The sequence below is a fragment of the Polaromonas sp. LjRoot131 genome (genome assembly GCF_964252805.1).
GTDB lineage: Bacteria > Pseudomonadota > Gammaproteobacteria > Burkholderiales > Burkholderiaceae_C > Polaromonas.
Window position 1 is genome coordinate 1461338 of record NZ_CAXUPF020000001.1, and the last position, 442904, is coordinate 1904241.

432 protein-coding genes, 4 tRNA genes, 1 other RNA gene, 3 pseudogenes and 1 riboswitch (2 of these 441 running past the window's edge) are annotated in these 442904 nt (G+C 64.6%); of the genes and pseudogenes, 199 read left to right on the plus strand and 241 right to left on the minus strand.

Annotation, left to right across the window (positions count from 1 at the left end; genetic code table 11):
- The 4 genes from ACSQ27_RS06820 to ACSQ27_RS06835 all read left to right on the plus strand — a co-directional run.
- Positions 1-113: the final stretch of a SagB/ThcOx family dehydrogenase gene (locus tag ACSQ27_RS06820; protein WP_436154701.1), read on the plus strand. Its footprint begins 535 nt before the window's first position; the window shows 113 of its 648 coding nt (coding positions 536-648); its start codon lies beyond the left edge, outside the window; it ends in the stop codon at positions 111-113.
- Between the two features lie 16 nt (positions 114-129).
- On the plus strand, positions 130-840 hold the full coding sequence (locus ACSQ27_RS06825) for an ABC transporter ATP-binding protein (RefSeq protein ID WP_436154702.1): 711 nt from the start codon (positions 130-132) through the stop codon (positions 838-840).
- A 4-nt stretch (positions 841-844) separates the two neighbouring features.
- The gene (locus ACSQ27_RS06830; protein WP_436154703.1) at positions 845-3208 is read left to right on the plus strand and encodes an ABC transporter permease; all 2364 of its coding nucleotides are present in this window, start codon (positions 845-847) and stop codon (positions 3206-3208) included.
- 232 nt (positions 3209-3440) lie between these two features.
- Positions 3441-4628: an efflux RND transporter periplasmic adaptor subunit gene (locus ACSQ27_RS06835; RefSeq protein ID WP_436154704.1), complete on the plus strand. Its 1188-nt coding sequence runs from the start codon at positions 3441-3443 to the stop codon at positions 4626-4628.
- A gap of 51 nt (positions 4629-4679) precedes the next feature.
- Here ACSQ27_RS06835 and ACSQ27_RS06840 read toward each other — a convergent pair whose 3' ends face one another.
- Complete coding sequence (locus ACSQ27_RS06840; protein WP_436154705.1) at positions 4680-5504, minus strand: L,D-transpeptidase; 825 nt, start codon at positions 5502-5504, stop codon at positions 4680-4682.
- 257 nt (positions 5505-5761) lie between these two features.
- On the opposite strand from ACSQ27_RS06840, the gene ACSQ27_RS06845 reads away from it, so the two are divergent.
- On the plus strand, positions 5762-6748 hold the full coding sequence (locus ACSQ27_RS06845; RefSeq protein ID WP_436155413.1) for a zinc-dependent alcohol dehydrogenase family protein: 987 nt from the start codon (positions 5762-5764) through the stop codon (positions 6746-6748).
- Positions 6749-6905: 157 nt separating this feature from the next.
- On the opposite strand, the gene ACSQ27_RS06850 is transcribed toward ACSQ27_RS06845, so the two are convergent.
- Genes ACSQ27_RS06850 through ACSQ27_RS06865 form a run of 4 tightly spaced genes read right to left on the minus strand, consistent with a single transcriptional unit; the run spans position 6906 to position 10014 of the window.
- Entirely contained in the window at positions 6906-9122 is a 2217-nt protein-coding gene (locus ACSQ27_RS06850; RefSeq protein ID WP_436154706.1) for a copper-transporting P-type ATPase, read from the minus strand.
- A gap of 52 nt (positions 9123-9174) precedes the next feature.
- The gene (locus ACSQ27_RS06855; protein ID WP_436154707.1) at positions 9175-9456 is read right to left on the minus strand and encodes a hypothetical protein; all 282 of its coding nucleotides are present in this window, start codon (positions 9454-9456) and stop codon (positions 9175-9177) included.
- Positions 9437-9679, minus strand: a complete 243-nt coding sequence (locus ACSQ27_RS06860) for a DUF2933 domain-containing protein (RefSeq protein ID WP_436154708.1) — start codon at positions 9677-9679, stop codon at positions 9437-9439. The genes ACSQ27_RS06855 and ACSQ27_RS06860 overlap by 20 nt, the downstream gene beginning before the upstream one ends.
- Before the next feature lie 14 nt (positions 9680-9693).
- Entirely contained in the window at positions 9694-10014 is a 321-nt protein-coding gene (locus tag ACSQ27_RS06865; RefSeq protein WP_436154709.1) for a heavy-metal-associated domain-containing protein, read from the minus strand.
- A 191-nt stretch (positions 10015-10205) separates the two neighbouring features.
- Here ACSQ27_RS06865 and ACSQ27_RS06870 point away from each other — a divergent pair, with 191 nt between their 5' ends.
- The 3 genes from ACSQ27_RS06870 (at position 10206) to ACSQ27_RS06880 (ending at position 12662) form a co-directional block, all read left to right on the plus strand.
- Positions 10206-10472, plus strand: coding sequence for a hypothetical protein (locus ACSQ27_RS06870; RefSeq protein WP_436154710.1), 267 nt, complete (start codon positions 10206-10208; stop codon positions 10470-10472).
- A 224-nt stretch (positions 10473-10696) separates the two neighbouring features.
- A complete protein-coding gene (locus ACSQ27_RS06875; RefSeq protein WP_436154711.1) occupies positions 10697-12058 on the plus strand; it encodes an MBL fold metallo-hydrolase RNA specificity domain-containing protein in 1362 nt (453 codons plus the stop codon).
- A 127-nt stretch (positions 12059-12185) separates the two neighbouring features.
- Entirely contained in the window at positions 12186-12662 is a 477-nt protein-coding gene (locus tag ACSQ27_RS06880; RefSeq protein WP_436154712.1) for a universal stress protein, read from the plus strand.
- Here the strand turns inward: ACSQ27_RS06880 and ACSQ27_RS06885 are convergent.
- The 3 genes from ACSQ27_RS06885 to ACSQ27_RS06895 all read right to left on the minus strand — a co-directional run bounded on the left by ACSQ27_RS06885 (position 12659) and on the right by ACSQ27_RS06895 (position 14861).
- Positions 12659-13264, minus strand: a complete 606-nt coding sequence (locus ACSQ27_RS06885) for a flavin reductase family protein (RefSeq protein ID WP_436154713.1) — start codon at positions 13262-13264, stop codon at positions 12659-12661. The genes ACSQ27_RS06880 and ACSQ27_RS06885 overlap by 4 nt on opposite strands.
- Positions 13265-13489: 225 nt before the next feature.
- Positions 13490-14401, minus strand: coding sequence for an amino acid ABC transporter substrate-binding protein (locus ACSQ27_RS06890; protein WP_436154714.1), 912 nt, complete (start codon positions 14399-14401; stop codon positions 13490-13492).
- Between the two features lie 10 nt (positions 14402-14411).
- The gene (locus tag ACSQ27_RS06895) at positions 14412-14861 is read right to left on the minus strand and encodes a VOC family protein (protein ID WP_436154715.1); all 450 of its coding nucleotides are present in this window, start codon (positions 14859-14861) and stop codon (positions 14412-14414) included.
- Between the two features lie 137 nt (positions 14862-14998).
- On the opposite strand from ACSQ27_RS06895, the gene ACSQ27_RS06900 reads away from it, so the two are divergent.
- Complete coding sequence (locus tag ACSQ27_RS06900; protein ID WP_436154716.1) at positions 14999-15883, plus strand: LysR substrate-binding domain-containing protein; 885 nt, start codon at positions 14999-15001, stop codon at positions 15881-15883.
- 46 nt (positions 15884-15929) lie between these two features.
- Here the strand turns inward: ACSQ27_RS06900 and ACSQ27_RS06905 are convergent, their stop codons facing one another.
- From ACSQ27_RS06905 to ACSQ27_RS06920, 4 genes are all read right to left on the minus strand, one after another.
- The gene (locus tag ACSQ27_RS06905; RefSeq protein ID WP_436154717.1) at positions 15930-16433 is read right to left on the minus strand and encodes a hypothetical protein; all 504 of its coding nucleotides are present in this window, start codon (positions 16431-16433) and stop codon (positions 15930-15932) included.
- A complete protein-coding gene (locus ACSQ27_RS06910; RefSeq protein WP_436154718.1) occupies positions 16424-16642 on the minus strand; it encodes a hypothetical protein in 219 nt (72 codons plus the stop codon). The genes ACSQ27_RS06905 and ACSQ27_RS06910 overlap by 10 nt, the downstream gene beginning before the upstream one ends.
- A gap of 17 nt (positions 16643-16659) precedes the next feature.
- On the minus strand, positions 16660-16905 hold the full coding sequence (locus tag ACSQ27_RS06915) for a hypothetical protein (RefSeq protein WP_436154719.1): 246 nt from the start codon (positions 16903-16905) through the stop codon (positions 16660-16662).
- A 64-nt stretch (positions 16906-16969) separates the two neighbouring features.
- Complete coding sequence (locus ACSQ27_RS06920) at positions 16970-17632, minus strand: hypothetical protein (protein ID WP_436154720.1); 663 nt, start codon at positions 17630-17632, stop codon at positions 16970-16972.
- Between the two features lie 125 nt (positions 17633-17757).
- Here ACSQ27_RS06920 and ACSQ27_RS06925 point away from each other — a divergent pair, with 125 nt between their 5' ends.
- A complete protein-coding gene (locus ACSQ27_RS06925) occupies positions 17758-18054 on the plus strand; it encodes a hypothetical protein (RefSeq protein ID WP_436154721.1) in 297 nt (98 codons plus the stop codon).
- 31 nt (positions 18055-18085) lie between these two features.
- Positions 18086-18442: a hypothetical protein gene (locus ACSQ27_RS06930; RefSeq protein WP_436154722.1), complete on the plus strand. Its 357-nt coding sequence runs from the start codon at positions 18086-18088 to the stop codon at positions 18440-18442.
- On the opposite strand, the gene ACSQ27_RS06935 is transcribed toward ACSQ27_RS06930, so the two are convergent.
- Together ACSQ27_RS06935 and ACSQ27_RS06940 are read right to left on the minus strand one after the other, a co-directional pair.
- Positions 18429-18731, minus strand: a complete 303-nt coding sequence (locus ACSQ27_RS06935) for a hypothetical protein (protein ID WP_436154723.1) — start codon at positions 18729-18731, stop codon at positions 18429-18431. The genes ACSQ27_RS06930 and ACSQ27_RS06935 overlap by 14 nt on opposite strands.
- A 52-nt stretch (positions 18732-18783) precedes the next feature.
- Positions 18784-19314, minus strand: a complete 531-nt coding sequence (locus ACSQ27_RS06940; RefSeq protein ID WP_436154724.1) for a BLUF domain-containing protein — start codon at positions 19312-19314, stop codon at positions 18784-18786.
- A 98-nt stretch (positions 19315-19412) separates the two neighbouring features.
- Between ACSQ27_RS06940 and ACSQ27_RS06945 the strand changes: the two genes are divergently transcribed.
- Positions 19413-20189, plus strand: a complete 777-nt coding sequence (locus tag ACSQ27_RS06945) for a hypothetical protein (RefSeq protein ID WP_436154725.1) — start codon at positions 19413-19415, stop codon at positions 20187-20189.
- 40 nt (positions 20190-20229) lie between these two features.
- Here ACSQ27_RS06945 and ACSQ27_RS06950 read toward each other — a convergent pair whose 3' ends face one another.
- From ACSQ27_RS06950 to ACSQ27_RS06965, 4 genes are all read right to left on the minus strand, one after another.
- Positions 20230-21036, minus strand: coding sequence for an oxidoreductase (locus ACSQ27_RS06950; RefSeq protein ID WP_436154726.1), 807 nt, complete (start codon positions 21034-21036; stop codon positions 20230-20232).
- A 38-nt stretch (positions 21037-21074) separates the two neighbouring features.
- A complete protein-coding gene (locus ACSQ27_RS06955) occupies positions 21075-24149 on the minus strand; it encodes an efflux RND transporter permease subunit (protein ID WP_436154727.1) in 3075 nt (1024 codons plus the stop codon).
- Entirely contained in the window at positions 24146-25267 is a 1122-nt protein-coding gene (locus tag ACSQ27_RS06960) for an efflux RND transporter periplasmic adaptor subunit (RefSeq protein WP_436154728.1), read from the minus strand. The genes ACSQ27_RS06955 and ACSQ27_RS06960 overlap by 4 nt, the downstream gene beginning before the upstream one ends.
- Positions 25268-25350: 83 nt before the next feature.
- The gene (locus ACSQ27_RS06965; protein WP_436154729.1) at positions 25351-25968 is read right to left on the minus strand and encodes a TetR/AcrR family transcriptional regulator; all 618 of its coding nucleotides are present in this window, start codon (positions 25966-25968) and stop codon (positions 25351-25353) included.
- 111 nt (positions 25969-26079) lie between these two features.
- Here ACSQ27_RS06965 and ACSQ27_RS06970 point away from each other — a divergent pair, with 111 nt between their 5' ends.
- A complete protein-coding gene (locus tag ACSQ27_RS06970) occupies positions 26080-27540 on the plus strand; it encodes an efflux transporter outer membrane subunit (protein ID WP_436154730.1) in 1461 nt (486 codons plus the stop codon).
- Positions 27541-28183: 643 nt separating this feature from the next.
- On the opposite strand, the gene ACSQ27_RS06975 is transcribed toward ACSQ27_RS06970, so the two are convergent.
- Both ACSQ27_RS06975 and ACSQ27_RS06980 read right to left on the minus strand, forming a co-directional pair.
- The gene (locus ACSQ27_RS06975) at positions 28184-30361 is read right to left on the minus strand and encodes a response regulator (protein WP_436154731.1); all 2178 of its coding nucleotides are present in this window, start codon (positions 30359-30361) and stop codon (positions 28184-28186) included.
- The gene (locus ACSQ27_RS06980; protein WP_436154732.1) at positions 30358-36390 is read right to left on the minus strand and encodes a HAMP domain-containing protein; all 6033 of its coding nucleotides are present in this window, start codon (positions 36388-36390) and stop codon (positions 30358-30360) included. Before ACSQ27_RS06980 ends, ACSQ27_RS06975 begins: the two co-directional genes overlap by 4 nt.
- A 295-nt stretch (positions 36391-36685) precedes the next feature.
- Here ACSQ27_RS06980 and ACSQ27_RS06985 point away from each other — a divergent pair, with 295 nt between their 5' ends.
- Together ACSQ27_RS06985 and ACSQ27_RS06990 are read left to right on the plus strand one after the other, a co-directional pair.
- Positions 36686-37414 (plus strand): hypothetical protein, encoded by a 729-nt coding sequence (locus ACSQ27_RS06985; RefSeq protein WP_436154733.1) that lies wholly within the window; start codon positions 36686-36688, stop codon positions 37412-37414.
- A gap of 126 nt (positions 37415-37540) precedes the next feature.
- Positions 37541-38464, plus strand: a complete 924-nt coding sequence (locus ACSQ27_RS06990) for a hypothetical protein (RefSeq protein WP_436154734.1) — start codon at positions 37541-37543, stop codon at positions 38462-38464.
- A 241-nt stretch (positions 38465-38705) separates the two neighbouring features.
- Here ACSQ27_RS06990 and ACSQ27_RS06995 read toward each other — a convergent pair whose 3' ends face one another.
- Positions 38706-39017 carry a hypothetical protein gene (locus ACSQ27_RS06995; RefSeq protein WP_436154735.1) on the minus strand — a complete coding sequence of 104 codons (312 nt, stop codon included), beginning with the start codon at positions 39015-39017 and terminating at the stop codon, positions 38706-38708.
- 32 nt (positions 39018-39049) lie between these two features.
- A complete protein-coding gene (locus ACSQ27_RS07000) occupies positions 39050-39475 on the minus strand; it encodes a response regulator (protein ID WP_436154736.1) in 426 nt (141 codons plus the stop codon).
- A gap of 250 nt (positions 39476-39725) precedes the next feature.
- On the opposite strand from ACSQ27_RS07000, the gene ACSQ27_RS07005 reads away from it, so the two are divergent.
- Both ACSQ27_RS07005 and ACSQ27_RS07010 read left to right on the plus strand, forming a co-directional pair.
- Positions 39726-40040, plus strand: a complete 315-nt coding sequence (locus ACSQ27_RS07005; protein ID WP_436154737.1) for a hypothetical protein — start codon at positions 39726-39728, stop codon at positions 40038-40040.
- Between the two features lie 106 nt (positions 40041-40146).
- Positions 40147-42321, plus strand: a complete 2175-nt coding sequence (locus tag ACSQ27_RS07010; RefSeq protein WP_436154738.1) for a catalase — start codon at positions 40147-40149, stop codon at positions 42319-42321.
- 9 nt (positions 42322-42330) lie between these two features.
- On the opposite strand, the gene ACSQ27_RS07015 is transcribed toward ACSQ27_RS07010, so the two are convergent.
- The 3 genes from ACSQ27_RS07015 to ACSQ27_RS07025 form a co-directional block, all read right to left on the minus strand.
- Entirely contained in the window at positions 42331-44847 is a 2517-nt protein-coding gene (locus ACSQ27_RS07015; RefSeq protein ID WP_436154739.1) for a penicillin acylase family protein, read from the minus strand.
- A gap of 99 nt (positions 44848-44946) precedes the next feature.
- Complete coding sequence (locus ACSQ27_RS07020; RefSeq protein WP_436154740.1) at positions 44947-45882, minus strand: FHA domain-containing protein; 936 nt, start codon at positions 45880-45882, stop codon at positions 44947-44949.
- Positions 45883-46003: 121 nt separating this feature from the next.
- Entirely contained in the window at positions 46004-47440 is a 1437-nt protein-coding gene (locus ACSQ27_RS07025) for an aldehyde dehydrogenase family protein (RefSeq protein WP_436154741.1), read from the minus strand.
- 382 nt (positions 47441-47822) lie between these two features.
- Here ACSQ27_RS07025 and ACSQ27_RS07030 point away from each other — a divergent pair, with 382 nt between their 5' ends.
- Positions 47823-48128, plus strand: a complete 306-nt coding sequence (locus ACSQ27_RS07030) for a hypothetical protein (RefSeq protein WP_436154742.1) — start codon at positions 47823-47825, stop codon at positions 48126-48128.
- Between the two features lie 147 nt (positions 48129-48275).
- Here the strand turns inward: ACSQ27_RS07030 and ACSQ27_RS07035 are convergent, their stop codons facing one another.
- Positions 48276-49217, minus strand: a complete 942-nt coding sequence (locus ACSQ27_RS07035) for an LD-carboxypeptidase (protein ID WP_436154743.1) — start codon at positions 49215-49217, stop codon at positions 48276-48278.
- A gap of 67 nt (positions 49218-49284) precedes the next feature.
- Here ACSQ27_RS07035 and ACSQ27_RS07040 point away from each other — a divergent pair, with 67 nt between their 5' ends.
- Positions 49285-49893, plus strand: a complete 609-nt coding sequence (locus ACSQ27_RS07040) for a trimeric intracellular cation channel family protein (RefSeq protein ID WP_436154744.1) — start codon at positions 49285-49287, stop codon at positions 49891-49893.
- Here the strand turns inward: ACSQ27_RS07040 and tadA are convergent.
- The 6 genes from tadA to guaB form a co-directional block, all read right to left on the minus strand.
- Positions 49877-51277, minus strand: a complete 1401-nt coding sequence (gene tadA, locus ACSQ27_RS07045; RefSeq protein ID WP_436154745.1) for a tRNA adenosine(34) deaminase TadA — start codon at positions 51275-51277, stop codon at positions 49877-49879. The genes ACSQ27_RS07040 and tadA overlap by 17 nt on opposite strands.
- 32 nt (positions 51278-51309) lie before the next feature.
- On the minus strand, positions 51310-51537 hold the full coding sequence (locus tag ACSQ27_RS07050) for a hypothetical protein (protein WP_436154746.1): 228 nt from the start codon (positions 51535-51537) through the stop codon (positions 51310-51312).
- 1 nt (position 51538) lies between these two features.
- Positions 51539-52177 carry an FMN-binding negative transcriptional regulator gene (locus ACSQ27_RS07055; protein WP_436154747.1) on the minus strand — a complete coding sequence of 213 codons (639 nt, stop codon included), beginning with the start codon at positions 52175-52177 and terminating at the stop codon, positions 51539-51541.
- Between the two features lie 47 nt (positions 52178-52224).
- Positions 52225-52809, minus strand: a complete 585-nt coding sequence (locus ACSQ27_RS07060; RefSeq protein ID WP_436154748.1) for a 2'-5' RNA ligase family protein — start codon at positions 52807-52809, stop codon at positions 52225-52227.
- A gap of 20 nt (positions 52810-52829) precedes the next feature.
- Positions 52830-54449, minus strand: coding sequence for a glutamine-hydrolyzing GMP synthase (guaA, locus tag ACSQ27_RS07065; protein ID WP_436154749.1), 1620 nt, complete (start codon positions 54447-54449; stop codon positions 52830-52832).
- 71 nt (positions 54450-54520) lie between these two features.
- On the minus strand, positions 54521-55990 hold the full coding sequence (gene guaB, locus ACSQ27_RS07070; RefSeq protein ID WP_413330514.1) for an IMP dehydrogenase: 1470 nt from the start codon (positions 55988-55990) through the stop codon (positions 54521-54523).
- A 189-nt stretch (positions 55991-56179) separates the two neighbouring features.
- On the opposite strand from guaB, the gene ACSQ27_RS07075 reads away from it, so the two are divergent.
- A complete protein-coding gene (locus tag ACSQ27_RS07075; protein ID WP_436154750.1) occupies positions 56180-56722 on the plus strand; it encodes a DUF4124 domain-containing protein in 543 nt (180 codons plus the stop codon).
- Positions 56723-56769: 47 nt separating this feature from the next.
- Here ACSQ27_RS07075 and ACSQ27_RS07080 read toward each other — a convergent pair whose 3' ends face one another.
- Both ACSQ27_RS07080 and ACSQ27_RS07085 read right to left on the minus strand, forming a co-directional pair.
- On the minus strand, positions 56770-57126 hold the full coding sequence (locus tag ACSQ27_RS07080; protein WP_436154751.1) for an RnfH family protein: 357 nt from the start codon (positions 57124-57126) through the stop codon (positions 56770-56772).
- Positions 57113-57559, minus strand: a complete 447-nt coding sequence (locus ACSQ27_RS07085; RefSeq protein WP_436154752.1) for a type II toxin-antitoxin system RatA family toxin — start codon at positions 57557-57559, stop codon at positions 57113-57115. The genes ACSQ27_RS07080 and ACSQ27_RS07085 overlap by 14 nt, the downstream gene beginning before the upstream one ends.
- 67 nt (positions 57560-57626) lie before the next feature.
- Between ACSQ27_RS07085 and smpB the strand changes: the two genes are divergently transcribed.
- The 4 genes from smpB (at position 57627) to ACSQ27_RS07105 (ending at position 60114) form a co-directional block, all read left to right on the plus strand.
- Positions 57627-58160 (plus strand): SsrA-binding protein SmpB, encoded by a 534-nt coding sequence (smpB, locus tag ACSQ27_RS07090; RefSeq protein WP_411880407.1) that lies wholly within the window; start codon positions 57627-57629, stop codon positions 58158-58160.
- A 117-nt stretch (positions 58161-58277) separates the two neighbouring features.
- A complete protein-coding gene (locus ACSQ27_RS07095; RefSeq protein ID WP_436154753.1) occupies positions 58278-58646 on the plus strand; it encodes a COG4315 family predicted lipoprotein in 369 nt (122 codons plus the stop codon).
- A 78-nt stretch (positions 58647-58724) separates the two neighbouring features.
- Positions 58725-59249 (plus strand): sigma-70 family RNA polymerase sigma factor, encoded by a 525-nt coding sequence (locus ACSQ27_RS07100; RefSeq protein ID WP_436154754.1) that lies wholly within the window; start codon positions 58725-58727, stop codon positions 59247-59249.
- 13 nt (positions 59250-59262) lie between these two features.
- Positions 59263-60114: an anti-sigma factor family protein gene (locus ACSQ27_RS07105; RefSeq protein WP_436154755.1), complete on the plus strand. Its 852-nt coding sequence runs from the start codon at positions 59263-59265 to the stop codon at positions 60112-60114.
- 12 nt (positions 60115-60126) lie between these two features.
- Here ACSQ27_RS07105 and ACSQ27_RS07110 read toward each other — a convergent pair whose 3' ends face one another.
- The 12 genes from ACSQ27_RS07110 to ACSQ27_RS07165 form a co-directional block, all read right to left on the minus strand.
- Positions 60127-61257, minus strand: coding sequence for an enoyl-CoA hydratase/isomerase family protein (locus tag ACSQ27_RS07110; protein ID WP_436154756.1), 1131 nt, complete (start codon positions 61255-61257; stop codon positions 60127-60129).
- The gene (locus ACSQ27_RS07115; protein WP_436154757.1) at positions 61254-62129 is read right to left on the minus strand and encodes a DMT family transporter; all 876 of its coding nucleotides are present in this window, start codon (positions 62127-62129) and stop codon (positions 61254-61256) included. Before ACSQ27_RS07115 ends, ACSQ27_RS07110 begins: the two co-directional genes overlap by 4 nt.
- A gap of 115 nt (positions 62130-62244) precedes the next feature.
- Positions 62245-64071, minus strand: coding sequence for a translational GTPase TypA (gene typA / locus ACSQ27_RS07120; RefSeq protein WP_436154758.1), 1827 nt, complete (start codon positions 64069-64071; stop codon positions 62245-62247).
- Between the two features lie 49 nt (positions 64072-64120).
- Entirely contained in the window at positions 64121-65167 is a 1047-nt protein-coding gene (truB, locus tag ACSQ27_RS07125; protein ID WP_436154759.1) for a tRNA pseudouridine(55) synthase TruB, read from the minus strand.
- 90 nt (positions 65168-65257) lie between these two features.
- A complete protein-coding gene (rbfA, locus tag ACSQ27_RS07130) occupies positions 65258-65626 on the minus strand; it encodes a 30S ribosome-binding factor RbfA (RefSeq protein WP_436154760.1) in 369 nt (122 codons plus the stop codon).
- Between the two features lie 69 nt (positions 65627-65695).
- Positions 65696-68596, minus strand: a complete 2901-nt coding sequence (gene infB, locus ACSQ27_RS07135) for a translation initiation factor IF-2 (RefSeq protein ID WP_436154761.1) — start codon at positions 68594-68596, stop codon at positions 65696-65698.
- A 28-nt stretch (positions 68597-68624) separates the two neighbouring features.
- On the minus strand, positions 68625-70151 hold the full coding sequence (nusA, locus tag ACSQ27_RS07140) for a transcription termination factor NusA (protein WP_436154762.1): 1527 nt from the start codon (positions 70149-70151) through the stop codon (positions 68625-68627).
- A gap of 33 nt (positions 70152-70184) precedes the next feature.
- Complete coding sequence (rimP, locus tag ACSQ27_RS07145; RefSeq protein WP_436154763.1) at positions 70185-70781, minus strand: ribosome maturation factor RimP; 597 nt, start codon at positions 70779-70781, stop codon at positions 70185-70187.
- 384 nt (positions 70782-71165) lie between these two features.
- Positions 71166-72806: an ABC transporter ATP-binding protein gene (locus ACSQ27_RS07150; RefSeq protein ID WP_436154764.1), complete on the minus strand. Its 1641-nt coding sequence runs from the start codon at positions 72804-72806 to the stop codon at positions 71166-71168.
- A complete protein-coding gene (locus ACSQ27_RS07155; RefSeq protein WP_436154765.1) occupies positions 72803-73870 on the minus strand; it encodes an ABC transporter permease in 1068 nt (355 codons plus the stop codon). The genes ACSQ27_RS07150 and ACSQ27_RS07155 overlap by 4 nt, the downstream gene beginning before the upstream one ends.
- Positions 73871-73872: 2 nt before the next feature.
- Positions 73873-74907 (minus strand): microcin C ABC transporter permease YejB, encoded by a 1035-nt coding sequence (locus ACSQ27_RS07160; RefSeq protein WP_436154766.1) that lies wholly within the window; start codon positions 74905-74907, stop codon positions 73873-73875.
- A gap of 10 nt (positions 74908-74917) precedes the next feature.
- Positions 74918-76744, minus strand: a complete 1827-nt coding sequence (locus tag ACSQ27_RS07165) for an extracellular solute-binding protein (RefSeq protein WP_436154767.1) — start codon at positions 76742-76744, stop codon at positions 74918-74920.
- A gap of 95 nt (positions 76745-76839) precedes the next feature.
- Between ACSQ27_RS07165 and fabI the strand changes: the two genes are divergently transcribed.
- The gene (gene fabI / locus ACSQ27_RS07170; RefSeq protein ID WP_413330533.1) at positions 76840-77649 is read left to right on the plus strand and encodes an enoyl-ACP reductase FabI; all 810 of its coding nucleotides are present in this window, start codon (positions 76840-76842) and stop codon (positions 77647-77649) included.
- Between the two features lie 25 nt (positions 77650-77674).
- Here the strand turns inward: fabI and ACSQ27_RS07175 are convergent, their stop codons facing one another.
- A complete protein-coding gene (locus tag ACSQ27_RS07175; protein ID WP_436154768.1) occupies positions 77675-78415 on the minus strand; it encodes a GNAT family N-acetyltransferase in 741 nt (246 codons plus the stop codon).
- Between the two features lie 81 nt (positions 78416-78496).
- On the minus strand, positions 78497-78844 hold the full coding sequence (locus ACSQ27_RS07180; RefSeq protein WP_436154769.1) for a GFA family protein: 348 nt from the start codon (positions 78842-78844) through the stop codon (positions 78497-78499).
- A 242-nt stretch (positions 78845-79086) separates the two neighbouring features.
- Between ACSQ27_RS07180 and ACSQ27_RS07185 the strand changes: the two genes are divergently transcribed.
- Complete coding sequence (locus ACSQ27_RS07185) at positions 79087-79929, plus strand: DNA ligase (protein WP_436155414.1); 843 nt, start codon at positions 79087-79089, stop codon at positions 79927-79929.
- A 48-nt stretch (positions 79930-79977) separates the two neighbouring features.
- Here ACSQ27_RS07185 and ACSQ27_RS07190 read toward each other — a convergent pair whose 3' ends face one another.
- The gene (locus ACSQ27_RS07190) at positions 79978-82266 is read right to left on the minus strand and encodes an Orn/Lys/Arg decarboxylase N-terminal domain-containing protein (protein ID WP_436154770.1); all 2289 of its coding nucleotides are present in this window, start codon (positions 82264-82266) and stop codon (positions 79978-79980) included.
- Between the two features lie 187 nt (positions 82267-82453).
- Here ACSQ27_RS07190 and ACSQ27_RS07195 point away from each other — a divergent pair, with 187 nt between their 5' ends.
- The 4 genes from ACSQ27_RS07195 to ACSQ27_RS07210 all read left to right on the plus strand — a co-directional run bounded on the left by ACSQ27_RS07195 (position 82454) and on the right by ACSQ27_RS07210 (position 84362).
- Entirely contained in the window at positions 82454-82879 is a 426-nt protein-coding gene (locus ACSQ27_RS07195; RefSeq protein ID WP_436154771.1) for an NfeD family protein, read from the plus strand.
- Between the two features lie 10 nt (positions 82880-82889).
- Entirely contained in the window at positions 82890-83807 is a 918-nt protein-coding gene (locus ACSQ27_RS07200; RefSeq protein ID WP_436154772.1) for an SPFH domain-containing protein, read from the plus strand.
- A 25-nt stretch (positions 83808-83832) separates the two neighbouring features.
- Complete coding sequence (locus tag ACSQ27_RS07205) at positions 83833-84207, plus strand: DUF2237 family protein (protein ID WP_436154773.1); 375 nt, start codon at positions 83833-83835, stop codon at positions 84205-84207.
- 65 nt (positions 84208-84272) lie between these two features.
- Positions 84273-84362: transfer RNA gene (locus ACSQ27_RS07210), tRNA-Ser, on the plus strand.
- Positions 84363-84536: 174 nt separating this feature from the next.
- Here the strand turns inward: ACSQ27_RS07210 and ACSQ27_RS07215 are convergent.
- The 4 genes from ACSQ27_RS07215 to ACSQ27_RS07230 form a co-directional block, all read right to left on the minus strand.
- The gene (locus tag ACSQ27_RS07215) at positions 84537-85667 is read right to left on the minus strand and encodes a branched-chain amino acid ABC transporter substrate-binding protein (protein ID WP_436154774.1); all 1131 of its coding nucleotides are present in this window, start codon (positions 85665-85667) and stop codon (positions 84537-84539) included.
- 234 nt (positions 85668-85901) lie between these two features.
- Positions 85902-86270: a hypothetical protein gene (locus ACSQ27_RS07220; RefSeq protein ID WP_436154775.1), complete on the minus strand. Its 369-nt coding sequence runs from the start codon at positions 86268-86270 to the stop codon at positions 85902-85904.
- The gene (locus ACSQ27_RS07225; protein WP_436154776.1) at positions 86267-86704 is read right to left on the minus strand and encodes a DNA polymerase III subunit chi; all 438 of its coding nucleotides are present in this window, start codon (positions 86702-86704) and stop codon (positions 86267-86269) included. The genes ACSQ27_RS07220 and ACSQ27_RS07225 overlap by 4 nt, the downstream gene beginning before the upstream one ends.
- The gene (locus ACSQ27_RS07230) at positions 86701-88227 is read right to left on the minus strand and encodes a leucyl aminopeptidase (protein WP_436154777.1); all 1527 of its coding nucleotides are present in this window, start codon (positions 88225-88227) and stop codon (positions 86701-86703) included. The genes ACSQ27_RS07225 and ACSQ27_RS07230 overlap by 4 nt, the downstream gene beginning before the upstream one ends.
- Positions 88228-88289: 62 nt before the next feature.
- On the opposite strand from ACSQ27_RS07230, the gene lptF reads away from it, so the two are divergent.
- The 6 genes from lptF (at position 88290) to ACSQ27_RS07260 (ending at position 93516) form a co-directional block, all read left to right on the plus strand.
- A complete protein-coding gene (gene lptF / locus ACSQ27_RS07235; RefSeq protein WP_436154778.1) occupies positions 88290-89417 on the plus strand; it encodes an LPS export ABC transporter permease LptF in 1128 nt (375 codons plus the stop codon).
- Positions 89414-90562, plus strand: a complete 1149-nt coding sequence (gene lptG, locus ACSQ27_RS07240; RefSeq protein ID WP_436154779.1) for an LPS export ABC transporter permease LptG — start codon at positions 89414-89416, stop codon at positions 90560-90562. The genes lptF and lptG overlap by 4 nt, the downstream gene beginning before the upstream one ends.
- Positions 90563-90571: 9 nt before the next feature.
- On the plus strand, positions 90572-90946 hold the full coding sequence (locus ACSQ27_RS07245) for a sirohydrochlorin chelatase (protein ID WP_436154780.1): 375 nt from the start codon (positions 90572-90574) through the stop codon (positions 90944-90946).
- A 68-nt stretch (positions 90947-91014) separates the two neighbouring features.
- Complete coding sequence (locus tag ACSQ27_RS07250) at positions 91015-91959, plus strand: CysB family HTH-type transcriptional regulator (protein ID WP_436154781.1); 945 nt, start codon at positions 91015-91017, stop codon at positions 91957-91959.
- A 106-nt stretch (positions 91960-92065) separates the two neighbouring features.
- Entirely contained in the window at positions 92066-93241 is a 1176-nt protein-coding gene (locus tag ACSQ27_RS07255) for a pyridoxal phosphate-dependent aminotransferase (RefSeq protein ID WP_436154782.1), read from the plus strand.
- A 116-nt stretch (positions 93242-93357) separates the two neighbouring features.
- Positions 93358-93516: a DUF3309 family protein gene (locus ACSQ27_RS07260; protein ID WP_436154783.1), complete on the plus strand. Its 159-nt coding sequence runs from the start codon at positions 93358-93360 to the stop codon at positions 93514-93516.
- A gap of 89 nt (positions 93517-93605) precedes the next feature.
- On the opposite strand, the gene hrpA is transcribed toward ACSQ27_RS07260, so the two are convergent.
- Both hrpA and ACSQ27_RS07270 read right to left on the minus strand, forming a co-directional pair.
- Positions 93606-97484 (minus strand): ATP-dependent RNA helicase HrpA, encoded by a 3879-nt coding sequence (gene hrpA, locus ACSQ27_RS07265; protein WP_436154784.1) that lies wholly within the window; start codon positions 97482-97484, stop codon positions 93606-93608.
- Between the two features lie 115 nt (positions 97485-97599).
- The gene (locus ACSQ27_RS07270) at positions 97600-98820 is read right to left on the minus strand and encodes a diguanylate cyclase domain-containing protein (RefSeq protein ID WP_436154785.1); all 1221 of its coding nucleotides are present in this window, start codon (positions 98818-98820) and stop codon (positions 97600-97602) included.
- A 214-nt stretch (positions 98821-99034) separates the two neighbouring features.
- Between ACSQ27_RS07270 and argA the strand changes: the two genes are divergently transcribed.
- The 5 genes from argA (at position 99035) to ACSQ27_RS07295 (ending at position 103869) form a co-directional block, all read left to right on the plus strand.
- Positions 99035-100384: an amino-acid N-acetyltransferase gene (gene argA, locus ACSQ27_RS07275; RefSeq protein WP_436154786.1), complete on the plus strand. Its 1350-nt coding sequence runs from the start codon at positions 99035-99037 to the stop codon at positions 100382-100384.
- Between the two features lie 194 nt (positions 100385-100578).
- Positions 100579-100827, plus strand: coding sequence for a DUF1272 domain-containing protein (locus ACSQ27_RS07280; protein ID WP_436154787.1), 249 nt, complete (start codon positions 100579-100581; stop codon positions 100825-100827).
- A complete protein-coding gene (locus tag ACSQ27_RS07285) occupies positions 100824-101456 on the plus strand; it encodes a LysE family translocator (protein WP_436154788.1) in 633 nt (210 codons plus the stop codon). Before ACSQ27_RS07280 ends, ACSQ27_RS07285 begins: the two co-directional genes overlap by 4 nt.
- Positions 101457-101632: 176 nt before the next feature.
- Positions 101633-103339, plus strand: a complete 1707-nt coding sequence (locus tag ACSQ27_RS07290) for an ATP-binding protein (RefSeq protein ID WP_436154789.1) — start codon at positions 101633-101635, stop codon at positions 103337-103339.
- Positions 103336-103869, plus strand: a complete 534-nt coding sequence (locus tag ACSQ27_RS07295; RefSeq protein WP_436154790.1) for a response regulator — start codon at positions 103336-103338, stop codon at positions 103867-103869. Before ACSQ27_RS07290 ends, ACSQ27_RS07295 begins: the two co-directional genes overlap by 4 nt.
- Positions 103870-103915: 46 nt before the next feature.
- Here the strand turns inward: ACSQ27_RS07295 and ACSQ27_RS07300 are convergent, their stop codons facing one another.
- From ACSQ27_RS07300 to imuA, 5 genes are all read right to left on the minus strand, one after another.
- Positions 103916-104611, minus strand: coding sequence for a Crp/Fnr family transcriptional regulator (locus ACSQ27_RS07300; RefSeq protein ID WP_436154791.1), 696 nt, complete (start codon positions 104609-104611; stop codon positions 103916-103918).
- Positions 104612-104764: 153 nt separating this feature from the next.
- On the minus strand, positions 104765-105505 hold the full coding sequence (locus ACSQ27_RS07305; protein ID WP_436154792.1) for a Crp/Fnr family transcriptional regulator: 741 nt from the start codon (positions 105503-105505) through the stop codon (positions 104765-104767).
- 164 nt (positions 105506-105669) lie between these two features.
- Complete coding sequence (locus ACSQ27_RS07310; protein WP_436154793.1) at positions 105670-108843, minus strand: error-prone DNA polymerase; 3174 nt, start codon at positions 108841-108843, stop codon at positions 105670-105672.
- Positions 108844-108853: 10 nt separating this feature from the next.
- On the minus strand, positions 108854-110314 hold the full coding sequence (locus ACSQ27_RS07315; protein WP_436154794.1) for a Y-family DNA polymerase: 1461 nt from the start codon (positions 110312-110314) through the stop codon (positions 108854-108856).
- Positions 110274-111098: a translesion DNA synthesis-associated protein ImuA gene (gene imuA / locus ACSQ27_RS07320; RefSeq protein WP_436154795.1), complete on the minus strand. Its 825-nt coding sequence runs from the start codon at positions 111096-111098 to the stop codon at positions 110274-110276. Before imuA ends, ACSQ27_RS07315 begins: the two co-directional genes overlap by 41 nt.
- A 282-nt stretch (positions 111099-111380) precedes the next feature.
- On the opposite strand from imuA, the gene ACSQ27_RS07325 reads away from it, so the two are divergent.
- Positions 111381-111707 (plus strand): YkvA family protein, encoded by a 327-nt coding sequence (locus tag ACSQ27_RS07325; protein ID WP_436154796.1) that lies wholly within the window; start codon positions 111381-111383, stop codon positions 111705-111707.
- Positions 111708-111851: 144 nt separating this feature from the next.
- Positions 111852-112601 (plus strand): SDR family oxidoreductase, encoded by a 750-nt coding sequence (locus ACSQ27_RS07330; RefSeq protein WP_436154797.1) that lies wholly within the window; start codon positions 111852-111854, stop codon positions 112599-112601.
- Between the two features lie 20 nt (positions 112602-112621).
- Here the strand turns inward: ACSQ27_RS07330 and ACSQ27_RS07335 are convergent, their stop codons facing one another.
- On the minus strand, positions 112622-113128 hold the full coding sequence (locus ACSQ27_RS07335; protein ID WP_436154798.1) for a disulfide bond formation protein B: 507 nt from the start codon (positions 113126-113128) through the stop codon (positions 112622-112624).
- A gap of 198 nt (positions 113129-113326) precedes the next feature.
- Here ACSQ27_RS07335 and ACSQ27_RS07340 point away from each other — a divergent pair, with 198 nt between their 5' ends.
- The 3 genes from ACSQ27_RS07340 to ACSQ27_RS07350 all read left to right on the plus strand — a co-directional run bounded on the left by ACSQ27_RS07340 (position 113327) and on the right by ACSQ27_RS07350 (position 114485).
- Complete coding sequence (locus tag ACSQ27_RS07340; protein WP_436154799.1) at positions 113327-113680, plus strand: VOC family protein; 354 nt, start codon at positions 113327-113329, stop codon at positions 113678-113680.
- Positions 113681-113714: 34 nt separating this feature from the next.
- Positions 113715-114125 (plus strand): VOC family protein, encoded by a 411-nt coding sequence (locus tag ACSQ27_RS07345; RefSeq protein WP_436154800.1) that lies wholly within the window; start codon positions 113715-113717, stop codon positions 114123-114125.
- Between the two features lie 84 nt (positions 114126-114209).
- On the plus strand, positions 114210-114485 hold the full coding sequence (locus tag ACSQ27_RS07350; protein WP_436154801.1) for a DUF2277 domain-containing protein: 276 nt from the start codon (positions 114210-114212) through the stop codon (positions 114483-114485).
- Between the two features lie 51 nt (positions 114486-114536).
- Here ACSQ27_RS07350 and ACSQ27_RS07355 read toward each other — a convergent pair whose 3' ends face one another.
- The gene (locus tag ACSQ27_RS07355; protein ID WP_436154802.1) at positions 114537-115547 is read right to left on the minus strand and encodes an NAD-dependent epimerase/dehydratase family protein; all 1011 of its coding nucleotides are present in this window, start codon (positions 115545-115547) and stop codon (positions 114537-114539) included.
- 94 nt (positions 115548-115641) lie between these two features.
- Between ACSQ27_RS07355 and ACSQ27_RS07360 the strand changes: the two genes are divergently transcribed.
- A complete protein-coding gene (locus ACSQ27_RS07360; RefSeq protein ID WP_436154803.1) occupies positions 115642-116529 on the plus strand; it encodes a LysR family transcriptional regulator in 888 nt (295 codons plus the stop codon).
- 47 nt (positions 116530-116576) lie between these two features.
- Here ACSQ27_RS07360 and ACSQ27_RS07365 read toward each other — a convergent pair whose 3' ends face one another.
- From ACSQ27_RS07365 to ACSQ27_RS07395, 7 genes are all read right to left on the minus strand, one after another.
- On the minus strand, positions 116577-117665 hold the full coding sequence (locus ACSQ27_RS07365; RefSeq protein ID WP_436154804.1) for a sulfate/molybdate ABC transporter ATP-binding protein: 1089 nt from the start codon (positions 117663-117665) through the stop codon (positions 116577-116579).
- 13 nt (positions 117666-117678) lie between these two features.
- Entirely contained in the window at positions 117679-118584 is a 906-nt protein-coding gene (gene cysW, locus ACSQ27_RS07370) for a sulfate ABC transporter permease subunit CysW (protein WP_436154805.1), read from the minus strand.
- Positions 118581-119474, minus strand: a complete 894-nt coding sequence (gene cysT / locus ACSQ27_RS07375) for a sulfate ABC transporter permease subunit CysT (protein WP_436154806.1) — start codon at positions 119472-119474, stop codon at positions 118581-118583. The genes cysW and cysT overlap by 4 nt, the downstream gene beginning before the upstream one ends.
- 8 nt (positions 119475-119482) lie before the next feature.
- Positions 119483-120484, minus strand: a complete 1002-nt coding sequence (locus ACSQ27_RS07380) for a sulfate ABC transporter substrate-binding protein (RefSeq protein ID WP_436154807.1) — start codon at positions 120482-120484, stop codon at positions 119483-119485.
- Positions 120481-121080: an RBBP9/YdeN family alpha/beta hydrolase gene (locus tag ACSQ27_RS07385; protein ID WP_436154808.1), complete on the minus strand. Its 600-nt coding sequence runs from the start codon at positions 121078-121080 to the stop codon at positions 120481-120483. The genes ACSQ27_RS07380 and ACSQ27_RS07385 overlap by 4 nt, the downstream gene beginning before the upstream one ends.
- 170 nt (positions 121081-121250) lie before the next feature.
- Positions 121251-121901 (minus strand): peroxiredoxin, encoded by a 651-nt coding sequence (locus ACSQ27_RS07390; protein WP_436154809.1) that lies wholly within the window; start codon positions 121899-121901, stop codon positions 121251-121253.
- Positions 121902-122686: 785 nt separating this feature from the next.
- Positions 122687-123592, minus strand: coding sequence for a LysR substrate-binding domain-containing protein (locus ACSQ27_RS07395; protein WP_436154810.1), 906 nt, complete (start codon positions 123590-123592; stop codon positions 122687-122689).
- A 195-nt stretch (positions 123593-123787) separates the two neighbouring features.
- Between ACSQ27_RS07395 and ACSQ27_RS07400 the strand changes: the two genes are divergently transcribed.
- Both ACSQ27_RS07400 and ACSQ27_RS07405 read left to right on the plus strand, forming a co-directional pair.
- Positions 123788-124441 (plus strand): FMN-dependent NADH-azoreductase, encoded by a 654-nt coding sequence (locus tag ACSQ27_RS07400; RefSeq protein WP_436154811.1) that lies wholly within the window; start codon positions 123788-123790, stop codon positions 124439-124441.
- 183 nt (positions 124442-124624) lie between these two features.
- Positions 124625-125539, plus strand: a complete 915-nt coding sequence (locus tag ACSQ27_RS07405) for a TauD/TfdA dioxygenase family protein (protein WP_436154812.1) — start codon at positions 124625-124627, stop codon at positions 125537-125539.
- Between the two features lie 380 nt (positions 125540-125919).
- Here ACSQ27_RS07405 and ACSQ27_RS07410 read toward each other — a convergent pair whose 3' ends face one another.
- From ACSQ27_RS07410 to ACSQ27_RS07425, 4 genes are all read right to left on the minus strand, one after another.
- Entirely contained in the window at positions 125920-126468 is a 549-nt protein-coding gene (locus ACSQ27_RS07410) for an NADPH-dependent FMN reductase (protein ID WP_436154813.1), read from the minus strand.
- A 148-nt stretch (positions 126469-126616) separates the two neighbouring features.
- Positions 126617-127411, minus strand: coding sequence for a MetQ/NlpA family ABC transporter substrate-binding protein (locus ACSQ27_RS07415; RefSeq protein WP_436154814.1), 795 nt, complete (start codon positions 127409-127411; stop codon positions 126617-126619).
- A 197-nt stretch (positions 127412-127608) separates the two neighbouring features.
- A complete protein-coding gene (locus tag ACSQ27_RS07420; RefSeq protein WP_436154815.1) occupies positions 127609-128274 on the minus strand; it encodes a methionine ABC transporter permease in 666 nt (221 codons plus the stop codon).
- Positions 128264-129331: a methionine ABC transporter ATP-binding protein gene (locus ACSQ27_RS07425; RefSeq protein ID WP_436154816.1), complete on the minus strand. Its 1068-nt coding sequence runs from the start codon at positions 129329-129331 to the stop codon at positions 128264-128266. Before ACSQ27_RS07425 ends, ACSQ27_RS07420 begins: the two co-directional genes overlap by 11 nt.
- A 265-nt stretch (positions 129332-129596) precedes the next feature.
- On the opposite strand from ACSQ27_RS07425, the gene ACSQ27_RS07430 reads away from it, so the two are divergent.
- Together ACSQ27_RS07430 and ACSQ27_RS07435 are read left to right on the plus strand one after the other, a co-directional pair.
- A complete protein-coding gene (locus ACSQ27_RS07430) occupies positions 129597-130196 on the plus strand; it encodes a DUF2239 family protein (RefSeq protein WP_436154817.1) in 600 nt (199 codons plus the stop codon).
- Positions 130193-131566 carry an MATE family efflux transporter gene (locus ACSQ27_RS07435; RefSeq protein WP_436154818.1) on the plus strand — a complete coding sequence of 458 codons (1374 nt, stop codon included), beginning with the start codon at positions 130193-130195 and terminating at the stop codon, positions 131564-131566. The genes ACSQ27_RS07430 and ACSQ27_RS07435 overlap by 4 nt, the downstream gene beginning before the upstream one ends.
- Before the next feature lie 26 nt (positions 131567-131592).
- Here ACSQ27_RS07435 and ACSQ27_RS07440 read toward each other — a convergent pair whose 3' ends face one another.
- Positions 131593-132012, minus strand: coding sequence for a hypothetical protein (locus ACSQ27_RS07440; RefSeq protein WP_436154819.1), 420 nt, complete (start codon positions 132010-132012; stop codon positions 131593-131595).
- Between the two features lie 260 nt (positions 132013-132272).
- On the opposite strand from ACSQ27_RS07440, the gene ACSQ27_RS07445 reads away from it, so the two are divergent.
- The 4 genes from ACSQ27_RS07445 to ACSQ27_RS07460 all read left to right on the plus strand — a co-directional run bounded on the left by ACSQ27_RS07445 (position 132273) and on the right by ACSQ27_RS07460 (position 135571).
- Complete coding sequence (locus ACSQ27_RS07445) at positions 132273-133382, plus strand: acyltransferase family protein (RefSeq protein ID WP_436154820.1); 1110 nt, start codon at positions 132273-132275, stop codon at positions 133380-133382.
- 797 nt (positions 133383-134179) lie between these two features.
- A complete protein-coding gene (locus ACSQ27_RS07450; protein WP_436154821.1) occupies positions 134180-134824 on the plus strand; it encodes a glutathione S-transferase in 645 nt (214 codons plus the stop codon).
- Between the two features lie 42 nt (positions 134825-134866).
- The gene (locus tag ACSQ27_RS07455; RefSeq protein ID WP_436154822.1) at positions 134867-135253 is read left to right on the plus strand and encodes a hypothetical protein; all 387 of its coding nucleotides are present in this window, start codon (positions 134867-134869) and stop codon (positions 135251-135253) included.
- Between the two features lie 57 nt (positions 135254-135310).
- Complete coding sequence (locus ACSQ27_RS07460) at positions 135311-135571, plus strand: hypothetical protein (RefSeq protein WP_436154823.1); 261 nt, start codon at positions 135311-135313, stop codon at positions 135569-135571.
- On the opposite strand, the gene ACSQ27_RS07465 is transcribed toward ACSQ27_RS07460, so the two are convergent.
- Both ACSQ27_RS07465 and ACSQ27_RS07470 read right to left on the minus strand, forming a co-directional pair.
- On the minus strand, positions 135568-135828 hold the full coding sequence (locus ACSQ27_RS07465) for a UBP-type zinc finger domain-containing protein (RefSeq protein ID WP_436154824.1): 261 nt from the start codon (positions 135826-135828) through the stop codon (positions 135568-135570). The genes ACSQ27_RS07460 and ACSQ27_RS07465 overlap by 4 nt on opposite strands.
- A 20-nt stretch (positions 135829-135848) precedes the next feature.
- On the minus strand, positions 135849-137555 hold the full coding sequence (locus ACSQ27_RS07470; protein WP_436154825.1) for an FAD-dependent oxidoreductase: 1707 nt from the start codon (positions 137553-137555) through the stop codon (positions 135849-135851).
- A gap of 151 nt (positions 137556-137706) precedes the next feature.
- Here ACSQ27_RS07470 and ACSQ27_RS07475 point away from each other — a divergent pair, with 151 nt between their 5' ends.
- Positions 137707-138495 (plus strand): extensin-like domain-containing protein, encoded by a 789-nt coding sequence (locus tag ACSQ27_RS07475; RefSeq protein WP_436154826.1) that lies wholly within the window; start codon positions 137707-137709, stop codon positions 138493-138495.
- Between the two features lie 264 nt (positions 138496-138759).
- Here ACSQ27_RS07475 and ACSQ27_RS07480 read toward each other — a convergent pair whose 3' ends face one another.
- Together ACSQ27_RS07480 and ACSQ27_RS07485 are read right to left on the minus strand one after the other, a co-directional pair.
- Complete coding sequence (locus ACSQ27_RS07480; protein WP_436154827.1) at positions 138760-139911, minus strand: DSD1 family PLP-dependent enzyme; 1152 nt, start codon at positions 139909-139911, stop codon at positions 138760-138762.
- Between the two features lie 38 nt (positions 139912-139949).
- Positions 139950-140957 carry an ornithine cyclodeaminase family protein gene (locus tag ACSQ27_RS07485; protein WP_436155415.1) on the minus strand — a complete coding sequence of 336 codons (1008 nt, stop codon included), beginning with the start codon at positions 140955-140957 and terminating at the stop codon, positions 139950-139952.
- Between the two features lie 103 nt (positions 140958-141060).
- On the opposite strand from ACSQ27_RS07485, the gene ACSQ27_RS07490 reads away from it, so the two are divergent.
- From ACSQ27_RS07490 to ACSQ27_RS07500, 3 genes are all read left to right on the plus strand, one after another.
- Positions 141061-142536 (plus strand): DHA2 family efflux MFS transporter permease subunit, encoded by a 1476-nt coding sequence (locus tag ACSQ27_RS07490; RefSeq protein ID WP_436154828.1) that lies wholly within the window; start codon positions 141061-141063, stop codon positions 142534-142536.
- A 91-nt stretch (positions 142537-142627) separates the two neighbouring features.
- The gene (locus ACSQ27_RS07495) at positions 142628-143899 is read left to right on the plus strand and encodes a DEAD/DEAH box helicase (RefSeq protein WP_436154829.1); all 1272 of its coding nucleotides are present in this window, start codon (positions 142628-142630) and stop codon (positions 143897-143899) included.
- Between the two features lie 155 nt (positions 143900-144054).
- The gene (locus ACSQ27_RS07500) at positions 144055-145437 is read left to right on the plus strand and encodes an HNH endonuclease family protein (RefSeq protein WP_436154830.1); all 1383 of its coding nucleotides are present in this window, start codon (positions 144055-144057) and stop codon (positions 145435-145437) included.
- A gap of 44 nt (positions 145438-145481) precedes the next feature.
- Here the strand turns inward: ACSQ27_RS07500 and ACSQ27_RS07505 are convergent.
- Positions 145482-145649: pseudogene (locus ACSQ27_RS07505) on the minus strand (DUF1801 domain-containing protein); the annotation flags it as partial.
- A gap of 69 nt (positions 145650-145718) precedes the next feature.
- On the opposite strand from ACSQ27_RS07505, the gene ACSQ27_RS07510 reads away from it, so the two are divergent.
- Positions 145719-146492: an ATP-grasp domain-containing protein gene (locus ACSQ27_RS07510; RefSeq protein WP_436154831.1), complete on the plus strand. Its 774-nt coding sequence runs from the start codon at positions 145719-145721 to the stop codon at positions 146490-146492.
- A gap of 118 nt (positions 146493-146610) precedes the next feature.
- Here the strand turns inward: ACSQ27_RS07510 and ACSQ27_RS07515 are convergent, their stop codons facing one another.
- From ACSQ27_RS07515 to ACSQ27_RS07530, 4 genes are all read right to left on the minus strand, one after another.
- Positions 146611-147156 carry a hypothetical protein gene (locus ACSQ27_RS07515; RefSeq protein ID WP_436154832.1) on the minus strand — a complete coding sequence of 182 codons (546 nt, stop codon included), beginning with the start codon at positions 147154-147156 and terminating at the stop codon, positions 146611-146613.
- Between the two features lie 68 nt (positions 147157-147224).
- Positions 147225-147620, minus strand: coding sequence for a type II toxin-antitoxin system PemK/MazF family toxin (locus tag ACSQ27_RS07520; RefSeq protein ID WP_436154833.1), 396 nt, complete (start codon positions 147618-147620; stop codon positions 147225-147227).
- Between the two features lie 25 nt (positions 147621-147645).
- On the minus strand, positions 147646-148077 hold the full coding sequence (locus tag ACSQ27_RS07525; RefSeq protein WP_436154834.1) for a hypothetical protein: 432 nt from the start codon (positions 148075-148077) through the stop codon (positions 147646-147648).
- 41 nt (positions 148078-148118) lie between these two features.
- A complete protein-coding gene (locus ACSQ27_RS07530) occupies positions 148119-148442 on the minus strand; it encodes a DUF6172 family protein (protein WP_436154835.1) in 324 nt (107 codons plus the stop codon).
- A gap of 196 nt (positions 148443-148638) precedes the next feature.
- Here ACSQ27_RS07530 and ACSQ27_RS07535 point away from each other — a divergent pair, with 196 nt between their 5' ends.
- Positions 148639-149163, plus strand: a complete 525-nt coding sequence (locus tag ACSQ27_RS07535) for a hypothetical protein (protein WP_436154836.1) — start codon at positions 148639-148641, stop codon at positions 149161-149163.
- A 128-nt stretch (positions 149164-149291) separates the two neighbouring features.
- Here ACSQ27_RS07535 and ACSQ27_RS07540 read toward each other — a convergent pair whose 3' ends face one another.
- Positions 149292-149849: a helix-turn-helix domain-containing protein gene (locus tag ACSQ27_RS07540; RefSeq protein ID WP_436154837.1), complete on the minus strand. Its 558-nt coding sequence runs from the start codon at positions 149847-149849 to the stop codon at positions 149292-149294.
- Between the two features lie 95 nt (positions 149850-149944).
- Between ACSQ27_RS07540 and ACSQ27_RS07545 the strand changes: the two genes are divergently transcribed.
- Positions 149945-150466 (plus strand): N-acetyltransferase family protein, encoded by a 522-nt coding sequence (locus ACSQ27_RS07545; protein WP_436154838.1) that lies wholly within the window; start codon positions 149945-149947, stop codon positions 150464-150466.
- A gap of 3 nt (positions 150467-150469) precedes the next feature.
- On the opposite strand, the gene ACSQ27_RS07550 is transcribed toward ACSQ27_RS07545, so the two are convergent.
- The 4 genes from ACSQ27_RS07550 to ACSQ27_RS07565 form a co-directional block, all read right to left on the minus strand.
- Positions 150470-151027: a DsbA family protein gene (locus ACSQ27_RS07550; RefSeq protein WP_436154839.1), complete on the minus strand. Its 558-nt coding sequence runs from the start codon at positions 151025-151027 to the stop codon at positions 150470-150472.
- A gap of 106 nt (positions 151028-151133) precedes the next feature.
- Positions 151134-151382, minus strand: coding sequence for a hypothetical protein (locus tag ACSQ27_RS07555; protein WP_436154840.1), 249 nt, complete (start codon positions 151380-151382; stop codon positions 151134-151136).
- On the minus strand, positions 151369-151734 hold the full coding sequence (locus ACSQ27_RS07560; protein ID WP_436154841.1) for a hypothetical protein: 366 nt from the start codon (positions 151732-151734) through the stop codon (positions 151369-151371). The genes ACSQ27_RS07555 and ACSQ27_RS07560 overlap by 14 nt, the downstream gene beginning before the upstream one ends.
- A gap of 230 nt (positions 151735-151964) precedes the next feature.
- Positions 151965-152867 (minus strand): LysR family transcriptional regulator, encoded by a 903-nt coding sequence (locus ACSQ27_RS07565; protein WP_436154842.1) that lies wholly within the window; start codon positions 152865-152867, stop codon positions 151965-151967.
- A gap of 152 nt (positions 152868-153019) precedes the next feature.
- Between ACSQ27_RS07565 and ACSQ27_RS07570 the strand changes: the two genes are divergently transcribed.
- The 3 genes from ACSQ27_RS07570 to ACSQ27_RS07580 are packed head-to-tail and all read left to right on the plus strand — an operon-like array spanning position 153020 to position 156292.
- Positions 153020-153967, plus strand: a complete 948-nt coding sequence (locus ACSQ27_RS07570; protein ID WP_436154843.1) for a hydroxymethylglutaryl-CoA lyase — start codon at positions 153020-153022, stop codon at positions 153965-153967.
- A gap of 54 nt (positions 153968-154021) precedes the next feature.
- Positions 154022-155230 carry a CaiB/BaiF CoA transferase family protein gene (locus tag ACSQ27_RS07575; protein WP_436154844.1) on the plus strand — a complete coding sequence of 403 codons (1209 nt, stop codon included), beginning with the start codon at positions 154022-154024 and terminating at the stop codon, positions 155228-155230.
- A 39-nt stretch (positions 155231-155269) separates the two neighbouring features.
- Positions 155270-156292: a tripartite tricarboxylate transporter substrate binding protein gene (locus ACSQ27_RS07580; protein WP_436154845.1), complete on the plus strand. Its 1023-nt coding sequence runs from the start codon at positions 155270-155272 to the stop codon at positions 156290-156292.
- A gap of 129 nt (positions 156293-156421) precedes the next feature.
- Here the strand turns inward: ACSQ27_RS07580 and ACSQ27_RS07585 are convergent, their stop codons facing one another.
- Together ACSQ27_RS07585 and ACSQ27_RS07590 are read right to left on the minus strand one after the other, a co-directional pair.
- Complete coding sequence (locus ACSQ27_RS07585) at positions 156422-156637, minus strand: TOBE domain-containing protein (RefSeq protein ID WP_436154846.1); 216 nt, start codon at positions 156635-156637, stop codon at positions 156422-156424.
- A 232-nt stretch (positions 156638-156869) separates the two neighbouring features.
- The gene (locus tag ACSQ27_RS07590; protein ID WP_436154847.1) at positions 156870-157919 is read right to left on the minus strand and encodes a sulfate ABC transporter substrate-binding protein; all 1050 of its coding nucleotides are present in this window, start codon (positions 157917-157919) and stop codon (positions 156870-156872) included.
- Positions 157920-158074: 155 nt separating this feature from the next.
- Here ACSQ27_RS07590 and ACSQ27_RS07595 point away from each other — a divergent pair, with 155 nt between their 5' ends.
- Both ACSQ27_RS07595 and mnmC read left to right on the plus strand, forming a co-directional pair.
- Positions 158075-158353, plus strand: coding sequence for an oxidative damage protection protein (locus tag ACSQ27_RS07595; RefSeq protein ID WP_436154848.1), 279 nt, complete (start codon positions 158075-158077; stop codon positions 158351-158353).
- Positions 158354-158362: 9 nt separating this feature from the next.
- Entirely contained in the window at positions 158363-160252 is a 1890-nt protein-coding gene (gene mnmC, locus ACSQ27_RS07600) for an FAD-dependent 5-carboxymethylaminomethyl-2-thiouridine(34) oxidoreductase MnmC (RefSeq protein ID WP_436154849.1), read from the plus strand.
- On the opposite strand, the gene ACSQ27_RS07605 is transcribed toward mnmC, so the two are convergent.
- Complete coding sequence (locus ACSQ27_RS07605; protein ID WP_436154850.1) at positions 160249-161010, minus strand: response regulator; 762 nt, start codon at positions 161008-161010, stop codon at positions 160249-160251. The genes mnmC and ACSQ27_RS07605 overlap by 4 nt on opposite strands.
- A 163-nt stretch (positions 161011-161173) precedes the next feature.
- Positions 161174-162394: an ABC transporter substrate-binding protein gene (locus ACSQ27_RS07610; protein ID WP_436154851.1), complete on the minus strand. Its 1221-nt coding sequence runs from the start codon at positions 162392-162394 to the stop codon at positions 161174-161176.
- A 254-nt stretch (positions 162395-162648) separates the two neighbouring features.
- Here ACSQ27_RS07610 and ACSQ27_RS07615 point away from each other — a divergent pair, with 254 nt between their 5' ends.
- From ACSQ27_RS07615 to ACSQ27_RS07650, 8 genes are all read left to right on the plus strand, one after another.
- Positions 162649-163440 carry a sulfite exporter TauE/SafE family protein gene (locus ACSQ27_RS07615; RefSeq protein ID WP_436154852.1) on the plus strand — a complete coding sequence of 264 codons (792 nt, stop codon included), beginning with the start codon at positions 162649-162651 and terminating at the stop codon, positions 163438-163440.
- Positions 163441-163506: 66 nt separating this feature from the next.
- Positions 163507-165318: a nitrite/sulfite reductase gene (locus ACSQ27_RS07620; RefSeq protein WP_436154853.1), complete on the plus strand. Its 1812-nt coding sequence runs from the start codon at positions 163507-163509 to the stop codon at positions 165316-165318.
- An 11-nt stretch (positions 165319-165329) separates the two neighbouring features.
- Entirely contained in the window at positions 165330-165725 is a 396-nt protein-coding gene (locus ACSQ27_RS07625; protein WP_436154854.1) for a DUF934 domain-containing protein, read from the plus strand.
- Positions 165726-165730: 5 nt separating this feature from the next.
- A complete protein-coding gene (locus ACSQ27_RS07630) occupies positions 165731-166351 on the plus strand; it encodes a phosphoadenosine phosphosulfate reductase domain-containing protein (protein WP_436154855.1) in 621 nt (206 codons plus the stop codon).
- Between the two features lie 7 nt (positions 166352-166358).
- Positions 166359-167315 (plus strand): sulfate adenylyltransferase subunit CysD, encoded by a 957-nt coding sequence (gene cysD / locus ACSQ27_RS07635; RefSeq protein ID WP_436154856.1) that lies wholly within the window; start codon positions 166359-166361, stop codon positions 167313-167315.
- A complete protein-coding gene (locus tag ACSQ27_RS07640) occupies positions 167315-168628 on the plus strand; it encodes a sulfate adenylyltransferase subunit 1 (protein WP_436154857.1) in 1314 nt (437 codons plus the stop codon). Before cysD ends, ACSQ27_RS07640 begins: the two co-directional genes overlap by 1 nt.
- A 100-nt stretch (positions 168629-168728) precedes the next feature.
- A complete protein-coding gene (gene fdxA / locus ACSQ27_RS07645) occupies positions 168729-169058 on the plus strand; it encodes a ferredoxin FdxA (RefSeq protein ID WP_436154858.1) in 330 nt (109 codons plus the stop codon).
- A 64-nt stretch (positions 169059-169122) separates the two neighbouring features.
- Positions 169123-170226 (plus strand): NAD(P)/FAD-dependent oxidoreductase, encoded by a 1104-nt coding sequence (locus ACSQ27_RS07650; RefSeq protein WP_436154859.1) that lies wholly within the window; start codon positions 169123-169125, stop codon positions 170224-170226.
- 128 nt (positions 170227-170354) lie between these two features.
- Here ACSQ27_RS07650 and ACSQ27_RS07655 read toward each other — a convergent pair whose 3' ends face one another.
- Positions 170355-172853, minus strand: coding sequence for a DEAD/DEAH box helicase (locus ACSQ27_RS07655; protein ID WP_436154860.1), 2499 nt, complete (start codon positions 172851-172853; stop codon positions 170355-170357).
- 115 nt (positions 172854-172968) lie between these two features.
- Positions 172969-173081: riboswitch (TPP riboswitch) on the plus strand.
- Positions 173082-173140: 59 nt separating this feature from the next.
- Between ACSQ27_RS07655 and ACSQ27_RS07660 the strand changes: the two genes are divergently transcribed.
- Positions 173141-174439 carry a purine-cytosine permease family protein gene (locus tag ACSQ27_RS07660; RefSeq protein WP_436154861.1) on the plus strand — a complete coding sequence of 433 codons (1299 nt, stop codon included), beginning with the start codon at positions 173141-173143 and terminating at the stop codon, positions 174437-174439.
- Here ACSQ27_RS07660 and thiD read toward each other — a convergent pair.
- Genes thiD through thiM form a run of 3 tightly spaced genes read right to left on the minus strand, consistent with a single transcriptional unit; the run spans position 174423 to position 176767 of the window.
- A complete protein-coding gene (gene thiD, locus ACSQ27_RS07665) occupies positions 174423-175268 on the minus strand; it encodes a bifunctional hydroxymethylpyrimidine kinase/phosphomethylpyrimidine kinase (protein ID WP_436154862.1) in 846 nt (281 codons plus the stop codon). The genes ACSQ27_RS07660 and thiD overlap by 17 nt on opposite strands.
- A 16-nt stretch (positions 175269-175284) precedes the next feature.
- Positions 175285-175923 carry a thiamine phosphate synthase gene (gene thiE, locus ACSQ27_RS07670; RefSeq protein ID WP_436154863.1) on the minus strand — a complete coding sequence of 213 codons (639 nt, stop codon included), beginning with the start codon at positions 175921-175923 and terminating at the stop codon, positions 175285-175287.
- 10 nt (positions 175924-175933) lie between these two features.
- Positions 175934-176767, minus strand: a complete 834-nt coding sequence (thiM, locus tag ACSQ27_RS07675) for a hydroxyethylthiazole kinase (RefSeq protein WP_436154864.1) — start codon at positions 176765-176767, stop codon at positions 175934-175936.
- Positions 176768-176980: 213 nt separating this feature from the next.
- Here thiM and ACSQ27_RS07680 point away from each other — a divergent pair, with 213 nt between their 5' ends.
- The 5 genes from ACSQ27_RS07680 to ACSQ27_RS07700 all read left to right on the plus strand — a co-directional run bounded on the left by ACSQ27_RS07680 (position 176981) and on the right by ACSQ27_RS07700 (position 180458).
- Positions 176981-177712, plus strand: coding sequence for a methyltransferase domain-containing protein (locus tag ACSQ27_RS07680; protein WP_436154865.1), 732 nt, complete (start codon positions 176981-176983; stop codon positions 177710-177712).
- A 77-nt stretch (positions 177713-177789) separates the two neighbouring features.
- Positions 177790-177865 (plus strand) — tRNA-Asn (locus tag ACSQ27_RS07685).
- Positions 177866-178052: 187 nt separating this feature from the next.
- Entirely contained in the window at positions 178053-178820 is a 768-nt protein-coding gene (gene aat / locus ACSQ27_RS07690; RefSeq protein WP_436154866.1) for a leucyl/phenylalanyl-tRNA--protein transferase, read from the plus strand.
- Positions 178817-179611 carry an arginyltransferase gene (locus ACSQ27_RS07695; RefSeq protein WP_436154867.1) on the plus strand — a complete coding sequence of 265 codons (795 nt, stop codon included), beginning with the start codon at positions 178817-178819 and terminating at the stop codon, positions 179609-179611. The genes aat and ACSQ27_RS07695 overlap by 4 nt, the downstream gene beginning before the upstream one ends.
- Positions 179612-179678: 67 nt before the next feature.
- Positions 179679-180458, plus strand: a complete 780-nt coding sequence (locus tag ACSQ27_RS07700; RefSeq protein WP_436154868.1) for an IclR family transcriptional regulator — start codon at positions 179679-179681, stop codon at positions 180456-180458.
- A gap of 39 nt (positions 180459-180497) precedes the next feature.
- Here the strand turns inward: ACSQ27_RS07700 and pbpG are convergent, their stop codons facing one another.
- The 7 genes from pbpG to ACSQ27_RS07735 all read right to left on the minus strand — a co-directional run bounded on the left by pbpG (position 180498) and on the right by ACSQ27_RS07735 (position 189826).
- Positions 180498-181565 (minus strand): D-alanyl-D-alanine endopeptidase, encoded by a 1068-nt coding sequence (gene pbpG / locus ACSQ27_RS07705; protein ID WP_436154869.1) that lies wholly within the window; start codon positions 181563-181565, stop codon positions 180498-180500.
- A gap of 206 nt (positions 181566-181771) precedes the next feature.
- Positions 181772-183310, minus strand: coding sequence for a 2-isopropylmalate synthase (locus ACSQ27_RS07710; protein WP_436154870.1), 1539 nt, complete (start codon positions 183308-183310; stop codon positions 181772-181774).
- A 52-nt stretch (positions 183311-183362) separates the two neighbouring features.
- Positions 183363-185057, minus strand: a complete 1695-nt coding sequence (gene leuA, locus ACSQ27_RS07715) for a 2-isopropylmalate synthase (protein WP_436154871.1) — start codon at positions 185055-185057, stop codon at positions 183363-183365.
- Between the two features lie 175 nt (positions 185058-185232).
- A complete protein-coding gene (gene pssA, locus ACSQ27_RS07720) occupies positions 185233-186045 on the minus strand; it encodes a CDP-diacylglycerol--serine O-phosphatidyltransferase (RefSeq protein WP_436154872.1) in 813 nt (270 codons plus the stop codon).
- Between the two features lie 255 nt (positions 186046-186300).
- Entirely contained in the window at positions 186301-187317 is a 1017-nt protein-coding gene (gene ilvC, locus ACSQ27_RS07725; RefSeq protein ID WP_436154873.1) for a ketol-acid reductoisomerase, read from the minus strand.
- 127 nt (positions 187318-187444) lie between these two features.
- Positions 187445-187936, minus strand: coding sequence for an acetolactate synthase small subunit (ilvN, locus tag ACSQ27_RS07730; RefSeq protein WP_007869681.1), 492 nt, complete (start codon positions 187934-187936; stop codon positions 187445-187447).
- A gap of 111 nt (positions 187937-188047) precedes the next feature.
- Positions 188048-189826 carry an acetolactate synthase 3 catalytic subunit gene (locus tag ACSQ27_RS07735; RefSeq protein WP_436154874.1) on the minus strand — a complete coding sequence of 593 codons (1779 nt, stop codon included), beginning with the start codon at positions 189824-189826 and terminating at the stop codon, positions 188048-188050.
- A 320-nt stretch (positions 189827-190146) separates the two neighbouring features.
- Here ACSQ27_RS07735 and ACSQ27_RS07740 point away from each other — a divergent pair, with 320 nt between their 5' ends.
- The 6 genes from ACSQ27_RS07740 (at position 190147) to ACSQ27_RS07765 (ending at position 193630) form a co-directional block, all read left to right on the plus strand.
- Positions 190147-190713 carry an RNA polymerase sigma factor gene (locus tag ACSQ27_RS07740; protein WP_436155416.1) on the plus strand — a complete coding sequence of 189 codons (567 nt, stop codon included), beginning with the start codon at positions 190147-190149 and terminating at the stop codon, positions 190711-190713.
- Positions 190710-191156, plus strand: coding sequence for a DUF3619 family protein (locus ACSQ27_RS07745; protein WP_436154875.1), 447 nt, complete (start codon positions 190710-190712; stop codon positions 191154-191156). The genes ACSQ27_RS07740 and ACSQ27_RS07745 overlap by 4 nt, the downstream gene beginning before the upstream one ends.
- 71 nt (positions 191157-191227) lie before the next feature.
- Positions 191228-191884 (plus strand): DUF3106 domain-containing protein, encoded by a 657-nt coding sequence (locus ACSQ27_RS07750; RefSeq protein WP_436154876.1) that lies wholly within the window; start codon positions 191228-191230, stop codon positions 191882-191884.
- 106 nt (positions 191885-191990) lie between these two features.
- Positions 191991-192524 (plus strand): RDD family protein, encoded by a 534-nt coding sequence (locus tag ACSQ27_RS07755; RefSeq protein ID WP_436155417.1) that lies wholly within the window; start codon positions 191991-191993, stop codon positions 192522-192524.
- Between the two features lie 36 nt (positions 192525-192560).
- Positions 192561-193013: a diacylglycerol kinase gene (locus ACSQ27_RS07760; protein ID WP_436154877.1), complete on the plus strand. Its 453-nt coding sequence runs from the start codon at positions 192561-192563 to the stop codon at positions 193011-193013.
- Positions 193010-193630, plus strand: coding sequence for a TIGR00730 family Rossman fold protein (locus tag ACSQ27_RS07765; RefSeq protein WP_436154878.1), 621 nt, complete (start codon positions 193010-193012; stop codon positions 193628-193630). Before ACSQ27_RS07760 ends, ACSQ27_RS07765 begins: the two co-directional genes overlap by 4 nt.
- A gap of 237 nt (positions 193631-193867) precedes the next feature.
- On the opposite strand, the gene ACSQ27_RS07770 is transcribed toward ACSQ27_RS07765, so the two are convergent.
- Both ACSQ27_RS07770 and ACSQ27_RS07775 read right to left on the minus strand, forming a co-directional pair.
- Positions 193868-194206, minus strand: coding sequence for a P-II family nitrogen regulator (locus ACSQ27_RS07770; protein ID WP_007869659.1), 339 nt, complete (start codon positions 194204-194206; stop codon positions 193868-193870).
- A 173-nt stretch (positions 194207-194379) separates the two neighbouring features.
- Complete coding sequence (locus tag ACSQ27_RS07775) at positions 194380-196068, minus strand: NAD+ synthase (RefSeq protein ID WP_436154879.1); 1689 nt, start codon at positions 196066-196068, stop codon at positions 194380-194382.
- Positions 196069-196093: 25 nt separating this feature from the next.
- Here ACSQ27_RS07775 and ACSQ27_RS07780 point away from each other — a divergent pair, with 25 nt between their 5' ends.
- The 5 genes from ACSQ27_RS07780 (at position 196094) to ACSQ27_RS07800 (ending at position 201216) form a co-directional block, all read left to right on the plus strand.
- Positions 196094-197326 (plus strand): GNAT family N-acetyltransferase, encoded by a 1233-nt coding sequence (locus ACSQ27_RS07780; RefSeq protein ID WP_436154880.1) that lies wholly within the window; start codon positions 196094-196096, stop codon positions 197324-197326.
- Positions 197327-197420: 94 nt separating this feature from the next.
- Entirely contained in the window at positions 197421-197753 is a 333-nt protein-coding gene (locus tag ACSQ27_RS07785) for a hypothetical protein (protein WP_436154881.1), read from the plus strand.
- Positions 197754-197778: 25 nt separating this feature from the next.
- The gene (locus ACSQ27_RS07790) at positions 197779-198585 is read left to right on the plus strand and encodes a hypothetical protein (RefSeq protein ID WP_436154882.1); all 807 of its coding nucleotides are present in this window, start codon (positions 197779-197781) and stop codon (positions 198583-198585) included.
- Positions 198586-198694: 109 nt separating this feature from the next.
- Positions 198695-200347, plus strand: coding sequence for a wax ester/triacylglycerol synthase family O-acyltransferase (locus tag ACSQ27_RS07795; protein ID WP_436154883.1), 1653 nt, complete (start codon positions 198695-198697; stop codon positions 200345-200347).
- 35 nt (positions 200348-200382) lie between these two features.
- On the plus strand, positions 200383-201216 hold the full coding sequence (locus ACSQ27_RS07800) for an alpha/beta hydrolase (RefSeq protein WP_436154884.1): 834 nt from the start codon (positions 200383-200385) through the stop codon (positions 201214-201216).
- 74 nt (positions 201217-201290) lie between these two features.
- Here the strand turns inward: ACSQ27_RS07800 and ppa are convergent, their stop codons facing one another.
- Entirely contained in the window at positions 201291-201821 is a 531-nt protein-coding gene (gene ppa / locus ACSQ27_RS07805; RefSeq protein ID WP_436154885.1) for an inorganic diphosphatase, read from the minus strand.
- Between the two features lie 308 nt (positions 201822-202129).
- Between ppa and ACSQ27_RS07810 the strand changes: the two genes are divergently transcribed.
- Positions 202130-204349 carry a sodium-translocating pyrophosphatase gene (locus ACSQ27_RS07810; protein ID WP_436155418.1) on the plus strand — a complete coding sequence of 740 codons (2220 nt, stop codon included), beginning with the start codon at positions 202130-202132 and terminating at the stop codon, positions 204347-204349.
- 106 nt (positions 204350-204455) lie between these two features.
- Here ACSQ27_RS07810 and ACSQ27_RS07815 read toward each other — a convergent pair whose 3' ends face one another.
- Positions 204456-206603, minus strand: a complete 2148-nt coding sequence (locus tag ACSQ27_RS07815) for an AAA family ATPase (RefSeq protein WP_436154886.1) — start codon at positions 206601-206603, stop codon at positions 204456-204458.
- A 288-nt stretch (positions 206604-206891) separates the two neighbouring features.
- Between ACSQ27_RS07815 and ACSQ27_RS07820 the strand changes: the two genes are divergently transcribed.
- The 5 genes from ACSQ27_RS07820 (at position 206892) to moeA (ending at position 212471) form a co-directional block, all read left to right on the plus strand.
- Entirely contained in the window at positions 206892-208325 is a 1434-nt protein-coding gene (locus tag ACSQ27_RS07820) for an aldehyde dehydrogenase family protein (protein ID WP_436154887.1), read from the plus strand.
- 95 nt (positions 208326-208420) lie between these two features.
- The gene (locus tag ACSQ27_RS07825) at positions 208421-209182 is read left to right on the plus strand and encodes an SDR family oxidoreductase (protein WP_436154888.1); all 762 of its coding nucleotides are present in this window, start codon (positions 208421-208423) and stop codon (positions 209180-209182) included.
- 205 nt (positions 209183-209387) lie between these two features.
- Positions 209388-210515 (plus strand): GTP 3',8-cyclase MoaA, encoded by a 1128-nt coding sequence (gene moaA, locus ACSQ27_RS07830; protein WP_436154889.1) that lies wholly within the window; start codon positions 209388-209390, stop codon positions 210513-210515.
- A gap of 1 nt (position 210516) precedes the next feature.
- Positions 210517-211164, plus strand: coding sequence for a molybdenum cofactor guanylyltransferase MobA (mobA, locus tag ACSQ27_RS07835; protein WP_436154890.1), 648 nt, complete (start codon positions 210517-210519; stop codon positions 211162-211164).
- On the plus strand, positions 211161-212471 hold the full coding sequence (moeA, locus tag ACSQ27_RS07840; RefSeq protein ID WP_436154891.1) for a molybdopterin molybdotransferase MoeA: 1311 nt from the start codon (positions 211161-211163) through the stop codon (positions 212469-212471). The genes mobA and moeA overlap by 4 nt, the downstream gene beginning before the upstream one ends.
- Before the next feature lie 185 nt (positions 212472-212656).
- Here moeA and ACSQ27_RS07845 read toward each other — a convergent pair whose 3' ends face one another.
- The 4 genes from ACSQ27_RS07845 to ACSQ27_RS07860 all read right to left on the minus strand — a co-directional run bounded on the left by ACSQ27_RS07845 (position 212657) and on the right by ACSQ27_RS07860 (position 218886).
- Positions 212657-215821, minus strand: coding sequence for an efflux RND transporter permease subunit (locus tag ACSQ27_RS07845; RefSeq protein ID WP_436154892.1), 3165 nt, complete (start codon positions 215819-215821; stop codon positions 212657-212659).
- Positions 215822-215855: 34 nt separating this feature from the next.
- Complete coding sequence (locus ACSQ27_RS07850) at positions 215856-217238, minus strand: efflux RND transporter periplasmic adaptor subunit (protein ID WP_436154893.1); 1383 nt, start codon at positions 217236-217238, stop codon at positions 215856-215858.
- Between the two features lie 269 nt (positions 217239-217507).
- Positions 217508-217990, minus strand: a complete 483-nt coding sequence (gene rnhA, locus ACSQ27_RS07855; protein WP_436154894.1) for a ribonuclease HI — start codon at positions 217988-217990, stop codon at positions 217508-217510.
- A 71-nt stretch (positions 217991-218061) separates the two neighbouring features.
- Entirely contained in the window at positions 218062-218886 is an 825-nt protein-coding gene (locus tag ACSQ27_RS07860; RefSeq protein ID WP_436154895.1) for a class I SAM-dependent methyltransferase, read from the minus strand.
- Between the two features lie 11 nt (positions 218887-218897).
- Between ACSQ27_RS07860 and gloB the strand changes: the two genes are divergently transcribed.
- Positions 218898-219668 (plus strand): hydroxyacylglutathione hydrolase, encoded by a 771-nt coding sequence (gene gloB / locus ACSQ27_RS07865; RefSeq protein WP_436154896.1) that lies wholly within the window; start codon positions 218898-218900, stop codon positions 219666-219668.
- Positions 219665-221218 carry a transglycosylase SLT domain-containing protein gene (locus ACSQ27_RS07870; RefSeq protein WP_436154897.1) on the plus strand — a complete coding sequence of 518 codons (1554 nt, stop codon included), beginning with the start codon at positions 219665-219667 and terminating at the stop codon, positions 221216-221218. The genes gloB and ACSQ27_RS07870 overlap by 4 nt, the downstream gene beginning before the upstream one ends.
- Positions 221219-221233: 15 nt before the next feature.
- Here ACSQ27_RS07870 and ACSQ27_RS07875 read toward each other — a convergent pair whose 3' ends face one another.
- From ACSQ27_RS07875 to ACSQ27_RS07885, 3 genes are read right to left on the minus strand one after another with little or no spacing between them, the layout of a single operon-like run.
- Entirely contained in the window at positions 221234-222814 is a 1581-nt protein-coding gene (locus tag ACSQ27_RS07875) for an AMP-binding protein (protein WP_436154898.1), read from the minus strand.
- A gap of 3 nt (positions 222815-222817) precedes the next feature.
- Positions 222818-223657 carry a citryl-CoA lyase gene (locus tag ACSQ27_RS07880; RefSeq protein WP_436154899.1) on the minus strand — a complete coding sequence of 280 codons (840 nt, stop codon included), beginning with the start codon at positions 223655-223657 and terminating at the stop codon, positions 222818-222820.
- Between the two features lie 25 nt (positions 223658-223682).
- On the minus strand, positions 223683-224660 hold the full coding sequence (locus tag ACSQ27_RS07885) for a Bug family tripartite tricarboxylate transporter substrate binding protein (RefSeq protein ID WP_436154900.1): 978 nt from the start codon (positions 224658-224660) through the stop codon (positions 223683-223685).
- 201 nt (positions 224661-224861) lie between these two features.
- Here ACSQ27_RS07885 and ACSQ27_RS07890 point away from each other — a divergent pair, with 201 nt between their 5' ends.
- Complete coding sequence (locus ACSQ27_RS07890) at positions 224862-225683, plus strand: IclR family transcriptional regulator (protein WP_436154901.1); 822 nt, start codon at positions 224862-224864, stop codon at positions 225681-225683.
- On the opposite strand, the gene ACSQ27_RS07895 is transcribed toward ACSQ27_RS07890, so the two are convergent.
- The 8 genes from ACSQ27_RS07895 to dnaX all read right to left on the minus strand — a co-directional run bounded on the left by ACSQ27_RS07895 (position 225673) and on the right by dnaX (position 232522).
- Complete coding sequence (locus ACSQ27_RS07895; RefSeq protein WP_436154902.1) at positions 225673-225825, minus strand: DUF3096 domain-containing protein; 153 nt, start codon at positions 225823-225825, stop codon at positions 225673-225675. The genes ACSQ27_RS07890 and ACSQ27_RS07895 overlap by 11 nt on opposite strands.
- Positions 225826-225991: 166 nt before the next feature.
- Positions 225992-226831, minus strand: coding sequence for an ABC transporter permease (locus ACSQ27_RS07900; protein WP_436154903.1), 840 nt, complete (start codon positions 226829-226831; stop codon positions 225992-225994).
- 2 nt (positions 226832-226833) lie between these two features.
- Positions 226834-227661, minus strand: a complete 828-nt coding sequence (locus ACSQ27_RS07905; RefSeq protein ID WP_436154904.1) for an ABC transporter ATP-binding protein — start codon at positions 227659-227661, stop codon at positions 226834-226836.
- A 157-nt stretch (positions 227662-227818) separates the two neighbouring features.
- Positions 227819-228868: an ABC transporter substrate-binding protein gene (locus tag ACSQ27_RS07910; RefSeq protein WP_436154905.1), complete on the minus strand. Its 1050-nt coding sequence runs from the start codon at positions 228866-228868 to the stop codon at positions 227819-227821.
- 142 nt (positions 228869-229010) lie between these two features.
- Positions 229011-229424 (minus strand): MAPEG family protein, encoded by a 414-nt coding sequence (locus ACSQ27_RS07915; RefSeq protein WP_436154906.1) that lies wholly within the window; start codon positions 229422-229424, stop codon positions 229011-229013.
- A 78-nt stretch (positions 229425-229502) separates the two neighbouring features.
- The gene (gene recR / locus ACSQ27_RS07920) at positions 229503-230129 is read right to left on the minus strand and encodes a recombination mediator RecR (protein WP_436154907.1); all 627 of its coding nucleotides are present in this window, start codon (positions 230127-230129) and stop codon (positions 229503-229505) included.
- Positions 230130-230293: 164 nt separating this feature from the next.
- The gene (locus ACSQ27_RS07925; protein ID WP_007871458.1) at positions 230294-230617 is read right to left on the minus strand and encodes a YbaB/EbfC family nucleoid-associated protein; all 324 of its coding nucleotides are present in this window, start codon (positions 230615-230617) and stop codon (positions 230294-230296) included.
- Between the two features lie 84 nt (positions 230618-230701).
- Positions 230702-232522, minus strand: a complete 1821-nt coding sequence (gene dnaX / locus ACSQ27_RS07930) for a DNA polymerase III subunit gamma/tau (RefSeq protein WP_436154908.1) — start codon at positions 232520-232522, stop codon at positions 230702-230704.
- Between the two features lie 104 nt (positions 232523-232626).
- On the opposite strand from dnaX, the gene ffs reads away from it, so the two are divergent.
- An RNA gene (ffs, locus tag ACSQ27_RS07935) (signal recognition particle sRNA small type) lies at positions 232627-232723 on the plus strand.
- Positions 232724-232854: 131 nt separating this feature from the next.
- Here the strand turns inward: ffs and ACSQ27_RS07940 are convergent.
- From ACSQ27_RS07940 to ACSQ27_RS07960, 5 genes are all read right to left on the minus strand, one after another.
- Complete coding sequence (locus ACSQ27_RS07940; RefSeq protein ID WP_436154909.1) at positions 232855-233331, minus strand: low molecular weight protein-tyrosine-phosphatase; 477 nt, start codon at positions 233329-233331, stop codon at positions 232855-232857.
- Between the two features lie 146 nt (positions 233332-233477).
- Positions 233478-233978, minus strand: coding sequence for a hypothetical protein (locus ACSQ27_RS07945; RefSeq protein ID WP_436154910.1), 501 nt, complete (start codon positions 233976-233978; stop codon positions 233478-233480).
- 232 nt (positions 233979-234210) lie between these two features.
- On the minus strand, positions 234211-234492 hold the full coding sequence (locus ACSQ27_RS07950; protein ID WP_436154911.1) for a hypothetical protein: 282 nt from the start codon (positions 234490-234492) through the stop codon (positions 234211-234213).
- 71 nt (positions 234493-234563) lie between these two features.
- Positions 234564-234788, minus strand: a complete 225-nt coding sequence (locus ACSQ27_RS07955) for an AbrB/MazE/SpoVT family DNA-binding domain-containing protein (RefSeq protein WP_436154912.1) — start codon at positions 234786-234788, stop codon at positions 234564-234566.
- Positions 234789-234922: 134 nt separating this feature from the next.
- Positions 234923-236314 (minus strand): TIGR03862 family flavoprotein, encoded by a 1392-nt coding sequence (locus ACSQ27_RS07960; RefSeq protein ID WP_436154913.1) that lies wholly within the window; start codon positions 236312-236314, stop codon positions 234923-234925.
- A gap of 422 nt (positions 236315-236736) precedes the next feature.
- On the opposite strand from ACSQ27_RS07960, the gene ACSQ27_RS07965 reads away from it, so the two are divergent.
- Positions 236737-237879, plus strand: a complete 1143-nt coding sequence (locus tag ACSQ27_RS07965; protein WP_436154914.1) for an ABC transporter substrate-binding protein — start codon at positions 236737-236739, stop codon at positions 237877-237879.
- A gap of 21 nt (positions 237880-237900) precedes the next feature.
- Here the strand turns inward: ACSQ27_RS07965 and ACSQ27_RS07970 are convergent, their stop codons facing one another.
- From ACSQ27_RS07970 to ACSQ27_RS07980, 3 genes are read right to left on the minus strand one after another with little or no spacing between them, the layout of a single operon-like run.
- Complete coding sequence (locus ACSQ27_RS07970; protein ID WP_436154915.1) at positions 237901-238533, minus strand: hypothetical protein; 633 nt, start codon at positions 238531-238533, stop codon at positions 237901-237903.
- Positions 238534-238577: 44 nt separating this feature from the next.
- Entirely contained in the window at positions 238578-241880 is a 3303-nt protein-coding gene (locus tag ACSQ27_RS07975) for a UvrD-helicase domain-containing protein (RefSeq protein WP_436154916.1), read from the minus strand.
- Positions 241877-244471, minus strand: coding sequence for a PD-(D/E)XK nuclease family protein (locus ACSQ27_RS07980; RefSeq protein ID WP_436154917.1), 2595 nt, complete (start codon positions 244469-244471; stop codon positions 241877-241879). Before ACSQ27_RS07980 ends, ACSQ27_RS07975 begins: the two co-directional genes overlap by 4 nt.
- 181 nt (positions 244472-244652) lie before the next feature.
- On the opposite strand from ACSQ27_RS07980, the gene trxA reads away from it, so the two are divergent.
- The 6 genes from trxA (at position 244653) to ACSQ27_RS08010 (ending at position 252063) form a co-directional block, all read left to right on the plus strand.
- On the plus strand, positions 244653-244985 hold the full coding sequence (gene trxA, locus ACSQ27_RS07985) for a thioredoxin TrxA (RefSeq protein WP_436154918.1): 333 nt from the start codon (positions 244653-244655) through the stop codon (positions 244983-244985).
- A 247-nt stretch (positions 244986-245232) separates the two neighbouring features.
- Positions 245233-246495 (plus strand): transcription termination factor Rho, encoded by a 1263-nt coding sequence (gene rho, locus ACSQ27_RS07990; protein WP_007875125.1) that lies wholly within the window; start codon positions 245233-245235, stop codon positions 246493-246495.
- Positions 246496-246597: 102 nt separating this feature from the next.
- The gene (locus ACSQ27_RS07995) at positions 246598-248292 is read left to right on the plus strand and encodes an FxLYD domain-containing protein (RefSeq protein ID WP_436154919.1); all 1695 of its coding nucleotides are present in this window, start codon (positions 246598-246600) and stop codon (positions 248290-248292) included.
- A 158-nt stretch (positions 248293-248450) separates the two neighbouring features.
- The gene (locus ACSQ27_RS08000) at positions 248451-248738 is read left to right on the plus strand and encodes a type B 50S ribosomal protein L31 (RefSeq protein ID WP_411879876.1); all 288 of its coding nucleotides are present in this window, start codon (positions 248451-248453) and stop codon (positions 248736-248738) included.
- Positions 248739-248920: 182 nt separating this feature from the next.
- On the plus strand, positions 248921-250702 hold the full coding sequence (locus tag ACSQ27_RS08005; RefSeq protein WP_436154920.1) for a hypothetical protein: 1782 nt from the start codon (positions 248921-248923) through the stop codon (positions 250700-250702).
- Complete coding sequence (locus ACSQ27_RS08010; RefSeq protein ID WP_436154921.1) at positions 250699-252063, plus strand: MATE family efflux transporter; 1365 nt, start codon at positions 250699-250701, stop codon at positions 252061-252063. The genes ACSQ27_RS08005 and ACSQ27_RS08010 overlap by 4 nt, the downstream gene beginning before the upstream one ends.
- On the opposite strand, the gene phoR is transcribed toward ACSQ27_RS08010, so the two are convergent.
- The 7 genes from phoR to pstS all read right to left on the minus strand — a co-directional run bounded on the left by phoR (position 252060) and on the right by pstS (position 258679).
- Complete coding sequence (phoR, locus tag ACSQ27_RS08015) at positions 252060-253424, minus strand: phosphate regulon sensor histidine kinase PhoR (RefSeq protein WP_436154922.1); 1365 nt, start codon at positions 253422-253424, stop codon at positions 252060-252062. The genes ACSQ27_RS08010 and phoR overlap by 4 nt on opposite strands.
- A complete protein-coding gene (phoB, locus tag ACSQ27_RS08020; protein ID WP_431096707.1) occupies positions 253421-254146 on the minus strand; it encodes a phosphate regulon transcriptional regulator PhoB in 726 nt (241 codons plus the stop codon). The genes phoR and phoB overlap by 4 nt, the downstream gene beginning before the upstream one ends.
- A gap of 7 nt (positions 254147-254153) precedes the next feature.
- Positions 254154-254855, minus strand: coding sequence for a phosphate signaling complex protein PhoU (gene phoU / locus ACSQ27_RS08025; protein ID WP_436154923.1), 702 nt, complete (start codon positions 254853-254855; stop codon positions 254154-254156).
- A 17-nt stretch (positions 254856-254872) separates the two neighbouring features.
- The gene (gene pstB, locus ACSQ27_RS08030; protein WP_436154924.1) at positions 254873-255655 is read right to left on the minus strand and encodes a phosphate ABC transporter ATP-binding protein PstB; all 783 of its coding nucleotides are present in this window, start codon (positions 255653-255655) and stop codon (positions 254873-254875) included.
- Between the two features lie 13 nt (positions 255656-255668).
- Entirely contained in the window at positions 255669-256553 is an 885-nt protein-coding gene (gene pstA / locus ACSQ27_RS08035) for a phosphate ABC transporter permease PstA (protein ID WP_436154925.1), read from the minus strand.
- Complete coding sequence (gene pstC / locus ACSQ27_RS08040) at positions 256550-257515, minus strand: phosphate ABC transporter permease subunit PstC (protein WP_436154926.1); 966 nt, start codon at positions 257513-257515, stop codon at positions 256550-256552. Before pstC ends, pstA begins: the two co-directional genes overlap by 4 nt.
- A 120-nt stretch (positions 257516-257635) precedes the next feature.
- Positions 257636-258679: a phosphate ABC transporter substrate-binding protein PstS gene (pstS, locus tag ACSQ27_RS08045; RefSeq protein ID WP_436154927.1), complete on the minus strand. Its 1044-nt coding sequence runs from the start codon at positions 258677-258679 to the stop codon at positions 257636-257638.
- 226 nt (positions 258680-258905) lie between these two features.
- Here pstS and ACSQ27_RS08050 point away from each other — a divergent pair, with 226 nt between their 5' ends.
- The 4 genes from ACSQ27_RS08050 to ACSQ27_RS08065 all read left to right on the plus strand — a co-directional run bounded on the left by ACSQ27_RS08050 (position 258906) and on the right by ACSQ27_RS08065 (position 262805).
- A complete protein-coding gene (locus ACSQ27_RS08050; protein WP_436154928.1) occupies positions 258906-259385 on the plus strand; it encodes a fasciclin domain-containing protein in 480 nt (159 codons plus the stop codon).
- 138 nt (positions 259386-259523) lie between these two features.
- The gene (locus ACSQ27_RS08055) at positions 259524-260681 is read left to right on the plus strand and encodes an ABC transporter substrate-binding protein (RefSeq protein WP_436154929.1); all 1158 of its coding nucleotides are present in this window, start codon (positions 259524-259526) and stop codon (positions 260679-260681) included.
- A gap of 61 nt (positions 260682-260742) precedes the next feature.
- Entirely contained in the window at positions 260743-262242 is a 1500-nt protein-coding gene (gene ppx / locus ACSQ27_RS08060; protein WP_436154930.1) for an exopolyphosphatase, read from the plus strand.
- 104 nt (positions 262243-262346) lie between these two features.
- Entirely contained in the window at positions 262347-262805 is a 459-nt protein-coding gene (locus ACSQ27_RS08065) for a hypothetical protein (protein WP_436154931.1), read from the plus strand.
- Positions 262806-262850: 45 nt separating this feature from the next.
- Here the strand turns inward: ACSQ27_RS08065 and ACSQ27_RS08070 are convergent, their stop codons facing one another.
- The 16 genes from ACSQ27_RS08070 to ACSQ27_RS08145 form a co-directional block, all read right to left on the minus strand.
- A complete protein-coding gene (locus tag ACSQ27_RS08070) occupies positions 262851-263117 on the minus strand; it encodes a hypothetical protein (protein ID WP_436154932.1) in 267 nt (88 codons plus the stop codon).
- A gap of 40 nt (positions 263118-263157) precedes the next feature.
- Positions 263158-263529: a hypothetical protein gene (locus tag ACSQ27_RS08075; protein WP_436154933.1), complete on the minus strand. Its 372-nt coding sequence runs from the start codon at positions 263527-263529 to the stop codon at positions 263158-263160.
- A 122-nt stretch (positions 263530-263651) separates the two neighbouring features.
- Positions 263652-264131 (minus strand): hypothetical protein, encoded by a 480-nt coding sequence (locus ACSQ27_RS08080; protein ID WP_436154934.1) that lies wholly within the window; start codon positions 264129-264131, stop codon positions 263652-263654.
- Positions 264132-264254: 123 nt separating this feature from the next.
- Positions 264255-264809 (minus strand): hypothetical protein, encoded by a 555-nt coding sequence (locus ACSQ27_RS08085; protein ID WP_436154935.1) that lies wholly within the window; start codon positions 264807-264809, stop codon positions 264255-264257.
- A 48-nt stretch (positions 264810-264857) separates the two neighbouring features.
- Positions 264858-265334, minus strand: coding sequence for a hypothetical protein (locus tag ACSQ27_RS08090; RefSeq protein ID WP_436154936.1), 477 nt, complete (start codon positions 265332-265334; stop codon positions 264858-264860).
- 85 nt (positions 265335-265419) lie between these two features.
- Positions 265420-265944, minus strand: coding sequence for a Rossmann fold nucleotide-binding protein (locus ACSQ27_RS08095; RefSeq protein ID WP_436154937.1), 525 nt, complete (start codon positions 265942-265944; stop codon positions 265420-265422).
- Positions 265945-266036: 92 nt separating this feature from the next.
- Positions 266037-266426 carry a hypothetical protein gene (locus ACSQ27_RS08100; protein WP_436154938.1) on the minus strand — a complete coding sequence of 130 codons (390 nt, stop codon included), beginning with the start codon at positions 266424-266426 and terminating at the stop codon, positions 266037-266039.
- A gap of 182 nt (positions 266427-266608) precedes the next feature.
- The gene (locus tag ACSQ27_RS08105) at positions 266609-267025 is read right to left on the minus strand and encodes a hypothetical protein (protein WP_436154939.1); all 417 of its coding nucleotides are present in this window, start codon (positions 267023-267025) and stop codon (positions 266609-266611) included.
- Between the two features lie 7 nt (positions 267026-267032).
- Positions 267033-267491, minus strand: coding sequence for a DUF2267 domain-containing protein (locus tag ACSQ27_RS08110; protein ID WP_436154940.1), 459 nt, complete (start codon positions 267489-267491; stop codon positions 267033-267035).
- 200 nt (positions 267492-267691) lie between these two features.
- Positions 267692-268165 carry a SixA phosphatase family protein gene (locus tag ACSQ27_RS08115; protein WP_436154941.1) on the minus strand — a complete coding sequence of 158 codons (474 nt, stop codon included), beginning with the start codon at positions 268163-268165 and terminating at the stop codon, positions 267692-267694.
- A gap of 1 nt (position 268166) precedes the next feature.
- Positions 268167-270263 carry a polyphosphate kinase 1 gene (ppk1, locus tag ACSQ27_RS08120; protein WP_436154942.1) on the minus strand — a complete coding sequence of 699 codons (2097 nt, stop codon included), beginning with the start codon at positions 270261-270263 and terminating at the stop codon, positions 268167-268169.
- 49 nt (positions 270264-270312) lie between these two features.
- Positions 270313-271419: a glycosyltransferase family 4 protein gene (locus ACSQ27_RS08125; RefSeq protein ID WP_436154943.1), complete on the minus strand. Its 1107-nt coding sequence runs from the start codon at positions 271417-271419 to the stop codon at positions 270313-270315.
- Positions 271416-272279 carry a UDP-2,3-diacylglucosamine diphosphatase gene (locus ACSQ27_RS08130; protein ID WP_436154944.1) on the minus strand — a complete coding sequence of 288 codons (864 nt, stop codon included), beginning with the start codon at positions 272277-272279 and terminating at the stop codon, positions 271416-271418. The genes ACSQ27_RS08125 and ACSQ27_RS08130 overlap by 4 nt, the downstream gene beginning before the upstream one ends.
- Positions 272279-273145 carry a GNAT family N-acetyltransferase gene (locus tag ACSQ27_RS08135; RefSeq protein ID WP_436154945.1) on the minus strand — a complete coding sequence of 289 codons (867 nt, stop codon included), beginning with the start codon at positions 273143-273145 and terminating at the stop codon, positions 272279-272281. Before ACSQ27_RS08135 ends, ACSQ27_RS08130 begins: the two co-directional genes overlap by 1 nt.
- Positions 273146-273275: 130 nt before the next feature.
- Positions 273276-273503 (minus strand): hypothetical protein, encoded by a 228-nt coding sequence (locus ACSQ27_RS08140; protein WP_436154946.1) that lies wholly within the window; start codon positions 273501-273503, stop codon positions 273276-273278.
- A gap of 155 nt (positions 273504-273658) precedes the next feature.
- The gene (locus tag ACSQ27_RS08145) at positions 273659-274549 is read right to left on the minus strand and encodes a LysR family transcriptional regulator (RefSeq protein ID WP_436154947.1); all 891 of its coding nucleotides are present in this window, start codon (positions 274547-274549) and stop codon (positions 273659-273661) included.
- Between the two features lie 67 nt (positions 274550-274616).
- Between ACSQ27_RS08145 and ACSQ27_RS08150 the strand changes: the two genes are divergently transcribed.
- Positions 274617-275636 carry a zinc-dependent alcohol dehydrogenase family protein gene (locus tag ACSQ27_RS08150; protein WP_436154948.1) on the plus strand — a complete coding sequence of 340 codons (1020 nt, stop codon included), beginning with the start codon at positions 274617-274619 and terminating at the stop codon, positions 275634-275636.
- A gap of 14 nt (positions 275637-275650) precedes the next feature.
- On the opposite strand, the gene arsC is transcribed toward ACSQ27_RS08150, so the two are convergent.
- Positions 275651-276085 carry an arsenate reductase (glutaredoxin) gene (arsC, locus tag ACSQ27_RS08155; RefSeq protein ID WP_436154949.1) on the minus strand — a complete coding sequence of 145 codons (435 nt, stop codon included), beginning with the start codon at positions 276083-276085 and terminating at the stop codon, positions 275651-275653.
- Between the two features lie 98 nt (positions 276086-276183).
- Here arsC and ACSQ27_RS08160 point away from each other — a divergent pair, with 98 nt between their 5' ends.
- From ACSQ27_RS08160 to ACSQ27_RS08180, 5 genes are read left to right on the plus strand one after another with little or no spacing between them, the layout of a single operon-like run.
- Entirely contained in the window at positions 276184-276534 is a 351-nt protein-coding gene (locus ACSQ27_RS08160) for an ArsR/SmtB family transcription factor (protein WP_436154950.1), read from the plus strand.
- A 51-nt stretch (positions 276535-276585) separates the two neighbouring features.
- Entirely contained in the window at positions 276586-277062 is a 477-nt protein-coding gene (locus ACSQ27_RS08165; RefSeq protein WP_436154951.1) for an ArsI/CadI family heavy metal resistance metalloenzyme, read from the plus strand.
- Between the two features lie 10 nt (positions 277063-277072).
- A complete protein-coding gene (locus tag ACSQ27_RS08170) occupies positions 277073-277573 on the plus strand; it encodes an arsenate reductase ArsC (protein WP_436154952.1) in 501 nt (166 codons plus the stop codon).
- Positions 277570-278295, plus strand: a complete 726-nt coding sequence (locus tag ACSQ27_RS08175; protein ID WP_436154953.1) for an aquaporin — start codon at positions 277570-277572, stop codon at positions 278293-278295. The genes ACSQ27_RS08170 and ACSQ27_RS08175 overlap by 4 nt, the downstream gene beginning before the upstream one ends.
- Before the next feature lie 25 nt (positions 278296-278320).
- Positions 278321-279529 (plus strand): MFS transporter, encoded by a 1209-nt coding sequence (locus ACSQ27_RS08180; protein ID WP_436154954.1) that lies wholly within the window; start codon positions 278321-278323, stop codon positions 279527-279529.
- Here ACSQ27_RS08180 and ACSQ27_RS08185 read toward each other — a convergent pair.
- From ACSQ27_RS08185 to ACSQ27_RS08195, 3 genes are read right to left on the minus strand one after another with little or no spacing between them, the layout of a single operon-like run.
- Positions 279511-280023 (minus strand): GNAT family N-acetyltransferase, encoded by a 513-nt coding sequence (locus tag ACSQ27_RS08185; RefSeq protein WP_436154955.1) that lies wholly within the window; start codon positions 280021-280023, stop codon positions 279511-279513. The genes ACSQ27_RS08180 and ACSQ27_RS08185 overlap by 19 nt on opposite strands.
- Positions 280023-280883 carry an amidohydrolase family protein gene (locus ACSQ27_RS08190; RefSeq protein WP_436155419.1) on the minus strand — a complete coding sequence of 287 codons (861 nt, stop codon included), beginning with the start codon at positions 280881-280883 and terminating at the stop codon, positions 280023-280025. Before ACSQ27_RS08190 ends, ACSQ27_RS08185 begins: the two co-directional genes overlap by 1 nt.
- On the minus strand, positions 280883-281905 hold the full coding sequence (locus tag ACSQ27_RS08195) for an aldo/keto reductase (RefSeq protein ID WP_436154956.1): 1023 nt from the start codon (positions 281903-281905) through the stop codon (positions 280883-280885). The genes ACSQ27_RS08190 and ACSQ27_RS08195 overlap by 1 nt, the downstream gene beginning before the upstream one ends.
- A gap of 131 nt (positions 281906-282036) precedes the next feature.
- On the opposite strand from ACSQ27_RS08195, the gene ACSQ27_RS08200 reads away from it, so the two are divergent.
- The 12 genes from ACSQ27_RS08200 (at position 282037) to ACSQ27_RS08255 (ending at position 298874) form a co-directional block, all read left to right on the plus strand.
- Complete coding sequence (locus tag ACSQ27_RS08200) at positions 282037-282483, plus strand: RbsD/FucU family protein (protein WP_436154957.1); 447 nt, start codon at positions 282037-282039, stop codon at positions 282481-282483.
- 4 nt (positions 282484-282487) lie between these two features.
- Entirely contained in the window at positions 282488-283195 is a 708-nt protein-coding gene (locus ACSQ27_RS08205) for a GntR family transcriptional regulator (RefSeq protein ID WP_436154958.1), read from the plus strand.
- A complete protein-coding gene (locus ACSQ27_RS08210; RefSeq protein WP_436154959.1) occupies positions 283192-284124 on the plus strand; it encodes a dihydrodipicolinate synthase family protein in 933 nt (310 codons plus the stop codon). Before ACSQ27_RS08205 ends, ACSQ27_RS08210 begins: the two co-directional genes overlap by 4 nt.
- 79 nt (positions 284125-284203) lie before the next feature.
- Positions 284204-285226 (plus strand): sialic acid TRAP transporter substrate-binding protein SiaP, encoded by a 1023-nt coding sequence (locus ACSQ27_RS08215; protein ID WP_436154960.1) that lies wholly within the window; start codon positions 284204-284206, stop codon positions 285224-285226.
- A gap of 29 nt (positions 285227-285255) precedes the next feature.
- The gene (locus tag ACSQ27_RS08220; protein WP_436154961.1) at positions 285256-285735 is read left to right on the plus strand and encodes a TRAP transporter small permease; all 480 of its coding nucleotides are present in this window, start codon (positions 285256-285258) and stop codon (positions 285733-285735) included.
- A complete protein-coding gene (locus tag ACSQ27_RS08225; RefSeq protein ID WP_436154962.1) occupies positions 285732-287030 on the plus strand; it encodes a TRAP transporter large permease in 1299 nt (432 codons plus the stop codon). Before ACSQ27_RS08220 ends, ACSQ27_RS08225 begins: the two co-directional genes overlap by 4 nt.
- Positions 287031-287963, plus strand: a complete 933-nt coding sequence (locus ACSQ27_RS08230; RefSeq protein ID WP_436154963.1) for a ribokinase — start codon at positions 287031-287033, stop codon at positions 287961-287963.
- Between the two features lie 236 nt (positions 287964-288199).
- A complete protein-coding gene (locus ACSQ27_RS08235; protein ID WP_436154964.1) occupies positions 288200-289780 on the plus strand; it encodes an efflux RND transporter periplasmic adaptor subunit in 1581 nt (526 codons plus the stop codon).
- A 25-nt stretch (positions 289781-289805) separates the two neighbouring features.
- Positions 289806-292895 (plus strand): efflux RND transporter permease subunit, encoded by a 3090-nt coding sequence (locus ACSQ27_RS08240; RefSeq protein WP_436154965.1) that lies wholly within the window; start codon positions 289806-289808, stop codon positions 292893-292895.
- A 664-nt stretch (positions 292896-293559) separates the two neighbouring features.
- Positions 293560-296865 (plus strand): efflux RND transporter permease subunit, encoded by a 3306-nt coding sequence (locus ACSQ27_RS08245; protein ID WP_436154966.1) that lies wholly within the window; start codon positions 293560-293562, stop codon positions 296863-296865.
- A gap of 75 nt (positions 296866-296940) precedes the next feature.
- Complete coding sequence (locus ACSQ27_RS08250) at positions 296941-297429, plus strand: endonuclease domain-containing protein (RefSeq protein ID WP_436154967.1); 489 nt, start codon at positions 296941-296943, stop codon at positions 297427-297429.
- Between the two features lie 26 nt (positions 297430-297455).
- Positions 297456-298874, plus strand: a complete 1419-nt coding sequence (locus ACSQ27_RS08255) for an efflux transporter outer membrane subunit (protein ID WP_436154968.1) — start codon at positions 297456-297458, stop codon at positions 298872-298874.
- A 10-nt stretch (positions 298875-298884) separates the two neighbouring features.
- Here the strand turns inward: ACSQ27_RS08255 and ACSQ27_RS08260 are convergent, their stop codons facing one another.
- Both ACSQ27_RS08260 and ACSQ27_RS08265 read right to left on the minus strand, forming a co-directional pair.
- Complete coding sequence (locus ACSQ27_RS08260) at positions 298885-299385, minus strand: hemerythrin domain-containing protein (RefSeq protein ID WP_436154969.1); 501 nt, start codon at positions 299383-299385, stop codon at positions 298885-298887.
- Between the two features lie 119 nt (positions 299386-299504).
- Positions 299505-300476 carry a LysR family transcriptional regulator gene (locus tag ACSQ27_RS08265; protein ID WP_436154970.1) on the minus strand — a complete coding sequence of 324 codons (972 nt, stop codon included), beginning with the start codon at positions 300474-300476 and terminating at the stop codon, positions 299505-299507.
- A gap of 183 nt (positions 300477-300659) precedes the next feature.
- On the opposite strand from ACSQ27_RS08265, the gene ACSQ27_RS08270 reads away from it, so the two are divergent.
- From ACSQ27_RS08270 to ACSQ27_RS08325, 12 genes are all read left to right on the plus strand, one after another.
- Positions 300660-301640: a Bug family tripartite tricarboxylate transporter substrate binding protein gene (locus tag ACSQ27_RS08270; protein WP_436154971.1), complete on the plus strand. Its 981-nt coding sequence runs from the start codon at positions 300660-300662 to the stop codon at positions 301638-301640.
- Positions 301641-301681: 41 nt separating this feature from the next.
- A complete protein-coding gene (locus ACSQ27_RS08275) occupies positions 301682-302722 on the plus strand; it encodes a 4-hydroxythreonine-4-phosphate dehydrogenase PdxA (RefSeq protein WP_436154972.1) in 1041 nt (346 codons plus the stop codon).
- A gap of 43 nt (positions 302723-302765) precedes the next feature.
- Positions 302766-303938, plus strand: a complete 1173-nt coding sequence (locus tag ACSQ27_RS08280; RefSeq protein WP_436154973.1) for an L-rhamnonate dehydratase — start codon at positions 302766-302768, stop codon at positions 303936-303938.
- Between the two features lie 5 nt (positions 303939-303943).
- Positions 303944-304861 (plus strand): dihydrodipicolinate synthase family protein, encoded by a 918-nt coding sequence (locus ACSQ27_RS08285; RefSeq protein WP_436154974.1) that lies wholly within the window; start codon positions 303944-303946, stop codon positions 304859-304861.
- 74 nt (positions 304862-304935) lie between these two features.
- On the plus strand, positions 304936-305880 hold the full coding sequence (locus ACSQ27_RS08290) for a YncE family protein (protein WP_436154975.1): 945 nt from the start codon (positions 304936-304938) through the stop codon (positions 305878-305880).
- Positions 305881-305896: 16 nt separating this feature from the next.
- Positions 305897-306808, plus strand: coding sequence for an amidohydrolase family protein (locus ACSQ27_RS08295; RefSeq protein WP_436154976.1), 912 nt, complete (start codon positions 305897-305899; stop codon positions 306806-306808).
- Between the two features lie 82 nt (positions 306809-306890).
- Positions 306891-308342, plus strand: a complete 1452-nt coding sequence (locus ACSQ27_RS08300) for an aldehyde dehydrogenase family protein (protein WP_436154977.1) — start codon at positions 306891-306893, stop codon at positions 308340-308342.
- A 167-nt stretch (positions 308343-308509) separates the two neighbouring features.
- Complete coding sequence (locus ACSQ27_RS08305; RefSeq protein ID WP_436154978.1) at positions 308510-308833, plus strand: hypothetical protein; 324 nt, start codon at positions 308510-308512, stop codon at positions 308831-308833.
- 48 nt (positions 308834-308881) lie between these two features.
- Positions 308882-309304, plus strand: a complete 423-nt coding sequence (locus ACSQ27_RS08310; protein WP_436154979.1) for a hypothetical protein — start codon at positions 308882-308884, stop codon at positions 309302-309304.
- 36 nt (positions 309305-309340) lie between these two features.
- On the plus strand, positions 309341-309922 hold the full coding sequence (locus tag ACSQ27_RS08315) for a DMP19 family protein (RefSeq protein WP_436154980.1): 582 nt from the start codon (positions 309341-309343) through the stop codon (positions 309920-309922).
- Positions 309909-310391: a hypothetical protein gene (locus tag ACSQ27_RS08320; RefSeq protein ID WP_436154981.1), complete on the plus strand. Its 483-nt coding sequence runs from the start codon at positions 309909-309911 to the stop codon at positions 310389-310391. The genes ACSQ27_RS08315 and ACSQ27_RS08320 overlap by 14 nt, the downstream gene beginning before the upstream one ends.
- A 10-nt stretch (positions 310392-310401) precedes the next feature.
- Complete coding sequence (locus ACSQ27_RS08325; RefSeq protein WP_436154982.1) at positions 310402-310998, plus strand: DUF6151 family protein; 597 nt, start codon at positions 310402-310404, stop codon at positions 310996-310998.
- A gap of 22 nt (positions 310999-311020) precedes the next feature.
- Here ACSQ27_RS08325 and glmM read toward each other — a convergent pair whose 3' ends face one another.
- The 4 genes from glmM to ACSQ27_RS08345 form a co-directional block, all read right to left on the minus strand.
- Positions 311021-312352: a phosphoglucosamine mutase gene (gene glmM, locus ACSQ27_RS08330; RefSeq protein ID WP_436154983.1), complete on the minus strand. Its 1332-nt coding sequence runs from the start codon at positions 312350-312352 to the stop codon at positions 311021-311023.
- Between the two features lie 205 nt (positions 312353-312557).
- A complete protein-coding gene (gene folP, locus ACSQ27_RS08335; RefSeq protein WP_436154984.1) occupies positions 312558-313424 on the minus strand; it encodes a dihydropteroate synthase in 867 nt (288 codons plus the stop codon).
- 83 nt (positions 313425-313507) lie between these two features.
- Entirely contained in the window at positions 313508-315430 is a 1923-nt protein-coding gene (gene ftsH / locus ACSQ27_RS08340) for an ATP-dependent zinc metalloprotease FtsH (RefSeq protein WP_436154985.1), read from the minus strand.
- A 164-nt stretch (positions 315431-315594) separates the two neighbouring features.
- Complete coding sequence (locus tag ACSQ27_RS08345; protein WP_436154986.1) at positions 315595-316362, minus strand: RlmE family RNA methyltransferase; 768 nt, start codon at positions 316360-316362, stop codon at positions 315595-315597.
- A gap of 42 nt (positions 316363-316404) precedes the next feature.
- Between ACSQ27_RS08345 and ACSQ27_RS08350 the strand changes: the two genes are divergently transcribed.
- The 3 genes from ACSQ27_RS08350 to ACSQ27_RS08360 all read left to right on the plus strand — a co-directional run bounded on the left by ACSQ27_RS08350 (position 316405) and on the right by ACSQ27_RS08360 (position 319835).
- Complete coding sequence (locus ACSQ27_RS08350; protein WP_436154987.1) at positions 316405-316881, plus strand: YhbY family RNA-binding protein; 477 nt, start codon at positions 316405-316407, stop codon at positions 316879-316881.
- Between the two features lie 136 nt (positions 316882-317017).
- The gene (locus ACSQ27_RS08355; protein WP_436154988.1) at positions 317018-319078 is read left to right on the plus strand and encodes a M3 family metallopeptidase; all 2061 of its coding nucleotides are present in this window, start codon (positions 317018-317020) and stop codon (positions 319076-319078) included.
- Between the two features lie 97 nt (positions 319079-319175).
- On the plus strand, positions 319176-319835 hold the full coding sequence (locus tag ACSQ27_RS08360) for a glutaredoxin family protein (RefSeq protein WP_436154989.1): 660 nt from the start codon (positions 319176-319178) through the stop codon (positions 319833-319835).
- A 75-nt stretch (positions 319836-319910) separates the two neighbouring features.
- Here ACSQ27_RS08360 and rpiA read toward each other — a convergent pair whose 3' ends face one another.
- Positions 319911-320582 carry a ribose-5-phosphate isomerase RpiA gene (rpiA, locus tag ACSQ27_RS08365; protein WP_436154990.1) on the minus strand — a complete coding sequence of 224 codons (672 nt, stop codon included), beginning with the start codon at positions 320580-320582 and terminating at the stop codon, positions 319911-319913.
- Between the two features lie 88 nt (positions 320583-320670).
- Between rpiA and ACSQ27_RS08370 the strand changes: the two genes are divergently transcribed.
- On the plus strand, positions 320671-321723 hold the full coding sequence (locus tag ACSQ27_RS08370) for a quinone-dependent dihydroorotate dehydrogenase (RefSeq protein ID WP_436154991.1): 1053 nt from the start codon (positions 320671-320673) through the stop codon (positions 321721-321723).
- Here the strand turns inward: ACSQ27_RS08370 and xth are convergent.
- A complete protein-coding gene (gene xth / locus ACSQ27_RS08375; RefSeq protein ID WP_436154992.1) occupies positions 321720-322562 on the minus strand; it encodes an exodeoxyribonuclease III in 843 nt (280 codons plus the stop codon). The two genes, ACSQ27_RS08370 and xth, sit on opposite strands and share 4 nt — an antisense overlap.
- A 10-nt stretch (positions 322563-322572) precedes the next feature.
- Positions 322573-322827 carry a hypothetical protein gene (locus ACSQ27_RS08380; protein WP_436154993.1) on the minus strand — a complete coding sequence of 85 codons (255 nt, stop codon included), beginning with the start codon at positions 322825-322827 and terminating at the stop codon, positions 322573-322575.
- A gap of 137 nt (positions 322828-322964) precedes the next feature.
- Here ACSQ27_RS08380 and ACSQ27_RS08385 point away from each other — a divergent pair, with 137 nt between their 5' ends.
- On the plus strand, positions 322965-325100 hold the full coding sequence (locus ACSQ27_RS08385) for an FAD-dependent oxidoreductase (protein WP_436154994.1): 2136 nt from the start codon (positions 322965-322967) through the stop codon (positions 325098-325100).
- A 131-nt stretch (positions 325101-325231) separates the two neighbouring features.
- On the opposite strand, the gene ACSQ27_RS08390 is transcribed toward ACSQ27_RS08385, so the two are convergent.
- The 3 genes from ACSQ27_RS08390 to ACSQ27_RS08400 form a co-directional block, all read right to left on the minus strand.
- Positions 325232-325645, minus strand: coding sequence for a hypothetical protein (locus ACSQ27_RS08390; protein WP_436154995.1), 414 nt, complete (start codon positions 325643-325645; stop codon positions 325232-325234).
- 122 nt (positions 325646-325767) lie between these two features.
- A complete protein-coding gene (locus tag ACSQ27_RS08395) occupies positions 325768-325980 on the minus strand; it encodes a DUF3820 family protein (RefSeq protein WP_436154996.1) in 213 nt (70 codons plus the stop codon).
- 26 nt (positions 325981-326006) lie between these two features.
- Positions 326007-326363, minus strand: a complete 357-nt coding sequence (locus tag ACSQ27_RS08400) for a translation initiation factor Sui1 (RefSeq protein WP_436154997.1) — start codon at positions 326361-326363, stop codon at positions 326007-326009.
- Positions 326364-326530: 167 nt separating this feature from the next.
- On the opposite strand from ACSQ27_RS08400, the gene ACSQ27_RS08405 reads away from it, so the two are divergent.
- Positions 326531-327280 carry a DUF2726 domain-containing protein gene (locus ACSQ27_RS08405; protein ID WP_436154998.1) on the plus strand — a complete coding sequence of 250 codons (750 nt, stop codon included), beginning with the start codon at positions 326531-326533 and terminating at the stop codon, positions 327278-327280.
- A 268-nt stretch (positions 327281-327548) separates the two neighbouring features.
- Here ACSQ27_RS08405 and ACSQ27_RS08410 read toward each other — a convergent pair whose 3' ends face one another.
- Positions 327549-328190 carry an FHA domain-containing protein gene (locus tag ACSQ27_RS08410; RefSeq protein WP_436154999.1) on the minus strand — a complete coding sequence of 214 codons (642 nt, stop codon included), beginning with the start codon at positions 328188-328190 and terminating at the stop codon, positions 327549-327551.
- 89 nt (positions 328191-328279) lie between these two features.
- Positions 328280-328732, minus strand: a complete 453-nt coding sequence (locus tag ACSQ27_RS08415; protein WP_436155000.1) for a surface-adhesin E family protein — start codon at positions 328730-328732, stop codon at positions 328280-328282.
- A 304-nt stretch (positions 328733-329036) separates the two neighbouring features.
- Here ACSQ27_RS08415 and ACSQ27_RS08420 point away from each other — a divergent pair, with 304 nt between their 5' ends.
- Both ACSQ27_RS08420 and ACSQ27_RS08425 read left to right on the plus strand, forming a co-directional pair.
- Positions 329037-329285 carry a CsbD family protein gene (locus tag ACSQ27_RS08420; protein WP_436155001.1) on the plus strand — a complete coding sequence of 83 codons (249 nt, stop codon included), beginning with the start codon at positions 329037-329039 and terminating at the stop codon, positions 329283-329285.
- Between the two features lie 165 nt (positions 329286-329450).
- Entirely contained in the window at positions 329451-330578 is a 1128-nt protein-coding gene (locus ACSQ27_RS08425; RefSeq protein ID WP_436155002.1) for an ROK family protein, read from the plus strand.
- Between the two features lie 255 nt (positions 330579-330833).
- On the opposite strand, the gene ACSQ27_RS08430 is transcribed toward ACSQ27_RS08425, so the two are convergent.
- Positions 330834-333275, minus strand: coding sequence for a penicillin-binding protein 1A (locus tag ACSQ27_RS08430; protein ID WP_436155003.1), 2442 nt, complete (start codon positions 333273-333275; stop codon positions 330834-330836).
- A 240-nt stretch (positions 333276-333515) separates the two neighbouring features.
- Here ACSQ27_RS08430 and ACSQ27_RS08435 point away from each other — a divergent pair, with 240 nt between their 5' ends.
- From ACSQ27_RS08435 to ACSQ27_RS08445, 3 genes are all read left to right on the plus strand, one after another.
- The gene (locus ACSQ27_RS08435) at positions 333516-333770 is read left to right on the plus strand and encodes a DUF3606 domain-containing protein (protein ID WP_436155004.1); all 255 of its coding nucleotides are present in this window, start codon (positions 333516-333518) and stop codon (positions 333768-333770) included.
- A gap of 20 nt (positions 333771-333790) precedes the next feature.
- Positions 333791-334042 carry a DUF3606 domain-containing protein gene (locus tag ACSQ27_RS08440; RefSeq protein WP_436155005.1) on the plus strand — a complete coding sequence of 84 codons (252 nt, stop codon included), beginning with the start codon at positions 333791-333793 and terminating at the stop codon, positions 334040-334042.
- 92 nt (positions 334043-334134) lie between these two features.
- Positions 334135-335148 (plus strand): Vgb family protein, encoded by a 1014-nt coding sequence (locus tag ACSQ27_RS08445; protein ID WP_436155006.1) that lies wholly within the window; start codon positions 334135-334137, stop codon positions 335146-335148.
- A gap of 58 nt (positions 335149-335206) precedes the next feature.
- On the opposite strand, the gene ACSQ27_RS08450 is transcribed toward ACSQ27_RS08445, so the two are convergent.
- Complete coding sequence (locus ACSQ27_RS08450) at positions 335207-336100, minus strand: AraC family transcriptional regulator N-terminal domain-containing protein (RefSeq protein WP_436155007.1); 894 nt, start codon at positions 336098-336100, stop codon at positions 335207-335209.
- A 156-nt stretch (positions 336101-336256) separates the two neighbouring features.
- Here ACSQ27_RS08450 and ACSQ27_RS08455 point away from each other — a divergent pair, with 156 nt between their 5' ends.
- On the plus strand, positions 336257-337021 hold the full coding sequence (locus ACSQ27_RS08455; protein ID WP_436155008.1) for an SDR family NAD(P)-dependent oxidoreductase: 765 nt from the start codon (positions 336257-336259) through the stop codon (positions 337019-337021).
- 538 nt (positions 337022-337559) lie between these two features.
- On the plus strand, positions 337560-337811 hold the full coding sequence (locus ACSQ27_RS08460) for a hypothetical protein (RefSeq protein ID WP_436155009.1): 252 nt from the start codon (positions 337560-337562) through the stop codon (positions 337809-337811).
- 266 nt (positions 337812-338077) lie between these two features.
- Here ACSQ27_RS08460 and ACSQ27_RS08465 read toward each other — a convergent pair.
- From ACSQ27_RS08465 to ACSQ27_RS08480, 4 genes and pseudogenes are all read right to left on the minus strand, one after another.
- Positions 338078-338248 (minus strand): annotated as a pseudogene (locus ACSQ27_RS08465) (ATP-binding protein); the annotation flags it as partial.
- Positions 338244-338501: pseudogene (locus ACSQ27_RS08470) on the minus strand (IS21 family transposase); the annotation flags it as partial. The pseudogenes ACSQ27_RS08465 and ACSQ27_RS08470, both read right to left, overlap by 5 nt.
- 82 nt (positions 338502-338583) lie before the next feature.
- A complete protein-coding gene (locus ACSQ27_RS08475) occupies positions 338584-338757 on the minus strand; it encodes a hypothetical protein (RefSeq protein ID WP_436155010.1) in 174 nt (57 codons plus the stop codon).
- A 273-nt stretch (positions 338758-339030) separates the two neighbouring features.
- Positions 339031-340278: an MFS transporter gene (locus ACSQ27_RS08480; RefSeq protein WP_436155011.1), complete on the minus strand. Its 1248-nt coding sequence runs from the start codon at positions 340276-340278 to the stop codon at positions 339031-339033.
- Between the two features lie 146 nt (positions 340279-340424).
- On the opposite strand from ACSQ27_RS08480, the gene ACSQ27_RS08485 reads away from it, so the two are divergent.
- Both ACSQ27_RS08485 and ACSQ27_RS08490 read left to right on the plus strand, forming a co-directional pair.
- Positions 340425-340970, plus strand: coding sequence for a GNAT family N-acetyltransferase (locus ACSQ27_RS08485; protein WP_436155012.1), 546 nt, complete (start codon positions 340425-340427; stop codon positions 340968-340970).
- Between the two features lie 130 nt (positions 340971-341100).
- The gene (locus tag ACSQ27_RS08490) at positions 341101-341547 is read left to right on the plus strand and encodes an SRPBCC family protein (RefSeq protein WP_436155013.1); all 447 of its coding nucleotides are present in this window, start codon (positions 341101-341103) and stop codon (positions 341545-341547) included.
- A 41-nt stretch (positions 341548-341588) separates the two neighbouring features.
- On the opposite strand, the gene ACSQ27_RS08495 is transcribed toward ACSQ27_RS08490, so the two are convergent.
- The 3 genes from ACSQ27_RS08495 to ACSQ27_RS08505 form a co-directional block, all read right to left on the minus strand.
- The gene (locus ACSQ27_RS08495) at positions 341589-342371 is read right to left on the minus strand and encodes a tetratricopeptide repeat protein (protein WP_436155014.1); all 783 of its coding nucleotides are present in this window, start codon (positions 342369-342371) and stop codon (positions 341589-341591) included.
- Between the two features lie 63 nt (positions 342372-342434).
- Entirely contained in the window at positions 342435-343751 is a 1317-nt protein-coding gene (locus tag ACSQ27_RS08500; RefSeq protein WP_436155015.1) for a S41 family peptidase, read from the minus strand.
- 23 nt (positions 343752-343774) lie between these two features.
- Positions 343775-344965 (minus strand): PLP-dependent aminotransferase family protein, encoded by a 1191-nt coding sequence (locus ACSQ27_RS08505; protein ID WP_436155420.1) that lies wholly within the window; start codon positions 344963-344965, stop codon positions 343775-343777.
- A 131-nt stretch (positions 344966-345096) separates the two neighbouring features.
- Here ACSQ27_RS08505 and ACSQ27_RS08510 point away from each other — a divergent pair, with 131 nt between their 5' ends.
- The 6 genes from ACSQ27_RS08510 (at position 345097) to ACSQ27_RS08535 (ending at position 349443) form a co-directional block, all read left to right on the plus strand.
- Positions 345097-345696 (plus strand): TetR/AcrR family transcriptional regulator, encoded by a 600-nt coding sequence (locus tag ACSQ27_RS08510; RefSeq protein WP_436155016.1) that lies wholly within the window; start codon positions 345097-345099, stop codon positions 345694-345696.
- A 39-nt stretch (positions 345697-345735) separates the two neighbouring features.
- Positions 345736-346263, plus strand: coding sequence for an SRPBCC family protein (locus ACSQ27_RS08515; RefSeq protein WP_436155017.1), 528 nt, complete (start codon positions 345736-345738; stop codon positions 346261-346263).
- On the plus strand, positions 346253-346663 hold the full coding sequence (locus ACSQ27_RS08520) for a PaaI family thioesterase (RefSeq protein WP_436155018.1): 411 nt from the start codon (positions 346253-346255) through the stop codon (positions 346661-346663). Before ACSQ27_RS08515 ends, ACSQ27_RS08520 begins: the two co-directional genes overlap by 11 nt.
- A 140-nt stretch (positions 346664-346803) precedes the next feature.
- Positions 346804-347094, plus strand: a complete 291-nt coding sequence (locus ACSQ27_RS08525; protein WP_436155019.1) for a helix-turn-helix domain-containing protein — start codon at positions 346804-346806, stop codon at positions 347092-347094.
- Between the two features lie 52 nt (positions 347095-347146).
- Positions 347147-348466, plus strand: coding sequence for a type II toxin-antitoxin system HipA family toxin (locus ACSQ27_RS08530; protein ID WP_436155020.1), 1320 nt, complete (start codon positions 347147-347149; stop codon positions 348464-348466).
- Positions 348463-349443 carry an AraC family transcriptional regulator gene (locus ACSQ27_RS08535; RefSeq protein ID WP_436155021.1) on the plus strand — a complete coding sequence of 327 codons (981 nt, stop codon included), beginning with the start codon at positions 348463-348465 and terminating at the stop codon, positions 349441-349443. The genes ACSQ27_RS08530 and ACSQ27_RS08535 overlap by 4 nt, the downstream gene beginning before the upstream one ends.
- Before the next feature lie 13 nt (positions 349444-349456).
- Here the strand turns inward: ACSQ27_RS08535 and ACSQ27_RS08540 are convergent, their stop codons facing one another.
- Positions 349457-350332 carry a Bug family tripartite tricarboxylate transporter substrate binding protein gene (locus tag ACSQ27_RS08540; protein ID WP_436155022.1) on the minus strand — a complete coding sequence of 292 codons (876 nt, stop codon included), beginning with the start codon at positions 350330-350332 and terminating at the stop codon, positions 349457-349459.
- Positions 350333-350499: 167 nt separating this feature from the next.
- A complete protein-coding gene (locus tag ACSQ27_RS08545) occupies positions 350500-351909 on the minus strand; it encodes a M20 family metallopeptidase (RefSeq protein WP_436155023.1) in 1410 nt (469 codons plus the stop codon).
- Between the two features lie 147 nt (positions 351910-352056).
- Here ACSQ27_RS08545 and ACSQ27_RS08550 point away from each other — a divergent pair, with 147 nt between their 5' ends.
- Positions 352057-353007: a LysR family transcriptional regulator gene (locus tag ACSQ27_RS08550; RefSeq protein ID WP_436155024.1), complete on the plus strand. Its 951-nt coding sequence runs from the start codon at positions 352057-352059 to the stop codon at positions 353005-353007.
- A 10-nt stretch (positions 353008-353017) separates the two neighbouring features.
- Here ACSQ27_RS08550 and ACSQ27_RS08555 read toward each other — a convergent pair whose 3' ends face one another.
- Entirely contained in the window at positions 353018-354661 is a 1644-nt protein-coding gene (locus ACSQ27_RS08555; RefSeq protein WP_436155025.1) for an alkaline phosphatase family protein, read from the minus strand.
- A 213-nt stretch (positions 354662-354874) separates the two neighbouring features.
- On the opposite strand from ACSQ27_RS08555, the gene ACSQ27_RS08560 reads away from it, so the two are divergent.
- Both ACSQ27_RS08560 and nth read left to right on the plus strand, forming a co-directional pair.
- Positions 354875-355894 (plus strand): BLUF domain-containing protein, encoded by a 1020-nt coding sequence (locus ACSQ27_RS08560; RefSeq protein ID WP_436155026.1) that lies wholly within the window; start codon positions 354875-354877, stop codon positions 355892-355894.
- 35 nt (positions 355895-355929) lie between these two features.
- The gene (gene nth, locus ACSQ27_RS08565; protein WP_436155027.1) at positions 355930-356574 is read left to right on the plus strand and encodes an endonuclease III; all 645 of its coding nucleotides are present in this window, start codon (positions 355930-355932) and stop codon (positions 356572-356574) included.
- A gap of 12 nt (positions 356575-356586) precedes the next feature.
- Here the strand turns inward: nth and ACSQ27_RS08570 are convergent, their stop codons facing one another.
- The 3 genes from ACSQ27_RS08570 to ACSQ27_RS08580 form a co-directional block, all read right to left on the minus strand.
- Complete coding sequence (locus ACSQ27_RS08570) at positions 356587-357708, minus strand: ABC transporter substrate-binding protein (RefSeq protein WP_436155028.1); 1122 nt, start codon at positions 357706-357708, stop codon at positions 356587-356589.
- Positions 357709-357885: 177 nt separating this feature from the next.
- The gene (locus ACSQ27_RS08575; protein ID WP_436155029.1) at positions 357886-358863 is read right to left on the minus strand and encodes a Bug family tripartite tricarboxylate transporter substrate binding protein; all 978 of its coding nucleotides are present in this window, start codon (positions 358861-358863) and stop codon (positions 357886-357888) included.
- Between the two features lie 116 nt (positions 358864-358979).
- Entirely contained in the window at positions 358980-360200 is a 1221-nt protein-coding gene (locus ACSQ27_RS08580) for a pyridoxal-phosphate-dependent aminotransferase family protein (protein WP_436155030.1), read from the minus strand.
- A 115-nt stretch (positions 360201-360315) separates the two neighbouring features.
- Between ACSQ27_RS08580 and ACSQ27_RS08585 the strand changes: the two genes are divergently transcribed.
- Together ACSQ27_RS08585 and ACSQ27_RS08590 are read left to right on the plus strand one after the other, a co-directional pair.
- Complete coding sequence (locus tag ACSQ27_RS08585) at positions 360316-361002, plus strand: GntR family transcriptional regulator (protein ID WP_436155031.1); 687 nt, start codon at positions 360316-360318, stop codon at positions 361000-361002.
- 74 nt (positions 361003-361076) lie between these two features.
- Entirely contained in the window at positions 361077-364193 is a 3117-nt protein-coding gene (locus ACSQ27_RS08590; protein WP_436155032.1) for an FAD-binding and (Fe-S)-binding domain-containing protein, read from the plus strand.
- Between the two features lie 35 nt (positions 364194-364228).
- Here ACSQ27_RS08590 and ACSQ27_RS08595 read toward each other — a convergent pair whose 3' ends face one another.
- On the minus strand, positions 364229-364804 hold the full coding sequence (locus ACSQ27_RS08595; RefSeq protein WP_436155033.1) for a hemerythrin domain-containing protein: 576 nt from the start codon (positions 364802-364804) through the stop codon (positions 364229-364231).
- Between the two features lie 197 nt (positions 364805-365001).
- On the opposite strand from ACSQ27_RS08595, the gene ACSQ27_RS08600 reads away from it, so the two are divergent.
- Positions 365002-365979: a DUF2167 domain-containing protein gene (locus ACSQ27_RS08600; protein ID WP_436155034.1), complete on the plus strand. Its 978-nt coding sequence runs from the start codon at positions 365002-365004 to the stop codon at positions 365977-365979.
- A 16-nt stretch (positions 365980-365995) separates the two neighbouring features.
- The gene (locus ACSQ27_RS08605; protein WP_436155035.1) at positions 365996-366721 is read left to right on the plus strand and encodes a site-2 protease family protein; all 726 of its coding nucleotides are present in this window, start codon (positions 365996-365998) and stop codon (positions 366719-366721) included.
- Positions 366722-366735: 14 nt separating this feature from the next.
- On the opposite strand, the gene ACSQ27_RS08610 is transcribed toward ACSQ27_RS08605, so the two are convergent.
- A complete protein-coding gene (locus tag ACSQ27_RS08610) occupies positions 366736-366993 on the minus strand; it encodes a hypothetical protein (protein WP_436155036.1) in 258 nt (85 codons plus the stop codon).
- 133 nt (positions 366994-367126) lie between these two features.
- On the opposite strand from ACSQ27_RS08610, the gene ACSQ27_RS08615 reads away from it, so the two are divergent.
- Positions 367127-367744, plus strand: a complete 618-nt coding sequence (locus ACSQ27_RS08615) for a 3'-5' exonuclease (RefSeq protein ID WP_436155037.1) — start codon at positions 367127-367129, stop codon at positions 367742-367744.
- A 19-nt stretch (positions 367745-367763) separates the two neighbouring features.
- On the plus strand, positions 367764-368009 hold the full coding sequence (locus ACSQ27_RS08620; RefSeq protein WP_436155038.1) for a hypothetical protein: 246 nt from the start codon (positions 367764-367766) through the stop codon (positions 368007-368009).
- 55 nt (positions 368010-368064) lie between these two features.
- Here the strand turns inward: ACSQ27_RS08620 and ACSQ27_RS08625 are convergent, their stop codons facing one another.
- From ACSQ27_RS08625 to ACSQ27_RS08635, 3 genes are all read right to left on the minus strand, one after another.
- The gene (locus tag ACSQ27_RS08625; protein ID WP_436155039.1) at positions 368065-369333 is read right to left on the minus strand and encodes an aKG-HExxH-type peptide beta-hydroxylase; all 1269 of its coding nucleotides are present in this window, start codon (positions 369331-369333) and stop codon (positions 368065-368067) included.
- Positions 369287-370480 carry a radical SAM protein gene (locus ACSQ27_RS08630; RefSeq protein WP_436155040.1) on the minus strand — a complete coding sequence of 398 codons (1194 nt, stop codon included), beginning with the start codon at positions 370478-370480 and terminating at the stop codon, positions 369287-369289. The genes ACSQ27_RS08625 and ACSQ27_RS08630 overlap by 47 nt, the downstream gene beginning before the upstream one ends.
- 78 nt (positions 370481-370558) lie before the next feature.
- Entirely contained in the window at positions 370559-370753 is a 195-nt protein-coding gene (locus ACSQ27_RS08635; protein WP_436155041.1) for a hypothetical protein, read from the minus strand.
- Positions 370754-371198: 445 nt separating this feature from the next.
- On the opposite strand from ACSQ27_RS08635, the gene ACSQ27_RS08640 reads away from it, so the two are divergent.
- Positions 371199-371528, plus strand: a complete 330-nt coding sequence (locus ACSQ27_RS08640) for a hypothetical protein (RefSeq protein WP_436155042.1) — start codon at positions 371199-371201, stop codon at positions 371526-371528.
- 16 nt (positions 371529-371544) lie between these two features.
- Here the strand turns inward: ACSQ27_RS08640 and dnaB are convergent, their stop codons facing one another.
- From dnaB to ppsA, 10 genes are all read right to left on the minus strand, one after another.
- Positions 371545-372957, minus strand: coding sequence for a replicative DNA helicase (gene dnaB / locus ACSQ27_RS08645; RefSeq protein WP_436155043.1), 1413 nt, complete (start codon positions 372955-372957; stop codon positions 371545-371547).
- Between the two features lie 179 nt (positions 372958-373136).
- Positions 373137-373589 (minus strand): 50S ribosomal protein L9, encoded by a 453-nt coding sequence (gene rplI, locus ACSQ27_RS08650; protein WP_436155044.1) that lies wholly within the window; start codon positions 373587-373589, stop codon positions 373137-373139.
- 11 nt (positions 373590-373600) lie between these two features.
- Positions 373601-373885 (minus strand): 30S ribosomal protein S18, encoded by a 285-nt coding sequence (gene rpsR, locus ACSQ27_RS08655; protein WP_007871078.1) that lies wholly within the window; start codon positions 373883-373885, stop codon positions 373601-373603.
- 10 nt (positions 373886-373895) lie between these two features.
- Complete coding sequence (gene priB, locus ACSQ27_RS08660; protein ID WP_436155045.1) at positions 373896-374204, minus strand: primosomal replication protein N; 309 nt, start codon at positions 374202-374204, stop codon at positions 373896-373898.
- 60 nt (positions 374205-374264) lie between these two features.
- Positions 374265-374630 carry a 30S ribosomal protein S6 gene (gene rpsF / locus ACSQ27_RS08665; protein ID WP_007871089.1) on the minus strand — a complete coding sequence of 122 codons (366 nt, stop codon included), beginning with the start codon at positions 374628-374630 and terminating at the stop codon, positions 374265-374267.
- A 211-nt stretch (positions 374631-374841) separates the two neighbouring features.
- Positions 374842-376953, minus strand: coding sequence for a sodium:solute symporter family protein (locus ACSQ27_RS08670; RefSeq protein WP_436155046.1), 2112 nt, complete (start codon positions 376951-376953; stop codon positions 374842-374844).
- On the minus strand, positions 376954-377211 hold the full coding sequence (locus ACSQ27_RS08675; protein ID WP_436155047.1) for a DUF4212 domain-containing protein: 258 nt from the start codon (positions 377209-377211) through the stop codon (positions 376954-376956). It lies immediately after the preceding gene.
- Positions 377198-377821 (minus strand): tetratricopeptide repeat protein, encoded by a 624-nt coding sequence (locus ACSQ27_RS08680; RefSeq protein ID WP_436155048.1) that lies wholly within the window; start codon positions 377819-377821, stop codon positions 377198-377200. Before ACSQ27_RS08680 ends, ACSQ27_RS08675 begins: the two co-directional genes overlap by 14 nt.
- The gene (locus tag ACSQ27_RS08685) at positions 377818-378114 is read right to left on the minus strand and encodes a hypothetical protein (RefSeq protein ID WP_436155049.1); all 297 of its coding nucleotides are present in this window, start codon (positions 378112-378114) and stop codon (positions 377818-377820) included. Before ACSQ27_RS08685 ends, ACSQ27_RS08680 begins: the two co-directional genes overlap by 4 nt.
- A gap of 120 nt (positions 378115-378234) precedes the next feature.
- The gene (gene ppsA, locus ACSQ27_RS08690; protein WP_436155050.1) at positions 378235-380634 is read right to left on the minus strand and encodes a phosphoenolpyruvate synthase; all 2400 of its coding nucleotides are present in this window, start codon (positions 380632-380634) and stop codon (positions 378235-378237) included.
- Positions 380635-380821: 187 nt separating this feature from the next.
- Here ppsA and ppsR point away from each other — a divergent pair, with 187 nt between their 5' ends.
- On the plus strand, positions 380822-381643 hold the full coding sequence (gene ppsR, locus ACSQ27_RS08695) for a posphoenolpyruvate synthetase regulatory kinase/phosphorylase PpsR (RefSeq protein WP_092126396.1): 822 nt from the start codon (positions 380822-380824) through the stop codon (positions 381641-381643).
- Positions 381644-381763: 120 nt separating this feature from the next.
- Here ppsR and modC read toward each other — a convergent pair whose 3' ends face one another.
- The 3 genes from modC to modA are packed head-to-tail and all read right to left on the minus strand — an operon-like array spanning position 381764 to position 384301.
- Complete coding sequence (modC, locus tag ACSQ27_RS08700) at positions 381764-382852, minus strand: molybdenum ABC transporter ATP-binding protein (RefSeq protein ID WP_436155051.1); 1089 nt, start codon at positions 382850-382852, stop codon at positions 381764-381766.
- On the minus strand, positions 382849-383532 hold the full coding sequence (gene modB, locus ACSQ27_RS08705) for a molybdate ABC transporter permease subunit (RefSeq protein WP_436155052.1): 684 nt from the start codon (positions 383530-383532) through the stop codon (positions 382849-382851). Before modB ends, modC begins: the two co-directional genes overlap by 4 nt.
- Before the next feature lie 13 nt (positions 383533-383545).
- Positions 383546-384301 carry a molybdate ABC transporter substrate-binding protein gene (gene modA / locus ACSQ27_RS08710; RefSeq protein ID WP_436155053.1) on the minus strand — a complete coding sequence of 252 codons (756 nt, stop codon included), beginning with the start codon at positions 384299-384301 and terminating at the stop codon, positions 383546-383548.
- Between the two features lie 95 nt (positions 384302-384396).
- Between modA and ACSQ27_RS08715 the strand changes: the two genes are divergently transcribed.
- Positions 384397-385167 carry a TOBE domain-containing protein gene (locus ACSQ27_RS08715; RefSeq protein ID WP_436155054.1) on the plus strand — a complete coding sequence of 257 codons (771 nt, stop codon included), beginning with the start codon at positions 384397-384399 and terminating at the stop codon, positions 385165-385167.
- A gap of 3 nt (positions 385168-385170) precedes the next feature.
- Here ACSQ27_RS08715 and ACSQ27_RS08720 read toward each other — a convergent pair whose 3' ends face one another.
- The 8 genes from ACSQ27_RS08720 to ACSQ27_RS08755 are packed head-to-tail and all read right to left on the minus strand — an operon-like array spanning position 385171 to position 392618.
- On the minus strand, positions 385171-386022 hold the full coding sequence (locus tag ACSQ27_RS08720; protein WP_436155055.1) for a heme ABC transporter ATP-binding protein: 852 nt from the start codon (positions 386020-386022) through the stop codon (positions 385171-385173).
- A complete protein-coding gene (locus tag ACSQ27_RS08725) occupies positions 386019-387077 on the minus strand; it encodes a FecCD family ABC transporter permease (protein WP_436155056.1) in 1059 nt (352 codons plus the stop codon). Before ACSQ27_RS08725 ends, ACSQ27_RS08720 begins: the two co-directional genes overlap by 4 nt.
- Positions 387074-387484 carry a VOC family protein gene (locus ACSQ27_RS08730; RefSeq protein WP_436155057.1) on the minus strand — a complete coding sequence of 137 codons (411 nt, stop codon included), beginning with the start codon at positions 387482-387484 and terminating at the stop codon, positions 387074-387076. Before ACSQ27_RS08730 ends, ACSQ27_RS08725 begins: the two co-directional genes overlap by 4 nt.
- The gene (locus ACSQ27_RS08735) at positions 387481-388407 is read right to left on the minus strand and encodes a heme/hemin ABC transporter substrate-binding protein (protein WP_436155058.1); all 927 of its coding nucleotides are present in this window, start codon (positions 388405-388407) and stop codon (positions 387481-387483) included. The genes ACSQ27_RS08730 and ACSQ27_RS08735 overlap by 4 nt, the downstream gene beginning before the upstream one ends.
- 40 nt (positions 388408-388447) lie before the next feature.
- On the minus strand, positions 388448-388828 hold the full coding sequence (locus tag ACSQ27_RS08740; protein WP_436155059.1) for a VOC family protein: 381 nt from the start codon (positions 388826-388828) through the stop codon (positions 388448-388450).
- Positions 388825-389964 (minus strand): hemin-degrading factor, encoded by a 1140-nt coding sequence (locus ACSQ27_RS08745; RefSeq protein ID WP_436155060.1) that lies wholly within the window; start codon positions 389962-389964, stop codon positions 388825-388827. The genes ACSQ27_RS08740 and ACSQ27_RS08745 overlap by 4 nt, the downstream gene beginning before the upstream one ends.
- Positions 389961-390320, minus strand: coding sequence for a hypothetical protein (locus ACSQ27_RS08750; RefSeq protein ID WP_436155061.1), 360 nt, complete (start codon positions 390318-390320; stop codon positions 389961-389963). Before ACSQ27_RS08750 ends, ACSQ27_RS08745 begins: the two co-directional genes overlap by 4 nt.
- A gap of 39 nt (positions 390321-390359) precedes the next feature.
- Positions 390360-392618, minus strand: coding sequence for a TonB-dependent hemoglobin/transferrin/lactoferrin family receptor (locus tag ACSQ27_RS08755; protein ID WP_436155062.1), 2259 nt, complete (start codon positions 392616-392618; stop codon positions 390360-390362).
- A 339-nt stretch (positions 392619-392957) separates the two neighbouring features.
- Here ACSQ27_RS08755 and ahpC point away from each other — a divergent pair, with 339 nt between their 5' ends.
- The 14 genes from ahpC to ACSQ27_RS08825 all read left to right on the plus strand — a co-directional run bounded on the left by ahpC (position 392958) and on the right by ACSQ27_RS08825 (position 406938).
- A complete protein-coding gene (gene ahpC / locus ACSQ27_RS08760; protein ID WP_007874200.1) occupies positions 392958-393521 on the plus strand; it encodes an alkyl hydroperoxide reductase subunit C in 564 nt (187 codons plus the stop codon).
- Between the two features lie 108 nt (positions 393522-393629).
- Entirely contained in the window at positions 393630-395198 is a 1569-nt protein-coding gene (gene ahpF / locus ACSQ27_RS08765; RefSeq protein WP_436155063.1) for an alkyl hydroperoxide reductase subunit F, read from the plus strand.
- 305 nt (positions 395199-395503) lie between these two features.
- Complete coding sequence (locus ACSQ27_RS08770) at positions 395504-397624, plus strand: TonB-dependent siderophore receptor (protein ID WP_436155064.1); 2121 nt, start codon at positions 395504-395506, stop codon at positions 397622-397624.
- Between the two features lie 20 nt (positions 397625-397644).
- Complete coding sequence (locus tag ACSQ27_RS08775; protein WP_436155065.1) at positions 397645-398814, plus strand: PepSY-associated TM helix domain-containing protein; 1170 nt, start codon at positions 397645-397647, stop codon at positions 398812-398814.
- Positions 398811-399008: a hypothetical protein gene (locus ACSQ27_RS08780; protein WP_436155066.1), complete on the plus strand. Its 198-nt coding sequence runs from the start codon at positions 398811-398813 to the stop codon at positions 399006-399008. The genes ACSQ27_RS08775 and ACSQ27_RS08780 overlap by 4 nt, the downstream gene beginning before the upstream one ends.
- Before the next feature lie 191 nt (positions 399009-399199).
- Positions 399200-399973, plus strand: a complete 774-nt coding sequence (locus tag ACSQ27_RS08785; protein WP_436155067.1) for a ferredoxin--NADP reductase — start codon at positions 399200-399202, stop codon at positions 399971-399973.
- Between the two features lie 132 nt (positions 399974-400105).
- Positions 400106-400582, plus strand: a complete 477-nt coding sequence (gene bfr, locus ACSQ27_RS08790) for a bacterioferritin (protein ID WP_436155068.1) — start codon at positions 400106-400108, stop codon at positions 400580-400582.
- 393 nt (positions 400583-400975) lie between these two features.
- The gene (locus tag ACSQ27_RS08795; RefSeq protein ID WP_436155069.1) at positions 400976-403264 is read left to right on the plus strand and encodes a TonB-dependent receptor; all 2289 of its coding nucleotides are present in this window, start codon (positions 400976-400978) and stop codon (positions 403262-403264) included.
- Between the two features lie 91 nt (positions 403265-403355).
- Positions 403356-404063, plus strand: coding sequence for a Fe2+-dependent dioxygenase (locus ACSQ27_RS08800; RefSeq protein ID WP_436155070.1), 708 nt, complete (start codon positions 403356-403358; stop codon positions 404061-404063).
- 240 nt (positions 404064-404303) lie between these two features.
- Entirely contained in the window at positions 404304-404549 is a 246-nt protein-coding gene (locus ACSQ27_RS08805) for a (2Fe-2S)-binding protein (RefSeq protein ID WP_436155071.1), read from the plus strand.
- Positions 404550-404682: 133 nt separating this feature from the next.
- Positions 404683-405369 (plus strand): energy transducer TonB, encoded by a 687-nt coding sequence (locus ACSQ27_RS08810; RefSeq protein ID WP_436155072.1) that lies wholly within the window; start codon positions 404683-404685, stop codon positions 405367-405369.
- 28 nt (positions 405370-405397) lie between these two features.
- On the plus strand, positions 405398-406111 hold the full coding sequence (locus tag ACSQ27_RS08815) for a MotA/TolQ/ExbB proton channel family protein (RefSeq protein ID WP_436155073.1): 714 nt from the start codon (positions 405398-405400) through the stop codon (positions 406109-406111).
- Positions 406112-406182: 71 nt separating this feature from the next.
- Complete coding sequence (locus ACSQ27_RS08820; RefSeq protein ID WP_436155074.1) at positions 406183-406593, plus strand: ExbD/TolR family protein; 411 nt, start codon at positions 406183-406185, stop codon at positions 406591-406593.
- Positions 406594-406725: 132 nt separating this feature from the next.
- Entirely contained in the window at positions 406726-406938 is a 213-nt protein-coding gene (locus ACSQ27_RS08825; protein ID WP_436155075.1) for a hemin uptake protein HemP, read from the plus strand.
- Between the two features lie 212 nt (positions 406939-407150).
- Here ACSQ27_RS08825 and ACSQ27_RS08830 read toward each other — a convergent pair whose 3' ends face one another.
- Positions 407151-407558: a GlcG/HbpS family heme-binding protein gene (locus ACSQ27_RS08830; RefSeq protein WP_436155076.1), complete on the minus strand. Its 408-nt coding sequence runs from the start codon at positions 407556-407558 to the stop codon at positions 407151-407153.
- 190 nt (positions 407559-407748) lie between these two features.
- Here ACSQ27_RS08830 and ACSQ27_RS08835 point away from each other — a divergent pair, with 190 nt between their 5' ends.
- Positions 407749-408438, plus strand: a complete 690-nt coding sequence (locus ACSQ27_RS08835; RefSeq protein WP_436155077.1) for a Bax inhibitor-1/YccA family protein — start codon at positions 407749-407751, stop codon at positions 408436-408438.
- Between the two features lie 48 nt (positions 408439-408486).
- On the opposite strand, the gene rlmD is transcribed toward ACSQ27_RS08835, so the two are convergent.
- Positions 408487-409947, minus strand: coding sequence for a 23S rRNA (uracil(1939)-C(5))-methyltransferase RlmD (gene rlmD, locus ACSQ27_RS08840; RefSeq protein WP_436155078.1), 1461 nt, complete (start codon positions 409945-409947; stop codon positions 408487-408489).
- A 56-nt stretch (positions 409948-410003) separates the two neighbouring features.
- Here rlmD and ACSQ27_RS08845 point away from each other — a divergent pair, with 56 nt between their 5' ends.
- Complete coding sequence (locus ACSQ27_RS08845; RefSeq protein ID WP_436155079.1) at positions 410004-410423, plus strand: VOC family protein; 420 nt, start codon at positions 410004-410006, stop codon at positions 410421-410423.
- A 76-nt stretch (positions 410424-410499) separates the two neighbouring features.
- On the opposite strand, the gene ACSQ27_RS08850 is transcribed toward ACSQ27_RS08845, so the two are convergent.
- From ACSQ27_RS08850 to surE, 3 genes are all read right to left on the minus strand, one after another.
- Positions 410500-411330, minus strand: a complete 831-nt coding sequence (locus ACSQ27_RS08850; RefSeq protein ID WP_436155421.1) for a peptidoglycan DD-metalloendopeptidase family protein — start codon at positions 411328-411330, stop codon at positions 410500-410502.
- Positions 411331-411529: 199 nt separating this feature from the next.
- Entirely contained in the window at positions 411530-412399 is an 870-nt protein-coding gene (locus ACSQ27_RS08855) for a protein-L-isoaspartate(D-aspartate) O-methyltransferase (RefSeq protein ID WP_436155080.1), read from the minus strand.
- Positions 412400-412410: 11 nt separating this feature from the next.
- Positions 412411-413196 (minus strand): 5'/3'-nucleotidase SurE, encoded by a 786-nt coding sequence (gene surE, locus ACSQ27_RS08860; protein ID WP_436155081.1) that lies wholly within the window; start codon positions 413194-413196, stop codon positions 412411-412413.
- 125 nt (positions 413197-413321) lie between these two features.
- On the opposite strand from surE, the gene ACSQ27_RS08865 reads away from it, so the two are divergent.
- Positions 413322-414296 carry an NADPH:quinone oxidoreductase family protein gene (locus ACSQ27_RS08865; RefSeq protein WP_436155082.1) on the plus strand — a complete coding sequence of 325 codons (975 nt, stop codon included), beginning with the start codon at positions 413322-413324 and terminating at the stop codon, positions 414294-414296.
- 29 nt (positions 414297-414325) lie between these two features.
- On the opposite strand, the gene ACSQ27_RS08870 is transcribed toward ACSQ27_RS08865, so the two are convergent.
- The 7 genes from ACSQ27_RS08870 to ACSQ27_RS08900 form a co-directional block, all read right to left on the minus strand.
- The gene (locus ACSQ27_RS08870) at positions 414326-414811 is read right to left on the minus strand and encodes a surface-adhesin E family protein (protein WP_436155083.1); all 486 of its coding nucleotides are present in this window, start codon (positions 414809-414811) and stop codon (positions 414326-414328) included.
- Between the two features lie 225 nt (positions 414812-415036).
- Positions 415037-415112 (minus strand) — tRNA-His (locus ACSQ27_RS08875).
- A gap of 37 nt (positions 415113-415149) precedes the next feature.
- A complete protein-coding gene (locus ACSQ27_RS08880; protein ID WP_436155084.1) occupies positions 415150-417075 on the minus strand; it encodes a SurA N-terminal domain-containing protein in 1926 nt (641 codons plus the stop codon).
- Positions 417076-417159: 84 nt separating this feature from the next.
- Positions 417160-417235: transfer RNA gene (locus ACSQ27_RS08885), tRNA-Val, on the minus strand.
- A gap of 16 nt (positions 417236-417251) precedes the next feature.
- Positions 417252-417524, minus strand: a complete 273-nt coding sequence (locus ACSQ27_RS08890) for an HU family DNA-binding protein (protein ID WP_007874140.1) — start codon at positions 417522-417524, stop codon at positions 417252-417254.
- A 267-nt stretch (positions 417525-417791) separates the two neighbouring features.
- Entirely contained in the window at positions 417792-418898 is a 1107-nt protein-coding gene (locus ACSQ27_RS08895) for a tartrate dehydrogenase (protein WP_436155085.1), read from the minus strand.
- Positions 418899-418920: 22 nt separating this feature from the next.
- Positions 418921-419799: an alpha/beta fold hydrolase gene (locus ACSQ27_RS08900; RefSeq protein ID WP_436155086.1), complete on the minus strand. Its 879-nt coding sequence runs from the start codon at positions 419797-419799 to the stop codon at positions 418921-418923.
- A gap of 133 nt (positions 419800-419932) precedes the next feature.
- Between ACSQ27_RS08900 and ACSQ27_RS08905 the strand changes: the two genes are divergently transcribed.
- Positions 419933-420913 (plus strand): LysR family transcriptional regulator, encoded by a 981-nt coding sequence (locus ACSQ27_RS08905; protein ID WP_436155087.1) that lies wholly within the window; start codon positions 419933-419935, stop codon positions 420911-420913.
- Here ACSQ27_RS08905 and ACSQ27_RS08910 read toward each other — a convergent pair.
- The 3 genes from ACSQ27_RS08910 to uvrC all read right to left on the minus strand — a co-directional run bounded on the left by ACSQ27_RS08910 (position 420855) and on the right by uvrC (position 424468).
- Positions 420855-421733: a DMT family transporter gene (locus ACSQ27_RS08910; RefSeq protein WP_436155088.1), complete on the minus strand. Its 879-nt coding sequence runs from the start codon at positions 421731-421733 to the stop codon at positions 420855-420857. The two genes, ACSQ27_RS08905 and ACSQ27_RS08910, sit on opposite strands and share 59 nt — an antisense overlap.
- 69 nt (positions 421734-421802) lie before the next feature.
- Positions 421803-422369 carry a CDP-diacylglycerol--glycerol-3-phosphate 3-phosphatidyltransferase gene (gene pgsA / locus ACSQ27_RS08915; protein ID WP_436155089.1) on the minus strand — a complete coding sequence of 189 codons (567 nt, stop codon included), beginning with the start codon at positions 422367-422369 and terminating at the stop codon, positions 421803-421805.
- Between the two features lie 107 nt (positions 422370-422476).
- A complete protein-coding gene (uvrC, locus tag ACSQ27_RS08920) occupies positions 422477-424468 on the minus strand; it encodes an excinuclease ABC subunit UvrC (RefSeq protein WP_436155090.1) in 1992 nt (663 codons plus the stop codon).
- Between the two features lie 44 nt (positions 424469-424512).
- Between uvrC and earP the strand changes: the two genes are divergently transcribed.
- From earP to ACSQ27_RS08935, 3 genes are all read left to right on the plus strand, one after another.
- Positions 424513-425619: an elongation factor P maturation arginine rhamnosyltransferase EarP gene (gene earP, locus ACSQ27_RS08925; protein WP_436155091.1), complete on the plus strand. Its 1107-nt coding sequence runs from the start codon at positions 424513-424515 to the stop codon at positions 425617-425619.
- Between the two features lie 117 nt (positions 425620-425736).
- Positions 425737-426291, plus strand: coding sequence for an elongation factor P (gene efp / locus ACSQ27_RS08930; protein ID WP_411883615.1), 555 nt, complete (start codon positions 425737-425739; stop codon positions 426289-426291).
- 111 nt (positions 426292-426402) lie between these two features.
- Positions 426403-427266: a TIGR00730 family Rossman fold protein gene (locus ACSQ27_RS08935; protein WP_436155092.1), complete on the plus strand. Its 864-nt coding sequence runs from the start codon at positions 426403-426405 to the stop codon at positions 427264-427266.
- Here ACSQ27_RS08935 and ACSQ27_RS08940 read toward each other — a convergent pair.
- The 13 genes from ACSQ27_RS08940 to ACSQ27_RS09000 all read right to left on the minus strand — a co-directional run bounded on the left by ACSQ27_RS08940 (position 427244) and on the right by ACSQ27_RS09000 (position 440636).
- On the minus strand, positions 427244-428455 hold the full coding sequence (locus tag ACSQ27_RS08940; protein WP_436155093.1) for an MFS transporter: 1212 nt from the start codon (positions 428453-428455) through the stop codon (positions 427244-427246). The genes ACSQ27_RS08935 and ACSQ27_RS08940 overlap by 23 nt on opposite strands.
- Positions 428456-428479: 24 nt before the next feature.
- Positions 428480-429835 carry a DNA recombination protein RmuC gene (rmuC, locus tag ACSQ27_RS08945; protein ID WP_436155422.1) on the minus strand — a complete coding sequence of 452 codons (1356 nt, stop codon included), beginning with the start codon at positions 429833-429835 and terminating at the stop codon, positions 428480-428482.
- A gap of 31 nt (positions 429836-429866) precedes the next feature.
- On the minus strand, positions 429867-430853 hold the full coding sequence (locus ACSQ27_RS08950) for a 2-hydroxyacid dehydrogenase (RefSeq protein ID WP_436155094.1): 987 nt from the start codon (positions 430851-430853) through the stop codon (positions 429867-429869).
- Between the two features lie 31 nt (positions 430854-430884).
- On the minus strand, positions 430885-432291 hold the full coding sequence (locus tag ACSQ27_RS08955) for a sodium:proton antiporter (RefSeq protein ID WP_436155095.1): 1407 nt from the start codon (positions 432289-432291) through the stop codon (positions 430885-430887).
- A 9-nt stretch (positions 432292-432300) separates the two neighbouring features.
- Entirely contained in the window at positions 432301-433488 is a 1188-nt protein-coding gene (gene pncB, locus ACSQ27_RS08960; RefSeq protein ID WP_436155096.1) for a nicotinate phosphoribosyltransferase, read from the minus strand.
- A gap of 215 nt (positions 433489-433703) precedes the next feature.
- On the minus strand, positions 433704-434057 hold the full coding sequence (locus tag ACSQ27_RS08965; RefSeq protein ID WP_436155097.1) for an FKBP-type peptidyl-prolyl cis-trans isomerase: 354 nt from the start codon (positions 434055-434057) through the stop codon (positions 433704-433706).
- A 91-nt stretch (positions 434058-434148) separates the two neighbouring features.
- Positions 434149-434805: an ABC transporter ATP-binding protein gene (locus ACSQ27_RS08970; protein WP_436155098.1), complete on the minus strand. Its 657-nt coding sequence runs from the start codon at positions 434803-434805 to the stop codon at positions 434149-434151.
- The gene (locus tag ACSQ27_RS08975) at positions 434798-435556 is read right to left on the minus strand and encodes an ABC transporter ATP-binding protein (RefSeq protein ID WP_436155099.1); all 759 of its coding nucleotides are present in this window, start codon (positions 435554-435556) and stop codon (positions 434798-434800) included. Before ACSQ27_RS08975 ends, ACSQ27_RS08970 begins: the two co-directional genes overlap by 8 nt.
- The gene (locus ACSQ27_RS08980) at positions 435556-437436 is read right to left on the minus strand and encodes an ABC transporter permease (protein WP_436155100.1); all 1881 of its coding nucleotides are present in this window, start codon (positions 437434-437436) and stop codon (positions 435556-435558) included. Before ACSQ27_RS08980 ends, ACSQ27_RS08975 begins: the two co-directional genes overlap by 1 nt.
- A 4-nt stretch (positions 437437-437440) precedes the next feature.
- On the minus strand, positions 437441-438187 hold the full coding sequence (locus ACSQ27_RS08985) for a nitroreductase (RefSeq protein WP_436155101.1): 747 nt from the start codon (positions 438185-438187) through the stop codon (positions 437441-437443).
- A complete protein-coding gene (locus ACSQ27_RS08990; RefSeq protein ID WP_436155102.1) occupies positions 438184-438636 on the minus strand; it encodes an acyl-CoA thioesterase in 453 nt (150 codons plus the stop codon). The genes ACSQ27_RS08985 and ACSQ27_RS08990 overlap by 4 nt, the downstream gene beginning before the upstream one ends.
- Positions 438599-439603 carry an NAD(P)H-binding protein gene (locus ACSQ27_RS08995; protein WP_436155103.1) on the minus strand — a complete coding sequence of 335 codons (1005 nt, stop codon included), beginning with the start codon at positions 439601-439603 and terminating at the stop codon, positions 438599-438601. Before ACSQ27_RS08995 ends, ACSQ27_RS08990 begins: the two co-directional genes overlap by 38 nt.
- An 85-nt stretch (positions 439604-439688) precedes the next feature.
- Entirely contained in the window at positions 439689-440636 is a 948-nt protein-coding gene (locus tag ACSQ27_RS09000) for a histone deacetylase family protein (RefSeq protein WP_436155104.1), read from the minus strand.
- A gap of 275 nt (positions 440637-440911) precedes the next feature.
- Between ACSQ27_RS09000 and ACSQ27_RS09005 the strand changes: the two genes are divergently transcribed.
- A complete protein-coding gene (locus tag ACSQ27_RS09005) occupies positions 440912-441457 on the plus strand; it encodes a phasin family protein (RefSeq protein ID WP_436155423.1) in 546 nt (181 codons plus the stop codon).
- Positions 441458-441634: 177 nt separating this feature from the next.
- Here ACSQ27_RS09005 and ACSQ27_RS09010 read toward each other — a convergent pair whose 3' ends face one another.
- Positions 441635-442510: a patatin-like phospholipase family protein gene (locus ACSQ27_RS09010; RefSeq protein WP_436155424.1), complete on the minus strand. Its 876-nt coding sequence runs from the start codon at positions 442508-442510 to the stop codon at positions 441635-441637.
- Positions 442511-442649: 139 nt separating this feature from the next.
- Between ACSQ27_RS09010 and ACSQ27_RS09015 the strand changes: the two genes are divergently transcribed.
- Positions 442650-442904: the 5' end (the start) of an extracellular solute-binding protein gene (locus tag ACSQ27_RS09015; protein ID WP_436155105.1), read on the plus strand. The gene runs 789 nt beyond the window's last position; 255 of the gene's 1044 nt are visible here — the first part of the coding sequence; its start codon is at positions 442650-442652; its stop codon lies off the right edge, out of view.

A 442904-nucleotide genomic window follows, 5' to 3' on the forward strand; every position in this document is an offset into this window, starting at 1 on the left:
GCGCGGTGATACGCGCATGGATAAACCGCGCGGCGATCGCCGATGCGCTGGGCCTCACGCACGACCAGCAGGTCTTGCTGTCCCAGACCGTCGGCTACCCGGCGGGCGCTTGAACCAGGCGCCGTACCTATGTCCAGCCCAGCGGTACTCTCCGTACGCCAGCTTTGCAAGACCTACGGCTCGGGCGAGACGGCCGTGCACGCACTTCGCGACGTGAACCTGGAGGTTCAGGCCGGTGAGTTCATCGTGCTGCTCGGCGCATCGGGCAGCGGGAAATCGACGCTGCTCAACATCATCGGCGGGCTGGACGTTGCCACGAGCGGCGAGCTTGAATTCGACGGCCACGCGCTCAACGACGCCGGCGATACGGAACTCACCGGGTACAGGCGCAAGCACGTAGGTTTCGTCTTCCAGTTCTACAACCTCATACCCAGCCTGACCGTACGCGAGAACGTGGAACTGGTGACCGACATCGCCGCCAATCCGATGGCCGCGGACGAAGCGCTGGCCCTGGTGGCGTTGTCGCACCGGCGCGACCACTTCCCTTCGCAGCTCTCGGGCGGCGAGCAGCAGCGGGTGGCCATTGCGCGAGCCATCGCGAAGCGGCCGCGCCTGCTGCTGTGCGACGAGCCCACCGGGGCGCTGGACTATGCGACCGGCAAGCTGGTTCTCGAAGTCATCGCGCAAATCAACACCGGCCTGGGAACCACCGCCATCGTGATCACGCACAACGCGGCCATCGCGGGCATGGCGGACCGCGTGGTGCGGCTCGTGGACGGCCGCATCGCGGGCATCGAGACCCCCGCGCGTAAATTGACGCCCGCGGAACTGTCATGGTGACGGCATGAAGGCGCTCGACCGAAAAGTGCTGCGGGACCTGCGCTTGCTGTGGAGCCAGGCGGTGACGATCGCGCTCGTCGTTGCCAGCGGCATAGGCGGCTTTGTCGCCTGCCTTTCGGCGGTGGACACCTTGTCGCTCGCGCGTGAGCGCTTTTATGCCGATGGCCATTTCGCCGACGTCTTTGCGGTCGTGCGGCGCGCCCCCCAGGAGCTGGCGCTGCGCCTGGCCGCGCTGCCGGGCGTGATCGACGTCCAGGCGACGGTGGAGGCCGCCGCGCGCGTCACGGTGCCCGGCAGCACGGAGCCGGTCGTGGGCCAGCTGATCGGGCTGGACCATCGCCGGCCGCCGCGGCTCAATCTCGTGACGCTGCACGCCGGCCGGCTGCCGGAGCCGGGGTCGCGCGCGGGCGCCCTCGAGGCCGCCGTTTCGCGGGGGTTCGCGCTGGCGCACCACCTGGAACCGGGCTCACAGGTGACGGCGCTCGTCAACGGCAAGCAGCGGGTGCTCCGCATCACCGGCATCGCGCTGTCGCCCGAGTACATCTTCGCGGGGCTATGGGGCATGCCGGACCTGCGCGCCTTCGGTGTGTTCTGGGTGGACAAGGACGAGCTGGCCGCCGCGATGGACATGGAGGGGGCCTTCAATCACGTGGCGCTGAAGCTGGCGCCCCACGCGTCGGAATCCGCCGTGGCCGAGGCGGTGGATGCGCTGCTGTCGGGCCGCGGGGGGCAGCCGGCGCACGGGCGGGCCGAGCAGACCTCGCACGCCATGCTGGACAACGAGATTCATGAGCAGCGCATCCTGGGAACCGTGCTTCCGCTGATCTTCCTGGCCGTGGCGGCATTCCTGTTGCACGTGGTGGCCGCGCGCCTGGTGGCAACCCAGCGCGAGCAGGTCGCGGCGCTCAAGGCGCTGGGCTACGGCAATGGCAGCATCGCGCTGCACTACCTCAAGCTCATGGCGCCCATGGTCGGCGGCGGCTGGCTGGCCGGGCTGGCCCTGGGTAAATGGCTGGGCGTGATGCTGACGGGGCTGTACATGCAGACCTTCCATTTCCCGGGCTTTGACCACGTCGTGCAGCCCCCGCTGGTCGTCGTCAGCCTGGTCATTGTCTCGGTGACGGCCGCGCTGGGCATCCTTACCGCCATTGCCGCGACGGTCCGCCTTGCGCCGGCGGAGGCGATGCAGCCTCCGGCGCCCGGCCGCTTCCGGCGTTCGCTGATCGAACGCGTGCCGCATATCCGGCCCGGTCCGGCGTTGCGGATGATCCTGCGCAATGTCGAACGCAGGCCGCTGCGGGCGGCGGTGACGACGGGCGGTGTCGCGGCCGCCGTGGCCATCGTCATCATGGGAAACTTCTTTCGCGATGCGATGGAGGTGATCGTCGACACCTCCTTCAACCTCGCCATGCGCGCGGATGTCGCCGTGTGGACGACGGACCCGGTGGATGCCGGCGCGGCGCGGCTGCTGGCGCGCGTGCCGGGGGTTCTTCAGGTCGAGGCGGGGCGCGGCGCGGCGGTGCGCTTTGTGCACGGCCAGCGCCGGGAAACGGGTTCGATCCAGGGTTATGCCCAGCCGCCTTCACTTCGCCGGGTCATCAATGTGGACCAGCATGAGGTGGTGCCGGCGCAGGAGGGCCTGCTGATGAGCGACCGGCTCGCGGCCAAACTCGGCCTGCGCGTGGGAGACACGGTGACCGTGGAGGTTCGGGAAGGCCGGCGACCGGTCCGCGAGGTGAAAGTCACTCGCATCGTGCGCGACATGATGGGCCTGAACGCCTACATGGACCGCCGCGCGCTGAACCGGCTGCTCGGGGAAGGCGACGTCGCGTCGCTGTTCAGCCTGTATGTCGAGCGCGGGGCGGCCCCCGCGGTGCTCCAGGCCACGCAGGCCATGCCGCGTGTGGCCGGGTCCTTCAGCAAGGCGACGATGCTGCGCAACATGCGCGAGGTCACGGCGCGAAACATCCTGATCATGAGCAGCGTGCTCACGGCCTTCGCGGCCGTGATCGCCGTCGGCGTGGTCTACAACAACGCGCGCATCGCGCTGTCCGAGCGGACCTGGGAACTCGCCAGCCTGCGCGTTCTGGGCTTCACGCGCACCGAAGTCTCCCTGCTGCTGCTGGGCGAACTTGCGCTGGGCATCGGCGTCGCTTTGCCGCTCGGCATGGCGCTGGGCTGGGCCCTGACGCATGGCATCGTTGAGCTGATGCGCTCAGACCAGTTTTATTTTCCCGTGCTGATCAGGCCGCGCACCTACGCCTGGGCCGCGTTGTGCGTGGTGGCCGCGGGCCTGGCCAGCGCGCTCGTGGTGCGCAGGCGCATAGACGCGCTGGACATGGTGGCCGCGCTGAAAACGCGGGAATAGGACGGCACGCATGCTTGACGCCTTGATCCAGATCAGGCCGGGAACCGCCAGATCCGCCTACCCTTGCCGCACCCGCCCCTTATGACTTTATGTCCAGCATCGAGAAAATCATCATGAAAGTTCACCAAGGTCCCGCCGGCCGCGTGATGCGCACGGCGGCCGGGTTCAAGCTTCCGGCGCCCCGCCTCACGGGCGCAATTTCCGCCGGGTACGGCGCGGTTGGGCGGCCCCGATGAAACACAGGAAATATCTGGCGTACGCGGCGGTGGCGCTTTCCCTTGCGGCGGCGCTGGCATGGGCCTTCGCGCCCCGCCCTGTCGAAGTCGAGACCGCGCGCACACGCGTTGGGCTGTTCGAGCAGGCGGTGGAAGAAGACGGGCGCACCAGGCTGAAGGACCGCTACACCGTTTCGGCGCCGCTGGCCGCAAGGCTGACCCGGATCACTTTGCGCGCCGGAGACATCGTGACCCAGGGCGATGTGGTGGCCGAACTGCTCCCCGTCATGTCGCCCCTGGTGGACGGCCGCTCGATGCAGCAAGCCGTGGCGCGCCTGGGCGCGGCGGACGCGGCGCTCACGCGCGCGAAAGCGCAGACAGCCCAGGCCACGGTGGCGCTGGATGAAAGCCTGCTGGACCTGAAGCGGACCGAACAACTGGCGGCCGTGGGTTTCGTGTCGCCGTCGCGCATGGATACGGCGCGCCTGGCGGCCACGGCGGGTCGCCGCGCGCTTGACGCCGCACTCGCAGCGCAGGAAGCCGCCGTGCACGAGCAGGATTTCGCGCGCGCCGCGCTCGCGCCGTCCGAGCCCGGGCGCGCGGGTCGGCCGATAGTCTTGCGGGCCCCCGTCGCCGGCCGGATCTTGCGGGTTGCGCAGCCCAGCGAGGTGACGCTGGCCGCCGGCACGCCGTTGCTGGAAATCGGGGATGCGACGCAGCTCGAAGTCGTCAGCGAGCTTCTCACCGCCGATGCCGTCCAGGCGCGCGAGGGCGCGCGCGTCATCATCGACCGCTGGGGCGGCCCCCCGCTCGAAGGACGCATCCGGCAGGTAGAGCCGGCCGCATTCACGAAGGTGTCCGCCCTGGGAATCGAGGAGCAGCGCGCCAACGCCGTGATTGAGGTGCAGAACGCGGGCGATGCCTGGCGCGCCGTGGGCGACGGCTTTCGCGTCAATGTGCGCATCGTCACGGCCAGCGCTTCCGGCGCGCTCATGGTGCCGGTGGGCGCCGTGTTTCCCCATGCCGGCGGGATGGCGGTTTACGTCGTCGAAGGCCGGCGGGCCCATGTACAGGCGATTGACGTGCAGGCACGCAATGGCAGCGATGCATGGCTGCGGGGAGGCCTCGCCGAAGGCCAGGAAGTCGTGCTCTATCCGGCGGCGGAGGTGCGGGACGGAACCCGTGTACGGACCCGCGTGCCGTAAGCGCAACTGGGTGACCCGCCGCAACCCCAGCTTTCCCGATTCGTATTGGCCCTATTCGTGCGGCAGGGGCGCGGCCTTGCGGTGCGGCAGGAATGGCGGCGGGCTCCAGAGGGGCCTGTCTTCGCGCGTGGATTCGACCACCACCAGGTAGCGCCCCGGCTCCGGAACCGGCTGGCGGTCCGGCCGCAACACCCAGAGCTGCCGGCCTTCCCGCACGGACTGCTGGTAGTCGGCATCCAGGATGCCGCGGCGGTCCAGGAAGGTGTTGAGCGTGGCCGGAATGCGGATGCATCCCTTGGACTGCGCGCTGCCCAGGCGCTGCTCCAGCACGTCCGGGTCGGTGGCATGCATCTGCAGGCGCATCTCCATCACCTTGCCGTCGCCCCAGCCCTTGGGCACGCGCTGCCAGCCGAAATCGAAGACCCGCATGCCCCTGGCCCCGTAGCCGCGTATGCCGTTGGCGTTCAAGGTGCCTTCGGCGCGGAAATCAGGGTTGGCCAGGCTGTGCGCGAAGACGCCCAGCGGCGTCTCGAAATGGTCGAAGCTGCCGGGCATACCCGTCGAGACGGGCGTTGCGCCTATGCTCGACCACTCGCCGACCACCGACCGCAGCATCAGGAAGGAAGCCTGGACATAGGGATGGCGGTCCACCACCATGATGTACTGCGGCCCCTGCAACACGATGCCCGCTTCGGCCAATGCCGATTCGGCAAGCCTGCCGTAGCCGGCGAATTCGGCGGCGGGAACCTCCAGGCGCCGGTCCACTTCCGCGCGAAAGGCGGCGGCAAGGTCGCCGCCGGCCTGCATATCCTGCGCCTGTGCGCCATGAAAGGCCAGCAGGAAAGCGGTGGCCGTCGCGCGTTTCAATGGACGCATGGCCGGCTCGTCGAGTGTATGAATCCGGTGGGGTGACGCATCATGGCTTCTCCTTGGGGTAGCCGCCATTTTTGCGGGCCTGTGCGCGGCGGTCTTTGACTTGCATCAAAACGCGGTGCTATGCGAAGAAATCGGCCAGCGGACTGTTCGCCATGTATTTGACGCAGCGCAATGCGTGATCCGTGCGCGCGCCTAAAGTGCTATCCAGCGGGTACCGGCACTCCGCTGGAAACGCCCCCACAGGAAACCAAGCCATGATGCGCGCAATGGTTCTGCATACCCCCGGTCAGGCGCTGCGCCTGGAGGAACGCCTGATTCCCGAACCGGCGCCCGGCGAAGTACGGCTGCGCATCGAAGCCTGCGCGGTCTGCCGCACCGACCTGCATATCGTGGACGGTGAATTGGCGCTGCCGCGCCTGCCGCTGGTGCCCGGCCACGAGATCGTCGGCATCGTCGAATCCCTCGGCGAAGGCGTGCACACCCTGCATACCGGTGATCGCGTTGGCGTGCCCTGGCTTGCGCATACCTGCGGCGACTGCCCCTTCTGCCGCCTGGGACGTGAAAACCTTTGCGACCACGCGACATTCACCGGTTACGGCCGCGACGGCGGCTTCGCGACCCATGCGCTTGCCGAGGCCGCTTTTTGCATTCCCCTGGAGCAATCGGCGGACCCTGTCCGTATGGCACCGATGATGTGCGCCGGGTTGATCGGGTGGCGTTCGCTACGCATGGCGGGTGACGACGCGGACAAGCTCGGCCTCTACGGCTTCGGGGCCGCCGCGCATCTGATCACGCAGGTCGCGCGGTGGCAGGGCCGAAAGGTTTATGCCTTCACGCGCGATGGGGATACGCAGGCCCAGGCCTTCGCGCGCTCGCTGGGCGCAGTATGGGCCGGCGGCTCACGGGAGGCGCCGCCAGAACGCCTGGACGCCGCGATCATCTTCGCGCCCGTGGGCGAGTTGGTACCCCTGGCGCTGCGCGCGGTGCGCAAGGCCGGCCGCGTCGTCTGCGGCGGCATCCATATGAGCGACATTCCGTCCTTTGCGTACCAGTTGCTATGGGAGGAGCGGCAACTGGTGTCGGTCGCCAACCTCACACGCGCCGATGCGGCGGGCTTCCTGCATTTCATTGCCGCGCACCCGCTGCACGCCGAAACCACCATCTACCCACTGGAGCACGCCAACGAGGCGCTGGCCGACCTGCGGGCCGGCCGGCTCAACGGGGCCGCCGTGCTGGTGCCTTGATCCACGCCAAGGCCGTCCCCTCCGGCTTCCAAAAAATGAGTATCTTGCCGGGACATGCTTCTGCTCCTGGTAAGGTTGTGCGCAAAAGGGCACCATGACCAGGAGGGTGCCCAGGCGGCGACGGGCCTCGAGGGCCGGTCCAGGTGAGGCGTGGCGCTCATTTTTCGGAGCTGCGTGAGTCCTCTTCCACGCGGACCGTCCTCAACCGCAAGGCGTTGGCGATGACGCTCACGGACGAGAGCGCCATGGCTGCAGCCGCGATGACGGGTGATAGCAGCCAGCCGAAAAACGGGTAGAGCACCCCGGCAGCCAGAGGCACTCCGGCCACGTTGTACACAAAAGACAGGAAAAGGTTCTGGCGGATGTTGCGCATGGTGGCACGCGAGAGCCGGCGCGCGCGCACAATGCCCATGAGGTCGCCCTTTAGCAGCGTCACCCCCGCGCTTTCCATGGCGACGTCCGTGCCGGTGCCCATGGCGATGCCGACTTCCGCGGCGGCCAGCGCGGGCGCGTCGTTCACGCCATCCCCCGCCATCGCGACGATGCGTCCCTCGCTGCGCAGGCGCTGGACGATCTTCGCCTTGTCTTCGGGGAAAACTTCCGCCACAACCTCGTCGATCCCGAGCTGCTTTCCCACCGCCAGGGCAGTGGTTTTGCCGTCGCCTGTCAGCATCACGATTCTGACGCCCGCTTCGCGCAGCGCATGGAGGGCGGCAGGCGTGGTCTGCTTGATCGGATCGGCGATGGCGACAAAGCCCGCCAGCCGGCCATCCCACGCCACGAAGATCACCGTGGCGGAACGGCTCCTCTGTTCCTCTGCCGCCGCCTGGAGCGGCGACACGTCGATGTGGTGCTCGGCAAGGAATTTGGCCGCCCCGCTCACAAGCTGGACCCCGCCCAAACGGCCGACAACGCCTTTGCCGACCGGAGAGTCGAAATCGGTCACCTCCGCAAAGGCCAGCTTGCGATCCTGGGCTGCGGCCACGACGGCCATCGCGAGCGGATGTTCGCTGGCGCGTTCGACGCTCGCGAGCTTCTGGAGAACGTCGTCAGGTTCAAACCCCGCCGCCGGCTCGATGTGCACAACCTTGGGCCGGCCTTCGGTCAGCGTACCGGTTTTGTCGACCACCAGGGTGTCGACCTTCTCCATGCGCTCCAGCGCCTCGGCGTCGCGGATCAGCACCCCATGCTGCGCACCGCGCCCGACCCCCACCATGATGGACATGGGCGTCGCGAGACCGAGCGCACAAGGACAGGCGATGATAAGCACCGCCACGGAAGTGATCAGGGCATAGGACAGCGCGGGACTGGGGCCCCACAGCAGCCACACGGCGAAGGTGGCCAAGGCCACCGCGATCACAGCCGGGACGAACCACCCGGCGACCTGGTCGGCCATGCGCTGAATAGGCGCGCGGCTGCGCTGTGCGGCCGCGACCATGTGCACGATCTGGGAGAGCAGCGTGTCGGCGCCCACCTTTTCCGCACGCATGACAAAGCCGCCGGTCTGGTTGATCGTTCCGGCGGTGACTTTGGAACCCGGCGCTTTGGATACCGGCATGGGTTCGCCGGTCACCATCGATTCGTCGACGGTGCCTTTACCCTCGATGAGTTCGCCGTCAACCGGCACCTTCTCGCCGGGACGAACCCGTAGCCGCTCACCGGCCTGGATTGTGTCGATCTGAACCGTTTCGTCTGATCCATCGGCACGGACGCGGATCGCGGTCTTGGGTGCCAGGTCCAACAGGGCCTTGATGGCGCCCGACGTCTTCTCGCGGGCGCGCAGCTCAAGCACCTGGCCGAGAAGTACCAGCACAGTGATCACTGCGGCGGCTTCAAAGTAGATGGCGACCGCCCCATGATCGCCCCGCAGTTCAGCCGGAAACAGTGCGGGCGCGAGCGTGCCCACCATCGAGTAGATCCAGGCCGCCCCCGTGCCGAGTGCGATCAACGTGAACATGTTGAGACTTCGGTTCCGGACCGACGCCCAGGCCCGCACGAAGAAAGGCCATCCCGCCCACAGCACGGCAGGCGTACCCAGTGCCATCTGTATCCAGTTCGAAGTCTGGGGCCGCACCCAATGGCCGATGTTGAGCAGATGGCTGCCCATTTCCAGCGCGAAAACAGGCAAGGCGAGCACCAGGCCAATCCAGAACCTGCGGGTCATGTCCCTCAATTCGGGACTGTCGCCCGTGTCGCCGCTTGCCACCACGGGCTCGAGTGCCATGCCGCAGATCGGACAGCTGCCCGGTCCCATCTGGCGGATCTGCGGATGCATCGGGCAGGTGTATTCGCCGACCGGAGCCGGGGTGGCTACGTCCTGCGCCGGGTGACTATGTCCATGCCCATGCCCATGAGACGAGTGTTGATGCTGCATGCTTACTCCTGCTTTTTCATTTCAGTTGGATCCGGACGTCGAGTGAGCGGACTCAGATCGTGGACAGCCGAACGAGCATCCAGGCGACCAATCCACCCAGACACAGCCAGCACAACCAGAAGAGTGCCCGCTCCCAGCGCAGCGGCTCGCGCTCGGCTGTTTCCAGCCTGTGCTTGAGGGTCATGCCCGCCCCGTGTACCAGGATCCCGGCCACGAGGATGGGGATCGTGAATCCGCGAAAGACGTCCGGCACCAGCAAGGCCAGGCCGGCGCCCAGAACGACGGCGCCCAGGCCGGAAGCGAGCTCGGCCGCCTTAGCCGTTGCGCGGGCCATTGTTGTCCTGGCTCTCGGCGTGCGAATGCCCGCCCTGGCCGTGTCCGCGGTGCATGAACATATGCATCAGCGGGCAGGCGGCCAGCAAGGCAAAGGGCAGCAAGGCGAGCAGGTGATCCCGGTGCGCGACCCATAGGTAGGCACTCGCAACCACGGCGACGATGGTGGAGACGATGCCGAAGGGCGTCTTCCAGAATGAAGGGCGTGCGTGATGCTGGTCCATAGTGGCCTCCTGAGTTACCGGCAGCATGAGCCGGCGGCTGATGCAGGCGCTTGACCTGCGTCAACCGAGCCGGGTTTTTGGGGACCACAGCCGCAACCGCAGCCGCTTGCCGTTCGGGCAGCCGCGGCAGGCTCCGCCTGGACTTCTTGCGGCGTATACCCGGCGTCCTGGATGGCCTCGGTCAGATCCGCTGCTGATGCTGCGCCGCTGACGCGCACCCGTTTTCGCGGGATGTCGACCTCAACGCGCGCGGACTTGTCCACTGCGGCGACCGCCTTGGCGATGGTGCTCGCGCAGTGCCCGCAGGTCATATCGTTGACTTGGAAGGTAAGCATGGCATGTCCTTTTGAAGTGATGAAGCAACTATGAACCTTCCCACAGGGTCAAGGTCAAGCACTTTTTTTTCTGCTACCCGCGAAGCGCATCTGCTTCCTCTCACCTTGATCCACGTCAATTGGCTGGCTGGACGCACGCGTAATGTGGAGTTCCGGCATTCGAGTCCGCAGTTACCTGTAAAGGAAGTCCCATGACACCGATTTCACGAGTAGTTCCGTTGGTTTTGTCCGCGCTCCTGGCCGTAGTGCTGGCCGGCTGTGCTGCGCCCCAAAGGAGTGACGCCCATGCTCACCAGGACACGGGCGCAATGGACATGCAAGCCACGTGCGAGATGCAAAAAAAGATGATGAGCGGCAAACCTCCCGCAGAGCAGCAGGCGATGATGCAGGAGAACATGAAGTCAATGACGCCGGAAATGCGCCAGCGCGCGCAGGCAATGCACGAAAAGTGCAAATAGGTCCAGGCCAATGACACAATGGCGGGGTGACCACGATTCATCGGTCGCCAGTTGGACCAGCCGGGCCGTACCTCGCGCAATGCCGGCCTGCCAAAAAACCACCGACCAGGTTCAGGTGCCAGATACCAGGCCCGTGTTTACGCCTTTAATTGCGCGGAACATTAAATTCATCATGTCTGCGCTACATCAAATACACCGATTTACGCCGGGCCTAAGCTGAGGCCATGAAGATCCAATTCCTGGGTGCCACCGACACCGTGACCGGCTCCAAATACCTGGTCCGGTCCGGCGATTCCACCGTGCTGGTCGATTGCGGCCTGTTCCAGGGCTACAAGCCGCTGCGCCTGCGCAACTGGTCGCCCTTGCCGGTCGCTGCGTCAGACATCGACGCGGTGATCCTCACCCATGCCCACATCGACCACAGCGGCTACCTGCCGCTGCTGGCGCGCCAGGGCTTCAAGGGCAAGGTGTTCTGCACGCCGGGCACGGCGGACCTGTGCCGCATCCTGCTGCCCGACGCCGGCCACCTGCAGGAAGAAGAAGCCGAATACGCCAACCGGCACGGCTTTTCGAAGCACGCGCCGGCGCTGCCGCTGTACACGCGCGAGGACGCGCTGCGCTGCCTCAAGCTGCTGCACCCGGTGCCCATCGGCAAACACTGGCACCCGGCGCCGGGCCTGAACGCCAGCCTGACGCCTTCGGGCCATATGGTGGGCTCGTCGTTTGTGCGGCTGGACAACGGTTCGCGCTCCATCCTGTTTTCCGGTGACATAGGCCGGCCCAACGACCTGGTGCTCAAACCGCCTTCGCAGATGGACGGTGCCGATTACCTGGTGGTCGAATCCACGTACGGTGATCGCCTGCACAAGGACTCCGACCCCCTGCTGGCGCTGGGCCAGGTCATCAACCGCACAGCCGCTCGCGGCGGCGTGGTGGTGATCCCGGCCTTCGCGGTGGGGCGCGCGCAAAGCCTGCTGCACTGCATCGAGGTTCTCAAGACCCAGGGCGTGATTGCGCGCAAACTGCCTGTTTACCTCAACAGCCCGATGGCGGCCAAGGCCACGCAGGTCTACCTCAAGCACAAGGCCGAACTGCGGCTGAGCTCCGCGGAGTGCGAAGCCATGGCGCATACCGCCCACATCGTCGAGTCGCCCGAGGAGTCCCGCCTGCTCAATGCCAAACACGGCCCCATGGTCATCATTGCCGCCAGCGGCATGGCCACGGGTGGGCGTGTGGTCCACCACCTCAAGGCTTTCGCGCCCGACAAGCGCAACACCATCGTGTTCGCCGGCTTCCAGCCCGGCGGCACGCGCGGCGCGCTCATCGCCGGCGGCGCGCCCACGGTGCGCATCCATGGCCAGGAGGTGCCGGTGCGCGCCGAAGTGGCCATGCTGGACGACCTCTCGGCCCATTCGGATGCCGCCGAGATCATGGGCTGGCTGCGCGGCTTCAAGTCCGCGCCCAGGCAGACCTTCATCACCCACGGCGAGCCGGCAGCGGCAGACGCCATGCGCCAGCGCATCGAACGCGAGCTGCATTGGGAATGCAGGATTCCATGCTATCTGGAGTCGGCCGTGCTTGGCTGAGCGCAAAGACACCAGCCAAACTGGGTCAACCCGCCCTCATCCTCCCGCTGCTTGACGCACGTCAATAGCGCCTTTCCCCAATCGGCCAACACTCTCACTATCGCAACTCCAGACCAAGGTATTGGCCATGTTCAAACGAATCCTGATCCCCGTGGACGGCAGCGACACCTCCAACAAGGCCCTGGTCGCCGGCCTGAGCATGGCGCGCGAGACCAGCGCCAGCGTGCGGCTGCTGCATGCCCTCAACGAAATGGCTTACGTGGGCGGCATGGCGCCTGATGGCACCTGGTCGGGCGACCTGGTGGGCATGGCACGCGAAAGCGGCGCCAAGGTTTTGGCCGACGCCACGGCCATTGCCCAGTCGGCCGGCGTGGAGCCCAGCCAGGTTCTGCTTGAGGAACCGGGCAAGCGCCTGGGCGAAGCCGTCGCCGAAGCCGCCAAGCTCTGGGGCGCCGACCTCGTGGTGGTCGGCTCCCACGGCCGGCGCGGCCTGGGGCGTGTGCTGCTGGGCAGCGGCGCGGAACAGATCTTGCGGCTGGCGCCCGTGCCTGTGCTGGTGGTGCGCGGCGCGGACCCGGAGGGCGGCGCTCACCCGGCAGGCTAGGCCGGCCCGGACTGCGGCCTCGCCATCGCGGCATCACCTGCATAAAACATTCCACCGGGCCTGACAAAGTTGCCGCCGCCCAGGTGGTGGATGGTTTGCAGTTCGGTGTTGCCGTCGTTGAAATGCCAGTGCCCTGCCTGGAACACACGTTCATCGGCAGCGGCCGCGACGATTTCGGCAAAACAGGTGTCGTAGGCGTCTTCGGTGTGCGGCTCGCGGATCAGCCGGCATTCCAGCCATGCCGCGCAGCCTTCCTCCAGCAAGGGAAGGCCCAGGACGGGACCGGTACGGGGCGCCAAGCCGTAGTGCGCGAATTTGTCGACCGTGCGGCCCGACTCGCTGCCGACCGCATGCGTCAGGGCCGCCAGCGCCATGCCCGGAAGGCAGACGCCGAAGCCGCCGCTGGCGGTGATGAGTTCACGTGTGTAGGTTTTTTTGTCGATGACGATGGCGATGCGCGGCGGCGTGAACTCCACGGGCATGGACCAGGCCGCGGCCATCACGTTGCGCGCCCCGCCATGCGCACTGGTCACCAGGACCGTGGGGCCGTGGTTGACCAGGCGGCTGGCGTGCTGGAGGGCGACTTCTTTGAAATGTGTCATGTCCTTTGTTCCCGTTTGGTGACCGCCCAATCTACGGACGACGATTCATATCCGCAGATTTACGCAGATTTAAGCAGATAAAACCAAATGCGGAACGAAAAACCCTTGTGGAGAGGGATGCAGTCATGGCCGCAAATGTTTTATCTTCAATCTGTGTAAATCTGCGTAATCTGCGGATAGCTTGTATCCATGGCTGCGGACCCTTCGTTTTCAATCTGCGGTTATCTACTTCTTCGCGTAGTCCTCCAGCGGCTTGTCGCTCAGCTTGGCCCAGGCGGCCTTGGTCAGCTCAGAGGCAGGCAGGCCCACGCGAACCTTGTTGGGCGGTATCGGCTGCACAAACCATTTGTCATACAGCTTGGCCACCTCCCCGCTTTTCACCATGCCGGCAATGCTGGCGTCCACCGCGCGCTTGAAAGGCGCATCGTCTTTGGGCAGCATGATGGCGATCGGCTCGACGCTCAGGACTTCCTTGAGCACAACGTAGTTCTTGGGCTGCTTGGACTGGGAAATCATGGTGGCCAGGATCTGGCCGTCCGCCACGAAGGCGTCGGCCCTGTCGTTCTCCAGCAGCAAAAAGCCTTCGCTGTTGTCCTTGCCGTAGACCTCCTTGAAGTCGACGCCGGCCGCGCGTTCATGCTTGCGTATGAGCTGCACGGCCGTGGCGCCGGACGTTGCGGACACCATGCGGTTGGCAAGCTGGGACAGGCTGGTGATGCCGGTCCTGGTTTTGGTGGCGACGCGCACCTCTTCTATATAGAGCGTGGGCGCGAAGGCCACGTCTTTCTGGCGGGCGGCGTTGTTGGTGGTGGTGCCGCATTCCAGGTCGACCGTGCCGTTCTGCACCAGCGGGATCCGGTTTTGCGCGGTCACGGACTGGTAGCGCACTTCCAGCTTCGCCAGGCCCAGCTGCTTCTGGATGTCCGCGATCACCCTTTTGCAGATGTCTACATGAAAGCCCGTGTACTCGCCGGCGCCCAGAGTATAGGACATGGCCCCCGAGGCTTCGCGCACGCCCATGGTGACGGCGCCCGTGTCCTTGATTTTTTTCAGCGTGTCGGCGGGCTGCGCCGCGGCATGGGCAGCTGCCAGCGTGAAAGCCGCGGCTATGCCGGTGTACGCGATGGATTTCATCATGGTGTTTTCCTTATTTGGCGAACAGGCTGTCCAGCGTGGCGAAGGCCTTGAACTCGATGGCATTGCCCGACGGGTCCAGGAAAAACATCGTGGCCTGCTCGCCCGGCTCGCCTTTGAAGCGCACATAGGGTTCGATGACGAATTTCGTGCCGCCGGCCTTCAGGCGCTCGGCCAGGACCTCCCATTCGGGCAGCGACAGGATGGCGCCGAAATGGCGAACGGGAACGTTGTGGCCGTCGACGGCGCTGGTCTGGCGGTGGCCGCATTCGTCCGGTGCCAGGTGGGCCACGATCTGGTGGCCGTAGAAGTTGAAGTCGACCCATTCGCTGGAGCTGCGCCCTTCGGGGCAACCCAGGAGTTCGCCGTAAAACCGGCGCGCCACGGCCAGGTCGTGGACGGGAAACGCCAGGTGAAATGGCGGGAGGGTTTTGGCGGGAGTGTTTACGCTGTGCGTCGTCATCAGGGGCCTCGTGGAGTCGTGGAAGCCCGGACTTTAGGAGGATTGATTGACTTTTAAAAACGATATATATTCTTTCTGAGAATCAATAAAATCGATCAATTGATCTCAACCCAAGCGCCCTGCCCTCAAACCCACATGTGATTACCGAACTCAAAACCTTCATCGCCGTCGTCCGTTACGGCGGTTTTTCCGCGGCCGGCAGCCACATCGGCCTGACCCAGTCCGCCGTCAGCAGCCAGATCCAGCGGCTCGAGGAATCCCTGGGCCTGGTGCTGTTCGACCGCACGCGACGCTCCGCCGTGCTCAACGAGGCCGGCGCCAGGGTGCTGGCCCGCGCGGAAGACATCGTGGCGCTGTTCGCCAAACTCGGCGATGCGACGACCGATGACGAACTCGCCGGCACCTTGCGCATAGGGGCCATCGCCTCGGTGCAATCCATGATCCTCCCCCGTGCGCTGGCCGCCTTGCGCAAGGAGAGTCCCAGGCTGCTGGTCAACATCGCGCCGGGCGTGTCCATGGCACTGATGGACCAGCTAGACAGCGCCGAGATCGACGCCGCCATCATGATCAGGCCGCCCTTCGGCCTCCTGCCCGAGATGAGCTGGCAGACCCTGATGCGCGAGCCGTTCAAGCTGCTGGTGCACAAGGACACCAAGGGACGGGACTGGCGCGCCCTGCTCGAGTCGCAACCGTTTCTGCGCTACGAACGCAGCTCCTTCGGCGGACGCCTGGTGACCGGCTTCCTGCGCGACAACAGCCTGGCAGTGCGGGACAGCATAGAGCTCGACGAGATTTCAGGCCTGATGAACCTGGTCGCCGAAGGCCTGGGCGTGGCGCTGGTGCCCATGGTCGAGGCCTACCTGCCCCTGCCGGCCGGGGTGCGCGCCATTTCCCTGGGTGAGCAGACTTTCTACCGCGAGATCGGCATCCTGCGCAAAGGCATGAGCCCGCGCCGGCTGGTCATCCAGTCTTTGGAAAGATGCCTTCGCGAAGCCTTGCTGCCGGCGGCCGGCAGGACATAAGCAAGTGGCTGAGGCGGGTGACGCCTCGAGTGATTCGCAGGCAACTTCAGCGCAAGCGAAATTTCACCCCGTCAAAATAAAAGTAGGTTTTCTCGGTGCTGCCGTACTGCTCCATGATGGCGTTCAGCCCGTGAGATTTCTCCGGCAACAAGTGCACGACATGCGTCGTGCCGGAGTGCAACACGGAAAACTGTTTGTCCGGCATTTCCTTCACCAGCCAATAAGGCATGGAACTGGCGCCAAAGTACATAGGACAGTATTGCGTGGGGAAAACCATGTAAATCGCAACACCAGCGGGTTGGCCTAGCGGTATGCGCTTTGCGGCGAAGAAATTTTCAGCACGGCCCAGCTTGCGTTCCGGATCTTCAAGGCAGAACTTCAGGGTTTCCTTTTCCTCATTCGCCATAAAGCCCTTGAGCGCAGCGGAGGCCGGATACTTGTTTTTCTGGTTCATCAAGCCCTCGATATACAAAGGGTTCGCCGCGGCAGCGAGCGGGATCAGGAATAGCGCGGCCTGGACGAAACGGCGCATGGAATAAATCACGGGCATCTGAAAGCTTCCTCACTATTTGCAACCGTTTCCGGCAACGGCTCCAATATGCCACTGCCAAGATGGTTTCGGATGGCGAGCGTTGACCGCTCGGCGATGCGTGCCAGGGTTGAATCGACGGCAACCAAATTCCTGGCCGGATAGTTGTAGCCCAGGCCGCCGGCGCCCCTGGATGCGGCGCCAAAGAAAAAGAGGTAGCCGCCTTCCATTGGGGCCCTCCCCTTCTTCAGGAAGCGAAAGCTTTGCTGATGGACAGAAGAAAGACCCCGACAATCCCGACGCCCATAAAAACCTTGGTGCGAAACACCACGGTCTTGGCCAGAGCATCCCCTTGCCTGGCCAGCGCTATGAAAAATCTGGGCGATTTGTCGGCGCCATGCAACTTCATCAGTTTGAGTTTGAGCGGTGTGATCCAGGCAAGGCCCAAAAGCAGCCAGGTGAAAAGTCCGCCGATCGCTACAAGGTCTCTCATAAACGTCCTTTACTGCGGTTCCTGTCAATCCATGCAAGTCGTCATTGCTGTTTTTCGCCGGATCTCAATCGACGATCAAGGTATAGGTCACAGCCTGCAGCATGCCAGGCAGCGCGCCGCCGAAATTGAGGACATGCGTCCCGGGCGGAAGTGGCTTGAGCATCGCGTAATAGCCGTTGGCCGCCGAGGGGAAGATTTTGTACTGCGCCTCCGTCAACGCGCCCATGTCGAAGCATTTTTTTGTCGCCTGCCGGGACGTGGCGAGATTGGCGACGCGTACACCGTCGACCTCAAGAACAAGCGCGGCCGGATCGTCGGTGATTCTTCTCGCCGTCTCCATGGCTAAGGCACAGGTCGTCGAGCGATCCTGGCTGGGCATGACGACGTAGTTGATCAGGGGAAAGAACAGGTACTTGCCGCTTGGCACGCGGCAATTCCGTATGGTGCGCTGTGTTCCATAGGTACCCGCCAGGAACCAGACCGGCCCCTTTTGCTTTTCACCGCACAACTCGCCCGTGCGGTCCGCAACAGGGCTGTCCTGCCGCGGGAAGGATCCGGCCCACTGCCACCAGGCCCGTGACCATTCTTCTTGCGACATGCCGCCGACGGAGGCATTGGGGGCGACCAGTTGCTGGGTTTGCGCATGGCTGAGCGAGGCCGTGAGCAGGCAGCTCCAGAGGATGGTTTGAATGAAGGCGGCTGTCTTTTGAGTCTTCTGCATGTTCATCAATGGTTTTTACGGGAGTTGGCTGGGAGCGACTGCCTAATGTATAGGCTGGACAGAACATTGATTGCACCGAAGCGCAACTTTTTCCAACAGGGAGCGCGCGGCAGAGGTTCTAATAACGGCGTATGGAAATAGCCGTCGGTTTTTTTGTGATTGCCGCCCTCGGGGCCTTCCCTGTCATTGCCCTGGTTGTGCAGGTGTACCGGGACTCACGCGGAAAGAAGCGCAACCTGGCCATGCGCTGTTATGCCTGCGACTCCAACGGCTATCTGTTTCCGGTGCCGCACTACAAGGGCGACACCTTTCTCTATTGCCTGTCGTGTGTGGAAAGCCAGCATAAGAGCCGGCGCGTTCTGGGGTACGTCGCCGTGGTGGTGATCGCTGCGGTCTTGGTGGGCTGGGTGGTTCTTTCTCAAGGATAGAAGGCGTTCAGAAAATAATGGAGGAGGTGAAATGAGTCGATCATTCCTGGAACTCATGCGCAAGTTTGAAGAAAACCTGTCAGGTATGGGCGCCAATGCCCTCCTCCCGCAGGAGACTTGGGTCGGTACCCCGGAGGAGTATCGTGAGCGGTGCGCCAAGGCGCTGGATGTCCTGGCCGCAGCATGGACTCAAGACTCGCAGGATCTGGTGAAGTTGCAGCAGTTGACGAAGCGTTGCCTGGCGCTATTCGCGCAAGGCGAAGTTGATGCGGGGGGCTTTGCAGCCAAGGACATCGACGACTTTCTGTTCGGTGTCCGGCAGCGCGCATCTGCGGCAAAGGCAGAACAACGGCTAAAGCACCAAGCTGGGCCCTTCACCGCCCCCTGAAAGTCCACCGATTGAAATTGATGGCCAGGCCACCCATCAGAAAGATGGCGCTCAGTGGAAACGTCAGTATGACGAGCCAAGAAAATCCCGTCACCGCATCGGCCAGAGTTACCACCCACGAATGGCCATCACATACCGTCCGCCAGGAAAGCCTGCAATTGAAGTGGCGGAAGAGCGGCAAACATGCCATCAGCAGGCCATAAGGTGCGAGGCCTGCAAATCCACACAGCGCGAAGTAGCGCCACCCAATCACCTTTTCAGTGGACTCATCTTTGGCCTCAGTTGTCATGACTCCCTTTCATGCTTGTTTTTTTGGCTCCCGCAGCCGTACCCCATTCGAATCAAGGAAGCGCCTGTATCCTTGAAAAAAACACCTGCATCAAGTCCGTGAACGCATCCGCCCGGACGGTTTCGTGCCGGCGGGCGTCCAGCTCGGCGATGTGCTCCAGCTCCATGGGCTGCGCTTCGAGCGCGGCCATGGAGATGTCCTGGAAGATGCGTTTTTCCGTGGTCGTGATGTAGACGATGCGGCAATTGTTGTGCCGCATGTCGCTTGCGATCTGCACATACTTGCGTAGCACGGCCTGCTCCGGGCCTTCCAGTATCTGGGCAAACACGCCGCCCCCAAAAACCAGCAGGCCGGTGATGCCCAGGGGCGGGTTGTTTTTTGCCGCGCTTTTCAAAACACCGTTCACGGCGTCTTCATTGATGCCTTCTTTGGCGTCGCTGATGTAGAACAGTCTGATCATGGTGCAGCGTCCTTGAAGTGAACTTGCTTGCCGATTCCGGACAGGGAAGATGGCATCCTGGCCGATTAGACTCCATCGCGCCGGTTTTTCCAATTGAATGCGCGGATGGTTCGTGCTGGCCATAAAAGCCGTCCACGTGGATAAACTAGCGCTGCGCCCAGGCTCCAGAGGCTGCAAGCCGCCTGGGCAGCAAGCAACAACAATCTACAGAGGGACACTCCATGAAGGCTTTCTCAACGGCGGTATCCAGAATCGCGGCGGGCTTATGCCTGGCTTGCGGCGCGGTACTGATCACGGGCTGCGCGCCGGCGACACCCATGTTCCAGCAGCTTGAACACGACAGGACCACGCAGATCAACCTGATCGTCGAGAAAGCACCCTTTGAGTACACCCCTCCCGTGAGCCCGGATAGCCCGATTGTCGGGGCCGGCTTCGCAACCGTCATGCTGGGCTCGCTGGCGGTGCAGCACAAGCTGGACTACATCCACGAGACCTTGAACCAGAAGGCTCTTGAACAAAAGATCGCCAATGACTATCGCCCGGTCTTTGTCGCCGCGCTGGTCCAGGAGCTTTCCAAACTGGGCATCACTGCCACGGTGATCCCGCTGCCCTACGAGCGCAGGGCCCTGAACCACGATCGCGCTTTCTACCGGCCGACACTGGAAGACCTGGCAAAGATTCCCAAAGAGCCGCCATCCTTCTATCTGAAGCTGGACATGGGCAGCTGCACGGTCTACCAGATCACACCCTGCATCCGGTACATCCTCAATTCGACGGAGGTCGAGACGGCGCCCGGGCCCACCCAGAAGTACGGGGGGCTGCTTGTACTCGAACCCAATCTCTGGAGGGTTCCGACGGTACCCACGCCGCTGCGTTTCGATTCCATTGAGGAGGCCGGCGCGAAGATCCATGAGTTCGATGCGGAGATCGCCCGCCTCGTTCCGCTTGCGGCCCAGCGCTTGGCCGTCGCGGCCCGGAGGCGGGTTCCTCCGCGGTAGCGAGCCGGACGCACCTCGTCCCGGATGCCAGACCGGATTTTCAGCCGAGCCCGAATGACTTCCGCAGGCTTGCATCAAAAAAGCTTGCAGGCACAAAACGGCGCAGTTTGCTCAGGAGGGATGCCCGCCCGGCCGGCGTGCGGCGCATATACCAGCAGCCAAGCGCCGCTTCGACGATCGTGTCTGCCAGGTCCGAGGGTTCGGGTGCGTCGTTGACGTTCGCGGCGAAAGCGCGCGAGACAATCTCGCGCTCACGGTCATAGTCCGCGATTTTTGACTTCGCCTGAGCCGAGCTGGCTTCGAACCGGGTCCTGGTGTGGGCTGGCTCGACCAGCGTCACGCGGATGCCGAACTGGCGCACCTCATGGTCCAGGGTTTCGGACAGCCCTTCCACTGCATGCTTGGAGGCCGAATAAAGCCCCATGTAGGGAGCGGGGAGAAAGCCGAGCACGGAACTGATGTTGACGATCCTGCCGTAGCCTTGCGCGCGCATGTGCGGAAGCACCGCCTGTGTGGTGCGCAACATGCCGAACACATTGGTGTCGAACAGGGATGCAGCCTCGCTGAGGGTGGTTTCCTCCACCGCGCCTATCAGGTTGACTCCCGCGTTGTTGACCAGCACGTCAACACTGCCGGCCTGGCCGATGATGAACTGGACCGCGCGTTGAACGGAAGCGTCGTCGCGAACGTCCATCTCGACCAGTTCGACGCCGGGCAGTGGTGTCGCTCTGGCAATGCTGCGCACGGTGCCGAACACCCGGCATCCGAGCTTGGCGAACTTTTCCGCGGTAACGCGCCCGATGCCTGACGACACCCCGGTCACAACAACAACGATGGATTTCGACATGACAGATCTTTCGACAGGTAAATGGGGAAGAAGCGCCATCAGCGCGGATCAGCTTCCGGCGCCGGGCGGATCCCGAACCAGATGGAATACATGGCCGGCAGGAACACCAGCGTGAGGACGGTCCCGGCGAAGGTGCCGCCTATCAGCGTGTAAGCCAGCGTTCCCCAGAAGACTGAATGCGTCAGCGGGATAAAGGCCAGCATGGCCGCCAGCGCGGTCAGGATCACGGGCCGCGAGCGCTGCACGGTGGCCTCGACCAGCGCACGGAAAGGGTCCAGGCCCGCCTGCTCGTTGTGGTGGATCTGGCCGATCAGGATCAGCGTGTTGCGCATCAGGATTCCGGACAGCGCGATCAGGCCGACCAGCGCATTGATGCCGAAGGGTTGCTGGAACAGGATCAGGGTGGGCACCACGCCGATCAGGCCCAGCGGGCTGGTCAGGAAGACCATGACCATGGCGGAGATCGAGCGCACCTGGAAAATGATGATGAGCAGCGTGATCGCCAGCATGATGGGGAACAGCGGCAGTATGGCTTTGGTTGCCCTGCCCGATTCCTCGATGGCGCCGGCCTCTTCGATGCGGTAGCCGCCCGGCAGCTTGTCCATGAGGGGCCTGAGCTGCGCGGTGATGGCGCTGGACACATCGGGCGGCTGCAAGCCTTCGGCGATGTCGCCGCGCACGGTGATGGTCGGCATGCGGTCGCGCCGGCGCATGACCGGCTCTTCGGCGCGCACCTCGACCTTGCCCACCTGCGACAGCGGGATGCGTTGCCCGGCGGTGCCGGTCAAGGTGAAGTCCGCGATCCTGGCCGGGTCCAGCCGGGTATCGCCGGCTGAACGGGCCACGACCTGCACCGTGCGTATGTCTTCGCGCACGGCGGTCAGCGGGACGCCGCTCAGCAAAAACTGCAGTTGCTGCGCCACGGCGCTGGAGCTCAGGCCCACGGCCTGCAGGCGGTCCTGCTGCAGGGTGAAGTGCAGCGTCGGGTTGCGTGTGCCCCAGTCGTTGTTGACGGTGCGCATCATGGGGCTGGCGTCCATGACCTGCTGCACCTCGGCCGCGATCTTGCGCAGCGTGTCCGGGTCCGGCCCGGTGACCCGGTAGGCGACGGGGAACGGCGAATACGGGCCGAACACCAGCTGGGTGACGCGCACGCGCGCCTCGGGGGCCAGGCCGTCGGCGACCGCCGTGCGCAGCCGGATTTTCAGGGCCTCGCGCTCCTCCTGGCTGTCGGTGCGGACCACGATCTTGGCGAACGAGGGGTCGGGCAGCTCCGGCCCCATGGCCAGGTAGAAGCGCGGCGCGCCCTGGCCCACGTAGGCGGTGACGATTTTCGCTTCCGGCTGCTTTGCCAGCCAGGCTTCCACTTTCGCCGCGGCGGCGCTGGTCTGCACGATGGCCGTGCCATACGGCATCTGCACCTCGACCAGCACTTCGGGACGGTCGGAGATCGGGAAGAACTGTTTCTTGACGACGGCCATGCCCAGCACGGACACGGTGAAAAGGCCCATCACCGTCGCGGCGACCAGCCACTTGCGGGCGATGACGCGCGTGAGCATGCGGCGAAAGCGGTTGTAGCGCGGCGTGTCGTAAAGCGCGTCGTGCCCGCCTTCGACTTTTTTGAGTTCGGGCAGCAGCTTGACGCCCAGGTAAGGCGTGAACACCACGGCGACCACCCAGGAGGCGATCAAGGCGATGCCGACGATCCAGAACATATTGCTGGTGTACTCGCCCGCTGTGGAGCGGGCAAAGCCGTTGGGCATGAAGCCGACGGCCGTGACCAGCGTACCGGAGAGCATGGGCGCGGCGGTGTGGCTCCAGGCATAGGCGGACGCGGCGGTGCGGCTGTAGCCCTCCTCCATCTTCACCACCATCATCTCGATGGCGATGATGGCGTCGTCCACCAGCAGGCCCAGTCCCAGGATCAGCGAGCCCAGCGTGATGCGGTCGAAATTCTTTCCGGTCGCGGCCATCACGATGAAAACGGCCGCCAGCGTCAGCGGCACGGCCGCGGCGACCACGATGCCCACGCGCCAGCCCATGCTCACGAAACACACGACCATGACCACCAGCAGCGCGACGAAGAACTTGACCATGAACTCGTCGACCGCCGAGCTGATGTTGACGGACTGGTCGGTGACCTTGCTCAGGCCCATGCCTAGCGGCATCTCGGCGTTGATCGCAGCGAGTTCCTTGTCCAGCGCCTTGCCCAGGTCCAGTCCGTTCCAGCCGTCGCGCATGACAACACCGAGCAGCAGCGCCGCTTCGCCGCCGTTGCGGATCATGAAGGTCGCCGGGTCTTCGTAACCGCGTTTGACGGTGGCGATGTCCGACAGTTTCAGGGTGCGCCCCTGCGCCACGACCGGCGTGTCGCGGATCTTCTGCAGTTCGTCGAAAGCGCCGTCCAGGCGGATAAAGACCTGCGGCCCCCTGGTTTCCACGGAGCCGGCGGGCGTCAAGGCATTCTGGCCGTTGAGCGCGCTGAACACGTCCTGCGGGCTCAGGCCCAGCGTTGCCAGGCGCGTATGCGAGAACTCGACAAAAATGCGTTCGGGCTGCTCGCCTACGATGTTGACCTTCTTGACGCCGGGCACACGCAGCAGCCGCTGGCGCAGTGTCTCGGCGTCGCGCACCAGCAGGCGTTGCGGTTCGCCTTTGGCCTTGAGCGCGAACAGGGCAAAGGTGACGTCGGCGTATTCGTCGTTGACCATGGGCCCGATCACGCCGGACGGAAGGTTGCCGGCTTCGTCGCTGACTTTCTTGCGCGCCTGGTAGAACTGCTCCTGCACTTCCGAGGGCGGTGTGGTGTCCAGCAAGGTCAGGGTGGTGAAGGCCAGGCCCGGCCGGGTGTAGGTTTCGCTGCGGTCGTACCAGCGCAGTTCCTGCAGCCGCTTTTCCAGCTTCTCGGCGACCTGGTCCTGCATTTCCTGCGCCGTGGCGCCCGGCCAGGCGGTGATGACGGTCATCACCTTGACCGTGAAGGCCGGGTCTTCGGCCCGGCCCAGCTTGAAGAAGGACACCAGCCCGGCCAGGGAGATCAGGGCGATCAGGAACAAGGTGACGGAGCGCTCGCGCACGGCGAGCGCCGACAGGTTGAAACGGCCTTCGTTCATGGCCGCGCTCCCGCGGCGGCGGTAGCGACGGCGGCTTCGCCCGCCACCCGGACCGGCTCGCCTTCGCGCAGCAGGTGCGTGCCGAGCGCGACGATGCGGTCGCCCTGCTTGAAGGCGCCCGCAATGCGCGCGCTGTCGCCGTCCAGCCGCTGGACCGTGACCGGCCGCCAGGACACCTTGGCCGGCTCGCCCTGGATGAGCCAGACGCCCGGCCCCTTGCCGGCATCAAACAGCGAGGCGATCGGCACCGACAGACCGCCTTGCGCAGCGGCAGGCACATCCGTCTCCGGGATATGGATGGTGACCGTGGTGCCCAGGGGCGCGTTGGCCAGTTCCCCTTCGAGCACATAGCGTGCTTCGAAGGTGCGCGTCAGCCTGTCCGCGGCATCCGAGAGCTGCCTGAGCTTGGCCGGAACGGCCGCCCCCTCCCTGCCAAAGAGCGAGGCCGTGGCGCTTGAACCGACCGCCGGGCGCAAGGTTTCCGGCAGCTGGATGATGGCTTCACGGCGTCCGGCACGCGCCAGGCGCAGCACGGCCTGCCCCGCGGAGACGACCTGGCCGGGTTCGGCCAGCGTCTCCATGATGACGCCATCGGCATCCGCCACCAGTTCTGAATACCGGCTCGCGTTGCGCGCCACTTCGGCCTGGGCTTCGGCCGTATTGAGCTGGGCTTTGGCGGCATCCGCCGCGGCCTTCACCTGGTCGTAGGCCGAAGCCGATATCGCGCCGGTTCCACGCAGGTCGCGGTAGCGGGCCTCTTCCTCCGCCGTTTGCTGGGCCCGTGCCCGGGCGGCGGCGACCGCTTCCTGCTGGGCATGCGCCGCGAGCTTCAGGTCAACCGGGTCCATGCGCATGAGCGTTTGCCCGCGCTTGACGCTTTGGCCCGCATCGACAAGGCGCTCGAGGACCTTGCCGGAGACCCGAAAGCCCAGGTCGCTTTGCACCCGCGCGGCCACGGTCCCGGTGAAGGAACGCGACGCAAGGGCCGCGTCCCGGATGGTGGCGGCGCGTACCAGCGGCGTTTCGCTACGGGGATCGGAAGGCTTTTTGTCGCCGCAGGCTGCCAGGACAAGCGTCAGTGCGGGCAGGACGGCAAGGAAAACGAGGTGGCGGCGCATGGAAATCCCATCAAAAACAGACAGGATTTCATTTTGATACTAGTGACCAATATTGTCAATAGTCACAATCAAGATAGCGCAAATCAGCGGGACAAGCTGCGCAGCACCAGGCTGGACAGCTGCGCCGGCGCGTCCTCGGTGTAATCAAAGCTGTACTGCAGGAGCAGCGGGTTGAGGTAGGGGCGCATGACCAGGTAGATCGCGGCGGCCGTTTCGTCGAGCGGCGTCTTGCGCTCGAACTCCTCGGTTTCCCGCCCCTGGCGCAGTACGTCCTGCAGCAGGGCCTGGATGCGGCCCTCAAAGGCACGCACCGCTTCCCAGTGCCCGGTGGCGGCGGAGGCCGCGATGTCGTAGAGCTTGCGATCCTCAAAAAACAGGCGAAGGCTGGACTCGACAATGGTCTTGAACATGCGCCGCAGCTTCTCCGGCGGGCCGTCGACGGCATCGACGGCGGCCCTGACATCGGTTTCGATCTCGCGCAGGCAGTTCGCGCAGATCAGTTCGCCAATCGCCTGCTTGGACTCGAAGAACTTGTAGATGTAGGCCTTGGAAAAGCCTATGGCCTTGGCGAGGTCGGAAACCGTGGTCTTTTCGTAGCCGTAGAGGCGGAAGTGCTGGGTCGCGGCCAAAACGATCTGGTCCCGCACGTCATGGTCGGCCGGGCCTCGGGCCGGGGCCGGATGGGTGCTTTCTTTACTCATGTCCACAGCTTACCTCTTGGCATTGATTTGCACAACGAGTGACCATATTGTAATATAGTCACATCTAGTTTCTCCCCAAACTCCCCTTTTCCACTTTGCGGAAGCTGCCCCATGCTACTCAAACGCACTCTCATCCTGCTGGCCATCACCAGTCTCTCGGCGGGCTGCGCTGTCGGCCCCGATTATGTCCGTCCCGAGACGCCCCTGCCGGAGCGCTACCTGGGCCAGAAGGCGCTTGAGCAGCGCCAGGCCGGCGCCGTCGCAGATGCCATCGTCTGGTGGGAAGGCTTTGGCGATGCACAACTCAGCCGCTTCGTCACGCTTGCGCTGGCACAGAACCTGGATCTCGCGCAGGCGTCCGCTCGCGTCACCCAGGCCCGCGCAGGGCTGGGGGCGGCCGATGCCGCCCTGCTGCCTTCCGGCAACCTCAGTGCCCAGGGGACGCGCGCCTACCAGTCGCTTGAAACGCCCTTGGGGCAAGTCTTGAATTCACGGCCCGGTTTCGACCGCAACGGCAGGTCTTATGAGGCCAATCTCGGCGCAAGCTGGGAGCTGGACCTGTTCGGTGGCTTGCGCCGCGGACGCGAAGCGGCGCTGGCCGACTACCAGGCTTCGGAGGCCGGCGCGGCGGCGGTGCGGCTCGCGGTGGCGGCGCAGACGGCCGACATTTACATCAGCATTCGCGGATTGCAAACCCGCGCCGACCTTGCACGCAGGCAAGCGCAGACGCAACAGGAACAGCTGGCCATCATCCAGTTGCTGTACGGCAAGGGCCTGGCCGCCGAGCTCCAGCTGCGACAGGCCGAGGGCGCGCTGGCCCAGGTGCGGGCATCGGTGCCGGTCCTCGAAGCCGGACTGGAAACGGCGATGAATGCGCTGGACGTGATGCTGGGCACCTCGCCCGGTACGCACCGCAAGGAACTGGAGAATGCCGTCCCGGTTCCGGCCGCCCCACAGTTCGCCGCAACCGGCTCACCGGCTGAGCTGCTCAGGCGCCGGCCTGACCTGATCGTGGCCGAGCGCCGCCTGGCCGCATCGAATGCCCGTATCGGCATGGCGATCGCCGAGTACTACCCCAAGCTCTCCCTGAGCGGGCTGGTCGGCAGCGCGACCTCGGTGCCCGGCGGCAGGCTGTTCATCAACAACTCAAGCCAGGCCGCCGGCGTGCTGGGCCTGCGCTGGCGCCTGTTCGATTTCGGCCGCATCAACGCGCAGATAGCCCTGGCCAAGGGCCAGGAAGCCGAGGCGCTGGCCGCCTACCGGCTTGCCGTGCTGCGCGCGACCGAAGACGTGGAGAACGCTTTTTCGTCCCTCGTGAAGCGCGAAGACCAGGCCGCCCTGCTCTCCCAGGGCGTGGATTCCCTCGGGCGGGCGAGAGGGGCTTCGTTCGCGGCCTACCAGAAGGGCGTCGTCAGCCTGGTCGAAGTCCTGCAGGCCGACGAGAACCTGCTGCGCGCTTCCGATCTGCGGGCGCAGGCGCAAACCGAATCCGCGCGGGCGGCGGTCGCGGCTTTCAAGGCGCTCGGTGGTGGTTGGCAACCCCCGGAGCCCGAAGCGCTGGCGGCCAGGTAGCGGTGACGTGGCCGGGTCTTGCGCCGGCTTGCGCGCCCGCGTCCTTTGCATAGGCTTGCTGGCCGGGGGTAGCCCGGCAGCTACTCACTTTTCTTTTGCTTCGCCAAAAGAAAAGTAAGCAAAAGAAAAGGCGACCCTGGTTGCTGCGTCCCTTCGCTTCGCTACGGGCAACCTGCGGTGCTCGGTTCAGGCGGGGTCTCGCTAAACTCGCCTTCGGCTCAAACAACGCGATCCCTGATCCGCCTGAACCTGCGCTCCTCGGCGCATCCACAAGGGGTGGGGAAGGAATACCAAATTCAAATACCGAATACCTGAAGAAACAAGGACTCGCCGTGGCGAGTCCTTGTTTGTCTTGGTTTGTTTCTTTGTCTTTTGTCCCCGCTCCCGATTGCCCCGTCCTGGCTGGGCCGAGGAGCGCAGAGACAAGCGGATCAGGGCCGGCGTTGTCTGAGCGAAGCGAGTTTAGCCGGACCCCGCTTGGCTCGAGCACCGCAGGTTGCCCGCAGCGAAGCGTAGGGACCCAGACTGCGGGTCGCCTTTTCTTTGCTTACTTTCTTTTGGCGAAGCAAAAGAAAGTGAGTTGCCGCCGGCAACCCCGGCCCCGGAACCCAAACCAACATCAGCGCCCAGAACATCCAAAGAACTAAACCCCCTCCACCAAGTTCCGAACCCCGGGCGGCTGCCCAACAAGCGACAACAGAAAATCGATATCCGCCGGCTTGACCACATGATGATCAAACCCGGCCCGCTGCGACCTCAAGCGACTCTCCGCCTCCCCATACCCCGTCAAGGCAATCAACAACGCATCTTTGGATTCAGGCCGGCTGCGCAACTGGCGCGCCACTTCAAACCCGTCCATGCCGGGCAGGCCGATGTCGAGGATGAGCACGTCGGGCCCGAACTCCTGGGCCACGGTGAGCGCCTGCGCGCCGTCGTTCGCGATCCTCACCACATAGCCTTCGAGTTCCAGCAAGACCTTCAACGTGTCCGCCGAGGCCGGCAGGTCGTCGACGACCAGGATTTTGCGGGAGGCGGCCGGTGCCGGCCTGGCGGCTTTCGGCGCTGCGGCGGCGGGAAGGGCCGCGCCCTGCGCGGCAAGCCCGGCCGGGAAGGACACGCTGATGCGGCTTCCCTTGCCGCGGCCTTCGCTATAGGCCTCGACCGTGCCCTGGTGCAGCTCCACCAGGTGCTTGACCAGCGTGAGGCCTATGCCCAGCCCGCCCTGGGCGCGGTCCAGCGCCTGGTCGCCCTGGGCGAACAGGTCAAAAATGTGCGGCAGGAATTCGGCTTCTATGCCCTGGCCGGTGTCGGAGACGGTGATGCAGAGGCTGTCGCCCTTCAGCGATGCATCCAGGGTGATGGTCCCTTCCGGGTCGGTGAACTTGGAGGCGTTGTTGAGCAGGTTGGACAGCACCTGGGACAGGCGCACCAGGTCGCCCCGCAGGACCACGGCCTCGTCCGGGAGGGCTACCGTGAGCCGCTGCTGCCTCGCGGCCAGCAGGGGGCTGCTGGCTTCGACGGCGCGCTCGCACAGGGTCGCCAGCAGCAGCGGCTCCATGTGGACGGTCACCTTGCCGCGCACGATGCGCGACACGTCGAGCAGGTCGTCGACCATCCGCGACATATGGTCCACCTGGCGGGCGATCACGTCGCGCGCCCAGGCCACCGTCGGGTCGGCCACCTGGGCCCCGTGGATGATGTGGACCGCGTTGCGTATCGGCGCCAGCGGGTTGCGCAACTCGTGCGCCAGCATCGCGAGGAATTCGTTCTTGCGCCGGTCGGCCTCCTGCACCAGCGTGTAGAGCCTGGCGTTTTCCATGGCGATGGAAGCGCGGCCCACGACCTCGCTGAGCAGCGCGGCATCGGCCTGCGCAAAACCGCCGGCCTTGCCGAAGAGGATGAGTGCGCCCAGCTGCTGGTCGCCGGCGACCAGCGGGCAGACGGCCATCTCCTCGTGGTCCGGCGGCAGCTCCGGCCACTCAGGCGGCGGCGCGGACGCGGCCGGCGCCGCGCACAGCTCGGTCGCGGGCAGGAACTGGAGGTCGCGCGAAAGCATGGCGCCGCGCACCACCGCCGCCATGGAAGGGCTCAGTTCGCGGTGGCATTCGAGCAAGACCGGGCCCAGGGTAGGGTCGGCCTCGCCGACGATCTTGAGGCAGCGGCAGTGCAGTTCCCCATGGTCGTCCAGCAAGGCGACGGCGGCCATGGCGCCCAGGCCGGGCACGGCGATGTCGGCCAGGGCATGGGCGGTGGCGTCGATGTTGAGCGACATGGACAGGCGCTGGCTGGCCTCGGCCAGGTAGGCGGCGCGGCGCGTGGCCTCCTCGGCCGCGGTGCGGGCCGCTTCGGCGCGCGCCAGCGCCTCGCGCTCGACCGCCTGCTGCTGCAGCTGGCGGTGCATACGGTGCAGGTCGACGAAGACCTTTACCTTGGAGCGCAGCACGCCGGGCACGACGGGAGTCGAGATGTAGTCGACCGCGCCCAGCTCATAACCCTTGGCGGCCTGCACCTCGTCCACGTAGGCCGTGATGAAGAGGATGGGCGTCTGCGAGGTCTTCTTGTACTGCCGGATCAGGCTGGCGGTTTCCAGGCCGTCGATGTCGGGCATGTTGACGTCGAGCAGGATGACGGCGAAGTCCATCTGCAGGATCAGGCGCAGGGCCTCGCGGCCGGAACGGGCGCTGACGAGGTTCTGCCCCAGCTCCTCGAGGATGCTGCGCATGACGACGTGCTTTTCGGGCAGGTCGTCAACGATCAGGATGTTGACGGGGTCCGGATTGAGCATTTGCGCCGGCTCCTGCGGCTCGAGGACAGCGCTCATCGGGGCAACCAGGCACGCAGCACGGCCAGCAGGTTTTCGGTATTGACCGGCTTGGACAGGTAATCCCAGGCACCGGCCTCTATGCATTTCTCGCGGTCGCCTTTCATGGCCTTGGCCGTGACGGCGATCATGGGCAGGCTCTTGCCGGCCGGCAGCTTGCGGATCTCCTGCATGGTGACCAGGCCGTCCATCACGGGCATCATGATGTCCATCAGCACCACGCTGAGCTGCGGGTCGGCAGCCACCTTGGCAATGGCGTCGTGGCCGTTATCGGCCCAGACGATGTCCATACCCTCTTCTTCCAGCACGGTGGCCAGGGCGAAGATGTTGCGCATGTCGTCGTCGACGATCAGCACCCTTTTGCCGGCCAGCGACTTGTTGGCCTCGTGCAGGGCCCTCAGGGTGCCGCGCTGCTTTTCGGTCATGCGCGCTTCGCCCAGGTGCAGGGCGTGCATGGCCTGGTCCAGCACCCGGGGGATGGACCTGGCCTCGCGGAACAGGAAGCCGTCGCGCGACTGCCAGGCCGGCTGGTGCAGCGCGTCGATGGGCCCTTCACGCCAGACGACCACCGGCAGCGGCCCGAGCGCCCGGCGCTCCGGCGCGGCACGGCGCAGGCCCTCGAAGCTCTCGGTCAGGGAGGCATCGTCGGTGACGACACATTCAAAGCGGGTGAGGTCTTCGGCTTTGACGCCGGCCAGCGAGGCCACTGCGGTGCACTGCACATGGCTGTGCTGCAGCATGCCGGTGACCTCGCCGCGCAAGACATCGTCCTTCAGGGCGACCAGCATGTGCCGGACCGAGCGCGACACATAGCGGTGCAGCTGCTCCAGCATCTCGTCGAGCACTTCCTTGGACGGGATCGGTTTTTCGATGAAGGCCATGGCGCCCGAGCGGTAGGCGCGGTCCTTGGAGTCGTCGGTGGAGATGACACAGACCGGGATGTGCCGCACGCTGGCGTCTTGTTTGATGCGCTCGAGCACACGCCAGCCTTCCATGTCGGGCAGGTGCATGTCCAGCGTGATGGCCGAGGGCTTGAACTCGGCCGCGAGCGTCAGCGCGCCGGCGCCCAGTGGCGTCACCAACCCTTTGAAGCCCTTGGCGCGGGCCGCGTCGAGCAGGAAGCCGGCGAAGGCCAGGTCGTTCTCCACGATCAGCAGCACGAAGTCGCCGGGCTGGATGGCGTGCCGGTCATCGCCGGCTTCGTTGGCCAGCGCACTGGTGTCCGCCGCCAGGGTGGCTTCATCAAAAGCCGGCTCCAGCTTCTCGAAGCCCAGCCGGCTGATGGGCACGCTGGCTTCGATGCGCTGTTCGGCGCTACCGCCGGGCTTGCGCGCGCCGCGCGGCGAGGCGTAGACCAGCGGCAAGTAAAGCACAAAGCTGCTGCCCTCGCCGGGCGCGCTGGACAGGCGGATCTCGCCGCCCAGCAGGCGCGAGAGCTCGCGGCTGATGGCCAGGCCCAGGCCGGTGCCGCCGTATTTGCGGCTGGTACTGCCATCGGCCTGCTGGAAGGCTTCAAAGATGATCTGCTGCTTGTCGGCGGAAATGCCGATGCCGGTGTCGGTGACGGAAAACGCCAGCACCTGCTGGGCGCGATTGAGTTCCTCGTTGTCCGGGCTCCAGCCGGTGAAGGCTTCTTCGATGGCCAGGGCCACGTGGCCCTGGTGCGTGAACTTGAAGGCGTTGGACAGCAGGTTCTTGAGGATCTGCTGCAGGCGCTTGACGTCCGTCACCATGGACACCGGAAGCTGCAGGCCGGTGGTGATCAGGAAGTCCACGCTCTTGGCCTCGGCGACGTGGCGGAAGGTGCGCTCCACATACATCTGCAGGTCGGACAGGCGCAGTTCGTTGACGTCCACCACCACCGTGCCCGACTCGATCTTGGACAGGTCCAGGATGTCGTTGATCAGCATCAGCAGGTCGTTGCCGGAGGAATGGATGGTCTTGGAGAACTCGACCTGCCTCGCGGTCAGGTTGCCTTCGGAGTTCTTGCACAGCTGGTCGGACAGAATCAAGAGGCTGTTGAGCGGCGTGCGCAGCTCGTGCGACATATTGGCCAGAAACTCCGACTTGTACTTGGAGGTCAGCGACAGCTGCTTGGCTTTTTCTTCGAGTGCCTGGCGGGCCTGCTCGACCTCCTGGTTCTTGCGCTCCACCTCGTCGTTCTGCTGGACCAGCAGGTGGGCTTTTTCCTGCAATTCCTCGTTGGTCTGCTGCAATTCTTCCTGCCGGCTCTGCAGCTCCTGCGCCAGGGACTGCGACTGGGTCAGCAGGTCTTCCGTGCGCATATTGGCTTCGATCGTGTTGATCACGATGCCGATACTTTCCGTGAGCTGGTCCAGGAAGGCCTGGTGCGTGGGATTGAAGCGCTCGACCGAGGCGAGTTCGACCACGCCCCGGACCTGGCCCTCGAAGATGATGGGCAGCACCAGGATGTCCATGGGCGCCACTTCGGTGAGGCCCGACGATATCTTGAGGCCCTGCGGCAGCGAGGAGGTCAGCAATATCTTCTGCTTGTCGAAAGCACACTGGCCTATCAGGCCCTGGCCCAGGTCGATTTCCTTGCCGTAGGCGCCCTGCCCGTCCGAGGCATAACTGGCCATGAGGCGCAGGCGCGGCCTTTCATGCGTGTAGCTCAGCACGTAGAACTCGGCCTGCTGGGCGCCCACCACGGGTGCGAGCTCCGAGAGGATCAGGTGGCCCACGGCCACCAGGTCTTTCTGGCCCTGCAGCATGCGGCTGAATTTGGCCAGGTTGGTCTTGAGCCAGTCCTGCTCGGTGTTAACCTGGGTGGTGTCCTTGAGGTTGCGGATCATTTCATTGATCGTGTCTTTCAAGGCAGCCACCTCGCCCAGCGCTTCCACGGTGATGGAACGCGTCAAGTCGCCCTGCGTCACAGCCGTCGCCACCTCGGCGATGGCGCGCACCTGGGTCGTCAAATTGGCGGCCAGCTGGTTGACGTTTTCGGTCAGGCCTTTCCAGGTACCGGCCGCGCCGGGCACCTTGGCCTGGCCGCCCAGCTTGCCTTCGACGCCCACCTCACGCGCCACCGAGGTCACCTGGTCGGCGAAGGTGGCCAGCGTGTCGGTCATGCCGTTGATGGTGTCGGCCAGCGCGGCGATCTCGCCCTTGGCCTCCACGGTCAGCTTGCGCTCCAGGTCGCCGTTGGCCACGGCCGTCACCACACGCGCAATGCCGCGCACCTGGCTGGTCAGGTTGCCGGCCATGAAGTTCACGTTGTCGGTCAAGTCCTTCCAGGTGCCGGCCACGCCCTGCACGTCGGCCTGGCCGCCCAGCTTGCCCTCGGTGCCCACCTCGCGCGCCACACGGGTCACCTCGGAGGCAAACGATCGCAGCTGGTCCACCATGGTGTTGATGGTGTTTTTGAGTTCGAGGATTTCGCCCTTCACGTCCACCGTGATCTTCTTGGACAGGTCACCCGCCGCCACGGCCTTGGTCACGTCGGCGATATTGCGCACCTGGGACGTCAAATTGCCGGCCATGAAGTTCACGTTGTCGGTCAGATCCTTCCAGGTACCGGCCACACCCTGCACGTCGGCCTGGCCGCCCAGCTTGCCCTCGGTGCCCACCTCGCGCGCCACACGCGTCACTTCAGACGCGAAAGATCGCAGCTGGTCCACCATGGTGTTGATGGTGTTCTTGAGTTCGAGGATTTCGCCCTTGACGTCCACCGTGATCTTTTTGGACAAGTCGCCGGCCGCCACGGCCGTCGTCACCTCGGCGATGTTGCGCACCTGAGCGGTCAAATTGGAGCCCATGGAGTTGACCGAGTCGGTCAAGTCTTTCCAGGTGCCGGCCACACCTTGCACGTCGGCCTGGCCGCCCAGCTTGCCTTCGGTGCCCACCTCGCGCGCCACCCGCGTCACTTCAGACGCGAATGATCGCAGCTGGTCCACCATGGTGTTGATGGTGTTTTTGAGTTCGAGAATCTCGCCCTTCACGTCCACCGTGATCTTTTTGGACAAGTCACCGGCCGCCACGGCCGTCGTCACCTCGGCGATGTTGCGCACCTGCGCCGTGAGGTTGGAGCCCATGGAGTTGACCGAGTCGGTCAAGTCCTTCCAGGTGCCGGCCACACCCTGCACGTCGGCCTGGCCCCCCAGCTTGCCTTCGGTGCCCACCTCGCGCGCGACACGGGTCACCTCGGACGCAAAGGATCGCAACTGGTCCACCATGGTGTTGATGGTGGCCTTGAGTTCAAGGATTTCGCCCTTCACGTCCACCGTGATCTTTTTGGACAGGTCGCCGGCCGCCACGGCCTTGGTCACCTCGGCGATGTTGCGCACCTGGCCGGTCAGGTTGGAACCCATGGAGTTCACTGAGTCCGTCAAATCCTTCCAGGTGCCGGCTACGCCCTGCACGTCGGCCTGGCCGCCCAGCTTGCCTTCGGTACCCACCTCGCGCGCAACCCGCGTCACTTCGGATGCGAAAGAAGACAGCTGGTCCACCATGGTATTGATGGTGTTTTTGAGTTCGAGAATCTCGCCCTTCACGTCCACCGTGATCTTTTTGGACAAGTCGCCAGCCGCCACGGCCGTCGTCACTTCGGCGATGTTGCGCACCTGGCCCGTGAGATTGGAGCCCATGGAGTTGACCGAATCGGTCAAGTCCTTCCAGGTACCGGCCACACCCTGCACGTCGGCCTGGCCGCCCAGCTTGCCTTCGGTACCCACTTCGCGCGCCACCCGCGTCACCTCGGAGGCGAAAGAGGACAGCTGGTCCACCATGGTGTTGATGGTGTTCTTGAGTTCGAGAATCTCGCCCTTGACGTCCACCGTGATCTTTTTGGACAGGTCGCCTGCCGCCACGGCCTTGGTCACGTCGGCGATGTTGCGCACCTGGGACGTCAAATTACCGGCCATAAAGTTCACGTTGTCGGTCAAGTCCTTCCAGGTACCCGCCACGCCCTGCACATCGGCCTGGCCGCCCAGCTTGCCCTCGGTGCCCACCTCGCGCGCCACCCGCGTCACTTCAGACGCAAAGGATCGCAGCTGGTCCACCATGGTGTTAATGGTGTTTTTGAGCTCCAGGATTTCGCCCTTGACGTCCACCGTGATCTTTTTGGACAGGTCGCCGGCCGCCACGGCCGTCGTCACCTCGGCGATGTTGCGCACCTGAGCGGTCAAATTGGAGCCCATGGAGTTGACCGAGTCGGTCAAGTCCTTCCAGGTGCCGGCCACACCCTGCACGTCGGCCTGGCCGCCCAGCTTGCCTTCGGTGCCCACCTCGCGCGCCACCCGCGTCACCTCGGCCGAGAAAGTGCCGAGCTGCTCCACCATCTTGTTGATGATCATGGCGGTGCGCAGGAACTCGCCTTCCAGCGCCCTGCCTTCGGCCTCCAGCGCCATGCTCTTGGACAGGTCGCCCTGGGCCACGGCGCCGATCACGCGCGCCACTTCGCTGGTCGGGTGGACCAGGTCGGCGATCAGCGAGTTGATGGACTCCGCGGAGTCACGCCAGAAACCCGTGGCGTCGGGCACAAAGGCGCGCTCCTTGAGCCGGCCCTGCTTGCCGACCACGCGGCTCAGGCGTTCAAGCTCGCGCGCCATGCGCACGTTTTCGGAAACCACGTCGTTGAAGGCATCGGCCACCTTGCCGGGCACGCCGGTCCAGTCTTGCGGCAGGGATGCGCGCGCGTCGCCTTTTTTCAGGTCGGTCAATGCGGTCAACACCACCTTGGTCTGCTCCGTCACCGTGTCGGCTTCGTCGAGCACGGTGTTGATGGCCATCGCGTTCTGCAACCAGAAGCCCGATAGTTTTTCCTCGGGCAGGCGCCGGCTGGCGCGTGTTGACAGGCGGGACTTGGATGCCAGGCCTTTGCAGCGGCTGGTGGTCGCCGTCGTCATGGCTGACAGCTGGTTGAATTCGGCGGCGATCTTTCCATAGATGCCGTCCCACTCCGTTGGAAGTGTGACGCCGGATTCACCCCGTCTGAGCGCGCTCAGAGATTTGAGAATGGACTTCAATTCGGTGTCGCGCTCGATCACCGAAAGCTTGGCGAGAGCCTCCATATCATTCATCCTGTATTGGCGGTAACTTTTTGTAGAAACGGGTGCCGAGATTACTCGCGAAGATTCAGAATGACAACCAAATCACGCACTATTTACTTAACGCGGAAAACAATCTGCGGCGCCCCCGTCACAGCATCACAACTGTAGGCTTTGGCTTACACAAATTCTTTTTTGACCGCTGTATATTTTGTGGTTACGCCTTGAAAATATCGCAGCCAGATGTGTTCGCTGCGCGGCGTGGGCCCTGCAGATTCGGCTGCAGTTTTCGTGAACCCTTTTCATTGGCACCAGCACCATGAGCGCTCAGTCCAGCAGCACGGCAGAACAGGCAAGCGGATTGCAACGATGCGAGGCGGAAGCGGCGCATTACGCACTCCTGCGGCGGCTGGCACCGGTGATACGCCACAACATGGCGGGGACGCTGCAACCGATCGCCATGGTGGCGGCGATGCTGGAGCGGCGCCTGCAAAAAGCCGACCCCGATCCCGAAGCGCTGCTCAGAAACGCGCGTGACATCGTGGCGCTGTCCAAAGAGGCGGCCGCCTCCTGTGTCGATTTGATGGGCTGGCTCGCGCCCAAGGACAATCGCCCCGTCAGGGCCGATGCGGGCATCGCGGAATGTGTGGGCATGGTGGTGACGCAGCTCTCGTTCAGGGGCTTTTCGGTCACCGACAACAGCGGCAGCATCGCCGCGCAGCTGCCCCAGTCGGTGCTGCGCACTGTGCTGACCGCCGCGCTCATAGGCCTGACCGATGCGGCGGCCGCGCCCGGCAAGCTGCTCATCAGCGCCGGGTTCGCCGAGGGCGTCCTCTCCATACACGTCGATCTCAAAGTACCCGAGGTTCCCGAGCCCGTGCGCGCGATGGACAAGCCGCCCTATCGCCTGCTCGACTGGCAGGACGTGCAAGCCCTGGCCCAGCAGGAATCCGTGCGCCTGACACGCGGTGAAAACCGGCTCACGCTGCAATTCGAGGCCTCCGCCGCGACCGACCCGCAGACGCTGGCGGAGACCGTGCAAGCCTGAAAGCTTCGCGCCCTTGCCTCCCGTGTCTCCCTTCGTTTTCCCCTTCGCTTCACGCTTGCGGCGATTGCATGTAGGACGAGGGAGCATCTGTGAGGAAGGCCTTGTTTGCGCTGGCAAACTGGGGCCATGAATCCTTTTCGACGACGTCTTGGGCGTCTTGCGCTGCTGTGCGGCCTGGTGGTTTGCGCCGCCCCTTTCGCCACGTTTCCGGTTGCCGTGCAGGCACAGCAGGCGCCCGCCGCGAGCGCGGAATCCGGCGCACCGGCCCTGCTCGAAAAACACGCGGCGCTGGCCGGGCAGCTTGCGCAGAATGCCTACCGCAGGCCGCTGTTCCTGGAGTCCACCGACGGGACCAACGCGGTGAGCGGCAGCGCCTACGCGGTGCTGAACTCCCCCTTTGCCACCGTCAGCGAGGCCTTCAAAAGCCCGAACCGCTGGTGCGAGATGCTGATCCTGCACCTCAACACCAAGTACTGCCGCGCGAGCGTCAACGAGAGCCCGAGCACGCTGAACGTGCACATCGGGAAAAAGACCGAGCAGGAACTGGCGGACGCGTTTGCGCTTCAGTTCAGGTACCAGCTGGCCGCCAGTTCAGCCGACTATCTCGTGGCGAACCTGAGATCGGACAAAGGCCCCCTGGGCACCAACAACTACCGCATCGAATTGCAGGCCGTTCCGCTTCCGGGCGGCAAGACCTTTATGCACCTGCGTTACTCCTACGGCTACAGCATCGCCAGCCGCCTGGCGATGCAGGGCTACCTGGCCACGGCCGGTAGCGGCAAGGTCGGCTTCACGCGGGTGCAACGCGGCTCCACCGCCGGGTATGTCGATGGCATGCGCGGCACCGTGGAGCGCAACACCATGCGCTATTACCTGGCCATCGAGGCCTACCTGGCTTCGCTCGACAAGCCGCCGGCGCGGCAGCTCGAGGCGCGGCTGCAGCACTGGTTCGACGCGACCGAGCAATACGCCCGCCAGCTCCATGAGGTGGACAAGGAAAGCTACCTGGCCATGAAGCGCGCCGAGTACCAGCGCCAGCAGGCGTCCTGACCTTCCTGTTATCTGACGGCTTGCGGCGGCACGTTGGTGCCTGGTTCGCGAATGGGCAGCGTAGGTTCGGGCGGCGGGGGATCGGTGATCTCAGGTGGTGTGCCGGGCTCAGGCGGAATGATCAGCGGCGGAACCTCGTTCGGTATGTGAATGCCCGGTGTGCCGGGCGGAGGCTGGGGAACGGGAACGTGAAGATGCAGGGGCATAAAAATTTCCTTGAGTCGGGGACGTCCGCCCGGGATCATTTCAGCCGGAACGGCCGCAAAGGCGGGATCCGGCCGCGCAAGCGCGAGCGCAGGACCAGCATGGCCAGCGCGCCCGCCGCGGCGGCCAGCAGGGCCGACTGGCAGGGCCGGGCCGCGACGTGGGCGCCGATGGCCTGGGCGAATGAAGACCCGCCACGGCGGGCTTTGGCGGCGGCCGGGCCGGAGGGCGGCAGCGCGAAGCCATTGCCCTGCCCTTCCACCCGCACCGCCTCTTCCGCCGTCTGGAAAACGTCGTCGTCGAGGCGCCGCGGTCCGGTATCAAGGGGCGCAACGGTGGGCATGTTCATGGTCCGGTCCTGATGAATACGGTGTTTGCGGCTCACGCGGACTGCAGCCTGGAGTCCCTGGAATCGTCGTTGGCGGCGGGATCCAGCTTGCGGCTCTGGGTCAGGCAGTAGGCCAGCAGGCAATCGATTTCCGTGGACTTGTCGAAGACCGCATCCACGCCCAGTTCGGCGCAGCGCATGCGCATCTCGCGGGTGGCGTAGTTGCTGAACACCACGATCTTCTGGGAAGGCTTGCGGTCGCGGCAGGCCTCCAGGATCCGGAGGCCGCTGCCCTGTTTGAGGAACAGGTCGACGATGGCCAGGTCCCACTGGGCCTCGTGCTGCGTCAGCCATTCGGCGCCCTCATCTTCGGTCTCGCAGGTGCCGACGGCTTCAACGGGCGCCAGTTCTTCCAGCGTGCTGAGCAGGTTGTCGCGGATGGTGGGATTGTCCTCAACGAGGTAGGTTCGCATTTTCATGATGGGTGCCAATCCGCAACAGCGGCAAATAAGGGTGGGAATGTTCATCAATTTACGCGGCGGGGCCCTGCCCCGATGCCGGAAGGGTGAGCATGCCCATGTAGGAGAAAGGCCAACCGGCGCGCGCGGACCGGGAGCGAACGCGGGTTTCCGCGGGCGGTAAGCGGCGTCTTACGCCAGGAGCAGAAAGGCCTTACACCACCCACCGGCATCGGGCTACCAGCCCGGCGGCCGGGCGCCCCTATCGTCCATGCACCACCTGACCACGTTTCACCCACCACAGGAAACCACCACCATGAAGCTGATGGCCGGACTTTTGACAGGCATGGCCGCGGGGCTGTTGACCGCCTGGCGAATCCATGCCCATCCCCGCGATATCGACCTGTTGCACGCTTTCCTGACGGTGCTGGTCTGCGCGGCGGGCCTGTTCCTGGTGTCCATGGCCTTGCCGGACAGCATCGCGGAAGTGCTGCAGGAGTTCATGGCCTGGTGCCTGGCCGGCACGATCGCCGCGCTGGGCCTGCTGGCCTCGGTGAAGGTGCTGGAAGGCCTGCTCGACAACTGACCGCCACGCGGGGCCGGCGTTTCCCGGTATTTCGCCCTTTACGTCCTGTAACCGCCCGCGGCCCCAAGCCCCAGGCGGAATTTCTTTTTTACAACAAGGATTTTTCATGCCGCCCTCCAAGCGCACCATTTCTCCCCCTCACCGGAACACGGACGGCGCCAAAGACAAGAAGACCCAGCTCGAGAGCTTCACCGCCGGCGTCGCCCCGGTGCTCACGACCAACCAGGGACTGCAGTTCCCGGACAACCACAACTCGCTGAAGGCGGGCGTGCGCGGCCCGACCCTGCTGGAGGATTTCATCCTCCGCGAAAAAATCACCCACTTCGACCACGAGCGCATACCCGAGCGCGCGGTGCACGCGCGCGGCGCGGGCGCGCACGGCTATTTCAAGCCCTACAAGTCCATGGTGCAGTACACCAGTGCCGGTTTTTTGCAGGACCCGGACGTGGAGACGCCGGTCTTCGTGCGTTTTTCCACCGTGGCCGGCTCCCGCGGCTCGGCCGACACGGTGCGCGACGTGCGCGGCTTCGCCGTGAAGTTCTACACCGCCGAAGGCAACTACGACCTGGTCGGCAACAACATCCCGGTCTTCTTCATCCAGGACGCGATCAAGTTCCCGGACCTGATCCATGCGGTCAAGCCGGAACCGCACAACGAAATGCCGCAGGCGGCCAGCGCCCACGACACCTTCTGGGACTTCGCCTCGCTGATGCCCGAATCCACCCACATGCTGATGTGGGCCATGTCGGACCGCGCCGTGCCGCGCAGCTTTCGCATGATGGAGGGTTTCGGCGTCCATGCCTTTCGCTTCATCAATGCGCGCGGCGAATCCTTTTTTGTGAAGTTTCACTGGAAACCCAAGCTGGGCGTGCACGGACTGGCCTGGGACGAGGCGCAGAAAATCGCCGGCAAGGACCCGGATTTCCACAGGCGCGACCTGTGGGAGGCGATTGACAGCGGCAACTTCCCGGAGTGGGAGCTGGGCGTGCAGATCGTCGACGAGGGCAAGGAAGGCGAGCTGGGCTTCGACATCCTGGACCCGACCAAGCTGATCCCCGAGGCGCAGGTGCCGGTGCAGCCCATCGGCAAGATGGTGCTCAACCGCAACCCGGACAATTTTTTCGCGGAAACCGAGCAGGTGGCCTTCCACCCCGGCCACCTGGTGCCGGGCATCGACTTTTCCAACGACCCGCTGCTGCAGGGCCGGCTGTTCTCGTACACCGACACCCAGCTGTCGCGCCTGGGCGGCGCCAACTTCCATGAGATCCCGATCAACCGTGCCGTTTGCCCCATGCACAACTTCCAGCGCGACGGCATGCACCGCCAGGCCATCGCCAAGGGCCGGGTCGCCTATGAGCCCAACACGCTGGCCAGCGGCGCCGAGTACCGGGTGGACGGCGGCGCGCAGGGATTCCAGTCCTACCCGGAGCAGCTGGAGCCGCCGAAAATCCGCCGCCGCAGCCCTTCCTTTGACGACCATTTTTCGCAGGCCGCGCTGTTCTGGAACAGCCAGAGCGCGCCGGAAAAAGACCACATCGTGGCGGCCTTCCGTTTTGAGCTGTCCAAGGTGGAGGTGCCCGACATCCGCCAGCGCATGGTGGACAACCTGGCCCATGTGGACCTGAAGCTGGCCACGCGCGTGGCGGCCCCGCTGGGCATCAAGCCGCCGGACGCCAAGGCCGCGGCCGGCAGGCTGGGCTTTCGCGACCACCGCATCGAGGCCAAGGTGGAGGAAGACCCGGCCCTGCGCATGGTGGGCCGCCCGGGCGGCAGCGCCAAGACGCGCAAGGTGGCCATCCTGGTGGCCGACGGGGTGGAGGCCGCCGCGCTCAAACGCCTGCAGCAGGACCTGCTGGACGCGGGTGCTTTGTGCAAACTTGTGGCGCCGCAGTTGGGCACGGTCAGCACCTCATCGGGCCGGCAGCTCGCGGTGGACCACACCTTCACCAACATGCCCTCGGTGATGTTCGACGCCGTGCTGATTCCGGGCGGAAGCGAAAGCGTTGCCACCCTGGCCGCCATGGGCGAGGCGGTGCACTTTGTGCTGGAGGCCTACAAGCACTGCAAGACGATTTGCGCGGTCAACGACGGCGCGCAGCTGCTGGCCACCCTGGGCTTCAGCCTGGGCAAGGACCCGGAGGCCGTCATTGTGCCCACGCCCGGCGTCATCATTGCCGATGCGCGCAAGGTCATGGACGGCCAGGTGTCGCATGATTTCCTGGCGGCCATTGCGCTGCACCGCCACTGGGACCGGCTCAACGTGGACGCCATCCCGGCGTAAGGCGGATGCCTACGGGCGCAGCGTGAGCTGGTGCGGGAAAGCCAGCGGATTCATCCGCAAGGGCCGGTATTGCACGGCGGCCCAGTCGTCCCGCATGTCGCGGTAGCGGCCGGAAAACACCAGGCCGCTCTGCCCTGTCTGGTAGATGAAGCGCGAGTTCTCCGGGTCGCCCATGTCGTACACCGCGCGCAGCGATGCGGCCTGCCGGTTGGCAAAGGGCGTGGCATCGCCCGTGGCCCAGTACTGGCCCACGTTGACGGTGAAGGGATCCCCCCCGGTGGGCACGCGCACGTCGAACCACGGTGCCAGCCAGGCCACGTTGCCGAAGGGCTTGTGCGCCGACAGCGCCGGATGCGCCCTGCCCCAGGTCCAGCTTCCCACGTCCGCACCGTAAGCCCCCTGCAGGCGGTCCAGCGCGCGAACCAGCGCCGCCGCCGATTGCGCCTCGCAGCCGGCCGCCTCGCACCAGTTGCCGTCCTGGCGCTCCAGCACGTCTTCCAGCGTGCTCCTGAAATGGCGCTTGCCGTAAAGCGGCCTGAACACCGCCTCGCCGAGCTTGCCGCCGACGATGCCGCGCGTGAGTTCGTCGGCCCAGGCGGCGAACAGCAGCGGCGCGGCCTGGTCGGCGCGCATGACGCCGTCAAAACCGGCCACGGCTTTGCGCGCGGCATCGGCCAGCGGATGCTGCACCGGCTGCGCCAGTGTTTTTTGCAGGAAAGGCAGCAACTTCAGCGTGGCCGGTGAAAGCTGGTCGGCCTGGATTTTTTGCATGGACGCGAGGTCGTGCTTCGGCGTGGCGGCCAGCAGTTGCGCGATGCGGTCGTAGCGGTAGGGCACGGTCCAGTCCTGGCCCATGAAGAAAGGGTAAGCCGGCGGCGTGATGCGCTGGTTGGCGGTGGCCCACCAGCCCTTGGCCTCGATAGCAGCGCGGCTGGCCTCGGGCGTTTGCGCATAAGGCAGCCAGCCGGCCCAGTCGTAGCGGGCATCCCATCCCGGCGAGGGGGCGATGCCGCGAATATCGTTGTCGGGCTTGCGCAGCGGCACCTTGCCGGCGGCCTTGAAGGCCATGCCGCCCGCGACGTCGGCCGTGACGACGTTCTGCATCGGCGAGTGGTAGGCCGCGAAGGCGTCCACCAGTTCCTGGGCCGACTGGGCGCGGTTGGCGCGCAGGCCGGCCAGCACCGTCTGGTTGTCGGCGTCGAGCGCGCTCCAGCGCAGCGCGAGCACGTATTTGCGGGTGTCGATCAATTCGGCATGCGATTTCTGTACATCGCTGAGCACCGGGCCGTGGCGGCTTTCGCGCACGTCCAGCACCACGTCGGGCTGGCCCTTGACCTTGATGGTTTCGCGGCGGGTCTCGAAATCGGCCCAGGCCTCGGCCCTGGACGCGTCGGCCGACGGGATGCGGTACTGCCGCGGGTTGGCGGGATTGACCTGCTCGAGGTACAGGTCCTGCACGTCGGGCGCGGTGTTGGTGAACCCCCAGGCCATTTTTTCGGTGCGGCCCATGACCACGAACGGCAGGCCGGGCAAGGTCGCGCCTATGACGTCCAGCCCGGCGCCGCTGCCGCCGGCGGGCGCCTGCAGCCGCGCGAAATACCAGACGGCCGGGGCCGACAGGCCCAGGTGCGGGTCGTTGGCCAGCAGGGGCTTGCCGCTCGCGCTGTGCGCACCGGCCACCACCCAGTTGTTGGAGCCCTTGCCTTCCACCTCGCCCAGCGCCCCGGCCCAGCTATTGATGCCTTGGGCCATGGCGAGCGCTACGGGAGCCGGTTGGGTGGCCGAAACTTTCTGGGTGGCGGGAAGGTCGGCGCGGTACACCCCGAGATCGGCGTAAAGCTTGCTGAAATCCACCCTGGAGGCCGGCTGCTCGCCGGGGTATGGCGGAAACAGCTGCCACAGTTCGGGGGTCCTGAGCACCCGGGCGGCGGACAGGCGGGCGAATTCGGTGCCCCAGTTGCCGCTCAGGTCCAGCGCCATCATCAGCGACCAGGCCAGGCTGTCGGAAGGCGACCAGGCCGTGCCGGAAGCGCCGCCGGGCTCGACGCCCAGGATGTGGAACTCGGGGGACAAGGCCTGCGATGAGCCGGCGTAAAAAGCGTTGATCCCCTCGCTGTAGGCCTGCATGGCTTCGCGCCCCTCGGCGGGCAGGGTTTGCCATTGGCGCTCTGCGGCACGCGCCACACCCAGGGTGCGCAATAGCTTGTCGGTGTCCAGCGTGGCCGGGCCGAACACCTCGGAGAGTTCGCCGTGCATCACGCGCCGGTTGAATTCCAGCTGCCAGCCGCGCTCCTGGGCATGGACGTAGCCGAGCGCAAACCAGGCGTCGCGCGGCGACTGGGCCTTGATGTGGGTGACGTCGGACGCATCGCGCGCCACGCTCACGCGGTCCCGCAGGCCGGCTGCCTGGAGCTCGCCATCGAGCGCGGGCGTGGCGCGGTAGATATAGATGCCGGCGGCCGCCGCGGCGATCAGCAGCAGCGCGGCCAAGGCGGCAAGAACGCGTTTGAACCAGAGCAAGATCATGTTCCCATCAAGTCGCCGTGCGTATCGACGGCCAAGGCGACGAGCCCGTGGCGGGCCCTTTTCCCTTTTGCATCCTGCACCCGGCCGGATGAATGCAGCTTATTTTGTCTGCAAGTGCATTTTGCCGTCGGCGAACTTGAAACTGACGGTGGGTACCGTGAAATCTTCAAAAGGCGCACCCAGCGCGATCTCGCCTTCGAGCAGCAGCACGCATTCCTGCCGGCGCAGCGCGACCACCGCCGCGCTGTCGGAAAAGCGCACCCAGGTGCCGTAGCTGCTGACGTCTTCGAGGAAGAACTGGCCGGCGCGCCATTCAATCCTGGCGTGCCGGCGGGAAACGCGCGGGTCCTGGACCACAAAATGCGCGTCCTGGTCGCGCCCCAGGAAGATGGGCAGCTCGGTCGAGGCGAAGGCCGTGTTGATGTCCAGCCAGCACAGCTCTATCAAGGCCAGGGCGGCGGCCGGCCGGTCGGGCAGCGGCTCCGTCAGGGTGGCGGGCACGGTGAAGGACTCGGACATGACCTCGGCCTGCCATTCGATGCGGTGCACCAGGCAGGCTTCGGTACGGCCCCGTATTTCCAGCGCGCCCAGGCTTCGGGAGCGCACCAGCGTGTCGGAAGGAAGGTGCTGGATGACGGCGTCGGTGGCCAGGATCTGGTCCGGGCCGGACAGGTCGCTCAGGCGCGAGGCCAGGTTGACGGCGTCGCCGAAGCAGTCGCCGTCCTGTTCGACGATTTCACCGCGCGCCACGCCTGTTTGCAGGCGCATCTTGAGCTGGTCGGGCCAGTTGCGGATGCGGTCGCGATGCACCCGCTGGAGTTCGGTCACGGCATCGACGGCGTCGGCATTGTCGGGAAACACGACGAGCACGCCGTCGCCGAGGTATTTGACGACGTGGCCGCGGTAGGCCTGGCAGACCTTGCCTATCCACTGGGTCAGGCGTGTGATGGCCTGCGTGGCCTTGGCGTTGCCCAGCGATTCAAAAACCCCGGTGCTTCCTGTGAGATCGGCAAAAACGACGGTAACTTCTGCCATAAATCGATGTAACTGCTTGTAGTTCTGGCGCCATTAAAACATAAGTACACACGGAACTTATGACAGAGGGCGGACGGCACGGCGGCCTTGGCCGGGGCGTCCGCTGGAATGGGCCCGAAACTCAGCTCGCGCTGGGCTTGAGCTGCATGGCCTTGAACTCCAGGAACTCCTCAAAGCCGTACACGCCGTTTTCGCGGCCGTTGCCCGACTGTTTGTAACCGCCGAACGGAGCCTGGCCGTTGAAAGGCCCGCCGTTGATGTCCACCTGGCCGGTGCGCAGGCGGCGCGCGACCTTCATCGCGTGCTCGTCGGTGCCGGCCCACACGGCGCCGCCCAGGCCGTAAATGGTGCTGTTGGCAATCGCCACGGCTTCTTCTTCGTCCTTGTAAGGGATGACCACCAGCACCGGGCCGAAGATTTCCTCCTGGGCCAGCGTGTCGGTCGGCTTGATGCCCAGGATGGTGGGCTGGACAAAATAGCCCTTGGCGATGGCGGGCGCCTCGGCGCCGCCGGCGATCACGTCCGCGCCCTCTTCGATGCCGGTGCGGATGAAACCCAGCACGCGGTCGCGCTGGGAGGCACTGACCAGGGGGCCGAGCTTGCTGCCCTCCTCCAGGCTGGGGCCGACGCTGAACTTGGCGATGGCGGCCTGGGCCAGCGCCTTGACTTCTTCATAGCGGCCGGCCGGCACCAGCAGGCGGGTGTGGGCCGAGCAGGTCTGGCCGCTGTTGAGCATGCAGGCCGACACCGTGCCTTTCACGGCGGCCTCGAAATTGGCGTCATCCAGCACCACGCTGGCCGACTTGCCGCCCAGCTCCAGCGCCACGCGCTTGATGGACTGGCTGGCCAGCTCGCCCACGCGTTTGCCGGCGCGGGTGGAGCCGGTAAAGCTCACCATGTCGACTTCCGGGTGCGTGGCCAGCACCTCGCCCACGACCGGGCCCATGCCGTTGACCAGGTTGAACACGCCGGGCGGCAGGCCCGCCTCATGGATGATCTCGGCCAGGATCATGGCGTTGACCGGGGCGATTTCGCTGGGCTTGAGCACCACGGTACAGCCGGCAACCATGGCCGGCGCGATTTTCAACGTGATCTGGCTCAGCGGGAAATTCCAGGGCGTGATGCAGCCGACCACGCCTATGGCCTCGCGCACCACCAGGGAGTTGCCGACGGTCTTTTCCCATTCAAACTGGCGCGCCACCTTGGCGAAATTGCCCCAGTGCCAGGCCGGGCCGCCGACCTGGACGGCGCGCGCCATCTTCAGGGGCATGCCAACCTCGCGGGCAATCGCCAGGGCCAGGTCATCGGTGCGGGCCTTGACGCCGGCCGCCACCTTGTCGAGGTAGGCGGCGCGTGTTTCGACCGGCAGGGCCGCCCAGCCGTCAAAGGCCGCGCGGGCCGCCAGCACGGCGGCTTCGGCCTCGGCCGCCGTGCCGGCCGGCACCGTCGCCATCAGGGCTTCGGTGCTGGAGTCATGGACAGGCAGGGTTTCGGAGGACTGGGCCTTGACCCATTGGCCGTTGATGTAGTGCGCAGGGTAAACAGTTGTTGCGGTCATGGGTGTGCTCATGGCGGTCTGGGGGTCTTGGGGGTCTGGGAAAGGCCTGGAAAGGGCCTGGAAAAGGCCCAAAAAAGAGGTGAATAATGCCGAAAAAGGCCGGAGCTGACTTTCGACTCACAGGCGAAATTCGCTGTAGGCCTAAAGATTTAAACAATGTTCAATTCCAGAATCGACATGACATCTGGTTACTAACTCCTTGATTCATTTGTTGTTTTGCGTTAACCATTTCACACAAAACACCTTGCATATCCTTAGATGTCGTCTTAATCTAACAGAAGACGACGTTCCATGGGAACGCAGACAAATACCCCACGGGATGCTCCGGTAGAAAGTTGTGAAACACATGCGCTGGCTAAAACCAAATCTGAAGAGCAGCTTCATGGCGCTGCTAGGCTCCGGCGAGGTCACCCCTTCCATACTGGAAGACCGCACCGAAGACATCCGCCAATTCATCCTCGACGAGCTCGGCGAGTTCGGCGAAAAGCACTATCCCAAGATCACCCGCCGCGTGCGCTACGCCCAGGACATCCAGGGCCTCTGGTACACCCGCGGTGACGTGATGGCGGTGCTGGCGGCCATGCACGGTGAGACCATCGCCCGTGAAAAAGTCAGCCGCATCAGCGACAAATTCAAGGGCATGCTGCCCCGCGGCCTGAGTTCGCGGTCCAGCCCGCTCACCACGTAACTTTTTCCTTCGTTCGGCTCTTTTTCTTCTCCAGTTTCCTCTAGTTTCTTCCTGGCCTCCAAGGCAACTTTTTAAACCAGCTTCTAGCTGGTTTATTTTTGTCCGCTCGCAGCCCGCGCCGGCGCCCGGGCGCGCCAGCCTCTCCGCTCAATGCGCTTCGTGCGCGCCGTGCAGGTGGCCCCAGAGCACGAAGGCATCGCGCCCCTCCACCGCCAGCGTGGTTTTCAGGCCCACCGGCAGCATCACCTTGGTCGGCACGTGGCCGAAAGGCAGGCCGGTCAGCACACGCGCCTTGACCTTGCTTTGCAGCCAGGCGATGACCGACGCCAGCTTGAAGCCCTTGTCGTGCGGCACCAGGGAGTAGTTGGTGAACTGGCCGAAGATGATGGCTTTTTGCTGCGCCAGCACGCCGGCGTGCAGCAGTTGCGTGAGCATGCGTTCCACGCGGTAGGGATGCTCGGCAACGTCCTCGATGAACAGGATGCCGCCCTTGACGGCCGGCAGGTAGGGTGTGCCGACCAGCGAGGACAGCATGGCCAGGTTGCCGCCCCAGAGCACCGCGTCCTTGACCATGAAATCAGCCGCCGGCTTCGCATCCGCGGCCGGTTTGGGCAGTTGCCAGCCCGTGCCCTCGCCCTGCCCCGTGATCAGGTCGTCAAAACAGGCCTCGGTGATGTCGTCCGGCGCCTTGGCGCCGAAATCCTCGCCCAGCGCGGGGCCGGCCCAGGTCACGGCGCCGGTCTTGGCCATCACCGCCAGCTGGAAGGCCGTGAAATCGCTCAGGCCCACGAAACGCGTGCCGCCCGCAATGGCTTTGGCCACCGCCTTGTACTGGATGCCCGGCAGGATGCGCGACAGGCCGTAGCCGCCGCGCGAAATCAGGGCCACGTCGGCACCGCTGGTGGCCGCGCGGTGGATGGCGGCCAGCCGGGTGTCGTCGTCGCCGGCAAAACGCTGGTGGCGCGCGAGTGCGTCGGGATCAATTTCAACTTCATGGCCCAGGGCGGTGAGGCGCTGCACACCACGCTTGAAAGCGGCCTTGTCGCGCACCGCGCTGGAGGGGGAGTAGATGTAGATATGTTTTTTCACGGCTGCAAGTATCCCACTGTCGCCCCTCCACCCTTGCCGCCATGGCTGCAGGTATAAATGGGCCACCATGATGCTGTATGTGCTGGACCTCCTGGGCGTTGCCGTCTTTGCCGTGAGCGGCGCGCTGGCGGCCGGGCGCCTGCAGCTCGACCTGCTGGGCGTGCTGGTGCTGGCGGCTTTGACCGCCATAGGCGGCGGCACCCTGCGCGACCTGCTGATGAACCGCCACCCGGTGTTTTGGATGGCCAGGCCGGCCTACCTGCTGGTGATCGCCGCAGCGGCCCTGGGCACCATGCTTTATGTGCAGGTGCTGCCGATTCCGTCGCAGGCGCTGCTGGTGGCCGATGCGCTCGGGCTGGCGCTGTTCGCGCTGTCGGGCTCGCAGCTGGCGGAAGCCGCGCGGCTGTCGCCGGTCATCGTGGTGGTGATGGGCACCATGACGGGCGTGGCGGGCGGCCTGATGCGCGACGTCTGCAGCAACCAGGTGCCGCTGTTGCTGCGCCAGGACATCTACGCCAGCGCGGCGATCGCCGGGATTGCGCTGTACCTGGCCTTGAAGGCGCTGGGACTCAGGCCTTCATGGGCCTTTGGCATCGGGCTGGCGGCGGTGGTGGCGCTGCGGCTCAGCGCCATTTTCATGGGCTGGCATTTGCCGGTCTTCAAGCTGCCGGGCTGAAAAATGCCAAGGCCTGGCGTGCGACCTGCTCGCCGTGTTCCTGCACAAAATGCCCGGCTTGCGCCAGCACGGTCGGCTCGCCGCAACCGCGGATCATCGCCTGCAGCTCACGCATGACGGGTGGGCCCAGCACCGGATCCTGCGCGCCGACCACCATCAGGGTGCGGCCTGCCCAGTCGTTCTGCCAGAAGCTGCGCGCCTGCCGCGAGACGGCGGCGCCGTCGGCCCCGGGACTGTCCGGCACCATGGGCGGAAAGGCGCGCAAGGCCGCGCGGTGGCCCTTGTCCGGGAAAGGGGCGCTGTAGGCCGCGCACTCGGCAGCGCTCATCTGCGGGTTACCGCGTGCGAACAGCCGGGCCACGTCGAACTCCGGGTTTTTCGCGCACATCTCGCGCCAGGCCACAAAGCCGGCGGGCAGCGGCGCGTCGCCGGTGCCCAGCGTGGTGTTCATGACCAGCAAACCCCGGTAGCGCTGCGGCGCCTCCATCGGCAGCGTGAGGCCCAGCAGGCCGCCCCAGTCCTGCACCACCAGCACCACGTTTTGCAGGTCCAGGCGCTCGACCAGTTCCAGCAGGATCTGGCGGTGGATGCTGAAGCTGTGGGAGCTGTCTTTTTTGGGCTTGTCGCTTTTGCCGAAACCGATCAGGTCGGGCGCGACCACACGGTGCCCGGCTTCCAGCAACACCGGGATCATCTTGCGGTAGAGGTAACTCCAGGCGGGGTTGCCGTGCAGGCACAGGTACGTCAGGCCGCCCTCGCCTCCTTGGCCGCCCCCGCCTTCATCGAGGTAATGCAGGCGCAGCCCGCCCAGTGCCGGCAGGTCGCTGACGTAGCGAGGCTGCCAGGGATAGCCCGGCAAGTCGTCAAAAGCCGCGTCGGGCGTGCGCAACGCGTCATCGCGCAGCGGATGGGTGAGCCGTGATTCTTCGCGCTTGTCGGCCCGGCGCTGCCGGAAGAAGGCCTGCAGCAGCTCGCCGCACTCCTGCGCGAGCACACCGCCCTGCAAGGCCGTCTGGTGGTTCAGCCGGGATTCGGCGAACAGGTTGAGGACCGAGCCGGCCGCGCCGGTCTTGGGATCGGCCGCGCCGAACACCACACGTTTGAGCCGGGCGTGCAGCATGGCGCCGCTGCACATGGCGCAGGGTTCCAGCGTGACAAAGAGTTCGCAGTCGTCGAGCCGGTAGTTGCCCAGCACCTGCGCCGCGGCGCGCAGGGCCACGACCTCGGCATGGGCCGTCGGATCATGGCCGTCCACCGGCGCGTTGCGGCCGCTGGCGATGACCTCGCCGCGCCGGACCACCACCGCGCCCACCGGCACTTCGCCCGCGGCGGCGGCCCGGCGCGCCTCGGCCAGGGCCTGCTGCATGAAAATCTCGTCGCTCATCGGAATGGCAATGGAAGGGGCCGCCGCCGGCCTTATTTTTCTTCCGGCATGGGGCGCGCCTGCTGCAGGGCGCCCTCCACAGCCTGTTTGGCCTGCTGCTGGGCTTGCTGGCTGCGCACCTGCGGCGGTGCGTCGGCGGAAACGGCGGGCATGCCGGGCGCTGGCGGTACGGTGACCTGGGTACTCAATTGTTTTTTGACCAGCAAACCCACGATGGCCAATGTGACCAGCAAGCCCACGATGCTGAAAATACCGCGCATATCAAGCCTCCTTTGGGGTGTCGCTGCTCGCCGCCATGCCCAGGCGGGTCATCCAGCCGGCCAGCGCCTGTTCGTTTTCATTGCCGGCGGCGTACAGGGTGTGCATCGCGGCATGGGCTTCCCGCCGGTGCTGGTTGATCTTGACCTTGCACTGCAGGTCGGTCACCAGCAACTCGAAGCCGACGATGCCGGCCAGCATCTTGTGGGCAAATTCTTCTCCCTGGTCGCGCCACTGCTGGGCATAGGGCGGTTCATGGTCGCCTATGAGTTTTTTGAGCAGCTTGTCCTTGGCCGCCGGGTCTTCGACCAGGGTGGCCTGCACGGTGCAATGCACGGCCACGTAATTCCAGGTCGGCACCCGCGCCAGGTCGGGGTAAACCTTGGGTGACAGGTAGGCATGCGGCCCGAGGAAGGTCACCACGGCCTGGGGCCTCGCCTGCAGGTAGCGCCAGTGCGGGTTGGGCTTGGCCACATGGCCCAGCAGCACCATCTGCTCACCGCGCTCTTCCAGGTGCAGCGGCAGATGGGTCACATAGGGCAGGCCCGCATCGTCGATGCCGATCAGGCTGGCGAAGGGGTGTTCGGTGATCAGCGCCGCGGCCTGGGCGCGGTCGCCTTTGAATTGGGGTGGCAGGTACATGGCCTGAAGCATAGGCCAAAACGGCGGGGATTTCCCAGGCCAAAGGTTCAGGGCCGCAGGGGCCAGCGCGCCAGCGGGATGTGCAAGGTCTGGCCGATCAGGCTGCGCACCAGGACAAACTCGCCGGCCGTCCAGGTGATGGGCTCGACCGCCTGCTCGGCCACCGCGCGGTCGTCGTAAAGCAAGGTGACGTGAGGGGTGTAAGCCGGTTTCGCCCAGCGCCCCAGCCCGGCCTTGATCATCTCCAGCCCCAATGTCCGCTGGAACACCATCAGTTGGGCAAGGCCGGCGTCGCCGCGCAAGACAAAGGGCCGGTTGCGCGGGGAGCTCGAAAAGCTCGCAGCCCAGTCAAAGGTGACGGAGAACGGCGAAGCCTTGACTGCCGAGGCAGCCCGGCTCGCCATGTCGACGATGCCCTGGTCCAGGCCGGCGTAGTCGCCCAGGTGATGCAGCGTGATGTGAAAGCGCTCGGTTTTGAGCGGCGTGCCGTGCAAGCCGTGCTCCGCCCGCAGTTGCCGGGCGCAGTCGGCGATGCGCCCTGCGGCCTGCGCGTCGGGAAAGAGCGCGAAAAACAGCCTGTCCGTCAGCTTGGCGTCGTCGTCAAAGCCGGGTAAGGAGGATTGCCCGGTCATGGCTCAGGCTTCTACGCCAATCACTCCCACTCAATCGTCGCCGGCGGCTTGCTGCTGACGTCGTAGGTGACGCGGTTGATGCCGCGCACTTCGTTGATGATGCGGCCGGAGACTTTTTTGAGCAGCGCGTAAGGCAGTTCGGCCCAGTCGGCCGTCATGAAGTCGCTGGTTTGCACAGCGCGCAGGGCCACCACGTAGTCGTAGGTGCGGCCGTCGCCCATCACGCCCACGCTTTTGACCGGCAGGAAGACGGTGAAGGCCTGGCTGGTGAGGTCATACCAGGTCTTGCCGGTGGCCGCGTCCTTGAAGTTGCGCAATTCCTCGATGAAGATCGCATCGGCGCGGCGCAAGAGGTCGGCGTACTCTTTCTTGACTTCGCCGAGGATGCGCACACCCAGGCCTGGGCCCGGGAAGGGGTGGCGGTAGACCATGTCGTGCGGCAGGCCCAGCGCCACGCCGAGTTCGCGGACTTCGTCCTTGAACAGTTCGCGAAGGGGTTCGAGCAGCTTCAGGCCCAGTTGCTCGGGCAGGCCGCCCACGTTGTGGTGGCTCTTGATGGTGACGGCTTTTTTGCTCTTGGCGCCGCCGGATTCGATCACGTCGGGGTAAATCGTGCCCTGGGCCAGCCATTTGGCGCCCTTGTGGCCGCCGGTGCCGGCCTTGAGGCGGGCGGCTTCGGCCTTGAACACTTCAACGAATTCGCGGCCGATGATCTTGCGTTTGGCTTCAGGTTCGCTCACGCCGGCCAGGTGGCCGAGAAACTGCTCGCTGGCATCCACGCGGATCACATTGGCGTGCAGCTTGCCGACAAACATCTCCATGACCATGTCGCCTTCGTTGAGGCGCAGCAGGCCGTGGTCGACGAACACGCAGGTCAGCTGGTCGCCGATGGCGCGGTGGATCAGGGCCGCGGCCACCGATGAATCGACACCGCCCGACAGGCCCAGGATGACTTCTTCGTCGCCGACCTGCTGGCGGATCTTCTCGACCGCTTCGCTGATGTAGTCGCCCATGACCCAGTCCTGGCGCGTGCCGCAAATCTCGAGCACAAAGCGCTTGAGGATGGCGTTGCCCTGTTTGGTGTGCGTGACCTCGGGGTGGAACTGCACCGCGTAGAAGCGGCGCTCTTCGTCGGCCATGCCGGCGATGGGGCAGGAATCGGTGGACGCCATGAGCTTGAAGCCGGGCGGCATTTCGGTGACCTTGTCGCCATGGCTCATCCAGACGTCGAGCATGCCCTGGCCTTCGGGCGTGGTGTAGTCGGCGATGTCTTTCAGCAGCGCGGTGTGGCCGCGGGCGCGAACGTCGGCGGAGCCGAATTCACGCTTGTGGCCGCCTTCGACCTTGCCGCCCAGCTGGTGGGCCATGGCCTGCATGCCGTAGCAGATGCCCAGCACCGGCAGGCCCAGCTCAAAGACGGCTTGCGGCGCCTTGTCGGTGGTCTCTTCGTAGATGCTGGCGTGGCTGCCGGAGAGGATCACGCCCTTGAGCGTGCCGTCCTTGGCATATTCACGGACCCATTCGTCGCTGACGTCGCAGGGGTGGACTTCGCAGAAGACGTGGGCGTCGCGCACGCGGCGCGCGATCAGCTGGGTGACTTGGGAGCCGAAATCGAGGATGAGGATTTTCTGGTGCTGCATGAGGGTGTTACTCCAAGGCAAAAAAAGAAAAAGGCGCCTGGTTTATCAGGCGCCTCGGGCCGGTTTCAGGCTCAATCAGCCCGGTAATTCGGCGCTTCCTTGGTGATCTGCACGTCGTGGACATGGCTTTCGCGGATGCCGGCCGAGGTGATCTCAACGAACTCGGCCTTGTCGCGCATGTCCTCGATGGTCGGGCAACCGCAGTAGCCCATGCTGGCCCGCAGGCCGCCGGCCATCTGGAACACGATGGCGACCATGGAGCCCTTGTAAGGCACCCGGCCTTCAATGCCTTCAGGCACCAGCTTGTCGGCGTTCGGGTTGCCGGTGCTGGATTCCTGGAAGTAGCGGTCGGCGCTGCCTTGCTGCATGGCACCTATGCTGCCCATGCCGCGGTAGCTCTTGTAGCTGCGGCCCTGGAACAGGATGACCTCGCCCGGGGCTTCCTCGGTGCCGGCGAACATGCCGCCCATCATCACCGTGTTGGCGCCCGCCGCGATGGCCTTGGCGATGTCGCCGCTGTAGCGGATGCCGCCGTCGCCGATCAGCGGAACGCCGGTGCCGCGCAGCGCGGTGGCGACGTTGTCGATGGCCATGATCTGCGGCACGCCGACGCCGGCGACGATACGGGTGGTGCAGATGCTGCCGGGGCCTATGCCGACCTTGACACCGTCGGCGCCGGCTTCCACCAGCGCCAGCGCGGCCGCGCCGGTGGCGATGTTGCCGCCGATGACGTCGACCTGCGGGTAGTTCTGCTTGACCCAGCGCACCCGGTCGAGCACACCTTTGCTGTGGCCGTGGGCGGTATCGACAACGATGGCGTCGACGCCGGCTTTCACCAGGGCTTCGACGCGCTCTTCGGTGCCCTCACCCACCCCGACGGCGGCGCCCACGCGCAGCTGGCCGTGCGAGTCGCGCGCGGCGTTCGGGAAGGTGGTCTGTTTGGTGATGTCCTTGACGGTGATCAGGCCCTTGAGCTCGAAGTTGTCGTTGACCAGCAGCACGCGCTCGAGGCGGTGCTTGTTCAGCAGCGCCTTGGCGTCGGACAGCGAGGCGGTTTCGGAAATGGTGATGAGGCGCTCGCGCGGCGTCATGATGGTGCTGACCGGCACGTCCATGCGCGATTCGAAGCGCATGTCGCGCCCGGTGACGATGCCGACGACACGGCCGCCGTCGATGACCGGGAAGCCGGAGATGCCGAGCTGTTCGCTGAGCGCCATGACCTGGCGCACGGTGTGGGTGGGGGTGATGACGACCGGGTCGCGCAGCACGCCGCTTTCGTAGCGCTTGACCTTGGCGACTTCAGCGGCCTGCTGCTGGGCCGTGAGGTTTTTGTGAACGATGCCTATGCCGCCTTCCTGGGCGATGGCGATGGCCAGCCGGGCTTCGGTGACCGTGTCCATGGCCGCCGACACGAGCGGCAGGTTCAGGCGGATGTTTCGGGAAAATTGGGTGGAAAGTGAAGTGTCCTTGGGCAGGACCTGGGAGAACGCTGGCACCAACAATACGTCGTCGAAGGTGAGCGCTTTGCCGAGTAGGCGCATAGGGATGGCTCCAAAAACACGATTGTACCCTTGTCGCAAAGACCCGTCGGTACTAACCCCTACCCCTCTGCCGCCCTGTCCGGCCGCTGTAGCGCCCAAGGTTGTAAAAAGCCCGCTTTGCGGACTCTTTGCCGGCTCTTTGCCTCCGGAATAAGCCGAAACCGCGCCACACAGCGCTACACTGGCGAAATGGACCTCAAACTCGTCTCAAGAACCCTCATACTGGCCATGGCCGGCGGCGCCTTTTCGGCCACCGCCCTGGCGCAATGGCAATGGATAGACAAGGACGGCCGCAAGGTCTACAGCGACCGATCGCCGCCGTCCGACATCCCCGAAAAAAACATCCTGAAGATGCCGCGCGGCGCCAAAGGCAAATCCGTGGAGGTGACGCCTGTTGACGACCCTGCGGCGGCTTCCGCTGGAGCGGCCTCCGCGCCGGCCACCAAAACCGCCGCCAACGTCCCCAAGCTGACCGGCAAGGACGCGCAGCTCGAAGCCAAGAAAAAACAGGCCGAAGACGAAGCGGCCGCCAAAAAGCAGGCAGACGAAGAGAAAGTCGCCAAAGCCAAGGCCGACAACTGCGAGCGGGCGAAAAAGTCGCTGGCAGGCCTGCAGTCAGGCCAGCGCGTCCCCATCACCAATGCCAAGGGCGAGCGCGACTATATGGATGACAACGCCAGGGCCGCGGAAATCAAGCGGACCCAGGGCATTGTGAGCGGCGACTGCAAATAGGCAGAAGGCTTGGGCCGCAGGCCCGCCTCTCGCCGCTCCTGCCTTCTTCAATACCCGGCCTTGGCGCCGGCCCGGGTTTTGGCAAACAACCCGGCACGCTTGGCGCCCTGCCGGTTAAAGCGCTCGCGGCGCGCCACCTTGGGGTCCACCCGCAGGCCTCGGTAAATTTCAATCCGGTCCTGGTCCCGCAATACATATCCCGGCGTGGTTTTGCGGCCCCAGATGCCCAGGACCAGGCGGCCGGCCCGCAGTTCCGCAAATTCATCGAGCACCCCGCTGGCCGCCAGCGCCCGCGCCACCGTCGCGCCGGCCGGAAGTTGCAGCGACCATTCGCGCACCTGCCGCGGCGCGGGTGAATAAACCAGGCTGATGGTGAGCGGCGCGCCGCCCTCAGGGCTCGCCATAGACGTCCGACGCTCTTTTGACAAAAGCGTCGACCAGGCTGCCCGCGATCTTGTCGAACACGGGCCCGACCAGCGCCGCCAGCGCGGCATTGTCGAAGTCATAGCGCAGGCTGAACTCGACCTTGCAAGCCCTTTCGCTGCCTTTGCCCACCGTCGTGAAATCCCAGTGGCCGTCGAGTTTGGAAAACGGCCCATCGACCAGCTTCAGGCTGACCTTGCGGTCTTTTTCGTGGGTGTTGCGTGTGGTAAAGCTTTGCGAAAGGCCGGCGATAGACAGGCCTATCTTTGCCGTCATGCCGTGCGCATCTTCCTCCAGCACGGAGGCCTGGTCGCACCACGGCAAAAACTCGGGATAACGGGCGACGTCGATGACCAGGGCATACATCTCGGCGGCGCTGTACCAGATTAAAACGGACTTGTGAACGGTTTTCATACAATCGAGGGCTGGGCGCAATTGTATTGGCACTGTACTTTCCGGTTTTCGCCCCTATCTTTTATCCATGGCCACCAAAGAAGCATCCTCCTCCAAAAAAACGGCCGCAACGCCTTCCGCAAACCTTTCCCCCAAGGCCGCGGCGGCGGCCGTGCGTATTGCCGACAACAAAAAAGCCCTCTTCAACTACCACATCGAAGAGCGCTTTGAGGCCGGCATGGTGCTGGAAGGCTGGGAAGTGAAGTCCCTGCGCGAAGGCAAGGTGCAGCTCACCGACGGCTATGTGGTGGTGCGCGGCGGTGAGCTGTTCATCATCGGCTGCCAGATCAACCCGCTGGGCACAGCCTCCACGCACGTGCGGCCCGACTCGGTTCGGACCAAGAAGCTGCTGATGCACAAGGAAGAGATCCGCAGGCTGATCGGCAAGGTCGAGCAAAAAGGCTTCACCCTGGTGCCGCTGAACATGCACTGGAAGGCCGGCAAGGTCAAATGCGAGATCGGCCTGGCCAAGGGCAAGGGCGAGCACGACAAGCGCGACACCATCAAGGACCGCGAAGGCAAGCGCGAGGTCGAACGCGCCATGAAGTCCCGCAACCGCTGAGCGCCGGCCCTCCGGGGCCCGTCCTTAAAAAATTTCCGGTGCCATGGAATAAACCGCCCACCGCGGCTGTTTACTCCAGTGCAGGCCACTTTTGCCTGAACACCACTGGAGATTTCCATGAAACTGCTACCCATTGCCCTGTTGACCGCCGGCCTGCTCGGCCTCAGCGCCTCCGCGAGCGCCCAAAGCCCGGCCAAGACCGCCGACGGCGTGCTGGTCGGCCCCAACGGCATGACCTTGTACGTGTTTGACAAGGACACCGCCGACAAATCGGTCTGCAACGGCGGCTGCGCCACCAACTGGCCTCCGCTGATGGCCGCGGACGCCGACAAGGCCGCCGGCGACTACACCATCATCACCCGTGACGACGGCAAAAAGCAGTGGGCCCTCAAAGGCAAGCCGCTGTACTACTGGGCTAAAGACACCAAGCCGGGCGACAAGACCGGCGACAACGTGGGCACCGTCTGGCACGTCGTCAAACCCTGACGCCGTGATGCCTGCCGCCCGCCCGGCCCTTTTTTCAGGGCCGGCCTGGTTACGATGGCAGCAGGCTTTGCACTACGCATGACCCACTTTCCGCTGACCGAGCACATCCCCAGCCTGCGCCGCTATGCGCGCGCGTTGACGGGCGATGCCTGGGCGGCCGACGACCTGGTGCAGGACACGCTGGAGCGTGCCTGCTCCCGATGGCGGCTGTGGCTGGCAGGCAGCGACCTGCGCGCCTGGCTGTTCACGCTGATGCACAACATCTTCGTCAACCAGCTTCGCCGCTCCCTTCGGCAGGCGGCCGCGGGCGCCACGGTCAACGTGGAGGATGTCGAGAACGAACTGGCGGCGCCGGAGGCGGGCATGGCCCAGGCCCTGGACCTGCAGCGCTGCCTGCTGCGCCTGCCGGAAGACCAGCGGGCCGTGCTGTTGCTGGTCAGCCTCGAAGACCTCAGCTATGAAGAGGTCGCAAAGATCACCGGCGTGCCGGTCGGGACGGTCATGTCCCGCCTGTCGCGCGCGCGCAGCCGCCTGCGCGAATTGATGGACGGCCCGGCCCCGGTGGCCGCCGGCGCGCCGGCCCAGCTCAGGCGCCTGAAGTAAAGGCAGGACCTCCATGGAAAAAACCCACGACACAACGCGCGCTCCCCACGGCGAACTCCTGCACGACCGGATCAATGCCCTGGTCGATGGCCGCTTGCCCCCCGCCCGGCAGGCTGAGCTCGAAGCGCAACTGGGCGAAGACGCCGCCGCCCGCGAGACCCTGCAGGCCTGGAAGGCCCAGCGCGAGGCCCTGCGCGCCCTGCACCGCCCGCTGCTGGAGGAGGCCATCCCCGACGCCCTGCTGGCCGCCGCGCGCCGCGGCCAGGCCGGCAGACGGCAAGTCGAGCAATGGCGGCGCTGGGGCGGCATGGCAGCGGCCGTGATGCTGGCTTTTGGCGTGGGCTGGCTGGCGCACGGGCAGCTCGGCGGCCCCGCGCCGCAGCAACTCGCCTCTGCGCGTTCGGCGCAATCCTTTGTGCACCAGGCTTCGCTGGCGCATGCCGTGTTCTCACCCGAAGTGCGCCACCCTGTAGAAGTCACGGCCGCGCAGCAGGACCACCTGGTGCAGTGGCTGTCCAAGCGCGTGGGCCGGCCGCTGAAGGTACCGGTGCTGGCGGCGGAAGGCTATGAGCTGGTCGGCGGCAGGCTGCTGTCCGGTGACGGCGGGGCCCGCGCGCAGTTCATGTTCCAGAATGCGGCTGGCTTGCGATTGACGCTGTACCTGGGTGCCATCGATACGGCCCTGCCGGCGTCCTCCGCCAAGGCGGGGCCCCAGCCGAACCCCGAAACCGCCTTCCGCTACAGCGGCGACGGCCCGGTGCCCTCGTTTTACTGGGTGGACCAGGGCTTCGGCTATGCGCTGAGCGGGGCCGTGTCGCGCGACGAATTGATGAAGCTGGCGCAGCTGGTGTACCAGCAGCTCTAAACCTCGGTTTGCCTACTTCGGGCCGCGCAGGGGGTGTGTCTCAGGTGTCCAGGGGCTGGCAAAAAACGCGTCGGCCATGCCGGGCTTGACGTCCTCGATGCGGGCCGGGTTCCACTGCGGCTTGTAGTCCTTGTCGATCGCCAGGGCGCGTATGCCTTCGACGGTCTCGCTGGCCGTTCCCGGGCGCAGGTGAAAGCATTGGTAGACCATGTCACGTTCCATGCGCAGGTCGTCGGCCAGGCTCATGCCGCGCGCACGGCGGATCTGCTCCAGCGCCACATGCAGCATCAGCGGCGAGCGTTTGCGCAAGGTGGAGGCGGTTTTGGCGGCCCAGGGGTCGCCCGAAGCTTCCAGCGCATCGACGATGTGCTTGACACGCTGCAGGGAAAAATAGCCGTCGATCCGGCTGTCCGCTTGTGCCGGCCGGGTCTCTGAGGTCCATTGCGCCGCAATCCATGCCTCGGCGGCGGCGACCGACCCGAAAGCCTGGCTGCTCAGCGCGTCCCACAGCGCCGGCAAGCGGGCTGCGTCGACCTTGATGTCGGCCAGGCCGTAGGCCAGCGCCTCGTCCGCGCCGATCACCTCACCCGTCAGTGCCAGGTATTCGCCGGCGTGGCCAGGGCAGCGGCCCAGGAAATAACCACCACCGACATCGGGAAACAGGCCGATGTTGGTTTCGGGCATGGCTATCTTGGTGTGCTCGGTGACGATGCGCACGCGGGCTCCCTGGCTGATTCCCATGCCGCCACCCATCACAACGCCGTCCATGAAGGCGATGTAAGGTTTGGGATAGCTGTGGATCAGGTGATTGAGGGCGTACTCCTCGGTGAAGAAGTCTTCCAGCGCGGAATCGCCCGCGAGCGCCGCCTGGTGGAAAAAGCGGATGTCGCCGCCCGCGCAGAAACCGCCGAACAGGCTCTCGGGCGTGCCGGGCTGGCCTTTTTTGTTGGTGCCGCGTATCGCCACCACGTGGACCGCCGGGTCGTCGCGCCAGGCCAGCAAGGCGGCGGACAGCTCGCGGATCATGGGCAGCGACAGCGCGTTGAGGGCCTTGGGCCGGTTCAGCGTGATCAGCCCGGCATTGCCGTGCCGCTCCAGCAGCACCTCGGCCCTGGTTTCCGTATTCGTATTCATATCGCTCATGCCCGCTGCCTCCATCCGACCAGTTCATTGACCACCAGCGCGCCTATCACCAGCGCCCCGCCCGTCAGCACACTCGCGCCGGGCACTTCACCCGCGCCGAACCAGGCCAGCAGGATCCCGAAAATCACTTCCAGCAGCGCCAGCAAGGCGACTTCCGGCGCCTTGAGCACGCCGGCGCACATCACCGACAGCACGCAAGGGATGGCCAGTTGCACCAGGCCCAGCAATGCCAGCAAGCCGATGTCGTGCGCCGTGGCGGAAAACGGCAGCGACAGCGGCAAGGTGGCCAGCGTCGAAATCACCGCGCCCAGCAGCACCGCGGGCACCAGGTCGACATTCTTGCCGTGGGCGCGGCTGTGCTGCACCACCGTCCAGTTGCTGGCGCTGGCCAGCGGCACCATCAGGGCGACCAGGGTCCCGCCGATGTGGCTGGAAAGGTCCATCTGCCCGCCGTACATCCAGGCAATGCCGGCGCCCGCCATGGCAATGGCCAGCCAGGTCCGCGCGGGAATGCGGTGGCCGATGAAGGCGCGCGCCAGCAAGGCCGTGAGGAAGGGGCTGAGCGCCATGGTCACCAGCACGTTGGCCACGGTGGTCATCGTGAGCGCGACCATGAAGGCCGTGAACATCACGCTCCAGCAGACACCCGACAACCAGAAGGCCGAGCCGCCGTTGCGTATCTTGGTGAACACCGCCCTGCCCTGGAAAAACGGCAGGATGACCAGCAGCGACACCACCGTGAAAAAGCTGCGCCAGAAGGTGACCTCAAAGCTGCGGGCCGACTCCAGGTGGCGCGTCACGACGCCCGCGATAGACCACATCATGGTCACGAGGATCATCAGGAAGACGGCGCGGGAATGCGTGAGTTTCATGGGATGGCAATCGATTCGGGCTGTTGTGCGGACATAAAAGCAAAGGCCGCTGGAGCTTGCGCGCAGCGGCCTTTGACAATTTCCGGCCGCATCATGCGGCCGGATCGGCCTTATTTCAAGAACGACCAGCGCGTTTACGGTCGCTTTCTTTCAGGTGGCGCTTGCGCAGGCGGATGGATTTTGGCGTGATTTCGACCAGTTCGTCGTCCTCGATGAATTCCACGCCGTATTCCAGCGTGCACTCAATCGGCGGCGTGATCTTGATCGCGTCTTCCTTGCCGCTGACGCGGAAGTTGGTCAGCTGCTTGGTGCGCGTGGCGTTGACCACCAGGTCGTTGTCGCGGCTGTGGATGCCGACGATCATGCCTTCATACACCGGGTCGTTGGCGCGCACGAACATGCGGCCGCGGTCGTCCAGCTTGCCCAGGGCGTAGGTGAAGATTTCACCGTCGTCCATGGAGATCAGCACGCCGTTCTTGCGGCCGCCGATGTCGCCCTTGTGCGCTTCGTAGCTGTCGAAGATGTTGGAGATCAGGCCGGAACCGCGCGTCAGGTTCAGGAACTCGTTGGTGAAGCCGATCAGGCCGCGCGCCGGGATGCGGTACTCGAGGCGCACACGGCCGCGGCCGTCCGGCTCCATGTTCACCAGCTCGCCCTTGCGCTCGCCCAGGGCCTGCATCACGCCGCCCTGGTGCTGGTCTTCGATGTCGGCGGTGACCAGCTCGATAGGCTCGTGCTTTTCACCGTTGACGTCCTTGAACACCACGCGCGGCTTGGACACGGCCAGTTCATAGCCTTCGCGGCGCATGTTTTCCAGCAGGATGGTCAGGTGCAGTTCGCCGCGGCCCATGACTTCAAAAATGCCTTCTTCGTCGGTTTCCTTGACGCGCAGGGCCACGTTATGCTGCAGCTCTTTCTGCAGGCGGTCCCAGATCTGGCGGCTGGTGACGAACTTGCCTTCGCGGCCGGCCAGCGGGCTGGTGTTGACGCAGAAGTTCATGGTCAGCGTCGGCTCATCCACCTTGAGCATGGGCAGCGGTGCCGGGTTGGTTGGGTCGGTGATGGTCACGCCGATGCCGATGTCGGTGATACCGTTGATCAGCACGATCTCGCCGGGGCCGGCTTCGGTGGCCTGCACGCGCTCCAGGCCCTGGAAGGTCAGCACCTGGTTGACGCGGCCTTTGACGGCCTTGCCGTCCGGGCCTTCCATGACCACGACGTCCATCATGGGCTTGATGGTGCCCTGGCTGATGCGGCCCACGCCGATGCGGCCCACAAAGGTCGAGAAGTCGAGCGCGGAAATCTGCAGCTGCAGCGGCGCGGCCGGGTCGCCGTTCTGGGACGGCACGTGCTTGAGGATGGTGTTGAACAGGGCCGACATGTCGGGGCCCCACTGTTCGTTGGGAGGGCCTTCCTCGAGCGAGGACCAGCCGTTGATGCCGGAGGCATAGACCACGGGGAAGTCGAGCTGCTCGTCGGTCGCGCCCAGCTTGTCGAACAGGTCGAAGGCGGCGTTGACCACCTTGTCGGGGTTGGCGCCCGGCTTGTCGACCTTGTTGACCACCACGATGGGCTTGAGGCCCAGGGCCAGCGCCTTCTTGGTCACGAAGCGCGTCTGGGGCATGGGGCCTTCCTGCGCGTCGATCAGCAGCACCACGCCGTCGACCATGGACAGCGCGCGCTCCACTTCACCGCCGAAGTCGGCGTGGCCCGGGGTGTCGACGATGTTGATGTGCGTGCCTTCCCAGGTCACGGCGCAGTTTTTGGCCAGGATGGTGATGCCGCGTTCTTTTTCGATGGCGTTGTTGTCCATCACGGTGTCGACCACTTTTTCGTGCTCGGCGAAGGTACCGGACTGGCGCAGCAGCTGGTCGACCATGGTGGTTTTGCCATGGTCAACGTGGGCGATGATGGCGATATTGCGGATCTGTTTGTGGCTCATGGTTGGCTTTCTGGGAACTTTAAAACGTCAAAACTGGCAAAAAAAACGGTTAATGGTGAACAAGGGCCGCCGCACCCGCGGGCGCGGCATGACCGGAACTCTGTGCGGCCGCCAGGATGTCCTGGATCTCGACCGGGCTCAGCAGGCGCTGCGGAATCAGCTCATCGGCCGTGATGTGGGCCGAGCCCAGGAAGGCCGGGGCCTCGCCGCCCTGCCCCGCCCCGGCCGCGGGACCGTAGACCTGCACCAGCGGCGCATCGGCGCCCCACTGGCCGGGTGCGCCCCGGCGGCGAAGGCCGCTTAAAAACCGCCCTGCATTGTCGGCGTCCAATGTGACAGAGGGGTACGCCGCCACCAGGGTCTGCGGCGGCAGCAGGCAGGCTTCGCGCTCGGGCTCAGTCATGGCCTCCAGGGCCGGCAGGCTCACGCATTGCTGCGTGGTATAGCCGCCGGTTTCCAGCCGCCTGAGCGAACCCAGGTGCGCGCCGCAGCCTATGGCCTCGCCGATGTCTTCGCCCAGCGTGCGGATGTAGGTGCCCTTGCTGCAGCTCACGGTGATCCTGATGGCGGCGGGCGCGCGCTCGTCGTGGACCACGGCCATTTCCAGCTTGAAGATGGTGATGTGGCGGGCTTCCCGCTCGACTTCCTGGCCCTTGCGGGCGTATTCGTAGAGCGCCTTGCCGTCCTTCTTGAGCGCCGAGTACATGGGCGGCACCTGCGCCAGCGGGCCGGTGAAGCGCGCCGTCAGGTCTTGCAGCAGGGCCGGCGTGATCTCGGGCACGGGCCGGGTTTCGATGACCTCGCCTTCGGCATCGGCGGTGCTGGTCTTGGTGCCCAGCAGCAGCACGGCCTCATAGGTCTTGTTGGCGTCGAGCTGGATCTGGCTGAACTTGGTGGCCGCGCCAAAACACAGCGGCAGCACGCCGGTGGCCAGCGGGTCCAGCGTGCCGGTGTGACCGGCCTTGTCGGCGCGCAGCAGCCATTTGGCCTTCTGCAAGGCCTGGTTGCTCGACAGGCCCAGCGGCTTGTCGAGCAGCAGCACGCCGTGCACGGGACGTCGCTGGATTTTCTGGCGATGAGAAGAAGTTTGCGTCATAAATTTCGACAGGCTCAGCGCACGGGACAAACCGGGCGCTTCGTTAGCGCCGTTGTCCCTGAACCTGTCATCAAGGGGAACGGCGCGAACTCAGTCGTCTTGAGCGCGGGAAGAGACCGCCTTGGCAATCAAGGCGTTCATGTCGGCCGCACGTTCGGTCGTGCGGTCGAAATGGAAATGCAGGGTCGGCACGGTGTGCGTCATCAGGCGCTTGAACAGGCCGTTGCGCAGGAAGCCCGCGGCCTGGTTGAGCGCCTCTTCGCACTCCTTCGGGTCGCCCACGAGCACGCTGAAAAACACCTTGGCATGCGCGTAGTCGGCCGTCACCTCGACGGCCTGGACGGTCACCATCCCGACCCGCGGGTCTTTGAGTTCGCGCGCGATCAGCTCCGTCAAATCGCGCTGGATCTGGTCGGCAACGCGAAAACCGCGGTTGGGGGTGGTGGATTTCTTGCGCATGTCAAAAAGTGTTGAGGCCTTTGGTGTGAGGGCCGGCAGCCGGGTGGGCTGCGGGCGGATTCACGTGGTTCAGGCTTCCAGCGTTCTGGCCACTTCCCTGATTTCAAAGAACTCCAGGATGTCGCCAACCTGGATGTCGTTGTAGTTCTTGATGTTCAAGCCGCACTCGAAGCCTTCCTTGACTTCCTTGGCGTCGTCCTTGAAGCGCTTGAGCGAATCGAGTTCGCCCGTGAAGATGACCACGTTCTCGCGCAGAAGGCGCAGGCGTGCCGTGCGGCGGACCACACCGGCGGTGACCATACAGCCGGCGATCGAGCCGATCTTGCTGACCTTGAACACCTGGCGAATCTCGGCATTGCCGATGACTTCTTCCTTTTTGTCCGGTGTCAGCATGCCCGACATCGCGGCGCGCAGTTCGTCCACAGCGTCATAAATGATGTTGTAGTAACGAATGTCCACGCCGTTGTTCTCGGCCTGCTTGCGGGCCTGGGCATCGGCACGGGTATTGAACCCGATCACCACGGCCTTGGAGGCAATCGCCAGGTTGACGTCGGACTCGGAGATGCCGCCCACGCCGGAGTACACCAGCTGGACCTTGACCTCGTCGGTCGAGAGCTTGAGCAGCGACTGGGACAGCGCTTCCTGCGAGCCCTGCACGTCGGCCTTGATGATGATGGGCAACATCTTGACTTCGCCGGCGCCGATGTCGGAGAACATGTTCTCCAGCTTGGCGGCCTGCTGCTTGGCCAGCTTGGTGTTGCGGAACTTGCCGGCACGGTAGGTGGAGATTTCACGGGCACGGCGCTCGTCGAGCATGACCATGAACTCATCGCCGGCCTGCGGCACTTCCGTCAGACCCTGGATTTCCACCGGGATCGACGGGCCCGCCGTTTTGATCGGCTTGCCGTTCTCGTCCAGCATGGCACGAACGCGGCCATAGGTCGAACCGGCCAGCACCACGTCGCCGGCCTTGAGCGTACCGGCCTGGATCAGCACGGTCGCGACCGGGCCGCGGCCCTTGTCGAGGCGGGCTTCAATCACCAGGCCCTTGGCCAGCGCATCCACCGGAGCCTTCAGTTCCAGCACTTCGGCCTGCAGCAGCACCTGCTCGAGCAAGGCATCGACACCGGCGCCGGTATGGGCCGAGACGCCGACAAAAGGAACGTCGCCGCCGAACTCTTCGGGAATCACTTCTTCGGTGACCAGTTCGCCCTTGACGCGCTCCAGGTTGATGCCAGGCTTGTCAATCTTGTTGATCGCCACGACGATCGGAACGCCGGCTGCCTTGGCATGCTTGATGGCTTCCTTGGTCTGCGGCATCACGCCGTCGTCGGCCGCCACCACCAGGATCACGATGTCGGTGGCCTGGGCGCCGCGGGCACGCATGGCGGTAAACGCCTCGTGGCCCGGGGTATCCAGGAAGGACACCATGCCGCGCGGGGTTTCCACGTGGTAGGCGCCGATGTGCTGGGTAATGCCGCCGGCTTCGCCGGATGCCACCTTGGCGCGGCGGATGTAATCGAGCAGCGAGGTCTTGCCGTGGTCGACGTGGCCCATGACCGTCACGACAGGCGCACGCGGCAGCAGCTCTGCCTGCTGGCCCTGCACATCTTCGTCGGCAAAGGCTTCCGGATCGTCCAGCGACGCCGTCACGGCCTTGTGGCCCATTTCTTCCACCACGATCATGGCGGTGTCCTGGTCCAGCGGCTGGTTGATGGTGACCATCTGGCCGAGCTTCATCAGGTGCTTGATCACCTCGGACGACTTGACGCTCATCTTGTGGGCGAGTTCGGCCACAGTGATGGTTTCGGGCACATGCACTTCGATGACCTTGAACTCGGTCGGCGCCACGAAGTTGGATTCGGGGCGTGCCTCGCGGTCGTTGCCGCGGCGGCCGCGCGGGCCGCTGCGGAAATTGCCGCGTCCGGGCACGACAGGCGCGCCACGGCTCGGAATGCCCTTTTTCTTGGCGGCGTCGTCCTTCCAGGTCGAAGACAGGTTCTCCGACTTGACTTCCTTCTTGCCGGCGGCACCCGGTGCGCCCGCGGCGGCGGGAGCGCCCGGCTTGGCGGCTGCGCCCGGCGCACCGGCCGGCTTGTGCAGCGTGCCCTTGATGGCGGCTTTGGGATCGACGTGCGGCACCAGCACGCGCTTGGGCGCGGACATCATGGCGCGGATGCCGGCGGCTTCAGCCTCGGCCTTGCGGCGGCGTTCCTGCAGTTCCTGCGCCTTGGCGGCGTCGGCCTGGAATTCAGCGGTGGCCTTGGCTTTGGCTGCGGCGGCCGCGGCGGCTGCATCAGCCGCTTTGGTGACCTGTTCGGCGGCGGCGGTTTCGGCGGCCTTGGTGGCAGCGGCCGTCGGTGCGGCTTCCTTGGCGGCCTTGCCGGTCGCGGGTTTGGCCTTCTTCACGGCATCGGCGGCGGCAGCGGCCGCCTGGGCGGTCTGCTCGGCGGCCAGGCGTTCCTGTTCGCGCGCGGCGTCCTTCGCCTCCTGCTCTTCGCGCAGGCGGCGTTTTTCGGCGAGTTCCTGCTCCTGACGGCGCAACAGTTCGGCGTGGCGGCTGGCTTCTTCCTCGCGGCGGATCAGTTCGGCGTCATCGATGACGGGCGCCGGCGGCGGTGCGGCCACTTCGGGCTGAACTTCTTCGACGGGCTGGTCCGAACCGTCGTCGCGTTTGACGAAGGTGCGCTTCTTGCGGACTTCCACCTGGATGGTGCGCGCCTTGCCGGTGGCATCGGCCTGCTTGATTTCGCTGGTGGATTTTTTCACCAGCGTGATTTTTTTGCGCTCGGCCGTGACGGTGCCATGGCTGGCCTGCAAATAGCCCAGGAGCTTTTGCTTGTCCGCCTCGGACAGGGGGTCGCTGGCTTGCGCCTTGGCGACACCCGCGCTGGTCAATTGCTCGATCAGCGTGGCGGGAGATTTATTGAGTTCAGCTGCGAATTCAGCGACGGTAGTGGTACTGGACATATGTTTTTTTCCTGCAGGCCTTTCATGATCATTGCTCTTGGGCCGCTGCGGGTGCAGGGGTGTCAGCGGCAGCGGGCTCATCGGTAAACCAATGCGCGCGAGCGGTCATGATCAGGGCTTTGGCCTCGTCCGAAGACTGGCCGGTGATATCGGTGAGTTCGTCCACAGCCAGGTCGGCCAGGTCGTCGCGGGTGGTGATGCCCGCTTCGGTCAATTTGGCGATCAGCTCTGGCGTGAGGCCTTCGACGTCGCGCAGGTTCTGCGAAACGCCTTCGGCATTTTCTTCCTTGGCGATTTCCATCGTGAGGAGAGCGTCTTTGGCGCGCGTGCGCAGCTCATTGACGGTGTCTTCGTCGAAGGATTCGATCTCCAGCATCTCCTGCAGCGGCACATAGGCCACTTCTTCGAGGCTGGTGAAGCCTTCGGAGATCAGGATGTCGGCGATTTCCTCGTCCACGTCGAGCTTTTCCATGAAAAGCTTGCGGCTGGTGTCGGTTTCGCTCGCCTGCTTCTGGGCCGACTCGTCGGCCGTCATGATGTTGATCTTCCAGCCGGTCAGCTCGGCGGCAAGACGCACGTTCTGGCCGCCGCGGCCGATCGAGATGGCCAGGTTTTCCTCATCGACGACGACGTCCATGGCATGGCGCTCTTCGTCGACCACGATAGACGACACGTTGGCCGGGGCCAGCGCGCCGATGACGAACTGGGCCGGGTCTTCGCTCCACAGCACGATGTCGACGCGTTCGCCGGCGAGCTCATTGGTCACGCCGTTGACACGGGTGCCGCGCACGCCGACGCAGGTGCCGATGGGGTCCACGCGCTTGTCGTGCGACAGCACGGCGATCTTGGCGCGCGAACCGGGGTCGCGGGCGCAGGATTTGATTTCCAGCAGGCCTTGCTCGATTTCAGGGACTTCCTGGCGGAACAGCTCGATCATGTACTCGGGCGCGGTGCGCGAGAGGATGATGGGCGCACCGCGCAGGGTGGTGTCGACTTCCATGATCATGGCGCGGACGCGGTCGCCGGAGCGCAGGTTTTCCTTGGGGATCATGTCGCCGCGACGGAGGCGCCCTTCGACGCGGCCGGACTCGACGATGATGTCGCCCTTGTCCATGCGCTTGACGGTGCCGACGAAAATTTTGTCGCCCCGCGACATGAAGTCGTTGAGCAGCATTTCGCGCTCTGCGTCGCGGATTTTCTGCAGGATGACCTGTTTGGCCGCTTGCGCGCCGATGCGGCCGATAGGCAGGCTTTCAACCGGCTTTTCGATGTAGTCGCCTTCTTCGATGTCGGCGATTTCGTCGCGCGCATCGCTCACCAGCTCTTCGGCTTCGGGGTTTTGCAGGCCGGCTTCGTCGGGCACCACCAGCCAGCGGCGGAAGGTCTCGTAATTGCCGCTGTCACGGTCGACGGCCACGCGGATGTCGACTTCGCCTTCGTACACCTTTTTGGTGGCCGAGGCGAGCGCGAGCTCAACGGCGCCGAAAACGACGTCGCGTTCCACATTTTTTTCACGCGAGATGGCATCAACCAACATCAACAGTTCGCGATTCATTTCACAAGCCTGCCTTTCTTCATTTCTTGAAATTTAATTCTCTGTCGAGGGTCCGGTACCGGGGGCTGATTTGGGTTTGCGGCCCTTGAAGTCCACCACGGGCGCAAGGCGCGCCTGGTGAAGTTCGTCGAGCGTGAAACCCAGCGCCTGCAACGGTGCGGGAATCCTCTTCTTGCTGATCTTCTGGCCGGGTTTGGCGGCGGGCTCGTCACTCCAGACGATCTGCCAGCCGGCAGTTCCGGTAGGGGCACGCTCCAGCGTGCCGCGGAATTTCTTGCGGCTGGCCGCCACCGTCGAACCGGCGCTGGCCGCCACGCCAATCGGCGCCTTCAGCGTGATGTCGACGAGTTCGCCGGCAAAACGCTCAAAATCCTTTTCATTACGCAGGGGCCTGTCGATGCCGGGGGAGCTGACCTCCAGCCGCGCATATTCGGCGCCCTCGACTTCCAGCACGAACTGCAGCTGGCGGGTGACTTTTTCGCAGTCTTCGGCATTGATGAACCGTTCGGCACCCTGGACGTAGGGCATGTCGATCGTGACACGCAGCAAACCGCCGCCGGTGCGCTCGATCTCGACCAGCTCGTAGCCCAGTCCTGTCACAGTTTGTTCAATCGTCTCTTGCAATGCCATTCAGTCTTCTAAAACCCGTTTTTAAGTCAATAGTTCAAAAACAAACGCCCAAAAAAAATGGGCGGTGAAAACCCGCCCATTTGGTCGTGAAGCTCTTATTGTAACGTGCTGCGCCCTTCGATGCAAACAATTTCCGTGCCTGAAACGAGCACCGTTGCCGGAAACCTGCTCAGGGCCTCCGGGTCATCTTTTTCATTGGGTTCTGCATCGCGCCGCCATGCCTTGGGCCGCAGGTCGCGCATGAGGGAAAACAGCAGATGTTTAAAAAGATGGGCACGGCATCCCGATTTTCAATGCGCACCCCATGGGTTTTAAATTCTCTTTTTAAATCAACTAGATTTTCTATTTATTTAAAGTAATTTATCAAGTTACTCATCGACCTCTTCAGGCCGCCGTCACGAGGACCCGCGTGTACGGATGGCGCGGCGAATCCAGTACCTCGCCGAGCGAGCCGGACTCCAGCACGTCGCCATCCTTCATCACCATGACCTCATGCGCCATCGCGCGGATGACGTCAACATCGTGCGTGATCAGCAAATAACTGAGGCCGCGTTCACGCTGCAGCCTTTGCAGCAGGCCCAGCACCTGTTTCTGGATGGTCACGTCCAGCGCGCTGGTCGGTTCGTCCAGCACCAGCAGGCTGGGGTTGACGATGAGTGCCCGGGCAATCGCCAGGCGCTGGCGCTGCCCACCTGAAAACTCGTGCGGGTAGCGCTGCAGCAGGCCCGGAAACAGGGCCTCCGTCATGCCGACGTCCGCCAGCGCCTGCAAGGCGCGCTCGCGCCGGCCGGAGGCGGACAGGCCGGGCTCATGGACGCGCAGGCCCTCCTCCACGATGGCTTCGACGGTCATGCGCGGCGACAGCGAGGAAAAAGGGTCCTGGAACACCACCTGGACTGCGCGGCGCATGGCCTTGTTGCGCGCGGCCTCCTTGCTCCAGGCCTGGCCCGCCGCCTGCAGCTGCCCCGAAAAAGGCAGCAAGCCCAGGCTGGCCAGCGCCAGGGTGGACTTGCCCGAGCCCGATTCGCCGATCACGCCCAGCGTCCTGCCGGCCGGGATCTGGAAACTCGCTTCTTTCACCGCCACAAATTCGCCACGCCGGAACCAGCCGCGGATGCCGGGAATGGGCACCGGATAGGCCACACGCAACTGCTCTGCCTTCATCGTGACGGCGGCATCCGCATCGGCACCGGCCGCCGCCAGCCCGTCGCGCTGCGGCTTGCTGTCGATCAGCTTGCGGGTATAGGGATGCTGGGGCCTTGCGAAGACCTCGGCGACAGCGCCCTGCTCCACGATACGGCCGTTTTCCATGACTGCCACCCGGTCGGCGAACTTGCGCACCAGGTTCAGGTCGTGGGTGATCAGCAGCACGGCCATGCCGTTGCGCTGCTGCAGCTCGCCCAGCAGGTCCAGGATCTGGCCGCGCAGGGTGACGTCCAGCGCGGTGGTGGGTTCGTCGGCCAGCAACAGCCGGGGCTGGCAGGCCAGCGCCATGGCAATCATGGCCCGCTGCCGCTGCCCGCCCGAGAGCTGGTGCGGAAAGGCATTGGCGCGGCGCTCGGGTTCCGGAATGCCGGTATCGGCCAGCAAGGCGATCGCGCCCTGCATCGCCTCGGCCCGGGTCTGGCCTTTGTGAACTTGCAGCACTTCGGCAATCTGGTCACCCACGCTGTAGAGCGGGTTGAGCGCCGTCATGGGCTCCTGGAAGATCATCGCGATGTCGCGGCCGCGAATCCCGCGCAAGGATGCCTCGGGCAGGGACAGCAAATCCACGGGCGCCTTGGGCGGCGCCCCGCTGGCCGTGCGTTCGGCCGCGTCCACGCCGGTAAAGACGGCTTTTCCGCCGACTGCGGCGTTTTGCGCCAGCCGCAGCAGGCTGAGCGCGGTCACGGTCTTGCCCGAGCCGGATTCGCCGACCAGGGCCAGTTTTTCGCCGGGGGCGATGGAGAAATCAAGGCTGTGGACGACCGCCTTGCCGCCAAATGAGACCTTGAGGCCTTCGACCTTCAGCAAAGGAGTCGTCATTGGTCGGCCTTTCGCGGGTCCAGGGCGTCGCGCAGCGCGTCCCCCATCAGGGTCAGCAACAGCAATGTGACGACCAGCACGGCAAAAGTGGAAATTGATATCCACCAGGCATCGATGTTGGCTTTACCCTGGTTCAGCAATTCACCCAGCGACGGCGTTCCGGGCGGCACCCCCAGGCCCAAAAAGTCGAGGGAGGTCAGCGCGAGGATGGCCGCGCCCATTTCGAAGGGCATAAAGGTGACGATGGGTGTCATGCTGTTAGGCAGGATGTGCCGCCACATAATCTGCAGGTTGCTGACGCCCAGGGCCTTTGCGGCCCGGACATAGTCCAGTTGGCGGTTTCGAAAGAACTCGGCCCGGATGTAGGCTGAAAGTCCCATCCAGCCAAAGAGGCTGAGCAGGACGATCAGAAGAGGAACGCTGGGCGTGAAAATGGCGCTGAAGATGATCAACAGGTACAGCTGCGGCATCGACCCCCAAACCTCGATGAAGCGCTGGAATGCGAGATCGGTTTTACCGCCCGCATAGCCCTGAATGGCGCCCGCCAGCACACCGGCGATAACGCCAATCACGGTCAAGACGACGCCGAACAGCACGCTGAGTCTGAAGCCGTAAATCAGTTGCGCCAGCAGGTCGCGGCCGCGGTCGTCCGTGCCGAGGAGATTGTCACGTGACGGGGCGGACGGGTTGGGCTCTTTGGCAAAGTAATTGATGGTTTTCGGGCCATAGGGATTGGGTGGGTAAATTGCCCAGTTGCCGCCCTCGTTCAACTTGTCGCGGATAAAAGGATCAAGGTAGTCCGTGGGGGTTTCAAAGTCGCCGCCGAAGGTCTTCTCGGGATAATCCTTGGCCAACGGAAAGTAATACTGCCCATTGAAGCTGACCACCAGCGGCTTGTCGTTGGACAGCACCTCGGCAAACAGGCTCAAAACCACGAGCACGCTGAAAACCAGCAGACTCCAGTAACCAAGCTTGTTACGGCGAAAACGGCGCCAGGCGCGAACCGAGGGCGATACCGAGGGCGGGGTGACAGAAGGGACAAGGGGTGGGACGGGGCTGTTCATGCTCAATCGAACTTCACGCGAGGGTCCACCCACACATAACAGAGGTCGCTGATCAGTTTGGTCGCCAGGCCAATCAGCGTGAAAAGGTAAAGCGTTCCCAGGACCACCGGGTAGTCCCGCCGGATCACGCTTTCATAGCTCAACAGACCCAAGCCATCGAGTGAAAACAGCGTTTCGATCAGCAATGAGCCGGTGAAGAAAGCGCCGACAAAGGCCGCAGGGAAGCCCGTGATGATCGGAATGAGCGCGTTGCGAAACACATGCTTCCAAAGCACTTGGCGCTCACTGAGCCCTTTGGCACGCGCTGTTAGCACGTACTGCTTGCGGATTTCCTCCAGGAAGGAATTCTTGGTGAGCGCCGTTGTCACCGCGAAGCTGCCGAGCACCATGGCGACCACGGGCAAGGTGATGTGCCACAAGTAATCGGTGACTTTGGCCCCCCAGCTCAAGGAATCCCAGTTGGCCGAAGTCAGTCCGCGCAGGGGAAACCACTGCAGTTGCCCTCCAAAGACCACCAGGAGCGCGACGCCCAGCACAAAACCCGGGATGGCATACCCCACCAGTACGACCAGCGTGGTGAAGAAGTCAAAACGGCTGCCGGCCCTCACCGCTTTGGCCACGCCCAGCGGCACGGCGATCAAATAGCTAAGGAAAAAGGTCCAGAGGCCGAGGCTGATGGAAACCGGCAGCTTTTCCTTGATGAGCTGCCAGACGTCCTTGTGCTGATAGAAGCTGTTGCCAAGGTCAAAGCGCGCAAATTGGCCCAGCATCTGGAAGAAGCGCTCATGCACCGGCTTGTCGAAACCGTATAGCGTCTTGATTTCTTCAATGCGTTTGGCATCCACACCTTGTCTGCCGCGGTAACCGGCGCCCGACGAGGCGGCCCTCTCGCCGCCTGAATCCCGGCCCTGCAGCTGGGCCACCATTTGCTCGACCGGCCCGCCGGGCACGAACTGCACCATCGCAAAGGTGATCAGCAGGATGCCGAACAGCGTTGGAATCATCAACAGCAGGCGTTTGAGGATGTAGCTGGCCATGTTGATCCGCCTACTTATTGCTTTCCGAGGCCCACCAGGTGCTCATCGCCCAGGTATCGGCTTCGTAATACGGCGGGATGACGGGTGGCAGCACAAAAGGGCGTGGCCGATAGCCGATGAGGAATGCGTCGCCATAGTACTGCGGCACCGAGTAGTAGCCATGGGTCAATACCCGGTCCAGCGCGCGCATCGCGGCCCCCAGTTCGGGCCGCGTCTTGGCAGTGACGACTTTTTGCAGCAACGCATCAACGGCCGGGTCAGCAATGCCCCAAACGTTGGATGAACCCGGCGTTTTGGCCGCCGCGGAGCCCCAACGGTCCAGCAACTCGCCGCCTGGAGCGGTGCTGCCGGGCAGGCGGGTCGTGGTGATGTCAAAGTCAAAGGCATCCATCTTCTGCTTGGACAGGGAGAAGTCCACCGCCCGGTAGGTCATGGTGATTCCAAGCTTTTCCAGCGACTTCTGGAAGGGCCCGACAATGCGGACCAATCCCGGCTGGTCGTTGAGAAACTCCATGACGAAGGCCTCGCCCTTGGTATTGCGCAGGGCACCATCGCGATAGGTCCAGCCGGCTTCTTTCAGCAGGGCCTGGGCCTGGCGCAGGTTTTCGCGCAGGCTGCCCGGCGGGGTGGTGCTGGGCGACACCGGGACTTCACCAAACACCTCCGGCCGAAGTTTGCTGCGCAGCGGCTCCAGCAAGGCCAGCTCATCGGGCTTGGGCAGGCCCTCGGCGTGGAATTCGCTGTTTGGGAAATAGCCGTTCACCCGTTTGTAGATGCCGTAAAACAGCTGGCGGTTCATCCACTCGAAATCCATCGCCAAGCCGATGGCCTTGCGCACCCGAATGTCCTGGAACTGAGGTCTGCGCAGATTGAAGATGTAGCCCTGGAAATCACCCGGGTTCTTATTTTCAAAGGCCCGCTTGACCAGATCGCCGGAGGTGAACTGCTTGCCGGTGTACTGCCTTGCCCAATTGCGCGAGATGAATTCGCGCAGGAAATCGAACTCACCGGCCTTCAGGCCTTCGAACCTGGAGGTTTCGTCGAGATATATCTTGTAGGTGACGCGGTCAAAATTGAAAAATCCCTTGCGCGTGGGCAAGTCAACGGCCCAGTACTTCGGGTCGCGCACGTAAGTGATGTCGCGGCCCATGGCCAGCGAGGCCAGCTTGTACGGACCGGAGCCAATGGGCGGCTCGGACACGATCTGGTCAAGGGGCTTGCGCTTGCCATCGACCACGCCCCAGTCGCGGCTGAAGACCGCCATGCCGCCAACCACCAGCGGCAGTTCGGGGTTGGGCGTGGCAAAGTCAAAGCGCACCACCCTTTCGGACACCGCCACGGCGCCCTTGACCTCGGCGTAAATGGTCTTGAACTGCGGTGCCGCTTCCTTGCTGATCAGCGTCTTGAAGGAATGCACCACGTCGGCGGCCAGCACCGGCTTGCCATTGTGGAACCGCGCTTTCTCGTTCAGACGGAAGGTCGCCGAAAGCTTGTCCGCCGCCACCTCGACATCTTCGGCCAGCAGGCCGTAGGCCGTGGTGGGCTCTTCAGAATTGCCTGTCAGCAGGCTTTCCAGCAGTAGGCCACCGATGTTGTAGGGCGCGGTGCCACGAAGGGTTAGAGGGTTGAATTTGTCGAAATTGGTCGGCCTCGTGGGAGGCACCATCCGGATTTCACCACCCTTGGGCGCATTCGGATTAACGTAGCTGAAGTTGGTAAAGCCCGGTGGATACTTGATGTCGCCGAACTGGGCGTAGGCATGGGCCGCCCGGCACGCCGGGGCTGCGCACGCCAACAAGGCAAGCAGCACGGCCCGCAAAAAAGACAAATCCCGCATGCGACAATTCTGCACTACTTAGGTCGGCTAATTTCCGGCGCGCAAATCTCGCGCCTCTGCCGACCCACCCTCAGCACATTTACTGGAGCAACTGCATGGCGACACACACCGGATTCCTCACTGGCAAAAAACTGTTGATCACGGGCGTGCTGTCCAACCGCTCCATCGCCTACGGCATCGCCAAGGCCTGCCATGCGCAGGGCGCCGAGCTGGCTTTCAGCTACGTGGGCGAGCGTTTCAAGGACCGCATCACGGAATTCGCCGCCGACTTCGACTCCAAGCTGATTTTTGACTGCGACGTGGGCGACGACGCGCAGATCGCCAAGCTGTTCGCCGACCTGTCCCAGACCTGGCCGACGTTTGACGGCTTTGTGCACAGCATCGGTTATGCGCCGCGCGAGGCAATCGCCGGTGATTTTCTGGACGGCCTGTCGCGCGAAGGCTTCAAGATCGCCCACGACATCAGCGCCTACAGCTTTCCGGCCATGGCCAAGGCCGCCCTGCCCTACCTGAACCCGAAATCGGCGCTGCTCACGCTGACCTACCTGGGCGCGGTGCGCACCGTGCCCAACTACAACACCATGGGCCTGGCCAAGGCCAGCCTGGAAGCCTCGGTGCGCTACCTGGCCGAGTCGCTGGGCCCCAAGGGCATGCGCGTCAACGGCATCAGCGCAGGCCCCATCAAAACCCTGGCGGCCAGCGGTATCAAGGGCTTCGGCAAGATTTTGAGCGTGGTCGCCGAGGCCTCGCCGATACGACGCAACGTGACGATTGAGGACGTGGGCAACGTGGCGGCCTTCCTGTTGAGCGACTTGGCCGGCGGCGTGAGCGCCGAGATCACCTATGTCGACGGCGGTTTCAGCCACGTCGTGGGCGGCATCGCCGAGCCGGCCGAAGCGGCTTGAAACTGACCTGGCGGAATGAGCCTGTTCAGGGCTGCCGCCAGTAGTCGTAACTCCAGACGGAGGTAAAACCCGCGCGCCGGTACAGCGCCAGCGCCGCGGCATTGACGTCTTCGACCTGCAAAAACGCCCGCGTGATGCCGCGCTGTTCGGCCACCCCGGCGATCCCCGCCAGCACCCGCCCGGCCAGTCCCCTGCCCCTGCAAGCCTGGTCGGTGCGCATGCCGTGCACGCTGGACCAGCCATGGCTGAACGCACCGGCGCCCGCCGCCACGGTTTTGCCGTTCTCGCGGACGCTGGCATAGACCGAGCCGCGGGCGCGGCTCAAGGCCTTGACGCGGCTGGCGCCGTCCACCGGGTCAAAACCCTCGGCCAAAAATAGCGCCGCCCACGCGGCATCGGGCGCATCGTCGGTTTCCGCTGGTGCGGCCGCACAGACCGCGCGCATGGCCTGGACAGTTGCCACCTGCACCAGCACCGGTTTGCCGGCTTGGTAGCCGCGCCGCGCCAGTTCCTGCCGCAGGCTGTCGAAGCAGGCTTCATTGGCGAGGCGAAATACCGTACGCAGGCCGCGCGCCCGGTAGCGCGCTTCGATTTGGTCGACCAGGCCCTCGTCAGACGGCACATGGCGCAGCGGCACGGCGCTGTGGGCCCGGCTGACGGTGCCGCTGTCAAAAGGCAGGAGCCAGCCCTGGAATTCCTCCACGGCTTCGGGAGACACCGCGGCCAGGGTGGCCCGCTCTATGGATTCGATATCGCTGGAAGTCATGGTTCCTCAGAATGAAAAATTCACGGGACAACGCCCGCGCGCAGGTGGCTTCGGGTCTGTCGAGGGACTGTTGATTATTGGCTAGGAATCGCGCCCGTTGTAGTGCTGAACGGGAATGGCGGCGAGGTCCACGTCCTGCACGCAGCGCAGGTTGATGGCAGCCATGCGCTTGCCGTCCGGGCCTGTGCCTTCTCCATAGGGGTGGATGCCGCAGGTGGGGCAAAACCGATGGCGGATGACGTGCTTGTTGAACAAATAGGTACTGGCGTTCTCGTCGGGGGTCAGCAGGCGCAACTGGTCGTGCGGAACAAACCAGAGCAGCGATCCCTTGCGCGAGCACATGGAGCAATTGCAGGCCAGCGCGCTGGCGGGTTCGCCTTCAACCTCGAAGGCAATCCTTCCGCAATGGCAGCTTCCTTGGTGAGTCATGTTTTGCATCCTTTTTTCTCAATGATCTGGAAGAGAACCACCCTCATGTGGCGCGCCCTCAACAGTTGCTGAAGGGACGCTTGCAGCGTCCGGCACGGGACTATAGACTGTACATTCATACAGCTCAAAGTCAACACACCATGGCGACCCAGCATCCATCCCGACCCCCCGCCTCCCGCGCTTCGGCCCCAGCGGCATTTTTCCGCCTGAAGGCGCTGCACTTGCTGCTGGTCCTCGCGGGCATGCTGACACCCGCCCTGCCAACCTCGGCCCTGGCAGTGGCGGCCGTCCCGCAGGCGCCGGAGTTGATGCTTGCCAAGGTCTACCGCCCGGGTATCTCCATGGCCGATTACCGGGTCAGCGAAAAATACGACGGCGTACGCGGCTACTGGGACGGCGAAAAGCTGCTGACCCGTGGCGGGGAACGGATTGCCGCGCCGGCATGGTTCACCGCAGGCTGGCCCAAAGTGCCGCTGGACGGCGAACTGTGGGCCGGCCACGGGCAGTTTTCCCGGGCGGTGTCCACCGTGCGCCAGCAAAGCCCGGACGCGGCGGCCTGGCGGGCCATGCGTTTTATGGTGTTCGACCTGCCGGCGCAAGGCGGCCCGTTCAGCGAACGCATCCCCGCGCTGAATGGGGTGGTCAGCCGTATCGACCAGCCCTGGGTGCAGGCCGTGGCGCAATCCAAGGTAGCCAGCCATGCGGCCCTGCGGGCCCTGCTGGCCACCACCGTCAAACACGGCGGCGAAGGCCTGATGCTGCACCGGGGTGCGTCGTTTTACAAAGGCCAGCGCAGCGACGACCTGCTCAAGGCCAAGCCGCATGAAGACAACGAGGCCCGTGTGGTGGCGCACGTCCCCGGCCGGGGGAAATACGCGGGCATGGTGGGTGCGCTGCTGGTGGAAATTCCGGGCGCGGGCGGCAAGGCCGGCCAACGTTTCAAGCTGGGCAGCGGCCTCAGCGACGAGTTGCGCCAGAACCCGCCGCCCGTGGGCAGCACCGTCACCTACCGCTTTCGCGGCCTGAACGACAGCGGCATCCCGCGCTTCGCGAGCTTCATGCGGGTGCGGGACGAGGCCCTTTAAGGCCGCCCGCATACCCCGGCCGGAGCGGCCGCCCCGGCGGTTCAGCGCTTATTTCTTGACGCAGTCGGCGTAATAACGGGTCTTGCCCTTGGCGTCGACTTCTTCGACCAGGCCGTGGATGTCGGTCTCGAAGCCCGGGCACTGGGCGTTGAATTCGCGCGAGAACTTCAGGTAGTCGACGATGCGCTTGTTGAACACCTCGCCCGGAATCAGCAGCGGAATGCCCGGCGGGTACGGCGTGACCAGGCCCACGGTGATGCGGCCTTCCAGGTGGTCGATCTCGACCCGCTCCGTCGTGCGGTGGGCGATGTGGGAATAGGCGTCGCTGGGCTTCATGGCGGGCGCCAGGTCGCTGAGGTAGACCTCGGTCGTCAGCCGCGCGATGTCGTATTTGGCATACAGCGTGTGGATGTGCTGGCACAGGTCGGCCAGGCCCATGCGCTCGTACTTGGGGTACTTCTGGCAGAACTCGGGCAGGATGCGCCACATCGGCTGGTTCTTGTCGTAGTCGTCCTTGAACTGCTGCAGCGCCGTCAGCAGCGTGTTCCAGCGGCCCTTGGTGATGCCGATGGTGAACATGATGAAAAAGCTGTAGAGGCCGGTTTTCTCGACGATCACGCCGTGCTCCGCCAGGAACTTGGTCACGATGCTGGCCGGGATGCCGGTCTTCGCGAACTTGCCGTTCAGGTCCAGGCCCGGCGTGACGATGGTGGACTTGATCGGGTCCAGCATGTTGAAGCCGGTGGCCATCTGGCCGAAGCCGTGCCAGTTGTTGGCACCGTTCCTGGCCGTCTTGGCGCTGCGGGATTCGCCCTTGATGATCCAGTCCTGGGCTTCGCCGATCCCCTCCTCCACCAGCTTGTCCGGCCCCCAGACCTTGAACCACCAGTCGTCGCCGTATTCCTGGTCGATCTTGCGCATGGCGCGGCGGAAATCCAGCGACTCGGCGATGCTTTCCTCGACCAGCGCGGTGCCGCCGGGCGGCTCCATCATGGCCGCGGCCACGTCGCAGCTGGCGATGATGCTGTACTGCGGTGAGGTCGAGGTGTGCATCAGGTAGGCCTCATTGAAGAGGTGCCTGTCCAGCTTCACATTCTGCGAATCCTGCACCAGCACGTGGCTGGCCTGGCTGATACCGGCCAGCAGCTTGTGGATCGACTGGGTGGCATAGACCACGGCGGTTTTCGGCCGGATACGGCTCTTGCCCATCGCATGGTAGGTGCCATAGAAGGGATGGAAGGCCGCATGCGGCAGCCAGGCCTCGTCAAAGTGCAGGTTGTCGATGTAGCCGTCCAGCATGCCCTTGATGGTCTCTGTGTTGTAGAGCACGCCGTCATAGGTCGACTGCGTCAGCGTCAGCACGCGCGGCTTGACCTTGCTGCTGTCCACGCCTTTGAGCAGCGGATTGGCATCGATCTTGGCGCGGATCGCGTCCGGCTCGAACTCGCTCTGCGGAATCGGCCCGATGATGCCGAAGTGGTTGCGCGTGGGCTTCAAAAACACCGGGATCGCACCCGTCATGATGATGGAGTGCAGGATGGATTTGTGGCAGTTGCGGTCGACCACCACGACATCGCCCGGCGCCACCGTGTGGTGCCAGACCATCTTGTTGCTGGTGGAAGTGCCGTTGGTCACGAAAAAGCAGTGGTCGGCGTTGAAGATGCGCGCGGCATTGCGTTCGCTGGCGCCAATCGCGCCGTCGTGGTCCAGCAGCTGGCCGAGCTCTTCGACCGCGTTGCAGACGTCGGCGCGCAGCATGTTCTCGCCGAAGAACTGGTGGAACATCTGGCCGACCGGGCTTTTGAGGAAAGCCACGCCGCCCGAATGGCCGGGGCAATGCCAGGAATAGGAACCGTCCTCGGCGTAGTCCAGCAAGGCCTTGAAAAACGGCGGCTGCACGCCTTCCAGGTAGCTTTTGGCCTCGCGCAGGATGTGGCGCGCCACGAACTCGGGCGTGTCCTCGAACATGTGGATGAAGCCGTGCAGTTCGCGCAGGATGTCGTTCGGGATGTGGCGCGAGGTCTTGGTCTCGCCGTAGACGTAGATCGGCACGTCCAGGTTCTTGCGGCGCACTTCTTCGATAAAGGTGCGCAGGTTCAGCACGGCGGGGTCGAGATCCGGGCCGGGTGAGAACTCTTCGTCGTCGATCGACAAAATAAAGGCGCTGGCCCGGCTTTGCTGCTGGGCGAACTGCGAAAGGTCGCCGTAGCTGGTGACGCCCAGGACCTCGAAGCCTTCGCTCTCGATGGCCTGCGCCAGCGCGCGAATCCCCAGGCCGGAGGTATTTTCGGAACGGAAATCTTCGTCAATGATGACGATGGGAAAGCGGAATTTCATGACGGGGAGAGCAGTTCAAGGGCGCCCTGAACCTGTCGGAGGGCATGGGGAACGCTCAAAAGGCATAGACAGGTTGAGCCCGAGCGGCGATTCAAGCAGCGAAGTGTAAGGACATATTGTTGCGCTACGCTTGTCTTGGGGTCTAATTGCCCCAAAATGTAGCGGATGACCTACAAAAGGAGGATGCATGAGTGAATCGACGATCTGGTGGCTGCTGGCCGGCGTGGCGGTCGCGGTGGAGCTGGCGACGGGAACGTTTTACCTGCTGATGGTGGCCGTAGGGCTGGCTGCCGCGGCCGTCGCCGCCTACCTGGGCGCGTCGATGTCCGTGCAGCTGATCACCGCGGCCGTGGTGGGTTCGGCCACCGTTGGTATTGCCCATTTTGTCCGCGGCCGGGGCCCTGAAGCCCTGCCGCCCGGGACCAACCCGGACGTCAACATGGATGTCGGCGAGACCGTGCAGGTCGACGACTGGCAAGCCGACGGCACGGCGCTGGTGCGCTACCGCGGCGCGCAATGGGCGGTCGTGCAGGCCGCCGGCGGAACGCCCTCCGCAGGCCCGCACCGCATCCGGGAAGTCATTGGCAGCAAACTGGTCGTCGAAAAAATCTGAGGGAATCACCATGTCGTCTTATGTAGCACTTATTGTTTTTATCGTCGCGATGATCTTCGTCATCCGCGCCATCAAGGTCGTGCCCCAGCAGAATGCCTGGGTCAAGGAACGCCTGGGGAAATACGCCGGAACGCTGACGCCCGGACTGAACTGGCTGATTCCCTTCGTGGACCGCGTCGCCTACAAGCACAGCCTCAAGGAAATCCCGCTCGACGTGCCCAGCCAGGTCTGCATCACGCGCGACAACACCCAGCTGCAGGTCGACGGCATCCTGTATTTCCAGGTCACCGACCCGATGCGCGCCAGCTACGGCTCGTCCAACTACATCGTGGCCGTCACGCAGCTGGCCCAGACCTCGCTGCGATCCGTCATCGGCAAGCTGGAACTCGACAAGACCTTTGAAGAGCGCGACATCATCAACGCGCAGGTCGTGGCCGCCATTGACGAAGCGGCCCTGAACTGGGGCGTGAAGGTCCTGCGCTATGAAATCAAGGATCTGACGCCACCCAAGGAAATCCTGCACGCCATGCAGTCGCAGATCACCGCCGAGCGTGAAAAACGCGCGCTGATCGCCGCTTCGGAAGGCCGCCGCCAGGAGCAGATCAATATCGCCACCGGTGAGCGCGAGGCCTTCATCGCCCGCTCCGAAGGCGAAAAACTGGCCGCCATCAACAATGCCCAGGGCGAAGCGGCCGCCATCATGGCCGTCGCCGACGCCAACGCCAAAGCCATCGAAATGGTGGCCGCCGCCATCCGCCAGCCCGGCGGCGAGCAGGCTGTCCAGCTCAAGGTCGCCCAGCAAGCGGTGGACGCCTACTCCAAGGTGGCCAAGGACGCCAAGACCACCCTGATCGTGCCCAGCAACATGACCGAAGTCGGTTCCCTGATCAGTTCGGCCATGAAGATGGTGCAGGCCAACAAGGTGTAATGCGGGTCTGCCGGGGGAAATAGCCATGACAACAAAAAACGTCCTGGGCACGGACCTGGTGCCCTGCTCCTACGACCCGCTCACCGGCTACTTCCGTGACGGCTGCTGCAACACGGACGCCTCGGACCTCGGCTCCCACTTGGTCTGCGTGCGGGTCACTGCCGAATTTCTGGCGTTTTCCGCCCTGCACGGCAACGACCTGAGCACGCCGCGGCCCAGTCACCGCTTCGCCGGACTCAAACCCGGCGACCGCTGGTGCCTGTGCGCCAATCGCTGGCGGGAAGCGCTGGAAGCCGGCTTTGCGCCGCCCGTCATCCTTGAGTCCACCCACAGCAAGGCACTGGAATTTGTCACCCTGGCCCAACTAGAGAAACACCGCTTCCAGGGCGCGGTCCACTAGGACATGCATTTGTGAGGCATTTCCCGGCCGGCAGGCCTGGGCGCTGCTATAATCAAAGGCTTCGCGGAAGGGTGGATGAGCGGTTTAAGTCACACGCCTGGAAAGCGTGCGTAGGGTTAAACCTACCGCGGGTTCGAATCCCGCCTCTTCCGCCAAATAGTCAAGTTGCCGTGAGTTTCCACACGGTGGCAAAAACTCCTGAAAGCCCAGCCAGTCTGGGCTTTTTTGTGCCCGCTCCACCTTTCGCCACTTTCCGTTTTGCGCCTGACGCCGTGCGCCGGCCAAAAAAAAGCCACCTTGCGGTGGCTTTTTTTATCTGCGGTGAACGATCAGTTCAGGGCGGATTTCTTGCCGTCCTTGTAGACGTACAGGGTGATGGCGGGGTTCTTCAATTCGCCATTGGGTTCAAAAGCGATGGTGGTGGTCACGCCCTTGAAGTTGGTTTCAGGCAGCTTGGCGGTGTAGACCTTTGGATCCCACGAACCGGCACGCTTCATCGCGTCAACCAGGACGAAAGTCGCGTCATAGGTGTACGGGCTGTAAACCTGGAACTGGTTGGGGTACTTGGCGTCGTAACGCTTTTTCCAGGCTTCGCCGCCTGGCATTTTTGCCAGGGAAGCGCCGCCTTCAGCGCAGACCACATTGCCGATGGTCTTGGCACCGGCTGCCAGCTTGGCCAGCTCGGCCGTGCAGATGCCGTCGCCGCCGAAGAACTTGACGTTGCCCATGCCGAGCTGTTCCATCTGGCGCAGCATCGGGCCGCCTTGTGGGTCCATGCCGCCAAAGAAGATGGCGTCAGGAGCCTTGGCTTTGACCGCGGTCAGGATGGCCATGAAGTCGGTGGCTTTGTCGGTCGTGAATTGTTCGTCAACCACGGTCATGCCTTTTGCCAGGGCCGTCCGCTTGAACACTTCAGCAACGCCTTGGCCGTAAGCGGTACGGTCGTCGATGATGGCGACCTTCTTCAGCTTCAGCGCGTCGGCTGCATAGAAAGCCAGGCCAGCGCCCAGGGCGTTGTCGTTGGCGATGATGCGGTAGGTGGTTTTGTAGCCTGGCTTGGTCAGGTTGGGGTTGGTTGCAGCGCCCGTGACGTGGGGAATGCCGCAATCGTTGTAAACCTTGGAAGCAGGAATCGTGGTGCCGGAATTCAGGTGGCCGACCACGCCGGCGACTTTGGAGTCGCACAGTTTTTGTGCAGCTGCGGTGCCCTGTTTTGGATCAGCAGCGTCATCTTCAGCAACAATTTCAAACTTGACCTTTTTGCCGCCGATGACCACGTTTTGCGCGTTCAGGTCTTCGATGGCCATGCGCACGCCGTTTTCATTGTCTTTGCCGTAATGGGCCTGCGAGCCGGACAGCGGTGCCACGTGGCCGATTTTGACGACTGCGTCTTGGGCAGAAGCAAAACCCGCCACCGCAGCGAGGGCAGCCACTACTGTCAGTTTTAATTTCATTTGCATAAAAACACTCCGATTAGGAAATTACCGTTAAAGGTTGAGAACGAATTTTTTTACTCAACGGGGCCGAACATAACGCAATTTCCGGGCCCGCACCATAGCAACGTCCCTAGGTTAATTTCTGATAAGGGGGTTTACCCGGGGAGCAGATCGGCTTATGTGAGCAAGTGTTCCAGCAGTCTCCGCGATGGTGCCGCGCGAGAAAAATTCGCGAACCCAAACAGCCACCTCTGCGACCTATCCGCCGGTCGCCGGTGGCGTGTTTTCATTCGCGAAAGCCTGGCTGACGGACTGGCGCACAACGTCCTCGATTTCTTCGCGAAGGCGCGGCGCCAGGCTTTGCGTGTGCTCAAGAATGAGCTGGCCCACCACTTCGCGCAAACGCCGGTCCAGCATCAGGTCGACCCGCTGCAGCACACGCTGCACCATCTGCTCCTGCAAGTCCGGCGAAGCCGCCGGTACTGCCATGGCGGTGACTGCGGCCGCCGCCGGGGACACTGGCGTTGCACCGGCCGGGCCCGAAGCCGGCATGGGGGCCGCGACAGGCCGCACGACTTCCGTCAGCGTGGGCACAAAACGGGGCGGCGCAGGCGGCGGGCGGCTCATGCGCCCTCCCCGGCCGTGGCCAGGTCATGCCGTTTCATCGCATAACCCCTGTCGGTGTAATGCTTCCAGCGGCTGCGCGCGGCGAGGCGGTCTTCGTCGCCCTGCGCCACCACTTCGATAAAACGTTCAAAGCGCTCGAACTCGGGCGGGATGCCCTGGCCCAGGTTGACCAGCACGCCATGGTGCGGACTGGCCTGCAGCGATTCGGCCAGCACCACGGGCGATGCCGCCAGGGTGCTTTCAGCCGCTCCGGCCCGGCAGTGCGGCACGAACTCGGCGGGCGAAAAGCTCCACATCAGCTGGTCCAGTTCGGCCAGCATCGCGGCCTCGCCCGTCACCACCACGCGGGCCCCGCTGAGGTAGGCCTTGCGCAGCAGCCGGCAGCTGTAGGCCAGCTTGTCCGGCACGTTGAAGTGAAAAGCGATCTCGGTCATGCCCGTGTTCTGGCGGCGGCCTTGGGTTTTGCCGAGGCCTTGGGTTTTGCGGCTGCCTTGGGCCGGCTGGAGGCCACCTGGCCCAGCAGGTAGTCGAGCAGCAGCGGCACGGGACGGCCGGTGGCGCCCTTGGCGGCGCCGCCTTTCCAGGCCGTGCCGGCGATGTCCAGGTGGGCCCACGGAAAACTGGCCGCGAAACGCTGCAGGAACTTGGCGGCGGTGATCGCACCGCCGGCCCGGCCGGCCACGTTGGCGACGTCGGCGAAATTGGTTTTCAGGCCTTCGGCGTAGTCGTCGTCCAGCGGCATCCTCCAGCACAGGTCCATCGACGATTCGCCGGCCTGGGCCAGCGCCCCGGCCAGGGCATCGTCGGTGGAAAACATCCCGCTGCGCACGCCGCCCAGCGCGATCACGCAGGCGCCCGTGAGGGTGGCGATGTCGACCACGGCCCTGGGCTTGAAGCGCTCGGCGTAGGTCAGCGCGTCGCACAGCACCAGGCGTCCTTCGGCATCAGTGTTCAGTATCTCGATGGTCTGCCCGCTCATGCTGGTGACCACGTCGCCCGGCTTGATGGCGCGGCCGCCCGGCATGTTTTCGCAGGCGGGGATCAGGCCCACCACATTGAGCGCCGGCTGCAGTTCGGCCAGGGCCCGGAAGGTGCCCAGCACGCTGGCGGCGCCACACATGTCGAACTTCATCTCATCCATCTCGGCAGCGGGCTTGATGGAGATGCCGCCCGTGTCGAAGGTTATGCCTTTGCCGACCAGCACCACAGGCGCCACGGTTTTGGCAGCACCGTCGTAGCGCAGCACGATGAAGCGCAGCGGCTCGGCCGTGCCCTGGGCCACGGCCATGAAGGAGCCCATGCCCAGTTTGGCGACCTCTTTCGGGCCCAGCACCTCGACCTTGATGTTGCGCAATTTGCCCAGTTCCCTGGCGGCACCGGCCAGCAGCGTCGGCGTGGCATGGTTGGACGGCCGGTTGGCCCATTCCTTGGCGAATTCCACGCCTTTGAGCAGGGCCGTGCCTTTGTCCAGGCCGGCCTTGGCCGCCTTGGCGCTCGCGGCATCGCCCACGGCGATCAGCACGCGCTGCAGCCTGGAGGGGCTGGCCTTGGACTTGGTGGTGGTGTAAACGTAGGTCACATCGCCGCAAGCCGTCACGGCGGCGCGCACGGCCTCGGCCTGCAGCGCGTCCAGCAGGTCCAGGCACAGTACGACGCGCTGCGTGTTGCCGTTTTTCACGGCGCCCAGGGCCGCGGCAACGGCTGTGCGGATGTTTTTAGGGCTGGCATCCCCTACCCCGGCCAGCACCAGGCGCGTGGCGGCGATGCCGGGCGCGCGGTAGGCGGCCAGCAGCTTGCCCGGCTTGGCTTCGAAGTCCCCGGACTTGATGGCCAGCGCCGTGAGCGCCGACAGAGGGTCGCTGCCGGCCCCCGTATCCTGGGGTACGAGCACCAGCAGTGCGTCGGTTTTTTCGCTGCAAATACGGGCGCGGGTCAGTGTTTTGAGTTCAAAGTCCATAATTCAGGGTCTGGTGGATAAACCGAAGTAAAACAAAAATAAAGCAAAGCAGATTTCAGTCAATGTTATTCCAATCCTCGATTCGCAAAGAGCTGGCACGCAGTTTCGGCGCCACGCTGGTGGTCTTGGTCACCATCGTGATGACCATCGTGCTGATCCGCACCCTGGGCCAGGCCTCGCGCGGTTTCATCAATCCGCAGGACGTCATGCTCTTCATGGCCTACTCCGCGCTGGGCCGCCTGCCGACCATCCTCACGCTCTCGCTCTTCATCGCCATGGTCAGCACCCTGTCCCGCATGTACCGCGACAGCGAGATGGTGGTGTGGTTCACCAGCGGCCAGGGGCTGGCCGGTTTCCTGCGGCCGCTGTTCCGTTTTGCCTGGCCGGTGCTGCTGGTGATCACGCTGATGGCGCTCTTCGTCTGGCCCTGGACCAACCAGCAGACCAAGGACATGCAAAGCCGCTACGAGCAGCGCGGCGACATTGACCGCATCGCCCCCGGCCAGTTCCAGGAGTCCTCCAGCGGCAACCGCGTGTTCTTCATAGACCGCGACCTGGCGGGCGCGCGCTCCAGCAACAACGTCTTCATCGCCGCCACCGAAAAAGGCAAAAACTCCATCACCACCGCGCGGTCCGGCCGCATCGAGACCCTGAACGACGCCCAGTTCCTCATGCTGGAAAACGGGCAGCGCCTGGAAAACGTGATCGGCCAGCCGGCGCTCAAGATCAGCGACTTCGAGGAGTACGGCACCAAAACCGGCGACGCCAACCCGCTCAGCGAAAACGCGCCGGAAGCCAAACTGCTGTCCACCCGCGACCTCATCAAGACACCCACACGCGGCAACCTCAGCGAACTGGCCTGGCGCGTCGGGCTGGCGCTGGCCTCCATCAACTTCGTCGTATTGGCCGTAGCCCTGGCCAGCGTGAACCCGCGCGGCGGGCGCAGCGGCAACATGATTTTTGTGCTGCTGACCTTCGTCGTCTACAACAACCTGGTCAACCTCGGGCAAAGCTGGATTTTTGTCGGCCTCATCAGCTTCAGCAACTTCCTGCTGGCCCTGCACGGCGGCGTACTGCTGCTGGGCCTGGCCTGGCTGTCCAAGCGGCAGTTCAACTGGGTGCTCAGGCCCGCCCGGCCCCTCAGGCGCGCGCCCATGGCCGTGCGCAACACCGACAGCGAGCTGCCATGAAAACCATACGCCGCCTGATTTACGGAGAAGTGCTGGCCGCCATCGCCCTGGTGGCGCTCGGCTTCCTGGCCCTGTTCTTCTTTTTCGACCTGGTCGACGAACTGCAATACCTCGGCAAGAGCAACGGCATCAATGCCGGCGAGATCTACCAGATCCGCCATGCGCTGCTGTACGTGGGCCTGCTGGTGCCCAACCACCTGTACGAGCTGCTGCCCATTTCGGTGCTGATCGGCACGATCTTCGTCATGGCGCGGCTGGCCCAAAGCTCGGAGTACACCATTTTGCGGACCAGCGGCCTGGGCCCCTGGCGCGCACTGAAGCTGCTGCTGGCCCTGGGCGCGCTGTTTGTGGTGTTCAGCTTCGTGGTCGGCGACTATGTGGCGCCCGCCAGTGAGCGGGCCGCGCAACTGCTCAAGGCACGCTACCAGAGCAAGATCACCATAGGCCAGACCGGCGCCTGGCTCAAGGAAAAGCAGGCCTACAACACCTATGTGGTCAACGTGAAGGCCCTCACCCCCGACAACGAGATGCAGGGCGTGCAGGTGTTCGAGTTCAACAGCAAGGGCCTGATCGTCTCGACCACCCAGGCGCCTCTGGCGAGTTTTGGCGCCGGCGATGCCTGGCAGTTGCAGCAGGCCACGCGCGCGGAGTTCGAGGTCGGCGGCACGCCCGGCGCGAACGGCGCGGCCAGGGCGCAGGAGAGCGCCAAGGTCCACCGCGCGGTGCTTGAAAGCTTCCGCTGGCCCACCGAAATCAGCGCCGAGATGGTGTCTGTGGCGCTGCTCAAACCCGAGCGCATGGGCACCATAGACCTCTTCAACTACGTGCGCCACCTGGACGCCAACGGCCAGACGGCCCAGCGCTATGAAATCGAATTCTGGAAAAAGGTGTTCTACCCGCTGAGCTGCCTGGTGATGGTGATCCTGGCCCTGCCCTTTGCCTACCTGCATTTCCGCTCGGGCGGCATCGCCGGTTATGTGTTTGCCGGGGTCATGATAGGCATCAGCTTCTTCCTGCTCAACAACGTGTTCGGCTATATCGGCAACCTGCGTAACTGGATGCCCTGGCTGGCGGCCGCCACGCCCGGCCTGCTTTACATGGCCGTCTCGCTGGGCGCTTTCGGCTGGCTGGTGCTGCGGCGCTAGCGCATGCCCATGACCAGCCCCACGCCCCCCCGCGGCATCATCCTGCTGGCCCACGGCTCGCGCGACCCCCTGTGGCGCGCGCCCATCGAGGCCGTGGCCGCGCGGATACGCGCCAGCGCGCCCGGCACGCCCGTGCGCTGCGCCTACCTCGAGCTTTGCGCGCCCACGCTGCCTGAAGCCGCGGCCGCACTGGCCGCCGACGGCGTGCACGCCATCCGGGTGTTTCCGCTGTTCTTCGGTGTGGGCAAGCATGCCCGCGAGGACTTGCCGCTGCTGGTCGGGCAGGTCCAGGCCAGCCATCCGGGCATCGCCGTGGAGCTGCTGCCCACCGCCGGGGAGTCCCCCGAACTGACCGCCTTGATGGCGGCGATCGCCCTGGCCTGACGCCCGCCGGTCCTGCCGCTTTAGCGCAATACAGGCATAATAAAGTGAATGATTAGCCTGAATTCGATATGAACCTTCACCAATTCCGATTCGTCCAGGAGGCCATCCGGCGCAACCTGAACCTTACCGAGACCGCCAAAGCGCTGCACACTTCGCAGCCCGGCGTGTCCAAGGCCATCATCGAACTGGAAGAAGAACTGGGCGTGGAAATCTTCGCGCGCCACGGCAAACGCCTCAAGCGCGTCACCGAGCCCGGCGAGCACGTCCTCAAAAGCATAGAACTCATCATGCGCGAGGTCGGCAACCTGCGCCGCATCGGCGAGCAGTTCTCGGCCCAGGACAGCGGCACGCTGTCCATCGCCACCACCCACACCCAGGCCCGCTACGTGCTGCCGCAGCCGGTCGCCAAGCTGCGCGAAGCCTTCCCCAAGGTCAACGTCAGCCTGCACCAGGGCTCGCCCGATCAGGTGGCGCGCATGGTGCTGGACGAAGTCGCCGAAATCGGCATCGCCACCGAATCGCTGACGCAGTACGACGACCTCGTGACCCTGCCCTGCTACGAATGGCAGCACATGCTGGTGATTCCCGTGGACCATCCGCTGGCCAAAAAGGAAAACATTTCGCTGGAAGACCTGGCCGAAGAGCCCTTGATCACCTACCACCCGTCTTTCACAGGGCGTACCAAGATAGACCTGGCCTTTGCCGCCAAACGCCTGCAGCCGCGCATCGCGCTGGAAGCCATCGACTCCGACGTGATCAAGACCTATGTGCGCCTGGGCCTGGGCGTCGGCATCGTGGCCGAGATGGCCATCAAGGAAGACGGCACCAACAGCGACCTGATCGCCATCCCGGCCGGCCCGCTGTTCGGCGTCAACGTGGCGCGCGTGGCCTTCAAGCGCAGCGCCTACCTGCGCAACTTTGTCTATAAATTCGCCGAGCTGCTCAGCGACAAGCTGGACCGCGCTTTGATCACGAAAGCCATGGCCGGCCGCGTCAACGACTACGAAATTTAGTTCTCCCCGAAGCGGCCTGCGGCCGCCTCCCCTCAAGGGGCGCCGCTGGCGGCCCGGCAAAGCCGGTTCCGCGGCGGCTGCTTGAAAAAACCCTCACTATGCAATCATGACTAACACCCTCGAACGCACTCCAAAGCTGGAAACCAAGCTGCCCGCCGTCGGCACCACGATTTTCACGGTCATGTCCACGCTGGCCGCCGAAAAAGGCGCCGTCAACCTGGGCCAGGGCTTTCCCGATTTTGAATGCGACCCGCAGCTGGTCAATGCCGTCACCGGCGCCATGACCCGGGGCCTGAACCAGTACCCGCCCATGACGGGCGTGCCGGTGCTGCGCGAAGCCATCTCGGCCAAGGTCGCCAAGCTCTACGGCCACCGCTACGACGCCAACAGCGAGATCACCATCACCGCCGGCGCGACCCAGGCCATCATCACCGTCATCCTGGCCGTGGTCCATCCCGGCGATGAAGTCATCGTGCTGGAGCCCTGCTACGACAGCTATGTGCCCAACATCGAGCTGGCCGGCGGCAAGGTCGTGCGCGTGCCGCTGACGCCCGGCACCTTCCGCCCCGACTTCGGCAAAATCGCCGCGGCCATCACGCCGCGCACGCGCGCCATCATCGTCAACTCGCCGCACAATCCAAGCGCCACGGTGTGGAGCGAGGCCGACATGCTTGCGCTGCAGGACCTGCTGGCGCCCACCGAGGTGCTGCTGATCAGCGACGAGGTCTATGAACATATGGTGTTCGACGCGGCCCAGGGCCGCATCCACCAGAGCGCAGCCCGATTCCCGGGCCTGGCCGCACGCGCCTTCATCGTCAGCAGCTTCGGCAAGACCTATCACGTCACGGGCTGGAAGGTCGGCTATGTGGCCGCGCCCGCACCCCTCACCGCCGAGTTCCGCAAGGTGCACCAGTTCAACGTCTTCACCGTCAACACGCCGGTGCAATACGGCCTGGCCGCCTACATGGCCGATGAGCAGCCCTACCTGGGCCTGCCGGCTTTCTACCAGCGCAAGCGCGACCTGTTCCGGGACGGCCTGGCCAAAACCCGCTTCAAACTGCTGCCCAGCGAAGGCAGCTACTTCCAGTGCGTGGACATCTCGGAGGTCAGCGACCTCGATGAGGCCGAGTTCTGCAAATGGCTGACCACCGAGATCGGCGTCGCGGCCATTCCGCTGTCAGCCTTCTACGGCAACGGCTTCGACCAGCGCGTGGTGCGTTTCTGCTTCGCCAAAAAAGACGAGACCTTGAACACGGCGCTGCAGCGCCTCGCAAAACTGTAGACCTGTAGGCGCAGGCTGTCAGTGCTTGCCGACGGTTGGACACGCCCTCCTCCTGCTTGTTTGCGCCCGGTACCGGGCAAGAATCAAGGCACATTAATAACTAGGAGTGCTTCCAAATGTCCATTTCGCTCATCCTGCTGATTGTCTTGATCCTTATCCTGGTCGGCGCCCTGCCCACCTGGGGCCACAGTCGCAGCTGGGGCTACGGGCCCAGCGGCGGTGTCGGCCTCGTGGTGCTGATTCTGGTCATCCTGCTGCTGATGGGACGCATCTAGTCAACAGTCCGCATCTTCGCTGGTGATTCACCAGGAAAAATGGCCTTGCGTTGCAAGGCCATTTTTTTGTCCGCTCAGACGCTCTGGGCTTAACTATTCAGTTGCTGCCACGCTTTTTCAAGCCGTTTGATGCTGACAGGCTGCGGCGTACGCAACTCCTGCGCAAAAAAGCTCACACGCAACTCTTCCAGCAGCCAGCGGAATTCCTGCATGCGCGCATCGACCGCACCCTTGCGTTCGGCCACCAGGCGCCAGTAGCGCTGCTCCTGCGGCCGCAGTTCGGCCAGGCGCGCGGTGTCGCGTGCCGGGTCGGCGCGCCATTTTTCCAGCCGCAAGGTGATGGCCTTCAGGTAGCGCGCGAAGTGCTGCAGTTGCGTATAAGGCGTGGCCGTCAGGAAGCGTTTGGGCACCAGGCGCTGCAGTTGCTGGGCGGCGTCCCCCGCGGCCTCGGCGGCGTTTTTGCTGTCCTTGATCTTGCGCTGGGCCACGGCGAATTCGGTGAGGATGCCCGCGGCCAGCCGGGCCACCTCGCTGGCGATCAGCGTCAGGCGGCCCCGGCCGTCGTCTATGCGTTTCTTGAACTCGCCCTCATTCGTAGGCAACGGATCGAGCAGGAAAGCGCGGTCCAGCGCGACCTCGATGATCTGCTCGCGCAACTCTTCCAGGGTGCCGCCGCCGGAGTTGTCGGCTGCGCGCCCCACCAGCATATAAGCCGTGGCCATCTTCTGCAGCTCCGGCAGATTTTTCTCGAGATACTTCAGCGCATCCTTGATCTGCAGCGCGAACAGCCGGCGCAAACCGGCGCGGTGCTTGGCCGCCGCCGCATCGGGTTCATCGAACACCTCTATCGTGACCGCGTCGCCAAGGTCGATCAGCGCCGGAAAACCGATCAGTGTCTGGGAACCCTTGCGGATTTCCATGAGTTCGGGCAGCTCGCCAAAGCTCCAGCCCGTGTAGCGCTCCGCGACCTTGACCGCCGTCTTTTCAGGTGCGGCCTGTGCGCGCCCTGCCTGGGCCGCAGGCCGGTTCGAATCGGGACTGGCGGCCGGCTCCGGCGCCTTTGCCAGATTCTTGAGCCCGGCCAGCGCCTGGAATGCACCGCGCGCCTGTGATCCGAGCTCGCCTTTGAGCGCGCCCAGGTTGCGGCCCGCGCCCAATTGGCGGCCATGCTCGTCCAGCACGCGGAAGTTCATGAACAGGTGCGGCGGCAGCATGTCCAGCTTCATGTCGTTGCGCTTGACATCCAGCGAGGTCGCGTCGCGCACCAGCTTGAGCACCGCATCCGTCAACGAGCCGCTGCCGAACACCTCGGGCTGCAGCAGTTGCTCCGTCATGCGGGCGGCGGTGTCGGGCAGCGGCACCAGGCGCGAGCGCGGGCGCTGGTGCAGGGTCTTGATCAGCGCCTGGACCTTGTCCTTGAGCATGCCGGGCACCAGCCACTCGCAGCGTTCCTCGTTGACCTGGTTGAGCGCGAACAGCGGCACATCGACGGTCACGCCGTCGCGCGCGTCGCCGGGCTCGTGCAGGTAGGTCACCATGCAGTCGACGCCGCCCATGCGCAGGGTTTTGGGGAAAGACTGCGTGGTGATGCCGGCCGCCTCGTGGCGCATCAACTCCTCGCGGGTCAGCAACAAAAGCTTGGGCTGCTTTTTGGACTCTTCCTTGTACCAGTGCTCGCAGCTCGCGCCGCTGTGCACCTCGGCCGGCAGTTGCTGGTCGTAGAGGGCGTAGATCAGTTCCTCGTCAACCAGCACGTCCTGCCGCCTGGCCTTGTGCTCCAGGTCCTGCACCTGCTGGATCAGCTTCTGGTTGGCCGCCAGGAAAGGCAGCTTGGTGTCCCAGTTGCCGGCGACCAAGGCCTCGCGGATGAAAATCTCGCGCGCCGTCACCGGGTCGACGCGGCCGAAATTCACGCGCCGGCCGTTGTAGACCACCAGGCCGTAGAGCGTGGCACGCTCCAGCGCCGTCACCTGCGCGGCTTTTTTCTCCCAGTGCGGATCCAGCAGCTGTTTGCTGAGCAAATGGCCGGCCACCTGCTCCATCCAGGCCGGGTCGATGTTGGCGATGCCACGGCCGAAGAGGCGTGTGGTTTCCACCAGTTCGGCCACCACAATCCAGCGGCCCGGCTTTTTGCTCAGGCGCGCGCCAGGGTGGCGGTAGAACTTGATGCCGCGCGCGCCCAGGTACCAATCTTCCTCGTCGCTCTTGCAGCCGATGTTGCCGAGCAGGCCGCAGAGCATCGAAAGATGCAGCTGCTCATAGCTGGCAGGCTTGTCGTTCAGAACCCATTTCTGTTCGCCCACCACCGTGTGCAGCTGCGAATGGATGTCGCGCCATTCGCGCACGCGGCGTATGTTGACGTAGTTCTCGCGCAGCAGGTTTTCGTATTGGCGGTTCGAGAGCTTGTGGTCGGTGCCGTGGCCGCCGCGCGCATCGCCCAGCCATTTCCAGAGCTTCAGGTAGCCGCTGAATTCGCTTTTTTCATCGTCGAACTTGGCGTGCTGCTGGTCGGCCTGGGCCTGTTTGTCCATGGGCCGGTCGCGCACGTCCTGCACGCTGAGCGCACTGGCGATCACCAGCACCTCGTCCAGCGCGCCGCGGTCCTTGGCTTCCAGAATCATGCGGCCCACGCGCGGGTCCAGCGGCAGCTTGGCCAACGTGCGGCCGACGCCGGTGAGCTCGTTGTCCTCGTCCACCGCACCGAGTTCGGCCAGCAGCTGGTAGCCGTCGGCAATCGCGCGGCGCTGCGGCGGCTCGATGAAGGCGAACTCCTCGACATTGCCCAGGTGCAGCGCCTTCATGCGCAAAATCACCGAGGCCAGTGAGCTGCGCAGGATTTCAGGGTCAGTAAAAGGTTGACGGCCCTGGAAGTCCTTCTCGTCGTACAGGCGTATGCAGATGCCGTCGGCCACGCGGCCGCAACGGCCGGCGCGCTGGTTGGCCGCGGCCTGCGACACCGGCTCCACCATGAGCTGCTCGACCTTGTTGCGAAAGCTGTAGCGCTTGACGCGCGCGGTGCCGGCATCGATCACGTAGCGGATGCCCGGCACGGTCAGCGAGGTTTCGGCCACGTTGGTCGCCAGCACGATGCGCCGGCCGCTGTGGCCGTCGAAAATCCGGTCCTGCTCGGCCTGGCTCAGTCGCGCGAACAGCGGCAGCACCTCGGCATTGCGCGTCAGCGGCTGGTGCGCCAGGTGTTTGCGCAAATGGTCGGCCGCCTCGCGGATTTCACGCTCGCCCGGCAAAAACACCAGGATGTCGCCCGCGCTGTGCGGGCTGAGCCAGAGCTCGTCGACGGCGTCGGCGATCGCGTCGTTCAGGTCATGCTCACGCGACTCCTCAAACGGCCGGTAGCGCTGCTCGACCGGAAACATGCGGCCCGACACCATGATGACCGGCGCCGGGCCTTTGGAAGACGCAAAGTAGTCGGCGAAGCGCTGCGCATCGATGGTCGCCGAGGTGATGACCACCTTGAGGTCGGGCCGGCGCGGCAGCAGCTGGCGCAAATAGCCCAGCAGGAAGTCGATGTTCAGGCTGCGCTCGTGGGCCTCGTCGATGATGATGGTGTCGTAGGCCTTGAGCAGCGGGTCGGTCTGCGTTTCGGCCAACAGGATGCCGTCGGTCATGAGCTTGACGGAGGCGTCGCGCGAGAGCCGGTCCTGGAAGCGCACCTTGTAGCCCACCACGTCACCCAGCGGGGTTTTCAGTTCTTCGGCAATGCGCTTGGCCACGCTGGAGGCGGCAATGCGGCGCGGCTGGGTGTGGCCAATGAGCCGGCCCTGCCCCGGCGGGTAATTGAGCTTGCCGCGCCCCATGGCCAGCGCGATCTTGGGCAGCTGCGTGGTCTTGCCCGAGCCGGTCTCGCCGCAGACGATGACGACCTGGTGGGCCGCCATCGCGGCGGTGATCTCATCGCGCTTGCCGGAGACGGGCAGCGATTCGGGGAAAGTAATGGTCAGGGGGGTCAAAGCAGGAGGCAAAGCGGAAAGCAGGAAATAAGGCCGGAGGCCGGGACGGCCAAAGCCGCCAATTATCGGCTGTTCCGGAAGGCGCAGCGGCCGCGGGGTCGGCGTACCGGCCCGGTCAGGCCGCCAGCACCGGCATGTCGACGATTTCGCCGCTGGTTTCGTCAAACCAGGCGATGCGGCTCGGGTAGCCCAGCGCCGCACGCGACATGCCGCGCCCCAGGCCCACCGCCGAAGAGGCGCGCGCGTCGCTTTTGGACACCCGCAGCACGCCAATCCCGGCTTCCGCCTCCCAGCGCGTCTGCTGGCCTGCCGCCGTGCCGGCTTCCGCGCCGGTGTTGAGCGTCACGCTGCGCGCCAGGGCGGCCTGGACGCGGCGCGCCAGGTGGATCAGGTCGCCGGTCCGGTGGCAGTTGCGCATCAGCAGCAGGAAGCCGTCTTCGCCCAGGCGCCCCATCTCGACGTGGGCCGGCACGGTGCGGCGCAGCCGCCCCGCGCAGACAAACAGCGCATGGTTGACGGCCGCCAGGCCATAGAGTTTTTCAAGCACGTAGAGGTTGGCGACGGACACCACGATCACGCCCATAGGCACCGGCTGGTCGCGGTAGTGCCTGAACACCGTGTTCAGCATGTTGTTGGTTTCGCTGTTGGAGCGCATGCGGGTGACGGGGTCGTAGCTGGGGCCGTAGGCCAGGGCCTGGTTCAGCTCGATCAGGTAGGAGTAGCGGATCCACAGCACCGAGGCCATGGTGGCCAGGTAGGCCGTGCCCGCCAGCGCGCTGACGGCATGCGCCTGCCAGGGCACGTGGGCGCGGTCCAGTGCCGCCCAGCTCAGGCCGGCGATGGCAATCAGCATGAAAACCACGCCGGCCACCGCCACCCAGGCCAGGCGGTCGCCGCGCAGCGCGCTGCGCAGGCTGAGGACCAGCGCCGCACAGCCCATCAGCGCGGCCCCGGCCAGGCTGAGCATCAGGGACTGCTGCGGGCTCAGCGCCCAGCCCAGCGCAATCACCCCGCCGGCGACGCCCGCCAGCAGCAGCAAGGCGCGCCGTTGGGACGCGGGGCTGCGCAAAATGCCCAGGATCGAAAACAGCAGGTAGGCCAGCAACACCGACACCAGACTGGCCACATGGGCCAGGAAGCGCTCCAGGGTGGCGGCGTCGGCGATCGGCAGGCCGCCCAGGAAGGCCACCACAAAAAAGGTCGAGGCCAGGGCCGAAGCGGCGGCATTGACGGCAATGCGCCGCAGGGACCGGATATAGGCAAACACCGACCCGGCCAGCATCAGGCCGGCCGAGCCGAAATAGCAGCCCCAGAACCCGATCGCGTATTTATCCATGACCCCCTGACCATACCCTGCCGGACCCGGTTTCGCCAGCCCCAAAAGGAGTACGCCGCTCGCCGGCCGTGCCTTCATGCCGCGCCCCGTCTCCCTTACACTCACTGGACTTTTCCGTTTGCCGGGTAAAGCAGCGCCGGGAGGCCGGGTTTCGCCTCCGACCGCCCCGCCCCGGCTGCTCCCGCCCCGCCCTTTAGCACCCGAAAGCGCGCCCATGTCCGCCGTCTTCAATTTCACCTTTGTGCCCTGGTTCCGCTCGGTCGCGCCCTATATCCACACGCACCGCGGCAAAACCTTTGTGGTCGGCCTGGCCGGCGAGGCGATCGCCGCCGGCAAGCTGCAGCACATCGCCCAGGACCTGGCGCTGATCCAGAGCATGGGCGTGAAGATCGTGCTGGTGCACGGTTTTCGCCCGCAGGTCAACGAGCAGCTCAAGGCCAAAGGCCATGCGGCCAAATATTCCCACGGCATGCGCATCACCGACGAGGTCGCGCTCGACAGCGCCCAGGAAGCCGCCGGCCAGCTGCGTTATGAGATCGAGGCGGCCTTCAGCCAGGGCCTGCCCAACACCCCCATGGCCGGCTCCACGGTGCGGGTGATTTCGGGCAACTTCATCACCGCGCGGCCGGTCGGCATCCTGGACGGCGTGGACTTCAAGCATTCGGGCCTGGTGCGCAAGGTCGACACCGCCGCCATAGGCCGGGTGCTGGACTTCGGCGCCATGGTGCTGCTCTCGCCCTTCGGTTTCTCGCCCACCGGCGAAGCCTTCAACCTGACCATGGAAGAGGTCGCCACCTCGGTGGCCATCGCCATGCAGGCCGACAAGCTGATCTTTCTGACCGAGATCCCGGGCATACGCATACACCACGACCAGCCCGAGAGCGAAGACAACCCCATAGACACCGAGCTGCCGCTGGCCGCCGCCGAAAAGCTGCTGGCCACCCTGCCCAACGGCGAGCGCCCCACCGACACCGCGTTTTACCTGCAGCACTGCGTCAAGGCCTGCAAGGCCGGCGTGGAGCGCAGCCACATCCTGCCTTTCGCGGTGGACGGCTCGCTGCTGCTGGAAATCTATGTGCACGACGGCATAGGCACCATGGTGATCGACGAGAAACTCGAGGAGCTGCGCGAAGCCACCGAGGACGACGTGGGCGGCATCCTGCAGCTGATCGAGCCCTTTGAAAACGACGGCACGCTGGTCAAGCGCAGCCGCACCGAGATCGAGCGCGACGCCGCCAACTACAGCATCATCGAGCACGACGGCGTCATCTTCGCCTGCGCCGCGCTCTACCCCTACCCCGAAGCCAAAACCGCCGAAATGGCCGCGCTGACGGTTTCGCCGCAAAGCCAGGGCCAGGGCGACGGCGAGAAAATCTTGAAACGCATAGAGCAGCGCGCCCGCGCGGCCGGCCTGCAAAGCATTTTTGTGCTCACCACCCGCACCATGCACTGGTTCATCAAGCGCGGTTTTGTGCAGGTAGACCCGGACTGGCTGCCCGAAGGCCGCAAGCGCAAGTACAACTGGGACCGCAAGAGCCAGGTGCTGGTCAAGAAGCTGAGCTGAGCCTAAAGCTCCCTCTCCCCCTGGGAGAGGGTTGGGGTGAGGGCTTGCGGCCTTTGAATACGCGCAGCGCAACGTCCAGCGCCGTGGGCCCCCATCCCTGCCTTCCCCCAGCGGGGGAAGGAGTAATACCGGACTTTCCCTCGCACGAGTTTTTCTTTAGCATCGAGTCAACTCTCACCGAAACAGGACACCCCATGCTCCAACTCCGCCCCAACTGCGAATGCTGCAACCGCGACCTGCCCAACGAGTCGCCCGACGCGCGCATCTGCACTTTCGAATGCACCTTCTGCGCCGATTGCGTCGACACCAAACTCAAGGGCGTCTGCCCTAATTGCGGGGGTGAATTCGCCGTTCGGCCGCGCCGCCCGGCCGGCAAGCTGGCCAAATACCCGCCCTCGACCGAGCGCGTCTACAAGCCCGAGGGCTGCGGAGCCGCGGCATGAACACCACCACCCTGCTGCTTTTTTCCGTCGTCGCGCTGGTGGCCATCGCCACGCCCGGCCCTACGGTCCTGCTGGCGCTGGCCAACGGCTCACGCTACGGCGTGCGCCGCTCCGTGCCCGGCATGCTGGGCGCGGTGGTGTCTGATTTTGTGCTGGTGGGCGCGGTGGCCCTGGGCCTGGGCGCGCTGCTGGCCGCTTCCGAGTTCTGGTTTTCGGTGCTCAAGTGGGCCGGTGCGGCCTACCTGGCCTGGCTGGGCCTGCGCCTGCTGCGCTCGCGCGGCGGGTTTGAAATTCCCACCGAAGGCGCTGCCGGCACGCAGCACGGCGGCCGCGCGATTTTCATGAAATCCTTCCTGGTGGCGGTGACCAACCCCAAAGGCTACCTTTTCTGCTCAGCCCTGCTGCCGCAGTTCATAGACCCGGCCGCCGCCCAGGCGCCGCAGTACCTCGCGATTGCACTGGTGTTCGCCGGCATCGATTTTTCCGTCATGTTCGGCTATGCCTTTGTCGGCGCGAAGGCGATTCGCCTGCTCAAAGCCTCGGCCACACGCTGGATAGACCGCGCCTGCGGCGGCGCGCTGCTGGCGCTGGCCGGTTCGCTGGCGTTTTACCGACGCGCCAACAGCTAGGCGGTCCCGGGCCTGCGCGGCCCCCTATGTTCGCTGGCGAACAGACCGCCAAAAACCCGTCCTGTCATACTCCCGGAGTCTTTCCAAAGACTTCACACCCCGGCCAGGATCCTGGACGCGCCGCCGCACAGCCGGCGCCTCGCAGCATCGTCGTTACTTCTACAGAAACATGGCCCATGTCACCTATTTCCAGCCTGAGCGTTCTTGACGCCATTGCCCGAGCAGACGGCATAGAAGTCAAGCGACAGGAAGCCCTGCTCAAAACCGGCGCACTACAGACCGCCATTCTCACCAGCGAGAACTTTTCGATCATCGCGACCGACGAAAAAGGCATCATCCAGCTTTTCAACGTCGGTGCCGAGCGCATGCTGGGTTATATGGCGGCCGAGGTCGTCAACAAGATCAACCCGAGCGACATCCACGACCCGCAAGAGGTCATGGCGCGGGCCCAGGCGCTGAGCCTGGAACTCGCCACCCCCATCACGCCGGGCTTTGAAGCGCTGGCTTTCAAGGCCTCGCGCGGCATTGAAGATATCTACGAGCTGACCTACATCTGCAAGGACGGCAGCCGCTTTCCGGCCATCGTCTCGATTACCGCGCTGCGTGACGATTTCGGCACCGTCATTGGCTACCTGCTGATAGGCACCGACAACTCGGTGCGCAAGCAGGTCGAAATCGCGCTGAACGAGGCGATGGCCGTGGCCGAGAAGGCCAACCTCGCCAAGTCCGATTTCCTGTCGAGCATGAGCCACGAGCTGCGCACGCCGCTCAGCGCCATCCTCGGCTTTGCGCAGCTGATCGAGTCCGGCACGCCGCAGCCCACGCCTTCGCAAAAACGCAGCGTCGACCAGATCCTCCAGGCCGGCTGGTACCTGTTGGACCTCATCAATGAAATCCTGGACCTGGCATTGATCGAATCCGGCAAGCTCTCCCTATCGCTGGAGCCGGTATTGCTGGCCGAAGTGATGCGCGAATGCGAGACCATGATCGAATCGCAGGCCGACAAGCGCGGTATCAGCGTGGCATTCCCGGAGTTCGGCTCGCCCCGCTTCGTCAGTGCAGACCGCACCCGCCTCAAGCAGGTGCTGATCAACCTGCTGTCCAACGCCATCAAATACAACACCGAACACGGCAAGGTGACGGTCACGTGTGTCGACACGCCGTCAGGGCACATCCGGATTTGCGTGAAAGACACCGGCGAAGGCCTGACAGAAGAGAAGATAGACCAGCTCTTTCAGCCCTTTAACCGCCTCGGGCAGCAAGCCAACACCGAGCAGGGCACGGGCATTGGCCTCGTCATGACCAAACGGCTGGTTGAGTTGATGGGCGGCGTGATTGGCGTGGAAAGCATGGTCGGCAAGGGCAGCATGTTCTGGATCGAAATGAACATCACCACCGAGCAGAAACTTCCAGCGGACCCGCTGAATCTTGCACACGGCTTTCAGACGCAGGTGCCGGCCGATCCGCATGCACGTACCTTGTTGTATGTTGAAGACAACCCCGCCAACCTGATGCTGGTGGAGGACCTGATTGCCAGACGCCCGGACTTGCGGTTGCTGTCCGCGCGTGACGGCCTGAGCGGCATCGCCATTGCCAAGGCCTCTCTGCCGGACTTCATCCTGATGGACATCAACCTTCCCGGCATCAGTGGCATCACAGCCATGAAGATCCTTTCTGAAGACCCCTTGACGAAACACATTCCGGTGGTGGCGCTCAGCGCCAATGCCATGCCTCGCGACATCGAAAAAGGCCTGGAGGCCGGCTTCTTTCGTTACCTCACCAAGCCCATCAAGATCAACGAGTTCATGGAAACCCTGGACCTGGTGCTCAAGCTGGCAAAGGCCAAAGCCGATCCCGTGCCCATCAAGGAGGCCATCTTATGAAAACCGAGTTCGACATCCTGAACGGCACCATCCTGGTGGTGGACGACCAGCCCGTCAATGTGCAACTGCTTGAGCAACTGCTGGCAGGCGCGGGCTACACCCAGGTCAGCTCCACCACCAATCCGTTCGAGGTGGCCGCGCTGCACGCGGAGCACCGCTACGACCTGATCCTGCTCGACCTGAAGATGCCCGGCATGGATGGCTTTCAGGTGATGGAGGCGCTCAAGGAAGACAAGCACGACAAATACCTCTCTGTCATCGTGCTGACGGCGGAGCCGGCCCACAAGCTGCGTGCCTTGCAGGCCGGTGCCAAGGACTTCATCAGCAAGCCATTTGACCTGGTGGAGGTCAGGACGCGGATCCACAACATGCTCGAAGTTCGGCTTTTGTACAAGAAGCTCGACAACTACAGCAAGCTGCTGGAAATGGCCGTTCAACAAGCCGCTGCAGACCCGCAGCCGGCAGTTAACGCGAAGCCGGCCCCAAAAAGTGCCAATGGCCTTGCCCGCCAGGCGCCGGCGCATCGGTAGAACACGCTCATCAGGCCCTGAAGCCCAGGCTCTGTGGCCTGGCCGCCTACTTGACCAGCAGTTCCATGTACGCCTTCCGGTCAGCCGCATAACAGCCGCAGGAGGCTGCCTCCAGCCCTTGCCTGTCCAGCACCGTGAGCTTGCCGCGGCTGTAGGCAATAAGCCCGCTGCGCTGCAACTCACCCGCCGCCGCCGTGATGCCCACGCGGCGCACACCCAGCATGTAGGCCAGGAACTCTTGCGTCACATCGAAGCTGGAAGCCTGCGAACGGTCCTGGCTCATCAGCAGCCAGCGCGCCAGGCGAGGGCCGATCTGGTGAAAACGCACGCAGGCTGTCGATTCGGCCAGTTGGGCCATCAACACATAGAGGTAGCGGTTCATGCTGCGCTGCAGGGGGGCGCTGGCTGCGAGTTCGGCCTTGAAGGCCCGGTTTCCGATGCGCCAGGCGGTACCGGCGCCCTGCACCAGCGCATGCAGCGGCGCGGTGGCCACGCCCAGCGCCAGCTGCACGCCAAGCATGCCTTCGCGGCCCACCATCCCAACCTCCACACCGGGGCTGCCCTTGACGATGGCGATCAGGGAAATAAAACCGTGGGTGGGAAAGTAGACGTGGCGCGTCGGTTCGCCTGGATCGGACAGCACTTGCGCCAGTACCAGTTCCACGGGTTCACATTGCTTGAGCAGCCGTGCGCGATCCTGACGCGGCAAAAGCGAGATCAGGTGGTTGTCGACAGGTTTCACGGGCGTTCCCAGGTGTGCTTGCCGACCTCCCGGGGCGGGAGGCTGCGTCACGGCCCGGCTGCTGTCGATGGCAGTTTTGGCAGGTGCCTGAGTCTATAGGAACGGGAGTGGCCTGCCTGTTCGTCAGGACACAAAGCCATCATGCGAGCGCAACTAAACGGTTTTTCTCTCGGGCAGAAGGCGGTCGTATTCTTTTTTGACCACCGCATAACACTCGCAGGTACGTTTCTCCAGACCCGGACGGTCCAGCACTGAAATGCGCCCGCGCGAATATTTGATGAGCCCGGCCTGCTGCAATTTGGCGGCCCCCTCGGTCACGCCTTCACGGCGCACGCCCAGCATGTTGGCGATCAGTTCCTGCGTCATGACGAGTTCGCTGCCCTGCAGGCGGTCCATGCTCAGCAGCAGCCAGCGGCACAGTTGCTGGTCGAGTGAATGGTGGCGGTTACAGACGGCGGTCTGCGCCATCTGCGTAATCAGCGCCTGCGTATAGCGCAGCAGCAAATGCAGCACCGGCCCGGCGCGGTCGAACTCCTCTTTCATCGCGTGGGCACTCAGCCGGAAGCCCTGGCCCGCGCTTTGCACGACCGCCCGGCTGGGTGTGGACCCACCCCCCATGAACAGGGATACACCGACCAGGCCTTCATTGCCGACCACAGCGATCTCGGCGGATGCGCCGTTCTCGAGCACGTAGAGCAGCGACACGATGGCCGTCGCCGGAAAGTAAACGTGGCTTTGTACCTTGCCCGACTCATAGACCACATGGCCCAGCGGCATTTCGACCCATTCGAGCTGCGGCAGCCAGCGCTTGAGCTCGGCCGCGGGAAGGGCTGCCAGCAACTGGTTGTCGCGGGGCAGGGATTTGGAAGCGGTGGCGTGGGCGGAAATGGCCATCAGGAAAGTCCCAGTCGGGTTGGCGTCGGGGCACTACCGGGAAGGGTCTTGCATCACCTGCCAGTGTAGGCGTTTGGCAGCGTTTCATGTGTTCGTTATCGAACATAGCGGGCTGAAACGCTCGCCTGATTTAACCCACAGCGAATGTGGATATTCGCAAGGTGTCAATGGAAATCGCGGCTGGAAGTCCCCAGCCGCCCCAGCAGCGGCGTGAGGTCTTCCAGCCGGTGCGCCACCAGGTTGCGCACCGCGCCGTAGCCTTTGGCGGTGCCGCTTTCCTCGCTGCGCTGCCACACGCCGTAGACCGCCAGCAGGCGCGAATGCAGCAGTTCGGCGCGCTGGGCTTCGCGCAGGGACTTCCAGACGATCACGTTGACCGGGCCGGTCTCGTCCTCCAGCGTGACGAAGACGGTGCCCTTGGCGGTTTGCGGCTGCTGGCGCACGGTGACGATGCCGCAACCGGCCACCTCTTCGCCGTCGGGCAGGGTATTGAGCTCACTCGCGCTCAGCAGGCCCTTGCGCGCCAGCCTCTCGCGCAGCAGCGCGACCGGGTGGCGCCGCAGCGTGAGGCCGGTAGCCTGGTAGTCGAACAAAATGTTCTCGCCTTCGGGCGTGTCGGGCAGTGCCAGCGGCGTCTCATGCGTGGGCACGGACTTGAGCAGGCGCGGCGCCGGCTTGATGGCCGAGGCGTCCCACACCTGCTGGCGCCTGTGGCCCGACAGTGGCAACAAGGCATCGGCGGCGGCCAGCGCGTTGATTTCGAGCGTGCCCAGCCCGGCGCGCGACACCAGGTCTTCGGTCGAGGTGAAAGGTGCTTGCGCCCGCGCCGCCACCAGGCGGGTCACGGCGTCTTCGCGCAGGCCGGCCACCAGGCGCAGGCCCAGGCGCACCGCCGGCTGGACACCCTGGGGCAGCAAACCCTCAGGCTCCAGCGTGCAGTCCCAGTGGCTGTGCATCACGTCGATGGGGCGCACTTCCACTTGATGGCGAATGGCGTCCTGCACCAGCTGCGAGGGTGTGTAAAACCCCATGGGCTGCGAATTGACCATGGCCGCCAGGAAGCAGGCCGGTTCGTGGCATTTGAACCAGCAGCTCACATAGACCAGCTTGGCGAAGCTGGCGGCATGGCTTTCGGGAAAGCCGTAGTCGCCGAAACCGAGGATCTGGCTGAAGATGCGTTCGGCGAATTCGGCGCTGTAGCCATTCTTGACCATGGCCTGGACCAGGCGGCCGTGAAAACGCTCGACCCCGCCCTTGCGCTTCCAGGCCGCCATGGAGCGGCGCAGGTCGTCGGCCTCGCCGGGCGTGAAGTCGGCCGCGATCATCGCAATCTGCATGACCTGCTCCTGGAAAATCGGGATGCCCAGCGTGCGCTCCAGGGCCGGATTGAGCGCCGGGTACTCGGGAACGATTGTTTCGCCACGCCTCAGGGCTTCGCGGTTCTTCAGGTAGGGGTGGACCATGCCGCCCTGGATGGGGCCGGGCCGCACGATGGCGACCTCGACGACCAGGTCGTAGTAGCTGCGCGGTTGCAGCCGCGGCAGCATGGACATCTGCGCGCGGCTCTCGATCTGGAACACGCCCACCGTGTCGGCCTCGCAAATCATGTCGTAGGTTTTTTCGTCCGGCTTGACCTGGTGCATCTCCAACTGGCTGCCGCGCACCTGGTTCACCAGCGCCAGGCAGCGCCGTATGGCCGACAGCATGCCCAGTGCCAGCACGTCGACCTTGAGCAGGCCCATGGCCTCGAGATCGTCCTTGTCCCACTGGATGATGCGGCGATCCACCATGGAGGCCGGCTGCACCGGCACCAGCCGCGTGAGCTTGCCCTGCGTGAGCACAAAGCCGCCCACATGCTGGCTCAGGTGGCGCGGAAAGCCGATCAGCTGCGCCGACAGGTCCAGCCACTGCAATACCGGCCCTTCCCTGCCCGCCAGGCCGGCCTGGCGGATCTTTTCTTGCAGCACCTCGCTGCCGTCAAACCAGAAATGCTCTTTGGCGAACTGGTCTATCAGCTCGGGCTCCATCGCCAGCGCCTTGCCGACGTCGCGGATCGCGCTGCGCGGGCGGTAGCTGATGATGGTGGCGGCGATGGCGGCGCGGTCGTGGCCGTATTTGCCGTAGATGTACTGGATGACCTCTTCGCGCCGCTCGTGCTCGAAGTCCACGTCAATGTCGGGCGGCTCGCGGCGTTCGCGGCTGATGAAACGCTCGAACAGCAGCTTGCTTTCCGCCGGGTTGATGGCCGTGACGCCCAGGCAGAAACATACTGCCGAATTGGCCGCCGAGCCGCGGCCCTGGCACAGGATTCCCTCTTGTCTTGCAAATCGCACGATGTCGTGCACGGTGATGAAGAACATCTCGTATTCCAGTTCTTCGATCAGCGCCAGTTCGAAGCCCAGCTGCCTGCGGATCTTGTGGGGAATGCCGCGCGGATAGCATGTGTGGGCCCCTTGCCAGGTCAGCCGCCTGAGCCAGCGCGCCGGCGTCTCGGCCGGCGGCACCATGTCGTCCCGGGGGTAGCGGTACAGGTCGCGGATCTCGTCGAGGTTGAACCGGCAGCGCGCCGCCACCTCCAGCGTGGCGCGCAGCAGCGCGGCCGGGTAAATGCCGGCCAGCCGCATGCGCGGGCGCAGATGCGCCTCGGCATTGGCCTGCAACGCAAAGCCGCATTCATGCACCGGCCGGCCCAGCTTGATGGCCGTCATCACGTCGTGCAGCGGCTTGCGCGAGCGCTTGTGCATCAGCACGTTGCCGGCCGCCACCAGGCGGATGCCGGTGCGCGCCGCCACGTCCTGCAGCTGCTGCAGGCGCAGCGCGTCGTCCAGGCCCTGCTGCAGTTCGACGGCCAGCCAGGCGCCCGGGCCGAACAACCCGACCGCCCAGGCCGCGTGCGCGGCCAGCGCCTGGACATCAATGGCATCGGGCAAAGGCGAGAGCAGGATTTCACAATCGGCCAGCCGCGAAAAATCGGTTTCAGCCAGCGCGACGCGGTAGCTGCCCTTTTCGATCTCATCGCCGGCCCGGCGCGCTTCGGTGATGAACTCGCAGAGGTTGCCCCAGCCCGCAGCATTGCGCGGCAGCACCACCAGCCTGAAGGCATAAGCCGCCTGCACCAGGAATTCCGCCCCCGGCAGCAGCTTGAGCCCGTGGGCCCGAGCCGCCTCATGCGCCTTCACGACACCGGCGACCGAGCATTCGTCGGTGACGGCCAGCGCCTGGTAGCCCAGCTCGGAGGCCCGCTCGGCCAGTTCCTCGGCATGCGAGGCGCCGCGCTGGAAGCTGAAGTTGCTCAGCGCATGCAGCTCGGCGTAATCGGGCAGTGCGTGGACGGACATGCGTGCGGCCTCAGGCAAAAAAACCGTGCAGGTACCAGGCGCGCTGCCGCGCGGCTTCGGGGGTGGCGCCCAGGCGCTCGCTGTAAACCCAGAGCAGGCCGCCCTGCTCGCTGCGGTAGATGAAGTAGTCGCGCAACGCCCACGGCTTTTCAGACAAACCGGCGCCGCGCGCGGCCTCGCTGTCGGCCAGCAGCCATTCGGCGGCCTCCAGCCGCTGCGGCCCGGCCAGGCGGCGCAGCCGGCCCTGGTAGACCGGGTTGTTGCCGGCGGTGGCGAGCTTGATGGGCTCGGGGAGCAACCAGGCCGGGTACAGGGCTTCGGTTCTGGTTTCAGGGAGCGAGGTGTTTGACACCGCTTTTGAACGCTTGCGGCCGGGCCGGGCGGGATTCAGCTGCGCGCTGATCGATGCCATCACGCCCCGGGCCGGCACCCAGCGCTGCATCAGTTCGGGCCGGTGGTCCGCGCAAGGCTGCCAGGCCTGCACCCGCGCATCGCCCAGGCGGGCACTCAGGCGCTCGACCAGTTCCACCACGCTGTCGCCCTGCTTGCGCGCTTCCATCAGCAGGCTGCCGGTGGCGGCGGCCGAGTCGGCCAGCAACTCGGTAGCCAGCGATTGCAAGGTCAGGCTGTGCACCGGTGCCGGCAGTTTTTGCTGCGCCAGGTGCTCGGCGATAAGGCGCGCCACGTGGCGCAGGTCTTGCGCGGGCTGGGCCGTGCGGATTTCGAGCTCACCGGTGGGCGGCACGTCGCGGCGCTTGTCCAGGTGCCAGGTGATTTTGAGGGCGCAGAGCCCGCTCTGGCGGCCCAGCAGCCAGGCATGCAGGTGCACCAGCAGCCGATCCACGCCGGCCATCAGCGCGGGGGCATGGGTGACCAGCGCATTGAGCTCGAGCTTTTCCTCGAAGTGCTCGGGCAGTACCAGCCACTCATAGTCGTCGGGCGCGCTGCCGCGGGCGCGGTCCAGCGCCTGCAACAGCTCGGCGCCGAAGCGCCGGGCCACGCCGTCGCGCGGCAGGCGCAGCAGGTCGTCCCAGGTGCGGCAGCCTACGCGCTCGAGCACACCCAGGTGCGGGCGGACGGCCGTCAAGGTGTGCATGGGCAAGTCGGCGACGCGCTTTTTCACGCCGGCGGCGCGGCCTTGTTCCTGCTCCCTCTGTTGCCGCAAGCGGCCCAGCGCGATCAGCGAGGTCGCGCCCTGCGCCCTTGCCACTTCGGCCTGCAGCCCGTTCTCGTCAAAAAAAGCGGCCAGGCGCTGCGCCAGCAGTTGCATCAACCGCGCCAGCCCGCCGAAGAGGCGCAGGCTGCCCGTCACGTCCATCAGCACCGCCTCGTCGACCAGCGCCACGCGCGGCGTCAGGCCCAGCGCCAGGCTGGCCACCGTGCGCTGCACCGCGGCGGCATCCAGCACCGGCCGGCCCTCGGCGCCCGACTCAGTGATGGTCGAGATGTGCAATGCGATCCAGCAGCGCATGGATGGGACTCCGGGGTGAACTGAGGGGAAGCGACACCAGCGAAGGCAGCAGCAGGGGAATACCGGCCTCTTCGCGCTGGCGCCGCGCCCTTTCGCGGCTGGCCGCCAGCAGCGCGGCCAGCCGGGCCGGCCGGGTGTCCAGCAGCAGCGGCGCAGCCAGCGGCGGGCCGCGGCGCTTGAGTACATGCACCAGCAGGTTGCCGGCTTCGTTCACGGTGCCTTCGGCCAGCAGGCGCAGCGGGGCGGGCGACGACTCCTGCTGCGCCCGCGGCGGGCGAAAAACAAACAACAGCTTGTTGTGTGAATGCGCGGCTATCTGCAGGCGGCGCAGGTGCGCGCTGCGCGCATCGGGCAGCCAGGCCAGCACGCAGTGCACGTCGGCGCATTGCAGGGCTTCGCGCGTGGCCCAGAGCAGTGAGGGCGCATCGCCGGGCTTGCCGTACACGCTGAGCAATCGCTGCATGTTGAGCCGGCGCGCACCCAGCGCGGGGCCAAAGGGCAGCCAGGGCGCGCCCACCAGCACGGTGAGTCCGCCGGGCGCCTCTGCCTGCAGGGCCGCCAGCGCCGGCGCCACCAGGCCCCATTCATGCACGCCCGCCTGGGGCTGCAGCAACTCGATCAAGGCCCCCTGCGGCCAGCCGCCCCCGGGCAGCACCTGGTCAAGCCCTGCATAGCCGGTGCCGACGGTCTGCAGGCTCGCACTGCCCAGCTCGCCAGCGCGCCAGACCTGGGACAGGCTGCCCAGGTCCGGCGAAGCACGGTCTGCAGGAATCGGGGAAAGCATGGGGCAGGCTCAAATCAGGTAAGACCAATGACTGTATTTATATACAGTATAGAAGGTGATCGGCCCCCGTGCCAGCAAAACCCCACATCCGCCGGGATAACCCACCTTGGCCCTATCCTGATTTCCCGGAAGAAGCCGCGTAATCCCCCGTAATGGCTTGTGCAGCGTCGCAGCAGTAAATTTGTCTTCCCCGGTTTGTCGGCTCACTCGGGGGGTTTCAGGAGCGCTGATGAACCAGGCACCAACGGCAAGCCTGGCCCTACCAAAACACAAGGACGAACCATGGAAGCCCGTGCATATTTCGATGCAAATTTTTGGGAAAAAGTGAAGAACTTCGCCCTGCGCGCCGGGCGCAACGTCATTGAGAAGGCCCTGTGGCTCTATTACGCCGCGCAGCGGCCGGATACGCCGGCATGGGCCCGGACCGTGATCTACAGCGCACTGGTCTACTTCATCTCACCGGTCGATGCCATTCCCGACATCACGCCGGTTGTCGGCTACGTCGATGACCTGGGGGTACTGGCCGCCGCGTTCGGGATGGTGGGCCTGCACATCGATGACACGGTCCGGGAAGAAACCCAAAAGAAGCTGGCCGAGTGGTTCGGGTAAGCGCCAGATATCCCCTCTTTCGTGAACGTCTGGCTAGCGCCGGCGAACCACAAACGCATGTCCGGAACCGGCGAGCCCTGAATGCCCGCCAGGCCTACTCTTGGAATACCGGTACTTGCTACCTCACATTCCAGGAAAATTTTGATGAACAGATTGCACAGCAAACGCGCGCTGGTGACAGGCGGCACCTCGGGTATAGGCCTTGAAACGGCCAAACAGTTTCTGGCCGAAGGCGCGCGTGTCATGGTGACCGGCTCCAGCGACGAATCATTGGCTGAGGCACGCCGGCAACTAGGCGGCGATGCCCTCTTCTCGCAAACCGACGCGGGCGACCTTCAGGCGCAGGCCAAACTGGCGCAGCAGGTGCGCGATGCGTTCGGGCTGCTCGACGTGGCCTTCATCAATGCGGGCATAGGGGTTTTCATGCCGCTTGAAGCCTGGGACGAGGCGGCGTTTGACCGTTCCATGGCCGTCAATTTCAAAGGGCCCTTCTTTTTGCTGCAGGCTTTGCTGGGCACTTTCGCGAACCCGGCTTCGGTCATCTTCAACGGCTCGGTGAATGCACACCTGGGCATGCCAGCCTCCAGCGTCTATTCGGCAACCAAGGCCGGCTTGATCTCACTGGCCAAAACGCTGTCCGGGGAACTGGCTACCAGGGGCATACGGCTTAACACCGTCAGCCCGGGCACGGTGACAACGCCCATCTACGGCAAGCTGGGCATGCCGGCCGACGCGCTGCAGCAAATGAAGGATGGCTTGACGGCCGTGATCCCGCTGCACCGCTTCGGCTCGCCCGTGGAAATCGCCAAGGCCGTGGTGTTCCTGGCCTCGGATGAATCAACTTATGCCGTCGGCAGTGAGTTCATCCTGGACGGTGGCCTGACCATCGCGTGATCCAGGTGATTCCGGTGGGTCTAGCGCCTGCGCGCGAGGCGGGCGATCAACAGCAGGCCCACCAATGCAATCACCACAAAGCAGACAAAGGACCAGTTGGCAATCGAGCCGCCCAGAAAGGTCCAGTCGATCTTGGTGCAATCGCCGCTGCCCTTGAAGATCATGGGAATAGCGCGCTTGAGCGGAAAGGTTTCGATCATTCCGTAAAAATCGCGGCCGCAAGAGGCGATTTCAGGCGGGTACCACTGCAGGAAACTCTGGCGCGCCGCGACAAAAGCGCCAAAGCCGGCCAGCAACACCATCAGGCCCGAACCGGCCATCAGGAAGCCGCGACTTTTGGCGATGGCGGTCACTGCCGCCACCACCGCCACCAGCACCAGCGCGTAACGCTGCACGATGCACATGGGGCACGGCTCCAGCCCGACGACATGCTGCAGGTAAAGGCCAAAAGCCAGCATGCCCACACAGGCCGCGGCGACCAGCACCAGCAGGCGGCGCGGCATGGCGTCGAAATAGGTCAAAAACATCAGGGTCCCTCTTTTTTCTGGGTGGATTATGAATGGTCCAGGGGTTCGGGCGTTCGGGGCGGGATAAGTTCCCTTGCATGATTCATGCGGGACAAAATCTTCGCTGCCTCTTCAGCATTATTTGCCAGCATTTGTCCTACAGCAGGGGCGCCCCGGCGGGCGTAGATTTTCAGGACCGCAAACTCCCGGAGACCCATCATGATGGTGCAAAACGCCCTCGCCAGCGTCGCCGTCCGCAACCTGGCCACGTCCCTGCCCTGGTACGAAAAACTGCTGGACGCCAAAGCCAGCCGCCCCATGCCCGAAGTCGGCGAATGGCAGTTCCAGCGCGGCGGCGGCCTGCAGGTCTATGAACTGCCCGAACGCGCCGGCGAAGGCTCGCTGACCCTGGCCGTCAACGACCTGGAACCGGAAATCGAGCACCTGGAAAAACTGGGCATAGACACCAGCCAGAAAACCTCCAGCGACAAGGTCCGCACGGTGATGATCACCGACCCCGACGGCAACCACATCGCGATCGCCGAAGCCCTGATGCCCGGCGTCATCCGCTGAACAGATCCTTCACTCCCTAACAAGGAAGCTCACCATGGAAATACACCGCGGGCGCCTCATAGACCATGTCCACCTGCGCGCCCATGACCTGGCGGCCAGCAAGCGCTTTTACCGCGCCGTACTCAAGTCACTGAACAAGGAAAGCGCCATCCAGGAAGCCGACGACCATTTTTCGGCTGACGAACTGTGGATGGACCAGGCCGACGGCCCGACCTCGCACGTCCATCTGGCCTTCCGGGCCAAGGACCACGCGGAGGTCAAAGCTTTTTACGAAGCGGCCCTGGCCGCCGGAGGCACGGACAACGGCGCGCCGGGCGAACGGAAATACCACCCGGGTTACTACGCCGCCTTTGTGCTGGATCCGGACGGCAACAACATCGAGGCGGTTTACCACGGGCCCTTTGTGGCTTCGGCTGAGTCGGTCGTGATCAGGCCTGCTGAGTAGGTCGGACAAGCGGGCGAAGGGCTGCGGTTGGCGGCAAAATGCGCCGTGGAATGATTTCCCGGTCTTTCGCCTCAAGGAGCCGCCATGTGCCGCAACATCAAAACCCTCTTCAACTTCGAACCGCCGGCCACGGAGCTGGAAATCCGCGACGCTTCGCTGCAGTTTGTCCGAAAGCTCAGCGGCTTCAACGTGCCATCCAAGGCTAACGAGGCCGCGTTTGATCGCGCTGTGGAAGAGGTAGCGGCCTCGGCACGAGTTCTGATCCGGACATTGGTAACCAACGCCGAACCGCGCAATCGGGAAGTGGAAGCCGAACGGGCGCGCGCCAGGTCGGCACTGAGGTTCGGCACGAGCCAGTAGCCAGGACGCACCCCCAAGTCGACCTCGCCTAACCGAAAGCGTTTGACGACCTCAAAAGGCTGAGCTTGGCTTACCAAGGCAGCCCAGCCCTTGCAATGTTTCCTTCACCGCAATGTCTAGCGGCGTGTGCGGCTCCGCACCGAGCGCCGCCACCAGGGAGGCATTGTCCATGCGTACCGGCGTGTTCCAGAGGTAGCGCATCCGACGCAGCTCGCGCAGGGTCTCAACAAAGGGCGCGGCCAGCGTCACCGCCCACCAGGGAAAGGATTTGATGGACGGCCGAGGGCCACCGCGCCGTGCGACGACACGGCAGATCGCTTCAGCCAGTTGGCGGCCGTCAGCGTCCCACTGGCCGTTCATATGGAAGGTTGCAAATGCGGGCAGAACGTCACGCCGTGCCAGCAAGGCGACCATGGTACGCGCCACATCCGGCAAATAAGCCCATTGGTGACCGACGCCGGGTTTGCCGGGGAGCTTCACACTGCGCACCGGAGCGCCCGGCCGGATCAGGCCTTGCGAGAACCAGCTGTTACCGGCTCTCGGCCCGAAAAAATCTCCCGCGCGCACGACGATCACCCGGCAGCAACCCTGGCCACTGTCGCTGGTCGCGTCTTTGAGCCGCTGCTCGAGCTGCACGCGAATCGCACCTTTTGCAGTTTGCGGGTGTTGCGGTGAATCCTCCCGGAGGCTGGGAAATGCGTCTGGCCCGTAGTTGTAGACCGTGCCGGGCAACACGACGGTCGCGCCCTGCGCCCGGGCGGCCGCAATCGTGTTGTCCAGCATGGGCAGCACCAGTTCGCCCCAGCGACGATAGCCGGGCGGATTGACTGCGTGGACTATCACGCCGCAGCCTTGTGCTGCAGCCATGACATCACCGGAATTCATCGCATCACCACGCAGCCAGGTGATGCCGCCGCGTTGCTCGCCCGGCTGCGGCTCGCCACGGCGAAGCGCGCGAACCTGCCAGCCCGCCGCCTCCAATTGCCGCGCGACTTCACCGCCGATGCCACCGGTTGCGCCCAGCACAAGTGCGGTGCCTGATTTGTCTTGTTTGCTGCTCATATCACTTCCCCAAAAAGTTGTTATGGGGAAATTCTGGGCTCTGGGGCATCAAAATGGAATTGACTAAAGCAGGGCATCGGCTATACATTTTTGTATGGAAGAAGATGCTGGCTGGGAGCTTTACCGTTCGTTTTTAGGGGTGCTGCGCGAGGGTTCGCTCTCAGGTGCGGCACGGTCTTTGGGGGTGGCACAGCCTACGGTCGGGCGCCATGTCGCCTCGCTCGAAAAGTCGCTCGGCCTGGCGCTGTTCACGCGCTCACAAACCGGTTTTGCGCCGACCGAAGCCGCGCTGGAACTGCGGCCCTTCGCCGAGGAAATGGCCAGCGCCGCAGCCGCCCTGCGCCGCGCCGCCGAGAGCCAGGGTGACGGTGTGCGCGGCACGGTGCGGGTCACGGTGAGCGAAGTCATCGGTGTCGAAGTGCTGCCGCCCATCGTCGCGCAACTGCAGCGCACGCACCCGGGCCTGACCATAGAACTGGTGCTGACCAACCGCGTTCAGGACCTGCTGCAACGCGAAGCCGACATTGCCGTGCGAATGACACAGCCCAAACAGGACCTGTTGATCGCTCGCCGCGTGGGCGAAGTGGAACTGGGTCTCTACGCACGCCGCGACTACCTGGACGCGCGCGGCACGCCGCAGTCATCAACGGACCTGGCGCAGCATGCGTTGATTGGGTTTGACGAAGAGACACCCTTCCTGCGTTCGGCGCGCAAAGCCTTTCCCGCATGGAAACGGACGGCGTTTGCCACGCGTACCGACAGCGACCTCGCACAATTGGCACTGATACGTGCCGGCGCCGGCATTGGCGTGTGCCAGGCAGCGCTGGCGGCGCGTGATGCCGCTTTGGTGCGGGTTCTGCCTGGCGAGTTGTCCTTCAAACTCGAAACCTGGCTGACCATGCACGAAGACCTGCGCCACAGCCCGCGCTGCCGTGTAACCTTCGACGCACTGGTCGAAGGTTTGCAGCAGCATATAGGTTGAAGTCGGGCAAGATTCGATCTGCATAAGCAGCTTCCCCACTCCCGCAACTACCCCTCTACAAACACCCTCGCCTTGCGCGGCGTCACCACCAGCATGTCGCCTTCGCGCAAGCCCATGTCCTTGAACTGCTGCGATGGCATCTGGGCTTCAATGATGGCGTCGCCCGGGACATTGCCTTTTTGCTCGTAGCCTTCGGCGGGGATCAGTTCCAGCCGCGCGATGGGGCCGATGACGATGGCGCGCTCCAGGTGGGCGACGATGCCTTCGGCGCCGGGCGCATAACGCTGCACTTCCAGGTCGTGCGGGCGCACATAGGCAAAGGCCTTGGCGTCCTGCGCGCCGGCATGCTCGGGGGAATTGAGCCTCAGGCCTTCGAGCTGCACCTCGCCCTCATGGGCACGGCCGTGGAACAGGTTGACGTCGCCCAGGAAGCCGTAGACAAAGGGGCTGGCCGGATGGTCCCAGACCTCCTGCGGCGAACCGATCTGCTCAACCTTGCCGGCGTTCATCAGCACCACGCGGTCGGCCACCTCCAGCGCTTCCTCCTGGTCGTGCGTCACAAAAATGCTGGTGACGTGCAGGTCATCGTGCAGGCGGCGCAGCCAGCGGCGCAACTCCTTGCGCACCTTGGCGTCGAGGGCGCCGAAGGGCTCGTCGAGCAGCAGCACCTTGGGTTCCACCGCCAGAGCGCGCGCCAGGGCGATGCGCTGGCGCTGGCCGCCCGACAGCTGCGAGGGAAAGCGGTCGGCCAGCCAATCCAACTGCACCAGGTTGAGCAGCGAGTGCACTTTTTCCTTGATCTGCGCCTCGCTGGGCCTGAGGCCGCGCGGCTTGACGCGCAGGCCGAAGGCCACGTTCTCGAACACCGTCATGTGGCGAAACAGCGCGTAGTGCTGGAACACAAAACCGACCTGGCGCTCGCGCACGTGCACGTCGGTGGTGTCTTCGCCGCTGAAGAGGATGCTGCCGCGGTCGGCGGTTTCCAGGCCCGCGATGATGCGCAGCAAGGTGGTCTTGCCGCAGCCCGAGGGACCCAGCAAGGCGACCAGTTCGCCCGATTCAATGTCCAGGCTGACGTCGCCGAGCGCCTGGAAGTCGCCAAAATGTTTGCTGACGTTGCGGATTTCGATGCTCATGGTGTGTATTCCTTTAGCGGGCGGCTGCGATGGCCTGCGGCCGTTCAGGCGGCAAATCCGCCGCGGCTTTCATCTCGGCCTCATGGCGCCATTCGGCCACCGACTTGATGGCCAGCGTGACCAGCGCCAGGATGGCCAGCAGCGAGGCCACGGCGAAAGCGGCCACCGACTGGTATTCGTTGTAAAGGATCTCGACGTGCAGCGGCAGTGTGTTGGTCTGCCCGCGGATGTGGCCCGAGACCACCGACACCGCGCCGAACTCGCCCATGGCCCGCGCATTGCACAAAATCACGCCGTAGATCAGGCCCCACTTGATGTTGGGCAGCGTGACGTGCCAGAAAGTCTGCCAGCCGGTGGCGCCCAGCACGATGGCGGCCTGCTCTTCGTCGTTGCCCTGCGCCTGCATCAGCGGGATCAACTCGCGCGCGATAAAGGGAAACGTCACGAACACGGTGGCCAGCACGATGCCAGGCACGGCAAAAATGATCTTGATGTCGTGCGCCAGCAGCCAGGGGCCAAACCAGCCCTGCGCGCCGAAGATCAGCACATAGATCAGGCCAGCCACCACGGGCGAGACCGAGAACGGCAGGTCGACCAGTGTCGTCAGGACCGACTTGCCGCGGAACTCGTACTTGGCAATCGCCCAGGCCGCGGCCACACCGAACACCAGGTTCAGCGGCACGGCGATCACAGCGGCGATCAGGGTCAGCTTGATGGCCGACCAGGCGTCAGGCTCGCGCAGCGCGGCAAGGTAGGCGCCAAAGCCCTTGCGCAAGGCCTCGGTGAACACGGCCGCCAGCGGCAGCACCAGGAACAGCAGCACAAACAGCAACGCGACGGTGACCAGCGTGTAGCGCACCCAGGGCGCTTCGGTGGTGCCGGCGCGGACGCGGCGGTTGATGGGGGAAGCCGCACTCATGTTGGAGCTCCCGCATTGCGGCGTTGCCAGGCCTGAAGCCCGTTGATGACCAGCAGCAGCACAAAAGACACCAGCAGCATCACCACAGCCACGGCGGTGGCGCCGGCATAGTCGTACTGCTCCAGCTTGCCGATGATGATGAGCGGCGTGATTTCAGAGATCATGGGCATGTTGCCGGCGATGAAGATGACCGAACCGTATTCACCAATCGCCCGCGCAAACGCCATGGCAAAGCCGGTCAGCAAGGCCGGCGTGATGTGCGGCAGGATGACCTTGGTGAAGATCTGCAGGCGCGTGGCCCCCAGCGAGGTGGCGGCTTCCTCGAGCTCCTTCTCGGCATCTTCGAGCACCGGCTGCACCGTGCGCACCACAAACGGCAGGCCGATGAAGATCAGCGCGATCACCACGCCGGCCGGCGTGAAGGCCAGCTTGATGCCCATGGGCTCCAGGTACTGGCCTATCCAGCCGTTGCCGGCCAGCAGGGCTGTCAGTGAAATGCCGGCCACGGCGGTTGGCAGCGCAAAAGGCAGGTCGACCAGTGCATCGACGATTTTTTTGCCGAAGAACTTGTAGCGAACCAGCACCCAGGCCAGCAGCAGGCCGAAGACGAGGTTGACCAGCGCCGCGATCAGCGAGGCGCCGAAGGTGAGCCGGTAAGACGCCAGCACGCGCGGCGAGGTCACGGCGGTGATGAACTGTTCCCAGCTCAGCGTGAAGGTCTTGAAGAACAGCGCCGAGATCGGGATCAGCACGATCAGGCTCAGGTACAAGACCGTGTAGCCCAGCGTCAGCCGGAATCCGGGCAGCACGCGCCTGGCGGCCCTTTTGCTGCCCGCAGGAACACCCGGCGCCACCGCGGAAGGCGGCGCCACAGAAGACAAAGCGGTCATGGCGAGGCTTATTTGACGGTGTACAGCTTGTCGAACTGGCCGCCGTCGTTGAAGTGCACTTTTTGCGCTTCACCGAGGCTGCCGAAGACTTCCTGCACCGTGAAGAGCTGCAGCGGCTTGAAGGTGCTGGCGTATTTTTTCAGTACGGCCTGTGAGCGTGGGCGCAGCGCGTGGCGCGCGGCGATCTCCTGGCCTTCTTCCGAATAGAGGTAGTTCAGGTAGGCCTTGGCGAGATCTGCCGTGCCCTTCTTGGCCACGGTGCGCTCGACCACCGCCACCGGGTTTTCCGCCAGGATGCTGATGGTCGGGTAGATGGCATCCACCTTGCCTTCGCCGAATTCCCGATTGACCGACAGCACCTCGGACTCGAAGGTGATCAACACGTCACCGATATTGCGCTGCAGGAACACGGTGGTTGCATCGCGCCCGCCCTTGCCCAGCACCGGCACGTTTTTATAGAACTTGCCGACGAATTCGGCGGCCTGCGCGTCGCTCGCGCCCTTCTTCTTGGCGTAACCCCAGGCGGCCAGGTAGGCGTAGCGGCCGTTGCCGCCGGTCTTGGGATTGACCACGATGACCTGGATGCCGGGCTTGATGAGGTCGTCCCAGTCCTTGATGCCCTTGGGGTTGCCGTTGCGCACCAGGAACAGCATGGTCGAGGTGGTGGGCGATGCGTTGTCGGGGAACTTCTTCGCCCAGTCCTTGGCGACCACACCGGCATTCGCCAGGAATTCCACGTCGGTCGAAGTGTTCATGGTGACCACGTCGGCATCAAGCCCGTCAGCCACAGAGCGCGCCACAGCGCTGGAACCGGCGTGAGACTGGTCGACCTTCACGTCCTTGCCGGTGGTTTTCTTGTAGTGGGCGATAAAGGCCGCGTTGTAGTCCTTGTAGAACTCGCGCGCCACGTCGTAAGAACCGTTGAGCAGTGTTTGCGTTTGCGCCAGGGAGATACCGCTTGTTGCCAGCGCCAGGGCCGCAAGTGCGATTTTGAGTTTTGAGGAAGTCATGCCGGTTCCAGGGATCCGAAAGAAGAAGAGGAAGAGATTTGCGGGGAAGAAAAATCAAGCCGCGGCGCCGAAAGCGAAGCGTCACCGGCCAGGGACTGCAGCAAGGCAATGCCCAGCGGCCAGTCGCCGTGGCCCGATTCGACATTGATGTGCCCCGCGTCCTGCAGGCGCACAAACTCGCTGCCCCAGGCGCGGGCATAAGCGCCGGCCAGGCGCACCGGACAGAATGGATCGTTGCTGCTGGCCACCAGCACGCTGCGGTAAGGCAGCTTCTGGTAAGGCACGGGCGCGAAGTCGCTCAAGACGGCGCGGCGTTCCGGGTCGGCCGGAGCCACCAGCAAGGCGCCCTGGATGCGTTCAGCCGCCTCGGGCGGCAAATGCGCCGTCGCGATGCAGCCCAGGCTGTGCGCCACGATGACCACCGGCTCGTTCTGCAACTGGATGGTGTTGGCGATAGCCGCCACCCAGGCCTTGCGCGAAGGCGTGATCCAGTCGTCCTGCCGCACGCGCACCGCATTGCCCAGGCGTTCGGCCCACAGGCTTTGCCAGTGGCCGGGACCGGAGTCGCGCCAGCCGGGAACGATGATGAAGCGCAAAGTGGTGTCCTCAGCGAGTTTCAGGCAAAGCGAGCGACGCCAGGCGCCATTGCGGACAACGACACCGCCGTGTGCAAGCCGGGCCCGCGGAACCGGCTTTGCCGGGCCGCAGGCGCAACGGCCTCCTCGAGGGGCAGCGCCTTACGCGAAGCGAAAAGCGTGGGGGTCATTTACTTGTTCGGCTGCGGTGTGATGCGCAGATAGGGCTTGACGGCTTTGAACCCTTTGGGGAAACGCTGGGCCAGTTCAGCCGGGTCCTGCAGGCTGGGCACGATGATCACGTCGTCGCCGTCTTTCCAGTTCACCGGCGTCGCCACCTTGTAGCCGTCGGTCAGTTGCAGCGAGTCGATGACACGCAGGATTTCGTCAAAGTTGCGGCCCGTGCTGGCGGGATAGGTGAAGGTGGTGCGGATGGCCTTCTTCGGGTCGATGATGAACACGCTGCGCACAGTGGCCGTGGGGCCGGTGCTCAAGGCGTTCGGGTGGATCATGTCGTAAAGGCCGGCCACCTTGCGGTCGGCATCGGCCAGGATGGGGAAGTTCACCGTGGTGTTCTGCGTCTCGTTGATGTCGTTGACCCACTTGCCGTGGGATTCCAGCGGATCGACGCTGACCGCGATGGGTTTGACATTGCGTTTGGCGAATTCGCCGCTCAGCGCAGCGGTTTTGCCGAGTTCGGTGGTGCAGACGGGGGTGAAATCAGCGGGGTGCGAAAACAGCACAACCCATGAATCGCCGGCCCATTCATGGAAGGAAATCTTGCCTGCGGTGGAGTCCTGGGTGAAGTCGGGGGCGGTGTCGCCGAGTCTGAGAGTGGCCATGGTTTGCTCCTTGAGGTTGCTTGATCAAAGCATTGTGGGGAGCGGGCGTTAAAACTCAAAAGAATATATTTCTCTTAATTTATTTGGATTTGTGCATAACGGAGGGGTTTGGAGTTGTTCTGGCTGTTGGGTTTCTTCTGAGGTTCGCTGGCCGGGAGTGGCCCGGCGGCCAGTAACTTTCTTTTGCTTCGCCAAAAGAAAGTCACCAAAGAAAAGGCGACCCGCAGTCTGGGTCCCTCCGCTTCGCTTCGGGCAACCTGCGGTGCTCGAGTCAAGCGGGGTCTGGCTAAACTCGCTTCGCTCAGACAACGCCAGCCCTGATCCGCTTGCCTCTGCGCTCCTCGGCCCAGCCAGGACGGGGCAATCGGGAACGGGGACAGAAGGCAAATACCAAAGAACAAACCAAGACAAACAAGGACTCGCGAAGGCGAGTCCTTGTTTCTTCAGGTATTCGGTATTGGTATTCGGCTGTTTGGATTTCTTCTCCCCGCTCCCACCCCTTGTGGATGCGCCGAGGAGCGGAGGTTCAGGCGGATCAGGGATCGCGTTGTTTGAGCCGAAGGCGAGTTTAGCGAGACCCCGCCTGAACCGAGCACCGCAGGTTGCCCGTAGCGAAGCGAAGGGACGCAGCAACCAGGGTCGCCTTTTCTTTTGCTTACTTTTCTTTTGGCGAAGCAAAAGAAAAGTGAGTAGCCGCCGGGCTACCCCCGGCCAGCAGAACCAAGAGAAGAGCACCCCGTCGGAACAAGAACAGACAGACACAAATGGCCTTTGAGGCCAAAACCTCAAACCAAAGAATCCCCTCTCATCCTCTCCCCCAGAAAATCCAGAAAACTTCTCACCGCCGGCACCTGCCCACGCCGCGAAGTAAACACCGCATGCGCCACGCCGGAGGGCAGCGCCCAGTCCGGCAGCACGGGCACCAGCAACTGGGCCTGCCGCTCGGCCGCACTCATGGAGTCGGGTAAAAAAGTCATGCCGGTGCCGGCCAGCACGGCGAGCTTCAGGGTCTGCAGGTCGTCGGCGACGTAGCGCGGCTGGTGCTGCAGCACGAACTCCTTTCCGCCGGGGCCCAACAGCCGCCAGGACGCGCGCCCGTCGGCCCAGGACATGGACACCGTGTCGAGCTTGAGCAGGTCTTCGGGTTTCTCGGGTGTGCCCTGACGCTGTAGCAGAGCCGGGCTGGCCAGCAGGTGGCCGCCGCTGGAGCCCAGGTTCTTGATCACCAGGCTGCCGCTGTCTTCCAGCGTGGGGCGCACGCGCAGCGCGATGTCTATGCCCTCCTCCACCAGGTCGATGACGCGGTTGGTGACGCGCATATCGATGCGTACCTGCGGGTACAGCTCCATATAGCGCGGCACCAGATAGCCCACGGAGCCTTGCGCCAGCGTCACCGGGCAGGTGATGCGCACAGTGCCGCGCGGCTCGACCTGCATTTGCGCCACGGCCTCAGAGGCGGCCAGCGCCTCGTCGCGCATGGTGCTGCAGTGGCGCAAATAAATTTCGCCGACTTCCGTGAGCGACAGCTTACGCGTAGTGCGCTGCAAAAGCCGAACACCGAGCCGCGACTCCAGCTCGGCCACGCGGCGCGACAGCCGTGATTTGGGCAGGCCCAGCGCGCGGCCGGCCGCGGCAAAGCCGCCCCGCTCCACCACTTCGGCGAAATACAGCATGTCATTGAGGTCTTGCATGGGGAGCCGTCCTTCTGGATACCTGCCTGAATGGGCCAGGTTTGCGAATTATTGTCCTGCAGGTAGAACAATCTATCGCAATTTTAACGACTTATCAATCAATCGACTCATCCGCACAATCTATCCATGGCTGCGATTCAAGGTGAATACGGCCTGAAAACCTGATTCAACAACCTCACTTTTAGGAATCCCATCATGAGCAAGCTCCTCCACATCGACTCCAGCATCCTGGGCGGCAACTCGGTTTCCCGTCAACTCACCGCGCAAATCGTGGCCTCCTGGCGCGCCGGCCACCCCGGCACCGAGGTCAGCTACCTGGACCTGGCCGCCGACACGCCCTCCCACCTCTCGGCCGAATCGCTGGGCTTCCGCATGCCCGCCGGCGCCGACCTGAGCGACGTGCAGAAGCGCGAAAACGCCGTGTCCGAAGCCCTGGTGAGCCAGTTCCTGGCGTCCGACGTGATCGTGGTGGGCGCACCGCTGTACAACTTCGCGATTCCCAGCCAGCTCAAGGCCTGGATCGACCGCATCGCGCAAGTCGGCCGCACCTTCAAGTACACCGAAAAAGGCCCTGTCGGCCTGGCCGGCGGCAAGACCGTGATCGTGGCCTCGGCCCGCGGCGGCGTGTATTCGACCAGCGAAGCCATGACGGCCCTGGAACACCAGGAAAGCTACCTGAAAGTGGTGTTCGGTTTCTTCGGCATCACCGACGTGCGTTTTGTGCGCGCCGAAGGCCTGGCCATGGGCGAAGCCGCCAAGGAGGCCGCACTGGCCGCCGCGCAGATTGAAATCGTGACGCACACCCAGGCGCCCGCCGCCAACCAGGAAAAAGCCGCCCTGGCCGCCTGATCCCGGCGCAGCACGCACCCAAAAAGCCCGCAGCCGCGGGCTTTTTTCATGGCATTCACGAAATAGCGGACACTGCGGCCGTCCCAGGTAATTACTAAATGACTAATAGGTAGTTCACTTTGGGCCGGCGCATCCCTACATTCAGCGCTTGTCCCGCTGAAGGGCGCAACAGGAAAAATGACGATGACAGCGACTTTGGCTCCGGACGACCGCGCACATGCGGCAACAACAACACAGCACACCCCCTCCTCCATCGAGATCCGGCCATTTGATGCCCCGCTGGGCGCCGAAGTGCTGGGCCTGGACCTCTCGAAACCGCTCAGCCCCGCCGATTTCAGCCGCATCCACCGCGCCCACCTGGACCACCACGTGCTGGTGTTCCGCGACCAGCGCATCACGCCGCAGCAACATGTCGACTTCAGCCGCCGCTTCGGCCCGCTGCAGATCCACGTGCTGAAAAACTTCCAGCTGCAGAACCACCCGGAAATCCTGATCGTCTCCAACATCAAGGAAAACGGCGAACCCATAGGCCTGGGCGACGCCGGCCATTTCTGGCACTCCGACCTGTCGTACAAGGACAAACCCAGCCTGGGCTCGCTGCTGCACGCGCAGGAACTCCCCTCGGAAGGCGGCGACACCCTGTTCGCCAACCAGCACACCGCCTGGGACACCCTGCCCGACGCGCTGAAGACAGCCATCGAGGGCCTGCGCGCCGAACACACCTACCTCGCCAAATACGAAGAGCTGCGCAGCCGCAACCCCTGGCGCCCCAAGCTCACACAGGAACAGGTTGAAGAGGTCAAGCCGGTGGTCCACCCCGTGGTCCGCACCCACCCCGAGAACGGCCGCAAAGCGCTGTTCGTCAGCGAACATTTCACCACCCGCATCCTCGACATACCCGAAGACGAAAGCCTGGCACTGCTGACGGAACTGTTCGAACACACCTCCCGCGCCGAACTCATCTACCGCCACCAGTGGCAGCCGCATGACATGGTGTTCTGGGACAACCGCTCCGTCACCCACCTGGCAGCAGGCACTCCCGACCACCTGCGCCGCAAGCTCTACCGCACCACGATTGAGGGTGACACGCCGTTCTGACGAGTCGTGGTCGACCTGCAGTTACCAACGCCAAGGCCGCAAGCCCTCACCCCAACCCTCTCCCAGAGGGAGAGGGAGCAATAAGGTTTGGTATTGGCATTTTTCCCCGCCTCCGCTTGCCCCGTCCTGGCTAGGCCGAGGAGCGCAGAGACAAGCGGATCAGGGCTGGCGTTGTTTGAGCCGAAGGCGAGTTTAGCCAGACCCCGCTTGGCTCGAGCACCGCAGGTTGCCCGAAGCGAAGCGTAGGGACCCAGACTGCGGGTCGCCTTTTTTTGCTTACTTTTTTGGCGAAGCAAAAAAAGTGAGTCGCATGCCGGGCGACCCCGGCCAACCACCCTCAGCAGAGAGCGCAAAGCCCGGAGCAAGACCGGCCAAACTAATTAGGCGTGCTTCCTAACCCAAGCAACATAAGCATCCACCCAGCTTTGCAAAAACTTCCGACTCCCCTCACCGAGGCTGCCGTCCGCCTCATAAAGCCCCTCCTTGTTATGGATGAAGGCTTCAGGCTGGCCCAACGTCGGCACATTCAAATAGGCCAGGATGTTGCGCAGGTGCTGCTGCGACAGCGCCGTGCCGATGGCACCGACTGACGCGCCTATCACGCCGGCCGGCTTGCCGTCCCAGGCGCTCTGGCCGTAAGGCCGCGAGGCATGGTCGATGGCGTTTTTGAGCACGCCGGGAATCGAGCGGTTGTATTCGGGCGTAACGAACAGCAGGCCCTGCGCGGCCTTGATCTCGCCCTTGAGCCGGGTCACTTGGGCCAACGGATTGCCGTCATCGTCCTGGTTGTAGAGCGGCAGGTCGTCGATGCGCACATGGGTGAAGCTGAAGTCCGCGGGGAATAATTTCTCCAGCGCCCTCGCGAGCTTCTTGTTGAATGAGTCCTTGCGGATGCTGCCGACGACGACGGCGATCTTGTATTGGGCCATGGGGTTCTCCAGGAAGTGGTGGATGGGGCGGGAATGAGCGGAATTGGGCGCCTGGCAGGCACAAGCGCGCCAGGCAACTCACGTTGTAAACCAATCCGGCGCCACCTGCTGTAGGACGCCAGGACGGAAAGCGCCCTGGCGCTGCGGTTTAGAAGCCGGCCAGCACGGCGCCCTTGAACTCGGCCTGCACAAACTTGCGGATCTCTTCCGAGTGGTAGGCCTTCACGAGCTTGGCGACCCAGGGCTTGTCCTTGTCCTGCTCACGCACGGCCAGCAGGTTGACGTAAGGCGACTTGGCCGCTTCCTGCGCGATCGCGTCCTTGGGGTTCAGGCCGGCCGACAGCGCGTAGTTGGTGTTGACGGCCGAGGCATCCAGGTCGTCGAGCGAACGCGGCAGCTGCGCGGCGTCAAGCTCCACGAACTTGAGCTTCTTGGGATTGTCGATCACGTCCAGCGGCGTGGCCTTGAGGCCGGCCTCGGGCTTGAGCTTGATCAGGCCCTTGTCCTGCAGCACCAGCAGCACGCGGCCGCCGTTGGTCGGGTCGTTCGGGATGCCGAAGCGCGCGCCTTCCTTCAGCTCGGCCAGGCTCTTGACCTTCTTGGAATACAGGCCGATCGGGAAGTTGACGGTATAGCCCACGTTGACGATCTTGTAGCCGCGGTCCTTGACCTGCTGGTCCAGGAAAGGCTTGTGCTGGTAGCTGTTGGCGTCCAGGTCGCCGGCGGCCAGCGCGGCATTGGGCTGGATGTAGTCGCTGAATTCGACGACCTGGATTTTCAGGCCGTCTTTTTCGGCGATCTTCTTGACCTGCTCAAAAATCTGCGCGTGCGGGCCGGCGGTGACGCCTATCTTCAGCGGCTTGTCCTGCGCGAGCACGGCGGCGGGCAAGGATACGGCCAGCGCGAGTGCGACGGCGGATTGGATGAGGCTGCGTTTGTTCATGGTGTTTCCTTTGGAATGAATTAAGAAAGTTTTGTCCCCTCTCCCCCTGGGGAGAGGGTTAGGGTGAGGGCCGGCGGCGTTGGCACCGGTAGTGGCGGATTGACCGCCGCCAGCCCTCACCCCTGCCCTCTCCCAGAGGGAGAGGAAGGAAATCGGGAATCAACATCGCTGCTGAACACCAGGGCCGGGGATCACCCTCATTTGTGGCTCAACCTGCGCACAGCCCAGTCGCCCAGGCTTTGCACCGCCTGCACGAACAGGATCAGCACCAGCACCACGGCCAGCATGACTTCCGGCAAAAAACGCTGGTAGCCGTAGCGGATGCCCAGGTCGCCCAGCCCGCCGCCGCCGATCGCACCGGCCATGGCTGAATAACCGGTGAGGCTCACAAAAGTGATGGTCAGGCCCGCGACGATGCCGGGCAGCGCTTCGGGCAGCAATACCTTGAGCACGATCTGCCGCGTGGTCGCGCCCATGGCCTGCGCCGCCTCGATGAGCCCGTGGTCCACCTCGCGCAGCGAAGCCTCCACCAGCCGCGCGACAAAAGGCGCGGCCGCAATCGTGAGCGGCACCACGGCGGCCGCCGTGCCTATGGACGAGCCCGTCAAAAAGCGCGTGAGCGGGATGATGGCCACCAGCAGGATGATGAAAGGCGTGGAACGCACGGCGTTCACGAGGCCGCCCACCACACGGTTGGCGCCGGCATTGCGCAGCACGCCGCCTTCGTCGGTGAGCCGCAAAAACACGCCCAGCGGAATGCCGATCAGCGCGCCAACCAGGCCCGAGATGCCGACCATGACGATGGTTTCCCAGAGTGAGCTGACAAACAGCGCCAGCAAGGCCTGCGAAAAATTACTGAACATGAGCCAGCCCTCGGGATAGATCTGCGCCGACCTCATCGACGTGCACACCGGCACCGCGCAGATGCGCGACCGCCGCATTGAGCTGCGCCCGCGCGCCGCGCGCGAACACTGCGAGCGAACCGAAAGGCTTGCCCTGGATCTCGTCGACCTGGCCGTGCACGATGGACAGGTCTATGCCGAAGCGGCGTATCACGTCCGACAGCAGCGGCCGGTCCGATTCATCGCCGGCAAAGGCCAGGCGCAGCAGTTGGCCTTCTTCGGGATGTTCGGCGCTCATCAGGGTGCGTATGCGCGCCAGCACGCTGTCCGGCAGGTCCTGCGGCACGATCTCGGCGATCAGGCTGCGCGTGGTTTCATGTTGCGGGCGCGTGAAGACGTCGATCACCGGCCCGCTTTCGACGATACGGCCGGCGTCTATCACCGCCACACGGTCGGCCACCTGCTTGATGACCTGCATCTGATGGGTGATCAGCACAATGGTCAGGCCGAATTCCCTGTTGATCTGGCGCAGCAGGCCCAGGATGGAGCGCGTGGTCTCCGGGTCCAGCGCCGAGGTCGCCTCGTCGGACAGCAGCACCTTGGGCCGGTTCGCCAGCGCGCGCGCAATGCCCACGCGCTGTTTTTGCCCGCCGCTGATCTGCGCCGGGTAGCGGTCCGCCAGGGCGCTGAGGCCGACGAGGTCCAGCAAGGGCTCGACGCGGGCCTTGATCTCCGCGGCCGGCAGCCCGGCGATTTCGAGCGGCAGGGCCACGTTGCTGTAGACCGTGCGCGATGAGAGCAGGTTGAAGTGCTGGAAGACGATGCCGATGTCGCGGCGCGCCACGCGCAGTGCGTCGCCATTGAGGGCCGTCAGTTCGCGGCCGCCGACCAGCACCTGGCCGGCGGAAGGCCGGTTCAACAGGTTGATGACCCGCACCAATGAGCTTTTGCCCGCGCCGCTGCGGCCGATGATGCCGTAGACCTCGCCCGGCTGGATGTGGAGGTCGACGCCCCTGAGCGCTTCGACCGGGCCCGTGGAGCCCTTGTAGGTCTGAAAAATACCTTTGAGTTCGATCATGAAATCCCGCCAAGCCTTTGTCGCCTTCGCCCTTCTTGTGGAAGCACGCCAGCCCTTTTGTGAACAGACAGCGAATGTAGAAGCTTGAAGCTCAAACTCAAAAGAATATTAAATAAGTTAATTAGATGAATTCAGACTATACAAATAATTACACCCGGATTTAAAACAAATTATCATTTTTATACCCGGGTGTTATAGAATCAATTCACCCGGATGAAACAATCCATCCTTTTCACTTCTTTTTACTGTTGAGCGAGCCCTTCCCATGCCATCCCTGTCCTCTCCCGAACCCTCCCCGCGCCTGGTCGCCTTCGCAGGCTTCCGGCAAGTCGCCGCAGGCGACCGTGCACAGGTCGTCAGCGCGCTGCGCAAGCTGCCCGCCACCGAAGAGACGCTGCTCCGCGTGTTCAACGACGCCACCGGCGAACGCATAGACCTGGACCTGCGCCCCGAGGCGGAGGCCGCGCCCTCGCCCACCGCAGCCGCGCAAGCACCCGCGGCAGAAGCCTCCGCCGCACGCCCGGTCGGCCGGCCCAAGCTCGGTGTCGTGGCGCGTGAAGTCACGCTGCTGCCCCGCCACTGGGAGTGGCTGGGCAGCCAGCCCGGCGGCGCTTCCGTCACCCTGCGCCGCCTGGTCGACGAATCGCGCAAGGCGAACGAAGGCCGCGTCAGCGTGCGTGCCTCGCGCGAGAACGCCTACCGCTTCATGAGCGAGATGGCCGGCGACCTGCCGGGCTTTGAAGAGGCCAGCCGCGCGCTGTTCGCCGGCGACAAACTGAAGTTCGAAGGCCTTGTCGCGCCATGGCCCGAAGACGTTCGCCTGCAGTTGGCGAAACTGGCCGCCGGCGGCTGGAGCGCCGAATGACGCCGCCCGCCACGAAAGCGCTGAGCGACACCGTGCCGATGTGGAAAACCTTCGCGGCCTTCCTGGGCCCCATGCTGCTCAGCAACATCCTGCAATCGCTTTCGGGCACGATCAACAACATCTACATCGGCCAGATGATCGGTGTCGGGGCGCTGGCCGCCGTGACCAGCTTTTTCCCCATCATGTTTTTCTTCATTGCCTTCACCATCGGGCTGGGCGCGGGCGCCTCGGTGCTGATCGGCCAGGCCTGGGGGGCGCGCGACACCGGCAAGGTCAAGGCCGTGGCCGGCACCACGCTGGCGGTGGGCGCGAGCTTCGGCCTGGCGATTGCCGTCTTCGGCGGCGCCTTCACCGCGCCGCTGCTCAAGGCGCTGGGCACGCCGCCCGACATCCTGGCCGATGCGACCCTCTATGCCCGCATCATGCTGATCGCCATGCCGGGGCTGTTCGTCTTCCTGCTGTCGACCTCCATGCTGCGCGGCGTGGGCGACACGGTGAGCTCGCTTTACACGCTGTGCATTTCCACCGCCTGCGCCCTGCTCGTGACGCCTGCGCTCATCCTGGGCTGGGGCGGCCTGCCCAAGCTGGGCGTCGCCAGCAGCGCGGTGGCCACCATACTGTCTTTCCTCGTCGCCACCGGCTGGCTGGCCCGGCGCCTGCACGCCATCAAGAGCCCGCTGGCGCCTGACGCCGAGTTCAGGCGCCACTTGCGCGTGAACCCCGCCATCTTGAAGACCGTGCTGAGGGTCGGTGTGCCCACCGGCGTGCAGTTGGTCGTCATCTCGCTCGCCGAGATCGCGCTGCTCTCGCTGGTCAACGGCTACGGCTCCAACGCCACGGCGGCCTATGGCGCGGTGAACCAGGTAGTGGCCTATGTGCAGTTCCCGGCCATTTCCATCGCCATCACCGCCTCCATCCTCGGGGCGCAGGCCATAGGCGCGGGCCGCACCGACAAGCTGGGCACCATCACCCGCACCGGCCTGCAGATGAACCTGGCGCTGACCGGCGTGCTGGTCTTGCTGGGCTATCTTTTCTCGCGCCACCTGATGGGCCTTTTCATCACCAGCGAGCCGGTGATCGAGCTGTCGCAAACCCTGCTGCACATCATGCTGTGGAGCAGCGTGGTCTTCGGCATGCAGGGTGTGGTCTCGGGTGTGATGCGCGCCAGCGGCACGGTATGGGTGCCCATGGGCATTTCGATTTTCTGCATCGCGCTGGTCGAGGTGCCCGTTGCCTGGGTCATGAGCCAGCGCATCGGCGTCAACGGCATCTGGATCGCCTACCCCGTCACCTTTGTCGCGATGCTGGGCCTGCAGACGGCGTATTACCGCCTGGTGTGGAAGAAACAATCGATACGGCGGCTGGTGTAAAGAAAGAAAGGCGGCGGGCAGCTTCCTTAGCAGCGCATGAACTGCGCGTCCGGCACGGCGAAGAGCCCGTCGTCGCCGGCCCTGCCGTCCAGGAACTCCCCGCCTACCCGCAGCGCCTCCGCGATCAGGCGTTTCACCGCGTCCAGCTTGTCCTGCAAGCCCGGCGATATGCCGACGAAGGAATAGACGCAATAGCTTTCATGCCGCACCACGGCAAACTCGCCTTGCATCACAAAGGCGTAGCACGAGGCGGCATCCGGCGTGCCGGCCAGGGAAACAGGCAGCAGGCAGGCCTTGACGGCTTCATCGATCGCCCAGGTCTGCTGCTGGAACTCCGCGGAGACGTCGTCGCGGGAATGGACGAACTCGCCGATGTTACGTTTCACGTCGGGTGTCCAGAACGAATCAAAAACATCCTGGGCAACGGGTTTGATCACAAATGCCATGGTGGTCTCCTCTGATGGGCGGCGGGCGGATGGCGGACCGGGAAGCTCCCCGGGATCGCCGATGCCGGACCATATTCCATTTCCCGGCGGGGATTCCGGGCAATTGTCCGTAGATGGAGATTTGAAGTCAGATTTTGCGAATCAATCTCCAGTGCGCTTTGTCACAGACCCCTCCGGAAGCCTTGCTACCATGGGTGCGAGCACCGATCTCCTTCTCCATTGCCGCGACGGGGCGCCAGCCACAGGACACCCCCGCATCGATGACCAGACCGCACGCCTTGACCCGCCGCAACCCCACCATCGACATCGCCAGGGGCCTTGGCATCATCCTGGTCGTGCTCGGGCACAACTGGATCGTGCTGCACGAAAGGGGCGAGCTGTTCCGGGTGATCTATTCCTTTCACCTGCCGCTCTTCTTTTTCCTGTCAGGCCTGTTCCTGAAGGATTCCGCCCGCCTGGGAGACTTCGCGCTGTCGCGCGCCGATGCACTGCTGAAGCCTTATGCCGTCGTGCTGGTGCTGCTGGGCATCGCCGAGATGCTGGCCCCGAAGCTGGTTCCGGTCGCCGGCACCACACCACTGGCGTATTTTTCCGGCGTTCTTTATGCCACCGCGCCCACCATCGCCTGGACACCGCTGTGGTTCCTGCCCCACCTCTTCGTCGCGACGGTTTTCTCCCTGGCCATCCTGCGCGCCACCCGGGCGCTGGCGAACCGCCCCGCCTGGCTTTTTGTGATCGCCTGCGCGCTGCTGGCAACCGGCATTGCCTCGATCAGCCGGTTCTGGCAAATCGACACCGCGGCCTCCTTGCACTTCATGGGCCTGGACCGCCTGCCCGGCCTTCCCTGGAGCCTGGACCTGCTGTTCATCAGCACGCCCTGCATCCTTTTCGGCTTCCTGCTCGCCAGGCCGGTGGCGGCGATGCGCTTCAGCCTCCTGTGGTTTGGCGCCGCTGCCCTCGCCTTCGCCGCCTTGCACGCTTTTTTTGACGAGGCCATGGACCTGAACCTGCGGGTGTATGGCAACCCCCTGGTCTCCACCCTGCAGGCCGCGCTCGGCATCTACCTCGCCCTGAGCGCCTCGTCGCTGCTGCAGCGCTTTGCCGCCGTCCAGCGCCCGCTGGCCTACATAGGCGCGGCCAGCCTGTTCATCCTGCTGTTCCACTACGTCGTGCAAGGGCGAACTTTTCTGGTGTTATCTCACTTCAGCCGGAATGAGGTGCTGGTGGGTGTGGCGAGTTTTGTTGCCGGGGTTGTGCTGCCCTTGTTATTGCTGGAGTTTGTGCGGCGGCAACGGCTTTTGGGGGCGCTGTTGTTGCCACGGCGCGCCGGCCCGCCTTCCCCGCAAACCGTTCCCGGCAAATTGCCGTAAGTCATCACCGTTGGGGCTTTCTGTTCTCTCTGCTGAGGGTTGCTGGCCGGGGGTAGCCCGGCAGCTACTCACTTTTATCGAAACCCGCAAAGCGGGTTTTCTTTTGTTCGCCAAAAGGCGCGCTCCGCGCGCGGGGTTTGCTCACTTCGCGAAGCGAAGTTACGCAAACACCAAAAGTAAGCAAAAGAAAAGGCGACCCTGGTTGCTGCGTCCCTCCGCTGCGCTACGGGCAACCTGCGGTGCTCGGTCCAGGCGGGGTCTCGCTAAACTCGCCTTCGGCTCAAACAACGCGATCCCTGATCCGCCTGAACCTGCGCTCCTCGGCGCATCCACAAGGGGTGGGGACGAGGAATACAAAATCCAATACCGAATACTGAAGAAACAAGGACTCGCGACGCGAGTCCTTGTTTGTATTTGTTTTCTTTATCTTCCTTGCATTTTGTCTTCGGTTCCCGCTCCCGCTCCCGCTCGCCCCGTCCTGGCTGGGCCGAGGAGCGCAGACGTAGGCGGATCAGGGATCGCGTTGTTTGAGCGAAGCGCAGCGTAGCGAGTTTAGCGAGACCCCGCCGTAGTCGAGCACCGCAGGTTGCCCGGAGCGAAGCGCAGGGACCCAGACTGCGGGTCGCCTTTTTTTGCTTACTTTTTTTGGCGAAGCAAAAAAAGTGAGTCGCATGCCGGGCGACTCCCGGCCAGCAACCCTCAGCAGAGGGCGCGCCGCCGGCGCAAGACCCGACCAACATCCGAAACCCTTGATACGATAGCCCCCCAGCCCGAGGCGCACCTCAAAAGGACCCCAAATGAAACTGATCGGAATGCTCGACTCCCCCTACGTCCGCCGCGTAGCCATCTCCCTGCAACTGCTAGGCCTGCGCTTCGAGCACCAATCAATCTCGGTGTTCAGCACCTTTGAGAAATTCCGCGCCATCAACCCGGTGGTCAAAGCCCCCTCGCTGGTCTGCGACGACGGCACGGTGCTGATGGACTCCACGCTGATCATCGATTACGCCGAAGCGCTGGCCGCACAGGCGCCGGCCGGCAGAAGCCTGATGCCCTCCACGCTGGCCGAACGCCAGCAGGCTTTGCGCGTCATCGGTCTGGCCCTGGCCGCCTGCGAAAAAAGCGTGCAGATCGTCTACGAGCGCCACCTGCGCCCCGCCGAAAAATTGCACCAGCCCTGGGTGTCGCGCGTGACCAGCCAGCTGCTGGCGGCTTACGGCGAACTTGAAGCGCAGCTGCAACGCAAACCCCTGGCCGTGGCCAGCGACACCATGGGCCAGGACGGCGTGACCGCGGGCATTGCCTGGCACTTCACCCAAGCCATGCTGCCCGAGGTGGTCAACGCGGCGGACTTCCCGGCCTTGCGCGAGTTTTCGGCGCGGGCCGAGCAGTTGCCCGAATTCGCCGCGGCGCCGCACAGCGACATCACCTACGTTTCCCGCTAAAGTCCCACCGGCACAACCGAATCCCTCAGGAGATCAAGCAGCATGAAAAACCGGATCATCGCCATCGCGCTTCTTTCCGCAAGCACTCAGGCCGCCTTCGCCCTGTCACTCAAGGACGCAGGAGAAAACCTGCTGTACTTCGAGCATGCAAAACTCAGCGCCGAGCACTGCGAGAAACAGAATGTGTCCGTCCGCCCCGCACTTGCCGGCTGGCAGCAGCAGACCATGCCGCTCTATCGCCAGTCAGCGGAGGCGATACGTTCGGAAGGCGCCAAAAGAGGTTTGACCAAATCCGAACAGGACGACGTGCTCGCGGCGGCAATTGAGAACCAGAGACAGCTGGCGCAGGACAACATCGCCAGGAAGGGCGTTCCCTGCAAGAATTTCGGGGCGGTCCTGGAGATGTATTCCACGCTTCTCAAGCGCTGAAGGCGAAGAGCGGCTGACGGGCTGGACTCACCGCCCCTCGCCCGTTAGGATGGCTGCATGGCCCCCGACCCCACCCCCGACCCGGAATCCACCCCCGAGCTTTCCGAGGAAAAAATCAACGAAGCTCGGGACGCCTGGTGCAAAACCTATGTGCATGTCTGGGCCGACCTGTCCAAGGGCCACTACGACAAGGACGCAGTGCAAAAAGCCGCCGACGAGCACTGGCAGCGCAGCCCCAGATCGAGCCCGGTGATGGTGGCCACAACCGAGTTCACCAAGGCCACCAAGGCGGCGCCACCGCCGGCTGCCGCGCCCTAACCCACCTGCAATTCGTGCTCATAGCACCACATCCAGCTCTCTCCGGGTTCAAACGACTGGATCACCGCATGCCCGGTCGCCGCATGGTGTTTGCTCGCATGCTGGTTCTTGGAGTCGTCGCAGCAGCCGATATGGCCGCAATGCACACACAGGCGCAAATGCATCCAGGTGTCGCCCATCTTGAGGCACTCTTCGCAGCCTCTGGCATTCGGTGAATGGATTTCAGCGGGGACGTGGCTGCAGGGTTTGATTCGCATGGGATGAGTTCCTTCAATCGTCAGGCGACAGCGGCGGCGCGTTCCATGGCCGCCAGGTGCTGGTGGATCATCGCGACCGCCGCGGCGCCCTCGCCTATCGCGCCGCCCACGCGCTTGACGGAGCCGCTGCGCACGTCGCCCACGGCGAACAGGCCGGGGATGTTGGTTTCCAGCGGCGCGGGTTTGTAGTCGGAATGTTTGCAGGTGACGCTTTCGCCGGTGCGCACAAAACCGTGCGCGTCTATGGCCACGCCGCAGCTGTCCAGCCAGCCGGTTTCCGGGTCGGCGCCGACGAAAAGAAACACGTTACGCACCTCGGCGTCATGCTCGGTGCCGCGCTGGCGGTTGCGCCAGGTGACGGCGCTCAGGCCGGCGTTGCCGTCGCCATGCAGCTTGACCACCTCGGTCTGCGGCAACAGCTCGATATTGGGTGTGGCGCCTATGCGGTCTATCAGGTAGCGCGACATGCTGGCCGCCAGGCTGGGGCCGCGCACCAGCATGTTGACCTTGGCCGCGTGCTGCGACAAAAACACCGCCGCCTGCCCGGCTGAATTGCCGCCGCCCACCAGCACCACCTCGGTCTGGCTGCACATCTTGGCTTCCAGCGCCGAGGCCCAGTACCAGACGCCGCGGCCTTCGAACTCGGCCAGGCGCGGCACCTCGGGCCGGCGGTAGCGCGCGCCGCTGGCCACCACCACGGTCTTGGCGCGCAGCGTGCGGCCGTCGGTCAGCTTCACATGCAGCTCACCCTTGATGGCCTTGGCCGCGCAGTCCAGCGACTGGGCCTGCGCCGGGATCAGCATTTCGACGCCGAATTTTTGCGCCTGCACGTAGGCGCGGCCGGCGAGTGCCTGGCCGGAGATGCCAGTGGGAAAGCCCAGGTAGTTCTCGATGCGCGCGCTCGCGCCGGCCTGGCCGCCATAGGCCCGGCAATCCAGCACCATCACCTGCAGGCCTTCCGAGGCCGCATACACCGCGGTCGCCAGGCCGGCGGGCCCGCCGCCAACCACGATCACGTCGAAGAGCTCGGGGTGCTCCAGCGTATCGACCATGCCCATGCAGCGGGCCAGCTGGTTTTCGCCGGGGTTCACCAGCACCGAGCCATCGGGGCAGACCGCCAGCACGTCGCCGGCGGCGGCGCCGTACTGCTCCATCAGCGCGGCGGCATCGCTGTCTTGTGCAATATCCACCACGTGATGCGGTTCACCGTTGCGGTTCAAAAAACTTTGCAGCCGCACCACGGCGGCCGATTGCGGCCGGCCTATCAGCACCGGGCCGCTGGCGCCGGCTTCGATCAGCGCCACGCGCCGCAAAATCAGCGCGCGCACCACACGCTCGCCCAGGTCGGCCTCGGCAATGATCAATGCGCGCAACTGGCCGGGCGGCACCAGCAGGGCGTCGACGTCGTCCTCGGCATGGCCGTCGACCAGCGCCGGCGCGCCCGAGAGCTGGCCGACCTCGGCCAGGAACTGGCCCGGGCCCTGCGTGACGATGGGCAGCACATGGCCCAGGCCGTCGCGCTGCGTGATGGTGACCGAGCCCTTGAGCATCACGAACATGCCGGGGCCGGGCTCGCCAGCGGCGAACAGCCTGTCGCCCTTACGGAAATGCAGCACCGTGCCGAAGCGGTGTATGCGCGCAATCTCCGCTGCGCTGAGCACGGGGAACATCTGGTGGCGCCGGCTCTCGGCCAGCGGCGGGGGTGCGGGGGTGGGGTCGTCAGCCATCAAAACTCCGGTGCGAAGGGGAACATGAGGGGATGCAATGCTTATGCCCGCATGATGCCGGATCAGGCGGGGGATTGGCGAGTTGCATGGCGATTGCTACAAACTTTTTCGCCTGCCGGGCCGGCCTGGGGCGCCTCGGCTATAAACAGGCATGCCCCTGGACCCTCCCCCCGCGCCGGACCCATCGCCAGCCAGGCCCGTGCGCTGGGGCCGCTGGCTGGCGCTGCTGCTGTGGAGCGCCCTCGCCACCGGTATCTACGGCGTCTACACCGACGTGATCCGGATTCCCCCGCAATTGAACCCCTGGGCGCCGCTGGACGTGATGGCCCCGCCCGGCCTGCTGACCCGCTACAAACTCTCACGTGCGCGCAACGACGCGGAGCGCTGCCAGGCCGCGCTGGCCACCACCGGCATGCAGTACGACGTCCTGCCCAACCGCAGCACCGGCGAGGGCTGCGGCTTCCAGAACGCGGTGCGGCTGCGCACGGCGGCGGTGCGCATGGGCGCACCGTTTCCGCTCAGCTGCCCGATGGCGCTGAGCTTCTTCATGTGGGAAAGGCATGCGCTGCAGCCCGCGGCGCAGAAGCACATGGGCCAGCGCGTGGCGGGCATGGACCATCTGGGCAGCTATGCCTGCCGCAACGTGAACCGCGGCGAAGGCGCGCCGCCCAACGCGCCGGCCCGCGCGCGCAGCCGCCACGCCACGGCCAATGCGCTGGACATCTCGGCCTTGACCCTGGCCGACGGGCAGCGCATCACGGTGCTCAAGGACTGGGCCGGCGAAGACGCCGCCACGCCGCTCAAGCCCAGGGAGCTGCTGCTGCGCGAGGCCCACGAGGGCGCCTGCAAATATTTCAAAGGTGTGCTGGGCCCGGACTACAACGCGGTGCACAAAGACCACTTTCATTTGGAGACCGGCGGCTACAGCATGTGTCGTTAAGAACCACATACAACGCACGTGGCGCTATTGTTTTACCCCCTCTCCCAGAGGGAGAGGGAGAGGGAGCGAAACCCCGCCAACCCCACACCCAGTGCTTTTCCGACGGCTTTGCTCAATCGCGGCTACTCACATGCGTTCGCCCTGAGCTTGTCGAAGGGCTTCGATCGCTCATCAAGCGCAGGACAGGCCAAACTCAACCAGAACGGTACGTTGGCTGTATTTTCAGAATACCAACAGGCGCTTCAAAGCCCTTGAAAATGACCTTCACCAGCCGTAAAGCCGGCGCCAGGTCGCCACTTCGCCGTTCTCGGCGAGTGCGTGGTACTCAGGATGCTGCGCGCCGGTCGCGCAGGCGTGGTTGGGCAAAATGCGCAGCTGCGTGCCGACCGGGAAGCGCGCGGCGATGTCGGTGTCGGGTGCGCCTTCGCGCGAGAGGATGCCGTGCTCCTGGTTGGCGCCGCTGAGCACATAACCTGCCAGCACCTCACCCTCGGTGTCGCAGACCTGGCCGTAGCCGAAATCGTGGGCCTGCTTTTGTGTGCCGCGGTCGCGGCTCATGGCCATCCAGCCGGCGTCGACAATGGCCCAGCCTTTGTCGACCTGGTGGCCTATCACCGTGGTCAGCACACTGAGCGCGATGTCGTCCGTCGCGCAGACGCCGATGTTGTGCATCACCAGGTCGAAGAACACATACACGCCGGCGCGCACTTCGGTCACGCCCTCGAGCTGCGCCGCCGACAGCGCCGTCGGCGTCGAGCCCACGCTGACCACCGCGCAAGGCAGGCCCGCGGCGCGCAGGCGTTCGGCGGCCTGCACGCAGGCGGCGCGCTCCTGCTCGGCCATGGCCACCAGCGCCTCGGGCGTGTGGAGGTCGTAGCTGGAGCCGGCATGCGTCATGACGCCGCCCAGCCGCATGCCGCCCTCATGCAACGCGCGCGCCACCTCCAGCAAGGCGGCCTCGCCGGGCTTGATGCCGGAGCGGTGGCCGTCGCTGTCGATTTCTATCCAGACCTCGAATTTTTCGCCGTGCTCGCGGCCGAAAGCGGCAATCGCCGCGGCCGAGGCCACGCTGTCGGTGATGATTTTGAGGTCGCAGCCCTGGCGCCGCAGCGCCAGCGCCTGCGGCAGCTTGGCCGGCACCATGCCGACCGCATAGAGGATGTCGCCAAAACCGTCGGCATAAAACTGCGCGGCTTCCTTGAGGGTGGAAACCGTGATGCCCTGCGCCCCGGCGGCCAGCTGCGCGCGCGCCACCGGTGTGCATTTGCTGGTCTTGACGTGCGGGCGAAAGCGCACGCCCAGCGCATTCATGCGCTGCTGCATGCGTGCTATGTTGCGCTGCATGCGCGCCAGGTCGATCACGGCGGCCGGTGTGTCCAGGGCGGCCAGGGGGTGGGATTGGGTCGTGGCGGTCAAGGGAATCTCCAGAACTTTAGTCAATGGCTTCAAACCGGTCACCAGGGCCAGGCAATGCTTTGGCCCTTGCCGTCAAGTCGCGCGCGCTGCTCCAGCATGCGCGCGACCGTGAGGTCTTGCAAGGCGATGCCGGTCATGTCGAACACGGTGATGTCACCGGCGCCGCGCGCAAAGGCGGCCTTGCCCGACAACACATCGCCGATTTCCGTGCAGGCGGTGTCAGGCGCCCATTGCAGCTCGCCTATGCCGCGCGACTGGGCCGCATCGTCCACAAACACGCGTGCCCTGGCCAGCAGGCCTTCGGGCAGCTCGCGTTTGCCTTTTGTGTCGCTGCCCACCGCATTGATGTGGGTGCCGGGCTGGACGGCGGCCGCGTCGAACAGCGGGCCCTTGCCGGTGGTAGCCGTGATCACCACGTCGCTTTGCGCCACGGCGGCATTCACGTCCGCCGCATGCGTGATGGTGCACAGGCCGGCAAACGCCGCTTCAAACGCGGGCTTGGGCAAACCGTCGGCCGTGGCGTAAAACACCTGGCGCAGCCCGGGCAGCTGCCGAAGGGCAAAGCGCAATTGCGCCTGCGCCTGCACGCCGGTGCCGAACACGCACACCGTGCGGCTCTCAGGCCGTGCCAGCTCCAGGCCCAGGCCGCCGGCGGCGCCGGTGCGCTCGGTGGTGACGGCATTGCCGTCGATCAGGCAGGTCGGCCGTCCCGTGGCGGGGTCAATCAGCATGATGGTGGCCTGGTGGGCGTCGGCACCCCGCGCGGGATTGCCGGGCCAAAAACCTGCTGCCTTGAAGCCCAGCAGCGACTGCGCCCCCACATCGCCCGACTTGATGCCGAACACGCCGCCGGTGGCCAGCCTCTCACGCACCAGGGAGAACACACGGCCCTCCCCCTGGCTGTGGAGCACAAAGGCCTCGCGCGTGGCCGCCAGCACGTCGGCGGGCAGCAGCATGGCCTCGACCGCGTGTTTGTCCAGCAGCAGCAGTTGGGCATCCGCCGGCCTGCTTGCCTTGGACGGCGGAGAACTGGCAGGATGGGGCATGGGTGGCTGCGCGGCTTGTGTCGTCATCTGGAAATATTATCCATTATCAGACAATTTGTCAAACAACCGCATCACCTCCACACCCGCGACCGCAGGAGACCCCATGCCCGCCAGCCCGCACGCCCCTTGTGACGAAGGCATCATCCGCGCCCAGGCCTGCGGCGGCGGCCAGGCGGCGCACCCCAAGCTGGCGCTGGCCGCCACGGTGCTGGGCTCCTCCATGGCCTTTATCGACGGCTCCGTCGTCAACATCGCCCTGCCCGCCATCCAGCGCGACCTGGCCGGTGATTCGGCCTCCGGGCTGGCCGAGATGCAATGGGTCATCAATGCCTACCTGCTGTTGCTGGGCTCGCTGGTGCTGGTGGGCGGCTCGCTGGGCGACCGCTTCGGCCGGCGCAAGATCTTCATCATCGGCATCGCGCTGTTCACCGCCGCCTCGGTGGCCTGCGGCCTGGCGCCCGGGCCGCTGGCGCTCATCGCCGCGCGCGCCTTGCAGGGTGTGGGCGCGGCCCTGCTGGTGCCGGCCAGCCTGGCCATCATCGGCAACGTGTTTGAGGGCGAGGCGCGCGGCAAGGCGATAGGCACCTGGGCCGCCTGGGCGGCGATCACCGGCGCGGCCGGGCCGGTGCTGGGCGGCTGGCTGGTCGATGCGGTGTCGTGGCGCTCCATCTTCTTTTTGAACGTGCCCATGGCCGTGGCCACCGTATGGCTGGCCCTTTACGCCGTGCCCGACAGCCGCGACCCCGACGCGCCCCAGCAGCTCGACTGGCCCGGCGTGCTGCTGGTGGCAAGCGGCCTGGGCGGCCTGACCTACGGCCTCACGCTGGCGCCCGAGCGCGGCTGGCAGGTGCTGAGTGTGCTGGGCCCCATCGCCGGGGGTGCGGTGCTGCTGCTGGCATTCGTCTATGTGCAGGCTCGCACACGCGCGCCCATGATGCCGCTGGGCCTGTTCAAGTCACGCGATTTTGTGGGCACCAATTTGCTCACGCTGCTACTGTATTTCGCACTCAGCGGTGCACTGTTTTTTCTGCCCTTTGTGCTGATAGGCGCTTTTAAGTATTCGGCCACCGCCGCGGGTGCCACCTTGCTGCCCTTCTCCCTGCTGCTCGGTTTCCTGTCGCCGGCCACCGCCAAGTTCACCGAACGTTTCGGCGCGCGTGCCATGCTGATCGCCGGGCCGGCCCTGGCCGCCGCGGGCTTTGCGCTGCTGGCCCTGCCCGGCGTGGGCTGGCCTTACTGGGCCGGCTTCTTCCCCGCCATGCTGGTGCTGGGCCTGGGCATGACGATTGCCGTCGCACCGCTGACCACCACCGTGATGAACGCCGTGCCCGCCACGCACGCCGGCATCGCCTCGGGGATCAACAACGCCGTCGCCCGCGTCGCCGGCCTGCTGGCCGTGGCCCTGCTGGGCGTGGTGTTTGCCGCCGCATTGCGCGGGCCGGTGCAATCGGCCCCGCCCGAATTGCTGGTCGCGGCCTTCCGCTGGGTGGTGCTGGGCTGTGTGCTGTGCGCGCTGGGCGCCTCGGCCTGCGCGCTGCTGTTTCTGGCGCCCGCCAGGGCCAAAAGCGCGCGGCCTTAAACTTGGGGCGTCAGGCAGCCCTGCCGGGCCCGCCCCACGCGGCCCACACCGCGCCAACCCCGCGTCTTCCCACCCTCCTCCACACCACCCCATGCCATTTTCCTCACTGGGTATTTCGCCCGCGCTGCTGCCCCTGCTCCTGCGCGCCCTGGACGAAAAAGGCTATACCGCCCCCACGCCCATCCAGCAGGCCGCCATCCCGGCCGTGCTGCAAGGCCGCGACATCGTCGCCTCGGCCCAGACCGGCTCCGGCAAGACAGCCGCCTTTGCGCTGCCGCTGCTGCAGCGCCTCGCCACCAGCGCAGCGCCCGCCGGCCACCTGCCCGTGCGCGCGCTCATCCTGGTGCCCACACGCGAACTGGCCGCGCAGGTCGGCGAGGCCATCGTAAGTTTTGCCAAGTATTTGCCGCAGCGCATCAAAGTCGCCGTCGTCTTTGGCGGCGTATCGATCAACCCGCAAATGATGAACCTGCGCGGCGGCGCCGACATCGTGGTCGCCACGCCGGGCCGCCTGCTCGACCTGATTGACCACAACGCCCTGACCCTGGCGGGCACCACAAGCCTGGTGCTAGACGAAGCCGACCGCCTGCTGGATCTCGGCTTTGGCGAAGAACTCAATCGCATCCTGGCCCTGCTGCCGGCCAAACGCCAGACCTTGTTCTTTTCAGCGACCTTCCCGCCCGCAATTGAAGCCCTGGCGGAAAGCCTGCTGCGCGATCCGCTGCGCATAGCGGTCGAACCCGTGGTGCAAGCCGTGCCCGACATTGCCCAGCGCGCGATTGAAGTCGACGCACCCCGCCGCACCCAGTTGCTGCGCCACCTGGTGCAGACCGAAAAGTGGGAAAGAGTCCTCGTCTTTGTCGCGACCAAACACGCCGCCGAAATCGTCGCCGACAAGCTGCGCAAGGTCCATATCGAAGCCGAACCCTTCCACGGCGAACTGAGCCAGGGCAAACGCACCCAGGTGCTGCAGGACTTCAAGATCAAGGCCGTGCAAGTCGTGGTGGCCACCGACGTCGCCGCGCGCGGCATAGACATCGCGCAACTGCCGGTGGTCGTGAACTACGACCTGCCGCGATCCGTCACCGACTACACCCACCGCATAGGCCGCACCGGCCGGGCCGGGGAAGCGGGCGTGGCCGTGAGTTTTGTGAGCGCGGACACCGAGGCGCATTTCAAGCTGATTGAAAAGCGCCTGGGCATCCAAGTCGCGCGCGAGCAGGTCGCGGGTTTTGAGCGGGTGGAGGTGGCGGAGGTGAACCCGGTCGATCCCGCGGGGACGGGTGGGGTCAAGGGGAAGCGGCCTAGCAAGAAGGATAAGTTGCGGGCTGCAAAAACCGCTTCGCATGCCGGTGAATCTTGATGCCTACTCAATCTATATGAGTGACAGTTCGCAGCAAGGTCTCTAATATGTGGCTATTGTTTTTATCGCCCTAGTGTTACTAGCGCGGGGCGAAAGGGCCTCCTCTTGGCCAGAACAGATTGCCGCAGTGCGACCAATTAACTAAGTGAGATTGCATGGACCTGACATCTGACAAGATAACTATCAAAGAACTGCTGGAGCTTAAGAAAAACAGCATGCTAATAGTGAATCCGGAATACCAACGAGCTGCGGTTTGGTCGGAAAATCAGCAAAAAAAACTTATCGATAGTGTGTTGCGCGGGTACCCGTTACCACTGATTTACCTTCACCACAAAAAGAGGGTCATCGCGGGTATGCAGAGTGAGGGCCTTGAAATCATAGATGGCCAGCAACGAATAAATGCGCTTTACAGGTTTGGTGAAAGCGCATTAAAACTTTTTGACCCTGTTAAAGATGACAAGGTGGCTAGATTCCCCAGCTTCATTAAGGACACGCCGTGCTCTTGGGCTAGATGCGACTTCCTCAGCTTGCCGGATGACCTAAAGACACGCTTCTTGACTACAAAGATATTTATCGTAAAGGTCACAACGGACATCGAAGATGAAGCTCGCGACCTCTTCATAAGGCTACAGGCCGGACTTCCGCTAAATGCTCAAGAGAAACGTGATGCTTGGCCAGGTGGATTTACTGAACTTGTCTTAAAGCTGGGAGGAAAACCAGAGATTACTCGGCATCAAGGTCATGATTTTTTTAATCGCCATGTCAGCAAGAACTCCAAGGATAGAGGTGAAGTAAGACAACTGTGCGCTCAAATCTGTATGCTATTTTTCGAGCGGCTAGAGCATGGCAATTGGTCTGACATCGGCACCCAAAAAGTTGACGATTATTACTATAGAAATCTTGGGTTCGACATAGACTCCCCACTTGTTAAACGACTATTAAAAGCTCTTGATGTTGCAGTTCAACTTTTTAGTAATCAAACATCGCCGAAATTGAAGGGGCATGAAGCCATTCATGTGATCTTGCTACTTGACAGCTTGATATATGAATACGCCCCCAATTGGAAAACCAATTTCATCCGAGCCTATGATTCGTTCAAAGCAAAAGCTGCAAACGACAAAAAACAACGCAGTGGTGAGTATTGGTTCGAATATGGTGCACTGACACAAACGCAGTCAGCGGAGGGGCGAACCATTCAGCGCAGACACGCTTTTTTCGTTCAGCACATGATGCGAGAACTTAACCCACTGCTTTTGGATACGAACAGAATTTTTGGCAATGAAGAGAGGGAAATAGTCTACTACCGCGACCAAAAGCGATGTGCAGTGTGCAAACAGGAAATTCGTTGGCAAGACCTTGAAGTTCATCATATTGAAGAGCACCAAGCTGGAGGCCAAACCATTATTGAAAATGCTGTACCTGTCCACAAAGACTGCCATCCCAAAGGACAAAAAGCCGTCGAGTTTAGGTTGCAGTGGTTGGAAAATAATAAACCATCCGAATCTGATGAATTGCTTCGCGAGCTTGGTAACTTATAGGCGTCGCGGTTAGCAAAGGAATCGCCTCCATTTGAGGAGATCGGCTAGGCCCGGTTCAACGCTGCAGCCGCTCGCACCAGCACCTTCAACGCCTTCTCATCAATCTCGTCACCCTCATGAAAATCAATCACGCGGCGGGTGTTGCCTTCGAGGCTGGAGTTGAAGAGGCCTGACGGATCGTCTACCTTGGCGCCTTTGGCGAAGGTCATCTTGGCACAGAACTCCGTAGCACGAGTCTAGAATCGATCGCTGCAACCGTCTCGTCACATCGTTAGCGACCCATGCATTGGATACTACAGCGGAACCTCATCAACCCAGCAGATCTCAGTCGCTTCGAGCACGCACTGGAGGCCCGCGGCACGGCCTATAGCCTGGTTAGCTTGGTTCCCTTTTTTCACGAACTCGTCTCCGAACCGGGCGACCTTCCTGAAGAAGGGATTTTTGTCTATGGCAGCACAGGACTTGGCAACGTGGCGAAAGCACGCGGATGGAAGCCTGGTTACTTCGACGCGAACCTGGACTATGAACTCCTGCTGAACATGTACGGTTCCCGAGCTCTAAACTCGTCGGCTATTTGCGCTTCGCTAGCCGAGTTGCCGCGCACTTGGGATCGATTCTTCATTCGGCCAACGTTGGACAGCAAGTCTTTCGCAGGCACAGTCATGACGTGGCAAGAGCTGGAAGAATTTCGCGACGGTGTGGCGCGAGTTTCCAATGCTCCTGACGTAACGCTCCTTCCAGGCGACCGCGTGGTGATGGCTCCGTTGACCGAGATCGAGGTTGAGTTCCGCCTCTTTGCTATCGATGGAGTAATCGTGACTGGGTCACGCTACAAGGTCGGCGAACACCTCTCGGTCTCCAGCGAAGTACCGTCTGCCGTCAGGGAATTCGCACAAGCCTGTGTAGATGATTGGATGCCCAACAAGGCATTCACTATTGATGTTGCGATCACTGGCGGGCAGATGAAGATCATTGAGTTGAACTCGGCGAACTCTGCGGGCGTGTACGCTTGTGATGTTGGCGCTCTCGTTGACGCTGTTAACAGTCGTCTTTGATTTACGGCGAGGGGCCTGAGGCAACGCGCTTTGATGATCCTTACGTCTGCGATTGCAGGGGACGAATTGCGACGACGCTTAAAAGTGGTGTCCGAGTCAATCTACGAGATTGGCAAATCTAAGCATCTCGCCCTAACGCTTCGCGTTCCCTCTTGGCCCGCAGAACACCAAACCGCCACCGAACAAGGCCGATGGCGTAGCGGATGTAGTAACCCGCCAGCAAGCCAAAGACAGCCAGCGTAAGCGAACTCCGCGCGAAATCACCGACGCCGTTCGGCATCCCCGGTGCGATGAGGTAGACCTCGAACAGGCGATAAAGAATGCGCGCCACGAACAACAGTGAAAGCGCAATTCCCAGGTGCGCATTGGGCGTGTAAAACAGGCCTTCGGGCGTCGGCTCAAAGCGCGTCTTGCGCAGTCCGAAGGTGCCGAGCAAAGCGCCAAGGCCCAGGCCGCCGGCAAGCCAGAACAGCCGGTCAAGATGCGCATGCGCGGCGAGGCCAAGCAGGCCTATCAGGACGGGAAAGATGGCCAGCGTGATCCAGGGGCGAATCCTCGACAGGCGCTGGCGCCCCACCATGCGCCGAAAGCGGGCGTAAACACGCCACGCGACCAGCGGAAGAAGCACAAGCAGTGTGAGGGTGGAGGAACCCGGTGCTGGCATGGTGTTGGCCTTCAGGTGTCAGACATGAACGCGGGCGGCGGGAGTTGTTTGCAGGGATGCGCCTGAGACTAACGATTATGAAAAGACGCCTGCAAGAAGCGCATCCCCGCCAGTATCTGCTGAACCCGTTCATCCGACAACGTCCCTATGTGTGCACCCAATCGTGTCTTGTAAACCGAAGATACCTGCGACACGACCACCACACTCTGCTTTTCCAGACTCCCCTCACCAGGCTCCAGCAAGACATTGCCCGGCTCCGTCGCGCGGTTCAGATTGGAGGTCAGCGCGCAAACAATGACGGTGCTGATGCGCGAGCGGTTGAATACGTCGTCCTGCACGACAACATGGGGATGCGGGGAGCCCGGGATGGAGCCGCGTGAGGGGTCAGGCTCAATCCAGAATATGTCGCCCTGCTTGAAGGTGTCGGGGAAAGGGCCTAAAGGAGCTTCGGGGTCTCGGTCCATAGGCTACCAAGCAAGCGCACGTGCTTTAAAAAACACCTGCATGACCCTTATCGAACGCGCTTCGCCACTCCCTGTAACCGGCCAATTCGCTGTCGGTCACCGAACTGTTCCCAATCCGGGTTTGTCCCGCTGCGGCACCGGGCGAACGATTTGGAGCGTGCCCCATCTGGACCGTCCATTTCCCTTTTGCGGCCGCGGCACGCGCTTCTTCAAGCGTATTAAATTCCGAAGCCCCGTAGGAGCAACTGACGACCAGCAGGTAGTCGTCTTCGGTGGCCGCAAAGGATTTTCCCTGTATGTTGATGGACTCACCCTTCTTCAGGGCAACGCGGTCTATCTTCAGCACTTTGTTCACTGAAAATTTTCCGTTGCCTCCTTGGCTGGCGAGCAGGTCGCCTTCCTTGAAAGGAAAGGTCTTGTAGTCGGGTGGGAAGAAATTTCCAGCGTGAATGTCCATGGATAGCACCATCAGTAGAAGTGCAAAGATTCTGCGCATGCTTATTCGACGTCTGCGAAATCGTCCTCACCCTCATTCCGCACCCGCGGCACCTTCACCCCGCCCTTGGCCAGCACCTCCACATAAAACTGCTCGCCGCCGTCTTTCACGATCTCGTCAATCGACTTGATCAGGTCGGCCACGGAGACCACGGCCGCCGAGGCTTCGCTATAGCCCGACTTGCAATCGAAGTCCCAGAAATCGATGCCCTTGGGCAGTGCCTTGGCGCGTTCGCGTTTGAGGTATTTGCGGATGTCGTGTTTGGCGGCTTCGAGCAGGCGCTCGCGGTTCTTGCCTTCGACCTTGAGCTGGAATGTTTTTTTCATAGTACTTTGGTGTCAATGAGTGGCGCACTGCGGCCACGGGATGCTACCGATTATCGGGCCGTCGCCGCATGGCCCGCAAAACCATAGGCAAAAGCGGTGCCGCGGGCCACAATCTGCGCGGCATGGCGTTTGCTTGTTAAAAGCGCCAGCTTGTTCAACCCACGGCCCAGGCCTTGCCGGGCACCAGGAGATTCCAATGATCTATGGTTTGACCTATCTCGGTGTGATCCACACCGCCATCAGCCTGGTGGCCGTCGCAGCCGCGCTGATCGCCTTTTTCCGCGACAAGGAAATCATCGCCGCGTCCACGCTGGGCAAGGTGTATATCTGGACCACGGTGCTGACCTGCCTCACGGGCTTTGGCATCTTCCAGCATGGCGGCTTCGGCAAGCCGCATGCGCTGGGCATCATCACCTTGCTGGTGCTGGGCATTGCCTGGGTGGCGGGCAACACCAAGGTGCTGGGCCGTGCCTCGGCCTATGTGGAGACGCTCAGTTATTCGATCACTTTTTTGTTCCACATGATCCCGGCGATCACCGAGACCTCGACCCGCCTGCCGCTGGGCGCGCCGCTGCTGCCCAATGCCGATGCGCCCGAACTCAAGGCGGCCACGGGTGTGCTGCTGCTGCTCTACATCGTTGGCGCGACGCTGCAGGTGCGGCGCATACGGGCGCGCCATGCGGCGCAAGCGGTGTCGCTACCGGGGTCGGCTGCGGTTTAAGCCTTTATCCACAGATGAAGCCAAACGCGAGGCAACATCGTGTGCCCAGCGTATGGGAGATAAGAACGAAGTCCTGAGTGCAAATTCTTTCTCCTAATCTGCGCAAATCTGCGGATGAATTCCTTTTATCAGCCGTGGTTGATGACCAGCAAATAGCGGCAGCCCCCTCGCCCCAGGGTTTTAAACACCAGCGGCCGGTCCACGCCAAAGTCCAGGCAGTCGCCGGGCTCGAGTTCAAAGACCTCGTCGCCGTAGTCGATGCGCAGCCCGCCCTCGACCAGCCAGAGGCGCTGGCGGTAAGGCTGGCCTGTCCACCTCGGGTAGGCGACGCGGGTGGCGCGCGGCAGTTCAACCTCGACCATCTCGGCGCCCTCCCCGGCCCCGCGCTCGGCGACCTGACGGCGCAGGTAGCCGGCCTCGGGGTCTCGCCAGACTTCCTGGTCGGCTTTTTTGCGCAGCCGGCGGCCGGCTTCTTTGTCTTCTTCGGTGAGCAGTTGCGCGAGCGGCACGCCCAGGCCAGCGGCGAGGCGTCCCAGGATCATGGCCGTGGGGCTGCTTTCGGCGCGCTCGACCTTGGAGATCATGGCCTTGCTGACGCCCGAGACCTCGGCCAGTGCGGCCAGGCTCAGGCCTTTGGCCTGGCGCAGGGCCAGCAGCCGGGAGGCAATCAGGGCGTCAATCGTCATGGCGGTCCTTGGGTAAAAATCTAACGTCCATCATAAGGGATTAATAATCTCTTATAGTAGACGAATCTTTTTCCCCTTCCCGAAAGGAGTTTCCCATGCATCCCGTCCTGTGCACCGAAGAGCGCCATGCCGGCCAGATTTTGGCCATCTTCAACGAGGCCATCGTGAACTCCACGGCGCTCTACGACTACAAGCCGCGCGCGCCCGAAAGCATGGCGACCTGGTTCGCGACCAAGCGCGCGAACGGTTTTCCGGTGATCGGGCTGGAGGACGACGCTGGCAAGCTGCTGGGTTTTGCGAGCTATGGCACGTTTCGCGCGTTCCCGGCCTACAAGTACACGGTGGAGCATTCCGTCTATGTGGAGAAAGACAGCCGCGGCCAGGGGCTGGGGCGCAGGCTGCTGGAGGCCATCGTCGCCAAGGCCGAGGAGCAAGGCATGCACCTGCTGGTGGGCGCGATAGACCTGGACAACGCCGCGAGCATCGAACTGCACAAGCGCCTGGGCTTTGAGCACTGCGGCACGATCAAACAGGCGGCTTTTAAATTCGGCCGCTGGCTGGATTTGGCTTTCCTGCAGAAGACCTTAAAGACGCCGCTGCAGCCGGTCGACGGCTAAACACTAAGCTTGGGCGGACTGGGCCAGGGCTTTATCAATGGCTTCGTGCAGATGCTGCAAGCCGAACGACACATCGCAAAACACGCCGTTGACGTAAAACGCCGGCGTTGAGCGCACGCCCAGGTGGCGGCCGGTTTGCATGTGCTCCTGCACACGCTGCAGGTAGACATGGTCGCTCATCTCGTTCTGGTAGCGCGCCATGTCGAGGCCGACCTGGGTGGCGTAGTCGAGCAGGTTTTTGTCCTTGAGGTGCTGCTGGTGGGTGAAGAGCAGCTCGTGCATGGGCCAGAACTTGCCCTGGGCGCCGGCGGCTTCGGCCGCTTCGGCGGCGAGCTCGGCATGCGGGTGCACCTCGCGCAGCGGAAAGTGCCGGAAGACAAAACGCAGTTGCTGGCCGAAGTGCGGCAGCATGACCTTGAGGGCCGAGTGGGCCTGGAAGCAGGAGGGGCACTCGAAGTCGCCGTACTCAACCAGCGTGACCGGGGCGGACGCGCGTCCGCGGATGTGGTCTATGGCCTCGTCAGGTTCGAGGACCGGGTCCGGCGTGGGCAGGGAAGCCATGGAATCACCTTTCGTCAACTGTTCAAGGATGGGTTGAGACAGTATGCGCCCGCGGCCGTGACGTGATCAAGACGCGGGCAAAGAAGGGTGAAACGGACTGTGAGTATCAGGCCTGGTTGGCCGCGTTCTCGAGGGCTTCGTCGAGCGCCTTGCAGGAGGGCGAGCACACGGCCTGGGACTTGCCCAGCACCTTGCGCGTGCCCATCAGGGAGCGGGCGCGGTGCTTGCCGCACATAAAGCACGACATGGTGGCCGCGCCGAACGAGGTGGTGGCGGCGAACGGGGAGCCCGAGACCTTGGACTTGTAGCGCAGGCCGTCTGCGAGGACAGCGGTTTTGGCGTCAGCTCTTGCCATGGTGTGGATCTTCCTTCGGTTGGGGGTTTTGACGGTTCATGGCCTTGTCGATGGCCGCTTTGGCCTGCTGCTCGGCGGCGAGCGAGGCATCCAGCGCGGACCGGCACAGGCCGGCGTACTGGTAGTTCACGTTTTCATACAGCTCGGCGGCGGCCGGATGGGTGTCCAGCAGCGCGCCCAGCGCCGTACCCGGCTCCACGTCGCCCAGTTCGCTGACGAGGTGCAGCACGACGGAGCGGTATTGCTCGGCGCCGACAGGCACCGCGCTGTGCTCCAGGCGCTCGAGCAACTCGGCCAACACGTGGGTGACCGTGAGGTCGGTCTTGTGGGGATGGGAATGGGTGGCGTTCATGCAGTGAATTTGGGGCTTCCTTCCCCAAAATCAAGCGCCGTGGCCGGCCAGGACGCCGGCCTTGCGGCGGCTGCCAGGCCCGTTTGGGCCTAGCCTGGATCAGCCCTGCACGCTATATTTTCTATAGCTGGTGACGCTTGTCTGCCGTGGGTTGGAGGCTTATTTTAACGCAAAAGAAGGCCGGCCGCTTTCACCGCCCCTTGAGAGGGGGTTTTAGGGGCCTGCGCCGCTCAGGCCAACGAGGTATCCGCCAGGTGCCTGACCAGCAGCCTGGCCGCGGCCGACAGGCCTGCCTCGTCGCGAAAGCAGATGGCGAAACGGCGCCTGGCCCAGGCGTCGCCCAGCGGGATCACGCGCAGGCCATAGGTGCGGGCATAGGGCTCGGCGACCTCGCGCGGCACCACGCTGATGGCCAGGTTGGCGCGCACCACGCGCAGCGCCGCCTCGAAGTTGGAGACGATGACGCGGTGCACGACGGTTTTGCCCTGGAGCGCGGCGGCACGCTGCAGCAGCACCTGCACGGCGCTGTGCGCCGGCAGGCTCACGTGTTCGTGGTCCAGCGTCTGCTCGAAGCTCAAAACCTCGTGGCCGGCCAGCGGGTGCGAGGGATGGGCCACGATGGCCAGGTGGTCGTGGCGGTAGCCGCAGGATTGCAGGCCCGAAAGGCCGGCCGCGTCCCAGCAGATGCCGATGGAGGCCACGCCCTCCTTGATACCGCGAATCACATCGGGGCTGACGCGCTCTTCCATGGTGACGCGGATGTCATGGTGCGCCTGGACCTGCAAAAAAGCCGCCACGTCGTCGGCCAGCGATTCGGCCATGACGGATGCCGTGGCCAGGATGCGCACCTGGCCGCGCACGCCCAGCGCATAAGCCCCCATGTCGCGCTCGATCTGGTCGGCGCTGGCGAGTATCGCGCGCGCGTGCTCCAGCAGGCTCTCGCCGGCCGGTGTGGGCTCCACGCCGTGGCGGCGGCGCAGCAGCAAGGGCGTGCCGACCGTGTCTTCAAGCTGGGCCAGCCGCTTGCTGATGGCCGAGCCGACGATATTGGCCTGCTCAGCCGCCCGGGCGATGCTGCGGGCGTCGCACACGGCGGCAAAGAGGCGCAGGGTGGTCATGTCGAGGTCTCTCATGCCTTGTCTCCTGATGTTTTGCGGCGATCAGGTATTCCTAACGGGAACACCATTGCTTCCAAAATTGCCAAACCAAACGTTTCTGGAAATTCTAAACTGAGGCACAGCCCCAGAACCCTGCAGAACCCCCGCATTCTTCGGAGACAAGCCCAGTGAATACCGCACCCGCCCTGCCCCAGCGCGTCAGCATCCGCGAAGTCGGCCTGCGCGACGGCCTGCAAAGCATTGCCGCCGTCATGCCCACCGCCCACAAACTGCAGTGGATCCGGCGAGCCTACGACGCCGGCCAGCGCGAGATCGAGGTCGGCTCTTTTGTGCCCGCGCGGCTGCTGCCGCAACTGGCCGACACCGCCGAACTGGTGGCTTTTGCGAAAACGCTGCCCGGCCTCACGACCTCGGTGCTGGTGCCCAACCTCAAGGGAGCCGAGCGCGCCATCGAATCCGGCGCGCACCTGATGCTGCTGCCGATCTCGGCCAGCCACGCCCACAGCCTGGCCAACCTGCGCAAGACGCCCGATGAGGTGGTGGCGGAGATCGCCCGTATACGCGACCTGCGCGATGCCTCGGGCAGCGCCATCCGCATCGAAGTGGGCTTCAGCACCGCTTTCGGCTGCACGCTGCAAGGCCGCGTCGAGCCCGCCGAGGTGCTGCGGCTGCTGCAAGCGGTGCTGGACGCCGGCGCCGACTGCGTGGGCCTGGCCGACACCGTGGGCTACGCCGACCCGGAAATGGTTCGCGCCTTGTTCGAGCAGGCCCTCGCTATCGCCGGCGAGCGGCTCAACTGCGGCCACTTTCACGACACGCGCGGCATGGGCATCGCCAATGTGTATGCGGCCCTGCAAACCGGTATCACGCGTTTTGACGCCTGCCTGGCCGGCATAGGCGGCTGCCCGCACGCGCCCGGCGCCAGCGGCAACGTGGCCAGCGAAGACCTGGCCTATATGTTCGCGAGCATGGGCATCCAGACCGGCATTGACTTCGACAAGCTGATGGCCTTGCGCGGCCAGGTCGCGGGCTGGCTTGAAGGCGAAAGCCTGCACGGCACGCTGTGGCGCGCGGGCCTGCCCAAAACCATGCGGCCGTCCGCCGCTACGGCCTAAACTCAACGCTGGCCCAGCCGGCAAACGCTCTGCTTTTCCTCACCTGAACACCGCATGCAACACACCGCTTCCTCCACCCCACCCCAGCCGCTGGCCGGCCTGCGCGTCGTGGAGTTCACCCACATGGTCATGGGCCCGACCTGCGGCATGCTGCTGGCCGACATGGGCGCCGAGGTCATCAAGGTCGAGCCCCTGGACGGCGACCGCACGCGCCACCTGCTGGGCGCGGGCTCGGGATTTTTTCCGCTGTTCAACCGCAACAAGAAGAGCATCGGGATTGACCTGCGCGATGCGGCCGGCGCCGAAGTGGCGCGCAAGCTCTGCGCCAGCGCCGACGTGGTGGCCGAAAACTTCAAGCCCGGCACCATGGCGAAATACGGCCTGGACTACGCCGCGCTGAGCGTCGCCAACCCGCGCCTGATCTACGCCAGCCACAAGGGCTTTCTGCCCGGCCCCTACGACCACCGCACCGCGCTCGACGAAGTCGTGCAGATGATGGGCGGCCTGGCCTATATGACGGGCCGGCCCGGCGACCCGCTGCGCGCCGGCAGCAGCGTCAACGACATCATGGGCGGCATGTTCGGCGCCATCGGCGTGCTGGGCGCGCTGATCCAGCGCGGCATCAGCGGCAAGGGCATGGAGGTGCAATCGGCCCTGTTCGAGAACAACGTCTTCCTGGTCGGCCAGCACATGCTGCAGTACGCGATTACCGGCCAGCCGGCCGCACCCATGCCGGACCGCATCTCGGCCTGGGGCGTGTACGACGTGTTCAGCGTGAAGGACGGCGAGCAGATCTTCCTGGCGGCGGTCAGCGACGCGCAATGGGCCACGTTTTGCGACGCGCTGGGTTTCGCCGACCTCAAGGCCGACACGCGCTACACAAGCAACAACCAGCGTGTCACCCAGCGCCCCACCCTGCTGCCGCTGCTGCGTGAACGCCTGGCGCTTCGCAGCGCCGAAGAGCTGGTGGCGCTGTTTGAAGCGGCCGGCCTGCCTTTCGCGCCGATACGCCGGCCCGAAGAGCTCTACGACGACGAACACCTGCTGGCCACCGGCGGGCTGGCCGACATTACGCTGCCCGACGGCGAGCGCGCCGGCCAGACGGCCAAGACCACGCTGCTGCCCTTCACCATGGACGGCCAGCGCCTGAAGGTAAGGCTGAACCCGCCGTCGCTGGGCGAACATACCAGCGAGTTGCTCGCCGGCCTGGGCTACGGCGCGGCCGAGATTGAACGCCTGCACCGCGAGGCTGCAGTGTCATAGGATTTTCGCTTCCCACGACTCACGACAAAGGAGACATGCATGAACCCCACAACAATAAGCCTCATCAACCCTCACAAGCTTCAACGCCGCCGCACGCTGCAAGGCCTGGGCGCGCTGCTGCTGGGCGGCGGCCTGGCCTGGGCGCCGCGCCGCCTGCTGGCCCAGGCCACCGAACGCGCCGTGCGCTTTATCCTGCCGGTGGGCGCGGGTTCGGGCGTGGACACCATCGTCCGCGCGGCCGGCGCGGCCCTGGGCAAGACGCTGGGCCACCCGGTCGTGATTGAAAACCAGCCCGGCGCGGGCGGCATCGTCGGCACCTCGGCGCTGGTCAAATCGGCACCCGACGGCATGACGCTGAGCGTGGTGTCGAACAACCACGTGATCTACCCCAGCGTCTACAAATCGCTGCCGTTTGACCCGATCAACGACATCACGCCCATCACCGTGATCGGCAGCACGCCCATGGTGCTGGTGGTCAACCCCAACAAGCTGCCGGCCACCAATGTGAAGGAACTGGTCGCGCTGCTCAAGGCCAAACCCGATGCGTACAACTATGCGTCGTCCGGCAACGGCACCATCCTGCACCTGGCCGCGCAGATGTTTCTCGACGAAGCCCAGGTCAAGGCCAAACACATTCCCTACAAGGGCGTGGGCCCCATGGTGGCCGACATGATAGGCGGCCAGGTGGACCTGGGCGTGCTGGCGCTCCCCGCCGTGCAGGCGCACCTGAAAAGCGGTGCCCTGCGCGCCATCGGCGTCGGCGGCAGCGCCCGCTCGCCAGCAGCACCCGAGATCCCGACCATTGCGGAACAAGGCCTGCCCAACTACAACATGGAAGGCTGGTTCGCGGTGATCGGCCCGGCCAAACTGCCGATGGCCGAAGCCAGGCGCATCCAGGCCGCCGTGGCCGCCGCCTACGCAACACCCGAGGTAAAAGAGGCCATGGCCAAACAGGGCAACACCATCAACCCGAGTACGCCCGAAATCGCGGCGCTGTACTTCCGCAGCGAAATGGCGAAGTATGCCCAGCTGGTCAAAAAAGCGGGCGTGGAACTGCAGTAAGCCCTAAACCGGACAAGCCGGAAACTGCATTCCATCCGCAGATGACGCAGATTAGCGCAGATGAACATCCAATTGAGTTTGGATTTTATCTGTGTCCATCTGCGTCATCTGCGGATAACTTCTTGGAGACTAAAGTTTAGCGATCGACACCTCGGTCGACTTGACCAGCGCCACTACTTCGCTGCCGATGGCCAGCTCAAGCTGGTCAACCGAGCGTGTCGTGATCACCGAGGTCACGATGCCCCACGGGGTTTCGACGTCGATTTCGGACACGACGTCGCCGCGGATGATTTCCTTGACCTTGCCGCGAAACTGGTTGCGGACGTTGATGGCTTGGATGGACATAAAGATTCTCCTGGAACTGGGTTGAAAAATCGTTGAAGGGGAAAACTCAGGCCGCCCAGCGCACGCCGTGCACCGGCGTTGTGCGGACATTTTTTAGAGTTCTTCCTGATCTGCCTTAGCGGCCAAGCGATGTGTACAAGGTCTCCCTACGAGTGCCGGCGCGGAACCGGCTCAGCCGGGCCGCAGTGGGCGTCCCCTGGGGGGAGGCGGCCAAGGCTGCTTCGGGGGGAGCTTATTTCCTTGTATAGATCTGGTCGAAGGAGCCGCCGTCCGCAAAGTGCTCTTTATCCGCCTTGGTCCAGCCGCCGAAGGCCTGGTCGATGGTGAAGAGGTTCAGCTTGGGGAACTGCTTGGCGTACTTGGCAATGGCTTTTTGCGAGACGGCCGGGCGGTAGAAGTTCTTGCCGGCGATGTCCTGGCCTTCTTCGGAATACAGGTACTTCAGGTATTCCTCGGCGACGGCGCGCGTGCCTTTTTTGTCCACGTTCTTGTCGACCACGGCGACGGCGGGCTCGGCCAGGATGCTCAGCGAAGGTGCGACCACGTCGAACTTGGCGCCGAATTCCTTCTCCAGCAAATACGCTTCGTTTTCCCAGGCGATCAGCACATCGCCCTGGGCGCGCTGGGCGAAAGTGATGGTGGAGCCGCGGGCGCCGGTGTCCAGCACCGAGACATTGCCGTAGAGCTTGGCGACAAACTCCTTGGCCTTGGCGTCGCTGCCGTATTTGCGCTTGGCGAATTCCCAGGCCGCGAGGTAGTTCCATCGCGCGCCGCCCGAGGTCTTTGGGTTGGGCGTGATCACGTTGATGCCGGGCTTGACCAGGTCGTCCCAGTCCTTGATGCCCTTGGGATTGCCCTGGCGCACGGCCAGCACGATGGTGGAGATATAGGGCGAGGAATTGTGCGGCAGCTTCTTTTGCCAGTCGGCAGCCAGCCAGCCGCCGTTTTTGACCAGCGCGTCGGTGTCGCCGGCCAGGGCCAGCGTAGCGACGTCGGCGTCCAGGCCGTCAATGATGGAGCGCGCCTGCTTGCCGGAGCCGCCGTGCGACTGCTTGATGGTCACGTCCTGGCCGGTCTTGGCCTTCCAGTATTTGCCGAAGGCGGCGTTGTATTCGACGTAAAGCTCGCGGGTCGGGTCGTAAGAGACATTGAGCAGCGTGACGGGCGGCTTGGGCGGCTGCTGGGCCTGGGCCGTCAGCAGTGACCCTGCCAGCGTCAAACCCAAACCGAGCACGGCGGCGGTTCGGGTGGAAACATTGATAAAGTTGCGGCGTGAAGTCATGGTTGCTCTCTTTTCCAGAAAAATGCAGGTAAATGCGAACAAAATGGATTCTGGAAGCAGCACTTGAAAACCGGAACGAATAAAAACTCAGTTCTTTATTCTGTAAACATCCTTAGACTCCCTAAATCCCCCCGATACACGAAAGAACTCTCGCCATGGCACGCCTCGTCAAATGCATCAAGCTCGGTAAAGAAGCCGAAGGCCTGGACTTTCCCCCCTACCCCGGCCCCCTGGGCAAACGCCTCTGGGAAGAGGTCAGCAAGGAGGCCTGGGCGGAGTGGATGAAGCAGCAGACCATGCTGGTCAATGAAAACCGACTGAACCTGGCCGACGCCCGCGCCCGCCAGTACCTGGCGCGCCAGATGGAGAAACACTTTTTCGGTGACGGGGCCGACGCGGTACAAGGCTACGTCCCCCCTACCCCCGCCCCCTGATCCGGCGGCATGCCCGAGCGCATTGAGTGGCTGGACGACGGCACGGCCGGCGGCAGTCCCTTCAGCCCGCGCTTTGGCGACCGCTACCGCAGCGAACTCGGCGGGCTGGACCAGGCCCGCGAGGTCTTCCTCAAAGGCTGCGGCCTGCCCGAGGCCTGGGGCGGCCAGCCGCAATGGACGGTGCTGGAAACCGGCTTTGGCCTGGGCCTGAACTTCCTCGTCACCTGGGCCGCCTGGAAGGCCGACCCGGACCGCCCCCGCCTGCTGCATTTCGTCTCGACCGAGGCCTTCCCGGCCAGCGCGGCCGACGTGCTGCGCAGCGCACAGACGCATCCTGAACTGGTCCCCTTTGCCGAACAGCTGCAGGCCCAGCTCTGGGGCCTGTTGCCGGGCTTTCACCGCCTGGTGTTTGAAGGCGGCCGGGTCTTGCTGACGCTGTGCATAGGCGACGCCAAGGCCATGCTGCGCGAACAGTTGTTTGAGGCCGATTCGGTCTACCTGGACGGCTTCAGCCCGCAGCGCAACCCCGACATCTGGGACCTGCACACCTTCAAGGCGGTGGCGCGCTGCTGCCGGCGCGGCACGCGCATCGCGACCTGGACGATTGCGCGCAGCGTGCGCGACGCGCTGGCGCAATGCGGCTTTGTGGTGAAGAAGGTGCCGGGCATACCGCCCAAGCGCGACAACCTGCAGGGCGAGTTCAACCCGGCCTGGGAACCCAAAAAAGCGCAGGCCTCTCCCCAGCGGCGCGCGCCCTCCAACTGCGTGGTGATAGGCGCGGGCCTGGCCGGCGCGGCCGTGGCGGCCAGCCTGGCGCGCCGGGGCTGGCAGGTGCGGGTGCTCGATGCCGCCGAAGAGCCGGCCGCCGGCGCATCCGGATTGCCCGCCGGGCTGCTGGCGCCGCATGTCTCGCCCGACGACAACCTGCTCTCGCGCCTGTCGCGCCACGGCATCCGCGCCACGCTGCAGCAAGCGGAGGCCGTGCTGCCGGCCGGCGACTGGGGCCGCACCGGCGTGCTCGAGCATGAAGTGGAGCACCCGCGCAAACGCCCCGAGGCCTGGCAGGCGGAATGGGCCGATGCCGCCGGCCATTGGTCACGGCCCGCCGATTCGGCGCAGCTGGCGCAATGCGGCCTGCCGGCGGGTACACCCGCGCTGTGGCATGCGCGGGCCGGTTGGGTACGGCCGGCCGCCCTGGTCGACGCCTGGCTGGCAGCCCCGGGTGTGCAATCGCTGGGCCGCTCAACGGTGAGCCGCCTGAGCCACGCCGCGGGCCAGTGGCAAGCTCTGGATGCGCAGGGACAGGAACTGGCCCGCGCCGAGCTGGTCGTGCTGGCGGCCGGTTTTGCGAGCCGCGCGATGGCCGCCGGTGCCGATGTGGAGGGCGGCGAGCTCGCTTTGCAAGCGATACGCGGCCAGGTCAGCTGGGGCCGGCATGAGCCCGGCACGGCCGCTGCCCTGCCCGCCTTTCCGGTGAACGGCCATGGCAGCCTGGCGCCCGCGGTGCCGCTGCCGGGTGAAGCCGGCGGCCTGGCCTGGGTCATGGGCTCCAGCTTTGAACGCGACAACGCCAGGCCCGAGACCCGGCCGGAAGACGACCAGCACAACTTCAGCCGGCTACAGGCCCTGCTGCCACAGGCGGCCCAGGCGCTGGCCCCGCAATTTGAGGCTGGACAGGTCCAGAGCTGGGCCGGTGTGCGCTGTGCCACGCCCAGCCGCCTGCCCGCGCTGGGGCCGCTGGCGCCGGGCTTGTGGGTCTGCAGCGGCATGGGTTCGCGCGGGCTGACGTTTGCCGCGCTGTGCGGGGAATTGCTGGCAGCGAAGCTGCATGCGGAGCCTTTGCCGTTGGAGCAGCGCCTGGCCGATGCGCTGGCGCCGCAGCGCGTGCCCGCCGGTTAGTAGCTGGCGCGCGCGCTGCGCAGCAGGTATTTGAGTTTGCCGGGGTGCAGGGGTTTGCTGAGGCTGCCGCGCGCGCCGGCAAACCAGCCGCGCACCGCATCGAGCGGCGACAGCTGCTTGCCGGTCAGGATCAGGAACTCGACAGGCGGTTGCGAGGCTGCCACGCGCTTGACCATCTCCCAGCGCTCCATATCGGGCAGGTCCATGTCGAGGATGACGAGTTTGTAAAGCCGCGTATCCATGAGCTTGAGCGCTTCGGTGCCAGTGGTGGCTTCATCGACGAGCAGCATCCCGGCCATCGCCAGCCGGGCGCGCAGGTAAAGGCGCGCATCGCGGTCGGCGTCGACCACCAGAACCTGGGCCTGCTCGGGCGGCTCGGTTGCGGGCCCCTCCAGTGGCGAGGGCGCGGTGGGGGCTTCGGAATCAAAGTCGAGGTCCAGGTCCAGCAGCGCGGTGGATTCGGACAACAGGTCCAGGTCGAGGTCGGACCCGGGGGTTTGCGGCAGGTCGGCCGCGAGCAACTGGTCCATGCCTTCGATCACGGCCGCCCACTGCAGCGGGCGCTTGACCACCAGGCGGGCGCGGGCGGGCGCGTTGTCGCCTATCCAGATCAGTTTGAGGTCATCATGGGCGGGGTTGGCCAGCTCCAGCGTGGCTTCCCAGCTGTCGCCGTCTATCAGGGCCATGTCGGCCTCTTCAGGCGCCGCGGCGGTCCACAAGGCGTAGGCCGTGTGCCGGGTTTCGGACAGGCGAAACACTGTGTTCAGGGCGTGACGCTCGACGTCATCAAACCCAAACACTTTTACAAAAATCCGCTTGACAGCCTCACCACCCGTATTCGTCATTGGGCCTGATTATGCGGGGATTCGGCACGCCCTATTTCATGACTCCCGTGAAATTGGCGTGCGCGTTGCCAAAAGGTCACTTCATGGCTTCGGCCGGACGGCGGGCCTTGACATAGGCGTCATTCGGCAGATAGGCCTTGCCGTCGGCATAACGCCATTGCACCATGGTGCCCTTGTTGCCGCGCAGGTCCAGTTTTCCCACATAGGCGCCCATGGTGGACTGGTGGTCGATGGCGCGGAATTCGGCCGGTCCGAAGGGGGTGGAGAACTTCAGGCCGCGCAGCGCCGCCACCAGCTTCTCGTTGTCAGTGGAGTTGGCTTTCTTGATGGCGGCAAAAATCGCCTGCATGGTGGCATAACCCACCACCGAGCCGACCTTGGGGTATTCGCTGAAGCGGCGGTAGTAGTTGGCGGCGAAGCTGGCGTGCTCGCGCGAGTCGATCTGGTCCCAGGGGTAGCCGGTCACGATCCAGCCCTTGGGCGTCTCGTCCTTGAGCACGTCCAGGTATTCAGGCTCGCCCGACAGCAGCGACACCACGGGCGTCTTCGGGAAGATGCCGCGCTGGTTGCCTTCGCGCACCAGCTTGGCCAGGTCGGCGCCGAAAGTCACGTTGAAGATGGCGTCGGGTTTGCTCTGCATGGTGGCCTGCAGCGTGGTGCCGGCGTCCAGCTTGCCGAGCGCGGGCCACTGCTCGCCGACGAACTCCACATCGGGGCGTTTGGCCTTGAGCAGTTCCTTGAAGGCCGCGACGGCGCTGGTGCCGTATTCGTAATTAGGCGCGATCACGGCCCAGCGCTTGGCCGGCAGCTTGGCAGCCTCTTCGACCAGCATGGCGGCCTGCATATAAGTACCGGGGCGCAGGCGGAAGGTGTAGCGGTTGCCTTTGTCCCAGATCAGGGCATCGGTCAGCGGTTCGCTGGCGATGAACACCTTTTTGTTCTTCTGGGCGTGGTCGGCCAGCGCCAGCCCGACGTTGGACAAAAAGCCGCCGGCCAGCACGTCGACCTTTTCCTTGGAGGTCAGCTCAATCGCGTGGCGCAGGGCTTCTTCGGGTTTGCCGGCGTCGTCGCGGGCAATGACCTCAACCTTGCGGCCCAGCAGGCCGCCGGTGACGTTGATCTCTTCCACGGCAAGCTGCCAGCCCTGGCGGTAGGGCTGGGTGAACTGGGGGATGGTCGAATAGCTGTTGATTTCGCCGATCTTGATGGGCGCTTTCGAGCCGCCCTGCGCCAGCGCCAGGGTGGCCGTCAAAGCCAGGAACAAACCGCCCAGCAGGGCAGATTTCGCAAATTTCACGGTTTTCTCCAAAATTGAGCGATGCCATCCGTCAAGCTGGCGCCTGCGGGGCTGCCAGCCGGGAAAAGCAGGGACTGTACCAGTGCATTGTGAATACCGGGACGCCTGGATGCGCGATTGTGGACTTCCTTTAAGCCGCTCACGCCTCAAATTCACAGGAAATCCGCATGGATGCTTGCGAATAAGCTTATCCAGATAACGGCAGAACAAATGTGTAGTTTGTTTTTATAAGCAGCGCATTTACATTTTCCGGCATGCATGAATTTGCCTTCGTATTTGCCGGCTTTGCCGTGGGTTTGGTGGTCGGCCTGACCGGGGTGGGCGGCGGCTCGCTGATGACGCCGCTGCTGATCTTCTTTTTCGGCATCAAGCCGCACCTGGCCATAGGCACCGACCTGCTGTTCGCCGCCTTCACCAAGATGGGCGGCACGGTGAGCCTGGCGCGCGCCAGGGTGGTCGACTGGAAAATCGTCGGCCAGACCGCCGCGGGCAGCATCCCGGCCTCGCTCGCCACACTTTATATGCTGCAGCGCCTGGGCCCGGCGAATCCGGGCACCCAGGCCATCATGACCACCACCCTCGGGCTGGCGCTGCTGCTGACGGCCGGCGCCACTTTCTACAAGGTGTTGCGCGGCAAGACCGCCCCCACCACCATCGCCCCAGAACAAATCGTCGAAGCCACGCGCTCGCGCCACTGGGCGCTGCCGCTGCTGTTCGGCGCGGTCATCGGCACGCTGGTTACGCTGACCTCGGTCGGCGCGGGCGCCATCGGCGTGATCGTGCTGATGCTGCTCTACCCCACCCTGCCCCTGCCGCGCATCGTGGCGGCCGACATCGCCCATGCCGTGCCGCTGACGTTGGTGGCCGGCCTGGGCCATGCCTCCATCGGTTCGGTCGACTGGTCGCTGCTGATCAAGCTGCTGGCCGGCTCCCTGCCCGGCATCTGGCTGGGCTCGCACCTGGTGCACAAGACGCCGGACCGCGTGATCCGCTCGCTGCTTTCGGTGCTGCTGGCCTATGCCGGCGTGAAGCTGATCTCGATCTGAGTTTGATCCGGGCCGCCTGAAACTGTTTTCCTGAATAAAAATCCCCACGTTTGAATCCCGACAGCCATGTACCAATACACAGAATTTGACCGAGAGTTCGTCAAGGCCCGCGCCGGCCAATACCGCGACCAGCTGAGCCGCTGGCAGGCGGGCAAGCTGCCCGAAGACGAATTTCGCCCGCTGCGCCTGCAGAACGGCTGGTATGTGCAGCGCTACGCGCCCATGCTGCGCGTGGCCGTGCCTTACGGTGAACTCTCCAGCGCGCAGGTGCGCGTGCTGGCCAAGATCGCCCGTGAATACGACCAGCCCAATGCCGCGCTGTTCAAGGAAGCCCAGGCCAAGCAGGACCAGCTCGGCCCCGTCAACCTCAAAAGCGGCCTGTCGGTCAGTTCCAAGCTGACGACCGGTTATGCCCACTTCACGACGCGCCAGAACGTTCAGTACAACTGGATTCCGCTGGACAAATCGGCCGACGTGATGGACCTGCTGGCCAGCGTCAACATGCACGGCATCCAGACCAGCGGCAACTGCATACGCAACATCACCAGCGACGAGCGCGCCGGCATTGCGGTCGACGAGATCGCCGACCCGCGTCCCTTCGGCGAAATCCTGCGCCAGTGGAGCACGCTGCACCCCGAGTTCGCCTTCCTGCCGCGCAAGTTCAAGATCGCCATCAGCGGTGCCCGCGAAGACCGCGCCGCCACGGCCTGGCATGACGTGGGCCTGCACCTGGTGCGCAACGCCGAGGGCGAGCTGGGCTTCAAGGTGCTGGTGGGCGGCGGCATGGGCCGCACGCCGGTCATCGGTACGGTGATCCGCGAGTTCCTGCCCTGGAACCAGATCATGAATTACCTGGAAGCCGTGGTGCGTGTGTACAACCGCTACGGCCGCCGCGACAACATCTACAAAGCCCGCATCAAGATCCTGGTGAAGGCCGAAGGCCAGCGCTACATCGACGACGTCGAGGCCGAGTACAAGCAGATCCTCGAGCACGACGGTGCGCCGCACACCATCACGCAGGAAGAACTGGACCGCGTGACGGCCTCCTTCGTGCCGCCCACGCTCAACTGCGACCGCAAGAGCGCCGACGCCAAGATCGCCAACATCCTGCGCGCCGCCGCCGAGGACGATATTGAGTTCGGCCGCTGGCTGCAGCGCAACGTGGCGCCGCACCAGAACCCCGACCTGCGCGCCGTGACGCTGTCCTTCAAGCGCCTGGGCCAGGCCCCGGGCGACGCGACGGCCGACCAGCTCGACATCGCCGCCGACCTGGCCGACCAGTTCAGCGCCGGCGAGGTGCGCGTCACGCACGACCAGAACCTGCTGCTGCCCTGGGTGCGCTGCGACGAGCTTCCCGAACTCTGGCGCGCCGCCCGCAAGGCCGGTTTTGCCAGGCCCAACATCCACCTGCTGACCGACATGATCGCCTGCCCCGGCGGCGATTTCTGCTCGCTGGCCAATGCGCGCTCCATCCCCATCGCCGAGGCCATCACCGAGCGCTACCAGGACATGGACGAGCTGCACGACCTGGGCGAGATCGACCTGCACATCAGCGGCTGCATCAACTCCTGCGGCCACCACCACAGCGGCCACATCGGCATCCTGGGCGTCGACAAGGACGGCCTGGAGTGGTACCAGGTCTCGCTGGGCGGCTCCGACGGCTCCACGCTGAGCGGCGCCTCGGTGGCCGGCAAGGTGGTGGGCCCTTCGTTCACGGGCGCCGAAGTGCCCGAAGTCATTGAAGCGGTGCTGGACACCTACCGCCAGCTGCGCGAGGACGGCGAAACCTTTATCGCCACCTTCCGCCGCGTCGGCATCGAACCCTACAAGGCCGCCGCCAAGGCCGCGCGCTTTGCCCCCAACACCGTCGCGCACTGAAAGGAGCCACGATGAAACTACTGCCTTTCGCCGAACACCATGGCGCCGACCAGGCCGGCGTGCTGACGCTGGCCAACGACAGCGATCCCTTTGAAGTCTCGCTGGACGGCATCACGCGCATCGACCTGCATTTCCCGAAGTTCACCGACGGCCGCGCCTACAGCCAGGCTTTCCTGCTGCGCCGCCGCCGCGAATTCAAGGGTGAAATCCGCGCCACCGGCGACGTGCTGGTGGACCAGCTGGCGCAAATGGAGCGCAGCGGCTTTGACACCGCGGTGCTGCGCGCCGACCAGGACTTGGGCGTCGCGCAGCGCGTGCTGGCCAGCTACCCCGGTTACAGCGCGGGCAAATACCAGGGCGATGCCGTAGACGTGCAACCCCACTTCAAGGAAGCGGCTACCGCCTGAACACCATGAGCCTCGACCTTGCAAAGATCAACGCAGAACTCGGCCACAACGCGCAGGGCCTGGTGGGCTGGGCCGTGGGACTGGGCCGCCCCGCCATCGTCACCACCAATTTCCGCCCCTTCGAGGCGGTGATACTGCACATGGTGACGCGCGCCAATCCCCGCGTGCCCGTGGTCTGGATGGACAACGGCTACAACACCGAGGCCACCTACCGCTTCGCCGACGAAGTGACGAAGCTGCTCAAGCTGGACCTGCATATTTACCTGCCGCGCCGCTCCCGTGCGCACCGCGAGGCCGTGGAAGGCCCGACCCCGTCGCTGGACGATCCACGCCATACAGCCTTCACGGAAGAAGTGAAACTCGAGCCCTTTGCCCGGGCCTTGCGTGAAACCGCGCCCCAGGTCTGGTTCACGGCCTTGCGCGCCACCGACACCGCGGTACGCGCGCAGATGGACCCGGTCAGCGTCAACCCCGACGGCCTGATCAAGGTCGCGCCGCTGCTGCACTGGTCGTCCAAGGACCTTTACCAGTACTGTGAAATCAACGGCCTGCCCAACAACTTTGACTATGTGGACCCTACCAAGGGCGAAGACAACCGCGAATGCGGCCTGCACCTTGCGCACTGACTGACCTATGAACGCCCGCACCCCCTCCCACCTGCTGCCAGCCGACCCGTCGACCTCCATCGCGCGGCTGTCCAACTCCCACCTCGATGCGCTGGAAGAAGAAACCATCTTTATCCTGCGTGAAGTGGCCGCCGCCTTTGAGCGCCCGGCCCTGCTGTTTTCGGGCGGCAAGGATTCACTGGTGATGCTCAAGTGCGCGGAAAAAGCTTTCGGCGTGGGTCGCATTCCCTACCCGCTGCTGATGATAGACACCGGCCACAACTTTCACGAGGTGACCGACTTCCGCGATTTGCGCGCGAGAGAACTGGGCGCCGAGCTGATCGTGCGCAACGTCGAGGACTCGATGAAACGCGGCACCGTGCGCCTGGCCCATCCCGGCGAGTCGCGCAATGTGCACCAGTCGGTCACGCTGCTCGAGGCGATTGACGAATTCCGTTTTGACGCCCTGATTGGCGGCGCGCGCCGCGACGAGGAAAAAGCCCGCGCCAAGGAGCGCATCTTTTCGCACCGCGACAGCTTCGGCCAGTGGCAGCCCAAGGCCCAGCGCCCCGAGCTCTGGACGCTGTTCAACACGCGTCTGCAGCCCGGCGAGCACTTTCGCGTGTTCCCGATCTCCAACTGGACCGAACTCGACGTGTGGCAGTACATCGAGCGCGAAAAGATCGCGCTGCCTTCGCTTTACTACGCGCACCAGCGCAAGGTGGTCGAGCGCAAAGGCCTGCTGGTGCCAGTGACCGAGCTCACACCCGCGCGCGACGGCGAGCAGGTGGTGGAAAAGACCGTGCGTTTTCGTACCGTGGGTGACATCACCTGCACCTGCCCGGTCGACAGCCCAGCCGCGACGGCCGCCGAGATCGTGATCGAGACACTGGCCGCCGACGTCAGCGAGCGCGGCGCCACGCGCATGGACGACAAGACGTCCGACGCCTCCATGGAAAAGCGCAAGAAAGACGGGTATTTCTGATGAGCACGACTGATTTGATCGCCGGCGACGCCAAGCTCGCAACGGTTCCCGGCCAGAACGACCTGAAGCCGGCCCTGAAATTCATCACCTGCGGCTCGGTCGACGACGGCAAGAGCACCTTGATCGGCCGCCTGCTGGTGGACAGCCGCGCGGTGCTGCAGGACCACCTGGCCGGTGTGCAGCGCGGCGGCGAGACCGACCTGGCCCTGCTGACCGACGGCCTGTCGGCCGAACGCGAGCAAGGCATCACCATCGACGTGGCCTACCGCTACTTCGCCACTGAAAGCCGCAAGTTCATCATCGGCGACGCGCCCGGCCATGAGCAGTACACCCGCAACATGGTGACGGCTGCCTCCAGCGCCGACGCCGCCATGGTGCTGGTCGACGCCACCAAGCTCGACTGGAAAAACCCCGCGCTGGAGCTGCTGCAGCAAACCCGCCGCCATTCGCTGCTGGTCAACCTGCTGCGCGTGCCGTCCATCGTGTTCGCGGTGAACAAGCTCGACGCGGTGGAAGACCCGGTGCTGGCCTTCAGGAACATCGCCGCGGCGCTGGCAGCTTTCGCCCAGGCCGCGCGCATCCCGGTCAAGGCCACCGTGCCGGTGTCGGCCCTCAAGGGCTACAACGTGGTCGACGCCAAACCCGGCTGGTGCGGCTATGAAGGCCTGTCGCTGCTGCAGTTGCTGGAGCACCTGCCGGCCACGAGCGCCGAGAGCACCGAAGCCTTTTCGTTCCCGGTGCAGTGGGTCGAGAAATTCTCGTCTTCGTCCGACACCTCGCAGGGCCGCCGCGTCTTCTGGGGGCGCGTTGCCACCGGCGGCGTGCAACCCGGCCAGAGCGTGACCATACTGCCGAGCGGCAAGACGGCGGTGGTGGCCCAGGTGCTGGACCACACCCGCGAGCCCAGGACCATCCTGGCCGGCCACAGCGCCGGCATCGTGCTGGACCGCGAAGTCGACGTGTCGCGCGGCGACTGGCTGCTGGCCGTGGACAGCTTCGAGCCCTCACGCGAAATCTCGGCCACCGTGGCCTGGATGGACGACGAGCCGCTGGTGGCAGGCCGTGTCTACTGGACACTGCACGGCCACCGCTGGGTCAAGGCCAAGGTCAAGCGCATCGTGCACAAGCTCGACGTGAACACCCTGGCCGAAGAAGACGCCAGCGAGCTGCCGCCCAATGCCATAGGCCACATCGAGTTAAGCCTGCAGGAGCCGCTGGCCACCCTGCCCTACGCGCGTTCGCGCATCCTGGGCTCGCTGGTGCTGGTGGATACCGCCTCGCACAGGACCTCGGGCGCGGCGCTGGTCATTTGAGCCGGCTTTCATGCGGGGCGCCCGTCGCTTCGCGTTCTTGATAACCCTGTTGTCGGAAACCTCTTAAAATCGAGGGTTTCCACCGATTAGCATAAAAAACATGACTCACATCGTCTCCGAAGCGTGCATCCGATGCAAATACACCGACTGTGTGGACGTCTGCCCCGTGGACTGCTTCCGCGAAGGCCCCAACATGCTGGTGATCGATCCCGATGAATGCATTGACTGCGCGGTCTGCATTCCCGAATGCCCGGTCAATGCCATCTATGCCGAGGAAGACGTTCCGGCCGACCAGATCGCCTTCATCAAGCTCAATGTGGAATTGAGCCGCGCCGAGGGCTGGAAAAGCATTACCAAGCGCAAGGACGCCCTGCCGGACGCCGAGGAATGGAAAGACAAGACGGGCAAACTGTCCGAACTGGTCCGCTGACCCGGGGCTCCGGCCCCTGGCCCTTCCCGGGCCGCCACGCGCGTCGACAGGCGCCCCAGGAACCATGGAACCCCAACTGAACCAAGAAGTGATCAACACCGCAGCCCAGCACGACGGCCCGATCGAAACCGATGCGGTCATTGTGGGCGCAGGGCCGGTGGGCTTGTTCCAGGTGTTCGAACTGGGCCTGCTGGAGATCAAGGCCCATGTGATCGATTCGCTGGCCTACCCCGGCGGCCAGTGCATAGAGCTCTATCCCGACAAGCCGATCTACGACATCCCCGCCGTGCCCATGTGCACGGGCAGGGAACTGACCGACAACCTGCTCAGGCAGATCGAGCCCTTCGGCGCGACCTTCCATTTCGGCCAGGAAGTCAGCGTGGTCGAAAAGCAGCAGGACGGTCGCTTCTTTGTCGAAACCTCCAAGGGCACGCGCTTCCTGACCAAAACCATTTTTATCGCGGCCGGTGTGGGTGCCTTCCAGCCCAAGCTGCTGCGCGTTGACGGCCTGGAGAAGTTTGACGACAGCCAGTTGTTTTATCGCGTGAAGAGCCCAGCCGACTTTGCCGGCAAAAACCTGGTGATCGTAGGCGGCGGCGATTCCGCGCTCGACTGGGCGCTGAATTTCGCCGCTGAAGGCCCGAATAAGGCCGAGAGCGTGATCCTCATCCACCGCCGCGACGGCTTCCAGGCGGCACCCGCCAGTGTGGCCAAAATGCGCGAGCTCTGCGATGCCTACGAGATGCAGTTCATCGTGGGCCAGGTCACCGGCTACGAAGAAAAAGAAGGCCGGCTGACCGGCGCCAAGGTCACCGGCCCGGACGGCGTGACGCGCGTGGTGCCGCTGGACGTGCTGCTGGTGTTCTTCGGCCTGTCGCCCAAGCTCGGGCCCATCGCCGACTGGGGCCTGGACATTGAGCGCAAGCAACTCAAGGTGGACACCGAGAAGTTCTCCACCAACATTCCCGGCATCTTCGCGGTGGGCGACATCAACATCTACCCCGGCAAGAAAAAACTGATCCTCAGCGGCTTCCACGAGTGCGCACTGGCGGCCTTCGGCGCGGCCCCCCTGATCTTCCCGGACAAAAAAATCCACCTGCAATACACCACGACCAGCCCGAAACTGCACAAGGTGCTCGGCGTCGAGTCTCCGGTATTCGACGACTGAGAGCTGCTCAAAAAACCCTCCTGGCGTTGTTGCGCCGCCTTGCCGTACTGGCGTACTGTCTGCGGCGACGCGCCTAGCCAGGACCGCTTCGCTGGGTTTTGTGAGCAGCTCTCCTCTTTAACGTTCCCTCAAGACAGCGGAAAGGTGCCGGCCGGATCGAGCGGCGCCAGCAGCGCTTGCAAATCTTCTGGCGTGAACTTGACCGCGCCGGCCGCGTCGCTACCCAGCACGCCTTCAGCCAGGGCCGCCTTGCGCGCCTGCAGTTCCAGCATGCGTTCCTCGATGCTGCCTTCGACCACAAGCTTGTAGACAAACACCGGCTGATCCTGCCCCAGCCTGTGGGCGCGGGCCGTGGCCTGGGCTTCGACCGCGGGGTTCCACCAGGGATCCACATGGATCACAGTGTCCGCGGCGGTAAGGTTCAGCCCGACACCGCCGGCTTTCAGGCTGACCAGCAGGATGGGCACAGTCTTCGCCTGGAATTTGCGCACCAGCGCGCCGCGCTGTTGCGGCGAGGTATCTCCCGTCAGTGAAAGCCAGGGCAGTTGCAGGGCGTCCAGCTCGGCCTCAATCAGCGACAGCATGCCGGTGAACTGCGAAAACACCAGCACGCGCCGGCCCTCGGCGACCAGTTCGGGCAGCATGCCCCGCAGCAGTTCGAGTTTGGCGCGCCCCATGGTCCTGACGGGTTTCACGCCTTTAAGCAGGTAGGGGTCGCAGCAAACCTGGCGCAGCTTGAGCAGCGCATCCAGGATGGTGATCTGCCCACCGGCAAAGCTGTTGCGGGCCAGCACGCGCCGCACCTGGATGTCTGCCGCCACCCGCACGCTTTCGTACAGCTCGCGCTGGCGGCCCTGCAGCTGCACACGCTTGATGACTTCGGTGCGCGGAGGCAATTCGGCGGCGACCTCTTCCTTGCGCCGGCGCAGGATAAAGGGACGCACGCGCTGGGCCAGCAACTGGGCGCGCAAGGTTTCGCCGTTGGTTTCTATGGGCCTGCGCCACTGGCGCGCAAAGCTGCGGGCATCGCCCAGGAAGCCGGGCATCAGGAAATCAAACTGCGTCCAGAGTTCGCCCAGGTGGTTCTCCAGCGGGGTTCCCGTCAGGCACAGGCGGTGGCGGGCGTTCAGCCGGCGCAAGGCACGCGCGCTACGGCCTGCGGCGTTCTTCACCCACTGGGCTTCGTCGAGGACCAGCAGGTGAAAGCGCTGGCGTTCCAGCACCTCCACGTCACGCCACAGCAGCGGGTAGGTCGTCAGCACGAGGTCGTGTTCGGCCATGCGTGAAAACGCCGTGTCCCGAGCGGGGCCCTGCAAGACCAGCACGCGCAGGCCGGGCGCCATGCGGGCGGCTTCGGCCTGCCAGTTGAAGACCAGCGAGGTGGGCACCACCACCAGCGAAGGCTGCGCCATGCGGCCGGCCTGCTTTTCGAGCAGCAGATGCGCCAGGGCCTGCGCGGTCTTGCCCAGGCCCATGTCGTCGGCCAGGATGCCGCCCAGTTGCTGGGCGCGCAGATATTGCAGCCAGGCCAGGCCTTCCAGCTGGTAGGGCCGCAAGCGGACACCCAGGCCTGCCGGCGCCGGCACGGGCTGCGGCTCACCCGCTTGTTTGAGTTGCCACGCCAGCGTGCGCAGCCCGGCATCGCCTTGCCACTGCCAGGCGCCCTGCAGGCCGGCGCGCCCGGCTCCGGTGTCCAGGGCGTCAAGACGCCAGGCGTCCCAGGGCGACAGCCGCAGCGGCCCCTCCCCTTGCCCCCGCTGTGGGTCGGTCAGCAAATCCAGCATGGCGCCCACAATGCCCTTGATCAGGGCGGCCGGCGCCTCGATGCGCTTGCCGCCGGGTGCGCGCAGCAGGATCACGGCCGTGTCGTCAATCGCAAAGACCTGGCGGGCATTGAGCCAGCGCGGGTCGCGCCGCAGCAGGTCGGCCAGCATGGGCGCCAGGTCCAGGGTCTGGCCGTCGACTTCCACGCCCAAGGTCAGCAGCCATGAGCCTTCGCGCGCGGGCAGGCCCAGGCCGGTCACCACCGGCGCACGGCCGCGCAGGGGCGCCGCCACCTCCTTGCCCAGCACCTCGCCGGTGTCTGGGCTGACGATCAGGCGCCAGGCGTCCACCGGCACGCTCTCGTGCGCAAAGCCCGGCCGGACGACGACGGCCCAGCCCTGGGCCTGCAGGGCAGGCAGTCGCTCGGCCCAGAAATCGCCGAAAAAATCCTCCTGCAACAGCGACCACAGCTGCTCGTGGCCGGTGGCGGCCTCCTCGCTGCGCCACTGCAAGGTGTCGGCCGGCACAGGATGAAGGCCGAGTGTCCAGAGGCTGTCCAGCGCCTCGGCCTCGGCCGCCAGGTCGCGCTGCATGAGGACTTCCCTGCCCTGGGCGTCGTCCAGGGCCTGGAGGGGCGCGGCGCGGCTGTTGAGCACCGTCTTGGGGGCCGGCGTTTCCCAGCGCAGGCCGCCTTCGGTGGCATAGGTCCAGTCCACGCGCGCCACGGTGACGCTGTCGCCGCGCGGGCCGAAGGGCCCGGCGGGTTTCATGCCCAGCAAGCCGTCGCCCCGCGTGAGAGTCTGCAGCGTGAGGCGCGGGCGAAACCGGCCCGGCACCGGGGGCTGGCGTTTCACCGCGGCCATGGCATGTGTTGGCAAAAATGCATGGGCCTGATTGTCCACGCGGCCGTGTCCTGTCGGGGCGCAGTCAAGACCACCAGAATGAATCCGCCTACAATTTGCGCAGTGCCCGCAAGGGCGCTTTCGCTGGGGGTGTTGCTGTGGTTCGCAAGCGCGGACGGCGGCGGCTGAGAAAGTCCCTTTGAACCTGATTGAGGTAATCCTCGCGCAGGGAAGCATGTTCTGTAGTCCCGCTGTCTTGCGGGGCTCCAGGCAGGCCGACCTCGCATTGACGACGATCGGAACCGTTGATGACCACCACATCCACTTCTGCAACCGCGGACAACACCGCGCTCACGCCCCTGCCCGCGGGTGACCGCCTGTTCGGCTGGAGCGACCATGCCGCGCTCTGGCTCAGCCTGGGCGTGGGCCTGCTGGTAATGCAGATAGGCGCTTACCTGGTGCCGGCCCTGGGCACACAGACGGCGCTGGCGGTGATCGTCTGCGGCTCCATCCTGGGCGCGGGCCTGCTGGCCTGGACGGCCAAAATCGGCTGCGACAGCGGTCTTTCGAGCGCGGGGCTGATGCATGCCACCTATGGCAGCAGCTTTGCACGCCTGCCGGTGCTGCTCAACATCGTGCAGCTGATTGGGTGGACCACCTTCGAACTCGTGGTGATGCGCGACGGCACCGTTGCCATCGCCCGCCAGTCCGGCAGCTTTGCCGGTGCCTTGTGGCCGCTGCTGGCCACGCTACTGTGGGGCGCGGTGCTGCTGGCGCTGCTGTCGGGCTCCATGGTCAAACTGGTGCGCAAATTCATAGGCCGCTACGGCCTGCCGCTGGTCATCGCCTCGCTGCTATGGCTGAGCTGGCAGTTCCTCGTCAAAGCCGATGCGCAGGGGCTGGCCGCGCTCTGGAATCGGCCCGGCACAGGCGGCATGAGCACCTTGTCAGCATTGGACCTGGTGATCGCGATGCCGGTCTCGTGGCTGCCGCTGGTGGCGGATTTCGCGCGCCACGGGCGTGACGGCAACAGCGCCCTGCGCGGCACCTGGCTGGGCTATGCCATCGCCAATATCTGGTGCTACGCGCTGGGCGTGCTGGTGGCCGTCACGACGCCCAGCACCGACCTGGTCGCCGCGCTGCTGCTGGCGCAAGGCGGGCTGGTCGCGCTGGGATTGATCCTGATCGATGAAGTCGACAACGCTTACGGCGACCTGTACTCGGGCTCGGTGGCCGGCCACAGCCTGAAGCCGGCCTGGAGCGTGCGCCGCTGGGGCGTGGGCCTGGCCCTGCTGTGCACCGCGTTGGCGCTGGTACTGCCCATGCACAGCCTGGAGCCGTTTTTGCTGATGCTCAGCTCGGTGTTCGTTCCCTTGTACGGCGTGATCCTGGCGCGCCTGGCCGGCACGCCTCACATCGCCTCGCTGGTGGCCGGGCGCAAGGTGAATGCCAGCGCCGTCGCGATCTGGCTGCTGGGCATTGCCTGCTACCACCTGTGCGCGAAGTTCGCGCCGGATTGGGGCGCTGCGCTGCCGACGCTGGTGTTGACCTTTGCTTTGGCGCGAATCACCCGCGCCAGCCCTGGTGGAATTACCGCAGCGGCTTGAGCCGCATTGCGATAGGCGCGTAGCCGTGGTTTAACGGCCCGCTGCCGGCGCCCGTGCGCACCCGGGCACCGGCCGCCATCGCCGCGCGCACAAAGTCGCGCGCCAGCTGTACGGCCTCCAGCAGGGGCTTTCCAAGTGCCAGGTGCGCGGCAATCGCGGACGACAGCGTGCAGCCGGTGCCGTGGGTGTTGGGACTGGGAATACGCGGCCCGCGCATCCAGTGCAGCTCGCCGCTTTGGGTGGCCAGCAGGTCGCTCACCACGTCGCCGGGCAAATGCCCACCTTTAAGCAACACGGCGCGCGCGCCTTTGGCCAGCAGTTCCTGCGCGGCGGCCTGCATCGCCTGTTCATCGGCCAGCGGCCGGCCGACCAGCAGCGAGGCTTCATCGAGGTTGGGGGTGACCAGGACGGCGCGCGGAAACAGCTCACGCACCAGGACGGCAATCGCCGGGTTGTCGATCAGCACCGCGCCGCTGGTCGCGACCATGACCGGGTCCAGCACCACGTTCGGCAGCGCGTGGCGGTCAATCGCCCCGGCCACGGTCAACACGATGTCGGGCGCATGCAGCATGCCTATCTTCACCGCATCGGCGCCTATGTCTTCGATGACGGCGTCTATCTGGTCGCTCAGCATCTGCGGCGGAACGCCGTGGATGGCGCGCACACCGCGCGTGTTCTGGGCCGTCAGCGCGGTGATGGCCGTCATGCCGTAGCAGCCCAGTGCGGCGAAGGTCTTGAGGTCGGCCTGGATGCCGGCCCCGCCGCCGCTGTCGGAACCCGCGATGCTCAGCACGCGGGGGTATTCGTGGTCAAAGAGAGTGTCAGTCATTCGTTTGTCCTTGGCCTCAAGCCTTGCCGCACAGGGACCTGAGCGTGGCGGCGGCGCTTCGCGGGTCGTCCGCGGCGCACAGCGCGCTCACCAGAGCCAGGCCGTCGGCACCCGCGCGCAGCACCTCGCGCGCATTGCCGGCATGGATGCCGCCTATGGCCACCAGCGGCAAGGGCGTGGCGGCCCGCACAACGGCCAGCCCTTCCAAGCCCCAGGGATCTTTGGTATCGGTTTTGGTGGGGGTCGAAAAAATGGGACTCACGCCCAGGTAGTCAACCTGCAGCGCCGCGCTTTGCTGCACGTCGTCCATGGATTCGACCGACCATCCGATGAACACGTCCGGAGGCAGCAGCTTGCGTGCCTCGTCGGCCGGAAGGTCGTTCTGGCCCAGGTGCACGCCGTCGGCGCCGCAGGCCAGCGCAATGTCGATGCGGTCGTTGATGACCAGCGGTATGCCGAGGGGCGCCAGCAGCGCCTTCAGGATCAGGGCCTGGGCCAGGAACTCGCGCGTGCCCAGTTGCTTTTCGCGCAGCTGCACGCAGCTGACCCCGCCCTGCACAGCCGCGGCGACGACGTCGGCCAGCGGCCGGCCGCGCATCATCGCCTGGTCGGTGACCAGGTAGAGCCGCAAGGCATCGGGGTTCAAGCGTGCCATGCCTTGTCCCTCACCCGCTTGCCAGTTCCAGCTTCAGACGAGCCGTGAACGTGGCTTTGTCCAGCAATTGCAATTCGTCCAGCAGTTGCACGGCCATGCTGCCTACGCCCAAGCCGCGTGCCTGCGTTTTTTCCGCCGCCACTTCGCCGGCCACACCCAGAAACGCCATGGCCGCCGTGGTGGCACGCCAGGCATCGGGCTGCACCGCACAAAACGCACCCACAAGCGCGGTGGCCGAGCAGCCGACGCCGGTGATGCGTGCCATCCACGGATGGCCGTTGGAGAGCCGGGCCCAGCGGCGGCCTGCATCCAGGATGTGGTCGGTCTCGCCGCTCACGCAGACCACGCCCTCGGTGCGCGCCGCCAGCGCCCGCGCGGCGTCCAGCGCATCACCGGCTTTAGCGCTGCTGTCGACGCCGCGCGTTTTCACGGCGGCACCGGCCGTGCTCATGATTTCAGAGCCGTTGCCGCGAATGACAGTGGGGGCGGCGACGGCGAGCAGGCTCTCCAGCGCGGCATTGCGGTAAGGCGTCGCGCCCGCGCCCACCGGGTCGAGCACGCTGGGAATCCCGCGTGCCGTGGCAGCGGCCAAGGCCAGCTTCATGCTTTCGACCCAGTAGGGATCCAGCGTGCCGATGTTGAGCACCAGCGCCTGGGCGATGCCCGCCATGTCACGCACCTCTTCATGCGCATGCGCCATGACGGGCGAGGCGCCCGCCGCCAGCAGCACATTGGCGTTGAAATTGATCACCACGAGGTTGGTGATGCAGTGCACGAGCGGCGAACGCTCGCGGACCGCCATGAGGTCCGACCAGAGATCTGAAGCGGAAAGGTTGGAAGCCATGTGCGTTTACTCTGGATGATGGTACTGACGGGCCGCGCGTCGGAAGGGAGTCAGGCCTGCGCCGGTGAAGAGCCAGAAAGCGCCAAGCAATTATCGCGGAATGACGCATGGCGGGAGGAGCCGCCGTTTTCGCACCACAGGATCACCCGGCTCCCGGATTTTTTTTGTCGATTCGGGCCCATCCCATCTGCGAAACCGGGACGGGCGCCTAGAATGAATTTCCGCAACGGCCTGCGTTGTGCTTTTCGAATCCAACCCGCTCTTCAGCGCAAACCCATGAGTCAAACCCCGGTTCACGATTCCCATAACCAGGATCTTCTGGAAGTCATCCCTTGGGGGGCCCGCAAACTGATTGAGGTCGGGTGCAGCTCAGGCGCCCTGGCAAGAGAGTTCAAGAAAATATCGCCGGACTGCCACTACTTCGGCATCGAGATAGACGCGGCCTACGCAAAGCTGGCAGACCGCTATTGCAACGAGACCCTGGTCATGGACATCGAGAATGCCGACGATGCATTCTGGAACAAGCATGCGGACAGGGACTGCTGGATTTTCGGCGACTGCCTTGAGCACCTGAGGGATCCCTGGACCGTCCTGCGTAAGGTACGCAAGGCCATGCCTTCGGGAGCAGCCATTGCAGCGTGCATTCCCAACGCGCAGCACTGGTCCCTCCAGGCCCGGTTGAGCATTGGGGATTTCCGCTATGCAGAAAGCGGCTTGCTGGACAAGACCCATTTGCGCTTTTTCTCGAAGCAAACCATCCTGGAAATGTTCAACGATACGGGTTTCACGGTCACCGAATGCGTCCCCAGAATCTTCCCGGAACCCGCGAGGGAGCAATTCCTTCCTGTCATTGGACAACTCGCAAAGCTGGCGGGCGCAGATCCACAAACCGCGGTGGAGGATGCCATGCCCCTGCAGTACGTCGTGAGGGCCGAACCGCGATAACAAACAAGGAAGTCATCGGGAGAAATACCTCGGGCTTAAAAAAGCGTAAAAATTGACGCTATAATCTAAGGCTGTATTCCTCAATAGCTCAGTTGGTAGAGCGCCGGACTGTTAATCCGTAGGTCCCTGGTTCGAGCCCAGGTTGAGGAGCCAGTGAATTCCGGTAATGGGCACTCTTGTAGTGCCCATTTCTTTTTGTGCCGCCGGAACACGCAAAGCCGGAGCATCAGGCCGCGCCATCGCTCGCCGGCCTTGCTGCCAAAATCCGCTCGGCTACCATGTGCGCATGCCCTTCCCGGCCCGCCGCTTCCACCGTTTCATGCCGATGCGCTTTTAAGCCATGGGAAAACTCCCACGCCCCGTGCCCTGGCTTGCCGCCGGCGAAAACTTTCCGCCGCTGGAGGAAGCGTGGAGCCATCACGACCCTGCCCCCGGCTTGCTTGCCGCGGGCGCCACGCTGGACGTGCCCACGCTGATCGAGGCTTATTCCCGCGGCATCTTCCCGTGGTTCAGCCTGGGCCAGCCCCCGCTTTGGTGGAGCCCCGATCCCCGCATGGTCTTGCAGACCCGACATTTCAAACTGCATCACTCGCTGCGCAAAACGCTAACCCGCTTTCGGGATCAGCCCAGTTGTGAAATCCGCTTTGACAGTACCTTCGAACGCGTCATCCAGGCCTGCGCGAGCAAGCCGCGCGCCGGCCAACCGGGGACCTGGATTGTTCCCGATATGGTCCAGGCTTACACCAGCCTTCATAGGGCGGGCTATGCCCACAGCGTGGAAACCTGGGTGGACGGCGAACTGGCCGGCGGTCTTTATTGCGTCAATCTTGGCTGCATGGTGTTCGGCGAATCGATGTTTGCCCACCAGACCGATACCTCCAAGATCGCGTTGGCGGCTCTGGTGGCTTTTTGCCTCGCCCATGAGATTGGCATGATCGATTGTCAGCAGAACACCCGGCACCTGGCGTCTCTGGGGGCGGGCGAAATCAGCCGACAGGAATTTGTCTCCCACCTTGACCGGAACGTGGGCAAAACCCCTCCACTCTGGGAGTTCAAACCCGTATACTGGAATCAGCTTCTGACGACGGGAATGACAGACCTACCGTGACGCACCTCAAAGACCTGCCCCTGCAAACCTTGCAGTTTTATGCAACGGCGCCCTATCCCTGCAGCTACCTGCCGGGCAAACAGGCCCGCTCGCAGGTCGCAACGCCCAGCCACCTGATTCACAACGATGCCTACTCGGACCTGGTGACCAACGGCTTCCGGCGCAGCGGCATGTTCACCTACCGCCCTTACTGCGACGGCTGCCAGGCCTGCGTGCCGCTGCGGGTGCCGGTTCAGCTCTTCAGCCCGGACCGCAGCCAGCGCCGCGCCTGGAACCGCCACCACACGCTGCATGCACGCATCCTCAAGCTCTGCTTCATGCCCGAGCATTACCAGCTCTACCTGCGCTACCAGAACGGCCGCCATGCCGGCGGCGGCATGGACCACGACAGCATCGACCAGTACACGCAGTTCCTGCTGCAAAGCCGGGTCAACTCGCGCCTGGTGGAGTTCCGCGAAACCCTGCCCAACGGCGAGCCGGGCGCGCTCAAGATGGTCTCTATCCTGGACGTCCTGGAAGACGGCATTTCGGCGGTCTACACTTTTTATGAGCCGGACGCCCGCGCGAGCTACGGCAACTACAGCGTGCTCTGGCAAATCGAGCAGGCGCGCCGCCTGGAACTGCCTTACGTCTACCTGGGCTACTGGATCGCCGAAAGCCCGAAGATGAACTACAAGGCAGGGTTCAAACCCAATGAAGTGCTGATGGACGGCCGCTGGGTGCTGTCCTCAACGCCTTCCGTGGCCACTTCAGGCTGCACCACCGGCAACCCCGACCCCGCTCAGGCCTGAGTCTTCGCAAGCATCATCAGGCGCTTTTGCATTTCACAGGGTAAAATTTGCAGCAGAAAGCCTGCACATGAAAAAGCCCGATTCCGCCCTCCCCGCCACACCGACCGTCCAGGTCATTGAACGGATGTTCACACTGCTTGAAATCCTGGCGAATCGCGAGGAAGCGCTGTCACTCAAGGAAATCAGTGAAAAATCGGGCCTGCATCCTTCCACAGCGCACCGCATCCTGAATGACCTGGCCACCGGCCGTTTTGTCGACCGCCCTGCCGCCGGCAGCTACCGGCTGGGCATGCGCCTGCTGGAACTGGGTAACCTCGTCAAGGCGCGCCTGGACGTGCGTGACGCGGCGCTGATCCCCATGCGCGAGCTGCACAAGATCACCCAGCAGCCGGTGAACCTGAGCATGCGCCAGGGCGACGAGATCGTGTATGTGGAGCGCGCCTACAGCGAGCGCTCCGGCATGCAGGTGGTGCGCGCCATCGGCGGCCGCGCGCCGCTGCATCTGACGTCCGTCGGCAAGCTGTTCCTGGCTTTTGACGATCCCCAGCGCCTGCGCACCTATGCGACGCGCACCGGGCTTTCGGGGCAGACGCGCAACAGCATCACCCAATTGCCTGTGCTCGAGCGCGAGCTTTCCAAGGCGCGCCAGTACGGCATCGCGCGCGACAACGAAGAACTGGAACTGGGGGTGCGCTGCATGGCCGCCGGCATTTACGACGACCAGAACAAGCTGGTGGCGGGCTTGTCGATTTCAGCACCGGCAGACCGGCTTGATGAGCACTGGCTGCCCAAGCTGCAGGCAACGGCCAATGAGATTTCAGCGGCGCTGGGCTACAGGCCTAAATAAAAAACCGACAGTTTTGGGCGCGGCCGCAACGGCCGGCAATCAGCCGTTTGCCTGCTTGGCGGAGGCGCTGACGTTGAGCTTGGGCTCGGCGCTCACGGGGTTGGACTCCACCCAGCGGCGCACACGCTCAGCATCGCCGAGGCGGCTCAGCTTGCCGGCGGAATCCAGGAACACCATGATCAGCTTGCGGCCGGCGATCTTGGTCTGCATGACCAGGCATTGGCCGGCTTCGGAGATGTAGCCGGTCTTCTGCAGGCCGATGTCCCACTCGGGATTCTTCACGAGGCGGTTGGTGTTGTTGTACTGCAGCGTGCGGCTGCCAACGGCCACCTGGTAACCGGTGGAGGTCGACAGCTCGCGCAGCATGGGGTCGCCATGGGCGGCATTGACCAGCGTCGCCAGGTCCTGCGCGCTCGACTGGTTGCGGCTGGACAAGCCGGTGGGCTCGACATAGCTGGTGTCGGTCATGCCCAGCATCTTGGCCTTGGCATTCATCAGGCTCACGAAGGTGCCCATGCCGCCGGGATAGGTGCGGCCCAGGGCGTGTGCCGCGCGGTTTTCGCTGGACATCAGGGCCAGGTGAAGCAGTTCGCCGCGGGTCAGCGTGGTACCAACCTTGAGGCGCGAGCTGCTGCCCTTTTCGGTGTCGACGTCATCCTGCGTCACGGTGATCAGCTCATCCATGGGCAGCTTGGCGCCGCTGATGATGACGCCGGTCATCAGTTTGGTGAGGGATGCGATAGGCAGCACAGCATGGTCGTTCTTGCTGAACAGCACTTCGCGCGTGTCCTGGTCAATCACCAGCGCCACGCTGGACTTGAGCTCCAGCGGATCCTGGGCGCTGTGCAGGCCGGCGATCTGGCCGAAGGAAGGTTTGGGAGGCACAGAGACGCGGATGATGCTGCGGCGCTTGGTACCTGCAACAAAACGTACGCTCTTGCGCGTGGAGACAACTTTTTTGGAGGCGGACGCCTTGGACGAAGCGTGCTGCTTTTTGACAATGGTGTTTTTGGCGGTCGCCGCATTGGCGGCGGGCACTGCAAAGGCGGCTATCAGAGCCACGAATCCAACGATTTTTAATGCGCGATTGAAAATCTGATGAGACATGGTGAATATTGCCTGCGTGGGGATTGCAATGGGTGGGATGGCTGGAGTGTATACAAATAGAAAAAGTCACGCAATATCAAAAACTTGCGTGACTTTCCTAAAAACACACTCACTTTGTGCGATTTTTAACGCCCAAAGCCCTATCCGCACTCAGACCCAACGCCAAGTCGTTGAATATAAAGGATTTTATTTTCCGACTTGTTACATTATCCCTGCGCGGCGACCCGGTCGGCTTTACTTTGAAGTTTGTTCAGGGCGCTCAAATAGGCTTTGGCGGACGCCACCACGATGTCCGGGTCGGCACCCACGCCATTGACCACCCGCCCGCTGTTCTGCAGGCGCACCGTGACCTCCCCCTGGCTTTCCGTCGACCCGCTGATGGCGTTCACGGAGTAAAGCACCATCTCGGCACCGCTTTTGACGTGTGATTCGATGGCCTTGAGGGAGGCATCTACAGGACCGTTGCCGTCGGACTCGCCTTTGACTTCCTTGCCGGCGACCGTGAACACGACGCTGGCCTGGGGGCGTTCGCCGGTTTCGCTGTGTTGTGACAGGGACACAAAGCCGTACTGCTCGTTGTCGTGGGAAGCGCTTTCGTCGCTCGCCAGCGCCAGGATGTCTTCGTCGAAGATTTCGCTCTTGCGGTCCGCGAGTTCCTTGAACTTGGCGAAGGCGTTGTTGATGTCCGCCTCGCTTTCCATGGCCACACCGAGCTCCAACAGGCGCTGCTTGAAGGCGTTGCGCCCGCTCAGCTTGCCCAACACGATCTTGTTGGCGCTCCAGCCCACGTCCTCGGCGCGCATGATTTCGTAGGTGTCGCGCGCCTTGAGCACGCCGTCCTGGTGAATGCCCGAGGCGTGCGCAAACGCATTGGCGCCGACCACGGCCTTGTTCGGCTGCACCACAAAACCGGTGGTCTGGCTTACCATGCGGCTGGCCGCCAGGATGTGCTGCGTGTCTATGCCCAGGTCAAGGCCGAAATAATCCCTGCGCGTTTTGACGGCCATCACCACTTCTTCCAGTGAGCAGTTGCCGGCACGCTCGCCCAGGCCGTTGATGGTGCATTCCACCTGCCGCGCGCCGCCGATTTTCACGCCGGCCAGCGAGTTGGCGACCGCCATGCCCAGGTCGTTGTGGCAGTGCACCGACCAGACGGCCTTGTCGCTGTTGGGGATACGCTCGCGCAGGTTCTTGATGAAATTGCCGTAGAGCTCGGGGATGGCGTAGCCCACGGTGTCGGGCACGTTGATGGTGGTCGCGCCTTCCTTGATCACCGCTTCCAGCACACGGCACAGGAAGTCGGGATCGGAGCGGTAACCGTCTTCAGGGCTGAACTCGATGTCGCCCATCAGGTTTTTGGCAAAGCGCACCGAGAGCTTGGCCTGCTCGAACACCTGGTCGGGCGTCATGCGCAGCTTCTTTTCCATGTGCAAGGCGCTGGTCGCCAGGAACAGGTGCAGGCGCCCGGAGGCCGCCGGCTTCAGGGCCTCGGCGGCGCGGGAAATATCCCTGTCGTTGGCGCGCGCCAGCGAACAGACGGTGGAGTCCTTGATGACCTCCGAAATGGCTTTGACGCATTCGAAGTCGCCGTTGGAGCTTGCGGCAAAACCGGCCTCGATCACGTCGACCTTCAGGCGCTCCAGCTGACGGGCGATCCGCAGCTTTTCATCCCGGGTCATGGATGCGCCGGGCGACTGCTCTCCGTCGCGCAAGGTGGTATCGAAAATAATGAGTTTGTCGGTCATGGTGGGCTCCTGGCGCGCGGGGCGCTCTGTGTTTTAGGTGGCTTGAATCGGTTTAATCGCTAATGGTAGCAACGCCCGTGGGCTGGCGGGCCTTGCTGCGCTGCAGGCCCGAGACAATGGCTTTGAACGATGCGGAGACGATGTTGCCGTCCATGCCGACGCCGAACAGCGTCTGGTCATTGATGCGCAGTTCCAGGTAAGCCACCGCCTGTGCGTTCGCCCCGGCTCCGATGGCGTGCTCGTGGTAGTCCAGAACACGGACGCTGTGCCCCGTGGCCTCGGCCAGGCCCGACACAAAGGCGTCGATAGGGCCGGTTCCCGTGCCTTCAACCGGGTGGCTGCATCCACCGAGTTGGACCTCGGCCTTGATGTGAAAGGATTCGCCACCGCTTTTGCCGGTCTCTTCAATCACCAGGCGCTGCGGCGCGGCAACGGTCTGCACACCGTATTCCTTTTCAAACAGCGCAAAGATGTCTTTGCCGGTCAACTCCTTGCCGGTCGCGTCCATCACCGATTGCACCACCTGGCTGAACTCGATCTGCAGCCGGCGCGGAAGCTCCAGGCCGAACTCGCTTTCCAGCAGGTAGGCGATGCCGCCTTTGCCCGACTGGCTGTTGACGCGGATCACGGCCTCGTAACTGCGGCCCAGGTCCTTGGGATCGATGGGCAGGTAGGGCATGTCCCATACATCGCCCTCTTTGCGCGCGGCAAAGGCTTTCTTGATGGCGTCCTGGTGCGATCCCGAGAACGAGGTGTAGACAAGATCTCCCGCATAGGGATGGCGGGGGTGCACGGGCAACTGGTTGCAGTGCTCCACCGTACGGCGAATCTCGTCGATCTCAGAGAAGTCCAGTCCGGGAGACACGCCTTGCGTGTAGAGGTTGAGCGCGATGTTCACGAGGTCCACGTTGCCGGTGCGTTCGCCGTTGCCGAAGAGGCAGCCCTCGATCCGGTCGGCGCCCGCCATCAAGGCCAGCTCGCCGGCCGCAGTGCCCGTGCCGCGGTCATTGTGCGGATGGACAGAAATCACGATGGCGTCGCGCCGGGCCAGGTGGCGATGCATCCACTCCATCATGTCGGCAAAAATATTCGGCGTTGAATGCTCTACCGTGGACGGCAGGTTGATGATGCATTTGCGCTCAGGCGTCGGCTGCCAGACCTCGGTCACCGCATCGACCACGCGCTTGGAAAAAGCCAGTTCGGTGCCCGACCACATCTCGGGGGAGTACTGGAAGGTCCATTGCGTTTCAGGCTGCGCCGCGGCCAGCTGCTGGAAGAGCCGCGCATTGTCGGTCGCGAGCTGGACGATCTCGTCCTCATTCATGCCCAGCACCACGCGGCGCATGACAGGAGCGGTGGCGTTATAGAGATGGACGATGGCTTTTTTGGCGCCTTTGAGTGATTCGAACGTGCGGCGAATCAGCGGCTCGCGCGCCTGCGTCAGTACCTGGATGGTCACGTCATCGGGGATCAGGTTGCCATCGATCAGCTGGCGAAGAAAGTCGAACTCGACCTGGGAGGCGGACGGAAAACCGACTTCGATTTCCTTGAAGCCGATTTTCACCAGGGTGTGGAACATCCTCAGTTTGCGGGGAATGTCCATGGGCTCGATCAGCGCCTGGTTGCCGTCCCGCAGGTCCACGCTGCACCAGATGGGCGCTTGCGTCAGCACTGCATCGGGCCAGGTGCGGTCGGCCAGCCGGACTGGCGCGAAGGATGGGTATTTGCTGGAAGGTGTTTTCAACATGGTCATTTCGTCAACCCCAAAGATTACAAAAAACCAGCAACCCAAAAACAAAAACGGCCCGTTGCTGGTGCAAACGGGCCGTTGAATCAGGTGTACGCGTGCGCTACCGTCTCCGCCCGTTGGCAGATAGCAGTAGTGCTAGCGAAATTTGTTTCATTTGTTCAATGTACCACAATTATTTGTGGAGGCCGCGCTCGTCCGGCTCGTCGGTGGAGGTCGAGATCACGCTGGTCTGCTGGCCCTTGGCCTTACGCCAGCCATACAGCACGTAACCCGAGAGGCCGTAAAGCACAAACAGGCCGAACATGACGGTCGGCGGATGGATGTTGATGACGGCGATCCCGAGCGCGATCAGCACGATGGCCGCGAAAGGCACGCTGCGTTTCATCTGCACGTCCTTGAAGCTGTAGAACGGCACGTTGGTGACCATGGTCAGACCCGCATACAGCGTGAGGGCGAAGGTGACCCAGCGCACTTCCACCCCGCTGATGCCGGCGTCGGTCATCAGCCAGATAAAACCGGCCACCAGGGCAGCCGCCGCGGGCGACGGCAGGCCCTGGAAGAACCGCTTGTCGACCACTGCCGTGTTCACGTTGAAACGGGCCAGGCGCAACGCGGCGCAGGCACAGTACACAAAAGCGCCTATCCAGCCCCAGCGCCCCAGGCTGGTCAGGGCCCAGACGTAGGCGATCAGGGCCGGCGCGGCGCCGAAAGACACCATGTCCGAGAGCGAGTCCATTTGCTCGCCGAAAGCGCTTTGCGTGTTGGTCATGCGGGCGACACGCCCGTCCAGGCTGTCGAGCACCATGGCGCAAAACACGCCGATGGCGGCCTGGTCGAAGCGCCCGTTCATGGCCATGACGATGGCGTAGAACCCGCCAAACAAGGCGGCCAGCGTAAACAGGTTCGGCAATATATAAATGCCCTTGCGGCGCTTGCGTACCATCACCGCCGGGTTGTTGCCCGCGGATTCTTCGCCATCATGCATAAAAATACTCCTGAAGCACAACTGGTGCGCGCAAAAAGCTATTAAATTCATAGCATCCGAGGACACCACCGAGGAGCCGGCCGGCCCCGCCTGGGGCAGGCAATTGCCGGCACAAGGCGCCAAGGATACCAAGATCGGCGCCGCAAAATGTCAGCGTGGCGCGAATCACTCCCGAATTTGCGCCCGCCCGTAAAAAAGCCGCGCAGGAAGTTTGCGCGGCTTTTTGCAGGACAAGGCCCCTGACGGGCACCTATATCAGTTGCGGGTCTGGTCCACCAGCTTGTTTTTGGCGATCCAGGGCATCATGGCGCGGAGTTTTTCGCCCACGATTTCGATCTGGTGCTCGGAATTCAAGCGGCGACGGCTCAGCAGGGTTGGCGCGCCCGCCTGGTTTTCCACCAGGAAGCTCTTCGCGTATTCACCGGTCTGGATGTCTTTCAGGCACTTGCGCATGGCGTCCTTCGTGGCCGAAGTCACGATGTTGGGGCCGGTCACGTACTCGCCGTACTCGGCATTGTTCGAGATCGAGTAGTTCATGTTGGCGATGCCGCCTTCATAAATCAGGTCGACGATCAGCTTGAGCTCGTGCAGGCATTCGAAGTACGCCATTTCGGGCGCGTAGCCGGCTTCCACCAGCGTTTCGAAGCCGGCCTTGATCAGCTCGACAGTGCCGCCGCACAGAACGGCCTGCTCGCCGAACAGGTCGGTTTCGGTCTCTTCGCGGAAGTTGGTCTCAATGATGCCGGCCTTGCCGCCGCCATTGGCCATGGCGTAGCTCAGGGCCAGGTCGCGAGCCTTGCCGGACTTGTCCTGGTGCACAGCCACCAGGTGGGGCACGCCGCCGCCCTGGGCGTAGGTGTTGCGCACGGTGTGGCCGGGCGCCTTGGGGGCGACCATCCAGACGTCGAGGTCCGCGCGGGGAATCACGGCGCCGTAGTGCACGTTGAAACCGTGGGCGAACACCAGGGAAGCGCCCTGCTTGATGTTGGGGGCCACGTCGTTCTTGTAGACAGCGCCGATCTGTTCGTCGGGCAGCAGGATCATGACCACGTCGGCGGCTTTGACCGCGTCGGCGACTTCGGCGACCTTCAGGCCGGCCTTTTCGACCTTGGGCCAGGAAGCGCCGCCCTTGCGCAGGCCGACGATCACTTTCACGCCGCTGTCGTTCAGGTTTTGCGCATGGGCATGGCCCTGGCTGCCGTAGCCGATGATGGCGACCGTCTTGCCCTTGATCAGGCTCAAATCACAATCTTTGTCGTAAAAAACTTTCATTTTTCTCTCCAGAATAGGTATTGGCGAAAATGCCCTTCGACAGGCTCAGGGCGAACGGTAAACGCATATCGCCACTCAAAATCCGTTCGCGTTGAGCCTGTCGAAACGCGCGCACGGACGACTTAAATCAAACCCGCAAAATCCGCTCGCCGCGGCCGATGCCGCTGGAGCCGGTTCGCACCGTCTCCAGGATCGCGCTGCGGTCTATGGCCTCCAGGAAGGCATCGTTCTTGGACTGGTCGCCGGTCAGCTCTATGGTGTAGCTTTTCTCGGTAACGTCGATGATGCGCCCGCGGAATATATCAGCCATGCGCTTCATCTCTTCGCGCTCCTTGCCGACCGCGCGCACCTTGACCATCATGAGCTCGCGCTCGGTGTAGGCGCCCTCGGTCAGGTCGACCACCTTGACCACTTCGATCAGGCGGTTCAGGTGCTTGGTGATCTGCTCGATGACGTCGTCGGAGCCGGTGGTCTGTATCGTCATGCGCGACAGGCTCGGATCTTCGGTCGGTGCGACGGTCAGGCTTTCGATGTTGTAGCCGCGCGCCGAGAACAGGCCGACTACGCGGGAAAGAGCGCCCGGCTCGTTTTCCAGCAAAACTGCAATGATGTGTTTCATAAGAAGATTCCTCTTTTCGCCGCCCTCCCCCGCGCACGGTAATGCGCAGGCTCGGCGGGCAATAGATTCGTCAGGTGACGGTGAATGAATGGGTGTGCGGCGGCCTGAGGCCTAGAGGTCTTCCGACCCCAGCAGCATCTCGGTAATGCCCTTGCCGGCTTGCACCATCGGGAACACGTTTTCGGTCGGGTCTGTGCGGAAGTCCATGAACACCGTGCGGTCCTTGAGCTTGCGCGCCTCGCGCAGCGCCGGCTCCACGTCCTGCGGCTTTTCGATCAGCATGCCGACGTGCCCATAGGCCTCAGCCAGCTTCACGAAATTGGGCAGCGCGTCCATGTAGCTGCTGCTGTAGCGGCCGGCGTATTCGACCTCCTGCCACTGGCGAACCATGCCCAGGTAGCGGTTGTTCAGCGAGACGATCTTGATCGGCGTGTTGTACTGCAGGCAGGTGGAAAGCTCCTGGATGCACATCTGCACCGAGCCTTCGCCCGTAATGCAAAACACTTCCGAGTCGGGCTTGGCCAGTTTGATGCCCATGGCGTAGGGAATGCCGACGCCCATGGTGCCCAGGCCGCCCGAATTGATCCAGCGGCGCGGCTCGTCGAACTTGTAGTACTGGGCGGCCCACATCTGGTGCTGGCCCACGTCCGACGTGATGTAGGCATCGGCGTCCTTGGTGAGGCTCCAGAGGGTTTCGACCACGTGCTGGGGCTTGATGACGTCGCCCTTGCCCATGCTGTACTTCATGCAGTCGCGCTTGCGCCAGCCTTCGATCGTCTCCCACCAGCCGCCCAGCGCGTTGGCGTCGGGCTTGAGGCCGGACTCCTTGATCATGCTGATCAGTTCGGTCAACACGTCCTTCACGTCACCCACGATGGGGATGTCGACCCGCACGCGCTTGGAGATGCTGGAAGGGTCAATGTCGATGTGGATGATCTTGCGTTCGTTCTGCGCGAAATGCTTGGGGTTGCCGATCACGCGGTCGTCAAAGCGCGCGCCGACAGCCAGCAGCACGTCGCAGTTCTGCATCGCGTTGTTGGCTTCGATGGTGCCGTGCATGCCCAGCATGCCGAGGAATTTTTTGTCGCTGGCCGGGTAAGCGCCCAGGCCCATCAGCGTGTTGGTGCAGGGATAGCCCAGCATGTCGACCAGCGTGCGCAACTCCTGCGAGGCATTGCTCAGCAGCACGCCGCCGCCGGTGTAGATATAAGGCCGTTTGGCCGCCAGCAGCAGTTGCAGGGCCTTGCGGATCTGCCCACCGTGGCCTTTGCGAACCGGGTTGTACGAGCGCATCTCCACGGTTTGCGGATGGCCGCTGTAGGGAACCTTGTTGAAGGACACATCCTTCGGAATGTCCACGACCACCGGGCCTGGCCGGCCACTGCGGGCGATGTGGAAGGCCTTCTTCAGGGTGTCGGCCATCTGCCGCGCGTCCTTGACGAGAAAGTTGTGCTTCACGATGGGCCGGGTGATCCCGACCGTGTCGCATTCCTGGAAGGCATCCAGGCCAATGGCGTGGGTGGGGACCTGGCCCGTGATGATCACCATCGGGATGCTGTCCATGTAGGCCGTCGCGATGCCGGTTACCGCATTGGTCACGCCCGGGCCGGAAGTAACGAGGGCCACGCCCACGTCGCCCGTGGCGCGAGCATAACCGTCAGCAGCATGCACGGCCGCCTGTTCGTGGCGCACCAGGATGTGCTGGATCGAGTCCTGCTTGTAGAAGGCGTCGTAAATGTGCAGAACCGCACCGCCGGGATAGCCCCAGACGTACTTGACGCCCTCAGCCTGAAGCGACTTGATGAGGATTTCCGCGCCGCGGAGTTCCTGGGAATTTGTGTGTGCAGACGCTGCTGCCGCGGAAGCGATTTCCGCCTTGGAGATTTCCATGATGAACCTTTGTGAATTTCTCTAACGAAATACCTTGGGTGCCTCTTCGCCCACTCTTGTGAAGCGGCGTTGAGACTTGAGGCCAGAACCATAAGCGGAAACATAAACCGCCGAGTCATGACCCGTTTGCCTTTTGAATTGCAGGGCATATTATGACATTTCGCGTTGCGCAATGGCCGCAGGCGCCCAAAAAGGGTCGGCCGACACCGGCTGTAATGCGATAATTTTCCAGCGGCATCCCAGGATGCATGCTGATCGGCATAGGCTCGGCGAAGACCGCGGCCATCCCTGAAGTGCTGGACGAACCGGACCCCACACCGTTGGCAACTGAACAAGAACTCTCGGATTTCCTGAAAAGCGTTGAAAAACGGGCTTTCAAGCGCAGCATTTACCACGTCCGGGACGAAGAGGCTGCTCTCGATATCGTTCAGGACAGCATGATGAAGCTGGCGCAGCACTACGGCGACAAGCCTGCCGCCGAGCTGCCCATGCTGTTCCAGCGCATCCTGGCCAACACTACGCTGGACTGGTTTCGCCGCCGCAAGACCCGCAACGCGCTTTTTTCCAACATGAGCGACTTCGAATCGTCCGGGGAAGACGGAGATTTCGACCTTCTGGAAACTTTAGAGACCCTGACCAACTCAGAAGGTACGGAGAGCGCCCAGGATGCTACGGAGCGGGCGCAGATATTGCATGAGATCGAGCTGCAGGTAAAGGAATTGCCGGGCCGTCAACGGGAAGCCTTTCTGATGCGTTACTGGGAGGAAATGGACGTCGCTGAAACAGCAGCCGCCATGGGCTGCTCGGAGGGTAGTGTCAAAACGCACTGCTCACGCGCAGTTCACGCTCTCAGCAAAGCCCTGAGCGCCAAAGGTATAAAACTATGACTAATTCACTACAAAAAAGAGCCGACATCCTGCAGGACCGCTTTGGCCTGAAAACCGCCTCTTACCTGTCCGCAGGCGCGGCAGACCTGCCTTACGACATTTCCGAGCGCCTGCGCGCCGCGCGCTTCCAGGCTGTCTCCACCCGCAAGATCGCAAAAACCGAAACTGCCGGCGGTGTCGTCGGCAACGGTGCCAGCGCAGCCCTCACCTGGGGGGCCGACGACGGACTGGGTTGGTGGGGTCGCATCGGTTCGGTGCTTCCGCTTGTTGCGTTGGTCGTGGGTCTGTTGGTCATCAATTCCATCCAGAACGACAACCGCGCCCAGGAAGTGGCCGAAGTCGACGTGGCCCTGCTCACCGACGAACTCCCGCCCGCTGCCTTTGCCGATCCCGGTTTTGTCCAGTACCTCAAAGTGACTCGCCAAGCGCCTACGGTCCAATGAGCCGCCCAGCAGCTGCCCGACGCATCACCCTGCCCCTTGACCCTTCAACCCGGTTGAAGCTGCAATGGCTGTTGCTTGGACTCGTGGCGGCCACCCTGCTGACACTGCCGGCTTTGAGTTTTGCCCAGCCGGCCAAGCCCGCAACCGCAGCCAGCACCCCCGGCGCCACCAAACCGGCCGCAAGCGCACCTGCCAAAGCCGCTGTCTCCAGGCCCACGTGGGCTGAGCTCAGCCCCATGCAGCGACAGGCCCTCGCACCTCTTGCCTCAAGCTGGAACACCAACATCAGCGAGCCGCAAAAACGCAAATGGTTGGAAATCTCCAAAAACTATCCTTCGCTGCCCCCCGAAGGACAGGCCAACCTGCATAGCCGCATGAACGAATGGGTCACGCTGAGTCCCCAGCAGCGCGCCCAGGCACGGCTGAACTTCGCCAAGACCAAGGAACTCTCCAAGCAGCTCACGCCGGAAGAGAAAAAGGCCAAATGGGAGAGCTACCAAGCCCTCAGCCCTGAAGAAAAGCAGAAGCTGGCGGCCAAGGCCAGCCCCAAGCCCGCCGGAGCTGCAACCGCCGTCAAACCGGTGGCTCCCCAGAAGCTGGCCCCCGTTCCGCCGCACCCCGTCAAGGCCAGCAGCAAAGCTGCGCCTAAAATCACGGCTTCGATCCCGGCGGCAGCCGCGCCTGCTGCATTGCCTGCCAGCGGCCCAAGCGCTACACCCCAGCGTTGACATACCGCCGGCTGGGCAAGCCGGCCGGATTTATTGGCCGCTCCGGCAGTCCCCTGCCAGCGAGCATTGAAGAGCAACACTTTTGACCGTCACCGATACCCCCTCAATACCGTCCATCCCTCGGCGCATGGCTTGCTGGATGTACGAAGGCATGCTGATGTTCGGCGTGGTTTTCCTGGCCGGCTACCTCTTCAGCACCTTGAGCCAGACCCGCAATGCGCTGGACAACCGCCATGCGCTGCAGGCTTTCGTGTTTGTGATCTTCGGCATCTACTTCGTCTGGTTCTGGGCCAAAGGCCAGACGCTGGCGATGAAAACCTGGAATATCCGCGTGGTCGATGTCCATGGCGCGCCCATCTCCCAGAAACGCGCCCTGCTGCGCTACGTCCTGAGCTGGCTGTGGTTCCTGCCGCCGCTGGCCGTCAGCTGGGCGCTGGCGCTACCGGGCCGCGAAGGCGCCGTGCTGGCGCTGGGCTGGGTCGCCATCTGGGCGATCCTGGCGCGCTTTCATCCGCAGAAGCAGTTCTGGCACGATGCCTGGGCGGGTACCCGGCTGATCACCTGGGTGGCACCTGAAAAGCCCCGCCGCCAGGAAAAATCGAAAGCCACAGCTGGCAATGATGTGGCCGAGCAGCCCTAACATCAACATGCCATAAAGCTGCGCGACAATCGCCCCATGCCCGAACAAGTCCCGCTTTCCGCCTCCGCGCCAGCCTCCGCCAATACCGCCTCCCCGATCCCCTTCGATGAGCCGGTCAATCCCCAGAAACACCGCAGGGGCCTGAGCCGCGTCTGGCATGCCACGGGCTATTCCATCGCCGGCCTGCGCGCCGGCTGGCATGAAACCGCGTTCCGCCAGGAGGCCATTGCCTCCATCGTGCTGATCCCCGCCGCCTTCTGGCTGGGCCGCAACTGGGTGGAAACCGTGCTGCTGGCCGGCACGGTCATCCTCATCATGATCGTGGAACTGCTCAACACCGGCATCGAAACCGCCATAGACCGCATAGGCCCCGAGTGGCACGACCTTTCCAAGCGCGCCAAGGACATGGGCAGCGCCGCCGTCCTGCTCAGCCTGCTGCTCTGCGCCGGCACCTGGGCCCTGGCGCTCTTTCAACGATTCTCAGCATGAACAACGACAGCACCGCAGTGACAGAAACCGCCAAGCCCGCCTTCTCCCTTTGCGTTTATTGCGGTTCCCGCACAGGCGCCAATCCCGAATTTGCCGCGATTGCGGCCCTCGTCGGCACCTGGATAGGCACCCACGGCGGGCAACTGGTCTACGGCGGCGGCCGCAACGGCCTCATGGGCATCCTGGCCGATGCCGCACTGGCGGCGGGCGCGCGGGTCGTGGGCGTGATCCCCAAGGCGCTGGTGGAAAAGGAATGGGCCCACACCGGCTGCACCGAATTGCACATTGTGGAGAACATGCACGAACGCAAACGCATCATGGCCGAGAAGGCAGATGCCTTCCTGGCCCTGCCGGGCGGCATAGGCACGCTGGAAGAGTTTTTTGAGGTCTGGACCTGGCGCCAGCTCGGCTACCACGACAAGCCGGTCGGGCTGCTCAACATGGGCGGCTATTACGACAGCCTGCTGGCCTTCCTGGCCTCATCGGTCAAAGCCGGTTTCATGAACGACTGGCTGATGGACCTGATACGCACCGACAGCGAGGCAGAGCCCCTGCTCGAAACCCTGGTGCAGGCAGCCGGCACGACGCCAACCGCAACGCGCCTGGACCAGATCTAAACCACCCATTCGGCTTGCGGTTCAGGCTAGCCAGGCGCCGGCCGCACTATGTCTTCACCAGCAGGGACCGCGGGACTGGCTTTGCCAGACCGCAGGCGCAGCGCCCCCGAGGGGCTGGAGCCTGCGGCTCCAAAGCTGCTGAGCAGCTTTGGACAGGCGACAGAGGCGAAGCGTCTCGCGAGCCGCGGCCTGCAAGGCCTCGGGAGCTACACGAAGTGAGCGACCGTGGGGGCGCGTCTAAACCGCCGCTTCGTCTTCCTCACCGGTACGGATACGCACCACACGCTCCACGCTGGTGATGAAAATCTTGCCATCGCCGATCTTGCCGGTCCGCGCCGCGCGCACGATGGCGTCCACGCAGCGCTCCACATCCTCGGTTTTCACAACGACTTCGACTTTGACCTTGGGCAGGAAGTCGACCACGTACTCCGCGCCGCGGTAGAGCTCGGTATGGCCTTTCTGGCGGCCGAAACCCTTGACTTCAGTGACGGTCAGCCCGGTCACGCCGCATTCGGCCAGCGCCTCGCGGACTTCTTCGAGCTTGAAAGGCTTGAGGACGGCGGTAATTTGTTTCACTGAATATCTCCGTTGGTTTTAAATCTCGTCATAAAGCACTTGAAGTCTGCAGGGAGCCCCCCAACCAGCAGGGGCCGCGGAACCGGCTTTGCCGGGCCGCAGGCGCAGCGCCCCCATGCGTAAGGAAAAGGGGCAGCGCGCCGCAGGCTCGAAGTGGGGGAGCGTGGGGGCCGTCACTGTCTAAATCTACTGGTAATAGGATAGCGCCAATCCTTGCCAAAGCTCCTGTGGGTGACCCTGATGCCCACCGGCGCCTGCCGCCGCTTGTATTCGTTGATGCGGATCAGGCGCGCCACGCGCTCCACCACCGCGCGGTCAAAGCCGGCGGCGATGATGCCCTCGGCGCTTTCGTCGTTTTCCATGTAGCGCGACAGGATGGCGTCCAGCACCTCGTAAGGCGGCAGACTGTCCTGGTCGGTCTGGTCGGGGCGCAGTTCGGCGCTGGGCGGGCGCGTGATGATGCGCTCGGGGATCGGGTTGCTGCCGGTGCCATACGGGTCATTGGCATTGCGCCAGCGCGCCAGCCGGAACACCGAGGTCTTGAGCACGTCCTTGATGACTGCGAAGCCGCCGGCCATGTCGCCGTAGAGCGTGCAATAGCCGGTGGCCATCTCGCTCTTGTTGCCGGTGGTCAGCACGATGGAGCCGAACTTGTTGGACAAGGCCATCAGAAACACCCCGCGTATGCGCGCCTGGATATTTTCCTCGGTCGTGTCTTCCTTCAGGCCCTTGAACTCGCCGGCCAGCGAGGCCTTGAAAGCTTCGAACTCGGGCACGATGGAAATCTCGTCGTAGCGCACCTTCACGCGTTCGGCCATCTCGCGCGCATCTTTCCAGGAGATGTCGGCTGTATAGGGCGAGGGCATCATCACCGCGCGCACCTTGTCGGCGCCCAGCGCATCCACCGCGATTGCCAGCACCAGGGCCGAATCGATACCGCCCGACAGGCCCAAAATAGCGCCCGGAAAGCCGTTTTTTCCCAGGTAATCGCGCACGCCCAGCACCAGCGCGTCCCACAAATCAGCCTCGTGGCTGCGCTCGGGCGCCGTATCCGCCATCAAGGTGACAGCGTCCTTCACGCGCTCGGCGCGGATGGCAAACAGCTTTTCCCTGAAACTTTCAGCCCGCCCTGCCAGCAAGCCATCGGCCTGCAGCGCAAAAGAGCGCCCTTCGAACACGATTTCGTCCTGCCCGCCCACCAGGTGGGCATAGACCAGCGGCAGCCCGGTGGCCAGACAGCGGTTTTGCATCATCTGCTCGCGCTCGCCGCCCTTGCCCACATGGAAAGGCGAAGCATTGATGACCACCAGCAGTTCGGCACCGGCTTCCCTGGCAAGGCGCGCGGGCTCTTCGAACCAGGCGTCTTCACAGATCAGCAGGCCTATGCTGATGGCCTCGTCACCCTCCCCGGCCTGGAACACGCAAGTGCCCTGGCCGGGCGTGAAGTAGCGGCGCTCGTCGAACACCTGGTAATTGGGCAGTTCGCGCTTGGCGTAGCTTTCGATGACACGGCCCTCGCGCAGCACCCGCGCCGCGTTGTGGCGCTGCTGCACTTCCACGCTTCTGGTGCGCAGGCCCTTGCCGTTGTCGCCGTGGGTGGGTGTGCCCACCACCACCGTCAGGCCTTTTAACCCGGCCAGCTCGCGGGCCACTTGATTCACGGCATCATCACAGGCCTGGATGAAAGAGGGGCGCAAAAACAGGTCTTCGGCCGCGTAGCCGCAAATCGCCAGCTCGGGCGTCAGCACCAGCCGCACACCGTCCTGGTAGGCGGCACGGGCCGCCTCGATGATCTTTTGCGCATTGCCCGGCATGTCTCCCACGCAATAGTTCAGCTGGGCAACGCAGATTTTGAGTGGCATGTAGAAGTAAAACCCCGAAAAACACGTGAAAAACGACTCAAACGATTATGTCATCCGCGTGCTGGATTCGCCGCTGAAGGTCAATGCATCCGAGTGGAACGCCCTGCTGGCGGCGCAAAGCCCGGGCGAGGCCGCCAACCCCTTCATGCGCCATGAATACCTGGCCGCACTGCACGAAAGCGGCAGCGCCGGCCCCGACACCGGCTGGACGCCCTGCTTCGTCACCCTCTGGCAGGGCAACACGCTGGCCGGCGCCTGCCCGCTGTACCTGAAGGCCCATTCCTACGGCGAATACGTGTTCGACTGGGCATGGGCCAATGCCTACCAGCAGCACGGCCTGGACTACTACCCCAAGGCCGTGGCCGCCGTGCCCTTCACGCCCGTCCCCGGCGCCCGGCTGCTGGCGCGCAACCCCGCCGAACGCGCGCTGCTGGTGCAGGCACTGCTCGCCTGGTGCGGGCAGGAAAAGCTTTCATCGCTGCACCTGCTGTTTACCGCCGATGAGGATGTGGCGGCCTGCCAGGAGGCCGGCCTGATGCTGCGCCACACAGTCCAATTCCACTGGAAAAACAACGCGTATCGCAATTTCGACGATTTCCTGACGTCACTCAACCAGGAAAAGCGCAAAAAAATCCGCCAGGAGCGCCGCAAAGTCCACGATGCCGGCATCACCTTCCGCTGGTCGCTGGGCAAGGACATCAGCCGGGCCGACTGGGATTTTTTCTACCGTTGCTACGAACGCACCTATTACGAACACGGCAACGCGCCCTACCTCAGCCGCGATTTCTTCCAGCGCATGCAGGACACCATGCCCGAGAACTGGCTGCTGTTCATCGCCGAACATACGGCCGACGGCGGCAAACCCCAGCCCATCGCGGCCAGCCTGATCGCGGTCAGCGCAGCACCGACGACCGAGCCGACCGGCGCAAACATCACGTCACTGACCGCCTACGGCCGGTACTGGGGCGCCCTGGCACGCGTCGACTGCCTGCACTTCGAGGCCTGCTATTACCAGCCGCTGGAATGGTGCATCACGCATGGCTACCTGCGCTTTGAGGGCGGCGCCCAGGGTGAGCACAAGATGGCCCGCGCCCTGCTGCCCGTCAAGACCACCAGCGCCCACTGGCTGGCCCATCCCTCGTTCGCCGACGCGGTCGAGCGCTTCCTGGAGCGCGAGGGGGCCGGCATAGAAAGTTATATGGACGACCTGGAACGGCGCAACCCGTTCAAGCGCGCCGCACCGGCCGCTCCAGCCTGAAAAGATACACCGGTTGCCAGCGCCGCAGGGTCTTTCTGCCGTGTGGACGTCCTTGGGGCAAGCGGTGCTATAAATCCCCCAAAAGGAACCTCCCATGAGCAACACAAACTCCGCATTCCAGAGCCAGTACAAGGTCAACCTGGTCGAATGCCCTACCCTCACCGCCGAACAGCGTGCCGCCGCCGAACTGCGCTTTCGCATGGCACTTGAATTCGCCGTCGGCGGGCCCGAATACGTGCTGCCTTCGCTGCAGGCCTATATGCTGGCGCAGACCTTAAACGAGGGCCTGCCGCTGGAGGGAGCCTCCGAGGCGGAAGAGCAGGTCATCGCGCTATGGCAGCACGCCGAAACCGACGCGATCCTGGCCGCCATGCGGCCGCTGGGCGACAACCTGGACAACGCGCGCTTCGAGATTCTTCCTCTCTGAATCCCGGCCCGCCGACACCCGCACCATGAGCAGCGCCGCAATCCCGCTTTCAAGCGCCCCGATAGACACGGCACCCGCCGCCAACGACAGCGGCCTTGAAAACCCGCCATCCCTGGGCCGTCCCCACGCCCGCCGCCTGCGCGAGGTCTACCGCTCCGCCGGCTGGCCTTGCCAGGACCTGCTGGAGATCGAACTGCTTGCCACCGGCATGCTGCAACGCGTGGCCGGGCCCGCGGGCCATGAGACCCTGCGCGTCACCGACGCGGGCATCGCCTACCTGGCGGCCACGCTGCTGCGCAACCGCTCGGCCCTGTCCAAGCATGAAGCGCTGGTCGAGCAGGTGGCCTGCGAAATGGTGCGCGCCGGCCGCATCACCTGGCGCGGTCTGGGATTGCGCGCGCAACTGCCGCCGGACACCGAAGGCGGCAAGGCGCGCTGGGGCATCGTCCGGCCCGACGTGTTTTCCATCCGCAACACCACGGTGCAGGAATACGTGGACCCCATCGTCCATGAGATCAAAGTGCATCGCTCCGACCTGCTGGGCGACCTGCGCCGCCCCGAAAAGCGCGCGGCCTACCTGGACCTGGGCGGCGAATGCTGGTACGTGCTGGGCTGCGATGCCAAGGGCCGGCCCATAGGCGCGGCTGATGAAATCCCGCTGGAGTGCGGCGTGATGTTGATGGAAAACCATCGCCTCGCCGTCGTTCGCGCCGCGCCGCGCCGTGCGCGGCAGTCCTTGCCGCTGGGCGTCTGGATGGCGCTGGCCAAGGCGACGCCTGTGGCCGGGCTCACCGAGGATGAGCAGGGCATGCTGGGCGACTGCGAAGCTTGACCCTTGTCGCGCCCGCGTGCTGAGCCTCGCGCGACACGCTCTGCTACGGCAAACCCTAGTGCCGCGCCTGCGCCCGCTCGGTTAAGGTCTCCCCACGGAGACAATAACCATGAAATCCCTGACCGGCCTGGACGCGACCTTTCTCTACCTCGAAACCCCTGAAATGCCCATGCACGTGGGCTCGCTCAACCTGTGCGAATTGCCGGCCGGCTTCAAGGGCAGCTTCCACAAGGCCGTCAAAACCCACATCGGCAAACGCATGCACCTGGCGCCGGTATTCAGCCGCAAGCTGGTGTTTATGCCGCTGGACCTGGGCCACCCGCTGTGGGTGGAAGCTGATTCGGTCGACATCGACTTTCACATCCGTCGCGCCGATCCGACCAAAAAGGGCGCCGCACCGATGACGCTGGCCGAGGTGCACAAGCTCTGCGCCCAGTTGCACGGCGAAGTCATAGACCGCGACTACCCGCTTTGGGAGTTCTATATCTTTGATCGCATCCAGCTGCCGGAGACCCAGGGCGGCGGCATCGTGGCGGGCTTTTTCTCCAAGATCCACCATGCCGCGCTCGACGGCAAGGGCGGCGTCATGCTGGCCAATGCCATGCTGGACCTGAGCCCGACGCCGCGTGAAGTGGCGCCCCCCGATCCCGAACGGTCCCGCAAGCTGGAGTCCGACCTCAAGCTGGGCAAGATGATCGGCTCGGTGTTTTCCAGCTCGCTGGGCCAACTGGCCAAGGTCGCCAAGTCGCTGCCTGCCGCGGCCAGCACCTTCGGCAGCACGCTGGCCAAACAGTCCATGGGCAGCTCGGCTACCGGCGTAAAAGCCAAGATGCCCATGAAACTGGCGCCGCCTACGCCCTTCAACGCGGGCATAGGCACGGGGCGCGTGTTCGTCACCGCCACCATCCCGCTGGCCGAGACCAAAGCCATGGGCAAGGCGGTGGGCGGCTCGTTCAATGACATGGTGCTGTGGATCTGCTCGACCGCGCTGCGCAACTACCTCACGCAGCACCACAGCCTGCCGAAAAAATCGCTGGTGGCCGCCATGCCGGTGTCGCTGCGTGAAGCCGGTGCCACCGATGCCAGCAACCTGGGCAACCAGGTCAGCATGAGCCTGGTCGAGCTCGGCACGCACCTGGCGCACCCGCTCAAGCGCATGAACGCCATCATGGCTTCCACCGCCAAGGTCAAGACCTCCATGCAAAGCCTCAAGGGCCTGCTACCGACTGATTACCCTTCGCTGCTGGCGCCCTGGCTCGTAGGCGGCGCCGCCAAAATGGCGCTCAATGCCTACGGCAAGAGCGGCATGGCCAGCCGGTTGCCCATGGTCGCCAACCTGGCGATTTCCAACGTGCCGGGCCCGCCCGTGCCGCTGTACCTGGCCGGCGCCAGGTTCCTGACCTTCCACCCGCTGTCCATCATCCTGCACGGCCTGGCGCTCAACATCACCATCCAGACCTACGCCGGCCATGTGGATTTCGGCATCATTGCCGACAAGAAAGCGCTGCCGCACGCCAAGGACCTCGCCAAGGCGATCGAGGATGCCTTCACCGAGGCGCAGTCCTTGATGGCGGGCGCGGCGCCGGCCGCACCCGCGCCCAGCAAAACCGCCAAACCCGCGGCGAAAAAGACCACCGGCAAGGCAGTCCCGGTAAAAACCCGCAAGGCCGCTGTCACGAACGTGACGAAATCCCGCGCACAGCCGTCAAAGTTAGAGGTGCCTCCCTCTGTAAACAAGCGTAAGCGCCTCCATACTGTTTGAGTCAGAACTCCAAAAGACAATCAATGCCCCACGCCATGGCAAGCCCGTCATCCAAGCGAAATTCTTCCGCCTCTCAAGACCCCAAAAAACCCATCCCGCACGATGTTCCGCCCAGCGCCTGGTTGCTTGCGCTCGAGCTGCGCGCAGTCTGGGAATTCGGCGCCCTGCTGCCCGCCTGGCCGCTGCTGGCCCGCGCGCCGCGCGGCGACGGCCATGCCGTCATGGTGTTTCCCGGCCTCTCGGCCAACGACGCCACCACCGTGCCGCTGCGCCACTACCTGCAATCGCTCAACTACAAGCCCTGGGGCTGGGAGCAGGGCTTTAACTTCGGCCCGCGCGCCGGCGTGCTCGAAGAAGCCCGCGACAGCCTGAGCCGCACCTTTGAGGCCACAGGCCGCAAGGTCAGCCTGATCGGCTGGAGCCTGGGCGGCGTCTATGCGCGCGAGCTGGCCAAGGAAATGCCGGACAAGGTGCGCTGCGTGATCACGCTGGGCACGCCCTTCGCGGGCTCGCACAAGGCCACCAATGCCTGGCGCATTTATGAACTCACCAGCGGCCGCAGCGTGGAGCGTGAATCCGACAATTACGACCTGCCCGCCGCCCCGCCCGTTCCGACCACCAGCATCTATTCACGCAGCGACGGCGTGGTGGCCTGGCAGGCCAGTATCCAGGCGCCCAGCGCCGCCAACCCGGAGACCGAAAACATTGAAGTGCTGGCCAGCCACATCGGCATGGGCGTGAACCCCAGCGCCTGGTGGGCCGTGGCCGACCGGCTGGCCCAGCCCGAAGGCCAATGGAAGCCCTTCGCGCGCGAGGACAAGGGCCGGCTCCACGGCCTGGTTTATCCGGAACCGGCGCAGGCGACTTAAAACCGCGGCGACGGAATGAAAAAAGCGCCTGCAGGAAAACCTGCAGGCGCTTTTTTTGTTGGAGCCCGAAAGCCTCAGCCTTTGGCGTAGTTGGCGATGCCGTCGGTGATTTCCTTCTTGGCGGCTTCCGGGCCTTCCCAGCCCAGCACCTTGACCCACTTGCCTTCTTCCAGATCTTTGTAATGCTCAAAGAAATGGGAGATGGTTTTGAGGCGCAGCGGGTTCATGTCTTCGGGCTTTTGCCACTGGGTGTAGAGCGAGCATTTCTTGTCGATGGGCACGGCCAACACCTTGCCGTCTTCGCCGGCTTCGTCTTCCATCTTCAGGATGCCGATGGCACGGCAGGTGACCACCACGCCGGGGATCAGCGGCACGGGCGTGATCACCAGCACGTCGACCGGGTCACCGTCGCCGCTGATGGTCTTGGGCACATAACCGTAGTTGGTCGGATAGTGCATGGACGTACTCATGAAGCGGTCCACAAAGATCGCGCCGGACTCCTTGTCCACCTCGTACTTCACCGGGTCGGCGTTCATCGGGATTTCGATGATCACGTTAAAGGATTCGGGAACGTTTTTACCGGGAGAAACTTTATCGAGGGACATGGTCGCTTGAGGTTTGTGTTGAAGGGAAAGAGATGAAATGAAAGGCTTCAGCCCACATGGATGACCGCGCAACAGCGCCGGGATTAATACTCTGCGGCTACCGGAAGCTCGGTATTTACCCTCATTTTACTGATTCAGGGCTTACGCATCGCGAACTTGTCATGTTTTCGCGTTAAATTTCGCGAGTTGGCCAATCGACCTTGTCTCCAAGCGTGACACAAGCAACGAGGAAGCAACGCAGCGGGGGCACCGCTCGCGTGGCACCCCCTCCAAGCGAAAAACAACGTAGGAGAATTTCAATGTCAGCTATGACAGGCAACTCGGCGCTCATTCTTGCGCTGGTCTGCGGACTGATCGCCGTCGGGTACGGCATCTGGGCACGCAGCTGGATTCTTTCCCAGGACGCAGGCAATGCGCGCATGCAGGAGATTGCAGCCGCCATCCAGACCGGCGCTGCCGCTTACCTTGCGCGGCAATACAAAACCATCGCCATCGTCGGTGTCGTCCTCACGGTACTCATCGGCTTCTTCCTTGACGGCAAGACCGCCATCGGCTTCGTGGTCGGCGCGGTGCTCTCGGGCGCCTGCGGCTTTATCGGCATGAACGTCTCGGTGCGCGCCAACGTGCGCACCGCGCAGGCCGCCACCAGGGGCATCGGCCCCGCGCTGGACGTTGCCTTCCGCGGCGGCGCCATCACCGGCATGCTGGTGGTGGGCCTGGGCCTGCTGGGCGTGACCGGCTTTTACTGGTTCCTGGTGGGCAACGGCAACTACACGCCTGACCTCAAGCTGGCCAACCTGCTGAATCCGCTGATCGGCTTTGCCTTCGGCTCCTCGCTGATTTCCATCTTCGCCCGGCTGGGCGGCGGCATCTTCACCAAAGGCGCTGACGTCGGCGCCGACCTGGTGGGCAAGGTCGAGGCCGGTATCCCCGAGGACGACCCGCGCAACCCGGCGGTGATTGCCGACAACGTCGGCGACAACGTGGGCGACTGCGCCGGCATGGCCGCCGACCTGTTTGAAACCTATGCGGTCACGCTGATCGCCACCATGGTGCTGGGCGCCCTGCTGCTGTCCGGCGCAGGCGCCACGGCCGCAGTGTACCCGCTGGCATTGGGCGGCGTGTCCATCATTGCTTCCATCATCGGCTGCTTCTTCGTCAAGGCCTCGCCTGGCATGAAGAACGTGATGCCTGCCCTGTACAAAGGGCTCGCCATCGCCGGCGTGTTGTCATTGATCGCCTTCTACTTCGTCACGATGTGGCTGATGCCCGACAACGCCGTGACGGCCACCGGCACGCAGATGCGCCTGTTCGGCGCCTGTGCGGTCGGCCTGGTCCTGACCGGCGCGCTCTGCTGGGTCACCGAGTACTACACCGGCACGCAATACAAGCCCGTGCAGCACATCGCACAGGCCTCCACCACCGGCCACGGCACCAACATCATTGCCGGCCTCGGCGTGTCCATGCGTTCCACCGCCTGGCCCGTCATTTTTGTCTGTATCGCGATACTGACCGCCTTCAAGCTGGCGGGCCTGTACGGCATCGCGATTGCCGCGACCTCCATGCTGAGCATGGCCGGCATCGTGGTCGCGCTGGACGCCTACGGCCCCATCACCGACAACGCCGGCGGCATCGCCGAGATGGCCGAACTGCCCAGCAGCGTGCGCGACATCACCGATCCGCTGGACGCCGTGGGCAACACCACCAAGGCCGTGACCAAGGGCTACGCCATCGGCTCCGCCGGCCTGGCTGCACTGGTGCTGTTTGCCGACTACACCCACAAGCTCGACGCCTACGGCACCACCATCAGCTTTGACCTGAGCAACCCGCTGGTCATCGTCGGCCTCTTCATCGGCGGCCTGATTCCCTACCTGTTCGGTGCCATGGCCATGGAAGCCGTGGGCCGCGCCGCCGGCGCCGTGGTGGTTGAAGTGCGCCGCCAGTTCCGCGACATCAAGGGCATCATGGACGGCACGGGCAAGCCCGAGTACGACACTGCTGTCGACATGCTGACCACGGCCGCCATCAAGGAAATGATGATCCCGTCCCTGCTGCCCGTTGTCGTTCCCATCGTGGTCGGCCTGGCGCTCGGCCCGCAAGCCCTGGGCGGCCTGCTGATGGGCACCATCGTGACCGGCCTCTTCGTCGCGATCTCCATGTGCACCGGCGGCGGCGCCTGGGACAACGCCAAGAAATACATTGAAGACGGCAACCACGGCGGCAAGGGCTCGGAGGCGCACAAGGCCGCCGTGACCGGCGACACCGTGGGCGACCCCTACAAGGACACCGCCGGCCCAGCCGTCAACCCGCTGATCAAGATCATCAACATCGTGGCGCTGCTGATCGTGCCGCTGGTGATGAAGTTCCACGGTCCGGCGCAGGCCGCGCCCAGCACCCCCATGGCCGAACCCGCCGCCGTGAGCGCACCAGCCGCCACCCCGATGGCGCCCGCCATGCCGGCACCTGCGCCCACGCAGGCGCCCAATGCTGCGGCCACGCCGACACCGGCCGCGCCTGCCTCTCGCTAAGCGGCTAAAGCGGCCAAACGGCCGTCCCAAGCAAAAAGCCCTGCAACGCAGGGCTTTTTTTCTTTGTGCGTGCGTGCAAGAGCACGGCGGCTTGGCCGCCAGCCGGTCAAGCCGGCATCAGTTGGCCCGCCCCTTGCCCAGCCTCCAGCAACGCCGGTGCCGCAAGGAATTCAAAGCGCCGAATCTCGCCCAGCGTTTCACTGAGCGTCATTTCGCCGGACCTCATCAGGCATCCGGTCAGGTGCTCCGTCAGCGCCGTGTATTCCGCCAGCACAGCCTTGGTCTCACTGAAAAGCCGTTCGCTCTGGGCTTCCATGATGCTTCGCGTTTCTTCGTCCGGTGGCGCATTGCTGCCATCTTTGACAAGCGCCGCATAGTTCAGCCGGGTCTTGCGGTACATGCCCATTTCTGCCACCGCGTGGTGCAGCAGCCGCGTTACGCGCGTGATGTCGTTGTGGGCGCCGCTGGTCGTGCCGTCTTCGCCGAAAAAGAGCTCCTCGTTGGCCATGCCTCCCAGCAGCACGCGGACTTCATGCTCCATGTCGCCTTTGGTCTTCAGGAGATTGCTGTCCTGCTTGTGCAGCACAAAGCCCAGCGCGTTGTTGCGCGGGTTGGCCTTCAATGAAATCTTGATGGTGTTCATGTCGGCTTGCAGGGCGTTCCAGTCGCCGCCCGCCAGCTTGCGCTGGTGGTGAAAGTCCATCAGGAAGTGGCCCCACTCGTGCACGGCGATGATGCGCCGGTCGCGTTCGCGCTCCTTGGTGGTGTTGTCGTTGACGTTGCCCACCAGCACGCGCTCGGCGGCCTGCATCAAGGTATGCGCGCCTATCATCTGGCCCGACTGCACGGCGATGATGCCGGCCTGGTTGACCATGGTCTCGAGGTCGGCCGGGCTGCAGCCTTCCGTCAGCTCGACAAAATGGCGCAGGTCCATGTCCGGCAACACCTTGTCCGCGCGCTGGCGCAGGTAGTGGCCGGTGATGGCCAGGCGCTCCTGCTGGTTGGGCATGCGGAAGTCGACCTTCATCTGGAAGCGGCGCAGCATGGCTTCGTCCATCTGCAGGTTGGCCGAATTGAAGTTGGAGGCCACGATCCAGATGATTTCGGCATCCGACTTGGTCCGCACGCCGTCCAGGATGGCCAGCAGCATGTTCTGCGTGTCGTCGTCGTATTTGCGGTTGCCGCCGCGCCGCATGAAAAGGTCTTGCGCCTCGTCGAGGAACACGATGCAGCGCTTGCGCCGCGTGGCCAGCGCGAGGATGCGCGACAAGGTGTTGGAGCCCCCGGCGACGTAGCCGGTCTCCAGATTGGCGGCCGAATGGAAAAGAATCGGCAGGTTCAGTTCCTTGGCCAGGTAGCTGGCCAGCTTGGTCTTGCCGGTGCCCGCCGGGCCGCTGAACATCACATTGAAGGGCTTGTTCACGCCGTAGGCGGCGTATTCAAGGCGGCGTTCGTACTGGTCGCGGATCTGCGCGACCTCGGCCTTGATGTCGTCCATGCCGACCAGGTCTTCCAGGTCGCCGCTGATCTGCTGCGGGGAAATGAACTTGAGGGACTTGCGTTGTCCGCCCACCTGGAACCACAGGAAGGCCAGCAGGCCCACGGTCAGCGCGGCGGACACCAGCGCGCTGGCACCGCCTTTCCAGGCATCCTGTTCGGATTGCGGGCGCGCCTCGCCGAAACGCTGCTCGAGGCGTGCCAGCATGTCCTTGCTGGCGCCGTCGAGCGCGGCCTGGGGCACAAAGGTCAGCTTGCCGCCCCAGGGCGCCGTCACGGCCTTGTCGGCCAGTATCTTGGTCTCCATGTCCGAGGGGTAGTAGGCGTACTGCCGGCCTTCCGACTCGACCAGCACAAAGCGCTCGGAAACAGTCCAGAGAATCGGCCGGTAAATGATGGTGATGCGCGCGACTGGGTGGGTCTCGAGAAAGCTCAGCACCGAGCCGCTTCCGAAGACCACCGGCAACGCGGCGTTGTAAGCCCAGGCCGCCTCTGCGCCCTGCCCCGCCGCCGCCATCGCCTTGACCTCCAGGCTCAGCCTCTCCTGGCGTTGCAAGGTGGACCAGGCGTAGTAGCCGCTGGCGGGAATCATCAAGGCAACGCCCAGCACGGCCAGCTTCATGCCCAGGGTCTGGATTGCCAGCCAGTCGCGCAGGCGGGCCGCCAGGGCTTTCAGCCAGGCCTGCACGCCGGAGCCGGCGGTGGGGGCATCGCCGGCGGGAGCGGCATCGGTCGCGCATGAGGTGGGATCGGTCATCGCAGTGTGTATCCAGATTGCGGCCCGCAGTTGCCGGCTGCTGCCGCTGTCCTGCACCCGCTGGGGCGCAATGTAGGCACCGTTCCCGTTTGTAGGAATTGGCGAGGTGCGTTTGTAGGTTCAATCCTACAGAAAAGCCCATTTCCCCACAGCAAAAATGTTGTAAACGGGGCGTCGCCGCACCACATCCAGACGTGAAAAACACACGCTTTTTTTAACCGTTACCTTCGGCCGGCCGCGAGGCGCCTGTCCGGCGCCCCCACGCCCGGTTTCAAGCAAAATCAGGCGATGCAGCTCAATTACATCGCCAACGCCTCCCTCCCCTCCGTCTCCGGCAAGACCATTCCCGTCATCGACCCGTCCGACGGCCAGGTGTTTGACGAAATCCAGCGCAGCAACGCCCACGACATCGACACCGCCGTGCGCAGCGCGCGCGAATGCCTGGAGCTGGTGTGGAGCCGCTTCAACGCCGCCGAGCGCGGGCGCCTGCTGATGCGCCTGTCGGCCAAGGTGGCCGAGCATGCCGAGGAGCTGGCCCAGCTGGAGCAGCGCGACTGCGGCAAGCCGACCAAACAGGCGCGCGCCGACGCGGCGGCCCTGGCGCGCTATTTCGAGTTCTACGCCGGCGCCTGCGACAAGCTGCACGGCGACACCATCCCCTACCTCGACGGCTACAGCGTGATGACCTGGCGCGAGCCGCACGGCGTCACCGGCCATGTGATCCCCTGGAACTACCCGATGCAGATCTTCGGCCGCAGCGTGGGCGGCGCGCTGGCCGCGGGCAACGTCTGCGTGGTCAAGCCGGCCGAGGACGCCTGCCTCTCCCTGATCCGCGTGGCGCAGCTCGCCGCCGAGGTCGGCTTTCCGGCCGGCGCCATCAACATCGTGACCGGCTACGGCCATGAGGTCGGCGACGCGCTGGCGCGCCACAAAGGCATAGACCACATCAGCTTCACCGGCAGCCCCACCGTGGGCACGCTGATCCAGCAGGTGGCCGCCGAGCGCCACTGCCCGGTCACGCTGGAGCTGGGCGGCAAAAGCCCGCAAATCGTCTTTGCCGATGCCGACCTGGACGCCGCGATTCCCGCCATCATCAACGCCATCGTGCAGAACGCCGGGCAGACCTGCTCGGCGGGTTCCCGCCTGCTGGTGGAGCAGGCAATTTACGAGCCGCTGCTGCAGCGCCTGGGCCATGCCTTTGAAAACCTGCGCGTCGGCCCCGCCGCCATGGACCTGGACGTAGGCCCGCTGATCCGCCAAAGCCAGCAGCAGCGCGTCTGGGATTTCTTAAGCGACGCGCACGTCGCCAACATCGCCATGGTGGCCCAGGGCCAGATCGTCGACGAAGCGCCCGAGACGGGGTTTTACCAGGCCCCCACCCTGCTGCGCGACGTGCCGGCCACGCATCGGCTGGCGCAGGAAGAAGTCTTCGGCCCGGTGCTGTGCGCCATGAGCTTCAAGGACGAAAACCACGCCGTGGAACTCGCCAATGCCACCCAGTTCGGCCTGGTCGCCGGCATCTGGACACGCGACGGCGCGCGCCAGTTCCGCATGGCCAAAAGAGTCAAAAGCGGCCAGGTCTTCATCAACAACTACGGCGCCGGCGGCGGCGTCGAGCTGCCCTTCGGCGGCGTGAAGTCCTCGGGCTACGGGCGTGAAAAAGGCTTTGAGGCGCTGTACGGTTTCACGACCTTGAAGACCGTGGCGGTGCGCCACGGCTGAGCACCCCATCCGGCCTCCATCGGCACGACCCAGGGCCGGGGATGTAATAAGCTCACATATCAGTTCAATCAATCAAAACACCTGGAGACAAACCCATGCGGGTCAAAGACAAATCCATCATCGTCACCGGCTCCGGAGGCGGTATCGGTGAAGGCATCGCCCGGCGGCTGGCGGCCGAGGGCGCCAAGGTCGTCGTCAACGACATCAACGTCGCCCTGGGCGAAAAAGTCGTGGCCGCCATCGTCAAGGCCGGCGGCACGGCCTCCTTCTTCGCTGCCGACGTGACGAAATCCGCCGAAGTGAAAGCACTGGTCCAGGCCGCCGTGGACCGTTACGGCCGGCTCGACGTGATGGTCAGCAATGCCGGCTGGACGCACCGCAACCAGCCCGCGCTCGACGTCAGCGAAGACGACTTCGACAAGTGCTACGCCATCAACGTCAAAAGCATTTACCTGGCCACCATCCACGCCACGCCGGTGTTCCGCAGCCTGGGCGGCGGCAGCTTCATCAACATCGCCTCCACGGCCGGCGTGCGCCCACGCCCGGGCCTCACCTGGTACAACGGCTCCAAGGGGGCCGTCATCACCACCTCCAAATCGCTGGCGGCCGAGCTGGGCCCCGACAACATCCGTGTGAACTGCATCAACCCGGTGTTCAACCCCGACACCGGCCTCTCAGCCGACTTCGCCGGCGGCCCGCTGGACGAAGAGCGCAAGGCGCGCTTTCGCGCCAGCATCCCGCTGGGACGCTTTTCGACTGCGCTGGACGTCGCCAATGCGGCGCTTTACCTGGCCAGCGATGAAGCAGACTTCATTAGCGGAGTATGCATAGAGGTAGATGGAGCCCGCTGTGTGTAGAGCCCCCACGCTCGTCACTTCATGTACTTCGCTGCCCCCCGAGGGGGCGCTGCGCCTGCGGTCTGGCAAAGCCAGTCCCGCGGCCCCTGCTTGGTTAAAGAGCCTTCTCGGGCCTGGCCAATAACGCGCGCTCTTTGGGGATAAGGCCTCTTTTTAGCGCTTCGGGCGGGCCAATGGAGTAAATTCCCCCCTTGGGCCCCTCACGATGACGACTGAAAAAATCATTCCGCTGGCAGATATCCGCTACGCAAGCCGCGTGCCGCATATCCCTGCCCGGCTGGCAGCGCCCACCGGCCTGTTGAGCGACACGCGGGGCCGGCCGCTGCGGGACTTGCGCATCAGCGTGACCGACCGCTGCAACTTCCGCTGCAGCTATTGCATGCCGCGCGAGGTCTTCGACAAGGACTACGCTTTCCTGCCGCAGACCTCGCTGCTGAGCTTTGAGGAAATCACCCGCCTGGCCAAGGTGTTCGTGGCGCATGGGGTCGAGAAAATCCGGCTGACCGGTGGCGAGCCCCTGCTGCGCAAGCACCTCGAAGTGCTGGTCGAAATGCTGGCCAAGCTGCAGACGCCGCAGGGCAAGCCGCTGGACATCACCTTGACCACCAACGCCTCGCTGCTCGCCAAAAAAGCCCAGTCGCTCAAGGATGCCGGCCTGCAGCGCGTCACCGTGAGCCTGGACGCGCTGGACGACGCCACCTTCCGGCGCATGAACGACGTGGACTTCCCGGTGGCCGACGTGCTCAAAGGCATTGAGGCCGCGCAAAAAGTCGGCCTGGCGCCGCTCAAGGTCAACATGGTGGTCAAGCGCGGCACCAACGATGCGGAAATCCTGCCCATGGCCCGTCATTTCCGCCACACCGGCGCCGTGCTGCGTTTTATTGAATACATGGACGTCGGCGCCACCAACGGCTGGCGCATGGACGAGGTGCTGCCCTCGGCCCAGGTGGTGGAGCGCCTGAACGCCGAATTCCCGCTCAGCGCCATCGACCCCAACTACACCGGCGAAACCGCCGAGCGCTGGCGCTACGCCGACGGCGCGGGCGAGATCGGCGTGATCAGCAGCGTGACCCAGGCTTTTTGCGGCGACTGCAACCGGGCGCGGCTGTCCACCGAGGGCAAGCTGTTTTTATGCCTGTTCGCCAGCCAGGGACAGGATTTGCGTGCCCTGCTGCGCGGCGGCTATGCCGACGAACAGATCGCCGCGGCCGTGGCCCACATCTGGCAGGGGCGCGATGACCATTATTCGGAGCTGCGCGCCGCGCTGCCGGCCGATACCAGTTCTCCCGAGGCCAACGGCAAGCGCGTTGAGATGAGCTACATAGGAGGCTGACTTGACGACCAACAGCCACAACGCCTCACTGCACGCCGAAGCCATCACCGGCCTGATCCTGGCCGGGGGGCGCGGTTCGCGCATGGGCGGGGTCGACAAGGGCCTGCAGAATTTCAACGGCGTGCCGCTGGCCCTGCACACGCTGATGCGGCTCTCCCCGCAGGTCGGCGAGGTGATGGTCAACGCCAACCGCAACCTGGCCGCTTACGAAGCTTTCGGCGTGCCGGTCTGGCCCGACAGCACCGGCCTGGGCGAGTTCGCCGGGCCGCTGGCGGGCTTTCTCACCGGCCTGGAACGCTGCGAAACGCCCTACCTGCTGACCGTGCCCTGCGACACGCCGCTGTTTCCCGATGACCTGGTGGCGCGCCTGGCAGAGGCTTATGTGCGCGATGGCGCCGACTTCGCCGTGGCCGCCGCGCCCGAGGAAGACGGCCAGCTCAGGCCGCAACCGGTGTTTTGCCTGATGGGCACCCACATGCTCGAAAGCCTGGTGCGCTTCACGCACGCAGGCGGCCGCAAGATAGACGCGTGGACGGCGCAGCACAAGACCGTGGCCGTGCCCTTCGACCGGCCCGGCGACGACGCCCACGGTTTCTTCAACGCCAATACCCTGGCCGAGCTGCACCAGCTCGAATCGCGCCTGCCGTGAAGACGCTGGACCAGATCGCCGCGGAGCTCCAGGGCTACGACCCGCAAGCCCTGTCGGCCGGCCAGGTGCTGGATTTCCTTTCCCGGCTCGTGGCGCCCGTCCAGGACGCCGTCAGCCTGCCGCTGTTCGAAGCCCTGGGCCGGGTGCTGGCTGAAGACGTGGTCTCCCCCTTCGACGTTCCGCCCCACGACAACTCGGCGATGGACGGTTTTGCCTTCGACGGCGGCCGGCTGGTCCCGGGCGCGGCGCTGGAACTGCGGGTGGCCGAGGGCACGGCGCTGGCCGGCAAGGCCTGGCAAGGCAGCGTGCAGCCCGGCGAATGCGTGAAGATCATGACGGGCGCCATCATGCCGCCCGGCCTGGACACCGTGGTACCGCAGGAATTCGTCAAGTTCCACGAAAGCGCCGACGGTACGCGCATCAGCATTCCGCCCGGCCTGCTGCGCGCCGGCGACAACCGCCGCCTGCGCGGCGAAGACCTGGCACAGGGGCTGCCGGCGCTGCGCAAGGGCGAGACCCTCACGCCGGCCCGGCTGGGCCTCGCGGCCTCCCTGGGCCTGCCCACCCTGCCCGTCTGGCGGCCGCTGCGCGTGGCCTACTTTTCCACCGGCGATGAAATCCTCTCGCTGGGCGAAGCACCGCGCGAAGGCGCGGTCTACGACAGCAACCGCTACACCGTCTTCGGCATGTTGAGCCGCCTGGGCTGCCAGGTCATCGACATGGGCGTGGTGCGCGACGACCCGGCCCTGCTCGAAGCGGCCTTCACCGAGGCCGCCGCGCGAGCCGATGCCATCATCACTTCGGGCGGCGTCAGCGTCGGCGAGGCCGACTTCACCAAGGCCATGATGAAAAAGCTCGGCGACGTGGCCTTCTGGCGCATCGCCATGCGGCCCGGCCGCCCCATGGCCGTGGGGCGCATCCCGCCCGCGAGCGGCCAGGCCGGCAATCCCAACGGTGCGATCCTGTTCGGCCTCCCCGGCAACCCGGTCGCCGTGATGGTGACTTTCCTGGCCTTTGTACGGCCCGCCCTGCTGCAGATGATGGGCGCCGGCGCCGCGCCGCCGCCGCTGCTCAAGGCCCGCAGCACGGAAGCGATACGCAAAAAAGCCGGTCGCACCGAATACCAGCGCGGTTGGGTTTCCACCGCGGTCGACGGCTCGCTGCAGGTCAAAACCACGGGCAGCCAGGGCTCGGGTGTTCTGCGCTCGATGGCCGAGGCCAATGGCTTGATCGTGCTGCATCACGCGCAAGGCAACGTTGCTGTCGGCGACGAGCTTGATGTGCTGATGTTTGACGGCGTCATATAGAGCCCCCACGGTCGCGCACTGCGTGGCGCTTCCTGCCTCCCGAGGGGGCCGCCCGCCTGCGGCCCGGCAAAGCCGGTTCCGCGGCTCAGGCTTGGTTTAAGAGTTCAGTAGGCACAACGAGCGGGGATCTGACTTAAAGCAAAACGCCCTCGTGAGAGGGCGTTTTGCTTTGAAAGCGCAGGGCTTTATTTGGCTACATATTCCGGATGGTCATGGTGCGCATCCGGCTCCTCTTTCGCCACCGTCTTGTTCGCGCCCGGAATGGCCTTGCGCGCAAACAAGGTGTACATGGTGGGCACGACAAACACGGCCAGCAAGCTGCCCAGCGACATGCCGCCCACGATCACCCAGCCGATCTGCATGCGGCTTTCGGCGCCGGCGCCGTGCGACAGGGCCAGCGGCAAGGCGCCGAGCACCATGGCGCCGGTGGTCATCAGGATGGGGCGCAGGCGCTGGGACGAGGCCTTGACCACGGCGTCGATCATCTCCATGCCCTGCCCGCGCAGCTGGTTGGTGAACTCGACAATCAGGATACCGTGCTTGGTGATCAGGCCGACCAGCGTGATCAGCCCGATCTGGGAATACACGTTGAGCGAGCCGCCCGACCACTTCAAGGCCAGCAAGGCGCCGAGCATGGACAGCGGCACCGAAAGCATGATCACCAGCGGGTCGACGAAGCTCTCGAACTGCGCGGCCAGCACCAGGAAAATAAACAGCAGCGCCAGCACAAACACGATGGCCAGCGCGCCCTGCGAGTTGCGGAACTCGCGCGAGGTGCCGTTGAGGTCGGTGCTATAGCCGGTCTTGAGCACCTTGGCGGCGGTCTGGTCCATGAACTTGAGCGCTTCGCCCAGCGAGTAGTCGCCCGCCAGGCTGGCGGTGAAAGAGACCGAGCGCCGCTGGCCGAAGTGGTTGAGTTCGCGCGGCGAGACGCTTTCACGCACCTTGACCAGCGCCGACAGCGGAATCATGGCGTCGTTGCGGCCGCGCACATAGATGCGGTCGATGTCGTCGGGTGTGGTGCGGCCGCTGGCCTGGGTCTGCACGATCACGTCGTACTGTTCGCCGTCGCGCTTGTAGCGCGTCACGTTGCGCCCGCCCAGCAGGGTTTCGATCGCCTTGGCCACCACCTCGACGCTCACGCCGAGGTCGGCGGCCTTGTCGCGCTCGACTTCAATGCGAAGCTCGGGCTTGTTCAGGCGCAAATCGACATCAACCGAAACGATGCCGGGGTTCTTGGCGATCTCGTCCTGCATCTGGCGCGTGACGGCATTGAGGTTCTGGTAGCTGTCGGAGGTCTGGATCACGAAGTTGACCGGGCGGTCGCGAAAGCCCTGGCCCAATGACGGCGGCGTGATGGTGAAGACGTTGACGCCCGGCAGGGCATTGAACTTGGGCTGCAGTTCGCGCGCCATGTCCATGGTCGAGCGTTTGCGGTTGTCCCAGTCCACGGTGCGGTAGACCACGCTGGCCTGGGCCACGGTCGGGTTGCCGACGTTGCCGAAGATACGGTCGAATTCGGGAAAGGGCTGGCCCATTTTTTCGAGGGCCTTGGCATAGCGGTTGGTGTAGTCCAGCGTGGCGCCGTCCGGCGCGGTGACATTGGCCAGGATGACGCCGCGGTCCTCCATGGGCGAGAGCTCCCGCTTCATGCCGGGAAACACCAGCGCGATGGCCAGTGCGCTGAGCGCCATGACGCCGATGACAATCCAGCGCGCCTGGAAGGCAAAGGCCCTGAGCTTCTGGCCCCAGCCCGGGGTGTCGCCCGAAGGCTCCCAGCGCTTGGTGACGATCCAGCGCAGCACATCGCCGTAGCGGTCGGAGATGCTGGTCAGCACCGTTTCCATGGTGCGGTCAAAGCGGTTGGGCTTGGGGTTGTGCTTGAGCAGCTGCGTGCACAGCATGGGCGTGAGCGTGAGCGCCACAAAGCCCGACACCACCACCGCGCCGGCCAGCGCCAGCGCAAATTCGACAAACAGCCGCCCGGTGCGGCCCGGTGTGAACGCCAGCGGCGCATACACGGCCACCAGGGTCGCCGTCATGGTGATCACCGCGAAGCCGATTTCGCGCGCGCCCTTGATGCCGGCGGAGAACGGGTCCATGCCCTCCTCGATGTGGCGGAAGATGTTCTCCAGCATCACGATGGCGTCGTCCACCACCAGGCCGATGGCCAGCACCAGCGCCAGCAAGGTCAGCGTGTTGATGGTGAAACCCGCCAGCGCCATCAGGGAGAAGGTGCCGATCAGGCTCACCGGGATGGTGATGATGGGGATGATGGATGCGCGCATGGTGCGCAGGAACACAAAAATCACCAGCGCCACCAGGATGATGGCCTCGGCGATGGTGCGGTAGACGTTCTTCACGGAACGGTCGATGAACACCGAGTTGTCGTTGGCGATGTCGATCAGCACGTCGGGCGGCAGATCGGCTTTCAGCTTGGGAATCGCCTCGCGCACGCCTTTGGACAAATCCAGCGGGTTGGCGGTGGCCTGGCGTATCACGCCGATCGCCACGGCCGAACGGCCGTTGAGCCGGACGGCCGTGCGCTCGTCGGCGGCGCCCTCTTCCACCCGGGCCACATCCCGCACCTTCACCGAAAAGCCGTTGACGTTCTTGACCACGATGTCGCTGAACTGGGCAGGCCTGACCAGGTCGGTCTGCGAGGTCACGCTGAATTCGCGCTGCTGCGACTCGATGCGGCCGGCCGGCAGTTCCAGGTTGCTGCGGCGGATGGCGTCTTCCACGTCCTGCGTGGTGAGGCGGTAGGAGGCCAGCTTGTCGGTGTCCAGCCAGACGCGCATGGCGTACTTGCGCTCGCCGAAAATGCGCACGTCGGCCACGCCGGTGACGGTCTGCAGGCGCGGCTTGACGATGCGGTTCACCAGGTCGTTGATCTGCAGCGGCGTCATCGACTCGCTGGAAAACGCGATCTGTATCACCGGGAAAGCATCGGCCTCGACCTTGGCGATCACCGGCTCCTCGATGGCCTGCGGCAGGCGGTTGCGCACTCGCGAGGTACGGTCGCGCACCTCGGCGGCGGCGGAGTCGGCGTCTTTCTCGAGGCGGAAACGCACGCTGATCTGGCCCTGGTCGGCGCGGCTGATCGAGGTGATCACGTCCACGCCGTCGATGCCGGCGATGGAGTCTTCCAGCGGCTTGGTCACCTGGGATTCGATCACTTCCGCGGAGGCACCCACATAGCGCACGCTCACGGTCACGACCGGTTCGTCGATCTTGGGGTACTCACGCACCGTGAGGCGGTTGAAACTGACCGCGCCTATCAGCACGATCAGCAGCGACAGCACGGTGGCGAAGACCGGGCGGCGTATGGAAATTTCAGCGAGTTGCATGGAGGTCCGTCGGGTCGGTGGCGCTGCCCGGGGCTCAGGCCGGGTCGCGCGCCGGCGGCGTGGCCGGGCTGCGTTCGGGCTTGCTGATGCTGCGAACCGGCACCACCATGGCCGGGGCCTCCGACACCACCACACCGCAAGGATTGGGGCCTGCCAATGCGGCTTGCGGCGCCTTGGCGGCAGCATCCGGAGCCTTCGATGCCGGTGCAGCCGAGGCCGCCGCCGTGGAGGCAGCAGAAGCACCAGAGGCCGGGGCTGCCGCAGCAGTGCCCGCGGCTTTTTCGGCGGCTGGGCGATCAGCGCCCGCGACATTCATCACGGTCACCACCGTGCCGTCGCGCTGCACGCGCTGCTGGCCGGTCGAGACCACAACGTCGCCGGACTCCAGGCCTTCGAGGATCTCGACCTTGCCCGGGCTGCGCAGGCCGACTTTGACTTCCACGCGCCTGGTGGTGCGGGTCTGCTCGTTCGGGCCCTCGAGCAGCTTGATGACGAACTGCCGGTTACCCTGCGGAATGATGGCTTCCTCCGGTATCACGCGGGCGTTCTCGCGCACGCCGAACACCGTGTTGACGCGGGCGAACATGCCGGGGCGCAGCTGCAGCTGGCGGTTGTCGATGCAGCCGCGAATGCCGATGGAGCGGCCGTTGGCATCGATCAAAGGGTCGATGGCCTGGATCTGCGCGTTGTACTTGCGGCCGGGCAAGGCGTCGATGTCGAGCATCGCCGTCTGGCCGCGCCTGACCTTGTTCTGGAAGCGCTCAGGCAGGCGGAAGTCGACATAGATGGCCTCGATGTCCTCTATGTTGACGATGTCCGCGCCGTCCTTGAGGTAGTCGCCGACGTTGACCAGGCGTATGCCGGCAATGCCGTCAAAGGGCGCGATGATTTTCAGGCGCGCCGCCGTGGCCTTGGCCAGCGACAGCTTGGCCTCGGCCACCTGCAGGTTGGCCGCGCTTTCATCGAGGGAGCGCTGGCTGATGAAGTTCTGCGCCACCAGTTCCTGGTTGCGCTTCTGGTTGGCCCTGGCGATCGAGAGTTCGGCCTGGCTTTGCTGCACCTGGGCCAGCGGCAGCTGGTCGTCGAACTGCACCAGCACCTGGCCTTTGCGCACACGCTGGCCGTCGGTGAAATTGAGCTGGGTGATGCGTCCGCTGACCTCGGGCCGCAAGACCACACCGCGGCGAGAGCGCAGGCTGCCCACGGCCTGCGTGTCGTCCGATAGCCTGGCGACTTCCACCTTGGCGGCTTCCACCGTCACTGGTTTCCCCGAACTGGCGCCATTGCCGCCGCCGGCAGCCGAAGGCGCGGCATCGACAGCCCCCGGCGCCTTGGGTTTCTGGAGCCACCAGGCAGCTCCCGATGCGACCGCAATGCCCGCGACGGCGACCGCTGTGTAGATTACTTTTGATGCCATGGGGAGGAAAACTTGTTATACAAAGAGATACAAAGTTCCAATGTAGCAGGACACCATGGCGCGCGCAGCCTTTTCCACCCCGTGGCAGGGGCAAGCGCGGTAGCTTTACAACGGCTTTACCAAGCGGCCGGCGCGGCCGCGAAGCCGTGGATGCTACGTACGCTTATGGTGCGTGCCCGGGCACGGGGGCTGTGCGCCGGCCATCCCTGCTTGGTGCCTGTTTTTGCGCACATGTTCCCGCGGCCGTCGCCGGCCCGCCCCAGTCGCGGTTACAAGCGGCCCAGCGCGCGTTCCACGCCCTTGTTGGCCAGCGCATCGGCGCGCTCGTTGCCGGGGTCGCCGGCATGGCCCTTGACCCAGCGCCAGTCGATCTTGTGGCCGCTGGTGCTCACCAGCGCATCCAGGCGCTGCCACAGGTCGACGTTCTTCACGGGCGCCTTGGCCGCCGTGCGCCAGCCCCTGGCCTTCCAGCCGTGGATCCACTCGGTGATGCCCTTGCGCACGTACTCGCTGTCCAGGTACAGCGTCACGCTGCAGGGCCGCTTGAGCGCCGCCAGCGCCTCGATGACGGCCATCATTTCCATGCGGTTGTTGGTGGTGCCGAGTTCGCCGCCGAACAGCTCTTTTTCGGTGCCGCCCTGGGACAGCAGAACGCCCCAGCCGCCGGGCCCGGGATTACCCTTGCATGCACCATCGGTGTAGATCACGACGGGCTGGGATGGGGCGGCTGGGCTGGTGGATGAATCGGTCATGCGTTGTGTGTGTGCTTGTGAAAAACGAAAAACGCCGGGCCAGTGCCCGGCGGTGAAAAAGAAAAATCAGCTCAGGCCGGCGGCCGCAAGCGGACAGCCGGCTCCTTGTTGGCCACCGCGGCCGGCGCCGCCGCCGGGGCCTTGCGGGTTTTCCAGGCGGGCTCCAGCAGCCGGACACCCCGCACGCGCTTGACCGCCGCGAGAAAGTACACGGCACCGAAAATCGGCCACCAGCGTTCACCCGCCGCGTCCATCCACTCGAAGCGGTCCAGCCAGGCCTGGCTGGTCAGCGCCGGGCGGTAGCAGCCGAAGCGCCCCGACTCTACCTCAAAGTCCAGCAGCCGCAGCCAGTCGCGCAGCCGCCAGTAACCGATGAACTCGCCCGTGCTGGGCAAAAACAGCTTGTCGTACCCCCAGCGCTGGTACAGGTGGCCGCGCCGCTGGCGCAGGCCCCAGAGGCTGGTGGGGTTCAGCCCGCTGATGACCACGCGGCCTTCGGGCACCAGCACCCGGCTGACTTCGCGCAGCGTGGCGTGCGGGTCGCGGCTGAGCTCCAGCGTGTGCGGCAGCACCACCAGGTCCAGGCTGCTTTCCGGGAACGGCAGCGCACCCGAGTCGGTCAGCAAGGCCGCGCGCCGGGAACTTGCCGCGGGGGCGGCGGTCGCATCAGGAGCCGGCGAAGGCGCTGTGGCGGCAGGAAGGGACTCGAGCGCGAGCCATTGGTGCGGCATGCGGTTTGCTTGCAGGGCATCGAGTTCCGGCAGGCCCAGTTGCAGGGCGTGGTAGCCAAACACGTCGCTCACGGCCTCGTCGAAATGCGTGCGCTCCCAGCCCAGCAGATAAGCGCCGGGCGGCGTCTTCAGCCAGTCGGTCAAACCTATAATTTCAGAGCTCATCGAGACACCGCATGTATTTGATTCCCATCCCCGCCTTTGACGACAACTACCTCTGGCTGTTGCATGACGGCACGCGCGCCCTGGTCGTGGACCCGGGAGATGCCGGGCCGGTGCTGCGCGCCCTGGACGAGCACGCACTGCAACTGGAGTCGATTCTAGTCACGCACCACCACGCGGACCACACGGGCGGTGTGGATGCCCTTCGCGAAGCCACGGGCGCCCAGGTCTGGGGCCCGGCCACCGAACGCATTCCGCAGCCTTACACACACCTCAGGGGCGGCGATACGGCCGAAGCCCTGGGCCTCGGCTTCGAAGTCATCGACGTACCCGGCCACACAGCCGGCCACATTGCTTATTACACGCCGGACGTGGACGGCAAGCCCCTGCTGTTCTGCGGCGACACGCTGTTCTCGGGCGGCTGCGGACGCCTGTTTGAAGGTACGCCGGCACAGATGCTGGCCTCGCTCGACAAGCTCGCCGCCCTGCCCGGCAACACCGTGGTCTGCTGCACCCATGAATACACGCTGAGCAACCTGCGTTTTGCGATGGCCGTGGAACCCGGCAATGCCGAGCTCGCGGCCTACCAGGCCCGCTGCGTGCGCCTGCGCGAGCAGGGACGGCCTACCCTGCCGACCTCGATTGCGCAGGAACTGCTGGTTAACCCCTTTTTGCGAACCCGGCAAGCCACTATCATGCAGGCTGCCCGGCACATTGATGCGTCGGCCCGTGACGAGACCACCGTATTTGCCGCCATCCGGCAGTGGAAAAACCAATTCAAATGACGCCACACTCCCGAACCACTGCCGCTTCAGCCTCTTCCTCCTTTTCTTTTTTCCGCCTTGTTTCGCTGGCCGCCGTCCTCGTTACGGCGCTGCTGGCGGGCTGCGCCACGCAGCAGGCCCCCGGCCTGCCCAGCGACCCGGTGCTGACCACCGGCGCCGGCCCCGCCGCCAAACCGCTGCTGCCCAGCGGCCCGTTGCAGGCCATCACGCCGGGCCAGGCCGGCTCGCACCAGAATGTCGCCTCCACCGAGCCGCCCAAAGAGCTCTGGGATCGCATACGCCGCGGCTTTGCCATGCCCGACCTGCAAAACGAACTGGTGACCGACCGTGAGCAGTGGTATGCCACCCGGCCCGACTACATCCAGCGCATGACCGAGCGCTCCAGCAAATACCTGTTCCACATCGTTGAAGAACTCGAGCGCCGCCAGATGCCGACCGAGCTGGCCCTGCTGCCCTTCATCGAGAGCGCCTTCAACCCGCAGGCCGTCTCCAGCGCCAAGGCTGCCGGCATGTGGCAGTTCATGCCGGCCACCGGCAAGTATTTCGACCTGAAGCAAAACGCCTTCCGCGACGACCGCCGCGACGTGCTGGCTTCCACTCGCGCAGCGCTGGACTACCTGCAAAAGCTCTACGGCATGTTCGGCGACTGGCACCTGGCGCTGGCCGCGTACAACTGGGGCGAAGGCAGCGTGGGCCGCGCCATCGCCAAAAACCAGAAGGCCGGCCTGGGCACGAGTTATTCCGACCTCAACATGCCCGCCGAAACCCGGCTCTACGTGCCCAAGCTGCAGGCCGTCAAAAACATCGTCGCCAACCCGCAGGCTTTCCGCACCGAGTTGCCGCTGATCGAAAACCATCCCTACTTCCAGCAGGTACAGATCACGCGCGACATCGACGTGGCCCTGGCCGCGCGCCTGGCCGACGTCAAGATCGAAGACTTCAAGGCGCTGAACCCTTCGGCGCACCGCCCCGTCATCATTGCCGCCGGCACGCCGCAAATTTTGCTGCCCTGGGACAACGCCACGGTGTTCCAGCGCAACTTCGAGGCCTACACCCAGGGCCAGTACGCCAGCTGGACCGCCTGGACAGCCCCCAGCACCATGAACCCGGCCGAAGCGGCGCGCCGCACCGGCATGAGCGAAGCCGACCTGCGCGGCGTCAACAACATCCCGCCGCGCATGCTGATCAAGGCCGGCTCCACCCTGCTGGTGCCGCGCTCGGCCAAAGTTGAAAACGACGTCACCTCGCACATCGCCGATACCGCCCAGGTGTCCTTCGCGCCCGAAGTCGTCACGCGGCGCACCACCGTCAAGGCCCGCAAGGGCGAATCGGTGGCCACCATCGCCAAGCGCTACGGCCTGAGCGCCGCCAGTGTGGCCGAATGGAACAACGTCAGCGCCTCCAGCGCTTTCAAAGTGGGCCACCAGGTCGTGGTGTTCCTGCCGGTCAAAAGCCATGCCGCTTCGGCCGGCCGCGGCAAAGGCAAAAGCAGCGTGAAGGCCGTCAAGCGCAGCACGGCCAAGCCCGTCGTGAAGTCGAAGAAGCGCTAAGGCTTCTTCGGAACCTCAAGAGACTGCGGCCTGCAGGTCCACGGCCTTCGCCCTGAGTGAAGCATCTTCCCGCAGCTTGAACTTGGCCACGCGGTGCGTCGGCGTATGCGGCAGGGACTCGACCAACGCCACATAGCGCGGCACCTTGATCGCGGCCAGCCTCTCGCGGCACCACTGGGCAATCTCCTCATGCGCCAGCGCCATGCCGGGGCGCAGCACCACGGCCACCAGGATCTCGTCTTCGCCCAGTTCAGACGGCACCGGGATGGCGGCCGCCTCCAGCACACTGGGGTGGTTGCCGATCACACGGTCCAGCTCCGCGCCGGAGATGTTTTCACCGCGCTTGCGGATGATGTCTTTCTTGCGCGCGACGAACCAGAAAAAATTGTCTTCATCGACATAGGCCAGGTCGCCCGTCAGGAACCAGCCGTCGCGAAACGCCGCGCGTGTCTGCGCCTCGTCGCGGAAGTAGCCCTGCATGACGATGGGCGTGCGCACCACCAGCTCACCCACCTGCCCCGGCGGCAGAAATTGCCCGTCGTCGCCGGCGATGCGCAGCTCGGCCAGCGACACCGCCGGGTCCGGATGCCGGCTGGGCCGGCCCATGCTGCGCACCTTGTGCGGCCCGGGAAAAGGGTTGTTCAGCGCGCCCGGGATTTCCGACATGCCGTAGCCTTCGATCAGGGTCGGCACATGGAACTCGTCCTGGAAGACCCGGAAGGTTTCCTCGTCGAACGGTGCGCCATAAATTTTTTGCAGCCTGTGGCCCGGCACGTATTCGCTGCGCGGCCGCCGCATCAAAATGCTGCTGGCCGCCGCGATGGTGTTGACCTCGGTCGCACCGGTGTCCTTCACGGTCTGCCAGAACTTCGACGCCGAAAATTTCGGCTCCAGGATCAGCGTCGCGCCCGCCGCCAGCGAGCCGGCCAGCGAATAAAAAATCGCATTGATGTGGAACAGCGGCAGCACGCACAGCAACCTGTCGTCGGGCTGCAGGTACATGCGCGCGACAAAACCCTCGCCGGCCGTCAGCAGGCTGCGCTGGCTGTGCATCACGCCCTTGGGAAAACCCGTGGTGCCCGAGGTGTAGATGAACACGCAGGTGGCGTCAGGATTGTCCAGCGGCTCCGGGGCGGCCGCGGCCGGCGCGTCCACAAAACCGGTTTCGTTCAGCATCAACCAGGGTGTGCCGGCAAGGCCTGTGCAGGCGGCCTGCACAGTCGGCAAGACGGCCTCTGAACAGATCACGCCGCAGACCTCCGCGTGCCGGAGCACGTAACGCGCCTCCTCCACGCCGTAGTCGGGATTGACCGGCACCATGATGGCGCCCAGCCCGGCCAGCGCCAAAAACGCGAATACGCTGGACGGGTGGTTCAGCGACATCACGCCGACCCTGTCGCCCTCCTTCACGCCTTTGCAGGCGAGAACGGCCGCGGCACGCCGCACTTCTTCGAGGACCTGCCCATAACTGAAGGAGCGCCCCTGGTAGACGATGAATTCGCGGTCGCCGGCAACGGCCGCCCGGCTTCGCAGCAAGGAGGCCAGGGTGCCGCCGTGCGGCGGGTACAGCCTCAGAACTTCAAGCGGTGACAGCATGGGTCAATCACCCTTGCCGCCAGCTGTGCCATCGGCTTTATCGCGAAGCTTGCCGCGCGCATGCCCCGTGGCCTCGTCCTCCGCCCGGTGCCAGATTTCCATGGCCATGGGCTGCTGGGCTTCTTCCAGCACGTGGCCCACCAGCCCGACGGCGCGGGCCATCACGCCCAGGCCGTGCGAGACTTTCCAGGACAGGCCCATCTCGCAGCACAGCGCGCCTATGGCGCCGGTGGCATTGACGGGCAGCGGCTTGCCATAGGCCACGCCGGCCGCATCGGCCACGCATTGCATCAGCGCCACGTAGCGGCCATGGAAACCGGTCTGTTTCGCAATCGCAAACAAGCGCAAGGTGCGCGGGTCCACCGGCTTGTGGATAGGGTGGCCCAGGCCGGGAATGATTTTTTTCTCCGCCCTGTGGCTTTGCACAATCCCTTCGGCCAGGCCGGCCAGTGACGCATCCGCGGCCGCACCCTGCCCGCCCCGGCCCTCGGGCAAGGCGGCCGCCAGCATGCGCGCCGAGCCTTCGGTCGAGCCGACAAACACGCTGCCCAGGCCCAGCAGGCCGGCCGCGACGGCCGCCTGCATGGCTTCGGGCGCGCCCGCGTAGGTCATGCGCGCAGCCAGGGTGGAGGGCACGATGCCGTGCTCCACCAGCGTGACCAGGATGGCATTGAACATGCGCGACTCCTTCGCGTCGGGCAGGCGTCCCGTGACTTCGAGGAAGGCCATGTCGCCGAAGTTGACCTCGCCCATCAGGTCATGGCAAAGGTCGTAGCCGTGCACGCCTATGGCGTCGGGCGTGGTCCAGGCAATGTCGGAGCGCAGTTCGGTGTTTTTTTTCATCGTGGGGTTCCCAGGGACAGCGGGGTTATTCGAGTTTGGCGCCGGAAACCTTGACCTTTTGCGCGCCGAGTTCGCGGTCGGATTTCAGGAAAGCCGCGAACTGCTCGGGCGTGTCGCCCACGGCCTCAAAGCCCAGCGGCTGCAGGTATTTGCTCTTGAACTCGGCGGTGTTGATGACCTTGCTCATGTCGCGCGCGAAGCGGGCACTGATCTCGGGCGGCGTGCCTTTGGGCGCGACCACACCGAAGTAGTAGGACGCGTCAAACGTCGGGTAGCCGACCTCGGCGAAGGTCGGCACATTGGGCGCGGCCGGCTGCCGGTTGCGGCCCGACACCGCGAGTGCCTTGATCTTGTTCGTCTCCAGGAAAGGCGCGACACCGCCCGTCACCGCGAACATCGCGTCGATGCGGCCGGCCATCAGTTCCTGCACGGCGGGCGGCAGGCCCTTGAAGGCCACGTGCTCCATCTGCAGGCCGTTGATGCTGTTGAACCAGGCCGAGGCCAGGTGGTTCACGCCGCCCGCGCCTATGGAGCCGTAGTTGAGCTTGCCCGGGTTGCGCTTGACGTAGTCGATGAACTCCTTGACGTTGGCGGCCGGAAAGTCCGGCCGCGTCACCAGCATCAGGTTGCCGACGGCCAGCTTGGCGACCGGCACGAAGTCCTTCACCGGGTCGTAGGGAATCTTGGGATAGAGGTTCTGGTTCAGGCTGTAGGCGCCGTCGGAAGCTACCAGGAAGGTGTAGCCGTCGCCCGGGCTTTTTGCCACGATGTCGGCGGCGATGATTTCGTTGGCACCCGGCTTGTTGTCGACGATAAAGGGCTGGCCCCAGCTGTCGCCCAGCTTCTGGCTGATGGCGCGCACCATCACGTCGGCGGGCCCGCCGGCGCTGTAGGGCAACACAATGCGGATCGGCTTGGTGGGGTAGCCCTGCGCTTGCACGGCGCCCGCAAAGGCAAGGCCGGCGATGGCGCCCAGCAGGGTCAAACGGCGTCCTGAATTCATGTCATGTCTCCTGGTTTTATCGGTGTGGGTCACTTTTCATCCAAGTAAGTCCTGTATATGAACTTACTTTTCGGCCTCAATTCTAAAAATCCACAGCAGCACGGCCAAACAAAAGCCGGCCTCGCTTGGTCAATTTTGAAGAGAAAGTGATTTTTCGTACGATATTTGGACTTTTTAGCAGCCGCCCTTTATGCTCCCCCCATGAAGCACGAAACCACCGACACGGACAGCACCGCCGGCGCGCAGACCGTCGACAGGGCCTGCGAACTGCTGCGCGAAATTGCCCGCACCGGCGTGGGCGGCGTCCGCATCCTGGACCTGTGCCATGCGACCGGCCTGAGCCGGCCCACGGCGCACCGCATCCTCCGGTCGCTGCAGCTGGCCGGCCTGGTGCGGCAAAGCCCGGAGACCCGACGCTATGCGCTGGGCAGCGGCTTGTTTGAACTGGGCATGGCAGCGCCCAACCCGGTTGCGCAGTTTCCGCAGGTGCGCAGCGTGGTCGAAGAACTCGCCGCGGCCACCGAAGACACCGTTTACCTGATGCTGCGCAGCCACGATGACGTGCTGTGCCTGTGGCGGGCACAGGGCGCCTACCCCATCAAGGCCAATGTGGTGGCTCTGGGCGACCGCCGCCCCATAGGCGCCAGCGTGGCGGGCCTGTGCCTGCTGGCGGCCCTGCCCGAAGCCGAGTCGAACGGACTGATTGCAGCCAACAGCCCCTACCTGCCGGAGTTTTGCCGCATGACGCCCGAAGACGTGGCCCGCCACGTCGGCGAGGCGCGCGACAAGGGCTATTCAGTCGGGGTCAATGCGGTGATGGAGGGCGTGACGGCGGTGGGCATGGCGGTGCCCGGAAGTTACCAGCGCCCCTGCATGGCGCTCAGCGTGTCGGCGATTTCCTCGCGCATACCGCCGGGGCGCATTCCGGCGCTGGCAGTCCAACTCAGGCGCAGCGCGGCCAAAATTGCCGCCATCACGGGCAGCGACAGTGCGGCCCGCCAAGGGCCTGCCGCTAAAGCTTGAGGCTACCGACGCCGAACAGGCCGATCAGGCCGATGACGATCAGGTAGATCGCCACGATGTAATTGAGCAGGCGCGGAATGATCAGGATCAGGACGCCCGCGATCAGGGAGACAAGCGGGCCAATGCTGAGAGAAAGGTTCATGGCGTTTTCCTTGGAGTTTTGGATGCCGGCTTGCCCCGCCTTTCCTTGCGCAGCGGCAAGCTGGCACGGAATGGCGCAAGTCCAGCCCTGACTGTAAGCAGGCGCGCCGCCGGAGACTGTAGGACGACAGGAAATTGCGCTACAGGGAAAGGAGACGCGAAAAGCGTCAGAGCTTTTCCGTCTCGCCGCTGCGCGGCTGCCACTTCATGAGGCGTTTTTCGAGGCGGCCGACGATGCCGTCCAGCACCAGCGCGAAGGCCGTCAGCACCACGATGCCGGCGAACACGGTGTTGACGTCGAAGGTGCCTTCGGCCTGCAGGATCAGGTAGCCTACCCCGCGCGCCGAGCCCAGGTATTCACCCACCACCGCGCCGACAAAAGCCAGGCCCACCGACGTATGCAGGCTGGAGAACACCCAGCTCGTGGCGCTGGGCAAATACACCGTGCGCAGCAACTGCCGCTGGTTGGCGCCCAGCATGCGCGCATTGGCCAGCACCACCGGGCTGACTTCCTTGACGCCCTGGTAGACGTTGAAGAACACGATGAAAAACACCAGCGTGACGGCCAGCGCCACCTTGCTCCAGATGCCCAGGCCCAGCCACAGCGAAAAAATCGGCGCGAGGATCACGCGCGGCATGGAGTTGGCGGCCTTGATGTAGGGGTCCAGGATGGCGCTGGCCGTAGGCGCCAGCGCCAGCCACAGGCCGCAGGCCAGGCCCAGCACCGTGCCTATGCCAAAAGCCAGCACGGTCTCCAGCAAGGTCGTGCCCAGGTGCAAATAGATGTCGGCATTGCCGGGCAGCCCGTCGGGAAACAATGCGCTGGGGCCGAAGCCGAAGGGCATGAACCAGCTCCAGACGCGGCCCGCCACCTTGATCGGTTCGCCCAGGAAAAACGCGGTCTTCTGGTTGCGCGAGGCCGCGTGCCAGACCAGCAGGATGACGACCAGCAAACCAATCTGCCAGGCGCGCAGGTTTTTTTCGGAAGGTTTGAGATGGTGCAACATGCTCAGGCGGCTTTCTTGAGCTGTTGGGCGTAACCCTTGAGCACCTCATCGCGCAGCACGTTCCAGATCTGCGTGTGCAGCTCGACAAAACGCGGCTGGTGGCGCACCTCGGCCACGTCGCGCGGGCGCGGCAGGTCGATCGCAAACTCGCCCATGGGATGCGTGCCCGGGCCGGCCGACAGCACGATCACGCGGTCGCTCATGGCGATGGCCTCGTCGAGGTCGTGGGTGATGAAGAGCACCGCCTTCTTCTTGGCGGCCCAGAGTTCCAGCACCTCGTTTTCCATGAGTTGACGGGTCTGGATGTCGAGCGCGCTGAAGGGTTCGTCCATCAGGATGATGTCCGGGTCCAGCGCCAGCACCTGGGCCAGCGCGGTGCGTTTGCGCATGCCGCCCGAAAGCTGGTGCGGGTAGCGGTCGCCGAAGCCGCCCAGGCCTACGCGCTCCAGCCAGGCCTGCGCCTGGCGGCGCGCCTCGGCGTCGGGAATGCCACGGTACTGCAGGCCCATCATGACGTTGGTCAGCGCGCTGCGCCAGGGCATCAGCGCCTCTGTCTGGAACATATAGCCGGCACGTGTGTTGATGCCGGCCAGCGGCTGGCCGAAGACTTTGACCTCGCCCGACGAGGCCTCGAGCAAGCCGGCGCCTATGTTGAGCAGGGTCGACTTGCCGCAACCCGTGGGCCCGACGACCGACACGAATTCACCCGCCCGTATGCGCAAGGTGGTGTCACTGACCGCCGTATAACGCTGGCCCGCATCGTCGCGCGAGCGAAAAGTGCAACTGATGTCGATCAGCTCCAGGGCGTAGGTGTTGTCAGGTTCGGACATGGGAGGAGCTTATAGCACGCTGCCTGCGCAAGGGACTCTATCTTCACCAGCAGGGGCCGCGGGACTGGCTTTGCCAGACCGCAGGCGCAGCGCCCCAATACGCAGGAAAGGGACAGCGCGCCGCAGGCTCGGAGTGACGAGCGTGGGGGCTCCAGGCCTAGGCTTTGAATCGGTCCTTGGCCCGGCGTGAAAACTCGTTGGTATAGGTCTTCGCGAGATCGATCTTGTCGGCCTTGACCGTGGGGTCAAAGCTCGCCAGCGCCTTGAGCGCCGTGCGCGCGCCGTCGTCGGGAATGATGCCGTCCAGCGAAATCGACTCGCGCACCTTGTTGAAGGACGCCAGGTAGAGTGCGCGGTCGCCCAGCAGGTAGCTCTCCGGCACGGTCTTGATGATGTCGCCCGGGCCGGCCGTCTGCAGCCACTTGAGGCCGTGCACGATGGCATTGGCCAGCGCCTGGCAGGTGTTGGGATTCTTTTGCACGAACTCCAGGGGCGCATACAGGCAACCCGCCGGCATGGAACCGCCGAAGACTTCCACCGTGCCCTTGAGCGTGCGCGTGTCGCTGATGATCTTGACCTCGCCTTTTTGCTCTAGCATGGTCATCACCGGATCGGTGTTGCTCATCGCGTCGATCTGGCCCGAGCGCAGCGCGGTCAGCGCGCCGGCCGCCGTGCCCACACCGATAAAACTCACGTCGCCGGGTTTGAGGCCGGCACGCGACAGCACCAGGTTGGCCATCATGTTGGTCGACGAGCCCGGCGCCGACACGCCGATCTTCTTGCCCTTCAGGTCGGCCAGGCTCTTGTAGTTGGGCATGTTCCTGGTCGAGATGCCGAAGGCGATCTGCGGCGCCCTGCCCTGCAGCACAAAGGCCTGGAACATCTGGTTCTTGGACTGCAGGTTGATGGTGTGCTCAAACGCGCCCGAACACACGTCGGCCGAGCCGCCCACCACGGCCTGCAGCGCGCGCGCGCCGCCGGCGAAATCGCTGATCTCGATGTCCAGGCCCTCGGCCTTGAAGTAGCCCAGCTGCTCGGAGATCGTGAGCGGCAGGTAATAAAACGCGGCCTTGCCGCCGACCGCAATCGCGATCTTGCTCTTCTCAAGCTTGGGCTGGGCGCGCAGCGACGGGAATGCCAGCGTCGCCACGGCCAGCGCAGTGCCGCCGGCAAAGCCGCGGCGTGAAATCAGGGGATGGCGGTTCATGCAAAGCCTCTTTTCTTGTGGATGGCACAAGCTTATCGAGACGTAAAAAAACCCGCATCGGGGTCATCCCGTGCGGGTTTTTACCAAAAATGACGTGCCCGAGGTTACCAAAGGTTACCGCGGTTGATGCACGCCTCTTCTCTCAGCGATAGCCTGAAAAGAGGATGCAGATGTTGATGAAGAGCGCAAGGGCCCAGATGGCAGAGCGCGCTTTCGCCAGGTCGGCCACGTACATCATGATGTAGGCGATGCGCAGAAACACGAACAACAGGGCCAGGATGTCCAGGCGCGTCTGCCCGGCTTGCAGCAGGTGCGCAATGATCACCGCCGCGAAGAAAAACGGCAGCGCTTCAAAGGTGTTGTGCTGGGCCGCATTGGCGCGGCCGCGCCAGTCGGTTTGCCGCGCCAGCCAGCCGCGCGGGTTGTGGTTGTCAAAGCCGCCGTCGCGCCGCGGCGTGCCCATCATCCCGTACTTGGCGATCGCCGCGCAGGCGATCGGCAACAGCGCCGCGATCAGGACACACCAATAGGCAATGGTGAAGCGTGCGAATGTCATGGGTGGGTTCCTTTCGTTTGTTGTTGTGTCGTCGCGGCCGTTTTTTACTGCTTGCCGGAATCTAAAAAAAGCCGCCCCTCAGCGGCGGTCCACCAGCGCATGGGCAATCGTGCCCAGGTCCACGTATTCAAGTTCGCTGCCCACCGGCACGCCGCGCGCCAGGCGCGTCACCTGCACGCCGCGGCTTTTGAGCGCCTGGGCGATCACATGCGCCGTGGCCTCGCCTTCGGCCGTGAAGTTGGTCGCGAGGATCACTTCCTGCACCTCGCGCGACTCGGGCGGCAGCGCCTCGCCGCGCTCGTCCTTGGGCACGACACGGTCGAACAGCTTTTGCAGGCCGATGTCGTTGGGGCCTATGCCGTCCAGCGGGCTGAGCTTGCCCATCAGCACGAAATACAAACCCTTGTAGGCCAGGGTGCGCTCCAGCGCCGCCTGGTCGGCCGGCGTCTCGACCACACACAGCTTGCTGCGGTCGCGCTGCGGGTTCGCGCAGGTGGTGCAAAGCGCTTGCTCGGTCAGGGTGTTGCACAGGCTGCAGTGCCGCACGCTGCCGACCGCATGCTCGAGTGCGCGCGCGATCTGCAAGGCGCCCGGTTTGTCATGCTGCAGCAAATGAAAGGCCATGCGCGCCGCCGACTTGGCGCCCACGCCCGGCAGCTTGCGCAGCGCCTGGGTCAGGCCTTCGAGAGCGTTGGAGTCGGCCATGTGGAGAGCAAGCAGTCTGAAGTGAATAAAGAAAAAAGGCGTAGCGAGCGGGTTCAGGGCAAGGCGCGGGTGTCAGGCCACCGGAATGCACTTGAGGTGCATGAGGATGACCTGAACGGGACCCAAAACCGGGTATGAGCCGCCATGAGCCCAAGCGAGCCGTTTTAGAACGGCAGCTTCATGCCGGGTGGGAGGCCGGCTGTCAGCTTGCCCATCTTTTCCTGGCTGACTTCCTCAGCCTTGCGCACGGCGGCGTTAAAGGCCGCAGCCACCAGGTCTTCGAGCATGTCCTTGTCGTCGGCCAGCAGGCTGGGATCGATCTCGATGCGCTTGACGTCGTGCTTGCAGGTCATGGTGACCTTCACCAGGCCGGCGCCGGCCTCGGCCGTCACTTCGACAAAAGCCAGTTCGTCCTGGGCTTTCTTGATGTTGTCCTGCATGGCCTGGGCCTGCTTCATGAGGCCTGCGAGTTGTCCTTTGTTAAACATGGAGTCTTCCTTTTGAATCGTGAAATTGGGGAGTGTTGAGGCAGTGTCGGAGGCCTGGAATGCGTACTTACGAATTGTCTTTGATCATATCGACTTGGCGGCCAGCGGCCGTATGCTGCCGGGGACAATTTTCGCCCCCCAGTCGCGCATCATGTCCTGCACCAGCGGGTCGTTTTGTATCAGTTCCTCGGCCGCGCGCTGGCGCTCGGCCGCGGCGGCGCCATTGCGGCGGGCCGGGGTGTCGGTGACCGGGCCGACCTCCACCACCAGCTTGAGGGCCGGGTCGCCCACATGGGTTTGCAAGGCGGCCTGCAGCTTTTCGCGCGCGGCCGCCTGGTTCAGCGACTCGCGCTCCACCCGCAGCGTCCACAGCGCGCCGTCCTGGCTGCGCAATTCCGACTGCAGGCCCAGTTCGCGCGTCAGAGCCGCCACGGCCTCGGCCGCGACCAGCTGGTTGACCGTCTGGCCCCAGGCTTCGCCCAGGGGCACGGGCACCAACGGTGGGGGCGTGGTCGAAGGCGCGCTGGCCGGCGGGCGATGTGGCTGCTGCGGGGGCGCCGCCTGCACAGGCGGCGGCTCCGGCATGGCCGGGGCGCTCGCGGTGACATGGGGGGCGGCCTGCGCGCGCTCGGCCTGGGCGGCCGGAGGCGCCACAGGCGGCCGCCTTTCAAACGCCGGGGCCGGCGTTGCCGTCGCAGGCGCGGCGGCCGGCGCGGGCGTAGCGGCCCGCGCGACCTCAGGCTGAGGCTTTTTTCCAGGCTCGGCGGCACCCCCCACATGGGTGCTGGCCGAAGAAGCCGAGGGTTTGAAGGCCAGCAGGCGCAGCAGCACCATGGTCAGGCCCGCGTATTCGTCGGGCGCCAGGCCCAGCTCGCCGCGGCCGTGCAGGCACAGGCTGTAGAGCAGCTGGGTTTCATCGGCCGGCAGCGCGCGTGACAGCCGAGCCGTCTCGGCGATGTCCGGGTCGGCATCGTCGCCGCCCTCGCCCATCTCCGGCACGGCCTGCAGCACCGCCATGCGCTGCAACACCGTGGTCATTTCTTCGAGCGTGGAGGCCGCGCTCAGGCCGTTGAGGCGCAGCGCCTCCGAGGTTTCCACCACGGTCTTGCCGTCGCCACGCGCCAGCGCGTCGAGCAGGCGGTACACATAGCTGCGGTCCACGCTGCCCAGCATGGTGCGCACGCTGGCCTCCTCGAGCGAGCCTGAGCCGAAGGCGATGGCCTGGTCGGTCAAAGACAGCGCATCGCGCATGGAGCCGCGCGCCGCGCGCGCCAGCAGGCGCAGCGCCTGCGGCTCGGCCGGCACGTTCTCGACGCCCAGCACCTGCGTCAAATGTTCAAGCACCGTCTCGGGCGCCATGGGCCGCAGGTTGAACTGCAGGCAGCGCGACAGCACCGTGGCCGGCACTTTTTGCGGGTCGGTCGTGGCCAGCACGAACTTCAGGTATTCGGGAGGCTCTTCCAGCGTCTTGAGCATGGCGTTGAAGGCCGTGTTCGTGAGCATGTGAACTTCGTCGATCATGAAGACCTTGAAGCGGCCCACGACGGGTTTGTAAACGGCCTGCTCGAGCAGCTGGGCGATTTCATCAACCCCGCGGTTCGAGGCCGCGTCCAGCTCGGTGTAGTCGACAAACCGCCCGCTGTCGATGTCGGTACAGGCCTGGCACACACCACAGGGCGTGGCCGTGATGCCGCCCTGCCCATCCGGGCCCAGGCAGTTCAGCGACTTGGCCAGAATTCGCGAAATCGTCGTCTTGCCCACGCCCCGCGTGCCGGTGAACAGGTAAGCATGGTGCAAACGCTGGGTCGCCAGCGCATTGCCCAAGGCCTGCACCACATGCGACTGCCCCACCATTTCCGAGAAATTTTTGGGGCGGTATTTGCGGGCTAGGACGAGATAGGACATATCCGCCACATTCTAAATTGCGGAATGCCGTGTTTCGGGGGTGTTGGTCAGACTATGTTCCCCACGATGCAAGGGTCATTCCCAAGTCCCTTACAATCGGAGGTGACGGGCCTTCCCGCATGGTAAAGCGGCCAACCGGGTCAGGTGGGGAACCAAGCAGCCCTAACTGTGGAGCCAGTGCCGGGGTCAAGGCTCGTCACCTTATTCATCTCGAATCCGCGTTTCTTGCGGGTTTCATTCCCAGAGCGACGTTCGAAACCTCTCGCAGGTCTAGCGGTAACAAAGCGCTTATGTACCAGATTGCAAATCCGGCTAGCCCAGATGCCGTCCCGCTACAGCCGCAACTCAACGTGGCGCATCAACCCCTCGCAAGCATCCTCCACCAGATCCAGCACCTGCTCAAAGCCATCCTTGCCGCCGTAGTAGGGATCGGGCACCACCGGGCTGTCGTGCTTTAAACAAAACTCCGTGAGCCTGCGCACTTTGTGAAGATGCTCAGCGGGACACTCCTCCTGGACCAGAGCCAGGTTGTCCCAATCCATGGCCAGGATCAAATCGTGGCGCTCGAAATCCGCATCCGAAATCCGCCGGGCCCTGAGGCTTGAGAGGTTGTAGCCTCGCCTGGATGCATGCGCCTGGGAGCGTTCGTCGGGCGGGTTGCCGGGATGGTAGTTATGTGTGCCGGCCGAGTCGACCTGCACTTGTTCGCCGAGGCCACGCGCCATGACTTTGTGCTGAAACACGCCATGGGCCGTGGGGCTGCGGCAAATATTGCCCATGCAGACGAAGAGGACGGAATAAGGTTTCATTTAACGGGTGTGGGCCGCAACGTTGCCCTGCCAGTTCAACCCCGCGGCCTTTGATCTATCGGGCCATTTTAGGTTGCCGCCCCGCCTGTCCGGCCGGTCGCGCCAAAACCAGTCTGACGGGCCTGACGCCAAACCTCCAAGAGAACTCAACCGGGGGCGGCCCGCCCGGTGGCTTGCATGCCGGGCGCCGCTGTCGCCGGGTGATGATCGCGCTGGCGGCGTTCCCGCATCAGCGCCAGATGCAGCTGGTGCAAGGCGCCGACGCACTCCAGCACGATGGACTGGACCAGTTCAGCGGCTTCGCCGGCCTGCGACTTGGGTGCGGACGCGAGTTTTTCGCCGACGCTGAGCATGAGCCTGACCATGACGGCGCGAAACAGCGCGTCCCAATCGGCGATCGCGATGTCCAGCGGATCGTCGGCCAGGGGCGCTTCGAACTGCCGTGCGGTACCCGAAGCAAGATGGGCGTCCTCGGCGCTCACGCCGTCGCCTGTGGCCCAATCGCGCAGGACGTCCAACACAGAGTCGCTGGTGGTGGGCGAGTCGCGTCGGGATTCCTTCAGGAACTCGGGAGCGCTCAGCATGGCCAGTGCTGAATGCGCCAGCAGCTTGGGATGGGGGGCAGGTGAGGAAGCAAGTCGGATCATGGCAACCCTCGCTCAATATGGGTGCCGCACGGCGCTGCGGCAATGGACGGGCGATGCGTCCCTGCTGGGGCCGGCGATCACCTGTCTTCTTGTAGGCGGCCTGTAGCGGCCCGTCTGTGCGGTGCCGCACACAGGCTAAGCATGGGTCAGTGCAGCAGTTGCGCGTAGGTCTTGCGGTCGCTTGCGTAGCAGCTCCGGGAGGCATTTCGGCCTACCCGGGGGCTAGCCGGACCTACCGGGCCGCCTCTTCAATCGCCTCGGTGGTCTGCAGCGCATGCTGCGCGATCTGCGCCGAGGCCAATGCCAGCGAGGCGAGCGCGTAAGTGCCGCTGATGATGCCTTTGTAGGCCACTTCGGCCGCGATGGCGTCCTGACCCAGGCCTTCGGTGGCGGCAATGATGCAGGCTTCGACGCTGTCCAGGCCGGCGTCGCCGAAGAGCTCTTCGCCTTCGTAGCTCACGCGGTACTCGAACTCCTCTTGCATCATGGGTTCGATGCTGAAACGGACAATCATGGCAAGCTCCTTTTTATTGGCGACATCACTTTTTTCCGGGTCGAAGGTCTGCTTGTCGACTCAACGCCGGCTCATTTGGCAAGCTGGTGGAAGGTGTCGCGGTGTTCACGCATGAATTCACGGCCGGCCTGGATCTGCTCGTTCAAAGCGGGGCTGTTAGGCGTGATGGCGTAACCGTCCGGCGTTTCCGTAAGAAACACGGAATCGCCCTTTTCAAGCTTGAGCCGCTCCAGCACCTCACGCGGCAAGATCAAGCCGATGGCATCGCCAATTTGAGTCAATTTGAGGGTGTGCATGGCATACGCCTTTAAGTTATAGCGAATGTAATACCAATCCAAACCAGGGCTTTGCACCACCCTGGTGATGCCCAAGGCGAGCAAGGCAAAGACGCCTCACTAATTAGTAGCGCTTGAGTCCCGCGCCTGTCAGGCTACAGGCCGAAGTGCGCAATGACGCCCTGCCCCGCGGCGCGGCCGCTGGCGAAGCAGGCGGTCAGCAGGTAGCCGCCCGTAGGCGCCTCCCAGTCCAGCATCTCGCCGGCGCAAAACACGGGCTGGCCCGGGCCCTGGAGCTTTTGTAATTGCAATGTCGCATCCATGGCTTCGAACATCACGCCGCCCGCGGTGCTGATGGCTTCGTCTAAAGGCCGGACGGCGGTGACACGCACCGGCAGGGCCTTGATGCCGGCGGCCAGGCGCACCGGGTCGGCGATGGCGTCCTTGCCCAGCAATTCGTAGAGCATGGCGGCCTTGATGCCGTCCAGGTTGAGCCGGCTTTTGAGATGGCTGGAGAGGGAGCGCGAACCGCGCGGGTGGCGCACCTCGACCAGCACCTGCTCGGCGGATTTGTCGGGCAGCAGGTCCAGCATGAAGGTGGCGCTGCCGTGGGCGGCGATCTCGTCGCGCAGCAAATGGGAGGCGGCATAGACCAGGCTGCCTTCGACGCCGGTGGTGGTGGCGATGAACTCGCCCTTGCGGCTGAAGCTGCGGCCGCGTGAATCGGTGAAGTGGATGGCGACGGACTTGAAGGGCTGGCCGGCGAAACGGCTGGCGAAGTGTTCGGTCCAGCCGGTGTGGGGCTGCGGGCTTTTGCCTATGAGCTCCTGTAAAAATTCGCGGCGGGTTTCGCCGGTCTCGGTGATCGCCTCTTGCAGCTGCGCGGGGCTGTCGGGGCGCGCCGCGACGTCAAAGCCACAGTTCGCAGGCAGCAGCGGCGCGACCGCCACGCCGCGCGCGGCCAGCAGCGGCACCCAGGCGCCGTCGGACCCCAGCCGTGCCCAACTGCCGCCGCCCAGCGCCAGCACCACGGCATCGGCCTGCGCCAGCACTTCGCCGGTGGGTGTTGAAAACTTCAGCGCGCCGTCGCCGGCCCAGCCCAGCCAGCGATGCCGCATGGAAAATTTCACGCTGGCATTGCGCAAGCGCTGCAGCCAGGCGCGCAGCAGCGGCGCGGCCTTCATGTCCTTGGGAAACACGCGGCCGGAGCTGCCGATAAAGGTTTCCACGCCCAGGGCCTCGGCCCAGGCGCGCAGCTCGGCCGCACCAAAGGCGGCCAGCAAGGGCTGCAGTTGTGCGGCGCGCTCGCCGTAGCGGCTGAGGAAAATCTGCGGCGGCTCGGAGTGCGTGAGGTTGAGCCCGCCTATGCCGGCCAGCAAAAACTTGCGGCCCACCGAGGGCATGGCGTCGTACACCTGCACGGACACGGCAGCCCCGGCGCCGGCCAGCGCCTCGGCGGCCATCAGGCCGGCGGGGCCGCCGCCGATGACGGCCACGCGCAGTGCGGCGGCGGGTGTTGATTCAGGAGGGGTGGTGCCAGGTGTCAAGGGGGTTCCGCGTGCAGCGGTCACAGGTTAAACAGAGAAGAAAAAAAGCGGAACGTTCGCGGTGGCGAAGGGCAAAGCGTCAAGGGCGGACGCGCCGGGTCGGAACAGGGATGGCCTGATTATTACAGGGGCGCGACAAAGGCTTGCCGGGGATGGCATTGTGTGCGCACATTTCGTGCGATCAGGCCTCTCCAGAAAGGCCTGGCAAAGGTGCTCCGTGATTTCTTCGCAACAGGTGCGGACAGCAAAACCACACGCGCTTAGTACGAACAACTTAAGCAAATCTCAAAATCTGAGACTGGGCCGAAAAATTGTTGGATGAAGCTCGCGGTCCTCACCAAAGCGCCGCATACCCCATGCTAGGATTAATAAGCGTGCTTACCATCTCGGAAATCGCGCGTCCTCAAAAACCGGAGACCCGATTGAACAAGCCGACCGCTCTTCCCTTCGCCCGCAGGCGTTTTCTTCAGCAATGCGGGACGGCCGCGGCGGTTTTCGCGGCGCCTTCCTGGGCCCAGTCCCGCACGCTGCGCCTGGGCACCACGGTGGACCAGACCGGCCTGGAAAAAGGCATAGGCGGCGACCTGGTGAAAGGCGCGACAGCCTATTTCAACGCCCTGAACAAGGCCGGCGGCATCAACGGCGCCAAGGTCGAGCTGGTCACGGCGGACGACCAGTTCAAGCCGGACCTCGCCAAGGCCAATGCACTGGCCTTCCAGGCCGACAACTCAGTGCTCGGCATCCTGAGCCCGCTGGGCACGCGCCCTTGCGCGGCCATTGTGGAAACCATTCGCGATTTCGCGGTGGTGGGCCCGGTCGCCGGCGCCGCGGCGGTGCGCAAGAACAGCCCGCCCAATGTGTTCTGGGTGCGCGCGACCTTTGACGCCGAAATCGAAAAACTGATCCACACCGCCGTGACGCTGGGCACCACGCGCATCGGCATCGTGCACCCCAAGGACCCGCTGGGCTTGTCCATCCTGGCATCCTTCCAGAAGGTCATGGCCGAGGTGAAGCTGGAGCCGGCGATCATCGCCACCACGCCGACCAACACCAGCACCGACGTGGAACCCGCGGCCAAGGCCATCGCCAAGGTGCAGCCGCAGGTGGTCATCATGGTGCTGTCGGGCGTGGCGCCGCTGTTCGTGAAAGCCCTGCGCGACGCGGGCGGCACCAGCACGGTCTACGGCTTGTCCAACGCAGCCAGCGCGGTCAACATCGCGGCCATGGGCGAGAAGGGGCGCGGCGTGGGTTTCGCCATCATCGTGCCCTCGCCGATGTCCAACAAAAACACGCTGGTGCGCAGCTACCAGGCCGACATGCAGGCCAGCGGCTGGAAGGACTACACGCTGTTCGGCCTGGAAGCCTACGTCAACGCCCGCGTGATGGCCGAAGGCCTGCGCCGCGGCGGCGCCAAGGTGACGCGGGACTCGCTGATCACCGCGCTGGACGGCATCACCAATTTCGACCTGGGCGGCATGCGCGTCAGCTATGGCAACGGCCACCGCGTGGGCAGCACCTTTGTCGACGTGGGCGTGGTGGGCTTCGACGGCCGGCTGTTGACCTGACCGGCTTTTCAGGCGCTTTGTTTACATGGGTGGCGCAAAACCATTGCGCCCGACGATCACACGCAACGCGGTCGGCTTGCCGTCTTGCTCCTGCGCGGTGATCATGACTTTGGCACCGGGCACCAGCAACACGCTCTCATCGGCCTTGCCGGGCTTGAAGGACACCACGGGCACGCCTGGCGGAACGATCACGGTCTTTTCGCCGTCCTTGTAGCGCAGCGTGAGCTTTTGCCCGCCGGGCACCGTGGAGGGCGCGGCGGCCAGGTCGGCCACGGTGGCATTGGTCATGGTGCTTTCGGGCCGCAAGTCCCAGGGCCGGTGGCCTTCGCCGGTGCCGCGCGCGGCCTCTGGAAACACCACCACTTCGAGTGCCAGCTGGCTGCCGTCGGCCTGCGGCATGGCGGCCGTGCCTATGTAGCTGCCGGGCTTGATGTCGGCCAGCGCCAGCGGGTAGACCTCCGAGACATCCATCGCGGCGGGCCGCACCAGCGTGATGACTTCGCCGCTGCGTTCCCTGACGGTGAGGCTGGTGGCGTCGACTTTTTCAATCGTGGCGCGCAGGCGCAGCGTGGGGTTGGCGGGCGCCTGCGCCATCGCGAGGGGAATGGCGGCCAGCAAGGCCAGTGAAACCGTCAGATGCTTGAACTTGAACATGGGTGCCTTCCGATCGGCATGGGTGCCGGGCAGGCTCGGTGAGATCACGCCACCACGACCACAGTTCCCTGCCCCGTCAGAAAAGCCGCCTGGACCGGCGCGCCCGGGTAAATGCGCTGGACTGCGGCGCGGTAAGCCTGCAGCTGCGCGACCAGGGCGGGCTGCCGCTGCGGGGCGATAGCCGATTTATAGTCGAGCACCCACCAGTGGCCTTCATGGCCGGCGTCCTTGCGCTGCACCAGGCGGTCCAGCCGCAGCGCCTGGCCGGCGTAGACCAGGTCGACCTCGTTGCCCTGCCAGGCCAGCACCTCGGGCCGCCAGGCCCAGGCGCCCTCGCCCGCCAGGATGCGGCCGGCCAGCACAGCCGACTGCGCGGCCTGGGCCGGGCTCAGGCGGAACTCGCGGGCCGCAGCCGCCACCTGTTCGGGCGACAGCGCGCCGCCCCATTCGAGCAAACGGTGCATGCCCTTGCCTATGCGCGCTTTCAGGGAATCCTCGTCCACATGCTCAAAGGCGGGGGGATCCGGCATCAGGCTTTCGGGCAGCTCGGGCAATTCCGGCAGGTAGAACACGCCGGCATCCGCAGCCTCGGGGCGCAGGCCCGCGCTTTCGTCAGCCACAGGCGCGGGCAATTCGGCCAGCAGGCCCTGCAGACGCTGCCACCAGCTTTCGGTGGTCGCGCGGTAGGGTTCTATGGAAGAGATGACCAGGGTGTGGCGCGCGCGCGTGAGGGCCACATACAACGCATTGAGTTCTTCGCGCTTGCGCGCGGCCTGTTCGGCGGCCAGGGTGTCGGCGGCGCAGGCCGGCGGGCGGCTTTCGCTGACCAGGAACACAAACTTGCGCGGCTCGGTCGCCTCGCCGGGCCAGTCGACCAGCACGCCCATGCTGTCGGCATTGCGCTCGACGGTGTCGGTGTCCAGCAGCAACACGGCGTCGGCTTCCAGGCCCTTGGCGCCGTGGATGGTCAACAGGCGCACCGCCTCGCTGCTGACGGTGGCCGGCGCCTGCGTGCCGCCGGCCTTGAGGGCGCGCACAAAACCGTAGGGGGTGGCGTAGCGGCCGCCGTCAAGCTCCAGCGACACACCGAGCAGCGCGCGCAAATTGGCCAGCACCGCGCCACGCTGCGCGGCCGGCGCCGCGGCACCAAAGCGCGCGAGCACGTCGCCGTCGTCATAAATGCCTTGCAGCGCGTCGTGCGGCGGCAGGCTGTCGAGCCAGCTTTTCCAGCGCGCGAGTATTTCGCCCAGGCCTTGCAGTTCGGGCGTCAGCAGTTCTTCTTTTTGAAGCAACTCGTACCAGGGAGCGCCGTGTTCGCGCTGCAGCAGCGCGAGTTGCACCAATTCCTGATCAGCCAGACCGAACAGCGGCGAGCGCAGCGCGCGCGCCAAAGACAAATCATGCTGCGGCGAGACCAGCACGTCGAGCAGCGCCACCATGTCCAGCACTTCGCAGCAGTCGATCAACTCGGTTTTTTCGCCTACCTGGGCGGGGATGTGCAGGGCCCGCAGTTCGTCCTGCAACGGCAAGAGGCCTGCGCGTTTGCGCGACAGCACCATCACGTCCTGGGGCCGCAGCCCGCCGGCGATCTGCTCTGATATCCATGCTGCGGCTTGCCGGGCCTCGCGCGTGCGCAGGGTTTCCTCGGGCAGTTCACGCGGCATGGTCAGGCTGTCGCGCCAGCCGGCGGCCAGCGGCGAGGCTTCCTCTTCATCCTTGTTGCGCGGGATGGCCGGCAGCCGGCCCACGGCGCCGGCCAGGCCCGAGGCCGTGGTGTGCTCGCGAAAACCGTCATAGCCGTCGGCCTCGCGCGCCGTGGCCATGGCGGCATTGACGGTGTCGATGACCGCCTCGGCGTTGCGGCGCGTATGGTCGCAACTCAGCAAATCGCCGCCCAGGCCGTGCACCACAAAAGCCTGCGCGGCGCGGAACACCTGCGGCTCTGCGCGGCGGAAACGGTAAATGCTTTGTTTGGGGTCGCCCACCAGGAACACGCTGGGTGCCGTACCCGCACCCGAATAGCCGATAAGCCAGGCATACAGGGCCTGCCACTGCAGCGGGTTGGTGTCCTGGAACTCGTCGATCATCAGGTGGCGTATGCGCGCGTCCAGGCGCTCCTGCACCCAGCCCGAGAGCACAGGGTCTGCCAGCATCAGCAGCGCGGCGCGCTCGACGTCGTTCATGTCGACCCAGCCGCGTTCGCGCTTGAGGGCGGTGAACTGCGCGATCAGCACGCGGGTCAGGCGCGCCAGGCGCTGCTGGTATTGCCAGGCGTCGTGCTGCTGCCGGGCGGCGGCCACACGCAGCACCAGGTCCTGGGCAATGCGCACCTGTTCGATGCCGATGATTTTTTCGCCGAACTTGCGCGGCGTGCCTTTTTCGGTCAGCAGGGCCGCGATGGCGGCCGGGATGTCGCCGGCCGTCAGCGCCTGTTCGAGCTCCACGCCCTTGGCCGAAAAGGTCGGCGCGCTGGCGCGGCCCAGCGCGATGGCCGCGTCCCTCAGGGTCTGCCGGTGGAAGCGGTTGCTGCTGAGCAGCTCTTCGGGTTCATCCAGGCCGCCGAATTCGGTGAACTGCGCCGTGAAGGGCTGCACCGAGGCGGCGATCACGCCTTTTTCATCGGCCAGCGTGAACTCGGTGCGCTTGTCGAGCGCGGCCTGCAGGGCTTTGTCGGCCTGGAAGCGGCCGTGCGCCAGCACCACGGATTCAAAGTCGGCCTTGAGCGCGCCATCGGCCGCGACCGCCGCGTAAAAGCGCCGCCAGACCAGCGCGCGCGCGGGCGCGTCGTCTTCCAGCAGTTCGTAGTTGACGGGCAGCTCGAGCCGCTGCAGCACCGCGACCGGCGCGCTGCGCAGCAAGGCCGCGAACCAGCTGTGGAAGGTGCGTATCTGCACCGAGCGCCCGCTGGCGAGGATGGAGCGGTACAGGCTGGACAACTGCTCGCGCACCTGCTGAGCGGCGTTGCGGCCTTTGGCGCTGCCGAGGTCCAGCCGCACGCCGCGCATTTCAAGCTCGCGCTGCAGGGTGGCGTCGTCGGCATGGGCGAAGGCCTTGAGCCAGTCGTCCAGGCGCTCGCGCATTTCGCCGGCGGCCTTCTTGGTGAAGGTGATGGCCAGGATCTCATGCGGCAAGACCTGCTGACCGGGCGCGGCGGTGGCGCCGTCCAGCAGGGCGCGGACGATGCGCGACACCAGCATCCAGGTCTTGCCGGCGCCGGCGCAGGCCTCGACCGCGACACTGCGGCGCGGGTCACAGGCAATCGCGTAAAACGCCTCGGCCGAGACCGACTCGCCGTTGCATTCGTAGGCGGCGGCGTGGGCGATCAGCGTGTTGGCCGGCGGGGTCATGCGCCCTCCTCCCCGGCCGTGGCTTCCTCGTCCAAAGTCCAGAAGTCCTTCCGGCAGAGGCCTCGGGCGGCGCAGTAGTCGCAGGCCTTGCCCTCGCCCAGCGCCGGTAACGCCGCGCCGCGCGCAATACGGGCCATGTCGGTCAGGATGCTGTCGATCAGCTCGTCGCGCAGGCCGACGATCTCGGCTTGCTCATAGGTTTTGGTCGGTTCTTTTTCGCCAAGGTTGACGTAGGCCGCGGCCAGGGTGTCGTCGCTGATGAGCGCGGCGTAGAAGGCCAGCTGGGTGTCTTCCTGGCCGTTCTTGATGCGCTCGGCCGTGGTAGCGCGCGGCTCGGTCTTGTAGTCGATCAGCAGCGCGTGGCCATCGGCCTGGCGGTCTATGCGGTCCAGCTTGCCCAGCAGCGTGAGTTCGCCCAATGGCATTTCGCGCCAGACCTCGGCTTCGTCAAACGCGGCGCCGGTGGCTTCATGCCCCGCCAGCCACGTCAGGTAACCCTCGCGCACCCCGGGCCAGGCGGCGGCAAAGGGCAGGAACTCGCTTTCGCCGAGCGCCAGTTCCTGCGCGGCCCGATCGGCCGCCGCATTGATCATGAGCACGCGCGCGGCCGGGTCGTCCGTGGGGGCCGCCTTGAGCGCCTCATGGAAATGCCGCAGCAGGCTGTGCAGCCAGTTGCCGAAGTCGCGCTTGCCGAGTTCGCTTTCAAGCTCCTCGGGCTCCTGCAGCTTGAGCTGGCGCAGCGCAAAAAACCGGTAGGGGCAGCGGCGCAGGTCTTCGTAGGCGCTGGCCGAGAGCCGCGTGAGGGGCAAGGCCTCGCCGGTCGGAAAGGGGTGCGGCGTGGGCTCGATCTCCACGGCGCGCAGGCTGCGCGGGTCGGCAGCGGGCGGCGTTGCCTCCGGAGCCTCATCGCGTTCTAGCAACAGCTCCTGCACAAAACCGCTGGGGATCAGGTGCTCGCCCGACTCGCTGGTCCGCCAGAGCACATCGACCCGCGACGCCTGCAAGGCGTAGCGCCAGGCTTGGCGGGCCGCGGCGGCCAGGGTTTCGCGCGAGGGCAGGCCCAGCAGTTTGCGCTGGGTGGGTGTCCACGGGCCGGCGGGTTCGGGCGACACCGGCAGGCGGATCTCGTCGCAGCCGGGCAGCACCACGGCGCGCATGGGCCGGCCCAGCAACTGCGGCAGCGGCAGGATCACGACCTGCTCGGCCGGCGGATGCGGCGGCGCGAACTTGCCGCCTTCCAGTGCCTGGTTGGCCCATTGGGTGAAATTGTTGAGGCGCATCACCGGCGAGGCCTGGAATTCAGCCTCGGCGCCTTCGTACAGCCGCAGCACCTCGAGCACGGCCTGGCCGGCTTCGTCCTGCGCCAGCGCATCCCACTGGCCGGCCGCCTGCAGCGCGGCGCGCAGGTCGCGCAGCCACACGGCCAGCGGGCGGGCGCGCGCCAGGGGCGCGCGCAACGCATTGGCCTGCAGGGCCAGCGGCTGGGTGGCCAGAAAGGCCGGCGGCACGATGTCTTCGGCCGCGAAGGCCGGCAGGTCGCGCCAGGCGCGCACGCCGACGCGGCGCAGCTCGGTCTCGGCGGCCGTCACCAGCATGGGTTCAAAGGCCGGTGCGTTCTTGAGCCAGTCGAGCACGGCGTCGGTGGATGCATCCCAGGGCAAGGCGCGCAGCAGGCTCATGAGGCCGGCGGCGGCGCGCGTGGTGGATAACTTCCAGCCGGTTTCGTCGCGCATGGCGATGCCGCGCTCGGCCAGCATGGCGCCGACACGGCGCGTCAGCTGCCGATCCTGCGCGATCAGGGCGACCGGGCTGCGCCCTTGCGCCAGATGGGCCAGCACGCAAGCAGCAGCGCGGCCGGCTTCGTCTTCGGCATCCTGGGCGGCATGCAGCGCGGGCGGGGGGTTGGCTTCAAAGGGAATGCACAAGGGGATCGACAGCGAGCGTTCCCCGAAATGCGCCTTAAGGGCCTCGGTCAGCGGGTCGGCCTGAAAGCCCTCAAGCACGGCGAACAGCGAGGGCTGGGCCTGGAACAGGCGGTCCGTGGGGTAGGCCGAGGCCGCGGCCCAGGCCAGCGCAATGCGGCCCACGGCGGCCTCGAGGGCGAGTACCGGCGAATCGATGCCTGCGCCCAGGGCCAGCGCGAGCTGCTCACTCCAGGCCCGGCGCCTCGCCGGCATGACGGCGGAAGCGACGCCGGCCAGGCTCCAGGCGGCCTCGACCAGGCGGGCGGCCAGCGCATCCTGCTGGCCACCCAGCCCGGCCCGGTCCAGCAGCGAGGCGGCCGTCAGCATGTCGACGGCGACGTCCATGCGCAAATCGTCGCCCGAGGGCGTGAACAGGCCCAAAGTGCCGCCCAGGCCGCCGGCCCAGTTCATGGTGGTCTCAAAACGCGGGACAAAAAAGGTGTCGCCGGCCTGCGCGGCCCAGGCCTGGCGCGCCTGCTGGATCAGCTGGGCATAGGGCAGCAGCACGACGGCTTCGGCCGGGTGCACGCCGCGCGCCGCTATCGCTTCGGCCAGCCCGGCCATGGCCTGGCGCCAGCAGAGCGCGTCGGGCGGAGCGGCGGAGGCGTCGGTGTGGGCAGATGGCATGGACAGGGTTGTGCGACGGGCAAGAGGGGAAAGTCGGGGCGGGCCGCAGGCGGATTGAGCGGGTGGCTATCAGGGTGATAGCCCCTGCCCGCCCGACCCGGCTACTTGCTTTCTGCCACAATGACTGCAACTTTAGCCCCGTACCGTATCGTAACCATCCTAACCAGACAAAGGAGCCGCCATGGCGAGCGAACTGATCAAACATACCACCGATGCCACCTTCGAAGCCGACGTGCTGCAATCCACCAAACCCGTGCTGGTGGATTACTGGGCCGAATGGTGCGGTCCGTGCAAGATGATCGCTCCGATCCTTGACGAAGTGGCGAGCGGCTACGACGGCAAGCTGCAGATCGCCAAGATGAACGTCGACGAAAACCGCGACATCCCCGCCAAGTTCGGCATTCGCGGCATCCCCACGCTGATGCTGTTCAAGGACGGCCAGCTGGCCGCCACCAAGGTCGGCGCCATGAGCAAGGCCCAGCTGACCGCGTTCATCGACCAGCAACTGGCCTGAACCTTCACGCGCTGACCGGGAAGCATGGCCCACGCCGCTTCCCGGCCCGCGCAGCCCCCCGCCGGCCGGGGTCCGGGTCCCGGAAAACAGCCGCGATTTCCCGCCTGAATTTCCTGTCATAATGTGCTTTATTCACCGGTCGGCGCCTCGCCGCACGGTTCGAGTTCCCGGTTTGTAAGCCATCTTCTGCGGCTTCTTTTCAAACCTCCCCCGTTTTCCATCAATGAACTCCGCAAGGAGTAATTCCATGCACTTAAACGAACTCAAGGCACTGCACGTGTCTGAAGTCCTCAAGCAGGCCGAAGCCCTTGAGATCGAAAACGTCGGCCGCATGCGCAAGCAGGAACTGATGTTCGCCATCATCAAAAAGCGTGCAAAAACCGGCGAGACCATCGTGGCCGACGGCGTGCTGGAAGTACTGCCCGACGGCTTCGGCTTCCTGCGGGCCCCCGATTCGAGCTACACCGCGTCCACCGACGACATCTACATCAGCCCCAGCCAGATCCGCCGCTTCAACCTGCACACCGGCGACATGATCGAAGGCGAAGTGCGCACCCCGAAAGACGGCGAACGCTACTTTGCGCTGAACAAGCTCGACAAGGTCAATGACGGCCTGCCCGAGGACAACAAGCACAAGGTCATGTTCGAGAACTTGACCCCGCTGTTCCCGCGCGAGCAGTTCAAGCTCGAGCGCGACATCAAGGGCGAAGAAAACCTGACCAGCCGCATCATCGACATCGTCTCGCCCATCGGCAAGGGCCAACGCGCCCTGCTGGTGGCGCCGCCCAAGTCCGGCAAGACCGTGATGATGCAGAACATCGCCCACGCCATCACCGCCAACTACCCCGAGGTGGTCATGATGGTGCTGCTGGTGGACGAACGCCCTGAAGAAGTGACCGAAATGCAGCGCAGCGTGCGCGGCGAGGTGATCTCCTCAACCTTCGACGAACCCGCCGCGCGCCACGTGCACGTAGCCGAAATGGTCATCGAGCGCGCCAAGCGCCTGGTCGAACTCGGCAAGGACGTGGTCATCCTGCTGGATTCCATCACCCGCCTGGCCCGTGCCTACAACAATGTGCTGCCCTCCTCCGGCAAGGTGCTGACTGGCGGCGTGGACGCCAATGCGCTGCAGCGCCCCAAGCGCTTTTTCGGCGCGGCACGCAACATTGAAGAAGGCGGCAGCCTGACCATCATCGGCACCGCACTGGTCGATACCGGCTCCCGTATGGACGAGGTGATCTTTGAAGAATTCAAGGGCACCGGCAACTGCGAAATCCACCTGGACCGCCGCCTCTACGAAAAGCGCGTGTTCCCGGCCATCCACCTCAACCGCAGCGGTACCCGCAAGGAAGAACTGCTGCTGGCCCCCGAAATCCTCCAAAAATCGCGGATTTTGCGCCAATTCATGTACAACATGGACGAAATCGAGTCCATGGAGCTCATGCTCAAGAACATGAAAGCCACGAAGAACAACCACGAGTTCTTCGACATGATGCGTCGGGGCGGCTAAACAGCCTCGTGCAGTGCATGCCATTGCGGCACCTGACCGGCCCCCGGCTGTAGCCTGCCGGTTTGCGGGCCGCTTTACGATCACGGCTTGCAAGGCGACGCCATGACCACTTCTCTCCAAACGCTTAAGTGCGCGGAATGCGGCAGCGGTGCGTTGCGGCGCACCGGTTTGAACCAGTACGTTTGCGAGCACTGCGGCGCGCTGTCGGTCATCGAGGACGGCGTTTCCGACCGTTTGGACCGTGTCCTTGAACAGGTCAAGGACGCCGCGGCCGAACGCCTCGCGGCTGAGCAGTCGCGCAACCTCAAGGTATCGGCCGGGAAACTCTTCAAATATGGTTTGATCACGGTTGCGGTGGTCGTGGGCTTGAGCCTGTTTTTCTTCGCCGTGAACCAGTTCAGCACGAAGGAACAGATCGCCGACGGTTCGCGCCCCAGCGCCCCGGAGCCGGACCGGACCATTCCCGTTGACGGCCTGAAGCTCGACGATGGGCGCCAGGTACTGGTCGGAAGCGGCAGTTCGGCAAAAGCCAAGCTGCTGGTGATCGCCCGCAACGAGACCGGCAAGCCGCTGGAGCGCCCCGGCATCACGGCGGTTCTTTATTCTGAGGGCGGCAACAAGCTCGGCACCGCCAGCGAAACCCTGCCTGCGAGCCTGCTCGCCGCGGGTGAAACCGCACCGGTGCTGATCGATCTTCCGGCCGACAAAACGGTCACCCGCCACGAGTTGCAGGTGCAGCGCCTGAGCGCGCCCCATCGCTCGGTCCAGGGGCCGCGCCTGGCGTTTTCGCGCGTCCGGCTTGTCCAGGATGGAAAAAGCGACCTGCGCCTGGCGGGCCGCATCGTCAACACGCGCAAGGACGTGACGCTGGTGGCGTGCGAAGTGCTCGTGACGGCCTACGACGACACCGGGGCCGTCATCGGATTTGGCCGCGGCTACGCGCAGTCTGGCGAAGTCAAACCCGGCGAACGGACGGCCGTGGATGTGCGTATCCCGCGTTTTGGCGGCAGCGCCGCGGCCGTTGCCGCCTGGGATTACCGCATCAGCTACGCCGTCAAGACCGACGAAAGCAGCCGCACACCGGTCGTCAGCGCCGATCGGGTGATACGCACCAACGGCGCACCCGAGCTTTTTGGCGCCGGCTTGCGAATGAGCACCGAGGACCTGCTGGCCGAAGACAGCGAACGTTTTGACCTCGGCCAGCTTGAATTGCTGCCGCTTGTGGCAGGCCGGAGCCAGATCCAGCGGCCTCTGTACCTGACCGAAGTGGTGAACCGCAGCAAGGACGTGATCGTCGTGGCACCCGGCGGCGTGATCTCGCATTACGACGGCAGCCAGGCTGGCGGCTCCGTTTCCATGGAAGAGATCGCCTACCTGTATCCCGGCGAACGCTTTCCCATCCGGCTGGAACCCCAAAAAACCGGCCGGATCACGCAAACCCGCGTCGAATGGAAACCTTCACGCCGGGGCTCGCTACCGGGCTCGCGCACGCCGCTGGTGGTTCAGGTCGAAGGAACACGCGCGCAGACCGGCAGCGTTTTGCTCAATTTCAGCCAACGCTTCAGCTACAAATATGTCGAGGTCAAAGGGAGCGTCAAAAACGCCGGAACCGCCATTGTGCGCAAGCCGCGGGTCTGGATCAGCTTGCGCGACCGCGACGGCCGGCTGACGGGGTTCAGGCGGGTCGACAACCTGCCGGCCATCGCGCCGGGGGAAAGCGTGCCTTTTCAGGTGGATGTCGAGCAAAACGGCGGTAATTTCACGGCAGTCAGCTCGTTTTACCAAAGCACCGAATAGCCCCTGGAGCGACATCGGTGCTGGCGCCCGGCAAAACGCCTTGCCAGGCGCCAAACCAGCACCTTGTTGGTGCCCCGGCTTTTATGCGATAATGTGCGGCTTAGCGGAAAGTGCCCAGGACTGGCTTGTGTGGCTCCCGCATCGAACAAGGAAAGATCATGAAAGAAGGCATTCACCCCAATTACCGCGAAGTTTGTTTCCTGGACCTGTCCAACAACTTCAAGTTCGTCACCCGTTCCTGCGTGAACACCAAAGAAATGGTGAAAATGGACGACGGTCGCGAACTGCCCCTGTACAAGCTCGATACGTCCAGCGAATCGCACCCCTTCTACACCGGCACGCAAAAATCCGTGGACAACATGGGCGGCCGCGTCGAGAAATTCCGCAACCGCTTCGGCAAAACCACCGCCGCCGCCAAAGAGGCCGCGCCCGAAGCTGCGAAGTAAGCTGCGAATCCTTTCGCCAGCCTGCAAAAAGCAGCCTGAATTTCAGGCTGCTTTTTTTTCGGCAAAATTTGCCGGGAACCGCAAAACCCCGCGGCCCGGTTTGACGCAAAATCAGCGCTGGCCCTGGATGCCGGACTGACGGTCGTTCCTGCCACCCTCGCCTTTCGCCGACCCGAACCGTTTTGAACAAACCTTCACCCGCCATCATTGCCCAGTCCGCCGTGCGCCGCCTGCCGCGGCTTGCGCTGCTGCTGTTCTGCGCAGCCTATGTGCTGCCGGGCTTCCTGGGGCGCGGACCCTGGAAGAACGAAGACATCGCGGCCTTCGGCGTGATGCGCGAACTGGCCTCCACGGTGGCCAACTGGCTGCAGCCGCAGTTGCTGGGGCGGGCCACCGAATTTGACGCACTGGCCCCCTACTGGCTGGGCGCGATCGCGATCAAATGGCTGCCTTTCCTGGACCCGGCCCTGGCGGTGCGGGTGCCGTTCGTGGGCCTGCTGGTGCTGACCTTGCTGGCCACCTGGTACGCCGTTTATTACCTGGCCCGCAGCCCGCTGGCCCAGCCGGTCGCCTTCGCTTTTGGCGGCGAGGCCAGCCCCGTCGACTACGCCCGGGCAATCGCCGATGCCGGCCTGCTGGCGCTGATCGCCAGCCTGGGCCTGGCACAGCTCTCCCACGAAACCACGCCGGCGCTGGCGCAGTTGGGCTTCACGGCCCTGGCCTTCTACGCCATGGCGGCCAGCCCCTATCGCCGCGCGACCAAAATCCTCGGGCCGGCCTTCGGCCTGCTGGTCGGCCTGGCTGGGCTCACCCTGAGCGGCGCCCCCACGCTGGCCCTGCTGCTGGGCATGGGCGGCGCGCTGGTGGAATGGACCCACATGCACTGGGGCACCGACCAAAAAGACCCCGCGGCCAAGCAGCAGTCCTGGCACTGGGTACTGCTGATCACCGGCATCACGCTGGGCGTCTCGCTGCTGGCCTACGGGCTGGACCTCTGGCGCTGGCGCATCCACCTGCCGGGTTCTGACGACGCCTCCGCCTGGCGGGACTGGCGCAGCCTGGGACGCCTGCTGCTGTGGTTCACCTGGCCGGCCTGGCCGCTGGCGATGTGGACGCTCTACCGCTGGCGCCGGCAGCTGGCCAGCCGCCACGTCGCCCTGCCGCTGTGGTTTGCCGCCATGGCCGTGGCCGCCACGCTGACCACCACCGCCTCCGACCGCAGCCTGCTGCTGAGCCTGCCCCCGCTGGCCGCGCTGGCCGCCTTCGCGCTGCCCACGCTCAAGCGCAGCGTGGCCTCGCTGATCGACTGGTTCACGCTGCTGTTTTTCACCGGCTGCGGCATCATCATCTGGGTGGTCTGGATCGCCATGCAGACCGGCGTGCCGCGCCAGCCCGCCGCCAACGTGGCCAAGCTCGCGCCCGGTTTCGAGCCCAGCTTTTCCTGGCTGGCCTTTTTCTTCGCGTTGGCCGCTACCCTGGCCTGGACCTGGCTCGTCAAGTGGCGCGCCGGGGCACAACGCGCAGCCGTCTGGAAATCGCTGGTGCTGCCGGCCGGTGGCGCCACCTTGTGCTGGCTGCTGCTGATGACGCTCTGGATGCCGCTGCTCGACTATGCGCGCAGCTTCGCGCCCCTGTCGCGCCAGATCGCCAGCCTGGTGGACAAAAACGCCTGCGTCGAAATCTACGGCATCGGCAGCGCCCAGGCCGCCGCCCTGCAGTACCACGGCAAGCTTGAGCTGCGCCAGGCCGGCGCGCAGGCCAGTTGCCCCTACCTGATCGTCGACGTCGAAGCCCAGCCCACACTCAGCAGCACGGTCAACCTGCCTGACTGGGCTTTCCAGGCGACGGTGCGCCGGCCCACCGACAAGACCGAGAACGTGCTGCTCTATAAGCGGGTCAGCCAGGACACCCCGGCCAAAACACCGCCCCCTTCCCGCCGCGCCAACGGCAAAGCCAAGCCTTGAGCGAACTCAAGGTCATCAGCCGGCACGCGGGCACCGTGCTGGTCGGGCAACTGGCGATCATGGCTTTCGGCGTCGCCGACACCGTGATCGCCGGCCGCTACAGCGACCAGGCGCTGGCCGCCCTCTCCGTGGGCTCGGCCCTCTATGTCAGCGTGTACGTGGGCCTGATCGGCATCGTGCAGGCGCTGCTGCCCATCTGGTCCGAGATGCTGGGCGCGCGGCGCCATGACGCCGTCGGTGCTTCCGTGCGGCAAAGCATGTACCTGTGCGCCTTCATCGTGGCGGCGGGCATGGCCGCAATGCTGTTTCCCGGCCCGCTGCTGCGCTGGGCCCAGGTGCCCGAGCTGATGCGGGATGAAGTCCAGCACTACCTCGCGGTGCTGGCTTTCGCGTTTGCGCCCTCCCTGCTGTTTCGCATCTACAGCACCTTCAACCAGGCGCTGGGCAAGCCGCTGCTGGTCACCTGGCTGCAGGTCGGCGCCCTGCTCGTCAAGATCCCGCTGTCGATCTGGCTGGTGGCCGGCGGCGCCGGCGTGGAACCCATGGGCGCCGTGGGCTGCGCCTGGGCCACGCTGATCGTGAACTACCTGCTGCTGGTGCTGGCCGTGCTGATGCTTCGCACACGGCCGATGTACGCTCCTTACCGCCTCTGGGAACGCATGGAGCGCCCCGACTGGTCGCAGATCGGCAATTTCGCCCGGCTGGGCATTCCGGGCGGGCTGGCCTACCTGGTGGAGGTGACCTCGTTCACGCTGATGGCTCTCTTCATCGCGCGGCTGGGCACGGTCGCATCGGCCAGCCACCAGATCGCTTCCAGCGTGGCGGCGGTGCTCTACATGATGCCGCTGTCGATGGCGATCGCCTGCAGCGCGCGCGTGTCCTTCTGGATAGGCGCTGGCCGCCCGGACTACGCCAAACGTGTGGTGCTGCTGGGCCTCAAGCTCACCGGACTGGCGGCGCTCACGCTGGCGGCGTTTGTCTCCATGGCCGGGCCTTTGCTGGCGAGCTGGTACTCGGGCAGCCCGGAGATCGTCGCGCTGGCTTCATCGCTGCTGGTGTGGGTGGCCTTCTACCATGTGGCGGACGCGACGCAGGCGCTGACCGCTTTTTTGCTGCGCTGCTACCGCATCACCATCGTGCCGCTGGCGCTCTACGGCGTGCTGCTGTGGGGCCTGGGCTTGCTGGGCGGCTACCGCCTGGCTTATGAGGGCATCGCCGGCCATGCGGCCACACAATCGGCGGCCAGCTTCTGGGCCGCCAGCACGGTGGCCATCGCACTGGTGGCGGCCTGCTTCCTGGGTTTACTGTGGCACGCCGTCAGGCGCAGCCTGCGGGCAGCGCCGGTAGCCCTGACGACCTAAGCGGCCTGGGCCAGCTGAACCCGGCGCACGCGCGCGGCCGGAAAGACGATGGAAAAGCACGAGCCTTGTCCCGGCTCACTTTCAATCTGCAATTCGGCGCCGTGGCGCTGCGCCACGTGCTTGACGATGGCCAGGCCCAGGCCGGTGCCGCCGGTCTCACGTGAACGGCTGCGGTCTATCCGGTAAAACCGCTCCGTCAGGCGCGGCAGGTGTTCGGGCGCAATGCCGGGGCCGGTATCCTTGACCTTGAATTCGCCGCGGCCGTCCTCCAGCAGCGTCCAGCTCACGCGCACCAGGCCGCCTTCGGGCGTGTAGCGCACCGCGTTGGTCACGAGGTTGGACATGGCGCTGTAAAGCTCGGTCTGCACGCCGGCGATTTCCGACGCCGGTCCGGGATCAAACTCCAGCCGGTGCCCCTGCGGCGCGATCACCGCCGACAAGGCCCTGGCCTCCTGCTCGCACTGGGCCAGCAGCGCGCCCAGCGTCATCCAGTCGTTGGCGCCCGGGAAAGGACTGCCTTCCAGGCGCGACAGGGTCAGCAGATCGCTGACCAGCGTCTGCATGCGCTGCGACTGCTGCGACATCAGCGCCAGGTAGCGGGCGCGCTCGGGCTCCTTGAGCGGCAGGGTCTGCAGGGTTTCGATGAAGCCGGACAACACCGTCAGCGGCGTGCGGATCTCATGCGACACATTGGCCACAAAATCGCGGCGCATGGCTTCGGCCAGTTCTACCGCCGTGATGTCGCGCGACAGCAGCAGCTTGCGGTCCTTGCCGTAGGAATGCACGTGGACCGACAGCTTCACCGGGCGCGCCGGCGTGCTGGAACTGCCCGGAATCACCACGTCATGCTTGAAGTTGCCGGCCGCCATATAGGCCTTAAAAGCCGGGTCGCGCACCAGGTTCGCGATGTGCTGCAGTACGTCGCGCTGGGCGTCGAAGCCGAAATGCTGGCTGGCCATCTGGTTGCACCACTCGATGCGGCCCTGCGCGTCGAGCAAGACCACGCCGCTGGGCGAGGCCTGCATGGCCGCCAGGAATTCGTCGAGGCGGGCCTGGCTTTCCTGGTATTGCTGGTCGCGGTTCTTGAGCAGCCGGCGGGTGCGGTCCGCGACCTCACCCCAGACGCCCGGCAGGCTGGGCGCGCTCCCCACCATCACGGCCGGTGTGTCGTTGTTTTGTTCGGTGCGCAGCCAGCGTAGCAGGCGATTGACGAAGAAGCTGTCGATCACCAGCCAGACCAAGGCGCCCACCGCCAGGCCTATGCCCAGCCCGAAGCTCAGGCCGTTGACGGTGCGCGCCCAAAAGCCCAAGCCGCCGCCAACAATCATGCAGGCGGCAAAAACAATCCAGCGCTTGATCATGCGCTGGATTGTGCCGCAGCGACCGGGTTGTTGGCAGCCATCGCCGTCAGCCGGTAACCGGCGCCGCGCACGGTTTCCACCATGGTGCCCGCCGCGCCCAGGGCCTCGCGCAGGCGCTTGACGTGGACGTCGACGGTGCGTTCTTCAATGAAGACGTGGTCGCCCCAGACCTTGTCGAGCAGGGAACTGCGGCTGTGCACGCGTTCGGCGTGCTTCATCAGGTAGTGCAGCAGCTTGAACTCGGTCGGGCCCAGCTTGAGCTCCTGGCCCAGGTAAGAGATGCGGTGCGTGGCTGCGTCCAGGACCAGCCCGCCCACCGTCACGCTGTCGTTCACCGACTCGGGTGCGCGGCGGCGCAGCACGGCGCGTATGCGCGCCAGCAGTTCCTGGGTGGAAAAGGGCTTGGTAATGTAGTCGTCGGCGCCGGCGTCCAGCCCGGCCACCTTGTCGGGCTCGTCGCCGCGTGCCGTCAGCATCAGGATGGGAATGCTCTTGGTGCGCGCCTGCTTGCGCCAGTGGCGGGCCAGGGCCAGGCCGCTCTGTCCCGGCAGCATCCAGTCGAGCAGGATGGCGTCGGGCAGCACGGCGTCGAGTTCGCGTTGGGCCGACACGCTGTCTTCCGCCACCACAGGGTCAAAGCCGCCATGCCGCAGGTTGACGGCAATCAACTCGGCGATGGCCGGCTCGTCTTCAACGATCAGTATGCGTGGCAGGTGTTTCATTCCGGTTTTACTTTACGGCAGATTCGATCTGTTCCATAGGGGTGTGTCGTACATCAGCCCCTTTAACGATGTAGATGATGAACTCCGCGATATTCTTGGCGTGGTCGCCCACGCGCTCAATGGCCTTGGCCACGAAGAGCAGGTCCAGGCTCGGCGAAATGGTGCGGGGGTCTTCCATCATGTAGGTGATGAGCTTGCGCACAAAACCGTCGAATTCCTGGTCGATCTGGTCGTCTTCCTTGAGGATGGAAACCGCCACCGCGGTGTCCAGCCGGGCAAAGGCGTCCAGCGCCTTGCGCAGCAGGCCGGAAGCCAGCTCCGCCGCGATGCGCAGGTCGGACGAAGGCAGGGCCCGGGCCGAGCCGCTCTCGATGATGGATTTGACCATGCGCGCGATCTTCTCGGCTTCGTCGCCGGCGCGCTCGAGGTTGGCCGTGGTCTTGGAAATCGCGATCAGCAGGCGCAGGTCGCGGGCCGTGGGCTGGCGCCGCGCGATGATGGACGACAGTTCGCGGTCGATATCGATTTCCATCGCGTTGACGCGCGATTCGGTTTCGATGACCTGGTTGGCGCTCTCGGCGCTGAACTGCGACAGCGCATAGATGGCCAGGCGAATCTGCGACTCGACGAGGCCGCCGAGCTCCATCACCCGCGACGAGACGCCATTGAGTTCGCTATCGAATTGCGTGGACAAATGTTTATCAAGCATGTTTTTCCCTTGCACGTTCAGCCGAAACGGCCGGTGATGTAGTCTTCGGTTTCTTTTCGTTTTGGCTTGAAGAACAGGTCCTCGGTAGCGCCGAATTCAACCAGGTCGCCCAGGTACATATAGGCCGTGTAGTCGCTGCAGCGGGCGGCCTGCTGCATGTTGTGCGTCACGATGACCACCGTGTAGTCGTTCTTCAATTCGGCAATCAACTCCTCCACCTTGGCCGTCGAGATCGGATCCAGTGCCGAACAGGGTTCATCCAGCAGCAGCACTTCAGGCTTGATGGCAATGCCGCGAGCAATGCACAGGCGCTGCTGTTGGCCGCCGGACAGACTGGAGCCGCTCTGGTTGAGCTTGTCTTTCACCTCGGTCCACAAGGCGGCCTTGCGCAGCGCCCATTCGACCCGCTCGTCCATGTCCGACGCATTCAGGTTCTCGAATAGCTTTACCCCGAAGGCAATGTTGTCGTAGATCGACATCGGGAACGGCGTCGGCTTCTGGAACACCATGCCGACCTTGGCGCGGATCAGGGCCACATCCTGCTTGCTGGTCAGCAGGTTTTCGCCATCCAGTGCGATCGTACCCTCGGCACGCTGCTCCGGATAGAGCTCGAACATGCGGTTGAAGGTGCGCAGCAGTGTCGACTTGCCACAGCCGGAAGGGCCGATGAAGGCCGTGACCTTGTTTTCGGGGATGTCGAGGTTGATACTCTTGAGGGCGTGGAACTTGCCGTAGTAGAAGTTCAAGTCCTTGACGGCGATCTTGGCGCGAGGCGCCTGGGTAGCAACGGTAGCGACCATGGTGATTTACCTTTTAATTCTTGGCCCGCGTCAGGATGCGCGCGAGGATGTTGAGTGCCAGCACGGCGACAGTAATCAGGAACACACCCGCCCAGGCGAGCTTTTGCAGGTTCGGGTCAATGTTCATCGCGAACTTGAAGATCGTGACAGGCAGGCTGGCCGTGGGGGCTGTCAGGTCGGAAGACCAGAACTGATTGTTCAGGGCCGTGAAAAGCAGCGGAGCGGTTTCACCGGCGATGCGGGCGACAGCCAGCAGCACGCCCGTCACAACACCGGCCCGGGCCGCGCGCAGCGTGATCGCCAGGATGACTTTCCACTTTGGCGCACCCAACGCATAAGCCGCTTCCCGCAAGCCCGGAGGGACCAGCTGCAGCATGTTCTCGGTAGTGCGGATGACCACGGGAATGGTGATCAGGGACAGGGCCAGCGCGCCGGCAAGGCCCGAGTAGCTCTGGAACCGCGCCACCACGAGGGCATAGACAAACAGGCCGATCACGATCGATGGCGCCGACAGCAGGATGTCGTTGACGAATCGGACCACGGACGACAGCCAGCCGCGCGGGTTGTATTCCGCCAGGTAGATGCCGGCCATGATGCCGATCGGCGTGCCGATGAAAGTGGCAATGCCCACCATCACCAGCGAGCCCGCGATGGCATTGAGCAGGCCGCCCTCGTCACCGGGGGCGGGAGTCATCTGCGTGAAGATCGACAGGGACAGCCCGCTCACGCCCAGGCGCAGTGTTTCCCAGAGGATCCAGACCAGCCAGAACACACCGAAGGCCATGGCCGCAAACGACAGCGCGAGGGCAATCTTGTTGACGCGGTCGCGGCTCGCAAACTTGGCTTGGCGCGTCTCTGCCAGTGTCTTGGCATCCAGCAGGGCTTTGGCGGTGCTCATGATTTTTTCCCTTCGCTTTTCTTCATGCGGCTGAGCAACAATTTGGACAGCGTGAGCACCACGAAGGTGATGAAGAACAGTACCAGCGCGAGGTAGAGCAGTGCCGCACGGTGCATGTCGCTGCTGGCCTCGGCGAACTCGTTGGCAAGAACCGAGGTGATACTGTTGGCCGCTTCAAACACCGACAGCGAGGCGAGCTGGTTGGCGTTGCCGATCACGAAGGTGACGGCCATTGTCTCGCCCAGCGCGCGGCCCAGGCCAAGCATGATGCCGCCGACGACACCAGCCTTGGTGTAAGGCAACACCACCTTGGAAACCACTTCCCACGTCGTGGAACCGAGGCCGTAGGCGGACTCTTTCAGCAGCGGCGGAGTCACCTCGAACACGTCCCGCATCACCGATGCGATGAAGGGAATGATCATGATGGCCAGGATGATGCCGGCCGACAGGATGCCGATGCCCACCGGCGGGCCGGACACCAGGGCGCCCAGGTAAGGCACGCCCTTGAGAAGGTCCTGTAGCGGCTGCTGCACATAGGTTGCCAGGATGGGGCCGAAGACCAGCAGACCCCACATGCCGTAGACAATGGAAGGCACCGCGGCCAGCAACTCGATGGCCGTACCCAGCGGACGCTTGAGCCAGGCCGGCGACAGCTCAGTCAGGAACAGGGCAATTCCGAAACTCACGGGCACGGCGATCACCAGCGCAATGAGGGAGGTAGCCAGCGTGCCGTAGATCATCACCAGGCCGCCGTACTCGTTCTTGACCGGATCCCAGACACTGCTGGTCAGGAAGCTCAGCCCGTACTTGCTGATCGCCGGCCATGCGCCGATGACCAGTGAGACCAGGATGCCGAACAAAAGTCCCAGGGTCAGCAGCGCCGCGCCCTGGGCAGCCCAGCCGAAGAGCCGGTCTGCCAGTGGGCTTCTGCGCACCGGGTTATGGGGAGGGGGTGTAGCCATATCGCGTCCGGACGTTTTGACCGGGTGATCAAAAGTGGCCCGGCTCGCGGGAAGTGTAGAGGACACGTTGGGAAACCCCTATTGGTTCTTGGCGGTTTTGACAGCGTTCAAGCGCGAGGCTTACTTGTAGGCAACGGCTTTGCCGGAGGCGTCCTTGATGTCGGCCCACGATTTTTCGACGATGGCTTTCACGGCTGCAGGCATGGGCACATAGTCCAGGTCGTCAGCGGTCTTGTCACCATTCTTGTAAGCCCACTCGAAGAACTTGAGGGAAGCGGTGGCCTGGGCGGGCTTGTCCTGCGACTTCTGCATCAGAATGAAGGTCGCGCCGGTGATGGGCCACGAATCCTTGCCGGCCTGTTCCGTCAGAATCTGGTAGAAGCTCTTGGTCCATTCGGCACCGGCGGCAGCCGCCTTGAAGGCACTGTCGTCAGGCGACACGAAGTTGCCGGCTGCGTTCTTCAGCTGGGCAAAGGTCATCTTGTTTTGCTTGACGTAAGCGTATTCCAGGTAGCCGATGGAATTCGGCAGGCGGCCCACGAAAGCGGCGACGCCTTCGTTGCCTTTGCCACCGGCGCCCACAGGCCAGTTGACGGCCGTGCCTTCCCCGACCTTGGTCTTCCACTCGGCGTTGACCTTGCTCAGGTAGTTCGTGAAGATGAAGCTGGTGCCGGAGCCGTCGGCGCGGCGGACCGGGGCGATGGCTGCATCAGGCAATGACAGGCCGGGGTTCAGAGCCTTGATGGCGGGGTCGCTCCAGTTGGAGATCTTGCCCAGATAGATGTCACCCAGCACCTGGCCGGTCAGCTTCAGCTGGCCGGGAGTGATGCCCTTGATATTGACCACAGGCACCACGCCACCGATCACCATGGGGAACTGGACCAGGTTCTTGGCTTTGAGCTCTTCGTCCTTCAGGGGCGCATCGGAAGCGCCGAAGTCCACCGTCTTGGCTTCGATTTGCTTGATGCCAGCGCCGGAACCAACCGATTGGTAGTTGATCTTGACGCTGGTGGCCTTGTTGTAGTCGGCAGCCCACTTGGAATACAGGGGGGCCGGGAAGCTGGCGCCGGCACCGGTTACGTCCTGGGCGGTGGCCAGGGTGGCAAAAGAGGCGAAGGCAAGGCCTATCGCGGCAGTCAGGGAAGCTTTGAAAGTCAGGTTCATCAGAACACCTCTTGGGTTGGGATTGCTTGGGTTGAGTGGATTGATAGGGGAGATGTAACGACTGTAGAAACCTTGTGTGACAAGGGTGTGACAAATATGACAGCCTCTCAGGCGGCATCCGCCCTTGGGGAAGGTCACAAAAGCTTCAAATTTTCGTCACGAATCTGTCACCGGGCACTCCTACGCTTGGCCTCGTCTTTACCAGGATTAATCAGGAGAACTTCCCATGCTGAACCGCCGCTTTCTGGTCCTCACCGCCGCTGTTGCCGCCCTCGCCGGCTGCGCCACCCCATCCACCCCGGTCTCCGTGGCAGACACCATTGCCTCCCAGTCCCAGCTGAGCACGTTCAACGGCCTGGTGGCCAAGGCCGGGCTGACCGACACCCTCAAGGGCACCGGCCCCTATACCGTGTTCGCCCCGACCAACGAAGCTTTCACCAAAGTGCCCGCCAAGACCATGGACGAGCTGGCCAGGGACCCGGCCAAACTCAAGGCCGTCCTGACCTACCACCTGATTCCCGGCAAGGTCATGGCCGCCGACGTCAAGAACGGCAACAGCAAGACCGTCAACGGTGCCAATGTGGCGCTTTCCAAGGCCGGCAAATTCGTTACCGTCGAGGAAGCCATGGTCCAGATCGCCGACATCTCCGCCACCAACGGCGTGGTGCACGTGGTGGACGCCGTCCTGGTCCCGCCAACCCGCTGAATGCGCTGAACCTGCCAGGGTCTCGCACCTTGGTTTGCATAGCTCCAGGCCCCTGTCTTTCCCGGAAAGCAGGGGCCTTCACAATTTCGCCGCACCTCGTCTGACAACTGAGGACGGACACACCGCCAGGAACCCGCCATGGCCCAAGCCAAATCCCTTCCCCTCTTTCCCACCCTCCCCCGCCGCCGCCTGCTGCGGCACGCCGGCCTGCTGGCGGCCGGTGTTGCGGCGCCCGCGTGGGCACAACCCGCCAAATCCGCCTCGCGCAGCCTCATCGTGGCGCAGGTGGTGGATTTTTCGCAGGCGCAACAAGACGTTTCCAAGGATTTCCTGATCGGCTCGCGCGCCGCATGGCAGGACATCAATGCCAAAGGCGGCATTCGCGGACGCCGCATTGAGCACCAGACGCTGGAAACCGACGGCACGCCGGCCAGCCTCAAGACGGCCCTGGACTCGGTCAGGGACAACCCCGCCTGCGTGGCCCTGTCCGGCAGCGTCGGCGACCTCGTGGCCAGCCAGATCGTCGACCTTTCCCACAAAGGCGGCCTGGCCATGGCCCACGTGGCGCCCTGGCTGCAAAACTCCAGCCTGGAGATCGACGACAAGACCTTCCCGATTTTTGCGGCGCGCCAGGAACAGATGGCCTATGCGCTCAAAAGCCTCTCGACCATGGGCCTGAAGGAGCTGGGCGCGATTTACGCGACGGCCCAGGACTACAGCGCCTACCATGCCGACGTCGAGCGCATCACCGCGGCCCTGACGCTCAAGCTGCAGTCCTTCAAGGGCTCCAACGACCTGCGCGCGCTGGGCCAGAAGCTCACGCCCCGCACGCCCGCCGTGCTGCTCTTTGTGGGCGGGACGCCCGAACTCGCCGAATTCACCCAGGGCCTCGAAAAACAGGCACGCCAGCGCTACATCGTGGCCCTGGCCGACGTCAACCTGCAGACCATGCTGCAGATGGGCGCGGCGCGCAACACCCCGGTGATCGCCACCCAGCCCGTCCCCTTGGTCAACGCCAGCCTGCCGATCGTCAGGAGCTACCGCGAAACGCTGGCGCGCCTGTTTGACGAGCCGCCCGCGCCACTGAGCCTGGCCGGGTTCATCGCCGCGCGCTACACCTATGAAGTGCTCAGTGAAGTGGACGGCACGCTGAACCGCCAGAATGTCCTGGGCGCTTTCCAGCGCCGCGGCGCCATGAACATGGGCGGCTTCAGCGTGAGCTTCAGCCCTCAGCGCCGCAGCAGCACCTACGTCACCCAGAGCATGATGACGGTCGACGGCCGGCTCATTGGCTAGGCGGCCCGAAATGCTCATGCGGGTCCCTCGCGAACACTACGCCGAGACCTTAAACTCAGGCATGCAAAATGGAACGCTGCTCGCGGCTGTGGACCTGGGGTCCAACAGCTTTCGCCTCGAAATCGGCCGCTTTGACCACGGCCGCATACACCGCACCGAATACCTCAAGGAAACCGTCCGCCAGGGCAACGGGCTGGACGCCGACCGCAACCTGACACCGGACGCCATGCAGCGCGGCTGGGACTGCCTGGCGCGCTTCGGCGAACGCCTGGCGGGCTTCAAGAAATACCAGGTCCGCGCGGTCGCCACCCAGACCCTGCGCGAGGCGCGCAACCGCGAGGACTTCCTCGTGCGCGCCCACAAGATCCTCGGTTTTCCCATCGACGTCATCCCCGGCCGCGAAGAAGCCCGGCTGATCTACCAGGGCGTGGCGCACCTGCTGCCGCAATCCGACGAACGCCGGCTGGTGGTGGACATAGGCGGTCGCTCCACCGAGATGATCCTCGGCAAGGGCCTGGAAGCGCGCACCATGGAGTCCTACCGCGTCGGCAGCGTGGCATGGTCCATGAAGTATTTCCCCGACGGGCAATTCACCCCGCGCGCTTTCGCGACCGCCGAGGTGGCCGCCAAGGCCGTGCTCGACGAAGCCGTCAACGCCTACCGCGCCGGCGCCTGGGATGCGGCCTACGGATCCTCCGGCACCATAGGCGCCGTCAGCGACGTGCTGACAGCCTCGGGCTGGCCCGCGGGCCTGGTCACGCGCGACGGCCTGGACTGGCTGCTGGACCGCCTGCTCAAGGCGCAAAGCGCCGAGCGCCTGAAGCTCGACGGCATGAAAGACGACAGGCGCGCCGTCATAGGCGGCGGCGTCAGCGTGCTGCGCGCCGTGTTCGACCTGCTCGGCATTTCGCAGATGGAAGCCGCCCAGGGCGCCCTGCGCCACGGCGTGCTTTACGACCTGCTGGACCGCGAACAGGACCTGACCGACCTGCGCTCCACCACCGTGCAGCGCCTGGCCGGCAAATTCAACGCCGATGCTGCGCAGGCCCTGCGGGTCAGCAAGGTGGCGCAGCACCTGTTCGTGATGGCAGGGGCCGGCCTGCCCGCCGCCGATTTGGCGCGCTTTCAGCGCAAGCTCGAATGGGCCGCGCAGTTGCATGAAATCGGCAGCCAGATTTCCCACAGCGACTACCACAAGCACGGCGCCTACATCCTGGACAACGCCGACGCCCCTGGCTTCGCCCTGCCCGAGCTGCACCGCCTCAGCCTGCTGGTGCTGGGTCACCGCGGCAAACTGCGCAAGCTCGAGGTCAACTTCGAAGACCGCGTGTTCATACAGCAGTTGCTATGCCTGCGCCTAGCGGTCATCCTGTGCCACGCCCGCCGCGACCCCGACCTCAAGGGCCTGCAGCTCGAGTGCGGCGCAGAGCCTGGCCGCATCTTTGTGCTGAACTGCCGCGCCGGCTGGGCCCAGGCCTTTCCGCAATCGGCCCACCTGCTGCAGGAAGAAGTGCTGGCCTGGCAGAAGACGCCGTGGACGCTGGTCGTGCCCGGCCCCTGAGCCCTGCCCTCCGCTTCTGCAGGACCGCGGCTTGACCGCTTTTCATCAAACCGTATAAACTATATATACGGTTTATTTGACCGCACCCCAAAAAGGATCAATCCATGGCTACCCGCAAAAAAGCAACTGCAAAACCCGCCGCGCCGACCCCGGCAACGCCCAAGGCACCTGTGAAGGCCGCCACCAAGCCCGCACCGAAAAAGGTGTCCCCCGCCAAGGCCCCAGCCGGCAAAGGCGCGGTCAAGAAAGCCATCGTGAAAAAAGCCGGCGCCAAAAAGCCCGCAGCCAAGCCCCAGGCAAGCGCCAAACCTGTGAAGGCCGCCAAGCCTGAGAAAACCAAAAAGCCGAAACTGGTACGCGACAGCTTCACCATTCCCAAGGCCGAATACGTGGTGCTCGACGAGCTCAAGCAGCGCGCCGCCAGGCTGACCCGCCCCGCGAAGAAAAGCGAACTGCTGCGCGCCGGCATCAAGCTGCTGGCCGGTATCTCCGACGCTGCTTTCCTGACCGCGCTGGAGCAGGTTCCCGCGATCAAGACCGGCCGGCCTACGCTGGGCAGCTAAGCTGCACAGAGGCAACTTCCAGCACCCGCAAGGGTGCTGGGTTGCTTATTGGGCCACCTTCCGCCGAGCTTTGAGCGCCAGGTAAACACTGCTTCCCATCAGCAAGACAAACAACATGAGTGCCATTGCCTCCACGGGAGTCAGTGCCCCCTCGAATACCTTGCCCACCCACTGCAAGGGGTAGAGCGGAAAAAACGCGAGCGCAACCAGCACCGGGAAATGCGCGTGCGGCGGCTGCAACGCCAGTAAAAAAGCGGCGGCAAGCAAGCTCGCCAGGCAATACCCGATGACGATAAAAAGTGCGGCTTTCATGGCCGAATTTCCGGCGTTGAGCGATTTGCAGGCATAGCTCTCAAAGCTTGGGATCTGGAAACGGCAGCTTATCCTGCGAGCTGCTCGGCTGGGCAACCCATTTGCCATTGCGGCGGTAAAAGTCGGCCTGGGTTTCCGAACTTCCCGCACCTATCTTCAAGGCCACCGTGCAAGCGACTTGACCTGGGTACTTGGCCTCAAGAGCTGGAATACAGGTGCCGAGCTTGGCCTCGGCATTTTTGTACTCTTTCATGTCCAGCATCTCAAGGAGTGCTTGGGTGGCCTCTTGTGTATTGGGCAATGCGGGTGTTCCGGCTTGCGCTGCGGGCGGAATGACGGCCGCGGGTTGCGACGATGTTTCGTTGCAGGCGGAGCAAAGAAGCAGTGTTGACAGGGCGAGGACGTAACGCATGGCGAATTCTTTCTTGTTGTGGTTGATCTATGTCGGGCGTAAAACCCACGGCATAAGCCGCCACATACCTGGCACTTGCAATCCAGGGTTTTACTTAAGCAGACTGCCGAAGTTGGATCCGCTTAAGGGCGCGCCTGGAACGCATTGTGAGCAAACGCTGCCGCGATGGGAAATGCGAATGACGCAAGAATAATGCAGAGATAAACCCGATCCTTGGCTACCGAAGGCTGCGCAATACCCGCGTACCAGACCCACCCCCATGCGGCGGCGATGAAGATCACCGCGCCAGCCAGAAAGGAATGCATCGAGCTCGCGCTGGAGACTCCCCATAGGGCGCCGGCGATGAGCGCACTCGCGCAGGCGACACCGGTGGTGGTTTCAGGCGGTTTCTCAGCGTTCGCCGGTTCCGGCGCAGTGGCCTGGGCCTCCCAGATCGCTCCGGCAACAAGACCGAGTAAGGCCACGACGAACCCCTGCAAGCCGTTCAGCCAGGGAAACAGGTACACCAGGGCAATTGCCAGCGCACTACTGCCGGCAAGGCACAGGGCGACGCGCCAATGCAAGACAAGAAGAATGAGCGCAAATATGCCGTCGAGATCCATTGTGGTTGATGCTTTAAGGTTTGAGATGACCGAAGGCCAGGCTGAACGACGCGCCTCCATCCAGCCAATTTACCGGTCGGCACCTTGCCCTTGAGGGGGAGCCCCTTTGGGAGGGGTCAGGCCTCAGCCCATCTTCAAGCATGGATGCTCGGTAACTTCATCAATGGTTCGTTCTTCAATCTTGCGCGACTTGCCCATGCCGAGCTTTGTTCCGGTCGAATTCACGACACAGTCAACTTTCCACACGTTGTCCTCGAGCCGCACCAGGTAGCCAAAGAAGTCGACCATTTCTTCACCATTGGACTTCCAGCGCTTTTGATAAAAGAGCCGCCCGACGGTGGCCCGTCCTTCGGCCTTCACAAAGTCAAAGCCATCCAGGCTTGTTGAGTACTTTGATACCCGCTGCAACGCGGCGCCAGCCTCATTCTCGGGAGTCCCGGCTTTGCGCAGATTCTCAAGGGTCTCCTTGACGGCGGCCTTTGATCTGAACTTTTGATAGGACGCGAGGCTTCCAGCCCGCTCCGCTTCAAGCAGGCCTTTGTAGGCGGCCTCGGCTTGAACCACGAATTGGTTTGACTTTTGGGCAGTATTTGCAGCGGCCGCGGGCTGGCCAAACGCATTGCCCAGTGCACAGCCAAGGACGGCGAGTGTCAGAACCTGTCGAAGAGCGGTTCTCATGTAACTCCGCCTGTAAGGCCTAAGGTTGAAGATAACCCAGCGGAATAGTTAGATCTTTCGCGCATAGACGAAAGCCCCCGCAACGCTGCCAAAGACGGGAATACACAGGGAAATTGCCCGAAAGAGAAGTGGCATTTCACCGCCCGTTGGACTGAGCATCATGATGATGGGGAAGGAGACCGCTAACAGACCTGCGGAAATGCCCTGCAGCATCGTGGCGCCCCGTCCATAAGCGGCGGAAACCCATCCACATGCAATGGCAAAGAAAATTCCGGCCGCAAGATGGGCGAGCACCGGCAATGAAAGGCTGAACTGAAATATGTAGGCGTAGGCTTCGCGCACGGTGTGTCCTTGCCCAATGAATATCCATAGGGCAATGTTGCTGAAGAGGGTGCCGAAATACGCCGGGCCAGCGATGCCTACAGCCGCACCAAGAAATGCGGAGCGCCAATTGAAGGCGCCCGGAGGACTGCTACCTGGGTCAGTTGCGAGGGTAGTGGTCGAGATGTCTAACGCGTTTTTCATTGCTGGAAAGTATCCGTGAAATCTAACGTTTGATTTAAGCGGACCGCTGCAGGCCGATCCGCTTGAAGGAAGAGTTAGCCGCAATTCAAGCCGCACTCTTGACCAATCCAAGGCTGCGCAGATTCTCCTGCAATTCAGCGATGGTGCTCCACGGCAGGATCGGGGAGTTCTCCCGTTCGTCGGGTGGATTGGACGGCAGTTCATCGGACCACCCGCCGCAGCCAACCAGCGGAAGCAGCGGCCGCTTATGCAGCCAGGCCAGGTGAACCTCGGATTTGGTGCCCGCGCGGCCACCAATGACGATGCAGGCATCGCCGGCAAGGGCCATCAACAGATTGCGGGCATCCCCCATGCCACAAGGCAGCACCACCGTGGCGGGCCAATCCGGCCCGGGCATTTCGTCTGGAGGCACGATGCTGAGCACCAGGCCGTTTGCTTGGATTGCACGCTCGGCGGCAACCCGGGTTGCGGGGCTGCCGCATCCGCTCACCACGGTGATGGCCAGTTTGGCCAGCGCCTCGCCTGCCTCGCCGGCGAGTTCGTAGGCGCGGGAACCGGGCTCGGCACTGCCGAGTATGCAAACCTGGGGTTTTCGGTGGGAAACGATCATTGACGGAGAAAGAATGTGCGTGTGCCTAAACACCGCTTGAAGAGATCATGCGTCACCGGCAGTGGCAGTGACAAAGCGATCCGATGTGAATCTCAGCTTGCAGCGGGAAGGCGCATGGCGTAGAGGAAACACAAGCCCATGGCGACCTCGCCCAGGCCGACGAGGATCGCAGGAAGCCCTTCAACGATACGATGTTTGTCGCTATCTTCATGCCACGTGAATTTGGCTTCACGGCGCAGGACACTCTTCACGCCCGAGGCGATGAATGCGAGGCCGAACAGCAGGAGGATGACTTTTAAAAACAGTGCCATGAGATCCCTGACGTAATGTGTGTCGCAGAACCAGCAATCAGATCCTGGAGCATCTTCGATACCTGCACTATAGCCTCGGCGCTGGAAAATCTTAGCTGTACCGGGTCGGTTTTTGTCCGCCGGCACGGCCGCAACAGTCACATGATGCATCCGCGCGACAAGAGCGCACACGCTGTAGATGCTTTCCTCGCGATGCCGCCCACACGGCAACTCAGAGCACTTCAGGCGACTGCACCGTTACAACACGGTCTGATTGTGGCCTTCGCGGTCGCCGCCACGCAAAAACAGGTAACGATGGCCCTCCATCGCGGGGCTTAAGCGGCCTGCCGTGGGGAGGTAGCTTGAAGGATAGATCAGGCGCTACCGCCTGCATGCTGAAATCTTTCCTGAAGGAGAACCAAGGCCGGCGGCGCCAGAAGAATGACGAGAAGCACAACTGGCCAGATATTGCCGTCTTTGAACGCATACGCTTCGAGTAGCTCAGACCAGGACTTGTGCTGAAGGTAGCGGCCAAAAACGAACTCGAAGACCAGTGTGAGACACAACCAGGAAGCGCCGACGCAAAGACCTTGCAAGATTGTGATGCCGTGGCTGAGACGAACAAAGGCGAAAGACACAAGCATCACAAAAAGGCAGAGTAGCACCCCGCTCACGACGAGACCAGTGGTCTTGCCAAGAGCAGGAATCAGAACGATCTCGCGAAGCGCTCCATTGGCAACGGCCAAAGCAAGTATGACTAGCCAGGCAACAAACGACTTGAGCAACGGCATAAATTCCTTAGGCCGCATCTGAGGCAGGCCCGGAACCTGATTGGCTTCTTGGCTCCCAATAGCGCCGAGCTCCTTCTGGCAGGAGTGCGAGAACTCTTTCGAAAGCTTGTGTATCTACGTGCCTGCTCAGCGCAGTCGCTACCGAGACGACGGCATTGGGCGGCGAGAAGTTGTGTTCGGGACGAACCGAGCGGACATCAGCGAGCCAATCAGCCGGCTCGCCGAAGGGCAAGACAGCTTGCTGTGGGTTCCAATCTTCAATGAAGAGGGCGCGAATCATGGGTGGAAGCACTGCGGCGAAGGCCAATGCCTGGTTTACTGAAAGGCGATGGCGAAAGGCGTGCAAGACACCAACCACCATGTTCCAGGCCATATTCGTCGTAGCCAGACTCGCGCTGTCGCGAGCGTCGACCATGAAGCGCTCGAACTGAAGAGTTGGATTTTGGTACTCAAAAGGTAGCGTCATGACGGACCAACGAAGAGCCACCGGCTCATCATCTTGGGGACGACCCAAGCGTCGAATGCGGTGCTGGCGGTCGCGGGAAGGTGGGCTTCAATATGCATGGCTGTCTTTCACGGCTGCCCAACGTCGCATCTTATTATTAGTGCCCGCTGCGCGCCAGCTCTATGGCGCCTAACGATCATGGCCTACCGACCCAGAACAACTCAGAGCACTTCAGGCGACTGCACGGTCACCACCACGGTTTGGTTGTGGCCTTCGCGGTCGCGGCTGCGCAGCCACCAGAGCGCGCCCTTCTTGACGGGGCAATCGCTGGCCTGCAGGCCCAGCAGCTGCGCGATGGTTTCGCCGAGTATGGGCTGATGGCCCACCACCAGGATGGGTGACTTGGCCGAAGGCCACTGCACCAGTTCCAGCAGCTGCGCGGCCGTGGCATCGGGCGCCAGTTCTTTCCTGATCTTGTATTTGCGTCCCAGCGCCAATGCGGTCTGCTCACAGCGACGCGCCGGGCTCACGAAGATGCGCGCGCCTTCGGGCAGCTGGCGGTCCAGCCAGTTGGCCATGCGGGCCGCCTGCTTCTCGCCTCTAGCCGTGAGTGAGCGCTCCAGGTCGCTGCCGCCTTGTGGGTCACCTTCTGGCCAGTCTTCCGCTTCCGCATGACGCCACAAGATGAGGTCCATGTCATTTGTCCTGGTGTTGGGGAGCCGTGTAGCGGGCCATCAGGGCCGCTTGCGCCCCGTGGCGCGGCTGATCGCCTTGTGGGTTCACACGCAGGTAGCTGCCGTCGGGCTGCAGGTCCCAGGCGTCGCGCCCGTCGTGCAGGTAGGCCACCAGGCATTCGTCGATGATGCGCCGGCGCAGCATCGGATCGGTCACAGGCCAGGCCAGTTCCACCCGGCGCAGCATGTTGCGGTTCATCCAGTCGGCGCTGGACAGCAGCAGCGTTTCCTCCTCCGCGCAGCGGAAGTAAAACACGCGCGAATGCTCGAGAAAGCGGCCGATGATGGAGCGCACACGGATGTTGTCGGTCACGCCCGGCACCTGCGCCGGCAGCATGCAGGCGCCGCGCACGATCAGGTCTATCTTCACGCCGCGCTGCCCTGCCCTCACCAGCGCCAGCATCAGGTCCTCGTCGGTCAGCGCATTCATCTTGGCGACCAGGCGCGTGTCCTTGCCCTGCAAAGCGGCTTCGCCGAGCGCGTCGATTTTTGCGATCAGCTTGTGGTGCAGCTGGAACGGCGCCAGCAGCAAATGGTGCAGCTTGGGCAGGCGGCTCTGGCTGGCCAGGTGCACAAAGACGTTGTCGATGTCGGCCGTCATATGCGCGTCGGCCGTCAGGTAGCTCAGGTCGGTGTAAAGGCGCGCCGTGCGTGGGTTGTAGTTGCCGGTGGAAAGGTGCGCATAACGCACCAGGTGCCGGCCTTCGCGGCGCGTCACCAGCAGCATCTTGGCGTGTGTCTTCAGGCCCACCACGCCGTACACCACCTGCGCGCCTATCGACTCCAGCATCTCCGCCCAGTTGATATTGGCCTCTTCGTCAAAACGCGCCTTGAGCTCCACCACCACGGTCACTTCCTTGCCGCGCCGCACAGCCTCGCGCAGCAGCACCATGAGTTCCGAATCGGCGCCGGTGCGGTAAATCGTCTGCTTGATCGCCAGCACCTGCGGGTCGTTGACGGCCTCGCGCAGGAAGGCGAGCACGCCGTCAAAGCTCTCGAAGGGCTGGTGGATGGACACGTCGCCCTGCTTGAGCCGCTCGAAAAAGGACTGGCCAGGCAGCAGCTGCGTCGGGTAGCAGGGGCGGTAGCTGGGGAACAGCAGCTTGGGGTCGTTGACCAGGTCCACCAACTGCGTCAGCCGCACCAGGTTCACCGGGCCGTGCACGCGGTACAGCGACAGCGTCGGCAGGTTGAACTGCTTCAGCAGGAAATTGGCCAGGTATTCCGAACAACCCGCCGACACCTCCAGCCGAACAGCCTGGCCGTAGTGGCGCTGCTCCAGGCCCTGGCGCAGGGCGGTGCGCAGGTTTTTGACGTCGTCCTCGTCCACGGCCAGGTCGGAATGGCGGGTGACGCGGAACTGCGAAAACTGCCCGACCTCGCGGCCGGGAAACAGCTCGGCCAGGTGCGCGCGTATCACGCTGGAAAGCGACACGAACAGCCTGTCCTCCTTGTGGTGGCCGCGCGCCGGCATGTGGATCAGCCGCGGCAACACCCGCGGCACCTTGACGATGGCGATGTCGTTCTCGCGGCCGAAAGCGTCGTGGCCGCCCAGCCGCACGATGAAGTTGAGCGACTTGTTGGCCACCTGCGGAAACGGGTGCGACGGGTCCAGCCCGACCGGAATCAGCAGCGGCCGCACTTCCCGCTCGAAATACTCTTTCACCCAGCGCCGCTGGGCCGGGTTGCGCTCGCCGTGCGAGACCACGCGTATGCCCTGGCGCTCAAAGGCCGGCAGCAGGTCATCGTTGTAGAGGGAGTACTGGCGCGCCACCATGTCGTGCGCAGCGGACGACAAAGCCTTGAAGGACTGCACCGAATACGGCGCTTTCTGCTCGCCGGCCTGCGCCGCCGTCAGGTGGGGCGCGGTGCGCACCTCGAAAAACTCGTCGAGGTTAGACGACACAATGCACAAAAACCGCAGCCGCTCCAGCAGCGGCACGTCGGGGCGCTTGGCCCAGTCCAGCACCCGCTCATTGAAGGCAAGAATGCTGTGGTCGCGGTCCAGGAACTGGACGCTTGGCGCGGCGGCGGCCACCGAGGCGGGAGAAGTGGGCATCAACAAGGTGGTTACATGTCATTAACGTAAGTCACAGTGTTGACTTCTTTCATGACAGTGGCGTGACAGTACTTTTGACTGATGGTGCACCGGCCTGAAAAGGCTGGCAAGTACTGCCCATGACCTTGTTGTGGCCAGCAGTTACGAGGAAAGACTCAAAAAGCTCTGCGGCATGGCTCCAGCTGAAGTCCAGCGCGCGCTGGCGCGCCTCGTGGCGCGGCACGGCCAGCGCCGCGTAACAAGCCTGTTGCAAATCTTCGTTCATGACACCGCCGTGACAGCTTCCATCGGCTTTTCCCAGCACTTCCAGCGGGCCGTCGACCGGATAAGCCGCCACCGGCGTGCCGGCGGCCATGGCCTCCAGCATCACCAGGCCAAAGGTTTCCGACCGGCTGGGGAACACAAAGACGTCGGCCGCGGCATAGACCTTGGCCAGCTCGTCCCGCGCCAGCACACCCATCCAGCGGACTTGGGGATAACGCTGCTTGAGCGAGTCTTCCAGCGGGCCCACGCCGCACACCACCTTGGTGCCCGGAATGTCCAGCTTGAGAAAGGATTCGATGTTTTTCTCGTAAGACACCCGGCCCACAAACAGCGACACCGGGCGCAGCAAGGTCCCCATGGGCGGATGCAGGCGCGGCTGCGGCTCGAAGCCGAAGAGCTCCGTGTCCACGCCGTGCGTCCAGCCGCGCAGGTTCTGGAAGCCGCGCTGCTCCAGCATGCGCAGCACGCCCTGGGTGGGCACCATCACGCCCGATGACGGCCTGTGAAAATGGCGGAACAGCGCATAACCCCAGGACAGCGGGATTTTGAGCGCCGCATGCAGGATTTCCGGGAATTTGGTGTGGAAGGCCGTGGTGAAACGCAGGCCGCGCTTGAGGCAGTAGCCGCGAGCCGCCCAGCCCAGAGGGCCTTCGGTCGCGATATGGATGGCTTCAGGCTGGAAGGCGTCGAGCTTTTCGGTCAGCCCCCGCTTGGGGCGCACCGCCAGGTCTATGCCGGCATAACCCGGGCAAGGCCGTGTCTTGAAAAGGTTGGGGTGTATCACCTCCACCTGGTGGCCCAGTTCCGCGAGTTCGCGCACCAGTTCCACCAGCGTGGTGACGACGCCGTTGACCTGCGGCTGCCAGGCGTCGGTGACAAGTGCGATCCTCATGCGACCACCGTGGAGGCTGCGTGGCCGCGGCCCTGGGTCTCGTGGGCCGGCGCCCAGTGCACCAGTTCCAGTGTTCCGTCGAAGTTTTCGACCAGCGCGGTTCGGCTTTCCACCCAGTCGCCGTCGTTGCAGTAGAGCACGCCGTTGATCTCGCGCATCTCGGCGCGGTGGATGTGGCCGCAGACCACGCCCTGGTGGCCGCGCCGGCGCGCCTCATTGGCCACGGCTTCTTCAAAGTCGGTGACGTAGTTGAGCGCGCTCTTGACCTTTTGCTTCAGGTAGGCCGACAGCGACCAGTAGGGCAGGCCCATGCGGGCGCGCAGGCTGTTCAGGTGGCGGTTGAGTTTGAGCGTGAATTCATAGAGGTTGTCGCCCACGTAGGCGAGCCACTTGGCGCACTGCACCACCGCGTCGAAGTAATCGCCGTGGATGATCCACAGCTGGCGGCCGTCGGCGGTGGTGTGCACGGCTTCATCAATGACCTCGATGCCGCCGAACTGGTTGCCGATAAATTCACGCGCAAACTCATCATGGTTGCCGGGCACGTAGATGATGCGGCAGCCCTTGCGGGCGCGGCGCAGCAGCTTTTGCACCACGTCGTTGTGCGACTGCGGCCAGTACCAGCGGCGGCGCAGCTGCCAGCCGTCCACGATGTCGCCCACCAGGTAGAGGTTGTCGCTGGGGTGGGCCTTGAGGAAATCCAGCAGGGCCGCCGCCTGGCAGCCGGGTGTGCCCAGGTGGATGTCGGAGATGAAGATGGTGCGGTAGCGCTTGCGCAACGAGTCGTCATCGTCGTGGTCGTCACCGCCCCCGCCGAAGCCGTTGCCCAGCGCCCCCATGGCGTCAAACATGCTTCGCATCAGGCCTCCGCGGCGTTGCCCGGCAGCGGTTTGCCGGAGAAATGCTTGAGGTAGCGCGGCGGCAGGTCCGCGATGCGCATCATCATCGGCAGGTCGGCCGAGTTGAAATCAGGGTCCCAGGCCGGCGCGCCCAGCACCTTGGCACCCAGGCGCAGATAGCCTTTGATCAGCGCGGGCGGCTCCACGTCCAGCGTGTCGTCGAGTTTTTCCACCGGCAGGGCCAGGCGCGGCGTGACGCGGTATTCGATGGCGGCCAGATGGGTTTCGCGCACCTGGCGCCAGATGCTGGCGGCCGCGTGGCCGTTGGACACGCCGTTGTGCTGCATGGGAATGCTGGCGCAGCCAATCATGGTGTCGAGTTGGTTGCGCGACATGAATTCGGCCAGCGCGCCCCAGAGCGCCAGGATGACGCCGCCGTGGCGGTGGTCGGCGTGCACGCAGCTGCGGCCCAGCTCGACCATGCGCTCGCGCAGCGCGCGCAGCCGCGTCAGGTCGAACTCGGTGTCGCTGTAGGTGCTGCCCACGCGCTTGGCCTGGGTCGGCGTGAGCACGCGGTAGGTGCCTATGACTTCCTGGCTGTCGGCGTCGCGCACCAGCAGGTGTTCGCAGTAGTCGTCGAACAGGTCCACGTCGTGGCCGGGCAGCGTTTTCGACAGCGTGGCGCCCATCTCGAGCGCGAAGACCTGGTACCTCAGGCGTTGCGCCTGCCGGACCTCGTCCTGGTGCCGGGCCCAGCCGACCGAGATTTTCCCCACGGGAGCCCTTTGAACAGGGGCTGGACTGACAGCATGACCGCTTTGATGAAGTGACCCCCGTGGCATTGCGACGGGCGACAATGCAAAGGTGGGATTGGGCAGTTCTTTCATGGCTAACTCCTTGTTTCGGGGTGTCTCGACAACTTCGGTTTTGACCAGCTTCGGCAAGCTCACTCACTGACTCACTCGGACCCGCGGTTTTTTCCGCCTGTAAAAAAGCCCCATCAAGGGGCTTCGACACTCAATCAGCAGCGGCCATCAGCGCCGGCCGCGCGCTCGACAAACCTTCCAGCCAGGGCCGGGTGCCGGCCTTGAAGCGCAGGCCGCCGGGACTGTTGGCCAAAGCCTGGGCCGTGCAGCGCAGGATGCGCAGGCATTGCTTGTTCAAATCCTGGATGCCGGCGCCCAGGCCGCGGACCGCGCCCGCGTCCTGCCTGTCATGTTCATATGTCTGTGAGTGGAGTCCCATCGGGTGCTCAGTCATGCTGGTCATGACGAGATTCTGGGAGTAGGGGGTGACGCGTTCGTGTCAGTTCAATGGCAGTTGTGTGACACGGAAAGAATGCGCGGCGCGCGTGGCGGCGCAGCCACGGCAACATCCCGCAGGACGCGGGATTTCGGGGATCAGGCCGCGGGTACGGCCTCGACCGTGAACTCGAGAAGCCGGCGCAGGCGGGCCAGGCGCCGCAGGTCCTGGTGAAAGCCGACCCACACGTCGCGGCCGGGCGGCGTTTCCCCCAGGTCGGCGCGCACCAGCCCCGGCGCGCGGTCGCCGAGCAGCACCGGCAACACGGCCCAGCCGCGGCCGGCCACGCACATCGCCGTCTGCACCTCACGGTTGTTGCTGCGCATGACGACATGGGCCTTCGGCAGCACGCGCTGCAGCCAGCGCACGTCGGGCATGGTGCTGAAAGCGCTGTTCATGGTGATCAGCGGCGTGCCCTGGCCGTCGCCGGCTCGCGGTTTCTCCAGTTGCGACGCCCCATACAGCGCGTAGTGAACGGTGGTGAGCCGCCGCTGCACCACGTCGCTTTCCTCGAACGGCCGGATCCGGAACACCAGGTCCGCCTCGCGCCGCGCCAGGCTGAGCAAGCGTGATTCGGTGATGAGGTCTATGCTCACGCGCGGGTGCTTCTCCTGGAAGCGCGCGAACACCGGGGCCAGCACATGCAGCCCGAACCAGTCCGATGCGGAGACGCGAAGCAAACCCTCCAGCTCCGTTTCACCGCCTTCCAGGGTCCGCTCGAATGCCAGCGCCTCCTGCTCCATGCGCTCGGCGATGGACATCACCGACGCGCCCTCGTCGGTCAGCACAAAGCCTTCGCTGCCGCGCTGGAACAGCGCCACGCCCAGCTTTTCTTCGAACGCGCGCAGGCGGCGGCCCATGGTCGGCTGCGTCTGGCCCAGTGTGCCGGCGGCGCCGCCCAGGGAGCGCGCCCGGGCAATCGCCAGAAATACCTTGATGTCGTCCCAATCCATCGCGCCATCATACAAAAACGCATGAACTCCGTGCATGTTTTCTAGTTTTCATTCAATTTTGTTTGGATCAAACTGGCCTCATCGTTCACTCAAGGAGTTCCAGATGACTATCGATACCACTGTCCCCCTCACCATGCGGGCCATGACCGTCCAGGCCGCTGGCGGCGATTTTGTGATGACGGAATTGCCCGTCCCGGCGCCGCAGCCCGGCCAGGTGCTGGTGCGCATCGTGGCCAGCGGCGTCAATCCGCTGGACACCAAAATCCGCGCCGGCCAGGCCGCCCACGCGCAGCAGCCCCTGCCGGCGGTCCTGGGCCTGGACCTGGCCGGTGTGGTGGTGTCCGTGGGCGCGGGGGTCAGCAACTTGCGGCCCGGCGATGAGGTCTACGGGGCGGCCGGCGGCGTGGGCGGGCTGCAGGGCACGCTGGCCGGCTACGCGGCGGTGGATGCGCGACTGGTCGCGCTCAAGCCGCGAAACCTCACGATGCGCGAGGCCGCCGCCCTGCCCCTGGCCGCCATCACGGCCTGGGAAGGGCTGGTGGACCGAGCCGGTATCGGCCAGGGCGACAAGGTGCTGGTGCAGGGCGGCGCCGGCGGCGTGGGCCATATCGCCGTGCAGCTTGCGCGTGCCCGCGGGGCCGAAGTATTCACCACCGTGGCAAAGGAGCAGTTCGGCATCGTCGAGGGCTTTGGGGCCGTGGCCATTGACTACCAGGCCGGCACCATCGACGACTATGTCGCGCGCCACACCGGCGGGACCGGCTTTGACGTGGTGTTCGACACGGTGGGCGGCGCCACGCTGGACGCCTCCTTCAGCGCCGCGCGTCGCTACGGCGGCCATGTGATCAGCATCCTCGGATGGGGTACCCACAAACTCGCGCCCTTGTCCTTCCGCTCGGCGACCTACTCCGGCGTCTTCACGCTCTATCCCATGATCTCAGGCCAGGGCCGCGAGCATCACGGCGACATCCTGCGCGAGATCGCAAAACTCGTGGAAGCCGGCCGGCTCACGCCCCGGCTCGACCCGCATCGCTTCGACCTGGGCTCGGCCCTGGCCGCGCACCAGCGGGTTGAATCCGGTGCCGCGGAAGGAAAAGTGGTGGTGGACGTGGCCGCCGGCTAAGCACGGCCAGTGCGCTAGCGGCCCGCCACGCGCTCCCCGCGCTCATTGATGACCTGCTCGCCGTCTTCCTTGCTGAAGGCGCCGCGCTGCGGCAACGGCAGGATGTCGAGCACGGCCTCCGAAGGACGGCACAGGCGCGTGGCCAGGGGCGTGACGACGATGGGCCGGTTGATCAGGACGGGGTGGGCCAGCATGGCGTCCAGCAGCGCGTCATCGCCTTGCCCGTCCAATCCGAGCTCCTGGTAGACGGCCTCCTTTTGCCGCACCACATCAAGGACCGGTACGCCCATCTGGGCAATCAACTCTTGCAGTTCTTCGCGCGTAGGCGGTGTCTTGAGGTATTCAATGATGTCGGGCTCTATGCCGGCGTTGCGTATCAGCGCCAGCACATTGCGCGAGGTACCGCATTGGGGGTTGTGGAAGATCGTGACCTTGGGGGCGGATGGCATGCGTTTTGGCTCCTGTAAATCTGCGGCGTTGAAAGATAGCTTGAAGATAGTTTGCATCAATTCAATAATTCAATTATATTTGAATCGTGGAATCATTAATGCAAACCTTACCAGCAGCCAGCCTCGATGAAAGCGCCGCCGTCAAAGCGCTGGCCGCCTTGGCCCAAGCCCAGCGCCTGCGCGCCTTTCGCGCCCTGGTGGTCGCCGGCCCCGAGGGACTGACACCGGGCGCCATCGCAGAACAACTGGGCATCGCGCCCAGCGCGCTGTCTTTCCACCTCAAGGAACTCTCCAACGCAGGCCTGGCCAGCAGCGAGGCACGCGGCCGCAACCTGATCTACCGCGCGAATTTCAGCCAGATGAACGCCCTGCTCGGCTACCTGACAGAGCACTGCTGTGAAGGCGGCGCCTGCGAAGTGGACCCGCAGGCCAACTGCGCGGCCTGCTGACCACATTTCCGTCTCCCACACACATCACCACAACCACCCCAGGAGAGCCCCATGAAACGCTTCCATGTCCACGTCCATGTCCAAGACCTCGAAAAAAACATCGCCTTTTATTCGGCCATGTTCGACCAGCAGCCCGCGCGCACCGAAGCCGACTACGCCAAATGGATGCTGAGCGACCCGCCGGTCAACTTCGCCATTTCCACGCGTGGTGACGCGCCCGGCGTGGACCACCTGGGCATACAGGTCGACCAGGCCGAAGAGCTGGAGGCCCTCAAGGCCAACGCGACCCGCGCCGACATGACCTTGCTCGACGAAGGCCCCACCAGTTGCTGCTATGCCCGCAGCGACAAATACTGGCTCACCGACCCGCAAGGCATCGCCTGGGAACAGTTCCACACGCTGGGCAGCATCCCGGTGTTCAGCGAAACAAAACCGGCGCCCGACAACGCGGCGGCCCAAGCCTGCTGCGCCCAGCCCGTGGCATTTGCCAAAGCGGCTCCAACCCAAAACACCAAGGCCTGCTGCTGAGACACCCGCCATGAACCCTCAACCCATCAACGTCCTCTTCCTGTGCACCCATAACTCGGCGCGCAGCATCCTGGCCGAAGCCACGCTCAACCACATCGGCAAAGGCCGGTTCAAGGCCTACTCGGCCGGAAGCAGCCCGCGGCAAAACCAGCAGCCCCATCCGCTGGCGCTGGAAGTCCTGCGCAGCGCGGGGGTTTCCACGGAAGGCCTGCACAGCAAGACCTGGGATGCGTTCGGCAAGCCCGACGCGCCGCACATGGACCTCGTCATCACGGTCTGCGACAACGCCGCCGGCGAGGTCTGCCCTTTCTGGCCCGGCCAACCGGCCACGGCGCACTGGGGTTATGCGGACCCCTCGGAAGGCGACGGCACGGAGGCGCAAAAGCGCGAGGCTTTCCGCCAGACACTGCATGCGATACGGCGCCGGCTGGACCTGCTGGTCAACCTGCCGCCGGCCGGGGTCGACAAGCTCATGCTGCAGACGCGCGCGCGCGACCTGGCTCGCTCATGAGTCTTTCGCCGCCCGCCCTTCCCGCAGCAGTTTCTCAAGACCTGGAACCCCGCCTTCAGCATCAAGTCCTCGCGGAGTTCGTGGGTACGGCCGCCCTGCTCTGCGCCGTCATAGGCTCGGGCATCATGGCCGAACGCCTTTCGGCCGGCAACATGGGCGTGGCCCTGCTGGCCAACACGCTGGCCACGGTGTTCGCGCTCTATGTGCTCATCGAGCTGCTGGGCCCGGTCAGCGGCGCACACTTCAATCCGCTGGTGACCCTGGTGCTCGGGTCTCAAACCAAGGCCTCCGGCAAGCGCGCGCGCAGAACCCTGCTTTTCATCGCCAGTCAGTTGCTGGGTGCGGTGGCCGGCGCCTGGCTGGCCCATGCGATGTTTGACATGAACCTGCTGCAGTTCAGCCACAAGATCCGCAGTGGCAGCGGCCAGTGGCTGGCCGAAGCCGTCGCGACCGCCGGGCTGATCCTCATCGTGCTGCGCGCGCCCGCGGCCAAGGCTCCGGCCCTGGTCGCCTGCTACATAGGCGCGGCCTACTGGTTCACCGCGAGCACCTCGTTTGCCAACCCGGCGGCCGTACTGGGCCGCATGCTCTCCGACAGCTTTGCCGGCATCGCGCCGGCCAGCGCGGCGGGTTTTGTGGCGGCGCAAGCCGTGGGGGCGTTGGCGGGTGTGGCGCTGCACCGCGCGCTGGGCGGGCCGCAGGCCGCAAACGACCAAGGCTGACGGTTTTTCTTGCTACGCTAGCGACGTGACATCGACACCAAGCCGCACCGCCACCATCGTCCAACTGGGCATCGCCCAGACGCTGGCCTGGGCTTCCAGCTACTACCTGCCCGCCATCCTCGCCGTGCCCATGGCGCGCGACCTCGGCGTCAGCACGCCCACGGTGTTTGCCGCTTTCTCTGCCGCGCTGGTGGTGTCCGCGCTGCTGGGCCCGGCTGCGGGCAAAGCCATAGACCGGCATGGCGGCCGGCCGGTGCTGGCCGCCAACAGCCTCGTGTTTGCCGCCGGCCTGGTGATGCTGGCGCTGGCGCAGGGGCCGGTGGGCCTGTTCGCCGGCTGGGTGATTTTGGGCGTGGCCATGGCCGCCGGCCTCTATGAAGCGGGCTTTGCCGCGCTGGTGCACCTGTACGGCAAGGACGCGCGCGGCGCCATCACCGGCATCACCTTGTTTGCCGGTTTTGCCAGCACCGTGGGCTGGCCGTTGTCGGCCTGGCTGGAGCTTGAATGGGGCTGGCGTGCCACCTGCCTGGCCTGGGCGGCGCTGCATGTGCTGCTGGGCCTGCCGCTCAACTGGCGTTTACCAGCTTCGCCCGTCGCGCCGGCGCCCGCCGAAACCCATACGGATGCAGCTCAACCCGAAGCGACTGCCCCGACCTCATCACCAAGCGCCACCCGCACCGCCGTGCTGCTCGCGCTGGTGTTTGCCGTGACCTGGTTCATCAGCACCGCCATGGCCTCGCATCTGCCGCGCCTGCTGCAAGCCCACGGCGTGCCGCTGGCCACCGCTTTGGTGTTCGCCGGCCTGGTCGGCCCCGCCCAGGTGGCCGGCCGGCTGCTGGAATACGGCCTGCTGCGCAACATCCACCCGCTGGTCTCGGCGCGCGTGGCCGGCAGCCTGCACACGCTGGGCGCGATGGCCTTCCTGTTTTTCGGCGTCCCGGCCGGCGCAGTCTTCACCTTGCTGCACGGCGCCGGCAATGGCGTGCTGACGATTGCCAAGGGCACGCTGCCGCTGGTGCTGTTTGGTGTGCGTGACTATGGCGCGCGCCAGGGCTTGCTGATGGTGCCGGCGCGCTTTGCGCAGGCGACGGCGCCCTGGCTGTTCGGCCTGGCGATTGACCGCTTCGGTGCGGGCGCGCTGTGGTTTTCAGCCACCCTGGGGCTGGTGGCGTTTGCGGCCTTGATGCTGCTGCACGATCCTGCTTCGGCCAGGCCTCAGTCCAGCCACTTCTGAAAAAACCGCGCCTGCCCCATGGCCGGATCCAGCTGGTAGCCGGCAAAACCCACGCGTTCGTAGAGCTTGACCGCACCCACATTGCCCTGCAGCACCTCCAGCGTCAGCTTGCAGGCGCCGCGCTCGCGCGAGATCTCGGCCACCAGCGCCAGCATTTTTTCGCCTATGCGCTGGCCGCGGTGGCCGGGCAGCACGGCCACGTCGTGGATGTTGACCAGCGGGCGGCAGGCGAAGGTTGAAAAGCCTTCGATGCAGTTGATGAGACCCACGGCTTTGTCGCCGTCGAAGGCGAGCACGCTGAAAGCCTGCGGGCGCGCGGCGAGTTCCTTGACGAGATGGGTCTTGGCGAAGTCGCCGAGCGGCTTGCCGCCGCCGGCCGGGTCCTGCGCATAGCTGTCGAGCAGTTGCACGAGGGCGCGCGCGTGGACCGGGTTGGCGTAGTCGGCGCGGCAGACGTCCAGGGAAGAAGAGGAGGAAGAAGCGAGTTCGGTCATCAGCTGATTTTAGGGACGCTGTTTTTCTGGGGCAGGTGAAGCCCGTAAAGCCTTACGGCATTGCCGCCCATCACCGCCGCCTGGGCCGGCTCGTCCAACCCCTCCAGCAACTGCCGCGAGGTGATCCACCACAGGGCGTAAGGCGCGGCGAGTTCCAGCACCGGCCAGTCGCTGCCCCAGACGACACGATCGGTGCCAAAGCTTTGCAGCACATGTTCGCACCAGCGCCGCACCTTGCCCGGCGCCGGGCCTGGGCCGGCTTCGGTCAGCAGGCCCGAGAGCTTGCACATGGCCTGGGTCTCCGTGGCGATGCGCGCGAGGGCGTCGGCCCAGGGCTGCCACTCGCCGACCGCGATGTCGGGCTTGGCGCCATGGTCTATCACCATGCGCAGTTCAGGGTGGCGGCCGGCCAGGGTCAGGATGTGCGGCAGGTGCGCGGACTTGACCAGCGCATCGAAAACCAGGCCGCAAGCGGCCATGGCGTGCAAGGCCGGGGCCGCTGCGGGCTGCAATATCCATTCGGGGTCGGCGATGTCCTGCAGCATGGGCCGCAGGCCCTTGAGGCGCGGGTGCCGGGCCAGCGCTTCGATGCGGGCCGGCGCGTCGGGCGCCAGGAAATCCACCCAGCCGACCACGCCCAGCACGGCCGGGTTGGCATCGGCCTGGGCCAGCAGGAATTGCGTCTCGGCCTCGGTGGGCGCGGCCTGCACCAGCACACCGCCGCGCACGCCATGCGGCCGCGACTGTGCCTGCCAGTCCGCCACGGCCACGTCGCGGTAGATGGGCGCCAGGGCCGGCGTGAGCCAGCCGTAGTCGCCACGCGCCAGTTCCCAGCAGTGAAAGTGCGCGTCAATCTTCATCATGGTGTGGGTGCATCCGGGGGCAAAAGGCCCTGGGCGCGCAAATCCGCCCAGAAGGCAGCTGGAATTATGTGCTGCATCATCGCCACCGCGTCGGCCCATTCGGCGACCTTGCGCGCGCCCAGCATCACGATGTCGACGGCCTGGTGGGCCAGCGGAAACTGCAGCGCCGCCGCGCGCAGCGGCACGCCGTGCGCCGCGCAGACCGCCTCGATGCGGGCCGTGCGCTCCAGCCACTCGCGGGCGGCGGGTGCATAGTTGAAGCTGGCCGTGCCGCCGCGCGCGCCGGTTGCCAGGATGCCTGAATTGAACACACCGCCCAGCGCGATGCGCACGCCGCGCGCCGCGCACTGCGGCAGCAGCGCCGGCAGCGCGCTGTGGTCCAGCAGGCTGTAGCGCCCGGCCAGCATCAGCACGTCCAGCCCGGCTTCGCGCAGCACCTGCAGCACCACGTCCACATCGTTGGTGCCCAGGCCGATGGCGCGTATCAGCCCTTCGTGCTTCATCTCGCGCAGCGCCGGCAGGGTTTCATCGAGCAACTGCCGCAGCACGGCGGGCGCGCGTTCGCCGTGCGAGGCCGCGTCCGGGTCGTGCACATAGACCACGTCCAGCCGCGGCAGGCCCAGGCGCTGCAGGCTGTCCTCCACGCTGCGGCGGGTGCCGGCCGCGCTGAAATCCCAGGCCTGGTTGAAGGGCAGGATGTCGACATAGCCGTGCTGGGCGCGCGCCGCGTTTGCGTCGGGCCGCAACAGCCGGCCGACCTTGCTCGACAGCACATAGGCGTCCCGCGGATGGCCGCGCAGCGCGTCGCCCAGGCGCCGCTCCGACAGGCCATGGCCGTAATGCGGGGCGGTGTCAAAAGTCCGGCAGCCGTCGGCCCAGGCGGCATCCACCAGGGCGCGGGCCTCTGCATCGCTGACGGCGGCAAACAGGTTGCCCAGGGGCGCGCCCCCCAGGCCCAGCCGCAGGCCGCTTTCTTCACAAGCGGCAAAAACAGGGGCCATGTCCAGGGTCATCGTCATATTCGGTTCGGTTTCAGGGTTAATCCTGATAAAAGTTTAGCCATGTTACGACTAACATGTCAGTCATTGACAGCGGGAAATCCCGAGGTTTTGCAAAAACCAGGCTCCCCGTTGCCGCCACTCCTTTATATATGCTGAAGAACATTCCGCCCCTGATCACGCCCGACGCCCTGCATGCCCTGGCCAGCATGGGCCATGGCGATGACGTGGCGATTGTCGATGCCAATTTCCCGGCCGCCCAGGTGGCCCGCAAAAGCGGCGCCCAGCTGGTGCAATTGGCGGGCGTGACCGCCCCGCAAGCGCTGGCGGCCGTGCTGCGGCTGTTGCCGCTCGACGACTATGTGCCCGACGCGGCCTGGACCATGCAGGTAGTGGGCGATGCCTCCGCCGTTCCCCCGCCGGTCGCCGAGTTCGCCACCGTGCTGCACCAGGCGGGCGAACGCCCCGCCGCGTCGCTGGAGCGTTTCGAGTTTTACGAACGCGCGCAGGCCGCCTTCCTGATCCTGCAGACCGGCGAGCGGCGCAAGTACGGCAACATCCTGCTGCGCAAGGGCGTCATCGCCTGCGATCCCGCCTGAGCCCATGAGCACGGCCGCCCCTTCCGCTCCCATCAGCCTGCGCGCGCAAGCCTACGAGAGTTTCCAGCAGCAGATCGTCGACGCCAACATCCGGCCCGGGCAGTTTGTCTCGCAGCGCGAACTCATGCAGCTGCTGGGCATGCCGCTGGGCGCGGTGCGCGAGCTGATCCCGCGGCTGGAGGCCGAGGGCCTGGTCAAGACGGTGCCGCAGCGCGGCCTGCAGGTGGCCCATGTGGACCTCAAGCTGATCAACAACGCCTTCCAGCTGCGCGGCCTGCTCGAGCGCGAAGCCGCCAGCCGCTTCGTCACCACGGTGTCCGACAGCGACCTGGCCGCCATCGAGCAGGCCCACCTGAACATCGTCAGGCGCGCGCGCAAAAAAGCCATCGACGACGCGCTGCTCGAAGACGCCACCACGGTGGACTGGGGCCTGCACGACCTCATGATCGACACGCTGGGCAACGAGCTGATTTCCGAGGTCTACCGCATCAACAGCCTGCGGGTGCGCCTGATCAAGCTCGAAGCCTCATCCCTTTCCCCGGATGTGCTGATTCCCGCAATGGAAGAGCACCTCTGGTTCATCGATGCCCTCAAGCGGCGCGACGCACAAGCCGTGGTCGACCGCCTGGGCCATCACATCGAGAGCGCGCACCGCCGCGTGCTCGGCCTGCCGCGGCCCGAGATGCCGTGGTCTTTGGAGATCCCTGAATGACGAGTTCCTTTCCCGCCGCCGAAAAATCGTTTCGCGGCATCTGGCCCGCCCTGCTGACGCCGCTCACGGCCGGCCTGGACATTGACCACGCCAAGTTCGCCGCCCACTGCAAGGCGTTGATCGCCAGCGGCTGCCCCGGCGTGACGGCCTTCGGCACCACGGGCGAAGGCCCCTCGTTCTCGCTGGCCGAACGCAAGGAAGCCATCGACCAGCTGATCAAGAACGGGATTCCCGCCGCGCAGATCATGGTCTCCACCAGCTGCGCCGCCCTGCCCGAGACCCTGGAGCTCACGCGCCACGCCGTGAAAGCCGGCGTGCACGGCTGCCTGATGCTGCCGCCGTTTTTCCTCAAGGGTGTGTCCGACCAGGGCATCATTGACAGCTACCGCTACGTCATCGACGGCATGGCCGGTACGCCCTTCAAGCTCTACCTGTACCACATCCCCCAAGTCACCGGCGTGCCGCTGTCGCACCAAGTGATCGCCACGCTCAAGAAGCAGTACCCCGAGACCATCGTCGGCATCAAGGACAGCGCCTGCAGCACCGAACACTCGGTGGGCCTGGCCAATGCCTTCATGAAAGACATGACGGTTTACGTCGGCTTTGAACCCGACCTGCCCGAGATGGGCAAACGCGGCAGCACCGGCGCCATCAGCGGCCTGGCCAACTTCGTGCCGCGCCTCGTCAAACGCCTGGTGACCGAGCCCGAGGCGCCGGCCACCCCGGCCGAGCGCGAACGTGTGGTCAAGCTGATCGGCCTGCTCGACGGCTATTCGCTGATGCCCGCGCTCAAGGGCATCATGGCCATGCAGAGCGGCGATGCCGCCTGGCTGCGCGTGCGCGCGCCGCTGGTGGCCCTGACCCCCGAAGAATACAAGGCGCTGGAAAAAACCATCAGCGCTTTCGGGATTGATACAAAATCCGAGTGACTGCTGAACGACTGAACGACTGTTGAACGCTGACCCGGGGCAACCCCCAAAAACGATTGACCTAAAAAAGGAGACAACCATGAAGACTTCCACCATCCTCTCGTCCACCCTTCGCCGCAGCCTGCTGGCCGCCGCTTCCGCCACCTTGCTGATGGGCGCGCTGCTGCCCGCGGCCCAGGCCCAGAACAAGATGGTGCTGCGCGTTTCGACGCCTGCGGTGCCCGACGACTGGCACGCCAAAATGTGGACGGTCTTCAAGGACAACCTCGAAAAAAGCGCGCCCGGCGAATTCGACGTGCAGATCAACCTGAACGCCTCGCTGTTCAAGCAAGGCACCGAGCCCACCGCCATGGCGCGCGGCAACCTTGAACTCTCTTCCATCTCGGCCTTCGACATCGCCAAGCTGGTGCCCGAGTTTTCGATCTTCACCGCCGGCTACATCGTGCGCGACCCGGACCACCAGCAAAAGGTGTTTTCCGGCCCCATAGGCACCGAGATGTTCAAGACCGTGGCCGAAAAGATGGAAGTCACGCCGCTGTCGACCGTCTACCTCGGCACGCGCCAGGTCAACCTGCGTGAAGCCCGCAACGTCAAGGTGCCGGCCGACCTCAAGGGCGTGAAGCTGCGCATGCCCGGCTCCAAGGAATGGCTGTTCCTCGGCGAGGCGCTGGGCGCCACGCCCACGCCGCTGGCTTTCGGCGAGGTCTACCTGGGCCTGAAGACCGGCACCATCGACGGCCAGGACAACCCCCTGCCCTCGGTGCGCGCCGCCAAGTTCTATGAGGTGACCAAACAGATCGTCATGACCAGCCACCTGGTGGACGGCATCTTCATCGCGATTTCCAACAAGGCCTGGAACGCCATGAGCCCGGCGCAGAAGACCAAGGTCAAGGCCGCGGCGCAGGCCGCGGCCGTCTACAACAATGAAAACCGCATCAAGGAAGAAGGCCAGCTGGTCGACTTCTTCAAGAAGGAAGGCCTGCAGGTCACCACGCCCGACGTCGACGCCTTCCGCAAGACCGTGCAGACGACCTACCTGAACTCCGACTACGCCAAGGTCTGGCCCAAGGGCCTGCTTGAGCGCATCAACGCGACCAAGTAAGTCCCGCGGCAAGCACCACCACAACGCCCATGAAAAGCTGGCCCCAAAAGGCCGCCAATGTGATTGGCGGCGGACTCTTCCTGACCCTGTTCATCGTGTTCGTGATCCAGATCACGGCGCGGTTTTTCTTCAACAAGCCTTTGGCCTGGACGGATGAAGCCGCCGTGATCCTGTATGTCTGGGTCATCCTGTGGGCCGCCGCCGTGGTCGTGCCCGAGCGCGAGCACGTGGTGTTCGACCTGGTCTGGAACAACATGCCTTACCGCGTGCGCCAGGCCATGGCCATCGCCGGCAACCTGCTGGTCGGCGGCCTGGCGGCCTGGGGCATCCCCGGTTGCTGGGACTACGTGCATTTCATGGCCCGCGAGGGAACGCCCGTGCTGGGCGTGTCCTTCCAATGGGTCTTCATGCCTTTTGTGCTGCTGCTCGCCGCCCTGGCGCTGCGCTCGGCCTGGGCGATCTGGAACGCGATCCGTGGCAAGGGTCTTGAGGCGGAGTTGCGCATATGACAAGCGGTATCTGGGTATTGGTTGGGGTGCTGGCGGGCGGCATGCTGCTGCGCATGCCCATCGGTTTTTCGATGATCGCGGCCGGCATCGGCTACCTCGTGGTCAAGGGCCAGGACGTGGGCCTGGTGGCCGAGCAGATCGGCAACGGCCTCTACAACAGCTATGTGCTGCTGGCCGTGCCGCTGTTTGTGTTCGCCGCCAACATCATGAATGCGGGCACGGTCAGCGAGCGCATTTTTGACTTCTGCCGCATCCTGGTGGGCCGCATGCGCGGCGGGCTGGCGCAGGTCGACATCCTGGTCAGCGTGATCTTCTCGGGCATGAGCGGCAGCGCCATCGCCGACGCGGCCGGCCCCGGCCTGGTCACGATCCGCCAGATGCTCAAGAAACCGGAATACACGCGCGGCTTTGCCGGCGCCGTGGTGGTGGCCAGCGCCACGCTGGGCCCCATCATCCCGCCCTCGATTCCGATGGTGATCTACGCGCTGGTCTCCGGCGCCTCGGTGGGTGCGTTGTTCCTGGGCGGCGTGGTGCCGGGCTTCCTGATGGCCGGGCTCATGATGGGCGTGGTTGCCGTCATCGCCAAGAAACGCAACATGCCGCGCGACGAACCCGTGCCGCGCTCCGAGTGGGCCGGCCTGATCTTCCGCGGCGCCCTGCCGCTGTCCATGCCCATCGTGCTGCTGGGCGGCATCTATTCGGGCATCTTCACGCCGACCGAGGCCGCCGCCGTGGCCGCGCTGCACGCGCTCATCCTCGCGGCCCTGGTGTTCCGGGCCCTGACCTGGCGCAGCTTCTGGGGGGTGGTCATGGAATCCACGCGCGCCAGCGCCGTGATCACCATGATCCTCGCCGGCTCCTTCATGCTCAATTACGCCTTCACCGCTGAAGGCGTGCCGCAGTCCATGGCCATGTGGGTCGACAGCATGCATTTTTCGCAGATCGGCTTTTTGCTGATGGTGAACGTGATGTTCCTGGTGCTGGGCTGCTTCCTCGACGTCTCGGTGCTGCTGCTGGTTTTTGTGCCCATGCTGCTGCCCGCCGCCAAGCTGCTGGGCGTGGACCTGGTGCACTTCGGCGTGCTGGTGGTGCTCAACATGATGATCGGCCTGATCCACCCGCCCTTCGGCATGCTGCTTTTTGTGACCAAGGCGCTCACCGGCATTCCTATCGGCGAGATGATGAAGGAAGGCTGGCCTTTCCTGGTCATGTTGCTGCTGCTCCTGCTGGCCATGACCTGCTTCCCGCAGATCGTTCTCTGGCTCCCACAAACCATGGGCTACGGAGCCAAGTAAATGACAGCCAAGGCAGGTGAAGCCGCCGACGTGGTCTGCGTAGCAAGCTGGAACGCAGATTTGATCTCTCAGGTAGCGCGCCCCATTGCCCGCGGCGAGACGCTGATGGCCTCCGCCTTCAGCATCAGCCCGGGCGGCAAGGGCAGCAATGCCTCGGTGGCCGCCGCGCGCCAGGGCGCGCGCGTGGCGCTGATCGCCCGCATCGGCGACGACGACTTCGGCCGCATGGGCATGGAGCTCTGGCAGGCCGAGGGCATCGCCACCCAACACGTCGAGCGCGTGGCAGGCGAGCGCAGCGGCGTCGCGCAGATCCTGGTCTATGAAGACGGCGACAACAGCATCGCCGTCTACCCCGGCGCCGGCGCCGGCCTGGGCGCGCGCCACGCACAGGCCGCTGCCGGGCTGCTGGCCGGCTGCCGTGTCGTGATGGCCTCCTGCGAAGTGCCGGCCGAAGCCACGCTCGAGGCCTTTCGCCTGGCCCGCGCGGCCGGCGCCCTGACCCTGCTCAATCCCGCGCCCGCGCGCCCGCTCAGCGACGAGCTGCTCGCGCTGGTGGACGTGCTCACGCCCAACGAGAGTGAACTCTATCTGTTGGCCGGCGAGGCGCATGCCGGCTCGGCCGACCAGGCCGCCGCGCGCCTGCTCAGCCGCGGCGCCCGCGCCGTGCTGGTCACGCTGGGCGCGGCCGGCTGCCGCCTCTACCAGGCGGGGCAGCCGCCATATTCGATACCGGGCCGCCCCATGGCCGTGCGCGACACCATAGGCGCGGGCGACACCTTCACCGGCGCGCTCGCCGCCGCGCTGGCACGCGGCGAAGCCCTGCCCGAGGCCATGCAATGGGCCAATGCGGCGGCGGCACTCTCGGTGACGAAGCACGGCGCCATAGACGGCATCCCACGCCACGCCGAAGTCGCGGCGCTATCAAAACAGTAGCCTGCAAAGCCGCCACGGCGCAACTGCCCGCCGCGGTGTAGGCCGGGACCCCGCTTTACCGGACATTTACGCGCCTCTTTCGGGCCGTATACCTGCGCCCGCGGGCTTGCAGTGATAATTCCTGAGCGCTGTTCGGACAAGCCTTCGAGCTTGGCGCAAACAGCGGCGAAGACCCCATCACAAACAAAAAAAGCTGCGGCCACCTGGTGGGCGCGGCGGGCACCCAAGGACAGCCGATGGACCCGAAAGCCGAAACGCCGCAAACCGGCGCCGAAACCCCCGCCCGCAAACGCATCAGCCGCCGCGCGTCCATCATCGGCAGCGTGATCGCCCTGGTCGCCCTCGCCGGCATAGGCTGGCTGGCCTGGCACCTGACCCATCCCTCCGCCGACGCCGCTGCGGGCGGCTTTATGGGCGGCAGGCGCGGCGCACCGGCCACCACGGTCGGCGTGGCCACCGCCGAGCGCGCCAGCATCCCCATCGTCCTGGACGCCCTGGGCACCGTCACCCCGCAGGCCACCGTCAGGGTGACGCCCCAGGTCTCGGGCGTGATGCAAAAAGTCCTCTTCAAGGAAGGCCAGATGGTCAAGGCCGGCGACCTGCTGGCCACCATAGACCCGCGCCAGTTTGAAATGGCGCTGATGCAGGCCACCGGCCAGCGCCAGCGCGACGAAGCCCAGCTCGACAGCGCACGCGTGCAGCTGCAACGCTTCAAGACCTTGCTGGAACAAGATTCCATCGCCCGCCAGGAGGTCGACACACAGGCCGCGCTGGTCAAGCAGCTCGAAGGCACGGTCGTCATCGACAAGGCCAACGAAGGCGCGGCCCGGCTCAACCTCGGCTACACCCGCGTGGTCGCGCCTGTGAGCGGCCGCGTCGGCCTGCGCACCGTGGACGTGGGCAATGTGGTGAGCAGCGGCGACGCCAACGGCATCGCCCTGATCACCCAGATCACGCCCATCGACGTGGTCTTCGCCATTCCGCAGGACCACGTCGGCGAACTGCAGCAAAACGCCGCCAAAGGCGTCGTCATGCAGGTCACCGCGCTCGACCGCACGCGCGCCGTCACGCTGGACACCGGCAGCTTCGCCTCGCTGGACAACCAGGTCGACATCACCACCGGCACCGTGAAGGCCAAGGCCCGCTTCAGCAACAGCCAGCTCAATCTCTACCCCAGCCAGTTCGTCAACGTGCGCCTGCAAGTGCGCACCATCGAAAACGCCGTCGTGGTGCCGGTGACGGCCCTGCGCATGGGCAGCAGCGGCGACTATGTCTATGTGGTGAACGACAAGGAGCGCACCGTGTCGCTGCGCACCGTCAAGCGCGGCCAGGCCACCGTCGACAAGGTGGTGATCGCGTCCGGCCTGGAAGCAGGCGAGCGCGTCATCACCGAAGGCGCCGACCGTCTGAAGGACGGCGCGTCCATTGTGCTGCCCGGCGATGCACCCGCCGCCGGCGCGCGCGGCCCCGGCGGCGGCAAGCGGCAGCGCGGCGCGGCCTCCGCACCGGGCGCCGGGTCTTCCGCACCGACCGCTCCCTCGTCCGCACCCGCGGCAGGCGCCTCAGCCCCACCCGGTGCAGCCGCCAGGCCGGCCCGCGCACCCGACGGCCCCGCGACCACAGCCGCCACTACGGCAGCCGCCCATGAAGGTCCGAGCCCCGAACAGCGCAAGCGCATGCTGGACCAGGTCAAGGACGACCCGGCGGCCCTGGAGCGCCGCCAGCGCTTCCTCGCGGCCCTCGATGCCGGCGACCCCGCCGCGCTGGAACGCTGGCGCAGCATGAGGGAGAAACGCCAGGGCGGCGAACGGCAATGACAGCTCACCGCCAGGATCTTCCCGCATGAGCCCCTCACGTCCCTTTATCCTGCGCCCGGTCGCCACCTCGCTGCTGATGGTGGCCATCGTGCTGGCCGGCCTGGTGGGTTTCAAGTTCCTGCCGCTGTCGGCGCTGCCCCAGGTCGATTACCCGACCATCCAGGTGCAGACGCTCTACCCCGGCGCCAGTCCCGAGGTCATGGCCCAGACCGTCACCGCGCCGCTGGAGCGCCAGTTCGGCCAGATGTCCGGGCTGCAGCGCCTGAGCTCCACCAGCGCGGCCGGCGTCTCCATCGTCACACTGCAGTTCGGGCTGGGCATCACGCTGGACGTGGCCGAGCAGGAAGTGCAGGCCGCCATCAACGCCGGCGGCTCGCTGCTGCCCGCCGACCTGCCCGCGCCGCCGGTGTATGCCAAGGTCAACCCCGCCGACGCACCTGTGCTGACGCTGGCCATCACCTCCGACACGCTGCCGCTCACCGAGGTGCAGAACATCGTCAACACGCGCCTGGCGCTCAAGATCAGCCAGGTCAACGGCGTGGGCCTGGTCTCGCTGAGCGGCGGCCAACGCCCCGCCGTGCGCATACAGGCCGACACGCGCGCCCTCGCCTCCTTCGGCCTGGGCCTGGATTCGCTGCGCACCGCCATCACCGCCGCCAACGCCAACGGCGCCAAGGGCAGCATTGACGGCCCCACGCGCTCCTATTCGATCAACTCCAACGACCAGCTGGTGGCAGCTAGCGACTACCAGCGCCTCATCATTGCCTACCGCAACGGCGCGGCCATCCGCGTGTCCGACGTGGCGCAAGTCGTCGACAGCGCCGAGAACATCAAGCTCGGCGCCTGGAGCGGCCTGAAACCCGCCATCATCCTCAACGTGCAGCGCCAGCCCGGCGCCAACGTGATCGCCACGGTGGACGCCATCAAGGCGCGCCTGCCCGAGCTGCAGGCCGGCCTGCCCACCGCGCTCAAGGTCGACGTGCTGAGCGACCGCACCACCGGCATACGCGCCTCGGTGCTGCACGTCGAGATCGAACTGGTGCTGGCCGTGCTGCTGGTGGTGCTGGTGATTTTTGCGTTCCTGCACAGCCTGCGCGCCACCGTGATCGCCAGCCTGGCCGTGCCAATCTCGCTGATCGGCACCTGCGGCGCGATGTACCTGCTGGGCTACAGCCTGAACAACCTGAGCCTGATGGCGCTCACGATTGCCACCGGCTTTGTGGTCGACGACGCCATCGTCATGATCGAGAACATCTCGCGCTACATCGAGGAAGGCGAGGCGCCCATGGCCGCCGCCCTCAAAGGCGCGACGCAGATCGGCTTCACCATCATCTCGCTGACGGTGTCGCTGATCGCCGTGCTGATCCCGCTGCTCTTCATGGGCGACGTGGTGGGCCGGCTGTTCCGCGAATTCGCCGTCACGCTGGCCATCACCATCCTGATCTCCGCCGTGGTGTCGCTCACGCTGGTGCCCATGATGTCGGCGCGCTGGCTTACGCGCCACCCCGAAGGCGAGGTCGAAGGCGGCCGCTTCGGCCAGTCCATGCAGCGCTTTTTCGACAAGGTCATCCACCATTACGACCGCTGGCTGACCTGGGTGCTCAAGCGCCAGGGCCTGACCCTGCTGGTAGCGCTGGCCACGCTGCTGCTCACGGTGCTGCTGTATGTGCTGATCCCCAAGGGCCTGTTCCCGACGCAGGACACCGGCCAGTTGCAAGCCCGCATCGAAACCGCGCAGTCGGTGTCTTACGCCCGCATGGCCGGCCTGCAGCAGGCGGCCGCCAAGGCCATCCTCGAAGACCCGGACGTTGAAACACTGAGTTCCTTCATCGGCGTGGATGCGGCCAACAACACCATGCTGCACACCGGTCGCATGCTGATCAACCTCAAATCCAGCCGCAGCGGCAGTCAGCAAGAGACCATGGACAGGCTCAAGGAGCGCGTCGGCAAGGTGGCCGGCGTGACGCTCTACCTGCAGCCGACGCAGGACTTGACCATCGACGCCGAGACCGGGCCCACGCAGTTCCGCGTCTCGCTCGAAGGCTCGGACAACGCCACCGTGGTGCTTTGGGCCAACAAGCTCGCCGAGCGCATGCGCCAGCTGCCCGGCGTGCGCAACGTGGCTTCAGACGCCGGCTCCAGCGGCGCCTCGGCGTATATCAACGTCGACCGCGACACCGCCTCGCGCCTGTCGGTCACCACCTCGTCGATTGACGACGCGCTCTACAGCGCTTTTGGCCAGCGCATCGTCTCCACCATCTTCACCGAAACCAACCAGTACCGCGTGATCCTCGAAGCCATGCCGGACCCGCTGGCCACACCGGCCTCGCTGGGCGAGCTGCGGCTGAAAACCGGCTCGGGCAGCACCACACCGCTGTCGGCGATTGCCAGCATCCGCGAGCAGCCCGCGCCGCTGCAGATCACCCGCGTGGCCCAGTACCCGGCCACGACACTGGGTTTTGACACCGCACCCGGCATGTCGCTGGGCCGTGCCGTCGACGAAATCCGCCAGGCCGCCAAAGACATCGCCCTGCCCGGCAGTGTGACCCTGAACTTCCTGGGCGCGGCCGGCGCCTACCAGTCCTCGCTGTCCAACCAGCTGTGGCTGATACTCGCCGCCGTGATCTGCGTCTACATCGTGCTGGGCGTTCTGTATGAAAGCTACATCCACCCGCTGACGATTCTCTCCACCCTGCCCTCGGCCGGCGTCGGCGCGCTGCTGGCGCTGATGATCAGCGGCTCCGACCTCGGGGTGATCGGCATCATCGGCATCATCTTGCTGATCGGCATCGTGAAGAAAAACGCCATCATGATGATCGACTTCGCCATCGACGCCGAACGCAACGAAGGCAAGTCTCCGCAGGAAGCGATTCACCAGGCGGCCCTGCTGCGCTTCCGGCCTATCCTGATGACCACGCTGGCGGCGCTGTTCGCCGCTGTGCCCTTGATGTTGGGCTTTGGCGAGGGGGCTGAGTTGCGGCAGCCGCTGGGCTTGTCGATTTTTGGCGGCTTGATTGTTAGCCAGATGTTGACGCTGTTTACGACGCCGGTTATTTATCTTGGGTTTGATCGGTTAGGGCGGAGATTTGGGCGCAAGAAAGAGGTTCTTGCATGAGGGCCTTTCCCTCATCCTCCCGCGTTCGAAGTTCTGGCTCTCTGCCGAGGGCGGCTGGCCGGGGGTTGCCCGGCGGCAACTCACTTTTCTTTTGCTTCGCCAAAAGAAAAGTAAGCAAAAGAAAAGGCGACCCTGGTTGCTGCGTCCCTCCGCTGCGCTACGGGCAACCTGCGGTGCTCGGTCCAGACGGGGTCTCGCTAAACTCGCTTCGCTCAAACAACGCGATCCCTGATCCGTCTGGCCCTGCGCTCCTCGGCGCATCCACAAGGGGTGGAGACAGGAATACCGAGAAGCCGAATACCAAATACTTGAAGAAACAAGGACTCGCCAAGGCGAGTCCTTGTTTGCCTTCTCTCCCCGATCCCGATTGCCCCGTCCTGGCTGGGCCGAGGAGCGCAGAGACAAGCGGATCAGGGCCGGCGTTGTCTGAGCGAAGCGAGTTTAGCCGGACCCCGCTTGGCTCGAGCACCGCAGGTTGCCCGAAGCGAAGCGTAGGGACCCAGACTGCGGGTCGCCTTTTCTTTGGTGACTTTCTTTTGGCGAAGCAAAAGAAAGTTACTTGCTGCCGGGCAATCCCCGGCCAGCGGAAGCCAGAAGAGAACCCAGCCGTTAGAACAAACGAAGACTTGGACGCGCTCAGCCCGCGCGGGGAAGGAATCCCCGCATGAACCTCTCCGAGCCTTTCGTCCGCCGCCCGGTAGCCACCGTCCTGTTAACCATTGGCCTGGCCCTCGCCGGCATAGGCGCCTTCTTCGTATTACCGGTGTCGCCACTTCCGCAAGTCGACTTCCCGGTGATCTCGGTCAGTGCCTCGCTGCCGGGCGCCAGCCCTTCCACCATGGCCACCAGCGTGGCCACGCCGCTGGAGCGGCGCCTCGGGATCATCGCGGGTGTCAATGAAATGACGTCCAACAGCGGCAGCGGCTCGACGCGCATCAGCCTGCAGTTCGACCTTAACCGCAAGATCGATTCGGCCGCGCGCGAGGTGCAGGCCGCCATCAATGCCTCGCGGGCCGACCTGCCGGCCAGCCTGCGCAGCAACCCGACCTACCGCAAGGCCAACCCGGCCTCGGCGCCCGTCATCATCCTGGCGCTCACCTCCAAGACGCGTTCGCCGGGCCAGATCTACGACGAGGTCTCTAACCTCGTTCAGCAAAAAATCGCCCAGGTGCCGGGCGTGGGCGACGTCGAACTCGGCGGCGGCTCGCTGCCCGCGGTGCGGGTGGAACTCAATCCCTTTTCGCTGAACCGCTACGGCGTGAGTTCGGAAGACGTGCGCGCCGCCTTGCAGGCCTCCAACGCCAACCGGCCGCGCGGCGCCATCGAAGGCAACGGCCAGCGCTTCCAGATCTATACCGGTGCCAGCACCGCCAGCGGCGGGCGCCGTGCCGTCGATTACCAGGACCTGATCGTGGCCTGGCGCAACAACGCGGCGATACGCCTGCGCGACGTGGCCGACGTGCAGGACGGCGTGGAGAACGTCAACACCCTGGGCCTGTTCAACGGCGAGCCGGCCGTGATCGTGCTGGTCACGCGCCAGCCGGCCGCCAACGTGATCGAAACCGTCGACGGCGTGCGCGACCTGCTGCCCGAACTGCAGGCCCAGCTGCCGCAGGACGTGCGCCTGCAGGTCGCCTCCGACAGCACCAACTCCATCCGTGCTTCGCTGAAAGAGATCGAGATCACGCTGATCATCTCCATCGTGCTGGTGGTGCTGGTGGTCAGCGCCTTTTTGCGCAGCGCACGCGCCACCATCATCCCGGCGGTGGTCACGGTGGTGTCGCTGCTGGGCACCTTCGGCGTGATGTACCTGATGGGGTTTTCGCTCAACAACCTGAGCCTGATGGCGCTCACGGTGGCCACCGGCTTTGTGGTCGACGACGCCATCGTGGTGCTGGAGAACACCAGCCGCCACATCGAGGCCGGCATGGACCGCTTCAAGGCCGCGCTGCTGGGCGCGCGCGAAGTCGGCTTTACCGTGCTGTCCATCAGCCTTTCGCTGGTGGCGGTGTTCATCCCGCTGCTCTTCATGGGCGGGCAGATCGGCCGGCTGTTCCGCGAATTCGCCGTCACGCTCTCGGCGGCGGTGCTGATCTCCTTGCTGATCTCGCTGACCACCACGCCCATGATGTGCGCCTGGCTGCTCAAGCCCGACGCCCACAGCAAACCGCCCGGCCGCATCGCGCGCTGGTTCGACGCGGCCTTCCAGCGCGTGCACCGCAGCTATGAAACCAGCCTGGACTGGGCGTTGCACAGCAAGCTGCTGGTGATGCTGATCCTGGCGGCCGTGGTGGGCCTCAATGTCTACCTCTACGTGAAAGCGCCGAAAGGCTTTTTCCCGCAGCAGGACACCGGCCAGATCAACGGCGGCCTGCGCGCCGACCGCAGCATTTCCTTCCAGGCGCTGCAGGCCAAGCTCAAGCAGCTGGTCGACATCATCCGCGCCGACCCGGCGGTGGACACCGTGGTCGGCTTTACCGGCGGCTCGCGCGCCGGCGGCGGTTTCATGTTCATCAACCTCAAGCCGGTCGGCCAGCGCAAGGAAGGCGGCCAGGCCGTGATCGCGCGCCTGCGGCCGCAGCTCGCGCAGGTCACGGGCGTGAGCCTCTTCCTCAACACCGTGCAGGACCTGCGCGGCGGCGGGCGCCAGACCAACTCGACCTACCAGTACACACTCAAGAGCGACAACGCGGCCGACCTGAGCCGCTGGGCCACGCGCCTGGCCGAGCAGATGAAGACCCAGGAAGCGCTGACCGACGTGGACACCGACCAGCAGGAAAACGGCGTGGAAACCATGGTCACCGTCGACAAGGAAAGCGCCGCGCGCCTGGGCATCAGCTCGCGCGACGTGGACAACGCGCTCTACAACGGCTTCGGCCAGCGCCAGGTGGCCACGATTTACGCCGAACTCAACCAGTACCACGTGATCATGGAGGTCGCGCCGCGCTACACGCGCAGCCCCGAGTCGCTCAAGGACATCTACGTGCCGGCCAAAAATGCCGGTGGGGGCAGCGCGAGCACCACCAACACCAGTTCCAGTACGACTGCCACCACTTCCTCTTCTGCCACCACCGGGACCACGACATCCAGTAGCAGCACAGGCAGCAGCACCCCCACCATCAGCGCCAACCCGGGCCTGCGCGACTCCTCGAGCGGCAATGTGCTGAGCACCGCAGCCACCACCATGGTGCCGCTGTCGGCGATCGCGCGTTTCAGCGAGAACCCGACGGCCGCCTCCATCAGCCACGAGGACGGCGAGCTCTCGACCACCATCTCCTACAACCTCGCCGACGGCTTCACCCTGAGCGACGGCGAAGCGGCGGTGCGCCAGTCCGAGGCCGACATCCGCCTGCCCACCAATGTGCGCGGCAGCTTTTCCGGCACGGCACTCAGCGCGCAGCAATCGCAGGGCCAGCAGCCGCTGCTGATTCTGGCCGCGCTGGTGGTGATTTACATCGTGCTGGGCATCCTGTATGAAAGCCTGATCCACCCGATCACCGTGCTCTCCACCCTGCCCTCGGCCGGCGTAGGCGCGGTGCTCGCGCTGCTGATGTTCAAGCTCGACTTTTCCATCATCGCGCTGATCGGCGTCTTCCTGCTGATAGGCATTGTCAAGAAAAACGCCATCCTGATCATCGACTTCGCGCTCGAGGCCGAACGCGCGCGCGGTATCTCGGCCACCGAGGCGGTGCGCGAAGCCTGCCTGCTGCGCTTCCGACCCATCCTCATGACCACGCTGGCCGCCATCCTGGGCGCGCTGCCGCTGGCCATCGGCTTCGGTGAAGGCGCCGAGTTGCGCCGGCCGCTGGGCATCGCCATCATCGGCGGGCTGATCGCCAGCCAGCTGCTCACGCTGCTGACCACACCCGTGGTCTACGTGCTGATGGACAAGCTGCGCCGCCGCAGCCCTCTTGAGCGCCAGCTCAGCCGCCATCCCGGCGAGGCTGATGCGGTACCGCAAGCGCAATGATGAACAAGCTCCACCCTCGCTCTCCCTCTTTCTCCTTCCCCCTCTGGGGGAAGGCAGGGATGGGGGCTCCCCGACATGCAAAACCAAGCCACCTCTAACGCCAGGACCTTCGCCAAATCCCTCCGCCGGGAGATGACCGACGGCGAGCGGCTGTTATGGCAACGCTTGCGTGGAGAGCAACTGGGCGTCAAGTTCAGGCGCCAGCATCCGGTTGGCCCGTATGTGGCGGACTTTGCCTGCCTGGCTCCCCAACTGATTGTGGAGGTTGATGGGTCGCAGCATGTCGGTCAGCAAGCCTACGACGCGGAGCGTGATGCTTATTTCAAATCTCTCGGATTTGAAGTGCTGCGCTTTCCTGCCAATCTGCCGTTTTCGAATTTACCTTCGATGGTCCAGGCAATATACAACCGTGTGACTGAACTGCACCCGACTCTTCCTCTTTCTCCTTCCCCCGCTGGGGGAAGGCGGGGATGGGGGCTGCCGGCCCATGATTCACAGCCGGCTATTGACTCAAGCGCTGCAGGCCCCCATCCCAACCTTCCCCCAGAGGGGGAAGGAGCCTGAACAAGTGGCCCTGAAAGGCAAAATTTATGCATCACATCCCAAAACCTCATCGCTACATCGCCGCGGCCGTGCTCACTCTGCTCGCCACAGGCTGCGCCGTCGGCCCCGACTACAAACTCCCGGCCACCGCCGAAGTCACAAACTTCAAGGAAGCCGAAGGCTGGGTGCCGGCCGCGCCGGCTGATGCGCTGGAGCGCGGCCCGTGGTGGAGCTTGTTCAAGGACCCGGTGCTGGACCAGTTGCAGGCCCGCGTCGACGTCTCCAACCAGAACGTCGCGCTGGCCGTGGCCGCCTATGCGCAGGCGCGCGCGCTGGTGCGCGAGCAGCGCGCCTCGCTGTTCCCCTCTGTCACGCTGGACGGCGGCGCCACGCGCTCGCGCGCGAGCGGCAACGTGACCACCGGCAGTACCGGCCGTGTCGGCAACAACTACCAGCTCAGCATAGGCGGCAGCTGGGAGCCCGACGTCTGGGGCCGGCTGGGCCGTGCGGTCGACAGCGCCACCGCGGGCGAACAGGCCAGCGCCGCCGACCTGGCCTCGGCCAAGCTCTCGGCCCAGGGCGAGCTCGCCGCCAACTATTTTTCGCTGCGCCAGACCGACGCGCAAAAGGCGCTGCTCGAAAGCACACTCACCGGCTACCAGCGTGCGCTCGAAATCACGCAGAACCGCTACACCGCCGGCATCGCCGCCAAAACCGACGTGCTGCAGGCGCAGACCCAGCTCGCCAATGCCCAGGCCGACAACGCCGGCCTGGTGCGCCAGCGCGCCCAGCTTGAACATGCGATCGCCGTGCTGGTCGGCGAAGCGCCCGGCAATTTCAGCCTGCCGCCGGCGACCTGGAACCCGCTGGTGCCCGAAGTGCCGGTTGGCGTGCCCTCTGCCCTGCTGCAGCGGCGCCCCGACATCGCCGCGGCCGAGCGCCGCGTGGCATCCGCGAACGAACAGATCGGCATCGCCAAAAGCGCCTACTACCCCAGCCTGTCGCTGAGCGCCTCGGCCGGCACCGGCGCCAGCCGCGTGGCCGATCTGTTCAAGGCCTCGAGCAGCGTCTGGTCTTTGGGCCTGTCGGCCGCACAACTGATTTTTGACGCCGGCGCCACCGGCGCCCGTGTGGACGGCGCGCGGGCTGGTCACGAACAAGCCGTGGCCCGCTACCGCCAGACCGTGCTGGTCGCCTTCCAGGACGTGGAAGACCAGCTTGCGGCCACTCGCGTGCTGCAAACCCAGCAGGAGCTGCGACGCCAAGCCTCAGAGGCGGCAGACCAGGTCGAGCAACAGGTGCTCAACCGCTACCGCAGCGGCCAGGTCGGCTACACCGAGGTCATCACCGCCCAGGCCACGGCCCTCAGCGCGCGCCGCGCCCTGGTGCAGGCCATGGCCGACCGCCAGACAACGGCCGTCGCCTTGATCCAGTCGCTGGGCGGCGGCTGGCAGGTCAAGCCATAAAGCGCCGCGTTTATGCGGCGGGCTCAAGCGCTGGGCGCTCGGGGGAGCAACTGAGGCTGCCGCAACCCTGGATGGCGTCCTTGGGCAAGGCCTCCGGCATGCTCACCACACCCGTCAGCGGGTCGTAGCCTATGCCGCGCAGGTGCAGCGCCAGCGCCGCGTCCATGGTCTGCGCATGCTGCGGGAACCAGAGAGCCAGCTCTTTGGCCATATGACGCAAGGACGTGAAATCCCCGGCCTGCGCCATCAGCAGGCCTTCCCGCATGACCTGCAGCACCACCTTGTGCTGCACGGTATGGCAATTGGTCGATGAAAACCGTGTGTCCGCCATCCAGCGGTCTTCACGGCTGAAGTGCTCATCGGTGTGCTCCACCAGCGTGCGCCAGTGGCCCGCCAGCGCATCGTCCGCCGCGTTTTCCGACTGCGCCAGCAGTTCGACAAACTCCCGGTGCGTGTCATCCATCAGGGGCAGTCCGAGCACCAGGGCGTCAGACCATTGAAGATTCGGCATGTGTGTTCCAGTATTGGCAAAACACCAGCTTAAGCAATGGCTCGCCGCCAGGACTTGACCCAGGTCATGGAGCGTTCATTCACGGAAACAGCCTGTGTTTGGATCCGCCGGGGATTCCGCTAACGCGGCTTCCCATCGGTCACCGGCAGTTTGCCCTGGTGCAGCGCCGACAGGAAGAACCGCGCCGCTTCGCTCAGCGGCCTGTCCTTGCGCGTGATGCTGCCGAAGGCCTCCATCTTGTGGCGAATGAAACACGGCAGTATCGCCAGCAGGCCGTGGCGCGCGTAGGTGTCGGCAATCGACTGCGGCATCACGCCGACCATCTCGGTCTCGGCGATCAGGTTGGTGGTGGTGAGGATGGAGGCCGTTTCTATCAGGCCCTTGGGTGAAGGCGCCTGCAGCATGCGGAATTCCTGCTCCAGCACCTCGCGCATGGGGCTGCCGGTGGGCTGCAGTATCCAGGGGTAGTCGAGCAGGCTGGCGAACTTGACGGTTTTCTTTTGCGCCAGCGGATGGCGCACGCCCACGACCAGGGCCAGGGCCTCGTTTTCCAGCGGGGTGAAAGCGTAGTCGGCGCGGTGCTCGTCGCGTATACGGCCTATCGCGACGTCGAGCACGCCTTCGCGCAGCAACTCGAACAGCCGGTCGCTGGTGTCCATGGTGACGTCAACCGAGAGCAGCGGGTAGGCTTTCTTGAGCGCGATGATGGCCTGCGTGAGCAAATTGGGCGACGGCGCCATGATGCTTCCGACCGAGACGCGGCCCGAGCCCCCCAGCTCCAGTTCGGCCAGCTCGCGCGTCATTGATTCGACCGAGCCGCGCATGCCGCGAAAGTAGCGCAGCACACTGGCGCCGGCCGGCGTCAGTTGCTGCCCGCGGCCCACGCGCTCGAACAGGCGCTGGCCCAGCGCGGACTCAAGTTCCTGGATCATCTTGGTGGCGGCAGGCTGCGTCATCCCGAGTTCGGCCGAAGCCTTGCGCAGCGTGCCGTGTTCGCCCACGGCCAGGATCAGCGCGACCTGGCGCATGCGCAGGCGGTTGAGCAGTTGGGGAATGGAAGATGTGCGGGGTGTACGGGATGTAGCGGGCATGGTGGGCCTCTCTTCAGGGCTGGATCGGGGCTGGATTCAATTGATCACCCTAGGTTATCAAATAATCAGGGATTTTCAATTTACGTTAAGTGTCATCGTGCCTACCATCAGGGCATTCGTTCAAGCCTTCCCAGAGGCTTTTTTCCATGATTTCCCCACAACAATGACTCGGAGACAAAGACAATGCCTCGCCTGAAATCCTTGAAATTCCTCCCTGCCCTGCTGGCAACCGCCTGCGCCTTCAGTGCCGCCCCTTCCGCCCTCGCGCAGGACTGGCCCAGCAAGCCGGTGCGCATCCTCGTCGGCTCGGCCCCCGGCGGCGGCACCGACGCGATGGCGCGCGCCGTGGCCGACCGTCTCGGCCCGCTGCTCAAGCAGCCCGTGGTGGTCGAAAACCGCCCCGGCGCCTCCAACACCCTGGCGGCCGACGTGACGGCCAAGTCCACCGACGGCCACACCCTGCTGATGGGCGTCTCGACCGCGCATGCGATCGCGCCGCACCTGCTCAAGCTGGGCTACGACAACAACAAGGACCTGGTGCCCGTGGTCTTTGTGGGCGCAGTGCCCAATGTGCTGGTGGTCAACAACGCACTGCCGGTCGATTCGGTCTCCTCGCTGATCAAGCTGGCCAAAAGCAAGCCCGGCCAGCTCAACTACGCGACCAGCGGCTCGGGCAGCACCCAGCACATTGCGGCCGAGCTGTTCAAGGACCAGGCCGGCGTCTTCATCACCCACATCCCCTATCGCGGCAGCGGCCCGGCACTGATAGACCTGGTCGGCGGCCAGGTGCAGCTGAGCTTTGACACCATGCCCTCGGTGATCGGCCAGATCAAGAACGGCCGCATCAAGCCCCTGGCCGTGGCCAGCGCCAAACGCAACCCGCAGTTGCCCAATGTGCCGACCATGGCCGAAGCCGGCCTCAAGGGCGTGGAGATGAGTGCCTGGTACGGCATCTACATGCCGGCGTCCACGCCCAAGGCGGTGCAGGAGCGCATCTACACCGAGGTGACCAAGGTGCTGGCCATGCCCGAGACGCAAACCCGCCTGAGCGCCATAGGCGCCGATTTGACGCCGATGACGCAGGCCCAGTTCGCGCAATTCCACGCCGATGAAAACAAGCGTTATGGCGACCTCATTGCCAAGAAAAACATCAAAATCGACTGAGCCACCCGACTCGACAACCGCCCCCTGATTGGACAGATTCCATGCGCAACACACCCACGCCGCCCGCCTCCCTGCCTGTGGTCGCCCTCACGCTGGGCGATGCAGCCGGCATAGGCCCGGAGCTGGTCGCCCGGCTGCTGGCCCAGCCCGGCATCACCGACGGCGCCAACGTCGTGCTGGTCGGCGATGCCTGGCTCTGGCAGCAGGGCCAGCTCACGGCGCAGCAAACCGTGGCGACGCAAAGCGTCACCAGTTTGGCCGAAGTGCGCGGCCGCAGCGATACGCGCCTGCCGGCCTTCCTGGCGACCCACACCATCCAGTCAGCCCAGGTGCAGCGCGGCCAGGCGCAGGCCGCCTGCGGCGCGGCCGTGCTGCAGGTACTCAACCTCTGCATGGACGGCGCCAAACGCGGCGAGGTCGACGCGATCTGTTTTGCCCCGCTCAACAAACAGGCCATGAAGCTGGGCGGCTTGAAGCACGAGGACGAGCTGCACCACTTCGCCGAATACCTGGGCGTGACCGGCTACTTCTGCGAGTTCAACACCCTGGGCGATTTGTGGACCTCGCGCGTCTCGTCGCACATTCCGCTGAAGGACGCGGCGGCCATGCTGAGCCGGCAGCGCATCGTCGATGCGGCGCGGCTGATCTACGCCTCGCTGCAGGCCAGCGGCAATACCAGCCCCAAGGTGGCGGTGGCGGCCTTCAACCCGCATGGCGGCGACGGCGGCGTCTGCGGGCGCGAGGAGATCGACATCATCGCGCCGGCCGTGGCCGAGCTGCGCGCCGCCGGCGTGCCGGTCGACGGCCCCTTCCCCGCCGACACCATCTTCCTGAAGGCGCGCGACGGCCTCTACCAGGCCATCGTCACCATGTACCACGACCAGGGCCAGATCGCGATCAAGCTCATGGGCTTCAGCAAGGGTGTGACGGTGCAGGGCGGCCTGCCGGTGCCCATCACCACGCCGGCCCATGGCACGGCCTACGACATTGCCGGCAAAGGTATGGCCGACGTCAACGCCACGCTCAATGCTTTCAAAATTGCCCAGCGCATGGGCGCGGCGCGGCTGAAGCCGGCTGCCTGAACTTCCTCTTTTTCCTTTTCTTTTTCAACACAAGAGAACCAACATGAAAATCAAATCAGTCCGCGCACGCGTGTTCGAATGGAAGGGCAAGACCGTTCCGCCCCAGGGCAATTTCTGCTCCAACGCCATGGACCTGGTCTACTCCAACACCGAGTCCATGAGCACTTTCCGTTTCCACTCGTGGACGGTGGTGGAGATCGAGACCGACGACGGCATCGTCGGCCTGGGCAACGTGGCGCTGGCGCCGCACATCGCCAAAGCCATCATCGACCAGTACCTCACGCCGCTGCTGCTGGGCCAGGACCCGTGGGACTATGAATACCTGTGGCAGCGCATGTACCGCGGCACCCACGCCTGGGGCCGCAAGGGCGTGGCCATGGCCGCGATCTCGGCGGTGGACATTGCCATCTGGGACATCCTGGGCAAGTCGGTCAACAAGCCGGTGTTCAAGCTGCTGGGCGGCCGCACCAAGGAAAAGATTCCCTGCTACTACTCCAAGCTCTACCGCACCGACATCAAGGCCATGCAGGACGAGGCGCAGACCTACCTGGACCAGGGTTTCACCATGTTCAAGTCGCGCTTCGGCTACGGTCCGGCGCACGGCACCAAGGGCGTGGCGGAAAACCTGAAAGCCGTCGAAGCGCTGCGCGAAGTGATCGGCTACGACAACGACCTGATGCTCGAGTGCTACATGGGCTGGAACCTCGAGTACGCCAAACGCATGCTGCCCAAGCTCGAGAAATTCCAGCCGCGCTGGGTCGAGGAGCCGGTGATCGCCGACGACATCGACGGCTATGCCGAACTCAACCAGCTCACCAGCATCCCGATCTCGGGCGGTGAGCATGAGTTCAGCCTCTACGGCTTCAAGCAGCTGCTAGACAAAAAAGCCGTCTCCGTCGTGCAGTACGACACCAACCGCGTCGGCGGCATCACGGCCGCGCACAAGATCAACGCGCTGTGCGAGGCCTACAGCGTGCCGGTGGTGCCGCACGCCGGCCAGATGCACAACTACCACCTGACCATGAGCACGCTCGCTTCGCCCATGAGCGAATACTTCCCGATGTTCGACGTGGAAGTCGGCAACGAGCTGTTTTATTACATCTTCGACGGTGAGCCCGTGGCCGAGAACGGCTTCCTGCAGCTTGACGACAACAAGCCCGGCCTGGGCCTGACCATGAAGACCGAGTTCCTCAAAGACTTCAACATCGTCGAGTGAGCAGCATGAAGGCAAGATACACCGGCGTATTTCCCGTCGTCCCGACCACCTTCACCGATGCGGGCGAGCTGGACATTGAAAGCCAGAAGCGCTGCGTCGATTTCATGATTGACGCGGGCTCCACGGGCCTGTGCATACTCGCCAACTTCTCCGAGCAGTTCGTGCTGTCCGACGAGGAGCGTGAGGTCCTCACCGCCGCCATCCTGAAGCACGTGGCGGGCCGCGTGCCGGTGATCGTGACGACCACGCACTTCGGCACCCGCGTCTGCGCCGAACGCAGCCGCCGCGCGCAGGACCTGGGCGCGGCCATGGTCATGGTGATGCCGCCCTATCACGGCGCGACGATACGCGTGGCCGAAGAAAAGATCTACGAGTTCTTCGCCACGCTGTCGGCCGCCATCGACATCCCCATCATGATCCAGGACGCGCCCGTGAGCGGCACGCCGCTGCCGGCGACTTTCCTCGCGCGCATGGCCAAGGAAATACGCAACGTCGCCTATTTCAAGATCGAAACGCCGGGCGCGGCCTCCAAGCTGCGCGAGCTGATACGCCTGGGCGGCGACGCGATCGAAGGCCCCTGGGACGGCGAGGAGGCCATCACCCTGCTGCCCGACCTGGAAGCCGGCGCGACCGGCGCGATGACGGGCGGCGGTTACCCCGACGGCATACGCAAGATCATGGATGCCTGGGCCGCCGGCAATCGGGAGGAAGCCACGGCCGAGTACACGCGCTGGCTGCCGCTGATCAATTACGAGAACCGCCAGGGCGGCATCCTCACGGCCAAGGCGCTCATGAAGGAAGGCGGCGTGATCGCCTGCGAGGCGCCGCGCCACCCCTTTCCCGCCATGCACCCCGAGGTGCGCAAAGGCCTGCTCGCCACCGCGCGCCGGCTGGACCCGCTGGTGTTACGCTGGGGCAGATAGGCGCTTCGGCCATCCAGCCATCTTGATCGCTTAGCCCTGTTTCCTTCCAGGCTCCCCCTCTCTTCAGGACATCCATGCCCCTCCGGGAAACACTCTTGCTGGTGCAGAAATGCGCCCACACCTTCAGCTTTTACGACCTCGCCACCGGCCTCGCCGAAAAACACATCGTGCTGCCGAATTTTCCGCATGAATTCACGGTGGACGCGGCGCGCGGGCTGGCCTATGTCGGCCACTACGGCATAGAGACCGCCAGCCACCTGGGTGACGTGGGCGGGCATTCGGTGTTTGTCATCGACCTGGCTCAGCAAAAACATGTGGCCACGCTGAACCTCTGGCCTTACTACCGGCCGCACGGCCTGGCGGTGGACGCACAGGGGCGGCTGTTCGTGATGTCGGAGGCGCACAACCTGCTGCTGCGTTTTTCAGACCCGGCCAAGGTGCATGTGCCTGACCTGGCCGTGCCGTCGGGCGGCTACAAGACGCATCTGTTCGCGCTGACAAAAGACGCGCAGACGGCCTACGCGCTGAACCTGCTGTCCAACACCGTGACCAAGATCAAACCCAACGACCCGACCTTCGCGCCTGTGGCCATGGTGCCCGGCCCGGTGCCCGAAGGCAATGTGCTGTCGGCCGACGAGTCGCTGCTCTACGTGGCCAACCGCGGCGACGACAGCATCGTGGCCGTCGACACGGCCAGCATGACAATCGTCGCCTCGGGCAAGACGCGGCGCGACCCCAACCGTGTCTACCGCTTCCAGGGCGCGCAGGGCCAGGACCTGCTGCTCACCACCAACTCGGGCGAACATTCGCTCTCGGTCTTCGGCACCGACCTGCAGGAGCAGCGCTGCTTCGCCCTGCCCAGCAACCCGCTGGCCCTGTCTTTCCACCCGGTGGACCGCGCGGTCTACATCTCCTTCCAGGACGACACGGTGCGCCGCCTGGACCTCGACAGCTTTGAATTCGGGCAGCAGATCACAACCCTGCGCGAACCCGACTCTTCTTACGTCTGGCGGCATTGAGGCCATGATGCCGGCGATGCCCATCGTCGATGCCCACCACCATCTGTGGGACCTGTCGCGCGGCCACTACCCGTGGCTGCAGGAAGCCTATGACCCTGAGGCTTTTTTTCTGGGCGACTACCGCCCTCTCTGCCGCAACTTCCTCGCAGCAGATTACCGCGCCGCCACCGGGCCCTGCGAAGTCATTGCCACGGTGCACGTAGAGGCCGAGCGCAGCCGCGATGAGCAGTTGGCCGAAACCGCCTGGCTGCACGAAGTGCATGCGGCGCACGGCTTCCCGAACGCCGTGGTCGCCCATGCCTGGTTTGACCGGCCGGACAGCGAGGAACACCTGCTCACGCAGTCGCGCTTCCCGCTGGTGCGCGGCATACGCAGCAAGCCGGTGACATCCGCCGCGCCGGCGCACAGCGTGAAGGGGCAAGCCGGTACCATGCAGGACGAAGCCTGGCTGCGCGGCTTCTCGCTGCTGGAAAAATACGGCTTGCGCTGGGACCTGCGCGTGCCGGCCTGGCACCTGCCTGAGGCGGCCGAGGTGGCAGCCCTGTTCCCCAAGGTGCCCATGGTCCTCAACCACCACGGTTTTGCCTGGGACCGCAGCGAAGAAGGCCTCAAACGCTGGCGCGGCTGGATGGAAACGCTGGCCCGGCAGGAGAACGTGCACGTCAAGCTCTCGGAATTCGGCCTGCGCGACCGGCCTTGGGATCTCCAGGAGAACGCGCGAATTGTGTATGAAACGATTGCAATTTTTGGATGGCAGCGCTGCATGTTCGCCAGCAACTTTCCGGTGGCCGGCCTGCGTATCAGCTACCCGGACCTGGTTGGCAGTGTGGCCGGTATGCTGACCCACCTGCCGGGTCACCAGCAACATGCGATGATGTGCGCCAACGCCCTGCGTTTTTATGCGATTGATGTGACGCCGCCCTTGTGAGACCGCTTTTGTGAAACGGCCTGCGCGCCCACCTCGTCCTTTCGTCATTCATGAATCAAGTTCAACTCCTGGAAGCACACCCATGACCACAAAACACGACAACCTCATCAACGGCCAATGGCTGGCCGGCAACAGCTACAGCCCCAACCTGAACCCCAGCAACCTGAGCGACGTGATCGGCGAGTACACGCAGGCCGATGCGGCCGGCCTGGACGCGGCTGTAAAAGCGGCGCAAGCGGCCTTCCCGGCTTGGTCGACCTCGGGCATCCAGGCGCGCTCGGATGCGCTGGACAAAATCGGCACCGAAATCCTCGCGCGCCGCGAAGAGCTGGGCACCCTGCTCTCGCGCGAAGAAGGCAAGACCAAACCCGAAGGCATAGGCGAGGCCACGCGCGCCGGCCACATCTTCAAATTCTTCGCGGGTGAATGCCTGCGCCTGTCGGGCGAAACGATTCCTTCGGTGCGCCCCGGCATAGGCGTGGAGATCACACGCGAACCCGTCGGCGTGGTCGGCCTGATCACACCCTGGAACTTCCCGATCGCCATCCCCGCCTGGAAGGTCGCGCCCGCGCTGGCCTTCGGCAACTGCGTGGTCCTGAAACCCGCCGACCTGGTGCCCGGCAGCGCCTGGGCGCTGGCCGAAATCATCTCGCGCTCCGGCATCCCGGCCGGCGTGTTCAACCTGGTGATGGGCCCGGGCCGCGTGATCGGTGATGCGCTGGTCAACCACCCCGGCGTCAACGCCATCAGTTTCACCGGCTCGGTCGGTGTGGGCAGCCGCATCGCCGAAGCCTGCGCCAAGAACCTCAAGAAGGTGCAGCTCGAAATGGGCGGCAAGAACCCGCAAGTCATCCTCGACGACGCCGACCTCACGCAGGCGGTGGAGCTCAGCGCGCAGAGCGCCTTTTATTCGACCGGCCAGCGCTGCACGGCGTCGAGCCGCATGATCGTCACCGACGGCATCTACCCGGCCTTCGTCAAAGCCCTGCAGGAACGCATGGCCCGCATCAAGGTGGGCGACGCCCTCACGGCGGGTACCGACGTGGGCCCGGTGTCCTCGCAGGCGCAGCTCGAGCAGGACTTGAGCTATATCGAAATCGGCAAGGCCGAAGGCGCGACCCTGGCCTTCGGCGGCGCGCGCATCCCGTGCCACACCGGCAGCGGCGCCGAAGGTTATTACATGCAGCCTGCCCTTTTCAGCGAAAGCACGGCCGGCATGCGCATCAACCGCGAAGAAATCTTCGGCCCCGTCGCCAGCATCATCCGCGTCAAAGACTACGAAGCGGCCCTGGCGACAGCCAACGACACGCCCTTCGGCCTGTCGGCCGGCATCGCCACCACCAGCCTCAAATACGCCACCCACTTCAAGCGCCACAGCCAGGCCGGCATGGTCATGGTCAACCTGCCGACGGCAGGCGTGGACTACCACGTCCCCTTCGGCGGCCGCAAAGGCTCGAGCTACGGCCCGCGTGAGCAGGGCAAGTACGCGCAGGAGTTTTTCACCACGGTGAAGACGGCGTATACGCTGGCTTGAGGATGACAGAGAGCGACGGTGCCCGGCGCGGCATCGTCTCTAAGGGTCGTGTCGCACACGGTGCGCCAGCCAGCCGGCGCAGAGCGCTGAGATATCTGATGCGAGTGAAAGCTCCATAGAATCGGTCAGATCACCCTTCAGTCGCTCATCCAACTACCGACTCGCCCATGAAAGAATCTCAGTTCGGTTTCGAATACTCGTGGGCGGACCTTCAGCCTGTCCGCGCATTGGCAGTGATCGTCTTTGGCGCACAGATTGCCGGTGCACTTGCCGGCCTGGTGTTTCCACAGTTTCCCCGCTGGTTTGAAAGCTTGTGGTTTGGCGGGGCTGTTGCGACCTTCCCTGCTTTCCTCGTGGGGCTGGTAGTTCAATCCAGGCTTCGGCCTGGAAGCATCACCGAAAATCGCATCATGGTTCGCCGCCTCGGCCTTATCGCGCTGTTCTTGTCCGCATTCGCGTTAGCTATGCCGCTTTTCGGCTTCGGAAAATAGGCGCACGAGCTTACGCGTCATCTACGTCGATCATGAAAGAGTGCGCCCATGCTCCAACTCAACCACGTCCCAAAGATACTTCTCGCCCTGACGGCAGCCTACTTCCTCACCAGCCTTGGCCACTTCAGCCACAACGCCGAATTCATCTGCGAATACCCGAATCTCCCGGCCTGGCTGACCCGCGCGCAGGTTTATGCGGTGTGGGCCGCCATCACCTCGGTGGGCGCGCTGGGTTTGCTGCTCATGCGCAAAAAATACATGACCGCCGGCCTGCTGTTGCTGGCCATCTATGCGGCGCTGGGTTTTGACGGGCTGGGCCACTATGCGGTGGCGCCTCTGGAATTGCATCCCTTGATGGCCAATGTCACGATTCTTTCGGAGGTGGCGGCTGCCGCACTGTTGCTGCCGGTGGCGCTGTGGCTGCTCGCCTTGCGCCTGGCCCGTGGTCAAACAGAAGCTCAACACCCATGACTACGGCCAAGTCCTTGCTCCACATCTGGACGCCCTATGACCATCCGCCTGCCATGTAAGTCCTGCGGGGAATCCATCCATCCCGACACCGCAGCAAAGAACAACGGGCTTTGCATGCCATGTATGGGAGGCTACCGAAAGGACATAGAAGCAGGCAAGAAGCGCAGAGAGCAGGAGCGCATCTACGACCAAAGTGCCGAGCGCAAGCATTGGGTAGCTTTGGTGAAGCGAGTGCACGACGTTCCGAACGGTTTTGAGAAACTCATGCCGCCGGAGAAAACCTACTTTTCGGTTTCCGTCCTCATCGGGGAGGTTTATAACGGCGGCTTCGATCAGTTCTTCTCAAATTCCAGCGGAGCGCTCTATGCTTACGCCCTCGACGGCCTGTTCGAAATGGAGGCGGAGGAATCCGCTGCGCAGCTGGTAAAGGCCAAGCAAATACTCTTCGGTGACGCGCGCATCTCACTCGACAAAGGCGAGCGCCTTACACAAATGAGCCATTCGGGTTTCGGCGTGGATCTAAACGATCTCGACAAGGCGTTCTGCGAAGATCAGGAAAATCTCGGCGCCCGCTGCAAGCGATACGCCATCATCCACTCGCTATATGAAGATGACTAACACTCTGATCAGGCGGATGTCTTTTGGGAAGTTGTCGTTTGCGTGCGCCTTCACCGCGTTCGCGTTGTTTTTTGCCTTGTCATGCATCAACCGCATAGGAGTGCTATTCGGTGGCAATATATTGAGGGCGCTGAATCAGCTTGGCCTTGTGCGACAAGAAAAAACCTACCTTGCGGAACTCAAACCAAGCAGCATCTTCGCCTTGAATGACGCCAATGCAGTGCTCTGGTTCACCTGCCTTGCATTCATTCTTGCCGGGCTTGGTATTGCCCTTGCCCTCCACGCAAACTATAAACACGAATCCACGCTTTACGCCAGTGCCGGTTTTATTGTGGCGACCTTGGGCGTCGGCTTGCTTTACCCATGGGCCATGGTGCTTACCCAAGCGTTGGGAGTCATCGCCCTCATAAGCATCCGGCGGAGCAGTCCACAAGCAAACCAGTTGGTCTCCGAAGGCAACAAGCAGTAAGCTCCCCGTCATGAATCACCCCCTGCAATGCCAATGCGGCACCCTACGAGGTCACGTCAGCCACACCGAATCCGTCTGCCGCGGCGTCTGCTACTGCAAGGACTGCCAGGCTTTTGCGCACTTTCTGGGTAAGGCCGATGAGATGCTCGATGAGATGGGTGGGTCTGATGTGGTCGCCACACTCCCGCAGTACGTCAGCTTCACTCAAGGCGTGGACAGACTTACCTGCATGTCCCTTAGCGACAAAGGCATGCTGCGCTGGTATGCGAGTTGCTGCAACACGCCGATCGGCAATACTTCGCGGGACTTCAAGGTCTCGCATGTGGGCCTGCTGCATAACTGCCTGCAGGATTCGTCGACCAGCCTGGACAGCGCTTTCGGCCCGGTGCGCATGCGGGTTGGTATGAAGAGCGCCAAGGGCCACCCCAAAGCCATGGCGGCCAGCACCACCGTGTCAATCTTGCGGTTTATGGCCAGGCTGATACGCGCAAGGCTGGACGGCAGCTACAAGAACACGCCCTTTTTTGACCCGGAGACGGGGATATCGCGCGTATCGCCCAGGGTGCTCACGCCGGATGAGCGGGCCCGCTTGATGCAGGCTGTTTAGGCCCTCGGTCGCTGAGCCTGGCTCAGGACCGCACGGTATCCGCCACGCGCTCGGCGCAGCTCTTCGCCTGGGCCGCATCGCGCGCCTCGACCATCACACGCAACAGCGGCTCGGTGCCGCTGGCGCGTATCAGCAGGCGGCCGGTGTCGCCGAGTTCGGCTTCCACCATTTTGCTCATCTCAGCCAGGGGCTTGCTGCTTTGCCAGTCCTGGCCGGGCTTGAGGCGCACGTTGATGAGCGTCTGCGGGAACAGCACAACCTCGCCGAGCAGCTGGGCAATGGTCTTGCCGCTGCGCACGCAGGCCTGCAGCACCTGCAGCGCGCTGATGAGGCCGTCGCCGGTCGTGTGCTTGTCGAGTGCCAGCAGATGGCCCGAGCCCTCGCCGCCCAGCAGCCAGCCGCGCTTGTCGAGTTCTTCAAGTACATAGCGGTCGCCGACCTTGGCGCGCACGAACTCGACGCCTTTTTTCTTGAGCGCGACTTCCACGGCCATATTGGTCATCAGCGTGCCGACGGTGCCGGGGACTTTTTCGCCGCGCGCCAGGCGCTCGTTGACCATGAGGAAGAGCACTTCATCGCCGTTGAAGAGGCGGCCGTCGGCGTCCACCATCTGCAGGCGGTCGGCGTCGCCGTCGAGCGCGATGCCGTAGTGGGCCTTGTTGGCCTTGACGGCCTTGATCAGCGCATCGGGATGCGTGGCGCCGACTTCGTGGTTGATGTTAAGGCCGTCGGGCGCGCAACCGATGGCGATGACCTCGGCGCCCAGTTCATGGAACACCATGGGCGCGATGTGGTACGCCGCGCCGTGGGCGCCGTCGACCACGATCTTCAGGCCCTTGAGCGTGAGGTCGTTGGCAAAGGTGCTTTTGCAGAACTCGATGTAGCGGCCGGCCGCGTCGTCGAGGCGGCGTGCCTTGCCCAGGGAGGCGGAGTCGGCCCAGACAGGGGACTCTTCGAGAGCGGCTTCCACAGCCAGTTCCCAGGCGTCGTCGAGCTTGGTGCCCTGGGCGCTGAAGAACTTGATGCCGTTGTCGGGGTAGGCGTTGTGGCTGGCGCTGATGACCACGCCCAGGCTGGCACGCTGGGCGCGCGTGAGGTAGGCCACGCCGGGTGTGGGCAGGGGCCCGAGCAGCACGACGTCGACGCCGGCGGAGTTAAAACCCGATTCGAGCGCGCTTTCCAGCATGTAGCCGGAGATGCGGGTGTCCTTGCCGATCAGCACCGTGGGACGGGTTTCGGTGCGGCGCAGCACGCGGCCCACGGCGTGCGCCAGGCGCAGCACGAAGTCGGGCGTGATGGGCGGCTGGCCCACCGTGCCGCGGATGCCGTCGGTGCCGAAGTATTTTCTGGTCATGGAGTTTGTCCCTGTGGAGCTTGTTGTTGGATGCCGTGAGAGCGATTTTAGAGCTTGGCTTAAAGACCCAAAAAACCGGGGAGCTTCAGAAATTCGGTTATCAGGATGCAGGGCAAGGCGCCCGGAGCGGAGGAACCGGCATGCACTTGCGGTGCATGAGGATTCCGAGCACCGCGCAACGCCGCCATGCGCCCGAGAACCGGATTTATGGAGCTCCCCCGGCGGCGGCCCAGACTTTTAAGGCCTGCACGGTTTCCTTCACGTCATGCACGCGCACGATGCGCGCCCCTCGGTCCACGGCCAGCAGGGCCGCCGCGACGCTAGGCACCATGCGATCGGCCACGGCAAGCTGGGCTACTGCCGCCAGCGAAGTGCTGGTGACGGCGGCCAGGGACGACTTGCGCGACCAGGCGGCCAGCAGCGGATAACCGGCGGCCAGGAACTCCTGCTGGCGCGCCAGCAACGCGAAGTTCTGCGCCACGGTTTTGCCGAAGCCTATGCCCACGTCGAGCACGATGCGGGACCGGTCGACACCGAAGGCCTGCAGGTCTGCCGCAGCCGCTTCGAGGAAAACCAGCACCTGCGGCACCACGTCGCCCTCCATGGGCGCGACCTGCATGGTCTGCGGCTCGCGGTGCATGTGCATGAGGCAGACGCCGCAGTTCGGGTGCGCGGCCACGACCTCGGCCGCACCCGGCTTGCGCAGGGCCCAGATGTCGTTGATGACGTCGGCGCCCAGGTCCAGCACGGCCTGCATGACCTCGGGTTTGTAGGTGTCTATGGAGATCGGCACGCCCAGCGTGGCCGCATGGCGCACCACGGGCAGCACACGCGCGAGTTCTTCCTCCAGCGGCACGGGCGGCGCGCCGGGGCGGGTGGACTCACCGCCGATGTCCAGCAGGTCGGCGCCGTCTTTCAGCAGCTTGTCGCAATGGGCGAACACGCCGGCAAAGCCGCTGCCCTCGCTGAAGTACTTGCCGCCATCCGAAAATGAATCGGGCGTGACGTTGACGATGCCCATGACGCGGGGCTTCGACAGGTCTATCTGAAAGCGGGAGGTTTGCCAGATCATGGTCCGTCCTCGGAAATAAAAAACCGGGGACTGGCCCCGGTTATGGCGACTGCCTGGCAGTCACATTTTGTTCGTCACCGGCCTCAGGCCACCGTGGGCGCCGGGTCGGTGCTGACGGCCGGCGTGCCGCCGCTGGGGCCGCCACCGCCGCCGACGGAGGAGTTGCGCGGCGTCCAGTCCTTGGGCGGGCGCGGCTCCTTGCCGGCCATGATGTCGTCAAGCTGGTCCATGTCGATGGTTTCCCATTCGAGCAGGGCCTTGGCCATGGCGTGCATCTTGTCCTGGTTCTCTTCGATCAGCTTGCGCGCCAGGGCGTATTGCTGGTCGATGATGCGGCGCACTTCGCCGTCGACCTTTTGCAGGGTCGACTCGCTCATGTTGTTGGTCTTGGTGACCGAGCGGCCCAGGAAGACTTCGCCTTCGTTTTCGGCATACACCATGGGGCCCAGGGCCTCGGTCATGCCGTAGCGCGTGACCATGTCGCGGGCAAGAGCCGTGGCACGCTCGAAGTCGTTGCTGGCGCCGGTCGTCATCTGGTTCATGAAGACTTCTTCGGCGATGCGGCCGCCGAACAGCATGCTGATCTGGCTCAGCATGTACTCACGGTCGTAGCTGTAGCGGTCTTGCGCCGGCAGGCTCATGGTGACGCCCAGGGCGCGGCCGCGCGGAATGATGGTGACCTTGTGGACCGGGTCGCACTTGGGCAGCATCTTGCCGAGCAGCGCGTGGCCGGACTCGTGGTAAGCCGTGTTGCGGCGCTCTTCCTCGGGCATGACCATGCTCTTGCGCTCGGGGCCCATGAGGATCTTGTCCTTGGCTTTTTCGAAGTCCTGCATCTCGACGGTGCGGGCGTTGCGGCGCGCGGCCATCAGGGCGGCTTCGTTGCAGAGGTTGGCGAGGTCGGCGCCGGACATGCCGGGCGTGCCGCGCGCGATCACGCTGGCGTTCACGTCCTGGCCCAGCGGGACCTTGCGCATGTGCACGTTGAGGATCTGTTCGCGGCCGCGGATGTCGGGCAGCGTCACATAGACCTGGCGGTCGAAGCGGCCGGGGCGCAGCAAGGCGGCGTCCAGGATGTCGGGGCGGTTGGTGGCGGCCACCACGATCACGCCGACGTTGGTTTCAAAGCCGTCCATCTCGACCAGCATCTGGTTCAGGGTCTGCTCACGTTCGTCGTTGCCGCCGCCCAGGCCGGCGCCGCGCTGGCGGCCGACCGCGTCGATTTCATCGATGAAGATGATGCAGGGGGCGTTTTTCTTGGCGTTCTCGAACATGTCGCGCACGCGGGCAGCGCCCACGCCGACGAACATTTCGACGAAGTCGGAGCCGGAGATCGAGAAGAAAGGCACTTTGGCCTCGCCGGCGATGCCCTTGGCGAGCAGGGTCTTGCCGGTGCCCGGGGGGCCGACCAGCAGCAGGCCGCGCGGGATGCGCCCGCCGAGTTTCTGGAATTTCTGCGGGTCTTTCAGGAAATCGACGACTTCCTTGACTTCTTCCTTGGCCTCGTCGCAACCGGCGACGTCGGCGAAGGTGACCGGGTTGGTGGACTCGTCCAGCATGCGCGCCTTGGACTTGCCGAAACTGAAGGCCCCGCCCTTGCCGCCGCCCTGCATCTGCCGCATGAAGTAGATCCACACGCCTATCAGCAGCAGCATGGGGCCCCAGCTGATCAGCAGCGAGGTGAGGAGGGAGGTTTCTTCGCGGGGCTTGACGTCGAACTTGACGTCGTTGGCGATCAGGTCGCCGACCAGGCCGCGGTCCAGGTAGGTGGCCGTGGTGCGGACCTTGCGGTCGTCGACGGTGGTGGCCGTGATCTCGGTGCCGCCCTGGCCTTCGGCGATGGTGGCCGCCTTGATGCGCTTGCCGCGCACTTCTTCCAGGAACTCGGAGTAACCCAGGTAGTTGGAACCGGCGCCGCCACGTGTATCAAATTGCTTGAATACGGTGAACAGCACCATGGCGATCACCAGCCAGATTGCAATTTTGGAAAACCACTGATTGTTCAAGGACTACTCCGGTGTAAGAACAAAAGTCACATGCGCCTGATTTTAGGCGTTTCAAGGGCAAAAACCGCGTATTCCGGTCCCGGCCCTTGGTTTAAAGCGGGATTAGGGGTACCAACACTGTGACATTTGCCACCGCGATGTGCTCAGGATGCACGCATTTGTACTCATTGTGATGCCTGACCAGACTTTTTCAGCCCCCGGCCGATCAGAAAGGTCTCCGACGAGCCCGGGCGCGAGGCCTTGGGCTTGAGGGGTTTCACGAGCTTGAAAGTGTCCCGGAACAGCTTGACCAGCTGGTCGTAGCCGCTGCCGTGGAACAGCTTGACCACCAGCGTGCCGTCAGGTTTCATGCGGTTCTGGGCGAACTCCACGGCCAGCTCGATCAGGTGGGCGATGCGGGCCGCGTCGGCCGACTCTATGCCCGAGAGGTTGGGCGCCATGTCGGAGACCACCAGGTCCACCCGTACCTGGCCCTCGGGCGTGGCCAGGGCGTCTTCGAGCTTTTGCAGCACCTCGGCCTCGCGGAAGTCGCCCTGGATAAAGGTCACGCCCTCGATGGGCTCCATGGGCAGCAGGTCCAGGCCGATGATGCGGCCGTTGAGCGTGCCCGCCGCCGCGCCGGTCGGCGAGAGCCGGCGCCGGACGTACTGGCTCCAGGCGCCGGGCGTGCTGCCCAGGTCGACCACGCAGTCGCCCGGTTTCACCAGGCCGAAGGTTTCGTCAATTTCCTTCAATTTGTAAGCGGCGCGCGCCCGGTAGCCCTCTTTCTGGGCGAGCTTGACGTAGGGGTCGTTGATGTGGTCGTGCAGCCACGCCTTGTTGACCTTTCCCTTGCCGCCGGCCTTTACAGCGGTCTTGCCGGCCGCCTTGGCGGCGGCCTTGGAGTCGGTCTGGACGCCGGGCTTGAAACCGGTCTTGGCATTTACTTTCATGGGGCCTATTGTCCTCTCCCCGACTCGCCCGATAATTGGGCCATGGCTCAAATACAACTTACCCCCGCCCAGCGCAAGGACCACCGCGCCGATGCCCACCACCTGAACGCAGTCGTGATGATCGGCTCCGACGGCCTGACCCCCGCCGTCAAGAAGGAAACCGACGCCGCACTCAACGCCCACGGGCTCATCAAGGTGCGGGTGCTGTCGGACGACCGCGCCGGCCGCGAGGAGATCTTCCAGACCCTGGCCAACGAGCTCAACGCCGCGCCCATCCAGCACATCGGCAAGCTGCTGGTGCTGTGGCGGCCCATGCCGCCCAAGGAAAAAAAGGTCAATGAAGACCGCATGCCCGGCCCGCGCGACGTCAAGGTGCTCAAGAACAGCTCGCGCCACGGCCAGCGGCCAGAAGTCAAAACCCTGCGCGTGCTGGGCAACCAGCGCCTCACGCCGGGCGGCACCGTCAAGCGCGCCAAAAAGCCCCAGCTCAAAAGCGCCAAGAAAAGCGCCCAGGGCTGAGCCGCTTTCCCGTGGCGCCGGCAGGCGCCACGCACCCCCTGGGGAAACGTGCGGCAATCGCCCCGATAGGCACATTCTTCTTCACCGCGCGGCCCCAAGCCTTTAGATTCGAGACTTCCGCCCACAGCTATCCGCCATGACCAATCCCCTCCTCGATTTCTCCGACCTCCCGCTGTTCGACCGTATCCAGCCCGAGCACGTGGGCCCCGCGGTCGACGAGCTCATGGCCAAGGCCGATGCGGCGCTCGAAACCGTCACCGCCCCGGACTTCCCGGCCACCTGGGCCGGCATCGCCGGCGTGCTGGACGTCGCCACCGAGAACCTGGGCCGCGCCTGGGGCGCCGTGAGCCACCTCAACAGCGTGGCCGACACGCCCGAGCTGCGCGCCGCCTACAACGCCGCCCTGCCGCGCGTGACCGAGTTCTGGACCCGCCTGGGCGCCGACGAGCGCCTGTACGCCAAATACAAGGCCATCGACGTGGCCACCCTGAACACCGAGCAGCGCCAGGCCCATAAAAACGCCATCCGCAACTTCGTGCTCTCGGGCGCCGAGCTGCAGGGTGCCGATCGCGAGCGCTTCGCGAAAATCCAGGAACGCCAGGCCGAGCTGAGCCAGAAATTCAGCGAAAACGCGCTGGATGCGACCGACGCCTTCGCCTACTACGCGACCGACGCCGAAATCGCCGGCATCCCGGCCGACGTGCTGCAGACCGCGCGCGCCCAGGCCGAAGCCGAAGGCAAGGCCGGCTACCGCCTGAGCCTCAAGATGCCGAGCTACCTGCCCGTCATGCAGTTCGCCGTCAGCGGCAAGCTGCGCGAAACCCTGTACAAGGCCTACACCACCCGCGCCAGCGACCAGGCAGCCCCCGAGTTCAGCAAATTCGACAACGGCGCGATCATGCAGGAGATCCTCGCGCTGCGCCTCGAGGAAGCGCAACTGCTGGGCTACCGCAATTTCGGCGAGGTGTCGGTGGTCGCCAAAATGGCCCAGTCGCCCGACGAAGTGGTCACCTTTTTGCGCGACCTCGCGCGCCGCGCCCGCCCCTATGCCGAAAAAGACATCGCCGACCTGCGCGCTTTCGCCGCCAGCCAGCTGAACCTGGCCGAGCTCCAGCCCTGGGACTACGCCTACGTCGGCGAAAAGCTCAAGGAAGCGCGCTACGCCTTCAGCGAGCAGGAAGTCAAACAGTACTTCACCGCGCCCAAGGTGCTGGCCGGCCTCTTCAAGATCGTTGAAACCCTGTTTGAAGTCGCCATCCGCAAGGACTCGGCCCCGGTGTGGAAGCCCGGCGTGGAGTTCTACCGCATCGAGCGCGGCGGCGAGCTCGTCGGCCAGTTCTACCTCGACCAGCCGGCCCGCACCGGCAAGCGCGGCGGCGCCTGGATGGACGATGTGCGCGCCCGCTGGCTGCGCCCCGACACCGGCCAGCTGCAAACCCCGGTGGCCCACCTGGTCTGCAACTTCGCCGACGGCGTGGGCGGCAAGCCGGCCCTGCTCACGCACGACGACGTGACCACGCTGTTCCACGAGTTCGGCCACGGCCTGCACCACATGCTCACCCAGGTCAACGAGCGCGACGTCTCCGGCATCAGCGGCGTCGAGTGGGACGCGGTCGAGCTGCCCAGCCAGTTCATGGAGAACTTCTGCTGGGAATGGGACGTGCTCAAGCACATGACGGCCCACGTCGACACCGGTGCGCCGCTGCCGCGCGCGCTGTTCGACAAGATGCTGGCCGCCAAGAACTTCCAGAGCGGCATGCAGACGCTGCGCCAGGTCGAGTTCTCGCTGTTCGACATGCTGCTGCACACCTCGCACAAGCCGGCGGACGACCTGATGGGCCTTTTGAACGAGGTGCGCCGCGAAGTCGCCGTGATCCCGTCGCCGCCCTACAGCCGCACCGCGCACACCTTCAGCCACATTTTTTCGGGTGGTTATGCCGCCGGCTACTACAGCTACAAGTGGGCCGAGGTCTTGTCGGCCGACGCCTACGCCGCCTTCGAGGAAACGGCTACAGCCGCGCCCTCGCCGGCCGGGGACGATGGCGGCAAGACCACGGTCACGGTGGAAACCGGCCGGAAATACCGCCAGGCCATCCTGGAGGCCGGTGGAAGCCGCCCCGCCATGGAGTCTTTCAAGGCCTTCCGGGGCCGCGAACCCTCGATTGATGCTTTGCTGCGTCATCAGGGTATGGCCTGACAGCCTCGAAACGCCTAAAACGTTGTGAGACTTGCAGGGCCTGCGTTAAGCTTGCCCCTATTTCCGCCACCCCGTACCTGAGACGACTGGAACACCCATGAAAACAAATGCCGTGAAATCCCTCGCGCCCCATGCTTTGCTGGCCCTGGCAATCGCCGCGGGCAGTCTTTTTTCGCCCCTGGCCCAAGCCCAGCAGGTCTACCGCATCGTCGGCCCCGACGGCAAGGTGACCTTCTCCGACCAGCCGCCGCCCGCAGCCACCAATGCCAAGGTCAGCGCGGCCAATACCGGCGGCCCCGGCGGCGCGGCCCCCACCGGCCTGCCTTTCGAATTGCGGCAAATCGCCAGCAGATACCCGGTGACCCTGTATTCCGGCAACGACTGCGGGCCCTGCGTTACCGCCAAATCCATGCTGACCAACCGCGGCATCCCGTTTTCCGAGCGCACCGTCATCACCAGCGAGGACTTCAAGGCGCTGCAGCGGCTCAGCGGCGACACCTCCCTGCCCTTTGCCACCATCGGCAGCCAGCAGCTCAAGGGCTTTTCCGACGTCGAATGGACCCAGTTCCTGAACGCCGCCGGCTACCCCGCCGCCTCGGTGCTGCCGTCCAGCTACCGTCCACCGGCTGCCACGCCCCTGGTGGCCATCGCCGCGCCATCGGCCACGGGCAGCGGCCCAGCCCGCGCCGCCGCGGCGCCCGCACCGGTGGCCCCACCGCCGCCCGAGGCCAGCAACCCCGCCGGCATCAAGTTCTAAGCAGGCTGTTTTAAACGCTCAAATGCAAACGCCGGGTATCAACCCGGCGTTTTGCTTTCCGGACAAAGTCCGAACTTAGAACACCAGCGTCTTGACGCCGCCCGGCGCACCCAGCAGGCACACATGGGCTTTCTGGAAGGCAAACACCCCCACCGTCACCACGCCCGGCCACTGGCTGACCTGGGTCTCAAAGGCCAGCGGGTCGCTGATCTTCAGGCCGGTCACGTCCAGGATGTGCTGGCCGTTGTCGGTGACCAGCGGCTTGCCGTCCTTCAGGCGCAGCACGGCGGTGCCGCCCAGCGCCGCGAACTGGCGCGCGATGCGCTTGGCGGCCATGGGGATGACCTCGACCGGCAGCGGGAAATTGCCCAGCACCGGCACCAGCTTGGATTCGTCGGCAATGCAGACGAACTTGCGCGACTGCGCGGCCACGATTTTTTCGCGTGTCAGCGCCGCGCCGCCGCCCTTGACCATGTGGCCCGCGTTGTCGATTTCATCGGCGCCGTCGATGTAGACGCCCAGTTCGTCGACCTCGGTCGCGTCGAAGACCTTGATGCCCAGGGCCTGCAGGCGCTCGGTGGAGGCGACCGAACTGGACACCGCCCCCTTGATGCGGTCCTTCATGGTGGCCAGCGCGTCGATGAATTTGTTGACCGTGGAGCCGGTGCCGACGCCGACAATGCTGCCTTCTTCGACGTAGTGCAGGGCCGCCTGGCCGACCAGGGTTTTGAGTTCGTCTTGGGTCATGGGAGTGTTGGGAGGGATGGAATCGGGGGGGTGAAACGGGTTTTGCGACAATCGGGGCCAGTACAAGCCACCTCCACCGAATTATCCAATGTCCCTGCTCCCCTACGCCCTGGCCCGTCCCTTTTTATTTGGCCTGGACGCCGAAACCGCCCATGAGCTGACCATGGCCTCGCTGGCGCGCACCCAGGGCACGCCGCTGGCGCTGGCCTACCTGTCCAGCCGCGTCAGCGACCCGATCGAGCTGGCCGGCCTCAAATTCCCCAACCGCGTCGGCCTGGCCGCCGGGCTGGACAAAAACGCGCGCTGCATCGACGGCCTGGCCGCCATGGGTTTCGGCTTTGTCGAGGTCGGCACCGTCACCCCCAAGGGCCAGCCCGGCAACCCCAAGCCGCGCATGTTCCGCCTGCCCGAGGCCAACGCGCTGATCAACCGCCTGGGCTTCAACAACGAAGGCCTGGACGCCTTCCTGGCCAATGTGCGGCGCTCCAGCGTGCGCAAGCCGGGCGCGCAGGGCGGCCTGCTGCTGGGCCTGAACATCGGCAAGAACGCCGCCACCCCGATTGAAAACGCGGTCGACGACTACCTGGTCTGCCTGGACGGCGTCTACCCGCACGCCGACTACGTCACCGTCAACATCTCCAGCCCCAACACCAAAAACCTGCGCGCGCTGCAAAGCGACGAGGCACTCGACGCCCTGCTGGGCCGCATCGCCGAACGCCGCGAGGCCCTGGCCGCGCAGCACGGCAAACGTGTGCCCATCTTCGTGAAGATTGCACCCGACCTCGACGAAGCCCAGGTGGCCGTCATCGCCGCCACGCTCAAACGCCACGCCATGGACGGCGTGGTCGCCACCAACACCACACTGAGCCGCGAGGCCGTCAAAGGCATGCGCCATGCCGAAGAAGCCGGCGGCCTGAGCGGCGCACCGGTGCTCGAGGCCAGCAACCGCGTCATCACCCAGCTGCGCGCGGCGCTCGGCAAGGGCTTTCCCATCATCGGCGTGGGCGGCATCCTGAGCGGCGCGGACGCCGTCTCCAAGATCCAGGCCGGTGCCGACGTGGTGCAGATCTACACCGGGCTGATCTACAAAGGCCCGGACCTGGTCACGCAGGCCGCGCAGGCGATCAAGAAGAGCCGTTAAGCCTTAGGTAGCGCGCGCTTTTTCGGCGCGGCCTTTTTTGCGGCGGCCTTGCGCGGCGCGCGCGCCTTGGCCCCCAACTCCACCCACACCGGCGCATGGTCGCTCGCGTGTTCCTGCCCGCGCACCCAGCGGTCCACACCCGCGGCTTTCAGGCGCGGCGCGAGCGCGGCGTTCAGCAGGATGTGGTCTATGCGCAGGCCCGCATCGCGCTGCCAGTGCTGGCGAAAGTAATCCCAGAAGGTGTAGATGCGCTCGTCCGGGTGCAGCGCGCGCAGGCTGTCCACCCAGCCCTGGGCCAGCAGCTTTTCATAGGCCGCCCGGCTTTCGGGTTGCAGCAGTGCGTCCTTGCGCCATGACTTGGGGTTGTAGATGTCGAAGTCGGTCGGCACCACATTGAAGTCGCCGGCCAGTACCACCGAGTGTTCCGAGGCATACAGCGCCTTTGCGTGCGCCTGCAGGCGGTTGAACCAGGCCAGCTTGTAATCAAACTTCGGGCCGGGCTGCGGATTGCCATTGGGCAAGTAAAGGCAGGCCACCACGATGCCGTCCACCGCCGCCTCCAGGTAGCGGCTCTGGTCGTCGGCCGGGTCACCGGGCAGTTCGCGGCGTATCTCCAGCGGCGCCTGCCCTTTGGCCAGAATCGCCACGCCGTTCCAGGAGCGCTGGCCCTTCCACAAGGCTTCATAACCCGCCTCGCGCAAGGCCTGCTGCGGGAACACACCGTCCAGCGCCTTGAGTTCCTGCAGGCAGGCCACGTCGGGCGCGTCTTTTTCCAGCCACGCCAGCAGCTGCGGCAGCCGCGTCTTGATGCCGTTGACGTTGAAGCTCGCGATCTTCATCAGGCGCCGGTCACACGCCCGGTGAAGGCTTTCCCCGCGGCGCGCGCCGGAAGGCCTCGGCGCCGCCGCTGCCGCCGCCGTCGGGAAAGCTGTGCTGCCTGAGCTTGCCGGCGACGCCGGGCTCCGCGGGCTTCATGGGTCTTTCGATCAGGGTGCTGGCGTCGTTGCCGTCGGCGGCATCGTCGGGCTCGCTGTGGGGCGGATGCGGCACGGGCGCGCCTTCGCCGGTCTTGGCGCGTGTGGGACTGGTGGTGTTTTTGGCCATGCTTTCAAGGTAGCAGTACCGCCGGGCCTCGCGTGTCGGACAACACCGCAAGGGCTTCAGGGTAAGCACCGAGCCAGCATAGAGACTGTCCCCTAGAGTACCCGGCGGGCTTTCTGCGGCCGCATGTTGCGACTACGATGCAGGCAGTTTTGACAGGAGACCCGCTTTTGGCCGCGACCCCATCTTCCAACCCTGCGTCGGGCCCCTCCGGCCCGTCCCCTTACCCCCACCTGCTGGCCCCGCTGGACCTGGGCTTCACCACCCTCAAAAACCGCGTGCTCATGGGCAGCATGCACACCGGCCTGGAAGACGGGCGCAAGCACTTCCCCGCCATGGCCGCCTACTTCGCCGAACGCGCGCGCGGCGGCGTGGGCCTGATGGTCACCGGCGGTTTCGCCCCCAACATCGCCGGCTGGACCAAACCCTTTGCCGGCATGCTGGCCAGCTCCGGCGCGGCGCGCCGCCACAAGCAGGTGACCGATGCGGTGCATGCCGAAGGCGGCAAGATCGCGCTGCAGATCCTGCACACCGGCCGCTACGGCTACCACCCGCTGTGCGTCGCGCCCTCGCGCATCCAGAGCCCAATCTCGCCCTTCACGCCGCGCGAACTCAGCGTGGGCGGCATCGAACGGCAGATACGCGCCTTCATACGCTGCGCGATGCTGGCGCGCGACGCCGGCTACGACGGCGTCGAGATCATGGGCAGCGAAGGCTATTTCATCAACCAGTTCCTGGTCACCCACACCAACCAGCGCACTGACGACTGGGGCGGCAGCTACGCCAACCGCATGCGCCTGGCCGTCGAGATCGTGCGGCGCACGCGCGAGGCCGTGGGGCCCGACTTCATCATCATCTACCGCCTCTCGATGATCGACCTGATCCCCGGCGGCAGCAGCTGGGAGGAAGTCGTGCTGCTGGCCAAGGCGGTGGAAGCCGCCGGCGCCACCCTGATCAACAGCGGCATAGGCTGGCACGAGGCCCGCGTGCCGACGATTGCCACCTCGGTGCCGCGCGGCGCCTTCACCTGGGTCACCAAAAAACTGCGCACCGACCTGCGCGCCGCCGGCCTCACCATTCCCGTGGTCACCAGCAACCGCCTGAACATGCCCGAAGTCGCCGAGCAGGTGCTGGCAGACGGTTGCGCCGACATGGTCAGCATGGCCCGCCCCTTCCTGGCCGACCCGGACTTCGTCAACAAGGCCGCCCAGGGCCGGGCCGGCGAGATCAACACCTGTATCGCCTGCAACCAGGCCTGCCTGGACCACGCCTTCCAGGCCAAGCTGGCCAGCTGCCTGGTCAATCCGCGCGCCGTGCATGAGACCGAACTCATCATCAAGATCACCGCCGCCAAAAAGCGCGTCGCCGTCATAGGCGCCGGCCCCGCGGGCCTGGCCGCCGCCACCACGCTGGCCCTGCGCGGCCACAGCGTGGACCTGTATGACGCGGCCGACAAGATCGGCGGCCAGTTCAACCTCGCCAAGCGCGTGCCCGGCAAGGAAGAGTTCGAGGAAACCCTGCGCTATTTCGGCCAGCGCATCCTCGGCACCGGCGTGCGCCTGCACCTGAACACCCGCGCCAGCGCGCAAGACCTCATCGCCGGCAAGTTCGACGAGGTCATACTCGCCACCGGCGTCACACCGCGCAACCCGCGCATCCCCGGCCAGGAGCATCCCAAGGTGCTCAGCTACATCGACGTCCTGCTGGGCCGCCAGCCTGTGGGCGAGCGTGTGGCCCTCATAGGCGCGGGCGGCATAGGCTTTGACGTCGCCGAATTCCTGGTCACGCCCGCCGGCCATTCCACCGCGCTCGACCTGCCCGCCTGGCTGGCCGAATGGGGCGTGGCCGACCCCGGCGAGGTGCGCGGCGGCGTGGTGCGCCCGCAGGCCACGCCGCCCGCGCGCCAGGTCACGCTGCTGCAGCGCAAGCCCGGCAAGCTGGGCGCCGGCCTGGGCAAGACCACCGGCTGGATACACCGCGCCGCGCTGAAAATGAAAAACGTCGAGATGCTCTCGGGCGTCAACTACGAGCGCATAGGTGAGCAGGGTTCAGACCTGGGCCTGTTCATCACCTTCGGCGAAAAGCGCCTGGACGGCACCGTGCTCACCGTCGACAACATCGTGCTGTGCGCCGGCCAGGAGCCGCTGCGCGAGTTGCTGGAGCCGCTGCGCGCGGCCGGCGTCAAGACACATTTGATAGGTGGGGCGCATGAAGCGGGTGAGCTGGATGCGAAGCGGGCGATTGATCAAGGAACCCGCCTGGCGGCTGCTCTCTAACCCCCTCTCCCTCTGGGAGAGGGTTGGGGTGAGGGCCAGCGGCCTGTGTATGGAGCAGTGGGCTATCGGCCGCCGCCGGCCCTCACCCCCGCCCTCTCCCAGAGGGAGAGGGAGAAAAACCAAGAGCGGCTCTAGAAACGGACCAGGCTGAAAACCAATAAGCCAAGCGCCATCCCAAAACTCAGCGCATGCATATTCGCCGCCATGGCAAAGCGCTTCATGAGCCTCAGCCCCTGCTGGTCCTGCGAGCCCAGCAGGAACAGCAGGCACATCTCACGCCGCCGCTGCGGGTCGACCGCGCTGTGCTTCTTGAGCGCCCTGTGCATGGACACCGACAGGTAGATCGCGGCCACCGAGGCCAGCGCAATGATGGGGAAAAACCAGCCCCGCACCATCCAGGCCGGAAGCTGCGGCGCCAGCCAGGCGCGCAACAGGTCGGCGGCGGCAAAAATCAGGAAACCCGCGGCGAGACCCAGCCACTCCTGGGTGCGGAACTGCGCCATCATTTGCCTGGCCCTGGTTTCCAGGGGCAGTTCGTAAACCATGCGGATCACCTCGTGCGAACGTTGCGCGCAGTGCGCGGCCCCATGCCGGCCAACGCGAGTGCAAGGATTCTGCGCAGGAACGCCCGCCGCGGCAATACTGCAAATGCGGGAGAACGGTGGTTTTATTTACGGCGCAGCGGATCCAGCAGCGGCTTCAGGCCGTTGTGGTCGATTTCCTGCATCAGCGCCAGCAGGCGGCCGATTTCCCCCTTGGGAAAACCCTCGCGAGCAAACCAGTTCAGGTAATTGCCCGGCAGGTCAGCGATCAGCGTGCCCTTGTGTTTGCCGAAAGGCATTTCGCGGGTCACCAGCAGGAGCAGGTCGTCGGGGTTCATCTATATATATGTGTAGAGAGGGAGGGCTAGCCGCCGGCCCGCTTGGGCGCGTAGCCCTGTTTCTGCAGTTCCGCCATCACCCGCTCGCAATGGTCGCCTTGCACTTCGATCACGCCGTCCTTGGCGGTGCCGCCCGAACCGCAGGCGGCGCGCAGCTGCTTGCCCAGCAGCGCCAGCGCCATGGCGTCCAGTGGCAGGCCCTTGACCAGGGTCACGGTCTTGCCGCCCCGGCCCTTGCTTTCGCGGCTCACGCGCAAAGGGCTGCCCGCCGCAGGCACGGCGGCCTGCTTGCAGGCGCAGGCCGCCACCGGCCGGCGGCAGCCGGGGCACATTCTTCCGGCCTCGGTGGAATACACCAGGCCGCCAGCGGGAATTTGTTTCATTCGGGAAGGCCGCCAGTCGGCAGGCCGCGGTTTTAGAAGGATTGATCGTAAAAAATTGTGAACTAGTTCACAAAAAGCCAAAAACGTACCTTATAAACGGGGCCGGGATAGGCGCCAGGCCCGTTCTTCTCCAGCACAACCTCCGGGCGATTATCAAGGCGCAAACAATGACGGGCAGCAGTTTTCTGATCGGTTTTTTTATTTTTGTCGGCAGTGTGGCCCTGGGCGCCCTCGGTTACGAACGCTGGTTGTCCCATGTGGTGTCCAACCGCAAGAAAGTGGCACGCAACCATACCCTGCGCGCCAAACCGCTGGCCAGCCGCGATGAACTCCAGGTCTGGCGCTGGCTGGAAGAGGTCTTCCCCGAGCACCGCATCTTGCCCAAAGTCCCTTTTACCGGTTTTATCGAGCCCAACCAGCGTGGCGGCGACGCCCACTGGCAGGCGCTGCTGAGCACGGTGAATTTTTCCTGCGCTCTGGCCAACCAGAATGGCACGGTGCTGGGCTGCATCGACGTGCTGGGCCGCGGCGAGCTGACCGGCCGCAACCATGCCTTCAAACGCGAGTTGCTGGCCCGCGCCGGCCTTCCCTACTGGATCGTCGAAAGCCAGCGTCGGCCCAGCGCCGCGCTGCTGCGCGAAAAATTCCTGGGCGCCGCCACCAGCGAAGCCGGCAAGCTCGCCACGGCCGAACGCGCCCGCCGCCCTGCCCCCGCCAAGCTCGAACAGGCGCAGCTCTCGCGCGTGTCCAGCAACGCCTCCGACCTCACCAAAACCGGCCTCACGCCGCTGCATTTGAAGTCCACCCTCAAGCTGCAGTCACTGGCCCGGGCCTTCGCCCTGCGCCTGATTGGCGAAGAGCCGCGGCACAAGCACATCCACTACGCCAGTACCAGTCCCGGCAGTTCGATTGTTTGATCCTGCTCGCTCTGGGAGATAAGCCCAAGGGAAACCGAGTGGCCCTTTCTTGCTCCCTCTCCCTCTGGGAGAGGGTTGGGGTGAGGGCCAGCGGCCTTGGCGTGAAGCAGTGAATATTGGTCCGCCGTCGGCCCTGTCTTGCAGACCGCAGCCCAGGCTGAGCCTGGGCTTCTTCGCGCTGTCCAGATGCGCGCAGGCGCATCTGGAGCCGCAGCGCTCAGCCCCCGCCCTCTCCCAGAGGGAGAGGGAGTAACCCCCTTGAGCAGCTCTAAGCGCCCTTGAGCAAAAACTCCATCTCGGTCCCCGCCAGGTTCAGCACATCGTTGTGCGCCAACGGCGTCGCCTTGGCACCAATGGGTTTGCCATTGAGCGTCGACGGTGTCTGGCCGTCCATGTGGGCCACGTAATAGCCGTCGCGCCGGTGTGAGATCGACACCACCGCCACGCCCGGCTGGCCGAAGGTGGTGACCGCCTTGACCACCGCCATTTCCAGGCCCGCCGATGAGCCCGACAGCACCTTGAGGCTGGCCTGCAGCGCGCCGGTGGTGCCGGGCAGCCCTATCGCATCGAGCGACATCGCGGTGGTTTCCTGGCTTTCGGCCTGCACCTCGTGCTCGGAGGTGGCCAGGTACTGGATCCTGAAGTTGCCGATGTTGATGATGTCGTTGTCGTGCAGCAGCTCGCGCGCCTTGACCATGTGGCCGTTGAGGTAGGTGCCGTTGGTGCTGCCCAGGTCGCGCAGGTAGACGTCGGCGATGCCCTTGAGCTCAAACACGCAGTGCTCGCCGCTGACCACCAGGTTGTCGAACACGATGTCGTTGTACGGCCTGCGGCCCAGCGTGGTGCGGTCGTTCTTCAGGTAGACATGCTTGATTTCGACGCCTTCGACCGAAGCAATGAGTTGCGGCATGAGGAGAAGCCTTTCTTCCGGGGTTGCCGCCACTCCCAGCGCGGCGGTCTCTTCATCGTAGCGCCGGCCCCGCGAAGGCACAAGGGCAGCTAAGTCTTGGGCGTATCCGTCTTGGGTGTATCCGTGTTCCGGCAAGCCGCGCGGATCAGCCGCTGCGTCGGGTTGGGTGTCACGTCGCGAAACGCCATGTACCTGACCACGCCCTCCGGATAGGTCGAGGTCTTGTGCGGCTCGCCCTTCCACAGCGGCTGCTGGTAAAAATCCAGCGAGAGGTAGCGCGCGCTTTTGTGCGCGCAGTCGAACTGCACCGTCGAGGTGTAGGAGCGGTAGGGCACGCCGTCCCAGCTGGTGCGCGGCTTGGAGCGGCTCACGCGTATCTTCATGGTGCGCGACGCGCCCTGCACCGACACCGGCACGGGATCCACCTCGATGGTGTTGAGCAAGGGGTCTTGCGGGTCGCCCAGCACGGTGAACCACGCGGCCTGCGCGTGCAGCATGGAGGCGCCTCCCAGCAAGCCCCAGAAAAAAATGTTCTTTTTCATGATGACGGGTCTTCGATGTTCTCCATTCCCGGCGGCGCCGCGATGACGCGGCTCCCGGATGTTTCCCTCGCTTGCAGCATTTGCACAATGTCGCATTCAAGCCAGTCTAACCCTCGGCGACACGGCTTGTCACATCAAAAGACATCTTCCTACACACAAAATTGAAGCCGGAGCGGCAAGTTGTAGGCGGCAGCCGACATGCTCCCGGGCCCCCTCCCTGCGCGCACCGGTTTGGGTGGGACTTAAGGTGAAGCTATGGAATTTTTCATGCCCCCTTCATCACCCGTGAAGACATGAAAAGTCCATGTCCCTCCAACCCCTGAAAGGTATTCCCATGAACAAGGACCAGGTCAAAGGCAAGATCAAGGAAGTCGCCGGTGAAGTGCAGGAGCACACCGGCAAGATGGTCGGCAGCACCGAGCAGCAGGCCAAGGGCCATGCCCGCGAATTCGAAGGCAAGGCCCAGAAAGCTTACGGTGACGTGAAGGAAAACATCAAGGACGCCAGCAAGGAAGTGAAGAAGGAGATGGAGCGCGATCCCCTCAAGCCTTGATGAATAAAGGCCCCCCAGGGCCTTGAAGCTTTCGCGCCTTCGCGCATCTTCAAATCGGCCGGTTTCCACCGGCCGATTTGCTGTGCGCGCCTTAAGGCTTTGGCTGACGGGGCCGTAGCGCCTTCGCCGCTGCCGCGCCTGCCGCGCGGCGCCCATCATGACGCCATGGCCCGCAAAACCTCTCGCACAACCGCCCCCTCCGCCCCCGCCCTGCCCGACGACCTGACCCACGGCGGCCTGCGCCGGCCCGACGTCACCATCCAGGGCTACAGCCTGCAGTTGCACGACGGCGAAGGTTTTGCCGGCGACAGCGTCAGCCGCAGGGCCTACAGCGAGATGCTGGATACCTGGCGCAAGCTTTACCGCCGTATCAGCGGGCTGGACCCTTTGGGCCGCAAGCCCACGGCCGAGATCGGCAAGAAACGGCTCGACGAACTGCTCAGGCGCAACGGCAAGGCCGCGGCCATCATCTCCGCCGCCTCGGAAGACTACGCCTGGCAGCTGGCCCGCGTGGTGCGGCGCTTCCTCGGCCATCCTTCATGGCAGGGCGTGCGGCGCATCGTGGTCGGCGGCGGCTTCCGGCAAAGCCTGGTCGGCGAGCTTGCGATAGACCGCGCGGCCGAGTTGCTCTACCAGCGCGGCAGCCGCGTGCACCTGATGACCTTGCGCCACCACCCCGACGAAGCCGGCCTCATGGGCTGGGTGCACCTGGCGCCGCCCGAGGTGCTGTCCGGCTACGACGCTTTTCTCGCCGTCGACATAGGCGGCACCAATGTGCGCTGCGGCATCGTGCGGCCCCGCGCAAACAAGACACCCGACCTCACCGACGTCCGGGTCAGCGGCCTGCGCAAATGGGGCCATGCCGGCGACGCCGACGCCACCCGCCGCGAGGACCTGGTGCAGGGCATCGCCGCCATGCTCAAAAAACTCATCAAACAGGCCGAAGCCAAAGGCCTGAAGCTCGCGCCCTTTGTCGGCGTGGCCTGCCCCGGCATGATTGCCGAAGACGGCTCCATCTCCTCCGGCGCACAAAACCTGCCCGGCAACTGGGAGAGCCCGCGCTTCAACCTCGCGCAGCACCTCTGCGAAAGCCTGCCGAAACTCGGCGGCCGCGACATCCAGGTGCGCTTGCACAACGATGCGGTGGTGCAGGGTTTGTCGGAGCTGCCCTTTATGCAGGGCGTGAAGCGCTGGGCCGTGCTGACCGTGGGCACGGGCTTGGGGAATGCGAGTTTTGTGAATATGGCTGGGCCGGCTGCCACTAAAAAGCAGCGGGCAGCGAAAAAGCACTGAGACTGGAATTACCCCTCTTTCCCCTTGAAGGGAGCAAGAAGCGGAGGGTATTACCCCCTCTCCCTCTGGGAGAGGGTTGGGGTGAGGGCCAGCGACGATTGAACACTCCACCGCTCATGCACAGGCCGCGAGCCCTCACCCCTGCCCTCTCCCAGAGGGAGAGGGAGTAAATCCGAAACACAGGCTGTTTCTTACTCCCAAAGGGAGAGGGAGCAAGAAGCAGCCGCAGAGTCTGGGAGTGGGGGAAAGAATGGCTCAGCGAGGCGCTATGGGCGCGCCGACTACTACGCCCGGAAACACCTGCAGCTTCTCGACAGGCACAGGCGTAGGCGGCTGCAGCACCACACCGGGGGACGTACCACCCGAATCCCCGCCCTGCACGGCCGGCGGCGTGCTTTCAGCCGGCACCTGGATGGTCACGTACTTGATCACCGGCGCCGGCTGCCAGCGCGGTGCGCCGCCTTCCGCGGCCGGAGTCGTGCTCGCCATGCCCACGCCCGCCGGCAGTTCACCCGGCTGGCCTTCCTGCGGCGGCTCGGCGCCGTTGAGCATGGCTTCGATGCGCTGCTGCTCCTGGTCCGTCACGCCGCCGCCCTGCGGCGCGGGAAAGCGCATCTCCGCATCCACCACCTTGGCCTTGATCGCCTGCTGGAAAAACTCGCCCACAATCGGCAGCGCGCTGCGTGCGCCCTGCCCCCAGCTGTCGCCCATGGTCACGCGGTTGTCGTTAAAGCCCACCCAGGCGCCCGCCACCAGCTGCGGGTGCATCATCACGAACCAGCCGTCGGTGTTGCCCTGCGTCGTGCCCGTCTTGCCGGCCACGTCGGCGCGTATGCCGTAGCGGCTGCGTATCGCCGCGCCCGTGCCCTGGTCGATCACGCCGCGCATCACGTCCAGCAGCGTCTGCGCCACCGTGGTCGACATCACCGTCTCCGGCACCTTGGCCTGGAACTCTTCCAGCACCTTGCCGTTGCGGTCTTCCACGCGCGTGACGATGATGGGCTCGATGTAGCGGCCGTCGTTGGCCAGCGTGCCGTAGGCCGAGACCATTTCCTTGAGCGTCACCGGGCTGGTGCCCAGCGCCAGCGACGGCACTTCTTCGAGCTTGCTCTGCCGCACGCCCATGGATTTGGCCAGCTTGGCCACGTGGGCCGGGCCCACCACCTGCATCACCTGCGCGGTGATGGTGTTCTTGGAGAACATCAAACCCTGGCGCAGGCTCATGAACTCGCCGCTGGGGCCGCCGCCGTCGGTGGGCCGCCAGAAGGCGCCGTTGCCCAGCGGGATTTCCACCACGCCGTCGATAAAACCGTCGCTCTGCCGCGCGCCGTCTTCAAAGGCCGCGCCGTATACAAAAGGCTTGAAGGTCGAGCCCGGCTGGCGCTTCGCCTGCTGCACGTGGTCGAACTGGTCGTCCGCAAAATCCCGGCTGCCGACCCAGGCCCGCACCTGGCCGTTGCTCGGGTCCATCGCCATGAAGCCGGCCTGCAGCCGCGTCTTGTCGTCCTTCAGCGCCTGCATGAAATCGGCATTGGCCAGCAAGGCCTTGAGCGCCTGCTCGTCCGTCTGCCCCGCGGCGCGCGCCGCCTTGTAGTCGGGCGTGTCGCGCACAAAGGCCAGGGCCAGCTCGCGCTGCGCGCCGCTCTTGGCCTTCCAGCCCGAATTGAAGCGCCAGTCGCCCGCCACGATTTTCTGCAGGCGGTCGCCCTGCGCCACCAGCGCCTTGGTGGCCATGGCCTGCAGGCGTGAGTCGATGGTGGTGTGCACCACCAGGCCGTCGGCATAGATGTTGTAGTTGTTGCGGTCGGCCCACTCGATCAGCCAGCGGCGCAGCTGCTGCGCCAGGTGCGGCATCTCGCCGAACTCCGGCTCCAGCCGCTCGAAGTCGATCTTCAGCGGCTTCTTCTTGAGCGCCGCGAGCTTGTCTTCCGGCAGCTTCTGGTGCTTGACCATCTGCATCAGCACGATGTTGCGGCGCTGCAGCGCGCGCTCCGGGTTGGACACCGGGTTGTAATAACTCGCGCCCTTGAGCATGCCCACCAGCGTCGCGCTTTGCAGCACGTCCAGTTCGCTGGCCGACTTGTCGAAATAAGTGCGCGCCGCCATCTCGATGCCGTAGGCGTTGTAGAGGAAAGGCACGGTGTTGAGGTAGCTCTCGAGGATTTCGTCCTTGCTGTAGACCGCCTCGATCTTGAAGGCCGTGATCGCCTCCTTGAGCTTGCGCGACAGCGTCGCCGAGCGGCCTATCTCCTCGGGGTACATATTGCGCGCCAGCTGCTGCGTGAGCGTAGAGCCGCCCTGCTTGCGGCCCGTGAGCGTCAGCAGCACCGAAGACACCGTGCGCCGGAAGTCCATGCCGTGGTGGTCATAAAAGCGGTGGTCCTCGGTCGCGATCAGCGCCGCCACCACGTTGGGTGAAATCGCGTCCAGCTTGACCCAGTCGCGGTTGGCGCGCTGGAAGCTCGCGAGCTCCTGGCCGTCCACCGACATCAGCACCGAGGGCTTGGCCGTCTTGGCCTTGAGCAGGTCGCTGATGCTGGGCGTGAAGGGGATCAGGATCACCACGTACAGCAGCAGGGTGACCGGGATCGCCGCCAGCCCCAGGCCCACACCACGCCAGGTGGGGTGGCGCAAGGCGGCCAGCCGGCCGGGAATGGTGGCCGCGAATGCGCGGATATGGGTGGCTAAAGAGCGCATGAATGGGGTCTGGAAGGGGTTCTTCATTACCCGCAAGTCTAATTCGGCGCTGTAAACCCCTTTTGTAGGACGGCGGCGCGGCAAAAACAGGGCCTCGCCAGGGCAAAAACCGCCTCCAGCCCCCGAAACATGCCACCCGGCACCGGCCGCCGCCCATCCCAAAACACGGCAAACGCCTACAACAGCCGCTCCGGCACCGCCCTAAGCTGGATTTGATAAGGAAAAACAGGAGACGACCGCATGAGCTTCATCCCCTATTACCCCCATGTGCAGCCTGACCGCATCAACCTCAATGACCGCTCCGACACCGGCAGCTGGGCCCAGCGCCTCGGCGTGAGCCCCGACCAGCTGCGCCGCGCCATCGCCGCCGTCGGCGACACCGCCAGCAATGTCGAGCGCTACCTCCGGGGCAGCAGCCGCGCCGATACCTCGCCGGGCCGGGCAAGGCCCTCGGCATCTGCATCGGCGTCACAGGCTTCCGACAAGCCCCGCTGAGCGCAGCCCAGGAGACCGCCATGGCACCCCGCTTCCCGGCAGCCCGCCCCGCGCCCGGCACAGAGCCCGACCGTATTGAACTCAAAGACCCCTTCGCCGCCCGCATCTGGGCGGAAAAGCTCAATGTGAGCCCCGAGCAGTTGCGCGAGGCCATAGACGCCGTCGGCGACAAGGCCAGCGACGTCGAGCTGCACCTCAAGGGCAGCCGCAGCACCACCAACGCAGACCGCGTCAAGAAAATGGGCGAGATAAGTGGGGAGAAGCCCCGTTGATGGCCGCCGCCATACACGCCACAATGCCTGGGCGGTGACCCCTCGCCGCGTGCGGCGCATGCACAGACTCGCCATGCGCAGGAGGCATTCCCATGCTTGTGCAGCAAGACCACCACCCCACCCGCCGAACCGCCCTCGCGGCCCTGCCCGCCGCCGCCCTGCTGCTGCCCGGCCTGGCGCGCGCACAAACGCCACCCCGTGTGCAATCCTGGCCCCTCAACACCCGGGCCGCCACCGGCATCCACGACATCGCGCCCGCGCCCGACGGCGGCGTCTGGTTCTCGGCCCAGCGCAGCGGCCACCTCGGCTGGTTCGACCCGCGCAGCGGCAAGACTGAACTGATCGCCCTGGGCGGCGGCTCATCGCCCCACGGCGTCATCGCCGGCCCCGACGGCGCGGCCTGGCTCACCGACGGCGGGCAAAACGCGATGGTGCGCGTGGCCTGGCCCTCACGCCAGGTGAAAGTGTTCCCCCTGCCCGCCGGCACACCCTATGCCAACCTCAACACCTGCGCCTTCGACGGCGACGGCAATGTCTGGTTCACCGGCCAGAGCGGCTACGTCGGCAAGGTCGACGTGCGCAGCGGCACGGTGACCGTCAAAGACTCCCCCCGCGGCCGCGGCCCCTACGGCATCTGCGCCACACCCAAGGGCGATATCTGGTGGTGTTCACTGGCCGGCTCCTTCATCGCCCACCTGGACACCAAAACCGGCGAGTCCCGCATCGTCGAGCCGCCCACGCCGCGCCAGGGCGCACGCAGGGTCTGGTCAGACAGCAAGGGCCGCATCTGGGTTTCGGAATGGAGCAGCGGCAACCTCTCCATGCACGACCCGGCCCTCGGCACAGGCGCCAACAGCTGGAAAACATGGAAGGCCCCAGGCGCCGACCCGCACGTCTACGCGGTCTACGTCGACCACAAAGACATGGTCTGGGCCTCGGAGTGGAGCAACAACGCGATGCTGCGTTTTGACCCCGGCAGCGAGAAGTTTGAAGCCATCCCCCTGCCCCGCGCCAATGCCGCGGTGCGGCAGATCCTGGGCCGGCCCGGGGAGGTCTGGTTGCCTGAGAGTGGGACGGAGTTTGTGACGGTGATCAGGACGGGGTGAGCATCCGGTAACACCCGGCAATGGCAAGCCCCAGGCGCGCGGTGCAGGGCAGCGATCTTCAGGCCGCTGCCCTGCTGCGCGTCGCGCCCGTTTCCCGCACCGGCGGCAAGCCGAACATGCGCCCGTACTCACGGGTGAACTGCGGCACGCTTTCATAGCCCACCGTAAACGCCGCACTGCTCGCACTCAGCCCTTCCGACAGCATCAAACGCCGCGCCTCGATCAGCCGCAGCTGCTTCTGGAACTGCAGCGGCGACAGCGAGGTCACGCTGCGAAAGTGCTGGTGAAATGAAGACGGGCTCATGCCCGCCACCGCCGCCAGGCGTTCTACCGGCAAGGGCCGCGCGAAGTCGGCCCTGAGCACCGACACCGCGCGCGCCACACGCTGCGCATGGCCGTCCGGCCAGCCCAGCCGCCGTATCGCCGCGCCCAGCCGCCCGGCCAGCAGCCAGTAGTGCATCTCACGCACCAGTTGCGCCCGCAACACCGGCAAGGCCGCCGGGCGATCGAGCAGTTGCATCAGCCGCAACGCCGCATCGGCCACCTCGGTTTCGGTGGCGCCCACCCACACAGGCGCGGCGTCGGCCGCCGGCCCGTCCTTCATCTGCAGCACCAGGTCGGCAATCACCGCCAGGTCCAGTTCCAGCACCAGCGAGAGGTAAGGCTGGGCGAGGCTGGCGCGCGTGATCTGGTTGACCGTCGGCACGTCCGCCGTGATCAGCAGGGTTTCACCCGCGCTGAACGCGAAGGATTGTGTGCCCATGGCCACCTGCTTGCTGCCTTGCAACAAGAGGCTGACCAGCGGCTGCGATATCGCATGGACCAGGCCGCTGGGCGAAGTCGCGCGCACCAGGCTGAGACCCGGGATGGCCGTCTGCGCCAGACCCGCCTTGTCGGCATGGGCCTCGGCATAACGGCCGACAACATCCAGAAGCAAAGGAAGCGTGCTCATGCCGCAAGCCTAACCGCTGGCGGCCGGTTGCGGCCAGCCCGACGCTGAGATTTGGAGGATCAGGCAAGAAGCACCGAGCTTCCGGCAACCTGCCCCGGCCCGCCCGCCGGACACTGGAATCCTCATTCACCAAGCCTGCAGACAAGGAATCCGCCCATGAGCAACATCACCAAAATCACCCTGATCACCGGCGCCAGCCGCGGCCTGGGCCGCAACACCGCCCTCAGCATCGCCCGCCGCGGCGGCAACGTCGTCCTCACTTACCAGAGCCGGGCCGAAGACGCACAAGCCGTCGTCGCAGAAATCCAGGCCCTGGGCCGCAAGGCTGTGGCCCTGCAGCTGGATACCGGCAAGGTCGCCGGCTTCGCGCCCTTCGCCGACCGCCTGCGTGCCGCGCTGCAGGGCACCTGGCAACGCGACACTTTCGACCACCTCGTCAACAACGCCGGCCACGGTGACTACGCCCTGATAGGCGACACGACCGAAGCGCAATTCGACGGCCTGGTCAACGTGCACTTCAAGGGCGTCTACTTTCTGACCCAAACCCTGCTGCCCCTGATGGCCGACGGCGGCCGCATCGTCAACCTGTCCTCAGGCCTGACACGAAGCTCTTACCCCGGCTACGCCGCCTACGCGGCGGTCAAGGGCGCAGTGGAAGTGCTGACCCGCTACATGGCCAAGGAACTGGGCGCACGCGGCATCGCCGTCAACACCGTGGCGCCGGGCGCCATCGAAACCGACTTCGGCGGCGGCGCCGTGCGCGACAACCCCGAGATCAACAAAATCTTCGCCGGCATCACCGCCCTGGGCCGCGCAGGCTTGCCAGACGACATAGGCCCCATGATCGCGAGCTTGTTGACCGAAGACAACCGCTGGATCAATGCGCAGCGGATTGAGGTATCCGGGGGTCAGGGGATTTGAGGGGCTCGTTGGTACCGCAGACCCGCATGCCTGTGTGCTCCACGTCGACAGCAAGGACATCGTCTGGGCCTCGGAGTGGAGCAACAACGCGATGCTGCGTTTTGACCCGGGCAGCGATGGCTCCCGTGGCTGCCAATGCCGAGGGGATGAGCCCTCAAGGCGCGCAGGCTCAAGTCACTGACTGTTGCTGGGTGTTACCAGGTCCTGTGCGCATGAGGACCTGGATGAAATCGCGCTGGCCGGTTCCTTCATCGCCCAGCGTCATGGGCTGCTGGTTTCTACATCAACAACTGCGAGGAAGCCGTTAAGGCCGGTCGCGCCATCGCACCCTTCAACTACGCGGCCGAAGCGTAACGGGTAACGAATCAGCTACCAAAGCACCACAGCAAGCGCCACAACAGCGCCAACGACGATAAGGACCGCGCAGGTCAGCCCAAAAATCCAAGGTTTCATCTATGTCCCGACCAAAAATTTATGAAAGCGATGCCGCGAGCGTTGCAGCATACCGTGCCAGGCACGAACTGGTAACTATCCGTCGATGTGCCGCATCGTCGACCCACCCACACCGCGCCGGGGCGCGAGAAGAGTCTGGTCAGGCAGCAAGGGCCGCATCTGGGTCTCGCAGTGGAGCAACAACGCGATGCTGCGTTTTGACCCGGGCTGCGAAAAGTTTGAAGCCATCCCCCTGCCGCGCGCCAATGCCGCGGTGCGGCAGATTCTGGGACGGCCCGGGGAGGTCTGGTTGCCTGAGAGTGGGACGGAGTTTGTGACGGTGATCAGGACGGGGTGAGGGACAGAAGAACGTACCGCGGTTGAATTGGAATTAATCGCCCCCTCCTAGGCTTGCAAGCCTCGTATAGCTGTGTTTAAATACAGCTGTTCACAACAATTTTGTTGTGTTGAAATAATCCGCATGATCCCAAATCACACTGCGGACGGGCTACTTCCACCGGGCATTCATATGGCTACTTGGAAAGAAATCTGTTGAATTGCACTGAAGTCTGACCCGAGTTTTCCATCGAATCTTGACCCACACTCTTTGTGAGCAGAAGCTGCTCACGATGTGGATAAGTTCTTGGTTTTCTCCTTTTTGGGCTGAGTCTTTGCAGAGCTGTTTTTGAACCGATAGCTATCGTTTCCAGTCTCAAGGATATGACATCTGTGGGTGAGTCGATCCAAGAGAGCGGTCGTCATTTTTGCATCACCAAAGACACTTGCCTGTGTGGATCTGCCTCAAAGTGCGCCGCTGTTTCCGCGATTTTGTTGCCTCGATTACCAGCCAGGTGGCCAGCTTCTCGGCGTAGGGATCGAGCTTGCTTGAGCTGACCCGTCTTGGGTACTTGGGCTCGCTCTCTTCCGATCGCAGGTGCTTCTTCACTGTGTTGCGAGCCAGGCCTGTACGCCTTGAGATCTCGCGGATGGACATCTGATCCCTCAATGCCCAACGTCTGATGACATTCAATGTCGCCACGTCTATCACTCCTGAATTCCCCTGCTTTTAAAACAAGCAGGGTAGTGCCTACGTGGGTCAGATTTGGATGGAAATTACTGCGCTAACTGGATCAGATTTCGACGGAATTCAACACCCTCGGAAATTCGGGAGTTGAAGGGCAAAAAACCTTCTTCTCAATCGTTAATTCAGTACCGCTACCGGCTTGTTGTTCACCTAACGCCATAGCATCAAGGCTGACCAAGCCAAGCCACACGCTCAATAACAATTCGAAAGCAGTTTTCATTTTTGCTCCCCCATCCATCTATTCACTGATTCAAATTCTTCACCAAGCTGAGCACAAAGTTGTCGACTTTAAGAACTCGCAGGCCAGTGAGGTATGGTATCGCCCCCAGCGCGGCCAGTCACCCTCCGAAGTGAGGAAGGCGGAGCTTTCAGGCTAGATGTCTATTAATTGACCAGACGTTGGCGTGACACCTGGCTTCGTAAAGGGAATCTCCATGCAAAGCGCTTTCCTGTGCGAGTCGTTCCTACTCTCAGATCACCGTCCCTGACAGCGCTAATTGCCACAGCGCCGCCTCAACGCCCACCCAAAATAAGCCCCCTCCACCGCCATCACCCCGCCCCCCAGCGCCACCACGGCGCTGGTCCCTATGCGATCAATCAGGGCCGCGGCCAGCACCACGCCCAGGGACTGGCCCAGGAACAGGAATGATGCGAACAGCGAGACGGCGGTGCCGCGTGCCTCGGGCGCCATCTGCGTGGCGTTGGCTTGCATGACGTTGTGGAACATAAAGAAACCAAACCCCCCCACCAGGCTGGCCGGGATAGCCGGGCCCCAGTGCGGGATGTAGGCCACCGCCAGCGCGCTGATGCCGACCAGCGCGCCGCCCAACAACACCAGGCCGTGCTGGCCCAGGCGGGGGATCAACAGGCGGCCCACGACCATGTAGCCGACGCCGCCCAGGCCGAAGAGCGCCACGATGGCGCCCGAGACCGAGAGCGACAAACCCAGGGCATGGTGCAGGTGCGAGGCCCACATGGCCAGCACCCCAAAACCCATGGCGCCCTCGATCACGGCCAGCAGCAGGATGGTGCGCGACCAGGGGCGGCTGGCGATCAGCAAAGCCTGTTTGATGAAGTGCGGGCGCACCACGGGCGCTTGCGGTGTTGGCACGGCCTCTGCGACAGGCTGCGCTTTTTGCTGCCGGCGCAAGTCGCCCCACAGCAGCGAGCCCACGGTGCCGAACAGCAGCACGAGGAAGGCAAACGCCCAGCGCCAGCCGAGCGCATCGGTCAACAGCCCGCCGAGCAGCTGGCCGCAGACAATGCCCAGCGTGCTGCCCAGCCCCGTGCGGGTGAGCATCTCCTGCAGCTCATGGGGCGGCACGGCGTCGCCGACCCAGGCCATGCCCAGCGGGATCAGCGCGGCTGCCCCCAGGGCCATCATGATGCGGGCCAGCAGCAGCACGTCGAGGCTGGTGGCGAACACGGCCACCAGGCTGCCGACGCTGCAACCCAGCGCGGCAAAGGTCACGATGCGGAACTTGCCCAGCCTGTCGCCCAGCGGCCCGTAAAACAATTGCGAGATGCCGTAGGTGACGGCAAACACCGAGACGACCTGTGCCGCCTGCGCAAGGCTGACGGTGAAGACCCGCGAGAGCTCGGGCAGCATGGCGTCGCAAATGCGCTGCGCCACCATGCTCGAGAAGGTGGCGCACGAGAGCAGCAGGATGGAGCGGCGGGTGGCGGGGGAAATCGACGAAGTGGAGGAGCGGGTGGCGCCAGGCGCAGCGGCTGAAGTCATGAAGTGAAGGGGCCCGAATCAGGATGCAGCAGGCAACGCACCCACGCTGTGTTGGATTGTAGGCAAACACCTGTGAAACGTGCGGGCAAGCTGTATGTGTCGCCGCTCCTGTGCAAAATGGCAGGTCGACAAGCCCAGGAGACACCATGGACAGCGCAACACGCGCACCCCAAGCCGCGGCGGCCGTGAATATCAGCTTCCGGCCTTTAAAAACGAGCGACCTGCCCCTGCTGCACAGCTGGCTGTCGCGCCCGCACTGGACCGAGTGGTGGGGGCCGGCACCTACGTTCGCTGAGGTGCAAGCCGAATACGGCGCCTGGATCAGCGACCCGGCCCAGGTGCAGCCGCATATCGCGCTGCTGGACGGTGAACCCTTGGGCTACATCCAGTCCTATGTGGCCATGGGTTCGGGTGGCGGCTGGTGGGAAGCGGAAACCGACCCGGGCGTGCGCGGCATAGACCAGTCGATCGCCGACGCGGCGCAGCTGGGCAAGGGCCTGGGCACGGCGATGGTGAAGGCCTGGGTGGCGAAGCTGTTTGCCGACCCGCAAGTCACCCGCATCCAGACCGACCCGGACCCGCGCAATGCGCGCGCGATCCGCTGTTATGAAAAAGCCGGGTTTCGCGCGGTGGGGGAAGTGCAGACGCCGGATGGGACAGCGTTGCTGATGGTGTGCGAGCGCGGCGCATAGAAAAATATTAAAAATCTCTCAAAAATCATGTCGATTCCGCCACGGGCCGTTCGTCGTACAGGTAGAGGGCCGTCCTCTGCCCTCTCTACCTGTCATGAACCAAGGAACAAAGGAACAAAGGAAACACATCATGAGCACCAATACCGTCAAGCTTCACCGGGTTTTGCAATCCACCCCTGACCGGGTGTACCGCGCCTTCCTCAGCCCCGCCGCCATGAGCAAATGGCTGCCGCCCCACGGCTTTACCGGCACCGTTCATGAAATGGACGCCAAGGTCGGCGGCAATTACAGGATGTCGTTCACCAACCACAGCAACGGCCACAGCCACTCGTTCGGCGGCACCTACCTGGAACTCAAGCCCGGCGAGCGCCTGCGCTACACCGCCAGCTTCGACGACCCCAACCTGCCGGGCGAGATGACCACCACCATCACGCTGGCCAAAGTCTCTGCCGGCGTGGAAATGCACGTGGTGCAGGAAGGCATTCCGTCAGTGATCCCCGCGGACCAGTGTTATGTGGGCTGGCAACAGTCGCTGGTGCTGCTGGGCAAGCTGGTGGAGGCGGAGGTTGGCGAGTAAGGGGACGCGCTGACTTTCCCACGCCGATCCAAGGAAGCACGTCAGGGCGTGGCGGTGGCGGGCGCGCGCTGCTGCGTGGGGCGCTGGGTGCGGACGTAATTCAGCTCGTTCTGGGCACGCCTGTCGTTCTTGTCGAGCTCCAGGCACTGCAGGTAGACCTTTTCGGCATCGTCCCAGCGGCCTTGCTCGACATAGACATAAGCGATGCCGCGCCAGGCGCGGGACAGCTCTTTGTTCTTGACCTCGGGCGGCGAAAACTCCTTGGCGGCGGATTCGGCTTGTGCAAAAATTTTCAGGGCCTGGGGCCAGTCGCGTTGCCCGAGGTAGACGGTTCCGAGCTCGCCCAGGTACTGCGAGTTCCGGGGCGCCAGGGCCAGGGCGGCCTCGAGTGCGCTGCGCGCTTCGGCCGGGCGTTTGAGTTCGATCAGCGCATAGGCTTTGAGGTACCAGGCGTCTGACCAGACCTGCGGCACGATGATGGCGCCCCGCTTGGGCTCTTCCGTGGCGTTGGCCGCCTTCACAAGGTAGAGCAGCTGTTCAACCCGCGTGCGGCCGGTGTAGGGCCTGAATTTTTCGTCCTTGTAGCGCAGCTCATAGGCGGCGATGATTTTGTCGAAGTGCTCGGTGATGGCGCGGGCGGGCTGGCGGAGCTGCAACAGCTGGGCGCCGGCCATCAGTTGCTGCTCCAGCGCGGCATCTTCGGGGTTGGCCGCGGCCTGTGGGGGCGCGTTGGGTGTGGCGGGCTGGCTGAAGGCGGGAGAAGCGGCAAAGACGGAAAAAGCCAGCGCCGTTGCCGCCAGCCAGGCCGTTTGTTGTTTTGACATCTCGCGCATCATGAGGCTCCAGGTTAGCGGGCACAAAAGAAAACCAGCCCCACCATAGCAAAGCTAGGGCCGCAGGCTGTCCTTGATCTGCGTATAGACAGGATCTTGCAACCAGGCGGCGGTGCTTTTGGGGAAGGGCCTGATGCCGCCCGGGTCCGGCAACACGACGTCGGGGCCGGCGTTGCCGGGTGTCAGGACCTTGCCCGATGGCAGACCGAGCATGCCGATCTCATAACGGACACCGGCCATGCCGCCGGCCTCATCCACGGATTCCAGCACGTCGATGCCGAAACCGGATGCGTCGGGCGGCTGCCCCACCAGCTGCGCGCCATTGAATTCACGCAAGGCGCCCGCCAGCCAGGCGGCGCCACCACCGGTTTCGCCGTCGACCAGCACCAGCCATTTCCCGGGCACCAGCCATTCACGCAGTTCGAGCATGCCGGTGGCGTTCAGGCCTTTGATGCGATTCACGCTGTCGGTGGCCGAAAAAGGCTGGGCCAGTGTGCTGCCGGGGCGGTACTGCACGGGCTGCCAGGCGCCCGCCCCGCCATGCTTGCCGAGCAAGGCCAGCGTCCACTGGACAACATCCAGTCTGCCGCCGGGGTTGCCGCGCAGGTCCAGCACACGCACGCCGCTATCGTCGGCAGGCTCCGCGCGCAAGCCTTCCAGGAGGCGGGCCGGCGTGTCTTCAAAAAAAGCGGCCAGGCGGATGTAGAGGTGGCCGGGCGCCCACCCCACCACCACGGTTTTGTCGTACACCGAAGGGGCGCGGGCGATGCTGCGGGTTTGCGGCGGCTCGCCGGGGCGCTGCGAGACCAGTTGCAGGGGGGCCACCGTGGAGTGGTACAAAAGCTCAAAAAACTCGGCGCCGCCCATGTCCACAAGCGGCAGGCCGTCGAGGTTGACCAGCACGTCGCCGGCTTGCAGGCCGGCTGCCGCCGCGGGGCTGCCTGCCACGGTGTCGCGCACCACCCACCGGCCATCGACGCGGACCGCGACCAGGCCCGGATCGAAACGGCCGCCTTTGCGCCACCGGTCAAATTCCACCGGTGTGTAATAACGGCCGCGCGGGCCCATGAGTTTCATGATGCGGCGTTTGCATTGCAGGGCCAGCCGGTTGACCTCGGCCTGCGGGGACTGGTGCCACTCGACGACCAACAGGCCCAGGGCACGCCCCGCCTGCTCCGGATCATTGGGCGCGGCGGCGAGTTCGGGTGGCACTGTCTTTTGGGCGCAGGCTTCGTACAGCTGCGCATAGCTGTGCACCGCGAGCGCCTGACTATGCATGGCCTGCATCAGGTAAGTCACCTCCAGCACATTGCGCTTGGCGGGCTGTGCCTGCGCGGGCGCGGCCGCCAGCAGCGCCAAGACAGCCAGCAAGCCGGCAGCCTGTAATTTGCGTATCACAAGGCCTTGCCCAGCCGCCCCACCCCCTCTTCAATCTTCGCCACATCCGCCGTCGCAAAGCTCAGGCGCAGGGTCGCAAGATCGGGATTGGCCGCGTAGAACGGCGCACCGGGCACAAAGGCGACGAGCTGCTCGATCGCCTTCTTCGCGAACTCGCCGGCGTCCTTGCTTTTGCCGTTGGCGCCGGTGAGGCGGGCCCAGAAGAACAGGCCGCCTTGCGGCTGGGTGAATTCAATCGCGTCGCCGAGTTCACGCTTCAGGGCATTGCCCATGGCGGTGGCGCGCTCGCCGTAGACCTTGCGCACGCGCTTGAGGGTGTCGGGCATGCGGCCGGCTTTGAGGTACTGGGCGGCGGTGGCCTGGGCGAAGGTGCTGGTGTGGGCGTCGCTGAACTGTTTGCACATGGTGGCCTTGGCCAGCAGCTCGGCGGGGGCGACCATCCAGCCCACGCGCAGGCCGGGGCTCAGCACTTTGCTGAGGGAGCCGCAGTGGGCGAGCAGCTCGCGGCTGCCGGGCACGCTGGGGCTGAGGGCCAGCAGCGAGGGCGGCGGCGCTTCGCCAAAAAAGAGGTCGCCATAGGGGTCGTCCTCGACGATGAGGGTCTGGTGTTTGACGGCCATTTCGAGCACCTTCTTGCGGCGCTCCAGGCTCAGCAGCGCACCGCTGGGGTTGCCGAAGGTGGGGATCAGGTAGACGAACTTGGGTTTGTGCTGGGCGATGAGCTGCTCAAGCTCGTCGGTCTTGACGCCGTGGGCGTCTATCGGCGCGCTGATGAGTTCGGCGCCGTAGAGGCGGAAGCACTGGATGGTGGCCAGGAAGGTGGGGCCTTCGACGATGACCTTGTCGCCGGGGGAGATCATGGTCTTGCCGAGCAAATCAAGCGCCTGCTGGCTGCCGGTGGTGACGATAAGGTTCTCGGGAGCGACGTCTTTGGCGCCCTTGGTGGCCATGAAGGCGCTGAGCTGTTCGCGCAGGGGGCCGTAGCCTTCGGTGGCGCCGTATTGCAGCGCGCCGCCGGGTTCTTCATTGAGGGCCTTGTTGCTGGCCTCCTGGATGCCGGCCACGTCGAACATGGCGGGGTCGGGGAAGCCGCCGGCAAAGCTGACGATGCCGGGCTTGCCCAGCAGTTTGAACAATTCGCGGATGGCGGAGGTTTCAACGTTGTTGAGGCGGTCGGCAAAGTGCAGGGGCATGTTCGGTTTCTCGCTTTCTGGGCTGCATTGTCGCCAATTTGGGCGGGGGTTGCGCGCTGCCGGGCGACTGGAGGACATTCTTGAGGGTGGTTGACAGAGTGTTGATCTAGAGTAATACTCCAGTCATGCGCGACGCCGACACCCCTTCCTCCGCCCCTGCCCCCACCCGAGACCGCCTGCTGGAGGCCGCCACCAAGGTGTTCCTGGCCCAGGGTTTCACTGCCGCCTCGATGGACATGGTGCGCCAGGAGGCGGGGGTGAGCAACGGCAGCCTCTACCACCACTTCCCGACCAAAGCGCTGCTGGCGGACGCGCTGTATGCGCACACGCTGCGCGACTTCCATGCGGCGCTGACGGCGCCGATTGCCGGCAAGGCCTCGGCGCAGGCCGGGGTCAAGGGCCTGCTGCGGGCCTATATCCAGTGGGTGCTGCAACACCCCGAGCAGGCGCAGCTGCTGCACGCGCTGCGGCGCGGCGGCGGCGTGACGGACGGTGCCGAAATCAACGCGGCCAATGAACAGGCCTTCGGCGCGCTGAAGGCCTGGATGGAGCAGCGCATGGAGGCCGGCGAGATGCGGGCCATGCCTTTTCACCTGTGGATGGCGCTGGTGTTTTCGCCGGCGATGTCGCTGACGCAGCGCTGGGCCAGCCAGCCGGCGCCGGCCGTCGCGCCCAAGGTGCGGGCCGCGCTGGAGCATGCGGCCTGGATGGCCGTGGCGCCCTGAACCCTCCACCTTCTTCACCTTCAACCAAGGAGTACTTGCATGAAAGTTGTCAACGTTCATCAACGCCTTTTGCATGCCAGCCCGGAACGGGTGGGCGCCCTCATCGATGCGCTGGGCTCGCCCGCCGATACGCTGTGGCCCGGAAAGGCTTGGCCGCGCATGAAGCTCGACAGGCCGCTGGCCGTGGGGGCCATTGGCGGGCATGGGCCGATCCGTTATACGGTGGAGGCGTACACGCCGGGCCAGTCGGTGCGCTTCCGCCTGACCGCGCCCAAAGGCTTTGAGGGCTGGCACGGCTTTGAAGTGCTGGACGCCACACCCGCGCATTGCGTGCTGGAGCACCGCATCGAGATGCGGGCGCGCGGCCCCGCCCTGCTCTACTGGCCGCTGGTGATTGGGCCGCTGCACGACGTCTGCGTGGAAGACGTGCTGTCGCAGGCGCAGCTCTCGCTGGGCCTGGAGCCCCGGCCCGTGCCCTGGACGGCGCGCGTGCGCCTGCTGCGCTGGCTGGCTTCGGGCGGCAGGCGGCCGGCGCCGCCGTTCGCGCGGGGGCAGCATGCCCGCTGACGTGTTGATGTGGGCGCGCGAGATGCTGGGCCGGCAGCCCTTCAGCGCGATGCTGAATGCGCAGCTAGATGCCTTCTCGCCCGGCAGTGCCGAGCTGTCGGTGCCGGTGGTGCCCGGCTTGTTGCAGCAGCACGGTTTTGTGCATGGCGGTGTACTGTCTTACCTGGCGGATAACGCGCTCACGTTTGCGGGCGGCTCGGTGCTGGGCGACTCTGTCACGTCGGAGTTCAAGATCAACTACCTGCGCCCGGCCAAAGATGCCGATCGCCTGCTGGCCGTGGCCACGGTGGTGGGCAGCGGCAAGACGCAGGCAGTGTGCCGCTGCGACATCTTTGTGATGCGCGGGGAAGAGCGCACCTTATGCGCCGCGGCGCAGGGCACGATTCGTAAAGCGGCCTAGGAACTGTTGACAGGCCAGGCCTCACAAAACGCAGTGCCGGCGGGACCGTACAGGCCAGGCCATCTGATCGCCTTTGAACGATATATTGACAATATTGTATAAAAACGATATTGTGCAAATATCACTCAAAGGTGGTATCAATGAGCACGCTTCAAACCTTTCCCGTTCAGACATCAGCACAGCTGTCAGTGCATTTGAAATCGCTGCGAAAAGCACGCGGGCTGACGCAGACCGCGTTGGGTCAGCGCATAGGCGTCAAGCAGGTCCGCATGGCCGATATTGAAAAAAATCCCGGCGCGGTGAGCCTCGACCAGTTGCTTCAGGTGTTGCACGCGCTGGACGCGCGAGTACTTCTGGCGGACTTGCGGCGGTATGCCGAGACCGACACACCATCCGCCCCCACCGCAAACAGCCCCACAGCCGATTGGTAGCCCGAGAAAGCGCTTGAGAAAATCATGACGAGACAGTTTCAAAAGGTGGCCCATGGCATTCGCCGATCTTGATGTGTGGATGAACGGCCAGCACGTGGGCCTGTGGTTCTGGACGCGCACCGGCACCCCGGGCTTTCGCTACGACGAGAGCTGGCTGCGCTCGCCCCAGGCGCGTCCGCTGTCGGTCTCGCTCCCCATGCCGGCCGGCGGCGGCGACGTGATGGGCGCCAAGGTCGAGCATTACTTCGACAACCTGCTGCCCGACAGCAGCCGCATCCGCGAACGGCTACGGCGGCGCTTCGGGACCTCTTCCATTCGCGCGGCGGACCTGCTGGCCGCCGTGGGCCGCGATTGCGTAGGTGCGCTTCAGTTGATGCCACAAGGCCTGCAGCCACCGCCGCACGACCGCATCGACAGCACGCCGCTGAGCGACAACCAGGTGGAGAAGTTGCTGGGCGAGATAACCGGGGACGGCGCGGAAGGCGCCTCGCTGGCGGATGACTTCCGGATCTCGATTGCCGGTGCGCAGGAAAAAACAGCACTGCTGCGCATTGGCCAGCGCTGGCACCTCCCGTCAGGCTCTACACCGACCACGCACATCTTCAAGCTGCCACTGGGCCTGGTGGGCAATATGCGCGCCGACATGACGGACTCGGTGGAGAACGAATGGCTCTGCGCTACCTTGCTGGGCGAATTGGGGTTTGAGGTCGCGCCGACGGAGATGGGCCGCTTCGGCAACCGAAAAGTGCTGATCGTGGAGCGCTTCGACAGGCGCTGGATGGACGGCGGCGCATGGATCGCGCGGCTGCCGCAAGAGGATTTCTGCCAGGCCACCGGGACACCCGGCGACCTCAAGTATGAAAGCGACGGCGGCCCCGGCATACGCGCGGGCCTGGACTTGCTGGGCGGTGGCAGCAATGCCCGCGCGGACGCGCTGCATTTCGCGCAGGTCCAGCTGGCCTTCTGGATCATGGGGGCCACCGACGGCCATGCCAAGAATTTCTCGATCTTCCTGGAGCGCGGCGGCAGCTTTCGCATGACGCCGCTGTACGACGTGCTGTCGGCCTGGCCCATCATTGGCAGCGGTCCCAACCAGGTCAGCCCGCGCCGCGCCAAACTGGCCATGGCCTTGCGCAACAAGAATACGCACTACCACCTGCACGAAATCCGCACGCGCCACTGGGAAGCCCTGGCGCGGCAAAGCGGCGTGCCGGGCGCCTTCGACCAGATGGTGGCGCTGGTGCTGCAGGTGCCCGACGCGCTGGAGCGCGTGGCCGAACAACTGCCGCCGGACTTCCCCAAGCCGGTGTTCACGGCCATACGCAACGGCATGCTCGCGCAGGCCGAAAAATTTGTGGCCGAACTTTCATGACAGAGCTTGAGCTTCAACCCGCGGCCCGCCACGCCTACATCGCCCGCATCAACCGCGTGGTGGACCACATCAGCGCCAACCTGGCCGGCACGCTGGACCTGCAGGCGCTGGCCGACGTGGCGTACTTCTCACCCTGGCACTTTCACCGGGTGTTCCAGGCGGTCACGGGTGAAACCCTGGCCGACTGCGTGCGCCGCCTGCGGCTGGAGGCCGCGGCCCAGCGCCTGATTTTTACGCCGCAGACGGCGCTGCAGATCGCGCTCGACACCGGCTTCGCTTCAGCGGAAGTCTTCAGCCGCGCCTTCAGGGCCCACTTCGGCATGACGCCCACGGCCTGGCGGCGCGGGGGCTGGCGCGAGTGGGCGACGCGCCGGCAGATTGAACTTAGCAAGATTCATCAAGGCAATCACAAGCCGAATCAAGACTCCATCATGGCGTTGTTCAAAGATAGAACCCTCTGGCCCGCCGGGCCGGTACCTTCATCCGAAAAGACCCTTGCCATGCACATTGAACTCAAAACCCTTCCCCCCATGCGCCTGGCCTATATGCGCAACACGGGGCCCTACGGCGACGGCGTGGCGCAGCTGTGGCAGCGCTTTGCCGCCTGGTGCGGCCAGCACGGCTACATGAACCCGCGCCCCAAGATGTACGGCATCAGCCAGGACAACCCCGAGATCACGCCGGCCGACAAGTGCCGCTACGACGCCTGCATCGAGGTGAATGAAGCCTTCAAGCCGCAAGGCGAGATAGGCGTGCAAAACTTCGGCGGCGGGCGCTATGCCTGCGGCCGCTTCACCGGCAAGCCGGGCAACGAGGTGCACGAAGCCTGGATGCACATGTTCGCCGAGTGGCTGCCGCAAAGCGGCTACCAGCCGGACAACAAACCGGCGCTGGAACTGTACGAAGAAGACTTTGTGATGGACCCGAAAACGGGAAACTTCAGCTGCTGGCTGTGCGTTCCGGTCAAGACGCTATAAGGCCTGCGCCGGCTCAATCAAGGCGAATGCCGGCGCGTGCCACCGTCGCGCGGTAGCGCGTGATCTCGGAATCCATCAAGTCACGCAGCGCCTGCGGGCCCAGGAAGGCCGGCTCCAGGGACTGCTGCTGCAGCTTCCTGCCCACCGCGGGCTCGGCGATGATGGCCGTCAGCGCCTGCTGCAGCTGGTCACGCACGGCAGGCGAAATACCCGCCGGCGCGGCGATCGCGTACCAGCCGTCCAGCAACGCCGACGACAACTGCAGCTCGCCATACGCGGGCACGCCGGGGATCTGGGCGGAGCGCTTTTCGCTGACGACCGCGAGGGCTCGCAGCTTGCCGGACTGCACCAGCGGATTCACGGCCGCCAGGGTGTCTATGCCCATGCTCACGTCCGCGCGCACCACACCGATATCGGCCTCGGCGCTGCCTTTATAGGGAATGGCGGAGAACTTCACGCCCGAGGCATTGGCCAGCATCTCGCCGGCCAGGTGCGGCGCCGAGCCGGCGCCGAAGGTGGCATAGGTCACGGTGCCCGGCTCGGCCTTGGCTTTGGCCAGCACGTCCTTGAGCGTTTTGTACGGCCCGGTGGATGAAGTCACCAGCACCAGCGGCGTGCGCGCGACCATGGCGATGGGCGAGAGCTGCTTGAAGGGGTCGTAGCCCAGCTTGCTGCGCACCGCGGGGTTGACGGTGTAGCTGGTGGAGCCCGAGAACAGCAGCGTGTAGCCGTCGGGCTCGGCCGCGATGACCATGCCCACGCCAATGGCCGTGGCGGCGCCGGGCTTGTTGTCGATGACCACGGGCTGGCCCAGGCGGGCACTGAGCCGCTCGCCGATGATGCGGGCCGCGACATCGGTGCCACCACCCGGCGGGAAGGGAACCACCATCCGTATCGGCCTGGTGGGCCAGGCCTGTGCCTGTGCCAAGTCCGAAAGCGCGAGGGCCGAACAGGCAGCGCCAACCAGGAGGGCCGTGTGAAGCAGGGACCGGCGTGAAGCGGAAGGCATGGGCATCTCCAATGAGGCAATAGTTAGCAGTAGGTGGCAATAACAACTCAGGCAGCGGCCGACGCCGCATGCCAGGGCAAGCCGGCGGGCTCGCCCAGGTCCCAGTAGAGGCCGGCCATGATGCGCAGGCCCTCGCGCGCCACCGGCGCCAGCAGGTGTTCGTCCGGCGCGTGCTGCGCGCAGGCCGGGTAGGAGTGCGGCACCCACAGCGTGGGCAGGCCCAGCAGGTCGGCGAACACGTCGTTGGGCAGGGAGCCGGCCAGGTTGGGCAGCGTGACGGTGGGCTTGCCGCTGCTCAGCGTGATGGAGCGCTGCGCCCAGCCCACCCAGGGGTGGTCCAGGTCCAGGCGCGTGGCCGCACCGGTGAGCGTGATCTCGACTTCGACGCGGTTGAAGCCGTAGCGGTCCAGGTGCTTGCGCAGGATGCCGGCGAGGTCCTGGTAAGGCGTGCCGACCACAAAGCGCAGCTGGCAATGGGCTACGGCCTCGGCGGGAATCGCGTTGACGGGGCGCTGCGGCGAGCCGGCGCCCAGCGCCAGCACTTCGATCGTGTTCCAGCCCATCAGGCGTTCGGCGGTGCTGAGGCCGGGCTCGCCCCAGCCGGCGTCGGGCAGCGGGTCGTCTTCGCCGCCGCCAATGTCCACACCGGCCAGCGCGCGGCGCACGGATGGGGGCAGCATGCGCGGCTTGAGGGCCGGCACCTGGATGCGCCCGCGCGCATCGACCAGCGAGGCCACGGCGCCGGCGAGCACGCTGGCCGGGTTGAGCAAGGCACCGCCCCAGTTGCCCGAGTGGTATGCCTTGTCGCGCGCGCGCAGGCGCAGGCTGAAATTGACGGCGCCGCGCGAGCCCAAAAACAGCGTGGGTTTGTCGGCATGCACGCGCGGGCCGTCGCAGGCGATCAGCAGGTCGGCCTTGAGTTGCGCGCGCTGGCTTTCGCAAAAAGCGTGCAGGCCGGGCGAGGCGGCCTCTTCGCCCATCTCGAGCAGCAGCGTGGCGTTGTAGCCGAGGCGGCCGCCGCGCGCCTTGATCACGCTGGCCAGCGCGCCGAGGTTGATGGTGTGCTGGCCCTTGTTGTCGGCGGTGCCGCGGCCGTACCAGCGCTCGCCTTCGCGAACGATGTCCCAGGGCTGCAGCCCCTCGCGCCAGCGCCCTTCCTGACCGCTGACCACATCGCCGTGGCCGTAGGTCAGCACCGTGGGCAGCGCCGCATCTTCCACGCGCCGCGCCAGCAGGAAAGGGCCGGCGCCCTCGACCGGATTGGGCACGACGCTGCAGGAAAAGCCGAGCGCGCGCAGCGAGTCCGTCATCTCGCCGTGCAGGTAGTCGGCCAGCGCGGGGTTGGGCCGGCCGGTGTCGCTTTCGGTACGCAGCGCGACGCGCCTTTGCAGGACGTCAAAAAAATGGCCCTCGTCAAACCAGGCCGCGGCGGCATCAAGGCAATCTGATCTCAGCATGTTTCTGTTTTTATAAAAGCCGCGCGGCACGGGGAGCACGGCATGAAACCAAATGTAGGAAGAATCGGGGTTTACTACAATGAGAGATATAGCAACAAGCCATTGCCTTTTTGGCAAATCATGGCTTTCACCGCCGGGGCGCCCCGCATGAAAACCTCTTTTTTCAGCACACAGATCCGCTACTTCCTCGAGGTGGCCCGCACCGGTTCGGTCAGCCAGGCCGCGGCGCAGTTGCACGTGGCGGCCTCGGCCGTGAGCCGCCAGGTCGGCAAACTCGAAGACCAGTTGGGCTGCGCGCTGTTCGAGCGCAAGGCGCGCGGCATGGTGCCCACGGACGCGGGCGAACGCCTGATGGCCCACGTGCGCGCGGGCAGCGACGACGCCGAACGCGTGATGGAACAGGTGCGCGGCCTGGCCGGCCATAGCGCGCGGCGCGTGCGCGTGGCCTGCACCGAGGGCTTCGCGACGGGCTTCATGCCGGAAGTCATGACCGGCTTTCGCCATAGCCACCCCGAGGCGCTGATTGAACTGAGTGTGGGCTCGCCCGAGGCTGTCAGCCGCCTTCTGCTGCAGGGCGAGACCGACGTGGTACTCAAATACAGCGTGGCGCCGGAAAAAGGCGTGACGGTGCGGCATGCGGCCACCGCGCCCATCTACGCCCTGATGCTGCCCACGCACCCGCTGGCGCGGGCCCGCGCGGTGACGGCTGCCGCCGTCGTGAAATATCCGCTGGGCATCAGCGCCAAGGGCATGACGGGCCGCCAGCTCTTCGACATGGTGGCCAGCATCCAGGGCCTGGAGTACCAAACCTCGGTGGTCAGTAATTTTTCCTCGGCGCTGCTGCCCAGCGTGCGCAGCGGCGACATCATGCTGTCAGGCTATCTGACGGCCGCGCACCTGATACGCCAGGGCCAGTTGGTCGCCGTGCCTTTTGCCGAGCCGCAGCTGCGCCAGCGCGTGCTGCAGGTGCTGTCGCTGGAGGGCCAGACGCTGGCGCCGCTGGTGCTGACCTTCACCACGCAGTTGATCGCCGCCATACGCCAGTCGGGCGACGGCATGGCGCCGGCCCGCAAGCGCGCCGCGAAAAAGAGCGGCTGAGCGCCCTGCCCTACAAGCCTGGCAGCGGCAGCAGCTTGCCTTCGGCCGATGAGGGCGGCGCGATGCGCAGCACGCGCGACAGCGTGGGCGCGATGTCCACCACCTCCACGCGCGCATCGACGCGGCCGGCTTTGACCCAGGCGGGGCCGTAGACCAGGATGGGCACCTGGGTGTCATAGGGATGGGGGGAGCCATGCGTGGCAACCGTGTTGCCGAACATCCAGCCGGGTTTGGGCGAATACTGCACGTCACCCGAAACATCGGGGTGCCAGGATTTTCGGATCTGCTCGAAGAAAGGCGCGCCGGCGCGGCTGCCGCTTTGCAGCTCGCGCCGGGTATAGGCTGCGGCAAAACCGGGCTCGGCCATCAGCAGCGCACGGGTTTCTTCGGCCAGGGCATCGGCATCGGCTTTCTTTTGCGCAATGAGCTGTTTGTTGAGCAGCACGCTGGAGCCCGAGAAGCCCGCGGCCCACTTGCCTTCGCCGAAACGTTTCTCCAGCCCGGCGTTGACGCGGGCCAGCACCTGGCTGCCGTTGATGCGGCCGGACTCGCGGCCCTGGCTGGCGTTGTATTCGGGCGATGGCATGAAGCCGTGGTCGGCGGTGAGAACAGCGATGTAGTTGTCCTTGCCGATGCGCGCGTCCAGGTCCTGGAAGAAAGCCTGCAGCAGGCGATCCAGCTGCAGCAAATGGTCGTGCGAGAGGCGCGACTCGGCGCTGAAGGCGTGGTTCACATAGTCGTGGCCGGAGAGACTGACCGAGAGGATGTCGGGAATGTCGTCCTGGCCCAGCTGCTCGCCGGCGATGGCGGCGCGCGCGAAGTCCAGCGACATCGCATCGACAAAGGGGCCGCGCAACAGCGAGTTGTAAAAACGCGGGCCGGGCGCCGTGTCGTCCTTCGCACCGTACAGCGCCGGCAGGCCGCCGCCCGCCGGGCCGTACCAGGGCTGCTGGTCGGGCAGCGAGCGCGCGTAGGCGGCTTCGGGCAGCAAGGCCTTCCATTCGGCCTTGAAGTAGCGGTCGGCCGGCTTGCCTGCGTTGAAGCGATCGACCCAGGCCGGGTGCGCGGCCATGTAGTGGGTGCTGGAGGCGAACTGGCCGGTGGCGCCCATATACATATAGGCGATGCCGGTCTTGCCCGCGGGCAGGATGGCGCCGCGGTCCTTGCCCGAGATGCCGATGACCTTGGAGCGGCCGTCGACGCGGCGCAGCACGTCGCCGACGGTTTCGGCCTTAAGGTTTTTCGGGCTGGTGCCGTCGAGCGCGTTGGTCGTGTGGCCTATGTAGGTGGCGGCTGTGTCGCCGGTGCAGTACACCGGCTCGGCCGTGACCGGGTCGCGCCAGTCGTTGCCGATGATGCCCGTGCGATGCGGATAGGCGCCGGTGAGCATGGTCGCGTGGCCGGCCGCAGTGACAGTGAAGGCATGGCCGTAGTGCGCATTGGCGAACCAGGCGCCGCGGTCCAGGAAGCGCGCGAAGCCGTCGGGCGCGAGCTGGTCGCGGTAGTCCAGCACCTGGCGCTGCGGCAGGCCGTCGACAACGAGCAAGACCACCAGTTTGGGGCGCGGCGCATTGCCCGGCGCGGCGGCGCAGCTGACAAGCAATGTGGCGGCCAGGGAAGCGGCCAGCAGGCGTAAAAGAGTGTGAGCTTTCATGGCTGCGATGCTAAAGCAGTTCAGGCCGCGTCAACCCCCGTAATGACCCGCGCCGGCCGCATCGCCATTGGCCGCGCATCATGCACTGCATGGTTCCAGCGAGTTGCAAGAAAATGTTGCCACTCTGTTGACGCTGCGTTTTTGCCACTATTCACCTGCACCTTTTAGGGGCGGGGATTGACGCAGATTTTGCTTATGGGGCAGGATGGCCTCATGGTGAACAGCATCGCGCCCTACGTGGCCACCCCTGGACACGCGGAAGTCGAGCGTGTGGTGACAGCCAGCATCTGCCACATGAAGGAAGGCATCTACGCGCAGATGGAGGACATACGCGCGCACTCGCTGCGCCACAACGCGGTGGACGGCATCCACGCGATCCTGCAGTACCAGAGCGGCTGGTTCATTCATTGGGCGGAAGGCCCTTCGCCGGCGCTGCGCGCCCTGCTGCAGCGCGTGGCCGAAGATCCGCGCCACCACTCGCCGCATACCGTGCACCTGAGCCGGGGGCGGCGCATCCTGCCCACGCCATGGTCCATGGTGATGTCGCAGGCCACCGAATCGGCCGTGCAGTTCGGCCGCCGCGTGATGGCGCTGCGCGAGCAGTTCGAAAAAGGCGTGCAGTACGCGCCCTCCTCCGTGCTGCGGCGCCTGTCGGCGCCCATGCAGTTGCCGCAGGCGCAGGGCCTGGCCGATCCCGATGCCTTTCACCGGGTCGGCATTTGCGCGGCCGGCGGCAACGAGGCCTTCGCCATGGTCGCCTGGCTGGCGCAGCGCACCGGCGGGACCGTGGCCAAGCGGCGCTTCGCGGGCGAACAGGACATGGACGGCAGCAGCGAGTACGTGGAGTTCATGGAAAGCGGGCACCCGTGCCGCATGATCGCGGTGGCGCGCAACGGCCTGACCCACGGGCTGCGCCGCGCCTTCCTGCCGGACTGGCCGCATTTTGTGATGCTGTTCAGCGGCGCGCCCAAATTCGACGACGCGCTGATGGGCCGCATGACCGCGGCCTGCGAGGGCCTGCCGGTCACGCCCACCTTGCTGGGGATCGCCCCGAATGCCGAAACCCACGAACGCATGCAGGCCGCGGCCCAGGCAGCGCACCTGGCCTACCTGGCCGCCGACACCGCCAGGCCCGATGACTGCAATGCCATCTGGCAGGCGGTGCAGGCGCAGCTCCAGCGCGCCGGCGAACCGCCGAGCTCGGTGTGGGACGTGCCGCGCATGGCGGCCTGAGACGGCACCCACCCGCGGCCGATACACTGCGGGGCATGAAAAAAGAAGCCATCGCCCCGTTCTTCGCCACCCTCAAGGCCGCCAACCCGATGCCGGTGACGGAGCTTGAATACACCAGCGTGTTCGAATTGCTGGCCGCCGTGCTGCTGAGCGCGCAGGCGACCGACGTGGGGGTGAACAAGGCCACACGCAAGCTCTACCCGGTGGCGAATACGCCGCAGGCCATCCTCGATCTGGGGCTCGAGGGACTGGAGTCCTACATCCGCACCATAGGCTTGTACCGCACCAAGGCCAAAAACCTGCTGGCGACCTGCGAGATATTGGTGAAGCAGCACGGCGGCCAGGTGCCGCGCACGCGCGAGGCGCTGGAAGCCCTGCCGGGTGTGGGGCGCAAGACGGCCAATGTGGTGCTGAACTCGGCCTTCGGCGAGGCGGTGATGGCGGTGGACACGCACATCTTCCGCGTGAGCAACCGCACCGGCCTGGCGCCCGGGAAAAACCCGCTGGAAGTGGAGATGAACCTGCTCAAGCGCGTGCCCACCGAGTACCTGGTGGACGCGCACCACTGGCTGATCCTGCACGGGCGCTATGTGTGCATCGCGCGCAAGCCGCTGTGCTGGCAGTGCGCGGTGGCGCCCTGGTGCGATTACGAACCGAAGACGCCGCCGCCTGCTGCTTGACGGGAACTCGCCTTAACGCGCGAAGGTGCCGTCGGCGCGAATCATCGTCAGGTTGACGAATCGTGAGCCCAGGTTGCTCTGCTTGCTGTAGGTGATCGCATAGCCGCCCAGGTCTTCACTGGTGAAGCCTTCCATCGTGCTGATCAGCTTGGCACGCGTGACGGGCGCCGGCGTCTTCTGCAGCGCGCGGACCACCAGCTTGGCGTTGAGGAAACCTTCCATGCTGTTGTAGCTGAACTTCTTGTCGGCAGTTCCCGAGATCACGGTCTGGTATTCCTTCACGGCGGCGTTGCCAAGTTCTGTGAAGGGGTAAGGCACGACCTGGGAGACGATGACACCGGCGGCCGGCTCCTTGAGTTCGGCGTGCAGGCCCGAGGACACGCTGAGCACCATGAACTGCGCGCTCGCGCCCTTGGCCTTGTAGGCTTTGATGAAGGCGGCATTCGGCTTGGCCTGGGCGATCAGTATCACGGCCTGCGGTTGGGCGGCGGCGATCAGGTCCACCGCCTTGGCCACGTCCACCGTGCCGCGCGGCACGGGTGCCACGGCGACCGGCGCGGCATTGCGCTTTTGCATGGCGGCATTGAGCGCCTCCAGGCCTTCCTTGCCGAAGGCGTCGTCCTGGTAGGCGACGCCGATCTTGTTGATGCCTATGGTCCAGGCATGGTTGACGGCGGCCTCGATCTCGTCGGTGGTGCTGGCGCGCACGTGGAACAGGTTGGGCACAAAAGGATCGCGCAGCGACTTGGCGCCGCTGGTGTTGCCGATCTGGGCAATGCCCGCGCCCTGGACGATGGGCACGATTTTCAGCATGTTGGCGGTTCCGCGAAAGCCCACCAGGGCCACCGCGTTCTGCTCGATCAGCGCCTTGGTGTTGTCGGCGGTCTTGTCGGGGTTGAAGCCGTCGTCCAGGCTGACGAGCTTGATCTTCTCGCCGCGTATGCCGCCTTTTTTGTTGACGTCGTCAAAGTAGGCATTCATGCCGCGCACGTAGTCGGTGGTGAGCGCGGCGCTGGTGCCGGAGAGGTCGCCCGAGTGGCCCAGGATGATGTCGGCCGAGGCGCCCACGCTGGCGGCGCACAGGAAAAAACCGGCCAGCAGACGGCCGGCCCTTGAAAAATTCACAACTGTCATGAAACGATCCCTACCCTTGTTGAAAAATTGTTGTTCATAAAAAACCGGCTCAGGGCCGGTCTGGAGCTGCTCACAAAACCCAGCGAAGCGGTCCTGGCTAGGCGCGTCGCCGCAGACAGTGCTACAGCACGGCAAGGCGGCGCAACAACGCCAGGAGGGTTTTTGAGTAGCTCCTCATCAAGCGTCAATCTTGACCTTGGCTTGCTCCGCTACCTGCGCCCACTTCTTCTGCTCTGCCTTGATGAAGGAGGCAAACTTCTCGGTGCTGCCGCCGCCGTCTTCGGCGCCATACTGCTCCATCTTTTCCTGCACGTCGGACATGGCCAGCACCTTGTTGACGTCTTCGTTCATGCGCTGCACCATGGCCGGCGGCATCTTGGACGGGCCCATGAGGCCGTACCACACCGTCGCCTCGAAGCCCGGAAAGCCGGATTCGGCCATGGTGGGCACGTTGGGATGGCCTTTGGCGCGCTTCAGGCGCGTCTGCGCCAGCGCGATGGCCTTGCCGCTCTTGACGTGCGGCGTGGCCGAGGTCATGGTTTCAAAGCAGTAGTTGACCTGACCGCCTATCAGGTCGACCAGGGCCGGGCCGGAGCCGCGGTAAGGAATGTGCAGCGCGAAAATCTTCGCCTGCAGCTTGAACATCTCGAGCGCGAAATGCTGGGCCGAGCCGCCGCCGGCCGAAGCGAAGCTGATCTGGCCGGGCTTGGCCTTGCACAGCGCGACCAGGTCCTTGACGGTCTTGGCGGGCTGGTCGGCATTGCAGATCAGCATGTTGGGCGTGACGCCCACCATGCTGATGGGCACGTAGTCGCGCTCGGGGTTGTAGCCCAGCTTGATGCCGAGCGCCGGCGCCAGCGCGTGGCTGTTGATGTGGGCCATGAGCAGGGTGTTGCCGTCGCCGGGCTGCTTGGCGACGTAGTCGGCCGCGATGACGCCGGCGGCGCCGCCCTTGTTTTCAATCACCACCGAGATGTTCCACATGGTGGAGAGCTTTTGCCCGACCACACGCGCCAGCGCGTCGGTGCCGCCGCCGGGCGGGAAACCCACAACGATGCGGACCGGCCCGGACGGCAGGGTCTGCGCCCTGAGCATGGGCGATGCCACCATGGCGGCCGTGGCCGCCGTCGCGCTGATAAAGGTTCTGCGTTGCATGGTTTCCCTTCCTGGTCGGTAATATAAAAAAGCTCGGTGACAGTTTGGCAAGTTAACGTGACGTGAATATTGGCGTTGTGGGTGCGCGCCTTTTTCAGGCTTTTGTCAGATGCTCTTCAGGCCGCCTTGCGCTGCGGCACCACGGCCGCATGGCTGGAGAAATGGTCCATGGCGGCCTGCACACCCGAGCCGGCGAGTTTGACGCCGGCAAGTTTCAGGCCCATTTCGCAGCCGCTCAGCGCCGCCATCAGCGTGAGGTCGTTGCAGTCACCCAGGTGGCCGATGCGGAACATCTTGCCCTTGACCTTGCCGAGGCCGGTGCCGAGCGAGCAGTCGAAGCGTTCGTAAATGATCTTTCGCACCGCGTCGGCGTCGACACCCTCGGGCGTCATCACGCCGGTCAGCACCGGCGAGTACACCGACGGGTCGGCGCACTGGATCTGCAGGCCCCAGGCCTTGACCGCCGCGCGCACGCCGACGGCCCAGCGCTGGTGGCGCGCAAACACCGTTTCCAGGCCGTGCTCCAGCAGCATGTCGCAGGCTTCGCTGAGTGCGTACAGCAGGTTGGTGTTGGGAGTGGACGGCCAGTAGCCGGACTTGTTCATCTCGATGATCTCGTCCCAGGCCCAGAAGGCCTTGGGCAGCGTGGCTTTTTTGCTGGCCTCAATGGCCTTGGCGGAAACGGCGTTGAAGCTGATGCCGGGCGGCAGCATCAGGCCTTTTTGCGAGCCGCTGATGCTGACGTCGACACCCCACTCGTCGTGGCGGTAGTCGGCCGAGGCCAGGCCGGAAATCGTGTCGACCAGCAGCAGCGCCGGATGTTTGGCGGCGTCCATGGCCTTGCGCACGGCGGCGATGTTGCTGGTGACGCCGGTGGAGGTTTCGTTGTGCACCACGCAAACGGCCTTGATGCTGTGCTGGGTGTCGGCCTTCAGGCGTTCTTCGATCAGCGCGGCCTGCACGCCGTGGCGCCAGACGTCGGCGCCGGGGTAGCTGATGACTTCGGTCTTCAGGCCCAGGCGCGCGGCCAGCTTTTGCCACAGCGCGGCGAAGTGGCCGGTTTCATACATCAGCACGTGGTCGCCGGGGTTCAGGGTGTTGGACAGGGCCGCTTCCCAGGCGCCGGTGCCGGACGCCGGATAAATGATGACGGGTTGTTTGGTCTGGAAGATCTTCTTGATGTCGGCCAGCACTTTCAGGCCCAGTGCGGCGAATTCAGGGCCGCGGTGGTCAATGGTGGGCAGGCTCATGGCCCGCAGGATGCGGTCCGGCACCGGCGAGGGGCCGGGAATCTGCAAGAAATGACGTCCCGTGGGGTGAAAGTCAAGCGTCAACATGGCGGTCTGCTCCTGAAGTAAGCCCCTATTTTTTGCATACAAAATTCATTTGTCAAGTCACCAAAGGACTACAAATTGATTTGACAGGGGTATTTTTTGCATACAAAATTTCCACATGGCTGCTGAAATCATCCCTATCCCGCGTGCGGCGCTGCATGAACAGGTGGCGCACCGGCTGCGCCAGATGCTGGTGGAAAACCGCATCCTGCCGGGCGCCAAACTCAATGAGCGCGAGCTCAGCGAGGTGCTCAACGTCTCGCGGACGCCGCTGCGCGAGGCCATCAAGATGCTGGCCGCCGAGGGCCTGGTGGAACTGCTGCCGAACCGCGGCGCGATCGCGGTGGCGCTGACGGAAGCCGACGTGCTCAACACCTTCGAGGTGATGGCCGGGCTGGAAGCGCAGTCGGGTGAGCTGGCCGCCGAACGCATCACCGCGGCCGAGCTGGCCGAGATCAAGGCCATGCACTTCGAAATGCTGGCCGCCTACACGCGCCGCGACCTGCCCAATTACTACCGGCTCAACGCCGCGATCCACAACGCCATCAACGCCGCGGCCAAGAACCCGGTGCTGGCCAGCACCTACGCACAGGTCAATGCGCGGCTGCAGGCGCTGCGCTTTCGCTCCAACCAGGACGAGGAAAAATGGAAAGCGGCCGTGAAGGAACACGAGCAGATGATTGAAGCCCTGGAGGCGCGCGACGCGGCCGCCATGCGCCGCGTGCTGCTGGACCACCTGGCCAACAAGCGCGATGTCGTGGTGCAGCAGCTGCGCACGGCCGCAACCGAAAGCGCCAAGGCCTGAGTGCGGCAGGCCGGGCCAGGTGCCCGGGCCGCCCTCACCACAACAGTACCCCACAGAAAAGGCGAAACGCCGCGATGAACGCCCCCCTCCCCCTCAAGATCAGCCGCGAAGCCGCGGCCCAGGCCTATGACGACGTGGCCCGCATCAGCAATGAAGTCGCCGGCCGGCTGGCCGCGCGCCTGGCCGCCGAAACCCAGGGCGAGGTGCTGTTCTCGCCGGCGGACCGGGGCCGCTACGCCACTGACGCGTCCATCTACCAGGTCACGCCCGTGGGCGTGTTCGTGCCGCGCACCGACGACGACGTAAAAACCGCGCTGGACATCTGCCGTGACCTGCAGGTGCCCATCGTCCCGCGCGGCGGCGGCACCAGCCAGTGCGGGCAGACCGTGGGCGCGGGCCTGGTCATTGACCATGCCAAATACCTGCGCAACGTCCTGGACGTGGACCTGGGCGAGCGCACGGCCGAGGTTCAGCCCGGCATCGTGCTGGACCACCTGAACGCCTCGCTCAAGCAGCACGGCCTCTGGTACCCGGTGGACGTCTCCACCAGCGCGCAGGCCACGCTGGGCGGCATGGCGGGCAACAACTCCTGTGGCAGCCGCAGCATCGCTTACGGCAACATGGTGCACAACGTGCTGGGCGCGACAGCCTGGCGCTCCGACGGTAGCCTGCTGGAACTGGGACGCTACGACAAGGCAGGCGGTGCGGCGCGCGAGCTGGGCGACTACGTGAAAGCGCTGTCCGACCAGCTGCGGCCCGAACTCGAGGCGCACTGGCCCAAGGTGCTGCGCCGCGTGGCCGGCTACAACCTGGACATCTTCAACAACCAGAACGAGAAGCCCTACACCCAGGACGGCTCGGTCAACCTGGCCCACCTGCTGGTGGGCAGCGAAGGCACGCTGGCGCTGACGAAGTCGCTGACACTGCGGCTGGCCGAGCTGCCGCGCACCAAGGTGCTGGGCGTGGTGAACTTCCCGACCTTCTACAAAGCCATGGACACGGCCCAGCACATCGTGCAGCTGGGCGGCGACGGCACGCTGAGCGCGGTCGAGCTGGTGGACCGCACCATGATCGAACTCTCGCTGCAGAACCCGGCTTTCGCGCCCACGGTGCGCACCGCCCTGATCGGCCGGCCCGATGCGATCTTGCTGGTGGAGTTTTCGGGCAAGTCAAAGTCTGAACTGGTGCCCAAGATGCGCCAGCTGGTCGAACTGATGGGCGACCTGGGCCTGCCCGGTTCGGTGGTCGAGATGATTGAGGACGCCCCGCAGAAAAACCTGTGGGAAGTGCGCAAGGCGGGCCTGAACATCATGATGAGTCTCAAGGGCGACGGCAAACCGGTCAGCTTCATCGAGGACTGCGCGGTGCCGCTGGAACACCTGGCCGAATACACCGACGCGCTGACGCAGGTCTTCCGCAAATACGGCAGCAAGGGCACCTGGTATGCGCACGCCTCGGTCGGCACGCTGCACGTGCGGCCCATCCTGGACATGCGGCGCGAAGGTGGCGCCAAGATGCGCGCGATCGCCGAAGAGGCCTCGGCCCTGGTGCGCCACTACAAGGGCGCCTACAGCGGCGAGCACGGCGACGGCCTGTGCCGCGGCGAGTGGATCGAATGGCAGTTCGGCCCGAAGATCAACGACGCTTTTGCGCAGATCAAGAATTACCTGGACCCGCTGAACCTGCTGAGCCCGAACCGCATCATCAACCCGCCCAAGATGGACGACGCGCGGCTGATGCGCTTCCCGCCCAGCTACAAAGTCATCCCGATCAAGACCGCACTCGACTGGAGCGCCTGGAACGTGCAGAACGACCCGGTGACCGAGCAGACCAGTGAGCCGGGCACGGGCGGCGACCCGGCCCAGGGTTTTGCCAAGGCGGTGGAGATGTGCAACAACAACGGCCACTGCAGAAAGTTCGACGCCGGCACCATGTGCCCCAGCTACCGCGCCACACGCGACGAAAAACACCTGACACGCGGACGCGCCAATACCTTGCGCCTGGCGCTGTCGGGCCAGCTTGACGGCTTGAAAGCAGAAGACGCCTTCACGAGCGAGGCCGTGCAGGAGGCCATGGATTTGTGCGTGGGCTGCAAGGGCTGCAAGCGCGACTGCCCCACGGGCGTGGACATGGCCAAGATGAAGGTGGAGTTTTTGCACCACTACAAGGCCAAACACGGCTACACGCTGAAGGACCGGCTGGTCGCCCACCTGCCCGACTACGCGCACTGGGCCAGCCGCTTTGCGCCGCTGCTCAACCTGCGCGACAAGATTCCGGGCATGGCCGCGCTGAGCGAAAAGCTGCTGGGCCTGTCGGCACGCCGCACGCTGCCGCAGTGGAGCGGCAATACGTTCTGGAGGCGCCTCGATGCGTCGGGCGAAGCCGGCGCGGCGCCGCAGGGCCGCATCCACACCGCCAGCCGCGAGGAAGTGCTGGCCGCCACGCGGCCCGTGGTGTTGTTCGTGGACACCTTCAATGGCTATTTCGAATCCGAAAACGCGCTGGCCGCGCTCCAGGTGCTGCAGGCGGCCGGCTACACCGTGCACGTGGCGGCCAAGACCGTGGCCGACGGAAAAAGCCTGTGCTGCGGCCGGACCTACCTGGCCAGCGGCATGGTGGACAAGGCCAAGGCCAAGGCGCGCGAGGTGGTGGGCGCCCTGCTGCCCTTCGCCGAACGGGGCATCGCCATCGTCGGCCTGGAGCCGTCCTGCCTGCTGACGCTGCGCGACGAGATGCTGGTAATGGGCCTGGGCGAAGCGGCGCAGGCCATCAGCGACCATGCGCTGCTGCTGGAGGAGTTCCTGGCCCGCGAGGCGGCCGACGGCAAACTCGAAATGCTCAAGGTCCGGCTCAAGCCTTCGGCCCAGCCCATTCTTTTGCACGGCCACTGCCACCAGAAAGCCTTCGGTGCGGTCAGCCCCATCCTGGACGTGCTCAAGCTGATCCCGGGCGCCAAGCCCGAGCTGATCGAATCCAGCTGCTGCGGCATGGCCGGCAGCTTCGGCTACGAGGCCGGGCACTACGAGGTGTCCATGCAGATGGCCGAGCTGAGCCTGCTGCCGGCGGTGCGCAAGCAGCCCGACGCCATCGTGGTGGCCGACGGCACCAGCTGCCGCCACCAGATCAAGGACGGCGCGCAGCGCGAGGCCATCCACGTGGCGGTGCTGCTGGCGCGGCAGTTGCAGGGCTGAGCAAGCCGGGGCGAAAACCGGCCTCCCCCGGTGGCTCACACCATGGGTGCGTGCCTGAGGTGAAGCGACAAGCCCAGGGCCGCCATGCGTTTGTCGTTGCGGCCCAGGATCTCTTCGGCCAGCGGAAGGAAGAACTCTTCCTCATAGCGCGCATGGGCGAGGTAAGCCTGCACCAGCGCCTCGACGGCCACCAGGTCCAGGTCGGCGGGCCGGTTGTTGGCCACCGCTTTCACTGCGGGCTCCAGCGCTTTCCAGAGTGCATCGATGCGGCGGTGGTCGGCGGTCAGGCGCATCACCATGGTCTGGACCCGGTCCGCCTCCTCCCCCTTGACGGCGGCGCGCAACACGGCGGGAAACAGCTCGCCCTCCTCGTCGGCATGATGCCCGGCCACGGCGTATTTGAAGAGGCTCAAGGTGCGAGTGGCGATGGTGTGGGCCTGCGCCTGGGCCGCCAGCAGGCCCGGCAGCTCCGCGAAGGCCTGCAGCTGCGAGGCAATGCCGAAGTGGCATTGCGAGAACCCGGACAGTGGCAAGGCCAGGTCGGCGGGCCCCACGGCGGCCGGCGAGGCGGACGCTTGCTTGCCGTGGTGGATGGCGTGATGAGTGGTCATGGATCTCCCCCTGGTTAACGGCAGCACCTGCCGGCCGGCCCGACAACTGCCGGGCCGCACCTACCGGAAACCGAGCCGCCGGTTTGACTATAGGGACGGCCGCCCGCGACGCTGTTGATCTACATCAAGGGGGCGGACGGCTCCCGCCGGGAGCCGTGTCAGAATATCTGGAAATTTATTCCAACAGGGAGGGCTTGATGAACCGTTTTTGGACGCGCGTTTGCGCGCTGGCTGTTTTGTTGTCGTGCGCCGCCGCCATGGCGCAGACCTTGTCGAAAGAAGAGTCGGAGAAAATCTGGGCTGAAGGCCGCGCCGCCGCCAAGGAGGGGCCGCAGGACATCGCGCTGGCGAGCCAGGCCGTGCTCAAGCTGCCCGCCGGCCGCATCTTCGTGCCGCAGCCCCAGGCGGGCAAGCTGCTCAATGCCATGGGCAACCCGGGCACCGATACCCGCCTGCAGGGCCTGGTGTTCCCAGCCACCGGCGATTCCTGGTTCATGACGGTGCGCTACGAGGCGGCCGGCTATGTGAAGGACGACGACGCCAAGGACTGGAACGCGGACGATCTGCTCAAGAGCTACCGCGAAGGCACGGAGGCCTCGAACGCCGACCGCAAGAAAATGGGTTTCCCGGAGCTGGAAATCGTGGGCTGGGCTGAAAAGCCGGCCTACAACGCCGCCACGCACCGCCTGGTCTGGGCCATGTCCAGCAAGGACCGCGGCGCGCCTGCCGGTGCCGCGCAGGGCGTGAACTACAACACCTATACCCTGGGCCGCGAAGGCTATTTCAGCCTGAACCTGGTGACGGCGCTGGACGACCTGCCCAAGGACAAACCGGCGGCGGCGGAACTGCTGGCGGCGCTGCAGTACGACGAGGGCAAGCGCTACGCCGACTTCAATTCCAAGACCGACAAGGTCGCCGAGTACGGCCTGGCCGCGCTGGTGCTGGGTGTGGCCGCAAAAAAGCTGGGCTTCTTCGCGGTGATCGCGCTGTTTTTCGCCAAGTTCGCGAAGGTGATCTTCCTGGCCGTGGCCGGTTTCGGCGCGGTGTTCATGAAATATTTCAAGCGCAAGCCGGCCGCCGAGCCCATGCCGGTGTCCCTGCCCAGCCGGGCTGAACAGGACACCGTGCCCGCCGCGCTGGGCAGCGGGGCGCCGCCCGCGCCGCCCAAGGCCTGATGAAGGGCGGAACGGCATGACCAAGCTCCTGCTGCTGCTTTTCACCGGCGCCAAGTTCGGCAAGCTGCTGCTGACGGGCGGCAGCATGCTGGTCTCGGTGTTCGCCTACGCATGGCTGTTCGGCTGGCGCTATGCGGTGGGCTTTGTGCTGCTGCTGTTCGTGCATGAGATGGGCCACTACATCGCGGCCCGCCAGCGCGGCCTGAATGTGGGCGCGCCCACCTTCATCCCTTTTGTCGGGGCCTGGGTGGAACTCAAGGACATGCCGCATGACGCGGAAACCGAGGCCTACGTCGGCCTGGGCGGCCCGCTGCTGGGAACGGTGGGGGCGCTGGCCTGCTATTTCCTCGCGCGTGACCAGGACAGCAACCTGCTGCTGGCGATCGCCTATTCCGGTTTCTTCCTGAACCTCTTCAACCTGATCCCGCTGTCGCCGTTTGACGGCGGGCGCATCACCGCAGTGCTGTCGCCGCGTATCTGGTTCCTGGGAGTGCCGGTGCTGGTGGCCCTGTTCTTCTGGCGGCCCAGCCCCATGCTGATCCTGATGGCGCTGCTGGCCTCGCCGCAATTGCTCAAGGCGATACGCTACAAATCGGACAGCGAGGAGGCCCGGACCTATTACGCGGTCAGCACGGCCACACGCTTTGAATACGGTTTTTATTACCTGGCGCTGGCCGTCTTCCTGGCCATGATGACGCACGACGTGCATGAAATGCTGCACGGCGTAAGCGGCATTCGCTAGGGTCCCGACGGCGCTCAGTCCGGCACGAATTTCGCGTTGAAGGTGGCTTCGTCCTCGGGCAGTTCCAGCGTGACCAGCTGGCCCATGCGCATGTCGGCCAGCCGGCAGGCGCCGAACAGGCTGTACTTGCCCTTGAACTGGTAGCTTTCGAGGTCGATGAGCATGAAAGAATGCGGCACAAACACCTGGTGCAGGAAAATCGTGCGGTGCCGGTTGCGCGGCGACGGAAAGAGCTTGTAATGCTCGGTGGTGATGCTTTGTGCTGCTGCCATGGTGTGGGTGGGTGCGGGCTGTCCAGGTGTAATGCGCTACCCTGGACTGTAAGCTCTGGGGCCTGCTACCGCCGTTTTTTGTTTCTTCCCTCTTTCGTCTTTTCTCTTTCTTCTTTCTCTTGCATGGATCCTTATGACCGAGCGCCATCCCACTCCCGACAAGGAAGCCATCGCCCTGCTGGAGCCCTTCGAGCGGCTGGGCCTGGAGCAGATCGAGGTGGTCGCCACACCCGCGCGGGCAGCGCAGGCGCTCAAGGACCTCACCGGCGCCACCGTGCTGGGCTTTGACACCGAGTCCAAACCCACTTTCGCAAAGAATGAGGCCTCCGAAGGCCCGCACATCGTGCAGCTCTCGGCGCTCGACAAGGCCTGGATATTCCAGCTTGAAGACGCCGAATGCCGCCGCGCCGTGGGGCTGGTGCTCAGTTCGCCCGCAGTCATCAAGGCAGGCTTCGGCCTGGGCGACGACCAGCGCCGCATCATCCGCAAACTGGGCGTGGACCTGCAGGGTGTGCTGGACCTGAACGTGGTGTTCCGTGAACGCGGCTACCGCAAGGACATGGGCGTGCGCGGCGCCGTGGCGGTGATGTTCAACAAGCGCTTCCTCAAGTCCAAAAAAGCGGCGACCTCCAACTGGGCCAATGAACGGCTCACGGAAGCGCAAATCGTCTACGCGGCCAATGACGCCTATGGCGCTCTGCGGGTGTACAAGGCGCTGGGGCTGGACCAGGACAGCCAGGCTTTACATTAATCCCATCAAGGAAATTCTCATGAAAAAACCCTACCTGCTGCCCTACCTGCTGCCCTCCCTGCTGATGGCCACCGCCCTGCTCTCCGGTTGCGCCGCCGAATTGCTCAGCAACAGCGAAAAACTGATCATCGTCAAAGGCCGCCCTTCGCAGCTCGCGGACGCCTCGGAGATCGCCGAAACCCAGTGCCAGAAGCGCGGCGGCCAGCACGCCCGGCTGATCACCAAGCCAGCCGAAGGCCAGTACGGTTTTGAGTGCGTGCGCTGAGCCACGCCTCCCTCTGATTCGGCCTTGATCCCCGTACGGCCTGGGGGCCGGCCGTTCAGGTGTCGCGCAAACTGGCCTCCGCCCAGCGCAGAAAGCCCTGCCCTGCCTCGGTGAAGTGCGCATGCCCCTGCAAGAGTTCAAGTCCCTCGCGCGCCTGTGCCCGCAACTCGTTCAGGCGGGCGGCGGCTTCACACCGCGCCGCGGCATCCAGGCCGTTGCCCTCCAGGTAACGGACCAGCGCCATGACGCAGTGCAGGTGCACATACACCCCCTCGAAGATGCCGACGACAGGGCGTGGGTCGGTGCGCCAGCCGACCCGGAAGCGCGCGTGAGTCTGCCCGGCTTGCAGCAGCGGAACGGCCTCCTCGACGTAGCGCAGCTTGACGTGGCTGTGCTCGTGCACCAGGCTCTCCAGGGTGCGCAGGGTGCTGGACGGATGTATCCAGGCCGCGCCTTGCATGGATGAGATCGTGAATCCCTCCATCTGCCAACCCGGCGGCGGCATGCGCGGCACCACGACGCGCATCATGCAGCGCCAGTCCTCGTACTCCTCGGGCCAGGCTGACAGCAGGGCTTGCGCCGCCTCCACGACGGGTCGATGGCGGCTCTGCGGATAGGAGCGCTCGCGTGTGTCGGTTTCCTGCTCGCGCACGGCACTTCCGCGTTCGGGTGTGCGTGTCTCGTCGAGCGACACCCGCAAGCCCGGCAAGTCGTTGCGGATCACGATGTTGGATCGGGGCAGCACCGCCTCCGTCGGGACGAGGCAGGAACTCAGCGTCTGCACGCCCGAGCACGGGCGGCTCAGGTGCACCCACGCACCCTTGCGCCTGCACTGCCAGTCGCCGTCCGGGTAACCGGCCGGCAGCTCGACGCTGCTGGCGCAATCCCAGGTCTCGATGCGGCCACCGCGCGCCATCAGTACCCTGCTGCGCGACATTTCGGTGAAGCCCGGCATGTAGTTGGCGACCGCCGCGAGCAAGGGCTCGACGGCCGCCGGCGGGGCACCCTCAATCAGCGCACGCCCCGTCGCGTGCAGCCAGCGGCGGTACAGAGGGGACGAGCCGATGGCGATGCGCTCATGCACCAGCAGCGCGTCGAGGTCGAGCACCGCCTGCTGCCAACGTTCGCGGTGCGCGGCCAGTGCCGGCGATGCCTGCACGATGTCGGCCAGGACCCGGAAGTCGTCCAGGCGGTCGAATGCCGAAGCGCCGACCAGTTCCGCCGTGATGACGGCATCCGGCATCAGGGCGAGTTCGACGAAATCGGCGGACTGCAGTTCAGGCCTGGAGGCCTGTGGCGGCATTTGCTGGGTCACTGTGGACATGGGTATCTCGCTTTTGAAGTGAGGATTCGATGAGGCCGAGGGCGGCGTCGAAAAAATGCATCTGGTCCGCACACAGCACGGATTCGCGCGATGCGATGCCGTCCCTGGCGTCACTGCGGCCGGGCAGGAAACCGCCGCCACAGACCCGGCGATGGCGGCAACCCTCGCACTTCGCGGGAAGTTCGGCGCGCAAGTCGAGCAGGCGGGCGAACAGCGGGTCGCCGGCCAGCACGGCAATGCCGTCCGTGTCGATATGAAAAGGGGTGCTGGCCGAGCCGTCGCCGGCCACGCGCAGGTAGTCAGGGTATTCGTAGCTGCCGTCGGTATTGACGACAAACATGTTGTAGCTGTCGTTCACCAGGGCATCGATGTGGCCCTGCCCTCCCAGCGAGACATGCAGCAGGTTGTTGAAGAGCCGTATGGTGAGCCCCGGATCATCCAGCGCCCACCAGGCGCGGAACAATTCGGCATACCAGGCGCCGTAGCGCGGCTCGGCGGCATAAGCGTGCGAAGCGCCCAGCGTCCAGGGCGGGTTCCGCCAGTTGAATTCGATGGGCCACAACACATCGACCTTTGGAACCGGCAGGCTGCGCACCCAGGCGAGGAATTCCGCCGGAGGCAACGAGGGGTTGGCCACCGACAGGAAACCGCCTATCAAGGCGCCGTCGCCGTCGGCCAGCATGCGCTTGACGTTGGCCATGACGCGCTCATAGGTGCCGCGCCCTCGCCTGTCCACACGCGCGGCGTCGTTCACCTCGCGAGGGCCGTCCAGGCTGACACCGAGCGACACCCGGTGCTCGCGGAACAGCGCGAGCAATTCCGGGGTGATCGGCTGCACCAGGTTGGTCTGCACCGCGACGTCGAGATTCCATCCCTGCTCGCGGCGCAGCGCGACCTGCGCCAGCAGCGCGGCAAAACCGGCATCGGGCCAGAGCATGGGTTCACCACCGTGCAAAACGATGGTGAAAGGTTCGGGCTCGCCCTGCGGGTGGTAGTCGCAGATGCGGTCCAGCAGGCGCAAGGCGGTGGGCAGCAGCATGCGCGCGGGCATGCGCTTGAAGGTCTGGTCCGCCTGGTTGAACATGTAGCAGTAGGTGCAATCGATGTCGCACACCGCGGTCAGCTTGACGATGGCCGAGCGAAACATGGTGAAAGTCAATGAAACCGGGGCCGGAGACGGGGCACGCGAAACGGACTCGCGCGCCCCGCGGCGGCTAGCCGGCTGTTACCACTTCAGGCCGAAGACGATGCTGATCGCTGCCGGATTGAATCCGGGGCGGCCGGCGAGCTGGGCGATGGCGGTTTCCAGGATGCGGCCTTCGACGACCTTCTGGTTGAGCGAGTTCACGTCCCCTTTGAAATTGGACGTCAGGTTACGCGGCAAAGCGTGGGCTTCCGCGTTGTTCGAGGTGGTAGTCATAAGATTTTTCCTTATAGGTTGGTTAACAACTTCACACTTCAAGCGACGGTTCGGGTACTTGCGAGACGACCGGACGAAACAAGTTTTGCTTCTGGACGAACGCAGGTCACACCTTGCCGTCCCGGCGGATGCTAGCCAGTCTTGACGGCAAAGAACAGGCCTAACGGAGCGGGGTTCAGGAAATCCGACAAACATTTACCGCGTGCAGACAATTCGCGCGAACTTGCTTGATGAACTCGAATACCTTTCAACGTCTTCACAAGAGTTCATCAAGCAGCGCAATGCGTCGCGGCAAAAACTACGGACACAGGCTGTACAGAGCGTGATCAAAATTTGGAGGGGAGAACGATGCAAGGAATCCCGACCGGGAAAAGCACCACGTGCACCGGGCACCGAGGCCGATGGGTCTGGCACCATCCAGCACCCTATCGAGGGAGAAAGATGTATGGATGACCGCCTCACGGTCCGCCTGCACAAAATCCTGAGGGCGCCCTGGGCGGTTCCACCATCGGACTGCTACCGCGTGATCGGGACTGTCCACCGCGGGATGGAATTCGGTTTTTTGGCGATCACGCGTGAAGGCTGTTATCTGCAGGTCAACGGTTCGGTGGTCCAGCGCTTGAACCGTGCCGACGTGGACGCCGCCATCTACAGCGCCGAACACCTGTACGCGGCCAGGCCCGCGCAAGCCTTCGCGCCGGCGCATCCTGCCGAGCCGGTGACGGTCATACGCAAAAAAAGGCGCACACCCACCGATACGGGTGTTGCACCTTGACGCCCGTCAGCAGGGCTTAGAAATCTCCCGACGCGCCGTGCGCCAGGCTTTCGAATTTGGTGATGCGGTTGATGAAAGCCAGCTTCACCGTGCCCGTGGGGCCGTTACGCTGCTTGCTGATGATGACCTCTGCGACGCCGGGTTCCTTGCAGGCCTCTTTGGTGTAGTACTCGTCGCGGTAGATGAACATGATGATGTCGGCGTCCTGCTCGATGGCGCCGGATTCGCGCAGGTCGCTCATCATGGGACGCTTGTCGGTGCGGGACTCGACACCGCGGCTGAGCTGCGACAGTGCAATCACGGGGCACTGCAATTCCTTGGCCAGCATTTTCAGGCCTCGCGAGATTTCACCGACGGCGGTGGCGCGGTTCTCGTCGGCCATGCCGCCAGAGACGCTCATGAGCTGCAAATAGTCGACCACGATAAGGCCGAGCTTGCCGCACTGCCGTGCCAGCCGCCTGGCGTTGGCGCGCAGCTCGCTCACGGTAAGGCCGGGTGTTTCATCGATGTGCAGTGACACGGTGCGCAGCTTTTCAATCGCTTCGGTGAGGCGCGGCCATTCTTCGTCGGTCAGGCCGCCGGTGCGCAAATGGGTCTGGTCGATGCGGCCAATGGAACCGACGATACGCACGGCAAGCTGGGAGGCGCCCATTTCCATGGAAAACACGGCCACCGGCAAGCCCTCGTTGAGCGCAACATGCTCGGCGATGTTGATGGCCAGCGCGGTTTTACCCATGGAAGGACGCGCCGCCAGGATGACCAGGTCGCCGGCCTGGAAACCGGAGGTCATCTGGTCGAGGTCCCTGAAACCCGTGGGCACGCCGGTGACGTCCTGCGGGTTTTCGGCCATTTCGGTGACGCGGTCCAGCAGGCTGACGACCAGCGTGTCCATGCTCTGGAAGCCTTCCTTCATGCGCGAGCCCTGCTCGCCGATCTTGAAGATCTTCTGCTCGGCTTCGTCGAGGATGGTGGCAACGTCCTTGCCCTGCGGGTTAAAGGCGTTGGTGGCGATTTCATCGGAGGCCGAGACCAGCTTGCGCAGGATGGAGCGCTCGCGCACGATTTCCGCATAGCGGCGGATGTTGCTGGCGCTGGGCACGTATTGCGCGAGCGAATTCAGATAGCTCAGGCCCCCTACTTCGTCGGCCTTGCCCTGGTTCTGCAGGTATTCATAGACGGTGATGATGTCGGCCGGCTTGGTCGCGTTGATAAGCGCGCCGACGGCGGCGAAGATCAGCTTGTGCTCGGAGCGGTAGAAGTCCTCGTCGACCAGCAGGTCGCCCACCCGGTCCCAGGCGCCGTTGTCGAGCAGCAGGCCGCCCAGGACACTGGATTCACCCTCGATGGAATGCGGCGGAATGCGCAATTGGGCGATCTGGCGGTCGGGGCTGTAGCCGGGATCGTCATAGGTGGAAAGTACGGCGGACATGGGTTTCCTTGGGAGACTGAAATACTAAGCCCGCTGTGTAAAACCGCTGTGGACAAAGTTGTGAATAAGCATTGGAAATTCGGTGTAAATGCGACCGAAACCTGTGCGTAGCCGGCGCCGGGGAGCGGCCATGAAAAAAGCCGCTCGGCGAGCGGCTTTTCAAGTGAGGGAGAAAACGCTTAAGCGGTTTCGCCGTACACGGTGACGGTGATGTCCACTGCCACGTCGGTGTGCAGTGCCACGGTCACGGCGTGGTCGCCGACAACCTTCAGCGGGCCGTTGGGCATGCGGATTTGCGACTTCAGCACGGGGAAGCCCTGCTTGGTCAGCTCGGCCGAAATGTCGTGGTTGGTGACGGAGCCGAACAGGCGGCCGTCAACACCGGCTTTTTGCGTGAGCTTGACGGTGGTGCCGCTCAGCTTTTCGCCCTGGGCTTGCATCTCGGCCAGCTTGGCCGCCGCAGCCTTTTCGAGTTCGACGCGCTTGGCTTCGAATTCGGCCTTGTTGGCTTCGGTGGCGCGGCGTGCGCGGCCCGAAGGGATCAGGAAGTTGCGTGCGTAGCCGTCTTTGACCTTGACGATCTCGCCGAGGTTACCGAGGTTCACGACTTTGTCGAGCAGAATGATTTGCATGGTCGCGCTCCTTACAGGGTACGGTGCTGGTCGCTGTAAGGCAGCATCGCGAGGAAGCGAGCGCGCTTGACGGCGGTGTTGATCTGGCGCTGGAAAATCGCGCGCGTGCCGGTCAGGCGTGCGGGGATGATTTTTCCGTTTTCGGCGACGAAATCGCGCAAGGTGTCGATGTCCTTGTAGTCGATTTCTTCAACGCCGGCGGCTGTGAAGCGGCAAAAACGCTTGCGCTTGAACAGCAGGGATTGGGTATTGCGCTTGGGGCGCTTGTCTTTGTTGAAACGTTTTGGTCCGGCCATGATGGACTCCTTAAATGGGGTTCGGTACTTGCTCTACCTTGTGCAGAGCTTGAATGTGGAAAACAACGCCTTTGCTGGTGCGCGCATTGATGAGGAAACCGGTGAACCTGAAGGGCTGGCCTAAGGGAGATTTGGCTGATTGCTCAGCCAGCGTTCCGAAGGCAACCGCCCTGACCGTCAACTTGACCTGCCTGGTGACTCCAGCCTCAACGACTTCGGACTCGTGTTCGAGGACGAAATTGGCGGCGGGGATTCCAGCGGGCGTGTAGCGAAGAGGGCTTGCCTCGGCGATACAGGCGGTCAGTTCAACGTGGTTCACTGCGGGCTTTTGCTCAATGGCAGCTGCGCGGCAGCGAGGCGTTCAACAGCATGGTGGCAATTAAGCCGCATACTCCTGCTGTTGGGCTTTACGGGCTTCTTCCCTCTCGACGTTGCGCATCATGAGGGATGGGCCGGTTTCGGCCTTTTTCTTGACCACGGTCAGGTGGCGCAGCACGGCATCGTTGAACTTGAACGCGTGTTCAATTTCTTCCATCACGGCCTGGCTGGCTTCGATGTTGATGCAGAGGTAGTGGGCTTTTGCGAGTTTCTGGATCAGGTACACCAGCTGGCGGCGGCCCCAATCTTCAACACGGTGCACTTTTCCGCCGCCGGCGGTGATCATGCCCTTGTAACGTTCCAGCATGGCTGGGACTTGCTCGCTTTGATCCGGGTGGATCAGCAAGACGATCTCATAGTGACGCATAAACTCTCCTTGTGGTTGATTGAAGCTGCCCCAGCGTCGTTAAGGGTGCAGCAAGGCGAAGCCCAAGAGTATAGCACGCCCCCACGGTCGCTCACTTTGTGTGGGTCGCTGCCCCCCGAGGGGGCGCTGCGCCTGCGGCCCGGCAAAGCCGGTTCCGCGGCCCCTGCTGATGGGGAATCCCCCGACCATCGCCTGTTACATTTCGGCGGCTCTAGAGCCGCTTTAGGTCCGGATACCGGATGTATTCGACCAATTCCTGGATTTTCTGGCTGGGGGGTCGGGTGGCGAGGCTGACCAGCACGATCACCGCAAAACCCACCGGAACGCCGAAAAGCCCGGCCGAAATCGGGTCTATGCCCCACCACAGCTGCACGGGCGAGGTGATGCCGAAGGTGGCGCGCAGCCAGGGCTGGTTGGTGAACATGTAATAGGAGGTCACGCCCAGCCCGGAAATCATGCCCAGCACGGCCCCTATGCCATTGGCGCGCTTCCAGAAGATCCCCAGGCTGAGCGCCGGGAAGAAGGAGGCGGCGGCGAAGGAAAATGCCGCTGAGACCAGGAACAGGATGTCCGCCGGCTTTTGCGCCGCCACATAGGCCGCCAACAGGGCCACGATGAGCAGCAGGATCTTGGACACCGTCACCCGGCTCACGGTGGAGGCGTTGGGATCGATCATCTTGTAATAGAGATCATGGCCCAGCGCGTTGGCAATCGTCAGCAGCAGGCCGTCCGCGGTCGACAGCGCGGCGGCCAGCCCGCCGGCCGCCACCAGGCCGGAGATCACATAGGGCAGCCCCGCCAGTTCGGGCGTCAGCAGCACGATGATGTCGCCGCCTATGGTCATTTCATTGAGCTGCAGGATGTTGTCGCGGTTGATGTCGGCCACCGACAGCAGGCCCGGGTCGACCCGGCTCCAGGCACTGACCCAGGAGGGCAACTGGTCAAAGCGCGTCCCGACCAGCACCGTGAAAATTTCGTACTTCACCAGCACGGCCAGCGCCGGCGCGGTGAAGTACAGCAAAAAGATGAAAAACAGCGACCAGGTGACCGACTGCCGCGCCTCGCGCACGCTGGGCACCGTGTAATAACGCATCAGGATGTGCGGCAAGGCGGCCGTGCCCACCATGAGGCAGAACACCAGCGCCAGGAAGTTGCGGCGAGAGGTTTCGTAGGCCTCCTGCTCCCTGGGCGTGCCCTCGGGGTCGCCCGAGAACTGCGCCGCATGCGCGGGCATGCCGTTGAGCGGCTGAGTCTTGACCTCGGCTGCCGCCCTGGCGGCCGTCCAGGCCTTGACGGCCGCTGCCTCATCCCTGGGCATGGTGGCCAGGGCCTTGGCCGCCGAACTGATTTCGGCCACAGAGGCATTGCCGCCCTTGAGCTGCTCCATGCGTTTGGCGGCGGCCAGTTTGTCTGCGGCCAGCGATTCGGCCGGATGGTCCAGCTTGCCGGACAACGCCTCGGCACGCTGCCTGAACAGCTCGCGCACCTGCAACTCCTTGGGGTCCGCGGCCAGCTCTTTTTCCTTGGCGCTGACTTTTTCAAGCTGGAAACCGTAGACCAGTTGCGGCACCGGAACGCCTGTCTGCTTGACCGACAGCCACACCACCGGGATCAGGTAGGCCACCACCAGGATGATGTACTGCGCCACCTGCGTCCAGGTGACCGCCCGCATGCCGCCCAGGAAGGAACACACCAGGATGCCGCCCAGGCCCAGGAAGATGCCCAGTTCGAAGGCGATGCCGGTCAGGTAGGAGGTAATCAGGCCCACGCCGTAAATCTGCGCGACCAGATAGGTGAAGGAGCACAGGATGGCGGCCGCCACACCGATGAGGCGCGGCAGGCTGCCGCCATAACGCTCGCCCAGGAAATCGGGAATGGTGAACTGGCCGAACTTGCGCAGGTAAGGTGCCAGCACCAGCGCAACCAGGCAGTAGCCGCCGGTCCAGCCCATGATGAAGGCCAGGCCGTTGTAGCCCGTGAGGTAGAGCGTGCCGGCCAGGCCGATGAAGGACGCGGCCGACATCCAGTCGGCGCCCGTGGCCATGCCGTTGTAGACCGCCGGCACGCGCCTGCCCGCTACATAGTATTCGCCCGCATCGGTGGTGCGGCTCATGATGCCTATGCCCGCATACAGGCCGATCGTAGCCAGCAGGAAGGCCGTGCCTATCCACAGGCGCGGCAGGCCCATGCGCTCCAGGCCCGCGAGGATGAGCACAAAGGCCACCAGACCCACGGTGTACCAGCGGTAGACACGGTTGAGCTGCGCCTTGAACTGCTGGCTGGAGAGCAGGATCCCGTCGCGCGAACCGAAGAAGCCGGCCATCTAGTCCCCGTCCGCCACGTCGTGTTCGATGTCGAGCCGGTTCATGTACCAGGCGTAAAAACCGATGATCAGGCAGTACACCAGCAAAGCGCCCTGTGCGCCCATCCAGAAGCTGAAAGGCCAGCCAAAGAAGCGGAAACTCAGCGCGCGCGCGAAATAGCTCACGCCGAAAGTCACGCTGAACCAAATCAGCAGCAGCACGGCCGTCACCACCAGGTTTTTACGCCAGTAGCGGCGGTGACTGTCAGCCGGCTGCATGAACCACCTCGCTCCTGGACGCCCTGCCCGCCTGCAACGCCGCGGCGTTTTCGCGCTCCAGCTGCGCGGCCACGTGCGGCTCGAAACGCCGCAGGTGGGCAATGACCTTGCGCGCCTTACCCGCCTCGCCCAGTGCCAGCCAAACCTGCGCGAGCCGGTACCAGCCATAGGGGCCCAGCGGCTGCAGCGCGGTGTTGCGCTCCAGCGCCTCGGCGGCTTCCCGCCAGCGCTGCTGGTGGATATGGACCAGCGCCAGGCCGTACCAGGCCCGGTCCAGGCACGGGTCCAGCGCCAGCGCGCGTTCGAAGGCCGGGCCGGCTTCTTCGTGACGGCCAGCCTGTTGCAACACATAGCCAAGGTTGAACCAGCCGGAGGCCTGTAGCGGCCAGGCGCAGGTGAGCTGCCGCAGGCTGACAATCGCCTCGTGCGTGAGATGCAGTTGCGCCTGCACATGGCCACGGCTGGCCAGGGCATAAGGATCGGCAGGCCGCAGACACAGCATCTGCGCGAACTTCGGCAAGGCGGCCGTGCGCTTGCCGGCTGCCAACAGCAGCAAGGCCTGCGCTTTCAGGAAGTGATAGTGCAAGAACGGCGCGGCCTGCAAACTCATTTGCACAGCGTCACCCCGATTTCCAGGCAGATGCGAATCTTCACGATGGCCGCCGCGGCCCAGACCAGCGCCAGCACCAGAAAGGCCACCAGCGGCAGGTGGCGCTCCAGCACCACGGGCGGCGAAATCCAGCGCGCCGCCCTCACCCAGGGCCGGCCCAGCAGCTGCAGCAGGCGGTAAAAGGGGTTGCTGTCGCGCCCCGCGCCGGCCAGCAAACCCACCACCCATTGGCCGGCCAGCGCAAGCAGCGCAATTTCAGCAAGCAGTTTGGCAGTGGTGGCGGCGGCAAGCATGGCTGATGGCAGACAAGGAAAAGCAGTGCTTCCGATTGTCATCGGAGGCACTGCCAATTGCTTGCCGCGAGCAGCGCCGGCCTCCGGGGGTTTTCCCTCGGTCAGTCCGACGAGGACGGCTTAGCTGGCCAATTGCTTCCAGGTATCGATGACCGTGTCGGGGTTCAGCGAAATCGAGCCAATGCCCTGCTCCTTGAGCCATAGCGCAAAGTCGGGATGGTCGCTGGGACCCTGGCCGCAAATGCCGACGTATTTATTGGCACGCTTGCAGGCGGCAATGGCCTGGCTCAGCAGCGCCTTGACGGCCGGGTCGCGTTCGTCAAAGTCCTTGGCCAGGATGTCCAGGCCCGAGTCGCGGTCCAGGCCCAGCGTGAGCTGGGTCAGGTCGTTGGAGCCAATGGAGAAGCCATCGAAGTATTCGAGGAATTGGTCGGCCAGCACCGCGTTGCTCGGCACCTCACACATCATGATGATTTTCAGGCCCTGCTCGCCGCGCTTGAGGCCGTGCTTGGCCAGCAGTTCCGTGACGGCCTTGGCCTGGCCCAGGGTGCGCACAAAGGGCACCATGACCTCGACATTGGTCAGGCCCATGTCGTTGCGCACGCGCTTGAGCGCTTCGCATTCCATGGCGAAGGCCTCGGCGAAATCCGGGCTCAGGTAGCGCGCCGCACCGCGGAAACCCAGCATCGGATTTTCTTCCTCGGGCTCGTAGCGCGAGCCGCCTATCAGCTTGCGGTATTCGTTGGACTTGAAATCCGAGAGGCGCACGATCACCGGCTTGGGCCAGAAGGCCGCGCCAATCGTTGCAATACCCTCGGCCACCTTGTCGACGTAAAAGGCACGCGGCGAGGCATGGCCGCGGGCCACGCTTTCCACGGCTTTTTTGAGGTCGGCATCGATGTTGGGGTACTCCAGGATCGCCTTGGGGTGCACGCCGATGTTGTTGTTGATGATGAACTCCAGCCGTGCCAGCCCCACGCCGTGGTTGGGCACCTGGCAGAAGTCGAAGGCCAGTTGCGGGTTGCCCACGTTCATCATGATCTTGAGGTCTATGGGCGGCATCGTGCCGCGCTGCACCTCGGTCACCTCGGTCTCCAGCAGGCCGTCATAGATGTTGCCGGTGTCGCCCTCGGCGCAGCTCACCGTCACCAGCATGCCGTCCTTGAGCGTCTCGGTCGCGTCGCCGCAGCCGACCACGGCCGGAATGCCCAGCTCACGGGCGATGATGGCCGCGTGGCAGGTGCGGCCGCCGCGGTTGGTGACGATGGCGCTGGCGCGCTTCATCACGGGCTCCCAGTTCGGGTCGGTCATGTCGGTGACCAGGATGTCGCCGGCCTGCACCTGGTCCATGTCCTTGATGTCGTGCACGATGCGGACCGGGCCGGTGCCGATTTTCTGGCCGATCGCACGGCCTTCGGCCAGCACGGTGCCGGTGCCCTTGAGCTTGTAGCGCTGCTCGGCCTTGCCTTTGGACTGGCTTTTCACCGTCTCGGGGCGCGCCTGCAGGATGTAGAGCTGGCCGTCGGTGCCGTCCTTGCCCCATTCGATGTCCATGGGGCGGCCGTAATGCGCCTCGATGATGAGCGCGTAGCGGGCGAGTTGTTCGACGTCCTCGTCGCTCAGCGAATAGCGGTTGCGCAGCTCAGTCGGCACGTCGGTAGTCTTGACCAGCTTGCCGCCGGACTTTTTCTCTTCCGGCGTGGTGAACTCCATCTGCAGCAGCTTGCTGCCCAGGTTGCGGCGGATCACGGCGCGCTTGCCGGCTTTCAGCATGGGCTTGTGCACGTAGAACTCGTCGGGATTGACGGCGCCCTGCACCACGGTTTCGCCCAGGCCGTAGCTGGAGGTGATGAAGACCACGTCTTCAAAACCGCTTTCGGTGTCTATGGTGAACATCACGCCGGCCGCGCCCTTGTCGCTGCGCACCATGCGCTGGATGCCGGCAGACAGCGCCACGTCGGAATGGGCAAAGCCCTGGTGCACACGGTAGCTGATGGCACGGTCGTTGTAGAGCGAGGCGAACACCTCTTTCATCTTGTGCAGCACGTCCTCGATGCCGACCACGTTCAGGAAGGTTTCCTGCTGGCCGGCGAAGGACGCATCGGGCAAATCCTCGGCCGTGGCGGAGGAGCGCACCGCGAAACTGGCTTGCGCGTTGCCGGCGCTCAGGACGGCGAAGCTGTCTCGCACGGCTTTTTCGAGGTCGGCCGGAAAAGGCTGGGCTTCAACAAGCGCGCGGATTTTGGCACCCGCCTCGGCCAGTGCGCGCACGTCGTCGGTGTTGAGCGTGTCCAGCACGCCGTTGATTTTTTTGTCCAGCCCGTCGTGGGCCAGGAACACACGGAAAGCATGCGCCGTGGTGGCGAATCCGGTGGGTACCCGCACGCCCTGGGGTCCGGTGGGCAGTTGCGAGATCATCTCGCCGAGGCTGGCGTTCTTGCCGCCAACGGCCTCGACGTCTGTCATCCTCAGGTTTTCAAACGGTACGACCAGTGCGGTCGCCTCAAACAGATTGGACATGAAAATACTCCGGGAGGTTTAAAAACCGGGGAATTCACCATGCGCGGCAGGCAACCTTGTTGTTGTTCGAGGGGGTTGTGGCGGGGCATGGCGTGACAAACTGGATAATTGGCCCAATTGTAGGGGCGAGCCGCCGGATGTGCCGCGTCAGCCTTTCACCCAGCTTTCAATCAGCCAAACGCCCACCATGTCCCAACGCACCGTGTTTTTCATCTCCGACGGCACCGGCATCACCGCGGAAACCTTTGGTAACGCCATCCTGGCGCAATTCGAATTCAAGCCGCGCCACGTCCGCCTGCCCTTTATCGACAGCGTGGACAAGGCCCACCAGGCGATACGGCAGATCAACCACACAGCGGAAGTCGAGGGCAAACGCCCCATCGTCTTCACCACGCTGGTCAACATGGAAATCCTGGCCGTCATCAAAACCCACTGCAACGGCATGCTGCTGGACATGTTCGGCATGTTCGTGGCGCCGCTGGAGGGCGAGCTGGGCATCAAGTCCAACCACCGCGTGGGCCGGTTTTCGGATGCCTCCAAAAGCAAGGAATACGACGACCGCATCGAGGCCATCAATTTCTCGCTGGCGCACGACGATGGGCAGAGCAACAGGGACCTGGCCGGCTCGGACGTGATCCTGGTGGGCGTGAGCCGCAGCGGCAAGACGCCGACTTCGCTCTACCTGGCCATGCAATACGGCCTCAAAGCCTCCAACTACCCGCTGATCCCGGAAGATTTCGAGCGCCGCCAGTTGCCGCCGGCACTGGTGCCGCACCGCAAGAAGATCTTCGGCCTGACCATCGCGCCCGAGCGCCTGGCGCAGATCCGCAACGAACGCCGGCCCAATTCGAAGTACGCGAGCCTGGAAAACTGCCGCGAGGAAATCCACGAAGCCGAGGCCATGATGCGCCGCGAAGGCATACGCTGGCTCTCGACCACCACCAAGTCCATCGAAGAGATTTCGACCACCATCCTGCAGGAAATCCGGCCCGAGCGGCTCGAATACTAAGCGGCTAAGCTGCTAAGCACTGCCGGACCGCATGCGCCGGCGCAGCCATCACAGCCAGGTGACAAGTCACTCCAGCCCACGGCAGCCGCGCGCGGTGAGAATCTGGCCTTACCGAACGCCTTAACCCAGCACCGCCACGCCCTTGACTTGCGCGAACACGCGGCTGCCGGGCCGCAGTTGCAGCGCCTCGGCCGACTTTTGCGTGATGCGGGCCAGCAGCGCGCTGCCGCCGGCGTCCAGTCCCACCATCACCTGGCCCGGGCTGTCGGCGGACAGCGCCGTGACGGTGGCGGCAAAGATGTTCTGCACGCTGGTGCCTGTCTGGCGCTCCAGCGTGAGGCTCACGTCACGTGCCTGGATGCGTACGCGCACGCGCTGGCCGACCGGCAAACTGGGGTTGAGCAGGCTGATGCTGCCGCCGGAAAACTCGGCATGGCTCATATGCCAGCCGGGTTCGACGGCGCTGACCACGGCGTCCAGCACCGCGGCCGCTGCGTCGCCGTGCGCCAGCGGCAAGTCCAGCCGCGTCATCAGTTCGCGCGTAGGGCCTGAGGCCATGACCCGGCCTGCGTCCAGCAGCACCAGGTGGTCGGCCAGCCGGGCCACCTCATCGGGCGCATGGCTCACATAGAGCACGGGCATGTCGAGTTCGTCATGCAGGCGCTCCAGGTAGGGCAGAATTTCGGCTTTGCGGGCGATGTCCAGCGAGGCCAGGGGTTCGTCCATCAACAGCAGCCGCGGGCTGGTGGCCAGCGCCCGCGCGATGGCCACGCGCTGGCGCTCGCCGCCCGAGAGCGTGCCGGGCATGCGCTGCATCAGCGCCTGCAGACCCAGCAGTTCAATGGCTTGTTCCAGCGAGACACGGCGCTGCGCGGCCGGCACGCGGCGCAGGCCGAAGTCGAGGTTGCGGCGCACGTCCAGGTGGGAAAACAGGCTGGCCTCCTGGAACACATAGCCCAGCGGGCGCCGGTGCACCGGCACAAAGACGCCGGCGGCATCGTCCTGCCAGATCTCGCCATTGACCGCGAGATAGCCGCTGCCGGCGCGTTCCAGCCCGGCGATGCTGCGCAGCAGGCTGGTCTTGCCGGAGCCCGAAGGACCGAAGATGGCCGTCACGCCGCGCCCCGGCACGGCCAGCGACACGTCGAGCGAAAAACCGCTGAAGGCGCGGCGGAACGACGCGGCAATGCCTGTGTCGGCGGCCTTCATGCGCCCTCCCCTTTGCGCCGGCCCGGCTGCAAGGTATAGAGCGCCAGCAGCACCAGGAAGGAAAACACCAGCAAGCCGCCGGCCAGCCAGTGCGCCTGGCGGTATTCGAGCGCCTCCACGTGGTCGTAGATCTGCACCGACATCACGCGCGTCTTGCCCGGGATGTTGCCGCCCATCATGAGCACGATGCCGAACTCGCCCACCGTGTGCGCAAAGCCCATGACGGCGGCTGTCAGGTAGGCGGGACGCGCCAGCGGCAGCACGACGCTGAAGAAGGTGTCCAGCGGCGACGCGCGCAAGGTGGCCGCAGTCTCCAGCGGCCGCTCGCCTATCGCCTCAAAAGCATTTTGCAGCGGCTGCACCACAAAGGGCATGGAGTACAGCACCGAGCCCACCACCAACCCGGCAAAAGTGAACGGCAGCACGCCCCAGCCGAGCGACTGCGTGAACTGACCCACCGGGCCGTTGGGCCCCATCAGCACCAGCAGGTAAAAGCCCAGCACCACCGGCGGCAGCACCAGCGGCAAGGCCACCAGCGCGCCCACTGGACCTTTGAGCCAGGAACGCGTGCGCGCCAGCCACCAGGCCAGGGGCGTGCCGGCCAGCAGCAGCAGCACCGTGGTGGTGGCCGCCAGCCGAAAAGTCAGCGCCAGGGCCTGAAGGCTTGCATCGTCGAGCATGGTTCAACCAGGTTCAGGGCTCGTAGCCGAAGGAGCGGATCACCGCCCTGGCCTTGTCGGTTTTGAGGAAAGCCATCAGTTGCACCGCTGCCTTGCTGTCTTTGCCCTTGGCCAGCAGCACCGCGTCCTGGCGGATCGGGCTATGCAGGCTCTCCGGAACCATCCAGGCCGAGCCGGATTTGATCTTGCCGCCTTCGTAGACCTGCGAGAGCGCGATGAAACCGAGTTCGGCATTGCCGGTGGAGACAAAGCTGAAGGCCTGCCCAATGCTTTCGCCCTGCACCAGTTTGGGCTCCAGTGCGGCCTGCAGACCAAGTTTGGTCATGGCCTCGATGGCAGCCGCGCCGTAGGGCGCCAGCTTGGGCGCGGCGATGGCGATCTTTTTGAAGTCACCCTTCTTCAAGACTTCGCCTTGCGCATCGACCATGCCGGGTTGCGCCGACCAGAGTACCAGCTTGCCGGTGGCATAGGTAAAGCGGCTGCCGTTCACGGCCGCGCCTTCCTTTTCGAGCCTGGCGGGGGTTTCGTCGTCGGCTGCCAGGAAGACCTCAAACGGCGCGCCGTTGCTGATCTGCGCGTAAAACTTGCCGGTGGCGCCGAAGGTCAGCACAGCCTTGTGGCCCGTGTCTTTTTCAAAGTCCGCCGCGATCCGCTTCATGGGCCCGGTGAAGTTGGCCGCCACCGCAACCTGGACGTCTTCAGCCAGCGCCGGGACCGATACCAACGCGATACACAGCGCCGGCAGCCAGCGCAACGTGGTTGGGGGCATGGGAAAGCTCCAGTGATGAATCGATGAAGGGCCAAGATATCCCGGCCCAATCGTTATTCTATTTTAGAATAGCGCTTCCTGTCCCAGGGCCTTCCATGACAAAACCTGCCCCCTCCTTCGCCAGCGCCTTAGGCCATGAACCGGCCGACAAGCGCATCGACATCCTGCGCCTGGTCGGCGAGAGCGGCTCGATCTCGCAGGCGGCGCGCCAGGCGAAAGTCAGCTACAAGGCCGCCTGGCAGGCCATAGACACCCTGACCAACCTGGCAGGCGTGGCGCTGCTGGAGCGCGCCGTGGGCGGCTCGGGCGGCGGCGGCGCCACCCTCACGCCGGCAGGCCGGAAGCTGCTGGCGGTGGCGGGACTCTTGAGCGACACCCGCAGCCAGGTGCTGGCCGGCTTCAAGTCCAATGAATTGCTGCTGCCCCGCGCGCTGCCGGTGTTGCCCTACATGGGGGTGCGCACCAGCATGCGCAACCAGTTGCCCTGCCGCGTCGACAAGCTCGAAGTGCGAGGCCAGGTGGCCCGCGTGCACCTGCAACTGGCCGGCGGTGCCGCGCTGGTTTCGCGCATCACCAAGGCCAGCGCCGAACTGCTGGGCTTGCAAAAGGGACAAGCGGTGCTGGCACTGTGCAAGGCCACGGCGGTGACGGTGAGCGCACCAAGCGCCACACCGCCGGGCGTTCAAAACCTCAAGGGCCAAGCCGTACGCATCAGCCGCGGTGCCAGCGGCGATGAAGTGTCGCTGCAGCTCGACGGCGGCTTGCAGCTCGTGGGTTTTGCGGCGGCGGGCAGCGGCCTGAAGGCCAAGGCCCTGGTGCAGGCCGGGGTCGACGAGTCGGCTGTCGTGATCGCCCTGGCAACCTAGGTTTTAAACCGGCGCCTCAAACAGGTACTGCGAAGGCCCAGCCGCCCCGCCCTGCGGTGCGACCGGGTGCGCGACCACACCCCACACTTTTTCGATGCAGGCAGGCGTGAGCACTTCGGCGGTGGCGCCGCTGCCCACCACCTCGCCGCCTTGCAGCACCACGCAGCGGTCGCTGTAGCGCAGCGCGAGGTTCAGGTCGTGCAGCACAGCCACCACGCCCACACCTTGCGCGGTCGCCCAGGCGCGCACCAGTTGCAGCATGCGGTGCTGGTGCTGCAAATCGAGCGCGGCCGTGGGTTCGTCCAGCAGCAGCCAGCGTGTGGCCCGGGCGCTTGCCGGGCCGGCCGCGGGCTCCCACACCTGCGCCAGCGCGCGCGCCAGGTGCACGCGCGCCTTCTCGCCGCCCGAGAGCGTGTTGAGCGCGCGGTGCTGCAGGTGTTCGACCGCGGTGGCCTGCATGGCCTGCAGAGGGATATCTGCTTCGGGCCTGCCCGGCCGGCTGCGGTGCGGGTAGCGGCCCAGCTCCACCACCTCGCGCACGGTAAATTCAAAAGCGACCTGGGTTTCCTGTGCCACCGAGGCGCGCACACGGGCGAGTTCAAGCGGCGCATACGCGGCCAGCGCCTTGCCGGCCAGGTAGACAGCACCGCCCATGGGCCGGCGCTGGCCGGTCAGCACCGACATCAGCGTGGACTTGCCCGCGCCGTTAGGGCCCAGCACGGCGGTGACCTGCCCGGCCGCGAATTGCGCCGAGGCGGCCCGCAGCAGCGACCGGCCTGGCACCTCCACCCCCACGCCCACCACTTCGAGCAGGCCGGCGATGAGCGAAAAATCATGCATGTTTCGTGCGTTCATAGCCGGTTCTTGAAGTGGCGCAGCAGCAGCAAAAAGAAGGGCACGCCGACAAAAGCGGTCAGCACGCCCAGCGGCAGCTCGGCGGGCTTGACCACCGTACGGGCCACGCTGTCGGCGGCCAGCACCAGGGCCGCGCCCAGCAGGGCCGAGCCGGGCAGCACGATGCGGTGGTCGGGCCCGGCCACCAGGCGCACGCAATGCGGCGCCACCAGTCCGATAAAACCGATGATGCCCGTCGTGGCCGTCACAGCCCCCACGGCCAGCGCCGTCACCAGCACGGCAAAACGCTTGACGCGCTCGACCGGCACGCCCAGCAGCGCTGCCTGTGCCTCGCCCAGCGCGATGGCGTTGAGCGGCCGGGCCAGCGTGAGGCCCGCACCCAGCGCGGCCAGCACAATCAAAAACACCAGTGCCACCGCGCTCCAGCGCGCGCCGCCCAGGCTGCCGAGCAGCCAGAACTGGATGTTGCGCAGCTGCTCGTCGGTGGCCAGAAAGGTCAGGTAGCCCAGGCCCGCGCCGGCCAGCGCATTGACGGCAATGCCGGCCAGCAGCATGATGCCGACGCGCGTCGCGCCGTCCTGCTGCGACAGCGCGTACACCAGCACCGTCACCAGCAGGCTGCCGAGGAAGGCCATGAGCACCAGCGTCCAGCTGCCCAGCGTGCGCGGCATCTCGGGAAACCACAGGCTGCCGAGCACGATGGTCATGCCGGCGGCCAGCGCCGCGCCGCTGCTGACGCCGATGAGGCCGGGGTCGGCCAGCGGGTTGCGGAACAAGCCTTGCATCAAGGCTCCCGACATGCCCAGCGCCGCGCCGGCCGCCACGCCCAGCAGCAGCCGCGGCAGGCGAATGTTCATGAAGACCAGGTGTTCGGGTGAAGGCTGGCCGCTGCCCGCCAGCATGTCGAGCAGCACATTCCACAGCTGCAGCGGGCTGATGGCGTAAGCGCCGCGCGCGCTGCCGACGACAAAGCTCAGGGCCAGCAGCAGCACGCCCGCGCCCAGCACCAGCGCCGCCGGCCAGCGCCGGTGCTCACCGTGCAACGCGGCTTTCATGCGCGGGCCCTGCGCCTGGCGGCATGCGGGGCCGACTGCACCAGCTGCAGACGGTTGCCTTCGCAGTCGCTGACGCCCCACTCGGTGCCCCACTCCTGCTCGGCCAGCGCATGCGGCGCCTGGCCGGGCGCCGACTGCAGGGCCATGTGCCATTGTTCGATGTTGTCCACCAACAGCCGGCAGGCAAAGTGTTGCGGCGCCATGTCAGCGCGGCGCTGCCAGAGCTGCACCGGGACCGATTCACGCGTGAGCACGGCGATGACGCCGGGCACGCTGTGCTGCACGGAAAAACCCCAGCAGTCGCGGTAAAACGCCAGTGCCCGGCGCAAATCGGCGCAGTGCAGCACGGCGGGCGTGCGCGCGCAGAGGACTTCGGTCATGGCGGCTTTCATGGGCTGGTCGTTCATGCGGCGGCTTTCAGGCCGGCCTGGTTCAGCTCGGCCACCGCCTGCGGCAGGCGCGGGCCGAAGCCGATCAGGTAGAGCGCGTCCAGCGCCACCAGGGCGCGGCGCTTGTAGGCGGGCGTGAGCTCCAAGCCGGGGCGCTGCCAGAATTTTTCGAGCCCGCCGCTGGCCTCCACGCCCTGCGTGGTGGTGACGATCACGTCGGGTGCGGATGTCACCAGGGCTTCGGGCGTCATGGCGCGGTAGCCGCTGAAATTGGTACTGCCGCCGGGTGCAATCAAGGCGTTGTCCAGGCCCGCGAAGGTAAACATCGCATGCGCGGCGGTTTTCTCGCCGGCCACCTGGGGCGAACCCGAATGCGTGAGGATGAACACGGCGCGGGGTTTGCGGCCGGTCTTGCGGCCCACCGCGGCCAGCACTTCCGCCCATTGGGCATCGAGTTTGGCCTGCAGCGCGGCGGCCTGCGCGACGCGCGACGTTGCGCGTCCGACGGCGGCGACCTTGCGCTGGACCTCGGCCCAGCTGTGGTCGGCCTCGACCAGCTCGACCTTAACGCCGGCGCTGCGGATCTGGTCCATCACCACACCGGGCCCGGCTTCCGTCGTTCCGATAACGGCATCGGGCTTGAGCGACAGCAGTCCTTCCGCCGAAAGCTGGCGCATGTAGCCGACCTTGGGCGTTTGTAATGCCGCGGCCGGAAAGAGGCTGGTGGTGTCGGTGCCGACCAGCTGCTTTTCAGCGCCCAGCGCGTAGACGATTTCCGTGGTCGCGCCGCTCACCGAGACGATGCGCGGCATCTTCGCCGTCGCCTGCGCCTGCGCAGCAGTCGCAGACAGGCCGCAGACGCTGGAGACGGCGGTAACCGCCGGCAGTGAAAAATACCGCAAGGCGTCGCGCCGGCGGAGTCGAGAAAGGGCTGCTGTCATGGGAAGCCTTGTGGGGGGGGTGTTTTGCTCAAGGAAGTCTTCATGCGATGTTCTGCGCGATGCGCCAGAGCACGCCGGACGGGTCGCAGAGCACGAAGTCGCGCTGGCGCCAGGGCTGGTCTTGCGGCGCGACGGTGCGCACACCGTAGCGGGCCGCGATGTCCGCCTGCTGCAGCCGCGCCCACCAGCTTTCCACGTCCTGCACGATCAGGTGCATCATGAAATTGCTGGCGTGTTCGGCCACGTAAAAGTTCTGCAGGAAAAAAGCCGTGTCACCCAGGCGCATATAGGCCAGGGTGTCGTCCGACCAGGGGATCTCAAACCCCAGCTCTTCATAAAAGCGTTTGGACAGCACGAAGTCTTTCGCAGGCACAAAGGCCTTGATCTCCACCGCGCCGAAACCGTTTGCGCCACCGCTCATGCGGCTTCCTTGAGCCTGGGCAGCCGCGCCACGATGTCGCGCCAGGCCTGCAGTTCGGGAACGCCGGGTTTCCGCGCGCCGAAGAACATCGCCATCAGTTCGCCCGTGCCGTCGAAGACTTCGACCGAGGTGACCAGGCCTTCGGTCGTGGGCTTCTCGACAATCCAGGCGCTCTTGACCATGTCTTCGCGCAGGTGCAGGTTGAAACCCGCATCCAGCACATTGATCCACTGCGCGGTCGGGGTGACCATGGGTTCGATGCGCTTGACCGGCCCGGTGTGGATCTGGATGCAGCCCAGGCTGCCGACGAACACCATGATGGGCGTGCCGTCCATGGAGGCTTCGTCGAGCAGCTTGCGGACTATCGTCAGCTCGGCCTTCTGGGTGAAGCGGCCTTCGACCAGGCGGAAGGCCTGCTGGCGCTCCGCGCCGGCCTTGCCGATCAGGCCGAAAAATTCGTGCGTGTCCTTCATCTCGCTCCAGCCCTGGGCCAGTGCGGCGGCGTCGATGTCCGCGTCAGGCTTGGGCGAGGGCTTGGGCACTGCGGGCGTGAAGGTGTCAACCTTGTCGGCGTCGGTGAACTGGTTGGCCACGTCCCTGAAGGCTTCGCGGTCGGTCTCGGGCCGGGCGAACACCTTGTGCACGGCCACACCGTGCGCGTCAAAAAATTGCAGGCTTTCCGAAGCCGCGTTCTTGGGGTCGTTGGCCGGCTCGAAGACGTAAAAGCCGGCATGCCAGCGGCTGAAGAAGATGCGCAGGTCGATTTCTTCGCCGAGGGCCAGGCCCATGTGGCCCTGCGCGCTGATGTTGCGGTAGACGCCGGTCTTTTCATGCACGGTGGATTCATTGCGCGTGAGCGCCATGACCGGCCCGCACAGTTCCAGCGCCTGGAGTATCTCGACCCACGGGCCTTTGAGCGGCGTGGCCTTGAGGGCAAGCTCGTGCGCACCCGCGTGGGCGGCGACGGCCTGGCCTTCAGTGATGCCTATGCTCTCGGCCGCGTCCTTGGCGCGCTTGCCGCTGCTGCGCGCGGCGGCGAAGCGCTCGCGCAGCGCGGCTGGGTTCAGGGATGCAGTGCCGGCATCTGCCTGGCTTGCGGCGTCGGGCCGCGTCTGGGTTTGAAGGACTGCGCTCATTGAAGGGTCTCCGGGGTTGTGTGCCAAAGCACGCGATGGGTATCAGAATGGTCCGCAGGCCAGAGCCCCTGCTGTGGCTGCTCAGGGCCGGGCTGCAGCACCCGCACCCACAGGGGATGCAGGTTGGCGGCAATGGCCCTGAAGTTCGGTGGCGCTGCCGGGTGGCGCGACAGCATGAAAAGGTTGGCGATGATCTTTTTGGCGAGCAAGGCGCGCTGCCCTTCGCTGCAGGCCTGTGCATGGCCGGTCATCAGGGCCAGCGTTCCGGCCAGCAGGGCTTCCGCGGGGGGAAGGCCCTGCGCGTCGGCCGCAGCGGTGTCGCTGTCGTTGACGCCGTGGTCGGAGAACTGGCTCATGCGCTTTCCTTTGTTGTTCAAAAAAGGTTCAGGACTGCATCAGAAATCAGCGACCAGCGAGACGTTGAAATAACGGCCCGGCTGGCTGTAGGCGTCGCGGAAGCTGGAGTTGGCCGCCACACCGCGGACATCCGACCAGTTCCAGTACTTTTTGTTCGTCAGGTTGATGAGGCCGGCGTTCAGGCGCAAGGTCTTGCTGAAACGCCACTGACCGGTCAGGTCCAGCGTGGTCGCGGACGGCACGGCGAATTGCGTGGTCGCCACAGGCACCGCGGGCGGCGAGGCGGCAATGGTCTGCGCGCTGATGTCATCGAACTTCTTGGCGGAATGGTGGCTCGCATCGAGGCGCACATCCCAGGTCGCGGTTTCATACTTCAGGCCGACGCTGAGCTTGGCCGGGTCTATGGTGTCCAGCGGTTTGCCGGTGTTCTTCACGGTGCCGCGGGTGTAGCCGTAGGAGAACGGCGTGCTGAGCTTGCCGTCGCCGACCTTGCCCCAGTTCATGTCGCCCTTGATCTCAAAACCGCTGATAGTCGCGTTGTCGATGTTGATCGACTGGATCACGGCGGGGTTGCCCGGGTTGCCGAAGGCGCCGCTCACGATGGCGCCGTCCTGGATCAGGTCCTGGAAGCGGCCGTAAAACACCGCGGTGTCGAAACTCAGCTGCTCCAGGCGACCGCGCACGCCGAATTCGACATTCCGGCTCTTTTCAGGCTTGAGGTTGGGGTTGGGCACGGTACGGTAGCCGCCGGCAAGATTCTGGAAAAAACCGTTGACCTGGCCGGCATTGGGCGCGCGGAAACCGCTGGCGTAGTTGCCGAAGAAACTCCACTGCGGCGTGGCGCGGTAGAGGACCCCTAATTTGGGCGACACGGCCGAGCCCGACAGCGAGACGGCGGGCACCGGGAAGCCGGCCTGCGCCGCGTCGATCTTGAAGCTGTCCGCGCGCACGCCCGGCGTCACGCTCCAGTCGCCCAGGATGAATTCGTCCTGCACGTAAAAAGCCGTGGCGGTTTCCGTGGTGTCGGGGAAGCGTTTGAGCGGGAAGGTTTCGCCGGCGGGCGGCACCAGGCCGGTCTGCAGGTTTTCGATTTTCGCGCTGGTGTGGTCCAGGCCGTAAGTGATCTTTTGCGCCGAGTTGGCGCCCATGCGAAGGGTCTTGTCGGCCTGGATGCTGGCCTGCAGCGTGCGTTCGCTGTACGTCGTGTCGCGCACGCGCTCCTGCGGCAGCGCCGTGCGCCGCTCATAGGTGTAGTCGTTGGACTTCGCATCCTGGTAGCTGAGCACCGTCTGGATGTTGTCGGTCAACATGGTATCGACCTTGTATTTGGCATCCCAGGTCAGGCGGTCGCGGTCCATCTTTCCGGTCGAGTACGAGTCCTGCACCGTGGCCGAGCGCGCGGTCAGCAGGTTGTAATCGCTCTTCTTGTCGACGTGCTCGAAGGTGATGACATGTTTTTGCGAAGCGGTCGGGTTCAGCACGACTTTGGCCAGCAGGGAATTGGCCTTGTCTTTTTGCGGGTTGGGCTGGGTGCGGGTAAAGCCGGTGCCGCCGTTGTCGCCGCGGTTTTCCAGCTCCTTGCCGCTGCTGGTGGCCACACTCAGCTGCCAGGCCAGCATCTCATTGACGCGGCCGGCGATGGTGCCGCTGACGGCGGTTTCGCTGTTGTCGCCGCTGTAGCCGATGGACGCGCGGCCGCCCAGCGACTTGCCGTCCCTCAGGTAGTCGTCCGGCTCGTTGGTGATGAAGTTGACCAGGCCGGCAATGCCGTCGGAGCCATACAGCGCGGAGGCCGGGCCCTTGACGATTTCAATACGCTTGATGAGGTCGATGGACAGGCTGTCGCGCCCGAAGGAGTTGGGGCTGAAGGCATAGCTGCGCGGAATGCGGATGCCGTCGACCATCATCAGCACACGGTTTCCGTCGAGGCCGCGGATATTGAAGCCGGCATTGCCTTCGCGGCCGGTATCGCCTTGCGCCAGGCCAAAACGCGCGGGCGCACGGCGCACGGACACGTTGGGAATGTTTTTGGCCGCGTCACGGATGTCCCTGATCTGTCCCTGCTCTATGTCAGCGGCGTTGATGACGTCGATGGTTTGCGGAATGTCTTCCACCGACTGCTCGTTGCGCGAACCGCTGACGACGATTTCTTTCAGGGCGGCGACTTGCACCGCGGCAGGTGCCACTGTTTGTGCCTGCGCGGCAAAACCGGCGCCACAGGCCAGGGCGGTCAACAGGGAGATTTCGCGCAGCGCGAAACGGGAATCAAGACGGGAATGAGGATGGATGGAGGTCACGTGCAAGCCCAAAAGTAAAAAATTGGAGGGCTTGCTGCTGCAACGGTGGAGGCCTGTCGGCTCCCGTCGCTTGTGGCTGGCTCTGGAAAGACCGAAGTATATGCGAATTGTTCTCATTCGCAACATTTGGATGCAAAATAGTCCCGGGAGCAGCGCAGCTGGTGCGTCTCGGCCTCCGTCCGTCATGTCCGGGTCACAGCGGATGACGAGGATGAACAGCCAAATCCGGCGCGCGACGCCTATTCGATAAATAGCCAATAACTATCGAACAATGGTTTTTTTAATAGTTATACTATCGTTTCGCAAGCATTTTTAACCAGCCTATAGGAAGCTATCTAGATGTCCCTGATCAATACCCAAGTCCAGCCCTTCAAAACCCAAGCCTTTCTCAATGGCAAGTTCATCGACGTTTCCGACGAATCGCTGAAGGGCAAATGGTCGGTCCTGATCTTCATGCCGGCTGCGTTCACGTTCAACTGCCCCACGGAAGTGGAAGATGCAGCTGATAACTACGCCGAATTCCAGAAGGCCGGCGCTGAGGTTTACATCGTGACCACCGACACCCATTTCTCGCACAAGGTCTGGCACGAAACCTCCCCCGCTGTCGGCAAGGCCAAGTTCCCGCTGGTGGGCGACCCAACCCACACGCTGACCAAAGCCTTTGACGTGTTCATTCCTGAAGAAGGCCTGGCACTGCGCGGCACCTTCGTGATCAACCCCGAAGGCGTCATCAAGACCGCTGAAGTGCACTCCAACGAGATCGCACGCGACGTGAAAGAAACCCTGCGCAAGCTGAAGGCAGCCCAGTACACCGCTGCACACCCAGGCCAGGTCTGCCCTGCCAAGTGGAACGAAGGCGCCAAGACGATCGCCCCGTCCATCGACCTGGTTGGCAAGATCTAAGCGCCCTGCCGCCCTCCTGACAAAGGCCCGGGGGCCCGGCACATGTGTGCCGTCCCGGGCTTTTTTGTTCCCTTTTGATCCCGTTTTGCCCTTGAAAGTGAGTCCGCCATGCTCGACGAAGCCACCAAAGCCCAACTGAAAAGTTACCTCGAACGCGCCACGCAACCGATTGAAATCGTTGCCTCGCTCGACGACAGCGAAGGCTCTGGCGAAATGCTGTCGCTGCTGAAGGACGTTGCTGAGGCATCGCCGCTGGTCAAGTTGACCGAAAGCCGCGACGACAAGCACCGCAAGCCCTCGTTCTCCATCAATCGCCCGAGCGAAAACCACGGCCCGCGTTTTGCCGGCCTGCCGATGGGCCATGAATTCACCTCGCTGATCCTCGCCCTGCTGCAAATCGGCGGCTACCCGCCCAAGGTCGAGCAGGCCGTGCTGGACCAGATCCGCGCGCTCGACGGCGACTTCGAGTTCGAAATCTATGTCTCGCTGACCTGCCACAACTGCCCCGACGTGGTCCAGGCGCTGAACCTGATGGCGGTGCAAAACCCGCGCATCCGCGCCACCATGATCGAAGGCGGCATGTTCCAGGAAGAGGTCAAGGAACGCCAGATCATGGCCGTGCCCACTGTGTTCCTGAACGGCACCGAGTTCGGCCAGGGCCGCATGAGCCTGGAAGAAATTCTCGCCAAGATAGACACCAGCGGTGTCGAGCGCGAAGCCAAAAAGATTGACGGTAAAGAAGCTTTCGACGTGCTGATCGTCGGCGGCGGCCCGGCCGGCGCCGCAGCGGCGGTGTATGCCGCCCGCAAGGGCATACGCACCGGCGTCGCATCCGAGCGTTTCGGCGGTCAGGTGCTGGACACCATGGGCATCGAAAACTTCATTTCCATCAAGGAAACCGAAGGGCCCAAATTCGCCCACGCGCTGGAAGAACACGTGCGCAACTACGACGTGGACATCATGAACCTGCAGCGCGCCAAGGCCTTGATCCCGAACAGCGGGCCGGATAAAAACCTGATCGAAGTCCAACTCGAAAGCGGCGCTTCGCTCAAGAGCAAATCCATCGTGATCTCGACCGGCGCGCGCTGGCGCAACATCAACGTGCCCGGCGAACACGAGTTCAAGAACAAGGGCGTAGCCTATTGCCCGCACTGTGATGGACCGCTGTTCAAGGGCAAGCGCGTGGCGGTGATTGGCGGCGGCAACTCGGGTGTCGAGGCGGCCATCGACCTGGCCGGCATCGTCGGCCACGTGACGCTGATCGAATACGACACCGCGCTGCGCGCCGACGCCGTGCTGCAGCGCAAGCTGAACAGCCTGCAGAACGTGACGGTGATCACCAACGCGCAGACCACCGAAATCACCGGCGACCAGAAAGTCAACGGCCTGGTCTACAAGCACCGCACCAGCGGCGAGCTGAAAACCGTGGAGCTTGAAGGCGTGTTCATCCAGATCGGCCTGGTGCCCAACACCGACTGGCTCAAGGGAACAGTCGAGTTGTCAAAGCACGGCGAAATCATCGTCGACGCCAAGGGCCAGACCTCGGTGCCCGGCGTGTTCGCGGCCGGCGACGTGACGACCGTGCCTTTTAAGCAGATCATCATCGCGGCCGGTGAAGGCGCGAAGGCGGCCCTCAGCGCCTTCGACTACCTGATCCGCAGCCCTATTCCCGCGTAATGCCGTGATGCCGTGAAGCCCCAAAAGCCGCCCTCGACCGGGCGGCTTTTTTTTGACCGAGAGCCGGTCCACCCGACCCAAAACCGCAGCGCCGGAAAGGGTCTTCAAATGAGAATTACTCTCATCAAATGGTATAGTTCGCAACGCCCTTTTTCGCTAGCCAAACACACCAAAAGCAGCTCTCGCTGCGAGTTGTAGCAAGCCAATAACCGCCCACGAGGCCCCGCAGTTTCGCCACCCGCCGTGGCGCATCGGGCCCCAGTGAGCACGCCAGTTTCCTGGCGATCCTCCCCGGAGTTTTGACCTTGCCCACCTCGCACCTGCCGCGTGCCGGACGCGCCACATACCGCCTGGCCCCGTTCACCGCCCTATCCCTAGCCGCCGTGCTTCAAGGCGCCTACGCCCAGACCTCCGCCCCAGCCGAGACCACGCTGCGCGAAGTGCGGGTCAGTGCCGACCAGGAGGAAGAAACCGCCACCGGGCCGGTGATCGGCTACCGCGCCAAAAGAGCCTCCACCGCCACCAAGACCGACACGCTGCTGTCCGAAACACCGCAGGCCGTCACCGTCGTCACCAGCCAACAGATCACCGACCAGGGCGCCGCCAATCTGCAGGACGCCCTGGGCTATGCCGCCGGTGTGCGCTCCGATGCTTACGGGCTGGATTCGCGGACCGATTCGGTGCGGGTGCGCGGCGCCAACCCCGACACCTACCTGGACGGCCTGCGCGAGGCTTACGGCTACTACACCAGCCGCACCCGCGCCGACCCCTACACGCTGGAGCGCCTGGAAGTGCTGCGCGGCCCCTCGGGCATGCTGTTCGGCGCGGGTACGGCGGCCGGAGTGATCAACATGGTCAGCAAAAGGCCGCAGGCCGAAACCCAGCGCGAAGTGGGCGTGCAGTACGGCAGCCATGGCCGCAAGCAGGTCCAGGTCGACCTGACCGGCCCGCTGACGCAGGACGGCGAGTGGCTGTACCGGCTGGTCGCGCTCAAGCGCTCATCGGACACCCAGGTGGACTATGTGCCGGACGACCGCAGCCTGGTCGCGCCTTCGCTGACATGGCGGCCCAGCGCCACCACCTCGCTGACCTTGCAGGCGCTGTGGCAAAAAGACAAAAGCGGCTCGACCTCGCAGTTCTTTCCGTGGGAAGGCACGCTGCAGCCCAATCCCAACGGCCGCCTGCCCACGAACCGTTTTATCGGCGAACCCGGCGACTACTACAACTCCGAACGCAAAAGCCTCGGCTGGCTTTTCGAGCACAAGTTCAACGACAGCTGGACGGTGCGCCAGAACTTCCGCGTCTCGAGCAACGAGAACGACAACCGCTACCACTACGGCGACTTCTTCACCAGCCCGGGCAGTTGGGGCTCCGACCCGGTGACCAAGCGGCGGCTGGGCCGCATCAACGACAGCTCGCTGACGCGCAACCGCATCACCGCGCTGGACAACCATGCAGAGGGCCATTTCAGCACCGGCGCGCTGCAGCACACGCTGCTGTTCGGCGCGGACTTCGCGCGCCACCGCGAGAACGTCTGGTCGGGTGCGACTGTCAGCGAGATAGACGCCTACGCGCCGGTCTACGGCAACCTGCTGGTGCCGGATCGCACCGCGTTGCCGCGCACCACGCAGCGCCAGACCGGCCTGTATGTGCAGGACCAGATGAAATGGGACCATTGGATCGTCACGGCGGGCCTGCGCCATGACAAGGCCGTCGCGGCCGCCGAAGGCAGCCCCGAAGAGGAAAGCACGGCCACGACCAAGCGCCTGGGCCTGATGTACGCCTTCCCCTCGGGCTGGTCGCCGTATGTGAGCTACAGCGAATCCTTCACGCCGCAGGCCGCCATCAAGGGCCGGTTGTTCAAGCCGCTGCGCGGCGAGCAGTGGGAACTGGGCCTGAAATACGAACCGGCGGGCCGCGCGCTGGCCTACAGCGCCGCGCTCTATGACCTGCGCGAGAAAAACCAGATCGCCTCGCCGCTACCCGACGTCTACACCCAGGTCGGCGCCACGCGCACCAAGGGGCTGGAGCTCGAAGTCAAGGGCCCCGTCACGCCCAACCTGGAACTGGTCGCGCACTACAACTACACCGAACTGGACAAACAGCTCGAAGGCTTGCCCAAGCACCAGGCCAGCGTTTGGGCCAAGTACCGCTTTGCGATCGCCGGCGTGAACGGCTTCTCGGCCGGTGCCGGGGTGCGCTGGATGGGCGCCTTCAACGACCAGCAAGGCGGCGGCAACGGCCCGCAGATTCCCAGTGCCGCGCTGCTGGACCTGATGTTCGCCTATGACACCGCGAACTGGCGCTACGCCGTCAACATCAACAACGCGACCGACAAGACCTACTTCAGCACCTGCCTGGCGCGCGGCGACTGCTGGTATGGCGCCCGTCGCAACGTGGTGGCCAGCGCCACCTACCGCTTCTAGGCCCCTCAAGGAGAACCACGATGAACAGCCGCAGGATCAAAACCTGGACCTGGATCCACAAATGGAGCAGCCTGGTCTGCACCGTCTTCATGCTGCTGCTGTGCCTGACCGGCTTGCCGCTGATTTTTCACCATGAGATAGGCCACTTGCTGGGCACAGAAGTGGAAGCGCCCGACCTGCCCAAGGGAACGCCGCGCGCCAGCCTCGACAGCGTGATGCAGGTGGCGCAGGCACTGCACCCCGGCAAAGTGCCCATGTTCGCCTCGCACGAGATCGACGACGACCGCTTCTGGTACGTCACGCTGGGCGACACGCCGACCTCCGAGGTCGGCAACAAAACCGTGGCCGTCGATGCGCGCACCGCGGCGGTGCTGGCCCAGCCAAAGTTCGACGAAGGCTTTATGTACATCATGTTCAAGCTGCACGTGGACCTGTTCGCCGGGCTGGCCGGCAAGCTCTTTCTGGGCTTTATGGGCTTGTTGCTGCTGGTGGCGATTGTCTCGGGCGTGGTGCTGTACGCGCCCTTCATGCGCAAGCTGGACTTCGGCGCCGTGCGGCAAAGCAGGCCGCGCGCCAAATGGCTGGACCTGCACAACTTGCTGGGCGTTGTGACGCTGGTATGGGCCTTCACCGTGGGCGCCACCGGCATGATCAACACCTGGGCCGACCTGCTGATCAAGTACTGGCAGTACGACCAGCTCAGCGCGCTGCTGGCGCCCTACCAGGGACAAAAACCACCGGCGCGCCTGGCTTCGGTGCAGCAAGCGGCATCGTCGGCCACCGCGCTCGCGCCCGACATGAAGATGGCCTTCATCGCCTTCCCGGGCACAACTTTTTCCAGCCCGCACCATTACACGGTGTTCCTGCGCGGCAACGAGCCCTTCAACTCGCGCCTGCTCAAGCCGGTGCTGGTGGACGCGGGCACCAACGCGCTCACCGCCAGCCCGCCGCTACCCTGGTACCTCACGGCGCTGCTGGTGTCGCAGCCGCTGCATTTCGGCGACTACGGCGGCATGCCCATGCAAATCCTCTGGGCGCTGTTGGACATCGCGACCATCATCGTGCTCGGCAGCGGCCTCTATCTCTGGGTCAAGCGCCGCAACCCGGCTGCGGCGGTGAAGCCGGCCACGTCCGTGGCCGCGCAGGAATCGCATGTTCTTTCTCACGATGCATCGGGCGGTGCCGCATGAGCGCACAGACAAACGTCACTCTCTGGCACATATGGGGCTGGCCGCTGGTGTTGGGCCTTCTCAGTGCCAGCGGCCTGCTGACGGCGCTGGTATCCGACGGCTGGGGCGACTGGTGGGCCTGGCTCGGCCTGGGCGTACCGGTGGCCGTGATGGCCTGGTTCGCATGGGTGCCGCGCAAGCCGGCCGGGCATTGAGTGAAACGGGGCGAAACCTTGGGGCCGACATGGCGGCCAGGTGGACGCACACCGTCGCTTCGCGCAGGCGATAAAATACGTCGCTGCTCACGCACAATCTGAAGGCCTGGACTGAAGGGGTGCGCGGCGGGCCTCCTGCCCTCTTGCATCGTTCAAATTACTTTTCCTTCTTTCCTTCTTCTTTTTTTCACATGAGCGCTTTTAACACCGAACGCATTATTTCCGTCCACCACTGGACCGACACGCTCTTCAGCTTCACCGCTACGCGCGACCCGGGCTTTCGCTTCGTCAATGGCCAGTTCACCATGATTGGCCTGCCGGTGGATGGCAAACCGCTGATGCGCGCCTATAGCGTGGCCAGCGCCAACCATGAAGACCAACTGGAGTTTTTCAGCATCAAGGTCGCCAACGGCCCGCTGACCTCGCGGCTGCAGCACCTGAAACCCGGCGACGACATCCTAGTGGGGCGCAAGCCCACCGGCACGCTGCTGTTGCAAAACCTGCTGCCCGGCAAGACCCTGTGGCTGCTGGCCACCGGCACCGGCCTGGCCCCCTTCCTCTCGTTGATCAAGGACCCCGACACCTACGAGCGCTTTGAACGCGTGGTTCTGGTGCACGGCTGCCGCACCAGCGCCGAGCTGGCCTACCGCGGGTTGATCGAGCACGAGTTGCATGAGCATGAGTTCCTCGGTGAGCTGGTGCGCGGGCGCTTGCTCTATTACCCGACCGTGACGCGCGAACGCTTTCGCAACGAAGGCCGCATCACCGAACTCATGCAGTCGGGCAAGCTCTACAGCGATCTCGGCCTGCCGGCGCTCTCGGCCGACAACGACCGCCTGATGCTGTGCGGCAGCCCCGACATGCTGCGCGACATCAAGGCCATGCTGGAAGCGCAGGGCCTGGAAGAAGGCAATATGCAGCACGCCGGCCACTTCGTGGTGGAGCGCGCCTTCGCCGAGCGCTGAGCGCCAATTCACTGCAATACGAACAGTTCTCACAATCAAACGCAAGCAGACCGCGCGAGCAGGGGAATGCTTGAGTTGTCGCCTGCGGCCAGTGACAATGGCCGACACACACTACAACGATAAGGAATTCCCATGAAAGGCGACGCACAAGTCATCGCTCACCTGCAGGCGCAACTCAAGAACGAGCTGACGGCCATCAACCAGTACTTTCTGCACTACCGCATGTACAAGCACTGGGGCCTGGACAAACTGGCCAAGAAGGAATACGAGGAATCGATCGGCGAAATGAAGCACGCCGACAAGCTGATGGACCGCATCTTCATGCTTGACGGCCTGCCCAACCTGCAGGACCTGGGCAAGCTGATGATCGGCGAGGACGTGCTGGAGGCTCTGAACTGCGACCTCAAAGCCGAAACCGGTGCACAGGCAACGATCAAGGACGGCATTGCCCACTGCGAAAGCGTTCGCGATTACGTCTCGCGTGACCTGCTCCAGGAAATCCTGGACGACACCGAAGAACATATCGACTTCCTGGAAACCCAGATCGAGCTGGTCGGCAAGGTCGGCATCCAGAACTACCTGCAAAGCCAGATGGGCGACGTCAGCTAAGCCAAGCGGCGATGCTGCATACGGGCAAGCGCCCGGCATACAAAACACGGGGCCTGCAGGCCCCGTTGTCGTTCATGGACCTTTGACCGCGGACTGATGACTGATGACGGCGACAGGCATCTATCCCCTCTTCAGAAAATCCTTTTCACAGCGGCCCATAGCCACGGGGATCGCTTTTTTTTCGCATTTTTGCCACAAAAAAACATCCTTCCCCACCCATTCCTTCATCATTTCGAAACAAGATATTACGAATCATTATCATTTGATATACACTTCGAGCGAACTTTTCACGCCAGCCAACTCGTCTCGCCAGCAGGTGATTTCGAGCCAGCCAAGCATTTTTCTTGAACCCGGTCCGCCTCCCGCATGGCTGGACCCTGCTTGGAGGCCATCTTGGCACACCCGTCCGCTCGCGCCGCACGAATTGCGCGCAATAAAAAAAACCGCAATGCCGGTACTAACAACAGCATCTCCCCTCTCGTTGCACCAGCGTCCGATATAGCCCTGCTACCGCTGGGCGCGCTGATGCTGGCGGTTTCGGTGTCCGGCTGGGCGCAAAGCGTCACACCCGCCCCCGCCGCCGCAGGCACCACCGCCTCCACGCCGGCCGAAGGCAAGAGCCTGGCGCCTGTCACCGTCACGGGCACGCGCGACCGCGCGAACCAGACCTACCAGAGCGGCATCACCAGCGTCGGCAAGATGCCCGTGCCAGCCAAAGACATCCCACAGTCGCTGACGGTGGTCAATGAAAAGCTGATTCACGACCAGGGCAAGGACAGCTTCAAGAGCGCGCTCGAAAACGTCATCGGCATCACCTTTGAAGCCGGTGAAGGCGGCCGGGTCGGCGACAACGTCCGCTTGCGCGGCTTCAGCGCCGCCGGCGACATGTATTCCGACGGCATGCGCGACATCGCCCAGTACAACCGCGACTTGTTCAACGTTGAGCGCGTTGAAGTGCTGCGCGGCGCGGCGTCCATGCTGTTCGGCCGCGGCTCCACCGGCGGCATCATCAACCAGGTCAGCAAGCAGGCGCGCCTGATCACCGAACATGAGGTGAACGCCACCGTCGGTACCAAGGGCTACCAGCGCTATCAGGGCGACTTCAACTTCAAGCTGGGCGACGACGCAGCTTTCCGCATCAACGCCATGGCCACGGATGCCGACGGCCGCGGCGAAAACGCCAGCGCCGCCACCCACCGGCGCGGCCTGGCGATGGACTACCGCTTCGGCATCGGCACGGCCAACGAATTCGAGGTCAGCTACTACCACCTGCACTACAACGACAAGCCCGACTGGGGTTTTGCTTGGTTTAACAGCCGCCCCGCGCCCCTGACCGAAAAATTCTGGTACGGCCTTAACACCGATTTCCAGAACGACAAGGCCGACGCCATCACCCTGAGCCACACCCACCGCTGGGCGGACGGCAGCAGCCTGAAAACCACTGTGCGTGATGGTTACTACTCCCGCACGCTGCGCGCCACGCAGGCCAGCTTCGCCGCCGGCACCACGCTGGCCAACCTGAACGCCAATACCCTGGTCAGCCGCGGCAACACCAGCGCCGGCAATGCCAAGGCGGGCAACGAGCATCACACCTTCCTGCAAACCGATTACCTCACCACCACCCAGTGGTTCGGACGCAAGAACAGCCTGCTGATCGGCGCCGAGTACGCGGTCGAAAATTCAGATCGCCTCAGCTACCCGCTCCTGACGGGTGCCAAACCGGGCACCACGGTGGGCAACCCGATCAGCACCGGCATCGGCGGCAACTACACGCAGCGCCTGGAAACGTCCTTCAAGGCCACCACGCTGGGCCTGTACATGCAGGACACGATTGACCTCACGCCTTACTGGAAGCTGGTTGCCGGCCTGCGCGTTGATAACTTCAAGGCCGACTATGACCGCCCCACCGGCACGCCTCCCAATAACGGAAGGCTCTCAAGGTCCGACAGCCTGTTGAGCAAACGCTTGGGCGTGATGTACCAGCCGACCGACGAGGTCAGCTACTACGCCGCCTATGGCACGTCGTTCAACACTTCGGGCGACCTGTACCAGTTCGACCCGAACTCGGCCAACACGGCACCCGAGAGCAGCCGCAACATGGAAATCGGCGCCAAGTGGGAACTCTACGGCGGCGACCTTTCGCTGCGCGCAGCACTTGCCCGCACCGAGAAGTACAACGAGCGCAACACCGACATCGATACCAACACCAACTCGTATCTGTTGTCCGGCAAGCGCCACACCGACGCTCTCGAATTCGAGGTCGCCGGCCGTATCACGCCGCAGTGGGATGTCTTTGCCGGCATTGGCTTCCTGAAGGCCAGGATCGACAAGTCGGGCTCCAACGCAGCCGGCCAGGCCGAAGTCGGGCAGAACCCGGGCCTGAGCCCGAGCCGCCAGGCCACCCTGTTTACCACCTACCGCATCGGCGACAAATGGCGCATCGGCGGCGGCTTCACCGGCGTCAGCACCAACAAGCCGGCCAACAGTGTCACCAGCACCAACCGCGCACCGGGCTACGTCAAGGCCGACGCGCTGGTGGAATATCGCATCAGCGAAGGTAATACCGTCAAGCTCAACATCGACAACGTGTTTAACAAGGTTTACTACAACACGCTGTACCGCGGCTTTGTGGCGCCCGGCGACGCACGCAGTGTTCGCGTGACGCTGACCAGCAAGTTCTGATTTCAAACAGAATTTTTTCCAAGGTTTCAGGCACCTGGGGGATACTCCGGGTGCCTTTTTTCATTTCAGCGCTCTTTCCGGAGATTTCTCCATGCTGCTCCGCATTCATCAAGCCCTCCAGCCGGACGAACTCGCGCAGGTCCGCCAGCTGATCCTGGGCGCCGACTGGGCCGACGGCCGCATCACCGCCGGCAGCCAGAGCGGCGCCGTCAAAAACAACCGGCAACTGCCCGAAGACTTGCCGGCCGCCCAGCAGGCCCGCCACATCGTGTCGGTGGCGCTGGCCCGCAATCCCATGTTCGTCACCGGCGCACTGCCAAAGTCGGTTTACCCGCCGCTTTTCAACCGCTACGGCGGCGATGCCAACAATTTCGGCAACCACATCGACAACGCCGTGCGCACGCATGCCGCCACCGCGCGCCACGTGCGCACCGACATCTCCTGCACGCTGTTCCTGAGCGATCCGGCCAGTTATGACGGCGGCGAGCTGGTGGTCCAGGACACCTACGGCGAACAACGCATCAAATTCGAGGCTGGCGACCTGGTGATGTACCCGGGCACCTCCGTGCACCGCGTGGAGCCGGTCACGCGCGGCGAGCGGCTAGCCTGCTTTTTCTGGATCGAGAGCATGGTCCGCTCCGATGCCCAGCGCCGCCTCCTGTACGAAATGGACATGGCCATCACCTCGTTGCGCCAAAAAGACCTGGAACGCACAGCCCAAGGTGCCGCCGAGAGCTCGGAAGTCGTGCGCCTGACCGGCTGCTATCACAACCTGCTGCGCATGTGGGCTGAGGTTTAGCGCTCCTTCTGAGCATCCCCTTCTCTCACAGGGGGGTTCGCCCCAGAGCACTACCAAATTCATAGCGCCATATCCATTCCTGACATGGAGAATTCCCTATTTTCCGACTGAGGGATCGGAGACTGGCAAAGGTCCTGGCGCCAGCCCGCTGCGGAAATAAACCCTCCTCGATTGCAAATGCGATAGATTCGCATTTATAATCAGCACACCGATTGAATCAATCCCCAGCCAAGCCCATCCATGATTGTTTGCGTCTGCCGCCGAATCTCCGACCGCGAAATCGCCCGTCATGCCCGTGCGGGCCTGGGCTTTGACGAGATCCAGTTCGAACTCGGCGTGGCCACCCAATGCGGCCAATGCGAAGGCTGCGCCCGTGACGTGGTGGCGCAGTGCAGCACCAGTTGCCCGACCGCCAACATCAAGCTCGCCACCCATACACAGGAAGGCAGCCCATGGCACATCTTGCAACACTCAGCTCAAGCCTGATTGCGGCGCTTCCCGCCAGCCTGTTCCTGGTGATAGTTTCCACGTGGTGGATCTTCCGCCGCTGATTCTGCTCAAACACTGATTGAACTGGGCCCGCGGCACGCACGCGGCCTCACATACTCACCCATTCCCGATGACCGCCACCGCCTTTTCCACCGCCCCGCGCCCGCCCGCGCCGCGCCAGCCCCTGAGCCGAAATGCCGTGATCGCCCTGGTGGTGGTCGGCTTGCATATCGGCTTCATCTGGGCGCTGCAAAGCGGCCTGCTGATGCGCGCCGCTGAAATCGTGGTGCCCGCGGAAATCCTGACGCAATTCATCGACCCGCCCGCGCCCAAAGTGGAGCCCGTACCGCCCACGCCGCCTACACCGACCGTGCAGAAAAAGGCCGTGGCCAAAGCGCCCGTAAAACCGGCGCCCCAGCCCCTGGCCATCCAGGACCCCACACCTTCGCCGAATGCCCCGACGGGTGTGGTCACGCCGCCGTTGCCGCCTGCGCCAGTCGCCGTGGCCCCTGTCGCGCCGCCCGCGCCTCCCGCCGTGCAGCTGCCTTCCAGCGACGCCGATTATCTGCAGAACCCGAAACCGCCTTACCCCCCCATCAGCAGACGCCTGGGCGAACAGGGCAAGGTGCTCTTGCGCGTGCTCATAGGGGTGGACGGCCAGCCGAAGAAAGCTGAAATTCGCAAGTCAAGCGGATTTGACCGGCTCGACCAGGCGGCCATGACCGCCGCCATGCGCTGGCGTTATGTTCCAGGCAAGCGAGGCGGCGTAGCCGAAGAGATGTGGTCAGAAGTGCCCATCAATTTCGTTCTAGAGTAATTTTTCTGAAACCGTGGAGTATTGATTCATGAATTCCCAATTCGGCCTTGCCAACGTCTGGAGCCAAGGCGATATCGTCACCAAATCCGTGGCCGTGCTGCTGCTGGCGATGTCACTGGCCTCGTGGATGGTCATCATCATCAAGTCTTTGGACCTCATCAAGTACAAGCGCATTGCCCGCGCGGCCGAAGACTTCTGGCACAGCGAGGATTTCGCAGCCGGCCTGACCAAACTGGGCGGCGACCCCACCAACCCCTTCCGCCAGTTGGCCCTGGAGGGCCGCGAAGCCACCCTGCACCACCGCAACACCAAGGCGCACCTGCATGACGCCCTGGACGTCAGCGACTGGGTCACGCGCACGCTGCGCAACGCCATCGACGAATTCACCGCCAAGCTGCAGTCCGGCCTGGCGATTCTGGCTTCGGTGGGCTCGACCGCTCCCTTCGTCGGCCTGTTCGGCACCGTGTGGGGCATCTACCATGCGCTGCTGTCCATCGGTGCAGCCGGCCAGGCGACCATCGACAAGGTGGCCGGCCCCATCGGCGAGTCGCTGATCATGACGGCCCTGGGCCTGGCCGTGGCCATTCCCGCGGTGCTGGGCTACAACGCGCTGGTGCGCGGCAACAAAGGCGTGCTGCAAAAGCTCAGCCGTTTCGCGCACGACCTGCACGCCTACTTCGTGACCGGTGCCCGCGTGAGCGCCGGCGGCCAGGCCAATGTCGTTCCGATGAAAAAGGCCTGACCGCCTTCCCCTATCCGGCCTCGCCGCCAAAAGCAGCCAGGCCCCTTATTCTTCAGTGACCGAGAAGCACCATGGCCTTTGGAACCCAAGACGACAGCGATGACGTGATGAACGAGATCAACATGACGCCCATGGTGGACATCATGCTGGTACTGCTCATCATCTTCATCATCACGGTCCCCGTGATGAAGCACTCCGTCAACATCGACCTGCCGCGCGCCTCCAACGAAGCGCAAAACATCAAGCCGGAGACGGTTCGCCTCAGCGTGGACGCCGAAGGCAGCTATTTCCTCAACGAAATCAAGATCACCGATGAAGAGCTGGGCACCCAGCTCAAGACCGCGGCGGCCCAGAACCCGCAGCCCGAACTGCACATCCGCGGTGACAAGTCGGTGCGTTACGAACGCGTGGCACAGGCAATGGCGGCCGCGCAGCAAGCCGGCCTGCGCAAGATCGGCTTTATCACGGAACCGAAGAATTGATCCAAGCCTGCCGGCGGCAATGCTGGCAGGCTTTTTTCCTGGCGTAAAAAAATACCGTACAGCCCAAATTCGCTTGACTTTCAAATGAGAATGGTTATCATTAACTTAACGAAGCCCAAACAGGTTTAAATCATGTCCATCGCACTGCCGCCCTCCAACACCTTAAGCCTTCCTGCCCGCGCCCCCGTGCACACAGAGACCGCTGCGGGCGGCCAGGGCAGTTCCGCTGCCACCGTCAACAGCACGGAAATCCTGCGCGGGCAAAAAGCCGTCGAGATCAACCACAACGGATCAACCTATCGCCTGCAGGCCACGCGCCTGGGCAAATTGATCCTGACCAAATAAGGGTCGCGCAGCAAAGCGTCGACATACGTTCTTTTTCATCGAGAGTTTCATCGTGGGGCGATCCGGGGCTACCAAGCTCCCAAGGTCGTTTTTAGCCAGCCACCGACTCCCCGGAGTTGTTTAGCCAGGCTTTTTTTCGGATGCCCCCTGTTTTCCCACCAACAAAAAAGCCGACCCTTGGTCGGCTTTTTTCATGCCCCTTGAGGCGCGGGTCAGAGGCCGATAGCGGCAATGCCCACGCGCGCGATCTGCGCGTCTTCGCTGGACTTCACGCCGCTCACGCCCACGGCACCTATGCACTGCCCGTCCTTGACGATGGGAACGCCGCCTTCGAGCATGCCGTGAATGTAAGGCGCCGACAGGAAGGAGGTTCGGCCGCCATTGATGACGTCTTCATAAACCTTGCTTTCGCGGCGACCCATGGCGGCCGTGTTGGCTTTCGAGGGGGCGATGTGCGAGGAAATGGGCGGCGCGCCGTCCAGGCGCTGCAGGTGCAGCAGGTGGCCGCCGTCGTCAACGATGGCGATGGTCACGGCCCAATTGTTCTTGAGAGCTTCTGCTTCGGCGGCGGCGGCGATGGTTTTGACGTCGGCGAGTTCAAGCACTGCTTTGGATTTCATGGTCTTCAGGATTCCGGAGTTTGTGGCAAAGATACTGAGCATACGCAAATTTGGGGCCGCTCCTCACCCGCATTGCTGCCAAATTAGCTTATAGAACCCTTACAAAAAGTAGGGAGTGAGGGCTGGAGAAACTGCAATGCACCCTAAAATAATCTTGCCCGCATTTGCTGGCGCCCTGGAGACGACTCTCATGACTGACAATGTTCAAACCCTCGACTATGGCGTTGCCACAAGCGTCGAGCAACGCAACAAGGTCCTGCGCAACACCTACTGGTTGCTGGCCCTGAGCCTGCTGCCCACCGTATTGGGCGCATGGCTGGGTGTGGCGACCGGCATCACCAGCTCACTGAGAGGCGGATTGGGTCTCATCGTGTTCCTGGGCGGTGCATTTGCCTTTATTTTTGCCATTGAGAAGACCAAAAACTCGGCCGCCGGTGTGCCTGTGCTGCTGGGCTTCACTTTCTTCATGGGCCTGATGCTCTCGCGCCTGATTGACATGGTGCTTGGCTTCAGTAACGGCGCATCGCTGGTCATGACCGCTTTTGCGGGTACGGCCGGCGTGATGTTCGTGATGGCCAGCCTGGCCACCGTTATCAAGCGCGACCTGAGCGGCATGAGCAAATGGCTGTTTGCCGGCGCCCTGGTCATCCTGGTGGCAGCCGTCATCAATGTGTTTGTCGGCTCGACCATGCTGACGGCGGTGGTCAGCACCCTGGCCATCGCGGTGTTCAGCGCCTACCTGCTGTATGACCTGAAACAGGTGATCGACGGCGGCGAAACCAACTACATCAGCGCTACCCTGGCCATTTACCTGGACCTGTTCAACATCTTCCAGAGCCTGCTGGCCCTGCTGGGAATCTTCGGCGGCGAAAGAGATTAAGCGGGAAGTATCCGCCACACACAAAAAAGGAGCCTAGGGCTCCTTTTTTCATGTCCGCTCAAACACGGCGATGGACTCCACGTGCGCCGTATGCGGGAACATGTTGACCACACCAGCCGCGGTGCAGCGCCAGACGCCGCTTTCCACCAGCACGCCCGCATCCCGCGCCAGGGTAGCCGGGTTGCAGCTCACATAAACGATGCGCTGGGGCGGCGTCCAGCCGTCCAGGGCCAGGCTTTGCTGGTGCTCGCCGTCGTCGCAGGGAACGCCGCTGGCGATCTGCTGCTGCAGGGCCGCCAGCGACTTGAACAACTCAAACGCGCCTTCGCGCGGCGGGTCCACCAGCCATTTGTCGGCGGCACCGTCCTTGACCAGCATGGCTGGCGTCATCTCAAACAGATTGCGCGCCACAAACCGGGTCGGGGCCAATGCCCGGCGGGCGGACGATGCCGCCCTGTTTCTCTCAAAATTCTCGCGGGAACGGGCCACCAGCACTTCGCTGCCCTCAATACCCAGCACCTCGCGGGCGCGTGTAGCCAAAGGCAGCGTGAAATTGCCCAGGCCGCAAAACCAGTCGATCACCCGCTCATCCGGTTGCACGGCCAGCAGGCGCAAGGCGCGCGAGACCAGCACCTGGTTGATCTGCGGGTTGACCTGGGTGAAATCGGTCGGCTTGAACGGCATGGTGATGCCGAACTCCGGCAGGCCGTAGCTCAGTTCCTGGACGGCGTCGTCCAGCAGCTTCACCGTCTCCAGCCCACCTGGTTGCAGCCACCATTGCAGGCCCGGGTGGGCCGCGGCAAAGGCGCGCAGGCGCGCCAGGTCACCCTCGCTGAGCGGCTCCATGTGGCGCAGCACCATCGCCGTCACGTCATCGCCGCAAGCCAGTTCGATCTGCGGCAGGGTTTCTTTCGCGTCCATGGCACCGATCAGCTCGCGCAGCGGTACCAGCATGTCGCTGACGTGGCGAGGCAATACATGGCATACGCTCATGTCGGCCACGTAGCTGCTTTTGCGCTCATGGAAACCCACCAGCACCGTGCCCTTTTTGCGAACGTAGCGCACCGACAGGCGCGCGCGGTAGCGATAAGCCCAGGCCGGCCCCTCGATGGGCCGCAGCAGACCGTCCGCCTTGAGCTTGCCGATGTGCCGGAGGTTGTCTTCCAGCACACGCTGCTTCACGGCCACTTGCGCGCCCACGTGCAGATGCTGCATTTTGCAGCCGCCGCAGGCGCCGGTGTGCATGCCGAAATGCGGGCAGGCCGGGCGCACGCGCTGGGACGATTCGCGGTGAATCACCATCACCACGGCTTTTTCAAAACTGCTTTTCTTGCGGTAAACATTGGCCGTCACCTGCTCGAAAGGCAATGCGCCCTCGATGAACACCACTTTGCCGTCGGGCCTGTGGGCAATGCCCTGGGCCTCGATGTCAAGCGACTCGACCTCGAGCAGGTCCGGCGGGTAGTCCGCAGCCGCGGCAGGCTTGGTGGTGGGGCTTTCTTCTGTCATATGCCAATTGTCTCAGGCTGCGGTACCATTTTCCGGACACCCGCAAAGGAATGACGATGGAACTTCGCATCTGCATCGACGTTGACGACATGGAGCGCGCCGTCGCGTTTTATACCCAGGGGCTGGGGCTGCGCGTGGGCCGCCGCTTCAAGAGCGACTTCGTGGAAATCCTGGGCGCCGGCAGCCCCATCGACCTGCTCTTCAACGCACCCGGCACGCGGCCCATCGCCGGCGGGCCTGGCAGCGAAACCACCCGCAACTACAGCCGCCACTGGACACCTGTGCACCTGGATTTCGTCGTGGAAGACATCGACACCGCCGTGGCGCGCCTGCAGCAGCATGGCGCGGTGCTGGAAATGCCGGTGGCCGAACGCGTCTGGGGACGCATCGCCGGGCTGGCCGATCCTTTCGGTCACGGACTGGATTTGCTGGAATTCAAGGGCCGCGGCTACGACGAGATTCTTCAGCCTCATTGAAGGCTGAAAACGGCGCGGCAAAGAAAAAGGAGCCGGGCGGCCGCCGGGCTCCTTTGACTGTCGTCTGAGGCGTCGATTACTTGGCAGGCAGGTATTTGGCGGGGTCCACCGGTTTGCCCTGGCGGCGGATTTCAAAATGCAGCTTTACGCGATCCGCATCGCTGTTGCCCATCTCCGCGATCTTCTGGCCCTTCTTGACATTCTGGTCTTCTTTCACCAGCAGCGTCTGGTTATGCGCATACGCCGTGAGGAAAGTGTTGTTGTGCTTGAGGATGACCAGGTTGCCGTAGCCGCGCAAGCCGGCACCTGCATACACCACCCGCCCGTCGGCGGAGGCCACCACCGCATCGCCGGCCTTGCCGGAGATGTCGAGGCCCTTGTTCTTGGCTTCGTCAAAGCCCGCCACCATGGCGCCTTGCGCCGGCCAGATCCAGGCGATGTCTTCATCACCCGTCGCGGCCGGTGTCGGTGCCGGGCTGGCGCTGGCAGGCGCCGATGCGGGCTTCGCGGCAGCGCTGGCGGCCTGTGCGGGCGCCGTGCTGGACGCTGGAGCAGATCCCGGCGACACCGGACGGGTCACCACCAAGGGGTTTTCGTTGGTCGGCGGCACGACGCGCAGCACCTGCCCCACTTCAATGATGTTGGGGTTTTCAAGGTTGTTCCAGCGCACGATGTCGCGCCAGTTCTGGCCGTTCTCCAGGCCGATACGGATCATGGTGTCGCCGGGCTTGACCGTGTAATAGCCCGGTTTGCCGGCGTTCTCAAAGCCGGGCAGCTGCTTGACGCTGCCGGGGTCCACAGCGCCCGGTGCCGGGCGCGCGCCGAAAGTCCCGCGATCTTCCACCGGTGCATTGGTGGGAGATCGTGAGGCGCAGCCCGCGGCAACGAGCAGCGCGGCCGCAAGCATGCAAGACAACGCCAGCCTGCCGGGTTTGGAGCGGGTGGAAGCCAAGGCAGTTGCCCTGTTCGACCGTACGGTTTGATTCATTGCTTCTTTCGTCTTCAATCTTGACTGATTTGCCCGGGGCCACAAGGCCCCCGGGGCTTGTCTGGTTTATCGGACTTATCGCATGGATGCCTGCCTGTGCCCTGCCGGGGCCTGGCCTTTAGCTTGTTCCCGATTTTAAAGGCACAAAGTGGACGGCCTCCAGCAAGGTCTGCCGGACGCCCTGCGGGGTTTTATCCACCACCACCAGCGCTTGCGCGCCGCCGGCGATCTGCATGGGTGCCACCAGCCGGCCACCCACGGCCAGCTGGTCTATCCAGGCCGCAGGGATGGCTTCACCGCCCGCCGCGGCAATGATGGCCGCATAGGGCGCGCCCTTTGCGTAGCCCATCATGCCATCCCCAAAGAGCAGATGCACATTGGGCAGCCGCAAAGTCCGCAAGTTCTCCCTGGCTTTGTCATGCAGGCCTCGCAGACGCTCGATGCTGTAGACCTCCGCAGCGAGATGGCTGAGCACCGCGGCCTGGTAGCCGCAGCCGGTGCCGATCTCCAGCACCCGGCCCAATTTCCCCGCGTTGCCCGCCACGCCATGGCGCAGCAGCTCAATCATGCGGGCCACCACATTGGGTTTGGAGATGGTCTGGCCCAGGCCTATCGGCAAGCTGGTGTCTTCGTAGGCCTGGTTGACCAGCGCGGAGTCGACAAAACGGTGGCGCTCCACCAGCCCCATGGCGGCCAGCACCTGGGGGTCGCTGACGCCCTGGGCCGCGAGCTTGGCGACCATGCGCGCGCGCACGGCCTGCGAATCCAGACCGACACCGCCTGGCCGCGTTGGGGCGGGAGGCGTGGTTTTCTTCAGGCCGGTGGGAGCCCCCACCGCAGGCCGGGCGCTGGAAGCGGGCAATTTGGTCGCCGACGGTACACCCGCATCAGGTTTGAGGCGTACCGGGAAGGCCGGGCGCGGCACCGCCTCAGGCGCCTTGAGCGCCTTGGCCGAAGGATTAAAAGGCGGCTTGAGGCTGGGTTTCATGCGTCAGGCCTTCAATGCGACCCGGTCAGCCTGGCGGCTGTCTGGGCCCAGTAGGGCAGGCGCTCGTGGTCGGTCAAATCCACCTGTAGCGGCGTGATGGAGACAAACTTCTGGCTGGTAGCGTAAAAATCGGTGCCGTCGCCGGCTTCCTTCGCGGGCCCCGCGCCGCCTATCCAGTACATGGTTTCGCCGCGCGGGCTGGTCTGCATGATGACGCGTTCGGCCGCATGGCGGCGCCCCAGGCGGGCCACTTTCACGCCGCGAATTTCATCGTCGGGCAGGTTGGGAATATTCACATTGAGCAGCCATGGCGGCACCGTGGGCTCCGCGCCTTCGGCCACGTTTTCCAGCGAGGGGATCAGTTGCTGCACCAGTTCGGCCGCGCGCCTGGCCGCGACGTCGATATGGGCCCAGCCTTTTTCGGTCTGCGAAAACGCGATGGACGGGATGCCGAACAGGTAGCCCTCCATGGCCGCGCCCACCGTGCCGGAATAAATCGTGTCGTCGCCCATATTGGCGCCATTGTTGATGCCCGAGACCACCAGGTCGGGCCGGTAGCCCAGCAGGCCGGTCAGCGCGATGTGGACGCAGTCGGCCGGCGTGCCGTTGATGTAGCGAAAGCCATTGGCCGCCGTCTGCACGTACATCGGCGAGTGCAGGGTCAGCGCGTTGGATTTGGCGCTGTTGTTGTGCTCGGGCGCCACCACCTCGACATCCGCAACGGTTTTAAGCGCTTCGTAGAGGGCGATGATGCCGGAAGCCTGGTAACCGTCGTCGTTGCAGATGAGAATTTTCATGGGGTGATTTTACGGTCACGGCCGTGACAGCCCGGACGTATTTGCGACTGGCGTGCGCCCTTGCTTTGCCTATGATGCAGTCAAGGCGTCGCCCCTTCCCACCCTCACCTCACCGGAGACCTCCCATGCAAGCCTGGCTTTGTGAAAATCCCACCGGCGTAGACGCCCTGACCTGGAAAGAACTACCTACGCCGCAACCCAAGGCCGGCGAAGTCCTGATTGAAATCAAGGCGGCCAGCCTGAACTTCCCAGACCTGCTGATCGTGCAGAACAAATACCAGATCAAGCCGCCCTTGCCCTTTGTGCCGGGTTCCGAATACGCCGGCATCGTCCAGGCCGTGGGGGAAGGCGTCAAGCACCTCCAGGTCGGGCAGAACGTCGCCTGCCTCTCGGGCACAGGCGGCTTCGGCACGCATACCATCGCGCCTGCAGCCCTGTGCATGCCGCTGCCGGCAGGGTTTTCTTATGTGGACGCCGCCGCATTCATCATGATTTACGCCACGTCCTGGCATGCGCTGATGGACCGCGCACAGCTCAGGGCGGGTGAGACCGTTCTGGTGCTGGGCGCCGCGGGCGGCGTGGGCACGGCGGCCATCCAGATCGCCAAGGCCGCCGGCGCCCGCGTGATCGCCGCAGCATCAACGGATGAGAAGTGCGCGCTCTGCACCTCCATCGGCGCGGACGCCACCATCAACTACAGCACGAAAAACCTGCGCGATGAAATCAAGGCATTGACCGACGGCAAAGGGCCGGACGTGATCTACGACCCGGTAGGCGGCGACTTTGCCGAGCCCGCCTTCCGCTCCATCGCCTGGCGCGGCCGCTACCTGGTCGTCGGCTTCGCCTCGGGCCCCATCCCCGCCCTGCCGCTGAACCTGACGCTGCTCAAGGGCGCCTCCATCGTGGGCGTGTTCTGGGGGGACTTTGCCAGGCGCGAGCCCAAAGCCAATGCCGCCATGATGGCCGAGCTCGCGGGCTGGTACGCACAAGGCAAGATCAAGCCGGTGATAGACCGCACCATGCCCATGGCCGAGCTCAAGGCCGCCTATGCCCACATGGGCTCGCGCGGTGTCAAGGGCAAGCTGGTCATGGTCAACTGACTTTCCCCGGTGCCTGCGGCGGTGCCGCGCTAATTGCTTGTCACGTTCTTGACGCTGCACGCGGCCTTGATGATGCGCGCATTGGGATCGTCGTCAGTGTCCTTGAAGATCATCGGACGTATGTCATCACCGGCATAAGTGGTGATTCGGAAAGGCTCGCCGCGAAAATCCGGCAAGGCATAAAAAGCCGCCTTCACATAACGGGCGATTTGCTGGGTGCAGTCGATCTGCACCTCAGTCGCCACTGAGCGGAACTGAAGGCCCTCGCCGGCGGGGGCCCATTGCGTCGCGCGGTTGATGCGTACCTGAATGCGCCGCTGGTCATCCTTGATGTCGATGGCGGCCACGTTGACCTGAACATAGTGGCTCGCGGAATTGGCGGGATCGCCGGTAACGGTAAGCCAGGTATCCGCCGCATGCGCGCCTGCAGCCACCAGCACTGCCGCCAGGGACACGGCCGGCAGCCGGATGAGAGCCCCTACGGCCGAAGCAAAAAGACTTAGTGTCTGAAACAAGGCATTCCTGTCGTGAAGGGCGGCTTTCCTCAGAGAATTGGCGAGGAGCAACCTGGATGGACGGCCGGCAAACAGCTTGAAACAGCTACCGGCATCTGTATCTTGCCGCACATCGATAGCGTGCACGTTTCGAATTGTGACCCCCGGCGTTCATCGGAACGGATGGCCGGCGTGCCGCCAAAGAAAAAATCCCGCGTACCAAATGGCACGCGGGATTTCAGATAGTGGGGTGGCTGATGGGGCTCGAACCCACGACAACAGGAATCACAATCCTGGACTCTACCAACTGAGCTACAGCCACCGGAGCCCTGCATTATAGCGGCAAAGCCGCCGCTGTTTTATTGGGTAACGACTTCTTCCGCGTTCGCCTTGGCCTGTGCGGGTTTGGGGACCAGTATTTCCGCCTTGAAACGGTCCTTCAGGCTGTTGTAATACGCCAGGCTTTCCGCCGACGTCCACCACTGGGCGTACTGGTCGTGCTGCTGTTTGGCCGCGGCTTCAACCGGCGCATCACGAGGGACCACCTTCTCAACCTTGATGATGGCGTAACCCTGGCTGCCAAGGTCAACACCCGCAAAAGCCGGCAAGGCGCTGGCATCAGCGCGCAGCGCGGCATCGATCACCGGAACCGGCAATTTCTGTGTCTGTTCACGGGACACCACGACAGGCGCAGCCAGGCCGGTTGCCGATGCGGGTGCAGCCTTCCAGGCCGCCAGCTTGGCCACGCCTTCTTTGCGGGCCTCTTCCGCGGCGCGCTGCGCGAGCCAGCGCTGGCGCACGGTGTCTTTGACTTCGGCCAAAGGGCGTGTATGCGCCGGGGTGTACTGCACGATACGGCCCGAAGCCAGCTGGCTGGGCCCCACTTCAAGGGCCTCGGTGTTGCGCTTTTTCTCGATCGCGTCGGGGGCAAACAGCGCATTGAGGAACTTCGGGTTCGCCAGCACGCCGGTTGCGCCAGCCTGGGGTTGGCGCGTCACATTGGCCGCCGATTTGATTTCCAGTTTCAGGCGGTCAGCCGCCGGCTTGAGGCTCTCGGCCTGCTCGTACACCGCATTGGTGAAGATCTCTGCGGAATCCGTGAATTTCTTCTGCGCTTCCTGCTTTTTCATGGCAGCTTCAAGTTCCGGGCGCAGCTCTTCAAAGCCGCGTTGCTTGACGTCCGTCAGCTTGATGATGTGGTAACCGAACTCGGATTCAACGACATCGCTGATCTCGCCTTTCTTCATGGCAAAGGCGGCATCCGCAAAAGGCTTGACCATGGAGCCGCGTGCGAAGAAGTCCAGGTCACCGCCCTTGGCTGCCGAGCCGGGGTCTTGCGAGTTCTTGCGCGCCACCTCGGCGAAGCTGTCGGGGGATTTCTTGACCAGCGCCAGCAGTTCCTGCGCTTTCGCCTTGGCTTTTTCACGGTCGGCCGCGGGGGCGGACTGGGGCGATGCGATCAGGATATGGCTGGCCCGCCGCTCACCTTCAAAGCGCTGGATATTCTGCTCGTAATAGGTTTTCAAGTCGGCCGGGTTGACGGAGATGCTCTTGCCCACGCTGTCCATGTCCAGCAGCACATATTCGATGCTGGCCTGCTCGGGTGCCTGGAAAAGCTTCTCGTTGGCCTTGTAGAACTGCTCGAGGTCGGCATCCGTCGGGTTCAGCTTGGCGGCGAAGTCGGCGGCGTTGAAGCGGGCCAGCTGGATCTCGCGCTTTTCGAAGTAGGCGTTCAGCGCGATGTCGGCGGCCGAATTGGAAGCAAAACCGCTGGCGCCAACACCCGCCATCACTTGCTGGTTCGACAGGTTGGTCCGCACGTTGGCTTCGAACATTTCCGGGCTCATGCCCTGGGCGCCCAGCAACTGGCGATAGCGATCCATGTCAAGGCTGCCGTCCGGGCGGCGCAGGGAGGCGATCTCGGGGCTTTGCTGCAGCTCGCGCGCCAGGCGCTCGTTGCTCGTGGTGAGCTTGAACTTCTCGGCCGCGGCGGCAACGACACGCTCACGCACCAGGCGCTCCAGCGAGGCATAGCGCGCCTCGGGCGAGTCCAGCAGCTTGGGGTCCAGGTTGGGCATGGAATTGCGGAGCTGGTCCATTTCGCGCTGGTGCGCGCGGTCCCAATCCGACTGCGTGATGTCCCTGCCGTCCACCTTGGCGACCTTCGCGCTCTGGTCCTGGGATTTGTTATAGCCGTCAAGGCCCAACAACACGAAGGACGGAAGAATCAGCAAAAACAACAGCACCATGACGATTTTGGTGTGCTTGCGAACGAAATCAAACATCTCGAATTTCCTGTACTGCTGCTAACGGACAAACCGGGGCCACCAACAAAAAAGGCGAACCTCGTTCGCCTTTTTCCTCGTGGGTGGTGGGTGCTGACGGGCTCGAACCGCCGACCTACGCCGTGTAAGGGCGCTGCTCTACCAACTGAGCTAAGCACCCCACGTCAGACGTTCTGTCAGTTCAAAGCATCCTTGAGCGCTTTGCCCGGACGGAACTTTGGAACCTTGGCTGCCTTGATTTTAATCGCATCGCCGGTCCGTGGATTACGGCCGGTGCGCGCAGCGCGTTTGCCCACCGCAAAAGTGCCAAAACCCACCAGAGACACGGAGCCTCCTTTTTTCAGGGTGGTTTTCACAGCGCCAATCGTGGATTCCAGTGCGCGCGTAGCGGCAGCTTTGGAAATGTCAGCATGTTTGGCAATGTGCTCGATCAGTTCAGTCTTGTTCACAAGGAGCCCCTCGTTGATAAAAAGTTAATCTGGTTGTCTCTAAAAAATATCTCCCGGGACACTGTGGTGATGGTGTCAGCGGGAGCGGCATGTGCAGGTTTTCTGCTGCTTCCAATTAGAGCCATGGACTTCTAACCTGTCAATACAGCAGCAAGTTTTTACAACGTGCGGAGGCGGATTCTAGACGCTTTTTCCACGCTTTCACGACTTAATCGTAAGCATGATGTGTAATTTTCATGCTTGACAAAACGCGGCTTTCCAACAGGCCTACACCCCCGCCAGAGCCTGGGCAACGGCTTTGCCGACATCGGCCGTGCCGGCCTTTCCGCCCAGGTCGGGCGTGCGCGGCGCACCACTTGTGGGACTCAATACTTTTTCGATCGCGGCGAGGATGCCATCATGCGCGTCCTTGTGTCCCAGAAACTCCAGCATCATTGCACCGCACCAAATCTGGCCGATGGGATTGGCGATGTTGCGTCCCGCGATGTCGGGGGCCGAACCATGTACGGGCTCGAACAGCGAGGGAAATTTGCGCTCGGGGTTGAGGTTGGCGCTGGGCGCGATGCCGATGGTGCCGGTGCACGCCGGCCCCAGGTCGCTGAGGATGTCGCCAAAGAGATTGCTGGCCACCACCACGTCGAAAAAATCCGGGCGCTGCACAAAATGCGCGGTGAGGATGTCGATGTGAAATTTATCCAGTTGGATGCCCGGATAGTTTTTCGCCATCTCGGCCACGCGCTCGTCCCAGTAAGGCATGGAAATCGAAATGCCGTTGGATTTGGTTGCACTCGTCAGGTGCTTCTTGGGCCGCGACTGCGCCAGCTCGAACGCGAATTTCAGCACCCGGTCCACACCAATACGGGTGAACACGGATTCCTGCAGCACGAATTCGCGATCGGTTCCGGGAAAAGCCTTTCCGCCTATGCTCGAATATTCACCCTCGGTGTTTTCGCGGACGATGTAAAAATCGATTTCACCCGGCTGGCGCGGGCTGCCGTCGCGCCGCACCACGGGCGCGATGATGCCGGGCATCAGGCGCGCCGGCCGCAGGTTGATGTACTGGTCGAACTCGCGCCTGAACAGCAGCAGGGATCCCCACAGCGACACATGGTCGGGGATCTTGTCGGGCCAGCCCACCGCTCCGAAATAAATCGCGTCGTGCCCGCCGATCTGCTCCTTCCAGTTGTCGGGGAGCATATTGCCGTGCTTCTCGAAGTAGTCCCAGCTCGAGAAATCGAAGTGGTCGAACTGCAGATCGATGCCGTACTTGATGGCCGCGGCCTCCAGAACGCGTATGCCCTCGGGCATGACTTCCTTGCCGATGCCGTCGCCTGCGATGACGGCGATTTTCTTTTTCCCGGTGTGCTTGCTCATGATGGTCCTTTGGGTACGTTGATCAGGGTTTGAAAAAATCGAGTGCCTGCGCCAGCAGCAATGCCGGCGCCTCTTCGGCAATGTAGTGGCCGCAAGGCAGGCCCATGCCGGACACGTCCAGCGCACGCTCGCGCCAGAGATCGAGCACCTTGAAGCATTGGCCCACCGTGCCGTGCTCGCCCCACAGCACACGCAGCGGCTGCGCCAGCCGCTGGCCCGCGGCGACGTCGGCGCGGTCATGGACCAGATCGATCGTGGCGGAGGCCCGGTAGTCTTCGCAGATGGCCGCGGCAGTGCCGGGGATTTGCGCGCAGCGTTCGTACTCGGCCAGCGCGGCGGGCGCGAATGCGGCGAGGCCGGCATGGCGCTTGCCCATCACGCCGCGCACATAGCGCACCGGGTCGGACTCTATCAACGCTTCCGGCAAGGGCGGCGGCTGGATCAGGAAGAACCAGTGCCAGTAAGCGCGCGCAAAGGCATCCGAGGTGGCTCCATACATGGCAAGGGTGGGAGCGATGTCCAGCAGCATCAGGCGCTCCACCGCATCCGGATGGTCGGCCGCCAGCCGGTGCGCCACGCGTGCGCCGCGGTCATGGGCCAGCACCTGGAAGCGCGAAAATCCGCAGGCCCGCATGACAGCCATGGCGTCCTGCGCCATCGCGCGTTTTGAATAGGCCTGGTGATCCGCGTCGCCCGCGACCCGGGCCGAATCCCCGTAGCCGCGCAGGTCCATCATGACCACGGTGAACACCTTGGCCAGTTCGCCGGCCACCGCATGCCACATCGCATGGGTTTGCGGATGGCCGTGCAGCAGCAGCAAGGGGGCGCCGCTGCCGCCCTGCAGAACGCGCAGCCTGCCGGCGGGCCCTTGCACATCGCGTGAGGAAAATCCTTCGAACATCGATCAGCCTTGATTCTGGTGGGAGCAGTTGCGGCCTGCCCGCCTGCCCCCTTTACCCGGGACTGATTCTGTAGAAGATGCCGCTATGATTCAAGCAATAATCAGGCAATCAATTATTTCCGTTAAGGCATGAATGGATCGCAGCGATCTTGAACTGGTGCTGGCCGTACGCGACGGCGGCAGCCTCACCGCTGCCGCGCTCAGCCTGGATGTGGCGCCACCGGTGGTGACCAAACGGCTCGCCGCGCTGGAAGCCCAGCTGGGGCAACGCCTGTTCCAGCGCACTACCCGGCGCGTGAGCCCCACGGCCGAGGGAGAAACCGTGTGCGAACGCGCGCAGCTTCTGTTGCAGGGCTTTATGGCGCTTGAATCGGAGTTGCAGGAACGCAAGGCCGAACCCACGGGCCTGGTCCGCCTGGCCGCCACTTTCGGCTTCGGGCGACTCTGGCTCGGGCCGGCGCTGGCCGCCTTCCAGGAACGTTATCCGCGCATTGAAATCCAGTTGCAGCTGACGGAGCAGTTGCCCGACCTGGCCCTCGAGGGTTTTGACGGCGCCATCTGGCTGTGGTCGGTGCAGGGCCGGCAGGCCGCGCAATGGGTGTCACGCCGGCTGGCGCGCAACCAGCGCGTGCTGGTGGCCTCGCCCCGCTACCTCAAGCAGCATGGTGAGCCCGCCGACCTGGAGGCGCTGCAGCATCACGCCTGCCTGATCGTGCGCGAGAACGGCAACGCCGCCGGCCAGCGCTTTGATGTGTGGCAATTGCACCGGGAACGCGACAAAACGCCGGCGCGTGTGCGTGTTCACGGCCCGCTGGCCAGCAACTCGGGTGAACTGGTGCGCGACTGGTGCCTGGAAGGCCGCGGCATCATGCTGCGCAGCCTGTGGGACATCGCGCCGCAACTGGCTTCGGGCCAGCTGGTGCGCGTGCTGCCGGCCTATTCCATGCCCGACGCCGACATCCACTGGCTGGCGCCCTACCGCACCGACCAGCCGCGGCGCATACGCCTGCTGATAGACCACCTGGCGGCGCAGTTCCAGGACACGCCCTGGAAAACTACGCGGCCGGCGGCGGCTTCGCGGACCGCACCACGAGGCTCACGCCCAGCGCCGTAAGCACCGTTCCCACGATGGTGGCCGCGGTGATGGATTCACCAAACAGCGCCCAGGCCATCAGGGCCGTGGTGGGCGGCACGAGGTACAGCAGGCTGGTCACCGCGGTCGCCGCGCCGCGCTGGATCAGCAGGTAAAGCAGCGAACTGCCGCCCAGCGTGAGCACCAGCACCGACCAGGCCATGGCCCCCAGGAAATGGGGAGTCCAGTTGATCGCCTCGGTTTCGAGCAAGGCCAGCGGCAAGGTCACCACAAAGGCGGCCGCCAGCTGGATGACGTTGGCGGTGCGCACGTCAGTCGGTTTAACGAAGCGCTTCTGGTAGAGCGTGCCGGCCGTGATGCTGAACAGGGAGAAGATGGTACAGGCCAGCGTCAGCGCGGTAACCTCGTGGCCCGTGCCGAATTTGCGTGACACTACCAGCAGCAGGCCGCCCAGGCCAAGCACCAGGCCTGCCCATTGCCGCGCTGTGACCTTGCTTGCCGCCTGGTCGTCGCCGGATGACACCCAGGACACCCACAGCGCCGTGAGCACCGGCTGAAGGCCAACGATGAGAGCCGTCAGGCCCGAACCCATGCCGGCCTTCACGGCAATCCAGACACCGCCCAGGTAGGCCGCATGCATCAGTACACCCGTCACTGCCAGGTGGCCCCATTGCGCGCGGCTCCTGGGCCAGGCAGCACGGGCCAGGACTATCCAGACAAGAAAACACACGATGGACAGGAAAAAGCGTATCGCCAGAAAGGTCAGCGGCGGCGCGTAAGGCATGCCGTATTTGGCGACGATGAAGCCGGTGCTCCAGATCACGACGAACACGGCGGGCATGACCCGGATCAAGATACCCGGAAAGGAAGAAGGAGAACTCAAGGACGGCAATTCAGGAAAGCGGCGGGACTACTTGGCGCGTGCGCGGATTTCCGGGATGGCTTTTTGCAGGTAATAAATCATGGACCACACCGTGAGGATGGCGGAGATCCAGATCAGCCAGGTGCCCCACACGTGCGTGTTGATCACGCCGAACAGCACGCCGTCGAACAGCAAAAAGGGGATGGCAATCATCTGCACGGTGGTCTTGACCTTGCCGAGCATGTGCACGGCAACGCTTTTGGTTGCCCCTATCAGGGCCATCCATTCGCGCAGCGCTGAAATGGCGATTTCGCGGCCGATGATGATGAGGGCCACGAACACGTCGGCGCGCTGCAGGTGTACCAGCACCAGCAGGGAGGCGCAGACCAGGAATTTATCGGCCACTGGGTCGAGGAAGGCGCCGAAGGAGGACGTCTGGTTCAGCTTGCGTGCCAGAAAGCCGTCCAGCCAGTCGGTCGCGGCGAAAACCACGAACATCACGGTGGCGATCAGGTTGCGCTCGGTGGGCGCCAGGTTCAGGTAGAACACCCCCACGATCAGCGGAATCGCAACAATGCGGGTCCAGGTCATCAGCGTGGGGATGGTCAGAAACATGACCCGATTTTGGCATGAGCCGCACCAAGCCTGCCGGGCACCGGGTTAAAGCGCACCAAAACGGTGGTTTCCGTTGCTCAAATACGTCTGACCTTCAACGCCGCGTATCAATGCAGGGCGCGGTAGATTTCCTCGGCCAGGTCCTTCGAAATGCCGTCCACCGTGGCGATGTCTTCCGCGCTGGCCGAGGCGATGCCGCGTATGCCGCCAAAGCGCTGCAGCAGGCTGGCGCGCCGCTTGGGGCCTATGCCCGCGATGTCTTCCAGCTTGCTGCCGCCGACCCTGACCTTGGCGCGCTTGGCCCGCATACCGGTGATGGCAAAGCGGTGGGCCTCGTCGCGGATTTGCGCAATCAGCATCAGCGCGGCCGAATCCCGCCCTAAATAGACTTTGTCGCGCCCGTCGGCGAACACCAGCTCTTCCAGGCCGACCTTGCGGCCCTCGCCTTTTTCGACGCCGGCGATCAGCCCCAGGTCCAGGCCCAGCTCCTCGAACACTTCGCGCGCCATCGACACCTGCCCCTTGCCGCCGTCGACCAGCACCAGGTCGGGCAGCTTGGCCTCGCCGTTGCGCGCGGCTTCAGCCACGCGGGTGTAGCGGCGCGTCAGCACCTGGCGCATGGCGGCGTAGTCGTCGCCGGGCGTGATGCCTTCGATGTTGTAGCGGCGGTATTCGCTGTTGACCATCTTGTGCTCCTGGAACACCACGCAGGAGGCCTGCGTCGATTCGCCGGCCGTGTGCGAGATGTCGAAGCATTCGATGCGCAAGGTGTCCAGGTTGTCGAGGGGCAGGTCCAACGCTTCGGCCAGCGCGCGCGTGCGCGCCTGCTGCGAGCCCTGCTCGGCCAGCAGCCGGGCCAGTTGCAGGCCGGCATTTTTTTGCGCCATCTCCAGCCAGATCCGGCGCTGCTCGCGCGGCTGGTGAATCGCCGTGACCCTGGTGCCGGTCTGCGCGCTCAGCGCCTCCATCAATTCCTTGTCCACCGGCTCGCTGCACACCAGGGTGGGCGGGACGGGCACGTCGATGTAATGCTGGGCGATAAAGGCCTCCAGCACCAGAGCCTCCAGTGATTTTCCGGGCGGCGAAGGCGGCGCGGGCAAGACGCTTTCGCTGGAAGCCTCCACTTGCGTGGTCTGCCGGGCATCCGCCTCGATCTCGGCATCGAGCGCCGCGACGTCGGTCGCGTTCTCCACGTGGCTGGGGAAGTAGGCCCTGTCGCCCAGGTGGCGGCCGCCGCGCACCATGGCGAGGTTGACGCAGGCCTTGCCGCCCTGCACTTTCACCGCCAGGATGTCGACGTCCTTGTCGCCGCCGATCTCCATGGACTGCTGGTGCAGCACCTTGGACAGCGCCGACATCTGGTTGCGCAGCTCGGCGGCCTGCTCGAACTCCAGGCGGTCGGCATGCACCAGCATCTTTTTCTCAAGCTCGGTCAGGATGTCCTGCGCCTGGCCCTGCAGGAAACGCTCGGCGTTGGCGGTGTCCAGCGCGTATTGCTCGGGCGACACATGGCCCACGCAGGGCGCCGAGCAGCGCTTGATCTGGTACAGCAGGCAGGGCCGGGTGCGGTTGTTGAACACCGTGTCTTCGCAGGTGCGCAGGCGGAACACCTTTTGCAGCAGCAGGATGGTGTCCTTGACGGCCCAGGCGCTGGGGTAAGGCCCGAAGTAGCGGTGCTTTTTCTCGACTGCGCCGCGGTAGTAGGCGATGCGCGGGAACACCGCGGCCGCGGGCCCCTCGCCCTCCACGGGCGCGCGCGCGCCGGTCAGCTTGAGGTAGGGGTAGCTCTTGTCGTCCCGAAACAGGATGTTGAATTTCGGGTTGAGCGTCTTGATCAGGTTGTTTTCCAGCAGCAGCGCTTCCGCTTCGGAGCGCACCACCGTGGTCTCCATCCGGGCGATTTTGGTCACCATGTGGCCTATGCGCGTGCCGCCGTGGTTCTTCTGGAAGTAATTGGAGACCCGCTTCTTCAGGTTGCGCGCCTTGCCGACGTAAAGCACGCCGCCCTCGGCATCGAAGTAACGGTACACGCCCGGCAAGGCGGGCAGCGCGGCGACTTCGCTGAGCAGCTGGGAATCGAATTCGTGGGCTTTGGTCATGGGCTGAAATGGGGGCAACTGCCCGTATTGTGGACAATCCTTTCATGAATCGCCTGCAGTGGGACATTTTTTGCAAGGTCATCGACAACTTCGGGGACATCGGCGTGTGCTGGCGCCTGGCCGGCGACCTGGCCTCGCGCGGCCACACGGTGCGGGTCTGGGTCGATGACGCCTCGGCCCTGCGCTGGATGGCGCCAGGCGGGTGCGAAGGGGTTCGTGTGCTGCCCTGGCCGCAGGACGGCACGCCGCTGGACCTGGATGCCGCAGGCTTTGCGCAACAGGCACCCGAGGTGCTGGTCGAAGCCTTTGGCTGCGAGATCGCGCCTGAATTCGTGGCGGCCTGCGCCCGGGTGGCGGCGGAGACCGGCCGTCCACCTGTCTGGATCAACCTCGAATACCTGTCCGCCGAGGATTACGTCGAGCGCTCCCATGCCCTGCCCTCGCCGGCGCAAAACGGCCCGGCGGCGGGCTGGATCAAATGGTTCTTCTACCCTGGCTTTACAAAAAACACCGGCGGGCTGCTACGCGAACCCGGCCTGCTGGAGCGGCAGAGCCGTTTTGACCGCGCCGGCTGGCTCAAAGTCCAAGGAATCAGCTGGAACGGCGAAGCGCTGATGTCCCTGTTTTGTTATGAACCCCCGGCGCTGCAAAGCCTCCTGGCCCAACTGGCGCTGCATGGCCTGCAGGGCCGGCCCGTGCGCCTGCTGGTGGCCGCCGGGCGCGCCGCCGGCGCGGTACGAGCCCTTTCCTTCGAGGAAAACAAGCAGCTCTCGATCTCCTACCTGCCCCTGCTGGCGCAAGCGGAGTTTGACCACCTGCTCTGGGCCTGCGACCTGAATTTCGTGCGCGGCGAGGACTCACTGGTGCGGGCGATCTGGGCCGGCAAGCCTTTCGTCTGGCAGATCTATCCCCAGCAAGGCGACGCCCACCAGGCCAAGCTGCAGGCCTTTCTGCACATGCTGCAGGCGCCGTCCTCCCTGCGCGCTTTTCATGTGACCTGGAACAGCCAGGCAGAGCCCGGGGCAACCCCCGCGCCATTGCCTGCCGACCTGCCCGCCTGGCAGGCCACGGCGCTGGCGGCCCGTGCCCGGCTGATGGCCCAGGACGACCTGTTGACCCAATTGCTCGGCTTTGTGGCAAAAAAACGCTAAAATCATGGGCTTTGCGGATCAATCTGAAGATCGACCCAACCTGGGCGGCCCGCACAACCCGCCGCGTAACCTGCACACCGGTGCAAGCGTTTAGCGGCCTACCTCAGTGAAACTGCTATGAAAATCGCTCAAGAAATACGCGCTGGCAACGTCATCATGAACGGCAAAGACCCGATGGTGGTGCTCAAGACCGAATACAGCCGCGGTGGGCGCAATTCCGCCACCGTGCGCATGAAGCTCAAAAGCCTGGTCGCCAACTTCAACACCGAAGTCGTGTTCAAGGCCGACGACAAGATCGACCAGATCGTCCTGGACAAGAAGGACTGCACCTACTCCTACTTCGCCGACCCGCTGTACGTCTGCATGGACTCCGAGTACAACCAGTACGAAGTCGAAGCCGAAAACATGGGCGACTCGCTGAACTACCTGCAGGACGGCATGGAACTCGAAGTCGTGTTCTACGACGGCAAGGCCATCTCGGTCGAACTGCCCACCAGCGTGCAGCGCGAAATCACCTGGACCGAACCCGCCGTCAAGGGCGACACTTCCGGCAAGGTCCTCAAGCCCGCCAAGATCGCCACCGGTTTTGAAATCGGCGTGCCCATCTTCGTGGCCCAGGGCGACGTGGTCGAAATCGACACCCGCACCGGCGAATACCGCAAGCGCGTGTAAACTGCTTCGGCACCCCGCAAAAAAAAGGCTCCTCACGGGGCCTTTTTGCTTTTCGGGCCCGCTCACCTGGCCCGGAAAAGACGCCCCGTCCCTGATCGTTGACAATGGCGCATGGAACAAAAACAAGACTTATCCGTAGGCCGCCTGGCCAACGCCTGGGCTGAACTTCAGGCCCATGCCAGGGACGGCAATCCGCTTGAAGCCGACGCGTCGCGCCTGGCCTTCGCCGACCCGGAGTTTTTGCTGCGGCGTGAAACCCGCGGCATACGTTTTCAGCTGGAACTGCTCAAGCCGGACCTGGAGCAGCAAGCCCACGGGATTGAAAACACCGTGGTGGTTTTCGGCAGTGCCCGGTTTCGCAGCGAAGAGGATTCAGCATTGATGGTGGCCGAGGCCGAAGCCGGCGGCGACCCCGAGGTGATAGACCGCGCGAAGAAGCTCGCGCGCAATGCCCACTACTACGAAAGCGCCCGCGCCTTCGGCAAGCTGGTGGCGCAGTACAGCGATGACAAGCCGCCGGAAACCAAGCTCTTCATCTGCACCGGCGGCGGCCCGGGCATCATGCAGGCGGCCAATCGTGGCGCGCACGAGGCCGGCGGCCTCAGCGTGGGCCTGGCCATCGTGCTGCCCATGGAAGAAGCACCCAATCCCTATGTGCCGCCCGAGCTCTCCTTCAAGTTCCACTACTTCGCGCTGCGCAAAATGCACTTCATGATGCGCGCCAAGGCGCTGGTGGTGTTTCCGGGCGGCTTCGGCACGCTGGACGAGCTGTTTGAGGTCATCACGCTGGTGCAGACGCGCAAGGCCAAACCGGTGCCCATCATTCTTTTCGGCAGCAGCTACTGGAAACGCCTGCTCAATACCGAGATGCTGGTGGAAGAAGGCGTGATCTCGCCGAACGATCTCAAACTGCTCCAGTACGTGGACGACTCGCAAGTCGCCTGGGACCTGATCAAGGACTTTTATCGTCTTTGAGCCCGCCGTGCCCGCCATGGGCCGGCATGCAGTCCTTGAGCAGCCAGGCCGCGCGCGAACCGGCCCCCACCATCATGCCGGTGGTCCAGAACACGCCGGCGATCCCCACCAGCGCGCCGGCCGTGCCGAACAGCATGGGCATCACCACGCTGGACGCATTGATTGCCATCAGCCGCAAGCCCAGCGCCTCGCCGTGGCGCGCCTCCGGCGTGATCTGGTGCAGCATGCTCATGACCATGGGCTGCACCATGCCCAGCGCCAGGCCCAGCAGGATGGAGCACAGCCCCATGCCGACCGCGGAGTGCATCAGCGGGTAGATGCCGAACAGCACCGCCGTCGCCAGCATGGACACCGCCAGCACCTTCCACTCGCGCAAATGGGCCGCCACCAGCGGCATCACCATGCGGATCAGCGCCGCGGCCACCGCGAAGGAGCCCAGGATGGTGCCAATCACCGAAGCACTGATGCCGCGCTCAAAACCCAGCACCGGCACCACAAAGGTATGGACGTCCCAGCAGGACGACAGAAACCAGTTCACCAGCATCAGGCGGCGGAAGGTGGCCTGGCGCAGCAAATCCCAGGCCCTGGGTTGCGGGCCGCCGCTGGCGGCGATCACTGGCGGCAATTCCCGTGTCTTGCGCACCAGGAACCAGCTGGCCATCGGCAATATGGCCATCAACAAAAACGCTGCCCGATACCCTGAGGTACTGCCGGGCATGGCGCCCACGTGGTCGATCAGCAGGCCGGCCGAGAACGGGCCGATGAAATTGGACACCGCCGGGCCTATGGCCAGCCAGCTGAACACCTGGCGCAGTTCCAACGCGCCGACCGCCGCGCGGCCCACATGGCGCTGAAGCGAAATCACCGCCGCGCCGGTCGCGCCACCTGTGAGCAGCGCCGCCAGGCACAGCACCGGGAACACCGGAAAAGCCACCGCCGCCCCCGCTCCCAGTACGGCGGCGAACACGCTGTAGCTGATGGGCTTGCGCAAGCCGTGCCGGTCGGCAAAGCGGCCCGCTGGCAATGCCAGGAAGACCTGCGTCAGGGCAAACAGCGCGAGCAGCACGCCCACCGCCGCGGGGCTGTAGCCTTCGCGCAGCGCCAGCAGGGGCGCCGCCATGCGCGTGCCGGCCATGCAGGCATGCAGGCAGATCTGCGCCAGGATCAGGCGCGCGAGTTCGGGCGTCATGAGGCGGAGCTCATGCGATGTGCATCAAGGGTTGTCCAGGTCTTTGTCAAGGGGGTCCAATGGAAGCAGGCGGGCGGAATCGACTTCGGGCAGGGCTTCAACGTTGCGCAAGGCCTTGCCCATGACGCGGCTGCGCTGCTCGGCACTGCTCAGCGTGTTGAGCACGGTTTCGGTTTGCGACTTGACCTTGGCCAGCACGTCGCCGAACTTGCCGAACTCGGTCTTGACCGCCCCCAGCACCTGCCACACCTCGCTGGAACGTTTTTCCAGCGCCAGCGTGCGAAAGCCCATTTGCAGCGAATTGAGCATGGCCAGCAGCGTGGTCGGGCCGGCCAGCGTGACACGGTGGTCGCGTTGCAGGAACTCCATCAGGCCGGGGCGCCGCAGCACTTCGGCATACAGACCTTCGGTCGGCAGGAACAGGATGGCGAAATCGGTGGTGTACGGCGGATCTATGTATTTCTCGGCGATCGACTTGGCCTCATTGCGAATTCGCACTTCGAGCGCCTTGCCGGCGATTTCCGCGCCCAGCACGTCGGCACGCTGCTGCGCATCCAGCAGGCGCTCATAGTCTTCGTTCGGGAATTTCGCGTCTATGGGCAGCCACAGCGGCTCGCCCGAATCCGACCGGCCCGGCAACTTGATTGCAAAGTCGACCGGGTTCTTGCCGCCGCGCCGCGTGACGACCTGGGCCGCGTACTGGTCGACGGTGAACACCTGCTCCAGCAGCGCCGACAGCTGCGCTTCGCCGAAGATGCCGCGCGTTTTCACGTTGGTCAGCAGGTGCTTGAGGTCACCCACGCCCTGCGCCAAAGTCTGCATTTCACCCAGGCCCTTATGCACCTGCTCAAGCCGGTCGGCGACCTGCTTGAAGCTTTCACCCAGGCGGGTTTCCAGCGTGGTCTGCAGCTTTTCGTCGACAGTCTTGCGCATCTCGTCAAGCTTGGCCGAGTTGGTCTGCTGCAGTTGCGCGAGTTGTTTTTCCAGCGTCTCGCGGACTTCACCCATGCGCCTGGCATTCGATTCGCTGACGGATTGCAGTTGCGTGGTCAGCGTGTCAGACAGCGTTTTTTGCAGCAAGGTCAGCTGCTGCGCAAAGGCATCGATCTGCGTGTTCTGCGTGCGAATCGCTTCAGCGCTTTGCTGCACCAGCGTTTGCTGGAACGTGGCGAAGGTGGTCGCCAGTTCCTGGCGGCTGCTGCGCGAGTTGTCGCCGATCTCGCGGCGCAGTTCGCGCTCGAGCTTGTCGTGGCCCGCCGCGATATTCGCCAGCAACTCGACGCGTCCCGTGTCCGATGGCTCGGCGGGCTTGCGCATCAGTAACCACACCAGCAATAGCAGGTTGGCCAGCCCCAAGGCAATGATCAGCCAGGTTTGCATCATGTGTTCGTTGTCCGATTGCTGCTTGGGCTCATTTTCCGGCCAGCACCGCGGGATTGAGCGGGGTCAGGGGTTTCTTTCCGCTGAAAAATGCGACCAGGTTGTCGGCGGCGAGGCTCGCCATGGCCATGCGTGTGGGAATGGTGGCGCTGGCAATGTGCGGCGTCAACACCACATTGGGCACGGTCAGCAGGTCGGGGTGTACCTTGGGTTCGCCCTCAAACACATCCAGCCCGGCGGCCGCGATGCGTTTATCGCGCAGGGCCACGGCCAGCGCCGCGTCATCCACAATGCCGCCGCGCGCGATGTTGATCAGCGTGGCGGTCGGCTTCATCAAGGCCAGTTCGGCCGCCGCGATGCTGTGGTGGGACGCCGGCGAATACGGCAGCACCAGCACCAGGTGGTCGGCCGTCTTGAGCAGCTCTTCCTTGCCGACGTAGCTGGCCTTGCATTCGGCCTCCAGCGCGGCGTCCAGGCGCGAACGGTTGTGGTAAATCACCTTCATGCCAAAGCCATGGGCCCCGCGCTTGGCGATGCCCTGCCCTATACGGCCCATGCCCAGGATGCCCAGGGTGGCGCCGTGGATGTCGGAGCCGGCGAACATGTCGTAGCTCCATTTGGTCCATTTGCCGGCGCGCAGATAGTGTTCGCTCTCGGTGACGCGGCGGGCCGTGGCCATCAGCAGCGCAAAACCGAAATCGGCCGTGGTTTCGGTCAGCACGTCGGGCGCGTTGGTGGCCAGCACGCCGGCCGCCGTCATCGCGTCGATGTCGAAGTTGTTGTAGCCCACGGCCATGTTGGCGCAGATCTTCAGGCCCGGGCAGGCGGCCAGCACTTCCGCGTCGATCTTGTCGCCGCCGGTGGTGAAGGCGCCGTCCTTGCCTTTGAGGCGCTCGGTCAATTGGGCCTTGGACCAGGTTTCGTCAGCCTGGTTGGATTCGACTTCGAAATGCTGGTCAAGGCGGGCGATGATTTCGGGGAAGACGGCGCGCGCAACGAGGATTTTGGGTTTGCTCATGGGAGTTGTCCGCTTTCTTGTGATGAACAGCTTATTTGAACCAGATGAAGGTCATGATGATGAACAGGGGAATCAGCACGGCGCCCGACCAGGCCATGTAGCCGAAAAAACTGGGCATGGCCACGCCGCGCTCTTCCGCCACGGCTTTGACCATCATGTTAGGCGCGTTGCCGATGTAGGAGTTGGCGCCCATGAACACCGCACCGGCCGAGATGGCCGCCAGCGTTGGTGCCAGCGTAGTCATCAATGTGGCCGGGTCGCCGCCCGCCGTATTGAAGAACACGAGGTAGGTGGGCGCGTTGTCGAGAAAGGAGCTCAGCGCGCCGGTGGCCCAGAAATACATGGCCGGGTCGGGCTGGCCGTCGGGCCGCGTCACCGCCGAGACGATGGCGCCGAAAGGCCCCTGCGCACCCGCCTTGAGCATGGCGATCACGGGAATGATGGTCAGGAAAATGCCGGCAAACAGCTTGGCGACCTCCTGCATGGGGCCCCATGAAAACTGGTTGTCGCGGTACACATCCGATGGCGTTATGCGCAAGGAGATCAATGTGATCGCGATCAGTCCGGCATCGCGCACCAGTCCAGGCAGGCCGACTTGCGTGCCGAAGACATCGAAAGCCAGCGGCGTTTTCCAGAACCCGCTGAGCAGGACCAGTCCCACCACCGCGGCCAGCAGCCAGAAATTGACCGCGCCGTCAAAACCGATGCGTCGGGTGTCGGGCGTCGGATCGACAGGGAGCACGCCCTCTTTCGTGTAGTACCAGCGGTCCAGCAGGTAAAAAATCGCCAGCAGGCTGCCCACCAGGAACAGGGTTTCCGGGAATATATGGCTGACGGTCCAGAAGAAATCAACACCTTTCAAAAACCCGAGAAACAGCGGCGGGTCACCGAGCGGCGTGAGCGAACCGCCCGCGTTGGACACCAGGAAGATGAAAAAAACCACGACATGCGCCTTGTGCACCCGGTTGTCGTTGGCGCGTATCAACGGCCGGATCATCAGCATGGAAGCGCCGGTGGTGCCCATGAAACTGGCCAGCACCGTGCCAATGGCCAGGATGGCCACGTTGACGGCCGGGCTGCCGTGAAGATTGCCCCGGATGAAGATACCGCCCGCCACGGTGTAGAGCGCCACCAGCAAAATGATGAAGGGGATGTATTCAGCCAGCAGCGCGTGAACCAGGCTTGCCCCCGCCACGGTGGGGCCGAACACGGCGGCAAATGGAAGGAAAAACACCAGCGTCCACGCAGCGGCGACCTTGCCGAAATGATGGTGCCAGAAAGAAGGCGCCAGCAGAGGCATCAAGGCGATTGAAAGAAGGATGCCCGCAAAAGGAATACCCCATGCCCACGACAAGCGGCTGCCGTCGATATCAGCGGCCATCGACAGGCCCGGCAGACACATCAAAGCCGCCGCGGCAAAGCTGCGAAAAAATCTCATTGCATCTCCTCAGGCGATCTCAAAAACCTGGCGCAGGTAGGCCAGGTATTTTTCGTCGTCGCACATGTTTTTGGAAGGGGTGTCGGAGAGCTTGGCCACCGGTTGGCCGTTGCAGCGGATCATCTTGATAACGATCTGCAGCGGCTCGTAGCCGAGGTCGTTGGTGAGGTTGGTGCCTATGCCGAAGGCCAGCTGGCAGCGGCCCTTGAACTGTTGGTACAGCTCTATGGTGCGCGGCACCGTCAGGCCGTCGCTGAAGATCAGCGTCTTGGTCTTGGGGTCGACGCGGTTTTTCGTGTAATGCGCGAGCATGCGCTCGCCCCACTGGAACGGGTCCCCGCTGTCATGGCGCGCGCCGTCGAACAGCTTGCAGAAATACATGTCGAAGTCGCGCAGGAAGGCGCTCATGCCGTAGACGTCGGACAGCGCGATGCCCAGGTCGCCCCGGTATTCCTTGGCCCAGGATTCAAAACCGAAGACCTGGCTGTCGCGCAGCCGCGGGCCCAGCGCCTGGCAGGCTTGCAGGTATTCATGCGCCATGGTGCCCAGGGGCGTGAGGCCCAGCTTCATCGCGAACAGCACGTTGCTGGTGCCGGCGAGCTGGCCCTGCACGCCCGTGCCGAGGCGGGTGACCAGCGTGCGCAGCACTTCCTCGTGCCAGGCCTTGCCGAAGCGGCGGCGCGTGCCGTAGTCGGCGATCTTGAGCGCGCCCAGGCCCTCGGCCTGCAGCTGGCCTATCTTGGTGTCCAGCCGCCGGCGGCCTTCGCTGATGTCGGCATTCTTCTGCGTGTTGCGAAAGTAGACCTCGTTGATGATGGCGAGCACCGGGATCTCGAACAGGATGGTGTGCAGCCAGGGGCCCTTGATGGACACCTCGATCTCGCCCGAAGGCAGTGCCGTGACGCCCACATACTTTTCATTGAGCCGGAAGATGCCGAGGAAATCGATGAAATCGCTTTTGATGAAGCGCATGGCCTTGAGATAAGCCAGCTCCGCATCCTGGAAACGCAGGCCGCACAGGCCGCGGATTTCCTCGCGTATCTCGGTCACATAGGGCGCCAGATCGCCTATGCCTGGTGCACCGGCGTTGCGGCACTTGAAGCGGTACTCCACCTCGGCACCCGGAAACTGGTGCAAGACCACCTGCATCATGGTGAACTTGTACAAGTCAGTGTCGAGCAAACTGGTAATGATCATGGGCAGTTCCGTAAATCCATTTTTCGGGCGAATTGCGGCGTTGCCCGGTGCTCGCAATCCTCATGTACCGAAGTACATTCCGGTTGCTGCGCGCCGTGCGCCTTGCACTTCATCCCGACAACAACGTTGCAGTGAAGACTAACTTGTACCCAAGTTATGTCGAAGCTAAAAGCTGAATTTCCGGAAGTGCCCGGCGCCCCCTAAAGCGGCACAACTTAGCCCAGGAAATCCACTTCAAACAGCAAGGTGGCGTTCGGCGGAATCACGCCGCCGGCGCCGCGCGCGCCGTAGCCCAGCTCGGCCGGAATGATCAGGCGGCGCGTGCCGCCCACCGACATGCCCTGCACGCCTTCGTCCCAGCCGCGTATAACCTGGCCCGCGCCCAGCGAGAACTCAAAGGGCTGGCCGCGGTCCTTGCTGGAGTCGAACTTGGCGCCCTGCACGCCGTTGTTGTAGAGCCAGCCGGTGTAGTGGACCTTGACGTTCTGGCCCGCCTTGGCGATGGCGCCGGTGCCCAGCACGGTGTCTTCGTACTGCAGGCCGGAGGGGGTGGTCGTGATGTTGCTCATGGAGAGGTCCTTTTGGAGGAAATGGAAGGATTAAAAAAGAAGAGGGGAAAAAAGCAAAAACGGGAAAGAAAGGAACGAAACGGGTCTTTCTTCAGGAACCCCTGACTTTACCCGCAACCAGCAAAACCAGCCTGTCAGCACGGGCAGCGAGCAACTGGTTCTGCTCGGCCACCAGCAGGCCCAGGCCCTGCTGCCGCAGCGCCAGCAGCGCATCGCGAATCGCTTCCACCAGCACCGGGGCAATGCCCTCGCAGGGTTCGTCGAGCAGCAGGATGCGGGGACCGGTCATCAACGTGCGGGCAATCGCGAGCATCTGCTGCTCGCCACCGCTCATCTGCGCGGCGCGGCGTCCCAGCATGGACTTGAGCGCGGGGAACAGGTCCAGCGCCCTGGCCTCCTGCGCCGCCATGTCTCGGCCCGCCGCGATGCGCAGGTTTTCGCGCACCGTGAGCTCGGTGAAGAGCCGTCGGTCTTCGGCGACATAACCCAGTCCGGCCTGCGCGCGGCGGTGGGTGTCCCAGCGTTCAATGGGGGCCAGGTCCGCGCCCCGGGCTCCCGCCGGGTCGCGGTAGCGGATGTGGCCTTCGGTGCGCACCTCCAGGCCCATCACGGATTTGAGCAGCGTGGACTTCCCTGCCCCATTCAAACCCTGCAGCACCACCAGTTCACCAGGCGCCACTTGCAGCGACACCTCGAACAGCGCCTGGGCCGGGCCGTAGAAGGCATTGAGTTTGTCGACCTCAAGCATGGCCTGCCCCTTCGCCGCCCGCCTGGCCCAGGTAGCGGCTGCGCACCACGGCGTCGCGCGAAATTTCGTCGAATGAACCCTGCGCGGCCAGCCGGCCTTCGATCAGCACCAGCACGCGGTCGGCCACACCGGCGACGGCGTCCATATTGTGTTCGGTATAGAGCACCGCCATGCCCTGCCCCGCCAGGCGCTTTACGAGTTGCATGAGGTCAGCGCGCTCAGGCCCGGCCAGGCCGGCGGCGGGTTCATCCAGCAGCAGCAATTGCGGTTTTGCCGCCAAAGCCACTGCTAGCTCCAGCCGCTTCTTTGCGCCATAAGGCAGGCTCAGTGCATCCTGTTCCGCCAGTGCTTCAAGTCCGGTTTGCGCCAGCAAGGCCAGAGCCGGTTCGCGCGCCTGGCCATCCAAGCGCTTGAAAGCGGAGACGGCCCGAAGGCCCAGCCGCGCCTGCACGGCTAGCTGCACGTTCTGCAGCACCGTGAGCGCTTCAAACACCTGGGCCACCTGGAAGGTGCGCGCCACGCCCAATTGCAGCCGCGCCTGGGGGCTGAGCCCCTGCAGCGCCTGGCCGTTCCAGGCGATGTCGCCGCCCGTCAGCGGGTACTGGCCGGCGATGCAGGCAAAGGTGGTGGACTTGCCGGCGCCATTGGGGCCTATCAGGGCCACGCACTGGCCCGGCGGCACATCAAAGCTCACGCCGTCCACGGCGCGCAGGCCGTCAAAATGCTTGACGAGTTGCCGGACCTGCAGCATCAGGCGCCCCTTCCGTGCTTACGCCGCCAGATGCCGGCAAGCCGCGGCAGCAGGCCCAGCAGCCCCGAGGGCGAGGCCACCATGATCAGCATGATGAAGACGCCCAGCAAGCCGCGCCAGTACGTCACTTCGCGTCCCAGCTCGGCGCCGGCGTAGCTCAGCACGATGCTGCCCGCAACCGCGCCCCAGAGCTGGTGCACGCCGCCCAGCAAGACCACCAGCAAGGCATCGACCGAGGTGGAGACCGACGCGAGCGAGGGGAACACCGCGCCCTTGTGCGCGGCGAACAGGCCGCCCGCCAGGCCGGCCAGCACGGCGCTCTCCACAAAAATACGGTACTTGAGCCAGCCCACCGCCAGCCCGGAGGCCGAGGCGCGCAAAGGCGCGTCGCGCAGGGCCTGCAGCGCGGCGCCCATGACCGAGCGTGCCAGAAAGCGCAGCGCGGCCACGGCCACCAATGCCAGCGCCACCAGCAGCGCGTAAAACACCGGCCGGCCTTCGTCGCTGATCAGTGTGAGCCCGATCAGGCCGTTGTCGCCGCCGGTGAGGCCCACCCACTGCGTGGCGCCGGCCCAGATCACCTGCGCGAGCGCCAGCGATAGCATGGCCAGGTAAACACCGCTGCTGCGCACCACCGCCGCGCCGAACACCGCGGCCACCGCCAGGGCCGCGCCGCAGCCGGCTGCCAGCGCCAGCGGCAGCGAAGCACCCCAGAGGCTGTGCGACAGCGCCGCACCGTAGGCACCCAGCGCAAAGAATGCGGCATGGCCAAAGCTGACCAGGCCGCCCAGCGCCATCATGGACTGCAGGCTGATGCCGAAAATCATCAGGATCAGCGCATCGGCCGCCAGCGCCTGCCAGTAAGGCCCGCCCGCCCATGCCAGGCCGGCCAGCAGCACAAAGGCGGCGGTGATGGCCGAAGACCCGGCCGCGCCCATGGCCAGGCCACGAAATTTCTGGGCCACCTCGCGCACGCCGCCGCCGGCCTCCTGCGCCGAGACCGCCTTGCCGTTGAGACCCTGAGGCCGGAACACCAGCACCACGGCCATGGTCAGGAACACGATGACCAGCGTGGCCTGCGGAAACACGTTGATGCCGAAGGCATGGACCAGCCCGATCAGCAGGGCCGCCACAAAGGCGCCGCCTATGCTGCCCAGCCCGCCGGTGACCACCACCACAAAGGTTTCCACGATGACGTTCATGTCCATCTGCAGATGAGCGGGCTCGCGCGGCAGCTGCAGGGCCCCGGCCAGGCCCGCCAGCGCGCAGCCCAGCACCACGGCGCCCAGCATCAACGGACGCGGATTGACGCCGAGGGCCGCAAGCATGGAACGGTCTTGCGTGGCGGCGCGCAGGCGCTGGCCGAAGTGCGAGCGCCGCAACAGCAGATGCAGGCCCAGCCAGACCAGCGGGCCCAGCGCGATCATCGCGAGCTGGTAGACGGGGAAGAACTCGTCGCCGATTTGCACAGACCCCTTGAGGCCCGGAAAGCGCGGCGCGAACACCTCGTCGGGGCCAAAGCCCCACTGCATCGCATCGTGCATCGCCAGCGTGAGGCCGAAAGTGGCGACCAGCTGGTAAAGCTCGGGCGCGCCGCTCATGCGCCTGAGCAACAGGAATTCAGCGGCGGCCCCGGCCAGGCCCGCGCAGGTGGCGCCCATCAGAATCGCGAGAAGGTACAGCGGCGCGCTCTCGCCCCAGGCCGGAAACCAGTGCGTGACCCAGTGCGCCGTGAACAGCGCGCCCAGCATGAAAAAACTGCCATGCGCGAAGTTGACGATGCGCGTCACGCCGAAAATCAGCGTGAGCCCCGCCGCCATCAGGAACAGCGTGGTGGCGTACGACAGGCCACCCAGCAGCTGGACCACGGAGAAGGTCATCCCCTCAGTCCAGCCAGGTGGTGAACTCGGAGGCTGGGACGCGAGGGGTTCGAAAGGTATTCACCAGCGCCGCCTCGTCGGCATAACCCAGCGCCATGCCGCACACCAGCATTTCATCCTCACCCGCGCCAATGTGCGGCAGGATGATTTTGGCGTAGCCGTTCCAGGCGGCCTGCGGGCAGGTGTGCAGGCCCAGTCCCCGCGCGGCCACCATGAGGTTCTGCATGAACATGCCGTAGTCCACCAGCGAGCCGCGGCCCATCACGCGGTCCAGCGTGAACATCAGGCCCACGGGCGCGTCGAAAAACTGGAAGTTACGGTGATGCTGCGCATGCATCTTGTCCTTGTCGCCCTTGGTGATGCCCAGCAGGCCGTAGAGGCCCCAGCCGTTTGCGCGGCGGCGGTCTATATACGGAGAGACCCACTGTTCGGGGTAGTAGTCGTATTCCTCTTTGTACTCGGCCGCCAGGGCCGGGTTGGCGTGCAGCGCGTCATGGACCCGGCAGACCTTTTCGACCAGGGTGTCGCGGCTCGCGCCCTGGAGTACATAAGCCTTCCAGGGCTGGGTGTTGGTGCCCGAGGGCGCGCGGCTGGCGACTTCCAGCAGGTGGGCGATGGTCTCGCGCGGCACCGGTTTTGGCAGAAACTGGCGTATCGACTGACGGCTGACGATGGCTTCTTCCACCGCGTTGCGCGCATCGCCCTCGTGGCGGGAGGTGATATAGGGAAGCACGGGCGGTGCCTGGGTCATCGGAGGGTCTCCAGTACGGAAAGCAGTTCGGGTGGCAAGGGCGCCGGCCGGCGCGTGGCGCGGTCTACATAGACGTGGATGAAATGGCCTTTGGCCGCGCAGGGCTGACGTTCATCGCCGGCGTTACCAGGAAAGAGCGCCACCTCGTAGCGCACGCTGGACGACCCGACATGCGCCACGCGGATCCCGGCTACCACGGGCTCGGGAAAGGCCAGCGGCGCAAAGTAGTTGCATTGGGTTTCTATCACCAGGCCTATCACGCTGCCGGTGTGGATGTCGATGGCGCCTCGTTCAATCAGCAGGCCGTTGACGGCGGTGTCGAACCAGCTGTAGTAGACGACGTTGTTGACGTGGCCGTAGATGTCGTTGTCGGACCAGCGGGTGCCGATGTCACGGAAAGCTTTATAGGCGCTACGGGCTTCGGCTTGCGGTCGTGTCGGGGAGGTCATGAGGCCCTATTTTGCCAGCGCGGACCAGGGCGGGCTCGGGAGGGATATTTGACCCGATGGCGTGAGGCTCGCGCCCCAGCAATTCGGGCAGCCGATTCGGTCGGGGAACGTTGTCGCGCTGAAGCAGGATCCAGTGCCCATAAGAAAAAGGAGAGAAATGCAGCACGTCGCAAACATGCGAGCCCACGCGCGCCATCCAGTTGGGCAAGGGCAATTGCAAGGCGCGGGTGCCGGTGTAGTCGGCGCGCAGCGCACGCAGGTATTCTGCATAGCCGTATCGGCGCGTGCCGCCCAGTTCGACTTCGCGATGGGCGGCCAGGGAAGGCAAGGCCGCCAGAACGGCAAAAGCCAGGCCGAGGTCCGCGGCCGTCATCGCCGCGATGCCGCCGCGCGCGGCGCGCGGAATGCCATGCACGGGAGAGCGCGACAGGCCGCGCAGCCAGCGCGCGCCAAAGCCGCCCTCGCCGTCGAGCAGCGAGGGCCGCACGATGGCGTAGTCGCTGCCTGAGGCCGCGATGGCGCGCTCGCCGAGCAGCTTGCTCGACAGGAAGCGGCTTTTGGCGCCCTCGTGCAAACCCAGGGCCGAGGTGTGGATGAAGCGGATGCCTGCCGTGGCGCTGGCCAAAGCCAGGGCCGCCGGTGCGCGGTGGTGGACGTGGTCGTAAGACTCGCTAGGGCGCTGGCGCAGGATGCCCACGCAGTTGACGACCACGTCGACGTCTTTGAGCAGCGCGGACCAGGCATCGGGCTGAAGCAGCTGCTCAAAGCGCGCAAGACGCATGGCGGCAAAGGGATAGGCGATTTCGTGGCGCTCGGGATGGCGGCTGCCTATCGCGACTTGTGCGCCGCCGGCATGCAGCGCCGCCACGGCATGGCGGCCGATAAAGCCGGTACCGCCGAGAACCAGTACACGCAGCGAGGAAGGTTTTTTGGGGTCGTCGTGACTATCGGGAGGGGTCGGCGGCATGTTTTTGCTCTTCTATGTCCAGGGGTCGCCGAGGCGAATCCCTGGCAATGTAGCAGCAATGCAGGGCGCGCTCCCGGCAGACGCCTCAGGGATTCCAGCGCGCCCAGTATTCGAGCGCCAGCGTGTAGGTGTTCATCTGCACCTGCACGGTCTCGTCGATGTTGATGCCGTAGCCGCCCGCCATCGCAAACGCCAGCGGGATGCGGCGCTGCCAGGCCCAGTCGAAGACGCGCCGGTCGCGCGCCTCGAGGCCGTCGAAGCTCAAGGCCAGGCGGCCCAGCCGGTCGCCTTCGTACGGGTCGGCGCCGGCCAGGAAGAGGATCAAGCCGGGCTCGAAGCGGCGCTCGAGTTCGTCCAGCGCGTGCTCCAGTGCCTGCAGGTAGGCCGCGTCGCCGCAGCCGTCGGGCAGATCCACGTCGAGGTCGCTGGCCTCCTTGCGGAACGGGAAGTTCTTTAGCCCGTGCAGCGACAGCGTGAAGACGCTGGCGTCGCCGGCGAAGATGCTGGCCGTGCCGTTGCCCTGGTGCACGTCCAGGTCGATGATGGCGACCTGCAGCGGTTTGCGCTTGTGGCGGTGCTGTCGCGCCCATTCCGCCTGCATCAGCCTGGCGGCCACCGCCGCATCGTTGAAGACACAAAACCCGCCGCCCTTATGCGCATAGGAATGGTGCGTGCCGCCGGCCAGATTGGCGGCCACCCCCTCCCCCGGCCAGCCGGGTGAACCCATGGCCACACGCGCCGCCGCGACGGTGGCGCCGGCCGAGCGGCGCGCGCGTTCGGCCATGCCCGGGCTCCAGGGAAAGCCGATCTCGCGCTGGGCGGCAGCCGGCAGGGTCCCGTGGCTGATATCGGCAATGTAGGCAGGTGTGTGGACCAATGCCAGTTCACCATCCGTCGCGGCCGGCGCCTGCGCCATGCGCACCTGCGGGCGTTCGTTCACCAGGCGGTCGCGCAGCAAGCGGTATTTGGCCATCGGAAAGCGGTGGCCTGGCGGCAGTGGCAGAACAAAGTTGTCGGCGTAGAAGGCTTGCAAGGTCGGGAGCGTGTTGCTATCTGGATTGGAGCCATTGTGGCCTGCGCCCAGCACTTAGAAAAATGGTTGCATGCAGGGCGGCCAAAGTAACTCTTTCCGAGTACTTTTCAGTGCTGTTTCAGACCGTTACCTAGAGGTCGACCTCTAAATTGGTGCACTGCAACATAAAATGCTTGCAATGGTGCAGCCATTCCCTATACTTGGGCTTATGTTGCAGTGCAGCAATTCAGCGCAAAGCAACTACTGCCCTCACCTAAACCTATTTTTGGAGATTCATTATGCTGACCGCTGAACAAGTCCTCGCTTCCCACAAAGCCAACATCGAAACCCTGTTTGGCCTGACCCACAAAGCCTTCGAAGGCGTTGAAAAGCTGGTCGAGCTGAACGTGCAAGCCACCAAGGCCGCCCTGGCTGAAACCGCCAACCACACGCAAGCCGTGATGGGCGTGAAAGACGCGCAAGAACTGATGGCCCTGCAAGCCGGCCTGGTCCAGCCCCTGGCTGAAAAGACCGCCGCCTACAGCCGCCACCTGTACGACATCGCTTCGGCCGCCGGCGCTGAACTCGGCAAGACCTTCGAAGGCCAGGCCGCTGATGCACAGAAGAAATTCGTCGGCCTGGTCGACAACGCCGCCAAGAACGCCCCCGCCGGTTCCGAAACCGCCGTCGCTGTCCTGAAGAGCGCCGTTGCCGCCGCCAACAACGCTTTCGAGTCGGTCCAGAAGGCCGTCAAGCAAGCCAGCGACATCGCTGAAGCCAACTTCAACACGGTGGCCGCTTCCGCAGTGAACGCCACCAAGACCACCGCCAAAAAGCGCTGATCAAGGCGCGCCTGGCGCGCTACCGTCACGGAGCCTGTTTCGCGAAGCCTGTTTGACTGAACAGGGATTCAAGCCAGTTGTCTCCTCGGGTCCTTTCCGAAATTCATTTTCACGGACCCCTTAAAGCCCGATCGCAAGATTGGGCTTTTTTTTGCCTGCACCGGCTTGCGGCGGCCGCTACTTGTGCGCCACAAGCGCCGCAGCTTCGAGTTTGGCCTTGAGTTGCGGCAGCGCTGCCAGCATCGCTGCACGGCCCGCATCAATGGCGCGCTGCCGCGCCGAAAAGTCGGCGCTTTTGAGGCCCGTGAGGGAGGGCCGCACGACGACGTCGGCATCCTTGAGTTCGTACTGGTTGATGCTTTTGCCCATGATGGCAAAGGTCTGCAGCAGGATTTGCAGCGTGTCGCCGGCGGGATTGTTTTCCGGCGGGCTGGAGATGTCGACCGCGACCACGACGTCGGCGCCCATCTGCCGCGCAAAGCGCACCGGCACCGGCGAGACCAGGCCGCCATCCACGTACTCCCGGCCGCTGATCTTCACCGGCAGGAACACCGCGGGCACCGCGCTCGATGCCCGCACCGCCGTGCCGGTGTCGCCGCGCTGGAACAACACCGCCTGCCCGCTGTTGAGGTCGGTGGCGACGATGCCCAGCGGAATCGCCATGTTTTCCAGGGTGCGATTGGCCACCAGGTCGTTGACGTAGCGAGCCAGTGCGTCACCGCGGAACATGCCGCGGCCGAAGATGGGCAGCATCCAGTCGGTGATGGCCACCTCTTCCATGTTGAGCGCGGTCTGCTGCAGCTGCGCGCTGGTCTTGCCGCTGGCATAAAGCGCCGCCACCAGGCTGCCGGCCGAGGTGCCGACCACCAACTGCGGCTTGAGCCCGGCTTCTTCCAGCACCGCGATCACGCCCACATGGGCAAAACCGCGCGCCGCGCCGCCCCCCAGCGCCAGTCCTATTCGCACCGGCTTTCTGGCGGCCTCGGCCGGCGGCGGCAACACAGGCGCACCGGGGCCGGTCGGCAGCGTGCCGCAACCGGCCAGCAGCAGCATCGCCACGGCAAGGCAGGCGCCCGGCCGCCATCCCGGCGCACGCGAAGGCTGGTGCAACGTAGGGACTCTGGCAAGAATGATTCTTATTTGCTTTATCATGGCCGGGCTTTAAAAATTACCTGTAAGGAAGTGGAAAGTTATGTACAAGAAGGTGGTCCTCTCGTCGCTGTTGTTACTGGCAGGCTTCGCATCAGCCCAGGAGCAAGTGGTCAACTTGTATTCTGCCCGGCATTACCAGACCGATGAAAAGCTCTACAGCGACTTCACCAAGGCCACCGGCATCAAGGTCAACCGCGTGGACGCGGACGACGCCGGCATCCTGGCCCGCCTCAAGGCTGAAGGCGCCGCCTCCCCCGCCGACGTGATTTTGCTGGTCGACGCGGCCCGCCTCTGG

What these genes read in the sequence shown, in the direction of transcription:
- ACSQ27_RS08475 (WP_436155010.1), bottom strand. Translation starts at nt 338,757, where the DNA reads ATGAAAACTGCTTTCGAATTGTTATTGAGCGTGTGGCTTGGCTTGGTC.
- ACSQ27_RS08110 (WP_436154940.1), bottom strand. Translation starts at nt 267,491, where the DNA reads ATGACGCTACCTTTTGAGTACCAAAATCCAACTCTTCAGTTCGAGCGC.
- ACSQ27_RS07350 (WP_436154801.1), top strand. Translation starts at nt 114,210, where the DNA reads ATGTGCCGCAACATCAAAACCCTCTTCAACTTCGAACCGCCGGCCACG.
- ACSQ27_RS08855 (WP_436155080.1), bottom strand. Translation starts at nt 412,399, where the DNA reads ATGAAACCCAGCCTCAAGCCGCCTTTTAATCCTTCGGCCAAGGCGCTC.
- ACSQ27_RS07355 (WP_436154802.1), bottom strand. Translation starts at nt 115,547, where the DNA reads ATGAGCAGCAAACAAGACAAATCAGGCACCGCACTTGTGCTGGGCGCA.
- ACSQ27_RS08825 (WP_436155075.1), top strand. Translation starts at nt 406,726, where the DNA reads ATGTCCATCGCACTGCCGCCCTCCAACACCTTAAGCCTTCCTGCCCGC.
- ACSQ27_RS07760 (WP_436154877.1), top strand. Translation starts at nt 192,561, where the DNA reads ATGCCCGAACAAGTCCCGCTTTCCGCCTCCGCGCCAGCCTCCGCCAAT.
- ACSQ27_RS06935 (WP_436154723.1), bottom strand. Translation starts at nt 18,731, where the DNA reads ATGACAACTGAGGCCAAAGATGAGTCCACTGAAAAGGTGATTGGGTGG.
- argA (WP_436154786.1), top strand. Translation starts at nt 99,035, where the DNA reads ATGTCCGCCGTCTTCAATTTCACCTTTGTGCCCTGGTTCCGCTCGGTC.
- leuA (WP_436154871.1), bottom strand. Translation starts at nt 185,057, where the DNA reads ATGTTGAAAACACCTTCCAGCAAATACCCATCCTTCGCGCCAGTCCGG.
- ACSQ27_RS07010 (WP_436154738.1), top strand. Translation starts at nt 40,147, where the DNA reads ATGCCGCCCTCCAAGCGCACCATTTCTCCCCCTCACCGGAACACGGAC.
- ACSQ27_RS08535 (WP_436155021.1), top strand. Translation starts at nt 348,463, where the DNA reads ATGACAGAGCTTGAGCTTCAACCCGCGGCCCGCCACGCCTACATCGCC.
- ACSQ27_RS08555 (WP_436155025.1), bottom strand. Translation starts at nt 354,661, where the DNA reads ATGAAAGCTCACACTCTTTTACGCCTGCTGGCCGCTTCCCTGGCCGCC.
- ACSQ27_RS07250 (WP_436154781.1), top strand. Translation starts at nt 91,015, where the DNA reads ATGAACCTTCACCAATTCCGATTCGTCCAGGAGGCCATCCGGCGCAAC.
- ACSQ27_RS07775 (WP_436154879.1), bottom strand. Translation starts at nt 196,068, where the DNA reads ATGCCACTCAAAATCTGCGTTGCCCAGCTGAACTATTGCGTGGGAGAC.
- ACSQ27_RS08125 (WP_436154943.1), bottom strand. Translation starts at nt 271,419, where the DNA reads ATGAGGATCGCACTTGTCACCGACGCCTGGCAGCCGCAGGTCAACGGC.
- ACSQ27_RS07660 (WP_436154861.1), top strand. Translation starts at nt 173,141, where the DNA reads ATGACCACCACATCCACTTCTGCAACCGCGGACAACACCGCGCTCACG.
- ppsA (WP_436155050.1), bottom strand. Translation starts at nt 380,634, where the DNA reads ATGTCCAATCTGTTTGAGGCGACCGCACTGGTCGTACCGTTTGAAAAC.
- ACSQ27_RS08630 (WP_436155040.1), bottom strand. Translation starts at nt 370,480, where the DNA reads ATGTTTCGCTCGGCCATCGTCAAGCTGACCGCGGTGTGCGACATCGAT.
- ACSQ27_RS07700 (WP_436154868.1), top strand. Translation starts at nt 179,679, where the DNA reads ATGAAAAAGCCCGATTCCGCCCTCCCCGCCACACCGACCGTCCAGGTC.
- ACSQ27_RS07195 (WP_436154771.1), top strand. Translation starts at nt 82,454, where the DNA reads ATGAGTGAATCGACGATCTGGTGGCTGCTGGCCGGCGTGGCGGTCGCG.
- ACSQ27_RS07940 (WP_436154909.1), bottom strand. Translation starts at nt 233,331, where the DNA reads ATGAAACCTTATTCCGTCCTCTTCGTCTGCATGGGCAATATTTGCCGC.
- ACSQ27_RS06970 (WP_436154730.1), top strand. Translation starts at nt 26,080, where the DNA reads ATGCTACTCAAACGCACTCTCATCCTGCTGGCCATCACCAGTCTCTCG.
- ACSQ27_RS08135 (WP_436154945.1), bottom strand. Translation starts at nt 273,145, where the DNA reads ATGAAAGAACTGCCCAATCCCACCTTTGCATTGTCGCCCGTCGCAATG.
- ACSQ27_RS07315 (WP_436154794.1), bottom strand. Translation starts at nt 110,314, where the DNA reads ATGCGCTGCTGGATCGCATTGCACATCTCGACCATCACTGAGTCGGGC.
- ACSQ27_RS07095 (WP_436154753.1), top strand. Translation starts at nt 58,278, where the DNA reads ATGAAACTGCTACCCATTGCCCTGTTGACCGCCGGCCTGCTCGGCCTC.
- ACSQ27_RS08280 (WP_436154973.1), top strand. Translation starts at nt 302,766, where the DNA reads ATGAAAATCAAATCAGTCCGCGCACGCGTGTTCGAATGGAAGGGCAAG.
- cysW (WP_436154805.1), bottom strand. Translation starts at nt 118,584, where the DNA reads ATGAGTGCGGCTTCCCCCATCAACCGCCGCGTCCGCGCCGGCACCACC.
- ACSQ27_RS07735 (WP_436154874.1), bottom strand. Translation starts at nt 189,826, where the DNA reads ATGGAAATCTCCAAGGCGGAAATCGCTTCCGCGGCAGCAGCGTCTGCA.
- ACSQ27_RS08910 (WP_436155088.1), bottom strand. Translation starts at nt 421,733, where the DNA reads ATGCCCGCCGTGTTCGTCGTGATCTGGAGCACCGGCTTCATCGTCGCC.
- guaA (WP_436154749.1), bottom strand. Translation starts at nt 54,449, where the DNA reads ATGCAGCACCAGAAAATCCTCATCCTCGATTTCGGCTCCCAAGTCACC.
- uvrC (WP_436155090.1), bottom strand. Translation starts at nt 424,468, where the DNA reads ATGACCAAAGCCCACGAATTCGATTCCCAGCTGCTCAGCGAAGTCGCC.
- ACSQ27_RS08520 (WP_436155018.1), top strand. Translation starts at nt 346,253, where the DNA reads ATGCCCGCTGACGTGTTGATGTGGGCGCGCGAGATGCTGGGCCGGCAG.
- ACSQ27_RS08615 (WP_436155037.1), top strand. Translation starts at nt 367,127, where the DNA reads ATGACCGAGCGCCATCCCACTCCCGACAAGGAAGCCATCGCCCTGCTG.
- ACSQ27_RS07970 (WP_436154915.1), bottom strand. Translation starts at nt 238,533, where the DNA reads ATGTTCAAGTTCAAGCATCTGACGGTTTCACTGGCCTTGCTGGCCGCC.
- ACSQ27_RS08590 (WP_436155032.1), top strand. Translation starts at nt 361,077, where the DNA reads ATGAACGCCCCCCTCCCCCTCAAGATCAGCCGCGAAGCCGCGGCCCAG.
- ACSQ27_RS08610 (WP_436155036.1), bottom strand. Translation starts at nt 366,993, where the DNA reads ATGGCAGCAGCACAAAGCATCACCACCGAGCATTACAAGCTCTTTCCG.
- rpsR (WP_007871078.1), bottom strand. Translation starts at nt 373,885, where the DNA reads ATGGCCGGACCAAAACGTTTCAACAAAGACAAGCGCCCCAAGCGCAAT.
- ACSQ27_RS08955 (WP_436155095.1), bottom strand. Translation starts at nt 432,291, where the DNA reads ATGAGATTTTTTCGCAGCTTTGCCGCGGCGGCTTTGATGTGTCTGCCG.
- ACSQ27_RS08400 (WP_436154997.1), bottom strand. Translation starts at nt 326,363, where the DNA reads ATGAAACAAATTCCCGCTGGCGGCCTGGTGTATTCCACCGAGGCCGGA.
- ACSQ27_RS08145 (WP_436154947.1), bottom strand. Translation starts at nt 274,549, where the DNA reads ATGCACGGAGTTCATGCGTTTTTGTATGATGGCGCGATGGATTGGGAC.
- ACSQ27_RS08745 (WP_436155060.1), bottom strand. Translation starts at nt 389,964, where the DNA reads ATGAGCGCAGTCCTTCAAACCCAGACGCGGCCCGACGCCGCAAGCCAG.
- ACSQ27_RS07230 (WP_436154777.1), bottom strand. Translation starts at nt 88,227, where the DNA reads ATGGACTTTGAACTCAAAACACTGACCCGCGCCCGTATTTGCAGCGAA.
- ACSQ27_RS07255 (WP_436154782.1), top strand. Translation starts at nt 92,066, where the DNA reads ATGACTAACACCCTCGAACGCACTCCAAAGCTGGAAACCAAGCTGCCC.
- ACSQ27_RS08515 (WP_436155017.1), top strand. Translation starts at nt 345,736, where the DNA reads ATGAAAGTTGTCAACGTTCATCAACGCCTTTTGCATGCCAGCCCGGAA.
- ACSQ27_RS08735 (WP_436155058.1), bottom strand. Translation starts at nt 388,407, where the DNA reads ATGACAGCAGCCCTTTCTCGACTCCGCCGGCGCGACGCCTTGCGGTAT.
- ACSQ27_RS07400 (WP_436154811.1), top strand. Translation starts at nt 123,788, where the DNA reads ATGAGCAAGCTCCTCCACATCGACTCCAGCATCCTGGGCGGCAACTCG.
- ACSQ27_RS06945 (WP_436154725.1), top strand. Translation starts at nt 19,413, where the DNA reads ATGAAGGCTTTCTCAACGGCGGTATCCAGAATCGCGGCGGGCTTATGC.
- ACSQ27_RS07500 (WP_436154830.1), top strand. Translation starts at nt 144,055, where the DNA reads ATGGACCTGACATCTGACAAGATAACTATCAAAGAACTGCTGGAGCTT.
- ACSQ27_RS07415 (WP_436154814.1), bottom strand. Translation starts at nt 127,411, where the DNA reads ATGAACAAACGCAGCCTCATCCAATCCGCCGTCGCACTCGCGCTGGCC.
- arsC (WP_436154949.1), bottom strand. Translation starts at nt 276,085, where the DNA reads ATGCCATCCGCCCCCAAGGTCACGATCTTCCACAACCCCCAATGCGGT.
- ACSQ27_RS06885 (WP_436154713.1), bottom strand. Translation starts at nt 13,264, where the DNA reads ATGACACATTTCAAAGAAGTCGCCCTCCAGCACGCCAGCCGCCTGGTC.
- ACSQ27_RS07490 (WP_436154828.1), top strand. Translation starts at nt 141,061, where the DNA reads ATGCCCGCCAGCCCGCACGCCCCTTGTGACGAAGGCATCATCCGCGCC.
- ACSQ27_RS08600 (WP_436155034.1), top strand. Translation starts at nt 365,002, where the DNA reads ATGAACCGTTTTTGGACGCGCGTTTGCGCGCTGGCTGTTTTGTTGTCG.
- ACSQ27_RS07795 (WP_436154883.1), top strand. Translation starts at nt 198,695, where the DNA reads ATGAAATCCCTGACCGGCCTGGACGCGACCTTTCTCTACCTCGAAACC.
- ACSQ27_RS08275 (WP_436154972.1), top strand. Translation starts at nt 301,682, where the DNA reads ATGCGCAACACACCCACGCCGCCCGCCTCCCTGCCTGTGGTCGCCCTC.
- ACSQ27_RS08250 (WP_436154967.1), top strand. Translation starts at nt 296,941, where the DNA reads ATGCAAAACCAAGCCACCTCTAACGCCAGGACCTTCGCCAAATCCCTC.
- ACSQ27_RS07080 (WP_436154751.1), bottom strand. Translation starts at nt 57,126, where the DNA reads ATGGCGAGCCCTGAGGGCGGCGCGCCGCTCACCATCAGCCTGGTTTAT.
- ACSQ27_RS07810 (WP_436155418.1), top strand. Translation starts at nt 202,130, where the DNA reads ATGACAGGCAACTCGGCGCTCATTCTTGCGCTGGTCTGCGGACTGATC.
- tadA (WP_436154745.1), bottom strand. Translation starts at nt 51,277, where the DNA reads ATGAGCGACGAGATTTTCATGCAGCAGGCCCTGGCCGAGGCGCGCCGG.
- rho (WP_007875125.1), top strand. Translation starts at nt 245,233, where the DNA reads ATGCACTTAAACGAACTCAAGGCACTGCACGTGTCTGAAGTCCTCAAG.
- ACSQ27_RS08175 (WP_436154953.1), top strand. Translation starts at nt 277,570, where the DNA reads ATGAGTCTTTCGCCGCCCGCCCTTCCCGCAGCAGTTTCTCAAGACCTG.
- ACSQ27_RS08360 (WP_436154989.1), top strand. Translation starts at nt 319,176, where the DNA reads ATGAAAACAAATGCCGTGAAATCCCTCGCGCCCCATGCTTTGCTGGCC.
- ACSQ27_RS08575 (WP_436155029.1), bottom strand. Translation starts at nt 358,863, where the DNA reads ATGCAACGCAGAACCTTTATCAGCGCGACGGCGGCCACGGCCGCCATG.
- ACSQ27_RS08880 (WP_436155084.1), bottom strand. Translation starts at nt 417,075, where the DNA reads ATGTTTGATTTCGTTCGCAAGCACACCAAAATCGTCATGGTGCTGTTG.
- ACSQ27_RS06880 (WP_436154712.1), top strand. Translation starts at nt 12,186, where the DNA reads ATGTTCAAACGAATCCTGATCCCCGTGGACGGCAGCGACACCTCCAAC.
- ACSQ27_RS08585 (WP_436155031.1), top strand. Translation starts at nt 360,316, where the DNA reads ATGGCTGCTGAAATCATCCCTATCCCGCGTGCGGCGCTGCATGAACAG.
- ACSQ27_RS07510 (WP_436154831.1), top strand. Translation starts at nt 145,719, where the DNA reads ATGCATTGGATACTACAGCGGAACCTCATCAACCCAGCAGATCTCAGT.
- ACSQ27_RS07335 (WP_436154798.1), bottom strand. Translation starts at nt 113,128, where the DNA reads ATGTTTTTGACCTATTTCGACGCCATGCCGCGCCGCCTGCTGGTGCTG.
- ACSQ27_RS08290 (WP_436154975.1), top strand. Translation starts at nt 304,936, where the DNA reads ATGCCCCTCCGGGAAACACTCTTGCTGGTGCAGAAATGCGCCCACACC.
- ACSQ27_RS08405 (WP_436154998.1), top strand. Translation starts at nt 326,531, where the DNA reads ATGACGGGCAGCAGTTTTCTGATCGGTTTTTTTATTTTTGTCGGCAGT.
- surE (WP_436155081.1), bottom strand. Translation starts at nt 413,196, where the DNA reads ATGAAAATTCTCATCTGCAACGACGACGGTTACCAGGCTTCCGGCATC.
- mnmC (WP_436154849.1), top strand. Translation starts at nt 158,363, where the DNA reads ATGCCCGAGCGCATTGAGTGGCTGGACGACGGCACGGCCGGCGGCAGT.
- rpsF (WP_007871089.1), bottom strand. Translation starts at nt 374,630, where the DNA reads ATGCGTCACTATGAGATCGTCTTGCTGATCCACCCGGATCAAAGCGAG.
- ACSQ27_RS07430 (WP_436154817.1), top strand. Translation starts at nt 129,597, where the DNA reads ATGCCATCCCTGTCCTCTCCCGAACCCTCCCCGCGCCTGGTCGCCTTC.
- ACSQ27_RS08000 (WP_411879876.1), top strand. Translation starts at nt 248,451, where the DNA reads ATGAAAGAAGGCATTCACCCCAATTACCGCGAAGTTTGTTTCCTGGAC.
- ACSQ27_RS08165 (WP_436154951.1), top strand. Translation starts at nt 276,586, where the DNA reads ATGAAACGCTTCCATGTCCACGTCCATGTCCAAGACCTCGAAAAAAAC.
- ppsR (WP_092126396.1), top strand. Translation starts at nt 380,822, where the DNA reads ATGTCCCAACGCACCGTGTTTTTCATCTCCGACGGCACCGGCATCACC.
- ACSQ27_RS07545 (WP_436154838.1), top strand. Translation starts at nt 149,945, where the DNA reads ATGCATCCCGTCCTGTGCACCGAAGAGCGCCATGCCGGCCAGATTTTG.
- ACSQ27_RS08430 (WP_436155003.1), bottom strand. Translation starts at nt 333,275, where the DNA reads ATGCGCTCTTTAGCCACCCATATCCGCGCATTCGCGGCCACCATTCCC.
- ACSQ27_RS09010 (WP_436155424.1), bottom strand. Translation starts at nt 442,510, where the DNA reads ATGCTGCTGCTGGCCGGTTGCGGCACGCTGCCGACCGGCCCCGGTGCG.
- modB (WP_436155052.1), bottom strand. Translation starts at nt 383,532, where the DNA reads ATGCTCGACGATGCAAGCCTTCAGGCCCTGGCGCTGACTTTTCGGCTG.
- recR (WP_436154907.1), bottom strand. Translation starts at nt 230,129, where the DNA reads ATGGCCGACTCCAACGCTCTCGAAGGCCTGACCCAGGCGCTGCGCAAG.
- ACSQ27_RS07980 (WP_436154917.1), bottom strand. Translation starts at nt 244,471, where the DNA reads ATGCCATCTGCCCACACCGACGCCTCCGCCGCTCCGCCCGACGCGCTC.
- ACSQ27_RS07310 (WP_436154793.1), bottom strand. Translation starts at nt 108,843, where the DNA reads ATGTCCGTCCACGCACTGCCCGATTACGCCGAGCTGCATGCGCTGAGC.
- ACSQ27_RS08850 (WP_436155421.1), bottom strand. Translation starts at nt 411,330, where the DNA reads ATGCTTGCGGCCGCGCTGCTCGTTGCCGCGGGCTGCGCCTCACGATCT.
- ACSQ27_RS08540 (WP_436155022.1), bottom strand. Translation starts at nt 350,332, where the DNA reads ATGGTGGTTCCCTTCCCGCCGGGTGGTGGCACCGATGTCGCGGCCCGC.
- ACSQ27_RS08820 (WP_436155074.1), top strand. Translation starts at nt 406,183, where the DNA reads ATGGCCTTTGGAACCCAAGACGACAGCGATGACGTGATGAACGAGATC.
- ACSQ27_RS08255 (WP_436154968.1), top strand. Translation starts at nt 297,456, where the DNA reads ATGCATCACATCCCAAAACCTCATCGCTACATCGCCGCGGCCGTGCTC.
- ACSQ27_RS07910 (WP_436154905.1), bottom strand. Translation starts at nt 228,868, where the DNA reads ATGAACCGCCATCCCCTGATTTCACGCCGCGGCTTTGCCGGCGGCACT.
- ilvN (WP_007869681.1), bottom strand. Translation starts at nt 187,936, where the DNA reads ATGAAACACATCATTGCAGTTTTGCTGGAAAACGAGCCGGGCGCTCTT.
- ACSQ27_RS06975 (WP_436154731.1), bottom strand. Translation starts at nt 30,361, where the DNA reads ATGAGCGCTGTCCTCGAGCCGCAGGAGCCGGCGCAAATGCTCAATCCG.
- ACSQ27_RS07870 (WP_436154897.1), top strand. Translation starts at nt 219,665, where the DNA reads ATGACGCCACACTCCCGAACCACTGCCGCTTCAGCCTCTTCCTCCTTT.
- ACSQ27_RS07150 (WP_436154764.1), bottom strand. Translation starts at nt 72,806, where the DNA reads ATGACGACTCCTTTGCTGAAGGTCGAAGGCCTCAAGGTCTCATTTGGC.
- ACSQ27_RS08455 (WP_436155008.1), top strand. Translation starts at nt 336,257, where the DNA reads ATGAGCAACATCACCAAAATCACCCTGATCACCGGCGCCAGCCGCGGC.
- ACSQ27_RS08425 (WP_436155002.1), top strand. Translation starts at nt 329,451, where the DNA reads ATGGCCCGCAAAACCTCTCGCACAACCGCCCCCTCCGCCCCCGCCCTG.
- ACSQ27_RS07565 (WP_436154842.1), bottom strand. Translation starts at nt 152,867, where the DNA reads ATGAGAGACCTCGACATGACCACCCTGCGCCTCTTTGCCGCCGTGTGC.
- ACSQ27_RS07020 (WP_436154740.1), bottom strand. Translation starts at nt 45,882, where the DNA reads ATGGCAGAAGTTACCGTCGTTTTTGCCGATCTCACAGGAAGCACCGGG.
- ACSQ27_RS07180 (WP_436154769.1), bottom strand. Translation starts at nt 78,844, where the DNA reads ATGACTCACCAAGGAAGCTGCCATTGCGGAAGGATTGCCTTCGAGGTT.
- ACSQ27_RS07625 (WP_436154854.1), top strand. Translation starts at nt 165,330, where the DNA reads ATGAAACTACTGCCTTTCGCCGAACACCATGGCGCCGACCAGGCCGGC.
- ACSQ27_RS08805 (WP_436155071.1), top strand. Translation starts at nt 404,304, where the DNA reads ATGATTGTTTGCGTCTGCCGCCGAATCTCCGACCGCGAAATCGCCCGT.
- ACSQ27_RS07100 (WP_436154754.1), top strand. Translation starts at nt 58,725, where the DNA reads ATGACCCACTTTCCGCTGACCGAGCACATCCCCAGCCTGCGCCGCTAT.
- ACSQ27_RS08495 (WP_436155014.1), bottom strand. Translation starts at nt 342,371, where the DNA reads ATGTCAAAACAACAAACGGCCTGGCTGGCGGCAACGGCGCTGGCTTTT.
- pgsA (WP_436155089.1), bottom strand. Translation starts at nt 422,369, where the DNA reads ATGTTTCTGACCATCCCCACGCTGATGACCTGGACCCGCATTGTTGCG.
- ACSQ27_RS07640 (WP_436154857.1), top strand. Translation starts at nt 167,315, where the DNA reads ATGAGCACGACTGATTTGATCGCCGGCGACGCCAAGCTCGCAACGGTT.
- ACSQ27_RS07925 (WP_007871458.1), bottom strand. Translation starts at nt 230,617, where the DNA reads ATGTTTAACAAAGGACAACTCGCAGGCCTCATGAAGCAGGCCCAGGCC.
- ACSQ27_RS07040 (WP_436154744.1), top strand. Translation starts at nt 49,285, where the DNA reads ATGATGCTGTATGTGCTGGACCTCCTGGGCGTTGCCGTCTTTGCCGTG.
- ACSQ27_RS08975 (WP_436155099.1), bottom strand. Translation starts at nt 435,556, where the DNA reads ATGCTGCAGGTCCGGCAACTCGTCAAGCATTTTGACGGCCTGCGCGCC.
- ACSQ27_RS08685 (WP_436155049.1), bottom strand. Translation starts at nt 378,114, where the DNA reads ATGCTTGCCGCCGCCACCACTGCCAAACTGCTTGCTGAAATTGCGCTG.
- ACSQ27_RS07290 (WP_436154789.1), top strand. Translation starts at nt 101,633, where the DNA reads ATGTCACCTATTTCCAGCCTGAGCGTTCTTGACGCCATTGCCCGAGCA.
- ACSQ27_RS07115 (WP_436154757.1), bottom strand. Translation starts at nt 62,129, where the DNA reads ATGAAACTCACGCATTCCCGCGCCGTCTTCCTGATGATCCTCGTGACC.
- ACSQ27_RS08785 (WP_436155067.1), top strand. Translation starts at nt 399,200, where the DNA reads ATGAGCGCTTTTAACACCGAACGCATTATTTCCGTCCACCACTGGACC.
- ppx (WP_436154930.1), top strand. Translation starts at nt 260,743, where the DNA reads ATGCAAAATGGAACGCTGCTCGCGGCTGTGGACCTGGGGTCCAACAGC.
- ACSQ27_RS07575 (WP_436154844.1), top strand. Translation starts at nt 154,022, where the DNA reads ATGCAACACACCGCTTCCTCCACCCCACCCCAGCCGCTGGCCGGCCTG.
- ACSQ27_RS07185 (WP_436155414.1), top strand. Translation starts at nt 79,087, where the DNA reads ATGCTGACACCCGCCCTGCCAACCTCGGCCCTGGCAGTGGCGGCCGTC.
- ACSQ27_RS07285 (WP_436154788.1), top strand. Translation starts at nt 100,824, where the DNA reads ATGAACACCACCACCCTGCTGCTTTTTTCCGTCGTCGCGCTGGTGGCC.
- ACSQ27_RS07905 (WP_436154904.1), bottom strand. Translation starts at nt 227,661, where the DNA reads ATGTCCGAACCTGACAACACCTACGCCCTGGAGCTGATCGACATCAGT.
- ACSQ27_RS08990 (WP_436155102.1), bottom strand. Translation starts at nt 438,636, where the DNA reads ATGACCTCCCCGACACGACCGCAAGCCGAAGCCCGTAGCGCCTATAAA.
- ACSQ27_RS07420 (WP_436154815.1), bottom strand. Translation starts at nt 128,274, where the DNA reads ATGTTCAGTAATTTTTCGCAGGCCTTGCTGGCGCTGTTTGTCAGCTCA.
- ACSQ27_RS08055 (WP_436154929.1), top strand. Translation starts at nt 259,524, where the DNA reads ATGGCCCAAGCCAAATCCCTTCCCCTCTTTCCCACCCTCCCCCGCCGC.
- ACSQ27_RS07890 (WP_436154901.1), top strand. Translation starts at nt 224,862, where the DNA reads ATGAAGCACGAAACCACCGACACGGACAGCACCGCCGGCGCGCAGACC.
- ACSQ27_RS08570 (WP_436155028.1), bottom strand. Translation starts at nt 357,708, where the DNA reads ATGACAGTTGTGAATTTTTCAAGGGCCGGCCGTCTGCTGGCCGGTTTT.
- ACSQ27_RS08940 (WP_436155093.1), bottom strand. Translation starts at nt 428,455, where the DNA reads ATGACGCCCGAACTCGCGCGCCTGATCCTGGCGCAGATCTGCCTGCAT.
- ACSQ27_RS08265 (WP_436154970.1), bottom strand. Translation starts at nt 300,476, where the DNA reads ATGCCCGCTACATCCCGTACACCCCGCACATCTTCCATTCCCCAACTG.
- ACSQ27_RS08530 (WP_436155020.1), top strand. Translation starts at nt 347,147, where the DNA reads ATGGCATTCGCCGATCTTGATGTGTGGATGAACGGCCAGCACGTGGGC.
- ACSQ27_RS07655 (WP_436154860.1), bottom strand. Translation starts at nt 172,853, where the DNA reads ATGGCCGCGGTGAAACGCCAGCCCCCGGTGCCGGGCCGGTTTCGCCCG.
- ACSQ27_RS08420 (WP_436155001.1), top strand. Translation starts at nt 329,037, where the DNA reads ATGTCCCTCCAACCCCTGAAAGGTATTCCCATGAACAAGGACCAGGTC.
- ACSQ27_RS06995 (WP_436154735.1), bottom strand. Translation starts at nt 39,017, where the DNA reads ATGAACATGCCCACCGTTGCGCCCCTTGATACCGGACCGCGGCGCCTC.
- ACSQ27_RS08995 (WP_436155103.1), bottom strand. Translation starts at nt 439,603, where the DNA reads ATGCCGCCGACCCCTCCCGATAGTCACGACGACCCCAAAAAACCTTCC.
- ACSQ27_RS08225 (WP_436154962.1), top strand. Translation starts at nt 285,732, where the DNA reads ATGACAAGCGGTATCTGGGTATTGGTTGGGGTGCTGGCGGGCGGCATG.
- ACSQ27_RS08415 (WP_436155000.1), bottom strand. Translation starts at nt 328,732, where the DNA reads ATGAAAAAGAACATTTTTTTCTGGGGCTTGCTGGGAGGCGCCTCCATG.
- ACSQ27_RS07380 (WP_436154807.1), bottom strand. Translation starts at nt 120,484, where the DNA reads ATGACTTCCTCAAAACTCAAAATCGCACTTGCGGCCCTGGCGCTGGCA.
- rmuC (WP_436155422.1), bottom strand. Translation starts at nt 429,835, where the DNA reads ATGCAAACCTGGCTGATCATTGCCTTGGGGCTGGCCAACCTGCTATTG.
- thiD (WP_436154862.1), bottom strand. Translation starts at nt 175,268, where the DNA reads ATGACTGACACTCTCTTTGACCACGAATACCCCCGCGTGCTGAGCATC.
- ACSQ27_RS08480 (WP_436155011.1), bottom strand. Translation starts at nt 340,278, where the DNA reads ATGACTTCAGCCGCTGCGCCTGGCGCCACCCGCTCCTCCACTTCGTCG.
- ACSQ27_RS06855 (WP_436154707.1), bottom strand. Translation starts at nt 9,456, where the DNA reads ATGGCCCGCGCAACGGCTAAGGCGGCCGAGCTCGCTTCCGGCCTGGGC.
- ACSQ27_RS08270 (WP_436154971.1), top strand. Translation starts at nt 300,660, where the DNA reads ATGCCTCGCCTGAAATCCTTGAAATTCCTCCCTGCCCTGCTGGCAACC.
- fdxA (WP_436154858.1), top strand. Translation starts at nt 168,729, where the DNA reads ATGACTCACATCGTCTCCGAAGCGTGCATCCGATGCAAATACACCGAC.
- ACSQ27_RS07790 (WP_436154882.1), top strand. Translation starts at nt 197,779, where the DNA reads ATGAGCAGCGCCGCAATCCCGCTTTCAAGCGCCCCGATAGACACGGCA.
- ACSQ27_RS07075 (WP_436154750.1), top strand. Translation starts at nt 56,180, where the DNA reads ATGGACCTCAAACTCGTCTCAAGAACCCTCATACTGGCCATGGCCGGC.
- ACSQ27_RS08105 (WP_436154939.1), bottom strand. Translation starts at nt 267,025, where the DNA reads ATGCCGTTGCTCAAGTCGTTTGTTGCCTGGCTAGTCATACTTGCTTTG.
- moaA (WP_436154889.1), top strand. Translation starts at nt 209,388, where the DNA reads ATGACGACTGAAAAAATCATTCCGCTGGCAGATATCCGCTACGCAAGC.
- ACSQ27_RS08845 (WP_436155079.1), top strand. Translation starts at nt 410,004, where the DNA reads ATGGAACTTCGCATCTGCATCGACGTTGACGACATGGAGCGCGCCGTC.
- pstS (WP_436154927.1), bottom strand. Translation starts at nt 258,679, where the DNA reads ATGAACCTGACTTTCAAAGCTTCCCTGACTGCCGCGATAGGCCTTGCC.
- ACSQ27_RS08205 (WP_436154958.1), top strand. Translation starts at nt 282,488, where the DNA reads ATGAGCACGGCCGCCCCTTCCGCTCCCATCAGCCTGCGCGCGCAAGCC.
- ACSQ27_RS08740 (WP_436155059.1), bottom strand. Translation starts at nt 388,828, where the DNA reads ATGAGCGGTGGCGCAAACGGTTTCGGCGCGGTGGAGATCAAGGCCTTT.
- ACSQ27_RS08625 (WP_436155039.1), bottom strand. Translation starts at nt 369,333, where the DNA reads ATGTCCACAGTGACCCAGCAAATGCCGCCACAGGCCTCCAGGCCTGAA.
- ACSQ27_RS07055 (WP_436154747.1), bottom strand. Translation starts at nt 52,177, where the DNA reads ATGTACCTGCCACCCCAATTCAAAGGCGACCGCGCCCAGGCCGCGGCG.
- ACSQ27_RS07025 (WP_436154741.1), bottom strand. Translation starts at nt 47,440, where the DNA reads ATGACCGCAACAACTGTTTACCCTGCGCACTACATCAACGGCCAATGG.
- ACSQ27_RS07860 (WP_436154895.1), bottom strand. Translation starts at nt 218,886, where the DNA reads ATGAGCTCTGAAATTATAGGTTTGACCGACTGGCTGAAGACGCCGCCC.
- ACSQ27_RS07580 (WP_436154845.1), top strand. Translation starts at nt 155,270, where the DNA reads ATGAACCCCACAACAATAAGCCTCATCAACCCTCACAAGCTTCAACGC.
- ACSQ27_RS07455 (WP_436154822.1), top strand. Translation starts at nt 134,867, where the DNA reads ATGAAAAACCGGATCATCGCCATCGCGCTTCTTTCCGCAAGCACTCAG.
- rnhA (WP_436154894.1), bottom strand. Translation starts at nt 217,990, where the DNA reads ATGACCGATTCATCCACCAGCCCAGCCGCCCCATCCCAGCCCGTCGTG.
- ACSQ27_RS07875 (WP_436154898.1), bottom strand. Translation starts at nt 222,814, where the DNA reads ATGCTGTCACCGCTTGAAGTTCTGAGGCTGTACCCGCCGCACGGCGGC.
- ACSQ27_RS06895 (WP_436154715.1), bottom strand. Translation starts at nt 14,861, where the DNA reads ATGACGACGCACAGCGTAAACACTCCCGCCAAAACCCTCCCGCCATTT.
- folP (WP_436154984.1), bottom strand. Translation starts at nt 313,424, where the DNA reads ATGATCTGGCAAACCTCCCGCTTTCAGATAGACCTGTCGAAGCCCCGC.
- ACSQ27_RS06875 (WP_436154711.1), top strand. Translation starts at nt 10,697, where the DNA reads ATGAAGATCCAATTCCTGGGTGCCACCGACACCGTGACCGGCTCCAAA.
- ACSQ27_RS07530 (WP_436154835.1), bottom strand. Translation starts at nt 148,442, where the DNA reads ATGAAAAAAACATTCCAGCTCAAGGTCGAAGGCAAGAACCGCGAGCGC.
- ACSQ27_RS08200 (WP_436154957.1), top strand. Translation starts at nt 282,037, where the DNA reads ATGCTGAAGAACATTCCGCCCCTGATCACGCCCGACGCCCTGCATGCC.
- ACSQ27_RS07550 (WP_436154839.1), bottom strand. Translation starts at nt 151,027, where the DNA reads ATGGCTTCCCTGCCCACGCCGGACCCGGTCCTCGAACCTGACGAGGCC.
- ACSQ27_RS08215 (WP_436154960.1), top strand. Translation starts at nt 284,204, where the DNA reads ATGAAGACTTCCACCATCCTCTCGTCCACCCTTCGCCGCAGCCTGCTG.
- ACSQ27_RS07585 (WP_436154846.1), bottom strand. Translation starts at nt 156,637, where the DNA reads ATGTCCATCCAAGCCATCAACGTCCGCAACCAGTTTCGCGGCAAGGTC.
- ACSQ27_RS08635 (WP_436155041.1), bottom strand. Translation starts at nt 370,753, where the DNA reads ATGACTACCACCTCGAACAACGCGGAAGCCCACGCTTTGCCGCGTAAC.
- rimP (WP_436154763.1), bottom strand. Translation starts at nt 70,781, where the DNA reads ATGGCATTGCAAGAGACGATTGAACAAACTGTGACAGGACTGGGCTAC.
- ACSQ27_RS07360 (WP_436154803.1), top strand. Translation starts at nt 115,642, where the DNA reads ATGGAAGAAGATGCTGGCTGGGAGCTTTACCGTTCGTTTTTAGGGGTG.
- ACSQ27_RS08190 (WP_436155419.1), bottom strand. Translation starts at nt 280,883, where the DNA reads ATGAAGATTGACGCGCACTTTCACTGCTGGGAACTGGCGCGTGGCGAC.
- ACSQ27_RS08620 (WP_436155038.1), top strand. Translation starts at nt 367,764, where the DNA reads ATGAAAAAACCCTACCTGCTGCCCTACCTGCTGCCCTCCCTGCTGATG.
- ACSQ27_RS07205 (WP_436154773.1), top strand. Translation starts at nt 83,833, where the DNA reads ATGACAACAAAAAACGTCCTGGGCACGGACCTGGTGCCCTGCTCCTAC.
- ACSQ27_RS08905 (WP_436155087.1), top strand. Translation starts at nt 419,933, where the DNA reads ATGGATCGCAGCGATCTTGAACTGGTGCTGGCCGTACGCGACGGCGGC.
- ACSQ27_RS06910 (WP_436154718.1), bottom strand. Translation starts at nt 16,642, where the DNA reads ATGGAAGGCGGCTACCTCTTTTTCTTTGGCGCCGCATCCAGGGGCGCC.
- ACSQ27_RS08460 (WP_436155009.1), top strand. Translation starts at nt 337,560, where the DNA reads ATGTGCCGCATCGTCGACCCACCCACACCGCGCCGGGGCGCGAGAAGA.
- ACSQ27_RS07630 (WP_436154855.1), top strand. Translation starts at nt 165,731, where the DNA reads ATGAGCCTCGACCTTGCAAAGATCAACGCAGAACTCGGCCACAACGCG.
- ACSQ27_RS06830 (WP_436154703.1), top strand. Translation starts at nt 845, where the DNA reads ATGAAGGCGCTCGACCGAAAAGTGCTGCGGGACCTGCGCTTGCTGTGG.
- ACSQ27_RS07460 (WP_436154823.1), top strand. Translation starts at nt 135,311, where the DNA reads ATGGCCCCCGACCCCACCCCCGACCCGGAATCCACCCCCGAGCTTTCC.
- ACSQ27_RS08935 (WP_436155092.1), top strand. Translation starts at nt 426,403, where the DNA reads ATGGAACAAAAACAAGACTTATCCGTAGGCCGCCTGGCCAACGCCTGG.
- ACSQ27_RS08160 (WP_436154950.1), top strand. Translation starts at nt 276,184, where the DNA reads ATGCAAACCTTACCAGCAGCCAGCCTCGATGAAAGCGCCGCCGTCAAA.
- ACSQ27_RS07915 (WP_436154906.1), bottom strand. Translation starts at nt 229,424, where the DNA reads ATGACATTCGCACGCTTCACCATTGCCTATTGGTGTGTCCTGATCGCG.
- ACSQ27_RS08680 (WP_436155048.1), bottom strand. Translation starts at nt 377,821, where the DNA reads ATGAGTTTGCAGGCCGCGCCGTTCTTGCACTATCACTTCCTGAAAGCG.
- ACSQ27_RS06960 (WP_436154728.1), bottom strand. Translation starts at nt 25,267, where the DNA reads ATGCGCCGCCACCTCGTTTTCCTTGCCGTCCTGCCCGCACTGACGCTT.
- ACSQ27_RS06835 (WP_436154704.1), top strand. Translation starts at nt 3,441, where the DNA reads ATGAAACACAGGAAATATCTGGCGTACGCGGCGGTGGCGCTTTCCCTT.
- ACSQ27_RS07325 (WP_436154796.1), top strand. Translation starts at nt 111,381, where the DNA reads ATGGAAGCCCGTGCATATTTCGATGCAAATTTTTGGGAAAAAGTGAAG.
- ACSQ27_RS08965 (WP_436155097.1), bottom strand. Translation starts at nt 434,057, where the DNA reads ATGAGCAACATCACGACCACCCCCTCCGGCCTGCAGTACGAAGACACC.
- ACSQ27_RS06840 (WP_436154705.1), bottom strand. Translation starts at nt 5,504, where the DNA reads ATGCGTCCATTGAAACGCGCGACGGCCACCGCTTTCCTGCTGGCCTTT.
- ACSQ27_RS07005 (WP_436154737.1), top strand. Translation starts at nt 39,726, where the DNA reads ATGCACCACCTGACCACGTTTCACCCACCACAGGAAACCACCACCATG.
- ACSQ27_RS07975 (WP_436154916.1), bottom strand. Translation starts at nt 241,880, where the DNA reads ATGACCCCGCCGGCCAACACGCTGATCGCCCACGCCGCCGCCTACGAA.
- rbfA (WP_436154760.1), bottom strand. Translation starts at nt 65,626, where the DNA reads ATGCGCAAGAAATCCACCACCCCCAACCGCGGTTTTCGCGTTGCCGAC.
- ACSQ27_RS08580 (WP_436155030.1), bottom strand. Translation starts at nt 360,200, where the DNA reads ATGTTGACGCTTGACTTTCACCCCACGGGACGTCATTTCTTGCAGATT.
- lptG (WP_436154779.1), top strand. Translation starts at nt 89,414, where the DNA reads ATGAAAACCATACGCCGCCTGATTTACGGAGAAGTGCTGGCCGCCATC.
- ACSQ27_RS07410 (WP_436154813.1), bottom strand. Translation starts at nt 126,468, where the DNA reads ATGGCCCAATACAAGATCGCCGTCGTCGTCGGCAGCATCCGCAAGGAC.
- phoU (WP_436154923.1), bottom strand. Translation starts at nt 254,855, where the DNA reads ATGCTTGATAAACATTTGTCCACGCAATTCGATAGCGAACTCAATGGC.
- ACSQ27_RS08950 (WP_436155094.1), bottom strand. Translation starts at nt 430,853, where the DNA reads ATGAGCAAACCCAAAATCCTCGTTGCGCGCGCCGTCTTCCCCGAAATC.
- ACSQ27_RS07220 (WP_436154775.1), bottom strand. Translation starts at nt 86,270, where the DNA reads ATGAGCCGCCCGCCGCCTGCGCCGCCCCGTTTTGTGCCCACGCTGACG.
- ACSQ27_RS07590 (WP_436154847.1), bottom strand. Translation starts at nt 157,919, where the DNA reads ATGACTTCACGCCGCAACTTTATCAATGTTTCCACCCGAACCGCCGCC.
- ACSQ27_RS08070 (WP_436154932.1), bottom strand. Translation starts at nt 263,117, where the DNA reads ATGAAAGCCGCACTTTTTATCGTCATCGGGTATTGCCTGGCGAGCTTG.
- ACSQ27_RS08725 (WP_436155056.1), bottom strand. Translation starts at nt 387,077, where the DNA reads ATGAAAGCCGCGTTGCACGGTGAGCACCGGCGCTGGCCGGCGGCGCTG.
- ACSQ27_RS07620 (WP_436154853.1), top strand. Translation starts at nt 163,507, where the DNA reads ATGTACCAATACACAGAATTTGACCGAGAGTTCGTCAAGGCCCGCGCC.
- dnaX (WP_436154908.1), bottom strand. Translation starts at nt 232,522, where the DNA reads ATGTCCTATCTCGTCCTAGCCCGCAAATACCGCCCCAAAAATTTCTCG.
- ACSQ27_RS08370 (WP_436154991.1), top strand. Translation starts at nt 320,671, where the DNA reads ATGTCCCTGCTCCCCTACGCCCTGGCCCGTCCCTTTTTATTTGGCCTG.
- ACSQ27_RS07880 (WP_436154899.1), bottom strand. Translation starts at nt 223,657, where the DNA reads ATGAAAAAAAACACCGAACTGCGCTCCGACATTGCCTGGACCACGCCC.
- ACSQ27_RS08895 (WP_436155085.1), bottom strand. Translation starts at nt 418,898, where the DNA reads ATGAGCAAGCACACCGGGAAAAAGAAAATCGCCGTCATCGCAGGCGAC.
- ACSQ27_RS08830 (WP_436155076.1), bottom strand. Translation starts at nt 407,558, where the DNA reads ATGAAATCCAAAGCAGTGCTTGAACTCGCCGACGTCAAAACCATCGCC.
- ACSQ27_RS08800 (WP_436155070.1), top strand. Translation starts at nt 403,356, where the DNA reads ATGCTGCTCCGCATTCATCAAGCCCTCCAGCCGGACGAACTCGCGCAG.
- ACSQ27_RS07395 (WP_436154810.1), bottom strand. Translation starts at nt 123,592, where the DNA reads ATGCAAGACCTCAATGACATGCTGTATTTCGCCGAAGTGGTGGAGCGG.
- ACSQ27_RS08640 (WP_436155042.1), top strand. Translation starts at nt 371,199, where the DNA reads ATGGATGACCGCCTCACGGTCCGCCTGCACAAAATCCTGAGGGCGCCC.
- ACSQ27_RS07815 (WP_436154886.1), bottom strand. Translation starts at nt 206,603, where the DNA reads ATGACCGATCCCACCTCATGCGCGACCGATGCCGCTCCCGCCGGCGAT.
- ACSQ27_RS08595 (WP_436155033.1), bottom strand. Translation starts at nt 364,804, where the DNA reads ATGACCACTCATCACGCCATCCACCACGGCAAGCAAGCGTCCGCCTCG.
- ACSQ27_RS08295 (WP_436154976.1), top strand. Translation starts at nt 305,897, where the DNA reads ATGCCCATCGTCGATGCCCACCACCATCTGTGGGACCTGTCGCGCGGC.
- ACSQ27_RS07175 (WP_436154768.1), bottom strand. Translation starts at nt 78,415, where the DNA reads ATGACTTCCAGCGATATCGAATCCATAGAGCGGGCCACCCTGGCCGCG.
- ACSQ27_RS08525 (WP_436155019.1), top strand. Translation starts at nt 346,804, where the DNA reads ATGAGCACGCTTCAAACCTTTCCCGTTCAGACATCAGCACAGCTGTCA.
- ACSQ27_RS08345 (WP_436154986.1), bottom strand. Translation starts at nt 316,362, where the DNA reads ATGAAAGTAAATGCCAAGACCGGTTTCAAGCCCGGCGTCCAGACCGAC.
- ACSQ27_RS07900 (WP_436154903.1), bottom strand. Translation starts at nt 226,831, where the DNA reads ATGTTGCACCATCTCAAACCTTCCGAAAAAAACCTGCGCGCCTGGCAG.
- ACSQ27_RS07470 (WP_436154825.1), bottom strand. Translation starts at nt 137,555, where the DNA reads ATGGCTGACGACCCCACCCCCGCACCCCCGCCGCTGGCCGAGAGCCGG.
- ACSQ27_RS08230 (WP_436154963.1), top strand. Translation starts at nt 287,031, where the DNA reads ATGACAGCCAAGGCAGGTGAAGCCGCCGACGTGGTCTGCGTAGCAAGC.
- ACSQ27_RS07710 (WP_436154870.1), bottom strand. Translation starts at nt 183,310, where the DNA reads ATGACCGACAAACTCATTATTTTCGATACCACCTTGCGCGACGGAGAG.
- ACSQ27_RS08210 (WP_436154959.1), top strand. Translation starts at nt 283,192, where the DNA reads ATGACGAGTTCCTTTCCCGCCGCCGAAAAATCGTTTCGCGGCATCTGG.
- pssA (WP_436154872.1), bottom strand. Translation starts at nt 186,045, where the DNA reads ATGCATGATGGCGAAGAATCCGCGGGCAACAACCCGGCGGTGATGGTA.
- rplI (WP_436155044.1), bottom strand. Translation starts at nt 373,589, where the DNA reads ATGCAAATCATTCTGCTCGACAAAGTCGTGAACCTCGGTAACCTCGGC.
- ACSQ27_RS08260 (WP_436154969.1), bottom strand. Translation starts at nt 299,385, where the DNA reads ATGCCGAATCTTCAATGGTCTGACGCCCTGGTGCTCGGACTGCCCCTG.
- ACSQ27_RS08545 (WP_436155023.1), bottom strand. Translation starts at nt 351,909, where the DNA reads ATGCTGAGATCAGATTGCCTTGATGCCGCCGCGGCCTGGTTTGACGAG.
- ACSQ27_RS07225 (WP_436154776.1), bottom strand. Translation starts at nt 86,704, where the DNA reads ATGACCGAGATCGCTTTTCACTTCAACGTGCCGGACAAGCTGGCCTAC.
- cysT (WP_436154806.1), bottom strand. Translation starts at nt 119,474, where the DNA reads ATGACCGCTTTGTCTTCTGTGGCGCCGCCTTCCGCGGTGGCGCCGGGT.
- ACSQ27_RS08080 (WP_436154934.1), bottom strand. Translation starts at nt 264,131, where the DNA reads ATGGATCTCGACGGCATATTTGCGCTCATTCTTCTTGTCTTGCATTGG.
- ACSQ27_RS08450 (WP_436155007.1), bottom strand. Translation starts at nt 336,100, where the DNA reads ATGAGCACGCTTCCTTTGCTTCTGGATGTTGTCGGCCGTTATGCCGAG.
- ACSQ27_RS07405 (WP_436154812.1), top strand. Translation starts at nt 124,625, where the DNA reads ATGACAGCGACTTTGGCTCCGGACGACCGCGCACATGCGGCAACAACA.
- ACSQ27_RS08350 (WP_436154987.1), top strand. Translation starts at nt 316,405, where the DNA reads ATGGCTCAAATACAACTTACCCCCGCCCAGCGCAAGGACCACCGCGCC.
- ACSQ27_RS08445 (WP_436155006.1), top strand. Translation starts at nt 334,135, where the DNA reads ATGCTTGTGCAGCAAGACCACCACCCCACCCGCCGAACCGCCCTCGCG.
- ACSQ27_RS07270 (WP_436154785.1), bottom strand. Translation starts at nt 98,820, where the DNA reads ATGGATAAATACGCGATCGGGTTCTGGGGCTGCTATTTCGGCTCGGCC.
- ACSQ27_RS06925 (WP_436154721.1), top strand. Translation starts at nt 17,758, where the DNA reads ATGGAAATAGCCGTCGGTTTTTTTGTGATTGCCGCCCTCGGGGCCTTC.
- ACSQ27_RS07030 (WP_436154742.1), top strand. Translation starts at nt 47,823, where the DNA reads ATGGCGCTGCTAGGCTCCGGCGAGGTCACCCCTTCCATACTGGAAGAC.
- ACSQ27_RS07305 (WP_436154792.1), bottom strand. Translation starts at nt 105,505, where the DNA reads ATGGCCATTTCCGCCCACGCCACCGCTTCCAAATCCCTGCCCCGCGAC.
- ACSQ27_RS08315 (WP_436154980.1), top strand. Translation starts at nt 309,341, where the DNA reads ATGACCATCCGCCTGCCATGTAAGTCCTGCGGGGAATCCATCCATCCC.
- ACSQ27_RS07895 (WP_436154902.1), bottom strand. Translation starts at nt 225,825, where the DNA reads ATGAACCTTTCTCTCAGCATTGGCCCGCTTGTCTCCCTGATCGCGGGC.
- ACSQ27_RS08605 (WP_436155035.1), top strand. Translation starts at nt 365,996, where the DNA reads ATGACCAAGCTCCTGCTGCTGCTTTTCACCGGCGCCAAGTTCGGCAAG.
- ACSQ27_RS07340 (WP_436154799.1), top strand. Translation starts at nt 113,327, where the DNA reads ATGATGGTGCAAAACGCCCTCGCCAGCGTCGCCGTCCGCAACCTGGCC.
- ACSQ27_RS08490 (WP_436155013.1), top strand. Translation starts at nt 341,101, where the DNA reads ATGAGCACCAATACCGTCAAGCTTCACCGGGTTTTGCAATCCACCCCT.
- ACSQ27_RS07825 (WP_436154888.1), top strand. Translation starts at nt 208,421, where the DNA reads ATGCGGGTCAAAGACAAATCCATCATCGTCACCGGCTCCGGAGGCGGT.
- xth (WP_436154992.1), bottom strand. Translation starts at nt 322,562, where the DNA reads ATGAAGATCGCGAGCTTCAACGTCAACGGCATCAAGACGCGGCTGCCG.
- ACSQ27_RS07885 (WP_436154900.1), bottom strand. Translation starts at nt 224,660, where the DNA reads ATGAATTCAGGACGCCGTTTGACCCTGCTGGGCGCCATCGCCGGCCTT.
- smpB (WP_411880407.1), top strand. Translation starts at nt 57,627, where the DNA reads ATGGCCACCAAAGAAGCATCCTCCTCCAAAAAAACGGCCGCAACGCCT.
- ACSQ27_RS07000 (WP_436154736.1), bottom strand. Translation starts at nt 39,475, where the DNA reads ATGAAAATGCGAACCTACCTCGTTGAGGACAATCCCACCATCCGCGAC.
- ACSQ27_RS08095 (WP_436154937.1), bottom strand. Translation starts at nt 265,944, where the DNA reads ATGATCGTTTCCCACCGAAAACCCCAGGTTTGCATACTCGGCAGTGCC.
- ACSQ27_RS07465 (WP_436154824.1), bottom strand. Translation starts at nt 135,828, where the DNA reads ATGCGAATCAAACCCTGCAGCCACGTCCCCGCTGAAATCCATTCACCG.
- ACSQ27_RS07155 (WP_436154765.1), bottom strand. Translation starts at nt 73,870, where the DNA reads ATGAACAGCCCCGTCCCACCCCTTGTCCCTTCTGTCACCCCGCCCTCG.
- ACSQ27_RS07245 (WP_436154780.1), top strand. Translation starts at nt 90,572, where the DNA reads ATGACCAGCCCCACGCCCCCCCGCGGCATCATCCTGCTGGCCCACGGC.
- ACSQ27_RS07525 (WP_436154834.1), bottom strand. Translation starts at nt 148,077, where the DNA reads ATGGACATTCACGCTGGAAATTTCTTCCCACCCGACTACAAGACCTTT.
- ACSQ27_RS07745 (WP_436154875.1), top strand. Translation starts at nt 190,710, where the DNA reads ATGACTAATTCACTACAAAAAAGAGCCGACATCCTGCAGGACCGCTTT.
- ACSQ27_RS07495 (WP_436154829.1), top strand. Translation starts at nt 142,628, where the DNA reads ATGCCATTTTCCTCACTGGGTATTTCGCCCGCGCTGCTGCCCCTGCTC.
- ACSQ27_RS07260 (WP_436154783.1), top strand. Translation starts at nt 93,358, where the DNA reads ATGTCCATTTCGCTCATCCTGCTGATTGTCTTGATCCTTATCCTGGTC.
- glmM (WP_436154983.1), bottom strand. Translation starts at nt 312,352, where the DNA reads ATGACCAGAAAATACTTCGGCACCGACGGCATCCGCGGCACGGTGGGC.
- ACSQ27_RS08150 (WP_436154948.1), top strand. Translation starts at nt 274,617, where the DNA reads ATGACTATCGATACCACTGTCCCCCTCACCATGCGGGCCATGACCGTC.
- ACSQ27_RS07200 (WP_436154772.1), top strand. Translation starts at nt 82,890, where the DNA reads ATGTCGTCTTATGTAGCACTTATTGTTTTTATCGTCGCGATGATCTTC.
- ACSQ27_RS08185 (WP_436154955.1), bottom strand. Translation starts at nt 280,023, where the DNA reads ATGACCGAACTCGCTTCTTCCTCCTCTTCTTCCCTGGACGTCTGCCGC.
- ACSQ27_RS08170 (WP_436154952.1), top strand. Translation starts at nt 277,073, where the DNA reads ATGAACCCTCAACCCATCAACGTCCTCTTCCTGTGCACCCATAACTCG.
- ACSQ27_RS08670 (WP_436155046.1), bottom strand. Translation starts at nt 376,953, where the DNA reads ATGGCCGGCTTCTTCGGTTCGCGCGACGGGATCCTGCTCTCCAGCCAG.
- ACSQ27_RS08715 (WP_436155054.1), top strand. Translation starts at nt 384,397, where the DNA reads ATGACAAAACCTGCCCCCTCCTTCGCCAGCGCCTTAGGCCATGAACCG.
- ACSQ27_RS07365 (WP_436154804.1), bottom strand. Translation starts at nt 117,665, where the DNA reads ATGAGCATCGAAATCCGCAACGTCAGCAAACATTTTGGCGACTTCCAG.
- ACSQ27_RS06860 (WP_436154708.1), bottom strand. Translation starts at nt 9,679, where the DNA reads ATGGACCAGCATCACGCACGCCCTTCATTCTGGAAGACGCCCTTCGGC.
- ACSQ27_RS06980 (WP_436154732.1), bottom strand. Translation starts at nt 36,390, where the DNA reads ATGGAGGCTCTCGCCAAGCTTTCGGTGATCGAGCGCGACACCGAATTG.
- trxA (WP_436154918.1), top strand. Translation starts at nt 244,653, where the DNA reads ATGGCGAGCGAACTGATCAAACATACCACCGATGCCACCTTCGAAGCC.
- ACSQ27_RS08300 (WP_436154977.1), top strand. Translation starts at nt 306,891, where the DNA reads ATGACCACAAAACACGACAACCTCATCAACGGCCAATGGCTGGCCGGC.
- ACSQ27_RS07680 (WP_436154865.1), top strand. Translation starts at nt 176,981, where the DNA reads ATGAATTTCCGCAACGGCCTGCGTTGTGCTTTTCGAATCCAACCCGCT.
- thiM (WP_436154864.1), bottom strand. Translation starts at nt 176,767, where the DNA reads ATGGCTTCCAACCTTTCCGCTTCAGATCTCTGGTCGGACCTCATGGCG.
- ACSQ27_RS06870 (WP_436154710.1), top strand. Translation starts at nt 10,206, where the DNA reads ATGACACCGATTTCACGAGTAGTTCCGTTGGTTTTGTCCGCGCTCCTG.
- ahpC (WP_007874200.1), top strand. Translation starts at nt 392,958, where the DNA reads ATGTCCCTGATCAATACCCAAGTCCAGCCCTTCAAAACCCAAGCCTTT.
- ACSQ27_RS06920 (WP_436154720.1), bottom strand. Translation starts at nt 17,632, where the DNA reads ATGAACATGCAGAAGACTCAAAAGACAGCCGCCTTCATTCAAACCATC.
- ACSQ27_RS07615 (WP_436154852.1), top strand. Translation starts at nt 162,649, where the DNA reads ATGCATGAATTTGCCTTCGTATTTGCCGGCTTTGCCGTGGGTTTGGTG.
- ACSQ27_RS08900 (WP_436155086.1), bottom strand. Translation starts at nt 419,799, where the DNA reads ATGTTCGAAGGATTTTCCTCACGCGATGTGCAAGGGCCCGCCGGCAGG.
- pstC (WP_436154926.1), bottom strand. Translation starts at nt 257,515, where the DNA reads ATGGCTACACCCCCTCCCCATAACCCGGTGCGCAGAAGCCCACTGGCA.
- rlmD (WP_436155078.1), bottom strand. Translation starts at nt 409,947, where the DNA reads ATGACAGAAGAAAGCCCCACCACCAAGCCTGCCGCGGCTGCGGACTAC.
- ACSQ27_RS08245 (WP_436154966.1), top strand. Translation starts at nt 293,560, where the DNA reads ATGAACCTCTCCGAGCCTTTCGTCCGCCGCCCGGTAGCCACCGTCCTG.
- ACSQ27_RS08810 (WP_436155072.1), top strand. Translation starts at nt 404,683, where the DNA reads ATGACCGCCACCGCCTTTTCCACCGCCCCGCGCCCGCCCGCGCCGCGC.
- gloB (WP_436154896.1), top strand. Translation starts at nt 218,898, where the DNA reads ATGTATTTGATTCCCATCCCCGCCTTTGACGACAACTACCTCTGGCTG.
- ACSQ27_RS07850 (WP_436154893.1), bottom strand. Translation starts at nt 217,238, where the DNA reads ATGGCATCAAAAGTAATCTACACAGCGGTCGCCGTCGCGGGCATTGCG.
- ACSQ27_RS07390 (WP_436154809.1), bottom strand. Translation starts at nt 121,901, where the DNA reads ATGGCCACTCTCAGACTCGGCGACACCGCCCCCGACTTCACCCAGGAC.
- ACSQ27_RS08980 (WP_436155100.1), bottom strand. Translation starts at nt 437,436, where the DNA reads ATGACCTTCTCCGTGGTCCAGCTGCTGGGTGGCCTGTCGTACGCCACC.
- guaB (WP_413330514.1), bottom strand. Translation starts at nt 55,990, where the DNA reads ATGCGCCTACTCGGCAAAGCGCTCACCTTCGACGACGTATTGTTGGTG.
- ACSQ27_RS08220 (WP_436154961.1), top strand. Translation starts at nt 285,256, where the DNA reads ATGAAAAGCTGGCCCCAAAAGGCCGCCAATGTGATTGGCGGCGGACTC.
- ACSQ27_RS08285 (WP_436154974.1), top strand. Translation starts at nt 303,944, where the DNA reads ATGAAGGCAAGATACACCGGCGTATTTCCCGTCGTCCCGACCACCTTC.
- phoR (WP_436154922.1), bottom strand. Translation starts at nt 253,424, where the DNA reads ATGATCAAGCGCTGGATTGTTTTTGCCGCCTGCATGATTGTTGGCGGC.
- ACSQ27_RS08115 (WP_436154941.1), bottom strand. Translation starts at nt 268,165, where the DNA reads ATGGACCTCATCTTGTGGCGTCATGCGGAAGCGGAAGACTGGCCAGAA.
- ACSQ27_RS08485 (WP_436155012.1), top strand. Translation starts at nt 340,425, where the DNA reads ATGGACAGCGCAACACGCGCACCCCAAGCCGCGGCGGCCGTGAATATC.
- ACSQ27_RS08835 (WP_436155077.1), top strand. Translation starts at nt 407,749, where the DNA reads ATGACTGACAATGTTCAAACCCTCGACTATGGCGTTGCCACAAGCGTC.
- ACSQ27_RS07280 (WP_436154787.1), top strand. Translation starts at nt 100,579, where the DNA reads ATGCTCCAACTCCGCCCCAACTGCGAATGCTGCAACCGCGACCTGCCC.
- ACSQ27_RS08970 (WP_436155098.1), bottom strand. Translation starts at nt 434,805, where the DNA reads ATGCTTGAGGTCGACAAACTCAATGCCTTCTACGGCCCGGCCCAGGCG.
- ACSQ27_RS06865 (WP_436154709.1), bottom strand. Translation starts at nt 10,014, where the DNA reads ATGCTTACCTTCCAAGTCAACGATATGACCTGCGGGCACTGCGCGAGC.
- truB (WP_436154759.1), bottom strand. Translation starts at nt 65,167, where the DNA reads ATGACGCAAACTTCTTCTCATCGCCAGAAAATCCAGCGACGTCCCGTG.
- ACSQ27_RS07190 (WP_436154770.1), bottom strand. Translation starts at nt 82,266, where the DNA reads ATGAAATTCCGCTTTCCCATCGTCATCATTGACGAAGATTTCCGTTCC.
- ACSQ27_RS06965 (WP_436154729.1), bottom strand. Translation starts at nt 25,968, where the DNA reads ATGAGTAAAGAAAGCACCCATCCGGCCCCGGCCCGAGGCCCGGCCGAC.
- ACSQ27_RS07995 (WP_436154919.1), top strand. Translation starts at nt 246,598, where the DNA reads ATGACCACTTCTCTCCAAACGCTTAAGTGCGCGGAATGCGGCAGCGGT.
- ACSQ27_RS07060 (WP_436154748.1), bottom strand. Translation starts at nt 52,809, where the DNA reads ATGACCGGGCAATCCTCCTTACCCGGCTTTGACGACGACGCCAAGCTG.
- rpiA (WP_436154990.1), bottom strand. Translation starts at nt 320,582, where the DNA reads ATGACCCAAGACGAACTCAAAACCCTGGTCGGCCAGGCGGCCCTGCAC.
- ACSQ27_RS07110 (WP_436154756.1), bottom strand. Translation starts at nt 61,257, where the DNA reads ATGAGCGATATGAATACGAATACGGAAACCAGGGCCGAGGTGCTGCTG.
- fabI (WP_413330533.1), top strand. Translation starts at nt 76,840, where the DNA reads ATGGCGACACACACCGGATTCCTCACTGGCAAAAAACTGTTGATCACG.
- ACSQ27_RS08075 (WP_436154933.1), bottom strand. Translation starts at nt 263,529, where the DNA reads ATGCGTTACGTCCTCGCCCTGTCAACACTGCTTCTTTGCTCCGCCTGC.
- ACSQ27_RS08390 (WP_436154995.1), bottom strand. Translation starts at nt 325,645, where the DNA reads ATGGTTTACGAACTGCCCCTGGAAACCAGGGCCAGGCAAATGATGGCG.
- ACSQ27_RS06930 (WP_436154722.1), top strand. Translation starts at nt 18,086, where the DNA reads ATGAGTCGATCATTCCTGGAACTCATGCGCAAGTTTGAAGAAAACCTG.
- ACSQ27_RS07345 (WP_436154800.1), top strand. Translation starts at nt 113,715, where the DNA reads ATGGAAATACACCGCGGGCGCCTCATAGACCATGTCCACCTGCGCGCC.
- ACSQ27_RS06940 (WP_436154724.1), bottom strand. Translation starts at nt 19,314, where the DNA reads ATGGCCAGCACGAACCATCCGCGCATTCAATTGGAAAAACCGGCGCGA.
- imuA (WP_436154795.1), bottom strand. Translation starts at nt 111,098, where the DNA reads ATGCTTTCCCCGATTCCTGCAGACCGTGCTTCGCCGGACCTGGGCAGC.
- ACSQ27_RS07535 (WP_436154836.1), top strand. Translation starts at nt 148,639, where the DNA reads ATGATCTATGGTTTGACCTATCTCGGTGTGATCCACACCGCCATCAGC.
- typA (WP_436154758.1), bottom strand. Translation starts at nt 64,071, where the DNA reads ATGAGCCACAAACAGATCCGCAATATCGCCATCATCGCCCACGTTGAC.
- ACSQ27_RS07555 (WP_436154840.1), bottom strand. Translation starts at nt 151,382, where the DNA reads ATGGCAAGAGCTGACGCCAAAACCGCTGTCCTCGCAGACGGCCTGCGC.
- ACSQ27_RS06985 (WP_436154733.1), top strand. Translation starts at nt 36,686, where the DNA reads ATGAGCGCTCAGTCCAGCAGCACGGCAGAACAGGCAAGCGGATTGCAA.
- ACSQ27_RS06990 (WP_436154734.1), top strand. Translation starts at nt 37,541, where the DNA reads ATGAATCCTTTTCGACGACGTCTTGGGCGTCTTGCGCTGCTGTGCGGC.
- ACSQ27_RS08865 (WP_436155082.1), top strand. Translation starts at nt 413,322, where the DNA reads ATGCAAGCCTGGCTTTGTGAAAATCCCACCGGCGTAGACGCCCTGACC.
- ACSQ27_RS07435 (WP_436154818.1), top strand. Translation starts at nt 130,193, where the DNA reads ATGACGCCGCCCGCCACGAAAGCGCTGAGCGACACCGTGCCGATGTGG.
- ACSQ27_RS07800 (WP_436154884.1), top strand. Translation starts at nt 200,383, where the DNA reads ATGGCAAGCCCGTCATCCAAGCGAAATTCTTCCGCCTCTCAAGACCCC.
- ACSQ27_RS07215 (WP_436154774.1), bottom strand. Translation starts at nt 85,667, where the DNA reads ATGCAAATGAAATTAAAACTGACAGTAGTGGCTGCCCTCGCTGCGGTG.
- infB (WP_436154761.1), bottom strand. Translation starts at nt 68,596, where the DNA reads ATGTCCAGTACCACTACCGTCGCTGAATTCGCAGCTGAACTCAATAAA.
- ACSQ27_RS08305 (WP_436154978.1), top strand. Translation starts at nt 308,510, where the DNA reads ATGAAAGAATCTCAGTTCGGTTTCGAATACTCGTGGGCGGACCTTCAG.
- ACSQ27_RS07475 (WP_436154826.1), top strand. Translation starts at nt 137,707, where the DNA reads ATGCCCCTGGACCCTCCCCCCGCGCCGGACCCATCGCCAGCCAGGCCC.
- ACSQ27_RS08815 (WP_436155073.1), top strand. Translation starts at nt 405,398, where the DNA reads ATGAATTCCCAATTCGGCCTTGCCAACGTCTGGAGCCAAGGCGATATC.
- ACSQ27_RS08435 (WP_436155004.1), top strand. Translation starts at nt 333,516, where the DNA reads ATGAGCTTCATCCCCTATTACCCCCATGTGCAGCCTGACCGCATCAAC.
- ACSQ27_RS07330 (WP_436154797.1), top strand. Translation starts at nt 111,852, where the DNA reads ATGAACAGATTGCACAGCAAACGCGCGCTGGTGACAGGCGGCACCTCG.
- thiE (WP_436154863.1), bottom strand. Translation starts at nt 175,923, where the DNA reads ATGGCACGCTTGAACCCCGATGCCTTGCGGCTCTACCTGGTCACCGAC.
- ACSQ27_RS06845 (WP_436155413.1), top strand. Translation starts at nt 5,762, where the DNA reads ATGCGCGCAATGGTTCTGCATACCCCCGGTCAGGCGCTGCGCCTGGAG.
- ACSQ27_RS06915 (WP_436154719.1), bottom strand. Translation starts at nt 16,905, where the DNA reads ATGAGAGACCTTGTAGCGATCGGCGGACTTTTCACCTGGCTGCTTTTG.
- ACSQ27_RS08320 (WP_436154981.1), top strand. Translation starts at nt 309,909, where the DNA reads ATGAAGATGACTAACACTCTGATCAGGCGGATGTCTTTTGGGAAGTTG.
- nth (WP_436155027.1), top strand. Translation starts at nt 355,930, where the DNA reads ATGAAAAAAGAAGCCATCGCCCCGTTCTTCGCCACCCTCAAGGCCGCC.
- ACSQ27_RS07650 (WP_436154859.1), top strand. Translation starts at nt 169,123, where the DNA reads ATGGAACCCCAACTGAACCAAGAAGTGATCAACACCGCAGCCCAGCAC.
- ACSQ27_RS07540 (WP_436154837.1), bottom strand. Translation starts at nt 149,849, where the DNA reads ATGACGATTGACGCCCTGATTGCCTCCCGGCTGCTGGCCCTGCGCCAG.
- pstA (WP_436154925.1), bottom strand. Translation starts at nt 256,553, where the DNA reads ATGAGCACCGCCAAAGCCCTGCTGGATGCCAAGACACTGGCAGAGACG.
- ACSQ27_RS08065 (WP_436154931.1), top strand. Translation starts at nt 262,347, where the DNA reads ATGGCTACCCGCAAAAAAGCAACTGCAAAACCCGCCGCGCCGACCCCG.
- modA (WP_436155053.1), bottom strand. Translation starts at nt 384,301, where the DNA reads ATGCCCCCAACCACGTTGCGCTGGCTGCCGGCGCTGTGTATCGCGTTG.
- ACSQ27_RS08750 (WP_436155061.1), bottom strand. Translation starts at nt 390,320, where the DNA reads ATGAGCCAGTTCTCCGACCACGGCGTCAACGACAGCGACACCGCTGCG.
- ACSQ27_RS07785 (WP_436154881.1), top strand. Translation starts at nt 197,421, where the DNA reads ATGAGCAACACAAACTCCGCATTCCAGAGCCAGTACAAGGTCAACCTG.
- ACSQ27_RS08550 (WP_436155024.1), top strand. Translation starts at nt 352,057, where the DNA reads ATGAAAACCTCTTTTTTCAGCACACAGATCCGCTACTTCCTCGAGGTG.
- ACSQ27_RS08560 (WP_436155026.1), top strand. Translation starts at nt 354,875, where the DNA reads ATGGTGAACAGCATCGCGCCCTACGTGGCCACCCCTGGACACGCGGAA.
- ACSQ27_RS08720 (WP_436155055.1), bottom strand. Translation starts at nt 386,022, where the DNA reads ATGAACGCACGAAACATGCATGATTTTTCGCTCATCGCCGGCCTGCTC.
- ACSQ27_RS07445 (WP_436154820.1), top strand. Translation starts at nt 132,273, where the DNA reads ATGACCAGACCGCACGCCTTGACCCGCCGCAACCCCACCATCGACATC.
- ppa (WP_436154885.1), bottom strand. Translation starts at nt 201,821, where the DNA reads ATGTCCCTCGATAAAGTTTCTCCCGGTAAAAACGTTCCCGAATCCTTT.
- ACSQ27_RS07105 (WP_436154755.1), top strand. Translation starts at nt 59,263, where the DNA reads ATGGAAAAAACCCACGACACAACGCGCGCTCCCCACGGCGAACTCCTG.
- ACSQ27_RS08310 (WP_436154979.1), top strand. Translation starts at nt 308,882, where the DNA reads ATGCTCCAACTCAACCACGTCCCAAAGATACTTCTCGCCCTGACGGCA.
- ACSQ27_RS08780 (WP_436155066.1), top strand. Translation starts at nt 398,811, where the DNA reads ATGAGCGCACAGACAAACGTCACTCTCTGGCACATATGGGGCTGGCCG.
- modC (WP_436155051.1), bottom strand. Translation starts at nt 382,852, where the DNA reads ATGAAGGCCGCCGACACAGGCATTGCCGCGTCGTTCCGCCGCGCCTTC.
- cysD (WP_436154856.1), top strand. Translation starts at nt 166,359, where the DNA reads ATGAACGCCCGCACCCCCTCCCACCTGCTGCCAGCCGACCCGTCGACC.
- ACSQ27_RS07595 (WP_436154848.1), top strand. Translation starts at nt 158,075, where the DNA reads ATGGCACGCCTCGTCAAATGCATCAAGCTCGGTAAAGAAGCCGAAGGC.
- ACSQ27_RS07165 (WP_436154767.1), bottom strand. Translation starts at nt 76,744, where the DNA reads ATGCGGGATTTGTCTTTTTTGCGGGCCGTGCTGCTTGCCTTGTTGGCG.
- ilvC (WP_436154873.1), bottom strand. Translation starts at nt 187,317, where the DNA reads ATGAAAGTTTTTTACGACAAAGATTGTGATTTGAGCCTGATCAAGGGC.
- ACSQ27_RS08140 (WP_436154946.1), bottom strand. Translation starts at nt 273,503, where the DNA reads ATGGGACTCCACTCACAGACATATGAACATGACAGGCAGGACGCGGGC.
- ACSQ27_RS06955 (WP_436154727.1), bottom strand. Translation starts at nt 24,149, where the DNA reads ATGAACGAAGGCCGTTTCAACCTGTCGGCGCTCGCCGTGCGCGAGCGC.
- ACSQ27_RS07515 (WP_436154832.1), bottom strand. Translation starts at nt 147,156, where the DNA reads ATGCCAGCACCGGGTTCCTCCACCCTCACACTGCTTGTGCTTCTTCCG.
- ACSQ27_RS08050 (WP_436154928.1), top strand. Translation starts at nt 258,906, where the DNA reads ATGCTGAACCGCCGCTTTCTGGTCCTCACCGCCGCTGTTGCCGCCCTC.
- ACSQ27_RS06950 (WP_436154726.1), bottom strand. Translation starts at nt 21,036, where the DNA reads ATGTCGAAATCCATCGTTGTTGTTGTGACCGGGGTGTCGTCAGGCATC.
- ACSQ27_RS08410 (WP_436154999.1), bottom strand. Translation starts at nt 328,190, where the DNA reads ATGCCGCAACTCATTGCTTCGGTCGAAGGCGTCGAAATCAAGCATGTC.
- pbpG (WP_436154869.1), bottom strand. Translation starts at nt 181,565, where the DNA reads ATGTCTCATCAGATTTTCAATCGCGCATTAAAAATCGTTGGATTCGTG.
- ACSQ27_RS07560 (WP_436154841.1), bottom strand. Translation starts at nt 151,734, where the DNA reads ATGAACGCCACCCATTCCCATCCCCACAAGACCGACCTCACGGTCACC.
- ACSQ27_RS08675 (WP_436155047.1), bottom strand. Translation starts at nt 377,211, where the DNA reads ATGCAGCCGGCTGACAGTCACCGCCGCTACTGGCGTAAAAACCTGGTG.
- ACSQ27_RS07440 (WP_436154819.1), bottom strand. Translation starts at nt 132,012, where the DNA reads ATGGCATTTGTGATCAAACCCGTTGCCCAGGATGTTTTTGATTCGTTC.
- earP (WP_436155091.1), top strand. Translation starts at nt 424,513, where the DNA reads ATGAATCGCCTGCAGTGGGACATTTTTTGCAAGGTCATCGACAACTTC.
- ahpF (WP_436155063.1), top strand. Translation starts at nt 393,630, where the DNA reads ATGCTCGACGAAGCCACCAAAGCCCAACTGAAAAGTTACCTCGAACGC.
- pstB (WP_436154924.1), bottom strand. Translation starts at nt 255,655, where the DNA reads ATGGTCGCTACCGTTGCTACCCAGGCGCCTCGCGCCAAGATCGCCGTC.
- ACSQ27_RS07050 (WP_436154746.1), bottom strand. Translation starts at nt 51,537, where the DNA reads ATGCGCGGTATTTTCAGCATCGTGGGCTTGCTGGTCACATTGGCCATC.
- ACSQ27_RS08325 (WP_436154982.1), top strand. Translation starts at nt 310,402, where the DNA reads ATGAATCACCCCCTGCAATGCCAATGCGGCACCCTACGAGGTCACGTC.
- ACSQ27_RS07950 (WP_436154911.1), bottom strand. Translation starts at nt 234,492, where the DNA reads ATGATTGTCCGTTTCAGCATCGAACCCATGATGCAAGAGGAGTTCGAG.
- ACSQ27_RS08440 (WP_436155005.1), top strand. Translation starts at nt 333,791, where the DNA reads ATGGCACCCCGCTTCCCGGCAGCCCGCCCCGCGCCCGGCACAGAGCCC.
- bfr (WP_436155068.1), top strand. Translation starts at nt 400,106, where the DNA reads ATGAAAGGCGACGCACAAGTCATCGCTCACCTGCAGGCGCAACTCAAG.
- ACSQ27_RS07160 (WP_436154766.1), bottom strand. Translation starts at nt 74,907, where the DNA reads ATGGCCAGCTACATCCTCAAACGCCTGCTGTTGATGATTCCAACGCTG.
- ACSQ27_RS06850 (WP_436154706.1), bottom strand. Translation starts at nt 9,122, where the DNA reads ATGCAGCATCAACACTCGTCTCATGGGCATGGGCATGGACATAGTCAC.
- ACSQ27_RS08085 (WP_436154935.1), bottom strand. Translation starts at nt 264,809, where the DNA reads ATGAGAACCGCTCTTCGACAGGTTCTGACACTCGCCGTCCTTGGCTGT.
- ACSQ27_RS06905 (WP_436154717.1), bottom strand. Translation starts at nt 16,433, where the DNA reads ATGCCCGTGATTTATTCCATGCGCCGTTTCGTCCAGGCCGCGCTATTC.
- ACSQ27_RS08195 (WP_436154956.1), bottom strand. Translation starts at nt 281,905, where the DNA reads ATGACGATGACCCTGGACATGGCCCCTGTTTTTGCCGCTTGTGAAGAA.
- aat (WP_436154866.1), top strand. Translation starts at nt 178,053, where the DNA reads ATGGGAAAACTCCCACGCCCCGTGCCCTGGCTTGCCGCCGGCGAAAAC.
- ACSQ27_RS08985 (WP_436155101.1), bottom strand. Translation starts at nt 438,187, where the DNA reads ATGACCCAGGCACCGCCCGTGCTTCCCTATATCACCTCCCGCCACGAG.
- ACSQ27_RS07520 (WP_436154833.1), bottom strand. Translation starts at nt 147,620, where the DNA reads ATGGACCGAGACCCCGAAGCTCCTTTAGGCCCTTTCCCCGACACCTTC.
- ACSQ27_RS07015 (WP_436154739.1), bottom strand. Translation starts at nt 44,847, where the DNA reads ATGATCTTGCTCTGGTTCAAACGCGTTCTTGCCGCCTTGGCCGCGCTG.
- dnaB (WP_436155043.1), bottom strand. Translation starts at nt 372,957, where the DNA reads ATGTCCGCCGTACTTTCCACCTATGACGATCCCGGCTACAGCCCCGAC.
- ACSQ27_RS08385 (WP_436154994.1), top strand. Translation starts at nt 322,965, where the DNA reads ATGCAGGCAGTTTTGACAGGAGACCCGCTTTTGGCCGCGACCCCATCT.
- nusA (WP_436154762.1), bottom strand. Translation starts at nt 70,151, where the DNA reads ATGAATCGCGAACTGTTGATGTTGGTTGATGCCATCTCGCGTGAAAAA.
- pncB (WP_436155096.1), bottom strand. Translation starts at nt 433,488, where the DNA reads ATGATCATTACCAGTTTGCTCGACACTGACTTGTACAAGTTCACCATG.
- ACSQ27_RS08730 (WP_436155057.1), bottom strand. Translation starts at nt 387,484, where the DNA reads ATGAACGACCAGCCCATGAAAGCCGCCATGACCGAAGTCCTCTGCGCG.
- ACSQ27_RS07955 (WP_436154912.1), bottom strand. Translation starts at nt 234,788, where the DNA reads ATGCACACCCTCAAATTGACTCAAATTGGCGATGCCATCGGCTTGATC.
- ACSQ27_RS07085 (WP_436154752.1), bottom strand. Translation starts at nt 57,559, where the DNA reads ATGAAAACCGTTCACAAGTCCGTTTTAATCTGGTACAGCGCCGCCGAG.
- ACSQ27_RS08355 (WP_436154988.1), top strand. Translation starts at nt 317,018, where the DNA reads ATGACCAATCCCCTCCTCGATTTCTCCGACCTCCCGCTGTTCGACCGT.
- ACSQ27_RS08235 (WP_436154964.1), top strand. Translation starts at nt 288,200, where the DNA reads ATGGACCCGAAAGCCGAAACGCCGCAAACCGGCGCCGAAACCCCCGCC.
- ACSQ27_RS07485 (WP_436155415.1), bottom strand. Translation starts at nt 140,957, where the DNA reads ATGCCCCATCCTGCCAGTTCTCCGCCGTCCAAGGCAAGCAGGCCGGCG.
- ACSQ27_RS08240 (WP_436154965.1), top strand. Translation starts at nt 289,806, where the DNA reads ATGAGCCCCTCACGTCCCTTTATCCTGCGCCCGGTCGCCACCTCGCTG.
- ppk1 (WP_436154942.1), bottom strand. Translation starts at nt 270,263, where the DNA reads ATGCCCACTTCTCCCGCCTCGGTGGCCGCCGCCGCGCCAAGCGTCCAG.
- ACSQ27_RS07450 (WP_436154821.1), top strand. Translation starts at nt 134,180, where the DNA reads ATGAAACTGATCGGAATGCTCGACTCCCCCTACGTCCGCCGCGTAGCC.
- ACSQ27_RS08130 (WP_436154944.1), bottom strand. Translation starts at nt 272,279, where the DNA reads ATGCGAAGCATGTTTGACGCCATGGGGGCGCTGGGCAACGGCTTCGGC.
- efp (WP_411883615.1), top strand. Translation starts at nt 425,737, where the DNA reads ATGAAAATCGCTCAAGAAATACGCGCTGGCAACGTCATCATGAACGGC.
- ACSQ27_RS08090 (WP_436154936.1), bottom strand. Translation starts at nt 265,334, where the DNA reads ATGAAAAACGCGTTAGACATCTCGACCACTACCCTCGCAACTGACCCA.
- ACSQ27_RS08395 (WP_436154996.1), bottom strand. Translation starts at nt 325,980, where the DNA reads ATGAACCCCGACGACCTGCTCCTGCTGGTGACCCGCGAAATGCCTTTC.
- lptF (WP_436154778.1), top strand. Translation starts at nt 88,290, where the DNA reads ATGTTATTCCAATCCTCGATTCGCAAAGAGCTGGCACGCAGTTTCGGC.
- phoB (WP_431096707.1), bottom strand. Translation starts at nt 254,146, where the DNA reads ATGAAACACCTGCCACGCATACTGATCGTTGAAGACGAGCCGGCCATC.
- ACSQ27_RS07945 (WP_436154910.1), bottom strand. Translation starts at nt 233,978, where the DNA reads ATGATCCGACTTGCTTCCTCACCTGCCCCCCATCCCAAGCTGCTGGCG.
- ACSQ27_RS08775 (WP_436155065.1), top strand. Translation starts at nt 397,645, where the DNA reads ATGAACAGCCGCAGGATCAAAACCTGGACCTGGATCCACAAATGGAGC.
- ACSQ27_RS07765 (WP_436154878.1), top strand. Translation starts at nt 193,010, where the DNA reads ATGAACAACGACAGCACCGCAGTGACAGAAACCGCCAAGCCCGCCTTC.
- ACSQ27_RS07295 (WP_436154790.1), top strand. Translation starts at nt 103,336, where the DNA reads ATGAAAACCGAGTTCGACATCCTGAACGGCACCATCCTGGTGGTGGAC.
- ACSQ27_RS07820 (WP_436154887.1), top strand. Translation starts at nt 206,892, where the DNA reads ATGCAGCTCAATTACATCGCCAACGCCTCCCTCCCCTCCGTCTCCGGC.
- ACSQ27_RS07425 (WP_436154816.1), bottom strand. Translation starts at nt 129,331, where the DNA reads ATGATCGAACTCAAAGGTATTTTTCAGACCTACAAGGGCTCCACGGGC.
- ACSQ27_RS08380 (WP_436154993.1), bottom strand. Translation starts at nt 322,827, where the DNA reads ATGGCCAAAAACACCACCAGTCCCACACGCGCCAAGACCGGCGAAGGC.
- ACSQ27_RS06825 (WP_436154702.1), top strand. Translation starts at nt 130, where the DNA reads ATGTCCAGCCCAGCGGTACTCTCCGTACGCCAGCTTTGCAAGACCTAC.
- ACSQ27_RS08510 (WP_436155016.1), top strand. Translation starts at nt 345,097, where the DNA reads ATGCGCGACGCCGACACCCCTTCCTCCGCCCCTGCCCCCACCCGAGAC.
- ACSQ27_RS07845 (WP_436154892.1), bottom strand. Translation starts at nt 215,821, where the DNA reads ATGCAACTCGCTGAAATTTCCATACGCCGCCCGGTCTTCGCCACCGTG.
- ACSQ27_RS06890 (WP_436154714.1), bottom strand. Translation starts at nt 14,401, where the DNA reads ATGATGAAATCCATCGCGTACACCGGCATAGCCGCGGCTTTCACGCTG.